Origin of the sequence: Amphiplicatus metriothermophilus (assembly GCF_900199215.1) — a bacterium.
In the GTDB taxonomy this organism is placed as follows: domain Bacteria; phylum Pseudomonadota; class Alphaproteobacteria; order Caulobacterales; family Parvularculaceae; genus Amphiplicatus; species Amphiplicatus metriothermophilus.
This window is the reverse complement of sequence record NZ_FZQA01000003.1, coordinates 1-413,998: the sequence shown is the minus strand read 5'-3', so window position 1 is coordinate 413,998 and position 413,998 is coordinate 1. Positions and strand designations below refer to the sequence as shown.

The following is a 413,998-nucleotide window of genomic DNA, read 5'->3' as shown; positions in this document are numbered from 1 at the left end:
TGGCGCGACGACTACAACCATCACCGCCCGCATACGAGCCTCGACGGGCTCACGCCGCGGGAATACTACAACCGGTCAGAGAAGGACCAAACCCGGAACAGACTCAACTTCTGAACGAGGACAATCCGGGGAGCAGGTCAGTTCATATTCAAACAGCGTCCGGCCGGTTGACGTGACCGTGTCACGCGCGACGATGCGGGCGCGTTCGCTCACCAGAGAGGCGAAACGCTCGAGCGTGTAGTCAGGAAAGATATCCTTACGGAGCGAAAGCAGTCTTTGAACCATAGGATCCGCCTTGGGGGTGAACTCTATAATCCCCCTTGGCGCAAGGCCGACGAGCCAATCCGTCAACTGGTCTAATGGGATATTACGGCCTATGGCGAGATGATGAATAAAGGCCAGCGCAATCAATCCATCCGCATTCTCGCATCTTTGCTGTAAATCGGCCCGCTCCGCGCCTCTCCATCCCGAGCCGGGGCTTGGATTGGCGGCGTCTTGGTGCAAGGGCAAAAATTCGAGGTCCCTGTCAACAGCACGGCGATAAGCGCCTTCGAGTGCGCCGTGGTCGAAGTCGAATCCGACCACGCTCTTAGCGCCATTCTTCAACGCGATTTCAGAGAACTCCCCTGTGTTGCAACCAAAATCGAGCATAAGCCTTGGCCGGACGCGAGATGCAAAACTGGCAATGCGGTCGGCTTTTGTTGCATATTCGTTTTCTTGATAGCTATTGTTATGGGCGTAATCCGCCCAAATCGTGTTTCTCGCACCCTTAGGTGTAAGGCCTTCAATCCACGCCCGCAGCTGCTTCAACATCCCCAAATAGGCATGGCGTGGAAACGGCCTCGCCAAGGATTCGCGCGCCGCGCCGGCATCGCGTTTCTGCAACGCCGCAGGCAGAATCACATGCGCAAGCACGCGCCAGGAAAAACGTCGACGCCAAGGCATCAACCGGGCCAGAGATTCGGTGGCTATTCCTTCCACCGCTCCTCGGAACCACTCGTTGTGCGCAACGCCGCAATAGGCGCACAACAATAACGGGTTTAGAAATTGCTGGCAGAATTGCCTATGCGCTGTCCAGTACTCTCCTTCAACATATTTCCGGAATGATAGAGAGTCTATAAATATAGGGTTTACACCAACGAACTGAACATTATAAGCTGTAGCGTCGCTAAGTGAAACGCCTGCCGGAAGCAAATCCATTTGCAAATCTAGATGGTGAAGGGCGGCGCGTTGAAGCAGCGAGAACGACCATTCATAAGGATATGATATGAAAGGAAGTTTCGGATGCTCAACGATTCTCGCCCAATTCGCTTCTATTCCGCCGAGAGATTTAGCCGGCGTTTCGAATGATTCGATTATGCCTCCTTCCGCGATTAATTTCTTTAGAATTGCATTACTGTGCGAAAATATAAAGTCATTTACAGCCTCATCGCTGATAGCGCGAAATACTCGCCCATGCTTATAAAAAATGCGGCCGGCGGGATCGCGAAATGATGCGGGTTCGACTTTCATTTTTCACGATCCGCATTCTCCACTTTCTCCGTCGAAGCGTGTTTCGATGATGAAGGCTTGCCGCCCGTAATCAATGCGACCGCCTTCATCCAATAGCTTCGAAAAAAGTATAATCCGCCAGCAACGGCGCCGATGATTCCTTGCAGGATTAGGCTGCCCGTTCCCGGATCGAGATAAGCATAAGCAGGGGATGTGCTGCTCGTTGCAAATATGACGGCCAGCGCCAATGATATGGAGCGCTTCTTCATATCAACCTGCTTTCTCACTCGCGACTACCGTTCCGGCATCGAATAGATTAGCAGGCTATAGATTTCGTTAATGACCCAGAGAGAGGCGCTGCCTGCTCATTGATGGATTTTAAATCAATACAGTTTTATCGGCCCGGTCGCTCAAAAGGGGATCGGTTTCTTTCATACTAACCGAGGCGTCAATGCAGGCGCTCCGCCCTTTCTGCATGGCCACGCTTATGGACTGGGCGAGGCAAAGGCCTTTAGCGTCCGCCGCGCCTACTGATCCAGAAACGCCAGCGGGTCGACGGATTTGAGGTTCTGGCGGATCTCGAAGTGAAGCTGCGGCTCGGAGACGGCGCCGGTCTGGCCGACCTTGGCGATCACCTGGCCCTTCTGGACCTTCTGGCCCTTGCGCACCAGCATCACGTCGTTGTGAGCGTAGGCGGTCACGAACCCGTCGTCGTGCCGGATCAGCAGAAGATTGCCGTAGCCGTCGAGCTCCGAGCCGCGATAGACGACCTCGCCGTCGGCGGCCGCGCGCACGGGCGTGCCTTTGGGCGCGGCGATGTTCACGCCCTCGTTGCGCCGGCCCGCGCCGGTCGCGCCGTATTTCGCGATGATCGCGCCGCGCACCGGCCAGTCGAACAGCCGGCCGGAATCCTGCGCCGCGGGCGGCGGCGTGTAGGAGACGGCGCGCGCGATGTCGGCCACGTCCAGCGACGCCTCGCGCTGGAGGCCGCCGCGTCCGGCCGACCCGTCCGCGCCCGGAATGATCAGCTCCTGCCCGACGGACAGCGTATAGGGCGGGCGCAGGCCGTTCGCCTGCGCGATCGCCTCGAGCGACGCGCCGCTCGCGCGCGCGATCGAATACAGCGTGTCGCCGCGGCGCACGATCCGGATATTCGCCCGGCGCGCGGAAACGGGCGTCGCCTGCGGCGCGGGCTGCGCGAGATCGTTGGCGATCTTGCGCCCCGGATCGGGCACGCGCAGCGTGTCGCCGATGCGCAGCGTATAGGGCGCGGGCAGACCGTTCTCCGCGATGATCGCCTGCGGGCTCGCGCCGGTGCGCCGCGCGATGGCGTAGACCGTATCGCCCGGGCGCACCGTGACCCAGCCGCCCCCGGCGGGCGGCGACTTCACGGTCTCGTACGCGCTCACATAGGTCGGCGCCGGCGCCGGCGCCGACGGCAGCGCCTCCCGCTCGACGGGCGCAGCCGGCGCAAGGCGCGCGGGCTCTCGATAGGAAGCGGTCTGCGCCGAAGGAAGCTCCGCAGGCGAATTATAGATCCGCCCCGCGGCCGCCGGCTGCGTGCCGTAGACGACGGGCGCGTTGTTGCGGCTCGACCCGCACGCCGCCAGCGCCGCCGTCGAAGCGGCGATCAAGAACAATGAGCGCGTCCGCATGGCCATGTCCGCCCCCTGCCGGCCTCAGCCCGAAAGGCTCCGCGTTAACATATCTTAACCGAACGTCGACAATTTCGGTTAAGAAGACGTTAACGGACTCGGACTCCGGCGGGGGCGACCTCAGCCGCGCTCCCGCCGCGCCGGCCCGTTCAGCGCCGCCGACAGCGCGCGATGGGAATCGGCGTGGGTGAGCGCCAGATGCAGCGGCGTGATCGAGATGCGCCCCTCATAGACGGCGCGCAGGTCGGTCCCTTCCGGCGGGTCGGAGAGGCGGTCGGAGAAGCCGAACCAGTAATAGGTCCCGCCGCGCAGGTCCTGGCGCTCCTCCGTATAGAGCGAAAAGGCGTCGCGCTGGCCCTGGCGCGTCACCTCCACGCCGGCGACGTCGTCCGGGTCGCGGTCGGGGAAATTGACGTTGACGACCACGTCCTGCGGCCAGCCGACGTCGAGAAGCCGGCGGATGATCCCGGGCCCGTAAGTCTCCGGCGTCGCCCAGCGCGCGGTCTCCCGCGAAAAGCGCGCCAGCGACAGCGCGATGGAAGGAACGCCGAGCGTCATGCCCTGAAGCGCGCCGGCGATGGTGCCGGAGAAGGTCACGTCCTCGGCGAGATTCTGGCCGTTGTTCACCCCCGACAGCACGAGATCGGGGCGCCTGTCGGCGAGCAGCTTCGAGACCGCCATCATCACCGCGTCGGTCGGCGTGCCGGAGACGGCGAACCGCCGGTCGTCATACTTCCGCACCCGGATGGGATGGGCGAGCGTGAGCGAGCGCGCCGCGCCGGACTGCTCCTCCTGCGGGGCGACGACCCACACGTCGTCGGAAAGCGCGCGCGCGATCTTCACCAGGCTTTCAAGGCCCCGCGCGTGAACGCCGTCGTCGTTGGTGCACAATATCCGCATGTCGCTCGCTCTACCGACGCCGCCATGTCATGTTTTTTCGATCCGCTCGACGCCGCCCATATACGGGACCAGCGCCTCCGGCACGACGACCGAACCGTCCGGCTGCTGATAGTTCTCCAGAATCGCCACGAGCGTGCGGCCCACCGCGAGGCCCGAGCCGTTGAGCGTGTGAACGCACCGGGTCTGCTTGTCGCCCTTCGCCCTGAACCGCGCCTTCATGCGGCGGGCCTGAAAGTCGCCGCAGTTCGAGCAGGACGAAATCTCGCGATAGCGCCCCTGCCCCGGCAGCCAGACCTCGATGTCATAGGTCTTGCGCGCCGAAAAGCCCATGTCGCCCGCGCACAGGACCATGGTGCGAAAGGGCAGGCCGAGCCGCTTCAGCGCTTCTTCGGCGCATTCGGTCATGCGCTCGTGCTCCTCGTCGGACGTCTCCGGCGTCGTGACGGAGACGAGCTCGACCTTCGAGAACTGGTGCAGGCGGATCATGCCGCGCGTGTCCTTGCCGGCCGCGCCGGCCTCGGAGCGGAAGCACGGCGTCCAGGCGGTGAAGCGCAGCGGGAGGTCGTCCGCATCGAGAATTTTCTCGCGGACGATATTGGTCAGCGGCACTTCGGCGGTCGGGATGAGCCAAAGATCGCTTTTCAGAACGGCTGTGACGCTTTCGCGTACCTGAACTTCCGTTTTTGATTCTGCTTCGCTCCTTTTTGACTCAGTCGACCTTGATGTCGAATCTGAGAATACTTGGGTCTTATTAGTGCCAAATAAGTCCAATGCAAATTTCGGCAGCTGTCCCGTGCCGAAGACCGCCCCGTCGCGCACCAGCAGCGGCGGGACGACCTCCTCATAACCGAACGCGCCCGTGTGCAGATCGAGCATGAAGTTCGCGAGCGCCCGCTCGAGGCGGGCAAGCTGGCCCTTCAGCAGCACGAAGCGCGCGCCCGACATCGCCGCGGCGGTCTCGAAATCCATCTGTCCGAGCGCCTCGCCGATCTCGAAATGCTCTTTGGCGCCGGCGATTTCTTTCGGCTCGCCCCAGCGTCGCAGCTCGACATTGGCGGCCTCGTCCGCGCCGTCGGGAACGTCCGGCGCCGGAAGGTTGGGCAGTTCGGCGAGCAGAGCGTTAAGTTGTTCAAGATAACGCTTCTGCTCGGCCTCGGCGGCCGGCAGCTGCCCCTTGATCGACTCGACCTCGGCCATGAGGCGCTTCGCCTCGGCCTCGTCGCTCTTCGCCTTGGCCTGCCCGATGGCCTTCGAGGCGGCGTTGCGCCGGGTCTGAAGCTCGTTGAGAACCTGGGTGTATTTCCGCGCCTCCCTGTCGAGGGCGAGGATCTCCCCGGCGCGCGGGGCGAGCCCCCGACGAGCCAGACCGGCGTCGAAGGCATCCGGATTGTCGCGAATGGCTTTCAGATCGTGCATGGCGCGAGAGCTATAGGCAGGAACGCCGGGTTTGGAAACACCGGAACGCCTTGACGTCAGGACGCCTCCGCCCTACACATAACCAGTCATATAACCGGTCATTTATGCGCACGATTCAGGCGACAGAGGCCAAGGCGAAACTCTCCGAACTCCTCGACGAAGTCGAACGCGGCGGACAAATCGAAATCACCCGGCGCGGCAGGCCCGTCGCCCGCATCGTTCCTGCGCGCGAAGCCGAAGACGCCGATAAGAAACGCGCCTTCGCAGAGCTGCGGGCGCTTCGTCGCCGACTGCCCAAAATTCCCCGCGGGGATCTGATGAGGTCGATACGCGAGGGCCGCGAATAATGGCGCTCGTTCTCGACGCCTCGACCTTGCTCGCCTGGCTGCTTGGCGAGGAGTCCGCGCCCGCCGCAGACGCCGCCATGGCGATGGCGGAAGAAGGTCGCGCCCATGCGCCGGTCATCTGGTGGTACGAGGTTCGAAACGCCATCGCCGTCAACGAACGGCGCGGCCGTCTCTCGCAGGAGCACGCTGCGTCGCTGCTCGATCTCATCGAAAGGCTGCAAGTCGAGATCGATCTTGAAACGCCGAGCGCGATCGTGAGCCTTGCCCGTCGCTATGGTCTCACGATTTACGACGCCGCCTATCTGGAGCTCGCCTTGCGCAGCGCCTTGCCGCTCGCAACCCTCGACGGCCGGCTCGCCCGAGCCGCCGCAGCCGAGGACATCGTCGTCATCGGCTCGCCGTAATTGTCACGCCGCGGCTTCTTCGGCGGCTTGCTTCGCCTTCTTCTCGGCCAGACGCACTGACAGCACCGAAAGCTCATAGAGCGCGAGAATGCAGGCGCCGAGCGCCACCTGGCTGAAGGGATCGGGCGGCGTCAGGAAGGCCGCTATGATGAAAACGATGACCACGGCGAAGCGCCGGTTGCGCGCGAGGAAATCTGCGGTGACGAGCCCCGCCCGCGCCATCAGCGTGAGCAGCACGGGAAGCTGGAAAGCGAAGCCGAAGGCCAGGATGAGCGTCGTCGTCAGGGTGAGATAATCGCCCACTCTCGTGAGCAGTTCATACGTCGCCGGCGCGCCTTCGCCAGACTGCGCCTCGAAGCCGACGGCGAAGCGCATGACGAACGGCATCATCACGAAATAGACGAGGCTCGCGCCCGCCGCGAACAGCACGGGCATGGCGAGCAGGAACGGCAGCGCAGCCTTGCGCTCGCGCCGGTAAAGGCCGGGCGCGATGAAGCGATAGATCTGATGGGCGAGCACCGGAAAGGCGACCACGACGGCGGCGAAAATCGACAGCCGCACCTTGGTGAAGAAAAATTCGAGCGGCGCGAAGTAAAGCGTCGGATCCTTTCCGGCCGCCTGCCCCACCGCATTGACGAAAGGAATGATCAGCACGTTGAAAATCTGCTCGGAGAAGACGTAGCAGATCACGAAAGCGATCCCGATCGCCGCGAGGGACGTAATGAGGCGCCGGCGCAATTCGGTGAGATGATCGAGCAGCGGCGCGGCGGAGGCCTGCAGTTCGGCTTCCTCGTCTTCGGGCGCAGGTTTTGCCGGTTTGATCGCCTTGCCGGTCACGAAGCGGCTCCGTTCCTGGCCGGCGCGGCGTCGGTTTCTTCGTCGGCGCCAGTCCCGTCGGCGGCGACAGCCGGCGCGGGCGAAATCGGCCGCCGCGTTGCGTCGCGCAGCTCGCCGGCTTCCTCGCGCACGGCTTCCTCAACGGGACGCGCCGCTTCGTCCACGGCGCGTTTCGCCTCCGCGAAGACATTGTCGCGTTTAAGGGACTCGATCTCCTTGCGCATCTCTTCCATTTCGGCCTCGCGGGCCATCTGGTCGAAGGCCGCCGCGAACTCGCCGGCCATGCGGCGGGCCTGCGCGGCCATGCGTCCGGCCGCGCGCATCAACCGCGGCAGGTCCTTCGGACCGACGACGACGAGCGCGATCACCGCGACCATGATCAGCTCGAAAAATCCGAATTGCGGCAGAAGATTCATGACGGTTCCGACCGATCTTCGCGGCCGCGCGCCGCCGGAGCGAAGCTATGGCGACTCCGCGGAAACCGCCCTCAGGATTTTGAATCGCCCGCCTTTTGCGGCTCCGCATCCTTCGGCGGCGTGACGTCGACGGGGTCGGTCGAGCGATCCTCGACCTTCTTGCCGTCTTTATCCTCATCCTGAAGACCCTTGCGGAACGCCTTGATGCCCTTGGCGAAATCCCCCATCAGCGAGGAGATCTTGCCGCCGCCGCCAAACAGCAGCAGCGCCAGCAGGAGGATGATCACGATCTGCCAGGGTCCGATCGAGCCCATAGCGCGCCTCTTTCATGTCAGCGACGGGCCGCACGCGGCCGCGCCGGATTCGGGCCCGTTCTAGCCCCGCGGCGAAGCCCGCGCAAACGCTGAAGAGGAATATATGGGCGCCGGTCGCGCGCCGCGCCACCGGCGGGCGACGTCGCGCTCGCGCCGCCGTCATGGGCGGACGAGCCGGCCGCGCCCGGCGCGAGGCGGCGCGCGGCCGGAATCCTCCTGGCCGACGGCCTTATTCCTGCGCCTCGCCCGCCGGTTCTTCCGGCAGCACGACGCCGATATGGCCGTGCCTGATCTTCCAGCGGCCGTCCTTTTTCACAAGAACGTCCGTATAGGTGTAATCCGTGTCGATCGACACGGTCCCGTCAGGCTCAGTACGCTTGTAATGGCCGGAGCCATGCGCGACCGCGACATCGCCGAGCAGAATAATGTCGCGGATTTGCGATTGCAGTTCGTGCTTTCCGCCCTTCGCGCAGAAATCGACGGCCATTTGGCGCGTTTCAGCCGTCTCTACGTGCGGTTCGGCCGAGTCCGGATAATAGGTGGTGCGACCCTCCGCATCGTTCTTGCCGATGTCGTCCGTTTTGCATGCGTTCATGGAGGCGATCGCCTCCTCGAACATCGCACGAATGGCGGCTTTCTCGGCCTCCGGATTCGCATGGGCGATCGCGAATGCAGCGGCCGCCCCCGCGCTCGCCGCGAGGAGCGCTTTCATACTGTTTCTCATGCGACTCTCCCTCCATACCCCTTATGGGAAGCGTCGAGCATACCGGATCGCCTCGGGGGAGCAAACGCAGCCGGGGGGCGGCCAAGCGTGAAAAGGCCAGTATTACCAATTGGTAATAAGGTTAACAGACGCCTTTGAGCCGCGCGCCCTATTGCTCGCCGTCGCCGGCCTGGAAGTCGGTGACGAACTCGGCCTCGTCTCCGCCCTCGTCGCTCATGTCCTCGTCGTCGCCGGCGTCGCTCGGCATGGGCACGGAAAAGCCCGGCGGCAGGCGCGCGTCGAGGAGGCCAGCCGCCTTGAGATCGGCCATGCCCGGCAGATCGGACACGCTGTCGAGCCCGAAATGCTCGAGAAAGGCTGGCGTCGTGCCGTAGAGCACCGGCCTGCCCGGCGCGTCGCGGCGCCGGCCGCGCATCCGCACCCAGCCGATTTCAAGGAGCTGGTCGAGGGAGCCCTTGGAGACCGCCACCCCCCGCACGTCTTCAATATCGGCGCGCGTGCAGGGCTGGTGATAGGCGATGATGGCGAGGGTCTCGAGCGCGGCGCGGGACAGTTTTCTCGGCTCGACGCGCTCGCGCTCCAGAACATGGGCGACGTCGGACGAGGTGACGAAACGCCATTTGCCGGCGACTTTCCTCAGATTGACGCCGCGGTTTTCATACTGGGACGAGAGAGACTCAAGAATGCCGCGCACATCCGCCCCGGCCGGCAGGCGTTCGGCGATGGCGTCTTCGTCGAGCGGCTCGCTGGCGGCGAAAAGAAGCGCCTCGGCCATGCGCGCGTGCGCGGCCTCTTCGGCGGCCGTCCACACAGGATCGGCGGGCGCGGGCGCGCCTGCAGACGGCGCATCCGCCGCCTCTTCCTCTTCAGCCGCGTCCTGCTCTTCCTCCACGTCCATCGTCGTCTTCAGCTCCTCGGCGAGCGCTTCCTGGGCCTCGCGCGCGCTCAATCCTTCGAAGTTCCTGCCGGCCGGATCGTCAAGAGCGGTCATTGGCCTGTCCTTTCCGCCTCGCGCGGGTCGCGATGGCGCACATAGATGGGCTCGAAATGGGCGAGCTGGCGAATATAGAGCCGACCGTTCTTGGCCAGCTCCAGCGCCGCGTTGAAGGCGCTCGCCGTCACGGACGCCGGCGGCGCGTCGATCTCGCGCGCGGGGGCGAGGCTGCGCAGATCGACCCAATCGGGGATCGAGCCCAGAATGCGCTCGAGGCGAGCGCGCGCCTCCTCGATCGGGAACACCTTCGGCGGCTCGATCCGATAGGTGCGGTCGACCGCCGCGATGCGCTGGCGGGCGTAGGCCTGAAGCAGCTCGTGGAGGCTCGCCTGCCAGTCGGCCTTGCGCCGCACCCGCACGCCCTCGGGCGCGCCGCGCGGAAACATGTCGATCCCGAGCCGCGGCAGCGCCATGAGCGCGTCGGCGGCGTTGCGCATCGCTTCGAGGCGCTGGAGCTGAAAGGCGAGACGCGCAGCCATCTCGTCCGCGGTCGGCTCGTCGCCCTCGACTTCCGGGACCGGCAGCAGCAGCTTGGATTTCAGATAAGCAAGCCACGAGGCCATCACGAGATAGTCGGCCGCCAGCTCCAGATCGCGCAGCCGGGCCGCCTCGACGAAGGCGAGATACTGCTCGACGAGCGCCAGCATCGAGATCTTTCTGAGGTCGACCTTTTGCGCGCGGGCGAGCTCCAGAAGGACGTCGAGCGGCCCTTCATAGCCGTCGAGGTTGACGATGAGGGCGTCGATGTCGGCCGCGCAGGGCGCGGCCCGCACGGGCGCGTCGAACGCCTCGCCGTCGGGAGACCTCACGTCGGTCTCAATCTTGATGTCGCCGCTCAAGTGGCTTGTTTCCATCCGTTCACTCTAGGGGCGATTCTGGCCAGCGCCTACGCCCTTCGCCGGAAGATTTCCAGCTTCGCCTCGCGCTATGCCTTCCCTCACGCCAACGCCGGTTTAAGGAGGGCGGCGAGCTTCTCGTAGTCTTTCGCCGCGTCGCCCGGCGCGGGCCGGCGGCGCCGACTGAGCGCAGCCTCGGCGCGGGCGAGACTTTCGCTGGCCAGCGGCCTGGCCGCCTCGGCCGCGGCGATTTTGTCCGCAAGCGAATAATTGCAGCACAGCGCGATGTCGCAGCCCGCTTCGAGCGCCGCGCCGGCGCGCGCGCCCAAGGGCCCGCCCAGCGCATTCATTTTGAGGTCGTCGCTGAAGAGCAGCCCCTTGAACCCGATCTCGCCGCGGATGACCTCATCGATCACGACGGGCGAGAGCGTGGCCGGCCGCTCGGGATCGTAAGCCTCGTAAACGATATGCGCGGTCATGCCCATCGGCGCGTCGGCGAGGGCCCTGAACGGCGCAAAATCCGTCGCACGCAGATCGGCCTTCGTCGCGCCGACGCGGGCGAGAGCGTGATGGGTGTCGGCGAGCGCGCGCCCGTGGCCGGGCAGATGCTTGACGACGGGCAGCGCGCCGCCTTCCAACAGGCCCTCCATCATGGCCCGGCCGAGCGCCGCGACGACGTCGGGATGCTTCGCAAGCGCCCGGTCGCCGAGCACCGTCGCATCGGAGTCCTTCTGCGGCACGTCGAGCATGGGCGCGCAGTCGATCGTAGCCCCGACATCCAGGATCATCCGCGCCAGGAGATAACCGTTCAGCCGCGCCGCTTCGCGCGCCTTCGCCGGATCGAGCTTCCATAGCGCGCCGAAGACCGCGGGCGCGGGATGAGCCGGAAAGGCCGGCGGCTTCAGGCGCGCGACCCGCCCGCCTTCCTGATCGATCAGGATCGGCGCTTCGCGGCCCACCGCCGCGCGGAGCTCCCCGCACAGCGCGCGCGCCGCTTCGGCGCTCTCGCAATGGCGCGCGAAGAGGATGAATCCCCACGGATCGGCGTCGCGGAAGAATGCGCGCTCGTCGGCCGACAATGTCGGCCCCTCGCAATCGAACACCGCCGCCAGAGGCATTGAGGCCTACTTCGCTCTCACAAGGCAGTCCTGGCCGCGCTGTTTCAGCCCTTCGCAATATGACGCCGCCGAATCGGCCGAGGCGAACGGCCCCACGCGCAGGCGATAGAACACGCCCCGCTCGCCAAGATCGGCGCGCTCGACATCCGGCGCCTTGCCGTCGAGATAATCGCCGAGCCTGCCCTGCAGACGCGACCACTGGACCATCGCCTCGTCCTCGGAGCCGAAAGCGCCGACCTGGACAAGATGCGTGCCGGCGAGCGCCCCGACGGCGCTTGCAGAAGTTTGCGTCTCGGCCCGCGCCGGCGTCGGCGGCGTCGCGGCGCGGGTCTCCGGCGCTGCGTTCGCCGGGGCCGGAACGGCCGGCTCTTCGCTCAGCGCGCCGTTGCGGGCGGCCAGCGCGGCGATCCCGTCCTCTTCGGATTCGCCAATCGGCTCGTCGGCCCCGAACGGATCGTTCCCCGCCGGGCTGAAAGCCGTTTCCCCTTCGCGCGCGATGGGCTCTTCGCGTTGCGAGGCGAGCACTTCCACAGTCTCGCCCTCAGCGCCCCCGATCTTGTCATAGATTTCGCGTCTGTTCTCGGCGAGCAGCGGCCGCTCGGGATTTTCGATCTTGAGCGGTTCGGGGTCGGCGGCCACATAAGGCGCGCCGCCGGCCTCGCGACTGCCCGCCTTCATGCCCTGGTGGTATGCGATCCAGACGATCGAGGCGAACGCGCCCAGCATGACGACGCCCATGAGCAGCACGACGAGGCCGGACAGGCCGCGCTCCTCATCCTCGTCGTCGAATTCGTCATATTCTTCGTATTCTTCTTCGTAGGAGTCTTTCTGGGCTGCTGTCATCGCTGTCTCCTTTGCCGCGCGCGCCGATCGAGCCCGCAAGGCGGCCGGGCCGCGCGCCGGCGAAGCAGGAAGCCCCGGCGCGACGCAGGGGCCTGTCGATGCGCGAATCGCACGGCCGACGCAAGCATAACATCGCCCGACGGGCGATGAGAATGCGGCCCGCGCCGACCGACAGGCGAACGCGCCGGCCGCAGGCTCAAAGCCGGGGCTGCGAGCCGAACAGGCGCTCGAACTCGCGAATGGCGTAACGGTCGGTCATTCCCGCGATGTAGTCGCAGACGACGCGCGCCTTGCGCCTGTCGTCGCCGTCGGCGAGACGCGTCATCCACTCCGGCGGGAGGGTCTCCGGCTCGGCGAAGAAAAGGTCGAACAGCGCGCGCACGATGCGTTTGGCCTGGCTGCGCGCGCGATTCACCTTGTAGTGGCGGTACATGTTCTCATGCAGGAACCGCCGCAGGCCGGCGAGCTTCTCGCGCATCGGCTCGGAGAAATCGACCATCCGCCGGCCGGCGCGGCGGATGTCGTCGGCGTGAGCGGGTTTGAGGGCATCGAGCCTGGCCCTGGTCTCCGCCGCGACGTCGCGCACCATCTCGCCGATCAGATCCGAGACCGCCTCGGCGATGAGGATCTCGCGCGGCGCGTCCGGAAAGTCCTTCCCGACGCGGGCGAGCGCCGCTCCGACGAGCGGCAGATCGCGCGCGTCCTCGAAGCTGAACAGTCCGGCGCGCAGGCCGTCGTCCACGTCGTGGTTGTTGTAGGCGATGTCGTCGGCGATGGCCGCCGCCTGCGCCTCGAGCCCGGCGTAGGAATCGAGCCAAAGATCGTGCGCGGCGGCGTATTCCTCGATGGCCGCCGGCAGCGGCGCCTGTCCCTCCCCGACGAGCGGGCCGTTGTGCTTCACCACGCCTTCGAGCGTCTCCCAGGTCAGGTTGAGCCCGTCGAAAGCGGCGTGCCGGCGTTCGAGCTTCGTCAAGAGACGCAATGTCTGGGCGTTGTGGTCGAAGCCGTCATAGGCGGCCATGCACTCTTTGAGCACGTCCTCGCCGGTATGGCCGAAAGGCGGATGGCCGAGATCGTGGGCGAGCGCCACGCATTCGGCGAGATCCTCGTCGAGCCTGAGAATGCGCGCCAGCGAACGGGAGATCTGCGCGACCTCCAGCGAGTGAGTGAGCCGGGTGCGGTAGTGATCGCCCTCGTGATAGATGAAGACCTGCGTCTTGTGTTTGAGCCGGCGGAAGGCGACCGAATGGATCACCCGGTCGCGGTCGCGCTGGAAGGGGGTGCGCATCGCGCTTTCCGGCTCGGCGTGGAGCCGCCCCCGCGTTTCGGCGGCCATAGCCGCGTAAGGCGCGAGCGGCGCAGGGAAGGCGAGCGGCCGACGCCCGCCGCCTTTGGGCGGGGCGCTTTCGACGTTCGGCGGCGGTTCGTAGCCCATGAAATCCTCGTCAGGCGGTCTCGCGGCCATTATCGGGCGCCGGCGCCGGGCGGGGATAACTTTCCCCACAAGCGGGGACAGAATCCGCGCAAGCCTTTGAAAAACCTGCGCCCTGCTCTTCTGCGCGCCAGGGCTTTGGTCCGGCCGCAAAAGCCCTTATCTAATAGGTTGCGCCTTGGTAAGTAACCGGATTCGCCCTTTCGCCATGACGACCGTCGACGCCCCCCCGCCCGTTACCGTATCGGACCGCGCCGCCAAGCGCATCGCCCGGATTCTCGCCAGAGAGCCGGAGGGGGCCATGCTGCGCGTGGCGGTGAACGGCGGCGGCTGCTCGGGCTTCCAGTACGCCTTCGACATCGTCCGCGAACGCGAACCGGACGATCTGGCGATCGAAAAGGACGGCGTCACCGTGCTGATCGATCCCGTGTCGCTGGACTTTATGCGGGGCGCCGAAATCGACTTCGCCGACGAGCTCATCGGCGCGGCCTTCCGCGTGAACAACCCCAACGCGACAGCCTCCTGCGGCTGCGGCACGAGCTTTTCAGTTTAACGCACGTCGACGCCTTCGTCGAAGCGCCGGCGGAACGGCGGTTCGCTAGGGGAGCTGCATGACTGCGCGTCGATCTTGCGGCGCGCCGATTCCGCTCTACCCTCCGACGTCATGAATGTCGCCGACGCCGTAAAGGCCCGCATCTCGACCCGCGCGTTTCTCGACAAGCCCGTCGCGGAGGAAACCGTTCGCGAGATCATCGACGTCGCGCGCTACGCGCCCTCTGGCGGCAATCTGCAGCCGTGGAAGGTTCACGTCGTCATGGGACGCGCGCGCGAGCGCCTTGTCGAGACAGTGAAGAAAGCCATAGCGGACAATCCGTTCGCCGACGAATCCGAGATCGCTGTCTATCCGCCGAAGCTGTGGGAGCCTTACCGGACGCGCCGCTTCGAGGTCGGCGAGGCGATGTACGCTTTGCTCGGCATTCCGCGCGACGACAAGCCCGCGCGCCTGCGATGGCTCGCGCGCAACTTCGAGTTCTTCGGCGCGCCCGTAGGCCTTTTCTTCTCGCTCGACCGGCGCTTCGACAAAGGCCAGTGGGCGCATCTGGGCATGTTCATGCAGACGATCGCGCTGCTCGCCGTCGCGTGCGGGCTCGCGACCTGCATGCAGGAGGCTTGGCAAACGCGGGCGAAGACCGTTTCGGCCTTTCTCGGCCTTTCCCCCGAAGACCAGCTGTACTGCGGCATGGCGCTCGGCCATCCCGACCCCGAGGCGCCCGTCAACAGCATGCGTTCCTCGCGCGCGCCGCTCGACGAGTTCGTCACGCTGCTGACGGAATGACGGTCCTGGGCTATCCTCTCCTGCGGCCATGACGGGGACGACATGAAAACAGATCCATACGGCCGCGACAGGAGACGCGGCTGATGGCGGACGCTTCGCTTCTATCCCGCGCCGGCGCGCGCCTCGCGCGCAAAGTCCGGCCCCTGCGGCGCCGCCTCGGATTGGGCGTGGCTTGCGCGCGCTGCTCTTTCGCCGCGCCTGCGCGCCGACCCGAATGTCGAATGGCTGTTCATCCTCACCCTGCCCAACGCCGGCTCCACGGCGCTTGCGAACCTGCTCGAAACGTCGAGGCGAGTCGTGAAGCTCGATCCGCGCGGCGAAGGGCAATGGCTCGTTCCGGCCATGTCGGCGCCAGCGAAAAGATGGGATTTGGACTATCATCCCAATTACGCCGTCGTCCGGGCCGTCTGGCTCGACGCAGTCGCGCGCCGGCGCCGCGAGGAGCCCGTCGTGGTCGTCGAGAAATCGCCGCCCAATCTGTGCCGCCACGAGGCGCTGACAAGCGCTTTCGCCGCCATGAAGACAAGCGTGTTCACCCTCTCGCGCGATCCTTACGCTGTCTGTGCTAGCTGGCGCGCGCGATACGGCCCCGGGGGCGTCGCCCGCGACTGGGGCTATGAAGCCGTCGGCGAGAACCCGCTCGAATTTCTCGAACTTCTCGGGCGCATCTGGATCGAGCGCGCGCGCCTGCTCGATGCGGCGCGGCGAAAATACGACGCGCATATCCGCTATGAAGACCTGTGCGCGGACCCGGCCGCGACGCTGGCGCGCATCGCGCGGAAGGTTCCCGCCATCGCCGACGCGGATCCCGCCGCAGCAGTCGCCGTGAAAGATCACGCCCGCCAGCCCTTGCAGAACATGAACGAGGCCCAGATCGCCGCGCTTGCGCCTGCCGAAATCGAGGCCGTCTCGGCCGGCCTGCGCAGCGCGCCGGAGATCGTCGAAGTCTTCGGCTACGCGATCAGACGGTGACGCAGGACCGGTCTCGCTGTCGATTGCCTTCGCGCGCCGGCGCGATATATCGTCTGGCGCGCCTGCGCGGAAAACCCGTCCCCAGCCTCCGGAGCTCCCTTGAAAATCGCAACCTTCAACGTGAACTCGATCAATGCGCGCCTTGAGCGCGTGCTCGATTGGTTCGATCGCGCCCGGCCGGACGTCGCCGTCCTGCAGGAGATCAAATGCGTCGACGAGAAGTTTCCCGCCGAAGCCTTCGAGGACCGCGGCTACAACATCGCCGTACACGGACAGAAGACATATAATGGCGTCGCGCTCCTGTCGAAGCATCCCATCGACGACATCGTGAAGGGCCTTCCCGGCGACAAAGCCGACGATCAGGCCCGCTATATCGAAGCGCTCGTCTGCCCTGACGACGTCCCGCCTGTGCGCGTTTGCGGGATCTACGCGCCAAACGGCAACCCGGCGCCGGGCCCGAAATTCGATTACAAACTCAAATGGCTGAAGCGCCTGAAAAAGCGCGCCGAAAAATTGCTGGAGCAGGAAGAAGCCTTCGTTCTCGCCGGCGACTTCAACGTCATTCCGCAGGCGGAGGACGTCCACGATCCGAAGGCGTGGACGGACGACGCCCTGTTCCTGCCGGAATCGCGCGCGGCGTTTCGCGAGATTCTCTATCTCGGCCTCACGGACGCGATCCGACAGATCCATCCCGACTCGGTTCTCTACACCTTCTGGGATTACAAGGGCGGCGCCTGGGAGAAGGATCACGGCATCCGCATCGATCATCTCCTGCTGTCCCCGCAGGCCGCGGACCGGCTCAAAGACGCCGGCGTCGATCGCGCCGAGCGCGGGCGCGAGAAACCGTCGGATCATGCGCCGGCGTGGGCGGAGATTGAGTAGGTAATGTGCGTTGACGGTAGAAGAGTATTTACTACTTCAATTGAACATTTTCTCTATCTTATTGAACCACTTGAGGCGCAGAAATGAACCAGAAAAATTGGTTGCAAGAAGAGCACCCAAAGCAGCTCGGCAAGCTTGTCGGCAATCTGCACGCTATAGAGAGTATGGCCCGAATATATCTTGCAAAGCAACAATCCGCTACCCGTCTCGACATAAAGAATATCAAAAAAGGTGATGAAGTGGAAATCACCCCTTTCAGCGACAAAAACTCCTTAAAAAAGGCGCTCGAAGACTATAACAATAAATGTGAAAAAGCCGGGATATGTTGCTGTAAAGTTAAAGTCAAAGAAATCGTCGCCTTGCGTGACGCGCTCGCTCACGGAAGGGTCTTTGGAATCGCCCCCCTCCAGAACACACCCTTACGCCTAATAAAGTTTGAAAAATATAAAAATGATAGTAAATAAAGTAAAAATAGAAGAATGTATCGACATGGATTCCTGTTGGTTCCGACAAAAAATAGGTTTTCTCGAAGGAGAAGTAAAAAAAAATCCGAAAAGCGCTGAAGTATGAAAGTACCTCTATTAAGTAATCGATGACCATCACCAGTGTAAATTGCCCATTCCCGGCAGCTTGAATGCTCTTCTCTCCCCAACAGGACGCCGCGCTACTTGCCGTAGACCGCTGGCTGAAGAACGCCGACCGTCAGGTCTTCCGCCTGTTCGGCTATGCCGGCGCCGGCAAGACGACGCTTGCGCGCCATATCGCCGAACATGTCGACGGGGACGTGGCCTTCGCCGCTTTCACCGGCAAGGCGGCTCATGTAATGCGCCAAAAGGGCTGCGCGGGCGCGACGACGATCCACGCCCTAATCTACCGCCCCGCCGACGAGGACGAGGAAGGCGCGCCCGTCTTCGCCCTGCGTCATGACGCGCCGGCGGCCGACGCCGACCTCATCATCATCGACGAATGCTCGATGGTGGACGAAGAGCTCGGCCGCGACCTTCTGTCTTTCGGCAAGCCCGTGCTGGTGCTCGGCGACCCGGCGCAGCTTCCCCCCGTCAAGGGTGGCGGCTACTTCACCGAGGCCGAACCCGACTTCATGCTGACCGAAATCCATCGTCAGGCGGCGGACAACCCCATCATTCGCCTGTCGATGGACATCCGCGAAGGGCGCGAGCCGGATCCGGATTTCGGCGGCGGCGCCGTGCGCTTTCTCTCCCGCCGCGAAATCTCGCAGGACGAAATCCTCGCCGCCGATCAGGTCCTCGTCGGCACGAACCGCACGCGCCGGCGCTACAACGCGCGCATCCGCGAGTTGAAGGGCCATGCGGACCCCATGCCGGAAGCCGGCGAGAAGCTCGTCTGTCTGCGGAACAATCGCCGCAAGGGGCTCCTCAACGGCGGCATCTGGACGGTGACGCTCAAGAAGGCCGCGCGCGGCGGCCGCGCGCGCATGACCGTGACGCCGGAAGAAGGCGGCAAGCCGGTCAACGTCGCCGTGCCGAAAGCGTTTTTCACCGAAGGCCCGGAGGCGGTTCCTTTCGCCCAGCGCCGGGGCGCGGACGAATTCGACTTCGGCTACGCCCTCACCGTGCACAAGGCGCAGGGCTCGCAATGGGATTCGGTCGTCCTGTTCGACGAAAGCTTCGCCTTTCGCGACCACCGCGCGCGCTGGCTTTACACGGGCGTGACCCGCGCGGCCGAACGGCTCGTTCTGGTGCGATAGTCTCTTGTTCAAGCAAAAAAAAAGCGCCCCCGGAGGGGCGCTTTCCAATTCGGCGATCGCCGGGCGCGGTTAAGCCGCGCGCAGATTGCCGGCGGAGGTGCGTCCGCGGTTCGAGACCAGCTCGTAGGAAAGCCGCTGGCCTTCCTGAAGGGTGTTCAGTCCGGCCTGCTCGACGGCGCTGGCGTGAACGAACACGTCGCTGCCGCCGTCATCCGGCTGGATGAAACCGTAACCTTTGGTGGAGTTGAACCATTTCACGACGCCTGTAGCCATTTTTCGTCTCCTTCAGACAATTGGCTGCGACGAGGCGCGCCGCAGCCGGCGGTTGATCGCGCGAAAATCATTCTCCGCGCTTTATGCGAGCCGATTGTCCGGGAGAGTTCAGAAGGCCCTGTAGAAGCCCGGCCGCTACGCTAAACGTTTGGCCGGGTTAGGCAACTGTCTTAAGTCTGCAGTCCAAATCGAGTCGTCACGAGCGCCTACATAGGGCGCGCCTAGCAGGATTACAAGCGGCGAACGCAAGAAGACCCTGATAAAAAGAAAAGGCATGAAATACGCCATCATCGGAACCGGCCGGGTCGCCCAGAGCATCGCGGCGTATCTGCGCGCCCTTAACCATGAGGCGGCGCTGATCGCGCGGGCCGAGTCGGAGGCGCGCGCGCCGTCCTGCCTGCGCGCGCTCGCCGCCGCCGACGTGATCGCCGCCGCCATCCCCGACCGCGCGCTCGGGCCATGGCGGCAGGCTTATAATGAGGCCGTCGCGGATAAACTCGCGATCCATTTTTCCGGCGCGCTCCTGATCGAGGGGATGTGGAGCTACCACCCGCTCTATTCTTTCCCGCCGGCCCCTCTGCCGCCGGAGACGACCGCGCGCGTCGCCTTCGCCAGGCAGGAAGGCGCCCCGCCCCTCGGATCGCTCGTTCCCGGAGCGAAGAACCCGGAATTCGTCGTCCCTGACGCCGACCGCGCCTTCTATCACGCGCTCGCCGTGCTGAGCGGCAATTTCGCCGCCTTCCTGTGGAACGAGACGGCGAAGGCGTTTTCAGGCCGGCTCTCCGGCGCGCCGGCGAATATTCTCGCCGGCTATCTCCACGGCGTGGTCGACCGCTTCGCGGAAAGCCCGTTCGACTCCCTCACCGGCCCGATCGCCCGGCGCGACCGCGCCACGGTCGAGGCCAATCTCGCCGCCCTCGCCCGCGAGCCGCGTCTCGCCGGTCTCTACCGCGCCTTTCTGGCTGCGGCGTGGCCGGATTTCGAGCCCGGAAACGCTGCGGGCGACGACGCCTGACGGCGCGGCGATGCACGCCCTTTCCGCGCTTGCCCCGGCGCGCCCTTTCCTCTATAGAGCGCCGCTCAATCCGGTATTTCCAGAACCGCGCCCCGGGCGAACGTCGCCGTTTCCGGCCCGCGGCTTTTCACGCAGGGACCCGTCATGGCCGAGATCGATGTTTTCCATTGCGAAGTCCGCGAGCGCGCCGGCACGGGCGCGGCCCGCGCCGCGCGGCGCGAAGGCTGGGTGCCGGGCGTTCTTTACGGCGGCGGCCAGGATCCGGTGGCGATCCGGCTGAGGTTCAACGAAGTGGTCAAGGCTCATTCGGCCGGCCGCATGCGCTCGCATCTGGCCAAGATCCAGGTTCCCGGCCAGGACTGGCTGCAGCCGGTGATAGCGCGCGAGGTGCAGCTCGATCCGGTGAAGGATCTGCCGATCCATGTGGATCTGATGCGCGTGGACGAGAAGACGCGCATCGACGTCGCCGTGCCGGTGCGCTTTCTCAACGAAGCCGCTTCGCCGGGTCTTAAGCGCGGCGGCGTGCTCAACGTCGTGCGCCACACGATCGAGGTCTACGCGCCGGCCACCGCCATTCCGGAATATCTCGAAGCCGACGTGACCGGACTGGACATCGGCGACGCCATCCATATCTCGGACATCAAGCTTCCCGAAGGCGTGACCCCCGTCATCACGGATCGCGACTTCACGGTCGCCACCGTCGCCGCGCCGTCGGCGCTGCGTTCGGCCGAGGAGGAAGCCGCCGAAGCCGAAACCGGCGCGCCGGAAACCGCCGAGGCGGAAGAAGAAGGCGAGAAGGAGGAGTAATCTTCCCCCCTCCCGCTTGGCGCCGCACAGGGCGGAGGTCTGCGCGATGTCGGCGAAACCTTTGCTTCTGGTCGGCCTCGGCAATCCGGGTGCGAAATACGCCCGCCATCGTCACAATGTCGGCTTCATGGCGGTCGACGCCGTCGCCGACGTGCACGGATTTTCCCCGCCGCGCGCGAAGTTTCAGGGCGAGCTGCGCGAAGGCTTTCTCGATTCGCCGCGCGGCCGGATCAAGGCGATCGTCTTGAAGCCTCTTACCTATATGAACGAGTCCGGCCGCTCCGTGGGCGAGGCGATGCGCTTTTTCAGGCTCCAACCGGCGGATGTCGTCGTGTTCCACGACGAGCTCGATCTTGCGCCGGGCAAGGTTAAAGCCAAGACAGGCGGCGGGACGGCCGGCCATAACGGGCTCAAGTCGATCGCCGCCCATATCGGGCCGGACTTCCGTCGCGTGCGCATCGGAATCGGCCATCCGGGCGATAAGGCGCGCGTGACCGGCCATGTGCTCGGCGACTTCGCGAGGGCCGATCAGGAGTGGCTCGCCCCGCTTCTGGCGGCCGTCGCCGCCGCCGCGCCGGCGCTGGCCGAAGGCGACGCGCGTTTTACGAGCGCCCTCGCCCAGCGCCTTCAGCCGCCGCGCGGAAAGGACGCGCCGGCGGCCGCGCGTCAGGCTGCGCCTCGCCCGACGGAAGCGGACAAGAAAAAGGACGCGACCAATCCTTTCGCCAAGGCGCTAGGCAGACTTTTAGGTCGGGATGGCGGCGCACGCGGCGCCTGACCGAGCGGCGGCCCGCCCGCCGAACATGCAATGACTGATTGAAAGAAGCAGGACCGAATGGGTTTCAAATGCGGCATCGTCGGGCTGCCCAATGTGGGCAAGTCCACGCTCTTCAACGCGCTGACGCGCACCGCCGCCGCGCAGGCGGCCAATTATCCTTTCTGCACCATCGAGCCGAATGTCGGCGACGTCGCCGTGCCTGAGCCGCGCCTGTTCAGGCTCGCCGAGATCGCCAGATCGAAAGAAATCGTCCCGGCGCGGATGCAGTTCGTGGACATCGCCGGCCTGGTCAAAGGCGCCTCGAAAGGCGAAGGGCTCGGAAACCAGTTCCTCGCCAACATCCGCGAGGTGGACGCCGTCGTTTATGTGTTGCGCTGCTTCGACGACGACGACGTCACGCATGTGGCCGGCCGGGTCGACCCGCTCGCCGATCTCGAAGTGGTCGAGACGGAGCTGATGCTGGCCGACCTCGAAAGTCTGGAGAAACGCCGGCCCAATCTGGAAAAGCGGGCCAAGGGTCAGGACAAGGAAGCCAAAGCGACGCTCGCCCTCGTCGACAGGGCCCTCGCCGCCCTGCAGGACGGAAAGCCGGCGCGCTCGGCGGACATATCGCCGGAGGAGGAAAAGATCTGGAAAGGCCTCCAGCTTCTGACGGCGAAACCGGTGCTTTTCGTCGCCAATGTCGACGAGGACTCCGCCGCCGCGGGCAACGATTACTCCCGCCGCGTCGAAGCGCGGGCGCGGGAGGAAGGCGCCGGCGCGGTCGTCATCTCGGCGCGGATCGAATCCGAGCTCGCCCAGCTCGACGACGCCGAGCAGGCGGAATATCTCGCCGCCTTAGGCCTTGAGGAGCCGGGCCTCAACCGGCTCATTCGCGCCGGCTACGCGCTTCTCGGTCTTCAGACCTTCTTCACCGCCGGCCCGAAAGAAGCGCGCGCGTGGACCATCCGCAGGGGCGCGACCGCGCCGCAGGCGGCGGGCGTGATCCACACCGATTTCGAACGCGGCTTCATCCGGGCGGAGACCATTTCCTACGACGATTATGTCGCGCTCGGCGGCGAGCAGGGCGCGAAGGAAGCCGGCAAGATGCGCCTCGAAGGCAAGGACTACGTCGTACAGGACGGCGACGTCATGTTGTTCAGGTTCAACGCCTGACGGCGCGCAGCCTTTTCGGCGTTAGCGCTTTCTTAAGCGTCTCTACTATAGGTTGTAATCCATGGTAGACGCGCTTCCTCTCTCCCGCCGGCGCGACGAGCGCATCGAAGCGAGCCTCGCCCTGCGCTTTCGCATCGGAAACGGCCCGGAAGAGCCGGGCGAGACCATCGACTGCACATGGGAAGGCGTGGCGGTGCGATGCGGCGCGCCGCCGCCGCCCGGCTGCGAGATCACGATGACGGTCGGAGGCCTTGCGCCATTGCGGGCGACGGTGGTGCGCGCGTGGCGGGACGGTTTCGCCGCCAGGCTCATGGAGCCCTCGCCAGCGCTGCTCGTGCTCGCCGAGGCCGAAGCCGCGGCGACCGCTGCGCGCGGTCGGGGCCGTTCCTGACGGATCAGCGGTCGACCTTCGACCAGATCTCCCGATAGGACCAGTAGAGGAGCCCCGTCAGGATCAGAAGATAGGCGAGGGTCATCACGCCGAGCTTCTTGCGCTCTTCCATCTTGGGCTCGGCGGCCCAAGCGAGAAACTCCACGACATCCTTCGCATACTGCTCGACCGTTTCCGGCGTGTTCGGATCGACATAGTCGACCATGCCGTCGGCGAGCGGCGGCGCCATGGCGAGCACGCCTCCGGGCGGGACCTCTACGCCCTCGCGCGGATGGCCTTCTTCGTCGAGATATTCCGGCTTCATCTGCTGCGACATGTCGCCGGGAAAATAAGGATTGTAATACTGCCCCGGCGCGACGGAGACGGTCGCCGGCGCGTCCTCATAGCCGGTAAGCAGGCTGTAGACATAGTCGGCGCCGTGCGGGCGCGCCTTGATAATGAGCGACAGGTCCGGCGGCAACGCGCCGTTATTGGCCGCGCGCGCCTGCTGCTCGTTGCGATAGGGGCCGGGGATGCGGTCGGACGGGATCGGCGCGCGCTCGAACATCTCGCCGGTTTCGTCCGGACCGTCCGTGACCTGATATTTGTAATTGGCGGCGATCGTCTTGACGATCGGGTTCTCGTTCGGGTTCGAGCAATCCAGCGTCTCGGGCGCGCCTTCGGGACAGGCGTCGAGATGAAACGGGCCGCCCTTCTGGCCTAGATTGCGGAAAGCGAGATGTTCGAGACCGTGACAATTCGAGCAGACGGCCTCGTAGACCTGATAGCCGCGCTGCAGCGCTTCCTTGTCGAAGGTTCCGAAGACGCCGTCGAAATGCCAGTGCTGATGCTTCAGCTCGGCGGCGCCGCCTGCGGCGAGAGCCGGCCCGGCGCCGAGCGCCATGGCGGCGGCGAAGCCCGCGCCGGCGAGGACTTTCAGCGTTCCGATGCTTGTCATCTCGTTCCTCATGCCCCTCGTCCGCCCCTATTCCGCCGGCGCGGCCTGCGGCGAGGCCGCGGCGCCTGGTTTGGCCGGTTTCAGCACCGCTTCCGAGATCGACTTCGGCAGCGGCTTGGGCGTCTCCAGCACGCCGAGCAGCGGCAGGATGATCAGGAAGTACGCGAAGTAATAGGCGGTCGCGATCTGCGCGAGCGTCACGTAAAGCCCTTCCGCCGGCTGGCCGCCGAGATAGCCCAGGAAAACGCAGTCGATCACCAGAAGGAAAAACCAGAGCTGCGCTGTCGGCCGATAGCGCATGGAGCGCACTTTCGAGGTGTCGAGCCAGGGCAGGAAGAACAGAACGCCGATCGAGCCGAACATGGCGATCACCCCGCCGAGCTTCGACGAGATCGGGCCGATGTCGAAGGTGATCGCCCTCAGGATCGCGTAGAACGGCAGGAAGTACCATTCAGGCACGATGTGCGCCGGCGTGACCAGCGGATCGGCCTTGATGTAGTTGTCCGGATGGCCGAGCGCGTTCGGATTGAAGAATACGAACGCTGCGAACAGAACCAGAAAGGCCGCGATCGCGAAGCTGTCTTTCACCGTATAATAGGGGTGAAACGGCACGGTGTCCTTCCTGGTTTTCACTTCGACGCCGGTCGGGTTGTTGTTGCCCGGAACATGCAGCGCCCAGACATGAAGAATGACCACGCCGAAGATCGCGAAGGGCAGCAGGTAATGCAGAGAGAAGAAGCGGTTGAGCGTCGGATTGTCCACCGAGAAGCCGCCCCACAACAGGGTGCGGATCGATTCGCCGACCACCGGGATCGCGCCGAGAATGTTGGTGATGACGGTCGCGCCCCAGAACGACATCTGCCCCCAGGGCAGCACGTAGCCCATGAACGCGGCGCCCATCATCAGCAGGAAGATGACGACGCCGAGAATCCAGATCATCTCCCGCGGCTCCTTGTATGAGCCGTAATAGAGCCCGCGGAACATGTGGATGTAGACGGCTAGGAAAAACATCGACGCGCCGTTGGAATGGATGTAGCGCATCAGCCAGCCGTAATTCACGTCGCGCATGATGTGTTCGACGCTGTCGAAGGCGTGATCGACATGCGGCGTGTAATGCATCGCCAGGATGACGCCGGTGATGATCTGGATCATCAGGCAGACGACGAGAATCCCGCCGAACGTCCACCAGTAATTCAGGTTCTTGGGCGTCGGAAAATCGACGAAGCTGTCATAGGCGAGACGCACGATCGGCAGGCGCTTGTCGAGCCAGCGCTCGATCGCGGTGCCGGGCTTGTAGGTGGATTCGTATGCCATGGCGGATGAGCGCTCCTAGCCGATCCGGATCAAGGTGTCGGTGACGAACTGATAGGGCGGCACGGGCAGGTTCTCCGGCGCCGGACCTTTGCGGATGCGTCCCGCCGTGTCGTAATGCGAGCCATGGCAGGGGCAGAACCAGCCGCCGTAATCGCCCTTCACCTCGCCCTGCGCCGTGCCCAGCGGAACGCAGCCCAAGTGGGTGCAGATGCCGACGATGACGAGAAAGGCCGGGTTGACGCGCCGGTTCTCATCAGTGGCGGGCGCTCTGGAATCGTCGATATTGTCGTTGCGCGCGACCGGGTCCTTGAGCGCGGAGAGCGGCGTGCGCTCGGCCGCGGCGATCTCCTCCTCGGTGCGGTGTCGGATGAAAACCGGCTTGCCCTGCCACATGACCTTGATCGCCTGGCCCGGCTCGAGGCTCGACAGGTCCACCTCGGTCGTCGACAGGGCGAGCACCGAAGCGTCCGGGTTCATCTGATGGACGAGCGGAACCACGCTCGCCGCGCCGCCGGCCGCCGCGACCGCGGCGGTGAGAATGTGGATGAAATCCCGGCGGGTCGGCTCCTCGCCGTTCGCCGTCGCCTGCTGGGCGGGGGAGTCGCTCGTTGCGCTCATCGCTCGTCGTGCCTCGTCAAGGATGACGCCCCAAGGGGCGAAGGGGGGATTTCGCCGGGCGTGTCTCGCATGCCTTATGGAGCAAGTCCAGCCTGAGGCCGAGTGCGGCCTAGCGTCGCGAACGGTCCCTCGGGCAAGACGAATCGCGCAGGAGAATCAGCGCCATGAGACTCGCCCTCTATCAGCCCGACATGGCCGGCAATGTCGGCGCGGCGATTCGCGTCGCGGCCTGCTTCGGCGCCGGGCTCGACATCATCGAGCCTTGCGGCTTTCCGCTGGACGCGCGCGACATCCGGCGCGCGGCGATGGACTACGCCGCCCTCGCCGCGCCGGTCCGCCATGCGAGCTGGCGGGCCTTTTGCGACAGTCCCGAGCGGCGCGGCGGCCGGCTCTTGCTGCTCACCACGCGCGCCGCGCGGCCGATCTGGGAGTTCGCCTTTCAACCGGACGACGTGATTCTGCTCGGTCGCGAGAGCGCCGGCGCGCCGGAGGCGGTTCACGCCGCGGCCGACGCGCGCCTGCTCATTCCCTTAGCTCCCGGCGCCCGCTCCCTTAACGTGGCCGTCGCCGGCGCCGTTGCGCTGGCCGAAGCGCGCCGGCAGATCGGTTACAACGAGGCCTCAATGATCTAGATCAGCGCGCGGGGCGAGAAAGCCGGCAGGAAGTCCGCCCGCCGACGGAACGAGGTGAAGATCCGATGATCGACATGACCGACCGCAAACGCCGTGCGAAGGACTGGTTCGAAGCGCTTCAGCTTCGCCTGTGCGCGGCTTTCGAGCAGCTCGAACGCCAGGCCGGCGAGCCCTACGCCGAGATGGCGCCGGGCCGGTTCGAGCGCACGCCATGGCGGCGCGGCGACGGCGTTTCCGACCAGGGCGGCGGCGTCATGGCGATCATGCGCGGGCGCGTCTTCGAGAAGGTCGGCGTCCACGTCTCGACAGTCTATGGCGAATTTTCGCCGGAATTCGCCAGACAGATTCCCGGCGCGGCGGAAGACCCCCGCTTCTGGGCGTCGGGCGTGTCGCTGATCGCCCACACGCGCAATCCGCACGCGCCCGCAGCGCATATGAACACGCGCATGATCGTCACGACGCAGTGCTGGTTCGGCGGCGGGGGCGATCTCAATCCCATGCTCGACCGTTATCGCCGGGCGGACCATCCCGACGCGCTCGCCTTTCACGAGGCGATGCGCGCGGCCTGCGACCGGCATGACCCCGGCTACTATCCCCGCTTCAAGGCATGGTGCGACGAGTATTTTTTCCTGCCCCACCGCAATGAGCCGCGCGGCGTCGGCGGCATCTTCTACGACCGCCACGACAGCGGCGACTGGGAGGCGGATTTCGCCTTCACCCGCGACGTGGGCGAAGCGTTTCTCGGGATCTATCCGAAGCTCGTCGCCGCGCGGATGAACGCGCCCTGGACGGCGGAAGAGCGCGAGGAGCAGCTCATCCGCCGCGGGCGTTATGCGGAATACAACCTTCTTTACGACCGCGGCACGCAGTTCGGGCTGAAGACCGGCGGCAATGTGGAGGCGATCCTCTCCTCCCTGCCGCCGGAAGCGAAATGGCCTTAAAGCGCGTCGCGCAGGCGTCGCGTCAGCGCTGGCCGCGCATCCCGGCGAGGCCGGAAATGAGCGTCAGGAGCCCGCCGCCGCCGGCGAGGTAAGAGCCCCATTTGACGCCTTCGAGCCCTTCGTCGCTGCCCATCTGGGTCAGCGCGTAAAAGCCGATCGCCGCGATCACGACGATCCCGGCGAGCATCGTAATGAAGCTCGTCAGTCTGCCGATGACCGGCAGGAGGCCGATGACGCCGAGTACGGCGGCCACGGCGGAAACGAAAATGGCGGCGAAGATCGCCTTGCCTTTCAGCCCCCCCTCAGGCTTGCAATCCCCGTCGAGAGAGAAATTCCTGTTGAGCCAGCAGTCGATCGTGTTTCCGACATAATCATGGCCGGTCAGCGTCACGACGCCGCTGCCGATGTCGGACCCGCTCACCTCGTCGCCGAAGATCGGCGCGAAAAGAAGCGCTGCGATCACCGCGATCGGTAGCAAAATTCGGATCATGCCCACACCCCGTTGACCCTGCGTCCCCAGCGTCGCAGCTTAACCCTTCGTCAGGATCGTGTGAAGCAGGCGCGCGCTGTGCGCTGTAGCGCGGCTTCAGGAAAGGACGGCGGTGGAATGAGCGAACCGGAGGCTTTCCGCCTTGCGGCGGTGCAGGCCGCGCCCGTGCTGTTCGACAAGGCCGCCTCGACGGAAAAGGCCTGCGCGCTGATCGCCCGCGCCGGCCGGGAAGGCGCCGATCTGGCTGTTTTCGGCGAGACCTGGCTGCCGGGCTATCCCTTCTGGGTGGAAGGCGCGGTGCAGGACCTTACCTGGGAGGCGAGCGCGACCTATCTCGAAAACGCCGTCGAGATCGGCGGACCGGAGACCGACGCGCTGTGCGCCGCGGCGCGTGCGGCCGGACTCGACGTCGTCATCGGCGTGGCCGAGCGCGATCCGCATTCTCAGGGCACGGCTTATTGCACGGCGCTGACGATCGGCCGCGAGGGCGAGATTCTCGGCCGGCACCGCAAGCTCAAACCCACCCACGCCGAGCGCGTCATCTGGGGCGACGGCGACGGGGCCGGCCTGAAGGTTCATCAACGCCCCTACGGACGGATCAGCGCGCTCAACTGCTGGGAGCATCAGATGATGCTGCCGGGATATGTTCTCGCCGCGCAGGGAACGCAAATCCACTGCGCCCTGTGGCCGGGGTGGGAGAAGGCGCCGCGGCCCGGGGAGTACTGCTGGGCGCGCCAGCATCTTTTGTCGCGCGCGTTCGCCAGCCAGGCCGCGGCTTATGTGGTCTGCGCGGCGGGCCTGCGCCTCGAGGAGCACATTCCCGACCGCTGGAAGCCGCTGGGCGTATGGGAGCACACTGGCCAATCGGTCATCATCGACCCGCGCGGGGAGATCATCGCCGGCCCCATCGACGGCGAGGATATTCTGTTCGCTGAAGGCTCGCTCGAAACCGTGCGCGCCGCCAAGGCGGCCTGCGACATCGCGGGCCATTATTCCCGCCCGGACGTTTTCCGTCTGCATGTGAACGACGCGCCTGCGGACCGGCGCGCCGCCCTCGACAGCGATGCGGACTTCGACGAGGACGATCGCTCCGCATTGCTCGGCGAGAATGACGATTAAACGGGTCCGGCCGCGTGCGCGTCCAGCCCGCGCAGCTTTTCCGGGTTGCGCACCACGTAAACGGCTGCGATGAGCCCGTCCGCGACGTCGATCGAGATGGTTTCCTCTATCGCTTCGCCGTCATAGACGAGCAGACCTGGCTCGCCGTTGACGTCGGCGAAGCGGAAGCGCAGCAGCCGGTTTTGCGCGCGCGCCTTTCGGACGACGCCGGCGAGGAAGCGGGCGATCCTGTCGGCCCCGCGAATGGGGTTGAGCGCGGCGATCTTTACGCCGCCGCCGTCGGAAACCGCTGTGGCGTCGGCCGCCAGCAGCGTCTTCAGCCGGCTCGGATCTCCGCTCGCGACCGCTTCGGCGAAACGCTCAAGGAGCGCCTGATGGGCTTCCGCGGGAACGCGCTTTCCAGGCCGTGCCGCCGCGACGGCGCGCCGCGCGCGCGCGGCGAGCTGACGGCACGCCGCCTCGCTTTTGCCGAGCGCGGCGGCGATCTCCGAGAACGGCGCGTCGAACACGTCGTGCAGAAGGAACGCCGCGCGTTCGGCCCGCGACAGCCGCTCAAGCGTCAGAAGCAGCGCAAAGGACAAATCCGCCGCTATCTCGGCCGCTTTCTCCGGCGACAGATCGTCCGCATCGAGAACGGGCTCCGGCAGCCACGGGCCCACATAGACCTCCCGCCGGACGCGCGCGGCCTTGAGCCGGTCGAGGCAGAGCCGCGTGACCATGGTCGTGAAATAGGCCTCCGGATTGCGCACGGCCTCCCGGTTCGCGCCCGCATAGCGCAGATACGCGTCCTGCAGCACGTCCTCGGCTTCGGACCGGCTTCCCAGCATCCGGTAGGCGAGGCCGAGAAGCCGGCCGCGATAAGGTCCGAGCGGATCGTCCGTCTGCGTCATGCCGCCTCTTTTGCGACGTCGACCATGCGGTCGCCGACCGATACGCGCTGGCAGATTCTCGCAAAGCCGAGCCCCATCTTAACCATCGGATAGAGGCGGCCCGCCTGCATGCCCAGCGTAAGATCTATCACGCCTGCATCTCCCCAGCGCGCGCGGACGGCCTCGCGCGCTTCGTCGAGCGACGGGTCGCGACGGGCGAGCGCATCCGCAAAACGGAAGGTCAGCGCGACGTCGGCGCTCATCGCCAGCGCGTCCCGTTTGAGCACCGCCTCGATCTGGTCCGGCGCCATCCCGGCTTCCTCCGCCATGCGCACGACGAGCTGCACGCAAGGACCGCAATCTTCGGTCATGGCGCCGATGAGCTTTGCGGCGAAGGCGGCGTCGACCGACGCGGCCTCCCTGTGCTTCGACAGGGCCGCGAGCCTGGCGAACTTGGCGAAAGCCGACGGCGATACGGCGAGCATGTGCTCCATGTAGCTCGCATCATAGTCGTAACGCGCGGCGAAAGCCTTAAGCGCGTGTTTGCCGATCAGGCCGAGCATGAACATCTCCTATGTCGGGGGTTGCGGACCACGCGGCGAGCGCCGCAGGAAAAATCACGAGAAGCGCGTCGGCGACCGGGGCGCGCGAATGGCCGCCCAGCATCTCCGCGATATGGATGAGCGCGTGAAAGCAGACGAACGCCGCGCCCGCCGCGGCCGCCGGCCACAGGCCCGGCCGCCAGGCGCGCGCGGCGAGGCCCAGCGCGGCGGCGAGAAAAGCCGCGCCGATATCGGCGACGAAATGCGGATTATAGGGACCCGTATGCTCGACGCCCGGAATGCGCGCATACCAGCCTGGCCCGTCGATCAGCATCGAGGCGCCGTTGACGCCGTAAAAGGCCGCGAGCGCGCCTGCCAGAAGCCGTTTCATCATGGCCGTCTCCTCGTCTTCTCCCTTCCAAGACGAGGCGGCGACGGGGAACGTGACAGGGACGACGGATTTTTTCGCGGCTCAGGCCCGCTCGAAGACGATCACCGGCTCGCCGCGATAGGTCGCGCGCCAGGCTTCGCGAAAGCCGCATTTCTCTGCGACGCGCATGGAGCGGGCGTTCGTCTCATTAATTATGCAGACCTTGCGGCGGCCAGGAACGTTCGCCTCGGCCCAGTTGAGCGCGGCGCGCGCGGCCTCCGTCGCGTAGCCTTTGCCCTGCGCAGCGCCGGCGAGCACCCAGCCGAATTCGAGCAAGCCGTCGAGCGGCGGTTCGATGTCGCGCTTGAAGTCGGAAAAGCCGACATCCCCGACGATAGCGCCGGTCGCCTTCTCCACGACCAGCCAGAAGCCAAAACCGAGAAGCGCCCAGTCGCCAGTCTCGCGCGAGAACTTCCCCCAGGCCTGTTCGCGGGTGAGCGGCTTGCCGCCGATGAGGCGAACCACCGCCTCCTCCGCCCACATGGCGGCGAAGGCGGGAAAGTCTTCCATGCGCCGCCCGCGCAGGACGAGCCGCTCGGTCTCGATGAGGGGGATTTCCAGACGGGCCATGTCATCCTCGTCGACGCGCCGCCACCCGCCTCGCCGCGCGAAGGCTGGTGAGCCCGGATGGGATCGAACCATCGACCTACTGATTAAAAGTCAGTTGCTCTACCGCTGAGCTACGGGCCCTGACGTCAGCTTCCGCCGCTTGACGCCCGAAGACATCGCGCGGCGAAAGAAAGGCTGCGGCCGCCGCGGCGGCGGCCGGAGCCTGAGAGAGCGCGGACCATAATTGCGCCCTACCGAGGGGTCAACAGGGGAATCCCGCCCTTGCCCGGCAAGCTCCCGCTGCCAGGCCCGCCTAGAGAATCGTCTCGCCGGTCTCCTCCCGAAAGCGCGCCACGAAGGCGCCGAACCGGCCGGCGGCGATCGCCGCGCGCATCCCGGCCATCAGCGCCTGATAATAGGCGAGATTGTGCCAGGTCAGCAGCATGGGTCCGAGATATTCGCCGGCCCGGAAAAGATGATGGAGATAGGCTTTCGAATAGTCCCTGCTCGCCGGACAGTCGAGCGAAGGGTCGAGCGGTTCGGGATCGTCGGCGAAGGCGGCGTTCTTGATGTTGATCGGCCCTCGTCGCGTCCACGCCTGTCCGTGGCGGCCCGAGCGCGTCGGGGCGACGCAGTCGAACATGTCCATCCCGCGCGCCACGGCGCCGACGATGTCGGCGGGTTTACCCACGCCCATAAGATAGCGCGGCCTGCCCGCGGGCATTTCCGGCGCGACGATTTCGAGCACGCGGAACATCTCGGCGCGCCCCTCGCCCACCGCAAGCCCGCCGACGGCGTAGCCGGGAAAGTCGAGCTCTAGAAGCCGCGCGAGGCTTTCCCGACGCAGGTCGTCGTAATTCGCGCCCTGAACGATGCCGAACAGCGCCTGGCCGGGCGCGGCCTTCTCCTCGAAGGCGCGGCGCGACCGCTCGGCCCAGCGGACCGACAGCAGCATCGACTCGCGCGCGGCGCCATGGGCGATGGGAATGGCCGGGCATTCGTCGAGCTGCATCTGGATGTCGGCGCCGAGCAGGCATTGGATCTCGATCGACCGCTCGGGCGTGAGCATGTGCGGCGCGCCGTCGATATGCGACTGGAAAGCGACGCCTTCCTCCGTCAGCTTGCGGAGCTTCGCCAGCGACATCACCTGAAAGCCGCCCGAGTCGGTCAGGATCGCGTGCGGCCAGTTCATGAATTTGTGCAGTCCCCCGAGCGCCGCGACGCGCTCCGCGCCGGGACGCAGCATCAGATGATAGGTGTTGCCCAAGACGATGTCCGCGCCTGTCGCGCGCACGTTGTCTGGCGGCATCGCCTTGACCGTTCCCGCCGTGCCGACGGGCATGAAGGCGGGCGTGCGTATCTTGCCGCGCGGCGTTTCGATCACGCCCAAGCGCGCCGGACCGTCGCTCGCCTCGAGCGTAAAGGAAAAGCCGTCGCTCAATGCATTCTTCCCCCGTTCGGCACGGGCCGGTCGGGCCCTATCAGCACGACCGCGCCGTTCTCGTCTGAGAAGCCGAGCACCAGGACCTCCGACATGAAATCGGCGATCTGGCGCGGCGGGAAGTTCACCACCGCCGCGACCTGCCGGCCGACCAGCGCCTTCTCGTCGTAATGCACAGTGATCTGGGCGGAGGATTTCTTCACGCCGATTTCGGGGCCGAAGTCGATCCACAGCTTGAAGGCGGGCTTTCGCGCCTTGGGAAAGGGCGCGGCCTCGACGACCGTTCCCACGCGGATGTCGACCTTCAGAAAATCGTCGATAGAGATTTCGCTCATCGTTCCGGCTTTCAGGCTTCGCGCTTCGCGCCGCAGAGGCGTTATTCGTTCTCGGGTCCGCGTTCAAGCAGGCAGGCGTCGCCATAGGAGTAAAACCGGTAGCCGGCCTTGATCGCATGAGCGTAGGCGGCCTTCATCCGCGCGGTTCCGGAAAACGCGCAGACCAGCATGAACAGAGTCGAACGCGGCAGGTGGAAGTTGGTCATCAGAAGGTCGACCGCCCGGAAGCGATAGCCGGGCGTGATGAAAATCGACGTCTCCTCGGCGCAGGGGCGCACGCGGCCTTCCCTGTCCGCCGTGCTTTCGAGCAGTCTCAACGCGGTGGTGCCCACGGCGAGGATGCGCCCGCCCTTGGCGCGCGCCGCGTTGATCGCCTCGGCTTGCGCCGGCGTGATCTCGCCCCATTCGGCGTGCATGACGTGATCGCGCGTATCCTCCGCCGTCACGGGCAGAAAGGTGCCCGCCCCTACATGCAGCGTGATCGTCAGCCGGCGGACGCCGCGTTTATCGAGCGCGTCGAGAAGCGCCTCGGTGAAGTGAAGGCCCGCGGTGGGCGCGGCGACCGAGCCCGGCTCAGCGGCGTAAACGGTCTGATAGTCCGCCGCGTCCTCGGGGCGAGCCGGCCGGCGGCGCGCAATATAGGGCGGCAGGGGCGGCGCGCCCGCGCGGGCGAGCCCGGCGTCGAAGTCGGCCCCGGCGCGATTGAATCGCAGCACCGCTTCGGCCTCGCTGCGCGCCTCGATCACTGCCGTAAGCCCTGCGCCGAAATCGAGCGCATCGCCTTCGCGCAGGCGTTTGGCGGGCCGCACGAAGGCCCGCCAGCGCGCACCGGCAGGCTCTTCAGGCGCCAGCCGCCGGTGCAGCGTCACGTCGATCTCGACCGGCTCGCCGCCGCCCGCCGTCCGTGCGGGACGGCGCCCGCGCAGCTGCGCCGGGATGACCTTGGTGTCGTTGAGAACCAGAAGATCGCCCGGGCGCAAGAGCGCAGGCAGGTCGCGCACGACCCTGTCCGCGAGCCCGTCCGCGCGCACGTGCAGAAGCCGCGCGGAATCGCGCGGGCGCGCCGGCTCCAGCGCGATGCGCTCTTCGGGAAGATCAAAGTCGAAATCGGAAACGCGCATCTGGGAATGCGGGCCGCCCTCGAACGGTTTCAGGCCTTATGTGCAACCTGCACCCTGCGCCCTGCAACCTCCTACGCAGCCGTTCTGAAGCTGACGATTTTCGTCGGCTTCGCCGGCGGCTCGCCGCGCTGAGCGGCGTCCACATGCTCCATGCCGTCGACGACCCGCCCCCACACCGTGTACTGGCCGTCGAGAAACGAAGCGTCGTCGAAGCAGATGAAGAACTGGCTGTCGGCGCTGTCGGGATCGGCCGCCCGCGCCATGGAGCAGATCCCGCGCTGATGGCTCACGTCGTTGAATTCAGCCTCAAGCTTTTTGCCGGACCCGCCTCTGCCGTCGCCGCGCGGACAGCCCATCTGCGCCATGAAGCCGTCGATGACGCGATGGAGCGCCAGCCCGTCGTAAAAGCCGGAATCGGCCAGCGCCGCGATGCGCGCGACATGGTTCGGCGCCTTATCCGGAAAGGTCTCGATCGTCACCGCGCCGGTGTCGAGCGTCAGCACAAGTCGATTGCTCACAGTCTGATCTCTCCGTTGACCCGCCGCGGCGGCTTGATGTTGCACATATTGCGTACGAACCCGTCGCGCACGAGGCCCGCAGCTTCGATATATTGTTTGAACGCCTCGCTGTCGGTGCGCATCACCTGAATGTTCGGCCGTTCATTCTCCGGCACATCCGCGGCGATGCGCATGCGGACGATCGGCGTCGGCCGCTCCGGCGGCTCGCCGCGCGCGATGCGCCGCGTGGCGTCGAAGCCGTGCACGATCCAGCCCCAGGTCGTGTAGCGCTTGTCGAGATTGAGCCGGGAATCGCCGATGACGATGAAGAACTGGCTGTTCGCGCTGTTCGGGTCAGTCGCGCGCGCCATCGACATCACGCCGGGGCAGTGAAGGCCCCACAACTGAACCGCCCGGTCGGCGCGGAAGGACCGCAGCGCCTCGGGCTGCGCGGCGGCGGGCATGCCGTCGACGAACCCGACCCGCGCGGCGATGCGGTCGCGGCCGATTTCGGTGAAATTCGGGAATTCCTCCGTGTGGTGGATGAACTCGCCCTTGATGTCGGGCAGGGACGACCCGCCGGTGCCGTCGCCTTTCGGGTCGCCGCCCTGGGCGACGAATCCCTCGATCACCCGATGGAACTTCAGCCCGTCATAGAACCCTTGCCGCACGAGCTGCCTGATCTGCGCCACATGCGCAGGCGCGAAGTCGGGACGCATCTCGATCACCACCTCGCCCGCCGGCAGGTCGAGCAGGATCGTGTTTTCGAGATCGAGCGGGCGCCACGCCTCCGCGGGCGCGTTCGCGACGATATCGGCCGGCCTCATGGGCGCGGCGTCATCTTTCTTCTGGGCGAAAGCCGTCCCGACGACGAGAAACGCCGCCGCCGCGCCGGCCAATGCTGCCGCTGTGCTTTTCATGATGTCGCCTGTCCGATCCTGTTGTGCGCTTGAATGACGCCGCGACCATATCAGAGCGATCCGCCGCGGCGAACTTAAGCCTGCGAAAATTTCCGGCGCAGCTGCTCGGCCACGCCCGCCGGCACGAAGGAGCCGATCTCGCCGCCCAGGCGGGCGATCTCCTTGACCAGCCGCGAGGCGATCGACTGATAGCGGGCGTCGGCCATCAGAAAGACCGTCTCTATCTCTTCATTGAGCGCCTGGTTCATGCCGACCATCTGAAACTCGTATTCGAAGTCCGACACTGCGCGCAGCCCGCGAATGATGATGTCGGCCTTCACTTCTTCGGCGAAGCGCATGAGCAGCGTTTCGAACGGGACCACGCGGATCGCGACGCCGCTCTTGCGGGCGAGCGGCTCCATCTCGGCGGACACCATCTCGACCCGTTCATCGAGCGAGAACAAGGGGCCCTTGTCGCGATTCACGGCGACGCCGACCACAAGCTCGTCGACCAGCTTGACTGCGCGCTCGATAATATCGAGATGCCCGAGCGTGATGGGATCGAACGTGCCCGGATAAAGGCCGATCCGGCGACGGTCCGTCTTCCTGCTCATGCTTCCTCCCGGCCGGCCCGCCGCGCAGGCGTCAGCCTTCTCCCTCCCCGCCGTCTTCGTCGCCGATGTCTTCGATGCGCTCGACGGAGACGACCTTTTCTCCCTCTCTGGTGCGGAAGATCCGCACACCTTGCGTATTGCGCCCGGCCACGCGGATGTCGTTCACCGGCGTGCGGATAAGCTGGCCGCCGTCGGTGACGAGCATGATCTGATCGGAATCCTCCACCGGGAAAGAGCCGACGACCCGGCCGTTGCGCTTGTTGGCGACGATGGCGATGATGCCCTTTCCGCCGCGCCCCGACGTTCTGTATTCGTATGAAGAAGAGCGCTTGCCGAAGCCGTTCTCGGTGACGGTGAGCACGAACTGCTCGGCAGCGCCCAGCTCGGCGAGCCTTTCAGGGCTGATCGCGACGGGCGCTTCGGCCGCATCCTCGGTTTCTTCCTCTCCGCCTTCGCCCATCGCGCGGCGCATGGCGGCGGCGTGCCTGAGATAAGCGCGCGCCTCCTCCGGGCTCGCCTCGACATGGCGCAGAATGGCCATCGAGATCACGTGATCGCCCGCGCCGAGGCGAATGCCGCGCACGCCGGTCGAGGTCCGCCCTGCGAAGACGCGCACGTCCTCGACGGGGAAACGTATGCACATGCCGGCGGCCGTCGTCAGCAGCACGTCCTCGTCCGGCCGGCAGATCTGCACGCCGACGATCGCATCGCCCTCCTCGAGCTTCATGGCGATCTTGCCGTTGCGGTTGACCCGCTGGAAGTCGGAGAGCTGATTTCGCCGCACGTCGCCGGAGCGCGTGGCGAACATCACATGCAGGTCGCGCCAGGAATCTTCGTCCTCCGGCAGCGGCAGAATGCTCGTCACGCGCTCGCCTTGCGACAAGGGCAGAAGATTGACGAACGCCTTGCCGCGCGCCTGCGGCGGTCCCTCCGGGATGCGCCACAGCTTCATCTTGTAGGCCATGCCCGTAGAGGTGAAGAAAAGAAGCGGCGTGTGCGTATCGCCGACGAACAGCTGCGCGACGAAGTCCTCGTCCTTGGGGCGCATGCCGGCGCGGCCCTTCCCGCCGCGGCGCTGGGCGCGATAGGCGGACAAAGGCGTGCGCTTCACATAGCCCGAATGGGTGACGGTGACGACCATCTCCTCGCGCGCGATCAGGTCCTCGTCCTCGACCTCGCCTTCGATTTCGACGATCTCGGTGCGCCGCGGCGTGGCGAACTCCTCGCGCACGGCCTTGAGTTCGTCCTTGATGATCGTCAGCACCCGGTCGCGCCGGCGAAGAATGTCGAGATAGTCGGCGATTTTCTCGGCGAGGCCTTTCAGCTCGTCGCCGATTTCATCGCGGCCGAGCGCGGTGAGTCTCTGCAGCCGCAAATCGAGGATCGCCTTGGCCTGCTCCTCGGACAGACGCAAGGTCCCGTCCTCCGACATGGCGTGGCGCGGATCGGCGACGAGCGCCACGAGCGGGGCGAGGTCCTTCGCCGGCCAGTCGCGCGCCATGAGCTGCTCGCGCGCCGCGGCCGGATCGGGCGCGCGCCGGATGAGCGCCACCACCTCGTCGATATTGGCGACCGCAATGGCGAGGCCGACCAGGAGATGAGCGCGCTCGCGCGCCTTGGCGAGATCGAACTTGGTGCGGCGGGTGACGACCTCCTCGCGGAAGTCGATGAAGGCGCGCAGGATTTCCCGCAGCGACAGCTGCTGCGGGCGCCCGCCGTTGAGCGCAAGCATGTTGACGCCGAAGCTCGTCTGAAGCTGCGAATGACGATAGAGCTGATTGAGCACCACGTCCGCGGCGGCGTCGCGGCGCAGCTCGATGACGACGCGAATGCCGTGGCGGTTCGACTCGTCGCGGATGTCGGCGACGCCTTCGATCTTTTTCTCGCGCACGAGAGCGGCGATACGCTCGATCATCTGGGCTTTGTTCACCTGATAGGGAATCTCTGTGATGATGACGGCGTAGCGGTCCTTACGCGTTTCCTCGATGACCGCGCGCCCGCGCATCATGACCGAGCCGCGCCCGAGCAGCAGCGCGGCCTTGGCGCCGCTGCGGCCCAGAATGAGGCCGCCGGTTGGGAAGTCCGGCCCCGGTACGATCTCGACGAGCTCGTTGTCGGTGATGTCGGGGTTGTCGATCATGGCGACGGTCGCATCGACGACCTCGCCGAGATTGTGCGGGGGAATGTTGGTCGCCATGCCGACGGCGATGCCGCCTGCGCCGTTCACCAGAAGATTCGGGAAGCGCGCCGGCAGAACCGTCGGCTCTTTCTTGCGCCCGTCATAGTTCGGCTCGAAGCGGACCGTATCTTTCTCGATATCGGCGAGAAGCGCTTCGGCGGCCTTCGCCATGCGGCATTCGGTGTAACGCATGGCCGCCGGCGGATCGCCGTCGATGGAGCCGAAATTGCCCTGCCCGTCGATGAGCGGCAGGCGCATGGAGAAGTCCTGCGCCATGCGCACCAGCGCGTCGTAGATCGCCTGGTCGCCATGCGGGTGATAGTTGCCCATCGTCTCGCCAACGACGCCGGCCGCCTTGCGATAGGACTTGTTCCAGACCAGCCCCATCTCGTGCATCGCCCACAGGATGCGCCGATGCACGGGCTTGAGCCCGTCGCGCGCGTCCGGAATCGCGCGGGAGACGATCACGCTCATCGCATAGTCGAGATACGACCGGCGCATCTCGTCTTCGATGGCGATCGCCGAGACGTTTTTCGGGGTTTCGTGCTTGCCGTCGTCCGCAGGGCCGCCCGGCAAATCCTCGTCGTTTTCGGCCACGGAATTCCTTCGTCAATGGCGGGAGAATCTTGCGCTGTGGGCTTACCACCCGCCCGCCCGCCGCCGCAAGCATCCGACGGTTCAACACGACCGGCCGATCGGCTAGGCTCGCGCCCGAAGCGAAAAGGGATACAGAATGATGCGTCCAGCGGATTGCCGCCTTCTCGCGCTCGCCGCAGCCGCGCCTGCGCTGGCCGCCTGCGGCGGCCTGCAGAACGAAGCTCGGCCGCTCCTCGAAGAGCTCGCCCCCTCCGGATGGGCCGACGCCGAGGCGGCCGTCGTGAACGCCGCGGGCGAAACCGTGGGCCGCGCTGTCTTCGCCGAAGCGCCCGGCGGCGTATTGATGCGTATCGACGTCAAGGGCCTGTCGAAAGGCTGGCACGGCGTCCATTTTCACCAAAGAGGCGACTGCTCGGACGGCCCGGACGGATTCAAGGCTTCGGGCGGCCATGTGGGGCTGGGCGGGAACGCCCACGGCCTTTTGAACCCGGAGGGCTCGGAAAGCGGCGATCTGCCTAATCTATATGCGGCCGCCGACGGGCGCGTGACCGTGGAAGTTTTCCGCTGGGGCGTGTCATTATACCCCAGCGAGGCGAATGCGGCCGCGAACGGCCCCGAGCCGCTGCTCGACGACGACGGCTTCGCCGTGGTGATCCACGCCCATCCGGACGATCATGAGACGCAGCCCATCGGCGGGGCGGGAGAAAGAGTCGCCTGCGCGGCCGTGACCGGTTAAAGTGCCGCCCGTGGGGCCGCGGGGGCGGCGAAAAAACGTGGGGCGATTATGGGTGTGGTGATTCGACTTCTGGTTTTCGTCGTGGGCGCGCTCGGGCTCATTCTGACCGGGCTCGTAGGGGCGCACGATTATTTCGGCGTCGATACGCAGGCGCTGCTGATGCGAATGGGCGAGACGCCCGGCGGCGTCGCGACCTCGGCGCAGGGCGCGTTCGCTTCCGGGCTCGACTGGCTGGGCGGCATGATCGCCAACGCCATGGGCGCGCCTGACCCGGAAAATCCCGGCGCGGTCGCAACCTACGGGCCGACCGGCATCGCCGCGATCGTTTCGGCGCTTCTGCTGCTGTTCTCGACGCGCCGCTAAGCGCGCAGACCGGGCGCCGATTCGCCTGCGGAAGTTGGAGAGGGGACGTCCGGCCGGACGTTCCCTTTCGTCCTGTGCGCAAGCGCGCCGGCGAAGTTGCGTAAGGGGGAATGCGCCGATGAGTCATCCTGACAGGCGCGACGTGATCCTGGGGGGAACAGCCGCCGCCGCGACGGCGCTGGGGATCGCCGGCGCGCGCGCGCATCCCCATCCCCCGTCGCCCGGCGCGTGGGCGGCGCGCGCCGACATGCCGTTTCCGGTTCAGGAAATCTATCCGGCGGCCTTCGAACGCATCGAAGTCGGAGCGCGCGCGGCCAAGCCCGCCAGCGTCCGGCTTCTGGTCAACGCCGGGGGCATGACGCCGGCGCCGGACAGTCCGTTCGCCGCGACCGCCGCGACGACGATCTACGACCCGGCGCGCGACGACTGGCGCCATGGCCCGGCCCTGCCGCAGGCGCGTCATCATCTGGCGCTGGTTGCGTTGCATGGGCGGCTCTACGCCGCCGGCGGCTTCGCCAGCGACGCCGAAGGCGGCTGGCGGATGCGCGCCGAGCTGTGGCGCCTCGACGATCTCGACGCCGGCGCGTGGGCGCCGGCCGCGCCTCTGCCGGCGCCGCAAGCTGAAGCGGTCGCCGTCGCGCTGAACGGTTTTCTTCACATCGTCGGCGGACGGTCGCCGGCCACCAGCCGCAATCTGCACTGGCGCGACCATATCGACGTCGACCGGCACCAGGCCTACGACCCGCGCCGCGACGAGTGGTTCGAGCGCCGCCCGATTCCGACGCCGCGCAACAGCGCCGCCGGCGCCGTGCTCGGCGGGCTCCTCTACGTCGTCGGGGGACGAACCGTGCGCGGCGGCGTCATGCCGACGGCGGAGGTTTATGATCCGCTGGCGGACCGCTGGGACCGCATCGCGCCGCTGCCCAAAGCCATGAACAAAAAAGCGCCGCACGGGCAGGCCGGCCTCGCCGCCGCCGCCTGGAACGGCAAGGTCTACGCGATGGGCGGAGAATGGTTCGACGACGCCGGCGGCGGCGTCTACGCCGACGCGTGGGAATACGATCCTCGCGCGGACAAATGGCGCGCCGTCGCGCCGATGCCGCGCCCGCGCCACGGGCTCGGCGCCGTCGCGCTCGATGACGGAATATACGTCTGCGGCGGTGCGACATCGCCGGGCGCGAAAGCAACTTCGGCTTTTCTGGACCGGTTCTCGGTCTGAACGCGATCAACCTATCGACGGGCGCGCGACCATCAGCCAGATAATGGCCAGCACGCCGAAAAGGCCGGAAAGCCGAAAGCGAACCACACTCAGCAGAGCCTGAAATACGCCGTCGGCAGAGGCGTCCCGTCATTTGCGGCCGCACGCGCAAGGTCGCGCATCCGGCGCTGCATGAAGACCACCGAAATCCAGAATGCGCCGACCAAGACGTAAAGCGCCGGCGACAGGAGTATCCAACCTTCCGTAAGCCGCCATCCGAGGGCATGCGCCAGCAGCGCGCCCGTGACCGGCTGCATCGCGACGGCGGAAGCAGTGAAGACCCAATCGGCGATGACGACGACTGAGGCCACATGCGCGATAAGTCCGGCGTCGCGAGTCCGATGCGTCATCGCCATGAAGAAGGCGATGCCGACGCCGGTTCCAAGCAGCACGGCCGCGCCGAGAATGTGCAACTAACGCAAAAGCTGAACGAGTTCCATCAGCACGACCATGTTAGCGCCAGCGCAAGCAGCGTCACGGTCACGGTCTCGATGTTCACGTATATCTCAAAGCGGCGACGCGCTCATCCGTCAAACAAGCCCTCACGCGCCGATCGGGCGATGAGTCCGCGCAGATCCGTTCGCCGTGCAATCGTCGCTGATAGCATCGTCACCGCCGATCGATCGGCAGGCATTCGCCGTAGACCGGGTTCCCGACCACCTGTTGCGACAGCCAGTCTTCAACGGCGGCTTCGCATTCCTTGCGTGTGACATAAAGGCCGATGATTTCCGGCTCGCCGGTCGGACCCGGCGTCAGCCATCCGTTCGCAGCCCATTGCGGATCCAGGCTCGGCGCGCGCTGCGGGCCGGTCGTCGCGCAGGCGGCGAGCGCCACGCCTGCGCCGAGCGCGGCCAGTTTTTTTGCATAAGCGAAACCCATCGACCGACCCTCCCCTGTGCATTCGCCATTGCGGCGAGCGAGACAAGCCTGACAGGCGTTCGGCCCGCGCGCAATCTCGCACGAGGACAGGGGCGAGCCTCGCCCGTTGCGCAAAGCCGAACGGGCTCGCGGCGCGCAGGAGGGGCGAAAAACGAAAACCCGGCGCGGGGCCCGCGCCGGGTTTTGGTTGGTTCGCTCCATGCGAGCGACGAATTGGGGAGAGCCCCCTTGCGCGATCATCGACAGTGTCGCCGATGATCGTCCCCTCAAGAATTGCAGCCTACACGCGCTGCGCTTGCTGCAACCCCGGCGCCGAGACGCAACCTGCGCGCCGAGAGCGGTCGGAACTAGGCCGCCTTCTTCGTGCGCCGCTTGGCCGTCTTGCGCTTGGCGGTCTTGCGCTTCGCCGCTTTCTTGGCCGTCTTCTTGGCCGCGGTCTTGCGCTTCGTCGCCTTGCGCTTGGCGGCCTTTTTGGCCGTCTTGCGCTTGGTGGCTTTCTTGGCCGTCTTGCGCTTCGTCGCTTTCTTCGTAGCGGCTTTGCGCTTGGTCGCCTTCTTGGCCGTCTTTCTCTTCGTCGCTTTGCGTTTTACCGCCATGGGTTACCTCCGAATCGACGTTCGAAAGCCGCACCATAAATCAATTTGCTAAAAAAGTATTCAATTGCGCGCGCACGGAGCGTCCGCACAGGCACTTTTTTGCACTTTTTGTGCGTTTTTCGCCGCGATGTGATTCGGATTCGCCCGATTTTGACTCTCGAACGCGCTTTCGAACGTTCGAAACCGCGTGTCGCAGTCAGGTGATTCGAATCACCTGCACGTGTTCGACTCGTCAAAAGGGGATGTCGTCGTCGAGTTCGAAGGACTGACCGCCTCCGGATCGTCCGCTGCTGGACGAGTTCTCGCCGCCGAAATCGCCGCCGCCGCCGTCGCGCCGACCGTCAAGCATCGTCAGCGCCGAGTTGAACCCCTGCAGCACGACTTCGGTGGTGTAGCGATCCTGTCCGTTCTGATCCGTCCACTTGCGCGTCTGAAGCTGGCCTTCGACGTAAATCTTCGAGCCCTTGCGCAGATACTGCTCGGCGATGCGCGCGAGACCCTCGTTGAAGATCACCACGCGATGCCACTCGGTCCGTTCGCGTCGTTCGCCGGTGTTCTTGTCGCGCCAGCTTTCCGACGTCGCCAGGCGCAGGTTCACCACCGGACGGCCGTCCTGCATCTGCCGGACCTCCGGATCGGCGCCGAGATTGCCGATCAGAATGACTTTATTGACGCTTCCGGCCATGACGAGCTCCTCTTGATTGCTTCCCAGCGGCTATGGCGCCGTTTCGCCGGCCGCTCAATCGGCGCCTGCGGCGAAAATTTCAGCGTCCGCCGAAAACGTTCACATCCTGTTCTTGCTGTCAACGCGTATTTGCGATTGTATGGCCGGCCATGAACGGCCGCCCCGCGCCGTTCCTTCGCCCGATCACAGGTCCCCGCCGCAGTTCGAAACGAGCCTGATAAGCATCATGAGTCAGAAGGTCATCCGCGTCGTCGGCGCGCGCGAGCACAATCTCAAGAACGTCACGCTTGAGATTCCCCGCGACAGGCTTGTCGTGCTCACCGGTTTGTCCGGCTCCGGCAAATCGTCGCTCGCCTTCGATACGATCTACGCCGAGGGCCAGCGCCGTTATGTAGAGTCGCTGTCGGCCTACGCCCGTCAGTTTCTCGAGCTGATGCAGAAGCCCGACGTCGACCAGATCGAAGGACTCTCGCCGGCCATCTCGATCGAGCAGAAGACGACCTCGCGCAATCCGCGCTCCACCGTCGGGACCGTCACCGAGATCTATGACTACATGCGCCTTCTGTGGGCGCGCATCGGCGTGCCCTACTCGCCGGCGACGGGTCTGCCGATCGCGTCGCAGACCGTGTCGGAGATGGTCGACCGCCTGATGGCGGAGCCGGAAGGGGCGCGTTTCTATCTGCTCGCGCCCATCGTGCGCGCGCGCAAGGGCGAGTACCGCAAGGAGTTCGCGGACCTTCTGAAGAAGGGCTTCCAGCGGGTGAAGGTCGACGGCGCGTTCTACGAGATCCCCGACGTTCCCGCGCTCAACAAGAAGATCAAGCACGACATCGACGTCGTCGTCGACCGCATCATCATCAAGAAGGGGATCGAAAGCCGGCTTGCGGAATCGCTCGAGACGGCGCTGGCGCTGGCCGACGGGATCGCCGTGGCGGAAAGCGCGGACCGCAAGGGCGAAGCGGGCGCTCCGCAGCGCATCATCTTCTCCGCCAAGTTCGCCTGCCCCGTTTCCGGCTTCACCATCGAGGAGATCGAGCCGCGGCTCTTTTCCTTCAACGCGCCGGCCGGCGCCTGTCCGGCCTGCGACGGCCTCGGCACCGAGATGGTGTTCGACGAAGACCTCGTCGTGCCCGATCGCGACGCGCCGCTCGCCAAAGGCGCCATCGCGCCCTGGTCGAAGACGCAATCGCCGTTCTATCTGCAGACGCTCGAAGCGCTCGCAAAGCATTACGGGTTCAGGACCAGCGCGCGCTGGCGCGATCTGCCGCAAAAGGTCCGCGACGTCATTCTCTGCGGCACGGGCGAGGAGGAAATCGCCTTCGTCTATAATGACGGCGCGCGCCGCTATGAGACCGTAAAGCCTTTCGAAGGCGTGATCCCCAATCTGGAGCGGCGCTGGCGCGAAACCGACTCTTCCTGGGTGCGCGAGGAGCTCGGCCGCTTCCAGGCCGTCACCCGCTGCGAGGCCTGCGACGGCCAGCGCCTCAAACCCGAAGCGCTGGCGGTGAAGATCGACGGCAAGACCATCTCCGAAGCCGCCGATCTTTCGATCAGGGCCGCCGGCGCCTGGTTCGACGCGCTCGAGAAAAAGCTCGCGAAGAAAGAGCGCGAGATCGCCGCGCGCGTGCTCAAGGAGATCCGCGAGCGGCTGATGTTCCTCAACAATGTCGGGCTCGACTATCTCACGCTCTCGCGCGCGTCGGGCACGCTGTCGGGCGGGGAGTCCCAGCGCATCCGCCTCGCCTCGCAGATCGGCTCGGGGCTGACGGGCGTGCTCTACGTGCTCGACGAGCCTTCCATCGGCCTGCATCAGCGCGACAACGCCCGCCTGCTCGAGACGCTGAAGCGGCTGCGCGATCTCGGCAACTCCGTGCTCGTCGTCGAGCATGACGAAGAGGCGATCCGCACGGCCGACCACATCATCGACATCGGCCCCGGGGCGGGCGTTCACGGCGGCGAGATCGTGGCGCAGGGAACGCTCAGGGACATCGTCGCGGCGAAAGGCTCGCTCACCGGCGATTATCTCGCTGGGCGCCGGGAAGTGCCCGTCCCCGCCGAACGCCGGCCCTATAATAAGAAGAAGACCATCCGCATCGTCGGCGCGCGCGAGAACAACCTCAAGAACGTGACCGCCGAGATTCCGCTGGGCCTGCTGACCTGCGTGACCGGCGTGTCGGGCGGGGGCAAGTCCACGCTCGTGATCGAGACATTGTACAAGGCCGCCGCGCGCCGGCTCTGGGGCGCCAAGGACGCGCCCGGCCGTCACGACCGCATCGAGGGCCTCGATCAGCTCGACAAGGTGATCGACATCGACCAGTCGCCGATCGGGCGCACGCCGCGCTCGAATCCGGCGACCTACACCGGCGCGTTCACGCCGATCCGCGACTGGTTCGCGGGCCTGCCCGAGTCGAAGGCGCGCGGCTACGCGCCGGGGCGCTTTTCGTTCAACGTCAAGGGCGGGCGCTGCGAGGCCTGCCAGGGCGACGGCGTCATCAAGATCGAGATGCACTTCCTGCCCGACGTCTACGTCACCTGCGACGTCTGCAAGGGCAAGCGCTACAACCGCGAAACGCTGGAGGTGACGTTCAAGGGCAAATCCATCGCCGACGTGCTCGACATGACGGTCGAGGAAGGCGCCGAATTCTTCAAGGCGGTCCCGGCGATCCGCGACAAGCTTGAGACGCTCAACCGCGTCGGCCTCGGCTATATCCATATCGGCCAGCAGGCGACGACGCTGTCGGGCGGCGAGGCCCAACGCGTCAAGCTCTCCAGGGAGCTGTCCAAGCGCGCCACGGGCCGCACGTTATATATCCTCGACGAGCCGACGACGGGCCTGCATTTCGAGGACGTCCGCAGGCTGATGGAAGTGATCCAGGCGCTTTGCCACAACGGCAACACCGTCGTCGTCATCGAGCACAACCTCGACGTCATCAAGCAGGCCGACTGGATCATCGACCTCGGCCCCGAAGGCGGCGACGGCGGCGGCCGCATCGTCGCGGCCGGAACGCCGGAGGAAATCGCCGCAAACCCGAAGAGCTATACGGGCCAGTTCCTCAAGCCGCTTCTGGGCAAAAGCAGGCGCGCCGCGGCGGCGGCGGCGAAAGCGCCGGCGAAAAAGCGCGCGACGAAGAAGAAGGCGGCGAAAGGACGGAAACGAAAGGCGGCTTAGCTGCGCCTACTAAGTTCGCAGAATGGAGACCATCCTTCAAGACGGTCCTTCGGGCTTCCCCGCCCATCCCGGCAAAAGCCGGGACCCAACCAAGGGACAATGACGGGCGAAGCCCGGTTCTTTTATTTTAACTGGACCCCGACTTTCGTCAGGGTGAGCGGGTTGATGGTTGCGGGATGATCCAGCGCGCTTCCGATCGGACATGCTCTGGGGCCCGCCTTCGGCGCAGGGCGGGTTGAGGCCGCAAGGCCGATATCCACGTGTTGCGAGCGCCGCCAACCCGCGCCCCCCCCGTTCGTCGCCGCCGACGCTGGCAGCAGCCGGCCCTGCGCGGCAATCGCGACGCGCCACATATTTTTCCTTGTTCTCATTCGCGCAAGATCTTCTCCATCGCTCTTCCCTTGGCGAGTTCGTCGATCAATTTATCAAGATAGCGAATTTCCCGCATGGTCGGCTCTTTTATCTCCTCCACTCGGACGCCGCAAATCACGCCCTTGATCGACGCGCGTGAAGGATTGGGTTGCGGCGCTTGCGCGAAGAACGTCTCAAAGTCCGTTTGCTTTTTCAGCTGGGCTTCCAGCTCCATCTGGTTGTATCCCGTCAGCCAGCGGATGATCTGATCGACTTCCGCCTTCGTGCGTCCCTTTTTCTCCGCCTTAGCGATATAATGCGGATAAACGCTTGCGAAGCTCGTCGTATAGATTCGGTGTTTCGTCATGAGAATTGCTTTCCTCCATATGCGATCGCACACGCCTCCGGCCTAGGGTCGGCTTCGGCCCCCATCTCGGGTTCGCCGCGGCGCTCGCCTTGGCGGCCTGAAGCCCGGCCTGAATTGCTACGATATCGCCCTCGCGAGCGAAGGGGAGCTTCATGAAGAAAACGCCGCCCGCCGCCGATCCGGACGCCTATGTGAGGGCCCTGCGGGGCTGGAGGAAGGAAACGGTCGCCGCCTTGCGCGCGGCGGCGAAAAGCGCCGCCGATCTCGAAGAGACGATCAAATGGGGCCACATCGTTTATTTGCGGAACGGTCCCGCCCTGCTCATCCGCGCGGAGGAAGAACGGGTGCTCTTCGGCTTCTGGCGCGGCAAGCGGCTGACGAAAATCGACCCCGCCCTCAAACCCGGCGGCAAATACGAGATGGCGACGCGGACCTTCGTCAAGGGCGACCCGGTCGACGCGGCGCTCGCCGCGCGGCTCGCCAGGGAAGCGGCGAGCCTCAATGTGCAGCTCGGCGATCCGACAAAGGCGGCGCGGAAATAGCGCGCGCCCTCACCCGTCGAGGCGCGGGCGATGGGTCGCGAGATACTGGCGGGCCAGCCGCTGGGCTTCGGCGATCTCTTCGGCGGTCATCTCGCGGGCGAGCTCGGCGCGATAGGCGCGCGCTTCGAGATTGCCCTGCATGGCCGCGAGATTGAACCACATATGCGCGGTCACGAGATCGAAGGCGCCGCTCTGCCCGCCCGTGGAGGCGGCGAGCCCCAGCCGGTACATCTCCTCGCCGCTCAGGATCGGTTCGGCGGCCGAAAGGTCCTCGGCCTGAATCGACACTGACATCGTTGAGCCCCTCATCCTGCGCCCCGCCGCCCCCTTGCGGCCGCCGGGCTTAACCATGAAAAGGATGAAAGGCCTTGCGCTAACATCCGGTAAACGAAACCTTGTTCATTCGTTTACGGACCGTAAGCGAAAGGTTAATCGCCGGGCGCCGCCTTCTCCCGCCGCGAGTCGATTCCGAATAGATGGCGCCGGGCTTCTTCGTCGTCGGCGATGGCGCGCGTCTTGTCGCGCTCCTCCGCGCCGACGGCGAGGCCGCGCTTGACCGCCTCGCGCGCGCCGACGCGCTCGAACCAGGCCTTCACCTTCGGGAACGCGTCGAAAGATACGTCATGCCATTCATGCGAGACGGCCCAGCCGAACGCCGCCATGTCGGCGATCGAATAATCGCCTGCGAGAAAATCGCGGTCGGCGAGGCGGCGCTCCATCACGCCGTATAGCCGCCTGCATTCGCGGACGTAGCGCTCGGCGGCGTACGGAATCTTCTCGGGCGCGTAGCGCAGGAAATGATGCGCCTGGCCGGCCATCGGTCCGAGCCCGCCGACCTGCCAGAAAAGCCACTGCTCGACCTCGACGCGCGGGCGCTCGTCCCGGGGGTAGAACCGGCCGAACTTGCGCCCGAGATATTGCAGGATCGCGCCCGACTCGAAGATCGAGATCGGCGCGCCGCCCGGCCCGTCGGGATCGACGATCGCCGGCATCCGGTTGTTGGGCGAGATCTTGAGAAAATCCTCCCCGAACTGATCGCCCTTGAGGATGTTTACATATTCGACGTCGTACGGAACGCCGAGCTCCTCCAGCATGATCGTGATCTTCCAGCCGTTCGGCGTCGGCCAGTAGTAAAGACGGATGGGAGCGCTCATGGATCGACGTTCTCCTCTGGATACGGAAGAATAGCCCCGTCGGGCGACGGCGCTTCGTCGATCACAGATAAGCGTAAGCGATAAAGGCGCAAAGGACCGTTCGCCGTCACGATCGCGTGACGGGGAACGGCGAAACCGCTCGGCGGCGCCAGGCGCTTAGGACGCCTCGTCCGCCTCGGCCGGGGCCTTGTCCTTCAGTCTCTCGAAATCGCCCAGAGAACAGGAGCCGTAGAACGTTCCCGTCTGGTTGTCGACCACGCGAATGACGTCGAGCCTGCAAAGCTGTGCGGCGGTGAGCGTGTACTCGAGATGATTGAAGTTGCTCGTGGCGCCGCTGCACCGGCCGCGCGCTTCGTTCACGTAGTAATCGTTGACGCCGACGCGCACGAGGAAGGTCTTTTCGTCGGCGGCGTCGATCGACGAAATGCTGCGGACGTTCAGGCAGCCCACCGTTTCGCCGGTGCGCTCGAAGCCGGCGAGCTTTTCGACCACCTTTTCGTCGACCCGTTCGGACGCCGTCGTGGCGCAACCCATCGCGATCAGCAGGGCCGCGCTCGCAAGAGGAAGATTCACCCGCATAGGACGTTCTCCTTCCTAATCTTCTGCCGCCCCCGGATCGCGCCCGCTCGCAGTCTAGCAAGCCTGGGACCCGGACATCAATCACGGACCCGTGAACGCGCCGTCACTCAAGCCCGAGCTTCCGCTTAAGAATGTCGTTCACCGCCTGCGGGTTGGCCTTGCCGGCGGTCGCCTTCATCACCTGGCCGACGAACCAGCCGAAGGTCTTGGGCTTGGCCTTGACCTGCTCGACCTGAGCGGGGTTGGCGGCGATGATCTCGTCGACCACCTTCTCGATGGCGCCCGCATCGGTGACCTGTTTGAGGCCGCGCTCCTCGACGATCTTCGCCGGATCCTCGCCGGTCTCGAACATCACGGCGAAGACGTCCTTGGCGATGCGCCCTGAAATGACGCCCTCGGCGATAAGGTCGATGAGCGCGCCGAGCCGCTCGGCCGCGACCGGCGTCGCCTCGATCTCGCGGCCGGCCCTGTTGAGCGCGCCGAACAATTCCGTGGTCACCCAGTTCGCCGCGAGCTTGCCGTCGCGCCCCTTCGCGACCGCTTCGAAATAATCAGCCCTCGCCCGGTCGGCGGCGAGCACCGCCGCGTCATAGGCCGACAGCCCGTAGTCGCGAATGAAACGATGCTTCTTGGCGTCCGGCAGTTCGGGAAGGCTGTTTCTGATCCGCTCGACCCATTCCGGATCGAGCTCCAGCGGCAGAAGATCCGGATCCGGAAAATACCGGTAGTCGTGCGCATCCTCTTTCGAGCGCATGGGCCGCGTCTCGCCGGTCGCGACGTTGAACAGGCGCGTTTCCTGCTCGATCTCGCCGCCGGATTCGAGGACCGCGATCTGTCGGCGCGCCTCATACTCCACCGCCTGCTTCACATAGCGGATGGAGTTGATGTTCTTGGTTTCCGTTCGCGTACCGAATGGTTCGCCGGGACGGCGCACCGACACGTTGACGTCGGCGCGCATGGAGCCTTCCTCCATATTGCCGTCGCAGGTTCCGAGATAGCGCAGGATCGTCCTGAGCTTCGAGAAATAGGCCGCCGCTTCGTCGGCCGAGCGCATGTCGGGCCTGGAGACGATCTCCATCAGCGCCACGCCCGCGCGGTTGAGATCGACATAGGACTCCTTCGGCGACAGGTCGTGGATCGATTTGCCCGCGTCCTGTTCGAGATGCAGCCGCTCGATGCCGACCACGATGGTCTCGCCGCCGTCGAGCTCGACCTCTATCTCGCCCTCGCCGACAATCGGATCCTTGTACTGAGAAATCTGATAGCCCTGCGGCAGGTCCGGATAGAAATAGTTCTTGCGGTCGAACCGCGACCAGAGATTGATCTTCGCGTTGAGCCCGAGACCCGTGCGCACCGCCTGCTCCACGCAAAAGCGGTTGATGACCGGCAGCATGCCCGGCATCGCCGCATCGACCATCGACACGTTCTCGTTCGGCCCCGCGCCATAGGCCGCAGACGCGCCGGAGAAGAGCTTCGCCTTCGAGATCACCTGCGCGTGGACTTCGAGCCCGACGACGACTTCCCAGTCGCCGGTCTCGCCTTTGAGGAGCTTGCGGGGCTGAACGCTCATTTCCGATTCCCTGACGGCGCGCGCCGATCCTTAAGCATGTTCTTCACGTTTTGAAAACGGCCGGCGGCGCGGCGAAGTGCCGGCGCCCGCATTTTTCCTGGCCGGCGCGGCAATTCCGCGCGAAACGCGCCGGGCGCGCTTAACCTTTCAGCCATCCTGTTCGACCGACTTATCCGCCCCTTTCGGCGCGCCGTTAGGCTCGAAGGGCAAGACGCTGGAAGGAGGAAGTCATGCGCATCTTCACCGCCGACGCGGCGAAGCGGAATTTTGGTGCGATGCTCAAGGCTGCGAAGGACGAAATCGTGCTGATCCGTCGGCACGGACGCCCGCTTTGCGTCGTCATGCCGTACCAGGCGTTTCAGGTCTACGCGAAGATCGTGCAAGCCCACAAGCGCCATCGGATCGCGGTGACGCTGGATTCGGCGCTGGCGAAATACGCCGCCGGCGACGACGAAGCGGGCTATGAAATTCTGCTTGAAGCGAATTCGCTGATGCACAGGCTTCTCAGCGACCGCGATCGCTGGCGCTGAGGGGCGCGGAGCGGGTCGCCGCGGCGCGCGCGCCGCGGCGCCCGTTCCGAGCGGAATCGCACGATTTGGAGAGAGCGGGAATCGCGCTGATTCAGCCGCGCAGCGGCTTTGCGGCGAGTTTCGAACGATTCGCCCTTGCGCGTTTCGCACGAAACGACACGCGACGCGGGAAAATCCCGACCCGTTCTCTCCGTATGCGATATTTATTTCTGCGCGCATGACAGTCTATATAATCATTGTACGGTCGAACTCAAGCCGTCGCGGCGGGCGCCGGTCTTCTGCGCGCGCGATGACGCTTCGCGCCGCCGCATAGAGCCGCCGGGGATACTGCATTTCAAGGAAATGGGTTCCGCCGCGCACGCGCGCGAGCTCCACATCGGCGTCCGGCGCGAAGAAGCCGCGCAGCGTTTCGGCGTCCGAAAAGGCGACGAGATGATCGAGATCGCCGTGCAATATCGTCACCGGCGCCGCGAGCTCCTTCAGCCGGGCGAAAAGCGGGCCGATCTGGGCGCGCCGTCCGGCGACCTCGGCGCGGGCGTGGTGGAGCGTCCTCGGCAGGAGGCCACGCACCGCCGGCGCGCCCCCGAGATCGACGAAGGGCTGCACCCAGGGCCGGGGCTCGGCGACGAGGGCGGCGACCGAGACGACGCCGCGCACGATCTCGGGAAAGTCGAGCGCGACCTTGAAGGCGAGCGCCCCGCCATAGGAGACGCCGAGCGTCACCACCTTCTTGCCGCCGTCGAGAAAAGGCCGCGCCGCGGCGACCTGATCGTCGAAGTCGAGATAGGCGCGCGCATGACCGCGCGCATAGCCCGGCCGGGCCAGCACCACGACTTCGAGGTCGGGCGGCGCAAGGCGCAGGAAACGCTCGAAGAGATATTTGCGCGAGGGCGTTCCGGGAAATACGACGAGCCGCCAGTCGCCCTCGGCCTGCGCGATCCAGGCCTGCCCTTCGACCGGCTCCGACAACGGCGCGCTGTAGACGATTTCGCGATAGCGGCGGGTCATGGCGCAGGCTCACCCCCACCACGGCTCCGGGCGCGCCTTGAACCCGGCGGCCTTCTCAAGCGCGGCCATGCCCGTGAACATGGTCTCCTCGTCGAAGGGCCGCGCGAGAAGCTGAAGCCCGAGCGGCAGGCCGTCGCGATCGAGGCCGGCCGGCACGGAGGCGCCCGGCAGCCCTGCAAGGTTCGCCGTCACGGTGAAGACGTCGTTGAGATACATCTGCACCGGATCGGCGGTCTTCTCGCCGAGCGCGAAGGCGGCCGACGGCGTCGACGGCGTCAGGATCAGGTCGACCCTGCCGAACGCCTCGACGAACTCGTCGAAAATCCGTTTACGGACCTTCTGCGCGCGCAGGTAATAGGCGTCGTAATAGCCCGCCGACAACACATACGTGCCGATCAGAATCCGGCGCTTGACTTCGTCGCCGAAGCCCTGGGCGCGGGTCTCCTCGTACATGGAGAGCAGATCCTTGTATTCCTTCGCGCGGAAGCCGTAGCGCACGCCGTCATAGCGCGCGAGGTTGGAGGAGGCCTCCGCCGGCGCGACGATGTAGTAGACCGGCAGCGCGTATTTCGTGAGCGGCAGGGAGATTTCGACGATCTCGCAGCCGGCGTCCTTCAGCCAGTCCACGCCCTGCGCCCAGATCCTTTCGATCTCCTCGGGCATTCCCTCGACGCGATATTCCTTCGGCACGCCGATCCTGAGTCCCTTCGGCGACCGCGCGAGCGCCGCTTCGTAGTCCGGCACGGGGCGATCGACGGCGGTCGAGTCCTTCGGATCGCAGCCGGCCATCGACCGGAGCATGATCGCCGCGTCGCGCACGTCGCGCGCGATGGGCCCGGCCTGATCGAGCGAAGAGGCGAAGGCGACGATCCCCCAGCGGGAGCAGCGCCCGTAGGTCGGCTTCACGCCCACCGTTCCCGTCAGCGAGGCGGGCTGGCGAATCGATCCGCCGGTGTCGGTGGCCGTCGCCGCCGCGCACAAGCGCGCCGCGACGGCGGCCGACGAACCGCCCGACGAGCCGCCCGGCGTCAGGTCGGAATTGCCTCCTTTTTTGCGCCACGGATTGACGACCGGGCCGTAATAAGAGGTCTCGTTGGACGAGCCCATGGCGAACTCGTCCATGTTCAGCTTGCCGAGCATCACCGCCCCGTCGCGCCACAGATTGGCGGTGACGCTTGATTCGTACGGCGGCCGGAAGCCGTCGAGAATGCGGGAGCCGGCGGTCGTCGGCGCGCCTTCGGTGCAGAAGAGGTCCTTGATCCCGAGCGGAACGCCTTCGAGCGGCCCGCCCTCGCCTTTGGCCAGGCGCGCATCCGACGCCTTCGCCATTTCGCGCGCCTTGTCGGGGGTCACGGTGATGAAGGCGTTCAGCGCCTTCGCCTTTTCGATATTCGCGAGATAGGCCTGCGTCGCTTCGAGCGAGGAGACCTTTTTCGCCTTCAGCGCGTCGCGAAGCGCGGCGAGGGTGAGATCGGCGATGTCGTTCATAAAACTAACCCGTCATCCCGGACGCAGCGCAGCATGCAATGCGGCGCTGCTGATCCGGAACCGCTATCGAATTGGCTAACAACATGCACGGCGCGGGCCGAGCAAGCGGACAAAGATCCCGTGTCTGCGCAGCAACGCTTCGCGTTGCGGCGCGCACGGAATGACGAACCGAGGTTCGTCACTCCACCACCTTGGGCACGACGAAGAAATGATCCTCCGTCTTCGGCGCGTTGGCGACGATCTTCTCCGGCTGGCCGCCGCCCGTCGGCCCGTCCTGCACGACGTCCTCGCGCATCTTGAGCTTCATATCGACGGCCGAGGTCATCGGCTCGACGCCTTCGATGTCGACCTCGTTCAATTGCTCGATCCAGCCGAGAATGCCGGAGAGCTCGCGCGCCAGCGGCTCGAGCCGCTGCTCGGGCTCGGCGATGCGCGCAAGGCGCGCGACCTTGCGCACGGTTTCCTTGTCGATGGCCATGATCGTCCTCTGACAGGCGCGGAGCGGGAAACGCCGCGCGCGAAGCCCTATCAACGCCCGCGCGCCGGTTCAAGGCTGGCGCGCCCGGCGCCCGCGAGCGCCGCAAGGCGGGCGAGTTCGCGCTCCGGCGCGGCATGCCGCGCGCCGGGGAAGAGGGCGAAGGCGCGCGCGGCGTCCGGACCGGCGCGCCGCTCGACCATCGCCAGGAAAAGCGACAGGTCGTAGCCGCCTTTCTCCGCGGCTTCGGCGGCGAAGTCGCGCCAGAAGGCCGCGACGGCGCCCGCTTCGTTATGGGCCGCGGCGGCGGCTGCGACGAGCGCATGGCCGCAGGCGTAGACGGCGGGCCAGCGCCCCGCCGCCGCCGCGGCGCGCAGGCTGCCCCCGTCGAGTCCGGCCGCGCAGGCGTAGCGGGCCCGCACGCGCGCTTCATCGGCCTGGGCCAGCGTCCAGAAACCGGCGCCGGCGAGCGCTTCGACGCCGAGCGCCTCCGCCGCGCCTTCATGGAGCCAGTCGGGCGCGCCCGCCGGCGAGGGCCTCGCCGCCGCCTGCCAGAGATGCGCGGCTTCATGGGCGAGCGCCCGGCGCAGGATCTCGCGCGCGCCTTCCCCCGGCGCGCGCCATCCCGCGCCGGAAAGGGCGACGAGAATCTGCCCGGGCAGGGCGTCGCCTCGCAGGTCGAGCCGGCCCGGAGCCGCGCCGCCCATGACGAGAAAGACGTCGACTCCTTTTTCAAGTCCGTTCCCCGGATCGCCGGCGCCCCCTGAGCCGAACGCGCGCGCATAAAAGCCGAGCAGCCGCGGCAGCGCCGTCTCGATCTCCGCCGCGATCCATCCGGGTGCAGACGGATCGACATAAAGCCGCCCGCCGGCGAAAGCCCGCGGCGCGTCAGGACCGACATAGACGAAAGCGGGATGGTCGTGCGGGCTCGCCCAGTCCGCGAACGCCGCCGCGGTTTCGCCGAAGGCCGAAACGCGCCCGCCAGGAGCGGGCCGGATCGCGAAGCGAACCGGCGCGCGCCGGCCCGCCGCCGCGAAGGGCTGGAAATGCCCCGTATACAGAACGGCGCCGCGCGCGCCCATCGGCGTGATCGGCTCATATTGTTTCGCGAAGCCGTTGACCCGCGCGACGGCCCTGACCGCGATCGCCGCCGGAAGGCGCCGTCCGTCTTCGGCGACGATGACATCCCTGCCGTCCTCCTCGACAAGCGCGGCGCCAGGCGTCTCGACGGTCCAGTCGCGGCTTCGAAAGCCGTTATGGCGCGGCCCGAGGTCGATTCGCCGAACCGGCCGGTCCGGCCGATAGGTCGCGCGCCAGGCGCCGTCGGGCGCCGGGGCGAGGTCGACCGAAAAGGCGGCCGGCGCATCGCCGCCCCCCGGCTCGCCCGCGAGCCGGGCGAGAATCGCCGCGCCCGCGAGCGCCGCGGCGAGCGCGAAAAGGGTCAGACGGCGGCGACGCAACATATTGAAAACAAATCGCTTTTCTAATCTGTCCCCGGCCTTCCAGGGCGTGGTAGCATGAACGCATGAAATCGAGCTTCGAACAACAGGCCGCCGCGTTCGGCCCGCGGGGAGCGCTTCTCGGCCTCGATCTCGGCGAGAAGACCATCGGCGTCGCCGCGTGCGATCCCGACCGGCGGGTGGCGACGCCGGTGGAGACCATCCGGCGCAGAAAGTTCGCCGCCGACGCCGAGCGCCTCGCCGCGCTCGCCGCCGAACGGGGCGTCGTGGGCCTGGTGCTCGGCCTGCCGCGCAACATGGACGGCACGGAGGGCCCGCGCGCGCAATCGACCCGCAGCTTCGCCCGCAATCTCGCCCGCATCCTGCCCTTGCCGGTGGCGTTCTGGGACGAGCGGCTTTCGACCGCCGCGATGGAGCGCGCGCTCATCGCGCTCGACGCGAGCCGGGCCAAGCGCGCGCGCAAGATCGACGAATCCGCCGCCGCCTTCATCTTGCAGGGCGCCATCGATCGGCTAAGGAGCGCGACCTCATGATGACCAGAAAGAAGCCGCCCCCGCTCGATCCCAACGTCTTTCGCCACGCCATGTCGGGACTGCTGGTGCTGACGGGCCTGCTCCATCTCGGCGTGGGCCTGCTCGGCGACGCCGGCGAGATGAAGACCGCGCTCATCGTCATGGGCGTCGTCTATTCGGCCCTGGGGGCCTATGTGCGCGCCGGCGGGCGCACGGCGGTGCTCATCGCCATGGTCGTGACCGCGGCCGGCCTCGGCGTCGGCGCAGTGCAATACGCATCCCGCGGGGGGCCGGTCTCGCTGCCGCTCATGTTCTTCATCGACGTCGTCATCTTGGCGGCCGGCGGCGTGTGGCTCGCCCGGACGGCGAAGAAGACGCGCGCGTGAATTGCGGAGGCCGCGACTCGCGCCTATAGAACCGGTCTCAATGGAAAATGCGCCTCGCCCCGCGCCGCCGCCCGGCGGCTGGTCCGCTCGCCACTTGCTGAGCGTGGACGATCTGTCGCGCGACGAGGTCCGGCATCTTCTCGATCTCGCCGAGCATTATGCGGGCTATCTGCGCGCCGGCGCGCAGGCGCCGCGCCGGCTCGCCGGCAAGACGCAGATCAATCTGTTCTTCGAATCGTCGACGCGCACCAATCTTTCCTTCGAGCTCGCGGGGAAAAAACTCGGGGCCGACGTCATCAACGTGCCCGTCGCCGCGTCCTCGGTGAACAAGGGCGAGGGACTCGTCGACACCGCCCAGACCCTCGCCGCGATGGGCGCGCATATTCTCATCGTGCGCCACAGCGAGCCCGGCGTGCAGGAGGCGCTGGCGCGCCGGCTCGACTGCGCGGTCGTCAACGCCGGCGACGGCGCCCATGAGCATCCGACCCAGGCGCTGCTCGACGCGGCGACGATCCGCTCGGTCTTCGGCTCGCTTGAAGGACGAGTCATCGCGATTTGCGGCGACGTGAAGCATTCGCGCGTGGCCGGATCGGACGCACGCCTGTTCGTCAGGCTCGGCGCCGAGGTGCGCTTCGTCGGGCCGGCGCATCTCATGCCGCCCGCGAACGATTTTCCATCCGTCGCGCGATACGATTCGCTCGAGACGGGCCTCGCCGGCGCCGACATCGTCATGGCGCTGAGGATGCAGTTCGAGCGCATGAGCTGCGACGCCGAGCGCGAAGCGGCCTCGGCCCGCTATTTCGAGGAATACGGCCTGACGCATGCGAGTCTGCGTTTCGCCAAGGCGAACGCCAGGGTCATGCACCCCGGTCCGATGAACCGGGGCGTGGAGATCGACGACGCGCTCGCCGACGATCCGGAGCGTTCGCTCATCCTGCGCCAGGTCTTCTACGGGGTGGCCGCGCGCATGGCCTGTCTCGACGCGCTGCTGACGGGAGGAATTCGCGCCGAGCGCGACAGCGACAGGAATCGCCCATGAGCTACGTTCTCCCGCTCGTGCTGGGCTATCTTCTCGGCTCCGTTCCGTTCGGCCTGGTGCTGACGAAAGCCGCCGGGCTGGGCGACATCCGTCAGGTCGGCTCGGGCAATATCGGCGCGACGAACGTCCTGCGCACGGGGCGCAAAGACCTCGCCCTCGCGACGCTCCTGCTCGACGGCGGCAAGGGCGCGATCGCGGTCGTCGCCGCCTACGCTCTCGGCTGGCGACCCGAGATCGCCGGCGCGGCGGCCTTTCTCGGCCACTGCTTTCCGGTCTGGCTCGGGTTCAGGGGCGGCAAGGGCGTGGCGACCTATCTGGGAACCCTTCTCGCCTTGTGGTTTCCGGCCGGCGTTTTCGCCTGCGCGACGTGGCTCGGCGTCGCGTTCGTGTCGCGCTATTCTTCGCTCTCCGCGCTCGTCGCCGCGGCGGCGAGCCCTGTCGCGCTCTTCGCCATGGGCAAGCCCGCATTCGCGGCCGCCGCGGCGTTCATGACCGTCCTCATATTCCTGCGCCATCGCGCCAATATCGCGCGCCTTCTCGAGGGGGCCGAGCCGAAGATCGGCGCCGCGAAAGGGGGATCGACGACGTGACGGCCGCTATTTCGCGCGAAGAGCGGCTCGACTGGCTGCAGCTCATCCGTACTGAGAGCATCGGCCCGATCAGCTTTTTTCGCCTGCTGAAAAAATTCGGCTCCGCCGCCGCCGCGCTCGACGCGCTGCCGCGGCTCGCCCGCGCGGCGGGGCGCGCCCAGCCGCCCGCCCTCGCCGACCGGGAGACGTGCGCGCGCGAGCTCGATCTCGCCGACGAGCTCGGCGTGCGGATCATTCTCGCCTGCGAGCCGGATTACCCGCGCCTGCTGCGTCCCCTGCCCGACCGGCCGCCGGTTCTTTACGCGAAGGGCCATCCGAGCCTTTTCGAGCGGCCCGCCGTCGCGATCATCGGCGCGCGCAACGCCTCCGGCGCGGGGCGCAAGATCGCCCGCGATCTGGCGCAGGGGCTGGGCGCGGAAGGCGTCGTCGTCGTCTCCGGGCTCGCGCGCGGCATCGACGGAACCGCCCACGCCGCCGCGATCGAGACCGGGACGATCGCCGTCGTCGCCGGCGGCGTCGACGTCATCTATCCGCCTGAACACGAGGATCTGACCCTGGAGATCGCCGCGCGCGGGCTTCTGGTCTGCGAACGCGCCCTCGGCCATCAGCCGACGGCGCGCGACTTTCCCCGCCGCAACCGGCTCATTTCGGGTCTCGCGCGCGGAGTCGTCGTGGTCGAGGCGGCGGCGAAATCCGGCACGCTCATCACCGCGCGGTTCGCGCTCGATCAGGGACGCGAGGTCTTCGCCGTGCCCGGCTCGCCGCTCGACCCGCGTTGCCAGGGGGCCAACCGCCTCATCCGCGACGGCGCGACGCTCGTCGAGACGGCCGAGGACATTCTGGAGGTTCTCGCCGCGCAGGCCCGCGGCGCGCGCGAGACCGGGCCGGACGACCTTTTCGACTGGGCCGAAGGCGCCGGGGAGACCGACGAGGCGCCGGACGCCGCGCCGCCTGAGCTGCGCGCGGCGGTCTTCGAGCTCTTGAGCTTCACGCCGCTCCATCGCGACGAAATCCTGCGCGCGGCCGGCGCCCCGCCCGGCCTCGTCGCCGACGCCCTGCTGGAGCTCGTGCTTGCGGGAGAAGCCGAAGAACTGCCCGGCGGCGCCTTCGTTCGCGCCGCGCGATGAGCCGCGCGATTTTCGCGGCGGCGCGAAACCTTCCGGCGCCCGCTCGCGGATCGGCAACGTTTCGCCGCAGAGGGCGTTGCCCGGCCGGCGCGCGCGATTACGCTGCTTAATGACGGTCATGCAGGAAGGGAGCATCAGTCATGCACGCACGAATCATCGCCGCTATGGGCGCCGGCCTCGTCTTGGCGGCCGGCTCGGCCCTCGCCGAGACACGAGACTACGATCTTTCCGGTTTCGACGCCGTTTCCGTCTCCTCCGGCCAGAACGCCGTAATAACCGTCGGCGGGAATTATTCCGTGCGCGCCGAGGGAACGGAAAAAGCCCTTGAACGACTCGACATCCTCGTGAAAGGCGACGAGCTCGTCATCCGGCGCAAGCCGCGCGTCGGCATCGTCTGGGGCCGCTCGGAGACCGCGACCGTTTACGTGACGACGCCGACGCTTGCGCGGCTCGACGTCTCCTCCGGCGCCGACGCCACGGCGACAGGCGTCGATTCCGACAACTTCGTCGTCGACGCCTCAAGCGGGGCGGACGTCGAAGTGTCGGGACGCTGCGGCGCGCTGGTCGCCGACGTCTCAAGCGGGGCGTCCATCCGGGCCGACGGCCTTGAATGCCGGCGAGTCACGGCGGACGCCTCCTCGGGAGGATCCATGCGCGTTTTCGCCTCGGAGTCGGTGACGGCCGACGCCTCGAGCGGCGGCGACATTGACGTCTATGGCGGTCCGGACAACGTCAATATCGACGAATCGTCCGGCGGCGACGTTTCGATCCGTAATTAATTCGCAAAGAGACGATTCGCCGGCGCCCGGCGGGCGCCGGCGAAGTCACGCCGCGATGGCGCCCTCGATCGCCTTGAGGGCGTCTCTCGCCTTCGCGCCGTCGGGACCGCCGGCCTGGGCCATGTCGGGCCGTCCGCCGCCGCCGGCGCCGCCGACGGCCTGCGCCCCGGCGCGAACGAGATCGATCGCGCTCAGCCGCTCCTTGAGATCGTCGGTGACGCCGACGGCGAGCGCGGCCTTGCCGTCGTTCACGGCGACGAAGGCCGCCACGCCCGAGCCCAGCGTTTTCTTCGCCTGGTCGACGAGGCCGCGCAGGTCCTTCGCGGCCACGCCGTCGAGCACCTTGCCCAGAAACTTCACCCCCGCGACTTCGACGATGTCGTCGGCCGGCGACGCCCCGCCGCCGCCGAGGGCGAGCTGTTTTTTCGCCTCGGCGAGCGCGCGTTCGAGCTTCCTGCGCTCGGCGACGAGCGCCTCGATGCGCGCGGGCAACTCGGCCGGCGCGGCCTTGAGCGCGTCGGCGGCCGCGCGCGCGATGGCCGCCTGCTCTTCGAGATAAAGCCGCGCCGCCTCGCCGGTGAGCGCCTCGATTCGGCGCACGCCGGCCGCGACCGCGCCCTCGCCGACGATCTTGAAGAGCGCGATATCGCCCGTGCGCCGCACATGCGTGCCCCCGCACAGCTCCACCGAATAGGGCGCGCGCGGATCGTCGAACGCGACGCCCATGCTCAGCACCCGGACGTCATCGTCGTATTTCTCGCCGAAGAGCGCGACCGCGCCCGAGGCCACGGCGTCGTCATAAGGCATGATGCGCGTCTCGACCGCGACGTTCTGGCGGATGACCGCGTTCACGCGCCGCTCGATCTCGGCGATCTCTTCGTCCGTCAGCGCCTTGGGGTGCGCGAAGTCGAAACGCAGCCGGTCCGGCGCGACCAGCGAGCCTTTCTGCACGACATGATCGCCCAGCGTCTCGCGCAGCGCCTTGTGGAGAAGATGCGTCGCGGAATGGTTGGCCCGCGTGCGGTCGCGGCGTTCGACGTCGATCGATAGCCGCACCGCGTCGCCGACCTTGACCGCGCCGCGGACGACCCGGCCGGTATGGCTGAACAGGGCGCCGGCGCGCTTCTTGACGTCGACGATCTCGATCTCGAGCCCGTCTTCGCCGGCGATCCGGCCGGCGTCGCCGACCTGGCCGCCCGATTCGGCGTAAAAGGGCGTCTGGTTGACGACGAGCTCGATTTCCTCGCCCGCGCGCGCGCGCTCGACCGCGGCGCCGTCCTTCACGATCGCCTGCACGACGCCTTCAGCGCAGTCGTGCACATAGCCGACGAACTCGCTCGCGCCGGCCTTCTCGCGCAGGTCGAACCAGACCGCCTCGGCCGCTTCGTCGCCGGAGCCGGCCCACGCCGCGCGCGCGGCGGCCTTCTGAGCCGCCATCGCCGCGTCGAAGCCGGCGACGTCGACCGCGCGGCCCTGCCGGCGCAGCGCGTCCTGCGTGAGATCGAGCGGAAAGCCGTAAGTGTCGTAGAGCCGGAACGCGGCCTCGCCCGGCAACGCCTCGCCGGGCTTGAGCCTTGCGACCTCCTCGTCGAGCAGCTTGAGGCCGCGCTCGAGCAGGCTGCGGAACTTCTCCTCCTCGACGCGCAGGGTCTCGACGATGAGCGGCTGGGCGCGCGCGAGCTCCGGATAGGCGCCGCCCATTTCGTCGGCGAGCGTCGGCGCGAGGCGGGCGAGCAGCGGCTCGCGCGCGCCGAGGCCGTGGGCGTAGCGCATGGCGCGGCGCATGATCCGGCGCAGCACGTAGCCCCGTCCCTCGTTCGAGGGCGTCACGCCGTCGGCGATCAGGAAAGAGGCCGCCCGCAGATGGTCCGCGATCACCCGGTGCGCCGGCGCGTCCTCGCCCGTCGCCGGCCGGCCGGTCAGCGCCACGGACGCATCGATCAGCGTCCGGAAAAGATCGATGTCGTAATTGTCGTGCACGCCCTGCAGCACCGCCGCGATGCGCTCGAGCCCCATGCCGGTGTCGATAGAGGGCTTGGGCAGATCGGTCTGCGTCCCGTCGGCGTGACGCTCGAACTGCATGAAGACGAGATTCCAGATCTCGATGAACCGGTCGCCGTCGGCGTCGGCAGAGCCCGGCGGGCCGCCCGGAATCGCCGATCCGTGATCGTAGAAAATCTCCGAGCACGGACCGCAAGGGCCGGTGTCGCCCATGGCCCAGAAATTGTCGCTGGTCTGTATGCGGACGATCCGCTCCTCGGGCAGGCCCGAAATCTTCCGCCACAGGCCGAAAGCCTCGTCGTCGGCATGATAGACCGTGACCCAGAGCTTGTCTTTCGGCAGGGCGAAGTCGCCGGTGACGAGCGTCCAGGCGAACTCGATCGCTTCGGCCTTGAAGTAGTCTCCGAAGGAGAAATTGCCGAGCATCTCGAAAAAGGTGTGGTGCCGGGCTGTGTAGCCGACATTGTCGAGGTCGTTGTGCTTGCCGCCGGCGCGCACGCATTTCTGCGACGACGCCGCGCGCGCATAGGGGCGCTTCTCGGCGCCTGTGAAGACGTTCTTGAACGGAACCATGCCGGCGTTGACGAACAGAAGCGTCGGGTCGTTCTGCGGCACGAGCGGGGCCGACGGCGCGATGGCATGGCCGCGCGCGGCGAAGAAGTCGAGAAAGGCGGACCGGATGTCTTTCAGCGAGGTCATAGAATCCCGTGCGGTTGCGGCCTGGCCGTTCGGGCGCCCGCGCGCCCTGCCCGGACCGTCGCCCGGGCGCCGCCGATGGACAGCCTTTCCACGCCGGCCGCTCCATGCGACGGCCGCGCCCTGCGCCGTCGTGCGGGACGGCGAGCGGCGCGGCCCGCTTACATAGGTTCAACCGCCGCGCGCGTCCAGCGGCGCGGCGCCGAAGGGGCCGTCGCGCGGCCTATTCCTTCGGAACCATGCAGAACACGTTGATCTTGTTGCCGTCGAGGTCGCGGAAATAGGCGGCGTAGAAGCCGCCGTCGCCGCGCGGACCCGGCGCGCCCTCGTCCTTGCCGCCGAGGGCGAGCGCCTTGGCGTGGACGGCTTTCACCTTTTCGGGGCCGTCCACGGCGAGCGCGACCATGGTTCCGTTGCCCACGCTCGCCGGCGCGCCGTCATAGGGCTTGATGACGGAAATCGCCGGCGCGTTCATATCCGTCGACCAGGCGACGAAGGTGTCGGCCTCCATCACCCGTCTGGCGCCGAGCTCCTTGACCAGCTCGTCATAAAAACCGGCGGCCTTCTTCAGATCATTCGTTCCGAGGGTCACATAGCCGATCATGCATCTCTCCCTGATCTCTCTTAATAAATAAGGCGCGCGGCGCCTTCGTTCGCCTCTCTGCGCCGGCATCATCGCCGGCCGCCCCGCCCGGCCGCAACCGGCGCCGGCTCACGATTCGGCCCAGGTCGCGCCTGCTTCGTCGATCCGCCAGCCGGGGTTCCATGCGATCTCCCACAAATGGCCGTCCGGGTCGGCGAAATAGCCGGCATAGCCGCCCCAGAAGGTTTCTGCGGCGGGCTTGAGAATGCGGGCGCCGGCCCGTGACGAATACGGAAAAAATACGGAACGCTGCGAACGGGACGGCGCCCGAATGCTCCGGCTCGTAGAGGCCTGCGCGAGATCGCGGCGATCCTTCGTCGTCTTTTGGCCTCAAGCGGCCGGCGCAGCCCTTCCGGACGGCGCCGCCCCGCCTCAGGCCTCCGCCGCCTCGTCGAGGTCGTCGCCTTCTTCGCCGGTAAGCATCTCCTCCGCGACGAGGCCGGCGTTGGCGCGAATCGCCTGCTCGATCTCCGCCGCCATCGCCGGATTGTCGCGCAGGAACTGCTTGGCGTTCTCGCGGCCCTGGCCGACGCGCTCGCCGTTATAGGAAAACCACGCGCCGGACTTCTCGATCACCCCCGCCTTGACGCCAAGATCGATGAGCTCGCCGGTTTTCGAAATGCCCTCGCCATACATGATGTCGAACTCCACCTGGCGGAACGGCGGAGCGACCTTGTTCTTCACCACCTTCACGCGGGTCTGGTTGCCCACCACCTCGTCGCGGTTCTTGATCGCCCCGATGCGGCGGATGTCGAGGCGCACGGAGGCATAGAACTTGAGCGCGTTGCCGCCGGTGGTGGTTTCCGGCGAGCCGAACATCACCCCGATCTTCATGCGGATCTGGTTGATGAAGATGACGAGGCAATTGGATTTCGAAATCGAGCCGGTGAGCTTCCTCAAGGCCTGGCTCATCAGGCGCGCCTGAAGGCCGGGAAGCTGGTCGCCCATCTCGCCTTCGAGTTCGGCGCGGGGCGTGAGCGCCGCCACCGAATCGACGACGAGAATGTCGACCGCGCCCGAGCGCACCAGCGTGTCGGCGATTTCGAGCGCCTGCTCGCCGGCGTCGGGCTGCGAGATCAGCAGTTCGTCGACATTGACCCCGAGCTTGCCGGCGTAGACCGGATCAAGCGCGTGCTCGGCGTCGATGAAGGCGGCCACGCCGCCGGCCTTTTGCGCCTCGGCCACGCATTGCAGGGCGAGCGTGGTCTTGCCGGAGCTTTCGGGGCCGAAAATCTCCACGATGCGCCCGCGCGGCAGACCGCCGATGCCGAGCGCGATGTCGAGCCCGAGCGAGCCCGTCGAGATCGACGCGATCTCCACCACCTCGCGATCGCCGAGCCGCATCACCGAGCCCTTGCCGAACGCCTTGTCGATCTGCGAGATCGCCGCCTCGAGGGCTTTTTTCCTGTCCACTCCGTCCGCCTCCACCAAGCGCAGATTCTGCCGCTGCATCGCCGCCTCCATCGCCTGCCGGGCCCGCGCCCGTCAATGGAGATTTTGTACGCTTTTTGTTCTCTCTTGGCAAGAAGATTTAAGGGACTGATTTCGCCGTGGAAATCGGCGCATGTTTTCAATATGTTCCAGAATCCGCCGACGGGAGCAGGCGCATTTCGAAATTCCGCCCCAGGACCGCACTGCAAAACGATTCGCGCGTTTTCGCGTCGCCGCCCCCCGCATGCGTTCTCGTCGCTGTCGTCGTTCTTGGATAAGCTGGCCGCCGCAGGCGCGCTTCGCCGCGCGCCGGCGCAAGCCTGCGCTTGAAATCGCTCATACGTTCTAACGGACAGCCCCATGAAAAAGTTCCTTCTCGCGCTCGTCGTTCTCGTTCTGCTGGTCGCCGTCATCATCGTCGTCGCGCCCGGCCTCGTGCCGGCGGCGGCTTATAAGGGCCGCCTTGAAGCGGCGGCCAGCGAGGCGATCGGCCGTTCCGTGACGGTCGACGACGACCTTTCCTTCAAGATCATTCCGCGTCCGGCCTTTCGCGTGAGCGGGCTCGAGATCGCGAACGCGGAAGGCTTCGCGGCGCCCTATCTCGCGCGCGTGGCGTCCGCCGATATCGGCGTGAAGCTGTGGCCGCTCTTCTCGGGCGCGGTCGAGATCGAGCGCTTCGTGCTGATCGAACCCGAGATCCATCTCGCCCGCGCCGCAGACGGGCGGGCGAACTGGATTCTCGCGCGCGCCGCAGAGGAAGCCGCCGCGCCGGCCGAGCCCGGCGCGACGCCCGAGATCGGCGATCTGCGCCTTGGCGACGTGCGGATCGTGGACGGGCGCGCCTCCTACGCGGACGCCGCGGCGGGACAGACCTATGCCGCCGAGGCGATCAACGCGGCGGCGCGCCTCGACAGCCTCGACCAGCCGCTCGAGTTCGAAGGAACGATGCTCTTCCAGGGCGCGCCCTCGAAGATCGATCTGGTGCTGACGAGCCCGGCGAAGCTGATGAAGAAGGAGCCGGCCAACCTGAAGCTTGACGCCGCGATCGGCGAGACCGTCGCGGGCGCCGATCTCGCCCTGCGACCGGGCGCGGATTCTTTCTCCTATGCCGGACCCGTGCGTTTCGACGCGCCCGATCTGCGCGCGCTCGCGGCGCTGCTCGGCGCGCCGCTCGCTGATTCCCCGGGCTTCGATTCCCTGTCCGTCGAGGGCGAGGCCGCCGGCGATGCGAACGGCGTGCGGCTCGCCGACGCGAAGATCGTCTTCGACAAGATCGACGCCGAAGGCGATCTCGCGCTTGACTGGTCGGGCGCGCGGCCAAAAGCGACCGGACGGCTCGCCGTCGGCGCGCTTGACCTGAGGCCCTATCTGCCGCCGCCGGCGGAAAACGCGGCGGGCTTTCCAGCGTGGTCGGAGGAAAAGCTCGATTTTTCGGGTTTGCGCAACATCGACGCCGACATCGACGCCACGGCGGAGCAAATCTTTCTCAACAATCTCACCTTCGGGCGCAGCCGTCTGAAGCTGCTTATCGACGACGGCCGTCTGACCGCGGAGATTCCCGAGCTCGGCGTGTATGGCGGCGCCGGCTCGGGCCGGCTGGTCGTGAACGCGCGCGGCGCGACGCCCTCTCTCTCGGGAGTTTTCGATGTCGGCGCCGTGCAGGCCCAGCCCTTCGCGGAAGATCTCATGCGGATCGACCGGCTGCTCGGCCTCGGCGGCTTCAAGCTGGAGTTCACGGCCGCCGGATCGACGCAGGCGGCGATCATGCGCTCGCTCGACGGCGCAGGCGGCTTCGACCTGGCCGACGGGGCGATCAAGGGCGTCAATCTGGCCAAGCTCGCCCAGGCGGTCTCGAACCTTCGGCAACAGGGATTCAATCCCGCTGCGGTCGCCGCGGCGGTCGCCGCCGCCCAGGCGCCGCATGAAGAAACCGAATATTCCGAGTTCCTGTCGCGCTTCTCCATCGCCGACGGCGTCGTCGACGCGCCGACGATCTCGCTCGTCGGGCCGTTCGTCCAGATGGCCGGAACCGGCAAGATCGATCTGCCGGCCCAAACGCTCGACCTCAGGCTGATCCCCAAGGCGTCGACCGCGGCGGACGGCGAGGGCGGACGCAGTCTCGCGATCCCGCTGCGCGTGAGCGGAACCTTCGCCCAGCCGAGAATCGCCGTCGACGTGGAGGCGCTCGCGCGCGGGCGGGCCGAGTCTGCGCTCCAGCAGCTTCTCGGCGGCGCCGGCCGGGATGCGGGGAGAAACGGAACCGCCGGGCGCCTTCTTGAGGGCGTCTTCGGAACCCGTCCCGCGGCCGACGAACCGGCGCAGGAGGGAACCGGCGCGGAGTCGTCCGCGGAGGCCGCGCCGCAGCGCTCGGTGGAGGAAACCCTGGCCGACGAAGCGCTCAAGCAGCTTTTCGGCCGAAAAAAGAAAAAGCCCGCGAGCGGCGAGGAAGAGCCGCCATCGGAGTCGCCCAAAGACCCGCAATAAGATTGTCCGTCCGACAGGCGGTCGATCGGCTCGGCGCCGCTTCCCGGCGGCGTTTTCTCCATGATTTCCACACGGGCCTGTTGAAAAGCACCGGCCGGCGCGACTGAATTTTCATGGGCCGAGGTCTAGGCGCGCCCCGCGAAGCGGGTACATATTGTGAGCTTGGAGCGGCGGACAGCCTAGATATGGCGTTCGGCGGGCGTTCGAGACGGCTGCGGCGACGCGCCGTCCGCCCGTCCGGCGAAGCGGAAAGTCGATGGGGCGCGCAGAAAAAGACAGAGGCGGGACGGGGCGCTTGAGACGCCGGGCGCTTTTCGGCGCAGGCGCGGCGGGCGTTCTCGGCGCGAGCCCCGCCGCGGCGCAGGGGCTCGCCGATATCGCCGCCGCGGCCGGCCGGTTCGATCCGCTGGCGGTCACGGCGGCCGGCGCGGTCGGCGTGGCCATCGCGGCGATCGCCTGGGCGGCGCGCGTCTCGGCCGCCTCGCGCACCCAATCCGTCACCTGGTCCGAGAAGCTCGCCGAGATGGAGGCGCAGCTTGAGAAGGCCGACGCGGTGCTGTCGGCCCATCCGGGCCTCGTGCTGGTCTGGGAGGACGATTACGACGCCATTGAAAGCGGCTGGGGCCTGCCCAAGATTCTCGGCGGTCCGGCAGCGCTCGCCTCTCTCCTTTCCTTCGCCAGGGAAAATGACGACCCCCTCGCCTCCCCGGTGGACCGGCTCCTCGAAACCCTCGGCGAGCTTCCCGTCGAAGACGACAGCGCGCCGGGAGAGACCAAGAAGCTCAAGGACAAGGTCCGCGAGCTGCGAGCTCACGGAATCGCGTTTTCCGGCTCCGTCGTGACCTCGGAAGGCCGCGCGATCGAAGCCGACGGCCGGGTCGCCGGCGGTCAGGTCGCGCTCTGGCTCACCGACCCTGCCGCGCGCATGGCCGAGGACACCGGGATCATGGGCAAGGTGCGCGAGCGCACGACAGACCTGCACGGCGCGCTCACCCTGCTCGAACGCGCGCCCCTGCCCGCCTGGCGGCGCGGCGCCGATCTTTCCCTCGTCTGGGTCAACCGCGCCTATGCGGAGGCGGTCGAGGGCCTCGCCCCGGCCGCGGTCCTCAAGGATCAGGTCGAGCTCGATCCCGCCGCGCGCAAGATCGCCGAAAAGGCGGCCGCCGAGCGCCGGCCGGCGGAAGGCCGGATCATCGTCAACATCCGCGGCGAACGCCGCGTGCTGAAGATCGTCGAGACGCCGATGCACGCCGCCGACGACGCGGCGCTCGGCGGGATCGCCGTCGACATCACCGAGCTAGACCGGGCGCGTACGGAGCTGCGCCACCACATCGAGGCGAACCGGCGCGCGCTCGACCAGATTCCGACCGCCGTCGCGCTGTTCGGCGCGGCCCAGAACCTCATCTATCACAATCAGGCTTTTCTCCGGCTATGGGGCCTCGACGAAGCCGATCTCGCCGTCCAGCCGAGCCACGGCGAGCTCCTCGACCTTCTGCGCCATGCCGGCAAGCTGCCCGAGCGCGCCGATTACGCCGAATGGAAAGCCGAACAGCTCGCCCTTTACACGGGCGAACTCGCCGCGCCCGGGGGCGAGCGCGACGGCGAGGCGCCGGACGACATCTGGCACCTGCCGGACGGGCGCACCCTGCGCGTGGCGCGCGCGCGCCATCCGCTCGGCGGCGTCCTGTGCGTCTTCGACGACATCACGGAGCGGCTGGATCTCGAAGCGCGCTACAATACGCAGATCAAGGTCCAACGCGCGACCTTGAACAATCTCGCCGAAGGCGTCGCCGTTTTTTCTGCAGACGGATCGTTGCGCCTATACAACGCCTCTTTCCTGCGGCTGTGGCGCCTCGATGAAGAGCTTCTGAACGCGCGGCCGCATATCGATCGCGTCCTCGCCGCGCTCAAAGACCAGATCCGCGCCGGCGACGAGGCGATCGCCGACATCAAGCGTCGCGCGACGTCGCTGTCGCCGGAGGATCGCGTCTCCGTCAAGGACCTTTCCGTCGCCCTGGCGGACGGGCGGACCCTGTCTTTCGGAATCGAGCCGCTGCCCGACGGCGCGACGCTCGCGCACTTCCTGGACGTGACCGACAGCCGCGAGCGCGAGAAAGAGCTCAAGGAGCGCAACGCCTTCCTCGAAGACATCGACCGGCAGAAGTCGAAATTCGTCGACCATGTCTCGTACCAGCTCAGAACGCCGCTCGCGACGATCATCGGCTTCGCCGAGATGCTCGACGGACAGATGTTCGGCGTGCTGAACGATCGGCAGAAGGATTACATCGCCAGCATTCTTTCGGCCTCGCATCACCTGCGCGATCTGATCAACGACATCATCGACCTCGCCGTGATCGACGCCGGCAAGATGACGCTCGAGCCGGGCGAGGTCGACGTGCGCGACCTGCTCGAAAGCGCGGCCACCTACGCCGCGCTGAAGGCGGAAGACACGCAGGTCTCGCTCAAGGTCGACTGCCCCAAGGACATCGGCTGCATCAGGGCGGACGTGAAGCGTCTGAAACAGGTGCTGTTCAATCTGCTGTCGAACGCCTTCGCCTATACGGGCGCCGGCGGCGAGGTCGTGCTCGGCGCAGATCGCGCGCCCGGCCTCGTGCGCGTCTGGGTCGCCGACACCGGCCGCGGCGTCTCGCCAGAGGATCAGGCCAAGGCCTTCGATCCGTTCGAGAGCCGCGGCCCGAGCGCCGGCGCCGGGCTGGGCCTGTCGCTGGTGCAGCGCTTCATCACGTTGCATGGCGGCTGGGTGCGCATGGAGTCCGAGCCCGGCAAAGGCACGCGCGTGACCTGCTATCTGCCGTCTCCGCCCGAGACTGCGGCTGGCGCGCCCGATGCGGCCGCCCCCGCCTCGGCGACGCGCCGCGAGGGGAAGCCGCCCAAAGACGGCGCCTCGCCCAAGAAGGAGCCCGCCGCCAGCCCGCGCCGCCGCGCGCCAAGGCGCGCCCGGCCCAAAGCCCGCGCAGCGGAATGACGCCGCCGCTTTTTCGCCCTCTCCCGGCGGTATAGGCTCGACGCATGATCGGTCTCCACATCGCGGCGCTCGCCGCGGCGCTCGCCGTGTCCGAACCGCTCCCGCTGGCCCACGAAGTTCTCGACACGCGCTATGAGGAATGCGTCGCCCGTCTCGGCGAAAGCATCGCCGAGGCGCGAAAGGCCGCCGAGCGCTGGCATGCGGACGGCGGCGGCGCGCCGGCGCTTCATTGTCTTGCGGTCGCCGACCTTGCAGCCGGCTATCCGAAACTCGCCGCCGTTCGGCTTCTCGAACTCGCCGACAGGCCCGACGCGGGCGACGACCTCGTGCGCGCGCGCATTCTCGCGCAGGCCGCCCGCGCCTGGCTCGAAGCGGGCGAAATCGGTCTCGCCGCCGAGGCGCTGGACGCGGCCTTCGCCAGGGCGCCCGAAGCCGGTGAGCTTTACCTGACCGCCGCGAAGATCCGCCTCGCGCGGGAGGAATATCAGGCCGCCGCCGATGCGGTCACGAAGGCCGAACAGGCCGGCTTCGTCTCGACGGACGCCTATGTCGACCGCGCCCGCGCGCATATGGCCCTTCTCAAGCATCGCGCCGCGGCGGAGGATGTCGTCGCCGCGCTCAAGCTCGATCCCATGAATGTCGACGCGCTCGTCCTGCGCGGCGAGCTTCAGCAGCTCGGCGTCGCGATCGACGCGCATTACAGACGGCTGGAAGAAACAGACGACGGCGGCGCGCGCTGACGCCGCGCCCGGCGACGGCTTCTGCTTTCCAAAAAGCCTCGACCGCGCCGGCAAATCGCTTCACCAGATTGGCCAAGGCCGCCTGAACGTTAACGCGAATTTAACGCCAGGACGGCGGAGTCGGAAACGACGGCAAATCAGGTCGGGAGGGCTACATGCAAAGATCTCCAGGCGCGCGGCCCGCCGTCCACGAACTGCAGGCCCGTCTGGAAGCGGAGGCGCGCCGGGCCCGCCCGAGAAGGCGTCCGCGCTCGCGCGCGGCGCAGCTTCACTTGATCGACCTGCTCTCCCGCTGGGGCGGCGCGGGGCTCGCGCTCATCGCCGGCGTCGGAATTTTCATCGCCGTGACCGCCGGCGGCGCCTATCCTTTTCGCGCCTTCGTCTGGGCGGCGATCCTGCTCGGCGCGCTTTACGCATGCCGCCGTCTGCTCGCCGATTTCCGCGCCGGTTCAGCCAGCGCCGCGCGCCCCTTTCTCTGGCGGGCGAACTACACCGCGGCGCTGAGCGCGCTCGGCGCCGGATTCGGCGCGGGCGCGGTCATCGTCCTGCCGGCGGGCGCGCCCGACGCCCTTGCGATGCAGACCCTTGCGCTGATCCTCGTCGGCGCTCTCGGGGCGGCCATGCTGCACGCTCCTCACGACAAGAGCGCCGCCGCGCTTTGGGCTCCGGCCGCGCTGTTCTGCTTCGTCGGCGCCTGGCGCGTCGGCGGACCGGCGCTCGCGTTTTTCGGCGCCGCCGCGGCGTTCCTCGCCGGCGCGGTCGCGCTTTTCCTGCTGAACCGCCATCTGGGCGGGCAGGCGCAGCGGCGGTTCCCGCGGACCTCTTTGGCCAGACGCAATCTTGATGCGGAGGAGGCGCCTGAACAGGATGCGCCGCACGGCGCGGGCGCGGCGGCCGTCTGACGCGCAAGACCGGCGCGGATGACCGATGGGTCTTCGAGACGGCGCCGCGACATTCAATTCGTTAGACTTCCTGAACGTCTTCACGTTAAGACCGCGCCATCAAGAAGCCGCATCGCATGACCGCTGCGAATGCGGGCGAGGACCCGCTTTCGCGGCCGGAAGCCGCCCTTGAGGGGCGGCCGTTCGCGTCATGCGCCGGCGCCTGGAGGAAAAGCAGAATGCCCGAAGGGTTCCAGTCCGACGCCGACGAAGCCATTCTCGGCAAGCTTCTCGCCTTCGCAAAGGAAACGAAACGCGGCGAGTTCGACGCGAACGGCGAAATCTCCCCTGCTTTTGCGAGCTATGCGACGCAGATCGTCCGCTTCGCGACCGGGGAAGACAGGTTCTGGGAGGAGCCGCAGCTTCTTCTTGATCGCGCCGTCGCGGCCTGGAAGGCGAGCGAGAAACGCGCGCCGGGCGCGCATCTCATCAAGCTGCGTCTCAACAAGGCGAAGGACTGGCGCCAGACCCGGCTCTTTCTCGACATCGTCGCCGACGACAAACCGTTCCTCGTCGACTCCGTCACCGGCGCGCTCGCCGATGCAGGCAAGGCCGTCTCGTTCTTCGTCAACGCGGTCGTAGACGTCGCCCGCGACGACAAGGGCCGGCGCGTGCTCGAAGGCGGAACGCCGGTCCGGGAGTCCATGATCCATGCGGAGATGGATCCGCCCATCGACGACGAGGAGATCCCGCAGCTCGAAGCCGAGCTCAAGCGCGTCCTTGACGACGTCGCGCTCGCGGTCGCCGATTGGGAGCCGATGCGCGCGCGCCTGGCGAGCTGCATCGCGCAGCTCGAACGCTCGCGGCCCGAGGGCGTCGCGCGCGAGGAGCAGCGCGAAGCAGTCGAGTTCCTGAAATGGCTGTGGGACAACCGTTTCGCCTTTCTCGGCGTGCGCCATTACCGCTACGCGAAGGACGGCGGCCAGGTCGTTTTCGAGCACGATCCCGAAAGCGACCTCGGCATTCTGCGCGACAAGGCGCGGCGCGTGCTGAAATCCACCTATTCCGAGGAAGGGCACCTGTCGCCCGCCGTCGAGGAGTTCATGCGCTCGGGCGAGTCGATTCTCGTCGCCAAGGCCAACGCCAAATCGCTCGTTCACCGCCGCGTCTACATGGATTATATCGGCGTGAAGACCTATTCCGTAGACGGAAAGGTGAACGGCGAGGACCGCTTCGTCGGCCTCTTCACTTCGGACGCCTATAATCGCCCCGCCTCCGACATTCCGTTGCTTCGTGCGAAAGTGCGCAACGTCGTCGAAAGCGCCGGCTTCATTCCGGGCGGCCATAACGAAAAGGCCGTCATCAACATTCTCGAGACGTTCCCGCGCGACGAGATGTTCCAGATCGACATCGACACGCTGCGCGAAACGGCGCTCGGAATCCTGCGTTTGTACAAACGCCCGCGCGTGAAGCTTTTCATGCGGCGCGACCGTTTTGACCGGTTCATTTCGGCGCTCGTCTACGTGCCGCGCGAGAAGTTCTCCTCCGAAGTGCGCGAAGCGATCGGCGCGCTTCTCGCTTCGACCTTCGAAGGGCGCGTGTCGGCGTTCTATCCCTATTTCGGCGACGCGGCGCTCGTGCGCGTGCATTTCATCATCGGGCTCAATCCCGGCGCCCCGCAGGGACCCGGAATCGCCGAGCTCACGCGCCGCATCCGCGCCATCTGCCGGGAGTGGACCGACGATCTGCTCGACGCCATGCGCGCCGCCCATGAAGGCGCGACGCCGCGCGGGCTTTACGCCAAATACGAAAAGGCCTTCGACGCCGGTTATCGCGAAAAAACCTCCGCCGAGGAAGCGCTCGTCGACATCGCGGAAATCGAGGCCATGACTTCGGCCGAGCGGGAGCTGCGCGTCTTCCGCAGGCCGGGCGACGCCGACAGCGAAATCAGGCTCAAGATATACCGCCGCGGCGGCCCGATGCGGCTTTCTTCCCTCATCCCGACGCTCGAAAATCTCGGCCTCAGCGTCATTCAGGAGGCGGGCTTCGTCGTTCGACCGGCCGGCGCGGAACCCGTCTGGATACATGATTTCCATACGGAAGAAAAATTCGGCCGCAGCGTCGACATCGCCGCGATCAAGGCGCTTCTCGAAGACGCCCTGGCGGCCGTTCTCGAAGGATGGTGCGAGGACGACGGGTTCAACGCGCTCGTGGTCAACGCCGGGCTCAACTGGCGCGAGGCGTGGATGCTGCGCGCCTGCGCAAAGTTTCACATGCAGGCCGGCTTCTCCTTCTCGCAAAAATATATCGAAGAAGCCCTCGTCAAGCATCATGACATCGCGCGACAGCTCATCGCAGTCTTCCATGCGCGTTTCAATCCGACCGGCCCCAAGGACGCCGACAGGCGCGAAGACGAAGTCGCCGCCGCCGAGGAGAGGGTTCTGAAGTCTCTGGAAGCGGTCGAAAGCCTCGACGAAGACCGCATCATGCGGCGCTATCTCAATCTCTTCTCGGCGATGACGCGCACGAACTTTTATCAACGCGAAGCGGACGGCGCATCCAAACCGTACATTTCCTTCAAGATCGACAGCCAGAAGGTGGAAGGCCTGCCCGATCCGAAGCCCTATCGCGAGATCTTCGTCTCCGGCCCGCGCGTCGACGGCGTGCATCTGCGCTTCGGTCCCGTCTCGCGCGGCGGCATACGCTGGTCGGACAGACGGGAAGATTTCCGCACGGAAGTTCTGGGGCTCGTCAAGGCCCAGCGCGTGAAGAACGCCGTCATCGTGCCGACCGGTTCGAAAGGCGGATTTTATCCGAAGCAGCTTCCCGTCGGCGGCGATCGCGCGGCGATCTTCGAGGAAGGGCGCGAAGCCTACAAGCTGTTCATCCGCGGCCTGCTCGACCTGACCGACAATATCGTGGGCGGCGCGGTCAAGCCGCCGGCGAACATGGTTCTGTGGGACCATAACGATCCCTATCTCGTCGTCGCCGCCGACAAGGGCACTGCGACATTTTCCGACACTGCGAACGCGATTTCCGCCGAGTACGGATTCTGGCTGGGCGACGCATTCGCCTCTGGCGGCTCGGCCGGCTACGACCACAAGGCGATGGGCATCACCGCCCGCGGCGCCTGGGAGGCGGTCAAGCGCCATTTCCGCGAACTCGGCAAGGACATCCAGACCGAGCCCTTCACGGTCGCCGGCGTCGGCGACATGTCGGGCGACGTGTTCGGCAACGGCATGCTGCTCTCGAAGCAGATCAGACTGGTCGCCGCTTTCGACCACCGCGACATCTTCATCGACCCGAATCCCGATCCCGCGACGTCCTATGAAGAGCGCAAGCGCCTGTTCGAGCTGCCCCGCTCGTCCTGGCAGGATTACGACAAAGCGCTCATCTCGAAAGGCGGCGGCGTATTTTCGCGCTCGGCGAAATCCATTCCGGTCTCGCCAGAAATGAAGGCGCTCCTTGACATCAAGGCCGACAAGCTCACGCCCAACGAGCTTATCCGCGCAGTTCTCGCCTCGCCGGTCGAGCTATTCTGGCTCGGCGGCATCGGCACCTATTTCAAGGCGTCGGACGAGGAGAACGCCGAGGTCGGCGACCGCGCCAACGACGCCGTGCGCATCAACGCCGGCGAGGCTCGGGCCAAGGTCGTCGGCGAAGGCGCCAATCTCGGCTTCACGCAGCGCGGGCGCATCGAATTCGCGCGCAAGGGCGGGCGCATCAACACCGACGCCATCGACAATTCGGCCGGCGTCGACTGCTCCGACCACGAAGTGAACATCAAGATCCTTCTTTCGTCCGCCATCGAGCACGGCGACCTCAAATCCGAGGACCGCAACGAGCTGTTGCGGGCCATGACCGAGGACGTGGCGGCGCACGTTTTGCGTCACAATTACGACCAGACCCGCGCGCTTTCGATGATGGAGGCGCTCGCGCCCGGCGAGATCGACGGCCACGCCCGACTCATCGCCGCCTTTGAGCGGGAAGGCCGCCTCGACCGGGCGATCGAGTTCCTGCCCGACCCGGAAGCGATCTCGACGCTGAAAGCCCGCGGCCTCGGCCTCGCGCGGCCGGAGCTCGCGGTGCTGCTCGCCTATGCAAAGATGTGGCTCTTCGAATCGCTCGTGGAATCCGACGCGCCGGACGATCCCATGCTCGAGCGGGAGCTGTTCGCCTATTTCCCGGACGAATTACACCGGTTCAAGGACTGCATCGTCCGCCACCGCCTGCGCCGGGAAATCATCGCGACGCGACTTTCCAACGAGATCGTCGACACTTGCGGGGCGAGCTTTCCCTATCGCGCCGTCGAAGCGACGGGCGCGCGGGCGGCCGAGGTCGCGCTGGCTTACGAGGCGGCGCGCCGCATTCTCAACCTCGCGAGCTTCGCCGCCGCCGTCGACGCGCTCGACAACAAGGCGCCTGCTTCGTTGCAGATCGCGCTTTACAACACCGCATCGGAGCTCTTGCGCGAGCAGCTTTACCGGATCGTCAGCGATCCGCATGCGGTCGGCCTGATCGAGCAGCGAGGCCTGAAAGGGCTGATCGACCAGTACGGCGCGCCGATCGCGGCGTTCAAGGCCGCGCTGCCGTCGATACTGCCGTCGGGCGCAGCTAAAGCGCTGGAGGCGCGCGCCGCGCAATGGCTGCGCGAGGGCGCGCCGGAGGAGCTCGCTCGGGAAGCCGCGCTAATGCCGGCGCTCGAGCGCGCTTTCGACGTGGTGAACCTCGCGCGCGAGAGCGGCTGGTCGAGCGAGGCCGCCGGCGCGATCTACTTCGCGGTCGGTCATCGTTTCAGCCTCGATTTCGCGCGCGATCAGGTGAGAAACTATCCGCCTGCAGATCACTTCGACCGGCTGGCGGCGCGCCGTCTCGTCGAGGACATCTCCGCGCGCCAAGGGGCGCTGGCGGCGAACATCATCGCCTACGCCAGGACGGATCCCAAGAAGCCGACGCCCGAATGGCTGGAGGACGTGCTGGCGCGCTGGCGCAAGACCAGCGAGGGGGCGATCGAGAATTACGAGCGCTTCGTGACCGAGCTCGAACTCGGCGGCGGCGTCACCAGCGTCGGCAAGCTGTCGCTGCTTGCCAAAAAGCTCGGCGACCTGACGGAGCGGATGCGCCCCGCCGTATAAGACGCCGCACCCCGCCGGCCGTCAGTGCCGGAAATGCCGCATGCCGGTGAAGGCCATCGCGAGGCCGGCCTCGTCGGCTGCGGCGATAACCTCTTCGTCGCGGATCGAGCCGCCGGGCTGTATGACCGCCGTCGCGCCCGCTTCAGCCGCAGCGAGCAGACCGTCCGCAAACGGAAAGAACGCATCCGAGGCCACGACCGAACCTTTTGTAAGCGGTTCGCGCTCGCCCGCCGCTTCGGCGGCGTCCGCGGCCTTGCGGGCGGCGATGCGGCTTGAATCGACTCGGCTCATCTGGCCGGCCCCGATCCCGACCGTCGCGCCCTTTTTAGCATAGACGATGGCGTTCGACTTCACATGCTTGGCGACCGTGAAGGCGAACAGCATGTCGGCCGTCTCCTGCGGGGTCGGCCGGCGCCTGGTTACGATCTTGAGATCCGCCTCGCGGATCCGGCCATTGTCGCGCGACTGAACCAGAAACCCGCCGGCGAGCGGACGCCATGTCAGCCCCGGCGCGGCCGGATCAGGCAGAATGCCGGTCAGCAGCACGCGGACGTTCTTCTTTCTGGAAAGGACGGAAAGCGCGTCTTCATCCGCATCCGGCGCGATCACCACCTCAGCGAATATTTCGGCGATCTTCTCCGCCGCCGCCCGATCAAGGGCCTGGTTCGCGGCGATGACTCCGCCGAAGGCCGAAACCGGGTCGCATTTGAGCGCCTTGGCGTAGGCTTCCGCGAGGCTGGCGCCGAGCGCGACGCCGCACGGATTGGCGTGCTTGACGATGGCGACCGCCGGACCCGCGCCGGCGAATTCGGCGACGAGCTCGAAAGCCGCGTCGGCGTCGTTGAGGTTGTTATAGGAAAGCTCCTTGCCCTGCGCTTGTCGCGCCGTCGCCGCGCCCGGCCGCGCCTCGCCGCCGAGATATAGCGCCGCGCGCTGATGCGGGTTCTCGCCATAGCGCAGCGTCTGTTTGAGCGCGCCAGAGAAGGCGATCGCTCTCGGATGCGCCTCGCCGAGCTCGCGCGCGAACCAGGCCGCGATCGCCGCGTCGTAGGCGGCCGTGCGCGCATAGGCCGCCGCCGCCAGACGCCGCTTCAGCTCATGCGACAGGCCGCCGAGCTTTTCGATCTCCGTCGCCGCCGCGTCATAGTCCGCCGGATCGGTGACCACGCCGACATGAGCATGGTTTTTCGCTGCGGCCCGGATCATCGCCGGCCCGCCGATGTCGATGTTCTCGACGCACTCGTCATAGTCCGCGCCGCGCGCGACCGTCGCCTCGAAGGGATAAAGATTGACCACAAGAAGATCGACGGGCTCGATCCCGTGATCCCGCATCGCCGCCTGATGCGCCGCATCCCCGCGCAGGGCGAGAAGGCCGCCATGCACTTTCGGGTGCAGCGTTTTCACGCGTCCGTCCATGATCTCGGGAAAGCCCGTGAGCTCGGAAACGTCGCGCGGGGCGAGGCCCGCCTCGCGCAGGGCCCGCGCCGTCCCGCCGGTGGAGACCAGCTCGACGCCGGCGGCGGCGAGTCTTTTCGCGAAGGCCGTCAGGCCAGACTTGTCGGAAACGGAAATGATCGCGCGCCGCACCGGGCTCGGCTGGGACATAGGGCGCTCCTGCCAGACTGTCTCGGGAATGCGCCGGGATGCTTAATCGCCGGCGGCGCGCCGCGCAAGGCCGGCGCGGCTCAGCGCTGGAGGGGGCGTTGCTTGGCCGCCTCGCCGCCGGCTTCGGTCGGGCTGAACTCCGGCACCAGGTGATGCACGGCCTCGTCCAGACCCGACTGATCGCCCGCGAGCGCGTGTTCGATCACGTCCGACAGCCGAGGATTGAGCAGCGGCAGGTCGATCATCGCCGGGGAGGCGAGCAGAACCCCGTCCGCGCCGGTCTTCACCAGCTTGTCCGTATCGAGAAAAATCTCCTCGAAGAGCTTTTCTCCGGAGCGAAGCCCTGTGAAGCGGATTTCGATATCGACGCCCGGCGTCAGACCGTGCGCCTCGATCATGCGTTTGGCGAGCTCGAGTATGCGCACGGGTTCGCCCATATCGAGCACGAAAACCCGGCCGTCGTGGGTGACGACGCTTTTCTCGGCGCTGTCGAGGCTCGCGGCCTGCAGGACGAGCTGCACGGCCTCGCGCGTCGTCATGAAATAGCGGGAAATCTCCGGATGCGTCACGGTCACGGGACCGCCGCGGGCGATCTGCCGCGCGAAAAGCGGCGTCACCGATCCCGTCGAACCCAGAACGTTGCCGAAGCGCACGGTGACGAACCGGGTGTCGTTCTGCGCGACATCGAGCGCCTGGGCGTAAAGCTCGGCGATGCGCTTCGTCGCGCCCATGAAGCTCGTCGGATTCACCGCCTTGTCGGTGGAGATGAAAACGACGGACTCCGCGCCGGTTTCCGTAGCAGCGTCGAACACGTTCTTCGCGCCCAGCACGTTGACGAGCGCGCCGGCGCAGCGGTTCTGCTCGACGATCGGCACATGCTTGAAGGCGGCCGCGTGCAGCACGATCTCCGGCCGCGCCTCCGTGAACGCGCGATCAAGATGCTCTCGCCGACAAATGTCGACGAGTTGGGAGGTAATGAGCGAAGCATAGCCGGCTTCGCGCATCTCAAGGTCGATCTGATAAAGATTGAACTCGGAATTATCCAGCAGCGTCAGATGCGCCGGCTCGAACGCCGCGACCTGACGGGCGAGCTCCGAGCCGATCGTGCCCCCGGCGCCGGTGATGAGAACGCGCTTGCCGATCAGCAGACGGCGCGCCGCGCGCTGATCGATCCGCCGCGGCGGCCGCTGCAAAAGCAGCGCCGGATCGATCTCGATCGCCTTGCCGCGCGTGATCCTGTCAGGTTTTGAAAACCGGGAGATGAGTTTTTCAAGCATGCGCACAGGCAGATCCCCCGTCAGTCACGTTCGAGTTTCCCGTCGTCCCCCTCGGCAGTCCACGCCCCATCGAGCCGTCGAAAGGCCCATCTGACGACGATAGCCTCCCTGTCGCCGACTTCCAACCCGCCCGGGGCAAGAACGATCTGCTCCGCGGCCGCGGGCAATCCGCCGGCGCCGCAATAGACGCTCTTTTCCAGGCGCAATTCCGGCGCGTCGGTGCGAAACCGCCAGCCTTCGCGGGTAGGCGGCGCCAGGATTACGGATCGTCCATCCCGCGCGAGCGAGGCTTTCATGCCCGGATGAAGATGGAACCGGATGCGCCAGGTCCGCCGGAGCGCCTCGGGCGGATGGAAAATCACATCCTCGCCGCGCAGATCGTCCCCGCCCGCGCTCAGGTAAAACCGGCGCAGGTGGCGCGGCCCGTCGGGCGCGTCCGCGTGGGCCCGGCGCTCGATTTCGAGAAACTGGCCGCGGATGTCCTCAGCCCGATGATGCGCGATCGCCCCGCCCCCGAAAAGCGCGAGCGGGGGCTCCGAAGACAGCGTCGAATGGGCCGCAGCCTGTCGCAGGGCCCGGCTCCACTCGCCGGGAAGATGCCCGCCATTGCCGCAATTGACGACGATGCGGCCCCGTCCCGAGGAGAAATGAAAAGACGTCGCGCCGTCGAAGCGTTCCGGTCCGCGGCCGTGGCTTACGTCGGCGATCACAACCGCGCGCGCCGCTTCGAGACGCTGGAAACCGGAATGGCGCGCGAAACCCTGCGGGACCGAGTCGTCGTCGAGCGCCTGACGCACAGCCAGCACGGATTTCGGATCGTCCTCATACCCGCCGTTGAAAACCGCGAGCGACCCGTCGCCGCAGCGAAAGAACAGCGCGTTCGCCGCCATTCGCCCGACAGTGTGGCGCAGGAAGCCCGGAACGGGCATGCGCCGCGCCTCCAACGCTTTCAGGATCATCTGAAGGCGGATGACGATGGCGAGCTGCTGCGAGGGATTGCGGCTAATATGGCCGCCGTCGGGACGGACCTGCAGGCGCAGCTCGCGGCGCAACAGCTCGAGTCCGCGCTCCGCCTGCTCTTCGCAGCCCGGCAGGCACAGCCCCGCCAGCGCAAGGCCGGCCGCCGTCATCAGACGTTCGTAACCGGTCTCGGCGCGGTGACAAACGCGCGCCAGATGTCGGGTCTGTCGCGCCATCGACGAAAGCAGCCTGCTGCGCCACAGCGCATCCTCGCCGCGCAGGGCCAGCGCAGCGTGGCAACAGAGCTGCGTCAGGCGCTCGCCGGTCAGATAGGGCGCCCAGGCGTCCGGCGACCAACGCTCGCACCGATCGAGCCAGGCGCGGATAAGCCGACGCGCCGGCCGCGCGCCGGCCTCGCCCATGGCTTCGGCGTGCCGCAGCCAGGAGAAATCGTGGAGAAAGGAATGCAACGGCCCCGTCGCCACGACGAGATCCCAGATGCGTTCGACCTCCCCCTCGCAATCGACGCTCTCCGCGCCGATGGCGAGCCGGCCCCGGAACAGGGATTCGGCGAGCGCGCGATCCGGCGTGCGCGGATCGCTGGGCTGATGATACAGCCGGTCCGGCGCAGGACCGCGCAGGCGCGCCTGATAGAAAGGACTCTCGCCCCATACGCGCTGCACGCGCGCGACGAGGTCGTGTCTGCCGGCCCGCGCCTGATTTCCCCGTCGCGTCGCCGGCATTGCTCAAGCGCCTCCCCGCAAGGCCGCGATATTGGCCGCATAGGACTGCGGCCCCCCCGAGAAGACGGCCGAACCGGCGACCAGCACGTCGGCGCCCGCCGCGACGCACGCGCGCGCGGTCTGGGCGTTCACGCCGCCGTCGACCTCGAGCATGATGTCGCGCCCCGAGTCGTCGATCGCCCTGCGCAAGGTCTCGATCTTCCTGAGCTGGGAGGCGATGAACTTCTGGCCGCCGAAACCGGGATTGACGCTCATGACGAGAACGAGATCGACCTCGTCCAGCACTTCGACGGCGAATTGCGCGGGCGTGGCCGGATTGAGCGAAACGCCCGCCTTCGCGCCGGCTTTTTTGATCCGTTGCAGCGTGCGGTGAAGATGCGGTCCGGCTTCCGGGTGAACGGTGAGGATATCCGCGCCGGCGGCGATGAAATCGTCGATGAAGGGATCGACCGGGGCGATCATCAGATGGACGTCGAACGGCAGCTTTGTCGCGCCGCGGATCGCCTTCACCGCCATCGGGCCGATGGTGAGGTTCGGCACGAAATGACCGTCCATGACGTCGACATGGATGAAGTCCGCGCCGGCTGCGGCGACCGCCGCCACCTCTTCTCCGAGGCGGGCGAAATCAGCGGACAGAATGGACGGGGCGACGCGCACGCGGCTCATTGTCGAGACCTATCGTGATGCGCCGACATTGCGCAACTGGAGAGCGCACATCCCCGGCCGGTTCGCGCAAAAAAGCGCCCCGCCGGAGCGGGGCTGGCGGCGCTTTCGCGCGTAAGTGGGACAGGAACGAAGTCCGCTTCCTTCGAAGCAAACCCCGGGCCAGCCGCGAAATCACGAGCCTTTAAGGGACCTGAAGCCGACATCGCGCCGCAAGCGGTCCCGAAAGGAGCTCGGGCCCGCCAAACTCATTGATTTTCATTAACCTTCATTCGCCGCGGCGCGAAGGCCTTGCGCGTCCGGACCGCCGCAAGCCACACGGCAAGGCCTATCGCCAGACCAAGGGCGAGCCCCGCCGCCCACTCGATGTCGAGCGCGGCGATCCCTGCAAGGGCGAAAACGCCCAGGCCGATGACGATCAGCGCGTAGCGGACCGGCGCGCCGATGGCCCGCGCCGCCCCTTTCGCGAGCCGAACCGGCGCTTTCGCCGCGGCGGCGGCCGTTCTGGCGGTCGCCGCGCCCGCCCGTCTGAGCGCCTGCGCAAGACGGCGTGCGCCGAGAAACCGGACGATCGCAGCGAGCGCCGCAGTCAGACCGGCGGCGAGGCCGACATCTGTCGCGCTGACGGGACTAGCGGTTTCTCGCTCGTCGTGAACGGCCGGCGCGTTCGGCGCGACGGCCTCTGTCGGAGCCGGCGCCGCGACCGCGGCGTGCGCCGACGCGCCGCCGACGGCGGCGAGCGCCGTCGCTGCGAGCATGACGGCGCGAAGCGACCGGCGCGTTCTCATGCGCCCTCCTGAGCTGGCTTCAAACCATCTGGTGATATGGCGATCGCGCGCGCGCCTTCAAGAACGGGCCGTCTCGAGCGCCTCGTCCGTTTCCACAAAAGCAGGCGCAGGCCCCGGAATCTGCAGATACTGAAGGCGCTTCATTTCCGAGAAATATCGCGCCTGCGCGTCGAGAATCACCCCGACGATGAACAGCATCACCGCCGTCAGCATCACGCCGGTCGCGACCATGAGCGTCGGAAAGCGCGGCACCAGGCCGGTCTGCAGATATTCTATCAGGACGGGAACGGCGAGCACGAACGATGCGATCGCTGCGCCGAGGGATGCGCCGCCGAAGATGAGAAGCGGGCGATGCAGTCGCAGAAACGTTAGCATACGGCGCAGAATCCGCGCCCCGTCGAGCCAGGTGTTGAGCTTGCTCTTGCTCCCGTCCGGGCGGGCGCCGTAGCGCGTGGAAACTTCTTTCACCGGGATGCGCAGCAAGGCGGCGTGCGCGGACATTTCGAGCTCGATCTCAAAACCTTTTGATACGGACGGAAAAGACTTCACGAACCGGCGCGACAGCACGCGATAACCGCTCAGGAGATCGGAAAGCTCCAACCGGAAAAGCCGCCTGAAGACGAAGCTGAAAACCCGGTTGCCCAGCACGTGGCCGGGCCGGTAGGCGCCCTGGACCTCGTCGTCGGGGACGCGCACGCCCACGACCATGTCGAGGCTCTCCCGGCGCATGGCCGCGATCATGGCCGGCGCTGCGGCCGCCTCATAAGTGCCGTCGCCGTCCGCCATGACGTAAATGTCGGCGTCGACATCGGCGAAGGCGCGACGCACGGCGTTGCCCTTGCCTTTCATCGGCTCCGCGCGCACGATCGCGCCGGCGTCCCGCGCCGCCGCCGCCGTGGCGTCGGTGGAGGCGTTGTCGAAGACGTAAACCGCAGCCTCGGGCAGGGCCGCGCGAAAATCTGCGACGACGCCCGCGATCGCCGCTTCCTCGTTATAGCAGGGCAGGATCACCGCAACGCGCGGCGAGCCGGCCGGAAAGGGTTGTCCGCGCGCGCCCATCAGATCGCCGGCCCCCGAACGCCGCGTCGGCGCGCTGCGGCGATGAGCGTGTTGCGCAGAAGGCAGGCGATGGTCATCGGCCCGACGCCGCCGGGTACGGGCGTGATCGCCTCCGCTCTTTCCTTGGCCGCTTCAAAATCGACGTCGCCGACCAGCCGCGCGGCGCCGTCTTCCTCGACGCGATTGATGCCGATATCGAGGACGACCGCGCCCTTCTTCACCCAATCGCCCTCAATCAGGCGCGGCCGGCCGACCGCCGCGCACAGAATGTCCGCAGAACGGCAAATCTCGGGCAGATCGCGCGTTTTCGAATGCGCCATGACGACCGTGCAGTTCTCAGCCAGCAATAAAAGAGACAACGGCTTGCCGACGAGAATGGAGCGCCCGACGACGACGGCGCGCAATCCCTCCAATCGATCGCGCACGCTTTTGGCCAGGATCACGCAGCCTTCCGGCGTGCACGGACGCAGGCCCTGCACGCCCAGGAGAAGGCGGCCGGCGTTCGTCTCAGTGAGGCCGTCGACGTCTTTCGCCGGATCGATCTCGTTGATGACGCTGTGCGCGTCGATATGGACCGGCAGCGGCATCTGGACGAGGATTCCGTCTATGGACGGATCTTCATTGAGCGCGCGCACGACGGCGGCCACCTCCGCCTCGCTTGCGCTCGCCGGCAGGCGTTTCTCGATGGAGATCATGCCGGACTCGCGCGTCGCCCGACCCTTGTTGCGCACATAGACCTGGCTCGCCGGATCGTCGCCGACGAGGACGACGGCGAGGCATGGCGGCGCGCCGTGCGCCTTCGCGAAGGCGCGCGCTTCTTCTCCGATCCGTTCGCGAAGCGCTGAGGCGATCGCCTTGCCGTCGATGATTCGGGCGCTCATTCCTTTTCATCCGTCGATGCGACGCCAGCCAGAGAGGCGAGCTGTTCGGCGACCGCCGCCGAGTCGTCCGCGATCGCGATCGTCTTCAGCCTGTCTTTTTCGCCTGCCCTAATCGACACCGCGGACTTGGGCAAGCCAAGCGCGCGGGCGAGCGTTTCGACGACGGCCCTGTTTGCGCGTCCCTTGTCTGGCGGCGACGCCACGCGGACGACGAGTCGCGCCGTCCCGTCGGGACCGCGCCGGAGCCCTGCCGTTTCGTTCTTCGCCGCTCCCGGAATGACGCGCGCCTGCAAGAGAAATCCGCCTTCCACGGCCTGATAAAACCGCGAACCGGCCTCCCGGCTCACAGCCCGCGCGCCAAGAGGGGGGCGAAAACATAGCGGTTCACGCCGATCTGGAGGGCGTTCACCGCGATCAGCAGAATGATCGGCGAAAGATCGATGCCGCCGAGGCTCGGCAGAAAGTTCCGGATCGGCCGCAACGCCGGCTCGGTCAGCGCCAGACAGGTCCGCCATACCGCGTCCACGAAGCGGTTGTGCCGGTTGACGACGTTGAAGGCGAGAAGCCAGCTTAAGATCACCGTGACGATGATGACGATGATGTAGAGCTGAATCAGCGCGTTGAAGAGATAAGCGATGACGGCCATGGGCAGGTCCTTCCTCTCCCCCGCACTTAGGGCGCGTCGCGTCGCGACGCAACGCGCCTGGCGCGCCTGGAGCCTTTTCGGGAGGGGGCTGGCCTGCCGGCTCTGCTTGCGTCACAATCCCGGCCGGGATCGGCGCGCGCCCGTCCGCGCGCCGAAAAGAGGGGGTTTCGTCGGGAAAACAACGGCGTGAGCATTGGAGCGGCCGTCAGGCGCGACGCTTGCAACCCGTTGAGTAAAGAGGGGCGTGGGGCATGGAAGAGCTCGCCGGCCAGTTGCCGTTCCTGCTGCTGATTCTGCTGTTGTTCGTGCTGCCGGCGCTCATGCGCCAGCGCCGCAACGCCGAGATCGAACGCTGCTTCGCCCGGCTCCAGAAAAAGCGGAAGTCGCGGATCATCACCATCGTCCACCGCATGGAGCCGATGGGTTTTCTGGGCATTCCCAACCTTCGCTATATCGACCTCAACGACGCGGAGGAGGTGCTGGAGGCGATCCGGCGCACGCCCTCCGGCCAGCCTCTGGAGATCGTGCTGCACACGCCGGGCGGACTGGTTTTGCCGGCCTTGCAGATCGCCCGCGCGATCAAGGCCCATAAGGGGCGCAAAACCGTCTTCGTACCCCATTACGCCATGTCCGGCGGCACGCTCATCGCGCTCGCGGCCGATGAGATCGTGCTCAACCCCCACGCCGTGCTCGGCCCCATCGACCCGCAGATCGCCGGCCTGCCGGCCGCTTCGATCCTGCGCGTGGCGCGGACCAAGTCGCCGGACTCGACGGAGGATTACACGCTCGTCCTCGCCGATCTCGGCGAGAAGGCGATCGATCAGCTCGAACGCGCCGCGCAGGAGCTGCTGGAAGGAACCGTCTCGCCCAACGCCGCGGCCAATATCGCCAAGCTCCTGTCGAGCGGGCGCTGGACGCATGACTATCCGATCGAAGCGGGCGAGGCGCGCGAGATCGGTCTCAACGTCTCCGTCAACATGCCCGACGACATCATGGAGCTGATGGCGCTGTTCCCCGACCAGCTCCGCCGCACCCCCGGCGTGCGCTGGTACGATCCGGCGAAAACGCTGCTCGGCCGGCCGAAACGGCCTTCGCCCGAAAGCGTGCCGTTCACCGGCTATCAGCCGGGCCCCGGCGCCCGCAGCTTCAGCTACGGGCCGTGGAACCCAGGCGATCTTCTTCCGCGCGGCCATGCCCCCGGCCCCGATCCGGCGGACCTGCGCGAGGAGCGCAGCACGCGCCGCCGCGGGCGATAGCGGCTTACATCAGCCCGCGCGCGATGATCTCGATCCGCGCCGCCGCGCCGTAGATGGTCGAAGACCGGGCTTCGACCGGCTCCTGCGGCATGACCGTCGACGCGACCGCGAGCGCAAGGGCGGCCTGCTCGCGCGCCTGCGCGATCGCCTCATCGACCGCGCCGCCGCCGCCGTCGAGGGCGGCAAGTCTTTCCACCGCCGCCGTCATGAAGCCGTAGGCGTCCTGATATTCGTGCAGATTGACGATGGCCCCGTCCTTCACGCCGATGTCGAACTCCTCGCCCGCCGTGCGCAGAAGCGCAGCCGCGGCGAGCAGGGTTTCCGCCGGGCTCGCCTGCGCAGCCTCCGCCGCGGCGTCGATGGCGCGCTTGACGGCGGCGAGATCGGCCTCGACCTCGCCGGCGGGCGCGCCATTCGCGACGCTCGCCGCCAAAGCCTGAAGCTCGCCGGCGAAGCCGTCGACGCCGCGCGCTTCGAAGGCTGGGGCGAGACCGGCGTAAAGCTCGTCCTCCGGATGCTTCATATGAGTCGCGGCCATCGCCTGCTCGCCGGCGGCGTAAAGCGCCGCGCCGGCCTGAAGATGTCCGCGGATCAGGAAAAGCTGGTGAAGATAGGCGACCGGGTCGGTCGCGGGGTCGGCCGCCGCCGCGCCTTCGCCCTCTCCTTCTCCTTCGCCGCCTTCGCCCTCGCCTGCGAGATGGGCGCCGTGATCGCTCGGGCCTGATTCCGCCGCGCTTGGGGCGCCGGCTTCCCCCTCGCCTTCGCCGCCGCCGCAGCCGCCGAGAGCGGCCGCGCCCAGCGCGATCGTCGACAGGCCGGTTAGCAGTTTCAGACGGCGAGCCATGGGCGCATCCTTTCGCTGGCGTTCCTGGAAGGGCGGCCATCATAATGAGGCCGCTTGCTTTTGCAATCGCCTCGCAATTACAGATGTGTCCCGGACAGATCTATGACGCGCCCATGATCCTCCAGATCGCCGACATTCTCGACGCCCCGACCCTGTCGGCCATACGCGAAACGCTGGCCGACGAGACCCTATGGACGGACGGCGCGGCGACCGCCAAAGGACGCGCGCGCGCGGCCAAGCGCAATCTTCAGCTTCGCGCCGAAGCGCCGGCGGCGAAGGGCGCGCTGTCGCTTCTTGAGCGGGCGATTCTGAACAGTCGAATCGTGCGCGCCGCGGCGCAGCCCGACCGGCTCGCGCGCCTCATCGTCAGCCGCTATGACGAAGGCATGGGCTACGGTCCGCATGTGGACGCGGCCTATATCGACGGGGCGCGCACGGACGTTTCCTTCACGCTCTTTCTGAGCGCGCCGGAGGAATACGAGGGCGGCGCGCTCGTCATCGACAGCGCCGGCGCGGAGGATACGATCAAGCCGCCGGCCGGCGCGATCGCGCTCTATCCTTCGACCTTCGTGCACCGGGTCGAGCCCGTGACGGGCGGGCGCCGGCTCGCCGCGATCGGCTGGATCAAGAGCCGCGTGCGCGCGGCGGAGCATCGCGCCCTGCTGTTCGAGCTCGAGACTGCGCTCGCCGAACTCGGCGCCTGTCCGGTTCCTGACAGCTTGCGCGACCGGCTCGTCAATCTGCGCAACAACCTTCTGCGCGCCTTCGGCGAGTGAGCCGAACGCTCAGTACAGAAACTCCGCCTCCTCCGGCACGCGAGAGAAAGCGATCTTCGCGCCGAGATAGTCGAGATCGAGCCCCTGCTGGCGCGCGAGCGTGACATAACGCCGGCGTTTTTCGCCGGTTTTCGATCCGCCGCCAAGCCGCTCGAACTTATGTTCGAGATCGGCGTTGATCCGGTCGATCGTCGCCCACAACCGCGCGCGCCGATCAGCGGCCGGATCGGACGGCGCGAATAAATCGAGCTGGGCGAGTTCGGCTGCGCCTTCCGCGGCGAGATCATGCAGATAGACGGTCACCCCGCCGCAACGCGGCGCGGGCGCGCCCCGGCCGCATCGGGCTTCGTCGAGAAACGCCGCCCACAACGCGTCAAAAACTCTCAGAAAGCTGAAGGAATCCTGCGTGGGCGGAAAACGCCGCGCGCCCTCCCAGCGGCCGACGGGGCGCAGCCGCACGGCCAGCGTGAGCGCGCGCGCGTGAAGCCCGTAATGACGCAGCCGACTCGCCGCCTTGAGCAGCAGCGCGCGGCCGACGACGCGCGCTTCGCACGGGCGTTCGTGCTCGCGCGAGAGCACGCGGCTGTGGCCGATCATCGACTTCTTCGTTTCAGGCTCGTCGACTTCGTAGCCGTGCAGCGCGTACCAGAAACGCTCTCCCTGCACCGAACCCCAGATCGCGCGCGCCTGTTTGGGCTGCAGGCGCCACAGGGCGGGAAAGTCATGCACCCCGGCGCGCGCCAGCCGCGCCGCGACGCCGGGGCCGACGCCCGGAATCTCTTCGAGCGGCATGCCGGCGAGGCGGCGCGGCAGGTCCGCTATTTCAAGAACGGTGAGCCCGTCGGGCTTATTCCGCTCGGCGGCGAGCTTGGCGAGAAGCCGGCTCGGCGCGAGCCCGATGGACGCGCGAAGGGCGGGCCCGACATTTTCCGCGATCCCGCGCTTGATCGCCCGCGCGACGACAAGCGCCGCCCGGGGATGCTCCTCCGAGCGGGAAAGCCGGAACGCGGCCTCATCGATCGAATAGACTTTGACCAGCGGCAGATGGCGCCCGATCTCGTCCATCAATTGCTTATGCACAGCCACATAGCGGTCGTGGCGCGCGGGCATGACCGCCAATCCCGGGCACAGCCGGCGCGCTTCGCGGATCGGGGTTCCTCGCCTGATCCCGAAGGCGCGCGCTTCATAGCTCACCGCAATCGCGCCGCTGCTCTCCGAGGCGAGCGGCGCGACGACCACCGGCCTGCCGAACAGCCCGGGATGGTCGTGCTGCTCCACCGCCGCGAAATAGGCGTTGAAGTCGATGAACAGGTATCGAAGCCCGACATTCGGACGATAGCCGGGCGGACCGTGAACGAGCGACATTTCCGCCGCGGAAGACATGGAACAAAAATAGAACATCCAACGGGGGCGCGCAAGCGTCCGCTGCCCGTCGCCCTGTCGAACGCGCAAGGCCCGTGCTACATCGCGCCCATGTTCACCCGCTTCTTCCAAGAGCTGAAATCGGCCGGCGTGCCGGTGAGCCTGCGCGAATATCTGACGCTGATCGAAGCCGTGGAGGCGGATCTCGCGAACCGGCGCGTGGAGGATTTCTACTATCTCTCCCGCGCCGCGCTGGTGAAGGACGAGCGCCATCTCGACAAGTTCGACCGCGTGTTCGGCCATGTCTTCAAGGGGATCGAGACCGTCGCCGAGGGCGTGACGGCGGAAATTCCCGAAGAATGGCTTCGTCTGCTGACGGAGCGCTACTTCACGGAAGAAGAAAAGCGCCAGATCGAGGCCCTTGGCGGCTGGGACAAGCTGATGGAGACGCTGAAGAAGCGTCTCGAAGAACAGAAGGAGCGCCATCAGGGCGGCTCGAAATGGATCGGCACGGGAGGAACCTCGCCCTTCGGCTCCGGCGGCTACAATCCGGAAGGCGTGCGCATCGGAAACCAAGGCCGAAGGCAGGGCCGCGCGGTCAAGGTCTGGGAGAAACGCGAATACAAAAATCTCGACGATCAGGTCGAGCTCGGCGTGCGCAACATCAAGCTGGCGCTGCGCCGCCTGCGCCGTTTCGCGCGGCGCGGCGCCGCGGACGAGTTCGATCTCGACGGTACCATCGACGCCACCGCGCGCGCCGGCTATCTGGACATCAAAATGCGGCCCGAGCGGCGCAACCTGGTCAAAGTGCTCCTGTTCTTCGACGTCGGCGGCTCGATGGATCCGTTCATCCGAGTCTGCGAGGAGCTGTTCTCGGCGGCGCGCTCGGAATTCAAGCACATGGAGTATTTCTACTTCCACAACTGTCTTTACGACTTCGTGTGGAAGGACAACCGGCGGCGCTGGACCGAGAAAATTCCGACCTGGGATATCCTTCACAAATACCCGCACGACTATAAGGTCATTTTCGTCGGCGACGCCTCCATGAGCCCTTATGAGATCACCGTTCCCGGCGGCTCGGTCGAATATTTCAACGAGGAAGCGGGGGCGGTCTGGATGCGGCGGCTGCTCAGCGTCTATGAACGCGTCGTCTGGCTCAATCCGACGCCGCGACAGCACTGGGATTACACGCCGTCGATCGGCCTGATGCGCGAACTTCTGGGCGACCGGATGTTTCCCCTCACGCTTGAGGGAATCGACAGGGCGATGTCCGAGCTGAAAAGATAGGCGCGAAGCAGGGGACCTCGATGATGAAAACGCTGGGGATGATTGCGGCGAGCGCAATGCTCGTCTGGGCGGGCGCGGCGGCGAGCGAGATCGAGCATGTCTCGCCTGAACCGAAACCGCTGAAGGTCGGCCTCGCCGGCGAACAGCCGCCGGATATCGCGCGCTTTCTTCTCTCGCGCGGCGCGTTGTCGGCGAAGATTTCGCCGGACGGCGAGCGCATCGCGCTCCTGCTCGATACGACCGGCCTGCGCCAGATCTGGATCATGCCGGCCGCAGGCGGAACGCCGGAGCAGATCACTTTCGGCAACGGCGTCACCTTTTTCGAGTGGACGCCCGACGGCCGGGCGCTCCTTTACGGCGCGGACAATGACGGCGACGAGCAGGAAGCCTACTATCTCATATCCGTAGACGGAAAATCAGAGCGCCTGGTCTTGCCCGCGGCGGAAGGCGGCTTTCGCCAGTTCGGCGCCTTTTCTCCGGACGGCGCGCGCTTCGCCTACGCCTCGACGGAGCGCAACGGCGACGACTACGACATCTATGTCGCCGATCTGGCGAGCGGCGAAAGCCAAATGATCTTCGAGGGACGATATCACTTCGCTGCGGAAGCCTGGATTCCCGGCGGCGCGAAGCTGATGGTCTCGGAGGCGGTGGGCGAAGATGGAAACAACCTTTATACGTTGGACGCGCAAACCGGCGCTCTGACGCCCCTGTTCCGGCCGGAAAGCCCCGCGAATTTCACGAGCGGCTTCGGCGGCGGCGAGGCTTTCGCGCCCGCCCCTGACGGCGCGCGGGTTTATTTCTCGACCAATTACGGGCGGGAGTTTCTGGCCCTCGGCTATTACGATTTCGCCGAGGAAGCCTTCACGCTGATCGCGGAGGAAGACGACGCCGACATCGAAAGCCCGGTTCTGTGCGGCGACCGCTATCTCGTATGGCGCGTCAACCGCGAAGGGTTCGACGCGCTGAAAGCGCGCGATCTGCGGCGGGGGCGCGACATCCCGGTCCCGCCGCTGCCCGAAGGCGTGCTCGGCCTTTCCTGCGCGCGCGAGACGCCGCGGCTGCTCGTCAAGGTCTCCGCCCATGACACGCCAGGCGACGTTTACATATGGAACATCGGAGCGCGCGAAGCCGCGCGCGTGTTCAGTTCGACCCTCGCCGGCCTGAAGGCGGAGGATTTCGTCAAACCCGTCAGCGTGCGGGCGCCCGCCCGCGACGGCGTGATGCTTCAGGGCCTGCTCTATTTGCCCAAAAATCACGGCGCGGATGAGAAACCGCCAGTGCTGTTCGACGTTCATGGCGGACCGACCGGCCAGTCGAAAGCCGGCTTCGATCCCGTGACGCAATATCATGTCGCGCGCGGCGTCGCCGTCTTTGAGCCGAACGTGCGCGGCTCGACCGGGTTCGGACGGACATATCTCAACCTCGACAACCGCGAGAAGCGTCTCGACAGCGTGCGCGACCTCGTCGACTTGCTGGCCTGGCTCGACGAGGACGGGCGCGTCGACGCGCGCCGCGCAGCCGTAAAGGGCGGCTCCTACGGCGGCTACATGGTCAACGCCGTGCTCGGCGCCTATCCGGACGCTTTCGACGCCGGCGTCTGCCTTTTCGGCGTCGGCGACTGGGTGACGGCGCTCGAGGTCGCCTCGCCGGCCCTCAAGGCGTCGGACCGCGTAGAGTATGGCGACATCGCCGATCCCAGGTGGCGCGCCTTTTATGAGGAGATCTCGCCGGTGCGCAATGCGGACAGGATTCGCGTTCCCGTTCTTTACTCCCATGGCGCGCGCGATCCGCGCATCGACAAGGCCGAAACCGAGGTGATGGTGCGCGCGCTCCGCCGCAACGGGATCAAGGCGCCCTATATTCTGATCCCGGACGAAGGCCATGGCTGGCGCAAGCTCGCCAACAAGCTCTTCTATTACCGCCGGGAGGCGGCGTTTCTGGGGGAAGTCTTCGCTGAGTAACGAGAACTGAACGTCAGCCGACGGCAGTCACGCTGCGCGCTTCTGCGAGCGCAGCTTCGACTTCCGCAGCCAGAGATTTGAGAAGCGCGCGGCGCGCGGCCGTGGTCGCGCCGCCACATCCCGTCAGCGCCTCTCCCCGTTCGCAAAGCGCGCCGACCCGCCAGGCGCCGACCCCGCGCGCCGAACCTTTCAGGCGATGGAGCGCGTCGGACCAGGCTTCATCGCCCATGCCCGCATCGAGACGACTCATCGCCAGCCTCGCCTGCTCGACGAAAAGCGCGAGGATTTCGTCCCGCAGCGCCGCGTCGCCGCAGGCGTAACGGTCGAGATGGGCGAAGTCGATGGCTGCGGCGTTCATCGTTCGGCGTCCCGGCTTCGCCTCCAGCTAGAAGCCAGGTCGCTACGTTTTTGTTAAAATTCTCGCGACCTTCCTTACCAAAACATGAATCCGGACCGCCGGCCGAGTCGAACGTCATGGCGTCCGCTCGGCAAGCGGATACGAGATGATGAGGGCGAGCGGCTCTTCCCCGATCTGGCGAATGCCCACATTGGCGCCTTCATAAAGATAGGCCGCCATGCCTGGCTCCAACATGGCGGTCTCGCCGTCGGAGACGACCTCGCCCGAGCCGGAAAGTACGTAATAGACTTCGTCATGAGAGATCACGTGCTCTCCGATCGCCGCGCCCGGATGCAACACGCGCTTGCGGAACTCCATGGCGCGCGCCGGCGCGGCGTCGCTGATGCGATAAGCCGTGCTCATGCCGATGCGTCCGTGGGGCGGCGGCTCGTCGACCTTCACGTCGTTCTCGTCGACGACGATCATGGGCCGCGCCTGGGCGGGCGCCGGTTCCGTCGGCGCTCCGCAGGCGATCAGTCCGGCAGATGCAAGCAGCACGCAAATCGTTCTGGTCATTTGAACAGCTCCGGAAGCCGCATGGAAAGGGCGGGAACATAGGTGACGAGAACGAGCGCGAAGATCATCGCCCCGTAAAACGGCCAGATGGTCTTCACCGCCTGTTCGACCGGCGTCTTGCCGACCGCCGCGCCTACGAACAATACAGACCCCACTGGCGGCGTGATGAGGCCGATCCCCAGATTGAGCATCATCACCACCCCGAACTGCACGGGATCCATGCCGAGCTTCTGCACGATGGGCAGCAGGATGGGCGTCGTGATGACGATGAGCGGCGACATGTCCATGAACGTGCCGAGCGCGAGCAGCATCAGATTGATGATGAGCAGAATAACGATCGGATTGTCGCTGACCGCCGTAATGAGACCCGCCAGCTGCGAGGGCGTCTCAAGGATCGCCAGCGCATAGCCGAACGCCGTCGCCGCGCCGATGATCAGCAGCACCATCGCCGTGATTTTCGCCGACTGGACCGCAGACTCGACGAACCGTCGCCAGCCCAGGCTGCGATAGACGAAAGCGCCGACGAGAATGGTGTAGATCACTGCGACGGCGGAGGATTCGGTCGCCGTGAACGCTCCGCTCAGAATGCCGCCCATGATGATGACCGCCGCCATGAGGCCGGGCAGAGCCGCCGCGCAGGCCAGCAGAAACGCCCGCCAGCCTGGAAAGGCCCCGCGCGGATAGCCGCGGCGCGCCGCCACCGCCCAGGCTGCGATCATCAAAAGCCCCGCCGTGAGCGCGCCCGGAACGATCCCGGCGAGGAACAGATCGCCGATCGACACCCCCGTCCCGCTGGCGGCCGCATAAATGATCATATTGTGCGAGGGCGGAATAAGCAGGCCGACGATCGCCGAGGACACGGTCACATTGACCGCGTAATCGCCGTCATAGCCCTTTTCCTTCATCAGCGGCATGAGCGCCGAGCCCATCGCCGAGGCGCTGGCGATGGCCGAACCGGAAACCGCGCCGAACATGGTCGAAGCGCCGACGGTGACGAGACCGAGCCCGCCGCGCGCGCGGCCCAGAGCGGCTTCCGCCGCGCGCACCAGCCGCTCCGCCACGCCGGAGCGGTACATGAGGTCGCCCGCGAAAATGAAGAAAGGAATCGCCATCAGCGTGAACACGCTCATGCCCGCCGCGACGCGCTGGAAGACTACGATGAGCGGGATGTCGAGCGCGACGAAGGTCGCGATCGAGGCGCCCAGGAGCGCGAAGGCGACGGGAACGCCAAGCGCCAGAAGGATCGCCAGCGTGAGGATGAGGACGGTCAGCTCCACCGCGGGTCCTCCTCGTCCTCGGACTTCAGTCCGCGCGCTTCCTCCAGCGCGCGCTCGACGGCGAACAGGACGATCAGCGCCCCGGCGATGGGCAAGCCCAGATAGGCGAGCCCGCGCGGCAGGCCGAGCGAGGGGATCACATGGCTCCAGGTGCGCGCGACGAGATCGCCGCCCCAGACGAGCATCGCCGCGCCGCAACCGGCGACCACGAGATTGGATGCGATGCGCATATAGCGACGCGCGCGCGCGGGCGCGGCGTTCTCCACGGCGACGATGCGAATGTGGAAGCCCTCGCGCACGCCGGCCGCAGCGGCGAAGGAGACGTACCAGATCATCAATGTGAGCGAGGCCTGTTCCGACCAGGACGGGCTGGAGTTCAGCACATAGCGGCCGAAAACCTGCCAGCCGACGATGACGGTCATCAACACAAGGCCCGCGGCGGCGAACTTCATCATGATCTCGCTCGCGGCGCGAGTGATCTTGGCAAGCTTCTCAAGCATCGTCCGCCATCTCCTCGATCATCCGCACAAGACGTTTTTGCGCGTCGGTGACGACGAAACGCGACCAGACAGGCCGCATCCGTTCCACGAAGGGCGCAAGATCGTCGACTTCGTTGGCCTTCACGCCCTCCGCCAAGAGCCGCGCGCGCGATTCCTCGACGCGCCTGTCCCACAGCGCGCGCATGAAGGGCACGGATTCCCTAGCCGCGCCGCGCACCGCCTCCCGGTCCGGCGCCGAGAGCTTTTCCCAACGCGCCTTCGACATGACGAGAATCTCCGGCGCCATGACGTGTCGGGTGAGGCTGTAATACGGCGCCGCCTCGTAATGGCGGCCGGATTCGTAGGAAGGCCAGTTGTTCTCCGCCCCGTCGATCACGCCCTGCACCAGCGACTGATAGACCTCCCCCAGCGACATGGGCGTGGCGTCGGCGCCCAGCGCCCTGACCATCGCGACATAAAGGTCTGAATTCTGCACCCGGATCTTCATGCCGCGCATGTCCTGCGGCGTATGGATCGGCCGTTTCGTGTTGTAGAAAGAGCGTTCGCCGGAATCGTAAAAGCACAGTCCGATGAGCCCGTGCGGCTCAAGCGCGGCGAGGATCGCCTCGCCAGGCGCGCCGTCGAGGGCGCGGCGCATATGCGCCGTCGAGCGGAACAGGAAAGGGAGCGACGGAATCGTGGTCAGCGGCTCGATGGAATTCAAAGGCGCGAGGTTGACGCGGTTCATGTCGAGCCCGCCGAAGGTGGCGATCTCCAGCGTGTCGCGCTCCGAGCCGAGCTGTCCGCCGGCGAAAATCTTCACGTCGAGCCGCCCGCCGGTGCGCGCCCGCAGCAGCCGCGCCATCTCTTTCACCGCCTCGACGGTCGGATAGCCGTCTGGATGGGTGTCGGATGAGAAGAGGGGTCGCGGCTGGTCGCGCCCGCAACCGGCCGCCAAAGCCGCCGCGCCGGCGAGGAAGGCGCGCCTATCCACCGCACCGACCAGGACAGCCGGCTTCGGCCGCTTATCGCCTTGCGTCGGCGCAGGTCCGTTGACGGCCCCCGCGCATGCGATGGGGATGGCGCTTCGATCGCGGCGCGCTTCGGCCATGTCGCTTGGGTTTCCTCCCGGCCTGCCGATCCAGGCTGTCCTTGTCGCTGGCATGGTAACCGGTGTCATTACATTTGAAAAGCGGAGCCATGGAAAATCGCCTGCGCGGAGGCGCCCATGCATGAGCAAGTCAGGAGGCGCCGCCCGTCTTGCTTGTCACGTCCCCCATTGGGTGAAAGGAACCTTGGCGAAAAGCGCGCGCTCGCCCTTGCGCGGGTCGTTCATAAGGCGCGTCGTCTCGTCGAACACCATGGTCTGGCGTTCAGGCAGGGTATGGCGGTCCCAGCGCGGCAGGCCGGAATGGTTGGGATCGCCATGACGCGCGAGCGCGATGAAGGCGCGACTCAGCTCGTCGGCGACGCGGCGCGCGGCGGCGCCCGTTCCCGTGAGCGAGCCGGGCTTGTCCGTATTGTCAAAGGCGTGGGCGATGTCGATGGTATGCGGCGCGCCCCATTTGCCGCCGTCGAGGGGCGAGGCGAGATCCATCTGATAGACCCAGGTCGGCGCGCCCTGCCGCGCGCGAGCGTCCGACTCCTCGACCTGCCCGCGCCAGGAGCGCGCCGCGGTCGTCGCCGCGAAGAACACGTCCGAAGGCGAATGGTCCGGATAAAGACGGCGATAGGTCTCGACCACATGGCCGGGATGGATGTCGACGCGCATATGGGCGGCGAGCCGCGCCGGCAAATCCTCCCATCGCAGATCGAAGGCGTCGGGCTCGCGCGCGCCAATGAGATTGCGCGTTTCGTCCTTCGTATTGCCGAGGATCATCGGAATTTCGGCCGACTGCGCCGGCGCGTCGGGCCAGAAGGGATGGCGGGAAAGAAAGCGCTCGTCCAGCACCGGCCCGAAATAGACCCCGCCGCGATCCGGCCCGATCGGGTCCGGCGTCGCCAGCGCTTCGACAAGACGCTCCGCCGGCAGGGATTTCAGCGCCGCGACGTCGCCAGGCGAGACTGACAGCGCGTCGAGAAACGCGCGCGCCCGCTCGCTGGCGTTGAGAGGTCCTGAGGCGGTCACCTGCTGGCCGCTCATGGTCGCAGCGGCGTGAAAGAACCCCATCGCCGCCGGGGCGGCCATCAGAGTCGCGATCTTCGCGCCGCCGCCGGACTGGCCGAAGACCATGACGCGGCCCGGATCGCCCCCGAACGTCGCCGCATTGTCGCGAACCCATTCGAGCGCGAGCACGAGATCCCACATGCCCGCATTGCCGGAATCCGGCAGGGCGCCGCCCGCGACGAGCGGCAGGTAGAGATAGCCGAAGGCGTTCAGACGATGATTGACCGTTATGACGACGACGTCGCCTTTTTCAGCAAGCCGACGCCCGTCATACAGCGGGCTTGATCCGGACCCGGAATTATAGGCTCCGCCATGGAAATAGACCATAACAGGGCGTTTTCCGCCGTCGGCGAGGCCTGGCGTCCAGACATTGAGGAAGAGACAATCCTCGCTGATCGCTTCGCGCGCGCCGCGCTGCGGGCAGGCCGGGCCGTAATCGACCGCCTCGACCGGCTCCTGCCAGCCTTGCGGCCGCGCCGGACGCTCGAACCGGCGCGGGCGGGTGTCCGCGCCATAGCGCACCCCCTTGAAGACGTTGATCGCCCCGTCGCGATAACCCCGCACCGGACCGTGAACAGTCATGGCGAGCGGCGCCGCCGCCGGCTTTGCGCGCCCCGCGGCGGCCGCGATCAGCGGCGCGACGGCGCCGGCGGCGAGCACCTTGCGGCGCGGCAGGCGCGAAGGAGCGTGTCGTCGAGCCTTATCGGTCATGGAGGGTCCTTTTGACTCGCCGCCTCACCGGCGCACGTCGAGGTCGTCTTCGGCGAGCGCCCGCTCTACGTCAGCGACCGTGGCGATGTTAAAGTCGCCAGGCATGGAGTGCTTCAGCGCCGCTGCGGCGGCGGCGAACTCGACCGTATGCCGATGATCGTGCCCGGCGATCAGGCCGCGCAGCGTCCCGGCTGCGAACGCGTCGCCCGCGCCGATGCGGTCGACGACGCCGGAAAGGTCCCATTCGCGCGAGCGCCGCTCGCCCCCGTCCCGCGTCGCGAGAACCGCCGTCAATGCGTGATGGTCGACGCTGTGCTGGCGCCGGCGCGTCGCCGCGATAAGCTCAAGTCCCGGAAAAGCCTCGAACGCGGCGGCGAAAGCGGCGCGCCGGCCCGCCTCGTCGCGAGGAAAATCGCGCCCGAGAACCAGGCCCACGTCGCGTTCGTTGATGAAGGCGAGATCGGCGCAAGCGAGAATCCGCCGCAGGATCGCCGGCCCGTCCCCGCCCCAGGCCGCCCAGAGCTGGGCGCGATAATTGCCGTCGAAGGAAACCTTCACCCCGCATTCCTTCGCAGTGCGAACGGCCTTGAGCGCGGCGGCGGCCGGCTTCGGGCCGACCGCAGGCGTCACGCCGGAAACATGCAGCCAGCCCGCACCGTCGAGGATCGCCGGCCAGTCGAGCGTCTCTTCTCCGGCTTCGGCGAAAACCGAGCCCGCCCGGTCGTAAATAATTTCCGAAGGCCGCCGCGTCGCGCCTGAGGCCATGAAATAAAGTCCCATCCGACCGGATGCGCGCGCGACCGGCGAAACGTCGACGCCGTAGCGCCGGAGCTCCCCAAGAGCCGCCTCGCCAAGGGCGTTGTCGGCGACGACGCTCGCAAAGCGAGCCTCATGCCCGAACTGCGCGAGGGAAACCGCGACATTTGCTTCGGCTCCTCCGACATGAACGTCAAGCCGCTGGGATTGGAGCAGTCGCTCGCGCCCCGGCGCGTTGAGCCGCAGCAAAAGCTCGCCGAAACAAACGATCGCGCGATTTCGGGCCATCCGTCTTCCCTGCTTTCGGACGTCCCGATCCTAGCGCGCCAGCCAGCCGCCGTCGACGGCGAGGATCGTTCCGTGCACGTAATCGGAAGCCGGCGAAGCAAGGAACACCGCCGCCCCGGCGAGATCCCCCGGCTCGCCCCAGCGTCCCGCCGGGATGCGGCCGAGGATTTCCGCGTTGCGCTTTTCGTCCGCGCGCAGCGCCGCCGTGTTGTTGGTCGCGATGTAGCCCGGAGCGATGGCGTTGACGTTGATTCCCCGGCTCGCCCATTCATTGGCGAGCAGCTTCGTCAGGCCCGCCACGCCGCTTTTGCTCGCCGTGTAGGAGGCGACGCGAATCCCGCCCTGAAAGGACAGCATGGAAGCGATATTGATGATCTTGCCCGGCCGCCCGGCGGCGACCATGCGTTTCGCGGCCGCCTGGGAGAGAAAAAACACCGTCTTGAGATTGACGTCGAGAACCTCGTCCCAGTCTTCCTGCGTGAAGTCGAGCGCGTCATTGCGGCGGATCACGCCGGCGTTGTTGACCAGAATATCGACGGGGCCGAGCGCCTTCTTCGCCGCCGCTACGATCTCTTCCGCCCGGGCGCTGTCGCGCAGGTCGGCCTCGACGAAGGCGAAACGGCAGCCCGCCTTCTCCACTATCTTACGGGTCTCTGCCGGGTCGCTGCGCCCCACCGCGGCGATGTCGGCGCCGGCTTCGGCGAGACCGACAGCGAGACCCTGACCGATGCCGGTATTGGCGCCAGTGACCAGCGCGATCTTTCCCGAAAGGTCGAATGCGGACGGCATGGTTATCTGAGCTGGCAGATGTCGAGGACGTTCATGTCGGTGTAGTCGAGATTCTCCCCGCCCATCGCCCAGATGAACGCGTAGTTCTTGACGCCGCATCCCATATGGATCGACCAGGGCGGCGAGATCACCGCCTCGTCATTGCGCATGACGATATGACGCATCTCTTCCGGCTCGCCCATGAAGTGGAACACGCGATCGTCCTCGCCGAGATCGAAGTAGAAATACACCTCCGAACGCCGGTCGTGCAGGTGCGGCGGCATGGTGTTCCACACGCTGCCCGGATTGAGAATCGTTAGTCCCAAAAGGAGCTGGCAAGACTTGCAGGTATCGGGAACGATGAACTGATAGATCGTGCGCTCGTTCGACTCTTCCAGCGAGCCGCGCTCCAGAGGCACGGCCTTGTCGATGGAGATTTTTACGGTTTCATAACGGCGGTGCGCGGGAGTCGAGACGAGATAGAACTTCGCCGGACTCGCCGGGTCCGTCGATTCGAACACAACCTTTTCCGAGCCCATCGGAATATACAGGCCGTCCTTCGGCTGCATTTCGTAGGCCTCGCCGTCGACGGTTATACGCCCCGCGCCGGCGCCGACATTGACCGCTCCCATCTCGCGACGCTGCAGAAACGGCGCGTCCTTAGCCGAAGGCGGTTCGGTCTGGTCCGGCAGCTTCAGCGCCTGCGCGACCGGCGCCGCGCCGCCGATGACGAAACGTTCATTATGCGAATAATTGAGCGAAATGCGATCCTTGCCGAAAAGCCCCGTGACCGCGTAGCGCTCGCGGAGCTTTTCGTTGGAGACCCCTTCCATCATGTCGGGATGCGTAGCCTGATAAATCCTGTCGAACATCGCTTCCTCCCGCCCGCCGCCTGATGCGCCTTATGAGACGCCCGACGGCAGGACGCCGCATCAGGTTAGGTAACCGGTGTCATACCATCACGGAACGCCTCCTGCAAGCATCGCCCCGGTCATTCCCGCAGCGCGCGGCAGGACACGTCTTTCAGCTCGTAAGCCTCGCCGGTCTCGCGCCTGACCGCGAAGCACCGTCCGTCTTTCAAAACAATGTCGAACACCGTCGGCCGCGCCAGGCTTCTGTCCTCATGCGCGGTCGGGCGCGGCGGCAGAACGGCAAGGGTCGACATTTTCGTCGGATCTCCGGGACCCAACTCGACCTTCGCGACCCCCATCGCCTCAGCGAGCGCGGCCTTCGCCCGTGCCATCGTCTCGGCGTCCGCTGCAGCGAGCGCGGCGGGCTCCCCCTCGCCTTCGCCGTTCGATTGGCAGGCGCTCGCCATCAGCGCGATAAGCGCGATCGGAATGAACATGCCGCGATATGAAACCATTCCTGGCTCCGTTTCGCACCTCAATTCGGCATCCGCATGTCGCGGTTCGTCTCAAATACGCTCCTGCCCGGCAGCATGGGCGACGCCCCGCTCTCCTTGACGCTCGAACTACTGGCGGAAAACGCCATGGCCGAGGTCGGGCAGGCGCCGGTTTCGCGATAGGCGAGCGCCGCGGCGAACATCGGCTCGTTTTCATCGCCGAGCGCGCTGCCAAGATCATCGGAAATCTCGCAGCCGGGAACCTTCACCGCAAAAGCGGCGCTGGAGTTTTCCGGCGAAAACCCGTCGGCGTAATCGCCGAATCCTTTGTCGTTCACGCCCTGGAACTGGATCGTGAAGTAGGTGACGCCGCAATTGTCCTGCGGGAAGAACCCGAACGGCTTCCCGCAGGTCGCGCCGCCGATCAGCACCACTTCAAGGTCGATCCCGCGCAGCGCGTTAAGCACCGCCTCGCTGGCGCTGCACGTAATCTCGGTCGACAGAATGAAAACGCGCGGCAGATCGAGACTTTGCAGCGGCTGGCCGGCAGGCAGGGAGAATCCGAGCCCCTCGTCAAAGAAAGGCACAGGTTCATTGAACTGGCCGGTCACCGGATTGAGGTCGCCGGCGTCGTCGTTGAAGCGCAGCCTTTCAAAAACTCTGCCGCTCGTGCGCGCCTCCCCGGCGATCATATAACCGAGCTGCGAGGCGACGGCGAGCAATCCCCCGCTATTGTATCTGAGGTCGAGAACGAGATCCTGAACGCCGTCCGCCCTCATGGCGGCGATCGCATCGGCGATGTCCTTCTCTGACGCGAAAGGGCTGAACGTCGTCAGCAGCATATAGCCTACCTTTCCGCCCGGCGTGTCGACGACGCTCGTCAGATTGACCGGCTTGGGCGCGATGTTCTCCGAGATCAAGGTCACGGTTCGCGTCGATGCGGCGCCGGCGTCCCGAACGACGAAGGTATGCTGTTCGCCCGCCGTCGCCGGAAAAAGACCGTTGTTCAGGATATCGATTTCAGCCTGCGTGTTGGCGTTGACGAGATCGACGCCGTCCACCTCAAGAATGCGCGTTCCTCGCGGAAGATTTATCTGGCCGCCGACGACTTCCGCAGCCGGCGAGCCAGGCTCCGTATACAGAACGCGCACATCTCTTGGCGGCGTTGCCGAAAATATGGCTAATTCCGCGCCATATTCTGCGCGCGGCGTGGAATTTCGTTGCCTCAAGAATTCATCGGTAGGGATGGTGAAATGAAACTCGTCCTTGTCCCTTCCGGAGAGAGTCGTCGCGAAAGTTCGCAGCAGGGCGAAGTATTCCAGGCGATCGCCGAAGTCCGCCGGATTGCGATCGATCACTTCGTCGTTCCACAGATAGGTCTCATGCGTCCAGGAGCGCAGCCAGAACATCTCCTCGAGCATCGAGCCCGGCATGTCCGGAAAGGGATTGCCTTCGATGTCGACGCCCGTGCGCACGACCTCGCAGCGGTCCTTGAATCTGCTGGCCGGTTCGAAAACCCCTTCCGTCCAGGTCGGGCCGGTCCCGCCCGGCGGCGGAGGAGGCGGCGGAGGCGGAGGCAGCGTCGAGCCCCCGGAGCTTCCGCCGTCGCTGCAAGCCGCGAGCAACAGTATTGAGAAGGAGAGTAAAAGCGAAGAAATGCCGCTGCTGATGCGAGATTTCTCTGTCACCGCCCCGCCCTTTGACTCCCCCTGAACCCGATATGGCCGTGATTTGGCCTTCAATCCCGCACCACAGTCAAGAGGGGTTCTCCGGCTACGGGGCGCTGGCCCTCGCTCGGGCGGCGCGCGGCTGCGCTGTGTTGCGCGACCGAAGTTCAGCCGTTTTTCGGAGGCGCCGCGGACTCGCGTATGATCAGCTCAGGCTTGAACGCGATCAGCTCTTCTGGCTCGACGCCGGCCGCCTGCCGCAGGAGCAGTCTGGCCGCCGCCCGACCCATATCGCGAATTGGCAGACGCACCGTGGTCATCGGCGGCCAGACCCGCGAAGCCATGGGCGTGTCGTCGAAACCCACGATGGATACGTCTTCGGGCGCCTTGAGGCCGAAATCCCGCGCAGCCTTGTACACGCCGACGGCCATTTCGTCGTTGCCGGCGAAAATCGCCGTCGGCCGCTGCTTGCGCCGGAACAGACGCGCCGCGCATTCAACGCCGGATTCGAACGTGTATCCCCCTTCCACTGTCAACGCTTTGTCCAGCTCGATCGCGCTTTCTGCGAGTCCTTGCCGAAATCCCGCGAGCCTTTCATGCGCCGAACGGAAGGTCTTCGGCCCGTGAATATGCGCGATCCGAGAATGGCCGAGCGCCGCGATATGCCGGGCGGCGGCGGCCGCGCCCTCGAAGTCATGCGTGCGAACCATCCGCGCCGGCTCGTCAAGAACCACCGATGCGATGCGGACGTAATCGCAATTAAGCGCGCGCAGCATTTCGGCGAGTTTTTCGTCCTCGGACACCGACGGCGGCAGGATCACGCCGAACGGCTTCTGCTGAACGACGAACGCTTCGATCTTTTCATGAAACCGCGGATCGGCGCGGTCGCAGGGACGCAGGACGAGCTGAAAACTGGTGTCTTCAAGCTCATCCAGAATCCCGCGCTGCATGTTCACGACATATTGGGGGCTTGGATTGTCGTAGATCATGCCGATCAGGAACGAGCGCCTGAGGGCGAGCGCGCGCGCCTGCGGATCAGGCGTGTAGCCATGCTGCTTGATGATCGTCAGGACGCGCTCGCGCGTTTCAGACCGCACCAGCGGCGACTCATTGATGACCCGCGATACGGTCTTCTTCGAAACGTTGGCCAGCCGCGCGATGTCGTTGATCGTCACTTTCGACCGGTCGCGGGGCGGCGGCTCCTGTTCCGGCGCGCCGCCGCCGCGGCCGCCGGCGGGCCTGCTTCCGCGCTTGGCCACGTTTCTCCTCCGTCTTGTCCGTCGGTTCTGTATCGCTCGATGCGGCCGGCCGAACAATCGGCAAAATCACGTGCCCCTTGCCCGCGCGGCGGAGTCAAACGCCTCAGGGGTGAGGGGCTCCATCGTATCAAGATTCCATTGCGCCGGGTCGAATGGCTTGCGGGTCTCGACCGGCGCCGGATAACCGCCGACCTCCTCCTGGCTGTCGATGATTCGACCCCGCCCTTCCGCAACGTCGGCGAGCAGGCGGACGTCATGGGCGTCGCGGTCCCAGGGGCGCGCCCCTGCGTTCGCCAGAACGTGGCGCTCGACCGCATGGGCCGGCATCGGCTCAAGCCCGTCCGGAAGATCAAGCGGCGCGTCGCGGCGAAGAATTTGCGCAGGCCCGGCCGTGTAACGGCCCACAAGCGGCATGGACGCGCCGAACGCGTCCATCGCGATGGTGTCGCGTTCGTATAGCTCGAGATCGCCGTCTCCGCCGATCATGAAAACCGCAAGCCCGTTCGGCGTAGACGGTCCCGCCCGAACGACGTTTCCTATCGCCGTGATGCGTCCGTTCTCAAACGGGACGTCGCCCCATTCCAGCGCCTGCAGATTGTAATGAATGGCGCGGGGGCCGGGATTGTAGATAAGATTGTTCACGATAGCTCCGCGCACGCCGCCTTTAAACAACGGATTGCGTTCATAATTGTGCGCGTACAGATTGCCGTAAATCAGGATCTCGCTCGTATTGTCGTGTATCAGCGAGCCTTTCGAATGCTCGCCCTTCGCATGAGTGGCGTGCGCGAGCCCTTCGGCGATGATGTTATTGCTGAAGGTGATGCGGTGCGACGCGCCGCGGCGCCACTCTTCAGGCGATTCGCCGGTGAAGCGCGGGCCCGAGGCGGAAAGATTCTCGTCCGTCGCCCAGGTCAGCGTGCAATGATCGACGATCACGTTATAGGCGCCGACCGTTGTGATTCCGTCCGTATCCCAGCCGCTGCGCGGGGGTTCGCCGCCGTCGCCCGGCCTGATGCGGATATGGCGCACGATGACGTCATGCGTGCGGATGGAAAGGCCGCCGCGAATGAGCGTGATGCCCGGCGACGGCGCCGTCTGGCCGGCGATGGTCGCGAAAGGCTCGGAAACGACCAGCGTCTGCTTGCCGAGGTCGATTACGCCGCCGACTTCGAAGACGATGATGCGCGGCCCTTTCCGCTCGAGCGCTTCCCGCAAGGAGCCGGGCCCGTCCGCCGCGAGGGTCGTCACCCGAATGATCTCGCCCCCTCGTCCGCCAGGAGTCGCCGCCGCCCATCCCGCTGCCCCAGGAAAGGCCAGCCGCGCTTCCTCTTTGGTCGGCGCCGAGCCCTGCCGCTGGCCGTCGCAGCCCCATAACGCGGCCGCGCAGGCCAATACGAGCCCTGCAAGCGTCAGAATCCGAGAAGGGATGCGCGCGCCCATTTCGTCGATTCCTCCCGTTCCTGCTTATGCGGCGTCCCGGTTCATTCGCCGGGCTGATTCCATTTGAAAATGACACCGGTTTCCTATACTGTCCACCCGAAAAGCTAGCGGCCGGCCGGGCGAACAAAAAATGCAGGAAAAACAAAAAGAAGCAACCGACACGAAGGCGCAGCGGATCGCCGGAGCCTTCGTCGGGGCGCGCCTTGAGGCCGCGCCTCTATCCGCCTATCCGGGCGATCAGCCCGGGACGCTCGACGAGGCTTACGCCATACAGGATAGGGCGATTCGTCTTTGGCCTGATGAAATCGCCGGATGGAAGGTCGGGCGCGTGCCCGAGCCATTCGCCTCGGCGCTGGGCTGCGATCGGCTGGCCGGGCCGATCTTCAAACAGCGTCTGTGGCCCGCGACGGCGCAACCGACGGCCGCGCAGGCCTTCGAAGGCGGATTCGCCGCCGTCGAAGGAGAGTTCGTTCTCATTCTCGCCGCCGATGCGCCGGCCGGGAAAACGTCATGGACGATCGACGAAGCGCGCGCGCTGGTCGACTCGGTGCGCGCGGGCGCGGAAATCGCCAGCAGCCCTTTCGCCGGCATTAACGACCTCGGCCCTCTCGTGACGATCTCCGACTTCGGCAACAATAACGGGCTGCTTCTGGGGCCGGAGATTCCTGACTGGCGCGCGTTCAATCTCGCCGACTGGCGATGCGAAGTCTTCATCGACAGAGAGAGCGTCGGCGAAAACGCCGCGGCCGCCATACCAGGCGGCCCGCTCGAATCCCTGCGCTTCATGCTGGAGAACGCCGCGCGTCGCGGCCTTCCGCTCAAAAAGGGCGCTGCGGTGTCGACAGGCGCAGTGACCGGCGTTCATCGGATCGCCGTCGGCCAAACCGCCGTCCTGCGCTTCGCCGGACTTGATGATCTTACGCTTCGCATAGAAGCCGCCGCGCCGGATGAGCGCCAAAGGCGGGCGTCGCCGAAAAACGTCACGATTTGAAAATCGGACAGACTCCGGCCGAGGAAACCGGCTCGCAGACGGATCACGCCAGCGGCGTCAGCCTAACGCGCGATACTTCACGCCCCTGAAGCGCACGCTCCCCCGCCCCGCCGCATAAAGCCCTGGCCGCAGGCTCAGAAAATCATAAGCGACGTTGTGGTGATAGCCTGACGTATCCATCTGGACGTCGAACTTCTCCCATCGCGCGCCATCGACGCTGGTATAAATCGTGACGATATGCCTGTCGTTCTCGATACGGATGAAAAGGCGGCGCGGGAACGGCCGGGAACCCTCGGAACGGCGCCGTTCCATGCCGTAACGATGCATGACGAGGCCGGCCTCATCGAATCCGAGCCCGCAGTAGAGTCGGCGATTGTAGAACAACAGAAGGCCGCCGCGAGCCTCCGCGTCGCGCTCGACCTCGACCTCCGCCGAATAGGCGCGGTCGCCGCACACGAAGCACAAGGGCGAACTGTCGGAAGGGTCAGTCCCCTTCGCGCGCAGATGCAGCGTGTTGTCGGCGATGCGGACGCGATCATACTCATCCGCTGACGGATCATAGAACGCCCATTGCGGGCCGAGCCGGTCGCCGCTGAAATCATCCGACAGCGGCAGGCCATGCCGGACTGCGCGCCCGCCAGCGGGCTTCGCCAGAGGCGCGGAAAGATCTCCCCCGAGCGCTTCGAACCAGCCGTCCTCGCGCCAGCGCACGGGTTCCAGAAGACATTGCCGGCCGAGCGTCCAGTAGTCTTTTTCATAGCCGTGATAGATCAACCACCAGTCGCCCGCAGGGCCTTCGATCAAGGTCGCATGCCCGCGCGACCACCACATTTCTTCGCGCGAACGGGTGCGCACCTGCGGATTGTTCGGCGCGTGCTCCCACGGGCCGTGTACGGACTTCGAGCGCGCGGCGATCACCATGTGCCCCGTCGGCGGGCCGGCCGTGCCGCCCACGGCGGTGAGCATGTAGAACCACTCGCCACGGCGCAGCATTTTCGGCCCTTCCGGGCAGAAACATTCCACATCCCACTCTTCCGGATACCGCCAGGGATCGTAGACATGTTTGACCGGCCCGGCCGTTGCGAGGCCGTCGTCCGTCAGCGGAACCATGTCGCCGTTCGACAGGAAGAGATAACGTTTCCCGTCCTCGCCCACGATATGGCCGGGATCGATGTGATCAGGCAGATTCAGATCGACGGGCTCGCTCCACGGCCCCTCGATGCGGTCGGACCAGATGACATAGATCGATTTATAATCGCGCGTGCGCGCCGGAATATAGATGTAATAGCGCCCGTCATGCTTTACGAGATCGGGGGCCCAGACCGAGCCGACGGGCCTCGTCAGCGCCGGCCCGACCGGCGCCCAGTTCACCAGATCGAACGAGCGCCAGATCATCAACCCAGGATAGGCGTCAAAGCTCGAAAAGGTCAGATAATAAACGTCGCCGTCCTTGATGATGGACGGGTCCGGATGATCGCCGGCGAAGATCGGGTTTAAAAATGTTCCGTCGCCCCTGTCGGCGATGCGCTGTCCATCATATCCCCGGCCCCAGCGGCGCGATGAGCCCGCTCGCGGTCCGGAGGAGGCGCCTTGACCTAAAGGCGACGAGGCGCAGGCAGCGCCGGCAACGCCTGCCGCCGTAATGACGCTCAGCGCGCGTCGGCGTGAAAATCGCCGCTGCGTATCCCTCATGCTCCCGCCGCAAATAATAACCCGAGGCGGGGGAGGAGGTCCGCCTCGGGTTCCGGTCCAGTCCGGAGAGAGTCAACGTATCCGGAAACTCTCAGGGACTAAAAGTTGTAACGCGCTCCGAGAATGAAGTTACGTCCCGTATGGTGATAGACGTCCGGAAGCTTCAGACGGTCGAACGTCTGATTTTCGAATTCATCGGTGATGTTGATCACGTCGAACGTCAGCTCGATATTGTCCGTCACCTGATATTGTGCCGCGAAATCGAGATTGAACGTGGATGCAACGCCGCGCTCTTCACGGCCCGTTTTTTCGCCGCTTGTAATCGGCAGCCTCGTCTGGAAATCGCTGCGATAGGCGCCCGTGAGGCGCGCGCCGAAGCGCTCGTCTTCATAATAGAAGGTGGCGTTAAAGGCATTGTCGGAAAAACCGATGATGTCTTCGGAATCGACATAGGTGTAATTGCCGGTGAAACCGGTATTACCCAAAAACCCCGGCAGGAACGTGAAGGGCTGCTGGTAAATGAATTCCAGACCTTTCACCTTGCCCGAGCCGCCATTTGTGACCTGATTGATATCGACCGCCGGATCCTCGCCCATGCCCAACAGGATAGCCAGGGGGCTGGTCGGAGACGCAACGGAGGGGGGCAGTCCCGACTGGCTGAATGTCGTTTCCACCGTCTGCGACTAGGTGAAAAAGGAATCGATGTCCTTGAAGAACACGCCCAGCGCGAGCAGCGACTCCTCGGCAAAATACCATTCCATCGCGAAATCGATATTGGTGGCGCGGAAGGGGTCGAGGTCCGGATTGCCCATATTGATCGTGAATGGCGGGCCGTTGAAAGTGTCAATCGTGCCGCCCGGCGTCAGGTTGCCGAGCGCCGGGCGCGCGATGACGCGCGCGAAGCCCGCGCGGACGAGGAAGTCCTCAGCCGGCTCGAGAACGACGTTAAACGCCGGCAGCCAGTCGTCATATTTGCGCGTGATCGTGACTTCGTCTTCGCCGATGAAGCCGGTCGACGCGGTTTTCGTCCGCACATAGCGCACGCCGAAATCTCCCCGCACCGGCAGGCCGCCGGCGTCGAAATTGAAATCGAACTGCACATACCCGCCGAGGTCCTTTTCGGTCACGCCGCGCGTGTCCTGAATGCGCTGAACGGCCGGGATGTTAAGCAGGTCGATCAACGCGACGGCCGCGTCCCAGTCCGGCGACGCCCAGGAGGTATCGATGCCTGAAGGCGCGCCAAGTCCGTCGCCGAATCCGGTGACCGGATCGACGAGATCGGCAGTCACCGGGATGGGCGCGGAAAAGCCCGACAAGTCCGCGACATCGCCCTCGGCGCGCGCCTCGCGCGTTTCGAATGCGAACTCTTTCCAGCTTACGCCGGCGCTGGCTGTGATCGCGTCATTGAGATCATAGGACAGGTTGGATTGAATCGTATTGAAATCATTATCGACGCCCTGCGGCCGGTTGCGGAACTGCGTGAACAGGAAGTCGCCCGGATTGTTGACGTCGAGCGAACCAAAATCGATAAACGGCGCATTGATGTTGTCCGATCCGTCGAACGTATAACCGGTCACCGGATCGGCCGCATCGTAGAAGATCGTCGCCTGCACCGGCACGTCGAAATCGGATCGCGAAACCCCGCCGAAAATATTGCCTCGGAACCGATCATTGAATTCGTGCTCGAGATTGCCGGTAAACTGGTAGAACTCCGTTGACAGAAAATCCCGCCGGTGCTCGATGCGCGCCGGCACGAGGCCGTTGGAGGCGGGCTGCAGGTCGGCGGTGAATTGCTCCAGCACGCCGTCGCTGTTCACGGAGAAGTCCGTAATGTCGATGGCGCCGTTGTTGCTGCGGATGAAGACTTCGAGGAAATGCTCGTCGCGCACGCCGTCGAAGTCGGAAAAAAGTCCGTCAAGAGACAGCGTGGTTCTTTCCGTCGGCCTGAACTGCATGGAGCCGGTTATCCCAAGCCGCTCCTGATCGTAATCGAGACGGCCGTAACGCGGAATGCGCGGATACCAGGCATTGCGCACTGTCGCGCAATCGCCCGGCAATGGTTCGATCGGGTCGCCGGCGCCGTCAAGGCAGGACGTTCCTCCCACGGACCGGAACACGTCGAATGCGTCGAAACGGACGGTCGAAAAGCCCTCCTCTCGGATGTCGCGGCTCGTATAGGCGACCGACACCAGCGCGCCGAAGGTTTCCGACGGATTCGTGTAGGAAAGAAGGCCGGCGACGCGCGGGCCGACATCATCCGAAAGATCATTATAGAGCGCGGAACCGGCTACCGTTCCCGTCCAGCCCGGCCCGTAATCGAAAGGCTGCGCCGTTTTCAGCTCCACATTGGCGCCGAGCGAGCCCTCCTCCACCGAGGCCGACTGCGACTTGCGCACGACAAGCTCGTTGAACAGCTCGGACGCGAACGTGTTAAAATCGAAAGTCCGTGACCGATTAGACCCGCCGCCCGCATCCGACGCGCCCGTAGTCGTCAGCGATTCCATGCCGTTGATGCGCACGCGTGTGAAAATGCCGGAAAGGCCACGTACCGTGATCTGGCGGCCCTCGCCGGCTTGGCGGCTGATTGATACGCCCGGGATGCGCTGTAGCGATTCAGCTAGGTTGAGGTCCGGAAAATCCGCGATGTCTTCAGCGACAATTGCGTCGACAATGCCCGTCTCATTGCGCTTCGTATTTAATGCGGCGCCAAGACTGCTCCTGAATCCCGTAACGACGATTTCGTCGCTGGACTGAGCGTTATCGCCTTCCTGCTGCGCTTGGGCTGCGCCTGCGCCGGCCGCGAGGGCCAACGCGGAAACGCCCGCCAGAATTCTCATCTTGCCGGAGAAAGTCGCCATTTTTCCCTCCCATCTTTCCGCACGGCGTTCGCGTCCGCGCTGTTGGTGATGACACCGGTGTCATATATTGATACCGGTGTCATGATTGAAAGATACCTGATGGCGGCGGTCATGACAAGCACTTTGGGGCGATTTCGGCGCGGCCTGCCCCATTTAGCCCCCGGAGAAATGTGCGTCGCCATGCGAACGCTGCGACGCGAATGAAGCGAAAACGCCCGGAGCATACGACCCGATGAGCGGCCCGAGGTTATCACCCATGTCTTAGGTGCAAACCGTTACCTATGTCTCCGGGCCGAACCCTAACTCGGCTAGCTGGCCATGCACGCCAAAGATGAGCACTATGCCTACGCTGTAGCACTACGATTGCTCGAGGGTGAGCGGTCCGCTCCCATAAAACGTCATATTTCGGCCCTCTCGACCTTCGATGACGGCGACCAGATTATCGATATGCCAGGTCGTGCCGTGCTCGCGGCCCTTCACCGCCTCGTCTCCGCCCGTCAGATAGCAGCCCTGTTCGGTGTGGATCAGCCGGGTCCGGTCACCTTCAGCCCTGAATTCGAGCGTCACCAGGGAGACCGACAGCTTATCGCCGTTGAGGAACATGTCGTAGACGAGGATGATGCGCTCGTTCTCCACGATGTCGTGGTAGACGGCTTGGAAGTCGGTGATCATGCCGCTGGGCCAGCGGGCGTGGAACCGTTCCTTGCCGCCGACGCGGAAGTCGAAGTCGCGGTTCAGGGTTTCGATGTCCGACGGCGCCTTGAACCAGGCGCTCTTGGCCTCCAGAGTGGCGTAGGCCGCAAAGACCCGCGCCGGCGAGGCGTTCAGCATCCGCTCGATCGTGAATGTGGCGTTGGTGACGGTCATCGGCCTTTCTCCTCGGACGCGGTTTGGGCTAGGTAGGCCTCGAGTTGGTCGTATCGCCGTTCCCAGAAGCGCTTGCGCTCGGCGATCCAGCGTTCGACCTGGATCATGGTCCCGATCTCCAGCGTGCAGGTGCGCACGCGACCGACTTTCTCGCTCCTCACCAGCCGCGCCTCCTCCAGAACCTTGAGGTGCTGGATCACCGCCGACAGAGTCATCGGCAGGGGCTTGGCCAGTTCGCTGACCGAGGCGGGACCTACGCTCAGACGCTCGACCATGGCGCGCCGTCCTGGATCGGACAGGGCCTGGAACGCGCGATCGAGCGGCTCGGCTTGATGCTGTAGCATTCACTTAAGTATTGATCGAAAGAGCGCTCGAGTCAACCGCTGCGTTGAGCGGCGTCGCTCTCCACGGTTGCGAAGGGTGGAGCGACCGTCGGCTCCTCCAACGATCGGCCGCCTTTAAGACGACCGCGAAGGCTTGAGCGGCCGGGTCCGGCGCGACCCGGAAGTAGCGGCGGTGGGCGGCAACGTCACAAGACCTCGCGCAATCGGTGTTTGGCGGGCCACGCCCGATGAAGATGAGCACTATGTCCACGCAGTAGCACTACGATAGCGAATAGCAAATGAGGACCAGGTTACGACATTTGCGTCTGCCGGTGCGAACGTCCAAGTCTAACAGAAGCAGTCGTCAGCGCATGATGAAGCAATTCGCCGGCAGCCGTCCAATCCAGCACATTCCGCAGTTCGCCATGCCCTCTTTATAAGAAGGCGGCCCCCGGGAGGTTCAGGAAGACGGGTGTTGGCCCGCCATGCCGTGCAAGCTTCCCAAACTGGAAAAACCTAGTCGGCCTAGCTGCTGACGCTGTCGCAGCGATCATCGAAGGACTGGACAAGTGCCGCCAGGCTGATCGATCCCAAACGCGTTACCAGCAGCCGCTCTGCTTCCTGTAGCGCGTCGCCCAAGGCTTCGTTGACGACGATGGCGACTTGGCAGCCGGGCTCCGGATGCTCGATTCCAATCGCGAAAAGGCGGGGACCGCCAACGGCACGATGCACGTCCAGCAGCGTCACCGCATTCAGGTCGGCCGTGATGGCCCAGCCGCCACCATGCCCCTTTTCCGAACTGACGTAGCCCGCATCCCGAAGGCCCGCCATCGTGCGGCGGATCAGGACGGGGTTGGTTCCCAGCATCCGAGCGATTGCCTCCGAGGTCATCGGGCCGTCGTGCCGCGCCATGTGAATCAGCACGTGCAGCATCCGGGAGAGGCGACGGTCATTCCGCATGGCGCCACCTTCGTCGCCGTCATCGACTTGGCAAGCCTGCATTTTCACGATACCTATTAAGTTGCGTGAATCGTGGAACATAGCGAATGGGTGAGTTCAACAACACCGACCACTGGGACGGCGCTGCCGAGCGGTACGAAAAGACGGCTCACCCCTACACGTCACGCTATGTCGATGCCGCGCTGGCCCACGTACCGCTGACGCATGCTTCCCGGGTGCTTGACGTTGCAGCCGGAACAGGCGCGCTCGCTTTTGCTGCGGCGCGGGCGGGGGCGCAGGTTCTCGCGACCGACTTCTCGCCCGGTATGGTCGCGCGCATCGCGGCCAAGGCGGTGTCAAACATCGAGGCGCGAGTGATGGACGGCCAGGCGCTCGACTTGCCCGACGAAGCCTTCGACGCGGTTTTTTCGTTTTTCGGCGTGTTCATGTTCCCGGACTGGCGCAAGGGGCTGGCGGAAATGGCACGGGTCACGCGGCCCGCCGGATACGGCGTCGTCGCCGTCTGGCAGGATCGTGGTGCCGGTGCCTTCATGCTGCTCGGCCAGTTGATTCGACGACTGTTTCCAGATCGTGATCTCGCGCCCATGCCTGAGGCAATGGCGATCCTCAGCACGGCCGAGGGCCTTGCCAGCGAGCTGGTCAAAGCAGGGTATCGTGATCCGCAGATCGAACATGTGACCCGCGACTTTGACCTCGACATGGCAATGCTTGAGGATATCGATGCGCTGTTCGGCCCTTCCCCTGACTGGACGGGTTTGGATGCCGCCCAGAAGGGCCTGATCGTCTCCGAGTTGCGTCGGATGGCTGGCGATCAACCGCAGCTCCCAATCCCGTCCACCGCGTTGATCGGTATGGCACGCAGGTAAACTCGTGAAATTGCGCATCCGCCGCTCGGTCAGGCGAGCTGGGGCGTTTCCACAACTGCTTCCTTTTTGGACTGCCGCCGCCGACAGCTTAAGCTGGTCGGCACCATACCTTGCATGCTCATTCATCGCTTCGGCACGCTTTCCGAGAGCGTCTGTTTCTGCCGGGAGCCGCCATTTGAGCGGGTCAGCTTCAATGACGAATTTGTCCCACAAACCGCAGTTCGGGCGCCGAGCGTAGCGACGGCGGTTGAAAGCGGGTGACGTCGGCGGACGGCGGCATATGGCGGACAGGGAGGGATTCGAACCCTCGAGACGGTTACCCGCCTACACGCGTTCCAGGCGTGCGCCTTCAACCACTCGGCCACCTGTCCTTGACGAGGCGGACTATCAAAGGCGCGCCGGGCGCGCAAGCAGCCCCCTCCCGGCCCTCCCGTTCCGCGAACTGCGACGGGCGAGATGCGCTGCGTGCGTCCGGCGGGCGGGGGATTTGCAGCCTGTTTCGCATCGGGATAGTCTGCCGGTCGGGGATGCGGTTCGCGAGGGGTGACGAACATGGCGGCGTTCAGGTTTCTGGCATGGTTGCTGGTGGCGATCGCGGTGGCGCTGTTGGGGGCGGACGCGGTCTCTTCCCTCGAGAACGGCTCGCCGGTGGTTCGCACTACGGCGGAAATCATCTCGCTTTTCGGAATCGACGGGCTCGCCTTGGCCGAAGCCGCACCGAAAGGAGCATCCCAAGCCATCGCCACGATCATGGACCTCCCGCTATGGGCGGTGGTCGGCCTGATCGGCGTCGTGCTCACCCTGGTTTTCCGCCCGCTGGAATAACCGCATGAGCCGCCGCGGATTTTGGCTCGCCGGCGGCGTCGTTCTCGCGACAGCGGCGGGCGCATTCCTTCATTATTATCTGAACGGCGTGGCCCAGGTTCCGGCCGGCTACGTGGCGAAAACCCTGTGTTCGGAGATCTTTCTCGCCGGCCGGCCGGAAGCGGTCGTGCGAGCTGGCGAGTTCTCCGGAATTAATCCCGTTTTAGACCACGTGCGCGCCCGCGCGGACAAGGAGGCGAAAGCCGTCAGCGCCGCGCTCTACGGCCTGGGCCGCTCTCGGGCGATTTACCGCGATGGATATGGTTGCGCGATCGCGCGCGGCCCCCTTGCCCCGCTTCCCCCGCTCGAACCGATGCGCCCCGGCGCGCCTTGGCCTGAAGCGCGGGCGGATTCCGTCAGCGCCCTGCCCCGTGTGGATTATGCGGCGATCGAAAACGCTCTCGACGCGGCGATGGCCGACGCCCGCGCCGCGCATCGCGCCTTGCTCGTTGTCGTCGACGGCGCGTTGGTCGCAGAGCGTTACGCGGACGGATTCGACGCGGCGACGCCCTTCCTGAGCTGGTCGATGGCCAAGAGCGTCACGGCGACGATCGTCGGCGCCGCCGTTTTGCGCCGCCATATCGACATTACGGACCCCGCGCCGGTCGAGGAATGGCGCGACGACCCGGCTCGGGCGGCGATCACCTGGAACGACCTTCTGCGGATGCAAAGCGGGCTCGCCTTCGATGAGAACTACGCCGATCCTCGCTCGGACGTGAACCGGATGCTGTTCCGCGAGGCTGACGCCGGCGCAGCGGCGGCGCGCCGACCGCTCGTTCATCCGCCTGGAGATCATTGGTCCTATTCGAGCGGAACGACCAATCTCATCGCGCGCACATTGCGCCGCGTTCTGGCGGAAAAGGGCGTCGATTATCAGGCCTTCGCGCGCGAGGCCGTTTTCCGGCCGATCGGCGCGGCGAGCGTCGTCATGGAAACTGACAGCGCCGGCGCGCCGATCGGTTCGTCTTACGTTTATGCGACGGCGCGCGACTGGGGGCGGCTCGGCCAGCTTTATCTCAATGACGGAGTCTGGGAAGGGCGCCGGCTGCTGCCGGAAGGCTGGCCGGATTACGTCAGCGCGCCGACGCCGGCGTCAGACGGCGCTTACGGCGCGCATTTCTGGCTCAACAGGGACGGCGAAATGCGCCGGCGTTATATTTCCGGGGCGCCGGAAAGCCTCTACTTCTTCTCCGGCCATGAAGGACAGTATGTCTTCATCATCCCGGACAAACGGACTGTCATCGTCCGGACGGGCATGACGCGGGGGATGCCTCCCCTGAGCGTCGTCGCGCCCACCGTCGCGGCCATCGTCGCAGCGATCGGATCCAGCGACGAAGCCGGGGCGTCGTCAGGCGCTGAGGCGTCGCCATGAGCGCCGCCGACTGGCGCGCCCGGCGCGCGCCTTCGCTCGAGGAGTTCGACGCCCTCGCACGCGCCGCTTTCGATGCGCTGCCGGAAGCCTTTCGCCGTTTGTGCGGCAATGTCGTGCTGCATGTCGCGGACTTCGCTGAAGAGGAAGTCCTAAACGAGATGGGCATCGACGATCCATTCGAACTCACCGGACTTTATGAAGGCGTCGATCTTCTCGAAAAGTCCGTATCCGATCCCGCAGCGACGCCTGATCACGTGCATCTTTATCGCCGCCCGCTGCTTGAGGAATGGATCGAGAACGGACAGATCACGCTCGGCGAACTGATAACCCATGTGCTCGTGCATGAGATCGGCCATCATTTCGGCCTGAGCGACGCGGAAATGCACGCGATCGAGGACTCCGCCCAGCCGGGCTGAGTGTTCGCGCGTCCCTCATTTTCTGTCGATCGCCTCGAACCGCTGGTGCATGACGTCCTTGCCGGCTTCCGGACCGTAATCCATCTGCGCGAGCAGCCTTTCGCGATCGCGCTTGCGAAACTCCTGCACCACGTCGTCAATCAGGCGCTCATCGAAACCGAGGCGTTCAAGCACGTTACGGGCGAGCAGCAGACTCGATTCCAGCGTTTCGCGAACGATGAAGTCAGGGCCGAGCGGTCTGAGGGCGATCTCGTGCATCCGGTCATGGGCGACGGCGAAGATGGGCAAAGCCGGCGCCCTTTCGCGCAAAGCCGCGACCGCATGATTGACCGAGGCGGGATCGTCCATGCACAGAATGACCGCCTTCGCGTCGAGCGCGCCGGCGGTGATCAGCGTGTCGAGCCGCGCCCCGTCGCCATAGTAAACCTTGAAGCCGTAACGCTGGGCGTTGTGAATATGCGAAGGATTGCGGTCGATGGCGATCACGTCGAAGCCGGAATTGCCGAGCACCTGGGAGATGATCTGACCCATGCGCCCGAACCCGACGACAAGAATGTGTCCGGATCTTTGCTGCGCTTCATCAAGCGGCTCGCCGCGGCTTTCCTTCTTTTTAGAGAGTCCGCGAACGAGCAGAAGCAGGAACGGCGTCGCAACCATGGAGACGGTCACGATCGCCGACATGAGCGTCGCCTCGACATTGCTGAACAGGGCGGCTTCCGTCCCGAGAGCGAGCGTGACGAAGGCGAACTCTCCTCCCTGGGACAGCACCGCGCCGGTCATAAACGCGTCTTGTCGCCGTGCGCCGAACAGCCTCGCCAGCGCGTAGAGGATCGCCATCTTGATGAGCACGAGCCCGAGCGCCCCGCCGAGCACGACGCCCCATGCATCCAGAATCAGCGTCAGATCCAGCCGCATGCCGATCGAGATAAAGAACAGGCCGAGAAGCAGACCGCGGAACGGCTCAATGTCGACTTCGATCTGATGGCGATACGCTGAATCCGCGAGAAGCGCGCCTGCGAGAAACGCGCCGAGCGCCATCGAGAGGCCCGCCCAGCCGACGGCGAGCGCCGTCGCCGCGACGATGAACAGCGCCGTGGCGGCGAAAGCCTCGCGCGAGCCTGAGCTCGCCACCAGACGCAGGATCGGATTGAGCGCGTATTTCCCGATCAGCACCAGCGCGACGATCACGCCTGCCGCCTTCGCCGAATCGTTCCAGCCGGCGGCGGCCGGGGCGTCCGACCCGGCGCCCGCTAGAAAAGGAATCGCCGCGAGCAGTGGAATGACGGCGAGGTCCTGAAAAAGCAGCACCGGAAAGGCGCGGGCCCCGTAGCTCGAATTGAGCTCGCCGCGCTCCTTCATGAGTTGAAGCGCGAAAGCCGTCGACGAAAAGGCGAGCGACAGTCCCGCGATGATCGCCGCCGGCGCGGGCATCACTTGCGCCGCGACAAAAAGCCCGGCGATGACGGCGCCGGTGACGGTCATCTGCGCGGCGCCAAGGCCGAAGATATTGTCTCGCAAAGCCCACAGCCGCGACAGCGAAAGCTCAAGACCGATCACGAACAGGAACAGGACGACGCCGAGCTCCGCGACGTGAAAGACCCCTTCTTCCTGGTGCAGGAGATTTAGCCCGCCCGGCCCCACGACCATGCCGGCGGCCAGATAGCCGAGAATCGAACCGAGCTTGAAACGGTTGAACAGCGGCACGGCGATCGCCGCCGCGCCGAGATAGGTCGCCGCCTGAAAGAGAAAATCGCCGCCTTCGACCGCCATGTTCCGCGCCCAATTCGCTTCATTAGAACCGCTTGATCCGCTTGTGCGCAAGCGCCGCAAACCTGGCCCGCCTACGGACTAATCAGCGCATGCAGGACTGGGCGCGCTGTCTAAACCGGAAGGCCGACGAACTCATCGAGGCCAAGCGCCAGATTGAGATTCTGAATCGCCTGCACCGACGCGCCTTTGAGCAGATTGTCCTCCGCCGCCACGACGACGGCGTGATCGCCGTCTGCGCTCACGGCGAACCCGCCGATCACGACCCCGGCGCGTCCTGTCCCGTCCTTCAGTTCGGGCGGCCCGTCTATGATGCTGACAAGCGGTTCGTCCTTGTACGCCTTGATGAAAACCGCCCTCACTTCCTCCGCCTTCATGGGCGCGGCGAGCGGCAGATGGGCCGTGACGAGCAGCCCTCGAAAAGCCGGATGGACATGCGGCGTGAACCGTACGGTGCGCCCGAGATGACGCGATGCTTCACGCTCGTGCTTGTGGCCGGCGAGAGCGTAGGGCATGAGATTGTCTTTGAGCCGTTCGGCATCGTTGCGCGGGCTCGGCGTCGTTCCCGCGCCTGAATAGCCGGAAACGCCGAAAAGCGATGGCGGGCCGTCGAGATGATCGAGCAGGGGCGCGACCGCGAGCTGCATGGCCGTCGCATAGCATCCGGGATTGGCGATTCGCCGTTTGCCGGCGATGCGATGGCGGAAAAGCTCCGGCAGGCCATAAGCCCAGGCGTCGTCGAAGCGATAATCCGCTGACAGATCGATAATGATCTTTTCCGGCGCGCGTTTTTGAATGGCGGCAACGTAATCGGCCCCAGCCCCGTCAGGGAGCGCCAGAATGACGGCGTCGGCGCGGCGATCGCCGACCTCTTCCGGCGTCAACGCCTCGAAGAGGCAATCGTCCAGAATTTCGGGCGCGATCTCGTTGACCCGCCGCCCGGCCCATTCCCGGCTTACCGCGAAGGCGAGCATGAGCTCGGGATGGCCGCCGATAAGCCGCAAGAGCTCCGCGCCCGTATGCCCCCGGGCGCCGACTAGGCCGATGAGATAAGGCTCGCTCACGGCTCTAGTCCTCGAATGACGGCGGCAGGGCGGCGATGCGATCGACGACGTCGGCGACGCGATTGAGATCCGCCTCGCCGATCCAGAAGATGGTCCACTGGCCCCGCTTCACCGAACCTTGGGCGGATTCGGCGTAAAACGCGTTGAAGCCGTTCTCGGTGCGCGAGCGCCAGAAGAAACGGGGATTGGTCTTTGCGAACTGACGCCAGACGGTGCGCGCCAGCCCCTCTCCGCGCGCGTCCTCCAGCACCGCGAATTTGTCGAGATAGATGAAATCATCAACCTTGGTCAAAATCGCGCCGGCGCGATAGCTTTCGGCCATATGCGCTTCATGAAAGTCGAGACCTTTCCACCAGTCAGACTTCAGCTTTCGGCCAAAGGCGCCTTCGATCAGCGCGATCGTTCGCGCTCTGTCCAGATCCCCCTGATCGGTGATCGTATTGATACGCTCGCCCAGACGCACAAGCGTGCCGGAGCCGCCATGTGTGAACAGCTCGCGGATGAGGCCCGAAGGCGTCGTGATCGAAACGGACGACGACAGCGGGAGCGTCTCAAGAAGCCGCTTGATCTCTTGAAGTTTCAGGCGCATGCCCCCCTGCACCCACTCCGCCTGCATCAGCCGGTCATAGTCCGACGCCAAGTTGATCGAATGCATGGGCTTGCCGTGCTTGTCGAGCAAACCGCCGACTCCGGACAGAAACACGACCTTCATCGGCTGGAGCGCGCCCACCAGCGCGCGCGTCGCTGAATCGCCGTTGATGTTGAGGAGTTGACCGCCAGGCGCGATGCCGAGGCAGGCGAGGATCGGAATCGCGCCCGATCTGACGACCGAGCGGATCAGGCCGAGCCGTACATTCGTCGGCTCGCCGACGAAACCATACTTTTCCTTGTCGAGGCAATCGGCCTCTATGACGCCCGTCGTCAGCGAATGAGCGTCCACCCCTTGCGCGCGGATGGCTTCGACCAGTTTGATGTTCTCGCCAATGAAGACATCGCGGGCGACGTCAAGCGCTTCCGCGCTGGTCACGCGAAGGCCGTCGATCTTGGGCGTGTCCACGCCTCGGGCCTGCAGCGCCGCGTCGAGCTGCGGCCCGGCGCCGTGCAGGACGATCGGCGTGAGGCCGACCGTATGCAAAAAGGCGAGCGCGGAGGCGGTCTCCTCAATCTCTTGCTGCAGGATGGCGCCGCCGATCTTGATGACGGCGAAACGCGACTGATCGACCGCGGAGAACCGCTGCAGATAAGAGCGGATCTCCTTGCCGTCCTGCATGTTGGACAGGAGCTGGACGATGGTCTGGCGGGTGGAGCGGCTCATGGGTTGGGCTGTCTTCGGGACGCTCACGTCGCCAGCGCCTTCATGATCGCCTTTTGCACATGCAGCCGGTTTTCGGCCTCCTCATAGGCGATGCAATTCGGTCCGTCGAAAACGGCGTCCGTCATCTTCACGTTCCGGCGCATGGGCAGGCAATGCGACACCAACGCATTGTTCGTTCGCGCCATTTTCTCTTCATCGACGATGAAATGCCTGAAGCGGTCGCGGATGCGCTTTTCCGGGCCCCAATTTCCGAAATAGGGCAGCGCGCCCCAACTTTTCGCGTAGACGAAATCGGCGCCGTCATAGCCTTGGGTGATATCATGGGTGATGGTCACCGCCTGACGGTTCGCATTCGCGTCGCGCAGCGCCTGAGCCATGTATCGCTCGTCGAGAATATAATCCTCGGTCGGGCACAGCACCGTCACCGCCATGCCGAATTTCGCCGCGATCATGAGGGCGGAATTCGCGACCGCGGTGTTCAGGGGCTTGGGATGATAGGTCCAGGTGAGCAGGAACTTCTTGCCGTCAAGCGGGCCGCGCCCATCCTTCTCGCAACGCTCCTGCAACGCCATGACGAGCGCCATCTCCTGACAGGGATGGGTGATCGTCTCCATGTTTATGACAGGCACGTCGGCGTATTTCGCAAAGGCGGTTAGGATGCGGTCCTTTCGGTCCTCCTCCCAGTTCTGGAACTTCGGGAAGGCGCGGATGCCGATGAGGTCGCAATAGCGCGACAGTACCTTGGCGGCCTCCTTGACGTGCTCCTCGGCCTCGCCGTCCATGACGACGCCGTCCTCGAACTCGAGAGGCCACATGCCCCCCGATGGAGAGAGCACTACGGCATGGCCGCCGAGCTGGCGCGCGCCGACGTCGAAGGACGTACGCGTCCTCAGACTGTTGTTCAGGAACAGAAGGGCGACGGTTTTATTTTTCAGCGCATCGCCATAGGGTGATTTCTTCATCGCCCTGGCGTCGTCGAGCATCGCCTGAAGTTCGGCGCGGCTCCAGTCGGCGGTGTTCAGAAAATGCTTCATCGGCGCTATTTATAAGGCGGCCTTCCTGATTCCAAGCGGCTTTAGACGCCGCGGCCTGGTTTCCTCCGGCCCCGGCTTTGACAGAGGTCGTCGGAGCGGCCACTCTCCCCCGCCCGTTTCGGCTTTCAGGATCGAGACAATGCGCGACGACGCCCCGCCCGACGCTCCTGCGCCCCGACCGGTTCGCCTCGCCGATTATCGGCCGCCGGCCTATCTGATCAACCGGATCGAGCTTGATTTCTGCCTCGATCCGCAGCGAACGATCGTCGCCTCTCGACTCTCCGTTCAGAAGGCTCCTGGAACGCCCGCCGGGGCGCCGCTTGTCCTTGACGGCGAGAAGATCGAGCTTCTGTCCGTCGCCCTCGACGGCGCGCCGCTGCCAAAAGACCGGTACGCGCTCGACGAGAAGTCCCTGACTCTGTTCGACCCGCCGGAGAGCTTCGCGCTGGCGATCCGCACGGCCTGCGCCCCCGCGGCCAATACCGCCTTGTCGGGCCTCTACATATCCAACGACATGTTCTGCACCCAGTGCGAGGCGGAAGGCTTTCGGCGCATCACCTATTTCCTCGACCGGCCGGACGTGCTGGCGAAATACGCCGTGCGGATCGAAGCGGATCAGGCGCGTTACCCGGTTCTTCTTTCCAACGGCAATTCGGTCGAGTCAGGGATGCTGCCGGAAGGCCGTCATTTCGTCCGGTGGGAGGACCCCCATCCCAAGCCGTCCTATCTGTTCGCGCTGGTCGGCGGCGACCTCGCCGCGGTAGAGGATTCCTTCATCACCCGCTCGGGCCGCAAGGTTGCGCTCAAGATCTTCGTCCAGCCGCAAAACGCCGATAAGTGCGCTTACACCCTCGATTGTCTCAAACGCGCCATGCGCTGGGACGAGGAAACGTTCGGGCGGGAATACGATCTCGACATCTTCATGATCGTCGCCGTCGATCACTTCAACTTCGGCGCGATGGAGAACAAGGGGCTCAACATCTTCAATTCAGCCTATGTGCTGGCCAGCCCCGAAACCGCGACCGACACCGATTACGAGGCCATCGAGTCCATCGTCGCCCACGAATATTTTCATAACTGGTCCGGCAACCGCGTGACCTGTCGCGACTGGTTCCAGCTTTGCCTGAAGGAAGGCTTCACGGTCTTTCGCGACCAGGAATTCTCCGCGGACATGCGGTCCCGCGCCGTTCAGCGCATCAAGGACGTCCGCCGGCTGTGGAGCCAGCAGTTTCCGGAGGACGCCGGCCCCCTCGCCCATCCGCCGCGCCCGGAGACTTACATCACCATCGACAATTTCTATACGGCCACCGTCTATGAGAAAGGCGCCGAGATCGTCCGGATGGTGAAGACCCTTCTGAGACACGAGAAATTCCGCAGCGCTTGCGATCTTTACTTCGAGCGTCATGACGGCGAGGCCGCCACGGTCGAAGATTTCGTCAGGGCGATGGAGGACGGCGGCGGCATCGATCTCCGGCAATTCCGCCGCTGGTATTCCGACGCCGGAACGCCGCGAGTGAGCGTAAGGGAGCATATCGCCCCCAGCGGCGCTTACGCGCTGGAACTGGCCCAAAAGACCGACCCGACGCCCGGACAATCCGAAAAGCCGCCGCGACATATCCCCATCGCCTACGCGCTTTATGGCGCAGAGTCCGGCCGGCGGCTCGCCGAAGGCGTTCTGGAGTTCAAAGAAGAAACCGGGCATTTCGATCTCGGCAAGTTTGATGAACGGCCGATCGCCTCGCTTCTGACCGGTTTTTCCGCGCCGGTCAGGCTTGAGCGCAGCCTGTCTCTTGACGACCGACTTTTCCTCGCCGCCCGCGACGATGATCTATTCAACCGCTGGGCCGCGACGGAGGCGCTCTGGCGCGACCTTTGCCTCGCCTTCGCCGGCGCAAAGGAGATGGAGAGCAGGGAAGCCGCGCTCAGTCGCTTCGAAGAGGCGCTGTTCGCCGCCATGGGCGAAGCCGATCGCGATCCTGCGCTCGCGGCCGAGCTTCTACGCTGCCCAAGCGAGGCTGACCTCGCCCGAAATGTCGAGATCATCGAACCTACGGCGATCGTGCGAGGGCGAACCTATGTGCGCGAAGCTGTCGGCGCGGCGCTCAAAGACCGGCTCCTCGCCCTGTATGAGCGCTTGCGGCCGAATCGCCCATTCCAGCCTACGGCGGAACAGGCCGGCGAGCGCGCGCTGAAGAACGCCGCGTTGGCCTTGCTTGTCGCGGCCGGCGAAACATCTCTCGCGCTGGAGCAGGCGAAATCGGCCAACAACATGACGGACGAAGCCGCTGCGACCGCGACTCTCGCGACAAGCTCCGGGCCGGAGCGGCGTGAGGCGCTCGATCGCTTCTATGCGCGCTGGAAGGCCGATGCGCTCGTGGTCAATAAGTGGCTGGCGTGGAACGCCATGAGGCCCGAGCCGGACGGAGCGCAAGGCGACTCTTCTCTCGATCATGTCCGTCGGCTCACCGGGCATGAGGCGTTCGACCGGCGCAACCCGAACAAAGCGCGCAGTCTCCTCGGCGTTTTCGCGCGCGAAAATCTCGCAGGGTTCCACCGTCTTGACGGCGCCGGCTATCGCTTTTTCGTCGACGAGATTCTCTCGATCGACGCCCTTAACCCCCAGCTCGCGGCGCGTCTGATCGCCGCGCTCGACAACTGGCGGCGGCTCGAACCGCACCGCCGCGCGCAGGCCGAGCGCGAGCTGCGCCGTCTCGCCAATGCGAAAGGGATCTCCCCCAATCTTTACGAAATGGCCGCCCGGCTGCTCGCATGAGCTTTCCTGAGGCTTCAGCAGCTCGATTGTCCGTGACTTTCGCGCACGAATGGGAATAGTTTCCAAAAGGTAAACGGTTGGCCATCAAGGCGGCCTGGACTTGCGGTTTTCTATCTATTCCGATGCGAGGCGATACAGGGCAGCACGACGGCGACGAACTGCGGGCTCGCGTGGAGGCGTTATCGCCCCGCCGGCTCATGTTGCTCACCGCCGCCTTTATCGCCGCGCTCGCCGTTCTCATCGTTCTTCAGCTGCGGGAAGAAGTTGCATCACGCCGAATCGAGACCGCCTTGCGCGTCGAGAAAGCGGAGGCTGAATGCGCAAGCCTCCTCAATATCGCCATCATGACCGGCGCCTCAGCCCGACAGGCGTTGGCGCAATGCCACCCGGGCGGGCTGGCGACGGCTTTTCACCTGTCCGCGACGGGAGATGTGCTCGCCGTCTACGGCGCCAATCAGAAAGTGCGGCTCGATCCCGGGACCGCGCGCGCTCTTTCGCTCGACCGACGGGGAGAAGAAGTCCTCGATCTGCCGTCGGGCAAGGCTGTTGCGGCCTGGCGCCCGCTCGACAATGGCGAGGCCGTTCTCGTCGCCGCGCCGGCGAAGGACATCTATCAACGCACGCCCGTATGGATCGGTTATGGCCTCATTCTGGCGGCCATCACGCTAGTGACGGCGTCGCTGATGGCCGCTTTTTTGCGCCAGAGCCGGGCGGCGGCCGACGCGGCCGGCGCGGTCAGGACGCTGCGCGAGTTTTCCGCCGCCCTCGCCGGCGGCCGATGCAGTCCCTGGCGCTATGACGGCAAAAGCCGCACGGTCACCATGGCGCGGTCGCTTCTCGAGCCGCTCGGCCTTGGCGGACGGGACCGGGTTTTCACCTTGCGCGAGATTTCGGCGCTCGCGCACCCGGAGGACCTGCGCGCGGCGCTCGCGATCCTCACAGGCGAGCCAGCGGGTCTCAATGAAGGCCAGATTCGCCTGCGCGACCCCGGCGGCGGCTGGTCGCGCCTCTACCTGAGAACCGCCCCCGACGCGACACGGTTTAAAAGGTCAGGCGTCGCCTTCGACCTTTCCGGAGCCAGGACCGTCACGCCGGCCGTGGCGCTGGCGGAATCGCGGTTGCGGGACGCCATCGAAAGCATTCCCGAAGCCTTCGTGCTGTGGGATGCGCAGGGCCGCCTCGTGGTATGGAATCGCCGTTTTTCCACAATCTTCCGCTTTCCCGACCGCGCGCTTGAACCCGGCCTTCCCAGCCGCGAAGTCGCCGCGCGGGCGCGGGCGCGCGGCGACATCGTCCAGCAATATTTCGCGCCCGAGGCGGCGCTGGACCAGCAGAGCGTCGAAGTCGCCCTGCCCGGCGACCACTGGCTGCATGTTTCCCGTCGGCGCACGGCCGAAGGCGGCCTTGTCTGCATCGCCTCCAACATCACTGACGTCAAGCGCCGCGCCCGCGCGCAGAAAAAGCGGGAGCGGGATCTCAAGAATCTCGTCGCCGATCTTGAACGCTCCCGCCGCGAGCTCACGGAGACAATGCGCAAATACGAGCTCGAAAAGCATCGCGCCGAAGAAGCCAATCGCTCGAAAAGCGAGTTTCTGGCGCATATGAGCCATGAGCTGCGAACGCCGCTAAACGCCATCAACGGCTTTTCCGAGATCATGCACTCGGAGCTGTACGGACCTCTCGGCGACAAGAAATATAAGGAATATGTCGCCGACATACTCGCCAGCGGCCGCCATCTGCTCGAGCTGATCGACGACATTCTCGACATGTCGAAGATAGAGGCCGGCCGCGTCGAGCTCCAGCCGCGGCGCGTCGATCTGGAGCGCGTGCTGCAGGAAAGCGTCCGCCTTATCGCCAAGCGCGCAGCAGACGCAGGCGTGAGACTCACCGCCCATGTGCGCCATGCGCCCGCCGTGTGGGCGGATGCGCGTGCAGTCAAGCAGGTCACCCTTAATCTGTTGTCGAACGCCGTCAAATTCACGCCGGCCGGCGGCGAAATTGCGGTCACTGCCGAAGCCGATCTTGATGGCGTAACGGTGATCGTCGCAGATTCCGGCGCAGGCATCGACAGCCGCCGGCTCCGCCGACTCGGCGCGCCGTTCGAATTCGCGGACGATCATTTCTCCCGGAGCCGGAGCGGGGCCGGTCTCGGGCTCGCCCTGTCGAAGTCATTAATGGAGATGCAGGGCGGCATCCTCGCCATCGCCTCTCAGCCCGGCAAAGGCACGGTCGCCTGTGCGACATTCCCGCGGCGCAAAGACGCGCGAGTACGCCTGCCGCAATTCATCCGAAACGAAGCGCACATTCTCACGGCGCCCGCCGCTTCCGAAACGATGCATGTCGCCTCCGAGGCGGCAGAATAACGCTGAAACTACGCGCGCGTTGAGAGGTTCATGCGGCTGCGGAGGAATCTCGCCTACCGCCCGCGTGGACGGAAATGACTCGGTTGATCTCGCTGAGAAGTCGGTCTGACGTTACCGGTTTCGTCACGTAGCCGTCGAAGCCGATCGTACGGTAATGCTCGATCTGTTGGCGCATAGCGTGCGCAGAAACGGCGATGATCGGCGTCGGCCGCGCGGCGCCGCGTTCGGTTTCCGCCTCCCTGATACGCCGCATGGCTTCTTCGCCGTCCATGCCCGGCATCGAAATATCCATCAACACGAGGTCAAAAGACTCCCCTCTGATCGCCTCAATCGCCTCAAAACCATCCGTCGCAAACTCGATCCTGTGCCCTGCCGGCGCAAGTAGAGCCTGAAGCACGGCGCGGTTCACGGCGTTATCCTCTGCGGCCAGTATGCGCAGCGACCGTTCGCATGGCGCAGCCGCGTCGGAATAGTCGTTGGAGCGGCCATTTTCAGGCAGCGCATCTGCCGGCGCGCGCGGCAATGGCAGCTCGACGATGAAGGTCGATCCTGCACCCGGCGCCGTCTCCACGCTGATCGTCCCGCCCATCGACCGCACGAGCCCGTTCACGATCGAAAGACCTAGCCCGGTGCCGCCGAACTGACGCGAAGTCGCTGTGTCCGCCTGGGAGAACGGCTCGAAAATCCTTGCGGCCTGTTCGGGCGTCATGCCGATGCCGGAATCCGCCACCTCGATAACGCAGCGATCAGGCGTTCCCGGCGCGGCGGCGATCCGCACCGCCACGCCCCCAATCTGCGTGAATTTGATCGCATTGACGACGAGGTTGTGAAGGATCTGCACGATTCGATGCTGATCGCCGAGCCTCGGCGTCTCGCCGTCGATCTCGCAGATCACGCTGAAATCAAGCCCTTTTTCCCGCGCCTTGAGACTGTGAAGGTTCTCTACCTTGCGCGCGACATCGGTCAGTCGGAACGGCGCCGTCTCAATTTCAATCTTGTTCGCCTCGATCTTCGAGAAATCCAGAATGTCATTGAGAATCGTAAGAAGAAGATCGCCGGACTCGCGAATGATCCGAAGTTTTTCCGCCTGACCAGAAGTAAGCTCGGTCGCTTCCAGCGCCTCCGCCATTCCAAGCACGCCGTTCATTGGCGTACGGATTTCATGGCTCATAGTGGCCAGAAACGTCGACTTGGCGCGGCTTGCTTCTTCTGCGGCGATCTGTTTTTCGCGAGCGTTCTCCTGCGCCGCCAGCATTTGGCGGCTGCTCTCCCCATACTGGCGGAAGGCTGTGAACAGGTGCGCCAAATACAGCGCGGCCGCCATGAGCACCACGGCGCCGCCCACTCGTCCGGGTGGGGCGTCGACGATTAGCGCGTGCAAAGGCAGGCCAAGGAAATACGCCGTATGGGGCGCGATCGCCGCGAAAAAGACTCGCGGTTCGTGATGCATGTGCATCGCCACGTGCAACAAGGCGCCGCTTAGCCAAATTATGGCGAAGAGCTTCCCGGCTTCGCCCCACAGAAACCACATCAGAGCCGGGAACAGGGAATAAATGAGCGTCGCCTGAACGCATGAGGCGTAAAGCAGAAAAAGCTCCAGCCGGGTCGGCGGCGCCGTACGTTCCGGCCGCCTGAAAGCGGCCCACGCACGCGAATCCAGAAGCTGGCTGAGGACGATGCATGAAAACCATGCCCCCGCTAGGACGACGCCGGCCGCGAGCGAAAGCACCGCCGCGCCCACCGCCGCGATGACAAGCCGCAAAACCGCGCCGCGAGCGCGCGCCGTCGCCACGGCCTGCAATCTCGACAGTGTCGAGGCGACGGAAGGAATCTTCGAATCGGCAGCCTGCCCGACGGCTTCGGCTCCTTGCGCCTGCACGTGATCGGCTCCCCCTGTTGCAGGCGTAAGGATATGATCAATTCCTTAAGCCGAGCCTACCTGAATGCTGGCCCGGCGCCGCGATCCGCCCGTAGTCAGGACAACGAATGGTTAATCATATTGCGGCGGCCGGGGAGGCGCCCCGTCTTCTGCACGCTCCCTCATGAGGCGTTTCATGTGGCGCTTCTTCGCCATTTTATCGATCATCGCCTGACGGTCCTTGAGCGAAAGCTTCTCCATGGCGTCGAGAAGCATGCGCCCCATCGTCCGCGCGTAGTCGGCTTCCGCCTCCTGCAGCGCCGCCAGCGCGGCCTCGGCGCGGGCGCGGTCCCATGGGTCGGCGACGAGCGTTTCGGCATAGGCGCGCCGCAGCCGGCGCGCTTCCCGGTGGCTGGATTTGATTTCTTCGCGATGCGCGTTGAAGGCTTGGCGAAAGACCTCGCGCCCTTCTTCCGACAACGCGCCTGCGAGGCGGCGATGATCACCTCTGTCGGCCCAGCCGTGATGTTCGACGCGCGTGGCGGAAGGCGCCGCATCGCCGACGAGCCGGCCCGCCACGAAGCCGCCGAGAAAGACGTTGGCGGCGAGCGATGCGAATAAAATGATCGTCAGCGTTCTCATTGGTCGCCCGTCGCCCATAGAGCGTCCTCTTCCTGAAACGCCGCGTCGATGGCGGCTTCGGCGTAAACGAGGGCCTCTTCGTCCGCGGCTCCTGCGCGCTGCGCATCGAGAGCGCCGACGGCGAAGCCGATCGCGCAGGTCGCAGCCAGCGCGCTCGCAGGGATCAAGCGCCGGCGCAAGACCTTGATCAACCGCTCCGCAGAAGCCCGTTCGCGCAACGATGGAGTCGAGCCCGTCGGCGCCCGCGCCAGCAGACGCGCTTTCGCAGCCTCGCTGATTTCCGGCGCGGCGTAGCTGTCAAGCGCATCATCGAGTCTTGCGGCGCTCCTTAACGCCGCAGCGAAGGCCGGATCGTTCTCGAACCGCACGTAAAGGCTTTGATCCTCAGCCGGCCATCGCGCGGGATCGGCGCCGAAAGCAGCCACGCATGCCTTCGCGCGCGCCGCAAGGCGCTGCTCTGCGGTTTCAGAGATTCGCCGCGCCATGCCGCGCTCCTTCCAGCAGTTCGTCTCGTTGCGACAGAAGCTTTTCGCGCAATGACCGCCGCGCGCGAGACAGCAGCGATTCGACCGCCTCGACGCTTACATCAAGCGCCGCCGCCGCATCGATATTCGAAAGCTCCTGATAATGACAAAGCACAATGGCCGCACGCTGCCGTTCGGGCAGCGCCGCCAGCGCCGCCGCCACGGCTGCGCGGGTTTGATTCGCTTCGATGCGTTCAAGCGCGCTCGGCGTTTCGTCTGCGCGCTCGAACGCGACGGTTTCCGCGTTGGACATCATACGCTTGCGCCGTCGCAACATATCGAGACAGACATTCATCGCGATCCGATAGAGCCATGTTTCGAGTTTGGCGCCGCGAGGCCGCCACCGGCTCGCGTGCTTCCAAAGCCGCATGAAGGTTTCCTGCGCGGCGTCCTCGGCGGCTGCGCGCTCGCCAAGCATCCGATAACAGGTCGCGAATATGCGATCGGCGTGGCGCGCGACAAGCGCGCCGGCGGCCAGCCGATCGCCGCCGCCGACCCGGCTCGCAAGCTCTTCGTCGCTTTCCTCGCCGACAGACACGACCGCCGAAGCGTTCCTTTCCGGGCGCGCGGTATATTCCCGCAAGCCGTTCCGCTGATTCTATCAATGATGACGGCGCTTCCAGCCATGACGGCCGGCTTTCATTTCCTCTTCCGTCAGCACGCCGTCGCCATCGGCGTCCAGCCTATCGAAGCGCTCGTCCGCCGAAGCGCGGAATTCGGCCTTGCTGACAACGCCGTCTCCGTCGCGGTCGGGGAACCGACGCGCCTTCATCTCGGCGCGCTTCTTCTCGTGAAAGGCCTTCATTTCCTCTCTTGAGACCGCGCCGTCGCCGTTCGCGTCGGCGGCCTCGAACATGGCGCGGTGACGTTCCATCATTTCACTGAAGCTGACCGCGCCGTCGCCGTCTCTGTCCAGCTTCTCCCAGCGGCCGTCCGGACCGGCGGAAGCGGCGGCCGCCACGCCGGCCGCGACGCTCAACCCTGTGAAAAGAAGAAGCGCTGTCATTCGTTTCATGATCCTTTTCCTTTCGGTTCATGCTCCCAGCGCTTCTTGAACGCATCAGCCGGCCGATTCCGTCGCCTGACGCTGGGAGGCCCGGAAAGCCTGGGCAAGACGACTTTCCGGCGTCTCGAACAGGCGCGCCGCGACAGGCGCCCCCCCGCCCCGCCCGATAACGACAAGATCTTCGGTCCGGGCGAAAGCCTCCGCAGAAAGCTCCGCGAAAGCCGCTGCGCGCCTCAAACGCGGCGACCATGCCCAGGACGTGATTCGCCCGACCGGACCTTTCCGTCCATGAACGGGGGCGCCGGGCGAGGTTTCATCCGCATCAAGGATCACGACAGCCAGCATCCGGCGGCGCCGCGGCGCTTGAGCAAGCGCCCGCCGTCCATTGAACCAGGCCCGGTCCAGCGGGGCGAGATGAACAAGGCCGATCTCATCCGGCGAACGTTTGTCATCACCATGCGACACGGCGTCGGCGTTGATGAAATCCAGCCCCGGACGCGGCGTGCCGCCCTCGATCCGGATGATCTCCAGCGCGTCAAGGCCGATCGGCGTCGGCGCGCGGGCGCGCCGCAACCGCTCCCACAAGACAAGCGCTTCTTCATAAGGGAAGATGACTTCTACGCCCGGGAGCGCGCCGAAATGGACGGGGCGCGCGCAGGTTTCGACGCCGCGCACGCGCTTTTGCCGTGCAAGAGTCTCGCTTGCTGCGTCAAGGCCGGCTGCGGCGGCCGCGTCGCGCGCCTCCGGCCCCAGGATCGCAAGCGCCGCGACTCGTTGGGTGATCTCCTCGACCGTCGCTTCGAAGCCGCGGGCGGCGAGCTGCATCCTGCGGGCATGACGCAGAGATGTCGAAAGCAGAAAAAGCTCCTCTGCAAGTCGCGTCGCCTCGACGATATCAACCACGAATCCGCCCGCGTCGAGCATAAGCCCGCGCGCGCTTTCTCCCGGGATCAGACCTGACGCAGGCGCGCTCGTCACGCGCGAAAGCAGCGCGGCCGCATCCGATCCGCGCACCGTGTACCGAATGATCGGCCCGAAGTCCGCCATGACAGCGCTGGCGTGAGCCGCCTCATATTCCTCCGCGACATTCGAATAGGCGCGCGGGGTCGCCAGGCCGTTGACCGATGTCCAGCTGTTGGCCCGCGCGGCGGAAGCGACAGCGGAGAAGAGGGCCGTCGGGCTCGGGTCTTCCGTGCAGGGATTGTCCGCCGGAAAGATCATTATCCCCTGCCCCTGTGATACCGGATCGCCGCCTGCGCGGCGCGTCGTGCGGCGGCGCCCTGAATTCCGGGCCCCACTTGGGCTTCAGGACCGCAAAAGAACAGCCCGCGCACGCCCGAAGCGGCGGCGACATGGCGGGCGCGCGCCCATGCCGCCAGAACGGGCGGCGCGGCAGGCTCAGGCGGAAGGCGAATATCAACCGCGCGAATGCGCGCGGAAACCCCTGGGGCGATTTTTTCGAATGTCGCGCGCGCGGCGCGTTCGACCGCCCGGGCGAAGGATTCGTCAGCTTCCAGACGATAGGGCGCAGGATGGAGCAAGGCGGAGGCGACATGCCCCTGCTCCGGCCCGTTCGCGGGCGCGAGACCAGCTTCGAGCGCGCTTGGGAAAACGACCTCCATGATGAGCGGCGCCGCCGGCTCGCCCTCGCGCCAGCCTTCCCGTGCGGCGTTATAGGCGCGGCGCAGCTCCAGCCGGCTCGGCGCATAAAAGAGACGGCGCGCCAGATGGGGCTTGGCGCGCCCTTCCGGAAGGCCGCCGGCGAGCGCGAAATTCACGCGCACGGAGGCGATCTGCGGCGCAGGGGCGATCAATCCGGCCTGAAACTCGATGTCGAGGGCATTGGCGCCGATGAGCCCGGAAAAGGCGCGGCGGGCGTCGAGCGCGCAGACGACGATCGGCGCGCGAATCTGCCCGCCGTCTTCCGTTTCGACGCCGGCGACGCCGTCCCATTCGACGAGCACGCTCTTGACGGCGGCCGCCAGCCGAAAGTCCACCCGGCCCGCCTCAGCGGCGCGCCGCGCCGCTTTGTGAACGCCGAGAGCGCCCCCTTCCGGATAAGCGAACGCGCCCTGCAATCCTGCCGCTTCCCCCGCCCAACGGCGAACAAGCGACACGAATGTAAACGGATCGCCGGGCCGGGCGGCGCTTCTGAACGAGCCTTCGGCGGCGAGCATCGCCTTGAGCCGTTCGTCCGTAAAGGTATCGTCTAGAACCTCCTCGAGGCTGTCATGCAGCGCCCTGCGCATTCCGTCGGCGAGCGCGGCCGGAAGATCGCTCATATCGCCCCCCTCGAAAACGCCGCGCAGGATTTGCGCCGCATCGAGGGCGCGCTCGGCGAAAGCGGCGAAGGCCGCCGCGTCCGCTTCGCTCATGGCGGCGACCGACTCTCGCAGACGATAGATGTCGCCATCTGTGAGAAGCGCCGCTCCGTCCGAAAAAAAATAGACCGTATCGAGCCGACGGGCGGCATATGCAAGCCCATGCCGGTAAAGATCGAGCGCCGAGACAAGCTCAGGATCTAGCGCGCCTACAAGATGCTCGCCGTCGACGCAACGATAGCCAGGCGCGAACTCCCGTATTGAAGGCTCCGCCTCCTCGCCGCCAAGAAGAATCGTCTTGAGTCCGGCCTTGCCCAGCAGAGCGGCCGCAGCAAGGCCGTCGAAAGTCGCGCCGAGGACCAGCGCGTCGACGCCGCCTTCGATTCGTCCGCGCGGCGAAGGGCGCGGTTGATCTACCGGCTCTGACGAAGCGGACGGCGCCAGCGCTTCTTTTGGCTCCGTCAATAAATCCGTCGCTTCATGCGCCATGCACAAGATCCATCGCAAGACGCGCCGCCGCGCCGATCTCATCGTGACATGCCGGGGGAACGATCAGAACTCCCGGCCCGCGCGCGCTTTTCGCGGGCGAACGGACAAACACCTTCACGTCGACGCGGCGCACATCATGGGCGGCGCCGTTAAGAAGCTTGCTGAGCCGACGCGCGAGCTGGCGGCCGAGCGCCTGGCGATCCTGTTCGCTCCAATCGCGCGGCTGGTCGTCCGTATAGAACACAGCCGGGCAGTATGGGGCGCGCACATGGATCTCATCCCGCACGAACTCAAAATAGATGGGCGGATCGTCGGGCAATCGCCCGACGAGGGCCGCGTCGCGCGCCGCCTGCAACGCATCGATTGATCCCGCGGCATAGAAGATCGCGGCGGTGCTGCCGCCCGGCGGATCGGCGGGACGAGCAAGTTTCACGCGCGCTTCTGCGCAGGCGCCTTCCCGTCTCCCCATAGGCGTCGACGCGGCGGAAGCGGCGCCGAGGCGCGCCGCGATCTCCGACATGGCGCGAGAGGCCATGACGATCGGCGTGCGTAGCGCCTCGCCGTCGCTCAAGATGACATGGCGGGTCTTGTCGTCGGGCGCTTCGATGTCGCGCACGGCGCCGTCTATGATCGCCACGCTCGCGGCTTTGCAAACGTCCTCAAGCACTTTCACAAGCGAAGGCTCGCGATCGCCAGCGCGGAGCCGCCATGCCGCGGGCGCATTGGCGGCGGCCAGGGCGAGCGCAGAGCCGGGCTCGTCGCCGCCTAGACCGAAAGGCATAAGAGCGACGCTCGTCAGATGAGTCTTGAACGCTTCGTCAGAGAAGTAATCGTCGAGCAGCGCTTCGCAGTCCTGAGTCATCGACAAGGCGAGCGCTGTAGAGTCCTCGCTCGCCAGAGCGGCGAGCAATGCGCCGCCGAACGGCCTGGCCGCTTCGCCATGCATGATTTCATCCGCACGATTCCATAACCGCCGCATCTCCGCAGAAAAATCAGTGTACAAATTATGTATGCCGCCACAGGCCTCGTCCAGGATCTGCTTCATCCGCTGCCCGTTTCGGCTCGTGGCAAGCATGCGCCCGTCCTCGAAAACCGACACCAGCGCCTCGACAGGGCGGGCTTGCAGGGCGGTCCGGTGAAGGTCCAGCTGCCGCCAGACGAAATCCGGCACGCCCGGCGCAGAAGCGCCGTGCGAAGGTTCGTCGCCGGTCCGCACGACCGCCACGCGCAGCTCAATGTCCGCTCGCCGCCGCGCCGCGCAGGCCGCCGCCGCCAGCCCCGGCGCGTCGGCGCCGACGATCACCAGATCGAACTGACGGCGCTGTTTCATGACCTTTAACTTTTCCAGCCAGTCGGCAGGTCCGGCGCGCCGGCCGCCGCAAGGATCGTCCTTTCATAAAGGCTTCTGACGGCGGTCTGAAGCGCGGCGAGGCTCTTCTCGGCCTGCTCAATAGTGGAAACGCCGCAGGCCGCCGCCATTCGCGTTTTCATGGCCTCGCCCGCGTTCTCCGGCGCGAAACCGCTCCCCGTCGCCGCCCGGCCCACCTGCATTACAGCCTCAAATCGTTCGGACGCGGTTAATATGACATCCGCCGTCGCGGTGTCGATCACGCCGCGATCACGCAAAAAGCCGGCCATCGCGCGTATGCCGGGAGGGGGCGCTCCGACCTCGGCCCCCGCCGTGAGAGCGTGAAACGCCAGGATGAAATCGAGCTCGGCGAGACCGCCCAACGCCTGTTTCAGGTCCCAGGGGCCGGTCGCCGGCTTCGCCGAAAGCAGCCGCTCGCGCATGTCGTCGATGTCGCGGGCCACCTTCGCCGAATCGCGCGGGCGGGCGATCACGGCGTCGATCGCGCCCCTCACGCGCGCGCAGACCGCCGCATCGCCCGCGACGATCCGCGCCTTCAGAAGCGCGGACTCCTCCCATGTCCAAGCGTCGGCCTCATAATAGCGTTCGAACGACGCCAAGGTGACCGCCCAGGGCCCCTTCCCGCCTGACGGTCGAAGCTGCATGTCAACGTCATAGAGCGCCCCTTCTTCGGTGTTCGCCGACAGGGCGGTCAAAAAGCGACGCACCAGCCTGATGAAATAATCCGCCGCTTCGAGCTGTTTGGGACCGGTCGAGACGGCGCCCTCCGTCGCCTCGTAGATGAAGACGAGATCAATGTCGGAGCTCGCCGTCATCGCGCCGGCGCCGAGCCGGCCGAGCCCCAACACGGCGAGACCGCCTTCGATGCGGCCGTGGCTGCGCTCGATTTCCTCGCGCGCGACAGGTAGGAGGCCCTGAATCGCCGCGTCGGCCGCCGCGGTGAACAGGCGCGCGGCTTCTTCAGGAGAGATTAGATCAAGGATGAGCTGCGCGGCGATTTCGAAGTTCTGCTCAGAGGCCCAGCGCCGCGCCTCGTTGAGACGCGCCTCGTATGTCTCGGCCTTTACAAGCCGGTTCTGTAGCTCCGGCAGGAAGCTTTCCGGATCCGGCAGCTGTCCGGGCCAGCCGCTTTCCAACACCGCCTCAATCAGATGCAGCCGTTTCGACAGCTCGCGTCCCAGATACGGAGAAATCGTCATAATGCGCACAAGTATGTCGAAGACATGCGGATTGTTCGCGAACAGCGCGAACACCTGCACTCCCGCAGGCAAGCGCGAGAGGAACTGATCGAATGCCACGAAGGCGGCGTCCGGATCGCCGGCCTTTCCCAGCGATTCCAGCAAACCCGGCACGAGCTTTGTCAACAGCTCGCGCGCGCGCGCGGACCGGGTCGCGCGATAAGCCCCCGTATGCCAGCGGCGGATCGTGTCGCTGACGTCGACCGCGCGCTCGAAGCCGAGCTTCTCCAGCGTCTCCAACGTCGCCGGATGATTTTCAACGCCGGTGAAAATCAGGCTGCCGCCTTCGCCGGACAGTCTTTCCTCGCGTTCGAATAATTCCGCAAAAAGGTCATGAGCGTTTCTCAAGGTTTCTGTAAGACGCGTTTCAAATTCAGCCGCGCTTTCTTCGCCTAGAAAAGCTGCAAGCCTTTCAACGCCGCCCGGGTCGCGCGGGATCCGATGCGTCTGCTCATCGTTAATCATCTGAAGGCGATGTTCGACTTTTCTAAGATAGCGATAGGCGGCCGTCAGCTTTTCCAACGCTTCATCCGAGACCTGACCGGCTCGGTTAAGCGCAGCAAGGGCGTCGATGGTCGCCGACGCGCGCAAATCTGGATTCTTGCCGCCGAGAATGAGTTGCTGCGTCTGGGCGAGAAATTCGATCTCGCGGATGCCCCCACGCCCTGTCTTGATGTCATGCCCGTAAAATTCAAGCGCCTCGCCGCCCTTCGCCGCGTGAATCTGGCGTTTGATGGAATGGATGTCTTCTATCGCCGCGAAATCAAGATACTTGCGCCACACGAATGGGCGCAACGCCTTTAGAAACGTTTCGCCCACGGCGCGGTCGCCAGCGGCTGCGCGAGCCTTGATAAAAGCCGCGCGCTCCCAGTTTTGTCCGTGCGCTTCATAATAAGCTTCGGCGGCGCGCGTCGACACCGCCGCCGCAGATACGCCCGGATCGGGCCGCAGCCGCAAATCGGTGCGGAAAACATATCCATCAGCCGTCTGTTCGTTGAGGAGACGAACGAGCGTGCGCGCCGCAGCGATTGCGATCTCGCGAGCGCTCAACGGATCGCCCAAAGCCGGGGCTTCCGGATCGAACAGAACGATGAGGTCGATGTCGCTGGAGTAGTTGAGCTCGCGCGCGCCATGCTTGCCCATCGCGATGACGGAGATGCCGGATTCTTCCTCGCAGCGCGGACGGTCCGCGTTGCGAAGCCCTTTGCTCCCAAGCCCCCGCAACGCCGCCCGCAACGCGGCTCCCGCGGCGGCGTCCGCAAAGTCGGCCAGCGCCGCGCCGGCCTCAAGGCTCGTCCAGACGCCGGCGATCTCGGCAAGGCCAATCGCGAGCGCAGCCTCGTCTTTGGCCTTGCGCAGCGCGCGCATGACGTAGGCAAGATCGTCCGCATCGCCGGCGCGGTCGGCCGCCTCGAGTACACTGTCTAGCGTCGCCTCAAGGGAGCGCTCGAACAGAGCGAGGACGCCTCCGGCGTCGCGCGCCATGAGCCGGCTGAGATACGGTGAAGCGCCGCCCACGGCGCGTGCGAGCGCCTGGGCCGACGGCGGCAAGCGCCCCCAGATCCCCCCCAGCGCCTCTTGCAGCCGTCCCGCCGCCGCCTCGTCGTAGACGCGCGGAATATCCTGAATCCGGCTCGCCAGAGAGTCAGAAGAAAAGGCGCTCATAGGGCCATATCACCATGACCACGACGGCGAGGCAAAGTCTCCTTCACGCCCGATCGAAAGCCGGAAAAGCGAGCGTGACGCTAAGGCCGGGCCGATCCTCCTGCCCGCCTGCATCGCTGATATTAAGCCTCGCTCCGTGCGCGCGGGCGACGGCGGCCACAAGGCTCAATCCCAGACCGCTTCCCGGCGTGGAGCGGCTCGTCTCAAGCCGCACGAAGCGTTTGAGAATATGCGGCCGTTCTCCTTCCGGCACGCCAGGACCGTCGTCTGAGACGGACAGGAGAACCCCGCCCGCCTTGCTCTTGCCGACGCGAAGCGCGATTTTCGTTCCGTCTACAGCGTATTTAAGAGCGTTGTCGAGGAGATTGGCGATAGCCTGAGAGATGAGCGCGCGCGAGCCCCGCACGGGAGGACACGGACTCGTATGCACGCTGAGCGAAAAGCCGGCTTCCTGCGCGGCCGGTTCATATAGCTCGGCCACCTCCTGCGCGATCGCGGCGAGATCGACCGGATCCATATGCCCCGCGCCTTCGCCGGACTCGATGCGCGCGATCGACAGCAACGCATTGAAGGTCGCGATCATACGCTCGGCGTCTTCGAGAGTCGCGCGCAGCGCGGCGTTCTTCGCGGCGTCGCCGGCTTTCAGCGCTTCCGTCAGCCGATTGCGGATGCGGGTGAGCGGGGAGCGCAGATCGTGAGCGATATTATCGGAGACTTCGCGCATTCCCGTCATCAGCCGTTCGATCTGGTCGAGCATGGCGTTCAGATTGATGGCGAGATTCTCGAGCTCGTCGCCCGATCCCGTGAGCGCGATGCGTTTCGACAGATCGCCGCCGCGGATCGCCTTGGCCGTGCGATTGACCGCGTCGACCCGGCGCAACAACGAGCGCGAAAAAACCAGACCCATGACCATGCCAATAGCGAGAATCGCCAAGGCCGCGCGCACGATCACGCCCTGCAGACGCTGGCGAAGGTCTTCGCGCCCGGCGATGTCGCGCGCCACGAAAACAAGAAAGAAATTCTCCGCATCAGGAGAGGAGCGGAACCGCCGTATTTTTCCGCGCGCCTCCCGCCGGTCGACTCCGATCTCCCGCCCTGCGGCGTCGACGAGAGGACGCTCGTAAACGAAGTTGAAGAAATCTTCCTCCGCCGTCAGAGCTTCCGGCGGCAGAGCGGTCAGGTTGCCGGACAGAATCGCGCCGGAGGGAGCCGCGATCAGCATATATAGCCCGTCGTCGCGCCAGGCCGCCCGTTCCCGGATGACCCGGCGCAAAGCGCCGGCGCCTTCCGCGGCGAAAAGCTCCGCCAGCACTTCGATTTCCTGATCGATGACAGAGTCCGTCTGCTTGGCCGCGACCCCGAATGTTTCGTTGTAGAGATACGCCCCGAGCGCCGCGACCGCAGCGGTGAACACGATCACATAGACGATCGTGAAGCGAAAGGTCGTGGTCCGCAAAAGCCGCAGCATGAGGCGAGGCTTTCAGCCCTTTTGTCGCGCCAGCGTTTACGCACCCTTAACGGCAACCGCTCGCCCTGTCATGCGGGTGCGCGGCCTTGCCCGCCCGGCCGCGCCAAAAAGAAAGAAGCGAGGTCCGCCGCCATCCCCGACTGTCTTAGTGAGTGACCACCGCCTCGCCGTCCGAATCGCCCGCAGGAACAGACGCGGCAGGCTCCTGCCATTCAATCGGCGTGAGCGGGCGCACCAGCGCATGCGCCAGGACCTCGTCCACGGTCTTCACCGGGATGATCTTGAGGCCTGCTTTCACGTTGTCAGGAATCTCGGCCAGATCTTTTTCATTTTCCTCAGGGATCAGCACCGTCTTGATCCCGGCGCGCAGCGCGGCGAGCAGTTTCTCCTTTAGGCCGCCGATGGCGAGCACCCGGCCCCGCAGGGAGATTTCGCCGGTCATCGCCACATCCTTGTGCACCTCGACGCCCGTCAGCACCGAGACGATAGCGGTCGCCATGGCCACGCCGGCCGACGGCCCGTCCTTGGGCGTGGCGCCTTCAGGCACGTGAATGTGGATGTCGGTCTTCTCGAAAACGGGCGGCTCGATTCCGAACAGAGTCGCGCGGCTGCGAACATAAGAAGACGCCGCCGACACCGATTCTTTCATAACTTCCTTAAGGTTGCCGGTCGGAGTCATGCGGCCCTTGCCGGGCATCTTGACCGCTTCGATCGTCATGATGTCGCCGCCGACCGACGTCCAGGCGAGGCCGGTGACGACGCCGATACGATCTTCGCCCTCTATCTCGCCGTAACGGTATTTCGGCACCCCGAGATAATCGGCGATGTTCTCAGGTGTGATGGCTACGCTCTTCGCGTCGCCGGTTTCGATCGTCCGCACGGCCTTACGCGCCAGCCGGGCGAGCTCGCGTTCAAGATTGCGCACGCCCGCCTCTCGCGTGTAGCGCCGGATCAACGTGTTGAGGCCGTCGTCGGCGATCGACCATTCCTCCTCCGACAGCGCGTGGTCTGCGCGCAGCTTCGGAATGAGGTGTCGTTTGGCGATTTCGCGCTTCTCATCCTCCGTGTAGCCCGGAATCCGGATGATCTCCATCCGGTCGAGCAGGGGCTGCGGCATGTTGAGGCTGTTCGCCGTCGTGATGAACATCACGTCGGACAGATCATACTCGACTTCAAGATAATGGTCGATGAAGGTCGAGTTCTGTTCCGGATCGAGCACTTCCAGAAGCGCCGAAGACGGATCGCCGCGGAAATCTTGCCCCATCTTGTCGATCTCGTCGAGCAGGAAGAGCGGGTTGGACTTCTTCGCCTTTTTCATCGACTGGATGATCTTGCCCGGCATCGAACCGATGTAGGTTCGCCGGTGTCCGCGGATCTCGGCCTCGTCGCGCACGCCGCCAAGCGAGACGCGCACGAACTCGCGCCCCGTCGCATTGGCGATGGACCTGCCGAGCGAGGTTTTGCCTACCCCAGGCGGGCCGACGAGGCACAGAATCGGGCCCCTCAGCTTGTTCGCCCGCTTCTGCACCGCGAGATATTCGACGATGCGCTCCTTGACCTTCTCGAGGCCATAATGGTCCGCATCGAGAACTTCTTCAGCCTTCTTGAGATCGGTCTTGATCTTTGATTTGTTGTTCCACGGAATGGAAAGCAGCCAGTCTAGATAGTTGCGCACGACTGTCGATTCCGCCGACATCGGCGACATCATACGCAGCTTCTTGAGCTCCGCCTCGGCCTTGGTCCTGGCTTCCTTCGACAGTTTGGTCTTCTTGATGCGATCCTCAAGCTCGGCAAGCTCGTCGCGACCGTCGTCGCTTTCGCCGAGTTCTTTCTGAATCGCCTTCATCTGCTCGTTGAGATAATACTCGCGCTGCGTCTTCTCCATCTGGCGCTTGACGCGGTTGCGGATCTTTTTCTCGACCTGCAGCACGCTCATTTCGCCTTCCATGAAGGCGTAGACCTTCTCCAGGCGCTCCGCGACGTCAAGCGTAGCCAGAAGCTCCTGTTTCTCTGCGAGCTTAATGTTGAGATGCGCCGCCACCGTATCGGCGAGCTGCGAGGCGTCGTCTATCTGGTTGACCGAGACGATCACTTCCGGCGGCACGCGCTTGTTGAGCTTCACATAGGCTTCGAACTGCGAAATCACCGAGCGCGCCAGCGCCTCGCCTTCGCGAGAAGCGGGCGTCGGCTCGTCCGGCAGCTCCGCCTCGGCTTCGAAAAAATCCTCCGTACGCGTATAGCGCAGAATACGGGCGCGCTGCTCGCCCTCGACCAGCACTTTCACCGTGCCGTCCGGCAGCTTCAGAAGCTGATGGACCGAGGCCGCCACCCCGATATCGTAAATATCTTCCGGTCCGGGATCGTTCTCTCCGGCGTCTTTCTGCGCGACGAGCAGGATTTTCTTGTGGTGCTCCATCACGTCTTCGAGTGCGCGCACGGACTTTTCCCGCCCCACGAAAAGCGGCACCACCATGCTCGGAAACACAACGATGTCCCGGAGCGGCAGGACGGGATACGTCACGATCTCGGTCATTCGGTTCTCCTAGACGCTGTCGGATCGGTCCTCTACGCCATTCGGCGGCGATTCCGCCCCAGAATACATCCAAAGCGCTTATCGCCCGTAAAGGAGCGGGGACCAAACCGCCGCCTCGAGAGGCGGCGACCGATAGTAATGTGGCGCCCGGATTTCAGGATTCAAGCCGGCGCGCCGGGCGAGCCGGCCGCTCGGCGTAAGCTGCGCGGTCAGGCGCTGGCGTCGGCTTCCATCGCCTCTTTGCCCCGGCGCTCTTCATAGATGTAGAGCGGCTTGGCGTTGCCCTCGACGACCTCGCGATTGACCACCACCTCGACGACGCCCTCAAGCGTGGGCAGCTCGAACATCGAATCGAGCAGGATGCCCTCCATGATCGAGCGAAGGCCGCGCGCGCCCGTCTTTCGGGCGATGGCCTTGCGCGCGATGGCCACACGCGCGTCGTCGGCGAAGGTGAGCTTCACGTCCTCCATCTCGAACAGCCGCTGATACTGCTTGATCAGCGCGTTCTTGGGGGTGGTCAGGATCTGGACCAGCGCGTCCTCGTCGAGATCCTCCAGCGTGGCGATCACCGGCAAGCGCCCCACGAATTCTGGAATGAGCCCGAATTTCAACAAATCCTCCGGCTCCACCTCCCGGAGGACCTCGCCGACGCGGCGGTCGTCCGGCGCGTTGACGTTGGCGCCGAAGCCGATCGAGGTCCCGGCGCGCCGGGCCGAGATGACCTTCTCAAGGCCGGCGAACGCGCCGCCGACGATGAACAGGATGTTCGTCGTATCGACCTGCAGGAATTCCTGCTGCGGATGCTTGCGACCGCCCTGGGGCGGCACCGAAGCGACGGTTCCTTCCATGATCTTGAGGAGCGCCTGCTGCACGCCCTCGCCGGAGACGTCCCGGGTGATCGACGGATTGTCGGATTTGCGGCTGATCTTGTCGACCTCGTCGATATAGACGATGCCGCGCTGGGCGCGCTCGACATTGTAATCGGCCGCCTGGAGGAGCTTGAGAATGATGTTCTCGACATCCTCGCCGACATAGCCGGCTTCGGTCAGCGTCGTCGCGTCCGCCATGGTGAACGGCACGTCGAGAATGCGGGCGAGCGTCTGGGCGAGCAGCGTCTTGCCCGAGCCCGTCGGGCCGATCAGCAGGATGTTCGACTTCGCCAGCTCGACATCGTTGTTTTTCGACGCGTGATTGAGGCGTTTATAATGGTTGTGCACCGCCACCGAGAGCACGCGCTTGGCGTAGCTCTGGCCGATCACATAGTCGTCAAGAACCTTGTGTATCTGCTGGGGCGTCGGAACGCCGTCGCCCGCCTTCACGAGCGAGGATTTCGACTCCTCGCGGATGATATCCATGCACAGCTCGACGCACTCATCGCAGATGAAGACCGTCGGGCCCGCGATAAGCTTGCGCACTTCGTGCTGGCTTTTTCCGCAGAACGAACAGTAAAGGGTGTTTTTCCCGTCACCGCCGCTTTTGCCGCCGACTTTGCTCACGCTGACTAAACTCCCTTTCGGCGCCGCGCCTGGGCGGCCTTGCAATCGTTCGCCCCGTGTCCGCGGCGCTTGGGCCGTCTCGCCGCGCCGGAGCGGCGCCGGCCCCGGCCGGAAACCTGCACGAAGGGCGCCACCCCCGCGACGGAGCCCCTGCAGACGCATTCGACCATAATCCCGGCGAGGCGATCAAGCCGCCATTTCCGCCGGATTGCGCCCATCGCCCTAGCGCTCGTCCTCGGAGGGGACGGGCCGGCGCGTGAGCACCTGGTCGATCAGGCCGAACTCCACGGCCTCCTCGGGGGCCATGAAATGGTCCCGATCGAGGGTCCTTTCAATGACTTCATAGGGTTGGCCAGTGTGCTCCACATAGATCTCGTTAAGCCTGCGTTTGAGCTTGATGATGTCCTGGGCGTGGCGTTCGATGTCGGAAGCCTGGCCCTGGAACCCGCCCGAGGGCTGGTGGACCATGATCCGCGAGTTCGGCAGCGAGAAGCGCAGGCCCTTCTCCCCGGCCGCCAGCAGCAGCGAGCCCATGGAGGCGGCCATGCCGACGCACATGGTCGAGACTGCCGGGCGGATGTAGCGCATGGTGTCGTACATGGCGAGGCCGGCCGACACCGAACCGCCCGGACTGTTGATATAAAAGGCGATTTCCTTCTTGGGGTTTTCCGCTTCCAGGAACAGGAGCTGGGCGACGACAAGCGTCGAAACCGCGTCATGCACCGGACCGGACAGGAAGATGATGCGCTCTTTCAGCAGCCGGGAGTAGATGTCGAAGGCCCGTTCGCCGCGGCTCGTCTGCTCGACGACCATCGGCACCAGGGTGTTCATGTAGATGTCGTAGGGGTCTTTCATTCAGTTTTTCCTGCCCGTTTCGCCTCAGAAACCGACGCCGACAGTCGGCTCAGCCATGATATGGGCGCCGTCGCCCGCGAAGGCCAGCTTCTCGCGCCGCCCCCGATTCGCCGTCAAGGCTACGCGGCGGCGCTTAAGCGACGGTTATTCCGGTTTCCCGTTCGGGCTCAAGACCTTGCCGGAAGCGGATCGCCTTTTCGCCCTGGTCGCTTCTTTCCGCGGCGATCAGCCGCGCGCCTCGTCGAAGCTGTAACCGAAGCGCCGGAACGATCCTTCCAGAAAAAGCCGACCGGCCGCGGCCGCGGCGCGCCCGAGGGGGCCCGCGCTCGCCTCCCGCCAGCGAGCGAAATATTTCTCGTTCACATCCCTGCGAAGGTCGTGATCCGCAGGCGCAAGCGGGGCCAGGCCGATGAAGTCCGTCACCGCGCGCAGGATGCGGGCCGGCTCCGCGACGAGATCCTCGTATTTTATCACCATGGCGTTTTTCAGACGCGCCTGGTCCCGCAGGAAGCGGACGTGGCAAACCGCCCAGTTCGCCATGATGCCGATTAGCGGATTGCGCCCGCACCATTTTTTCGTGGCGACGGCGTTCGCCACGGGATGGCGGGTGATGACGACGAAATAGCTCTCGGGAAAGCAGGCCTGAAGATAGCGGGTGCGGATGATGTTGGGCGGAGATTTCTCAAGAAGAACCGGCTTCGAAAGATCCCAGTAACGCGCCCATTGGGCGAACAAGGCGTCGGCCTTTTCGGGCCTCGCCAGCGGCGATTTCTCGGTGAGATGGGCGAACGGGTCGAAACCGAAGCGGCCCACCGCGTCGCCGCCCCAGACGTGACCGACCGGATAGACGGACTGGAGATGCTGGCCCTCGTCCATATAGGCGCCGGTGTTCCTGAAAGCGCTGATGTCCGGATGCGCGCCCAGAAGATCGGCGAGCAATGTGGTTCCGCTGCGATGCAGCCCGGCGATGAAGACGAACTTTCGATTGAACCTGGTCGCCTGCATCGGGGCTGGGTCCTGAAGGCTCAGTCGAGGTCCCCCTCGGGATCCTTCATGAGCTCTTCCTTCGAGACCTTTTTGTCCTCGACGGCGGCGCGCTCGAAAATATAGTCGACCACGCGCTCTTCGAAGAGGGGCGCGCGGATCTGCGCGATCGCCTGCGGATTCTGCTGATAGAATTGCAAAATCTGCTGGGGCGTGACGTCCCGGCCCGCCATCTGCATGAAGCGCGCCTCGCGCAGGGCCTGCTCCTGCACCGCGCGCTGGAGCTGATCGGACGGCACCTGCACGCCGGCGCGCTTGCCGATTTCCGCAAGCACGAGCCCGAGGCGCACGCGCCGTTCGGCGATCTTGCGATATTCCGCCTTCAGCTCTTCCTCGCTCTTGTCCTTGTCTTCCTCGTCGCGCTCGGCGTTTTCGACCTGGCGCCAGATCTGCTCGAACTCGGCGTTGACCATGCCGGCCGGCAGATCGAAGTCGTGCGCGGCGTCGAGCTTGTCGAGCAGCGCGCGCTTCATATGCGCGCGGGAAAGATCCTTGTACTCCGCTTCGATGCGCTCGCGCAGGCGGGCTTTCAGCTCGTCGAGATTGTCGAGCCCGAAGTTCTTGGCCAAATCGTCGTCGATCTTGACCTCTTCCGGCGCCTTCACCTCGCGGACCTTGACGTTGAACTCGGCTTCCTTGCCCGCCAGCGTCTCGGAGCCGTAATCTTCCGGGAACGTTACTTTGACCGTCTTTTCCTCGCCTGCCCTGGCGCCCGCGAGCTGCTCCTCGAAGCCCGGGATGAACCGGCCGGAGCCGAGCACGATTTCCTGCTCCTCGCCTTGGCCGCCGTCGAACGGCTCGCCGCCGACGCGCCCGGCGTAGTCGATGACGAGAAGATCGCCCTCCTGCGCCGCTTCGCCCTCGCCCCGCGGCGCATAGTTGCGCTGACGTTCGGCGAGATCCTTGAGCGCCTCCTCGACGTCGCCTTCGGCGACCTCGGCGACCGGACGCTTGAGTTTGAGCGTGGAGACGTCCATCGGCTCGAACGTCGGCAGGATTTCGGCGTGAACCTCGTATTCGAGATCAGCCTTGCCTTCGATCACGGCGTCGAGGTCGCCGTGAAAATGCGGATGGGGCTCGCTGGCCGGCTGAAGGTCGCGATCGGCGAAGGCTTTTTGGGCGGTTTCGTTGACGATTTCCTGGACGATCTCGCCCATTACGCCCTTTCCGTAGAGCTTCTTCAAGAAGGAGATCGGGGCCTTGCCCTTGCGGAAGCCCTTGAGGTGAACCCGGCCCTTGAGCGACTCGAGGCGCTTGACCAGCCGTTCGTCAAGCTCGGCCGCCGACACCTTAACCGTGAAGCGGCGGTCTAGCCCTTCGGCGCTCTTCTCAATGACTTCCATGTTCAATCCAGTCCTGGCTATTCGGCCTCAACGTTCATGCCTTTCCGACCGCGCGCCCGTCGGGCCCATGCGACAAGGCTGGTGCGGATGGAGGGACTCGAACCCCCACGGGTCGCCCCACTGGAACCTAAATCCAGCGCGTCTACCAGTTCCGCCACATCCGCAGGGATCCTGGCGCCCTCCCCTTTGCGGCGGGACGGCGGTTTCGGAGCGGGCTTCTATAACAGAGAAAACCGGCCCGTCCAGCGCCTCAGAACCGCTTTTCGAACCACATGACGTCCCAGTACCGGCCGAACTTGCGCCCGACCTCGCTCAAGGTGGCGACATGGACGAAGCCGAACCGCTCATGGAGCGCCACGGAGGCAGGGTTGGGCGGGACGATGAGCGCATAGGCGCGGTGGACGTCCGTCGCGGCGAGCGCCTCGAACAGCGCTTCGTAAAGAGCGCGCCCCGCGCCGCGCCCCTGGCGCCCGAAGCCGACGAAGACCGAGACCTTCACCGAGGTCGCATAGGCCCCGCGCGGATCGAAAGGCCCGGCGTTGGCGAAACCGCATAGGCCGCTCTCGTCCTCGGCCACGAAGACGGGATGGCGGGGGTCGGCGCAGCGCTCCTCGATCCAGCGCCGCCGCTGCGCTTCGTCATGTTCGACGAGTTCGAAGGTGGCCGCCGTGTCGCGGATATAGGGATTGTAGACCGCATTGATCCCGGCCGCATCGGCTGGAATCGCGCGCCGCGCCACAGGCCCGCTCACGATCCGCCCTCGTCTTTCGCCGCTTCCGGAGGCGTCAGCAACGCGCGCAGCACCTGCGGCAGCGCCTCCGGCAGGTCCTCGGCGATGAGGCCCGGCCCCGCCGCCTGTCCGCAGGCGCCGTGCAGCCATACGGCCGCGGCCGCCGTCTCGAACCCCGGCGTTCCCTGCGCCCGCAGGCCGAGCGCCATGCCGGCCAGCACGTCGCCCGACCCCGCCGTGGCGAGATCGGGCGGGGCGTTCACATTGATCGCGGCCCGCCCGTCCGGCGCGGCGACGACCGTGTCGGCGCCTTTCAGGATCACCGTCGCGCCGGCTCGGGCCGCCGCGCGCCGCGCGGCTTCGAGCTTTCCGAGCGCCGCGATGTCGATGTCGGGAAACAAGCGCGCGAACTCGCCGGCATGGGGCGTGAGGATGTCGCCCTCTCGCAGCGCCTCGAACAGCGCTTCCGGCCTGTCCGCAAAACAGGTCAGCGCATCCGCGTCGAGCACGGCGGCGGCCCCGGCGCGCAATATCGCGAGGGTCTTGCGCGCCGTTTCAGGCTCGACCCCGGCGCCCGGCCCGATGAGCGCCGCCGTAAAGCGCCGGTCTTCCAGAACGGCCGCCACGCCCGCCGCGTCGGCGGCTTCGCGCAGCATGACCGCGGTCAGATGGGCCGCGTTCTCCGCCGCCGCCTCCGGCGGCGTCAGCACCGTGACGAGGCCGGCGCCCGCGCGCAGAGCCGCGCGCGCGGCGAGCCGCGCCGCGCCCGTCTTCAGCCGGCCGCCCGAGACGACCGCCGCATGACCGCGCGAATATTTGTGTGCTGAAAATCCCGGCCGCAGGAATTCGCGCGCCCATATGGCGGGCTGGTTCTCGAAAGTCCGGGGGCGGATTTCCTCAAGCGTCGAAAAGGGAATCCCGATATCGACGACCTCGACCGCCCCGCATAGCGCGCGCCCGGGAAACAGCACGTGGCCAGGTTTTTTCACAAAGAAGGTGACGGTGCGCGCCGCCCGGATCGCGGCGCCGGCATCGCCCCCCGCCACGTCGCCCGTGTCGGCGTCGATGCCGGAAGGAAGATCCACGGCCAGGACCTGCGCCGGATGGGCGTTGACGGCCTCGACCATCGCTCGCGCCGCGCCGTCGAGCGGACGCGACAGGCCGGTCCCGAAGAGCGCGTCGACGATAAGGCCCGCGCCCTCGAGCAGGGCCGGCGTCAGCGGCGCGATCTCGCCGCCGTAAAGCCCGGCCATGAGTCCGGCGTCGCCTTTGAGATTTTCCCGCTCGCCGAGCAGACCGACGCGAACGGGCCAGCCAGCCTCCGCCAGCTTTCGCGCCGCCACGAAGCCGTCGCCGCCATTGTTGCCGGGTCCACACAGTACGACCGTGGGACGCTTGCTCCAGCCGCGCATGACGGCGGCCGCGACGCCTTCCCCGGCGCGCTCCATCAGCGAGGCGGAGGCGACGCCCGACTTGACGGCGAGCGCGTCGGCGCGGCCCATTTCCGCCGCTGTGAGAAGAACCGGTCCCGTCACGGTTGACACCTTTCGCCCGACGCGATGATGCTGTCGCGCCCTCATCCGAGAGACCGCGCCATGAAGAAGATCGAAGCCATCATCAAACCCTTCAAGCTCGACGACGTAAAGGAGGCGCTTCACGAGATCGGCCTGCAGGGCATGACCGTGCTCGACGCGCGCGGGTTCGGCCGCCAGAAGGGACACACCGAGCTCTATCGGGGCGCGGAATACGTGGTCGATTTCCTGCCCAAGGTGAAGATCGAGCTCGTGGTTGACGACGCCCAGGCCGAGGCGGCCGTCGAAGCCATCGCGAAGGCGGCCCATTCGGGGCGAATCGGCGACGGCAAGATCTTCGTGAGCGCCATCGAGGACGCCGTCCGCATTCGCACTGGCGAGACAGGACGCGACGCAATCTAGCAATTTTCTTCTACTCGTGAGCGATTTCCGCTAAATCTGTAGCTTGGACGCAACGAAATTGTCGCAGACGATGCTGCGGCGCAAAAAATTTCTTGATTTCTCTTAACGGAAGGGCGCATCCTCTGCGCCCGTGCTGCGAGCTTCGCAGCATGGGCCGCGGGCGTTTGCATCCAGCGGCCGAAACGAACCGGCAGGAAGAACGAAAAGGAGCCTCGCCCATGTCCGTCGACGCCGTCCTTAAACGCATCAAGGACAAAGAAATCAAATATGTGGACCTGCGCTTCACCGACCCGCGCGGGAAATGGCAGCACGTCACCTTCGACAGCGCGCTCGTCGACGAAGACTTCCTGACGGAAGGCACGATGTTCGACGGCTCTTCCATCGCTGGCTGGAAGGCCATCAACGAGTCCGACATGATTTTGATGCCGGACGCGTCGACGCTTATCGAGGATCCTTTTTTCGCGCAGCCGACGCTGACGCTGATATGCGACGTGCTCGAACCCTCGACCGGCCAAGCCTACAGCCGCGACCCGCGCAGCACCGCGAAAGCGGCCGAAGCCTATTTGGCTTCGACGGGAATCGGGGACACCGCCTATTTCGGCCCGGAAGCGGAATTTTTCGTTTTCGACGACGTACGCTGGTCCACCGAGCAGAACAACACCGGCTATCTGATCGACTCCGTCGAAGGTCCGTACAACTCCGCGACCGGTTATCCCACCGGCAACCTCGCCCACCGGCCGGCGCCGAAAGGCGGCTACTTCCCGGTGCCTCCAGTCGATTCCGCACAGGACATGCGCTCGGAAATGCTCGCCATGCTGGCGGAGATGGGCGTGACGCCGGAGAAGCATCACCACGAGGTCGCGCCCTCCCAGCACGAGCTCGGCATGAAGTTCGCCACGCTCACGCGCATGGCCGACTCCATGCAGATCTACAAATACGTCGTTCAACAGGTCGCCGCGAGCTACGGCAAGACCGCGACCTTCATGCCCAAGCCCGTCTTCGGCGACAACGGTTCCGGCATGCACGTCCACCAGTCGATCTGGAAGGACGGCAAGCCGACCTTCGCCGGCGATCGCTATGCGGATCTTTCCGAGACCTGCCTTTACTACATCGGCGGGATCATCCGCCACGCCCGTGCGATCAACGCCTTCGCGAACTCGACGACCAACAGCTACAAGCGCCTCGTGCCGGGCTATGAGGCGCCGGTGCTGCTTGCTTATTCGGCGCGCAACCGCTCGGCCTCGGTGCGCATTCCGTGGGTGGCCTCGCCGAAAGGCAAGCGCATCGAAACGCGCTTCCCCGACGCGGCCGGGAACCCTTATCTCACCTTCACCGCGCTTCTGATGGCCGGCCTTGACGGGATCGAAAACAAGATCCATCCGGGCGATCCGATGGACAAGGATCTCTACGATCTGCCGCCGGCGGAGCTCAAGGACGTTCCGACAGTCTGCCACAGCTTGCGCGACGCGCTCGACGCGCTCGACCGCGACCGGGCGTTCCTCAAGAAAGGCAACGTCTTTAACGACGACCAGATCGACGCCTATATCGAGCTCAAGAACGCCGAGGTGAAGCGCTTCGAAACCGCGCCGCACCCGGTCGAGTTCGCGATGTATTATTCGAGCTGATCCGCGCGAGATACGATTGAGCCGGAAGGCCGGGGGCGATACCCCGGCCTTTTCCTTGTGCGCCGTTCCCTGCTCTTCTCTTCCGGACGGGCCTGCTTGACTTGCGCGCACAAAAGTAACCATGATGTTACTTATGAATTCGCGCCCGCCTTCGGAAGACGCCTCCTGGGATCTCGTTTTTCAGGCGCTCGCCCATGAGAGCCGCCGGCGCATGCTCGACATCCTCAAGGACCGGCCGGGGCTGACTGTCGGCGCGCTGGCGGGCGCTTTCGACGTCTCGCGCATCGCCGTGATGAAGCATCTCGCCGTACTCGAGGAGGCCGGCCTCGTCGTTTCGCAGAAAGACGGGCGCGCGCGCCGCCTCTATTTCAATCCCATGCCGATCCAGCTCGTCTATGACCGCTGGACGGACCAATACAGCGCCTACTGGAGCGGACAGGTCGCCGACATCAAACGCCGGGCCGAAGCCCGCGCGCGCGAGCAGAAAAAAGCGGAAAAGGACAAAAGACAATGACAGAGAAGAAATACGCCGAGCGCGCCGTCTACAGAACGCTCATCAAGGCGCCGATCGAGAAAGTCTGGTCCGAACTGGTCGACACGACCTCTCCCCGCCCCTTCTTCTTCAACGCAAAATGCGAAACGCCAAGCGGCATGAGAGCCGGGACGCCCTATCGGATGATCACCCGGGACGGAAAGTTCGTGTCCGTCGTCGGCGAGATCCTCGAATTCGAGCCGCCCTACCGCTTCGTGCAGTCCTTCCGCTTCACGAACATGGACGAAGGGCCGTGCAAGGTGACCTATACGCTGAAGGAAACGCCGGAGGGCGTCGAATTCTCTCTCATCACGGAGAATGTTCCGGCCAGCGGAAAGATGGAGAAGTCCATGGCGCAGGGCGGCTCTTTCATCGCCGAGAATCTCAAGTCCTGGTGCGAGCGCGGCAAGCCGACCTTCCCCGGCCGGCTGATGCTCGCGATGTTCGGCCTCATGACTCCGCTGACCCCCAAGTCATGCGCGCCGAAAACTGGCCGCTTGAAAGGCGCGCATGACGCGCGAACCCGTTCGAAATATAAACGAGCGGACCGAAAGACGCTATCCTTCGCCAAACCGAGCCTAGGAGAGAAGCATGTCCGACATGTCGATAAAACCGCCCGTCTGGTTCTGGGTCGTCGCTGCTGCGGCGATCGTCTGGACCCTGATCGGCGTCGCCTCATACTTCATGGATGTCACGATGAGCGAGGAGACGCTCGCCAAAATGCCTGAGACGCAGCGGGAGATCTATGAAACGCGCCCTTCCTGGATCGTCGGCCTCTACGCCGTCGCGGTTTTCTCCGCCTTCGCCGGCGCCGTCTTTCTGGCGCTCAAGAAACGCTGGGCGACTCCGCTGTTCGGCGTCTCGCTCGTCGCCGTCGTCGCGCAGATGGGCTACGTTCTGTTCGGCATGAAAGTCATCGCAACGCTCGGGGCGAGCGCGGCGATCTTTCCCGCCGTGATCGTCATTATTGGCGCCTTCCTGTTCTGGTTTTCAATGCGGGCCAAGGCCAGAGGCTGGCTGCGGTAATCGCGCCGGCCGCAACGGCTCTTCGTCCGTAGACGCAAGGTCTCGCCAGCCGCCTCGATGCGCCGGACGCGGTTTACGCCGCGGCGGCTTCCGCTTCGGCCGCTTCGAGTCCGAGTGCCAGATCGGCGAGAATATCGCGCGCCGCCTCGACCCCGAGCGAAAGCCGTATGAGCCCTTCGGTAATGCCGGCTTCGCGGCGCTCCTCCTCCGGAATGCCGGCATGCGTGACCGACCACGGGTGACAGGCGAGGCTTTCCACCCCGCCGACCGAGGCCGCGATCGAAAAGATCGAAAGCGACTCGAGAAAGCGCTTTGAGGCCGCGAACCCGCCTTTCAGCTCAAAGGACAGGATCGCGCCGAAGCCGTCCTGCTGGCGCGCGGCTATCGCATGGCCGGGATGGGAGGCTAGCCCCGGATAATAGACCTTCGCCACGGCGGGGTGATCGTCGAGCGCCTCGGCGGCGCGGCGGGCGTTCTCCTCCTGGGCGGCGAGGCGCAGGGGCAGCGTCCTCAGTCCTCGAAGGGACAGCCATGAGTCGAACGGACTCGCCGTCGAGCCGATACAGTTCGCCCACCAAGCGAGTTCCTCCACCTTCGCCGCATCTTTCGCCACCACCGCGCCGCCGACGACGTCCGAATGTCCGTTTAGATACTTCGTAGTTGAATGAATAACGAAATCGGCGCCGCGCTCGATCGGGCGTTGCAGAACCGGCGAGAGGAAAGTGTTGTCCACCGCCGTCAGCGCGCCCGCCGCATGGGCCTTGCGGATGGCGGCCGCAAGATCCGTGATGCGCAGAAGCGGGTTCGATGGCGTTTCTATCAGCACCAGCTTCGGCCCCTTCTCCAGCGCAGCGTCGAAGGCGGCCTCGTCAGTGAAGTCTACATATTCGACGTAAATGTCGCCGCGTCTTGCGCGCGCGTTCAAAAGCCGGCGCGTGCCGCCGTAACAGTCATGCGGCGCCACCACCAGATCGTCGGCGATCAGAAGATGCAGCACGAGATCGACCGCCGCCATGCCCGACGACACCACGACGGCGCCCGCGCCGCCTTCGAGCTCGGCGACCGCCTTGGCGAAGATCGCCCGCGTCGGATTGTTGGTGCGCGAATAGTCGCAAGGCGGCTTTACGCCGACTTCGTCATAAGCATAGGTCGCCGACAGATAGAGCGGCGGCATGACGGCGCGAAAGGCCGCATCGGCGCGCACGCCCGCCCCGGCGGCGATGGTGCGCGGGTCGGACCTGTCGGCCGTGCGCGCGGCGGCGCGCACGGCGCGGTCGGTTGACGCTATGGGTTGGGACATGACCGGTCTTCCTTTCCTCTCAAGGTCCACAACCCATCGAGTTTTCGCGGAACACCGGACTTCGGCGGCGCGCGCCCCGCAGGGCTTGTCGCCTCCTCATCTCTCGGCTGGCGGGCCGGCCGAAGCCTTTCCGCCACCGCAGGAGTTGGCACCTTTCCCGCGGGGAGCGGCGTTCCCCTTGGGTGGTTGCCCCGGCGTCACAGGGCCTGTCCCTCAGCCGGTCTCGATGAGCAACCGCAGCATTACGGACAAGACTGGAGCGCGTCAAGGCGAATTTTCCGCCGTTTTTGGCGGAATCTGCTCCCGCGATCGTCAGGCGCCGGGCGCCCTTGATGGCTCCGGCGCGCCGGCGCATGAAATATTCATGAGCGTAAACATCGCCCGCGAGGGCCTCGTCTTCATCGTCGCAATCGATCGCGCGGACCGGCGCAACGCCGTCGACCGCGCGACGGCGGAGGCGTTGGCGGCGGCCTTCCGAACCTTCGAGACGGACAAGACCCTCGCCGTCGCCGTGCTGACCGGCGCGGGCGGGACCTTTTGCGCGGGCGCCGACCTGAAGGCCGTCGCCGAAGGCAGGGGCAACCGCGCCGCGCCGGACGGCGACGGGCCGATGGGTCCTACACGGATGAAGCTGTCGAAGCCCGTGATCGCCGCAGTCGAAGGCTTCGCGGTCGCCGGCGGGCTCGAACTCGCGCTCTGGTGCGACCTGCGCGTCGCGGCGCGCAACGCGACCTTCGGCGTTTACTGCCGGCGCTTCGGCGTGCCCCTCATCGACGGCGGCACGGTGCGCCTGCCGCGGCTGATCGGCGCCTCGCGGGCGATGGACATGATCCTCACGGGCCGCGGCGTCGGCGCGGAGGAGGCTTTCGGCTGGGGCCTCGTCAACCGCCTCTGCGAGCCGGGCGAGGCGCTTTCCGCCGCGACAGCGCTCGCCCGTGACCTCGCCGCCCTGCCCCAGACATGCCTCAGAAACGATCGCGCCTCGGCGCTGGAGCAGTGGGGGCTTGGGGAAAGCGAGGCCCTTGCGAACGAATTCCGGCATGGGCTACGGACCCTCGAATCGGGCGAGACGGTTCAGGGCGCGGCGCGCTTTTCCGCCGGCGAAGGCCGCGGCGGCGGGCGGCTCGACTGAGCTTCTCGCCGCCATCGGCGATGATCGACATCTGCGAAGAAACGGCTGGGTGATGGCGCGTACGGCGAAAGCGAAAGCGACGGCTGATCTGTTCGGCGGCGAGTACACCGCGAAGGACATCGAGGTCCTCGAGGGCCTCGAGCCCGTGCGCAAACGCCCCGGCATGTATATCGGCGGGACAGACGAAAAGGCGCTGCACCACCTTTTCGCCGAAGTCCTCGACAACGCCATGGACGAAGCGGTCGCCGGCCACGCCACGCGCATCGAGGTGGAGCTGCATGAGAACGGCTATGTGTCGGTGACCGACAACGGCCGCGGCATTCCCGTCGACCCTCATCCGAAGTTCAAGAACAAATCCGCCCTCGAAGTCATCATGACGACGCTTCACGCGGGCGGGAAGTTCGAGGGCAAGGCCTATCAGACGTCGGGCGGCCTGCACGGGGTCGGCGTGTCCGTGGTGAACGCGCTCTCCGACGACCTCATCGTCGAAGTTTGCCGCAACCGGACCATGTGGCGCCAGGCCTACAGCCGCGGCAAGCCGCGCACGAGGCTGGAGAAGGGCGGCGACGCCCCCAACCGCCGCGGCACCATGGTGATGTTCCATCCGGATCCGGAGATTTTCGGCGACAAGGCGCGCTTCAGGCCGGCCCGGCTTCACCGCATGGCGCGCTCGAAAGCCTATCTCTTCGGCGGCGTCGAGATCCGCTGGAAATGCGCGCCTTCTCTCATCAAGGACGACACGCCCGCCGAGGCGGTATTTCGTTTCGAGCAGGGGCTCACCGATTATCTTGCGAGCCTCGCCGCGGGCCGTCCGCTCGTCGTCGACGAGATGTTCGCCGGCAAGGTCGACCGAAAGGAAGACGGCGGCCACGGCTCCGTCGAGTGGGCGGTCGTATGGGGCGCGGCCGGTTTCGGCGACGCGGACGGGTTCGTCAACTCCTACTGCAACACCATTCCGACTGCGGAAGGCGGCACGCACGAGAACGGCCTGCGCGCCGCGCTCTCGAAGGGCCTCAAGGCCTACGCCGACATGACGAACAACAAGAAGGCCGCCGCGATCACGCCCGAAGACGCGATGGGCACGGCGGGCGCGCTGCTTTCCGTGTTCATCCGAAACCCGGAGTTCCAGGGCCAGACCAAGGACAAGCTCGCTACGGCCGAGGCCGCGCGCCTCGTCGAGAACGCCGTGCGGCCGGCCTTCGACCACTGGCTCGCCAGCCACCCGAAGCAGGCCGACCAGCTTCTGCAATGGGTGATAGACCGGGCCGATGAACGCCAGCGCCGCCGGCGCGAGAAGGAGGTCTCCCGCGCCGCCGCCACGCGCAAGCTGCGCCTGCCCGGCAAGCTCGCCGACTGCACGCAGAAGGAAAGGAAGGGCACGGAGATTTTCCTCGTCGAAGGCGATTCCGCCGGCGGCTCGGCCAAGCAGGCGCGCAACCGCGCGACCCAGGCGATCCTGCCCCTGCGCGGCAAGATTCTCAACGTCGCTTCGGCCGGCCGCGACAAGATCGCCCAGAACCAGGAGATTCAGGACATCGTCCAGGCGCTCGGCGTCGGCTTGGGGCCGAAATTCGACCTCCAGGACCTGCGCTACGAAAAGGTCATCATCATGACCGACGCAGACGTGGACGGGGCGCATATCGCGGCGCTGCTCATCACCTTCTTTCATCAGGAGATGCCCGAGCTCATCAACGCCGGCCGGCTGTATCTCGCCCAGCCGCCGCTCTATCGCCTGACGGCGGGCGGAAAGTCCGTCTACGCCATGAACGAGGAGGAGCGCGACCGGCTCGTCAAGACCGCGTTCAAGCCGAACCAGAAGGTCGAGGTCTCGCGCTTCAAGGGGCTCGGCGAGATGATGCCGGCCCAGCTCAAGGAGACGACGATGAATCCGGAAACGCGCGCGCTCGCGCGCGTCGTCATCCCCGAAGACCGCGCCGAAACGGCCGCCGATCTCGTCGAGCGCCTGATGGGCCGCAGACCCGAAGCGCGCTTCCAGTTCATTCAGGAAAACGCCGCCTTCGTGCGCGAGGAGCTGGATATCTGACGCACTACTGCGCGGTGATTCCGCCGTCGACCTTGAACTCCGAGCCGGTGACGAAGCGGCTTTCGTCCGAGGCGAGATAGACGACGACATGGCCGACATCCTCCGGCTCGCCGAGCCGGCGCAGCGGAATCTGGCGCGCGAGCCGCCTTTCGCCCTCCTCGCCGCCGCCGCCGAGCGCGATCAACGGATCGACGATCGGCGTGCGCGTGAAAACAGGGTGCACGGAATTGCACCGGATGTCGTAGCCCGCCGACGCGCAATGCAGCGCTATCGACTTCGACATCATCCACACCGCCGCCTTGGCGGCGTTGTAGGCGAGCATGTTCCCGTGCGCTATCATTCCGGCTACGGATGAAATATTGATGATGGAGGCCGGCTGGGACTTCTTCAGGTAAGGCATGGCGAGCTGCGTGCCGATGAAGATCGAATCGACGTCGATCTCGAAAGTGCGCCGCCATCCCTCCCAGGTCTCGTCCTCGATATTGCCCCAGCCGCCGACGCCGGCGTTGTTGACGAGCACGTTTATCCCGCCCATCGCCCTGTCGGCTTCGGCGAGCGCCGCTTCCCAGTGCGCCTTCTTCGTCACGTCATGGACGGCCGAGAAGGCCGCGCCCGGATGCGCCTTGTCGATCTCGACGGCGACGCGCGCCGCCCCTTCGCCGTTGACGTCGGTGACGAAGACCCTGGCCCCATGCGCCACGAACATGCGCGCGAAGCACGCGCCGAGCCCCTGCGCCCCGCCCGTGATGAACGCCTTCTTGCCCGCAAGCCGTCCCGCGCCGCCCTCAGCCATGTCGCCTCCTCGATGTCGCGTGCGGGGCGATGCTAGGCCGCCGCGCGCCGCGACGACAGCGCGAGGCGCAGTCGTTTTCCCCAAACAAAGGAGCCCATGCCCGGGCTTGCGTCTCAGGCGACATTCGGCTGACGGACTGTCTGGTCTGCGCGCCCGGCCAAAAGGCCGGCGATGGAAATATCCTCGTCAAGCGCATCCCAGCGCAAACCGAGGGCCGTGATCTCGATTGCCTCGCGTTCGCGGGGTTTTGCATGCAGCAGGCGAGGAAACCAGGCCAAAGGCGCGCCGATGGCGCGCCCGTCATTGAGCTCCACCCACATCGTACTGTCGTCAAAGCGCGCCTTAGCGGCCGAAATGGTCATGCCATGCCTGCTCGATCCGCGTGCGGTTAGCTTCAACCAAAGAGATCATATCTTTCAGCTCTTTCGAATTGAACCCAAAGCTTTCGGCTGCGCAAACAGCCGGATGGAGCCAAATCTTCGCTTCATTTCCGCCGCTTCGCACATGCGCATGAACAGGCTCGCGGGGGCTTCCCTCGTTTGAATAGAAGAAGAGGCGGCAAGGCCCTTGCTTCAGTACGGGCGGCATTGCTCTCCCGCATATTTCAATCGGTTCAGCGCGAAGCGTTCATGCCTAAGGCCTCACCCCTCCTCATGGACCTGCTTCATCGCCTCGCGCATGAATTCCTCCATGTGCCGGCGAATCTGGTGGTCGGACTGTTCGACGCCGGCGGCGTCGAAATCGGCGCGGAGCTTGCGGAAGACGTCCTCGTCGCCGGCCTCCTGCAGGTCGGCCTTGATGACGGAGGCCACATATTCGGCGGCCTTGTCGCCTTCGAGTCCGAGAAGCTTCGCCGCCCATTGCCCGAGAAGCTTGTTGCGCCGCGCCTCGGCCTTGAACCGCAGCGTAGCGTCATGAGCGAATTTCTTCTCGAAACTCTCTTTCCGGTCGTCAAAACTCGTCATCTGCGCCTCTCGAAAATGAACGGAACGGATGGGCGTATCGGGCGGGCGGCGGCCCCCCGCCAAGGTCTTTAGCCGGGATTTCCGGGGCCGTCACGGGCTTGCAGGCGCAAGGCGCCGCAACCGGCGCGGGCGGGGCCCGCGGGGGTTCCCTTGGCCGGCCTTCCGGCCTATAGACGCCGCCTTCTCCCCCGCCGGGGCGTATGCTAGCGATGGAGGCGACGGGCGAGGCCCGCCGCGCCCCGAAGCGCGCCGCGGCCGCCCGGACCGGCGGCGTATTGACGAATTCTGAGCGAGGACGACCCCCATGGCCCGCCGCAAGCAAATCTACGAAGGCAAGGCGAAGATCCTGTTCGAGGGGCCGGAGCCCGGCACCCTCATCCAGTATTTCAAGGACGACGCCACCGCCTTCAACAACCAGAAGCGCGCCGTGCTGGAAGGCAAGGGCGTGCTCAACAACCGCATCTCCGAGTTCATCATGCTCGGCCTGGAGCGCATCGGCGTGCCGACCCACTTCATCAGGCGGCTGAACATGCGCGAGCAGCTCATCCGCCATGTGGAGATCATTCCGCTCGAAGTGGTGGTGCGCAACGTCGCGGCGGGCTCCATCGCCAAGCGTCTGGGGCTGGAGGAAGGCTCCGCCCTGCCGCGCTCGGTGATCGAGTTCTATTACAAGAACGACGCGCTCGGCGATCCCATGGTCGCGGAAGAGCACATCACCGCCTTCAACTGGGCGAGCCCGCAGGAGATCGACGACATGATGGCGCTCGCCCTGCGCATCAACGACTTCCTCGCCGGGCTGTTCGCCGGCGTCGGCATCCGCCTCGTCGACTTCAAGGTCGAGTTCGGCCGGCAATATGAGGGCGACATGGTGCGCCTCGTCGTCGCGGACGAGATCAGCCCCGATTCCTGCCGGCTGTGGGACATGGAGTCCGGCGACATCATGGACAAGGACCGCTTCCGCAAGGATCTCGGCGGCGTCACCGAGGCCTATCGCGAGGTGGCGCGCCGGCTCGGCGTGCTGCGCGACGTCGAAGGCCAGGGCGCGCGCGGGCCTGTGCTGGTCACCGACAACGAGAAGTAAGGCCTGCCTTTCGCGCCTGCGCGGCGAGGCGCCGCGCCGCGGCGCCAGGCGCGAATGCTTGCAATCGGATCCCGCCCCCGTTATGAGGCGCAAAAAATGCGCCTTGCGGGGTCGGCCTTGTCGGTCAGAACGTCCCTTATCGGAATCGCGCTCGCCGTCGCGGCGGCCGGCGTCGCCGCCCCTTCGGCGCGCGCCCAAAACACGTCGGGCGTGTCGAACGCCGACGTGAAGGCCGGCGACCGGGCGGTCGAGTACCGCGCCGCCTTCGCGCCGGCCCATGACGGGCGCGAGGCCGCCTTCGCCCATCGGCTGCATTATCAGCATTCGTTCAACGACAGCTGGCGGGCGCGCGTCATCGTCAGCCAAAGAAAGCGCGGCGACGGCGACCTCGACTTCCGCTCGGCGACGCTCGACGCGCGCTGGCAGTTTCTGGAGGACGAGGAAGCGGGCTGGGACAGCGCCTTCAATTTCGACGTGGTCATTCCCGACGACGGCGACGGGCCGGGACGCGTGCGCGTCGGCTGGCTGGCGAAGGTCGAGCCCGGCGAGGGCCCGTGGGAGCTGCGCGGCAATCTCTACGCCGGCCGGGAATATGGCGATCGCGCCCGCGACGGGCTGACGCTCGAGACCCGTTTCGAGGCGACGCGCGGCTTCGGCGACGGGTTCCGCTTCGGCGCGCAGATGTTCAACGATTACAACGCCACCGCCGATCTCGGCGGTTTCGACGACCAGCGCCATCAGCTCGGCTTCGTGGCGAAGGGAAAGATCGCGCGGGGGCTGAAATACGAGGCCGGCGCCCTGTTCGGCCTGTCCGCGCGCGCGCCCGACGCCGACATGCGCTTTTTCCTGTCCTACGGCTTCTGACGGCGCGCGCCGGCCGCGGCCAGCCGTTCGAACGCCCGGCCGAAGACGGCGTGGCTGTGCAGAGGCTCGTCGCTCGCGCCCAGGGCGGCGTAAAACCGGCGCGCCTGATAATTCCGCGGCATCGAGGCCCACCACAGATGCGTCGCGCCGCGTCGGCGCGCGCGCGCCGCGACCGCGGCCATCAGCCGGCGGCCGACCCCGGCCCGCCGCCAGGCCGGCTCCACATAGATGTCGATGAGATACATGCCCCGCTCGCCGTGGTCGGTCGTAAAGCTGTCGTGCGAAAGCGCATAGCCCGCCGGCGAGGGACGCGGGTCGCCCGCCTCCATCGCCTCGGCGATATCCGCGAAGACGAAAGCCCTGCGCCCGAACAGCGCGCCCCGGAAGCGGCGCGGATCGAGCCGTCCGGTCGGCAGGCCAGAATGGGCGTTCAGCGCGTCGCACATGGCCACGATGGCCTTGAGATCGCCGGGCGCGGCGGCGCGAACGGAAATGATCGGACTCATCGGCGCGGAAGGCTCCTGCGAATCGGCGGCGGGGATATAGGGCGCGCGCGGCGAAACCGGAACCCGAATTTGCAGGAGCAGGCTGCGCGGCGCGACGCCTCGCGCGCCCTTCTCTCTCCCCCGCCCGTTTCGGCTGTTGCGGGAATCGCGGGGTCGCTTTATGGGATCGGCGCAGCCGCGCGAGGCCTTCATGAAAGCGAAAATCCACATCACCCTCAAACCCGGCGTGCTCGACCCGCAAGGCAAGGCGATCGAAGGCGCGCTCAGGGGCCTCGGCTTCGACACCGTCAGCGACGTGCGTCAGGGCAAGGAGATCGTGCTCACCCTCGACGAGACCGACGAGGCCGCCGCGCGCGCCAAGGCCGAAGAGATGTGCAAAAAGCTCCTCGCCAATCCGGTGATGGAGAACTACGCCATCGAGATCACGGCCTGAGCCATGAAGCCTTCGGTCATCGTCTTTCCCGCCTCCAATTGCGACCGGGACGCGGCCGCGGCGCTCGAAATGGCGACCGGCAAGAAGCCCCGCATGGTCTGGCACGGCGACAGCGAGCTTCCCGACACGGACTTCATCGTGCTGCCGGGCGGATTCTCCTATGGCGACTATCTGCGCGCCGGGGCGATGGCGGCGCGCTCGCCGATCATGCGCGCGGTCGTGGAGAAGGCGCGCGACGGAACGCCCGTGCTCGGCATCTGCAACGGATTCCAGATCCTGTGCGAGGCGGGCCTTCTGCCCGGCGCGCTGCTGCGCAACGCCGGCCTCGATTTCGTGTGCCGGACCGTCGCGCTGCGCGTCGAGAACAGCCAGTCCCTGTTCACCAGCGGCTTCGCCCAGGGCCAGTATGTGAACTTCCCCGTCGCCCATCACGACGGCAATTACTTCGCCGACGCGGAGACGCTGAACCGCCTCGAAGGCGAGGGCCGCGTCGCCTTCCGCTATGTGGACAATCCCAACGGCTCGGCGCGCGACATCGCCGGCGTTCTCAACGAGGCCGGCAACGTTCTCGGCATGATGCCGCACCCGGAGCGCGCAATCTCGCCGCTGCTCGGCGGCGTCGACGGCGCGGCCTTTTTCCGCGGCCTGCTCGAAGCGGCCTGATCGCCGGCGGCGCGGCGCCGCGTTCCGGGTCGAAAAAGCCTGCATGTCCTTTATCGCGTCCTGCTTCAGTCTCGTCCCATGCGCGGGACGACAGGCAGTTTAAGGCCGGCGCGAAAGGCGGGGATAACTATCCGCGCCAGTGCGGAGTCGCTCTCGCAGCGGGCGAAAAGTCTTCATGAAATCAATAGGTTGGTTCCGTTCTCCCGCGCCAGAATTTCGTATACGATGGCGCCCGGACGGCGCGGATCGAAAAAAAATCGGCGCGCACCGGCGATTTTTTTTCAGGCGCGCGGGACGGGTTCTTCCGCAGCGCCAGGCTGTCCCGATCGCCGCCCGCCGGCGATCGGCCCTTGCGAACGGCTTTTCCTGAAAGGCCCGGCGTTGCGCGGGGCTTGCGGATTTTTTCCCCGAGCCGGCCGGCCAGCCTTGCCATGCCGGCGAAATGCCGACATTTTCCGCCGCGGAGAGGTGGCCGAGTGGTCGAAGGCGCTCCCCTGCTAAGGGAGTAAGCGGTCAAAAGCCGCTTCGAGGGTTCGAATCCCTTCCTCTCCGCCATCGGCGGCCAGTCCCGCAAGCAGTCATGGCCGTCCCGAGCGCGACCCGCAAAAGCCTGAAGATCATCGCGTTCGACCCCACGCGCCGCAGCGATCGCCTCAAGGCGGCGGGCAGGTCTTCCGCGATGACCAGGAAAGACCGATCTCATTTGATCCGGTCAATCAGCACGCCGGAAGGAATCCGGCGCAAGACATGGCGATCCGCCCGGCGGTGAAAGGGTTCCGGCCTTCGCCTTTAACGCCGACGAACGCGCCTGGCTGATTCGGCTGAAACGTTATCGGCTCACGCCGAAACCAGTTCGCATTTCCGCTCGGTGCTCGGGTCGATGACGCCGGAGACTTCGGTGATCCGGGCGACGGGAAAGCCCGACAGCAGAGAGTGTTCGCGGATCGCCTCCTCGCTCTCCGCAAGATAGATGCAGAATGTCTTGTCCCGCGTCACGTAAGAGTGCTGCCATTGAATTCCCCTGAGCTTGCCCAGCGCCGCATTCGACTTGCTGGCAGCCTCGCCCAGCTGCGTCGGACCCAAATCGCCCACGCCCGGGATATCTCGTTCGATCACGTATTTCCTCAACATGTCCGTCTCCCTTCCGATCTGTTGGACGGCGCCAACATGGCGGACGGGCCGCTTGTCGGGCAGATGGCGAATATGACATAGTAGATAGTGAAAAACGCCAAAGGGGCGCCGTCATGATGAATGTGGCCGTCCTTTTTCTGAACGGCGGCTGCGCCTCGACGGCGACGTTGCCCACAGAGATATTCTGCAACGCCGGCGTGTTCTGGAATCTCGTCAGCGGCGAGCCGCCGCGACCGCGGTTCCGCGTGACGACGGCGTCGCTCGACGGCGAGCCCGTGAGGACCGATCGCCTGATCAGCCTGCGGCCGGAGCGCTCTTTCAGGGACATCGCATCGCCGCATCTCGTTTTCGTGCCGGCCGGCGGCCTTGAGCTCGAGGCGCTCGCGCAGAACGGCTACGACATTGATGCGGTCATCGACCGAAACGTCGAAACGGTCGGCTGGCTCAAACGCTGGGCTGAAGACGGCGCGCAGATCGCCGCCGTATGCTCCGGCGTCGCGCTGGTCGCCGAAGCGGGCCTTCTCGACGGAAAGCCTGCGACGGCTCATTGGGGCCTGGTGGAGCAATATGCCCGACGCTTTCCCCGCGTCGATTGGCGGCCGGAATATCTGGTGACCGACGCCGGCCGCTTCTATTGCGGCGGGGGAATCAACTCCGCGGCCGACCTCGCCCTTTATCTCGTCGAGAAATTTTGCGGGCGTGAAACCGCGACGCGATGCGCGAAAGCGTTGCTGATCGAAATGCCGCGCACATGGCAGAACGCATTCACCCATTTCTCCATGCGGCCGCCGCATGACGACGAGCGCATTCACCGGGCGCAGGGGTGGCTGCAGAAAAACTATTCGCAAGTCGTACGGATAGAGACGCTCGCGGCGGAGCTTGGCATGAGCGCGCGCAACTTCATCCGACGCTTCAAGCAGGCCACCGGCGAAACGCCAATGGGCTATCTTCAGTCGCTCCGGATCGCGATGGCCAAGCGCCTTCTCGAAAACGGCCGTCTGACGATTCAGGAGGTGGCCCAGGAAGTCGGTTACGCCGATCTCATTTTCTTTCGCGCTCTGTTCAAGCGCCATACGGGAACGTGCCCGAACGATTACAGAAAGCGGTTCGGCGGCCAAGGACCGCAACCCGTCGTCTGACGGCGCTGGCGGCGGCTTCCCCTGCCCTGCCCGATCAGATCGCCACGCACGCGACCGGCGCGCCGGCGGACGCGGGCGGCGCCCCGGCCGGCCGGCGGATGAGAACGTCGGCGCGCGCGAAGACTGACAACAGCGAGCTGTCCTGATTCCCGAAGGCTGCGACGCGGCGCGCGCCGTCCTCGCCTTCGATCAGGCGCGCGCGCAGATACGTCTCGCGCGGTCCGGTCGCCGGCAGCGGCGTTTCCGTCCGGGCGCGGATGAGGCGCGCCTCTCCCGCCTGGCCGAGAAGGCGCGCGACGGCCGGCTTGAGCAGCAAAATCGCCATGACCAGCGCCGAGGCCGGATTGCCCGGCAGCCCCAGCGCGGCCGCGCTTTTCCCCGGCGCGAACCAGGTCGGCTTGCCCGGCTTGACCGCGACCTTCTCGAAAAGCGGCCGGAAACCGAGATCGGCGAAGACCGCGCGCATGAAGTCGCGCTCGCCCACGGACGCGCCGCCGATGGGAACGATGAGGTCGCAGTCCGTCGCCTGCGCGACCAGCCGCCGAATGGCGCTCCTTTCGTCGGGCGCGATCCCGAGGAACGTCGCGTCTGCGCCCCAGCCTTCGATCATGGGGCCGAGCCCGTATGGGATCGAGCAGACGATCTGATCCGGCTCCAGATCTTTTCCCGGGAGGACCAGCTCGTCGCCATTGGCGATGAGCGCGACGCGCGGGCGGCGAACGACGGGAAGGCGCGCCGCGCCGGCGGCCGCCGCCAGCGCGAGCGCGGGGCCCGTCAGCCGCGTCCCCCTTTCGAGCAGGCGCTCGCCTTCGCGGAAGTCGATTCCGGCCGCGCGAATGTTGCCCGGCTTCGCCTGCGCCTTGGCGACGACGATCTCGCCGCCTTCGGCGCGCGCCTCTTCCTGAACGAGCACGTGGTCGGCGCCTTCGGGAACGGGCGCGCCGGTGAATATGCGCACCGCGCCGCCCGCCGGCAGCGGCCCGGCGAACCGTTCGCCTGCGGAGGAGACGCCGGCGAGCGAAAGCCGCGCGCCTTCCGCCTGCGCCTCGGCGAAACGGACCGCATAGCCGTCCATGGCCGAGGCGGCGAAGGGCGGCTGGCTGAGCGCGGCGACGACAGGCGCGGCGAGCGTGCGGCCCGCGGCCTCTTCGACGGCGACCTCCTCAGCGCCGAGCGGAGAAAGCGCGCGGCGGATCGTCTCGACGGCTTCGGCGACGGAGATCATGAATCCCCGTCCCGCCGGTAATCGCCCGACGCGCCGCCGGTCTTCTCGACGAGCGCCACCGTTTCGATGGACATCGACCGGTCCGCCGCTTTCAGCATGTCATAGAGCGTCAGACACGCGACCGACACGGCGGCGAGCGCTTCCATCTCGACGCCGGTGCGCGCCGTCGTCTTCACCCGCGCCGTCACGCGCACGCCGCCGGCGGCCTCGTCGGGCGCGGCCTCCACGGCGACGCTGGAGAGCGGCAGCGGATGGCACAGCGGGATGAGATCGGCCGCGCGTTTTGCGCCCATCACCCCCGCGAGTTCGGCCGTCGCGGCCGCGTCGCCTTTCTTTCCGCGGCGCGTGCGGACGATCTCCAGCGCTTCGGCGCTCATGCGCACGAAACCGGACGCGACGGCTTCGCGCGCCGTCTCGGCCTTTTGCGTCACGTCGACCATGCGCGGGCGGCCGGCGGCGTCGAAATGGGTGAGCGGCGAATCTTCCTTGCCCATCCTATTTCTCCATGAGCCGCGGCATCAGCTCGACAAGGTTGCAGGGCCGGTAGCGCGCGTCGAGCTCATAACGGATGATCTCATCCCAGGCGTCCTTCACCGCGCCGGTCGAGCCCGGCAGCAGGAAAATGAACGTGCCGCGCGCTAGCCCCGCGCAGGCCCGCGACTGCAAGGTCGACAGCCCCACCGTGCGATAGCTTGCCTGATGGAAGATGACGGAGAAGCCTTCGATCTCTTTCTCGAAGAGCGGCCTGACCGCCTCCACCGTGACGTCGCGGCCGGTGAGCCCGGTGCCTCCCGTCGTGATGACGACGTCTACGGACGGATCGTCGATCCATGCGCGGACCTGCGCGCGGATTGCGTCCGCGTCGTCGCGCAGCAGCTTGCGGTCGGCGAGCACGTGTCCCGCGGCTTCGAGCCGGTTCTTCAGCGTCTCGCCCGACGTGTCGGTCTCAAGCGTGCGCGTGTCCGATACGGTGAGAATCGCGATCCTGACCGGCACGAAGGCGAGGGATTCATTTACGCCATGCACGTTGCGCTCCTTGCGATGACGCGTCAGGCGCCCAGCGCGCCTTGTCGCGGCTGTCTTCGGCGCGCGGCTCGATCCAGCGCGCGCTTCCGTCCGCGCCGGTCTCCTTTTTCCAGAAGGGCGCTTCGGATTTGAGATAATCCATCAGGAAGTCGACCGCTTCGAAGGCCGGCCGGCGATGGGCGGCGGCCGCGGCGACGAAGACGATCGGCTCGCCCGGCGCCATGACGCCGACGCGATGCGCGATCGCGACCGCCTCCAGCGGCCAGCGCGCGCACGCCTGTTCGGCGATGCGCCCTATTTCGGCCTCCGTCAGGCCTGGATAATGTTCGAGCGCGAGGCTCGCCACCGCGCCGTTCTCGCCGCGGACCTGCCCGAGGAACGTCGCGATCGCGCCCGCGCGCGCGCAGCGACGGCGGAAATGCGCGGCTTCCGCCTCAGGGTCGAAGGGCGTCCATGAAATTCGTATGCTGACTTTTTCGGCGTCCACCGCTCAGCCTCCGCTGAAAGGCGGCATGAAAGCGACCTCGCGCGCGCCGGCGAGCGGGCTGTCGCGTTCGACGATCGCCTGATCGACGGCGACGCGCACCGAGGGCGCCGAGAGCGCCGCGCCGATGCGCGCGTCGCCGGCGGCCAGCCAGTCGATCAGCGCGGCGGGCGTGTCCACCCAGTCGGGCGGCTCGATCTCGCGTTCGCGCGCGCCGACGACTTCATGCAGGCGGCCGAAGAACAGAACCCGGATCGCCACCGTCAGCCTCCGGTCATCGACATGGCGCGCGCCACCGCCGGCGCCGCGCCAGGCCGGTCGATGCGGAAGTCGTGTCCCCAGGGCTTTCGCGCGATCGCGGCGTCGAGCGCGGCGTCAAGCGTCGCATCGTCGGCGCCGGCGCGCAGAAGCGCGCGAAAGTCGGCGTCGTCGTCGCGCCCCAGACACATGTAAAGTCTGCCTGTGCAGGTCAGGCGCACGCGGTTGCACCCCTCGCAGAAGTTCTTCGTCAATGGCGTGATGAAGCCGACGCGCCCGCCCGTCTGCTCCACGCGCGCATAGCGCGACGGTCCGCCGGTGCGATATGCGACGTCCGTCAGGGTCCAGCGCTTTTCGAGCGCGGCGCGCACTTCGCAGAGCGGCAGATATTGATCGAAGCGGTCCTCGTCCACCTCGCCGAGGGGCATGACCTCGATAAGCGAGACGTCCATCCCCCGCCCGTGCGCCCAGACGATGATGTCGGGAATTTCGTCGGCGTTGTCGTCTTTGAGCGCGACCGTGTTGATCTTGACCGCAAGGCCCGCCGCGCGCGCAGCCTCGATCCCGTCGAGCACGTCGGCGAGCGCGTCGCGCCGGGCGATCCGCGCGAAGCGCGCGCGGTCGAGCGTGTCGAGCGAAACGTTGATCCGGCGCACGCCGGCCGCCGCGAGACCCGCCGCATGGCGCGCGAGCAGCGCGCCGTTGGTGGTCAATGTCAGCTCATCGAGCGCGCCGCGCCGGACTTCCTCGCCGAGATCGGCGATCAGCGCCTCGACGCCCCGGCGCGCCAGCGGCTCGCCGCCGGTCAGGCGCACCTTGCGCACGCCGCGGCGGATGAAGGCGCGCACGATGCGCGCCATCTCTTCGAGCGTCAGAAGATCAGTCTTCGGAAGAAACCGCATCCGCTCCGGCATGCAGTAGGCGCAGCGCAGATTGCAGCGGTCCGTCACCGAGACCCGCAGATACGCGATCGTCCGACCGAACGGGTCGACCAGCGGCCGCGCCGGCGCGCCGGCTTCGCGCGCGGCGTCGATAGATGAAAGAGTCGTCACGCGCAGCCCTCAGCCGAACGCCAATCGGCCCCAGCGTAGCAGCAAACGCGCGGCCGCATAAAGGATGAGCGCCGCCGTCAAACGTCGCAGCAGTCCTTCGCTGAGCCCGCGCGCGCCGAGAAACGAGCCGATCTGACCGCCCGCCAGCACGGCCGGGAAAAGCGGCCAATAGGCGGCGAACTCGCCCAGAAGCGCCAGATCGCCGAGCTTTGCAAGCTGGCCGGCGAGCCCGGCGAGCGAATTGACGAGGATGAATGCCGAGGCGGCTGCGGCGATGAGGCGCGGCGGGCCCCAGCGGACGAAATACAGGATCGGCGCGAGGAAAATCCCGCCGCCGACGCCGACGAGGCCCGACAGAAGCCCGATGCCCCCGCCGCCGGCGAAGGCGATCCATGGCGGCGTCGGGCGGCCCGGCGCGGGCGCATCGCGAGGCGCCCCGCCTAGAAGGAGCCTTGCGCCGGCGAAGGCGAGCGCCCCGCCCAGAAGGCCGACGAACACGGTCTCCGAGACCGGAACGCGCCCGCCGATCCAGGCCGCCGGAACCGACGCCGCCAGCCACGGCGCAAGCCGGCGCCAGGGTGAGAGGCCTTCGCGATGAAACCGCCAGACCCCGCCTGCGACCACGATGATGTTGCAGCAGAGCGCCGCGGCCGGAAGGATGCGATAGTCCGCCCCCGCCATGACGAGCAGCGCGTTATAGGTGGACCCGCCGCCGAATCCCACGGAGGCGTAAAGAAGGGCCGTGACGAAGAAGGCGGCGGCGAGCGACGGCATGAGCGAAGATCCGGCGGGAACGGGATGGCGAACGAAGCGATGAACGACCCTTCCGCGAACCGGCCCGCGCGACAAGCCCCCGCGCGCGTCGTCGCGCTCCTCGCCGGCGGCGCGTCGTCGCGCATGGGAGGGCGCGACAAGGCGCTGGCGCGCCTCGCCGGCGCGCGGCTGGTCGACCATGCGCTGGCGCGGCTCGGTCCGCAGGCGGACCGGCTCGTCATTTCCGGCCCGCATGACTATGGAACCGGCCTGCCCTGCGTCCCCGACAGCGCAGAGGGGCCTCGCGGGCCGGTCGCCGGGATCTTCTCCTTATGGCGCTGGGTTGAGGCCAATGCGGCCGAGGCTCGGGGTTTTTTCACGGCGCCGGTGGACGGACCGTTCGCGCCGCCCGATCTCGTCGCCCGGCTGGCCGAAGCCGGCGGCCCGGCGATCGCCGCAGACCCGCAAGGCTCGCATCCTGTCTTCGCATACTGGACCTGCGCCGCGCTCGCACAAGCATGGCCGGCGGCGAAGGATGCGCCGTCGCTCTCGCTTAAAGCGCTCGCCGCGACCTGCGGCGCGCGCGCGGTCGTCTGGCCGGAGGAAGGCTTTTTCCTCAACGTCAACACGCCGGACGATCTCGAAAGGGCGGCGAAGCATCTGTTATAGGAGTCGCAGGCGCGCGGCCGCGTCGATCCGCAAGACAGGAGGATCCCATGGCGCTCAAGCAAACGCCGATCTGCGATTTCGGCTGGAAAGCGCGCGACTTCGCGCTCGAAGGCGTGGAAGGACGGACATGGACCTTCGAGGACGCGCGCGGGCCCAAAGGAACGCTGGTCATGTTCATCTGCAACCATTGTCCCTATGTGCGCGCCATTATCGACCGCCTCGTCGAGCAGGTGGCTGATCTGCAGAAGATCGGGATCGGCGCGATCGCGATCATGCCCAACGATACGGAGAACTATCCGGAAGACTCTTTCGAGAACATGAAACGCTTCGCCGAAGAGCACCGCTTTACGTTCCCCTATGTGATCGACCGCACGCAGGAGGTCGCGCGGGCCTATGACGCGATCTGCACGCCCGATTTCTTCGGCTTCAACGCGAAGGACGAGCTGCAGTATCGCGGCCGCCTCGACGAATCGAAAACGACGCTCGTTCCCGACGCCCGGCCCGAACTCGTCGAGGCGATGACCATGATCGCCGAGACGGGCCAGGGCCCGCGCGCGCAGACGCCCAGCATGGGCTGCTCGATCAAATGGCGGGCGGCGTAAGGAAGCGCCGCCGCCGCGCGGCGCGTCTCAAAGGGCCTCGATAAGGGCGCGCAGGCTGGCGGCTTCTTCCGAGTCCGGCGGCATTTGCGCGAGCAGCTTCTCCCAATGGGCGCGCGCCGTATCGACGTCGCCCGCCGCGCGCGCGGCGAGGCCGAGAAAGTAAAGCGCGAAGGGCTGATCGGGATCGATCCGCAGCGCCGCCTCGAAAGCCTCGCGGGCGGCCGGATCGAACTCACGCCCTTCCTCTGCGCCCAGCGCGAGCAGCGCGCGCCCCTGCGCGACCCTCAGCATCGCGTCGTCCGGATCGAGGGCCGCTGCGCGCTCGTAGGCCTCGGCGCTTTTCGCCGCATCGCCCAGCACCGCATAGGACCGGCCGAGCATGATCCAGCCTTCGAGATCGTCCGGCTGCTCGGCGAGGCGCGCGGCGAGCCCGGCGACCATGCTCTCGATCATCGCGGCGCGCTCTTCGGCGCTCATCGCGTCAAGCCGCGCCTGCGCGGCGGACGACGGCGCGGGGGGCTTGAATGCGGCCGGCCCGCGCGCCGGCTCGCCGAGCGCCAGATAAAACGCCGCCCCCGCCAGCGGGATCGCCGCGGCGAGAGCCAGCATCGGACGAACCGGCGCTTCTCTTCGCGCGCGCTCCGACGCCGCCTTCTGCGCCCTGTCTTGCGCGCGGGAGACCGCCAGCAGCCGGCGGCGCGCTTCGAGCGCGGCGGCTTCGGCTTCGGCTGCGCCGAGGGCGCCCGCCGCGCGATCGCGCTCGATCTCGCGAAGCTGCGCGACGAGATAGTCGCGCTCGTCGGGCGCGCCTTCGTCCCCCGGCGCGCGCCGCAGGAGCGGCCAGGCGAGAAAGGCGCACGCCGCCGCGGTTGTCAGGGCGATGACGATCCAGAGCATCACTCGCGCCCCTCAAGAAGCGCGCGCACGGCCTCTTCCTCTTCCGGCTTGAGCGGCGCGGGCGGCGCGGGCTTGCGACGGCGCACGTATAAAAACGCCGCCGCCGCGCCGGCGAGAAGCGCCAGAAAAGGCGCGGCCCACAGCGCGAGCGTGGCCGGCTTCACCCGCGGTTTGAGCAGCACGTATTCGCCGTAACGGTCGACCAGATAGGCGACGACCTCTTCATCCGTATCGCCCGCGACGAGGCGCTCGCGCAGAATGAGGCGCATGTCCTTGGCGAGCGGCGCGTTCGATTCCGCAAGGCTCTGGCTCTGGCAGACCACGCAGCGCAAAGTTTCTTCCAGGGCGCGCGCGCGCGATTCGAGCGCCGGGTCATCGAGGATCTCGTCCGGCTCGACGCCGGCGGCGGGCGCGGCCAGGACAAGCGCGGCCGCCGCAAGAATGGGGCGTATCCGGATCATGTCCGCTTCAGCTCCTCGATCAGCGGGGCAAGCGTGCGCCGCCAGACTTCCGGCGTGATCGGCCCGACATGCTTGTAGCGCACCCGCCCTTCCTTATCGATCACGAAGGTCTCCGGCGCGCCGGTCACGCCCAGCGCGACAACGACATGCCCGCGCGGATCATCACCGATCCTGGCGTAAGGATCGCCGTGACGCGCGAGCCACGCCGCGCCGTCGCCTGGCCTGTCTTTCCAGTTCAATCCGTATACGGCAACATCGCCCGATCGCGCGATCTCCATGAGGGTCGGATGCTCGATGAGGCAGCTCGCGCACCAGGAGCCGAAGACATTAAGCAGCGAGACTTCGCCTTTCAAATCTTCCGATGACAAACCTTCCGTACGCCCTTCTATCGGCGGCAGCGCGAAATCCGGCAGCGGCCTGTCGATGAGCGCGGAGGGAATGCGCGCCGGATCGCGGGTGAGGCCGATGGCGAAGACCGCCCCGATCAGCGCGAAGGCGAGGAGCGGCGCAAAAAGCGCGAACCGCCTCATGCCGGCGCCTCCGCGGCGGCGGCGCGAGGCGACGCCGCCGCTCCCCGGGCCGCCCGGGCGGGCGCGCGCCCGCGGTCGCTCAGCGCCAGCGCGCCGCCGAGCGCGGCGAGCCCTGCGCCCCACCACAGGCAGCCGACGAAGGGGTTGAAATAAAGCCGCACCGCCCAGCCCTCGCCCGTCGCATTCTCGCCGAGCGAGACGTAAAGATCGCCCCCGCCCTGCGAACGGATGCCGGCTTCGGTCGTCTGCATGCCGCGCACCGGATAATACCGCCGCTCCGATATCAGCGTCGTCTCGCGCGCGCCCTTGCGGGCTTCGAACCGGGCGCGCTCGGCGAGATAATTCGGACCTGTCGTATTCTCCACCGAAGCAAGCATGACTGCATAGCCGGCGACGTGTGCGGCGTCGCCCTCTTTCATCAGCCGGACTTCCTCCGTTCGCCACAGGCCGACGCCCGCCGCGCCGAGCGCGAAGACCGCCAGGCCGAAATGGGCGAGCGCGGCGCCGACGGCAGCGCGCGGCAGGCCGGCCAGCCGGCGCGCGGCCGCACCTGGCGCGGCGCCGAAGAGCTTCACGCGCCCGGCGAGATCGGCGAGCGCCCCGCCAGCCAGCCAGACGCATAGCGCGACCCAGCCGGCGCCGGCGGCCTTCTCGCGCTCGGCGACGACCGCGACGATGAGCGCGGCGACAAGCGCGGCCGCGCCCGCCGGAGCGAGCCGGCGCGCCAAGGCGCGAAGATCGGCCCGCTTCCACGCCATCAGTGCGCCGGCGGCGGCGAGCGCCATGGCGAGGGCGGCGATCGGCGTGAAAACCATGTTGAAATAGGGCGGACCGACGGAAATCCGCTCGCCCGTCGCCACGTCGACGAACAGCGGATAGAACGTCCCGATAAAGACGGTCGCGCAGGCCGCCGCGAGGAGCACGTTGTTGGCGATGAGCGCGGTCTCCCGGCTCGCCGGAGCGAATGCGCCCGTCGGCGCCAGCGAGCCCGCGCGCAGGGCGTAAACCGTGAGCGATCCGCCAACGGCCGCGAACAGAATCGCCAGAATGAATACGCCGCGCTCCGGATCCACCGCGAAAGCGTGAATCGAGGTCAGCACGCCCGAACGCACCAGAAACGTGCCGATGAGGCTGAGCGAGAAGGCGGCGATGGCCAGGAGCGTGGCCCAGCCCTTGAGCGCGTCGCGCCGCTCAACCACCCGGATCGAGTGGATGAGCGCCGTCCCGGCGAGCCAGGGCATGAAGGAGGCGTTCTCCACCGGGTCCCACGCCCACCAGCCGCCCCAGCCGAGCTCGTAATAGGCCCACCAGGAGCCCAGTGCGATGCCGACGGTCAGGAAGCTCCAGGCCGCAAGCGCCCAGGGCCGCACGAGCCGCGCCCACACGCTGTCGGCGCGCCCGCGAATGAGCGCCGCCACGGCGAAAGAGAACGGAACCGAAAAACCGACATAGCCGAGATAGAGAAAAGGCGGATGCAGCGCCAGGCCGATGTCCTGCAAGAGCGGGTTGAGATCGGCGCCGTCCGGCGGCGCGGGGAGCAGCCGCTCGAACGGATTGGACGTGAACAGCATGAAGGCGAGGAACGCCGCCGCGATCAGCCCCTGCGTTCCCAGCGCCAACCGGTGGAGATCCGCCGGAATCGCGCGCGCCTGCCGCGCAAGCGCGCCGCCATAGAGCGCCAGGATGAGCGCCCACAGCAGCATCGAGCCTTCATGATTTCCCCAGGTGCCGGTGAATTTGTAGATCAGCGGCTTTTGCGAATGGGAGTTCTCGTAGACATTGAGGACCGAAAAGTCCGAGGCGACGTAAGCCGCCGCAAGGCTCGCGAAAGCGAGCCCGACCGCGCCCAAGGCGAGATAGGCGCAGCGCCGCCCGAAAGCGGCGAGGCGTTCGTCATCGGCGCGCGCGGCCGCATAGAGCGCCGGGCCCTGCGCCAGGGCGGCGGCGAACGCCAGGGCGAGCGCGAAATGGCCGATTTCAGGGATCATGCTTTCATCAAGGCCGAGGGGCGTCTTTTTCCCGCGACAGGAGTATACCGGCCGGACCCGGCGGCGAAAGGCGGCCTTTGCGCGCGGGGGACGCGAATCGCAAAACCGCGCGAAACCCCAAACGCAGCGCGCGCAGGACGGGCGCGCAATGCCGGCGCGGCGCCGACGCAGAACGCTTCCGACGAAAAAAGAGCGGCCCGTCGGGCCGCCCTTCCCGGACCTGAAAGGCGCGCTGTTTCAGAAGCGCGCCTTGAGCGTAGCCCGCGCCGAGACCGGCGCCCCCGGCGTGATGTTGTTGTCGTTATGGGCTGTCGGGAAATAGAGCTTGTCGGTGATGTTCTCGACATTCACCTGCAGCGAAAGGCGATCATTCAGGCTGTAGAAGAGCGCCGCGTCAAGCCGCGTGAACCCGGGCAGCGTCACGGCGTTGCTGATCGAGGCGAACATGTCTGATTGATGAACCACGCCCAAACCGACTGCGAAACGCGGCGTGAACTGATATTTGTTCCACAGGGAGAAAGCGTGCTCCGGGACGAGAGGAGCCTCGCGGCCGGCGGGCGCGGCCGCCGTATCGCGCCGGATCTCCGCATCCTGCCACGCATAGCCGGCCATCACTTCCCAGCGTTCGGTGAGCGCGCCTGCAAGCCCGATCTCGACGCCCTTGCTGCGCTGCGCGCCGGTCAGCACTGTCTGATTGGTGTCCGGATCGATGGCGCGGGTGTTCTCTCGGTCGAGCCTGTAGACGGCCGCCGTGAAAGCAAGCTCAGGGGTGATGTCCCATTTGACCCCGATCTCGAGATTCTCGAACTCCTCCGGCTTCAGCGCCGCCGTCGTGGCGCTCAAGGAGCCGAACTGGTCGCCCGACTGCGGCAGGAATGATTTCGAATAGCTGAAATAAACAGAGGCGTTATCGAGCGGCTTGTAGATGATTCCCCCGCGCGGCGAGACGACGTCGTCGGTGCGGCTGAAGTCATCCCGGTCCGGTCGGTTGTCGTCGAACTCCAGATCGAAGTGGTCGAAACGCACCCCGCCGATGAGCAGGATACGATCAGTCAACGCGATCTGGTCCTGCAGATAGACGGACGCGACCGTGAGATCGACATTATTGTCGTTCCTGGCCGGCTCGAAAGTCGCCGGGTCGAATGTCGTCGGATCCGCGATGTTGACGACGCCGGCGTTGTTGTTGTTCTCGGTACGAAAGTTATCCGTATCCTGAACGCCGAACTCGGCTCCGAGAAGCAGCGTATGGCCGATTCCGGCCGTTTCGGTCTTCCAGACGAGATCCGTCTGATTGAAGAAGTTTTTCCGTTCCGTGGAGCTGAAATAGGCCTGGAGCTGCACGTCGCCGTTCGCGTCGACGGGGCTGCGCGCGTGCACATTCTGATAGAATTTGTCGTAATAGGCGAAAACCGCATTGTTGCGCAGCGTCACGTTCGGCGCGAATTCGTGTTCGATCGCCGCCGTCGCGCGGTGAACGTCAGCTTCGGCGAAGCTGAGATCGGGATTGCCGAAAAAGGCCTTGCGGTCGCCAGCGAACGGCCGGCCGTTTTGCGAAGGAACCCCGCGGTCGACCGTGCGCTCGTCGCTGAAATACTCGTAAGACAGGCGCAGGGCCGAGTTCTCGCCGAGGGCGACGGTTCCGGTCGGATTGATTCCGAAACGTTCGAGTCCCACAAAATCGCGATAGCTGTCAGAGTTCTCATAAAAGGCGTTGAGCCGCAGGGCGAGCGTATCGCTCACGCCGGCGCCGATATCGCCGGCGACGCGTCCGGAGCCGAACTGGCCGCCTGACAGGGTAACCGAACGGACCGGCTCGAACTCGGCTTTCTTCGTGACGCGATTGATGACGCCGCCGCCGCCCCCGCGCCCGAAGATCAAGGCGTTCGGGCCTTTGATGACTTCGACGCGCTCAAGATTATAGAGCTCGCGGAAATACTGAACGTCGTCGCGCACGCCGTCGACGTAAAAGTCCGCGGTCGTCGAATTGCCGCGCAGGGTCGGCGCGTCGCGATGGCCTTCGCCCTGGCCCATCGTCACGCCCGGCGTGTACCGCACGACATCGGCGAGCGAGCGCATATCCTGATCGTCGATCAGATCGCGGCTGATGACCGTCAGGGACTGGGGAATGTCGACGAGCGGCGTATCCGTCTTGGTCGCGCTCGCGACCGCGTCGAGCCCGTAATTCGAGCGTTTGCCGATGACGGTGATCGTATCCTCGAAATAGGCGAAAGGCGTCGCCCCGTCCGAATCTTCCTGAGCGGAAGCGCCGGCGGGCGCGCCGGCCGCGATCAGCGCCGCGGCCGAAACGGCCGCGCTGAGATATGCGTGCTTCATGGCGTCCTGTCCTGTTGTCAGACGCCCGGCGCGGCGATCGCGCCGGGCTATTTGCGAGCGATTTTCACTATCACGCCGCGACCTATCAGGCGGGCCCGCCCTCTGCAAGTCATTCTCAATATCAGGACGCCGGCGACCGATAAAAAACCGTCGACCTGCGGCAGAACGGCAACACCTTGTCTCAAAAGCCGTCTCGCCCGGCGAAGCCTGCGCCGCGCATTGACTCCGCGGGCGATAATCCCTACCTCCGCCATGGATGCTGCAGCGCAGCGCGCGCTACCGGCGGGCCGTTCGCCCACCCTACGATAAGTCGACGCAGCCTGGACGCGCCGCAGCGGAAACCGAACGACGCATCGCTCGTCTCTGGCGGAACGGCGGGGCGTTGAGAAACCCAGACCGCCGAACGTCTCCGACCGCGCATCGCGGCCGTCGCACAGAAACGAAAGAAAGCATGTCGTTTGAAGACCTTGGCCTAGAGCCCACCCTGCTCAAAGCGATCGCCGAAGCAGGCTACGAAACCCCCACCCCCATCCAGAAAGCGGCGATCCCCGAAGCCCTCGCCGGGCGCGACGTGCTCGGCATCGCCCAGACCGGCACGGGAAAAACCGCCTCCTTCACATTGCCGATGATCCAGCGCCTGTCGAAGGGGCGCGCGCGGGCGCGCATGCCGCGCTCGCTGGTGCTCGCCCCGACCCGCGAGCTCGCCGCGCAGGTCGCCGACAATTTCGAAAAATACGGCAAGCATCACAAACTCTCCATGGCGCTGCTGATCGGGGGCGTATCGTTCGCCGATCAGGACGCCAAGCTCACCCGCGGCGTCGACGTTCTCATCGCCACGCCCGGCCGGCTGCTCGATCACTTCGAACGCGGACGGTTGCTGCTCACCGGCATCGAGGTGATGGTGGTCGACGAGGCGGACCGGATGCTCGACATGGGCTTCATTCCGGACATCGAGCGCATCTTCAAGCTCACGCCCATCACCCGGCAGACGCTTTTCTTCTCGGCCACCATGCCGCCCGAGATCCAGCGCATCACCGACATGTTCCTGCACAGGCCGGCCCGCATTGAAGTCGCGAAGCCGGCGACCGCCGCATCGACCATCGCCCAGCGGATCGTCCGTCTGGAGACCAAAGCGGACAACGTCAAACGCGCCGCCCTGCGCAAGCTTCTCGACCGCGAGGATGTGAAGAACGGCATCATCTTCTGCAACCGCAAGGCGACCGTCGACGTCGTCGCCAAGTCGCTGCAGAAGCATGGATACAACGCCCGCCCCATCCACGGCGACCTTGCTCAGGCCTTCCGCACCGAGACGCTCGACAAGTTCCGGTCGGGCGAGCTGAAGTTTCTGGTGGCCTCGGACGTCGCCGCGCGCGGCCTCGACATTCCAGACGTGAGCCACGTGTTCAATTTCGACGTGCCGATCCACGCCGAGGACTATGTCCACCGCATCGGCCGCACAGGCCGCGCCGGCCGTCAGGGCGCGACGTTCATGATCGTAACCCCGGCGGACGCGAAGTATTACGACGCCATCCTAAAGACCATTCGGGTCGACGCGATAGAAGCGTTGGATATCGAGGTCGACGTCGAGCCGCGCGAGCGCGAAGGCCGCCTCGCCCGCGGCGTAGGGCGTCGTCGTCGCGACCGCCCGGATCGCGGCGAAAAAAGCGGCCGGGCCCAGAACCGCCGGAGCGAGCGCGCGCGTCCTGAGCCCATCCGCCAGGAGTCGGAGCAAGAGGCGCGCGCCGCAGAGCCGCGCCGTCGCGACGAAGCCCGCCGAAACGGCGCCGCGCGCAGGAGCGGCCAGGCGAAAGAGGCCGTCGTCGGCCTCGGCGATCACGTGCCGGCGTTTCTCTTGCGCTGACGCAGGCGCCGAGGGGCGCCTTTCTCCTCCCCTTCGAGACGAGCCAGAACGCGCGCCGCCTCGCGCAACTTCCCGAGTTCGCCCGGCCGCAATCGGATCAACTCTTCGGCGATGCGCTCTATGCGCCGGCGACGCGCCGCCTCCACGAGGCTTTTCCCCTTATTCGTAATGGCGACGCGAACCTGCCGCGCGTCTTGCGTCGAACGTTCGCGTTTGACCAGTCCTTCTTTTTCAAGCCCGCTGACGATGCGCGAAATCGCAGGCGCCGATACGCCCTCGAGTTCGGCGAGCGCGCTGACCGTACGCGGCCCGGCGAATGTCAAAACGGAAAGTACGGACAAACGTTCGGGACTTAAGCCCGACTCGCGATCAGCGGCGCGCGCGCGCCGCAGAAGATGGATCGCCAGCGAATGGAGAGCGTTGGCCGTCTCATAAACGGCGATCTTCTCCAACGCCCCGGGAAGCGGCGGAATTGACAATATATTTAACCTTGTTAAATATTAATCCCGCTCCGCATCTAACCGGAAAGGCGCGCCCATGCAACCAGCCATCACCGGCATCGGCCAAATCCACGTCAGCGTGTCGGATATCGATCGCGCCATTTCTTTTTATCGCGACATTCTGGGCCTGAGGTTTCTCTTCCGCCCGCCGAGCCAGCCTATGGCCTTCTTCGATTGCGGCGGCGTGCGCCTTTACCTCGGCGTTCCATCCGACCCGAAATATCGCGCCAATTCGTTTTTATATTACCGCGTCGACGATATCGAAGCGGCCTACGAAACGCTGCAAGCTCGCGGCCTCAACTTTTTCTCGCCGCCCCGCCTCATCCACAAGACCGAAGCGGGCGCGCTGTGGATGGCAGGCTTTCAGGATCCGGACGGCAATTACGCGCAGATCATGGCCGAAAAGCCCGCCTGACGCGCCGTCCCCGAGAGTCGACCGAAGTCTCGCAGAGAGGCGATCCTATTCGTCGCGGTGCACCTTCTCCTGACGCTCATGGCGCTCCTGAGCTTCGAGCGAAAGCGTCGCAATCGGGCGCGCTTCGAGACGGCGGATGCCGATGGGCTCGCCGGTCTCCTCGCAATATCCGTATTCGCCGGTTTCGATCCGGCGCAGCGCCTCGTCGATCTTGGCGATCAGCTTGCGTTGGCGGTCCCTCGTTCTGAGCTCCAGCGCCTTGTCGGTCTCGCTGGAGGCGCGATCCGTCAGATCGGGAAGGTGCTGATTGTCTTCCTGAAGATGCTCCAGCGTCCCTTTGCTCTCACGTAAAATTTCCTGTTTCCACTCGAGCAGCTTGCGTCTGAAGTACTCTTTCTGGCGGTCGTTCATGAAGGGTTCGTCTTCACTCGGACGATATTCTTCAAGATCGGTCGCGGACATGCTCTGTCACTCCCATCAACCTCGCGCCGTCAGACGACGCCGCTCCGCTTCGCCTGGGGCGGAAGCGCGGCCTGTATAGCCATGCGGCTGCGTCCGCTCAAGCGAACTTTGACGGCCCCCCTCCCAGCGCCTGTCATCAAATTTCAATACGTTTCAACTAGTTGATGAAGGGTTTGCGCGTCCCGCGGGCGCGCGAAATTGCGCGCGCCCCTCTCTTGGCGGCGGATGCGCTGCGGCCGCGGCGATGTTGCAATTGCGAGATCGCTTGCGCGGCAGGCCGCCGGGGAACGGACGGCCCGCGCGCAGGTCATCGGGCGAACGGGTCTTCGAGCGAAAAATCCGCCGCGCCCGTGTTGCGGATCGCCAGGGAGACCTCGGCAGCGTAAGCATCGTCCCGCGCGAAGCCTGGCTGCGCCGGCGCTGCGCCGGCGGAGTCGATCTTCGCTCCTGCAGCCGCCCGCTCCGGTCTGAAAGCCACGCTGGCTACGCCTGCGCGGGCCGAGACGTATTTCACAATGTCGTTCAGAAACAGATACACCGTACCCTGAAAGAGTCTGCGCGAGTGGCCGCCCGCCACGATGATGTTGCGCGACAGCACGACGATGTTCCGGCCCGTGACGCCCACCGCCGTCGTCACCGTCGCCTTGCCGTTGAAATCATTCAGATCCTCATAGGTCGCGCCCGCCGCCGCGAGCCCTGTGGAGACGACGACGCTCTTGCAGCCGACGGCTTCGGCCGGATTCTCGCAACCGTTGAAATTGAAGGCGAACACCCCGCCGCCCGGAGTCTGCGCCACCAGCACCGGCCCTTCCAGCCCCTCGATGCGGATGAGTTCGGAGGCCACGCCCATCTCCTGCATCATGGCGGCCACATCGCTCGCGCTCACGGAATTGAGAATGGGCGCGGCGAGCGGCTCATTGGCGGTCTGGGCGCGCGCGAGACCGGCCGCGGCCGCAAGGCTGGCGAAAATTATCAATTTTTTCAGTATGTTGTTCATTTTCCCCTCATACCCCAAGAGCTGTCGCTGGCGCCAGCCTAGCACGGAACCCTGTTCGGAAAAGCCGCCCGGCGCCGACCCGACCCTACCCCCGCTCCGCTTTTAACGATACAGTCCGACTTCAAGCGGGGATGGTCGGGTTATGAAAACGTCGCCGAACGGGGTCGCGCTGATCAAGCGCTTCGAGGGGCTGGAACTCGAGGCCTATCAGGACATCGCCGGGATCTGGACGATCGGCTATGGGCATACCGGTCCGGATGTGAAACCGGGCATGAAAATCACCGAGGCCGAAGCCGAGGCGCTGCTCAAGAGGGATCTGAAGCCGCGCGAGGAGGCCGTGGAGCGGCTGGTCAAGGTCCCCCTCAATCAGAACGAATTCGATGCGCTCGTTTCCTTCGTCTATAATGTCGGGATCGAAGCTTTCCGCAAGTCGACGGCGCTGAGGCGCCTCAACAAGGGCGACCGCATCGGCGCGGCTGAAGCGCTTACCTGGTGGAACAAGGCGACCGTGGGCGGCGTGCTGCGCGAGGTGGCGGGACTGACGCGCCGGCGCGCGGCCGAGCGCGCGCTGTTTCTCGAACCGGTCAATCCGCCCATCGTCAAGGGCGAGGAGGAAGTCGCCGAAAACTCCCGGGTGACGCCGATCGAGGACGCCCCGCGTCGGCCCAATCTCGCCGAGAGCCGGTCGGTTCAGGGCGCGACGGTGGCCGGCGGGGCCGGGGTCGCCGCCTCCACGCTGGGGCGCAACACGGCCCAGGAGCTCGAGAGCAAGGAAGCCGGCGTCGAGGCGCCCGCGCCGGCTCAACCCGGCGAAACGGCCGAAGCCGGCGAAGGCGCCCCGACAGAGACGACGGAGGTTCCCGCCGAACCGCCGACGCCGCGCAAGCCGCCGATCGAGGAAGCGCAAATTCAGCTCGCGCTGATGATACTCATCGTCCTGGCCGTGCTGTACGTCGTCTTTGCGCGGATCGACGACTGGCTGCGCTATCGGCGCTGAACATTACAAGGCCGCGCCGCTTTACTGCGCCTCAGGAGCCTGCGCGCCGCGAACGGGCCGGGCGGGCGGGCGCAGCCGCCTGAACGCCCGCGCTTCTTCGCGCCATTGCGCGCGATCGGGCTTCGCCAGACAAGCCACATAGAGAAAGCCGGCTGCGGTCAGCAGAACGAGCGCGGCCAGATGCATTTCTTGCGCGCCGACCCAGCGCGCGACGGCGCAGGCGCAGATGATGGTGAGATAAGGAGAGATCGGCGGATCGCTGCGCCCGTAGCGCGCCAGAAACAGGCCGATCGACATCGTCAGCAGCCCAACGGCGTAAATGTCATAAAAGATCGTCACGCCATGCTCTCCCCCGCGCCTCGCCGCCGCGAATGCGCGGCGAAGCGCAGGCCGAGCTTCCCCCGGAAGGGCTGCCGAAGGCGTAACGCAACGGATCGCTTTTGAGGAAACGCCCTAACCGCGGGGGCGGCGCTCACGCGAATTCGTCAAGAAGCTCAGCGGCGAACAGCGTTAACGTATCGTCGCGAGCGCCCATGATCACGATTCGGTCGTCCTCGCGCGCATCGCGCAAAATCAGCGCCTTGCAGGCGTCCCGATCGGGCAGCGCCAACGCGCGGCGGCCCGCCGCCGCCACGCCCAGGGCGATGTCGCGGCTCGTCACCGAGCGATCGACCGTACCGCCGAAATAGGCCGGCTCCGGCATGACCAGCACATCTTCCGGGCGAAGATTGTCCGCCCAGCATCGGATGAACTCTTCTTTCATCTTCTTCAACGGGCCGTAGCCATGCGGCTGGAACATCACGACAAGCCGGCCCGGAAACTCATGCAGCGCGGCGAGGCTCGCAGCGATCTTGTCCGGATTGTGCGCGAAATCGTCGATTACGGTGACGCCGTTTTTCTCGCCGACGACTTCCAGCCTGCGCTTCACGCCGGCGAAGGAATCAAGGGCGCGCGCCGCCTCTTCGAACGAAACGCCGCAAGCGAGGCTCGCGCCGACGGCGGCGAGCGCGTTCGAGACATTGTGCCGGCCCGGCATTTTGAGCGTCACGCGGGCTTCGCCGCCGCTTTCGTGATCATGGGCCGTGAAAACCGCGCCATAAGGCGCAAGCCGGATGTCCGAGGCGAAAAGCTGCGCGCGCTCCCCGTTCAGGCTATAGGTTATCGTCGCTCCCTCGCGCGCGGCGGCGAGACGCGCCGTTTCCGCATTGTCGAGATTAAGCACTGCCGTTTCGGCCTTGGCGACGAAATCCCCGAAAAGCCGGCGCAGCTCGTCCATCGTCTTATGATCGAGCGCGATGTTGTTGAGAACCGCCACGCGCGGGCGGAACAGGGCGATCGAGCCGTCGCTTTCATCGACCTCGCTGACGAAGATTCCGCTGAGCCCTATGCGCGCGCTGGCGAAGGGCGCGTCGGGCGCGGCGAAGTTCTTCATCACCGCGCCGTTCATCACTGTGGGATCGCGTCCTGTCTCATGCAGGATCCAGGCGATCATCGCGGTCGTGGTGGACTTGCCGCTGGTGCCCGCGACGCCGACAGGGCGCGGCGCGTCGTTGAACAGCTCGGCCAGAAGCGCGGCGCGGGTCATGCGCCTTGCGCCGAGCCGGCGCGCGGCGACCACGTCGGGCACGGTCTCCTCCACCGCCGCCGACGTCACCAGGATTTGGCCGGAGTTGACGAGGCCGCCGCCGTCCTGCGGATGGAGCCGCACGCCCTGCGCGCGCAGATAGTCGAATTTCGGCGCAGTCCGGCCCTGATCGAGCGCCCGGTCGGAGCCCTCGACATGATGGCCGGCGGCCTTGAGGATGAGCGCCAGCGGCAGCATCCCGCTGCCGCCGATCCCGCACAGGAAGTAATTTTGAGCTTTGTTCATTCAGGCGCTGCTATATCGCGAATCCGGAAATATCCGGTAATCGCGGCGAGGAGACGGCGAAAGTGGCCGCCCGTATGAAAATCGCAGTCGTGGCGCCCGCTTCCCGGGTCGCGCCGGAGACGGCGGAGAAAACGCGCGCGCTCGCTGCGCGGCTCTATGGCGCGGCGGCGCCGGAGATCCATTTCCACCCGCAATGCTTTCTCTCGGATGGGCATTTCGCCGGTTCGGATGCGGCGCGCAGCGCGGCGTTTCTGGAAGCCGCCAACGATCCCGCCTTCGACGCAGTCTGGTTCGGACGCGGCGGCTACGGCTCCTGTCGGCTGGACGCGGCGCTGTATGGCGCGCTCAACGGCTCCGCGCGCAAGAAGGTTTATCTCGGCTACAGCGATCTCGGCGTCGTGCTCGCCCGGCTTTACCGGGAGGGAATCGGCCGACCGGTCCACGGACCGATGCCGTCCGACGTCAATCGCCCGGGCGGGGAAGCCGCGCTCGCACGCGCGCTCAAGTTCCTCGTCGAGAACGATGCCGAAACGCTCGAGCCTGCCGCGCGCGACGGGAAGAAGGTTCTCGCCTTCAACATCGCCGTATTGTCGAGCATTCTGGGAACCGCCCATGAGCCGGACTTCTGCGGCCATGTCCTCATGCTCGAGGAAGTCTCGGAATACATGTACCGCATCGACCGGGCGCTGTTTCACGTTACGTCGAGCGCGCATGTGCGCCGCGCCGCCGGGATCATGCTCGGCCGCTGCAGCGACATTCCGGAAAACGACGTCGATTTCGGCAGGACGGAAGAAGAAATCTGCCGTCATTGGTGCGCGCGCGCCGGGATCGCCTATCTGGGCCGCGCCGACATCGGGCACGACGCCGACAACAAGGTCGTCCCCTTCGGCGGCGCGGGAGCCCACGTCGCCTGACAGCGTTGACCGGCGTTCAGTTGATTATGCGCCTTGTTCGACGCGCATCACGAAGGCTGGGCGCGCCTCCGATCTCGCCCCCTAGGATACCCGCTTTGCGTGCGCTCCGAGATCGGTCTCGCGGCTGGGAGAGTGTGAAGGGCATGACGTGATGTGAAGCAGAAATACCCCCATTGACGCATTATTTAAGTATATGCTTATATAAGTCTCCACTAAAATGGAGGGCGGCATGAAATTTGACGTCGAACGTCATCTTGGGGCGGTGGAGCGCTCGGTGGTCGCGCTGGAGCGGGACGGCAAGCCCGCGCGCGCGGTCACGCTGGCTCGCAGCTACGATACGACCGTCGAGGATCTCTGGGACGCCACGACCAATCCCGAGCGGCTGCCGCGCTGGTTCGCGCCGGTCCGTGGCGATTTCCGGCTCGGCGGCCGCTACCAGATCGAAGGCAACGCCGGCGGCGAAATCACCGCCTGCGCCCCGCCAAAGCTTCTGGCGCTGACCTGGGAATATGGCGGCGATGTGAGCTGGGTCGATCTTCGTCTGTCAGCGGAAGGCCCCGAACGCGCGCGGCTCAGGCTGACCCATACGGCGCACTTATCGCCCCATTGGCAAGAGTACGGTCCTGGCGCGGCAGGCGTCGGTTGGGAGCTGGCGTTGCTCGGTCTCGCCCTCCATCTCGCCGATCCGACGGCGCCGAAACCGGACGAAGAATCTTTCGCCGCATCGCCTGACGGAAAGGCGTTCATCGCCGACGGCTGCAAGAGATGGGGCGAAGCGGCCATCGTCAGCGGAGAGGACGCGGAGAGGGCGCTTGCCGCAGCGCGGCGCACGGCGGCATTCTACACAGGAGAAACCGGCGGAACTTCCTGATGCACGCATTCGATGTTCTCGGCGATCCCGTCAGACGGCGGATCCTCGAACTTTTGGCGGACGACGAACGCGCCGCCGGCGCGATCGCCGAGATCATCCAGCGCGAATTCGCGATCAGCCAAGCGGCTGTCTCGCAGCATCTGAAAGTGTTGCGAGACTATGGTTTCGCGCGCGTCCGACGGGAGGGCGCGCGCCGCCTCTACGGCGTCGAAACAGCGCCGCTGCGCGATATCGACGCCTGGCTCGACCGCTTCCGTCATTTCTGGGAGCCGAAACTCGACGCGCTCGCCACTGAAATCGCGCGCGGGAAGAAGAAGCGAAAAAAGCCGGCTTGAGACCCACGGCGCCCCACAAGGTCATCTCGCGCCGAGATAGGTCCAGCCGCGCAGGACGATCTCCAGCGGTCCGCGCGCGAAGCGCGTCCGCCACAGGCTCGAAAAGGCGAGCGAGAACAGCGCGACCGCGACCGCGATCACGGTGCAGGCGGCCGCCCCAGGCCTCGCATACAGCCCAAGGCCGTAGGCGCTGAAAATGAGGGAGAACAACAGGCCCTGCAGAAGATAGGCCGTCAGCGTCGCCGTGCCGCCGCGGGCGAAGAAGGTTCTCGCCGGCCCCTCGCGCCCGGCCGCCCATTTCGCGATGAGGCCGAGATAGCCGGCGCTCGCGAAGGGGCTCGCAAGAGTGGTCACTGTCATGCCGGCCATCGCCATCGGGTCCATGAAGGTCTCGGCGCGGACGATGAGGCCGGCGCCGACCAGACCGAGCGCCACGCCGACGGGCAAATAGACACGCCGGGCGCGGGACCAGAAGGCCGCTTCCGGCCGGGCGATAAGGCCGCTGCGCACCGCCGCCAGGCCGAACAGAAAGAAAGAAAAAGCGCCGAACCCCTGCATCATGAACATGAAGGCGATGTTCTCTAACCAGACTTCGACCCGAAAGGCCGCCGCATCCATGAAGCCGCCGGCGCTGAACACGGCCGCAGCGCGGGCGTCGGTTTCGGCGAGGGTCGCCATTTCCTTCGCCATCTCTTCTGGCGCGTAAATGCCCCAGAGCCAGAAGGAGCCCGTGAAAAATATTGAAAAGATGATCTGAACCACATACAGCGCGACCGCCCAGCGGACGAGGGCTTTCACGCCCGCCTTGCGGAAGAAAAACAGGATCGTTCCGAGCACGGCGTATATGACCAGAATGTCGCCAAAGAAAAGCAGCGAGATATTGAGCGCGCCGAAAAACAGCAGCCCCAGTATGCGCCGCGCGTAGCGCCCTGGAAAACCGACGCCGCGCCGTTCGGCGGCGTCGATCTGGTAGGCGAAGCCGACGCCGAACATGAACGAAAAGATGCTGTAGGACTTGAACAGAAAGAGGGCGCAAACGAGGAACCATGCGGCGTGGTCGAAGCCTGTACGCAAACCGCCGGCGTGATAACCGCTCATCATCGGATAGGCGAAAACGCCGACATTGACGAGAGCGATGCCGAACAGCGCGAAGGCGCGTGCGAGATCAGGAAAAATATGCCGGCCCGCGGCCGCGCTTTCGCTTTGGTATGTCATGCGCTTCCCCCCCCCCCGAAACTGCGATGAGGCTGCGGCGATCATATCCTCCCGCCATAACGCGACAAGAAAAAACCGGATCCACGCAGGCTGACGATATCGCGCGCGTCGAATAGCGCCGTCTTCCCCTATCTGCTCGCCGCCTTCATCTCCCCCGCAGCCGCCTTCGTCGAGACGCCCATGCGCCTTTCCAGGCGCGCGGCGAACCAGTCGATAATCCGCCGCCACAGCTCGTCTTTCAGCACGGCGCCCTCGTAATCGCTGTCGAGATTGGGGTTGTCGTTGATCTCGATGACGAAGACGCCGCGCTCGTTCTCCTTGAGATCGATGCCGTAAAGCCCGTCGCCGATAAGACGCGCGGCCTTGACGGCGGTTTCGATCACCAAGGGCGGGGCTGCTTCGACCGCCACGGTTTTCGTGCCGCCGGAGCTGATCGCTCCGTCCGGTCCGTGCTTCATGATTTGCCAGTGGCCGCGCGCCATACGGTACTGGCAGGCGTAGAGCGGCTCGCCGCCGAGCACGCCGACGCGCCAGTCGAAGTCGGTCGGCATGAATTCCTGCGCGAGGATAAGCGCCGTGTCCTTGAAGAGCAGCTTCGCTTTTTCCTCGAACTCGGCGAGGCTCGCGACCTTGTGCACGGAACGGCTGAACGAGCCGTCCGGCGCCTTTAGAACCAGAGGCGCGCCGAGGCGTTCGAGCGTTTCCTTCAGCACGGCCTTCTCGTCGAGAATCTCCGTACGCGGCGCGGGAATGCGATCGTTCTCCAGGAGCTCCTTCAGATAGACCTTGTTGGTGCAACGGATCATCGAGCCGGTGTCGTCGATGACCGGCATGCCTTCCTGCTCGGCGCGTCTGGCGAAGCGGTAGGTGAAATTGTCGATCGCCGTCGTCGCGCGGATGAACAGGGCGTCGAACTCGGCGAGCGAGGCGAGGTCGTTGGGATAGAGCGGTTCGACCTCCACGCCCATCCGTTCGGCTACAGCGGCGAATTTCTTGAGCGAGGCGGCCTCTGAGGGAGGCATGGCCTCCTTCGGATCGATAAGCACGGCGAGCGACCACTTGGCCGCCGCCCGCGTCCTGGGCGCGGTCCAGCGTCGGCTCGTGTGGCTTTCGAGGGCGTCGAGGAAAAACCGTCGCTCCTCGCCCTTGAGCTTGTGCGGGGGCGCGATGCGCAGGGCCTGAATGGTCGCGCGCGCGCCGTTCGAAATCGCGACCTCGACGACAGGCGTGCGGAACCAGTCGAAAAGGAGCTTGGCGAAGCGGTCGTAACCCGACGCGTTCGACCGGGTGAAGCAGACAAGCAGGCGCTCCACGGACCGCGCGCCCGCTTCGATGTCTTTCTGAAGCGCCGCATCGAGTTCAGGCAGCGCGTGGGCGTACAGCGACTTGCGGCTGAGCTCGACCATGGACTGAACCGTCGGCGCCACCCTGTGCCGGCGCGCCTCGGCCAGCAGCGAAGCGTAATAGCCCTCGCTCTGATAGGCGTAGCTGCGCGCCAGATTGATGATATTGGGGCGCCGCCCTGCGAACAGGCTCGGATTGTTAAGATAATCGCGCGCCCGCATCACCTTGTGGGGCGTTTCATACTGCGCGAGGTCGGCCTGGTTCTCGACCAGAATAAGCCAGTCGCTCATCGCGTCGCTCGCATGCGCTCATCGAGGCGCAGTTCCATAAAAAAAGCAGTTTCTCCGTCTACGTAATAGTTAGGCTTTCGCCCGCGCGCGCGAAACCCTGCGCTCTCATACATCGCGCGCGCGGCGCGGTTCGACTCGCGAACCTCAAGGCGCAAGACGCCGCAACCTCTTTTTAGCGCCAGGGCGGCGGCCGCGTCCACGAGCCGGCGGGCCGCGCCCCGTCCGCGCGCGGCCGGCGCGACGGCCAGCGAGTAGAGCCGCGCCGCTTTGGCGCCCTTTCGGAACAGAAGCAAGGCGTATCCGACCGGCGCGCCGTTTTTTTCCTCGGCCAACAGAAAGGCCGCCGTCGGCCGGCGCAGGAGCCGCGCGAGATTGCGGCGCGCAAAGCGGTCGGCCGCGAAGCTGGCCGCCTCGATCGCGTCGATGGCGTCGAGATCCTCGGGCGCCGCCGCGCGCACGCGCAAGCGGGCCGGCGTCGGTTTCTCCTGCGAGGCTGTCATCCGATCACATGCTGGGCGCGCTCCTGATCCGCCCTGCGCGCACTCAAGGACGATTCCGCCTCGCCTGGCGAGCGCGGCGGCGCGGCCTCAGCCCCGTCCCTAGCCCGGCAGCGCATAGTCCACCGGCGCGGCCGGACCCAGCGGCGCGCCCAAGGCCACCCAGACGATGGTCATGACGAGGCCGGTCAGCAGGAGCCAGATCGAATAGGGAATCATCATCGCCATCAGGCTGCCGAGCCCGAAATCCTTCCGCCAGCGCTGACAGAAGGTGAGGATCAGCGGGAAATACACCATGAGGGGCGTGATGATGTTGGTGGCGCTGTCGCCGACGCGATAGGCCGCGGTGGTCGCCTCCGGACTGACGCCGAGGATCATCATCATGGGCACCATCACCGGCGCGAGCAGCGCCCATTTCGCCGAGGCCGAGCCGACGAACAGATTGACCAGCCCCGTCATCAGCACGATGAAGCCGAGCAAAAGCGGCAACGGCAGGTTCGAGGCCTCGATCGCCGCCGCGCCGTGAATGGCGAAGATCAGTCCGAGATTGGACCAGTTGAACATCGCCACGAAGTGCGCCGCGGCGAAAGCGAGCACCAGGTAATAGGCGAGATCGGCCATCGACTCCGTCATCATGCGGACGATGTCGCGATGGGTCTTCACCGTGCCGGCCGCCGCGCCGTAGGCCCAGCCCGCCGCGAGAAACAGGACGAAAAAGCCGGCGACCAGCGAGCGGAAGAAGGGCGACATGCGCGCCGGGCCTTCGGCCGTCTCGTCGATCAGCGGCGTGCCGGGGCCGATTGCGAAGAACGCCCAGGCGAGCATTACCGCCGCGCCGGCGAGCCCGGCCCAGACGAGACCCTTCTTCTGCCCGGCCGTCAGCGGCTTGTCGCCGTCCGTCGCGGTTTTCGCCGCTTCGGTCTCCGGCTTGAACACGCCGAGCCGCGGCTCGATGATCCTGTCGGTGACGAACCAGATCACCGGCAGATAGATGAGCGTCATGCCGGCGATGAAATACCAGTTGCCGACGAGATTGGCGTCCCATTCCGGCGCCAGCGCCTCCGCCGCCGCCTCGGTGATGCCGAACAGAAGCGCATCCAGCTGACCGGGAAAAAGGTTCGCCGAGAAGCCGCCCGAAACGCCGGCGAAAGACGCGCCGATGCCGGCGATGGGATGACGCCCTGCAGCGGCGTAAAGCACCGCGGCCAGCGGAATCAACACCACGTAAGCCGCGTCGGCCGCGAGATTGCCGATCATCGCCACGAGCGCGACCATCGGCGTTAGGAGGAATTTCGGCGCGTTGCGCACCGCGCCGCGCATCGCCGCGGCGAACAGGCCGGTGCGCTCGGCCACGCCCGCCCCCAGCATCACCACCAGCACGTAGCCGAGCGGATGGAAATGGGTGAAGGTCTGGGGCATCTCGACCCACAGCCGCCGGATATTCTCCGCCGAAAGCAGGCTCGTCGCCTGAAGCAGCACGGGCGCCCCCTCCGCCATTTTCTCAGTCGGATGCAGCGCCGAATAGCCGCTCGCCGCCGCGACGAGGCTGACGACGATCAGCGCGCCGATGAGGTAGAAAAATATAAAGACCGGATCCGGCAGTTTGTTCCCGGTCCGTTCGATCCACCCGAGCACGCCCTTGTTCGCATTTGCCTGCGCGACGGCTTCCGCCATGCCGTTTCTCCTTCTTCCGCCCGCGGGCAGATTGCGAATATCGGTCGAAGATTGCAAATCGGTCCGCCCGGTGGGTTGCAGGGCTCACCGCATGGTCAGGACGGCCGCGCCCTCGAAACGGCCGCGCCTCAAATCGTCGAGCGCATCATTGGCCCGTTCGAGCGGGTAAGGATGGACGGCGGTTTTCACAGGAACCTGCGGAGCGATCTTGAGGAACTCGATCCCGTCTTCGCGCGTGAGATTGGCGACCGACGTGATGGTCCGCTCCCGCCATAACAGCGCGTAGGGAAATGACGGGACGTCGCTCATATGGATGCCGGCGCACACGACCGTCCCCCCAGGCTCGACGGCGGCGAGCGCGGCCGGAACCAGCGCGCCGACGGGCGCGAAGATGATCGCCGCATCCAGCGGATCGGGCGGCGGCTCGTCGGAGCCGCCCGCCCAAACGGCGCCGAGCGAGCGCGCGAAGGACTGGCCCTTCTCGTCGCCGGGTTTGGCGAAGGCGTAGACCTCGCAGCCTTCATGGATCGCGACCTGCGCGATCAGATGCGCCGCCGCGCCGAATCCGTAAAGACCGAGCCGGCGCGCGCCGCGCGCCTTGCGGTAAGCGCGAAAGCCGATAAGGCCGGCGCACATCAGCGGCGCCGCTTCTTCATCCGCATACGCCTCAGGGACCGGAAAGCAGAAGCGCGCGTCGGCGACGGCGAAGTCCGCATAGCCGCCATCGACCGTATAGCCGGTGAAGCGGGCGCTCTCGCACAGATTCTCCCGCCCCGACCGGCAATAGCGGCACGCCCCGCAGGTCCCGGCGAGCCAGGGAATCCCGACGCGGTCGCCCGGCGCGAATCCTTCGACCCCCGCGCCGGCCGCGACGACGCGGCCGACGATTTCATGGCCCGGGACGAGCGGCAGCCGCCGCGTCGGCAGATCGCCGTCCACGATATGAAGATCGGTGCGGCACACGGCGCAGGCGGCGACCTTGACGAGAATTTCGCCCGCGCCCGGCGAGGGACGCGCCGCCATACGCAACGCAAGCGGCTTGCCGACTTGCTCCAGCATCATCGCCCGCATGCAAGCGCCTCCAAACTCCTCCCGCTATGGCGGCCGCGCAGCATGACCGCTGCATCGCGGCGTTGCGCCCCGGCCGTCGCGCCCATAGCCTCCCGGGCGCGACGAAGGAGCCCCCCGCCCCATGACTACCCCCTCGCAAGTCATCGCAAAAATCAAGAAGCGGCTGCGCATTCCCGTGATCGCCGCGCCGATGTTCATCGTGTCGAATCCGCAACTGGTGATCGCGCAGTGCGTTTCGGGGATCGTCGGCTCCTTTCCGGCGCTCAATGCGCGCCCGCAGGAAAAGCTCGCCGACTGGATCATCGAAATCAAGGAGGCGCTCGCCCGCCATGACGACGCCAATCCGGATCGGCCGGCGGCGCCCTTCGCCGTGAACCAGATCGTCCATCGCTCCAACGACCGCCTGATTCAAGACCTCGAGGTCTGCGTGAAGCATGAGGTTCCGATCGTCATCTGCTCGCTCGGCGCGCGCGAGGAGGTCTATGAGGCGGTCCATTCCTACGGCGGGATCGTGCTGCACGACGTCATCAACAACGCCTTTGCGAAGAAGGCGATCGCCAAGGGGGCCGACGGTCTCATTCCGGTCGCGGCGGGCGCCGGCGGTCATGCCGGCGTGATATCGCCCTTCGCGCTCGTTCAGGAGATTCGCGCGTGGTTCGACGGCCCCATCGCCCTTTCCGGCGCCATCGCGACGGGCGGCGGCGTGCTGGCGGCCGAAGCGATGGGGGCGGATTTCGCCTATATCGGTTCGGCCTTCATCGCCACCCACGAAGCGAACGCCGTCGACGCCTACAAGCAAGCCATCGTCGAGGGCGCGGCGGAGGACATCGTCTACACGAACCTCTTCACCGGCGTGCACGGGAACTATCTGAGATCCTCCATCGTCGCGGCCGGCCTCGATCCCGACAATCTGCCGGAGAGCGATCCCTCGAAAATGAATTTCGGATCCGGCGGAAACGCAGCGAAAAAAGCCTGGAAGGACATCTGGGGCTCCGGCCAGGGGATCGGCGCGGTGAAGGCGGTGACCGGCGCGGGCGCGCTCGTCGACCGACTCGCCGCGGAGTATCAGGCCGCCCGCGCGCGCCTGTGCGCCGGAGCGTGACCCGCCTTGCCCTGCCCGCTGTTTCACTCTTTCGCAGAAGCGCGGTAAAGCTGCCGGATCGACAGCGATCCGAAGGAAGCCCATGCGCAACCGCTATTGCAAGATCGTCGCGACCGTCGGCCCGGCCAGCTCGTCGCCCTCCATGCTGCGGCTGCTGCATCAGGCCGGCGTCGACGTCTTCCGCCTCAACTTCAGCCACGGCGATCACGCCAAAACCGCCGGCGTCATGCGCGCGATCCGCGAGGCGGAAGCGGAATCCGGCGCGCCCATCGCCGTCTTCGCAGATCTTCAGGGACCGAAGATCCGCACGGGCGTCCTCAAGGGCGGCGGCGTCGACCTGAAATTCGGCGCGAAGTATCGCCTGATGCTGCTCAAGGAGACGGACGAGGAAGACGTCATCCCTATTCCCCATCCGGAGGTGCTCGACGTGCTGGGGCCGGGCGATATCTTGAAGCTCGACGACGGCAAGCTGCAGCTCACCGTGAAGTCCCGCGAGGGCGAGGCCGTGATCGCCCAGGCCGACGCCCCGGGCCGGCTCACCAACCGCAAGGGGGTCAACCTGCCGGGCCGGGCCCTGCCGATCTCGGCGCTGACCGACAAGGACCGCGCCGACCTCGCCCACGCCCTCGACATGGCCGTCGATTACGTGGCGCTGTCCTTTGTTCAGCGCCCGGATGATATAGCCGAGGCGCGCGACCTGATCGGCGATCGCGCCGGGATCATCGCGAAAATTGAAAAGCCCACGGCGGTTGAGCATCTCGACGAGATCCTCGCCCTGTCCGACGCGATCATGGTCGCGCGCGGCGATCTGGGGGTGGAGCTGCCGCCCGAACAGGTGCCGGGAATTCAGCGGCGGATCGTCCGCGCCTGCCGGGCCGCCGGCAAGCCGGTGATCGTCGCCACGCACATGCTGGAATCGATGGTGGAGTCGATCTCGCCGACCCGCGCGGAGGCCTCGGACGTTTCGACCGCCGTTTATCAGGGCGCGGACGCGGTCATGCTCTCGGCCGAGACGGCCGTCGGCCGCCATCCCCCGACGGCCGTGGCCATTATGGACCGCATCATCGTCGCCACAGAAGCCGACGAGGAATCCGCCGGCTTCAAGATCGCTCTCGATCCGGACGCGGAATATACGACCGCCGACGCGATCACCCTATCGGCCCGGCGAATCGCGGAAGTGCTCGAATGCCGCTTCGCGGTCGCCTACACCAAGACCGGCTCGACGGCGAAGCGCCTGTCGCGGGACCGGCCGCGCTGCACGGTCATCGCCGCAACGCCGAACGCAGATGTAGGCCGCCGGCTTGCGCTCCACTGGGGGCTTGCGCCGGTCATCACCGAGGACATCTCCGACTTCAACGAGATGCTTGAGAAGGCCGACCGATTGGCGCGCGAGAACGGCGCGCGCGACGGCGAACGCATCGTCATCCTCGCCGGCTATCCGTTCGGGCGGCCGGGCAAGACCAACACGCTTAAAATCAGCCGGGTCGGCGCGCATGGCGAGTGAACCCTCCGCGCCTTGCCCGCCCGCCGGCGAGCCAATAAGACTCAGGCCGGCAACGGATTAAGGAGGCGAAGCATGACGGTCACCACGCGCGCGATCGAATACGAACATCTGGGCAAGACCTTCGAAGGCGTGCTCGCCTGGGACGACGTGCAGACCGGCGCGCTGCCGGCGGTGCTGATCGCGCACGCCTGGGCGGGACGCACCGAGAACGAAGTCGAGTTTGCAAAAAGGATCGCCGGACTCGGTTACGCCGGCTTCGCGCTCGATCTGTACGGCAAGGGGATCGTGGGCGCGAGCAAGGAAGAAAATCAGAAGCTCATGTCGCCCTTCCTCGAAGACCGCGGCATGTTGCAGTCGCGCCTTCAGCGCATCGTCGACGTGGTGAAGGATCAACCCGAAGTCGACTCGAAGAAGATCGCGATCATGGGCTTCTGTTTCGGCGGATTGTGCGCCCTTGATCTTGCGCGCACGGGAGCGGAGATTCGCGGCGCGGCGAGCTTTCACGGCCTCTTCAATCCGCCGGGCGACACGCAAGGCAAGAAGATCAAAGCCAAGGTGATCGCTTTCCACGGCTGGGACGACCCGATGGTTCCTCCCGAGGACGTCGTGGCGCTCGGCAAGGAGCTCACCGAAGCCGGCGCCGACTGGCAGATTCACGCCTATGGCGGGACCATGCACGCCTTCACCAATCCGGAGGCGAACGATCCCGATTTCGGCACGGTCTACAACAAGACCGCCGCCGACCGGGCGTGGACTTCGTTCCAGACATTCCTGAAGGAATGCTTCGGGTGAGACTTCTCAGCCGAGCATCTTCTCCATGACGATCATCGTCTGCGGGCCGGACCAGAGCGGAACGGTCTCTTCGCGGACGATTTTAAAACCGAGGCTCCTGTAGATCGCCATCGAGGCGTCGAGGCCGGTCGTGGTCTCAAGGAAAACGCGCTTCTTGCCGTCGGCGCGCGCCTGCTCGAGCGCCGCTTCGACAAGCCGCCGGCCGAGGGCGGCGCCGCGCGCAGGCGGCGCGACCAGCACCCAGCGAAGCTGGCCCGCTTCGCCGCGATCGACCAAGGCCGCACAGCCGACGGGCTCATCGCCCCGCTCGGCGAGAAAGACGGTTCCCTTTGCGCCGTTCTCCAGCACGAACTCGGCGAGGGTCTTGGCCACATAGGCCTCGAACGGCAGGCCGAAATGACCGCTTTCTTCCTCATACCACTGTCCGTGCAGGAGCAGAATTCGGCCGAGATCGCCTGGCCTGAGCTCCTTCCGGATGCTGACGTCGTCCTTCATCGCGCCTTTTATTCCGTCTTCGCCCGCTCTCGGCCGAGCAGGATTGTCATAGAAACTGCGCATAGTCGACCGGCTTGGCGCGGTCGACCCGGCGGCCCGCCTGCGGCATTGGATATTTGAGCCCCGTGGCGCAGTTGAACAGCACGACGCGGTCCTCGCGCGAGACTCGTCCGTCTGCGAGAGACTGTCTGTAAGCGGCGTATGTAGCCGCGCCCTCCGGGCACAGAAGCAGCCCCTCCTCGCGAGCCATTTCCTTCTGGGCGTCGAGAATGTCGAAGTCGTCGACGGCGATGGCGAAGCCGCCGGACTCGCGCACGGCGCGGATAATGAGAAAGTCGCCGACCGCGACCGGCACGCGGATGCCTGACGCGATCGTGTGCGCATTCTCCCATAAGGGCGCGTGCTCCTCCCCCTTCTCCCAGGCGCGCACGATCGGGGCGCAGCCCGAGGCCTGCACGGCGACCATGCGGGGGCGCCTGGCGCCGATCCAGCCGATCGCCTCGAGCTCGGCGAAGGATTTCCACATGCCGATGAGCCCGGTGCCCCCGCCGGTCGGATAGAAGACGACGTCGGGCAGCTCCCAGCCGAGCTGCTCAGCCAGCTCCAGCCCCATCGTCTTCTTGCCTTCGATGCGATAAGGCTCCTTCAGGGTCGAGACGTCGAACCAGCCCGTCTTGTCTTTTCCTTCGGCGACGATCCTGCCGCAATCGTTGATAAGGCCGTTGACGAGATAAACATCGCCGCCCTGCAGCGCGATTTCCTCGACATTGGCGCGCGGCGTGTCGTCCGGACAGAATACGGTGGATTTGAGGCCCGCGCGCGAGGCGTAGGCGGCGAGCGCAGCGCCGGCGTTGCCGTTGGTCGGCATGGCGAGATGGGAAAGCCCCAGCTCTTTCGCCATGCTGACGGCGAGCGCGAGCCCCCTCGCCTTGAAGGAGCCCGTCGGCAGGCGGCCTTCGTCCTTCACCAGAATCTCGCCGCCGCCGAGCTTCGCCTTTATACGCGGCGTACGGATGAGCGGAGTCGTCACCTCGCCGAGCGTGATGCGGTTCTCCGGCTTCCCGACCGGCAGGAATTCCGCATAACGCCAGAATCCCTCCGGACGGCGCGCCAGCGCCTCCTTCGAGACGGCGCGGGCGAGCGCCGACAGATCGTAGCGGACGAGCAGGGGCCGCCCGGTCTCGGACAGCCCGTGGACGCGGCCCGCCTCGTAGCGCTTGCCGGTCAACGAACATTCGAGGTGGGAGACGAAGGTTTCGCTCATGCGGGCGACGGCCTGACTGCGCGCGGAAGGTTGCGCAGAACGTGCTTACCCGCGCAAGGCGCGCCGGGGCAAGACCGCGCCGACGGCGTTCTCAGTCTTCGAGCGTCGCGAGCTTCGCCTGCGCCATCGAGAAGTCCGGGTTAAGCGACAACGCCTTTTCATACGCTTCGCGGGCTTTCGCCTTGTCCTTTTTCGCCTCATAAGCAAGACCGATATTGTACCAGGCCGCCCAGGGCCGGTTCACCTCGAGCGCGAGCGCCTTTTCGTAATCGGCGATAGCGCTGTCGTTGTCCCCGGCCAGGTAAAAGGCGTTCCCGCGATTGAGATAGGCCTCGGCCAGGCTGTCGTCGATCTTGAGCGCGGCGTTGAAATCGTCGAGCGCCGCCTGCAACGCGCCGTTGCGATTGTGAATGATGCCGCGATTGACCAGCGTCTTCTTGCGGTCCTCGCGAGTGAGATCGCCGCGCAGCGCCGCGTCGCAAGGACCGGCGTCGCGAGACAAGTCGTTGTTGGCGTTCTGATAGCAGGCGGCGGCGTCTGTTTGCCCGAAAGTGGTGACGGCCATCTGCGCCGTCGCCCCGCAAGGCGCAAGAACGAACCCCGCGCCCGCCGCGATAATCGCGAAAAGTCGCATGGCGGCGTCCTCCTTGGAGAGACCGAATGGTACTCCCAAGCGCGGCGGCTCGCCACAGCCCTGCGGGCGTTTGCACGCCGGGCTGCGGAGGCCTATGCTGCGCCCGCGAAGAAGCAGCAGTCGAGAAAGGTCGCCCCATGTCCAAACGCTTCAACGCCGTCATCACGGGATCGACGAGCGGAATCGGTCTCGGCGTCGCGACGGCCTTCGCCGCGGAAGGCATGAACGTCTGTCTCAACGGTTTCGGCGACAGGGACCGGATCGAAGAGACCCGCGCCGGCCTCGCCGACAAATACGGCGTCAAGGTCATGTATAACGGCGCCGACATGACCAAACCGGCGGAGATCCGCGCCCTGATCGAAGAGGCCGAGGACGTGCTCGGCCCCGTCGACGTGCTCGTCAACAACGCCGGGATTCAGCATGTCTCGCCGATCGAGGATTTTCCCGAAGAGAAATGGGACGCGATCATCGCGATCAATCTGACCGCCGCGTTCCACACGACGAAGGCCGTTTTCAAGGGCATGAAAGAGCGCGGCTTCGGCCGCATCGTCAATGTCGCCTCGGCGCACGGCCTCGTCGCCTCGCCCTTCAAGTCCGCCTATGTGGCGGCCAAGCATGGAATCGTGGGCCTCACCAAGACGGTCGCGCTCGAAGGCGCCGAGTTCGGCGTCACCTGCAACGCCATTTGCCCCGGCTATGTGAAGACTCCCCTCGTCGAGGCGCAAATTCCGGACACGGCGAAAGCCCGCGGCATGAGCGAGGAGGAAGTCGTCCAGAAGGTCATCCTCGAAGCGCAGCCGACCAAAAAATTCGTGACGGTAGAGGAAGTGGGCGCGCTCGCCGTCTTTCTCGCCTCCCGTCAGGCGGGCTCGATCACCGGCGCGGCCTATCAGATCGACGGCGGCTGGGTCGCAAAATAGCCGATGGCGGAAGACCCGGCCAAGCCTGTCAACCTTGCGCTTCAGGGCGGCGGCGCGCACGGAGCCATCGCGTGGGGCGTCCTCGACCGGCTCCTTGAGGACGGGCGACTTGAAATCGACTCGATCTCCGGCTCCAGCGCCGGCGCGGTGAACGCCGTCGCGCTCGCTTACGGTTATCACCGCGGCGGCCGCGACGGCGCGCGCGAGACGCTGGGCGCCCTGTGGCGCGCGATCAGCGACAAGGGCCGCGTCTTCAGTCCCGTGCGCCGGACGCCGTGGGAAACGGCGACGGGCGCCTACAATCTCGACAATTCCCTCTCTTACCGGCTGTTCGACATCTTCACCCGGATATTTTCGCCCTATCAGTTCAATCCGTTCGGGTTCAATCCGCTCAAGGACGTTCTGGCGGAAACGATCGACTTCGAATCCTTGCGCGAATGCCGGCGCGCAAAGCTTTTTCTCGCCGCGACCAACGTGCGAACAGGCAAAATCCGCATTTTTCGCACGGAAGAGATCTCGCTTGATGTCGTGCTCGCTTCGGCCTGCCTGCCGTTCCTATTCAAGGCGGTTGAAATCGACGGCGAGCATTACTGGGACGGCGGCTATATGGGCAATCCGGCGCTGTTCCCGTTTTTTTATGAGGCCGGGACCAGCGACATCATCATCGTGCACGTCAATCCGCTGGAGCGGGAGGGCCCGCCCATGACCGCGCCGGAAATTCTCAACCGGATCAACGAAATCAGCTTCAACTCCTCGCTACTGCGCGAGCTTCGGGCGATCAACTTCGTGCACAGGCTGCTCGACGACGGCTGGATCAAGGATGAGTATCGCGATCGCCTGCGCGATATCCGCATTCATTCGGTGCGCTGCGACAGATCCGTGAGCGATCTTTCGGTCGCCAGCAAGTTCAATGTCGAATGGGCTTTCCTTACGGAGTTGAAAGAGCGCGGACGCCGCATCGCCGAGGCATGGCTTGAAGAAAATTTCGACCTTGTCGGCGCGCGCTCCTCTGTCGACATCCGCGCCATGTTCGACGGCGGCCCGTCTGCCCGCTGAATTGGCGGAATCGCTTCTTACGCATTTGTCATGTGGCGCGCGACAAGCCTTACGCGCGCGTCATGACGAATGGTTAACTACAATCCGCACGCCGATCTTTATAGAAGAGTCGCGCAAGCTGGCGCCGCGCGGATGCGGCGCCAAGGGGTGAAAAAGGAGATGTTTCCCATGAACCGTGCTATTCTCTTCGGCGCTTCGGCGCTGGCGATGTTCGCCGCCGCGGCGGCGCAGGCCGGCGAAAAGCAGAAAGTCGACAAGCAGGCGGCCGCCGAGACCGCCATCAAGGCAGAAATGGTGACGACCCCGGATGATGCGAAGGCCTACGCCAAGGCCGAGTTCGCCAAAGCCGATGCCAATGGCGACAAGAAAGTCGAAAAGGCGGAATTCCTCGCCTTCGCCGAAGCCGCTCATGCCGCCGCGCAAGCGCTGAACGACACCGCGGAAGCCGCCCCTGCCGCCGAAGCGACCGTCATCGCCGAAGGCGACACGGTGGAGACCGCCGAGCAGCAATTCGTCGGCCTTAGCAAGGGCGACGGCGTGCTCGCCATCGAAGAGCTTATCGAGGCGCGCCTTGCAGATTTCGCGCAGGCGGACGCCGACCAGAACGGCGCGCTCGACGGGGAAGAGAAAGAAGCCTTCGCCGCGCTTGTGAAGCCCGGCCCTGTACTTTGATCGCCATTTCGAGATGCGCAAGAGCCCGCCGTCAAGGCGGGCTCTTCCTATTTTGCGCCGCGAAATCGCTCAGGCGCGCGATTTCGCGGCCGGGGCGCATCTGCCGCAGGCGCCATACGCCTCCACGATCACTGTATCGAGCCTGTCGGCGGCTTCGCCGAAAAGCGCGTTCAGCATCGCATCGCCCAGCGGCCGCTCCAACGCCTCGCCGCATCGCCGACAGATGAAATAAGCCGCCGGGCCTTTCCGTTCGCCTGCGACCCGCGCCACGAAAGCGTTGATCCCCGCGATCTTGGCGGCATGGCCCGCCTCGATCAGCGCGGCGAGCGCGCGATAGATCGTCATCGGCGCGGTCACCCCTTCCGTGTACGCTTGTTCCAGAATTTCATAAGCCTTCATCGGCCTTCCGACGGCCTGCAGGATATCCAGCACGATGCGTTCATTGCGCTTGAACGCCGCCTGCGCGACCGCCTGACGGCGCGCGCCGTTCCTAGGCATGAAGCACCCTCCTTCTCACGCGTTTTCGCGCGATTACGCTGAATCCGGGATCAGCGGAGTAGCGGAGGGCTGCGGCTGACGGGACGCGCCGGAGCATCCGTTATGCGCGGATCAAGGCGCGGCGCCGGCATAAGCGGCGCAGGGAGCGCCGGCGGCGCGACATCCGGCGTGATCGCAGGAAGAACGGATTGATGCTTGCCGCGTACGATAAGACACTCGACGCAGGACGCTTCTTCATGCTCTGCGTCGGCGAAGGCGATGGCGCGATGCCCCGCGACGGCGTAAAGCGCCGCAGCGAAGACCACCGCCAGCGCCAGCACAGCGGCTAATCGGGCCTCGCCTCCCAATCGGACTTCGCCTTTATGTGCGTCGACTTTCACGAGCGCTCCGTTCCGAGCGTGAATGATATCACATTCATGCTCGCGCCAGAAGCTCAAGACTCTTCGTCGTCGTCGTCCGGAGAGGCGCTTTCATCCTCATTAGCGGGAATCGCATAAGCGCCGGCGAACCATCGGTGGAGATCGATATCGGCGCAGCGTTTGGAGCAGAACGGCGCATAGTCGACCGTCGCCGCCTTCGCGCAGATCGGGCAGCGCAAGCCGGGCGGCGGGCGATCTTCATTCGACGAGTTCAAACGATCTCTCCTCAAGGCGGTCGTCGGCGCGAATCTCGAAGCGCGCGCCATGCCGCGCCGCCAGCCTCTCCCGCCATTGCGGGCGCGCTTCGCAGAGGTAGTCTTCAAGGGCCGCGCCGACAAGCAGACGCGGGCGCGCCTGCGGCCGAACTGCGAGCGCGCGCTCAAGGGCGCGAATCGCCGTCTTGCCCGCCCAATCGAGCGTAAAGCGCCGGCCGGTGCGCGCGAGGCCGGCGCCGACAGGCTCCGTCGCCAGTTCGAGCAGCGACAGCGCCGCGCGCGGCGCGGTCATGTCGAACAGGCCGTCTGCGGACAGTCGCCCGAATCGCGCCGAAAAGAGACCTTCTCGCGCCCGTTCGAGCGCGCCGAGCAGCGCCTTGCGCGCGGCTGGCCCGGAGGGAGGAAGAAAATCAACGACGATCCGCCCGCCGATCCCGCGCCGGGAAAGCTCCCCAAATAGCGCTTTCGCCGCCGCCATGTTCACCTTGTCATTGAGGTGACCGGTCGCGGAGTCGGCCGCCGCCCCGGCGTCGACATCGACGACGGTCAGCCCTTCCGTCTCGTCAATGACGAGATGCGCGCCCCCCGGCAACGCCGCGGTCCGTTCAAGCGCCGCATCGATCGTCTCATCGACGCCGCAACGCTCGAAAAGCCGGTCGTCGTCCGCCAGGATTTCGACGCCCTGCGCGTGCAGAATCTGCGCCGCCGCGACATCGTTGACGAAGACCTGCCCCTCGAAGCCGGGGGGCCGGATCTGCATGAACGCCTGCATGGAAGCGTCGCGCAAGGCGCCCAGCCGGGCGGGCGCGCTCGCGTCTGCGGACTTTTCCTCAAGAGCTTTCGCCGCCCCGCGGCCGAGATCGCGCGCCCAGTCGGCGGAGAGCGCCGCGCCTTTGGCGCCGACGGCCGGGCGCTTCACGCGCACGATGACAGGCGCGCCCTCGACCGCCTCCTCGGCGGCGCCAAGAGGCAAGAACCCCTCCTGCGCTTCGCCGATGTCGACGAACGCCGCCCGAAGCGGCTTCGAGATCGTCCGCACCCGTCCGAGAATGATGTCTCCGGTCTGCGCCGGGCGCGGCAAGGCCTCGTCGCCGCGCGCCGGCCCGAACCAGAAACGAACCGGCTCATCGTCGAAAACCAGCGCGGCGCGAGTCTCCCCCGCGCCGCATTCGATCAGGATGCGCCTTTTCACAGCCGCCATCCGGCGCCTTTCAGCAGGTTCGCCGTTTCGTAAAGCGGCAAGCCGACGACGTTCGTATAAGAACCGATTAAAGCGATCACATGCGCGGCGAAGAGCCCCTGGATGGCGTAGCCGCCGGCCTTTCCCCGCCATTCGCCGCTCGCGAGACAGGCGGCGATCTCCTCCGCTGACAGACGTTTCACGCGGACGCGCGTTTCGACGATCCGCACGCGCATCCGCTCGTCCGGTCCTGCGAGCGCGACTCCCGTATAGACGCGGTGCGCTCGCCCTGAGATCAGCTCAAGGCAGCGCCGGGCGGTCTCCGGGTCCTCGGCCTTGGGCAGGATGCGCCGTCCGCAGGCTACAACCGTATCGGCGGCGAGAACATATGCGTCCGGATTTTCGCCGGCTACGGCGACGGCCTTCTCGCGCGCAAGTCTGCCGGCGTGGTCGCGCGGGAGCTCGCCGGCCGGCACGGTTTCGTCGATTTCCGGCGCGATGATGCGCGCCGGCCTGACGCCGATCTGTTCGAGCAGGGCCCGCCGGCGCGGGCTGGCGCTGGCGAGGATGAGCGGTGCGCGCACGATCGCCGCGCCGGGGCTATTTGAAACGATAGGTGACGCGCCCTTTGCTGAGGTCATAGGGCGACATTTCGACCAGAACCCGGTCGCCGGCGAGCACGCGGATGCGATTCTTGCGCATCTTGCCGGCGGTGTGGGCGATGATTTCGTGGCCGTTTTCGAGCCGCACGCGGAAATTCGCGTTGGGGAGCAGCTCCTCGACGGTGCCTTCGAATTCGAGCAGTTCTTCCTTCGCCATTCGCTCCTCAGTTCCGACGCCGCCCCAGGCCCCCGGCCGGGCGCGGGCGGACCAGCGGGCGGAAAATGAGCGCGCGGCGCGCCAAAATCAAGGTTTTTGATGGAACTGCGGGAAGCGCTCGGCGAGCCGGCGGCGCAGCTCGTCGCGAACCTCGCGATAGGCGGCGAGGATCTCTTCTCGCCCGCCGCGGGCCTCCGACGGATTATCGATGGGCCAGTATTCGATCTTCTCGCGCGGCAGGGCCCGGCGCGCCTCCGCGGCGGCTTCCGGCGTCAAGGCGATGGCGAGATCGAAAGCCTCGACATCGAGGCCGCGCATCGATTTCGGCTCATGGCCGGCGAGCGAAACTCCAATCTCGGCGAGAACGATCTCCACGAAGGGATCGAGGCCGCCCTCATACACCCCGGCGGAATCGACCCTGAGATCGGGTCCCGCCTGCGCGCGCAAGAGAGCCGCCGCCATGGGCGAGCGCACGGCGTTCATGTTGCAGGCGAAGAGGACGGTCTTGACCATGGATTTCATCGCAAATGGAAGCTGCAGATCAGGGTGAACAGCCGGCGCGCGGTGTTGCGGTCGATGGCGATCTTGTCTTTCAGGCGCTCGATGAGAATTTGCGAGCCTTCGTCGTGCATGGCCCGGCGCGCCATGTCGACGGTCTCGATCTGGGCCGGCGCGGCGTTGCGGATCGCGTCGTAATAGCTCTCGCAGAGCATGAAGTAGTCCTTGATGATCTTGCGAAAGGGCGTGAGCGACAGATGCACCTGGCCGACGGCCTCGCCGCCGTCGCGGCGCACGTCGAAGACGAGCCGGCGCTCGACGATCGACAGATGCAGCTCGAACGGCCCGCGCTCGGCGCCGGCGGGCGCGAAGCGGTTCTCTTCGATGAGGTCGTAGATCGCCACCTTGCGCTCATGCTCGATGTCGGCGGGCGCGCGCGCGAGACTGCGCTCGTCGAGGGAAATCCTGACGATTCGCATGTCGTCCGCGCTGTCGCCTTCGCCGCTCACCGTCTGTTCCTGTGACCGTCCGCCGCCGAAGCGCCTTTCTAGCCGCCCTCGCCGCGCGCGTCATCTTGGCGCCGCCAGACGACGCGAGATAAGCTGTATTTCATCATTTCCGCCCATTATTCCCTTCTTCGCCACAGCCATCCCGGAGCCCGGTCCGTGATTCGACAGGCTTTCGCCGCCGCCCTGCTTTTCGTTCTCGCCGTCGCGCCGGCCGCGGCGGCCATGCCCGACGTCGCCCGCGCCATGCTCGACGCGGCCGCTGCGACCGGCGAGGCCGATCAGGTCGCCGTGGTCGCCGCCGCCGCCGCGCAGGTCTTCCCGGAGGACGCCGAAGCCATCCACGCCTATGCGGACGCGCTCGCAACCGCCATCGCCGAAGGCAGGCTCGGCGCGGCCGAGGACGTCGTCGTAGTGGTCGCCCCGCCGGAGGAGGAGAAAAAGGCCCCCGACGCCGTCGACAGCAGAGCGAAATCCGTTGAGCTCAAGCCCGGCAAGGCGCCGGAATGGCTGAAGCTCGGTCCCTGGGAAGGCAAGGCGACGGCTTCCGGCGTCATCTCCTCCGGCAATTCGGAAAACGCCGCAGGCGGAATCCACTTCGAAGCAGTCCGCGAGTTCAGCTATTTCACGCACAATATCCGGACATACTTCGATTACGGAAGGTCGAATGGAAAGAAGAACCAGCAGCGCTGGGGCCTGTCCTACAAGCTTGACTATCTCCTCGGCGACCGCACATACGGCTTTGCGCGCTTCTCCTACGATGAGGACGAGTTTTCAGGATTCGATTACAAGCTGTTCGGCGGTCTCGGCGTCGGCCATTTTCTCTTCAAGGATGAAGGCTTCTCCTGGAAGCTCGAAGGCGGCCCCGGCTATCAATACGCCCCGATTGACGACGACAGGACGATCGACCAGCACGCGGCCGTCTATGCGGCGAGCGAAACGGACTGGCTGATCCGCGACGGATTTCTGTTCGAACAGGATCTCAACGCCACCTGGACCGAGCAGACCAGCACCCTCGTCTCGAAAACGGCGCTGACGAGTTCGCTTACCGACACGCTCTCGACAGGCTTGTCATTCCTCTATCGCTATGAAACGAACCCGCCGGCCGGCCGCGTGAACGCTGATACGACCTTTCGGGTCAACCTGACTTACGGATTCTGACGGCGCGCCGGTCGACTATTTGAGACGCAGGCGGATCGACTGGGCGTGACTCGGCAAGCCTTCGGCGTCTGCGAGCCGCGCCGCCGCCGGGCCTATGGCGGCGAGCCCTTCGGGATCGCAGCCGATGATCGACGAGCGCTTCATGAAGTCGAGAACAGAGAGCCCTGAGGCGTAGCGCGCCGCACGGGCTGTCGGCAGCACGTGATCGGGGCCGGCGACATAATCGCCCACTGCTTCCGGCGCATGCCGGCCGAGAAAGATCGCGCCGGCGTGACGGATCTTCTCAAGCAGCGCCTCGGGATCGGCTACGGCCAACTCGAGATGCTCCGGCGCGAGCCGGTCGACCAGCGCCGGCGCCTCGTCGAAAGACCGCACGAGAATGATCGCGCCGTTATCGCGCCAGGCGGCCGCGGCGATCTCCCGACGCGGCGAGGCGGCTAGCTGGACTTCGACGGCCGCCGCGACCTGATCGGCGAAGCCTGCGTCGTCCGTCATCAGAATGCTTTGCGAGGAAGGATCGTGCTCGGACTGGCTCAGGAGATCGGCCGCGATCCAGTCAGGAACGTTCGCGCCGTCGGCGACGACGAGAATCTCCGAAGGCCCCGCGATCGAATCGATGCCGACGCGCCCGAAGACCTGTCGCTTCGCTTCGGCCACATAGGCGTTGCCGGGTCCGACGATGACGTCCACGGGCCCGATCGGCCCCGCTCCCCATGCCATGGCGGCGATCGCCTGGGCCCCGCCGATCCGATATATCTCGTCGACCCCGGCCCGCCGCGCCGCGGCGAGGACGAGCGGATTCATCGACCCGTCCGGCGCCGGAACGCACAGACAGAGCCGGCCGACGCCGGCGACTTTGGCCGGGATCGCGTTCATCAGCACGCTCGACGGATAGGCCGCGCGCCCGCCCGGGGCGTAAAGCCCCGCGGCATCCACCGGCGTCCAGCGCCAGCCCAGCGTCACGCCCGCTTCGTCCGTATAGCGAAGGCCTTCCGGCTTCTGCTTTTCGTGATAGGCGCGGATGCGCGCCGCGGCGAAATCGAGCGCGGCGAGCGTCTCGGAGTCGCAGCGGCTTTCCGCCTGCGCGATCTCCTCCTCGCCGACGCAGATATTCTCCGCTGTCAGATCGAACCGGTCGAAACGCTTCGTGTAATCGACGAGCGCCGTCATGCCGCCGGTCCGCACCGCCGCGACGATCTCCGAGACGGCCGCCGCGATATTCTCGGCTGCCGCGCGCGGGGCTTCAACGAGCGCAGCGAAGGTCGCCTCGAAACCGTCATCGGCCGTGCTCAGTCTACGGACCATGAGCGATGCTCGCCTTGCAGCCGCGCCTCGGCGCGATCAATCAAACGTCGTGGGCGGGTTTCGTGCGCGTGCGCCAGGGCTCGGACATGTCCATCAGATGGCCGTTGACGGATTCGACCTCCAGCCGGATCGCGCCGCCGCCCGCGAAATCGAGGATGATCGTCCCCATCCCGTCCTCGCCCGGCTCGTAACGGATGGCGAGAAGCTCCACCACCGCATCCTTGAGGTCGGCGCGCAAATTATGCCGTTTCACCGACATCACGTCGTCGAAATGCGCGCCCGCGCGCACGCGCGCGTATTGGCCGGTCTCCCGGTCGACGCAGCATTCCCAGACGAAACGGTTCATCACGAAGGCGAAGCGCCGCTCCTTCGGCAGCCAGGCGAAATCGCCGATCTTGCCCACCGCGTCCTGCAGACAGGCGGAGAAGACCTTCAGATCCTCTTCGTCCGCCGCCAGCAGCCGAAGCGGCTTGTATTCGCGCATGTCGCTCATGCCGGCCTCTGCTCCTTGATGCGCTCGATGAGCGCGCCGCAGGCCTGAAGCTTTTCTTCCAAGCGCTCGAAGCCGCGGTCAAGGTGGTAGACGCGATTGACGATGGTCTGGCCTTCCGCGCCGAGCGCGGCCAGCACCAGGCTCATCGAGGCGCGCAGGTCCGTGGCCATCACCGGCGCGCCCTTGAGGCGCTTCACGCCGCGCACCGTCGCGGTCTGCCCGTCGATAGAGATATGCGCGCCCATGCGCATCAGCTCCGGGGCGTGCATGAAGCGGTTCTCGAAGATCGTCTCCTTGATGGCGGACACGCCGTCGGCGGTCGCCATCAGGGCCATGAACTGCGCCTGAAGGTCGGTCGGAAAGCCGGGAAAGGGCTGCGTGACCACGTCAACCGCGCGGCAGCGATCGCCCGTGCGGCGGACCCTGACGCCGCCTTCCTCCGCCGTCAGGGACAGGCCGGCTTCCTCCAGCGTTCCCACCGCCGCGCCGAGAAGCTCAAGGCGCGCATTGCGCAAAAACAGCTCGCCGCCGGCGACGCCCGCCGCCATGGCGTAGGCGCCCGTTTCAATACGGTCCGGCAGCACTTCGTGGCGCGCGCCGCTGAGACGCTCCACGCCCTCGATGCGGATGGTGGAGGTCCCCGCCCCTTCGATCTTCGCGCCCATTGCCACAAGACATTGCGCGAGATCGGCGATCTCCGGCTCGCGGGCGGCGTTGCCGAGCACGGTCTCGCCTTTAGCGAGCGTCGCAGCAAGCATGGCGTGCTCGGTCGCCCCGACGGAAACGAAGGGAAAGTCGATGCGCGCGCCATGAAGCCCGTCCGGCGCCGCGGCGATGACATAGCCCTCGTCGAGGTCGATGGCGGCGCCCATCGCGGCGAGCGCTTTGAGATGCAGATCGACCGGGCGCGCGCCGATAGCGCAGCCGCCCGGCAGCGACACTTTCGCCTCGCCCTCGCGCGCGACAAGCGGGCCCAGCACGTTGAACGAGGCGCGCATCTTGCGCACAAGGTCGTACGGCGCGAGCGTCGAGCGGATCGCGCGGGCACGCAGTCTCAACGTCGAATTCTCGAACGCATGCTCGACGCCGTGCTGTTCGAGCAGGCGCAGCATCATGTCCACGTCGGCGAGCCGCGGCGCGTTGGCCATGACCAGCGGCTCATCGCTCAAAAGCGCGGCCGCCATAACCTTGAGCGCCGAATTCTTGGCGCCGCTGATCGCGATCTCACCGAAAAGCGGCCGGCCGCCGATGATCGCCAGACTGTCCATCGAGCGCGTTCCTTCAGTCTTTCTCTTTGCGCGCGGCCTCTTTGCGCCGGCGCAGATTGGCGCGCAGCGCGGCCGCAAGGCGCGCCTCGCGCGCTTCGCGCGCGGGCTTCTTCGGCGTCGCCGACGGCGGATTTGCGGCGCTTTTCCGGCGCGCGTCCGCCCCTTCGGGGCCGTTCTTCGCGCCCTCATCCTGCGACATGGGCGCGGACCATACGCGGGCCGGCCGCCCCGTCAAGCAAGGCGCGCGGCCATACGGCGCTTTTCATCCCCGCCGCCGCGCGCTATAGGGCGGCGCGCGCCGCAGTAGCTCAGTGGTAGAGCGCACCCTTGGTAAGGGTGAGGTCGGGAGTTCAATCCTCCCCTGCGGCACCAGCGTCCGATCACATGATCACATGATGAGGGGCTGCGGCGGCGCGCGCAGCACCTTGCGGAAGACGCAGGCGATGGCGAGGCCGGTGAGCAGCGACACGCCGAGCCAGCAGGCGAGCTCCAGCGCCGCCAGCGGCCACGGCTCCAGCATCACGTTCCAGGGCAGATAGAACTCGAACCACAGCGCGCCGATGAGCCAGGCGGCGAGCCCGTAGACGAGGCCGGCGGCGAACCAGTTGCGCGGCAGGCCGCGATAGACGAGCTGGAACGCGGTCGCATGGGCGAGCCCCGCCACGAGCACGCCGAGCGGCAGCACGAAGGGCGAGGCGTTCATGCGCGGCGGCGGATCGCCGGCGAAGGCGGCGATGAACTTCGCGCTCTGCAGCTCGGGATCGGCGAGAATCTGCTGGGCCGGACCGAAGGTCGCCATCAGACCGACGGCGAAAGCGAGCGCGCCGAAAAAGCCGGCGGCGACGATCCTGCGGAGGACGGTCATGAGCGCCTCCCGTGCGATTGCGGGCCGCCACGCTAGGCCGCTTCGCCGCGGCGGCCAAACCCGTTCCTGCGGCCTAAACCATGACCCGCAAAGGATGCGTTAACCGGCCGGCGCCTTTTCAAGCCATCATCTTTTCGATGGGCAGGACGAGGATGGCGCTCGCGCCGAGGCGCTTGAGCTTCTCAAGCGTCGTCCAGAAGACGCTTTCGCGGCACACCGCGTGAATGGCGACGCGATCGCCCCCGCCGGCGAGTTCGAGCACGGTCGGCGCCTCCGCGCCCGGCAGCACCTCGGTGATGGCGGGAACGGCGCTGCGCGGCGCGTTCATCATGACGTATTTCGCCTCGCGCGAGGCCATGACTCCCTCGACCCGCTTCATGAAGGCCTCGAAGATCGTCTGCTTGGCCGGACCGAACGACGCGGGATTTCGGATGAGCACCGCTTCCGACTCGAACACCGTGGCGACGGGCCGCAGCCCGTTGGCGTCGAGCGTCGCGCCGGTCGAAACGATGTCGCAGACCGCGTCGGCGATCTTGAGGCGCGGCGCCACCTCGACCGAGCCCTTCATCATCACCGGCGTCGCCTTCACCTTCGCCGCAGCGAGGAACCGCCGCGTGAGGCCCGGATAGGAAGTGGCGATGCGCTTGCCCTCGAGCGAGGCAGGCCCGTTCCAGGCCCACTCCTTCGGCGCGGCGAGCATCAGCCGGCAGCGCGAGAAGCCGAGCCGCGCGACCAGCTCCGCCGGCGTCTCGCGCGCGCCGGCGAGGCGGTCCTCCTCGGCGACGTTCTCCCCGACGACTCCGATGTCGCAGGCGCCGTCGGCGACGAAAGCGGGAATGTCGTCGTCGCGCACCAGAAGCACGTCGATCGGCATTTCCTGCACGCGGCCATAAAGCGTGTCGCGCCCGCGCGAGATGGTGAGCCCGCAGTTTTTCAAAAGCTCGACGCTTTCCTCCGCGAGCCTGCCGGATTTCTGGATGGCGATGCGCAGTCTTTCCTCGCTCATGTCCGGGACGCCTTTCTCCGCTCCGATTTCCGCATACGGTCGATCATCAGCCGGTAGCCCCGGTGGGGCTCCTCTTTGAGGAACCGCGCGACGCGCGCGACGGTCGTCGTCGACGCGCCGGTCGCGGCGGCGATCTCGCGATAGGACAGCGCCCCTTCGTCGAGCAGCCGCGCGATGCGCCAGCGCTCGGCGAACGCCGCGATCTCGCCGGGCGTGGCGATGTCGCGCAGAAAGCGCCCGGCCTCGTCCGCATCGCGCAGCGCGGCGAAGGTCTCGAAAAGATCGTCCTCTTCGCGCGCGTCGCGGGCCGCCGCCCCGCCTGCGGGCGCCTGTTTTCTTCGTTCGCTCATCGGCTCGGTCGTTCTATCGTGTTAGCATGCTAATACAGGCGCCGCGCCCGCGCCGCAAGCCCCCGGCGGCGCCGCGTCGGGTTTCGCCGCCGCGGCGATCGGGCGCGGCGGCGATTTTCTGGTGGAAACGTGCTCGCAATTCCGCTTTAGTCGCTGAAATGACCATGGCGACGCAACTAAATCGCGAGAAATCGCTCATCCCCGGCCTCGACGACGGGGCTTTCGACGCGATTCTGCGCCGCGCCCATCCCGCCTGGGAGGGGGTGCTGAAGACCCCTTTTCTGCGCTCGGACAAGCTCTCGGCGCTGGCGGGCTGCGAGCTGTGGATCAAATATGAGAACCTTCAGCATACGGGATCCTTCAAGGAGCGCGGGGCGCTCGCCAAGCTTCTGAGCCTGGATGCGGCGGCGCGCGCGCGCGGCGTCGTCGCAGCCTCGGCCGGCAATCACGCGCAGGGCCTCGCGCGGCACGCCGCGCTTCTCGGCGTCGACGCCAGGATCGTCATGCCGGAGACGACGCCCTACGTGAAGGTCGAGCAGACCGAGCGGCTCGGCGCCCATGTCGTTCTGCATGGGGACGGTTTCGACGAAGCCAACGCCTATGCGCAGGAGATCTGCGCGCGCGAGGGACGCGTCTACGTCCATCCCTTCGACGATCCGTACGTGATCGCCGGCCAGGGCGCCGTCGCGGCGGAGATGCTGGCCGACCTTCCCGACATCGACGTCATCGTCGCGCCCATCGGCGGCGGCGGGCTGCTCGCCGGCATGGCCGCCGCGGCGCGCAGGCTCGGCGCGAGGTGCCAGATCGTCGGCGCGCAGGCCGAGCTTTATCCGTCCATGTACAACGCCGTCAAAGGCGAGCAGCGTCCCGTGGGCGGCGTCACGCTCGCCGAAGGCATCGCCGTGCGCGAACCGGGCGCGATCACCCGCGCGCTCATCAAGGCGCTCGTCGACGACATCGTGCTCGTCAACGAACGCGCTCTCGAGCGCGCGCTCAGCCTTTATCTCAACGTGCAGAAAGTGCTCGCCGAAGGCGCCGGCGCGGCGGGGCTTGCGGCCGTGCTCGAGCATCCCGACCGCTTCCGCGGCAGGAAGGTCGCGACCGTGATCTGCGGCGGCAATATCGACACGCGGCTGCTTTCCTCCATCCTGATGCGCGACCTCGTGCGCCAGGGGCGCATCGCACGGCTCAGAATCGAGCTGCTCGACGTGCCCGGACAATTGACGCGCGTGTCCGAGATCATCGCCCATGAGCAGGCCAACGTCATCGACGTCGCCTATCACAAGATTTTCTCCGACCTGCCGGCGAAACAGACCTATATCGACATTTCGGTCGAGACTTTCGACCGGCCGCATCTCGAGCGCGTGATCGCTGCCTTGCGCGCGCGCGGCTTCAATGTCGAAATGGCGGCGTACTGACCGAACCGCCTTGCGCAGAACGCGACGGCGCGCGATCATGGGCGCAGGGGAGACGCCAGCATGATGCGCTTCGCCATCGCCGCGACGGCCCTCGCCCTGTGGGCGGGCGCCGCGCACGCTGAAAAAATCGGTCCGGACTGCACGCTGAAGGGCTTGCCCCTCCGCGGCGACGTGCAGGTCGTCGACAGCTTCCCCGACCTCAAGGTGCAGATCGTCGAGAGCTTTCCCGATCTCAAAGTGAAAGCGGTCGAGAGCTTTCCCGACGACTGCGGCGAATGGCGTTTCGTCGACAGCTTTCCGGATTTCAAAATCCAGTACGTCGACAGCTTCCCCGACCTGACAATCAGGTTCGTGGAAAGCTTTCCCGGTCTTCCGTAACAAAGCCGCGCAGGCGCGCGCCCCTACGCCGTCTGATCCTCCACCGACGCGCCCGGCGCATTGGTCATGACGGACTTGATTCCGTTCTCGCAGGCGGCGTCGGACTCGTACATCTCGGACGCGCCGATCACTTCGCGATTGCCGGCCTTCACCACGAAATAGGGTTTGCCGCTCGACGAGGTTTTCTTCTCGAAGCACGCCGGATCGGCGGCGTTCTTCTTCACCGATTCGATGCCGTTCTCCGCGCCCGATTTCGCCTTGTAGCCTTCGCTCGCCAGGATGGTCTGGCCGTTCGCGGCTTTCAACCGGAAACGGAACTCCCCGGCTTTGTCGTTGTAGATTTCGAATTTCCCGGCCATGTCTTTCTCCCTCCAGGGCTGAAACGGACCCGCCGAGAGGTTCGGCGAAGCGCGCGCGAAGATCAACCCTTCGGCGCGCGAACCGACCGGCCCGGCCGATCGCGGTTGCGCAGGCGCGGCGCGCGTCCCACATGTCGTCCGCGCATTCGACGTCAATTCGATGCAAATCCTTCAGCCTTCGGAGACAATGATGATCCTGACCACGACTCACGACATCCAGGGCAGAACCATTCGCGACTACAAGGGCGTCGTCGTCGGCGAGGCGATCCTCGGCGCGCATGTGTTCCGCGACCTGTTCGCCGGCATTCGCGACATCGTCGGCGGACGCTCGGGCTCTTACGAGAAATCCCTGCGCGAGGCGCGGCGGATCGCGCTCGACGAGCTCGCCGAGGAGGCGCGCCGGCTCGGCGCCGACGCGGTGGTCGGCGTCGACATCGACTACGAGGTGATCGGCGAGAAGGGGTCGATGATGATGGTCTCGGCCTCCGGCACGGCGGTGAGCCTCGGCTGAGCGCGCGGGCGCGGGCGCGCGCGATGCGTCGCGGCGGCGCATGTTCCAGAATCGTTCCGCCTCGGCTAGGGTGGGCCCATGAGTCCGCGCCCCGCCCCCAAACCGTCCCTTTCCGAACTGGCGCAGGCCGGCCTGCGCCCGCCCGGCCTTTCCGAAGCGCCGGCGGCGTTCGCCGACGCGCCCTATCTCCAATGCCTCAACGACGAACAGCGCGCCGCCGTGCTCGCGACCGAAGGCCCGGTGCTCGTCCTGGCCGGCGCCGGCACCGGCAAGACGCGCGCGCTGACGACGCGGCTCGCCCACCTTCTCTTCGCCGGCAAGGCGCGGCCCTGGCAGATCCTCGCGGTCACCTTCACCAACAAGGCCGCGCGCGAGATGAAGGAGCGCGTCGGCGCGCTCATCGGCCAGGGGCGCGGCGGCGTCGAAGGAATGCAGTGGCTCGGCACGTTCCATTCCATTGGCGCGCAGATCCTGCGCCGGCACGCCGAGCTCGTCGGCCTCAGGCCGAGCTTCGCCATCATCGACGCCGACGACCAGGCGCGTCTCGCCAAGCAGGCGATCGAGGCGGCCGGCCTCGACGAGAAGCGCTGGACCGGGCGGGGCCTGGCGGCCATGATCGACGGCTGGAAGAACCGCGGCCTCACCCCCGACAAGGTTCCCGCCAGCGAGGCGCATCATTTCGCCGACGGGCGCGCGATCGCCCTTTATGCGGCCTATCAGGCGCGGCTGAAGACGCTCAACGCGGCCGACTTCGGCGATCTTCTGGTTCATAACCTGACGATCTTCCAGAACCGCCCGGACGTTCTCGCCGACTATCAGAACCGCTTCCGCTACATGCTGGTCGACGAATATCAGGACACGAACGTCGCGCAGTATCTGTGGCTGCGCCTTCTCGCGCAGAAGCATCGCAACATCTGCTGCGTCGGCGACGACGATCAGTCGATCTACGGCTGGCGCGGAGCGGAGGTCGAGAACATCCTCCGTTTCGAGAAAGATTTTCCCGGCGCGACGGTGATCCGGCTCGAACGCAATTACCGCTCGACGCCGGCGATCCTCGCCGCGGCGTCGGGACTCATTTCCGCCAACAGGGCGCGCCTTGGCAAGACGCTGTGGACCGAGCGCGAGGACGGCGAGCCGGTGCGCCTGCGCGGGGTGTGGGACGGCGAGGAGGAAGCGCGCGTCGTCGCCGACGACATCGAGGCCGAGCAGATGAAGGGCCGCCCGCTTTCCGACATGGCGGTGCTGGTGCGCGCCTCCTTCCAGATGCGCGCCTTCGAAGAGCGCTTCAACGCGATCGGCGTTCCCTACAAGGTCGTCGGCGGCCCGCGCTTTTACGAACGCGAGGAGACGCGCGACGCCCTCGCCTATCTGCGGCTCATCCGCAGCGCCGACGACGATCTTTCCTTCGAGCGTGTCGTCAACAAGCCGCGCCGCGGCCTCGGCGAGAAGGCTTTGCAGACCCTGCACAGAATCGCGCGCGACGCGGGCGTTTCCCTCGCCGCGGCCGGCCGGCTCGCGCTGGAGACGGACGACCTGACCGCCGCGGCGCGCAAGGCGCTCGCGCGCTTTCTCGACGACCTCGACCGCTGGGCGCGCGACGCGCGCGACATGCCGCCGGCCGACATCGCCGAGCTCGTCCTCGAGGAGTCCGGCTATATCGACATGTGGAAGACGTCGAAATCGGCGCAGGCGGACTCCAAGCTCGACAACCTCAAGGAGCTGGTGCAGGCGGCCTCGGAGTTCGACGCGCTCGAAGGCTATCTCGACCATGTGGCGCTGGTCTCGGAGCTCAATGAATCCTCCGTTGACGGACAGGTCTGGCTGATGACCCTGCACGCGGCCAAGGGTCTTGAGTTTCCCGTGGTGTTTCTCCCCGGCTGGGAGGAAGGGATCTTTCCCTCCCAGCGCGCGCTCGACGAAAAGGGCGAGGCCGCCCTCGAGGAGGAGCGCCGCCTCGCCTATGTGGGCGTGACCCGGGCGAAGGAAAGCTGCCGCATCTCCTTCGCCGCCAACCGCCAGATCTTCGGCCGCTGGCAGAACGCCATCCCCTCGCGCTTCATCGACGAGCTGCCCGAGGACGCGGTCGACGTCGTCTCCGAGCCGGGACTTTACGGCGCCGCGGCGCGCAATTTCGCGAGGCGGTCCGCCTTCGACGGGGCGAGGATCGACGAGGACGCCTATTACGACAATCCCGGCTGGCGGCGGGCCCGCGCCGCCAAGGCGCGCGCCGCCCGCCCGCCCCTCATCGAAGGGCGCGCCGCGACGGTCTCCGTCAGCGCGCCGGGAAAGTCCAGATTCTCCGTGGGCCAGCGGGTGTTCCATCAGAAGTTCGGCTACGGAAAGGTGACCGCCGCGGACGGACAGAAGCTCGTCGTCGATTTCGACCATACCGGCCCGAAAAAGGTCATCGACGCCTTCCTGGAGGGCGCGTGACGGCTCGCGCGGCCCAGACGACGTCTGTCATCCCGGCCGAAGCGCAGCGAACAGCCGGGAGCCGGACGGAGCGATTATTCCGGATTTCGAATCGGCGCTTCAGCGCCTTCCGGGAGGACATGACATTCTTCGATCTTCGATCCTCATTCCCTCGACGCCGAAAGCATCCATGACCGCCTGCAAGCTCATCTGGACCGGCCCGCGCGCGCGGCTTGAGGCGATTGAAACGGCGCTGACGGAGGTTCTCTGGCCGCCGGCGCGCGCCGTGAGCCTGACCAAGGCGGAGCCCGCGGCCGAAGACGACGAGACCGACTGGCGGCTCGACGCCTATTTCGAGGAGCCGCCGGACGGCGACGCGCTCGGCGCCCTTCTCGCCGGGATCGACGGCGCGGGCGCGCCGCAGATCGAAAGCGTGCCCGACATCGACTGGGTCGCTCATTCGCTTTCGGGCCTCGGGATCGTGCGCTGCGGGCGCTTCGTCGTTTACGGCGTTCACGATGCGGACAAATTGCCGAACGAGCCGGGTCTCATCCCCATCCGCATCGACGCCAATCAGGCGTTCGGCACTGGCCATCATCCGACCACGTCCGGATGCCTGACCCTGCTCGACCGGCTCGCCGGCCTGCCGCCCGAGCGCGTGCTCGATCTGGGAACGGGCTCGGCCGTGCTCGCCATCGCCGCGGCGAAACTCTGGGGCCGTCCGGCGATCGCGAGCGACATCGACGAGACCTCGGTCGCGATCGCCCGCGAGAACGCCGCGCTCAACAGCGTCGCGGAGCTGGTGACGGTCGTACGGGCCGACGGCTTCGACCACCCTGAGATCGCCCGAGCGGCGCCTTTCGACTTCGTCTTCGCCAACATCCTCGCCGGCCCGCTTGTCGAATTCGCCCCCGCGATGGCCGCTCACGTGAAACCGGCCGGGCGCGCGATGCTCGCCGGGCTGACGGCGGCGCAGGAAGAGGCCGTGACGCAGGCCTACGAGGCCGCCGGCTTCCGCCGGCTCAACCGGCTCGACCATCCGGTGTGGCCGGCGCTGCTGTTCGCGCGGGTTTGAGGTTGCAGGTTGCAGCGGACAGGCCGCAGGGGCATATGATGCGCTGATCTTCGCAATCTGCGACCTGCAACCTGCGCCAGGCGAATCATGTTCCAGTCCTTCGATCCCGTCTCCGACCGTTCCTACGCCGCGAAGCATCTGCCGCTTCTGCGCGCCGAGATGAAGAAGCGCGGGCTCGACGGCTTCATCGTTCCGCATGACGACGAATACCAGAACGAATACATCCCCGCCTACGCCGAGCGGCTGATGTGGGTTTCGGGCTTTTCGGGCTCTGCCGGGGCGGCCATCGTGCTGATGGATCGCGCCGCGATCTTCGTCGACGGCCGCTATACGCTTCAGGCGCGCGGCGAGGTCGACGACGCTTTTTTCGAGTATGAAAGCATTCCCGACGCCTCCCCGGAGGAATGGCTCGCGAAGAACGCGCGCAAGGGCTGGCGCATCGGCTACGACCCGATGCTGCATACGACGGCCGGCCTCGCCCGCCTTGAAGCGGCGGCGAAGCGCGCGGGCTTCGAGATCGTTCCGGTCGAGGACAATCCCGTCGACGCGGCCTGGGCGGACCAGCCGCCGCGCCCGTCCGCGAAAATCCGGCCTCACCCCTTGGAATTCGCCGGCAAATCGTCGACCGAAAAGCGCCGCGAGATCGCCGCCGCCGTGAAGGCGGCCGGCGCCGACGCGCTGCTCGTCACGGCGCCGCCCTCGATTGCGTGGCTGTTCAACATCCGCGGCGGCGACGTTTCGCGCACCCCCCTGCCGCTGGGGCGCGCGATACTTTCCGCAGACGGCGCGGCGAGCCTCTTCGTCGCGCCGGAAAAGGTCGACAACGCGCTTGCGGGCCATCTCGGCGACGGCGTCGACATCCGCCCCGAAGAAGCCGCGGCCGAGGCGATTCGCGCCCTCGGCGGCAAGGGCGCGAAGGTCGCGGTCGACCCCGCGCTCGCGCCGGCGCAATTCGTCCGTCTGCTGAAAGAGTCCGGCGCGCGCGTAATCGAAATTCCCGACCCCTGCGCGCTGCCGCGCGCGTGCAAGAACGACGCCGAGCTCGCCGGCGCGCGCGCCGCCCATGAGCGCGACGGAGCGGCCGTGACGCGCTTCCTCTATTGGCTCGCAAGCGAGGCCCAGGACGGAAGCGTCGATGAAATAACCGCCGCGAAGAAGCTCGAAGCGCTGCGCCGCGAGACCGGCGAGCTCGTCGACATCAGCTTCGACACGATCTCGGGCGCCGGGCCCAACGGCGCGATCGTGCATTACCGCGTCAACACCCGCACCAACCGCAGGCTCCAGCCGGGCGAGCTGTTCCTCATCGACTCCGGCGCTCAGTACCGGGACGGAACGACCGACATCACCCGCACCGTCGCCGTCGGAAAGCCGACCGCGGAGATGCGCGACCGCTTCACCCGCGTGCTCAAGGGCCATATCGCGCTCGCGACCGCCCGCTTTCCGGAAGGAACGACGGGCCATCAGCTCGACGCGTTCGCCCGCCGGCCGCTGTGGGAGGCGGGGCTCGACTACGACCACGGCACCGGCCACGGGGTGGGGAGCTTTCTCGGCGTGCATGAGGGCCCGCAGCGCATCGCCAAGACCGCGAACAGCCAGCCCTTGAAGCCCGGCATGATCGTCTCCAACGAGCCCGGCTACTACAAGGCCGGCGCCTTCGGCATACGGATCGAAAATCTCGTCGTCGTCACGCCGCCCGAGCCGGTCGAAGGCGGCGAGCGGGCGATGATGGGCTTCGAAACGCTCACCCTCGCGCCGATCGAGCTCGATCTCGTCGTCCCCTCGCTTCTGTCCGAATACGAACGGCACTGGCTCAACAGATATCATGCGCGGGTGCGCCAGACGCTGGCCCCGCGCCTGCCGAAGGACGTCGCCGACTGGCTGACGCGAAAGACGCGGGCGATCTAGTACGTAGCGCATGGCGCGTAGTGCGTAGCGCGTAGAGCGGCGGCCAATGCGATATCCCCACTAAGTCGGCGTTACAGATTCTGCTTTCACTTCACTTCCTGCTCTCTACGCACCACGCGCTCTACCCTCCGATCAGCGCGAGCCAGTCGTCTTCGCTGAGGATCTTCACGCCCAGCTCTTCGGCTTTTTTCAGCTTCGAGCCCGCGCCCGGTCCCGCGACCACGTAATCGGTCTTCGCCGACACCGAGCCTGCGACCTTCGCGCCGAGGGCGAGCGCGCGCGCCTTAGCCTCCTCGCGGGTGAAACGTTCGAGCGCGCCGGTGAAGACGACGGTCTTGCCGGCGACCGGGCTCGCGCCCTCGGCGGGCCGCGCCATTTCCTCCGGCTCGACCTCCTTCAGCAGGCGGTCCACGGCCTCGCGATTGTGCGGCTCGGCGAAGAAATCGATGACGCTCTGCGCCACCAGCGCGCCGACCCCCTCGATCGACAGCATCTCGGCGTAGGCGGGCGAGTCGGGATCGGCGGCTTCCAGCGCGGCTTTGCGCAGATTTTCGAACGATCCGTACGCCATCGCGAAAAGCCGCGCGTTCGATTCCCCGATATGGCGAATCCCCAGAGCGTAAATAAACCGCGGCAGGGAAATTTTCCGCCGCGCGTCGATTGCGGCGAAGAGATTGTCAACCGACTTTTTGTTGGTCGGCGGCTTTTCGCGGCCTTCCCTGTCGCGTTTGCGCGCGCCGTCCTCGTCCTGCTCGTAGCGGTAAAGCTCGATCTCGCCGGCTTTCTGGCGCGCCTTGAGCGTGAAGATGTCGGCGGGCTCCCTGATGATTCCCTGCTCGAAAAAGCTCCGTATCTGCTTCTCGCCGAGGCCTTCGATGTCGAACGCCGCCCGCGAAACGAAATGCTTGAGCCGCTCGACCGCCTGGGCCGGACAGACGAGCCCGCCCGTGCAGCGCCGCGCCGCCTCGCCTTCCTCGCGCACCGCATGGCTGCCGCAGGCCGGGCACCTGTCGGGGAAGACGAACTTTTTCGCCCCCTTGGGCCGCTTTTCCTTCACGACCGCGAGGATTTGCGGAATGACGTCGCCGGCGCGCTGGATCACCACCGTATCGCCGACGCGCACGTCCTTGCGCGCGATTTCGTCTTCATTGTGCAAGGTCGCGTTGGCGACCACGACGCCGCCGACGGTGACGGGCTTCAGCCGCGCCACGGGCGTGAGCGTTCCGGTGCGCCCGACCTGGATGTCGATCGCTTCGAGCACGGTCGCGGCGCGCTCGGCCGGGAATTTGTGCGCGATCGCCCAGCGCGGCGCGCGCGAGACGAATCCCAGCCGCTCCTGATAGTCGAGCCGGTCGACCTTGTAGACGACGCCGTCGATATCATAGCCGAGCTCGGCCCGGCGCGCTTCGACCTTTCGATAATGCGCGAGCATCGCGTCGAGGCTCTCGCAGCGCGCCAGCAGCGGATTGACCGGAAAGCCCATCGCTTCGAGCCGCTTGAGAGCCTTCCACTGGGTGTCGGCCAGCGGCGCCGACAGCTCGCCCCAGCCATAGGCGAAAAAGCGCAAGGGCCGCGAGGCCGTTATCGCCGGGTCGAGCTGACGGAGCGAACCCGCTGCGGCGTTGCGGGGGTTGGCGAACGTCTCCTCGCCCGCCGCTTCGAGGCGCGCGTTGAGCGCGGCGAAATCCGCATGGGACATGTAAATCTCGCCGCGCGCTTCGAGAATGTCGGGGGCGTCGGCGATTGTCTTCGGAATGTCGGCGATGGAGAGAACGTTCGCCGTCACGTTCTCGCCTTCGCGCCCGTCGCCGCGGGTGCCGGCGAGAACGAGCGCGCCTTTTTCGTAGCGCAGGCTCATCGAGGCGCCGTCGATCTTCGGCTCGGCGGTGAAGGCGAGCGGCGCCGCCTCGCCGAGGCCGAGAAAGCGGCGCACCCGTCCGACGAAATCGGCGACGTCCGCCTCGTCGAAAGCATTGTCGAGCGAAAGCATGGCGCGCGCATGGCGCACCTTCTCAAAGCGCGTCGCGGGCGGCGCCCCGACCCGGTCCGAAGGGCTGTCAGGGCGTTTGAGCTTCGGAAAGCGGCGCTCGATCAGCGCGTTGCGCCGGCGCAGCGCGTCATACGCGGCGTCCGACATGATCGGCGCGTCTTGCTGGTAGTAGGCCGCGTCCGCCTCTGCGACCAGCCGCGCGAGCCGTTCGAGCTCGCCCGCGGCTTCCTCCGGCGTCAGATCCTTGACCGGGACTTCCTCGACGCGCCGGACGGTTTTCCGCTTCGCGCTCATCGCCCGACCCCTTGCCGCCCGGCGCGGCGCACATCGCCGCCCCCTGCAAGGGAGGAGCGAAGAGGATTCCCGAATGCGTTCTCCTGCAATCGCATATTGGCGTTCCTTCAAGGCGGCGTCCCGCGCGCGCATTTTAAGGGGGCGCGGAAAGACGGGGATAACTATCCCCGTTTTTCGCGTAAGCCATTGATTTTCCTCAGGAGGCTATCCTCTTTTTCGGGGATTTTTTCGTCGCCGCCGGCCCTTCCGCGCCCGCTTGCGCGCCGGCGAGAAGCTGTCGGGCGGCGGCGCGCGCCGCGTCCGTCACCCGCGCGCCGGACAGCATCCGCGCGATCTCCTCCACCCGCGCCGCGCCTTCGACCGGCTCGACCAGCGTGCGGGTTTCATCCTTGCCCTGAATTTTCTCGATGCGGAAGTGATGGCGCGCGCGCGCGGCGACCTGCGGACTGTGGGTGACGACGAGCACCTGCGCGCCGGCCGCGAGCCGGGCGAGGCGCTCGCCCACCGCGTCGGCGACCGCGCCGCCGACGCCGGCGTCGACCTCGTCGAAGATGATGACGGTGCGGTTTTCCTTCGCAGCGAGCGCGGCCTTCATCGCGAGCACGAAGCGCGACAGCTCCCCGCCCGAGGCGATGGTCTTCAGGGGGCCCGCCGGCGCGCCCGGATTGGCGGCGATCATGAACTCGACCTGATCGATTCCATCTGCACCAGGACGGTCCGCATCCGTTTCAATTCTGGTCGCAAAGGTCGCGCGACCGAGCTTCAGGGGGGCGAGCTCCTTCGCGACCGCCGCATCGAGGCGCTGCGCGGCCGCGCGGCGCGCGGCGGAGAGCGCCTTCGCGGCGTCGAAATAGGCGCGCTCGGCCGCGCGGGCGCGCTTTTCGAGCGCTTCGAAGCCCGCCTCGCCCGCATCGAGATCGGCGAGGGCGGCGGCGACCTTCTCGCGGAAGGCGGGCAGGCCGTCGGGCGCGACCCCGTGTTTTCGGGCCGCGGCGCGCAGGGCGAAAAGCCGCGTCTCGACGCGGTCGAGCTCTTCCGGATCATGGCCGAGCCGGTCGGCCGCATCCTCCGCCGCAGCGCGCGCATCCATGAGCGCCGACAGCGCCGTCTCGATGCGTTCGACGGCGACGCTGACGGGATTGTCGTCGCCTTCGAGCTTGCCGGCGGCCCGTGCGAGCCGGCGGGCGGCCGCGCCGAGCCGGCCCTCGAGCCCGTCCTCGGAGACGAGCTGTACGGTCTCGGCGAGATCGCCGGCGATCTTTTCAGCCGCCATCAGCTCGGCCCGGCGGGACGCCAACGCGGCCTCTTCGTCCGCCTGCGGATCGAGCTCCTCAAGCTCGCGCGCGACATGGCGCAGATAGTCGGCCTCGGCGAGCGCCCGCTCGCGCCCGCGCCGGCGCGCGTCGAGCTCGTCCGCCGCCGCGCGCCAGTCGCGCCACAACCGCGCCAGCGCCGCGCGGTCGGCCTCGAGCCCGCCATATTCGTCGAGCAGCGCGCGATGGGTCGCCGCGCTCAGGAATCCGCGCCCGTCATGCTGGCCGTGAATCTCGACGAGGCTTTCCCCGACCCGACGCAGCAGCGCGACCGAGACCGGCTGATCGTTGACGAAGGCGCGGCTGCGCCCGTCGCGAGCCTGCACCCGGCGCAGGATGATCTGATCCTCGCCCGCCGGCAGGGCGTTCTCCTCCAGGATCGTCCAGACCGGGTGATCGGCGCCGACCTCGAACGCCGCCGTCACGGCGCCCTGCTCGGCTCCGGCGCGGATGGCGGCGCGCTCGGCCCGCCCGCCGGCGGCCAGTCCGAGCGCATCGAGCAGAATGGACTTGCCCGCCCCCGTCTCGCCGGTCAGCGCCGTCAGGCCTTCGCCGACCGACAGCGAGAGCTGATCGATGAGGACGAAATTCTGGATGGCGAGGGCGGTGAGCATGAATGCCGATGGCGCGCGGAAGCGGAAAAGGGCCGACGCGCGCAGGCGCGCCGGCCGCAGATTGTCTCTAGCAGGATTCGCCCGGCCCCCGGAAGGAACCCTTTCGCGGCGCCGACTTGTCACGCGCCCTGCGCGCGCAGGCGCGCCAGGCCCGCCCGCTGGACGAGAGCGAAAGCCAGCACCGCGAGCGCCTGCGCGGCGACGAAGGCGTAGCCCAGCAGGGTCGGCGCAATCTGAGGCAGCGCGAAAAGCCCGAAGCTCGCGGCTGTCCAGACGAGATTGGCCAGCACGATCCCGCACACCGCCCCGGTCCTGACCGGCGAGGCGACGCCGACCAGCGCGACGATTACGGCGTAAGGAATGAGAAACAGGCCGGCGTAAAGCAGGAGCGGCTTCGGCAGCCCGAGCAGCGGCGCGAGAAGGCCGGCGCCGCCGGCCATGAACAGACCGGTCGCGCCGCTCGCGGCCGCATCGGCCAGCAGGGCGTATTTCAGCAGGGTGCGTTGCGTCATGATCGTCTCCGTTGCAGCGTCGCTGCGCCGAACGATCGCCGCTTATGGGAATGAAGTCGATTTCCTCGCAGGTAATTGAGCGTCCGCCGGTCGCCCTTATGCTGCGCCGGCTGCGCAGACGCCTCAGGGAGACATCCATGTCCGATCCGAACGCAACGCCGCGCGACCTGTTCGGCGCCAGGCTGAAAGCGTGGCGCGCGCGCCGGCGCAAGACCCAGCTCGATCTCGCCCTCGAGGCCGGGATCTCGCAGAAGCATTTGAGCTTCGTCGAGACGGGGCGCGCCCTGCCCAGCCGCGAGATGGTGGTCCTGCTCTGCGCGAGCCTCGACATCCCCTTGCGCGAGCGCAACGCCATGCTGGCCGCGGCCGGCTACGCGCCGTTATACCGCGCGCGCCCGCTCGACGATCCCTCGCTGCGCCCAGCCGTCGAGGCTGTTCGCCTGCTGCTCGACGGGCACATGCCCTATCCAGCGCTTGCAGTCGATCGCGGCTGGAACATGCTCGCAGCGAACGACGCGGCGCTCGCCCTCGCCCAGGGCGCGGCCGACCCGTCCCTGCTCGATCCGCCGGCCAACGTGCTCAGACTGTCGCTGCATCCCAACGGACTTGCTCCGCATATCCTCAACCTCTCGCAGTGGCGCGTCCATGTCCTGGCCCGACTGAGGCGGCAGATCGAGGCGACGGGCGACCGCGACCTAGAAACACTGTATGCAGAGCTTTCAGGCTTTCCTGCGCCCGAGCGCGCCGAAGCGGAGGAATTCAACGGCGTCTTCACGCCGCTGACGCTGCGCGCGGGCGAGAGCGTTCTGTCGCTCTTCTCCGCGACGACGGTGTTCGGCTCGCCGACGGACGTCACCTTGTCGGAGCTCGCCATCGAATCCTTTTTTCCCGCGGACGACGCCACCCGCGCATTGCTGAGCGGGGCCCGTTTCGAAGCGGCGCGCCCTTTATCCCGATCGCCTCGCGAAAGCAAGCGAAACGCGCCGTAACGGAAGCGGAACCGACGCTTGCGCGCCCTACACGCCGCCTTCCGGCCTTTCGAGCGGATCGACGGGAAGCGCCTCCGCCACCGGCGACGGCTCGGCGGCCGGACCGGCGTCAGTGAGGGCCGGCGCGTTTTCGTCCCTGCCCTTGCGCTTTTTCGAATCGTCGCGTGGCAGGCGGCGCATGGCGAGCCGGCCGCTTCCATCGATCAGTCCGTGACGGGCGAACAGCCGATAGGAATCTTCGTACCACTTCGTGCCCGGATAGTTATGGCCAAGCACGGCGGCGGCCGACATCGCCTCGTCGACGATCCCGAGCTCCAGATAGGCCTCGACCAGGCGATGCAGCGCTTCGGGCACGTGACTGGTCGTCTGATAGTTCTCGATGACGGTCCTGAAGCGATTGATGGCGGCGATGTGCTTGTTCTGCTTCAGATAGAAGCGGCCGACATACATCTCCTTGCCGGCAAGGTGATCATAGGTGAGATCAAGCTTGAGGCGCGCGTCGCGCGCATATTCCGTGTTCGGATAGCGTCGGATGACGTCATTGAGCGCGGCGACCGCGTTGTTGGTGTGTTCCTGATCGCGCCCGACATCGGTGATGCGCTCGTAATAGCACATGGCCTTCAGATAATAGGCGTAGGGCGCGTCCTTGTTGCCGGGATGGAGCGTGATGAACTGATCGAGCGCGCCGAGCGCTTCCTCGTAATCGTTGTTCTGATAATAGGCGAAAGCGCGCATCAGCATGGCGCGCCGCGCCCAGGAGGAATAGGGGTGCTGGCGTTCGACCTCCTCGAACAGCGCGACCGCCTCCTCATAGCGCTTGCGTTCGAGCCGATCAGTCGCCTGCTGGTAGAGCACCTCCACCGGGCGCTCCACATAGGCGAACTTCTTCTTGCCGCCCGAAGACGAGCAGGCCGCGAGCAACGCCGCGGCGAACACTGCGCCGACGAGAACCGCCGACCGATGGAAACGCGTCATGGGCAAAACGCCTCTCGCCTCTACCCCCGCCCCTGTCCTCGTCTTTTAGGGGGCGGCGCGGCGGCGGTCAAACGAAGCGTCGCCGTCCGGTCAGGCCGTCAGACGCGCCGGCGCGGCGCTCGGCCGGTCAGGCGCGAACTGCTCGAGAATGCGCCGGGCGAGGCGGGTGTTGAGGTCGTGGCCCGGCTTGTGCGCGACGATCCGGCCGCGCACCGGCGCGCCGGCGAGAGCGAGGTCGCCGACGAGGTCGAGCGCCTTGTGCAGCACGAACTCCGCCGGGTCGCGCAGCCCCTCGGCGTTCAGCACGCGCGCGCCGTCGACCACGACCGCGTTGTCGAGCGAGCCGCCGCGGGCCAGACCCGCCGCGCGCATCACGTCCACCTCGCGCAGCGCGCAGAAAGTCCGCGCCGGACCGAGGCGGCGGCGCGCCGTTTCCGCATCGTCGAGCGAGAGGCTCGCCGATTGACGCCCGATCGCCGGATCTGCGAAGTCGATGGAGACCTCGATGCGCCTGCCTCGGGCCGGCGAGATCTCGACGAAGCGCTCTGCGTCCGTCTCGCGCAGGGTTCGGGTCGCCTCGATGAAGCGGCGCGGCGCCGGCAGCGTCGTCAGGCCGCAGCGCCCGATAAGGTCGATGAACGGGGCGGCGCTGCCGTCGAGAATGGGAAGCTCCGGTCCTTCGAGATCGGCAAGGACGTTATCGACTTCGCAGAGCGCCAGCGCGGCCATCAGATGCTCGACCGTACGCGCCGAAACGCCGGCGGCGTTGCGCAACGTGACGCCGAGCCGCGCATCCGCCACGAGATCGGCGCGCGCCGGCACGCGCGCGGCGCTTTCAGGAATCTCGCCCTCCGCGACGAGATCGGCGCGCCGGAAGACGATCCCCGCCCCGGCCGGCGCGGGCCGCAGGAACATGCGGACGGGCGCGCCGGTATGAAGCGCCACGCCTTCAAGCGCGCCTTCGCGCGCGATCGTGGTCTGTCGGAGACCGTCCATCAGGTCGCTCTCTTACCCCCTGACGCTGAACCTTTTACGAAACTGGCGAACCTTTTATTCCCGGCCAAATAAAGCATTGTTTCGCGATGTTGCGCGAGGCCGGCCGCGCGCGCCTTACGACATGAAAATGCGCCGCCTTGCGGGCGGCGCATTAAACTTCGGAGAGCCGGCTGCGGAAGCCGTTCGCGCCGCCCTCAGCCCGTCTTCTTCTTGCGCAGAAAGGACGGAATTTCGAGCTCGGCGTCGGCGCCGTCGTCGAACAGATCTCCGCGTGAGGGCTGGGACGGGCGCGAGGCTTCGGGCGCGCGCGGCGTCGGCGCGCCTTCGGGGGCCCGCGTTTCGGGACGGCGCGCCTCGGAGCGCTGGGCCGGCGGGCGCTTTTCGGCCGGCGCGGCCGGGCGCATGCTCTTGAAGATGTCGAGCGCGGCCTCGATCGAGGTCTTTCCGATCGCCTGGGCTTCGCGGAAGGGATTGCGGGGCGCCCTCGCCTCCTCGGCGGCGCGCAGCGGGCGCTCGCGGGGCGCTTCGGGCGCGCGGGCGCCGGCCGGAGGAACGGAGGACGGGCGCGTCGCCGAAGGCGCGGGCGATCGCTCGCCGCCCAGTCCGTCCACGGAGCCTTCGGTCAGCATGCGACGGATGCGCTCATGCACGTCGCCGACCGGATTGGCCGAGGCGGGATTGACGAGCGGCGCGGTCTGCGGCGTCGGCAGCGGCGAAGCGGCCGGCGTCGGCGCGGCGAGAGGGGGCGCGGCGAGCGGCGCCTCGCGCCAGGGCTTCGAGACGGAGACGGTCGTCGTCTGTTGCGGCTTGCCGGCCTCCTTCGGCTCGACGTCGATGCCGGTGGCCACGACCGACACGCGCACCCGGCCCTGAAGATCCTGGTTGAAGGTCGAGCCGACGATGATGTTGGCGTCGGGATCGACCTCGGCGCGGATGCGGTTCGCCGCCTCGTCCACCTCGAACAGCGTCATGTCCATCGAACCGGTGATATTGATGAGCACGCCCCTCGCGCCCTTCATCGACACCTCGTCGAGCAGCGGGTTCGAGATCGCGGCCTCGGCGGCTAGGATGGCGCGCTTGTCGCCTTCGGCCTCGCCGGTGCCCATCATCGCCTTGCCCATCTCGCTCATCACCGTGCGCACGTCGTTGAAGTCGAGATTGATGAGGCCCGGCATGACCATGAGGTCGGTGATGCCCCGCACGCCCGAATGCAGCACCTGATCGGCCATGGCGAAGGCCTCCTGGAAGGTGGTGCGCTCGTTGGCGATGGAGAAAAGGTTCTGGTTCGGAATGATGAGGAGCGTGTCCACATGCTCCTGCAGCGCCTCGATGCCCGACATGGCGATGCGCATGCGCCGGGCGCCCTCGAAATGGAAAGGCTTGGTCACCACGCCGACGGTGAGAATGTCGCGCTCCTTCGCCGCGCGCGCGATCACTGGCGCCGCGCCCGTGCCCGTGCCGCCGCCCATGCCGGCGGTGATGAACAGCATGTGCGCCGCGCCGACATGCTCGAGGATTTCGTCGAGGGACTCCTCGGCCGCAGCGCGCCCGATGTCGGGCAGCGAGCCCGCGCCGAGCCCCTGCGTCGTCTTCACGCCGAGCTGGATGCGCTTTTGCGCCTTCGACAGGCCGAGCGCCTGCGCGTCGGTGTTCGCCACCACGAACTCCACGCCCTCCAGCGCGCTCTCGATCATGTTGTTGACGGCATTCCCGCCGGCGCCCCCGACGCCGATGACGGTGATGCGCGGCTTCAGTTCAGTGAGTTCAGGCACGCTGAGATTGAGTGGCATCGACGACTCCGAAATCCGCCCCATTATGGTGAACGCTGCGTTAAAGATTCGTTCAGAAGGCTTACCAAATGGTTAACGGGCGATTAACGGCGGCAGGAAACCGGGACGAACGGCAAATGACGGTTCGCTACTCGCCGTTCCCCCTCCCTCAAAAATTCCGCCGCAGCCAGTCGGCGACGCCGCCGAAGAGCCCGCCCGCGCCGACGGTCTCGAACTGGCCATCCCCGGCGAGGTCGTCGAGGCCGGCGCCCTTGCGCGCGGCCAGCCGGATCGCCCCGGCGCATACGGAGAATTGCGGCCCCGTCGCGGCTTCCGGCGCGCCGTCCAGGGCGAACGGCCGGCCGAGACGGGTCCTCAGCCCCAGCACGCGCTCGGCCGTCTCGCGCGCGCCGACCAGCAGCGCGCCCCCGCCGGTGAGCGCGGCCCGGCGCGGCCCCCGCCCGGCGCGGATCGCGGCCGGCAGGCGCGCCAACGCGAGCTCGAAAATCTCCTCAAGCCGCGGCTGGATCACCGCCGTCAGCTCGGCGCGCGCGACGCGCAGTTTCACGCCTTCCTCGCCGATCTGGGGAAAGTCGATCAGCCGGTGCTCGTCGCCGACGCCGGCGAGCGCCGAACCGTAGAGGGTCTTCATGCGCTCGGCCTCGCGCAGGGGCGCGCCGAAGATCTGCGCGATGTCGCGGGTGATGTGCCCGCCCCCGAGCGCGATCCCGCCGCAGTCGACGAGTGCGCCCCGCTCGAACACGGCGTAGTCGGTCGCCCCCGCGCCGATGTCGATCAGGATCACGCCGAGATCTTTCTCGTCGTCGGTCAGCACCGCCTCGGCGGCCGCATAGGGCGCGGCGACGAAGCCTTCCGTCTCCAGGCCGCAGCGGCCGAGCAGCGCTTCGAGATTGACGAGATCGGGTTCGCGCGCGCCGACGCCGACGACCTCCGTCGTCAGCACCGCGCCGGCGACGCCGCTGGGGTCCGGCCCCGCGTCTTCGCCGTCTACGGAATAACGCGCCGGCAGCGCGTGAATGGCGCGCGCGCCTTCTGCGGCGGCGGCTTTCGCGCCTTCGGCGAGACAGTCGCGCATGTCCTCGCGGGTGACGCGCCCGCCCTCGATGTCGAGATCGACGCCGATCCGCCGGCAGGACAGGCGCCGGCCCGGCGCGGCGGCGACCGCGGCGCGCAGCCGTTCGCCGGCCATGCGCTCGGCCGCGGCAAGCGCGCCGCGCAGCGCCGTCTCCGCCGCCGCGAGCCTGCCTGCGGCCCGCTCGCCGGCGCGCATCCCCTGCAGGCCGACGCCGATGATCTCCGGCGCCGGCGCGCCGTCGGCGGCCTCCACAAGCCGCGCGATCAGACACACGGCTTTCGACGCGCCGACGTCGACGGCGCCGATCAGCTCATGGGAAGACTGGCGACGCTTTCGTCTGGACACGGAACGCCTTCCAGGGCTTGGGTTCAGAGTTCAAGCTTCAGGCGCGAAAGCGCCGCGCGCAACGCTGAAGCCCAAACCCTGAAACCTGAGGTTCGGGCGCTTCATTCACTCCTCCCCCCGGCGGCGGACGACCAGCCGCTCCGGGTCGCGAAGGTCGACATATTCGAGCGGCTGGTCAAGCAGACCGTTGGCGGCGTGAAGCGCGGCGACCTCATCAAGCGCGCGCGCGAAGTTCTCCTCGGGCAGCATCACCACCGTCTCGTTCCTGAGCTTCACATCCCAGCGCCGCTCGCTCACCCGCACGAGCGCGAGGGTCTGCGCGCGCAGCGCCTCATGGCCGGCGAGCGCCTGAAGGACGCCCGCCGCGGCCTCGGGCGCGCCGGCGCCGACGATGAACGGCAGATGCGGATAGGCGCCGCCGCTGACAGGCCGGATGACCACGCCGCGATCGTCAATGAGATAGAGCCGGCCCGAAAGCTGCCAGACGGCGGCCGGCGCGCGCTCGCGGATCGAGACATGCACCGTGTCAGGAAGAAGCCGGCTGACCGCCGCGGCGCGCACCCAGCCGAGCTCCTCGATCCGCGCGCGCGCGGCCTCGATGTCGAAATGCAGGATCGATTTGCCGAGCGCGGGGCCGAGCGCGGCCTCAAGTTCGTCATTCGCCGTCTCCCGGCGGCCTTTCAGCGTGACGCGCCGGATCTCGAAGCCGGCCGCCGTCGCGCTCTCGCGCAGGGCGCGGTCGATGCGCTCGCCCAGAAGGCCCACATAGCCCCCCGACCACAGCATGATCCCCGCCCCGACAAGAATCACGCACGCCCCGGCCGCCCCGGCGAGCAGATAGTTGCGCGAGGCGCCCGCGAGCCGCGACCAGAGCGAGGGCGGCTTCGCCTTCGCCGTCCGCCGACGGGCGGGCTGCTTTTTGGTCTTCGCTTTGCGCTTCGGTTTGTTCATCGCTCAACAGATGCGTCTTCGATAATCCACGCGCACAAGGCCTCGAAAGAAATCCCGCAATGGGCCGCCTGCTCGGGCACGAGCGAAGTGCCGGTCATGCCCGGCTGGGTGTTGATCTCGAGGAAATAGAGCTGTTCGCCCGTCGCCGTCTCGTCGTAACGGAAATCGGAGCGGCTGACCCCGCGGCAGCCGAGCGCCTGATGAGCCTTCAGGGCGAGGTCGAGGCAGCGCTCGGCGACGGCGGGCGGCAGATCGGCCGGCAGGATGTGGCGCGAGCCGCCGGGCACGTATTTCGCCTCGTAATCGTAAAAGGCCAGGCTCGTCGTGATTTCGGTCACGCACAACGCGCGATCGCCCATGACGGCGACCGTGAGCTCCCGGCCCGGAATGAACTTCTCGACGAGCACGTCTTCGCCGAGCGACCACTCGTCGCTCGCGAGCGCCGTCGGCGGACGGTTGTCGCCCGCGCGGATGATGTAGACGCCGACCGAGGAGCCCTGCGCGTTCGGTTTGATGACGTAAGGCGGCGCCATGACGTGGCCGCCCGCAGCCTCCGCGCGGCTGACGATCCGCCCTTCCGGCGAGGGCACGCCCGCGTCGGCGAGCACGAATTTCGTGCGCTGCTTGTCCATGGCGAGCGCGGAAGCGAGCACGCCCGAATGGGTGTAGGGAATCCCCATCACCTCGAGGAGCCCCTGCACGCAACCGTCCTCGCCCCACTGGCCGTGCAGCGCATTGAAGACCGCATCGGGCGCGACGTCTTTCAGCCGCCGGGCGAGATCGCGCCGCTCTTCATATTTCGCGTCGATCTCGACGACGTCGTAGCCGGCGGCGCGCAACGCTTTGGCGCAGGCCGCGCCGGAATTGAGCGAGACCTCCCGCTCCGGCGACCAGCCGCCCTTGAGAACTGCGATGCGGCGGAATTTTTTCATGAGGTTTTAGGTTTTAGGTTTTCGGTTTTAGGGGAGGAGGAGAGCTTTTGGCGCAAACTGTTCAGCATCCTGCTTATCTCCTCAGCCCCTCCCAGGACTTGGCCGATCGATTCGGCGGAGGCGTATCTCATTCGGCCGGCAAGCATCAACAATGTATCGAGCTCAGCCGCCGATCCGCGCGCGATTCCGATAAAGTCGGCATAATCTTTCCGCGTGTTACGCATGAATCCTTCTGCGATATTCGCTGGCGCCGAGATGGCGGCCCGGATGGTCTGTGATGTCAGTCTGTATTCCTCCTTCTTTGGAAACGCATCAGTGAGCTTGTAGACCTCTTCAACAGGCTCCATCGCCCGTTTCCAAACAATCAAATCTCGATATGAAGTTATTTTCTGAGAACCCATACGGTCCCTCGCCTTCACCCCCTAGCACCTAAAACCTGACATCTAAGCCCTCTCGCCGATCCGCCTGATCTCCCAGCGCAGGTTGACGCCCGTTTGCCTGAGCACGTCTTCGCGCAGACTCTCGATCAGCGTCTCGAGGTCCGCCGCCGTCGCCTTGCCGCGGTTGATCATGAAATTGCAATGCCGCTCGGAGACCTGCGCGTCGCCCACGGCGCGTCCGCGCCCGCCGACCTTGTCGATGAGCCGCCAGGCGCTGAGTCCGCCCGACTCGGCCGAATCCGGATTGGCGAAGGTCGACCCGCCCGTCCGTTCACGGATCGGTTGCGAGGCCTCGCGTTGCTTCATGATCTCGTTCATGCGCGCCTCGATGGCGGCGGGCTCGCCGGCGCGCCCTTCGAAGAGCGCTCCGACGAAGATGAAGCCCTCGCCGAGCCCGTTGGCGCGGTAGGAAAAGCCCATCTGCGCATTCGAGAAGACGCGCCGGCGCCCCGCCCGGTCGTAGGCGACGGCCTCGACGAGCACGTCCTTCGTCTCCGACCCGTAGCAGCCGGCGTTCATGGCGAGCGCGCCGCCGATCGTTCCGGGCACGCCGCGATAGAATTCGAGCCCGGCGACGCCCGCCTTCGCGGCGGCGCGCGCGACCTGCGCGTCGAGCGCGGCCGCGCCCGCGCGCAGGCGGACGCCCTCGACCGCGATCCTGGCGAACGGCGCGCCGAGACGGACGACGACGCCGCGCACGCCGCCGTCGCGCACCAGAAGATTGGAGCCGACGCCGACGGGATAAACCGGAATTTCGGGGGGCGTGTTCTTCAGGAACGTCGCAAGATCTTCTTCGTCCGCTGGCGTATAAAGCACGTCGGCGGGCCCGCCGACGCGGAACCAGGTGATCGCCGACATGTCGGCGTTCGCGACGTAACGCCCGCGCACTTCCGGCAGATCGGCGGGGGCGATCTTTCTAGCCATGCGCGCCCCCTTCGGCTTCATGCGAAAAGCCTCTCATCCCCGCGCCCTCGTCAGAACCGCCGCCAGTTCATTCGCATGCTTCGTGATGTCGCCGGCGCCGAGGAAGACGACATAGTCGCCCGGCGCGGCGGTTGCGGCGATCGCAGCGGGCAACGCGTCGAAGCTTTCGAGCGCGCGCGCGTCGCGATGGCCGTGCGCATTCGCGCCGGCCACCAGCGCGTCGCGGTCGATCCCCTCGATGGGCGCCTCGCCGGCCGGATAGATGTCGGCGACGAAAGCCGTATCGGCGTCGTTGAGGCAGGCGCAGAATTCGTCGAACAGATCGCGCACGCGCGTGTAGCGATGGGGCTGGACGACGGCGATGACCTTGCCACGCGCGACCTGGCGGGCGGCCTTGAGCGCGGCGGCGATCTCGACCGGATGATGGCCGTAATCGTCGATGATCGTCACGCCCTTCCATTCGCCCGCTTTCGTGAAGCGCCGCTTCACGCCGGCGAACTTCTCGAAGCCGGCGCGGATCGCGTCCTCGCCCGCGCCGAGCTTGCGCGCAACCGTCGCCGCGGCGAGCGCGTTGAGGACGTTATGCTCGCCCGGCATCGGCAGGCGCGCGCCGGCGATTCGCGTGATCTCCTTGCCGCGCTCGCGGAAGACGATGTCGAAGCGCGCCCCGCCGCCTTCGAACGCGACGTTGTCGGCGCGCACGTCCGCCTGCGGATTGACGCCGTAGGTGACGAGCCGCCGGTCGGTGACGCGACCGACGAGCGCCTGGACCTCCGGATGGTCGAGGCAGACGACGCCGAAGCCGTAAAACGGCGTGTTCTCGACGAACTGATCGAACGCCGCGCGCAGCGCCTCGAATCCGCCCCAATAGTCGAGATGTTCCGGATCGATATTCGTGACCACCGCTACGGTCGTCGGCAGGCGGAGGAACGCGCCATCGGATTCGTCGGCCTCGACCACCATCCAGTCGCCCTCGCCGAGCCGCGCGTTGGCCCCGTAGGCGTTGATGACGCCGCCGTTGACCACCGTGGGATCGAGCCCCGCCTCGTCGAGCAGCGCAGCGATCATGCTGGTCGTCGTCGTCTTGCCGTGCGCGCCGGCGACGCTCACCGTCCATTTGAGGCGCATGAGCTCGGCGAGCATGTCGGCGCGGCGCACTACGGGAATGTGGCGCGCGCGCGCGGCGCGCACTTCGGGGTTGTCGGCGCGGATCGCCGTCGAGACGACCACCGCGTCGGCGCCTTCGACGTTTTTCGGGTCATGGCCGATGACGACCGGCACGCCCTTCTCGCGCAGGCGGCGCACATAGGCGTTCTCGGCGATGTCGGAGCCGCGCACCTCATAACCGAGATTGCGCATGAGCTCGGCCACGCCCGACATGCCGACGCCGCCGACGCCGACGAAATGCACGACCCCGACCTCGAAAGGCAGACGGATCTTGATCTTGCGCGGATGGGTCATGCGGCGTCCTTCAGGCTTTTTCCCGCGAGAAGCGCCTCGACGAGATCGGCGAGCGCGGCGGCGGCGTCCGAGCGGACCCGGCCGCGCGCGGCCTGCGCCATCGCGGCGAGCCGCGCCGGATCGGCGAGAAGCGAAGCGAGCGCGTCTTTCAGGGAATACTCCGTAAACGTCTTTTCTGGGATGACGAGCGCCGCGCCGGCGTCGGCGAGCGCGCGGGCGTTGCCCGTCTGATGGTCGTCCATCGCGATGGCGAGCGGAACGAGAATCGACGGCCGGCCGATCGTCGACAGCTCCGTCACCGTCGAGGCGCCCGCGCGCGCGACGACGAGATGCGCCTTCGCCATGCGCGCCGGCAAATCGCCGAAAAAGGGAGCGACCTCGGCGGAGACGCCCGCGGCCTCGTAAGCGGCGCGCACGGCGCCCGTTTCGGCCTCGCGCGCCTGATGGACGACGGCGAGCCGCCGGCGCAAGCCGTCCGGCAGGGCTGCGACAGCGCGCGGCGGCGCCTCGGAGAACAGGCGCGCGCCCTGACTGCCGCCGAAGATCAGCAGACGGACCGGTCCGTCATGCGGGGGCTCGTAGGGCGCGTCCTTGAACGCGGCGACGGCGTCTCGCACCGGATTGCCGACCTCGATGCGCCGCGCTTTCGCTGGCGCGCGGTCGAGCTGCGCAAAAGCGTGCGCCGTGAAAGCCGCCCCGCCGGCCATCAGCCGGTTCGCGCGGCCGAGGACCGCGTTCTGTTCGTGCACGCAGTATGGAATCTTCAACAATGCGGCGGCCTGCATCGCCGGCAGCGACGGATAGCCGCCGAAGCCCGCCGCCGCCGCGACGCCGCGCCGGCGAAATTCCCTGAGAGCCGTGACGAGCCCGCCCGCGAGCGAGAAAGCGGCCATCGCCTTGGCCACGGGCCCGCCGACGCTGGGGCTCGCCGCCGAGATTTCGATGCGCTCGTCGGCGGGAAACTGCGCGGCGTAGCGCAGGCCTCGCGCGTCCGTGACGAGCAGCACGCGGCGCCCGCGCCGCTTCAGCTCCTGCGCGAGAGCCTCGGCCGGGAACATGTGCCCGCCTGTGCCGCCGGCGGCGAGCGCGATCAAGGACGCGTCTCTCACGGCATGATCTCCTTGCGGCGCGCGGCGGGACCGTGCCGGCGCGAGAGCGCGAAGATGAGCCCGAAAGCGAGCCCCGTCGCCAGCAGGGACGAGCCGCCATAGGAGATGAACGGCAGCGTCATGCCCTTCGCCGGCAGCGCCCGCAGATTGACTGCGATGTTGATGAAGCTCTGCAAGCCGATCATCGCCGCGAGTCCGCATACGGCGGATTGGGCGAACAGGCTGCTCAGGCTCGCCGCGCGCGCGTAGAAGCGCACGACCAGCGCGCCGAACAGCGCGAGAATGCCCGCGCACAGAATGAATCCGTATTCCTCTCCCGCCACGGCGTAGATGAAATCGGTATGAGCGTCGGGAAGCTGATACTTCACGCTCGCGCCCTGCGAACCGCGTCCGAACCAGCCGCCATGGGCGATCGCCTGGAGCGCCTTGTCGACCTGATAGGTCTCGCCCGCAGCCGGGTCGAGGAACGCCTCGATGCGCCGCGCGATATGCGGGGAGAAAAAATAACCCCCGGCGATCGAGCCCGCCCCGGCGAGGCCGACGGCGATCATCCACCAGCTCCAGCCGAAAACGACGAAGAGCATGACCAGCCATAGCGCCGTGACGAGCGCGGCCTGGCCGTAGTCGGGTTGCAGAATGAGAAGCGCCATCAACAGCGCGTAAAGCCCCGCCGTGATCGCCGCGCCAGGGAAGCGCGGATTGCGTGCGCCTTCGGCGAGCATCCAGGAGGCGGCGACGACGAAGCCGGGCTTGGCGAGCTCTGAAGGCTGAAGGCTGAAGCTCCCGAGCGCGATCCAACGCTTCGCGCCGTTGATCTCCGGCGCGAAGAGGAGCGCGGCGAGCATCAGCGCCGCCGCGGCGAGAAATAGAACGACGCCGAGCCGGCGCGCCTGAAGCGGCGTCAGCATCGACACGCCGATCATCAGGGCGAAGGCCGGAACGAGAAAGACGAGCTGGCGCAGCGGAAAGTGAAAGCTCGACGCAATGCCGAGCCGCGCGGCGGCGGCTGGTCCTGCGGCGAACAGAAGCGCCACGCCGATGCTGGCGATGAGGCCGACGAGGAGAAGCCCGACCTGATCGACCGAGCGCCACCACAGCGCGGCCGGCGAATGGTTTGAAGACGAGAGCGCCCTCATGCCGCCTCCCCGGCCGCGCGCGCGGCAGCCAGCACGAGCCGGCGGAACTCCTCGCCGCGCTTTTCGAAATTCGCATACTGATCGTAGGAGGCGCAGGCCGGCGCGAGCAGCACCACCGGCGCGTCGAGCCCGCTCTGCGCCGCGTCGCGGCTCGCGCGCGCGAGGGCGGCCGGAAGGTCGCCGCACTGCGCGCAGGGGACCGCGCCGGCGAGCTGCTCTTCGAACAGCGGCGCCGCCTCGCCGATGAGATAGGCGCCGCGCACCCGGTCCATCAGCGGGCGCAACGAAGCGACCCCGCCCTCTTTCGGTCGGCCGCCGGCGATCCAGAAGATGTCGCGATAGGTCTTGAGCGCGCGCGCGGCGGCGTCCGCGTTCGTCGCCTTGGAGTCGTTCACGTACAGAACCCGCCCGATGCGCCCGACGACTTCGAGCCGATGCGGGAGTCCCTCGAAGCGCTCCATCGCCCTGACCGCCACCGCTGGCGCGACGCCCAGCGCCGTCGCCGCGGCGAGCGCAGCCGCTGCGTTCTGCCAGTTATGCGCGCCCTTGAGCGCGGCGACGTGCGCGATATCGCCCGCCTCGCCGGTCTTGCCGTCGAGATTGCAGAACAGCTTGCCCTTCAGCGCGAAAACGCCGCGCCCGAGCGCGCCTTCGGCGGAGACGGGGATCACCCGCCGTCCGCCCTCGCGGCAAAGCGCCGCGCAAATCCCTTGAGCCCAGGCGTCGTCGACGCCGACGATCGCCGTGTCTTCCGCCTGCTGATTGAGAAAGATGCGCCGCTTCGCCGCCAGGTAGCCCGCAAGGTCGCCATGCCGGTCGATATGGTCCGGCGCGATGTTGAGCATCGCCGCGACGTCGGCGCGCAGGCTGCGCGTGAGATCGAGCTGGAAAGAAGAAAGCTCAAGCACATAGACGCGCCCCGGCGAAGGCGGCTCCAGCGCCAGCGCTGGCTTGCCGATATTGCCGCCGACGGAGACGTCGAAGCCCGCTTCGCGCAATATGTGGCCGATCAGCGCCGTCGTCGTCGACTTGCCGTTGGAGCCGGTGACGGCGACGACGCGCGGGCGCGGGCTCGTCTCGCTCGCCGCGAGGGCGCACGCGAACAACTCGACATCGCCGATGAGCTCGACCTTCTCCGCGCGCGCCTTGCGCGCGATGGGATGCGGCCTGGGATGGGTGAGCGGCACGCCGGGGCTGAGAACGAGCGCGTCGAGCTCGCCCCACGGCCATTCCTTCGGATGTTCGGCGCGATACTCCGTATTCGCTGTTTTTTCGCGCGCGGCGCGATTCTCGTCCCAGGCGAAGACCTGCGCGCCGGAGGCGGCCAGCGCCTCGCAGGCGGCAAGTCCGCTGACGCCGAGGCCGAACACGCCGATCTTCTTTTTCTTCACGCCCGGAATGGGGATCATAGCCGCGTTTCGCGCTCCTTTTTCCGTCCGGCTTCAGGTCCTACCGCAGTTTCAGCGACGCGAGCCCGATGAGGGCGAGAATAACCGCCACGATCCAGAACCGGATGACGATGGTCGATTCCTTCCAGCCCAATTGTTCGAAATGATGGTGGATCGGCGCCATCCGGAAGACGCGCTTGCCGGTGAGCTTGAACGACGCGATCTGAATCATCACCGAAAGCCCTTCGAGTACGAAAAGCCCGCCGACGATGGCGAGCACGATCTCGTGCTTGGCCGCCACGGCGATGGCGCCGAGCGCTCCCCCGAGGGCGAGCGAGCCGGTGTCGCCCATGAAGATCGCCGCCGGCGGGGCGTTGAACCACAGAAAGCCCAGACCCGCGCCGATGATCGCGCCGCAGACGATGGCGAGCTCGCCGACGCCCGGCACGTAAGGCACGCCCAGATAGTTCGCATAGATCGCATTGCCGACGAGATAGGCGATGAGCGCGTAGGCGCCGGCCGCGATCATCACCGGCACGGTCGCGAGACCGTCGAGCCCGTCGGTGAGATTGACCGTGTTCGACGCGCCGACGATGACGAAAGCCGCGAAAGGCACGATCAGCCAGCCGACCGGCACGCCCACCGCGCCGGGCCCGAAAAGCTGGCTCAGAAACTGCAGCGGCACGAAGGGCACGGCGATGGAGGTCTCGATGCCGGGCGGCGCGTCGGGCGCCGCGCCCAGCGTCTTCACGCAGAGATAGCCGGCGAGCAGCGCCACCGCGAACTGCACCACGAGCTTGAGGCTGCCGACGACGCCGCTGGCGGTCTGCTTGGCGACCTTGAGATAGTCGTCGATGAAGCCCAGAAGGCCGAATGAAAGCGTCACGCCCATGACGATCCACACATAGGCGTTGTCGAGCCGCGCCCATAAAAGCGTGGCGATGGTCATCGACAGAAGGATGAGCACCCCGCCCATGGTCGGCGTGCCGGCCTTAGACAGGAGGTGGCTTTCCGGGCCGTCCTGGCGGATCGGCTGACCCTTGCCCTGGCTGCGGCGCATCCAGTGAATGAGCGGCGGGCCGACCACGAAGGCGATGACAAGCGCCGTCATCACCGCGCCGCCCGTTCGGAACGTCAGATAACGGAAGACGTTGAAAAGCGCGAATTCATCCGCAAGCGGCGTGAGCAGGTGGTAAAGCATCGAGTATGCGCAGTCCTTCTTGTTATTCGTTCGCCGCTTTCGGCCGGGCTTCCTCGCTTTCGAGCGCGCGCGCGACGAGGCTTATCTTAGAGGCGTTCGAGCCTTTGACCATGACGACGTCGCCGTCGGCGAGATCGGCCCTGAGCGCGGCCAGAACGTCGTCGGCCTTTTCGCTCCAGCGCCCGCGCATGGCCGCCGGCGCGGCCTCCCACAGATGGCGCATGAGCGCGCCGGCGGCGTAAAGCCGGTCGACCTTCGCCGCGGCGAGCGCGTCGGCGAGCTGCGCGTGCAGCTTCGGCGCGTCCGGTCCCAGTTCCAGCATCTCGCCGAGAACCGCAATGCGCCGGCCGCGCCCGCGCGGTTTCGCCGCGCCGAGCAGCGCCAGCGCCGCGGCCATGGAGGCGGGATTGGCGTTGTAGCTCTCGTCGATGAGGGTGATCCGGCGCCCGCCGGAAAGCGCGATCTCGCGGCGCGCGCCCCTGCCCTCAGACGGCGCGAACCGGGCGAGGGCCTCCATCGCCGGGACGAGCGGCGCGCCGACCGCGCGCACGGCGGCGAGAACCGCCAGCGCGTTCATCGCCTGATGTCGGCCCGGCGCGCCGAGCCTGAACGCGACGTCCTCGCCGAAAACCTGCGCCTCGATTCGCGCGCCGTCGCTTTCTTCCGCGTAGTCGAGCAGGCGCAGATCGGCGCCGTCGCGCGCGCCGAAGCTTACGATGCGCGCCGCGCCGGCCTTCTCGGCCCGGCGGCGCAGCAGCGCGCAATGCTCATTGTCGGCGGGGATGATCGCGACGCCGCCGGGCGCGAGGCCCAGGAAAATCTCCGCCTTCGCCTCGGCGATCTTCTCGACGCTGCCGAAAAACTCCAGATGCGCGGGGCCCACCGTCGTCACGATCGCCGCGTGGGGGCGCACGAGTCTCGTGAGCGGCGTGATCTCGCCGGCGTGGTTCATGCCGATCTCGAACACCCCGTAATCGGCGTTCATGGGAAGCTGCGCGAGCGTGAGCGGCACGCCCCAGTGGTTGTTGAAGCTCTTTTCCGCCGCATGGGCGCGGCCCGCGGCGCCGAGCGCGACGCGCAGCATCTCTTTCGCGCTCGTCTTGCCGGCCGAGCCCGTGACCGCGACGCGCTTGCCGAAATTGCGAAGGCGCGCGGCGCGCGCAAGATCGCGCAGCCCTTCGAGCGTGTCGCGCACCACGAGCAGAGGCTTGCCGTCAGGCGCGTCCTCGGGCGCGCGCGCCACGAGCGCCGCCGCGGCGCCCTTCTCGAACGCCGCCGCGACGAAATCATGCCCGTCGCGCGCGTCCTTCAGCGCGACGAACATGTCGCCGGGCTTCAGGGTCCGGCTGTCGATCGAAAGCCCGCGCGCGGCCCATTCCTCGGCGATCCAGCGGTCGGGATCGCCGCCGCGCGCGCACAGCGCGCCGCCCGTCGCGGCGGCGGCTTCGTAGGCGGTCCACAAGGCGGCCGTCATGATCCCTCCCTTACCCGTTTCGCCGCTTCCGCCCGCGCGACCGCGCCGTCGTCGAACGGATGCACGACGTCTCCCACGATCTGCCCCGTTTCATGGCCCTTGCCGGCGATGAGCAGGACGTCCCCCGATTCCAGCATGGCCACGGCGCGCGCGATGGCCTCGCGACGATCGCCTATCTCGATCGCTTTCGGCGCGCCCGCGAGGATCTGGCGACGGATTTCCGCCGGATCTTCCGAACGCGGATTATCATCCGCGACAATCACTACGTCAGCGCCGAGCGCGGCGGCCCGGCCCATATGCGGACGCTTGGCTCGGTCGCGATCCCCCCCCGCGCCGATGATCGCGACGAGCCGGCCTTTGACATGCGGCCGGATCGCGGCGAGCGCAGTCGCGATGGCGTCGGGCGTGTGGGCGTAGTCGATATAGATCGCCGCGCCAGCGACTCCCCCGACGCGCTGCATCCGCCCCGGCACGCCGTCGAGCCTGGGCAGCAAAGGCAAAACCGCATCGGCCGCAAAGCCCGACGCGATGACGATTCCGGCCGCAAGCAGCGCGTTTTCCGCCTGAAAGGCGCCGATCAGCGGCAGGTCGAGGGCGAAGGTTTTCTCGCCGCAGACGACGTCGATCGACAGCCCAGCCGGATGCGGGCGCGCGCGGGTGATGCGCAGGTCCTTGCCGAGCGCGCCGGTCGTCATGACGCGCCGGCCGGCCGTGCGGGCGCGCTCGAGGATCAGCGGCGCGCCTTCGCCGTCGGCGTTGACGACGGCGACTCCGTCCTGCGGCAGAAGCTCCGTGAACAGACGGGCTTTCGCCGCGAGGTAGGATTCGAAATCGGGATGATAGTCGAGATGGTCCTGGGTTATGTTGGTGAAGGCGGCGATCGCGAATCTCACCCCGTCGGCGCGGCGCTGGACGAGCGCATGGCTCGACGCCTCCATCGTCAGGTGCGTGACGCCGAGGCCGGCCATCTCGTCGAGCGTCTCGTGCAAGGTCGCCGCATCGGGCGTCGTATGGGCGAGCTTCTTCTCGTAACCCGGCGCAAAGGCGCCCAGCGTGCCCAGACTCGCGCCCTTCCCGCCGAGCATCGTCCAAAGCTGGGCGGAAAAGCGCGCCGTCGAGGTCTTGCCGTTGGTGCCGGTCACGCCGGCGACGATCCCGGGCTGGCGCGGATAAAAACGCGCCGCCATCTGCGCCAGCAGCCGGCGCGGGTCGGGATCGACGACGAGCGCCGCCTTGGTCTCGATCCGGCGGCCGGCGAGCACTGCGACGGCGCCGTTTTCTTCCGCCTGCGGAACATAACGCGCGCCGTCGTCCTTCGCGCCCTCGAGCGCGGCGAAGAGATAGCCCGGCCTGACCGCGCGGCTGTCGAGGGCGAGCCCGGCGATCTCGGGATCGGGCGCGCAGGGCCGGCCGAGAAGCGCGGAGAGCTTCATGGCGCGTTCTCCAGCGCGGCGAGCCTGTCCGCCGGATCGAGGGCGACGGATCGCCCGCCCTCATAGAAGCCCGCCAGCGCCGTCGCCTCATTCACCGGCGCGATGCCGAGCGCCGGGGCGGCGCGGGCGACGAAACGCGCGAAAGCCGGCGCGGCGTTCCAACCGGCGGTCGCGAAGCCGTAGGTTTCGGGCGTCGGCTGCGGCTCGTCCAAGGAGACGAGCACGGCGTAGCGCGGCGCGTGGCCCGGAAAAGCGCCGACGAAGCTCGCGATCCGCGCCGAACGGTCATAGCCGCCCCGGCGCGGCTTCTCCGCCGTCGCCGTTTTGCCGATGGGATAATAGCCCGGCGCCTCGGCCTTGCGCGCGCTGCCCCCGGTGACGACGCGGCGCAGGGTCCGGCGCATGATCGCGCTCGTCTCTTCTGAGAAGACGCGCGCCCCGGGCCGCGCGCCCGCCTGTTTCAGAAAAGTCGGCGCGCGGTATTCTCCGCCGTTCACCACCGCGGCGAAGGCGGCCAGCAGATGCAGAGGCGTGACGCTGATGCCGTGGCCATAGGCGACCGTCGCGCTTTCCACCGGCCCCCAGCGGGCGGGCGGTTCGGGCGCGCGGTTCTCCGCCAGCTCGATGGGCAGCGGATCGAGCAGTCCGAGCGCCTTGAGCGCCGCGCGCTGGCGCGCGGGCCCGAGGTCCTCGGCCATGCGCGCCATGCCGATGTTCGAGGAGTGCTGGATCACTTCCGAAAAGGTCAAAATTCGATTCTCGCCGCGAAAGTCCCTGATCGTCCAGTCGGCGATGCGATAGGTTCCGCGCGCATCATAGGTCGAATCCTCGCTCGCCGCGCCGGCTTCGAGCGCGGCCGCGGCAGTCAGCGGCTTGAACGCCGAGCCGAGCTCGTAGCGATCGTAGGTGGCGCGATTGCGGCGCCAATCGGCCGGCGCGGCGCCCGGCGCGTTGGGGTCGAAGTCGGGAAGGCTGGCGAGCGCCAGCACCTCGCCGGTCGCCACGTCCATCACCGCCCCCCAGGCGGCTTTCGCCGAGAAAGCCTCCATGGCGCGGGCGAGCTCGTCCTCGAGCGCCTGCTGAACGCGAATGTCGATCGAGGCGACGAGCGGGCCCGCGTCGGCCCGGCGATCGAGCGCGCGCTCCAGCCCCATCGCCCCGCCCCGACCCGGCGTCAGATGGCCGACCACATGGGCGGCGAGGTCCTCCTGCGGATAGAACCGGCGCGCGCGCGCGCTGAAGCGCACGCCCGGCAGGCCGAGCGCGAAAACCTGCGCGCGCTGGGCGGGCGTCAGATCGTTCAGCACCTCGACATAGCGGCCCTCGCGCAGCTTCCCCGCCAGACTTGCCGCATCGATCTCGGGAAAGACGCCGGCGATAGCGGCGGCGGTCTCTTCGGGGTCCCAGACCTCGCGGCCGGCGATTTCGAGCGCGACGGTCGGCACGTTCGCGGCAAGCAGCACGCCGTTGCGGTCGAGAATTTCAGGCCTGCTCTCGGCCCCCGCCTGCGCCGTCGGCGCCGCGCCCGGCGACGGCGCGCCGCCCCCGGCGACCATGGCGAGCCGCGCGCCGAGCCCGACGAAGGCGGCGAGGAAAGCGACCGCGCACATGCCGATCCGGTTGCGCGCCCGGGCCGCGGCGCGCGCGCGCGCGCTGGTGGCGACGACGACCGCGGTCGCCGGCGCGCCAGCGCCCGGCGCCGGCGTCTCGTCGATCACATAGAGCCGCGCCTTCGTTTTCCGCCGCTTGCCGAACAACGCCATCGCGCGCCGCTCACTCCATCTGCCGGCCGCCGGCCAGGCCGAGATCGGCCATGGCGAGCGCGTGCAGGATCACGTCCCCCTCCGGCATTTGCGGCGCGGGGGCTTCTTCGCCGCCGCCGAAAGCGACCCGGAACTCCTCCGCCGTCATGACCTGGGCGGCGCTGAGCGGCTCAAGGTCGGTGACTTTCTCGGCGACCTCCTTCAGCCGCTCGGGATTTTCGAGAAAGGCGATCTCGGCGCGCAGGAGCTGAATCTCGCTCAGCTCGCGCGCCTTCGCCTTTTCGATCTCTTCGAGCATCCGCCGCGTTTCGCGTACGGACGTTTCCGCCTTGTAACGTCCGGCCGCGGCGGCGGCGAGAAGAAGGCACAGGAGGATCATCGTTACACGAACCATCGACTAGCTCCGTTTTTTCAACGCATCGGACAAGACATCGGAAAGGGACGGAATCCCCCGCGCGAAAGTCTCCGCCGGCGCGCCGCGCGCCGGCGCGTCGGCGCGCACGGCCGCGCGCAGCTTCGCCGAGCGCGCCCGGGGATTGTCCGCAACCTCGGCTTCGCTCGGGCGGCGCGCTTTCGCGAAGAGGAGCCGGAAGGCGGGCGCTTCGTCCGCCGCCGGCGGCGCATGCCGCGAGCCGCCGGGCGCGCGGGCGCGCGCGGCGAGGAAATGCTTGACCATGCGGTCTTCGAGCGAATGGAAGGTGACGACGACGAGCCGGCCGGCCGGACGCAGAAGGCGCTCGCAGGCCGCCAGGCCTTCGGCGAGCTGGCCCAGTTCGTCATTGACGAAGATCCGGAGCGCCTGAAAGACGCGCGTGGCCGGATGGATTCGCGCCGCGCCCCGCGCCGGAACGGCCGCGGCGACGATCTCGGCCAGGCGGCCGGTGGTTTCGATCGGCGCCTTATCGCGCTCGCGGACCACGGCCTTCGCGATGCGGCGGGCGTGGCGCTCCTCGCCATAGCCCTTGAAGATCGCGGCGAGGGCCTTTTCGCTCGCCTGGTTGACTACGTCGGCCGCGTCCGGCCTGCCCCCGTCCATGCGCATGGACAACGGTCCGTCATGGCGGAAGGAAAAGCCGCGCGCCGGCTCGTCGAGCTGCATGGAGGAAACGCCGAGATCGAACACCGCCCCGTCGAGCGCGTCGACGCCCGCTTCGGCGAGACCGGCTTCCATCTCCGCGAAGGGCCGGTTGATGAGGGCGAGCCGCCCCGCATAGGCGCCCGCCCATTCGCGGCCGCGCTCGATGGCGACCGGATCGCGGTCGAAGCCGTAGACCCGGCAGTCTGCCGCAGCGAGGATCGCGCGCGCATACCCGCCGCCGCCGAAGGTCGCGTCCACATAGACGCCGTGATCGACGGGCGCGAGGGCGGCGAGCATCTCCTCGACCATCACGGGCGCATGCGACGCGCGCGCGCCTGAAGTATCGACGTTCGTCATCGCGCGCCGCCTCCGATCTGCAGGGGCGGCGGATTGCGCAGCTTGCCGAGCGCCCTGCGCGCGCGCTCGGTCGCGGCGGCAAGACGCTCTTCGGCGCCTTGCGCGTCGCGGATCTGGAAGGTCTCGCCGCAGCCCATAAGAAGGGCGCGCTCGCCGATGCGGGCATGCTCGCGCAGGGGCTGGGGCAGAATGAACCGGCCGTCGCCGTCGAACGGGATCGGACGGGCCTGGCCGATCAGCGTTTCCTGGAGGGCGGCCCGGTCGGGGTCGTACGGGTCGAGCGCGGCGATCATCGCCTGGAGGTTCTCGATGAAATTCGCCCCGCCGCAGTCGAGATAGGGGCCGAGCAGCGAGGGCACGCAGTAGAAGCCGTTGAAGGCGTCGAGCTTCAGGGCGCGGCGGAAATCCGCCGGCGCGGCGATGCGCCCCTTCGCATCCACCTTGTTGATGTGGGAGCCCAGAAAAAGGGTCTCCGCCGACCGCAACATCCCGCCCTGTCTCCGCCCGAAGATCGCGCCGCCTGTCGGCGCGGCCGCCCTCTCGCCGGCGTTTCCGGGCCGGTCGCGCCCGCCGCAGACGCGCTCAGCCGTTCCGGCTTTGCCGACACTTTCCGGGATTATACGGGAAATTACGGGTCGTCAAATAGGATTCCTGTGGAAATCTGGACAGTTCCGGATGAGAAACGGCCTTGCGTGATCCGATTCCCTTTAGAGTCAAGGCGTAAGCGTGAAGAAAGGATTAACCGCCCGCCGCGCTTCGGCGACGCAGGCGGCGACGGTTTCGGCCGTCGTTTCAGCCGCGACGGCGGCGCAGATCTCCGAAACCGCCCCAGCGGGCCGTCTCGCGGCGACGGGCGAAGAGGCGGCGGTTCGCCTCGATGAGCCGTTCCAGCTTGGCGAGTTCGTCTTGCGCGTCGTCGAGTTCCTTCCGGGCGCGCGTGATCTCGGCGGCGAGCTGGTCGCGGGTGGCTTCCAGCGCGCGGCGCTTTTCCGCCGCCCCGCCGAGCAGCGGATCGAACAGCGCCGCCTCCGGGTCGGCGGCGGCGAGCCGCGCCAGGCCGGCTTCGGCCGCCGCCTTCGCCGCTTTGATGCTCTCAAGATGGGCGCCTCGCTCGGCGAGCCGCGCCCTGGCGACGCGGACGAGTCTGGCCAGCGTCCTTTCTTCGCGCCCCGGACCGTTCATCCCCAAAATCCTTTCCGACTCGGACGGCGATCGTCCGGCAGCGCTCCCCCGACCCACTCATATTTTCGCGGATTTCTTTAAGAAGCGTTCAACGCCCGGCGCGAATGCCGGCCGCCCGCGCGCCGCCGGGATGAACGATCCGCCGCCGAAACCGCCCCGAATTCTCAGGACAGGGACGATGCGTCCTGCGCCGTCCAGGTTAACGGCGCCGCGAAGGCGCTCGCGCCCTGCGATGAATCGCCTTAACCGGATCGGTCGTCCGTCATGATTAACGGCGCGCGCGCCCGGCCCCGTTTTCCGAGCGCCTGCGATGTAACGAAGATTGCGGCCCGCTTAATACGGGCGCGCCAGAGCGGGCGGGCGCGCGCCGGGCGTTAACCTTTATGAAAGCAAATCAACCTTAGCATCACGTTAGGCATAAGGGATAAGCGCGGCTCAGGGGACCCGCGCAGCGAACAGGAGACGGGCGAATGCGGGTGCTGCTCATCGAGGACGACGGCGCGACGGCGCAGAGCATCGAGCTGATGCTCAAGTCCGACGGCTTCAACGTCTACACGACCGATCTCGGCGAGGAAGGCGTCGATCTGGGCAAGGTATACGACTACGACATTATCCTTCTCGACCTCAACCTGCCCGACATGACCGGCTTCGACGTCCTGAAGTCGCTGCGCGTGGCCAAAGTCAACACGCCGATCCTCATTCTCACCGGCCAGGGCGACATCGAGACGAAAGTGCGCGGGCTCGGCTTCGGCGCCGACGACTACATGACCAAGCCCTTCCACAAGGACGAGCTCGTGGCGCGCATCCACGCCATCGTGCGCCGCTCGAAGGGCCACGCCCAGTCGATCATCACGACAGGCGACCTTACGGTGAATCTCGACGCCAAGACGGTCGAGGTGAACGGCCAGCGCGTGCATCTGACCGGCAAGGAATACCAGATGCTGGAGCTGCTCTCGCTGCGCAAGGGCACCACCCTCACCAAGGAGATGTTCCTCAACCATCTTTACGGGGGAATGGACGAGCCGGAGCTGAAGATCATCGACGTCTTCATCTGCAAGCTGAGGAAGAAGCTCGCCGCCGCCACCAAGGGCCAGCATTATATCGAAACCGTCTGGGGTCGCGGCTATGTGCTGCGCGATCCGGAAGAAAAGGCCGCTTGAGGCTTGTTTACGCGTCCTTGCTTCGCACCGAAAGCGCCCCTTCGCGGGGCGCTTTTCTTTTGACGGCGGCGCGACGCCGATCCGGACATCTGCGAAGCCTGCGCCTGGCCATTATCGTATGACTCTCCTTGCGTCCGCTGTCCGCAAACGCTTCGTCGCGTTTCGCCGCGCTTGGTCGAATCTGAACGGCGTCTTTGCGCACATGAAATTTTCGCGACACGCCTCGCCGCGTCTGCGCGCCGCCTCGCCGATCCGCGATTGAACGGCGCAGCGCGCGACATAGAAACATATATGCCTGCTCCGTGCACGGAGCCCTGTGCGCCATCCGGATGCGGAGCGGGCGCCGCGCAACATAAAACGGGAGTCATTCATGAGAAACGCAGCCATCGTCATCGCCGCCGCAACCGCCGTCGCCGCCGCGCCGGCTTGGGCGGCTTCCTCATATGAAGAGATCGCGGCCATGGTCAAAATCGACGCCTTCGCCGAAGCCGACGAAGACTGGCGCCGGCGCATCGCCATGCGCACGCCGGAATGCGGCCGCTTCGGCGATCGCGACTCGCGCCGCATCGACGTTCTCGTCGAGCGTTACAACGCGCTCGCCGACGCGGTCGCCGCCGGCGATGAAGCCGCCGCCATGGCCGCGGGCGAACGGTTCGCCGCAGCCGCCGGCGCCAATGCGCGCTTCGAGAAATGCTGGCGCGAGATCGCCCGCCGCGGCGGCGTGAAATCGCGGCTCGCCCGCGCTTTTTAGGCGGAGATTGCGATCATTCGGCAGCCGTCCCGCTTGACGCGCGCGTCCGGGCGCGCATGCGCCAGTAGCGCGAAGCGACGAAGAACGCGCCGACGAGCGGGACGCGCCGCTCCCATGCGCGCACGGGAAGCGCGAAGCCGGCGTGCCGGCTGATCTTCCAGGCGATGTAGTCGAGGCCGCCGCGAAAGGTGAGCATGCCCTTGAAGAGGCGCAGCACGGACAGCGCCCCTCCCTGCACGGATCGAATCCGCCACAGAAGCCGCGCGCGCCGGCGCGCCGTCTCGCTTATCGGAGCGTCGTCGAAAGGCGGCGTCACGCGCCGCGGCCAGTCGCCATAGACCGCCACGAGCTCTCCGGCGCGGCCAGGCTTCTCGGCGCGCAGCTCCGCCCGGTAGGAGCGCGCAAGACCCGCGCGCCAGACGTCTTTCGCGTCCGCGTCCGGCGGCGCGAGCGGGCGGGCGCGCGCAATAAAAACGTCGATCGCCGTCTCGATGCAGCCCACGAGGCGGGCGCGCATCGGTTCCGGCGCGCGCGCGATCCGGCAGGGCTGCGCGAAGCGCGCCCAGAAGTAGGAATGGAACGTCCGTTTGCTGACGAGGCGCTCGAAATGATCGATCGACAGCACCGCGTATTTGGCGCGCAGACGCCCCTGCGTCGTTTCCTCGTCGAGATAAAAGACGTTGGGAGGGATAAGCCGGTTGAGCAGGGACAACAGCGGCGATCCGTAAGCGGCTTCATAGGACGGCGCGATGACGTAGAAATCGAACAGCACGCTTTCCGCCGCCGCGCCGCTCAGCACGCTGTTTCCCGATCCGTAGAGCAGGACGCCCGCGCCGGGAAAGCGCGCAGCGAGAATATCCGCCAGCGCTTCCACGGCCGGCGCGCAGGGCTGGGAGAGAACGGCCTCGATATAGGCGCGCCGCGCGGCGTTTCCGGCCTGCTCCTGCGCTTCCCGGGGAAGCGCGCGCTGAAGGCGATCGCGCGCGCGCGCCGCGCCGACCTCGCCCGGCTGACGGTCTTTGCGAATGCCCGATCCCCTAATTGAGGAAGTCGGCCATGTGGGAGGTTCCGAACTCAACGTTCTCGCGCTCGCCGGCGTTGAAAAATTCTCCATCGAAGACGAAAGGCCCGCTGAAGCGCGTCACCATCTGGTCCGAACGCCAGCTGCGATAACCGTAGTCTTCGAACCATGGCCGGCTTTTGGCGCGCAGAACGGCGGGCGCGGCGCGGAAAAGCCGGCGCGCCGGCGCGTCGATGCTCGTGGCGGCCATGGCGCCCGGCCCCTTGCCCCAGAACGGGTAAATGCCCGAACCGAGCTTGGTCAGCGTCGTAGCCATGAACAGCGCGAGCGAGGTTTCCTCCGGCGCGCCGGGCGCGCCCCCTTCGATGAATTCGAGTTCTATATCCTCCGCAGACGCCGCTTTTTCCAGCGCGACCTTGGCGATATAGGCGAGCACGCTCAGCGTGAGCGCAAGCGAACGGCGCATGCCTTTAGACTGGATCTGGTTTCGGCTGTAATTGACCGCGCCATGAAAGGCGCCGGCGCCGAAAAAGAAGCCGTAGATCGGCGCGCGCTCGCCCATGGTCACGCTCAGAAGCGGGCGGCGCAGCGGCTTCACGCTGCCCTTCTGGCGCCGCCACAGAAAGTTCTCCAGCGACGGCGCCGGATCGCCGCGCAGTCCGCAATCATTGGCGATGACGTTGGTCATGCCGCAGGGCAGCGCCACGAAATGAGGCGTCTTCGAGAAGCGGCGGTTGTTGATGGCGTCGGTGAAGGTCGCCTGCATGGTGCCGTCGCCCCCGGCGAGCACCAGCGTATCCACATTCTTGCGATCCATGCCGACGAGCGCCCTGTCTAGCCCCTTGATGCCGTCGAGCACTTCGGTGCGCACCGATGAAAACCGCCGCGCTACATATAGAAGATCGTCGATGACGGACGCGCTGCGGTTGCTGCGCTCGTTGATGATGAGACCGACCGAAGACACCGAATTCTACTCCGCCAGCCAGGATTGCAGCGCGCCGCTGGACGCCTGCGTCTCCGCCGCGACGACGCGGACGAGATGGAAAAGAATGGAAAGCACCGTCCACACGGCGACGAGAACGAAGCCCGCACCCGGCGCGCCGGCGAGCGTCGCGACCGTGAGTATCAGGAGGTTCGGATTGCGCCGCGCGGTGATGTGGCGGAACCAGTAATCGACCGGCCGCCAGATGTGCATCTCGATCTTGAAGCGGCGCAGGAAATAGCCTTCGAGCAACCGGCCGAGGACATAGCCGGCGAGAATGACCCACAGGCTCAGCCAGACCGCGTCGGCCGAAAGCGCCGCCTCGGCGCCGCCCGTCCCGTGCGCGACGAGCCCCCACGCCCAGGCCGCATACCAGAAAGGCGGGTGGATGAGGTCGATGCCGTGATCGTAGACATTGCCCCATTTCGAGGAGCTGAGCGTGACGCGCGCGAGCTTGCCGTCGACCGTGTCGAGAAAGCACATCGCCCAGCCCGCCGCGAGGCCGGCCAGAAAGGCCCCTTGGGCGAACAGATACATGGTCGCGAAAACCAGAACGAGGCTGAGCGTCGTGACCAGATTCGGATGGAGCTTAAGCGCCGCCGCCAGACGCGTGACGTGAAAGGCCGGCTCCGGCCAGACGAATTTCGTCACGATGTCGGTGGCGCCTTTATAGGAACCCTTGAACAGGCGCCGCTCCAGCGCTTCCCTGCGCGCAGTCGAGGCTTTGAGCACGACCGGATTTTCGCGCTTGCGCAGCCGGCGATTGAAAGCCCCGCTCACTTCCGCGGCGGTGTAAAGGCGGCCTTGTCCTTCGAGAGAGTCGACGGGCGCGGCCTCTTCGATCCGCTCGATCCAACGGCCGGCCTCGGCGGCGGGACAGACGGCGGCGACCACGGTCTCGCGCCCGGCGTCGTCCTCGGCAATGAGCGCGGCGTCGCGGTTGCGCGCCAGATCGGCGAGCACCCGCTCGTCGAAGACATAGCCCGCATGCGCGACGAGAACAGCTTCGCAGCGCTCCGCCTCGCCCGGCGAAGCCAGCACGGAAAGCCCGATTCGGCGGAACGTCTTTTCAAGGCGCTCGCGGCCGGATAACGAAAAAAGCCGAGCCTCGGCGTCGCCGACGGCGCACGCCCCCATTCGGCTCAACGAATCCTCCGGCCGCATCAGTCGCCCAAGCCCAGAATGTTACGCAAAAACGTACTGAATTTGTCATATAAGCGTCATGTGGAAAAGCGCAATCCTTACGCCCGGACACGTTTGGTTGAGGTTTGTCGTAACCGCTTTCAGCGCCCGCGGCGCCCGCAGGACGCCGTGCTAAGGAGCCGCGCGTGCGACTAGGACACCTGACCGATATTCATCTGCCGATCGCCGAAAGGCCCGCCCTCGCCGATCTTCTGAGCAAGCGCGCCCTCGGTTATCTCTCCTGGATCAGGAAGCGCGCGCGCCGCCACAACCTGTGGGCGTCGGACGCGGTCGCGGCGGATTTGCGCGCGCAGGGCTGCGAGGCGGCGCTGATCTCGGGCGACATCGTCAATCTCGCCCTGCCGGACGAGTTCGCCCGCGCGCGCGCCTGGCTCGACCGGACCTTCGGCGGCCTGCCGACATATTTCGCGCCCGGTAATCACGACGCCTATGTGAAGGCGGCCTGGGAGGAGACGCTGGGCCGGCTTGGGCCGCATATGATCGGCCGGCGGACCGACGATCCGACCCTGCGCCCGCCGCAGGACGCAGGCGATTTTCCCTATATCGCGCCGCTCGGCGCCGGCGGCGAGATCGTGTTGATCGTCGCCAATTCCTCTCCGCCGACGGCGCCGGGGCTGGCGACCGGCGCGCTCGGGCGCGGCCAGATCGAGCGGATCGAAGCCGCGCTCGCCGCGGAAGGCCGCGCAGGGCGTCTGCGCATCCTGATGCTGCACCACCCGCTCACGCCTGGCGTCGTCTCCGCGCGCAAGGCGCTCGCCGACGCGGCGGCCCTGCGCGCGGCGATCGCGCGAGCGGGGGTAGATCTCGTCCTGCACGGCCACGCCCATATCGCTTATGTGGGGACGGTCGAAACGCCGCAGGGCCGCGCGCCCGTGCTGGGCGGGGGCGCGGCCTCCCACCCGGACGGGGATGGCAGGTTCCGGCCCGGCCGTTACAATCTCATCGACATCGAAAGATCGGCGGACGGCGGCTGGTCGATCCACGCAAGCGTGAGGGAAATTGATCCCGAGACCCGCTCGCTGCGCGCCGTCGAGCGTCATAGCTTCGCTCGTCCCGCTCCGGCCGCGCCGGGGCGGAACCGCCGCGTCAGCGCCGGGTGAGCCGAAAGGCCGCCGCCACGAAAGGTCGAAGCCGGATGCCCGCCGCCGCTCCCTTGCCCGCCGTAACGCCGACGATGGAGAAGTTCGGCCATCCGGACGGGCTCATAGCGGAATATCGCTGGTGGGCGGTGTTGCTGCGCCCGAAGCAGCCGACCCTCGGCGCGCTGGTGCTCGCCGCGAAGGCGCGGGTTTCCGCCTTTTCGGATCTGCCGCGCGAAGCCTTCGAAGAATTGTCCGAGGCCGTCGCAGGAATCGAGACGGCGCTGAAGGCGTTCTGCGCCTATGAAAAGATCAACTATCTCATGCTGATGATGGTCGATCCCGAGCCGCATTTCCATGTCCTGCCGCGCTACGTAGGCGAGCGCGCTTTCGCAGGGTTCAAAGTCGCGGACGCAGGCTGGCCCGGTCCGCCGGCGCTCGACAAGGCCGCCGCGCCGAATGAGGAGCAGCGCCGAGCCGTGATCGCGCAGCTGCGCGCCTTGTGGCCGCATCGCGCCCGAGTCCCCGGCGGCGGGGCGGATGTCTAGGACCGCGCGGCTCTATCTCCTGACGCTCTTCGCAGGGCGGTTCTTCGGCGCGCTCGCCGTCATCACCGGTCTTTTGCTGCTCGAGCGGCTGTTGAGGCTGATCGAGCTTTTCTCAAGCTATCGCAGCGATCCGCTCATTCTCGGTCAGATGCTTCTCGCCCTGACCCCGCATTATCTGACGCTGGCCGCGCCGGCGGCGTTTTTCATTGGGCTGCTGCTCACGCTTCTGGCGCTGAGAGAAAACAGCGAACTGGCCGCCCTGATGTCATGGGGCGTGTCGCCCAACGCGATCGCCGGACTCGCCGCGGCCGCAGCCGCGCCGGTCGCGATCGTCATGGTGCTGACGAGCGGGTTCCTGAATCCCCATGCCCGCTATCAGTTCCGCTCGCTCGTCGCGGAACTTGAAAACGCCTCCATCGTCGCCATCGCCGAGACCCGCCCGGCGCTGTGGCGCTATGGCGACGCGAGCTTCATCGTTCCGTCGTGGTCGAAGACCGGGCTTGTCATGGAGCGCCCGATCGCCGTCATCGAGCGCCGCGGCCGCCAGCTCATTCTCGAGGCGGAAAGCGGCGCCGTGCGCGAAGGCTCCCCCGGGCGCCCGCCGGTCGCCGCCTTCCGGAACGGGCGCATCATCGCCGACTGGCGCGCATCGGGCGGGCCGGACATCGTGAACTTCACCGACTTCGCCTATCCTGTGTTGCGCGACGAGGAAGCATTCCGCCCGCGCGGCGCAGACGTACGCGAACTGACGCTTACGGAGCTTTTGCGCAAGCCGCGCGCATTCGCCGGAATCGCGCCCCATGACGCCGAGACTGAAGCCTTCGGCCGTCTCGCCCGCGCGGTCGGTCTTTTCGCGCTGCCCTTCGTCGCGCTCGCCGCCGCGCTCGCCCCGCCGCGTCGCAGCCCTCAGGCGCGCGTCATCGTGGCCACGGCGATCCTCCTCGCCTTCCATTTCTCGTTGGAGGCGACCGAAAATCTGCTGGAGACGAAGCATTTCGGACCGCCCGCGATCTTGCTCGCCGCGCCGTTCGCGTTCCTCACCCTCGCCCTTGTCATTTACCGGGTTTGCTTCAATCAGAGCGTGCGGCCGCGCTTATCGACTGCAGACGTCAGAGCGGCATTCAAGCCGCTTCCCATGCGGAGCGCCTGACCCCATGCGGACCATCGAACGCCATCTGCTCGCGCATCTCGGCCGAAGCGTGTTTCTGACGCTCGCCGCGGGCGTCGCGCTGTTTTCGATTTTCGATCTGATGAAGAACGCCGAGGCGGCGGTCGCTGGCGGCGGCGGGCTCGACGCCATCCTGAGCTATGCTGCCCTGCGCGCCCCGACGGTCGCGGCCTTTCTGTTTCCCTTCGCCGTTTTCATCGGCGCGGGGGCGGCGTTCCTGGCGATCGCGCGGCGCAGCGAATTCGTTGTCCTGCGGGCCGCGGGCCTCAGCATCGCCGGGCTGGCGCGGCCCTTTGCGCTCTTCGCGCTCGCTCTCGCGGCGGTTCATCTCGCGCTCAACGGATTCGCCGCGCCGGCGGCCGAGCGCGCGCTCGCGATGCGCAACGACGCCGTAGAAGAAACCCGCGCCTTCGGCCCCTCTTTTGGAGACGACGCCTGGATCATGCGCGACGACGTGGTGATCCGCGCGCGCGCGGTCGACGCGGCAGAGAAGGCTCTTTCCGATCCGCTCATCCTGCGCCTGGACGAAACAGGGGCCATCCGCGAGGTCGTGTGGGCGCAAAAGGCGCGCGCCGCAGACGGGAACCGGCGCGGAACGGCATGGCGGCTCGAGACCGCCCGTCATTTCCTCGTGCCGCGCGACGCGCCGCTAGAGGAGCGCTCGACGGACGCGCTTCTTATCGATGATCTGCCCGCTTTCGAACGCTTCCTGCTCGCCAAGGCGCCCCCCGCCCAACTCGCCACGCCGAAACTGTGGGCGCAAGCGCTTGACGCCACGAACAGCGTCATAGACGAGTCGATCTATCGCACGCTCGCGCAGCATCGCCTGGCCGAAGGCGCTTTCTCGGCGATCATGTTGCTCCTCGCCGCGAATATTCTTTATACGCATAATAGACGCAACGATCTCATGCGCGAATCCGCGGCGCTCTTCGCCGCAGCCGCCGCGTTTCTGGTCCTCGACCGGTTGCTGTCGAGTTTCGCCGCCGCCGGCAGCCTGTCGGCCTGGCTGGGCGCATGGGGGGCGCTCGCCTTGGCGGGCCCGCTCGCGCTGATCGCGCTTCACAGAAGGGAGCGCGCTGCATGAAAGGGCGCGCCAGGCCCCTCAACGCGCTTGTCCTCGCCGGGCGGCGTCGCGGCGACGATCCGCTCGCTGAGGCCGCCGGGGGCGCGCATAAGGCGTTCATCGACATCGCCGGCAAGCCGATGATCGTGCGGGTGCTCGAAAGCCTCGCCGCTACGCCAGGCCTTGAGGAAATCCTTCTCGCCGCGCCCGACGACGTGCGCGCGCAGCTCGCCGCGCGACTCGACGCCGGCCTCGCCGCGCGCATCCGCCATCTGCCGGCGGAAGACTCCCCGGCCGCCAGCGCGCTGGCCGCGCTCGATGCGAGCGCGCCCGACGCGGAGCTGCTGCTGGCCGCGAGCGATCACCCGCTGCTGACGCCGGCGATGATCGAAGAATTCCTCGCCGGCGCCCGCCGGGATAGCGTCGACGCGGCGGCGGCCTGCGTGACGCGCGAGACGATGGAGGCTGCCTATCCCGGCGCGCCGCGTACATTCGTACGTCTAAGGAATTTCTCTTTTTCCGGCGCCAATCTTTTCTGGTTCAGAGGGGCGCGGGCCCGCCCGCTCGTCGCCTTCTGGCGGCGCATCGAGGCCGAGCGTAAGAACCCCGCCCGCATGGCGCGCATCATCGGACCTGGCGCCGGCCTTCTCTATCTCGCCGGACTGCTGACGAAAGAACGCGCGCTCGCCATGATCGAAGCACGCACGGGAGTGAGGGCCGCGCTCGTTCCCTTGAGCGTCGCCGAAGCCGCCATCGACGTCGACAAGCCTGCCGACCTGGACCTTGTACGGAGGATTTTCGCTCGCCGCGCGCGCGAATGAGCCTCACGCGACGACGCGCAGCCGCTCCCAGCCCGCCACGAGCCGGCGCGCGGCTTCGAGATCATCGGGAAAATCGATCTCGCACCAGCCGAGAGAGCCGATGTCCGTCGCGCCCACATGGCCGGCCCGCGCCAGCCGGTCAATCACCTGAAGATACCACGCGCCGAGGCCCGAGCCGTCGCGCATGCTTTCCTCCACGGCGCGGCGGAACAGCGTCCCGCCCTCGCCGCGGAAGGCCACGAGGCCGATCGATTCCGCGTCGGTTTCGCTCGGCAACAGCGACTTTCCCACCGCCGCGACACGCCCGTTTTTGAGCGAGACTTTCATGTCGTCGCTGTCATAGGCGGTCTTGCGGTTGATGGTCAGGCTGATCGGCGCTTCGTCATTCTCCATCACGCGGGCGAGCACCGCGAATTCGAACAGGGAATCGCCGTTGACGATCAAAAAGTCGCCGTCCATATGCGCGCGCGCCATCCAGCATGAGGCGAGATTGTCCGCGAGCTTGAAAAAAGGATTGAAAACGGTGCGCACCGGCGTCGACACGGACGTCATGCCGGCGATGGCCGCGTCGACCATGTCGGACTTGAAGCCGGTGACGACGACGATCTCGCTGACCGCCCCGACGTGATCAAGCGCCTCGATCTGCCATTGCAGGGCCGTCGCGCGCGCGCCGACCGGCAAGAGGCATTTCGGCCGGTCGTTGGTCAGCGGCAGCAGGCGCGAACCCTGCCCGGCGCTCAGAATGATCGCTTTCATCGTCTCAACCCTCGTCGCTCCGGCGCCGGACCTGCGGGAGTTCCCCGCCGGCGCCCCGGATTCGGCTCCCTCAAGATCGCGCCCGGCCGCGCCGCAGCCCAAAGGGCAGGGTTCGATTGACGCGCGAACGACGCCCCCTCCAAGACCCCCCTTGGAGAAAAGATGCGTCGCAATCCGTCATGCTTATAGAGGCCGCGCGCGATTGCGTCTATTCACGGACGCGAACGTATACGTGATCCGCTTTATCAACCCGTCTTCTCCGATGGACCAGACCGCCGCCGAAGACCCTGCTTCGACGCCCGCCCCGGCGAAGGGACCGAGCGCGCGCCAGTCCGCGCGCCGCATCTTCAAAAACGCCGGGGCGCTCGTCAGCGGCAAGGCCGCCGGCGGGGTTCTGAGCCTCGCCTATCTCGCCATCGCCGCGCGCACGCTGGGCCCGACCGACATGGGCTATCTGGTGCTCGCCCACGCCTACGCCATGATCATCGCCGGGGTGGCGCGCTTCCAGTCCTGGCAGGCGGTCATCCGTTTCGGCGCGCCGATGATCGCCGGCGACGAGCCGGACCGTTTCCGCACGCTGGTGCGCTTCGCCGTCAAGTTGGACCTTTTGAGCGCGGGGGCGGCGATCCTTCTCGCGCTGGCGCTCGCCCGTCCGGCTGCGGCGTTTTTCGACTGGCCGGACGCGGTGATGCCTTATGTGTACGTCTACTGTTTCGTCACGCCGTTTCTGATCTCGGCGACGCCGACGGGCGTGCTGCGGCTGTTCGACCGGTTCCGCCTGCTCGGCTGGCAGCAGATCTTGATGCCGGGCGTGCGCTTCGTCGGCGCGGTCGCGCTGTGGATCGCCGGCGGCGGGCTCGAAGGCTTCCTCGCCGTGTGGATCGCGGGCGTGTTGCTGGACGGGGCGAGCTTCTGGCTGTTCGGCTGGCGGGAGCTCGCCCGACGCGGGCTTCTTCCCGCTGCGCATCGGGCGCCCGGCGAGCGCGCCGACAGGGCATGGCTGCCCTTCATGGTGAAGACCAACATCGTCAGCACGATCGAGCTTGCGCGCAGCCATCTGCCGCTGGCGCTGACCGGCGGCATTCTCGGCAGCGCGGCCTCCGGCTTTCTTCAGATCGCGATCAATCTTTCGAACCTGATCGCGCATCCGACCAACATGCTCAATCACGCGACCTTTCCCGAGCTGTCGAAGATCGCCGCCGCGCAGGGCGCGCGCGCCATGCGCAAAGTGGCGCAGCGCTCGGTCCTCACCGCGGCGGCGATCGCCGCGCCCATCGCGCTCGCCTATTGCTTCTTCGGCGAGCCGCTGGCGCGGCTGGTGGGCGGACCGACCTTCGCGCCGGCAGGCCTTCTCGTCGGACTGATGGCGCTCGCCCAGCTGCTTCGGATTGCGTCGGTGGTGCTGGAATCGGGCGTGATGGCGCTGGGACGGGCCGGCTATGCGCTCGCCGCGCAAGCGGCGTCGGCGAGCCTGACCATCCTCCTTTTGCTTCTTGCGCTGCCCGCGGTCGGCCCGGCCGGCGCGCCGACGGCGATCATAGCGGGCTGGGTCGTCCTGATCGCGGCCTACGCCGCCGCGCTCAGACGCGCCGGATGATCCGTATGCGGCGGGCGCGCTAGCGCAGCGCGATCTGATGACGTATGCTGCGCGCGAAATGGGAAGGAGCGCGCCATGAGCGACATTCGCCGTTTTCGCCGTCGCCGTCTCGCCGGACTTCCGGCGGCCGCAGGCGCGTCGCTGCTCGCGGCGGCGGCAGGCGCGGCCGCGCAGACCGACAATCCCATCGAGCATTGCCGGACGGCCGCGGCGTCCGATCAGGCGCGCATCGCTTGCCTCGAAGCCGCGCTCGCCCAGGCGCTCGGCCTCGAGGCGGCGGCAGCACCCGATGACGCGCCGACCGTCCTCGGCGCGGAGCAGGTCCTCGCCCGCAACAGAGAACCCGGCGGCGGGCAGGACGCGGAGAAAGAGACCATCGAAGCGCGGCTCGAGGACTTCGCCGTCAACCGCAACGGCGACATCGTCTTCTTCCTCGACAACGGCCAGATCTGGCGGCAGAAGCAGGCGGATTCGAATGCGCTGCGGCTGTCGCGCAAAAAAGCCTATTCCGTGTCCGTCTCGAAAGGCGTTCTGAGCGGCTATCGGCTGGAGATCCGCGCGTTGAAGCGATCCGTGCTTGTGGAGCGCCTCAAATAGACGCCGGTCCTGCCGCGCTTTATGCGTTTTGCTTGAAAAAGCGGCGGCCCGAAGGCCGCCGCCGGCAACCGTCTCGTTCCCGGATATCAGAACGAGGCTTTGATGCTCAGGGAATAGACCCGGCCGTTCACGTCATAGAGGCTCGGGAAGGTGTTGCCCGAGTTGAACGATGTGGAGCCGGTGTCGTTGCCGATGATCGGCGGGTCCTGATTGGTCACGTTCTTGACCGCGCCGCCGAGCCGCAGCGACTCGGTGATGCTCCACCCGAAAGACAGGTCGAAGTAATTGAAAGCGTCGATATGCTCGAACGCGTCGAACACGTCGGCCTTTTGTTCTTCCGTGCCGACGAAGTCCATCGACCCGATGCGCCGCCACAGCACGGAGACGTCATACGGACCGTTGAACCAGGTGAGGCGCGTAACCGACCGGAATTTCGGCACGGGGTCGCACGAGGTCGAGTAGCCGCCGTTGCAATCGACAAGCGCGGAGAAGTCCGTCGACTGAAACTCGTTCGACAGATAACGGTTGGCGTTGAAGGTCAGATCGAGCTGCCCCCAGTCGCCGAAGTCGTAACCAGTATTAAGGCCGATCTCGACGCCTGAAGCCTGGAAGACATCCAGGTTCTGGAAGAAAGCCGGCAGACCCGTGCCCGCCGACGTGATCAGACCGGCGTTATCGCGCACGATGCCGTTGCAGGTCGCTTCATCCCCGAGCGTATAGCAGAGGGTGAACAGCTCATCCCCGCTCAGCGTATCGATGTAATCCTCGATGCGGATGCGATAATAATCGACCGAGAGGGTCGTCGCCGTCACGGCTCCGCCGATGATCGACATGTCCGGCCGCCAGACGATCCCGGCCGTGCGCGTGCGCGCCGTCTCAGCGCCCGGCAGATTGTTCGGGTCCGTGCCGGTGAAGAGGTTCACCTGACCGGCCACGATGTCGTTGATGAGCCCGGTTTGGCCAGCCGGAACGCCGGTCGCTTCGCAGCGTGCGATCAGCTCCGGCGTGATCGGATTCGGGTTGCCGGACGAACAGGGATCGAACGTCGCGTTGTCGAGGCCGGTAACGATCGGCGAGCCGATTTCCTCGATGTTCGGCGTGCGAACGGCCTGCTGCTCCATATAGCGCACGCGGAAGCTCGGCGTGACCTGCCAGTTGACGCCCGCTTTCCAGGAGGACGTATCCTCTGTCGGATCGAAATCGGAATAGCGATAACCGGCTTCGATCGTGAACGCCTCGAACATCGGACGATTCTGAATGACCGGCATGATCGCCTCGACGAACCCGTCGAATGCCCGATATTCAGACTTGATCGGCAGAACGTTGCCGCCCGCGCCGCCCTGGCAGCTTACCGGCGGCAGCTTGAGGCATTCGTCCGGCTCGACGAAACCGGTCTCCTTCCGATACTCCATGCCGAAGGCGAGATTGAGCGGCGTCTGCGCCCATGGAGAAACGAAATTGTCGACCGGGCCGCTGACGGAGCCGTGCACGACCGCCTGCGTGGCGCCCTGCGTCAGGAACGCCACCGCTTGGTTGAACTGCGCCGCTTCAGGCGTGATCGAGCCGAAGCCGCCGAAGATGTTGATCGGCACGCAGCCCTGCGTCACGACGCCGTCCGGGGTCCTGCACTCGTCCGCGCTGACGGTGTTGAGCGCGGTCGCGATATTGGCGACGTTGGTGTAGCCGGCGCGGAAGCGCGTGCGCTCGTTTTCGCCGTACTGGAAAGACAGGTCGTAGTCCCAGCCTTCGAGGAGGGCGGGAAGCTGGCCGCGCAGGCCGACGACGAACTGGAACGAACTGGTGTCGTAATCCTCCGAGCGCGTTCCCAGCTCAAGCGTGCGCCGGCGCACCGGAACGTTGATTGCGTCATCCAGATCGAAAACGCCGTTGTTGTTCAGATCGAGCACGCCCGTGGTTTCGAACGTCGCCGTGCTTCCGGCGTTCGTGCCGCCCAGCGCCGGCGGCAGCACGCTGTTCACGTTGTCGATGATCGCCTGACGGGCTTGGGCCGACAGGAACGGATTCTGCAGCGGAATGTCGAAGCGATTGCCGAACACGCCGGAGGGCGCGACCTGCTGGCGGACGTTGATCGTGTTGAAAGTGCCGCGGAAATAGGCCTCGATATTATCCGTCAGCTCATAATGGCCGATCGCCGTCAGGCCGAAGCGTTCCTGCGGCGTCTGATAGTAGTTGAACGGATTGAAGTTGAAGACGGAGCAGCGCGGCCCGAGCGTGCCGTCGTTGCGGAACTGCAGCGTGCCGCCGGGCAGGTCCAGCGCGCCCGGAATCGCCGTAGTCGAACCGCCCACGGCGACCGAACCAGGCGCGTCGCATTCCGCCGGCGCCGGAACGATCTGCCCGTCGCGGCCGGAGCCTGTGGCGGTGTCGACGCCGACGAGCCCGAAGTCGCGGTCGCCCAGCAACACGCCGCTGCGCATGGTGTAGTTGACGCTGGCCGTGACGTTGCCGCGCCCGTCTCCAAGGTTGGAGCCGAACAGCGCGCTGATGTCGTAGGTGTCGCCGTCGCCCTGCTCGGTCAGCGAATACATCGCGCCGAATTCCACGCCCTCGAAATTCTTGCGCGTGATGAAGTTGATCGCCCCCGACATGGCGTCGGAGCCGTAAACCGCCGAGGCGCCGCCGGTGATGATGTCGACGCGCTCGATCATGTTGAGCGGAATCTGGTTGATGTCGGCGGTGCCGCTCTCGCTGAAGGGTACCAGGCGCTTGCCGTCCATGAGAACGAGCGAACGCTCCGGCCCGAGACCGCGCAGATCGACGGTCGCCGCGCCTTCGGTTCCGTTGTTCACGTTTTCGCCGTCGCCGGGAATGGTGATCGGCAGATCGCGAAACACCCGCTCCAGATTCGGGGTGAACTGCCGCGAGATCTCCGCTTGCCCGACCGTGTTGATCGGACTCGCCGCGACGAGATTCGGATCCTGGATCCGCGTGCCGGTGACGATGACGACGTCGCCCTCGCCCGTCGCCGCGCCGTCCTGGGCGGCGGCGCCCGTCGCTACGGCGCCGGCCGCCAGCAAGGCGACGGCCGATGCGTTTGCGAACAATCCCCTGCGTGAAAGGCCGGGTCTTTTGACTGATGACATGTTTTCGCCCTTGTCCTTGGTCTGAGTGGTGCAACAGCGGCGCAGGAACGCGCGATGACGCCCTCCCAAGCTCACGTCCGCCGCTTGCCCCCAAAGACAACGAGCTTCCCTGCGCCCTCATCGAAGGCGCGGAACGAATGGCGGAGTGTGGCGCTGGGGCAACGATCGTCTAACCGGACGATCTTGCGGGGCCGTCGCGGGCCGGTCTAAACTCCGAGAGGGGCCGGAATGCGCTGGGGACGCATTCCGGCAGTTTAGCTCGGAGTGGGACATCACAGGATCAGCGTGACATCCCGCCCACTAAGACAATCGCGGACGCCGGCCCCTCAATAATTTCGCGCTTCGGCGCGGCTCGGGCGGCGGCGCCGGTCTCAGAGGGCGGAAGTCAGCCCCGCGCGCTTAGCGCGGCGAAGTGCGGTCCGTGATGACGAAAAATACAGGCGATCCTGCGCTCGCCCGCCGGTTGAAAAATCTGGAACGCGCCATTCGCGCGCATGATTCCCTTATCGTCGGCTGGCTTGCGGCGAAGCTGGGCGATGCGGAGGTCGCGCGCGACATCGCGCAGGAAGCCTATCTACGCGCCTGGCGCTATGCGCAGGAAGCGCCGATCGACAATCCGCGCGCGCTTCTGTTCAAGACCGCCGCCAATCTCGCCGCCAATGAATTCGTCGCCCGACGGCGGGCGCGCCTGCGCGGACCGCAGGCTGGCGAAACAGGCCCGGACGGAACCTTCGACGATCTGGCCAGCGACGCTCCGAGCCCGGAGCAGACCGCCCTGGCGCGCAGCGATGCGCGCCTTTCTCTGGCCGCCATCGACGCGCTCCCGCGGAAAGTTCGCCGCGCCTTCGTGATGAGCCGTTTCGAGGAGAGGACTTACGGCGAGATCGCCGACGAACTCTCGGTCTCGGTCAGCAGCGTCGAAAAGTACATCATAACGGCGCTCAAGGCGTTGCGCGCCGCCGTCGAGAAGGGATCCGAAAACGCGGGGAAGGCGACGGTCGTGGATTTTCCGGCCCGCCGCTTAAAGCGTCGGCGAAAATGACAAGAACCGGTCAGAGGGCATGAGAATGAGAGAAAACCAGAACCGCGACGAGGAGGCGGCCCGCTGGACGGCGCGGCGGCTGTCCGGGGAAATGTCGCCGGAGGAGACGGCCGGCTTCGAAGCGTGGCTCGCGGATCCTGAGAACCGCGCCGCCTTCGAGGCCTGCGCGGCTGCGGCCGCAAGCCTCGACGCGCATGCGGCCTCGCTGCTCGCCGCGTCCTTTGAAGAAGAATTGCACGCTGAACAGGCAGCGCGCGAGTCGCGCCGGCGCTCATGGACGGCCGGCGCGCTTGCAGCCTCGCTCGCCGCCGTCGCCGCGGCGGGCCTGATCGCCGCTTTCGTCATCGGCGGCCGCGACGCCGTCGCGCGATACGCCACGGCCCGCGGCGAGACGCTGCGCGTCTCCCTCGCCGACGAGAGCCTCGTCACGCTCAACACGGCGAGCAGAATCGAAGTCGCCTATTCGAAGCGCGCGCGCCGGATAAATCTTGTCGAAGGCGAAGCCCTGTTCGACGTTCGTCGCGACCCGGAAAAGCCGTTCCTCGTCGCGACGCGTCACGGCGAAGTCTCAGTGACCGGGACGGTTTTCGCCGTAAGATCAGACGATGCGCAGACGGACGTTTTCGTCGTTTCCGGCGCAGTATCCGTCGCGCCGCCGGCGAACGGCGCCGTCATGGTGCTCGCAGGTCAGCGCGTCGCCATGGACGGGAGCGGGCGCAGCAGCGCCGTCGAAGCCTTTGATCCCAATCTCGCGCTGGCCTGGCGCGAAGGAAAGGCGCGTTTTCGAAACGCGCCCTTGGGCGAGGCGATCGCCGAACTCAACCGCTATTTCGAGCGGCCTCTCACGCTCGGCGACCCGTCTCTCGCCGATCGTCCGGTGACGGGCGAATTCGACATTCGCGATCAACAGACCGCAATAAACGCCCTAGTCGTCGCATTCGACCTTGAACCGCACGCGGAAAACGGAAGCATTGTGCTCGAACCTGCTTCCCGATGAGGATCGCCCCGCATGAGGCCGTCGCTCACGCTCATCGTCTGTTTCGCCGCGGTCTTCGGCGCCGCCGGGGCGGAAGACGGCGAACAGGACCGGCAGGCGAACGCGGCGGAGGCGACGGCGCGCGCTCTGCCCGTCGAGCAGATACTCGACGATTTCGCCAGGCGGTTCGACGTCTCGTTCATTTTCGACAGCCGGCTGCTGAGCGGGCTGCGAATGTCGCCCGCCGATGCTTCCCTGCCGCCGGAAATGGCGCTTACGGAGAGTCTGCGCTCGGCCAATCTCTCCCTGCACAAGGTGGGCGCAAAAACCTACGCCATCACGGCGGCGTCCGCCGCTCCGGCGCCCGCCGCGATACCCGCGGCGAACCTTTTCACAACCACGCCGCCGGATACGATCGTGGTCACGGCGGCCGCAAGCGGAATTGCGGCGTCGTCCGGCGCGCGCCATCTCTATACGCTCGACAGGTCCTATCTCGAGCTTCTCAATCTCAGCCGGCCTTCGGAAGTCATCTATGATCTCCCGCAGTCGCTCGCCTCGGTGACTCGGGCGAATACGGCGCTTTACGGCGCGGCGGCGGGCCTCGAACTCGCCGACCTGCGAGGCATGGGACCTCAACGCACGCTCGTTCTGGTCAACGGGCGGCGCCGGGCGCCCGTTTTCGGCAACGCCTCGATGTTTGGCGTCGATCTGTCCTCTCTCGCCGAGCCGTTTCTTGAACGCATCGAGATCGTCGGCCGTTCGCACGGGGCGCGCCTCGGCCCGGAGGCCGTCGCAGGCGCGCTCAACTTCGTCACCCGCAAGCCCGTTTCCGGCGTCGAAGCGGGCGCCCGTTACGGCCTGTCGCAACGCGGCGACGCCGAAGAATTATCGCTGCACGCGCTGGGCGGCGCGCGGTTTTTCGACGACGCCGGCGAATTAACGCTGGGGCTTGCCTACGCGCGCGAAGACGGCCTCGTTGGCGCCGACAGGGCGGTGACCGCGCAGCCTTACGGCTTCGCCATAGACGGCGAAATGGGGTTCGGGGACGGCGCGGAATTTTTGCCGGGTTTCGGCGGCAGCGCGTTCACGCCCGAGGGCCGCCTCGCCGGCGCCATCGCGGCGGACGGGAGCTTCCTTCCCGCGGTTCTGGCCGTCGGTCCGCTTGCGCTGACCGGCGACGGGGGGATCGAGCCTTTCGAAGGCCGGCTCGACCAGCTTTTCAACTGGGCTGCGTTCCAGAATACGCTCCTCCCCAACGAACGCCTTCTCGGTCTGATCGACATCGGCTACGACCTTTCCGCCAATAGCCGCCTCTTTCTTGAAGCCCATATCGGCCATGCGCGTACGGACGTTCAGCTCGCGCCCGCGCCGACCACGGCCTTTCAGGGCGTCGATCCCATGCTCGCCGACGGCGCGCCAGTCGACATCGCGCATCCGGCCGTTCCGGACTCAGTCCGGAATTTCGCATTCGACGTCTTTGGCCCCGATATTCAAGGGCTCGTCGTCGAGCGGCGCTACACGGAGCTGGGGCCGAGGCGCGGCGACGTGAAACGGCGTTACAACGACATCGTCTTCGGCCTCGAGACCGCCGCCGGCGCCGAAGGGACCCTGCGCTTCTTCTACCGTTACGGCAGAACCTCGGGACGCGCCTCGGATCAAAACCGCATCGACCGCGACCGGCTTCTGACCGCGCTCGATCCGGCCGCCTGCGCCGCGGCGCGAGGTTGCGTCCCCGTCGATCTGTTCACGCTCGGCGGCCTTTCCCCCGAAGCTGCGGATTTCATCCGCGCGCCGGTCCTGAGGCGACAGGTGTTCCTGCAGGAACATGAAATCGCCGCTAAGTATGACGGCCCGGAAATTGATTTGTTCGGCTTTCCGCTCGATCTCGACGGCGGCGTCGGATGGCGCCGCTCGAAAATCGGCGAGCGCGACCTCGCCCCCAAAGGGGTGACCGCCATGGCTGCGTTCATCAATAATGAGTATGAAGGCGCCGTCGACATCGGCGAAGCCTATGCGACGCTCTTTGCGCCGATCCTTCCGGATGCGTCGGCTCTCGGCTCGGTCGATCTCAATCTGGCTTGGCGCGTCGCAGGATCTTCGACATTCGGCGTCGCGCAGAACTTCGAAAGCGCGCTCGACTGGCGCCCCGCGCCGGGGCTCGCGCTGTTCGCCGAGCATCATATCGGCGAACGTCCGCCGAGCGTCGTGGAGCAGTTCGTCAACGGACAGCGCACGCACGAATTCTTTCTGGACCCCTGCGCGTCGGCGGAGCCCTCTCAAGCCGCGGCCGAAAACTGCGCTGCGGGAGCATCGCTGTCCGCGCCGACTGATTTCCGGCAAACCGACTTTCTCGCCGAGCGCATGACTCTCGGCTCTCCTGATCTCGATCCGGAGAGAACGCGGACTTTGAGCGCCGGCGTCGATTATCGCGGCGCGGACGTTCTCGGTCTACCCGGGCGGATCGGACTGCGCGCCGTATGGCTGGACTACCGTATCGAGAACCGCATCGCCGCCCCGACTTACCCGCTCGAAGAGTGCTTCGAGAGCCCTGGCTTTTCGGCGCCGTCATGCGGGACTTCGGCGCTGACCGGGGAGCCCCTCATCCGCCGCGATTCCGCAACAGGTCAAATCGATTTCATCGCAACGGAGCTGCGCAATGAGGGAAGCTTCTCGTGGCGCGGGTTCGACTTCGAGGCGCGCTACGCCTATGAGCCGCGCGGCCTCGGCCCGGTCGACAGGCTCTGGGTGAGCGGCCTTCATACATATACGGAGAAAGTCGTCTCCCGAAATCCGGGCGCGCCGGAAGACGATCTGACCGGCTCCTTGCGCTATCCGCGCCACCGTTCGCTGATCGCCGCAGGCGTCGCCGTCTCCCGCGTCAACCTCATGCTCCTCGCCAATCGCCGCGGACGCGTCAGAACCCTGGAGGCGGACCACCCCGCAGCGTTCATTCCTGCGATCACGACCATCGACCTGGCGGCCGAAGCCGCGATCGGGGCCGCCGTGCTGGGATTCTCCGTCCATAACATGACCGACCGTGCGCCGCCGGTGGCCGCCCTGGAAGAAGGCGGCGGCGCGATCAGCGAGTATTACGACCCCGTCGGACGACGCTTCGCGCTTCGGGTTCGCGCGGCTTTCTGAGAGCGGCCAAGGGACTGACTTTAGTCGGGGGCGAGCGCGGCCATTAGACCGTTGCGCGGCGGGCGCTTCCGGGCGATGTATGCGACCCCATGAGGGCGCAGGATCATTTGCGGGAGATGATCGAGGTCATCAGCGGGGAGCTCGAGCTCCGCCCGCTCCTGACGATCATCGTCCAGAAAGCGTGCGAGCTTCTCGGCGCCCAGCGCGGCTCTATCGGTCTCGTCGACGAGGAGCGCGATCTCGTCCGCATCGAAGCCGCCTACAACATGCCGCCGGAGGAGCTCGGCTCCGTCGCGCGGCGCGGCCAGGGGCTGGCGGGCGCCGTCTATGCGACGGCCTCGCCGGTGATGCTGGGCCGCTATGGCGACGTCGCCGCGCCCATTCTGAAAGGTCTCGACGACGACGTCGTGGTCGGCATGCCGATCAAATGGCGCGGCAAGGTGATCGGAACCTTCGGCATAGGCTCCGGCCCGCCGCGCCGGTTCGGCCGCGAAGATCTCGAGACCCTCGAACTCTTCGCCCGCCACGCCGCCATCGCCATCAACAACGCGCGCTCCTACGAACGCGAAAAGCGCCGCGCGCTGCGGCTCAGAGCGGCCAACGTCATCGCGGAATCGGCGCTCGAGCGCAACCCCGCCCGCATCGTCGCCATCGCCGAGACGACCGTTTTGACCGCGCTCGATTTGCGCTGCCGCGTGCTGAAGAAAAGCGAGGCCGCGCCGGAGGGCGCGCTTTTGTTCCCGCTGCGCGCCGAGGTGGGCGAATACGACCGGCTCGCCGTGCTCGATCCGGAGACGACGACCGCCGAAGACCGTCAGGCGCTCGCCGCGCTCGCCTCCCAGATCGGGCTCGCGCTCGAACGGGCCAGCCTTTTCGCCGAGCTGCAGCGCCAGCTCGACGAGATCAGCCTGCTCTACGAGACCAGCCGACGCGTCAGCACGGCCATCGACCTAAAAAGCGTCGTCGGCGCCTACCTCGCGTATGTCGCCGCCTGCGACCGCTTCCGCTGCGACATCGGCCTGATCGAGACTGACGATAACGGCGAGGAATGCCTCTCCATCATCGGCCGCTGGAGCCCGAGTTACGGCGTCTCTTTCGAGCCTGCCCGGTACACGGCCGGCGAGATCGGCGTGAACGTCTCCCTCCGGGAATTCAGCCTCATCCGCACCGCCGACGCGCATTCGGACCCGGACGTCCCGGACGGCGTGCGACGCATTCTCGCGCAGGCGGGCGGCGCGGCGCTGGCGGCCTTCCCGCTGATCGTTCAGGGCGAACGAATCGGCGTGATCGTCCTCACCCATGTCGAGCCGCATGAGTGGACGGAGCAGGAGATCCGGCCCTATCGCACGACGGGCGCGCTGCTCGCATCCGTCATCAAGAACCGGCTCGACCACCGCCGTCTGGTCAAGAAGGACCAGCACCTCGCCGCGCTCGCTGAGCGGCGCCGGCTTGCGCGCGAACTGCACGATTCCGTCAGCCAACTGATCTTCAGCATGACGTTGATCGCCCAGTCCATCGGCGCCGGCTTTCGAAAGAGCCCCGAAGAGGGCGAGGCGCGCGTCGCCCGGCTTCTTGATATCGCCCAGCTCGCCCGCGCGGAGATGAAAGCCCTCCTCCTCGAGCTGAAAGACCCCGAGGGCGAGGAGGCCGCCTCCCTCGCCGCGGTCGCCCGGCGCGAAGGGCTCGCCGCCGCGCTCGCCCGCCATCGTCGCATCGCCGCCCCTGCCGGCGTCGACATCGCCCTCGCCCTCGACGGCGCCGATCGGCTGAAGCCGGCCCAGGCCGAGACCTGCCTGCGCGTCGCCCAGGAGGCGATCGCCAACGCCGCCCGCCATGGCGGAGCCGACCGCATCGAGATCGCGCTCATCGAGGAGAAGGGCGAATCGGTCTTCGCCGTGGACGACAACGGGCGGGGAATCGACCCGGGCGGCGCGCCCGACAGCTCCTCTTCGACCCGCATCGGCCTCGCCGGCATGCAGGCGCGGGCCGTTGAAGCCGGCGGGCGCTTCGCCGCGCGGGATAGTCGTCTCGGCGGCCTGCGCGTTGAGGTTCGCTTTCCCTTGCAGTAAGCAGACCCGCAAGGGAGAATCCGATGCCCGACCAGCCCCTCAGAATCATGATCGTCGACGACCATGCGATCGTCCGCGAAGGACTGCGCATGCTGCTCGGCGACGAGCCCGACATCGCCATCGTCGCCGAGGCCGGCGACGCCGAGACGGCGATCGACCTTGCTGCGGCGAAAAAACCCGACGTGATCCTGCTCGACGTCGCCCTGCCCGGCCGCGACGGCATTTGCGCGGCGAAGACCATCGCGGCCCAGCCCGACGCGCCGAAGATCGTGCTGCTCACGAGCTCGCTCGCCGACGACCTGCGCCTGCAGGAGGCGCTCGACGCGGGCGTCGTCGGCTACCTTCTGAAGGACGTGTCCAAGGCCGATCTCGTCCGGGCGCTGAAGAACGCCCACGCGGGCGCGCCTGCATTCCACCCCGAAGTGCAGCGCCAGCTCCTGCGCCGGGCCACCGGCGCGCGCCTCGCCCATGAAAGCCTCACCGCGCGCGAACGGGAGATTCTCATCGAGATCGCCCGCGGCAAGAGCAACAAGGTCATCGCCTATGATCTGGGTCTCACCGAAGGCACGGTGAAGGGCCATGTCTCGACGGTGCTCGCCAAGCTGGGCGTCGACGACCGCACCCAGGCGGCGCTTTACGCCGTCAAGCACGGGCTGGTGAAGGCCTGACGACGCATCGGCCGGTCATTCCGCTGGCAGATTTTCCAGAAAGAACCGAATCGCGTTCTCGCCCATTACGGCGCGCACGACCTCCGAATCGAGGCCTGCGTCGAGCAGCGCGCCCGTCAGCGCGGCGAGCTCAGCCGCGTCGAAAGGCGTCGTCGTCGCGCCGTCGAAGTCGGAGCCGAGCGCCACATGCGCCGGACCGAGAAGGTTCACCGCATAGACGATCGCTGCGACGATCGACTCCAGCGAGGCTTCGCAGACCGCTCCGTCCCAGAAGCCGACCCCGACGAGCCCGCCCCGTTCGGCGACCGCCTGCAGCAGGGCGTCGGAGACATTGCGCGGCGAATCGCAATGGCCCTTGAGGCCCGTATGCGAGACGATGACCGGCCGCTCGCTGATCGCCAGCGCATCCCAGGCGGCCCGTTCGGAAGAATGGGCGAGGTCGAGGATCATTCCCTTTTTCTCGGCGGCGCGCACGACCGCGCGGCCGAAATCGACGAGCCCCGCCCCGCTCAGCCCGTGCAGCGAGCCGCCAAGTTCGTTGTCGAAGAAATGGTGGAGGCCGAGCACCCGATAGCCGGCCGCATGAAGCCGGTCGAGATTGGCGAGGTCGCCTTCGAGGGGATGGGCGCCTTCAGTCGCCAGCAAGCCGGCGAGGGCGCCCTCGGCGAGCGCGGCTTCGAGATCGCCGCGCGTGCGGACCACCCGCACCGCGCCGCGCGAACGCCGCTCGAGACCGGCGAGACGGCGCGCCTGATGGAGCGCGCGCTCGGCGAGACTCGACCATGTCTTAACGGGCCAGCGCTGGGCGACGACGAGTCCGGTGATCGTATCGGAGTCGGCGTCGTTCGACTCGTAATTCTGCCCTGACGGAGACTTGGTGACGGCGGAGAAAACCTGCAGCCGCACGCCGCCTTCCTTCAGGCGAGGAATATCCGTATGCCCTCTTTTCTGGCGGCGTAGCGGATCGCGCATCCATAACAACGTGTCGGCGTGCAGGTCGGCGACGCGAAGGGTCCTGTGCAGCGCGCGCGCTTCGGCGCTTGTCTCATAGGGCGGGTGCGGAACGATCTGGTTGAGCGCGGCGTCGACCTCTCGGGGCGCGACGGCGAAAAACACGGCCGCCCCGAGGAGCGCGGCGGCGATTGCGAGAATCAAAAGCCATTTGACGACGGCGCGCGGCGGCATGGCCGATTCCCCTCCCCGTTTCGGCGCGGAAGGTGCGGCGGGCCTGCGGCCGCGTCAATCCCCCGCCCCGATCCTTGCTCAAGGGCGCGCCCTGGACAACGGCCCCATGACGGCGAGGTCGCGCGCCTCGTCGACATCCGCGAGTTCTTCGAGCAGCGCGACGGAAAAATCTTCCGGCAGGCTTTTCATGGTGTCCGCGAGCGCGTGCGGTCCCGACCAGCGCACATCCTCGAAAAGGCGCGGCGCGCGTCGACGCCGGGCGAGGCCGAGCAGCCAGTAGCCGCCGTCCCGCGCCGGACCGAACACTGCGTCATGACGGCCAAGCGCTCTGAACGCTGCGCGGATATGGCGCGCGCGCAAGCCCGGCGAATCCGTCCCGATGATCGCGACCGGCCCGCGCTGCACGCTCTCGATCGCCGCCTTCATGCGCGCGCCGAGATCGCCGCGTCCTTGGGCCGTGGTCTCGAAGCGGCGCGGCCAGAACCCCAGCCATTCGCGAATGGCGCGAGCCGGTTCTACGGCGAGAATCGTCCGCCAGCGGCCTTTCTCCGCGGCGGCGAAGGCGACGCGCGTCAAATGTCGGTAGATCATCGCGGCGCGGCCTGCGCCGATTCCCCGCGCTAGGCGCGTCTTGACCCGGCCCGCCTGCGGCGCCTTGACGAAGACGATGAGGGTTTCCGGCTTCATCGGGCGTAAATCTCCGCAATGCGCGCCGGGCTCGCGCCGAAGCGGTAAAGCGCGAGGCACCAGGCGTTCTTCAGCACCCGACGCATATAGCCGTCCCGCTCGTAGCGCGCGGCTGAGGTGACCGCCTTCGCCCGAAACACATGGAGCGCACGGCGGCCTTTTGTCTTTATGAGGCGTTCGATGATATCCAGGTCCTCGAACAGCGGCAGGGGGCGAAAGCCGCCGATCTCCTCGTAGAGCGCGCGCGCGATCAGCAGCCCCTGATCGCCGTAAGGCGCGGCGAGAAGGCGCGTGCGGGCCATCGCGCCGGCCGCGACGACGCGCGGCGCGAAGCCCTTCGCGTCGAAGGCGAGCGTGAAGACGCCCGCGCGCTCCGGCGCGCCCAGAAAGGCGCGCGCTTCCTCCGCCCACGTTGTTTCAAGGACGGTGTCGGCGTGCAGGAACAAAAGCCACGCGCCGCGCGCGGCCGCCGCGCCCTGAGCGAGCTGCGCGCCGCGCCCGCGCGGCCCCGCGACGACGCGCGCGCCGGCTTCTTGGGCGATCCGCATCGTTTCGTCCTGCGAGCCGCCATCGGCGATGATCACCTCCTTCACGAGTCCGTCGATGGCGGCCGGAACGAGCGCCGTCAGGGTCGCCGGCAGCTCCCGGGCGGCGTCAAGCGTCGGGATAATGACCGAGATTTTCGGGTAACTCGTCGCAGCGGTCACGGGCGGCGGCTTCGGTTTACTATGTCGCCGTTGGTAGCCTTCGACGCCGGCTTGTGGAAGCCTGCGCCTGCGCGGCCGCGACCACGATTGCGCGAAGAGGACAGCCTAAACGCTGAAGGCCGAAAGCCTTCAGCACCGCGCGCGGCCCGCCGCCAACGCCGCGGCGGCTGCGCCCGCGCCGAGGCCGATCGCGACCGCCGTATCGCCGAGGGCGGCCTGCATCGCGGCGAACATCGCCACGCCTAACAAGACCGCAAAGACAATCCGTTTCATGTTTCATCCTCCTGTCCCGGCGTGAAAATCGCTTCGATGGGCCGGCCGAACACCCGCGCGATGCGGAAGGCGAGCGGCAGGCTGGGATCGTATTTGCCGCGCTCGAGCGCGTTCACGGTCTGGCGCGAGACGTCGAGCCGTTCGGCGAGATCGGCCTGCGACCAGCCGCGTTCGGCGCGCAGCTCCTTGAGGCGGTTTTCCATGTCAGCAGCCGCGCCCGCCGAGCAAGAACCGCATCATACGCCACACGACGATTAGGAACGGGCCGAACCACATCATGTCGTCTTCGAAGTCCGCGACGCCGAACCGTTTCAGGAAACCGAGCGTAATCGCCGCGAGGACGCCGACCATCAGCGTCAGCGCCGCCGCATCGGCGCTCACGCGTCGCTGCATTTCGTCCATGCTCCGGTAGAAGCGAAAGAAGGCGAAGCAGGCGTAGGCCATGGGCAGCACCGGCGCGACGGCGAGAAGCGTCAAGACCGGTCCCGGCGCCATGCCGCGCGCCGCGATGAGGCACGCGCTCAGCACGCCCGCATAGGCGATCACGGCGATAAGCATTTCGGCTGCGTGCCGGCGGCTGGCTTTCCTGATGCGTGAGGACATAAAGATTTCCGTCGCGATTGCTGTCAAGGTTGCTTTACAGCTACGTCGCGACGCCGAGCATGTCAAGCTTGCTTGACATTTTGCGCTTGCGGAAAAAATGTTCTTGTTTTGTTCATGATCGCGACGTAAGCTTTCTTCATGGCTCGCGCCGCGCCCCACAGCCCCCGCCCTCCGCGCCTCCAAAGCCCCGCCCCGGAGGGATCGCCGCCCCAATGGGGGAGAAAGGGGCGCGGCGCGCAGTCCAACGTCTCGGGCCGTTACGAGCCGCTCGCCTATGAAGCGGCGGACGACGGCTGGTCGCGCGAGGAGGACCTGCCGCCCCTGCGCACCGAGGTGACGATCGAAACCCCGCGCCGAATAATCACCTACAACAAGTCGCCCTATGTGGGGTTCGACCGCTCGATTAATCCCTATCGCGGCTGCGAGCACGGCTGCATCTACTGCTTCGCGCGGCCGACCCACGCCTATATGGGCCTGTCGCCGGGGCTCGACTTCGAAAGCCGGCTGTTCGCCAAGCCTTCCGCGCCCAAGCTGCTGGAGAAGGAGCTCTGCGACCCGAAATACAAACCGCGGGTCGTCGCGATGGGCACGAACACCGACCCCTATCAGCCGATCGAGCGCAAATTCGTCATCATGCGGGGGATTTTGTCGGTGTTCAGCCGGTTCAACCATCCCGTCACGGTGCTGACGAAATCGGCGCTCATTGCGCGCGATCTCGACCTTCTCGCCTCGCTCGCCGAGCGCAACCTTACGCGCGCGATGGTGTCGATCACGACGCAGGACCGCGCCCTCGCCCGCTCGATGGAGCCGCGCGCGTCGAGCCCGCCCAAGCGCTTCGAGGCGATCCGCCGCCTCGCCGAGGCCGGCGTCGTAACCGGGATCATGACCGGGCCGATGATTCCAGGCCTCAACGACAGCGAGATGGAGGCGATCCTGGAGCAGGCCGCCGGGCTCGGCGCGACTTTCGCGGCCTACACCATCTTGCGCCTGCCGCTCGAGGTCTCGCCGCTGTTCCAGGAATGGCTCGCAGCCTATGCGCCGAACCGCGCCAAACGCATCATGGACCATATCCGCGCGATGAACGGCGGGCGCGACTACGATCCCTACTGGTCGCGCGGCGGCGAGATCAAAACGCCCTACGCCCAGCTTATCGGCCAGCGTTTCCGCGCCGCACGCGCCCGTTTCGGCCTTGATCGCGAGCGAACGCCGCTCGATCTCTCCCGCTTCCGCGTGCCGGACGAGGCGAGCGGGCAGTTGAGTTTGCTGTGAGGCCTCAAACGCGGCCGGCTGCAGGCGGCAGGGCGTAATGAACGGCCCGGCTTCGAATTTCGACGATCTGCAACCTGCCGCCTGCGACCTGTCCGCGCCTCTTGTCGCCGCCTGGCGAGTCGGCGTGTTCTGGCGGCGCAGTCAGTCGCCGGCGCCCATGCAGCCCGACTTCTCCATCGAAGACTCCATCGGCGGACTCGTCGCCGGAATCGACGAAGCAGGCCGCGGGCCGCTCGCCGGTCCTGTGGTCGCCGCGGCGGTCATGCTCGACCGCCAATGCACGCCGGCGGGGCTGCGCGATTCCAAGATGCTCACAGAAAAACGCCGCGAAGATCTTGCCGCCGCCCTGTGGAAAACCGCGCGCATCGGGGTGGGCGTCGCCAGCGTGGAGGAGATCGACGCGCTCAACATCGCCCAGGCGACGCTGCTCGCCATGACGCGGGCGGCGGCGAGCCTGCCCGTCGCGCCGGCGGCCTGCATCGTCGACGGCAATCTCAAGCCGAAGCTCGCCTGCCCCGCCTATACGGTCGTGAAAGGCGACGCGCGATCGCTGTCGATCGCCGCCGCCTCGATCATCGCCAAGACGACCCGCGACCGCATGATGCGCGAGCTTGCGCGCGTCTATCCCCAATACGCCTGGGAGCGGAACAAGGGCTACGGCGTGACGGCCCATCTCGAAGCCATCGCCCGCTTCGGCGTGACCCCATATCACCGGCGCTCCTTCGCCCCGATCCACAATATGTTGTGTGCGGACTCCTCTCTCGATCTCGCCTGAGACTCGTCCGTTAACGCCTTGACTCCGCTTGATAATCCTGAATTTTCGGGTTGACGTTGGAATCCCGAGGACTCAGACTGCGCCTCCCTTCGCGAGCGGGAGAGAGGCGGGCGATGACCACCAAAAAGAAGAAAAAGAAGAAGACGAAAAGCGCGGCGCTGAAGACGCGCGCGCCGCGCGCGGCGGCGAAAACGCCCCTCCCTCTCGACGAAATTCTCGAAGGGGACTGCATCGCCGCCATGCGCGCGCTGCCCGACGCCTGCGTCGATCTCGTCTTCGCCGACCCGCCCTACAATCTTCAGCTCGGCGGCGACCTCACCCGGCCGGACAATTCGCGCGTCGACGGCGTCGACGACGCATGGGACCGCTTCGATTCCTTCGCCGCCTATGACGCCTTCACGCGCGAATGGCTCGCCGAGGCGCGCCGCGTCCTGAAGCCTGACGGCGCGCTGTGGGTCATCGGCTCCTATCACAACATCTTCCGCGTCGGGACGGCCGTTCAGGATCTCGGCTTCTGGATCCTCAACGACATCATCTGGAACAAGACGAACCCGATGCCGAATTTCCGCGGCGCGCGCTTCACCAACGCCCACGAGACGCTGGTCTGGGCCGCGCGCTCGAAAGAAGCGCGCTATACGTTCAATTACGCCGCGCTCAAGACGGCGAACGACGATCTCCAGATGCGCTCGGACTGGTCGTTGCCGATCTGCACGGGCAATGAGCGGCTGAAAGGCGCGGCCGGGCGCAAGGCGCACCCCACCCAGAAGCCCGAGGCGCTGCTCTACCGGGTGCTGATCGCTACCACCAATCCGGGCGACGTGGCGCTTGATCCGTTCTTCGGATCGGGCACGACCGGCGCGGTCGCCAAGCTGCTCGGCCGGCGCTTCATCGGGATCGAGCGCGACCCGGATTACATCGCCGCAGCGCGCGCGCGCATCGCCCGCGTCGAGCCCGCCCCGGTCGAAGACCTCGCCGTCGCCCCGTCGAAGCGGGCCGCGCCGCGCGTGCCCTTCGGCGCGGTCGTCGAGCGCGGGCTGCTGCGCCCCGGCGCCAAGCTCTACGCGCCGCAGAAGAAGCACGAGGCGCGGGTGCGCGCCGACGGCTCCATCGCGGTCCGCGGCCCCGACGGCGAGGTGCAGGGCTCGATCCACAAGATGGGAGCCCTCGTCGAGAAGGCGCCGGCCTGCAATGGCTGGACCTACTGGCATTTCGAGGCGAAGACCGGCCTCAAGCCGATCGACTTCCTGCGCGAGAAAATGCGCAGGGAAATGGGCCGCCAGGCAAGCTAACCGCCCCGCCGCCGTCGCAGGCCGCTTTGTGGGCCTTATGTCATTTTCACTTCCCCCGGCCTCGCCCGCGGCGGCTATAATCCGCTTCGGACCGCCCGATTCGCGCCGGCTGGCGGGCGGCCCGAAACCGGCCGGTTGACGGCCGAAAGATTACCATGTTTCGTCGCGAGGCTCAGCGGGCTCCGCGCCATCGCGTCCGTCGCGAGCGTGGAGCGTCGGCGCGAAAAACGGGAGAGACGAATGCGGGGGCGTTTATGCGGTTGAGTTCAGCGGGGCTGGCGGCGGGCGCGCTTCTGGCCTCTTGCCTGTCGGCGCCGGCCCTCGCCCAGCAGCATATCGACGAGCCGCGGCTCGATCCTTTTTTCGGCAAGAAATACGAGCGCCCCAAGGAATACGAAAAAGACGACGAAGAGCCGACGGACGATGCCCGCTCTGACGAGGATCAGCGCTGGAGGCCGCTGCGCGGCTTCGTCGGCATCCTGACCTTTCTGACGCCGGAGACGACGAATCTCAGCATCGGCGTCGGTCCCGAGCTCAAGCCGGATTATTTCGGCTCAGACGACTATGAAGTCGTCCCCGACCCGGCCGCCTTTGTGAAATTCCGCAACTTCGTCTTTCTCGACGACGATGGGGCTGACATCGCGCTGTTCGGTTTTTCGAACTTCCGCGCCGGCCCTACCCTGCGCATCGTCGGCGACCGCGAGGAGGAGGACAACCCGGCTCTCGCCGGACTCGGCGATGTCGGCATGACCTTCGAATTCGGGGGCTTCGCCGCGGCGACTTTCCAGAACCGCTATTCATTCCGTTTCAAAGTCCGTCACGGCCTCAAGACCGGTCATCGCGGCACCATCGTCGACGCGACTCTCACGGCGCTTCTGTTCCGCTTCGGCGACGTGTCGACTTCCGTGACCGCGCAGACGGCGTGGATCGGCAATCGCTACGCCGACGCCTATTTCACGGTGACGCCGGAGCAGTCAGCGGCGTCAGGCCTGCCGGAATATGACGCCAAAGCCGGCTTTCGCGACATCGGCGGCAGCGTCAACGGCTATATCAATATCGGCAAGCACTGGTCGATCAACCCTTACGTCAGCTATCGCTACATTTTCGACGACGTCGCCGACACGCCGATCATCGCGCTCGAAGGCGACCGCCATCAGTGGACGACCGGCTTCCATGTGATGCGGGAGTTCTCTTTCGACATCAGATGAAAACCGCGCCGGCGGGCGACTTTCGCCTAGGCGTAATGCGTCTTCAGCGTGCTAGCGCTTCCGGCGCAACAGTCCGCCGAGCAGGGCTGAAGGAGTCGTCGCCGCTTGTTTCGCGGCTTCGAGCGCGCGCCCGCCGTCTGGTTCATCCTCGCCCGCAGCTCGAACGTGCTGGTCTTCTTCAGCGGCGAAGGGCCCGGCCGTCTCTTCATGCGGCCCGGCCTCGGAATCGCCGGACTCCGGGGAGGCCGCCGCGCGGGCCCGTTCGGCATGCTCGGCCGCTTCGGCCGCATAGCGCGCAGCCGTCGATTCCATCTGGGCGGTCAGGTGTCGCGCTTCTTCGGCGAGCTCTTGCACGGCGCGCAGATCGGCCTCGACCGCCGCGCGCGCGTGTTTCGCCTGCCTGACGGCGCCGGCCCCGGCGAACAGGCTTGCGGAAAACAGAAGCGCCGTACCGACCAGCAAAACGGCCTGCGCGAAAAGAATTTGTCCGGGCGTCCAGCTCGACAGCCCGATCAACGCCGCAAACTCTTCAGAACCCATGAACGACCCCTCGCAAACCCCGGCGGGACTTTAGCGGCGGAACACGATCCGGTCTACTCTCCCGCGCGTAGGAAGAGCATGAACGAGCGTCCTGTCATCGTCTGGCTGCGCCGCGACCTCCGGCTCGCCGACAACCCGGCGCTTCACGCCGCCGCGCGAACCGGCGCGCCGGTGATCCCGCTATACGTGTTCGACGAAGCCGAAGCCTTCGCGCCCGGCGCCGCGGCGAAATGGCGGCTGCATTATTCCCTGGACGCGCTGTCGGCGGCCTTGCGGCGCGCCGGCGCGCGCCTGACCCTGCGCCGCGGCCGCGGACCGGCGATCGTCAGGGCGCTCGCGGCCGAGACGGAGGCCGCGGCGGTGTTCTGGAACCGGCGCTACGCCCCGGCCCATGTCGAGGCGGACAAAACCCTCAAGACCGATCTCGTTCGCGCCGGCCTTGAGGTCCGCACGTTCAACGCCGGGCTTCTGCGCGAACCGTGGGAGATCAAGACGAAAAACGGCGGGCCGTTTCGGGTCTACACGCCCTTCTGGAAAGCGTTGCGCGCCGCGGGACCGGCGCGCGCCGAGCCCTTGCCGGCGCCGAAAGCGTTGAGGCCGCCGGCCGATCCGCCGCACTCGGACGATCTCGACGATTGGAGGCTGCTTCCCCGCGATCCCGACTGGGCGGCGAGATTCGCCGACATATGGCGGCCCGGCGAAGCCGGCGCCCAGGCCGCGCTCGCGCGGTTTCTCGACGGCCCGGCCGGCCGATATGCGGCGGAACGGGACCGGCCGGACCGGGACGCGACCTCGCGCCTGTCGCATCATCTCGCTTTCGGCGAGATCGGTCCGCTGCAAGTCTGGCGCGCGATCGAGGCGCGCGCTGCGGCGGGCGACGTCAAAGCGGCTTCGGCGGAGAAGTTCCTCTCCGAGCTCGCCTGGCGGGAATTCTCCTGCCATCTCCTGTTCCACAATCCTGCCCTGTCCGAGGCGCCGCTGCGGAAGGAATTCGTCGGCTTTCCGTGGCGGGACGATCCCGCCGGCTTCAAGGCGTGGCGACGAGGCCGCACGGGCTATCCCATCGTCGACGCCGGCATGCGCGAACTCTGGCGAACGGGCTGGATGCACAACCGCGTGCGGATGATCGCCGCGAGCTTTCTCGTCAAGGATCTTCTCATCGACTGGCGCAGGGGCGCGGCCTGGTTCTGGGACACGCTCATCGACGCCGATCCCGCCAACAATTCGGCGAGCTGGCAGTGGGTCGCCGGCTGCGGCGCCGATGCGGCGCCCTATTTCCGCATCTTCAATCCGGTCGCGCAGGGCGAGAAATTCGACCCGCAGGGCGATTATGTCCGCCGCTTCGTTCCTGAACTCGCGAAAATGCCGCCAGAGCACATTCACGCGCCATGGCGCGCGCCGCCGGACGTTCTCGACAAGGCCGGCGTCGTTCTCGGAAAATCCTATCCCGAACCGATCCTCGATCACGCCGCGGCGCGCAAGCGCGCGCTCGCGGCCTACGAAAGGACGCGGCGGGACGCGCTGGCCAAGCCTTCGGTTAACGCATAATATTCAACGCCATGACTAACGCTTCGAAGGTGATTCCCGACGCGGTGATGGTCACGCCCGAAAACCGCGAGGCGCTGCTTGCCGGCGCGCCGCTGTTCTTTCGTCTCGCCTGCAATCTCGTGTCGCGGATCAAATACGGCGCCGTCGTCTTCGTCCTGCCGGACGGGCGCGCGCTGCGCTTTTCGGGCGAGGCGGAGACGGATTCCGTCGGCGTGATCGTGGTGAAGGATTACGCCTTCGCGCGTCGCTCGCTGCTGGGCGGCGACATCGGCTTCTTCGAAAGCTTCGCCGACGACGAATGGGACACGCCCGATCTCGCCGACTGCCTTTACGTCTTCGCGCGCAACGCCGACCATGTGCGCGAGGCGTTTCTCGGCTCGCCGCTGGTCGCCTGGATCAACGGCGTTCGCCACGCCTTCAATCGCAACACGCGCGCCGGCGCGCGGCGCAACATCGCCGCTCATTACGATCTGGGCAACGCCTTCTATGAGAAGTGGCTGGATCGGACGATGACATATTCGTCCGCGCGCTATCCCTATCCGCAGGCGGAGCTCTCGCTCGCGCAGACGAACAAATACCGCACGCTCGCCAAAGCCATGCAGTTGCAGCCCGGCTGCAAGGTGCTGGAGATCGGCTCCGGCTGGGGCGGCTTCGCCGAGTTCGCGGCCACGGAAGTCGGCGCGCAAGTCACGGGACTCACCATCTCGAAAGAGCAATATGACTACGCCTGCGAGCGCGTCTTTCGGGCTGGCCTGGCGGAAAAGGTGAAATTTCGCCTGCAGGACTATCGCGACGAAGAGGGCGCCTATGACCGGATCGCCTCGATCGAGATGTTCGAGGCGGTCGGCAAGGAATACTGGCCGCAGTATTTCTCGAAGCTGTTCGGCGCGCTCAGTCCCGGCGGCGTCGCCGGCCTGCAGATCATCACGATCGCCGACCGGTTTTTCGACACCTATCAGCGCTCGACCGACTTCATTCAGCGTTACGTTTTTCCGGGCGGAATGCTGCCGAGCGTTTCGGCGCTGACGGAGCAGGCCGCGCGGGCGGGCCTCGTCTGGCGCGAGGCCGTCTCCTTCGGCGAGGATTACGCGCGCACCCTCGCCGAGTGGCGCCGGCGTTTCCTGTCCGCCTGGGACGACATTCGCCCGCTGGGCTTCGACAGGCGTTTCAAGAAGCTGTGGCGCTTTTATCTCAGCTATTGCGAAGCCGGGTTCCGGGCCGCGACCACCAACGTCCATCAGATCGTCCTGACGCGGCCATAGCCGCAGGCGCCGGGCGCGTCATTCCAGTTCGGCGTAGATCCGCCGGCGCGCGGCTTCCGACTCGACGAGCCGATAGGTCAGCTCCTCGCCGTCGACGACGAATTGCGAGCCGACCCAGCGCGGACCGTCGTACCACAGGTCGAGCGACACCGTTCCCACAAGCCTGAACCGCTGGGCCGGCGCGTCATGGGGCGCCGGCGCCGGCTCCAGCGCTTCGACCGCGATGTCGATGAGTTCGCCTGTCTGGGTGCTGAGCAAGATGTCCGCTTCGACCACCGACCGGCGCCAGTAGGTCGACGGCGCGGCCGTTTCCGGAACCGGTCCGCGATAGGCCGGGCCTTCGACCATCAGCGCCCCCCCTTCGCGCCACGCCCTCACCTCAAGGCGCTCGCCGTTATTGTTCGTTCGGCTTTCGAGCGCATGCAGCGCGCCGCCCTTCCAGATCTCGCGCGCCGCATGGCTGTAGCGGAACACCGGGATCGGTCCGAAGCGGACCTTCATCTCGATCCGCGTATTCGCGACATATCCGCCCTCGGTGCGCTCTACGTCGACCGCGTGATAGCCGATGGGCTCGCCCTTGCGCAGGATTTCAAACGCCGCGTCGAGCTCCCCCGCCGCCGCCTCGATTAGCCAGGCTGGCGAAAGCAATAGAAAAGCTGCGGCGGTCAGGACGATTTTCGCGCTCACGGGTCTCTCCCGGGATCATATACGGCGCCGCGCGCCTTGCGGATCGCCCGATCGCGCGCTTTATCTCAGAGCGGGCGGACCTGATGTAACCTTGCGCCGGAGAGGCTCATGCGATTTTACGAAACTGCGCTCGAAGCGATCGGAAATACGCCGCTCATCAAGCTCAGACGGGCGTCGGAGGAGACGGGCTGCGTCATTCTCGGCAAAGCCGAGTTTCTCAATCCCGGCCAGTCGGTGAAGGACCGCGCCGCGCTCGGCATCATTCGCGACGCCGAGCGCCGCGGCGCGCTCAGGCCCGGCGGCGTGATCGTCGAGGGCACCGCCGGCAACACCGGCATCGGGCTCGCGCTCGTCGGCGCCGTTCTGGGCTACAAGGTGAAGATCGTCGTGCCGCGCACCCAGAGCCAGGAGAAGAAGGACGCGATCCGCCTCCTCGGCGCCGAGCTTATCGAGGTCGACGCGGTCCCCTACGCCGATCCCAACAACTATGTTCATTACTCGCGCCGCCTCGCCGAAGAGCTCGCGAAGACCGAACCGAACGGCGCTCTGTGGGCGAACCAGTTCGACAATCCGGCGAACCGCGACTTTCATTATCGCACGACCGGCGTCGAGATCTGGGAACAGACGCTGGGCCGGATCGACGGCTTCACCTGCGCCGTAGGCACGGGCGGCACGCTCGCCGGGGTCACGCTGGCCCTCAAGGAGCGCAACAAGGACGTGCGCTGCGTGCTGACCGATCCGATGGGAGCCAAGCTATACAGCTGGGTGAAAAGCGGCGTGCTGGAGTCGGAAGGCTCGTCGATCACAGAAGGCATCGGCCAGGGCCGCGTGACCGCCAATATCGAGGGCGTGAATTTCGACGACGCCTATCGCGTGGAGGACCGCGAAGCGCTGCCGATCCTCTTCCGCCTCGTCGAGGAGGAAGGGCTGTGCTTGGGCGGCTCCTCCGGGATCAACATCGCCGGGGCGATCCGACTCGCCAAGGATATGGGACCCGGCCGCACGATCGTGACGGTGCTGTGCGATTACGGCAACCGCTACGCTTCGAAGCTCTATAATCCCGATTTCCTGCGCTCGAAGGATCTGCCCGTCCCGCCCTGGATGGACTAAAAAGGCCCAATGGACTTGCCGACGCCGATCGTGGAGACGAACTGGCTCGCCAGACATCTCGGCGAGCCGGACCTTGCAGTCGTGGACGGCTCCTGGCGGCTGCCCGGCCAGGGCCATGCGCGCGAGGACTATGAAAAGCGGCATATTCCGGGCGCGGCGTTTTTCGACATCGACGCGATCGCCGACCGCGCGACGCCTTTGCCGCACATGCTGCCCGCGCCGGCGGACTTCGCGCGCGCCATGGAGACGCTCGGGATCAGCTCCGACGATCGCGTGGTCGTTTATGACGATGCAGGCCTCTTCTCGGCCGCGCGCGTGTGGTGGACCTTTCGCGCGATGGGTCATGACGCGGTCGCGGTGCTGAACGGCGGCCTGCCGAAGTGGATCGCGGAAGGGCGCGTGCTGACCGACGCGCCGACGCGACCGCGCAGCGGCGCGTTCCGCGCGCGCCTGCGGCCCGAACTCGTGCGTGACGCCGCGGCGGTGCGCGCCGCGCTCGCCGACGGCGCGACGCTGGTGCTCGACGCCCGTCCCGCCGGCCGCTTCGAAGGTCGCGACCCCGAGCCGCGCGCGGGCCTCAGGTTTGGCCATATGCCCGGCGCGAAAAACCTGCCCGCCGGCGAGATCGTCAATTCCGACGGAACCATCAAGCCGCCCGAGGCGCTCGCCGCCCTGTTCGAGGCGCGCGGCGCGATCCCCGGCAGACCCGTCATTACAAGCTGCGGCTCGGGCGTGACCGCGGCGATCCTGAGCCTTGCGCTCGCCCGCCTTGGCCGCGAGGCGCATGGGCTATATGACGGGTCCTGGGCGGAATGGGGCGCGGCGGACAACGATCCCGCCCTGTTTCCGGTGGTCGGCGCAAGCGAGCCAAAGGAGCGGCGCGGGTGACGCGAACCGTCGAGGTGGTCATTACCTATCTCGAACAGAAGGAGCGGCCGGTCCTGCCGACCCCGCCGCGCCCGCTCTGCAAGGTCGCGCTCCTGCGGGCGGAAAAGCCGCCGACGCATTTCTACCGCTATCTCTATAACGCGATCGGCAAGCCTTATAACTGGGTGAGCCGCCGGCATCTCTCCGACGAGGCGCTCGCGAAGATCATTCACGATCCGGACGTCTACATCTACGTGCTTTACGTGAACGGCGCGCCGGCGGGCATGGCCGAGGTCGACCTGCGCGAGAGAAAGACGGCGGAGCTGAAATTTTTCGGGCTCGCGCCGGAATTTCACGGCCGGGGGCTGGGCCGCTATTTTCTCGCCAACGTCATCGACCTCGCCTGGGCGCTGGGGCCGGAGCGGCTGCGGCTCGAGACCTGCACCCTCGACCATCCGGCCGCGCTGCCCCTATACCAGAAGCTCGGCTTCGTTCCCGTCGACCAGCGCAAGGGTCTGGTCGAGCTCATCGAAGACTAAGGTCAACCAGGGCCCGCGGCATGAAGGAAGAAACCAAGCTGATCGTCGCCGGCAGGCCGCATCGCCGCCCCGCGCACCCGGTCAATCACCCCGTGGAGCGGGCGTCCACCTATCTTTTTCCGAGCTATGACGATTTTCTGGAAGGGGCGAAGAACATCACCTACGGCCGACTCGGCACGGCCAATCACCGCGCGCTCGAAGAGACGGTGAACCTGCTCGAAGGCGGCTACGAGACGCGCCTCGCCCCGTCCGGCCTTCAGGCGATCGTCGCTTCGGTTCTAGCCTTTTGCCAGGCCGGCGACCAGGTGCTCGTCTCGGACGCGGTCTACGATCCCACGCGGAAGTTCTGCGATCGTTTTCTGAAGCGCTTCGGCGTCGAGCCGATCTATTATCCGCCGCTCATCGGCGAGGACCTCGCCGATCTCGTCACGGAACGGACGAAAGTCATTCTGGCGGAGTCGCCGGGCTCTCTCACCTTCGAAGTGCAGGATTTGCCCGCGCTGGCGCTGGTCGCACGCAAGACCGGCGCGCGCCTGGTCGTCGACAACACCTGGTCGGCAGGCGTTTACTGCAAGCCGATCGCGCTCGGCGCGGCGGTGAGCGTGCAGGCCGGCACCAAATATCTCGTCGGCCACGCAGATTGCCTGATCGGCTCGATCGCCAGCGCCGACGAAGAGACCGCCAGGGCGGTGTTCCACGCGCTCCTGCAGCTCGGCGCGAACGTGTCGGCCGACGACGCCTGGCTCGCGCTGCGCGGGGCGCGCACGCTCGCCGCGCGCCTCGCCCGCCATCAGGAGACGGGCCTCAAGCTGGCGAAATGGCTCTCCCGGCGCCCCGAGGTCGAGCGCGTGCTGCACCCCGCGCTCAAGTCCTGTCCAGGGCACGCGATCTGGAAGCGCGACTTCACGGGCGCGTCGGGCCTGTTCGGCGTCGTGCTCAAGCCTGTCGGCCTTCCTGCGCTCAAGGCGTTTTTCAATGCGCTGAAGCTGTTCGGCATGGGCTTTTCCTGGGGCGGGTTCGAAAGCCTGTGCGTGCACGTCCATCCTGAACGTTATCGCACGGCCGAACCGTGGACGGAGGAATGCCCGGTCATCCGCATCCATGCGGGCCTCGAAGACGCCGACGACCTCATCGCCGACCTGGAACGCGGCTTTTCCGCCATGGCCGCGGCGAAGACATGAAGACGACCGGAGGGGCGCCATGACGTTGCGCGGATGGAGAAGAATCGTTCTTCCGGCGGCGGCTCTGTCGGCCGGCGCCTGCGCGACGACGCCGGGCGTCGTCGAGATCGTCAGCGAGCCCCCCGGCGCGCTCGTCGTCGTCGAAGGCTATGGCGAGTGCGAGACGCCCTGCACCATCGGCCTCGACGGCCTGCGCGAAGTGACCGTCGCCAAGGCCGGCTTCGTGCCGCAACGTTTCGCGATCGCGCCGGGCGCCGGCCGCGTGCAAGTCGCGCTGGAGCTCGCCGCGCCGATCGAGGAAGTCGACGAAGAAGTCCTGCCGGATCTCTAGAGTTCGACCGCGCGGCGATAGGCCGGGCGCGCGACAAGGCGCGCCCGCCACGCCGCAACGCGGGGCGTCATGGCCTCCTCGACTCCGAGCGAGAGCGCCAGATGCAATGCATAGCCGACGCAGATGTCGGCCATCGTGAACCGATCCGCGCAAAGATAATCCCGCCCCTCAAGCCCCGCCTCGACGCTGCGCCAGCGCCCCAGAAACCAGGCGCGATAGTCCTCGACCACCTGCGGCTGGCGGCGCTGTTCGGGCTCCAGCGCCGAGTAGCGCAGAACGAGAGTCAGCGGGAAAGTCAGCGTGGCGTCCGAACGGTGCAGCCAGTTGACGTAAAGGCCGTAATCCTTCTCTTCCGGCGCGACGGCGAGCGGCGTCGGCCCGTATTTCTCGCCCAGATACTGGCAGATCCCGGCGCTCTCGGTGAGCACGAGCTCGCCGTCGACGAGCGCCGGCACGGTGCCGAGCGGATTGACGGCCTTGTAATCCTTGTGGAAGATCCGCGGCGGAAACTGCATCGAAACGAGCTCGTAATCGAGCCTCATCTCTTCAAGCGCCCACACGACGCGCATCGAACGCGCCTGATTGCAGTGATAGAGCTTCATGACGCCTGCGGCGGGTCGATTACCTGAGCGGACAGCTCGACGGTGGCCTCGCCTGAATTATCCGTTTCGACGCATTCGGCGACGTCGTTGTCGACGTCGGCGACGGCGCGAAACCGGATCGCGCCCTTGACCTCGCCCGACGGCTGGAGAAGCGGCGCGAGCTCGCTCACGACGATGTTGACGATATTTTCCTGCGTCTCGCCGGGCGCGATCCAGTAAGTATCGGTCACGCCGTCCACGGTCTCGACGACCGCGCCGGCGAGCGAGCGCACCTGCGCCGTATAGGAAAGCCGCGAGCCCTCGGCCGCGACCCCCCCGTCGTTCTTCATGACGACGATGAAATCGACCATGAGCACGTCGTCCGCGACGGAGTTCTGATCGAGCCCGGTCATGGCGAACACATTCGACAGCGCCGGCGCCAACCCGGTGAGATTGGGCTTGTCCGCGCATGCCGCGCCGGCGTCGCCTTCCTGCGCCCCGGCCGCCAGAACCGCCGAAATCGATACGCAACAGGCCGCCGCCGCCGATTTGAAGCCAAATCGCATGCGCGCCTCCGTCCGTTCGGGGAGAGACTACGCCGCATCGCCGGCCATGTCACGCGCCGCGCGCCAGTGCGCGCGCGGCTTGCTGCGATGCGAGGAGCGCCGCATAGTCCTTTTATGGTCCGTCCTCTCGACTTCGACTCGACCCGCCTTCCTTCGCCGCATACGGGCGAAAGCCACGAAGCGTGGCGGCGGACCGTGCGCGCTTTCGTCGATCGCGAGATCGCGCCATATGTCAACGAATGGGACGAGCGCGGAGAATTTCCCCGCGCGCTGCACCGCAAGGCCGCGGAAATCGGCCTCATCGGCCTCGGCTATCCGGAGGACTATGGCGGGACCAGCGACGGCGTGGACGTCTTCCACAGCCTGATCGCGTCGGAAGAACTCGCCCGCGCCGGCGCGGGCGGCCTCATCGCCGGGCTGATGACGCACGGCATCGGCCTGCCGCCGATTCTCGCGCTCGGGCCGGAGGCGCTCAAGCGCCGCATCGCGCCGCCGGTCCTCGCAGGCGAGAAGCTTATCGCGCTGTGCGTGACCGAACCGTCCGGCGGTTCGGACGTCGCGCGGCTGAAGACGCGCGCGGTCCGCCGGGGCGACGTTTACATCGTAAACGGAGAAAAGACCTACATCACCACCGGCATGCGCGCCGACTATCTGACGGTCGCCGTCCGCACCGGCGGAGACGGCGCGGGCGGCCTGTCCTTTCTGCTGATCGAAGCGGATCGCAAGGGCGTCTCCCGCGCGCCCCTGCCGAAGATGGGCTGGTGGATGTCGGACACCGCCTCGATCCGCTTCGACGACGTCGAGGTTCCCGCCGAAAACCTGATCGGCGCGGAGAATCAGGGCTTCGCCGGCATCGTCGCCAATTTCAACATGGAGCGGCTGTCCATGGCCGCGCAGGCGATCGCCTTCGCGCGCGTCTGTCTCGCGGACGCCGCCGACTGGGCGCTCGCGCGCGAGACTTTTGGCAAGCCGCTCGCCAAGCATCAGGTCATTCGTCACAAGCTGGCCGAAATGCTGCGCAGCGTTCTCGCCGCGCAGGCCTTTCTTGATCACTGCGCCTGGCGGGTGAAGAACGGCGTGACGCCCGTCGCCGCGCTCGCGCTTCTCAAGACGCAGGCGAGCCGGACGATGGAGTTCTGCGCGCGCGAGGCGATGCAGATTCTCGGCGGCGCGGGGTTCATCCGGGGCTGCCGGGTCGAGCGCATCTATCGCGAGGTTCGGGTGATGGCGATCGGCGGCGGCTCGGAGGAGATCATGCTCGACCTCGCCGCCCGCCAGAGCGGCCTTTGAGGCGGACGCGATCGCCGCCAGGCGATCCCTCGCTTGACGCCCGCCCGTCCGCGCGGGCAGCATTCCTTCTTCGTCACTGGCGACATCCCATGAAGGTTCCGACATGAAGAAGCCGCAGGACTGCCGGTCCATGAACGAAGCGCGCGCCGAGATCGACCGCGTCGACAGCGCTCTCGTCGATCTGCTCGCCGAGCGCTGGACCTATGTGGACCGCATGTGGGCGCTCAAGCGCGGCCAGGGCGAGGAAGCGAACGTGCCCTGGCGCAACCGAGAGGTGATCGAGAAAGTGCGCGCGCGCGCCGAGACCCGCGGCCTGCCGCCGGAGATGGCCGAAGCCCTGTGGCGGCAGATCATCGGCTGGGGCATTCAGTATCAGGACGAAAAGTTGCGGAACGGCTGAGAGCGCGGCGCTCGTCATCCGTCGGCAAGGCCGAGCCGCGCGAGCGCCGCGTCGAAGCGGCTAAGCTGCGCAGGCCAGGCGTAGTCAGCCTTCATGCGCGCCCGCGCCGACGCGCCGATGGCGTCGCCGCGCTTGGGATCGTTCAGCAGCCTGAGCACGGCGTCGGCGAAAGCGTCGGCCCCCTCCGCGACGACGATCTCCTCCCCGGCGCGGACCGCGAGGCCGGCGGCGACCTCCGGCGTCGCGACGAGCGGGCGGGCCATCGCCATCGCTTCGAGCGCCTTGTTCTGCACGCCGCGCGCGAGGCGCAAGGGCGCGACGATGACGCGAGCGTGCTGCACGAAGGGGCGCACGTCGTCGACCGCGCCGGTCACGACGACGCCGCGCCGTCGTCCGGCGAGTCGCCGCGCCCGGCCAGCGGGGCGCGCGCCGACGACCGCGAAACGCGCTTGCGGCGCGCGCGCGCGCACGCGCGGCCAGACTTCGCGGACGAACCATTCGGCCGCTTCGACATTCGGCCGGTAATTCATCATCCCGACAAAGACGACGTCAGCGGCCTGCGCCGGCGCGGGCCTGTCGGCGCGGGGGGAGAAATAGTCCGTATCCACGCCGTTTCCGAACCAGTCGCAGGCGCGCGTGAGGCCGGCGCGCGCATTGATGATCGCGGCCTCCGCCGGGCTCGCCGCGAAGGCCGCGTCCGCCCGGTTGACGATCGCCGTTTCGGCGGCGGCCAGCCGTTCGGCTTCGCGCGCATAGACGGCGCGCATGAGGCCGTCCGTCCCGGCGGCGTACTGGCGCCATTTCTCGGAGTCGGCGTCGCACAGATCGACGAGCAGCGGCCGGCCCGGAACCGGTTCGCCGACATAGCCGGCCATCGCGGAGGAAAAGACGATCTCCGCCGCGAGCGGGCGCGCGCGCAGCGCGCCGACATGGCGGCGCATTCGTCCGTCCTCGAACCAGGCGAAGGTGAAGGCCCGCCCGCGCAGGACCGCCGCGCCCGCGCACAGCCGCGCGACCCGCGGATCGAGCGGGACGAGAACCGCGCTCGCGCACGCGCTTTCGAGAAAAGCCTGATGGCGCAGGTCGCGCCGATCGTCGGCGAAAGCCGCCAGATGCACGCGGAAGCGCTTCGTCAGATGTTCGAGCAGCCGCCAGGAGCGGATCTTGTCGCCCTTGTCCGGCGGATAGGGGACGCGATGGGCGAGGAACAGCACTTCCGGGCGGTCGGTCATGGGGCCAGTCGTCACGCGAGGCGGCGGGCGAGCGCCGGTCCGGCGGCGTTGGCGAACGCCAGCGGCAGGCGCCGCCACAGGGCAGACGCAACGGCGAATTTCGGGTTGGCGGGACTGACGTTCGGCGTCCGGCGCGCGGCGAGCAACGCGTACTGATAATCGAGCGGCTGCGGCGCGAAGCCCCAATGGGTCTTGTAGGCGAAGGAGCCGGAGCCGACGCGGCTGCGTCCGAAATCGAACACGCGCGCGCCGCGCGCCGCGGCCCGGCGCATCTGCGTCCAGTATGCGTAATCGAAAGCGCGCAAGGCCCGCGCCGCGCGCGTCGCGCCGACATAATAGGCGATGGCGCGCTCGCGGAAATAGAAGGTCAACAGGCTCAGCGTCGGCCGTCCGTCGGCCTCGACCGTCATGATTTCCGCCGCGTCGCTGAACTGCGCCAGCAGCGCGTCCAGAAAGCGGCGCGGAAAGACCGGGGTTCCGTGATCGCGCAGGCTGCGCGCGTAAAGCCGGTAAAAGGCCTCGGCGTCGCCGTCGAAACGCGCGCGCAGGCGGCCCGCCGCCGCCAGGGCGAGCGCCTTTCTGAGCTCGGCGCGCCGGCGGCGCGGAATCGCCTTCAGATGCGCTTCTTCGTCGGCCGGGATCGTCCCTTCGAAAGCAGCGTAGACGTCGCTTTTTACCTTCCAGCCGTCGAGCGCGACGGGCCGGCTTCTGAGCTCCACATAGCGCGCGCGGCGCGCGCGGCCTGCCGCGATCGCAGCCTCGGCGAGGGCCAGATGCGCCTCTTCGTCTTCGGCGACCGGCCCGCCCCCGGTCGCAAAAGCCGTCGAGACGAGCGCGCGGCCGAATAACAGACTTCTCACATCCGTAAGCGGAAGAACGCCGACGACGCGCCCGCCCCGCAGCGCCATCAGGTCGCACGTCTCATAACCGTAGGCGGCGCGGGCGGCGCGCCCCCAGCCATAGCGGTGAAAAAACGTCGCCTGCGGACAGCGCTCGACGAAAGCATCCCAGCGAACGGCGTCGGCTTCGCCGGCCGCGACGACAGCGAGCGGCGCGGGCGCGCTCATGCGGCGGCGCGCGACGGCGCGAGGCCGAGCGCGTCGTCGATCCGTACCCATTGGAAATCGGCGAGCAGCCGCCTGAGACGACCTTCCATGCGGTCAAGATTAAGATAATGCCGCAGGCGCGCTTTCAGGGATGCGCCGGCGATGCGCGGCTGGTCGGGATCGATCTCCCAGGGGTGGAAATAGAAGACGACCGGTCCGCCCGCGCTCGCCGCCGCGCGCCGCAGAAGCGCCCTTGAGGCCGCGTAGGGCATGGCGCGGAACCATCCGCCCCCGGCGCAGCTGACGCGCCGACCGAAAATCTCCGCCGTCGCGACCGGCGCCTCGACGAGGGCGCGCCCCGTCAGGGGACGGAACGGCTCGCGGGGCCCGCGCGGATCGCCGTAATGATCGTGCGCGACGGGATGCGCGCTCGACGAATAGAGATAGCCGGCGGCGGCCAGCGCCTCATAGGCCCAGGGCGCGCGCGCGTCGATGGAGAAGCCGGGCGCGCGATAGCCGGCGACCGCGACGCCGGCGAGGTCTTCAAGAAGACGCTTCGTCTTTGCAACGTCCTCGCGAAACTGCGCCGGCGACTGATCGAAGACTTTCCTGTGATCCCAGCCGTGACTTGCGATCTCATGCCCGCGCGCGGCGATTTCGCGCACGAGGCCGGGCGCGCGTTCGGCGATCCATCCGAGCACGAAGAAAGTGGCGCGCGCCCGGCTCTCTTCGATGAGATCGAGCGCGCGACGCGTCGAGGCTTCGACCCGCAGCGGAAAATCCTCCCAGCGGGCGCGATCGATGACGGAAGAGAACGCCCAGACCTGAAAGTAATCCTCCACGTCGACCGAAAGGGCGAAACGCGCCGGCGCGCCAGGATTGTGATCCGTGTAAAGACTATTTTGCATCGGAGTCCTTGCCCCGCAGGCAAGCAAGCAAGGCCGAAGCGCGTTCAAGCCTTTCGGCCAGTTCGGCCCGGCGCGCCGCGCGCCGGCGCGCCATCTCGCCCAGCTCGCGGCGCAGGCGCGCGGCCTCGCCATGGGCCGATTTCAGCTCCTCGCGCGCGGCGCCCAGCGCGGCGGCGAAGCCCTCGCGCCAGCCCTTCGCGCCGGGCGCGGGCGGCGGCTCGGACGCCGGCTCGTCGTCTTCGGCCGGCGCGGCCGTCCCGAGCCCCGCCGCTGCGATCGCCTCGGCCACATCCTCGAGCGTCGCCGGCCGCGGCGCGCCGCTCTCGCGCGCCTGGCGCGCCCGCAGGCGGTCGAGCACGCTCGTCATGCTCTCGGCGGATGCGACGTCGGAAGACGCCTCGTCCGCCCTTTTCGCCGGCGCGGCCCCGGCGCGCCGGGAGTCGTCCGCGCGCGGCGCGTCGAGCTTGCGCGCGGCCGGCAGCTGCACGACGACGCCGCGCCCGCCGGCGGCGCCCTGCGCCTGAGTCTGCGTCTGGGCCTGCGCTTCGACGGGGCGGCTCTCTTCTTTTCGCTCCGCCGCTTCTTCCGCGCGGGTCTCCTCGGCGGAGAACGCCTCCGCCGACATTTCGGCGCGCACGCGCTCGACGAGCGCCGCGTCGATCGCGTGAACGTCTTCGAGCGCGCAGTGCAGGAACAGGCGGTTGCAAAGCGTGTTGATCTTGCGCGGCACGCCGTCCGTCGCCGCATGGATCGCGGCGAAGGCGTCCTCGCCGATCGCCGGATCGTCCGCCCACCCCACGACCGAGAGCCGGTGCAGGATATAGGCTTTCGTCTCCGGCGCCGCGAGCGGTTCGAGATGATAGCTCGCGATCACGCGCTGGCGGAACTGCTCCATCTCCGGCCTGGCGAGCAGTCCGCGGAACTCCGGCTGGCCCACCAGAAACACCTGGAAAAGCGGCGTGCCTTCGTAATCCATGTTCGAGAGCATTCTGAGCTCTTCGATGGTCTTCGGCGGCAGGTTCTGCGCCTCGTCGACGATCAGCAGCACGCGGCGGCCGCGATTCATCTGGTCGAACAGGAAATCCTCAAAGGCTTCGATCTCGGCGCTGCGGCCGGACCCCGCCGGCTCGATCCGGTAGGCGGACAGAATATGCGCCATCAGCGCGTCGGGTTCGAGCGTCGAAATCAGCAGATGCGCGGCGACGACATTGGAGCGGTCGAGCTGGTCGAGCAGATGGCCGATCAGCATCGACTTGCCCGCGCCGATCTCGCCGGTGATGACGATGAAGCCTTCGCCCTGCCTGAGGCCGTAATGCAGATAGGCCATCGCCTTGTTGTGGCTGCGCGAGCCGAAGAAGAACTTCGGGTCGGGATTCAGCCGGAAAGGCGAGCCGGAAAGTCTGAAACGCTCCTCATACATATCGAACCGAACCTGACGCGGGTTAGAAATCTATCGTTAGCCCCGCGGTGACCGTGTTCTCGGCGTATTCGAGCAGCGCAGAGTCTGCGAAACGGTTCGTGCGCCCATATTCGGCGAAAGCCGACACGTTCTTGTAGACGCGCCAGGAAAGCCCGACGTCGCCGCCCGCCGTTTCAGTGCGCCCGTTGTTGAGGGCGAAAGCCTCGCAGGCCGCGACCGGATCGAACAGCGGATCGTCGACGTCGAAGCCGAACAGGAAGGGATTGGCCTGACAGACCGCCGGGTCGAAATCGGTGTCCGCATGCCGATAGAACGCCCGCGCATAGGCGGTCAGCCGGCGCGAGACCTGCCGGCGGACGTCGAAGGTCGCGCCGTATACGGTGTTCTGACGGAAGCCGAAATCGCTGTCCTGATAGTTCCCGCTGAGGCTCAGCTGCAGCCGGTCATAGGCGCCGGCGAGGCGCGCATAGGCGCTGTCCGTCGTGCTGAAACCGAAGGTCTGGGCGTTCACGCCGCCGCGCGCGAAGCGATTGGCGGCCTGGATGACCCCTTCGGGCGAGAGCGCCTGGCCTTCGCGCAGACGATCGGCGAATTCCAGCGTCTGGCGCTGCAGCGCGCGCTGCTCCCCGCTGACCGCCTGGGCGCGCGTCTGGAACGACCGGTTCGCGCCCGCCGTGAACTGAAAGCGGCGGGAAAGCTGATAGGCGACGGTCGCGTCGACGAAATCGTCGTCATAGCGCCGCCCGTACTCGATGCGCGCGGTCAGCTTGCGGCCCGGCTGGGCGTAGAATCCGGCGCGCCAGAACACGCCCGAAAGGTCGCCGTCGTCGAACAGGCCGGGAACGGTCTCGGTGTCGATCTCGTCATAGCCGACCGCGCCGCTGAGGGCGAAGCGGTCGCTCAGGAAGTACTGCGCCGCGAGCGAAGCCGAGCCCTGCTCATATTCGAAATCGGGCGCGAAGGCCGAGCCGTCCTCGACGGTGCGGTTGGCGTAGGCCGTCGCGGTGAAACGCAGCCGGTCGAACATCCGGCCGCTCTCGAAGGAAGCGACCGCCTCATGCGCGCTGGAATCGTTGAGAAGTCCGCCTGCGAACGGATTGGCGCCGGCGCTATCGTCGTCGATATAGACCTGGCTGAAGCGATAGCGCAGCTCCGCCGCAGACGCGTTCGGAAACTGACGATAGAGATAGGGGCTGGCGGCGAAGCTGTGCACGTTCGCGCGCTGGCGGCGCGCGGCGTTGACGTTGGACGAAAAGCGCGCGTTCTCGCCGAGAAGCTGGCGCGAGGTCTGCCCCGAGACGTCCACGTAAAGAAGGTTGTCGACGACGGTCGTCGTCGTCGTCGCGGCGATGTCCTGGTTGACGACGAAATCGCTCCCCTCGCCGATATAGGAGAAGTCGAGATCGCCGTTGACGATGCCGGTGAAGCGCGGCGAAGACCAGATCGCCGCGCCGCTGAACAGGGTCGAGCCGATGAAGGAGCCTTCCTCGAGTCCGTCGGGCGCGAGCTGAATGTTGTCGGTGTAGCTCACGCGCGGGCTGACGCTGGCGCCGTAGCCGAAGTAATCCGTACGCAGACGAAGCGGCGCGGACGGCCCCGAGACCTGCGCGATCGCGCTCGACGCGGCGAGCGCCGCGCAGCCGGCCAGAAGACCCGCGCGCCAGCCGGGCCGGGTCCGGGCCGGCCTTCGCGTCGCGCCGATCCCGCCCCGCGCCGCTCTCTCGACGGGGGGCGTATGCGCCTGCGCGGGCGGCCTGCTCCCTGCGCCCCTTTCAGAGGAGGCGCCGGCGGGGATCTTCGAGGCCGGTCCCGCCGAAACGCCCCGGAATTCACGCCGTCTGGTCATCGTTCGCTCCCCTCGCCTTCTTTCGCGCCCGCCGCCTGGCCGGCCTCGCCATAATCGCCATAGGCCTCGTAATAGGACGCCGCGCCGGCGATCAGACACCGATTCAGCAACAGGCTCACATTCGGATTGACGTCGAGCAGCTCGTCGAGGGCCGCCCCGGCGGCCGGCGCGCCGGTCGCGTCGGCCTCCACGACGAAGACGACCTCGTCGACGAGGCGCGCGAGCGCGAGCGTTTCGGCGGCGGCGAGAACCGGCGGCGCGTCGATGACGACGATCCCCGCCGCATAGGCGGCCGAGAGCCGGGCGAACGTCTGCTCGCCGGCGGGGGTTTCGAGCAGCGCGGCGATCTCCTGCGCGTCCTCGCCTTCCGGCATCAGGGCCAGCGGCGCCTGGCGGGCCTTGAGGCAGACGAGATCGGGCTCCAGCGTCGGGGCGCGCAACAGATCGGCGAGGCCGAGCGTCGGGGCGAGTCCGAACAGGCCGCGCAGCTTCGGCCGGGGCGCGTCGCCGTCGACGAGCAGCACCGGAACGGCTTCCTCGAAGGCGAGGCTGAGCGCGAGATTGGCCGCGCAGAAGGTCTTGCCTTCCCCGGCGCGGGTCGAAGCGACCAGCACGAGATTGCGCCGCCGCCCGCCGCCGCGCCGCGCAGGCCCCCGCGCGCGTCCCGCGCCGGCGCGCCCGAGCCGCCGTAGCAGCCGGCGCTTGACCGCGCGCAATTCCAGCGAAAGCCGGCTCGACCGGTCTTCCGGCGTATAAAAGCCCTGGCGCGCGAGCGCCTCGAAATCGAGATCGAAGGCTTCGGGCCGCGCGCCGCCGCCCGAGTCCGCGTCCTCTCGCGGAACCGACGCCGGCCGTCCGGCGGCCAATTCGGCGGCGAACAGGCCGCCGGCTTTTTCGACGACGCCCATCAGCGCAGCCCTCCCTTTTCGGCGAGCTGCGCGGGTCCCGCCGCGTCGGCCGGCAGGCGCAGAACGTCGAGATAGACATAAGCCGCCGCGGCGAGGACGAGCCCGGCGCCGGCGCCGGCGAGCCGCAGGAGATCGAGCCGGCGCGCGCGCGCGCCCGCCGCCGACGGCGCCTCGCTGATCGCGCCCAGCACCGGCAGGCCGAACGCCGCTTCGAGATCGGACCCTTGCGTGAAGGACCGGTCGAGCCGCACGGCCAGCATCGCGACGCCGAGGCCCGCCGCGATCGCCAGGACGAGCGCGCCGAGAATGAGCGCGAGCCGGGGCGGCGAGGCCGGGCGCAGCGCCGACGTCGGGCGCTCGAAGATGCGGTACTCGACCCCCTGCCCGCCTGCGCCGAGGCTCGTCGTCAGCATCAGCCGGTCGCGGCGCTCGACGAGGTCTTCATAGCTTTTGCGCGTCTGTTCGTAATCGCGGATGAGGCGCTGCAGCTCCGCCTCGACGCCCGGCGCCTGACCGAGGGTGAAGGCGAGCGCTTCGAGCTCGCCCTTGAGCGCGGCCTCGCGCGCGGCGAGCGCCTCGACCTGGCCTTCAGCGGTCGCAAGCTCGCCGGCGAGGCGGCGGTGTTCCGGATTGCTCGGCAAGGCGCCCGCCGCCGACTCGATCTCGGCGATGCGCGCCTTCACGTTCTGGATGTCGGGATATTCCTCCCGGTACTGACTGCGAAGCTCGGCGAGTCGCACCTTCAGCGCGTCGAGCTCCTGCTCGGAGGTGGTGCGCGGCGTGCGCGCGAGCACGTTCCGCAGGGACAGAACCCGCTGGCGCTCGCGGGCGAGATCGTCGGTCACGCGGGCGAGCGCGAGCTCAAGCTGCTCGCGCCGGCGCAGATCGCCTTCGGCCGCGACAAGCTCGTCGGCGTGCCGGCGGCGAAACTCCGCCGCCGCGCGCTCCTTTTCCGTCAGGCGCGCGTCGAAGCGCGCGATCTCCGCGTCGAGGAGCCGGCGCGCCTCCTCCTTTTCCTGAAGGCTGGCGCCGAGATCCTGCTCGATCAGCAGATTGACCACCGCGTCGACGACATTGCGAGCGACGTCCCTGTCCGGAAACCGATAGGAGATTTCGAAATACATCTCCTGCGGGCTTTCGATCCGGATGTCTTCGGCGACGGCGTCGATGAGCTTTTCCATCGCCGCGCGCCGTCCGAGTTCGGAGCGCGCCCTGATGGTCGCGTCGAGACCCGAGCGATAGATGATCTCCTCCACGTTCGGGCGCGACAGAAGCTGCTGGCGCATCACCCGGACCCGGCTTTCATAGTCGGGCCGCGCGGTGACGCCGCTCATCACCGGTTCGAGGATCGATTCGGTCTGCACATAGACCTGGGCGCGGGATTCGTACCGGTCCGGCAGCAGCCAGACCGCGAACCAGCCGGCGAGCGCCGCCGCCCAGACGGCGCCGGCCGCCAACCAGCGCCGCCGCCACAGGCCGACGGCGTAGCGGATGACCGGACGGGGCAGATCGGCGAAATCGAACACGCTTACACCTTCGCGTCGCCGGCCCTGCCGGGCCGGCGCCCCTTCAGAACACGCTTTCGGGGATCAGGATCACGTCCCCGGGCAGCACCGGCACGTTGGCCGAGATGTCGCCCTTGCGCAGAAGATCGTCGAGCTTGAGCCGGTAGGACTGGCGGTTTTCGCCGGTCCCGCGGATCAGCACCGCGCGGTTGCCGGCCGCGAATTCGGTGAGGCCGCCCACGGCGACCATCACGTCGAGCACCGTCATGCCGGCCTGGAACGGCAGGGCGAGCGGGCGCTGCGCCTCGCCGAGCACGCGCACCTGCTGGTCGAAGGTGCTCGAAAAATTCGACACGATCACCGTCACCTGCGGCTCGCGCACATATTCGCGCAGGACCCCTTCGAGGTCCTTGGCGAGCTGGGACGGCGTCTTGCCGGCGGCGACCATGTCGTTGACGAGAGGCGTCGAAATGCGCCCGTCGGGCCGGACGGTCACGTTGGCCGAAAGCTCGGGCGCGCGCCAGACGAAGACTTCGAGCTGGTCGAGCGGCCCGATGAGATAGTCGGGCGCGGCGGCGTGGGCTTCGGCGGCGGTCGCGGGCGCGGTCTGAAGCTTGCCGGCGCTCAACAGGCCGGAGGACGCGCATCCTGCAAGCGCCAGAACGGCGACGACGCCAGCGCACAGGGCGGCGAAACGGCGATAAAGCATGGGAATTCCCCCTTCAGCGTGAGCAGCGAGTTCCATGTCCGCGGCGCCTTGCCGGCGGCGCGGGGGTCGGCCGCGCCAGTCTACTGACTCAGCAAGTCTTTTGCCACGCGCGTTCGGATATCGGGATTCGGAAACCGGGAACCGGGGATCGCGCGCCGGCGGACGGCCAGCGGCCCGCGTTTTCTCCCCTCGCAGCGGGCGGGCATGGGGAATCGCGCCGCAGCCGGCGGGCGTCCTCATGATCCGTCTCCTTCCGCGTCGGCCCCGCCGCTCCGCGCGAAAGCCGCCCAGCGGCTCGCCTCCTCGGCGAGCGCGGGCCGCCCGGCGGCGAGCGCGCGGAGAAAAGCCGCCGCTTCGGCGCCGCGGCCGATCTCGCGCATGGCGCGCGCATAGGCCGCGATGGTCGTCGCATCGCCCGCGCCGGCGGCGAGCGCCCGGCGCGCGGCGCCGGCCGCCGCCTCATGACGCCCGGCGGCGGCGAGCGCGGCGATGGTCCCTGCGCCGGCGGGATCGCGCCGGCGCAGCGCGTCCGCAAACGCCTGAAGGCCGTCTTCGTCGCCGGTCTCGTCGAGAAGCGCCGCGTAAAGCCGCGCGCCGGCCGCGTCATGGGCGAGCCCGTCCGCCGCCGGCGCCAGCGCGTCGCGCGCCGCGCCGGCGCGCCCTTGCGCCTGCAACAGCCGCGCGCGCTCAAGGCGCGCCGGCGCGTGATCCGGATTCGCCGCGATGAAGGCGTCTAGACGCGGACCGGCCTCGCCCGGCGCAAGCGCGACGAGACGCGCAAGCGGCGCCCAGAAGCCGGGCGCGGCCGCGGCGGCTTCGAGCCGAACGCGGGCGCCCGCTTCATCGCCGGCGCGCAAAAGCAGCGCGCCCGCCAGCGCGTCCGTGAGCGGATCGTCCGCATAGGGCGCAAGCGCGGCGAGCGCGCCGGCGATCTCCTCGGCCTCCGATTCGCGGGCGAGCGCGTCGCCGGCGGCCAGCCAGGCGAGGCTGCGCGCGCGCCGCTCGCTCTGCGCGCGCGCCGGCGCGGCGTATGGCCCGAGCAGCATCGCCGCCGGCCCCGGCCCGGGCGCGCCAGCCTGCCCGCCTTCGAGCGCGCGCGCGAAAGCCGCGTCGAGCGCGCCGCGGCGCGCCGCGATCTCCACCAGAAGAAGGCGGGCCGTCGCGCGCGCTTCGGGGGGTCGCGCCGCGGCGAGGCGTCTGGCGGCGCGCTCGGCGGCGTCCGGCCGTCCGGCCTCGATGAAAAAGCGCGCTTCGGCCTCGCCGGCGAGGGGATCGCCGGGCGCGCGCGCCGCCGCCGACGCGAAAAGCGCTTCGGCCTGCGCGCGCCCGCCCGCCCAGGCGCGGATCAGCGCCAGAAAGACCCGCCCGCGCGGCTCGCCCGTCAGGAAGGGCTCGGCCGCGCCCGCCCGCCGGACGGCTTCGCGCGCATCGTCCTGCGCCGCGGCGAGCATGGCGTGCAGATAGTCCGTATACGGATCGCTGACGCCAGGGCGCTTCTCGCGCGCGCGCAAGGCGGCGCGGGCCGCGCCGAAATCGCCTTCGCGGATGAGCGCCTCGATCTCGACGGCCTCGACCGCGCGCGCGCCTGCTCCCGCCTCGCTCGCGCGCCGGGCGGCGGCCCGCGCCGCCGCGAGCGCGCCGTCTTCGAGGGCGAGACGCGCGCGGAAGAGCCAGGCTTCGCCGCGCGCCTCCCCGCCGAGACGCAGGGCGCGGGCGAGCGCCGCGCGGGCCTCTGCCCGCGCGCCTTCAAGATGCGCGACGCGCGCCGCGATCAGCGCCGCGCGGCCCGCGTAAGGGCCCGCCGCCGCGGCGCCGGCCGCCGCCCGCGCTTCGTCGTAACGGCCGAGATGGAACAGCGCCGCCGCGCGCAACATGTCGTCCGCGGACGACTCCGGCGCGTCCTCGGCGAGCGCGCGCAGCGCCGCGCCGGGATCGCCCGCGGCGATGAGCGCGCGCGCCAGCGCCAGGCGCAGCTCCTGCGAGGGCGCGGCGCGATAGGCCGCGCGCAGGCTTTCCGCCGCGCGGACGTAATCGCCGGCTTCGAGAAGAGCGAGCCCCCGCTCCGCCGGATCGGGCGCGCGCGCCTCGCCCGCTTCCTTCGCGCAGGCCGAAAGCGCCGCCAGCGCGATCGCAAGAGAGCATTTCGCCCGCGCCTTCATCCCTAGCGGCTCCCCAATCCGAACAGCGCCACGCGCACCGTCATCAGCAGGATGACGACGTCGAACCGGACGGCGAACCGCCGGATATAATCGAGATCGAAGCGCAGCTTGACGCGCGCGTCCTCGACGGATGCGCCGTATACGTACTTAACCTGCGCCCAGCCGGTCAGGCCCGGCCGCACCGCGTGGCGCAGGCGATAATCCGGAATCTCCCTTTCCAGAAGGCGCACGAATTCGGGCCGTTCGGGGCGCGGCCCGACCATGCTCATCTCGCCGCGAAGCACATTGATCGCCTGCGGAATTTCATCGAAGCGCGTCTTGCGCAGGATACGCCCGACGCGGGTGACGCGCCCGTCGTTCTGCGCCGCCCAGCAGGGGCCCTCCTTCTCCGCGTCCGCCGTCATGGTGCGCAGCTTCAGCATCTGAAAGACGCGCCCGTGAAGGCCCACGCGGCGCTGGCGGTAGAGCACGGGCCCCGGGCTGTCGAGCCTGATGAGAACGGCCGCGAGCGCGATGAGCGGGGCGAACAGAACCAGCAGCGCGAGCGCGGCGGCGACGTCGAGCGCGCGCTTGGCGCGGCTGGCCGTCGCCCGTTCGGCTTTCGCAAGAAGCGCGTCCGCCGCGTCGGACGCGGACCGGATCGAGGCCCGGCGCGCGGGGGACGCGCGGGGCGGCGGCGCTTCGGCGAGGCGTTCGAGGGCGAAGCCCGGCTTCGCCGCCGGCGCGCGCCGGAGAGCGCGGAAAAGCCCCGCGGCGAGAAAGACGAGGCCCGCCGCGATCGCCGTCGCCGCGCACGCGCCCGCCCATCCGAGAAAACCCCACTCCGCCACGTCCCAATCCGCCGCGTCCCAATCCGCCGCGCCCATCCCCCGGGCGCGCTCCCCCGCCGCGCCGCGCCCTGTCCCGAAGCGGGACGGGCCCCCCGAACGCGCAGCAGGGAACATGCCTAACGCTTTATTAATCGGCCGGCGCGGATTTAGGGTCAAAGCCCTTTCAGGCGGCGCGCCGCCGGCGCGGCGCTTTTTGCAGGGCGGCCGGGGCCTGCCGGGCGGAGCCTCATGCGGATTCTCACCCTGACGACGCTTTATCCCAACGCGGCCATGCCGGCCCACGGCGTGTTCGTGGAGAACCGGCTCGCGGCCTTTCTCGCCCGCTCGGGCGCGCAGGCGAAGGTCGTCGCGCCGGTTCCGTGGTTTCCGTTCAGGGGAGAATGGGCCGGCCGTTACGGCGCCTTCGCGCGCGCGCCGGCGCGCGAGACCCGCCGCGGCCTTGAGATCCGCCATCCGCGTTACGCCATCCCGCCCAGGCTCGCCATGGGCTTCGCCCCGGCGGCGCTGGAGCGCTGTTTCGCGAAAGCCGCGCGCGCGTTGATCGCCGAAGGCTGGGACTTCGACCTCATCGACGCGCATTATCTCTATCCGGACGGCGTCGCGGCGGTTCGCGTCGCGAGGCGGCTCGGCAAGCCGGTCGTCCTTACCGCGCGGGGCAGCGATGCGACGCTGCTGCCGCGCTTTCCCCGCCCGCGGCGCATGATCCTCGACGCGATCGGCGAGGCCGACGCCGTGATCGCGGTCGCGCAGGCGCTGAAGGACGAGCTCGTTCGGCTCGGCGCGCCGGCGGAGAAGATCAGCGTGCTGCGCAACGGCGTCGATCCCGACCGCTTCCGCCCGCAGAATCGCGCGGCGGTTCGCAGCCGCCTCGGTCTTAAGGGACCCGTCCTGCTCAGCGTCGGCCATCTGATCAAGCGCAAGGGGCACGATCGCGTCATCGCGGCGCTGGCGGCCCTGCCCGACGCGACGCTGCTGATCGCCGGCGAAGGGCCCGAGCGCGCGCGGCTCGAACGGCGCGCCCGGCGGCTCGGCGTCGACGGGCGCGCGCGCTTTCTCGGCGCCGTTCCGCATGAGGACCTGCCCGCGCTTTACAGCGCGGCGGACGCGCTCGTGCTCGCCTCGTCCCGCGAGGGCTGGCCGAACGTGCTGCTCGAGGCGATGGCCTGCGGCGCGCCCGCGGTCGCGACCGCCGCCGGGGGAACGCCGGAGGTCGTGCGCGCGCCCGAAGCCGGCCGCCTCGCCGCCGCGCGGACCGCCGAGGCCGTCGCGCAGGCCGTGCGCAGCCTTCTCGACGACCCGCCAAGCCGGGACGCCACCCGCGCTTACGCCGAGCGCCATTCCTGGGACGACACGGCGGCGGGGATCGAAGCCCTCTTTGAACGGATCATCGCGCAGCGCGCGCGGGCAGACCGCTGCGCTCATGCCGGCGAAAGCCGCGATCCGGCGCCTGCACGCAAGCGGGTTCCGGCCTTCGCCGGAACGGGCGGGAAGGACGCGCCGCGCCTGCTCGTCACGGTGGACGCGGAAGAAGCCTTCGACTGGTCGCGCTTCGACCGCGAAGGCTGGCGGCTTTGCCCAACCGCCGACATCGACCGGTTCCAGCGGATCGCCGAGGACTTCGGCGCGCGCCCGGTCTATCTGCTCGCCTGGCCGATGCTCGCCGACCCGGCGACGGCCGACTATTTCCGTATGCTGAAAGAGCGCGGCGCGGCCGATCTTGGCGCGCATCTGCATCAATGGACGACGCCGCCCTTTCAGGGATTCGACGCAGAGCGTCATTCCTGGCAATGCAACCTGCCGCCGGACGTCCAGCGCGCGAAGCTCGCCGCGCTCGGCGACGCGTTCGAGGCCGCGTTCGGGGCGCGCCCGCGCGCCCACCGCGCCGGGCGCTACGGCGTCGACGCGCGCGCTTACGAAACGCTCGCCGCATGCGGAATCGCCTTCGATTTCAGCCCCAGCCCCGGCTTCGATTTCAGCGCGCGCGGCGGGCCGGACTTCTCCGCCATGAGCAACGCGCCCTTCCGCATGGAGACGAAAGAAGGCGCCGTGCTCGTCGTCCCCGCGAGCGGGGGCTGGTTCGCGCGCGGAACGCGCCGCGTCGTCTCCCGCCGGCGCGCGCCGCCGGGCCTTGACGGAAAGCCGCCGATCTGGCCGCGCGCGCTCGCGGCGCCGGCGCGGCTCACCTGCGAGGGGCTTTCCTTCGCGGAGCTCGCCGCGCTCGCCCGCGCGCTCGTCCGCGAGAGCCCGCTTCTCGTCTTCAGCCTGCACTCGACCTCGCTCACGCCGGGCGCGAACGCCTATGGGCGCGACGGCGCGGCGGTCGCGGCGATGCTTGAGACCTGCCGGCGGTTCTTCGACTTCTTCCGGCGCGAGCTGGGCGGGGCCTTCGCCGCGCTCGACGATCTCGAAGCGCCCGAGGCGCTTGAGGCGCCGCCGCGCCGTCATGCTTAACCGGACGTTAAGGACGGGCTTCATATTTTATCCGTCCCAAAACCCGAGCCGCGAGCGCGCCCGCTTATGGACCTTCTCTCGCTCTCCCGCATTTTCTTCGCCCTGCTGCTCGTGATCGGGCTCATCGCGGTCTGCGCCCTCGCCGCCAGGCGCCTCGGTCTGGCGCAGGGCGCCGCCGCGCTCGGCCGGAAGCGGCGGCTCGCGCTGGTCGAGACGCTCGCGCTAGACGCCCGCCGGCGCCTCGCCATCATCCGCTGCGACGGGCGCGAGCATCTTGTCGTGCTGGGCCCGGCCGGCGAGACGGTGATCGCGCGCGGCCTGCCCGCGCTGGAACCGGAAGAAACGGACCAGAGCGAGGCCCCGAGCTTCGCCGCGGCGATGGCGCGGCTCAAAGCCTTCGGGCCGGCGCGCAACCCGTTCCGCGGCGGCGGCGCGGCGGACGCGGCGTAGGCGCGCCCGGCCCGATTCGCCTGCACGGCGAGCGGCCGGCGGCGAATCGCACGAAACGGCGCGGCGGCGAATCGCGCTGAGTCTGGTCCCGCATGGGCTTCGGCCCGGTTTCGAACGATCCGGCTTTCCGCGGATCGCACGGTTTCGCTCCAATAAGCCGAGCGCGCGGACGCGCCCGAAGAGCGCGCGAAGAGAAACGACAGGACAGAGGCGATCGCAGTCATGGGCCCAGTATCGGGCCAGGCCGGCAGGCGGGGATAACTATCCCCGCTTTTTAGCTAAGCCTTTGTTTTTTCTATGGGCGACTTCCACATAAAGGCGGAAGAATTCGGCAATGACGGCAGGCGATAGGCGGCAGGCGGCGGGAAACGGACGCTCGTCATCCCGCGCGCCCTTCTCCGTCGTCCCGGATGCGGCGCGGCATGAAATGCTGCGCCGCCGATCCGGGACCGCGTGCGGCGGGCGCCGGCGCTTGCGGGGAGCGGTCCCGGGTCTGCATCGCACCGCTGCGCGCTGCAATGCGCCCGGGACGACGATGGAGCAGGATCACGCGTCCATCTGCGCCGGCGTCAGCGTCACGCTTTCGCCGCAGCCGCAGGCGTCGGTCTGGTTGGGGTTGTTGAACACGAAGCGCTGCGAGAGCTTGTCGGTCACATAGTCGATCTCCGTGCCGAGCAGGAACAGGATCGCCTTGGGGTCGATGAGAATCCTGATTCCGTTGTCCTCGACCACCTCGTCGAGCGGGCCGGCCTCGCTTGCGTAATCCATGACATATTCCATGCCGGCGCAGCCGCCTTTCTTCACGCCGATCCGTACGCCGACATATTTCCCGTCGGCGCCGTCCATGATCTCGCGCATCCGCGCCGCGGCGGCGTCGGTGAGGGTGACGGCTTTCGGTCTCGCTCTCGCCATTGCGGTCCTCTAAAGATAGCCCAGTTCGAGTTTCGCTTCGTCCGACATGCGCTCCGGCGTCCAGAGCGGATCGAACACCATGTTGACCTTCACGTCCTCGACGCCGTCGATCCCGCGCACCGCGCCTTCGACCCAGCCCGGCATCTCGCCCGCCACCGGACAGCCCGGCGCGGTGAGCGTCATGTCGATGGTCAAGACGCGCTCGTCCGACAGATCGACGCGGTAGATCAGGCCGAGCTCGTAGATGTCGACCGGAATCTCCGGATCGTACACGGTCTTGAGCGCGCGCACGACGTCGGCGGTGATGCGCTCGAGCTCCGCGGCCGGAATCGACGGCGCGCCTTCCACCGGCGGCGCCGCGTCCGGCGCGGTCTTGAGGTCGATATATTCGCGAGCGTCGTCCATAAGCCTATCCCAGCATCATATGGGTCTTGCGCAGCGCCTCGATCAAGGCCCCGATCTCGTCATGGGTGTTATAGGCGGCGAAGGAGGCCCGCGCCGTGGCGGTCGCGCCGAGCCGCTTCATAAGCGGCTGCGCGCAGTGATGGCCGGCGCGGATCGCCACGCCGGAGCGGTCGAGAATGGTCGACACGTCGTGCGGATGCGCGCCGTTCACGTTGAAGCAGATGATCGGCGCCTTGTCGGGCGCCTGGCCGTACAGGGTGACGAAGTTCAGCGCGCGAAGCTCTTCGAGCGCATGGTCGCGCAGGGCGTTCTCATGCGCGACGATGGCGTCGAGGCCCGTCGCCTCGATCCAGTCGACGGCCGCGCCGAGCCCGATCGCTTCGAGAATTGGGGGCGTTCCCGCCTCGAAGCGGTGCGGCGGGTCGTTATAGGTCACGGCCTCGGTCGTCACGGCGTCGATCATCTCGCCGCCGCCGCGGAAGGGCGGCAGGGCCTCGAGAACGTCCTTGCGCCCGTAAAGCGCGCCGATTCCCGTCGGCCCGTAGAGCTTGTGGCCGGTGATCGCGTAGAAATCGCAGCCGATCGCGCGCACGTCGACCCGTCCGTGCACGGCCGCCTGACAGCCGTCAAAGAGAATCTTCGCCCCATGCGCATGCGCGATGTCGGTCAGGGCTTTCGCCGGCGTCGGCGCGCCGAGCACGTTCGACATATGGGTGATCGCGACAAGTTTGGTGCGCTCGGTGAACAGCGCCTCGTAGGCGGCGAGGTCGATCTCGCCGTCGTCGGACACGTCGAGCCATTTGAGAACCGCGCCCTTGCGCTCGCGCAACAGATGCCACGGCACGATGTTGGAGTGATGCTCCATCAGCGACAGGATGATCTCGTCGCCGGCGCCGATCTCGCCCGCCCCAAGCGCATAGGCGACGAGATTCATCGCGTCGGTGCCGCCGGAGGTGAAGACGATCTCGTCCGGCGAGGCGGCGTTGAGGAACCGCGCGACCTTCGCGCGCGCCTCCTCGAAGGCGCCCGTCGCCTCGTTCGAGAGCAGATGCAGCCCGCGATGGACGTTGGCGTAGGACGTCTCCATCGCGCGCGTCATCGTTTCGATCACCGCGCGCGGCTTCTGGGCCGAAGCCGCGTTGTCGAGATAGACGAGCGGCTTGCCGTAGGCCTCGCGCGCGAGGATCGCAAATTCCGCGCGCAGGGCTTCCACGTCGAGGCTCATGGCGCGCTCTCCAGCCAGCACCGCATCCGGCGACGGAGGATTTCGGCGATGTTGACCCGTTCGGGACGGTCGAAAATCTCGCCGAGGAACGCCTCGACCAGCAGCGCGCGCGCGGTCTTCTCGTCGAGCCCGCGCTGGCGCATGTAGAAAAGCGCGTCCGCGTCGAGCGCGCCGGCCGCCGCGCCGTGGGCGCACTGCACGTCGTCGGCGTAAATCTCAAGCTCCGGCTTGTGGTCGACCTCGGCGGCCTCCGACAGAAGAAGCGCGCGCGCCTGCATCTGCGCGTCCGTCTTTTGCGCGCCGCGCGCGACCAGGAACTTGCCCTGAAAAACGCCGCGGGCGCGCTCGCGCAGCACGGATTTGTGAAGCTGGCGCGTCGTCGAGCCCGGCGCATGATGCGCCACATGGGTGGTGAGATCGGCGTGGCGCGCGCCGGAGAGAATGGACGCGCCCCTGAAATCGACCTCGGCCTGCGCCCCTTCGAGCGCCAGGCGGGTCTCCATGCGCACGGTCTTGCCGCCGAGCAGAAGCGCCAGCTGATGGAACGCGGCGCCTTCGGCGAGCGCGCCGGCGCACAGCGCCGCCTCGACGCCGTCGTCGGAGCCGTCCTGCAATATGTCGCGGGTCAGGCGCGCGCCGCGACCGAGGTCGATCTCGGTCAGACTGTTCGCGAAATAGCGCCCCGCCCCGTCATAGCTTTCGATCAGCGTCGCGCCCGCCCCTTCCTCGACGATGACGGCGACGCGGCTGTGGCTCGCCCCGCCGCCGGCGATGCGGCGCAGATGAATCGGGCGGGCGACGGTCTTCCCGATACGGAGCTCCACGATCCTGTCGCACATGGCGACGGCGAGATTGCCCGTCGGATGATCGCGCGCGACCGCCGGCGCCGGCCCGCCGCCCTCGACGAGCCTGACCGAAAGCCCCTCCGGCGCGTCGTCCGGCCATTCGGCCGCGCCGTTCATGATCGTGATCTCGAAGGCGTCGACGCCAGAGAAGGACGAAGGCGCGATGACCGCCGCTTCGCCGTCCGCAGGCGGAAGCTCGGCCCGCAGCGCCTGTCTGAGGTCGGTCCACTTCCAGCCTTCCATGCGCCGGTGCGGCAGGCCCGTGCGCGCGAAGGCCTTGAGCGCGGCGGCCTGTCCGGGGCCCGCCGCGCGCGCTTTCGCGGCGGCCATGAGGCCCGCCTCCATCGCCGTCGGGTTGATGAGAAGGCTCGCGCTCATCGCCTAGGCCGCCTCTATGAACTGTTCGTACCCGGCGCGTTCGAGCTCATGGGCGAGGTCGGCGCCGCCGGATTTGACGATGCGGCCGGCCGCGAGCACATGCACCCGGTCGGGTCGGATATGCTCGAGCAGCCGCTGGTAATGGGTGATGACGAGAAAGCCGCGCCGGCCGTCGCGCAAGGCGTTCACGACGTCGCCCACCATCTTGAGCGCGTCGATGTCGAGGCCGGAGTCGGTCTCGTCCATGATCGCGAAGCGCGGCTCGAACAGCGCCATCTGCAGCATCTCCATGCGCTTCTTCTCGCCGCCGGAGAAGCCGACATTGAACGGGCGCTTGAGCTTGTCGTCCGAAAGGCCGACGAGGCGCGCCTTCTCGCGGATGCGTCGCAGGAAATCGGCCGCGGAGACCTCTTCCTCCCCGCGCGCCTTGCGCTGGGCGTTGAGCGCGGTGCGGATGAAGTTCATGGTCGCGACGCCGGGAATCTCCAGCGGATGCTGGAAGGACAGGAACAGTCCGCGCGCGGCGCGCTCGTTCGGATCGAGGGCGAGCAGATCCTCCCCGTCGAACAGCGCGGTCCCCTGCGTGACCTCGTAGCCCTCGCGGCCGGCGAGCGCGAAGGAGAGCGTCGACTTGCCGGACCCGTTCGGTCCCATCACCGCGTGCACCTCGCCGGCGGGGACTTCCAGAGTCGCCCCGCGGAGGATTTCCGCGCCGCCGACGGCGACATGAAGATTGTCGATTTTTAGCATGGATCAGTCTTTTTTCAGCTTCGCTTTCAGAAAGTGGTGCAAGGCGGCGCGCGCCTCGTTGAAGCGCTCATGGGCTTCCTGCTCGGCGACGTACCAGTTGGATGCGAGCGCCTTCGGGTCGTAGGCGCGCGCCAGCTCCGAGAACGCGCCCTGAAGATTCTTCTGCGCGGCGACATATTCCTCGCGCGCCGCCGCATAGTCGGCGTAGAGCTTCTTGAACTCTTCCCAGTCTTTCGCGTTCATGGCGTTACCCCACGCTCCCTTCGAGGCTCACCGATACGAGCTTCTGCGCCTCGACGGCGAACTCCATCGGCAGCTCCTGCAGCACCTCGCGGCAAAAGCCGTTGACGAGCAGCGCCACGGCCTCCTCCTCGGAGAGTCCGCGCTGCCGGCAATAGAAGAGCTGGTCTTCGGACAGGCGCGAGGTCGTCGCCTCGTGCTCCAGAATCGCGCCCGGGTTCTTCGACTCGATATAGGGAATCGTGTGCGCGCCGCACTGATCGCCGATGAGCAGCGAGTCGCACTGGGTGAAGTTGCGCGCGCCCGCCGCATTGCGGTGTATGCTGACGAGCCCGCGATAGGTCGAGTTCGACTTGCCGGCCGAGATGCCCTTGGCGATGATCCGCGAGCGGGTGTTCTTGCCCAGATGGATCATCTTGGTGCCGGTGTCCGCCTGCTGATGATTATTGGTGATGGCGATGGAGTAGAACTCGCCGACCGAATTGTCGCCTTTCAGGATGCAGGAGGGATATTTCCACGTGATCGCCGAGCCGGTCTCGACCTGCGTCCACGAAATCTTCGAGTTCCGCCCCCGGCAGTCGCCGCGCTTGGTGACGAAATTGTAGATGCCGCCCTTGCCGTCCTTGTCGCCGGGATACCAGTTCTGCACCGTCGAGTATTTGATCTCGGCGTCGTCCTCGGCGACGAGCTCGACGACCGCGGCATGAAGCTGGTTCTCGTCGCGCATCGGCGCGGTGCAGCCTTCGAGATAGCTTACATAGCTGCCCGGCGCGGCGATGATCAGCGTGCGCTCGAACTGGCCGGTGTTCGCCTCGTTGATGCGGAAATAGGTCGACAGCTCCATCGGGCATTTCACGCCCTCCGGCACGTAGACGAAGGTGCCGTCGGAGAACACAGCGGAGTTGAGCGTGGCGAAGAAATTGTCCGAGACCGGCACCACCGTGCCGAGATATTTGCGCACAAGCTCGGGGTGCTCGCGGATCGCCTCCGAGATCGACATGAAGACGACGCCGGCCCTGGCGAGCTCCTCGCGGAACGTCGTCGCCACCGAAACCGAGTCGAACACCGCGTCGACCGCCACCTTCGGCGCGCCCTCGACGCCGAGCAGCACCTCGGCCTCCTTGAGGGGGATGCCGAGCTTCTCGAAGTCCTCGAGAATCTCCTTCGGCACGTCGTCGATGGACTTGTAGCGCGCGCCGGTCTTGGGCGCGGCGTAATAGTAGTGGTCCTGATAGTCTATGGGCGGATATTTCACCATCGCCCAGCGCGGCTCTTCCATCTTCAGCCAGCGCCGGAAGGCTTCGAGCCGCCAGTCGAGCATCCACTCGGGCTCTTCCTTTTTGGCCGAGATGAAGCGGATCGTTTCTTCGGTCAGGCCCTTCGGCGCCTTCTCCGACTCGATGTTCGTCGTGAAGCCGTATTTGTAGGTCTCGAGGGCCTTCGCGGTCTCGACCGTCTCGCGGCTGATGGTTTCCTTGACCTGGCTCATGCCGCCCTCGCTTTCACTCTCTGGTACGCCGCCGGCCATTCGCGGATGAAGGCCTCGGCGTCTTCTTCCGTCGTCGCCCAGCCGATGGACACGCGGATGCTGGAGCGCGCTTCGGCCTCGCTCGCGCCCATCGCGGCGAGCACATGGCTCGGTTTCGCCTTGCCGGACGAGCAGGCCGAGCCGGAGGAGATCGCGACGCCGGCGAGATCCATCGTCATTAGCTGCGTCTCGGACGGAAATCCGGGCGCGGACAGACTGAGCGTGCCGGGAAGGCGCGGCGCGTCCCGCCCCCATGCGCGCGCGCCCGCGGCTTCGGCCGCTTCCTGCATGCGGTCGCGCAGGGCCGCGATCGCCGGCGCCTTCGCCAGCGAATCCGCGGCGAGATCGCAGGCGACGCCGAGCCCGACGATCGCCGGAACGTTATGGGTGCCGGCGCGCCGGTTGAGCTCGTGCCCGCCGCCGCGCATCACCGGTTCGAGCGGCAGATTGGGCTGGACGATCAGCGCGCCGACGCCGACCGGCCCGCCGAACTTGTGGCCGGTCATCGCCATCATGTCCGCGCCGGACATCACAAAGTTGACCGGAATCTTGCCGACCGCCTGCGCCGCGTCGACGAACACAAGCCCGCCGCGCTCATGGGCGATGCGCGCGGCTTCCTCGACGGGCTGGACGACGCCGGTCTCGTTGTTGGCGAGCATCACGCAGACGAGGAAGCCGCCCTCGCGCGCGGCGTCGTAGCCGGCGAGCCTGTCTTCCAGCCAGTCGAGATCGACCACGCCCGACGGCCGCGCCGGGATCGTTTCGACGGGAACGTCCGCGCTCGCCGCATTGGCGGAAACGGCCGCGTGCTCGATGGCGGAGACGAACACGCGCTTCACGCAGCCCGCGCGCGCCGCGCCGTGCAGCGCGTAATGGATCGCCTCGGTGCCGCCGCTGGTGAAGATCGCCCCGTTCTGCGGCGCGTTGACGAGCCGGCGCAGCTTCTCGCGCGCCTCCTCGACGAGGCCGAGCGCGCGCCGGCCTTCTTCGTGCACGGAGGAAGAGTTGCCGACGACGCGCATGGCGTCCGCGACCGCCTCGACGACCTCCGGCCGCACGGGCGTCGTCGCGTTGTAGTCGAGATAATGCCGGCGGATCCCCGTCATTGTACGCGCTCCAGCACCGGCGCCCGCGCCGGCGCGTTCACCGCCGCCATGCCGAGCACGCGGCGCTCGATCACGTCTTCGAGCGTGACCGCATTCAGAAAGATGTCGATCTGGCGGCCGAGCTCGTCCCACAGATCGTGCGTGAGGCAGCGCGCCGAGCCGCCCTGGCAGCCCTGGCTCGCGCCGGGCGCGCAGGCGGTGGTTTTGATCTCTTCGTCGGCGGCGTGAATGATTTCCGCGATGCGGATCTCGCCCGGCGCGCGCGCGAGGCGGTAGCCGCCGGCCTGGCCGCGCGCGCTCTCGACGAGGCCGGCGCGGCGCAGCTTGGCGAAAATCTGCTCGAGATAGGCGACCGAGATGCCCTGCCTGAGCGCGATCTCGGCGAGGGCCACCGGCGCGCCGGCCCCGTGAGCGGCGAGGTCCGCCAGGGCGGTCACCGCATAACGGCCTCTGGTAGTGAGCTTCATGCCGCGCTCCCATGCCGCGCCCGCGGCGGCCGGAAAGGCTGCCGCGGCGCGAAAAACGTGTTATAGGCCGCCCCTTCGCCGGGGCCTTGCACTAAGCGAGATAAGAAATCCGACCAAAATCGTCAACTATAAAGCGGCGTCATTCCATTCATTTTTGCGGGATTGAGGGCTTTGCAGCCGTTCCGGGCGCCTGAATGGATCGGATTTGACGCCCCCCATGAACGGAAACAGGAAGGACGGGAACGGGACAGTCATGCCGGAAGTCATTTTCGCAGGACCCGAAGGCCGGATCGAAGGACGCTATCAGAAGGGCAAGGGCGAGCACCCGCCGGTCGCCCTCATCCTCCACCCGCATCCGCTGTTCGGCGGCACGATGAACAACCGCGTCTGCTACGAGCTTTACAATCTGTTCGCGCGCAAGGGCTTCTCGGCGCTGCGCTTCAACTTCCGCGGCGTGGGGCGCAGCCAGGGCGAATACGACCAGGGCCAGGGCGAACTCGCCGACGCGGCGACCGCGCTCGACTATCTCCAGCAGCTCAATCCCAACGCGCCCTTCGCCTGGGTGGCCGGCTTTTCCTTCGGCGCGTGGATCGGCATGCAGCTTCTGATGCGCCGGCCGGAGATCGCGGGCTTCATCTCCGTCTCGGCGCCGGCGAATCTGTACGATTTTTCGTTCCTGGCGCCCTGCCCGTCGTCCGGCGTCGTCATTCACGGCGAGCTCGACAAGGTCTGCCCGCCGGAGGAGACCCGAGTCATGGTCGAGCGCACCCGCACGCAGAAGGGGCGCAAGATCGAATTCGAAGTCGTTCCGGGAGCGGATCACTTCTTCGAATCGAAGATGGACGAGCTGATCGCGGCGAGCGAGGCCTATCTCGACCGACGGCTCGCCCATGACGAGCCCGAAGGCCCGTATCACGAATGAGGGGCGAGGCGCCGCCTCCCGGCCGCATCACCGCGCCGGCGCGTTGAATGCGTCTTCTTCCTCGAGCAGCAGCCAGTCGCGCTCGTCGAGGCCGAACTCGATGTCGAGGAACGCCGGCAGGATGCGCCAGACGCGCCGCGCGCGGGTGTTGGCGAGAACGACGAGTCCCACGTCGCGGTCGGGCAGGAAGGCGATCTGCGCGCCGTAGCCTTCGACGCTGCCGCTATGGGCGACCACGGTCTCGCCCGCATACTGATAAATCCGCCAGCCGAAGCCGTAATGAGCCGCCTCCAGGCGGTCGGCGAGAAAGCCCCAGCGCCGCAGCTCCGCCTTCGTCTCGACGCGCGGGGCCTGCATGATGGCGAGCGCCTCGGCCGGCAGCACATGCGGCGCGCCGCCCATCTGCGCGATCAGCCACCGCGCCATGTCCGTGATGCTGGCGTTGACGCCGCCCGCCGCCGGCGTGCGGTAATAGGCGTCCGAAATCTCGACGGTCCGCCACGGGCCGAAGGCGCGCGCGGCCGCGCCGCCGCGCCCCTCGCCCTGCATGTCGTCCTCGATCGGGTCGCGCACATGCGGGCGCGCCCAGTCGCCGGCGGCTTCGAGCGCGGCGCGGCCCAGCGAGGCGCGCGTCATGCCGAGCGGCGCAAAAAGGCGCTCGCGGGCCAGCGCCTCGTAGGGCGCGCCATAGACCGCGGACAGAACGTCCGCAATCAGATTGAAGGCGATGTTCTGATAGGCGTAGCACGTCCCGACGCCGCACACCGGATCGACCCGGCGAAAGCGCGGCAGGATGTCCTGCGGCGCGAGGCCGGCTTCGAGCAGGTTGTCATAGGCGTTGGGCGGCAGGCCGACGCGGTGGCTCAGCACATGCGCGACGTTGACGGCGCGCTCGGCTCCGCCCTTCAGGCGAAAGGCCGGCGCGTAGTCGGCGAGCGCGGCGTCGGGCGCAAGGCGCCCCTCCGCCATCGCCTGGGCGGCGAGCGCGGCGGCGAAGCCTTTCGACAGCGAGCCCACGCGGAAGACCGTGTCGGGCGTGACCGGCGCGGCGCCGCCCGCCTCGCGCGCGCCCCAGGTCCGGATGAAATCGACCTCGCCGCCGCGCACGACCGCCACGGCCAGGCCGACGAAATCGTCCGTCGCCGCGGCCTCGTCGAGCAGGTCCTGGAACGCCGCCATGCGGGCGCGCGCAAGTCCCCGCGGCGAGAACGCCTCCGACAGCATGGTCGGCCCGGCGCCGTCGGGCGGCGTCTGCGCGCCCCCCTCGGGCTGCGGCTCGCCTGCGGCGGCGGCGGAAAACGCGAAAGCGGCGGCGAAGACGCCGAAGAGAATACGCATACGGATCTTTTTCATCTGGCGCGGTCGGGAGCGGTTCATTCGCCCGTCTTCAGCCGGCGATAGACGATCGCCGGGATCGAATACTGCACGCTGGCGACGAAGGCCTGAAAGATGATCGACGCGACGAAATAGGCGAGCATGACGATCGACCCGATAATCGCCAGCGCCCCGCCCTGGCCCATCGCGAACTTGGCCAGAAGCTCGATGATGTTGGCGACGAGGCCGAAAATCAGCGACAGAAGGATGATCGCGACGAAGAACAGCGCGTAGACGAAGAAGATCGACCAGGCCGCGCCGCCCGTCATGGCGAAGGAGCCGAACAGAACCAGCCGGTTTTCCGCCGCGGAAGCGGCCGGGAACGGCGCGAGCTTCACGTTGAGATAGATGGTCGGGACGATCCCGATGAGGAAGGCGTAGAAAAGCGGCCTCATGCTCGCGACGAGGGCGTTCGTCAGATCGGCCGGCGGCGTCGCGCCTTCGCCTTGAGTCATGCCGAAGGCGATCAGGTCGGCGGCGGCCTTGATCCAGCCGAACGGGGCCGCGCCGGTTATGGCCGCGCCGATCAGAAGCGCGACGATCGAGATCGCCAATCCGAGCGCGCCGAGGATGAAATAGGCCCAGAAGACGCGCCAGGCCGGACCGTCAAGGCGCAAATGGAACAACCCCTTGCGCTCTTCGCCGAGCGCGACGAGGCGGAACAGCGAGGCGATCGCGCCGGAGAACAGAAGAAAGCTCGCCGCGTAAACGGCCAGCCCGCCGGCGACGGCGAGCGGAACGGGGACCTTCAGCATTTCCCCGATGCTCTGCGGCGGCCCAGAAGCAGCCCGCATGGCTTCCAGGTCGATGACGGCGACGGCGTAAAAACCAAACAGCAGGACCGAAAGGGCGACAGGGGCCCAGGCGAACCGGATGAGCGCGCCCCAGCGATGCAGGCCGAACTGAAAGGCTTCGTTGATCGTCTCCCCGACGGGCAGCCGCTCGGCCATTGGCGTTCCCTCCGCTTTTCAGGCGCGCGGCCCGTCGCCGACCGCGGCGCGCGTCCAGACATAACGCGATCCGGCCGCATCGGCCGCATCGGCGCCGGTCATCCAAGCGCGTTCGCTCTCGCGGTACAAGCGTCCGAACAGGCCCGCCGAAACACCGTAGGAGAAGAACGTCCAGAAAACGTTGTAGAGGATCTTGAGCCCGTTCCAGACCCACGCGAAGACCGGACGCACCCATTCGCCCGTCTCGCCGCCGTCGACGAGCCGCGTATAGGTTTCCGTGGCCGCGAAAAGGTAATTGATCGTCGCGCGCAGCGCCGGAAAGGCGATCATGTTGATGAGCCACTGCACGGCGAAGATGACCGCCGAGACCATGATAAGCGCGGCGAACAGCCGGGCGATGTTCCACCCGCGGGTGACCTTGAACAGCCCGCCCGGCGCCAGCGAGCCCCGGCAGACCGCGACGCCCGGCCAGGCGAACAGCCGCAGGCTGACGTAATAGCCGAGCACGAGAACGATCGCCGCGGCGGCGAGAAGCGGGCTCGCCTGCGCGCCGACCGGCAACCCCAGATTCGCAAGCAGCGCCAGCCAGACGAGGCCGACCAGCGCGCCGCCCCAAAAGAGCGTCGCGAGCGCGCGCAAGACGAGATTCGGCCGCTCGGGCGGCCTCGCGCGGTTTTTCGGCGTGAAATGCCGCGTCAGGACGATCCACAGAACGAGGGCGAAGGGCGCGACGGCCGCCAGCGGCGCGCCGACGTCGTAAAGCCAGGCTCTTCCCTGCTCTTCGAGCAGGCTGCGGCGGGTGACGATTTCTATCGTATGCAGACTTTCAGGGTTCGGAAACGTGGCGTAGGTCTCGGCCAGCGCCTCGCCGACATAGCGCAGCACGAAATAGACCGTGATCCCCGCCGGCGCGAAGACGAAGACCGCCGCGACGAGAAGGCTCAGAAGGCTCGCGACGATATAGCGCAGCTGCGCCGGCCCGAACTCCAGCCGCACGAGCCCGGGGCGCGGCCGCTCGCCGAGCCCGGCGAGCCGGATGAGCGGCGCCATGAAGGCGGCGACGAGCACGAGCTCCGCCGCCGCGCTCGCTGCGATCAGCGTGGCCATCTCGCCGGGCTTGCCGAGCCAGCCGAGCGCCAGCGCCCTGCCGAACAGCGCCTCGGCCTGCGCGAAGGAGCGCACGTCCGCGAAGGTGACGAGCCGGCCCGCGGCGATCGACAGCGCGGCGAACACCGTCGTCATGTTGAGCACGAGCAGCAGGACCACCGGCAGCCAGGCGACCCGCATGATCGTCTCCATGCGGCGCGCGCCGAAATTGAGCGCCTCGCCGACGACGGAAAACACCGGCAGCTTCATGGAATACGCCCCTCCGACCCCGCGCCGGCCCTGGCGGTCCCGTCCGCCGCGCCGGCTGTCCCCGGGACGATCCTAACCGCAAGCCCGCGACGGCGGCAAAGTGAATTTGTAACGTCCCGCGCCGGCGGCAGAGGGCGCGCCCCTTAACGCCGGGGTCTGCAGGGCCTAAAGAAACGCCATGAGCAAACCGAAAGAACCCTTCGTGCATGTGATCGGCGCCGGCCTCGCCGGCTCGGAAGCCGCCTGGCAGGCGGCCGAGGCCGGCGCGCGCGTCGTCCTCCACGAGATGCGCCCCGCGCGCATGACCGAGGCGCACAAGACCGGCGGCTGCGCCGAGCTCGTCTGCTCCAACTCCTTCCGCTCCGACGACGCCGAGACCAACGCCGTCGGGCTCCTGCATGAGGAGATGCGCCGGTCGGGCTCGCTCGTCATGCGTTGCGCCGACGCCAACCAGGTGCCGGCGGGCGGCGCGCTCGCCGTCGACCGCGACGGATTCTCCGCCGCCGTCACCGCCGCGCTCGAGGCCCATCCGCGCATCGAAATCGTCCGCGAGGAGGTCGCGGGCCCGCCGCCCGAAGACTGGGAAAACGTCGTCGTCGCCACGGGCCCCCTGACCTCGCCGGCTCTGGCCGAGGCGATCGCGGCGCTGACCGGCGAGGAGTCGCTAGCCTTCTTCGACGCCATCGCGCCCATCGTCTATCGCGACAGCATCAATTTCGACGTCGCCTGGATGCAGTCGCGCTACGACAAGAAGGGCCCCCATGCGCAAGAATCGGGCGGCGACGGCGCCGATTACGTCAACTGCCCGCTCGACGAAGCGCAGTATGACGCCTTCGTCGACGCGCTTCTCGCCGGCGAGAAGACCGACTTCAGGGAGTGGGAGAAATCCACGCCCTATTTCGAAGGCTGCCTGCCGATCGAGGTGATGGCCGAGCGCGGACGCGACACGCTGCGCTTCGGGCCGATGAAGCCGGTGGGGCTGACCGATCCGCGAACCGGGCGGCGGCCTTACGCCGTCGTGCAGCTGCGCCAGGACAACGCGCTGGGCACGCTCTACAACATGGTCGGCTTCCAGACGAAGCTGAAATACGGCGCGCAGACCGAGATTTTCCGGCTCATTCCCGGCCTTGAAAAGGCGGAGTTCGCGCGGCTCGGCGGCATCCACCGCAACACTTTCCTCAATTCGCCGAAGCTGCTCGACCGGAGCCTGCGGCTGAAGGCGCGCCCGGCGCTGCGGTTCGCCGGACAGATCGCCGGCGTCGAGGGCTACCTTGAGAGCGCCGCGATCGGCCTGCTCGCCGGGCGATTCGCGGCCGGCGACGCGCTCGGCCGCACGGCGCTCCCGCCCCCGGCGACGACCGCGCTCGGCGCGCTTCTCGGCCACATCACCGGCGGGCATCTGTCGGACGGCGCCGGCGCGCGCGGCGCCTTTCAGCCGATGAACGTCAACTTCGGCCTGTTCCCCGACATCGACGCGCCGGATACGGACGAATCGGGCCGCCGACTCAAAGGCAAGGAGAAGGGCCGCGCGAAAAGGCGCGCGCTCACGCGCCGCGCCCTCGCCGACCTCGAAGCGTGGCTCGGACCCGCCCGTCAGGCCGCGGAATAGTTTTCATCTCGAAACGAATTAAAAAAGGATGGGCTGCGACGGCGAACCGTCGCAGCCCGCCCCGGCGGTGCAACCTGGGGGAGACTGGCCGCCCGCGGGGAACCTTCGCTCCCGTTTCGGCCTGAGGGAATCGTCCGCTTGATTTATGCGGCCGAAGCCGCTTAGGTCAGGCGTACGAGAGAGTCAGTTGCGTTTTAGACAGGTGTCCTAAATTAGGTCAAGCGGGTTTTTCATCAAATATCGGCAACATGGCGCCGCAGGGGGAGACGCCCATGAAAGATTTCGCCGAGCGACAAAAAGAGCGCGGCCTCAACACCATTCTCGCCTATCTCGAAGAGCTGCGCGCCAGCCGGCCGAGCGTCGCGCTGGCCGAGGGGCGCTCGTCCAAGGGCGCCCAGACCATCGCGACCATTCTCGCCGCGGCGCGGGAGGTGTTCACCCGCGACGGCCACGCCAAGCTCTCGCTGCGCAAGGTCGCGGAGGAAGCCGGCGTCGCGCTCGGCAACGTCACCTATTACTTCCCCGCCAAGCGCGATCTTCTCGAAGCGATGCTGCGCGAGGCGCTGGCCGAATATGTCGAGGAGCATATCCGTCAGTTCGAGGCCGACGCCGACTCGCCGCTGGAGATTCTCCTCAACGTCGTCACGTTCTATGTCGTCAACGCCCGTCAGTCGCACCGGTTCTTTTATCAGATGTGGGGCTATGCGGGCAGCGACGAGACGGCGCGCGAGACCGTGCGCAATCTGTACCGGCCTATCGGACGGTTCATCTATTACATGGCCAAGGCGGCCAATCCCTCGCTCACCGACCGGCGCATCCGCCAGATCGTGCTGCAGCTATTCAGCCTGGAAGAAGGCGTGAAGCTGTTCATCGGCCTTGGGCCCCACGACGATCCGGCGCTGAAGACCGCCGAGCGCGACATCCGCGCGCTCGCCCGGCGGCTGCTGACGGAGGCGTGACGCTTTCGCCGCGATCGCCGCTGCGCTAGGCTCCAGGCCCGGCCAGCCCGGAAGCCGCTGCGGGAGCGGGCCTTGTCCGTCGAAACGACCAGTACGCTGCAAACAGACAATCTCGCGGAAGGCGAGAGCTGTCCCGACGTCGAAATCGTCATCCGGCCGCGCACGCGCGATCTCGGCGGCTTCACGGTCGGGCGCGTGCTGCCCTTCGCGAAGCGCCGCATGGTCGGACCGTTCATCTTCTTCGATGAAATGGGGCCTGCGGATTTTCCGGCCGGCGCCGGGATCGACGTGCGCCCGCACCCGCATATCGGGCTCGCCACCGTCACCTATCTCTTCGAGGGGGAGATCCGACACCGCGACAGTCTCGGCTTCGACCAGATCATTCGGCCCGGCGACGTCAACTGGATGACCGCCGGGCGCGGCATCGTGCATTCGGAACGCACGGATGCGGGCCTTCGCGCGAAAGGCCGCCGCCTGCACGGGATCCAGAGCTGGGTCGCCCTGCCCGAAGCGCACGAAGAGGCCGAACCCGCGTTCCATCATCATCCGAAGGCGTCGCTTCCGGTCGTCGAGGGGAAGAACATCCGCCTGCGTCTCATCGCCGGGCGCGCCTATGGCGAGACCTCGCCGGTGAAGACCTTTTCCGAGATGTTTTATCTCGCCGGCCAAGCCGAATCCGGCGCGGCGCTCGCCCTGCCCGAGGATCACGCCGAACGCGCGCTCCATCTCGTCTCGGGCGCGCTCGACGTCAACGGAACCCGCATCGAGGCCGGCCGTATGCTCGTCTTCCGCGACGGCGCCGCGCCGGACATCCGCGTCGCCGACGGCGGCGGGCCCGCGCGCTTCATGCTGCTCGGCGGCGCGCCCCTGGGGCTCCGCCATATCTGGTGGAACCTCGTCTCTTCCTCGCAGGATCGCATCGAACAGGCCAAGCGCGACTGGGCGCGCTCGGCCGAGGCCGGATTCCGGAACGCGCCGTTCGCCCTGCCGCCGGACGAGCGCGAGTTCATTCCCCTTCCCGAGCGTTGACGGGCCGCGCCTTGCGCGCGCGCGCGCCGCGGCGTAGCAAGCCGGCATGGCTGCGGACGCGACCCCGCCGGACCTTTCCGGCAAAACCGCCCTCGTCACCGGCGCCTCGCGCGGGATCGGGCGGGCCATGGCGCTCGCGCTGGCCGGGGCCGGCGCGCATGTGCTGGCGCTGGCGCGCACCGTCGGCGGGCTCGAGGAGCTCGACGACGAGATCCGCGCCGCCGGCGGGCGCGCCTCGCTCATCCCCGCCGACGTCACGGACGCGGAGGCGATGGACGGCCTCGGCCCGGCCCTCGCCCGGCGTTTCGGCAAGCTCGACATCTTCATCGCCAACGCCGCGATCCTCGGCGAGCTCGCGCCCCTGACCGACATCGCGGAGAAAGTCTGGCTGAAGACGCTCGAGGTCAACGTCACCGCGAACTGGCGGCTCATCCGCAGTCTCGACCCGCTGCTGCGCGCGTCCGGCGCGGGCCGGGCGGTTTTCCTCTCCTCGCGGGTCGGCGGAGAAGACGCGCGCGCCTTCTGGGGCGCCTATGCGGTCTCGAAGGCCGCGCTCGAAATGCTGGCGAAGACATACGCGCTCGAAGCGAAGATCGCGGGCGTGCGCGTCGCCGTCATCGACCCGGGCGCTATGCGCACGAAGATGCGCGCCCAGGCGATGCCGGGCGAGAACCCCGACGCGCTGCCCGACCCGGCCGAACTCGCGCCCTTGCTCTATCGCGCCGTCTCGCCGGATTACGACGGCCTCGCCGAGCGGTTCGTGTTTCGGGAATGGCGGGCCGCGGGGAAAATAAGCGGGTAGACGCTAATCGCTATACGGATTCTCCGGCTTCTTCAGCATGAGCCGGATCGGAACGGCGGGAATGTCGAACGCTTCCCGGATGCCGTTGACGAGATAGCGCCGGTAGCTCGCCGGCAGCTCGTCGGCGCGGGTGCAGTGGGCGACGAAAGTCGGCGGCCGGGTCTTCACCTGCGCGATGTATTTGATGCGGATGCGCCGACCGGAAACGGCGGGCGGGGGATGCCGCTCGGTCGCCGCGCGCAGCCATTCGTTGAGATCGGGCGTCTTCACCCGCGCGTTCCAGTCCACATAGACCTTGACGACCGCCGGCATCAGCCGATCGATATTGCGCCCGGTGAGCGCGGAGAGAAAGACGATCGGAACGCCCGGCGCCTGCGGCAGGAGGCGTTCGGCCTCGGCGCGAATGTCGCGGGCGCGCGCGTCCTTGTCCTCGACGAGGTCCCACTTGTTGACCGCAATGACGAGCGCGCGCCCCTCGCGCAGGACGAGGTCGGCGATCTGGAGGTCCTGCTTCTCGAAAGGCTGGCCGGCGTCGAGGAGAAGCGCGACGACCTCGGCGAAGCGGATCGCGCGAAGCGCGTCGGCCACGGAGAGTTTTTCCAGCTTCGAGACGACCTTCGCCTTCCGGCGCAGGCCCGCCGTGTCGTAGAGCTTCACCGGCCAGTCGCGGTCCGGTCCGCGCCAGGTCCATTCGACCGAGACGGCGTCGCGGGTGATCCCGGCTTCCGGCCCGGCGAGCACGCGCTCCTCGCCGAGGACGCGGTTGACGAGGGTCGACTTGCCGGCGTTCGGCCGGCCGACGACGGCGATGCGCAGGGGCTTGAGCGGGTCGTCCCAGCCCTCTTCTTCGTCCGCAAGCGTCTCATCGTCCCCCTCCGCGGCGGCGAGCAGCGGTTCGAGCGCCGCGTAAAGCTCGTCCATCCCGCGCCCGTGTTCGGCGGAAAAGGCGATGGGTTCGCCCATGCCCAGCGACCAGGCCTCGACGGCGCCGGCCTCGCCCGCCGTCCCTTCGGCCTTGTTGGCGAGCACGATCGCGGGCTTGCCCTGCCGGCGGATGAGATCGGCGAAGGTTTCGTCGAGCGGCGTGAGCCCCGCGCGCGCGTCGATCACGAAAAGGCAGACGGCCGATTCCGCGATCGCCTTTTCGGTCTGCCGGCGCATGCGCCCTTCGAGCGCCTTTTCCGGCGCCTCCTCGAGGCCCGGCGTATCGACCGCGACGAATCTGAGATCGCCGAGGCGCGCCTCGCCCTCGCGCCGGTCGCGCGTCACGCCCGGCTCGTCGTCCACGAGCGCGAGACGGCGGCCGACCAGACGGTTGAAAAGCGTGGACTTGCCCACATTGGGCCGGCCCACGATCGCGACCTTCGAAAGCGCCATGGGCGTTGCGCGCCGGCCCCTTTCCGCGTCAGCGCAGGGCGACCAGCTTTCCCTTTTCGTTCAGCACAAAGATCTTTTCGTCGACGACGATCGGCGAGATCATGAAGCCGTCCCCGACCCGCTCCCGCTCGACGACGGCGCCGTCGAGGGGGGAAGCCTTCACGATGTCGCCGCGCGAGGAGACGAGCACGAGGTGATCGCCGACGAGCACCGGTCCGGCCCAGGCGATGCGTCCCTTGCGTTTCTTCTCCTTCTCATAGCGGCGAAGCTGCGAGATCCAGACGATGGCGCCGGTCTCGCGCTGCACGCAGATCAGTTCGGCGTCGACCGAGACGAGATAAAGATAGTCGCCGGCGACCCAGGGCATCTGGAGGCTCGCCACCGGCAGCTCCCAAACGGGCCGGCCGGTGCGGATGTCGATGGCGCTGAGCCGGCCGCCATGGCTCGCCGCGAAGACGAGCCCCCGGTCGATCACCGGACTGCCGGCGATGTCGTTGAGCCGAGACAGCGCCGTCAGCACGGTGTTGCGCGACAGGGTCTCGTTCCACACCGGCCGGCCGGAATCGGCCAGAAACGCCGCGACTTCGCCGGAAGAGAACGGCGCGACCACGAGATCGCCCGCCGCGGCCGGGCTCGCCGAGGACAGGAAGCGCGCAGCCTCCTCGAAGGACTGATAGCTCCAGCGTCGCTCGCCCGTCTCCTGATCGAAGGCGAGAAGCTCGTTGGTGTTGGTCACGACATAGACCGCGCCGCGATAGGCCGTCGGCGGCGTGCGCGCCGGCGCGGCGGTTTCGACCCGCCAGATTTCTTCGCCCGTCGCCGCGTCGAGCGCCGCGACGAAGCCGAAGCCGGAGGTGACGAACAGCCGCCCGCCGTCATAGGCGACGCCGCCGCCGAATCCGATTTCCTCCGGATCCGGACGAACGAAGATCTCGCGGATGCGGAACCGCTCCTTGATGCTGGGCGTGAGTTCGGCGCGCCATAGCCGTTCGCCGGTTTCAAGGTCGAGCGCCGAGACCCGCGCGGCGGCGTCGATCACGAACAGGCGGCCGTCGGCGGCGACCGGCGGCGCGGTCAGCCGCGCGCGTTCGCCGGCCGCGCCGATGTCGGCGCGCCAGACGACTTCGAGCGCGAGCGCGCCGCTCAGATGATGCAGCGTGTGGTCGGCCTCGCCGCCCGGTTGCGGCCAGGAGATGTTGCGGTAGGACGGCGGCGTCTCCACGATGACGCCGGCGAGGCGCGGATCGGGCTCCAGCGTCTGCTCAAGCGCCAGAATGGAGATGCGCTCGTCTTTCTCCGGCGCGTTCTCCTCCTCGTCGTCGCCGCCGCCGAAAACGCCGGAAACGGCGCGCGTGACGGGGTTGCCGCCGCAGGCGGCGAGAAGAAGCGCGACGCAAAGGCCGGCGACGAAACGCAAGGCGAAACGATCGAGGAACATGAGCTGCTCTTGCTGCGCTACGGATTGGGCTGCGGTTCGTCGGCAGACGGAGGATCGGCGGGGGTCGTTTGCGTTTCGGCGTCGTCGTCCGCGGCCGGTTCGTCGGAGGAGAGGTCTTCACCGGCCGGCGCCGCGTCGGCGCCGCCTTGCGCCTCATTCTCCGCCGCGCCCCCCGCCTCGCCCGCGTCCTCTCCCAGCGCGCGCAACAGGTCTTCGACCCGCGCCTGGCCCTTGATGTTGACGCCGGCCTTTCCGGCCGCGGCGAGCGCGGCGTATTCCCTCGCCCGATCGCGAATCGGCGCCGGCGCCTGCGGGTCATCCATCAGGCGACGGAACATCGTCTCGGCGCCGTCGTAGTCGCCGGCGTCGAGCGCGGCGACGGCGGCGAACTCCTGCGCGTGATAGCCGAAAGGCGACGCGTCGGCCGGCAGCGCGCCGAGCGCCTCCATCACCGCCGCGCGCCCGTCGGCGAAAGCGAGCGCGGCCGCGCGCAGACGCGCAAGCTGGCGCAGCCGCTCGGGCGCGGCCGAATCTTCATAGACCGCGCGATAGGCCTCGCGGGCCGCTTCGGCCTCGCCGGTCGCGGCGAGCAGGCTCGCCCGGCGCATCCGCGCCAGCACGGCGTAGCCCGCCGGCGCCTGCTCCGCGAAATCCGCAAGCGCTTCGGCGGCTTCGCGCGGCTCCGCGGCCAGCGCTTCGATCGCGGTGCGGAACTCCATCGCGGCCTGTTCGGCGACCGCGCGCTGGCGCGCCTGCCAGAACTGCCAGCCGCCGACCGCGAGGACGATCGCCGCCGCCCCGGCGATCAGCGCGGGCGCCTGGCGTTGCAGCGCGGCGTGCTGGCGCTCCTCGGCGAGCTCGCGGTCGACCTCGCGCAACAGGGTTTCGTCATTCGCCACTCGCGGCGCCCCTTATTCCGTTCGTTCGCGTCTTCGGGCGCCGGTTCTACCGGCCTTTGAAAGGCGGCGCAACGCGCGCGGCCGGCTGCGGGGGCAGGCGCCCGGCTATTTGCGCGGCTTGGCGGCTTCGGCGCCCGCCGGCGCGCCCGAGCCGAAGCGGTAGACCTGCGCAGGCTCGGGAAAGGTCCGCGCGCGCACCTCGCGGGCGTATTGGGCGACGGCCTCGTCGATCGCGGGCTTGAGGCTCCCATAGCGCTTGACGAATTTCGGCGTCCAGTCGAACAGGCCGAGCATGTCGGGCGTGACGAGAATCTGGCCGTCGCAGGCGGGCGAGGCGCCGATGCCGATGGTCGGCGCGGCCACGGTTTCGGTGATCTCGCGGGCGAGCTCTTCGGCGACGCCTTCGACCACGATGGCGAAAGCGCCGGCCGCATCGGCCGCACGCGCCTCGGCGAGGATCTCCGCGCGTTCGCCGGCGGTGCGGCCCTTGGCCTTGAAGCCGCCGGTCACGTTCACCGCCTGCGGCCTCAGGCCCACATGGCCCATCACCGGCACGCCGCGCTCGACGAGGAAGCGGATGGTCTCGCCGGCGCGCCGCCCGCTTTCGAGCTTCACGGCCTGCGCGCCGGTTTCGGCGAGCACGCGCGCGGCGTTGCGGAAGGCGGTTTCGGGGGATTCCTCATAAGTGCCGAAAGGCATGTCGACGACGACCATCGCCCGGCGCGCGCCGCGCATCACGGCGCGCCCGTGCAGGATCATCATGTCGAGCGTGACGCCGACCGTGGACGGCAGCCCGTGCACCACCATGCCCACGGAGTCGCCGACCAGCAGCAGATCGCAATGCCGGTCGAGGATGGCCGCCGTCGGCGCGTCATAGGCCGTCAGGCACACGACGGGCTCGCCGCCCTTGCGCGCGGCGATGTCGGCGGCCGTGACGCGCCGAACGTCGTGCGAGGCGGGCTTTCGGGGCGGCGTCTGAGCGGACATGCGGGCGGGCCTTTCGGATCGGAACGCCGGGAGAATAGCCTCCTTTTGCGCCGCACACAAAGCCGCCGATGCAGGCGGGGGCGCCCTGTCCCGCCTCAGGTCGCCCTAACTACGCCAGCGCAACGCCGGCGATGTAGCGGTGCAGCCAGAAATAGATCGCGGCCCACGCGCCGGCGCCGGCGAGAAGCGCGAGCGCGTCGTTGCGCCAGGGCCCGGCGGCGGGAACGGGCGCGCCGCGGCGCTTGACCGCGATGCGATCGAGAACGGCGTAGGCGAGGAACGCGCCGAACAGGATGAGCGAGCGCAGATCGCCGTTGACCAGAAGATGGGCGAAAGCCCAGATCTTCACCGCCGCCAGCATCGGGTGCTTCGCGGCCGCCGCGATGCGCCCCTTGGGCAGATAGGCCGCCGCGATCAGGACCAGCGCGATCAGCATCAGAAGATAGACGACATGCGCGAGCCAATAAGGCGCTACATAGAACGCCGTCGTATCGGCCGAGCGCCAGCCCCAGACGATCAGCCCCAGGCCGGCCGCGCTGACGAGCGAATAGAGCCCCTTGTAGGGCCCCTCGCCCAGCCGCTCGATCAGCCGCGCCCGCGCGCCGCGCGCGAGGGCCGTGAACAGATGCGGCGCGAAGAAGATGATCAGCCCGAGGATGAAGACGGTCACTCAAAAGCTCCACTTCTGGGAAGTGAGAAATCCTTCGAGATTCGTGCAAGGGATATTGAAGTGCTGGCACACATTTGGAATTTTGGCCGCGTTCGGTTTTAGCCGTTCCTGCGTAACGACTATTCCATTTTTGACCTTCGCGCAGGCGATGACGAATGGATCAGCGACGGGCGTTCCCCTTTGTTGCGCCTTTCGGTTGATGATCTGTTGAAAATGCGGAATTGCGAGAATCTCGGCGACAAACGCAGTCTCCTCACCATCAGGAGTGGTGAATATCTCCTTGTTGGTTCGAGACCATCTTAGGACAAAGTCATCAGCTCCGCGCTTAACTTCAGCGCGCACTTCGCGAGTTGATGTTATCAGCCCCGTCCGCGCCGCATCATCAAACTTCCTCCAAAATCCCGGAAACACACTCGGATAAATCGAATTCAATTCAAAGAAGCTTGAGGAATCGAAGACGTAGGTCACGCCGCCTGCGCTCCCTTGAGAATTTGATCTTCGAGCTTAGAGAGGTTTTTGGGCGCAACTCCGATAAGCTCGGCCGCCTCGTCCCGACTGAGCAGACGCTTAGCGTATCTCGAAAAGACCTCCCGAACGAAGGTCTCGCTGAGATACGCTCCTTGGGTGGCGTAATAGTTGCCACCTTCTCCTGCACTTTGACTTCGCTGCGAATCCCATTCTTCGGCCTTGCGTCGATAGAATTGGCGCGTGACCCGCCCTTCATCTAAAAAGCGCCGAAGGATCACAGCACGGCTGACGTGATAGCGCTTCGCCAGCTCTTCATATTGCTCATCGGAAGCCGCTTGTGGCGCCCATCGCGCGGTCGCAACCCGGAAATCCTGCAGCGGGACGAGGATTTCCGCGGCAATTGCATTACAGAACTTCTCGATTGCTCGATCCTGGGCCGGCAGTGATTCGATCCGGATATCATCAAAAACGCTGATTCCGCTTCTATGAAACAGAACGTGGGCGAGTTCGTGCAGTAGACTGAATATTTGCCGCGTCTTGGTCGTGCTATTGTTGACCATTATCAACGGGAACTCATCATCGACTAAGCAGAAGCCGGAAATATCTCGTTGCTTAAACGCATGCTTGAATACGAAAACGCCTCGCGCTTCAATCGCACGCCGCCATTCTTTGAGAGCATGATCTGGCGAGGGCCAATCCCTCTGCTCTTCCAGAGAGACGCCTAACGAAGAGCGAATTGCCTGTGCTTGCGACTCCAGAGGACTCGCTTCCGAGAGAACAATCTCCTTCCAGATCGGACGTTCAACAGGCGAATGTTTTGCGTAAAGCTCCTCCAATGCAAATCGGAAGGCGCGAGCTCGACGAATAAGGAAAATCGTGTCGCGGTCGAGCGACAAGAGATCATCTGTCGGAAGTGAGCGAAATTCAGTTTGTGCGCGTGGTTCATCTGGCGGGGCGGGCAAGAAGAAGAGCGCCAAGGGCCGCTTGTACAGATCATAGGCGAGGCGCTCTAATTGGGGATAAGTGGGCGACTTCTCGCCTGCCTCCCAAGCCTCGATGACAGCCTCTGGCTTTTTCAGCCGCTTAGCGACGTCTCCGATAGAGAGATTCGCAGTCTCACGCGCCCATCGCAAGATCGAGGCTTGGACACCAATAACTGTCTTTGCACGTGCCATCGTTTCTGCAAATGCCTGATGTTATTCGCCTTCAAACTGAACGAGGGCCACGACCTCCTTGCCCATCGCCCTGAGCTTCGCCGAGCCGCCGAGATCGGGCAGGTCGACGACGAAGGAGCAAAGGACGACCGTTCCGCCCGCCCGCTCGATCAGCCTGATCGCCGCGCCCGCCGTGCCGCCGGTGGCGATGAGATCGTCGACGAGCAGCACCTTGTCGCCCTCCTTTATCGCGTCGACGTGAATCTCGACCTCGTCGACGCCGTATTCGAGCGCGTAGGATTCGCTGATGGTCCTGTAGGGCAGCTTGCCCTTCTTGCGCACCGGCGCGAAGCCGACGCAGAGCTGATGGGCGATGGCGCCGCCGAGAATGAAGCCGCGCGCCTCGATGCCGGCGACCTTGTCGATCTTGGCGCCGGCGAGCGGCTGGACGAGCTCGTCCACGGCGCGGCGGAATCCGCGCGCGTCAGCGAGCAGCGTGGTGATGTCCCGGAACATGATCCCCGGCTTGGGATAGTCCGGAATGGTCCGGATGACGGATTTGAGATCCATGGCGCGTCCCTGTCGGCTGTTCGCGGCGCCGTCCGCTCCCCTCGGACCGGCGAACCATGGCCTATTCGCTGCGGCGCCACAAGCCGGCGGCGGGCTTTTCCGCGACTTTCGCTTCGTCGCGCGCAGCCGGCGCTTCGCCGCAGCGAAGTTTGCGCGCGCCGGCCGGGCCGGCTAGGGCGAGGCGGGGACAAACGCCCCCCGGAAGGGCGAAACCAAGGAGGGTTCACCGTGACAAGACTGTTGCTCTGCGGCGTCGCCGCCCTGGCGCTCGCCGCCTGCGGGCAGGACAAGACCGGCCCCGCCCCGGACGATCCGGCCAGGGCCGACGCCGAAACCGCCGCAGCCAAACCGGAGCTCGGCGCGTGGGGAATCGAGACGCAGTATATCGACGAGAGCGTCGAGCCGGGCGACGACTTCTATCGTCACGTCAATGCGGGCTGGCTCGATACGTTTCAGATCCCGGACGAATTTTCGAGCTACGGCTCGTTCACGGTGCTGTTCGAGCGCTCGGAAGAGCGTGTGAAGAAAATCATCGAAGACGCCGCCGCGGCGAACGCGCCGGCCGGCTCGCCCGAACAGAAGATCGGCGATCTTTACGCCGCCTTTCTCGACGTCGCGGCCATCGACGCCAAGGGCTTCGAGCCGGTCGCGGCGGACTTCGCCTATATCGACGGGCTCGCGACGCATGAAGACGTCGCGCGCGCCTTCTCGCGGCCTGATCTCGTGGCGCGCTCGCCCTTCGCGGCCTTCGTCGACGTCGATTCGAAACAGACTGACCGCTATATCGTCTATCTCACCCAATCCGGGCTGGGCATGCCCAACCGCGACTATTATCTCGACGAGAAATTCGCCGACAAGCGCGCTCAGTACAGGGATTATATAGAGCAGGCGCTGACCCTCGCCGGGATCGAGAACGCCGCTGAGAAGGCCGAGGCGATCTACGCGCTCGAGCATCGCATGGCCGAGGTTCACTGGGAGCCCGCCAAGCGGCGCAACCGCGACCTCACCTACAACCTCAAGACCCGCGCGGAGCTGAAAGCCTTCGCCCCGGACGCGCCATGGGACGCGATGTTCGAGGCCGCCGGACTCGGCGGCCAGGACGAAGTCGTGGTGCGCGAGGACGACGCGATCGCCAATCTTGCGAAGATCTTCGCCGAGACGCCGGTGGAGACCTGGCGCGCCTATCTGAAGTTTCATGTGCTGAACGCCAACGCGGCGGTGCTGCCTTCCGCTCTCGACGAGGCGAACTTCGCCTTCTACGGCACGGCGCTGCGCGGCACGCCCAAGCAGCGCGAGCGCTGGAAACGCGCCGTCGCCGCCGTCAACGACGCCATGGGCGAGGCCGTAGGCAGGATCTATGTCGAGAAATACTTCCCGCCGGACTCGAAAGCGCAGATGGAGGAGCTCGTCGCCAATCTGCGCCGGGCGCTCGACGAACGCCTCGACACGCTGCCCTGGATGAGCGATGCGACGAAGGCCGAAGCGCACAGGAAGCTCGAGAAGTTCACGCCCAAGATCGGCTATCCCGAGAAGTGGCGGGATTATTCCGATCTCGCGATCGCGCCGGGCGACGCCTACGGCAACAACAAGCGCGCGAGCGCGTTCGCCTGGAATTACGCCATCTCGCGGCTCGGCGGGCCGGTCGACCGGACCGAGTGGTTCATGACGCCGCAGACGGTGAACGCCTATTATTCGCCGAACCGCAACGAGATCGTCTTCCCGGCGGCGATCCTGCAGGCGCCGTTCTTCGATCCCCATGCCGACCCGGCGGTGAACTATGGCGGCATCGGCGCCGTCATCGGCCATGAAATCGGCCACGGCTTCGACGATCAGGGCCGCAAGTCGGACGGCGACGGCGTCTTGCGCGACTGGTGGACGCCCGAAGACGCGGCGAACTTCCAGAAGCTCGCCGACAGGCTCGGCGCGCAATACGCCGAGTACGAACCGATCCCCGGCTTCAAGGTCAATCCCGAGCTGACCATGGGCGAGAATATCGGCGATCTCGGCGGACTTTCCATGGCCTACCACGCCTACAAGCTGTCGCTCGGCGGAAAGGAGGCGCCGGTGATCGACGGCTTCACCGGCGATCAGCGCTTCTTCATGGCCTGGGCGCAGGTCTGGAAGCGCGTCGTGCGCGAGGAGCAGCTCAAGAACCAGATCGCGTCGGACCCGCATTCGCCGGCGCGCTATCGCGTCAACGGCGTGGTGCGGAACATGGACGCCTGGTACGAGGCGTTCGACGTCCAGCCCGGCGACTCGCTTTATCTGCCCCCGGAGGAACGGGTGCAGATCTGGTAGGCTGAAGCGGTCCGTCGTCCCGGCCGCCCCGCAGCGCATCCGGGACGACGCCTCACCCCGTCCAGACGAGGCCGATCACCGCGCCGGTCATCAGGGTCGAAAGCGTGCCGGCGACGAGCGCGCGCGGGGCGAGCGCGATCACGTCCTGCCGGCGGTCGGGCGCGAGCGCCGTGAGCCCGCCGATGACGATGCCGAGGCTCGCGAAATTGGCGAAGCCGCACAGCGAATAGACGACGACGAGGAAGCTGCGCTCGCTGAAGGTCCCGGCCGGCAGCCTGGCGAGCTCCACATAGGCGACGAGCTCGTTGACGGCGGTCTTGACGCCCATCAGCGAGCCCGCCTGAAACGCTTCCGACCACGGAACGCCGGCGAGCCACATGAAGGGCATGAAGATCCAGCCGAGTATGCGCTCGAGCGACAGCGGCGCGCCGGCGACGTCCGGCGCGGCGCCCAGCATGATGTTGATGAGCGCGGCGAAGGCGGTGAAAGCGATGAGCGAGGCGATGATGTTGAGATAGAGCCCGAGCCCGTCGGTCACCCCGCGCATGAAGGCGTCCATCGAGCTCGCATAGCCGAAATCGTCCGCCGCCGCGGCCGAGGTCGGCTGCACGCCCTTCTCCTCCGGCATCATCACCTGCGCCATCAGGATCGCGGCCGGCACGGAGATGATCGAGGCGACGATGATATGGCCGAGCACGGACGGATCGACCTCGGCGAGGATCGTCGCGTAGACCGCCATCACCGAGCCGGCGACGGTCGCGAATCCGCCGGTGATGATGATGAACAGCTCCGGGCGCGACACTTTCGACAGATAGGGCCGGATGAGAAGCGGCGACTCGGTCTGGCCGAGAAAGGTGTTCGCCGCCGAGGACAGCGCCACCGCGCCGCCCACCTGGAACACCCGCTGCAGAAGCAGCGCCAGGGCCCGCACGAAGAGTTTCAAGATCCCCCAGTGCCACAGCAGCGCCGACAGGCCGGAGAAGAAGATGACCAGCGGCAGGGCGCCGAACGCGAAGTTGAACATGGCCGACGGATCGGTCACTTCGAAAGGCGGCTCGGCCCCGCCGAGATGACCGAAGACGAAGGACGTGCCGGCTTCGGTCGCGGCCTGCAGCGCGCGCACGACGACCTGCAGCGAGGCCAGCGCCTCGCGCGCCGGCGGCAGGTAGAGCAGCAGCAGCGCGATGGCGATCTGCGCCGCGACCGTCGTCGCGGCCAGAAAGAAGGGAAAGCGCGCGCGCGCCGTCGAGAACAGCCACGCCGTGAAGATGAAGGCGACGAGCCCGATCGCGCTTTGCGCGCGCAGGCCGAGATCGCCGATCGCCGCCAGATGTTCCATCCCCGCCCCTTTCCTGCCCGCGTCCGGCGATTTCGCGTCGATTCTCCGCCGGACGGCCGATCAAAAAGGCGGACTATGGAAGGCTTCGGCGCGTTTTGTCACGCGAGCGCGCCGGCGGACGGCGCCGTCGCGGCCTTTCCCCTCTGGCCCTTGGGGCCCGCTCGGCTATAACAGCGGCGATCCCGCGCGGCGTCGCGCGTTTCCGCGAACACCGATCAGGAGAGAGGCCGACCATGCTCCCCCAACCCCGCGCCGATCTGAAGCCCAATACGCTTGCGTACGAGACCGTCCCGCTGGTCAAGCCCACCGGCTTTCGCGAGTACGACGCGCGCTGGCTGTTCGGGCCGGAGATCAACCTGCTCGGGGTGCAGGCCCTCGGCCTGGGGCTCGGGACCCTCATTCGCGAGATGGGCAAGGAGCCGAAGATCGTCGTCGGCCACGACTTCCGCAGCTATTCGATGTCGATCAAGCAGGCGCTGAGCGTCGGCCTGATGAGCGCCGGAATCGAGGTTCGCGACATCGGGCTCGCGCTCTCGCCGGTCGCCTATTTCGCCCAGTTCGCGCTCGACGTTCCCTGCGTGGCCATGGTGACCGCGAGCCATAACGAAAACGGCTGGACGGGCGTGAAGATGGGCGTCGAGCGCCCGCTCACCTTCGGACCCGACGAGATGGCGCGGCTCAAGGACATCGTGCTGTCCGGCGCGGGCGAGACGGCGGCCGGCGGCGGCTATCGCTACGTCGAGGGGATGCGCGAGAAATACATCGCCGACCTGACGGACGGCGTGAAGATCACGCGCAAGCTCAAGGTGATCGCGGCCTGCGGCAACGGCACCGCCGGCGCCTACGCGCCTGAGGCGCTTTCGCGCCTCGGCGTCGAGGTCGTTCCGATGGACGCCGAGCTCGACCACTCCTTTCCGAAATACAATCCGAATCCGGAAGACCTGAAGATGCTCCACGCCATGCAGGAAGCGGTGAAGGAGCACGGCGCCGACCTCGCCCTGGGCTTCGACGGCGACGGCGACCGCTGCGGCGTCGTGGACGACGAAGGCGAGGAGATTTTCGCCGACAAGATCGGCGTGCTTCTCGCGCGCGACCTGTCCGCGCAGCACCCGAACGCCCGCTTCGTCGTGGACGTGAAATCGACTGGCCTGTTCGTGACCGATCCGGTGCTCCGGGAAAACGGGGCCGAGACCGAATACTGGAAGACGGGCCACTCCTACATCAAGCGCAAGAGCCACGAGACGGGCGCGCTCGCCGGCTTCGAGAAGTCCGGGCACTTCTTCTTCAACAAGCCGATCGGACGCGGTTACGACGACGGACTCGTCGCGGCGATCGCGATCCTGCGGATGCTCGACCGCAATCCGGACAAGAAGCTGTCGGACCTGCGCAAATCCCTGCCCAAGACCTGGCAGTCGCCGACCATGTCCCCGCACTGTGACGACGAGAAGAAATACGCCGTGGTCGAAAGGATCGTTCAGACCTTCCTCGACCGCGCCAAGCAGGGCGGGGCCGTCATCGGCAAGAAAATCCGCGACGTGGTCACGGTGAACGGCGTGCGCGTGACCGCCGAGGACGGCACCTGGGGACTGATCCGCGCCTCGTCCAACAAGCCGGAGCTCGTCGTCGTCGTCGAAAGCCCGACCTCGGAGGCGAACATGAAGGCCATGTTCGCCGAACTCGACGAGGTCATCCGTCAGCACCCGGAAGTCGGGCCTTACAATCAGAAGATCTGAACGGATCTTTCTCCAGGCGGGCGCGCCCGCCGCCTAGCGCCCCGGTCAGGCCGCCTTCACCTCGACGAGCCTGAGATCGAAATGCAGATCCTCGCCGGCGAGCGGGTGGTTGCCGTCGGCGACCACGCTGTCTTCCTTCACGTCGATGATGGTGAGCGTGATCTGCCGGCCGTCCTGGCCGTTCGCCGAAAGCTGCATCCCCGTCTGCGGCGCGACGTCGTCGGGCAGGCGCGCACGGGGGATTTCGATGACGAGCTCCTCATGACGCGGGCCGAAGGCGTGATCGGCCGGAACCGTGACCGACTTCTCCTCGCCCGCGCTCATGCCGACGAGGCCTTCCTCGATCTCGGCGAAGATGCGCCCCTCGCCCAGGGTGAGGATCTGCGGGCCTTCCTGCTGCGTGCCCCCGACGACGCGGCCGTCGCCGGTTTTCACGGTGTAGTCGACGACGACGGCGTCGCCCTTCTTCGCTGCGTCCATGACAATGCTCCTTGTCCTGATGATTTTCCGCCGGACGCGTCGAATGCGGAGGTCCGGACTCTTCCCGCCGGCGCGCAAGGCCGCGCGCGCGGAAAGAGATTGCGTTACGGCGCGCATGGTCGCAAAGCGGGCGCGCGCGGTCAAGGCGCGCGGCCGAAGCGGGCGGGCGGCCGATGCGGCGCTTCGCCTCAGGCCGGCAGAACGTAGTCCTTGAATTGCTTGCGCAATTCCGTCTTCAGCACCTTGCCGGTGGCGCCGAGCGGCAGCGCGTCCACGAACTCGATCGCGTCGGGCCAGGCGATCTTGTCGAGTCTGCCTTTCAGGAACTCCATGATTTCCTCCGCGCTCGGATCGGCGCCCTCCTTCTTCGCCACGATCAGCAGCGGGCGCTCCTGCCATTTCGGATGATAGACGCCGATGACCGCAGCGTTGGCGACGCCGGGATGGAGAAGCGCCGCGTTCTCGATGTCGATGGAAGAGACCCACTCGCCGCCGGTCTTGATGACGTCCTTGGCGCGGTCGGTGATCTGAAGATAGCCGTCCGGGTCGATGGTCGCGACGTCGCCGGTGTCGAACCAGCCGTCCTCGGTGAGCGTCGGCCGGTCGGCCTTGAAGTAGGAATCGATGATCCAGGGCCCGCGCACCTGCAGCCGCCCGTCGGTCTCGCCGTCATGGGGCAGGATGCGCCCCTCGTCGGAGACGATGCGCATGTCGACGAAGGGCAGCGCACGGCCGGCCTTGAGCTGGTAGGGAATGCGTTCGTCCTGGGGCAGCGCGCGGATGTCCGGCGGCAGCGTGTTGACCGTGCCGATGGGGCTCATTTCCGTCATGCCCCAGCCCTGCTGCAGCTCGACGCCGAGCTTTTCGAAGCCGCGAATGAGCGCCTCCGGCAGGGCCGAGCCGCCGCTCAGGCCCTTCTTCAGATGCGGCAGGCGCTTGCCGGTTTTCTCCATATACTGAAGAAGTCCGAGCCAGACCGTCGGCACGCCGAGCGAGTAGTTGACCTTCTCGCTTTCGAGCATCTCGAACAGCCCCTCCCCGTCGAGGCGCGGACCCGGAAAGACCTGCTTGGCGCCGACCATCAGGGCCGAATAGGGCGTGTTCCAGGCGTTCACGTGGAACATCGGCACGACCGGCAGGATCGCATCGCCCTCATTGCAGCCAAGCGCGGTGGGCAGGCACGCGGCGAAGCTCTGCAGCACGATCGCGCGATGCGAATAGACGACGCCTTTGGGATCGCCTGTCGTGCCGGAGGTGTAGCACATGGCGACCGCGGTGTTCTCGTCGAACTCCGGCCACTCGCATTCCTCGGCCTGGCCGTCGATCAGCGACTCATAGGCGCGCGCGCCGTCGCCGACCTCGGCCGTGCGGGCCTCGTCGGAGAGGATGACGTATTCCTTCACGGTCTTCAGCTTCGGGCGCAGCGCGGCGACGAGCGGCGCGAAGGTGAGATCGTAAAAGAGCCAGGAATCCTCCGCATGGTTGATGACGAAGGCGGCGTTGTCCGGCCCCAGGCGCGGATTGACCGTGTGAAGGACCGCCCCGATCCCGCCCACGGCGTAATACATCTCGAACTGGCGGTAGGTGTTCCAGCCGATGACCCCGATCCGGTCGCCGGGCTTCACGCCCGCCTCCCTCAAGGCGTTCGCAAGCTGACAGATGCGCCGATGGGAATCCGCGATCGCGTAGCGGTGGATCGGCCCCTCGACGGTGCGGGTCACGATCTCCGTGCGATGGAAATTGCGCAGGGCGTGCTTCAGGATCTCCGTCGTCAACAGGGGACGGTCCATCATCAGACCGAGCATGAACTTCCTCCGCCGTAGCTTGTGTTCTGGTTGCGGCCGACTATCGGGATTCCGCGCGCGCCGGTCAAATGGATGCGGCGCCTGACGCGGCGATCCGCGCGCGCCCTTGCGCCGGGGGGCGGCGATGGTGTCTATCCTGCCGGATCATGAGCGAGTCCTCCTCCTCCGCGCCGCAGGCCGAAACGGCCCGCCCGCCCGCCGCGCTCGCCGGCGTGCGGGTGCTCGATCTTTCCCGCGTGCTCGCCGGCCCCTGGGCGAGCCAGATCTTCGCCGACCTCGGCGCCGAGGTCGTCAAGATCGAGCGTCCCGGCCGGGGCGACGACACTCGCGGCTGGGGCCCGCCCTTCCTGCATGACGCGGACGGCGAGGCGACGGACGCGGCCTATTTTCTCTCCGCCAACCGCAACAAGCGTTCCGTCGCGATCGACATCGCCGCCCCGGAAGGCGCCGCGCTCGTCCGCCGGCTCGCGGCGCAAGCGGACGTTCTCATCGAGAATTTCAAGGTCGGGGGCCTCAGGAAATACGGCCTCGACTATGAGAGCCTGCGAAACGTCAATCGCCGGCTCGTCTACTGCTCCGTCACCGGCTTCGGCCAGACCGGACCTTATGCGGCGCGCGCGGGCTACGACTACATGATCCAGGCGATGGGCGGGCTCATGTCGATCACCGGTCAGCCCGACGGCGCGCCGGGGGCCGAGCCGATGAAGGTCGGCGTCGCGGTCGCAGACCTCTTCGCCGGCATGTATGCGGCCGCAGGGGCGCTCGCCGCGCTGCGCCACGCCGAGCGGACGGGCGAAGGCCAGCATCTCGACGTCGCGCTTTACGACTGCCAGATCGCCATGCTCGCCAATCAGGCCGCGAACTATCTCGTCTCCGGCGTCGCGCCGGGCCGGCTCGGCAACGCCCATCCCAATATCGCCCCCTATCAGGTGTTCGAGACCGCGGACGGGCATATCGTGATCGCCGTCGGCAATGACGGCCAGTTCGCCGCCTTCGCGCGGCTGATCGGACGGCCCGAGCTCGCCGCCGATGCGCGCTTCGAGACGAACCGGCGCCGGGTCGAGAACCGCGCCGCGCTGATCGCGGAGATCGCGCCGGCGATCCGCGAGCGGACGAGCAAGGCGTGGTTCGAACTGCTGGAAGCCGCAGGCGTGCCGGCGGGGCCGATCAACGCCATCGACGCGGTTTTCGCCGACCCCCAGACGCGCGCGCGCGCCATGGCCGCGCCTGCGCCGCAAGAGGCGGCGCGCGCCGAAGCGCCTGACCTGCGCTATGTTCCGCACCCGGTGAAATATTCCGCCACGCCGGCGCGCTTCGACGGCGCGCCCCCCGCGCTCGGCGCGCATACCCGCGACGTCCTTGAAAGCGCGCTTGGCTTGAGCGCGGCGGAAATCGCCGCGCTCGCGAAAAAAGGCGTTATCGCGATTTAGCCGTTCATCAGGAAGCCTTGCCCGCGGCGACGGTTTGCGCCGCGCCTGCGGGAATAAGGCCCAGCTCGACGAATTTTTCCGCGATCAGCCGCGCGTCGAACGGCTTCATCAGATGCCCCGCCACGCCCGCCGCGTGCGCGAGCGCGAACTGCTGCGGATCGTGCTCCGTGGCGCACAGGACGATCGTCGGGCGCGCCTCGGCTTCGAGGCCGCCGACCCCGCGCAGGAAGTCGAGCGCGCCCAGTCCCGGCAGATCCCAGTCGAGCAGCACGACGTCCGGCTTCGACTGCGCGCACAATGCGACGGCGTCGTCCGCGCTCGACGCCTCGCGCGGCTCGAAACCCAGCTCGCGCACGATGCGCGCCGCGATCTCGCGGATCAGCGCGGAATCTTCCACGATCAGACAGGTCTTCATCGCCATGCACCCGTTGCCCGCGCCGAAGTCGCCCGCGCGGCCCTGCGTCCCCCGCCGCATTCTCGCCGCGGGGGCGTTAGCCGGCGGTTAACGAGCCCTCAGGCGCGCCGTATGCGCGCGTCTCGCGTCCGAAGCGCGCCTCGATCGTCGCCTTCTCGTCCGTCAATTCCGCGACGATCCCGCCCCCGCTTGCGCGCGCCATCAGCCCCGCGAGATAGGCGGGCGCGAATTTCGGCTTGAGCTCGCGCGCATCGCCCGCGAGCGCGGCGCAAAACTCGTCATGCAGAATGAGGCGCGGCCCGACGGCTTCGATGAGGAAGACGTCGCCGCCGCCCGAGACCGTCACCGTTCCCCCCCGCGGCGCGCAGTCGGTCGCGGCGTTCGTCAGTATAAGAAGCGTTTTCGCCTTCTCCTTGGCGACGAGCCCCGGCTTCAGGCGCCAGTCGAGGGTCGCCTTCGACCAGCGGAAAATGTCGCGCAGGAGCGCTTCGGCCTCTTCGAGCGCGATCTCGGCGCCGTAGCCGCCCGCGACGCCATAGGCGAGCCGGGCGAATTTCAGGATCGAGACCGCCTTCTGCCCGCCCGAGCGGACGAGATCGAGCGCCGCCTCGCGCATCGCCTGGTCCATGGCGTCGTCGTCGAGCACGTCGAGCCCCGAGCCGATGGCGCCTACGGGATTGATGAGGTCGTGGCAGACTCGCGACGCGATCAACGAGGAAAGCGCGACGGGATCGGGCGCTGAATGAGACTCTGACATGAAGGACGCCTTCGCATGATGCAAAGGCTCCTTATGGCCGATTCGCGACTGCGGCGAAGGATCGACGCCTTTTCAAGGCTTCTATTTGCGGATCCACGCCCCGCTGTCGTCGCGCACGCAATGGCCGGAAGGCGCGCGGTCGATGAGCTGCCGGGCGGCGAGCTTGGCGGTCACCTCGACCGTCACGCCGTTGCGCTCGGCGAGGCGTTCATAGGCGGCCCGGCGCTGCTGATTGATCGCGCGCACCTCGCGGCGCAGCTCGTCGCTCGCCGCGGCGCCGGCGACGACGCCGAGATAGCCGTCGGCCTGCTCGCCGATGACGCAGTCGGCTTTCGCCTGTTCGATAATCGGGCTGGCGGCCGCGACGGGCGCGATCGGGGCGAGTCCGGCGAACGCGGCGGCGGCGAGGCTCAGCAGGGTTCGAGCGATCGGTTTCATCTCCATCCCCTCTTTAGAAAATGTCCGGGTTTTCGGCGATCAGGTCTTCGATTTCGCGGTCGAGCTTGACCCGCACCTCCTGATCGATCTTGACGTTGAGATTGACCTCGATCGGCTTGTCGCCGCCTTCGAGTCTGACGGTCGTGCAGCCGGCCGCGGCGGCGGCCAGAAACGCCGCCAACGCCGCGCCCGTGATGCGCTGTCCTGTCTGCATGTTCTCCACCTTCCAGCGGTCGTTCGACGGTCTCGCGCACGCAACCAGGGCGAAGGATAATCGCGCCGCCGGGCGAAAGATAGGCGCGATTGCGGCGGGCGGGCGCGATTCGGACGCGCCGGCGCCTCATTCGCGCCTGTCGCGCGCCTCCTGCCCGCTCTGGCGGCCCAGCTCGATCTGGCGCCTGACGTCGCTGGACAGGACAGCCTGATTGAGAAGGTCGAGAAGCGCCGCGTCGAGATTGATGCGATAGATCACCGGCGCGCGGACGAACTGTTCGTTGACCGGCACGGCGCCGCTGCCTTCGAAGGTCATGCGGAAATTCAGCCTGCCGTCGAGGGGCCCGTCGACCAGCACCCTGAGCGACTCGTAGCGCAGATCGCGCAGGATCGAGAACGCGACGTTCGCCTGCTCTCCGGCGGCGGACGCGCTCTCGGCCGCCGGACCTGCGTAACGCACTGCGCCGGGGCCGGCGGAAACGAACTCGCCGCCCTCGATGCGCGCGCGCCCGCCCTCGAACCTTATGGGCAGCACGCCGTTGAGGCGCCCTTCGCCGGACAGTCCGTCGACGTCTGCGAATTCCAGGACCAGCTTCAGGTCGATTTCGTTCGCCTGCAGAGGAATGAAGGCCGCGCCCCCTGAAAGCGAGGCCGCGGCGTCATAGGCGCCGACGCGACCGCCGAACCAGGGAAACTCCGCTTCGATCACGCGAAGGGTCTCGTCGCCGGGCAGCGCGAAGCGAACGACGCCGTCTTCGAGCGGCAGCGCGCCGATGTCGATCCGCCTTATGCTGACGGTCTGCGGTTCGGCCGTGGCGAGCGGGATGAGCGAGGAAAGCGCGATCTTTCCCGTAAGGCCCGCCGTCTGCGAGACCGCAACGCCCGGCCCGCGGAAGGTGAGATCGAAAAGTTCGAACGCGGCGGCGGACCGCGCGTCTTCCGGCGCCGGCCCCCAGGCGAAGTCGATGTCGCCGGCAAGCGCGCCCGTCGTCGTCCCGACGATCCCTTTGAGGACCGGCGCGAGCGCCGCCGGCTGAAGACCCGCCGGCGTGAAGTCGAGCCGGCCTGTCGCGAAGCGCGCCGCGCCCCGTCCCGCCCGCAGATCATGGGCGCCCTCGCCCGCGCCGAGCCGGCGGCCAGCGGGCGTCGACGCGGCGAAATCGAAGGAAAGCCGCTCGTTTTCGAGCCGCGCCGAGCCGGCGGCGAGAACGGGGGCGATCATCGGCGCCGCGCCCGTCTGGGCGATTCGCGCGCGCTCGAGCGAAGCCGTCGCCCGCAGGCCTTCTTCGTTCGCCGCGGCCTCGAACCGTCCTAGAGCGTCGGCGGCGAGAATCGCGCCGTTAAGCGTCATCCGTCCGCCTGCGAACGATCCGGCTGCGGTCGCCGCGCGCGCCAAAGGATCGTAATGGGCGCGAAAGGCGACGGCGGGCGGGGCGCCTTCGATCCGCGTTTGCCCGAGTCGCCAGCTCGCCGCGCGCGCTTCCAACCGGCCCGCCAGCGTCGCTTCGACGCCCTTGCGCCAGATCGCCTCCAGAAGCAGTCCCTCGCCGGGACACAGCCTCGCCTCGCTCAGCCGCGCGCGGCCCTCTGCGAAGCCTATGCGCGCCCGGTCGAGCAGCACGCACTCGTCGTCCGCGCCGGAAAGAACGAAGGCCGCCGCTTGAGGATCGTAAGCCGCGCGCAGCGCCCCGCGCAGCGCCGCGTCCTCGACGCGCCAGTCGCCATAGGCGGCGGCCTTGACCGCGGCGGCGACATCGAGCGTCGCCGCGACGCCTTGCGCAGAGCCCTCGCCTGCCGCCGAGACGGTCAGCGAATCGAGCGCGGCGCCCGCCACGGTCTGCGCCGGCAACCGCGCGGATAGATCGAACCGCCACGGTCCGTCGCCGGCGCGGACGGCCGTCGCGTCGAGCGCGCCGTCGAACGGCGCGCGGGTCAGAGACAGTTTGAGCGCGGCGCGTCGGCTCGCGCCCCTGCGCTCGAACAGCGGTTCGCCGCCGCGCGCTTCCACGGCGAGCCGGCGCCCGCCCGCGCCTTCAAGCGCCGGCGGCGCGCCTGGAGCCGCCGCGAGCGAAAAACCGTCCGGACCGTAGACGATGTCCAGCGCGCCGGCGAGACTCAGCATTTCTTCCGGCCTTTCTTCATCCGCAAAAAGGCCGGCGAGCAGCGGACTTTCCGCAACAGGAACATCCGCTGACTGAACGACGATCCGGCCAGCGAAGACCAACCCGCCGGCGTCGCCCGCCAGAATGTCGCGCCAGGACCGTCCCTGTCCGTCGAGCGCGAGCGCGGCGTCGCGCAGCGCAAGCTGCGGCGCGGCGACGTCGCCCGCGAGGCGCGCCGCGAGGCAAACGGCGCCGTCCCGCGCCAGCGCGAGCTCGCCCTCCACGACGGCGCCCGTCAGCATCGCCTCGCCGAAACCGAGCGCCGCGGCGCGCCCGGAAAGCGCGAAAGCGCCGCCCTCTTCCGGCGAGAAAGCGCCCGAAAGCCGCGCCTCGCCCGCGCCCGCAGGCGTATCGAGAACGAGCCTCAGCGCGCCCAAAGACAGCGCCCCGAAGGGAAGCGCCGCGTCCGCCTCGCCCCCGCCGCGCTCCGCCGCCCGCGTCATGCCGGCGATGCTGAACGCGCCGTCGGGCGACAGACGCGCCGCGACGCGCCCCTCTGCGACGGCGATGCGGTCCGCGCGGCGCTCGGCGATCAGGCGGCGCGGCGCGTATTCGACCGAGACGCCGCGCAGATCGAGCGCCGGCGAGGCCTGGTCGCGGCCTGCGGCGAGGCGCGCGATCTCAAGGCGCCGGAACGAGACTTGCTCGACCCGGACGACGGGATTTTCGAAACCGGCGGCGGCGAGCCCCGTCTCGAGCGCCCGCCCGACGAGGGGCGCGCGAAAGACATAGACCCCTCCCGCCAGCAGCGGCAGGAAGACCAGGAGTCCCGCAATGACGCGCCAGAGGCCCCTCATTCCTTGCCCGCATCCGTCAAAACCGGACGGACCGCTTCGCCGTTCCTTAAGGCGCGACGGTTTGAATCACATCGGCCCGAGGCGGTTAACCATGACGCCATTTGAATGCAAAAGCGAGGCGTGCGAAAGAAGCCGGCGGGGCGGAAAGAAGGCGCGAAGGGCCCGAGCGGCATGACTGAAACCCGCGACTGCGGCGACCTTTACGAGGATTGGCGGGAGCCGGCGCCGCCGCCCCCGATCCGCGACGGCGCGCGCGCCTATCTGGCGGTGGGCGTCGCCATGCTGGTGATGCTCGCCGGGGCGGCGTTTATCGCCTTCATCGCTTTCGAGGCCCCGGAAGCCGCTCCGCAACCGGCGATCGCGGCGCCCGCCGCACAGTCCCCTAAGCCTGCGCCTGAGCCGGCGCCCCAGCCCACCGCGCAGCCGCTCGCGGTCGCGCTGGCGCCCGCCGCGCCCGAACCTGACGCCGTCGTCGAGACGCGCGGGCGCGCGCCGCGTCTCAATCCCGCGCGCGCGGGCGAAGCCACCGACGGCGAAGCCGATGCGCCTACGCCCGCCCTGAAGCCGGCAGCGGACGCCGCGGACGCCGCGCCCGCACAGCGGCCGATCACGCTGGGCGGAGCTTTCCTCGCCAGCGCCGAGGACGCGCCGCCGCCCTTCTTTTTCGCCGACGATCTGTCGCCGCGCCGCACGCCGCCGCCGCCGCTCGCGGCCGCCTATGCCGGGGACGCGACCGACGGCCCGCGCATGGTCGTCGTCGCGCTGAAGAAGGGCGAGGCGTTCGTGGACGCGCTGAAGCGCGCGGGCGTGCGCGCCGAGGACCGCAACGCCGCCGCTTACGCTTTCGGCAAGCACCAGAACCTTCGAATGCTGCGCCCCGGCCAGGAATTCGCCCTGCGCGTCGCCGAGCCCAACCGGACCATCTTCCAAATCGCGACGGAAGGTCCCGGCGAAACGCACCTTCTGGGGCTCGAATATCGGCCCGATCCCGAGAACAGGATCGTTCTCGCGCGCAACGCCGAAGGCGGCTTCGACGCCGAGAAGAACTTCGTAAACCTGACGACGCGGCTCGTCGCCGTGCATGGCCGCATCGAGGGGAGCCTCTATCTGTCTGCGAAAGCCGTCGGCGCGCCGGACGAGATCATCGCGGGGCTCGCCGACATGTTCGCCTATGACGTCGACTTCCAGCGCGAGATCTTCGGCGGCGACGAGTTCGAAGCGATCTTCGAGGCGCGCTACGACGAACGCGGAGAACTGGCCGGGATCGGAGACATTCTCTACGGGCGCCTCAACTGGCGCGGGCGGACGAAAGAAAAAGGCTATTACTACTTCGCCGACTACGACGGCGGAAAAGGCGGCTATTTCGACCGCGCCGGACAGAGCGCCAGGCGCCTTCTGATGAAGACGCCGGTAGACGGGGCGCGCCTTTCTTCAGGCTTCGGCACGCGCCGCCACCCGATCCTCGGCTACGCCAAGGCGCATAAGGGCGTGGATTTCGCCGCGCCCCGCGGCACCCCGATCAAGGCCGCCGGCGACGGCGTGGTCGAGCGGGCCGGCCCCTATGGCGGCTTCGGCAATTACATCCGCATACGGCACGCCAACGGCTACCAGACGGCTTATGCGCATCTTCACGCCATCAGGCGCGGCGTGCGCGCCGGCGCGCGGGTCAGACAGGGCGAAATCATCGGCTATGTCGGCTCCACAGGGCGCTCGACCGGTCCGCATCTGCACTATGAAGTGCATCAAAACGGCAAGGCGGTGAATCCCCAGACGCTCAAGATCGCGACGGGAGAGACGCTCAAGGGCGCCGCGCTCGAGGCTTTCAAAGCCGTCCGTGACCGGATCGACGCCATGCGCCTGCCGCCCGAGCCGCCTTCCGGCCTGCTCGCCCGCGACGACGCCGAGGGAAAATCGGCGCTCTGACGTCGATGCCCGCGCTGACTCGATCCGTCTTTTTCCGCTCATTCCGGCCAAAGCCGGAATGAGCGGAAAGGAAATTCGATTTGAACCGCAGTCGACCCGCCGACGCTTCTCAAACGGCGCGCTTCACGCGCCGCCCTTGCGCTTCTGTTCTTTCAGCACCGCGCGCACATAGGCTTCGACGTCGAAGTCGCCGGTCGCCTGGCCCTTGAGGCGCTCTTTCACGCGATGGGGCAGGACGGCGGGATCGTCCGCGCCAGCCGCTTCTATGGTCTGGCGGATCAGCGCCTTCAGCGCCTCCTCCCTGTCGGGCGACCAGCCTTTTTCCGCCATCGGGACGATCCTCCTGCGCCGTTCTAATTCAACAAGGCGCCGGGCGGCGGGGTCGACGCGCCCCCGCGGGCGCCGCGAAAGATCGCATCAGGACGTTTCGACGCCGGCCGGCCGTTGATCGTAAGCCCCTCGCCGTTCGCCGAAACATCGAGCCGGTCGCCTTCGCGAACCTCGCCGGCGAGGATCATTTCAGCGATCGGGTCCTGCAGCGCCTTCTGGATGACGCGCTTCAGGGGCCGCGCGCCGTAGACCGGATCGTAGCCCGCTTCGGCGAGCCAGCCGCGCGCGGCCTCGTCGAGCGAAAGCTCGATCTTCCGGTCGGCGAGGAGACGGCCGAGACGGCCGATCTGAATGTCGACGATCGCGCCCATGTCCGCGCGCGTGAGCCGGCGGAACAGGATGATCTCGTCGAGCCGGTTCAGAAACTCCGGCCGGAAGCGCGCGCGCACCGCGTCCATGACGAGATCGCGCACCGCCTCCACGTCTTCGCCGTCTTTCAGGGAAGCCAGATGCTCCGCGCCCAGATTGGAGGTGAGCACGATGATCGTGTTCTTGAAATCGACCACATGGCCCTGCCCGTCCGTCAGGCGCCCGTCGTCAAGCACCTGCAGGAGCACGTTGAACACGTCCGGGTGCGCCTTTTCGACCTCATCGAAGAGCACGACCTGATAGGGCCGGCGGCGCACGGTTTCGGTCAACACGCCGCCTTCTTCATACCCGACATAGCCGGGCGGGGCGCCGATGAGCCGCGCGACCGAATGCTTCTCCATGAACTCCGACATGTCGATGCGCGCCACCGCCGCCTCGTCGTCGAACAGGAACTCGGCGAGCGTCTTGGTGAGTTCCGTCTTGCCGACGCCGGTCGGCCCCAGGAACAGGAACGAGCCGATCGGACGGTTCGGGTCCTTGAGGCCCGCGCGCGCGCGGCGCACGGCGGCCGAGACCGCCTCCACCGCCTCGGTTTGTCCGACCACGCGCTCGGCGAGCTTCTCCTCCATACGGAGCAGCTTTTCGCGCTCGCCTTCGAGCATTTTGTCGACGGGAATGCCCGTCCAGCGCGAGACGACCGCGGCGACATGCTCCGCATCCACCACTTCATGAACGAGGGTGTCGCGGCCGGTCTGGTTCTCGATGGCCGCGAGGCGCTTTTCGAGCTCGGGAATGGTTCCGTATTTGAGCTCGGAGGCGCGGGCGAGATCGCCCCGGCGCTCGGCGTCGACGAGCGCCTGGCGGGCGTGATCGAGCTCTTCCTTGAGCTTCGTGGCCGAGGCGAGGCTTTCCTTTTCCGCCCGCCAGCGCGCGGTCAGCTCATTGGAGCGCTCTTCGAGCGCGGACAATTCCTGCTCGAGCTTTTCGAGACGGTCGCGGGAGGCCGCGTCGCTCTCCTTCTTCAGCGCCTCGCGCTCGATCTTGAGCTGGATGATGCGTCGATCGAGCTCGTCGAGCTCCTCAGGCTTGGAATCGACCTCCATCCTGAGGCGCGAGGCCGCCTCGTCCACAAGATCGATCGCCTTGTCGGGCAGAAACCGGTCGGCGATGTAGCGATGAGACAGGGTCGCGGCGGCGACGATCGCGCTGTCGGAGATGCGCACGCCGTGATGGAGCTCATATTTCTCCTTCAGCCCGCGGAGGATCGAGATCGTGTCTTCCACCGTCGGCTCGTCGACGAACACCGCCTGGAAGCGGCGAGCGAGAGCGGCGTCCTTCTCGACATGCTTGCGGTATTCGTCGAGGGTCGTCGCGCCGATGCAGTGCAGCTCGCCGCGCGCGAGCGCCGGCTTCAGAAGGTTCGAGGCGTCCATCGCCCCTTCCGCCTTGCCGGCGCCGACGAGGGTGTGCATCTCGTCGATGAAGAGAATGATTTCGCCGTTCGAGCCGGTGACCTCCGACAGCACCGCCTTCAGGCGCTCCTCGAATTCGCCGCGATATTTCGCCCCGGCGATGAGCGCGCCCATGTCGAGGGCGAGCAGCCGCTTGTTGCGGATGCTTTCCGGCACGTCGCCGTTGACGATCCGCAGCGCCAGGCCCTCGACGATGGCGGTCTTGCCGACGCCGGGCTCGCCGATCAGCACGGGATTGTTCTTGGTGCGGCGCGAGAGCACCTGCATGGCGCGGCGGATCTCCTCGTCGCGCCCGATGACGGGATCGAGCTTGCCTTCGCGCGCCGCTTCGGTGAGGTCGCGGGCGTAGCGCTTCAGCGCGTCATAGCCCTCCTCGGCCGAGGCGGTGTCGGCCGTGCGGCCTTTTCTCAGATCGTTGATCGCCTGATTGAGCTTGACCGGCGTCGCGCCGGCGTCCTTGAGGATTTTGCTCGCGCCGGCATCCGGCTCCATGGCGAGCGCGGCGAGCAGGCGCTCGGCCGTGACGTAGGAATCGCCCGCCTTCTTCGCGAGCTCCTCGGCCGCGGCGAAGACGCGCGCCGTCGCCGGCGCCAGATAGAGCTGGCCGCTTCCGCCTTCCACTTTCGGCAGCTTCGCGAGCGCGGCCTCGGTCGCGGCGAGCGCCTGATCGGGCCGGCCGCCGGCGTTGCGGATGAGATTGGCCGCCAGCCCCTCGGCGTCGTCGAGCAACGCCTTCAGGACGTGTTCGGGGGTGAATTGCTGGTGCTTTTCGCGCAACGCGATCGATTGCGCAGACTGGATGAAACCGCGGGCGCGGTCCGTATAGTTCTCGAATTGCATCCCTTCGACCTCTTCGGAGCGTCAAAACATGGCGCGCCCCGAGGTTCGGCGACGCGCCCTCGCTCTAACAGATAGGTACGAAGCCGCGTTCGACAACCCGTCCGCCGGCGGGCCGAAGCGGCGGGCGATCAGTTTCGCCGCGGCGGCGGCTGCGCGGCGCGGGCCTTGCGCGCGAGCCGGCCGCCCATCGCGAGCAGTCGGCGCCACAGAGGCCTTGCTCCCGGCGAAGGCGTCGGCTCCGCATGACGGAGCTGGCTGCGGATCGGCGCGTCGATATAGACGTTCTCGACGCGCGCGCCGGTCGCCGCGTCCTCGATCTCGCGCAGCCAGAGGCGGCCGATGGCGGGATTGGAATAGGCCGGCGTGTAATAGGCGCAGCCGTGGAAATAATAATGCGTCACTTGGGACCAGCGGGTGAGCGCAAGATCGTTTCGACGGTCGCCGCCATGCAGCAGATTGGCCGCCCAGATCAGCGCCTGGCCCTTGCGCGCGCAAAAGCGCTCGGGCGCGAGGCCGGCTTCCTCCGTCATGGCGCGCCAGACGGGCTCGTAGGGCTTCTGCGCAGACTGGCTCGGCTCGGGCAGCCGGCGCAGGTTCAGCGCGTCATTGGTCAGGATCGGCCATTTATGCGAGCCCGGATAATAGACGAGCGGGCCGGCGTCGGGGCTCACATCCTCCATGGCGAGCCATACGCCGCACATGAAGCGTTCCGGGATGCTCGAGAAGTGCACGGAGTCGCTGTGCATGTGCTGCTGCGTGCCGACGGGGAAGTTCAGCGTCTGGAAAGGAAACGCCCGCCGGCCATAGAGCTTGCTCAAAAGCGCGATGACGCGGCTGTTGCAGGCGATCGCCCGCACGTCCTCGTTCTGCTTCCACGCGTCCTGGATGCGCAGGCCGCCCTTGATCTCGCGGACGGCTCGCGGGTCCGCGAAGTCGATCTGAAAATGCGCGGACAGGGCCGCCTTGATGCGCTCGATGCGCGCATCGAGCTCGTCATCAGGGAAGTCGAATACGGCGTAGCCGCGCGCATTCAGCTGCACGGCGATGTCGCGTTCGCTTTCGGTCAGGTTCATCTCGTCGAGGGCCGACGAGAACAAGGGCGACTCGACGAGCGGAACGCCAGGCAGAAGCCGCGACGACGCCGACATAGGCGACCTTTCATTCGAGAGCTCTTCGCTCCGGGACGACGAAAAGCCCCCCGCGTTTATTCCGACCCGTGGGATGGAGTCCATCGGCCGGGGTCGCCCTCAGCCCGCCCTCGCCGCCGGCGTCAGGAAGCCGCGGCCGGGGCGGCCTCTTCCTCGCGCTCGCCGGCCTCTGATTCCTCCGCGCCGGCGGCGCCCTGACGGCGCGGCCGGCGGCGGCGGCGGCGCGTTTCGCTTTCGCCGTTCTGGCGGGCGGCGGCCTCCCCGTCTTCGGCCGCAGTCTCGCGCGAGCCCTCCGAGGGCGCCTCGCCATTCCCCGATCCCGATCCGGCGCTCTTCTCGGCATTTGCGGCGGCCGGCTCGTTCTGACGATGCGGGGCGGGGCGCTGGCGCTCCTGCGGCTCGCCGATCGTCGGCTGCTCGCCGTCGTCCTCGGGCTGGTCGGCCGGCGTCGGCGCGGAGGGCTGCATGGCGCGCAGCACCCGGAAATAATGCTCGGCGTGCTGAAGATAGTTTTCCGCCTTGACGCGATCGCCGGCCGACGAGGCGTCGCGCGCCAGCGCGAGATATTTGTCGTAGATCTGATTCGCCGTGCCGCGGATTCGAACGTCGGGTCCGTTCGAATCGAAGGCCCGGTTAATATTCATGCCCTGCCGGCGGCGTTGGTTGCGGCCACGCTTCATGGAACTTTCCTATCTGTCGTCATTCAAAGTGCGCGTTATCCCCTGCGGGCGGAGCGCCGCTCCGCGCCTGCGCCGCGCGTTCTCCGCGACGCGGCGCAACCCTGTCTTCCGCAGACTTCCCGTCCTCGGCGACATTCCGTTCGGTCCGCCTGCGGCGCTTGGGCTTCACGCCCCGCAGCTTTCGCTGCGCCCGGCGAGTCAGACCTACGTGGAGTAAGACATCGAAGCGAAACGGCGTCGGAACTGCAAGACGCCATCGGCGCGTTCGCTCGTCTTGAGGGCATCATAACGGGGCCGGATGGCATTTCAAACACTTTTTTGTCCGCGGAAAATCACGCCAGATCGATGACAAGCGCGCGCGGGCGGCCGGCGAGGTCGGCCTCGATCGCGATCCGCCCCTGCGGGAGCGCCCCCCGCGCCAGAGCGGCCACGGGACCATCCTGCCTTTCGCCCAGTTCAAGAATCATTAACCCGCCGTCCGCGAGCAGGTCGGGCGCGGCGCCCAGAATCCGGCGGTAGGCGTCGAGCCCGTCGGGGCCGGCGAACAGCGCGGCGGGGTCTTCATGATCGCGCACGCCCGCCGCCAGCTTTTCCCTGTCGCCTTCGGGAATGTAGGGCGGATTCGAGACGACGAGGTCGAAGCGGCCCGCGATCGGCGCGCCCCAGTCGCCGCAGACCGCCGTCAGCCGGGCGGCGAGCCCGAGCCTCCGGGCGTTCGCGCGCGCGAGCCGCGCGGCGGTTTCGCTGCGATCGAGGGCGATCCCGGTCGCGTTGGGGAAAGCGCGAAGCAGCGCGCAGACGAGACACCCCGTCCCCGTCCCAAGATCGAGAATGCGCAAGGCCGCCTCCGGCGGACGGCGCCGCGCGGCGGCCTCGATCAGCGTCTCTGAATCCGGGCGCGGAACGAGAACGCCGGACGCGACGCGGAAGCTCAGCCCCCAGAACTCCTTCTCGCCGACGATATAGGCGACCGGCTCGCCGGCGGCGCGGCGGGCGACGAGCGCGTCGAGTCTTGCGACTTCCTCCGCCGTCAATTCGCGTCCCGCTTCGAGAATGAGGCCCGCGTCGTCAAGCCCGAACGCATGCTTGACGATGACGCGCGCGTCGAGCTGCGGCGTGTCTGAACCGCCGAGACGCGCCGCGGCGGCGCGGGTATATTGGTCGAGCGTCGGCGTCATCAGGTTTCAGGCGTCAGGGGGCAGGGCTTAGGTTTTAGGCGTTAGGTTTAAGGGCTAGGGTTTTCTTGATCGTTGTGACGCGCAATTCATCCGCATCAGGATTTGACGCCCTTACGCTAATTCCTAAAGCCTAAGCCCTGAATCCTCCTTATCCCTCCGCCTGCATCGCGGCGAGCCGGTCGGCGCGGTCCTGGGCGATCAGCTCGTCGATGATCTGGCCGAGACCGTCGCCGCGCAGGATCTCGTCGAGATTGTGCACGGTCAGGTTGATCCGGTGGTCGGTCACCCGGCTTTGCGGAAAGTTGTAGGTGCGGATGCGCTCCGATCGGTCGCCGGAGCCGACCATGCCCTTGCGCGCGGCGGCGCGCTCGGCCTCGGCGCGCGCGCGTTCCATCTCATAGAGCCGGGCGCGGAGGATTTTCATCGCCTTCGCGCGGTTCTTGTGCTGGGACTTCTCGTCCTGCTGGCTGACGACGATCCCGGTCGGCAAATGGGTGACGCGCACTGCGGAGTCCGTGGTGTTCACCGACTGACCGCCGGGGCCGGAGGCGCGGAAGACGTCGATGCGCAGGTCGGACTCCTTGATCTCGACATCTACTTCCTCCGGCTCGGGTAGAACCGCGACGGTCGCGGCGGAGGTGTGGATGCGCCCCTGCGTCTCCGTCTCCGGCACGCGCTGCACGCGATGCACGCCCGATTCGAACTTCATCTTGGCGTAGACGCCGTCGCCGGAAATGCTCGCCTGGATCTCCTTGTACCCGCCCATCTCCGCTTCGGAGGCGGAAAGAACCTCGACGCGCCAGCCCTGAAGCTGCGCATAGCGCTGATACATGCGGAAAAGGTCGCCGGCGAACAGCGCCGCCTCGTCTCCGCCCGTGCCGGCGCGCACTTCGAGGATGACGCTCGAATCGTCGGCCTTGTCCTTCGGCAGCAGCATGAGCTGCAAATCATATTCGAGCTTCGGCGCGCGCTCCTTGACCTCGACCAGCTCGTCATAGGCGAGCCTGGCCATCTCCGCATCGTCGCTTTCGGCGAGCTCCTTGAGCTCCTCGATCTGCCGGCGCGCGTCGGTGAGCGCGCGGGCTTTCTCCACGACGGGCTTCAGCTCGCCGTGCTCCTTCGAGAGACGCACGATTTCTTCCGGCTTTGTCGCCGTCGACATTTTCGCTTCGATGCTCTCGAATTTGCGGACGAGCGCGTCGAGCTTTTCCTGGGGTATCATCTAGGCTGATCTTTCAGTAGGCGGTCGTTCGCCTCGCGGTCGCCGCGCTTTCTCCGGCCCTGATACGCGCACGCGCGCCAGGGCGGCGACTCCGGCGCGCGCCTGCGGCCTCAAGCTCGCTACTCCGCCGCGACCGCCGCCCTCTCCTCTTCCGCCTTGATCTCGGCGGCGCGCTTCTCGACGAGCTCGACGAGATGATCGACGAGCCTGTCGTTGTCGAGCCGGTGATCCGGGCTGCCGTTTATGTAGACCATGCCGTGCTCCTTGCCGGCGCCGCCGCCGGTGAAGCCGATATCGGTCTCGCGCGCCTCGCCCGGCCCGTTCACCACGCAGCCGATCACCGACAGAGTCATGGGCGTCGTCACATGCGCAAGGCGCTTTTCAAGTTTTTCGACCGTCTCGATGACGTTGAACCCTTGCCGCGCGCAGGACGGGCAGGAAATGACGTTGACCCCGCGATGCCTGAGCCCCAGCGACTTCAGGATGTCGTAGCCGACCTTCACCTCCTCGACCGGATCGGCCGACAGCGACACGCGGATGGTGTCGCCGATGCCGGCCCACAGGAGGCTGCCGAGCCCGATGGCGGATTTCACCGCGCCGGTCCTCAGGCCCCCCGCCTCGGTCACGCCCAGATGCAGCGGGCAGTCGATCGCCTCGGCGAGGGCGTGATAGGCCGCGACGGTGAGGAACACGTCGGACGCCTTCACCGAAATCTTGAATTCGTGAAAGTCATTGTCCTGAAGAATGCGCGCGTGATCGAGCGCGCTCTCGACCATCGCTTCGGGGCAGGGCTCGCCGTATTTTTCGAGCAGGTCCTTCTCCAGCGAGCCGCCGTTGACGCCGATGCGCATGGAGCAGCCGTGATCCTTCGCGGCCTTGATGACCTCGCGCACGCGCGCTTCCGAGCCGATATTGCCGGGATTGATCCGCAGGCACGCCGCGCCGGCCTCGGCCGCTTCGATCCCGCGCTTGTAGTGGAAGTGGATGTCGGCGACGATCGGAACCGGCGAATGCTTCACGATTTCCTTCAGCGCCGCAGTCGACTCCGGGTCGGGGCAGGACACGCGCACGATGTCGGCGCCCGCCTCGGCGAGTTCGTTGACCTGCCGGATGGTGGCCTGCACGTCGGAGGTGACGGTGTTCGTCATCGATTGCACGGCGATGGGCGCGTCCCCGCCGACGGGCACGGTCCCGACCATGATCTGGCGGCATTTGCGGCGCTCGATATCGCGCCAGGGGCGTACGGACATGGAATTCGGCCTTTTACCGGCTGCGCGCCAAGATTACGGCGCCCGCCGAGATGTCAAGCCCCGCTGCGGAAAGCGGCTGCGCGACGCGCCCGCGCTAGAGAGGCCGCTCGAAGCGGAAGACGTAGCGCAGATCGTAGGCCGGACGCGGCGCGCCGTCCACGTTGCGCGGCTCGAAGCGCCAACGGCGGGCGGCGTTCAGGGCCGCCGCGTTGAAGCAGCTGTTGCTCGATCTGGCCACGCGCGCGCCCGTGACCGCGCCGCGGGCGGTCACGTTGAAGGCGACCTCCACCGATTCCACGTCCGCCGCGGCCGCCTCGCAGCGTCGGGGATAGACCGGCTCGACTCGCTCGACCAGCCGCGCCTCGAAGGCGGCCGGGGCGGCCGGAACGATCGGATCGTCGGCGGCGTCCGCCGGCCGGACGGCTTCGCTCGCAGCCCCCTGCATGTTGAACGGCGTCGTCGCCGGGCGGGGGCGCGTGATCTGCCAGGCGCACCACAGGATGAAGAGAATCACCAGAAAGACCGCGATCAGCGACATCTGCGGCCGCTCGGGCGCGACCTCGGCGCGGCGGGGCCGCTCTATCGCCTCCGCCGCGGGATCGATGGGCCCGGCGTAGCCCGCCTCTTCCTTGAAGCGGGCGACGACGGGGCCGGGATCGAGCTCCAGCGTTTCGGCGTAAACCTTCACGAAGCCGATGGCGAAAGGCCGCGAGGGCAGCCGGCGCACGGCCATCTCCTCGATCGCGTCGAGGAAGGCGGTCTTGATATGCGTGCGCGCCGAGAGCTCTTCGAGCGAAAGGCCGCAGGCCTCGCGCGCGGCCCTGAGATAGGCGCCGATCGATTCGAAGTCCTCGGCGCGAAGCTCGCTGGCGCGGCGGCGCGCGCGCGCGGCCTCCATATTAACGATTTCAGCGGAACCGTTGTTCGACACCACGTCAACGCCCTTACGCCCGCCCGGTCGGAAAAGGCTATCGCAACCGGGCGCGAATTGACACCGGCCAGCCGCGTTTTCGCAAGGAACCGCGAGGCCCGCGATTCACTTTAGCATCAAGGGCGCCAATTCTTGGTTAGCGCGCGCGCTGAATCTGCACGCCCTGATCGGCCAGAAGCGCGGCGAGCCCGTCCCGCAGCGAGACGCCGTCCGGCGCGCCGCCTTCCAGACGGTCCTTCAGCCAGCCCGCCACGGCGCCCGCCTCGATCGCGCGCACCAGCCGCCGGAAAGGGCCGACGGACGTGGCCGGGATCGAAAAACGCCTGACGCCGAGGCCGATCAGCGCCGCCGCCATCAGCGGGTCGGCCGCCTGCTCGCCGCAATAGGACAGCGGCTTGCCGGCGCGATACGCCTTGTCGATCACCATCCGCAGAAAGGTGAGAAAACCCGGCTCGAGCGGATCGAAGCGCTCTTGCACCATGTCGGAATCGCGGTCGGCGGCGAAATAGAACTGCGCCAGATCGTTGCCGCCGACGGAGAGAAAATCGACCTTTTCGGCGATCTCCTCCAGCCGCCAGGCCGCGGCCGGCGTCTCGATCATGGCGCCGATCCGGATCGAGGCGGGCAAGGGCTTGCCGCGCCTTTCCCGGCGCGCGATCTCGCGATCGAGCAGCGCGCGCGCGGCGTCGATCTCGGCAGGCAGGGTGACCATCGGGAACATCACGAAAAGCTCCCGCCCGGCCGCCGCCGCCAGCAGCGCGCGCAGCTGCGGGCGCAGGATACCCGGCCGGTCGACCGCCATCCTGAGGCCGCGCCAGCCCATCGCCGGATTGCCCTCGACGCGGCGCTTCATATAGGCGGCCGCCTTGTCGCCGCCGAGATCGGCGGTGCGGAAAACGACAGGCTTGCCGCCGGCGCGTTCGAGAACGTCCCGGTACAGACGTTCCTGCGCCTCGACCTTGGGAAGCTGCGAGCCGATGAGAAACTGAAGCTCGGTGCGGAAGAGCCCGACTCCGGCCGCGCCGGTCGCGTCGAGATGCGGCATGTCGAGCGCGAGGCCGGCGTTCATGAAAATCTCGATCCGCACGCCGTCGCGGGTCTCGCCGGGCAGCGCGCGCTCCTGGGCGAACGCCGCCTGACGCTCGGACTGGAGCTCCTGCTTCTCGCGCAGGCTCTGCACGACGTCCGGGCCCGGACGGATATGCACCTCGCCCGTCTCGCCGTCGATGACGACGTCGTCGCCCTCGAAGGCGCGCTCGAGCGCGTCGTCGACGCCGGCCACCAGCGGAATTTCGAGCGCCCGCGCGACGATCGCCACATGCGAGGTCTCCGACGCCTCGGCGAGCACGAGGCCCTTGAGCTTCGCGCGGTCGTATTCGAGCAGATCGGCCGGGCCCATGGCGCGGGCGATGACGATCGCCTGGTCGGGAATGGGCCGGCGGCCGTTCGCGCCGCCGCCCGAAAGATGCCGCAGCAGCCGGTGGGCGAGATCATCGAGATCGTGCAGGCGCTCGCGCAGATAGGGATCACGCGCCTGGCTGAGCCGCGCGCGGTTCTCCGCCTTGACCTGCTCGACCGCGGCCTCGGCGGTCAGGCCGGAGAAGACGGCGGCGCGCAGGCGCTCCTTCCAGCCGCGGTCGTAGGCGAACAGTCGGTAGGTTTCCAACACCTCGCGCGAGACGCCGGCGAGCGATTCGTCGGCCAGCATTCCGTCCACCGAGGCCCTGAGCGCGGCGAGCCCGTCTTCGAGACGCTGGGCCTCGCGCGCCACGTCGGTCGCGAAGACCTTGTGCTGGGCCGGCGGCGGCTCGTGGAACGCCGCCTTGCCCATGGCCACGCCCGGCGCCACGCCGACGCCCTGCAGCCGGTCGGGCTGGTGGAGCATCTCGCCGACGGCGGCGGTCTCCTCCTTGCCGAGGAGCTCGCCCGAGGCGGCCACTTCCGCGAGCAGGATCGCCAGCGCCTGGGCGGCCTCCACCTCGTCGTCGGTGTAGCGCCGGCTCGCCTTGTTCTGCAGAACGAGCACGCCGAGCACCTTGCCCGAACGGATGAGCGGCACGCCCAGGAAGGAGTGAAGCGGGTCCTCGCCGGTCTCCGGCCGGTAGGCGAAGGCCGGATGCAGCGGGGCTTCGGCCGTCACCAGCGGGCGCTGGGTCGCGGCGACCAGGCCGACGAGGCCCTCGCCCCAGCCGAGCACGGTCTGGTGAACGGCCGCGCGGTTGAGTCCTTCCGTCGAATAGAGTTCGAGCCTGTCGTCGGGCCGGCGCAGATAGATCGAGCACACGTCGGCGACGATGTGGCTGGCGATGATGCGCGTGAGCTTGTCGAGGCGCTCCTGCGCGGTCGCTTCTTCCGCCACGGCGTCGTGCATGCGGCGCAGCAGCACGGTGATGCCGCGCTCGCCATGCCCGCCATAGGGCGGCCGTGTGTATTCGAGGCTCATGGCTCTCTCATATAAACGACGCAGCGCGCGGGGAAAGCGTCTCGTTTTCCCCGCCGCCGCGTCATTGCGGCGGCGCGTTCGCGCCTGGCGCGAGACGGCCGCGCGCCGCGCCCTTCGGACCGCCTTCGAAACGGCGCGCAGGGCGCGCCCTTTCATCGCGCGTCAGGGCGCGCCGGGCGTGCGGTCGAGGCCGTAAGCCTGGTGCAGCGCGCGCACGGCGAGCTCGGCGTATTGCGAATCGATCAGCACGCTGATCTTGATCTCGGAGGTCGAGATGTTCTGGATGTTGATGCCGCGGTCAGCGAGGGTCTTGAACATCACCGAGGCGACGCCGGCGTGGCTTTTCATCCCGACGCCGATCACCGAGATCTTGACCACGCTGCGGTCGCTCTGCAGCGCAGAATAGCCGAGAGCCTCCTTCGCGTCCCTGAGGAGCGCGACGGCGCGGTCGAGATCGGCCTCTGGAATCGTGAAGGAGATGTTGGCGTGGCCCGGCGCGCGCGACGGGCTCTGCACGATCATGTCGACATTGATGTTGGCGTCCGCAAGCAGGGTGAAGATCGCCGCGGCCCGGCCCGGTTCGTCGGGCACGGCGAGCAGGCTGATCTTCGCCTCGTCATGGGAGGGCGTGATGCCGCTGACGATTTTCTTTTCCACGATGTCTTCCTCGTCGCAGATGATGGTGCCGGGCCCGGGCGCCTCCGGCGGGTCGAAGCTCGACAGCACGCGCACGCGCACATGATAGGCCATCGCGAGTTCGACCGAACGGGTCTGAAGGACCTTCGCGCCGACCGAGGCCATCTCCAGCATCTCCTCGTAGGAGATGCGGTCGATGCGCCGGGCGAGCTTATGGATGCGCGGGTCGGTGGTGTAGACCCCGTCGACGTCGGTGTAGATGTCGCAGCGCGCCGCGCCGACCGCCGCTGCGAGCGCCACGGCCGTGGTGTCCGACCCGCCGCGCCCGAGCGTCGCGATGCGCCCGTCCGGGGCGACGCCCTGAAAGCCCGCGACCACCGCGATTTCGCCGCCGTCGATCGCCGCGCCGATCGCCTCGGGATCGATGTCGGCGATGCGCGCCTTGCCGTGCGCGAGATCGGTTTCGAGCGGGATCTGCCAGCCCTGCCAGGAACGGGCGCGCAGGCCCTGATTCTGCAGGACCAGCGCGAGCAGGCCGGAGGTCACCTGCTCGCCGGAGGAGACCACCGCGTCATATTCGACCCCGTGCGCGCCGAGCCCCGGCGCGGGCTCGCCCGCCTCCTTGCACAGCGCGACGAGCCTGTTGGTCTCGCCCGCCATGGCCGAGACCACCACGATGACGGCGTTGCCCGCCTCCGCCTCGCGGCGCACGAAGCGCGCCACGTTGCGGATCCGCTCGAGATCCGCGACCGAGGTGCCGCCGAATTTCATCACGATGCGGGCCATGGCTTGCGTCGGAATTCCGGGCGAAGAACCTGCTTTCGGGCCGGACGCGCGCCTTCGCCGCGGATCGCGCGCCGCCGTTCGGACGTATAATGCGGCGATCTCTGTAGAGAATTCCGCAGAAAAGGGGAGCCCCGCGCGTTAAATGCATCGACCGCGCGCCTGCGCAAGAGAATTTTCCTGAGCGAGGCGTGAAGAAAACTATCGACCCGCGCCCCGGACCGCGCCGAGAGGAGCAGATCATGCCAGCCGACGCCGAAACCACCCCGCAGCGATCAAGCGTCGATCCGGCCGAGATCGAGAAATTCTCGAAAATGGCCGCCGAATGGTGGGACCCGTTCGGCAAGTTCAGGCCGCTGCACAAGTTCAACCCCATTCGGCTCGGCTATATCCGCGACGCGGCCTGCGCCCATTTCCGGCGGGACCGGCGCGCGCGGCGTCCGCTTGAAGGGCTGCGGCTGCTCGACGTGGGCTGCGGCGGCGGGCTCGTCTGCGAGCCCATGAGCCGGCTCGGCGCGACAGTCGTCGGAATCGACGCCGCGCCGGCCAATATCGAGGTCGCGAAGCTGCACGCGGCCGAGGCCGGGCTCGACATCGACTATCGCGCGGCGACGCTTGAGGCCCTCCTCGAAGCCGGCGAGCCGCCTTTCGACATCGTGCTCAATCTCGAGGTCGTCGAGCATGTCGCCGATCCGGCGGCGTTCCTGAAGGACTCGGCCGCGCTCGTGAAGCCGGGCGGCCTCATGATCGTCGCCACGATCAACCGCACCCTGAAGGCTTTCGCGCTGGCCAAGATCGGCGCGGAATACATCCTGCGCTGGCTGCCGCGCGGCACGCACGATCCGCGGAAGTTTCTGAAGCCGGAGGAGGTCAAGGCGCCGCTCGCCGAAGCCGGCATGACCGTCACGGCGACCGCGGGCGTTTCCTATCAGCCGCTGCTCGACCTGTGGCGCGTCACCGAAGATACGGACGTGAACTACATGGTGACGGCCGTGAAGAGAAGCGAACGCATTTGAGCCAAGCAAGCGTTGCGCCGATCGAGGCCAAGTCAGCTTCGAAGCGCATCGCGCCGGCTGGCTGAGCAGAATCGACCTCGCAGTCGTCAAGCCTCCTTCGCCGCATCGACGATGGGGGCGAGATGGGCCCAGCAGGCTTCCAGCTTCTGCGCGGCGGCGCGATAGCCGTCGGCGACGGCGACGTCGTATTTCTTCCAGTCCCTGAGCTCGACGCCGGGCACGTCGGGCGCGACGGTGATGTCGGCGGGCTGGAGAGCGCGGGCGCGCTCCTGGCGGGCGCTCGCCGCGCGCATCAGCAGACTGACGATCGGCGGCGGATTCGAAAAGCCGTTGCGCCACACCCAGGCGAGAAAGCCCGGCGGGTCGCGAAAGTCCTCCACGCGGATCGTCGCTTCCTGCGCGACGTCGATCCCGATGGTGATCCCGCGATGGGCCGCGGCCATCATGTCGGCGGGAAAATTGTTGACCACCGCCCCGTCGACCAGCAGCGCGCCGTCCGTCACCACCGGCGGCAGGATGCCCGGCAGCGCCACCGAGGCGCGCAGCGCCGCGCGCAAAAGACCCCGCCGATGCACATGCGCTTCGCCTTTCGTCAAATCGGACGAGATGCAGAAGAACGGGATTTCGAGATCCTCGATCATCGCGTCGCCGAAATGCTTCTCAAGGCGCTCATCGACCCGCGCGCCGCGGGTGAGCGCCACTACGGGAAGCACGTGATCGCCCAGCGGATTCGACCTGACGAAAGCGTCGCGGATGCGCGCGTCCGTCTCCTCCTCGCCCCAGCCCATCGCGACGCAGGCCGCGATGATCGCGCCCATGGACGCGCCGCTGACGAAGTCGATGGGCACCCCGCGCTCGCGCAGCGCCTTGACCGCGCCGATATGCGCGTAGGCGCGCGCGCCGCCGCCGGACAGAACGAGGCCTACGGACTTTCCCCCGATGATGCGCGCGAGCCGGTGAACGGTGTCCGGCCCCCTCCAGTGGAAGATGCGATTGGCCTCGATCGCCTCGGCCCATTCGCTGGGGCTCGACGCGACGAGGCCTTCATGGATCATCACGAGATCGACGAGGCGGAACTTGCGCGCGGGCGAGGATTCGTCCGGGCTTAGCGGAAACGGGCGCGCGGGCCGGGCGTCGCGGCGGGCGAGCACCAGAAACCGATCCGCATGCCGAAGAACGAACTTGTACCAGGACGTGTCGGCGATGCGCGCGGCGAGGATGACGACGTCGTGTCCCGACTCCATCGCCTCGAAGCCGCGATAGGCCTCGTCCGCCCGCTCCTCGCCGAGCCAGCAAGCCTTGAGGGCGTAGCGTTCGAGCGCGCGCGCGACGGCGCGGGCGCGCGCCTCGACGTCGATCGACGGCGAGGAGGCGACGAAGGCGAACACCCGCGGCGCGGCCCGCCGGAAGCTCGATTGCGGACGGCGCGCGCGGAGGAGAACCGAGCGCGCGAGGGCGCGCGCGAAGTCGGCGCGCGCGTCGAGCAGCGCGTCGAAATCGGCGCGCGCCAGCGCCAGGATCTCCGTATCCCGCAGGGCGTAGACCGAGGCCGAATGCGGCTCGTCGGCGAGCAGCGACATCTCGCCCACGGGCTCTCCGGCGCGCACATAGCCGACGACCTCCTCGCCCGCCTCCCCGGCGCGCACCACGATCAGGCGCCCTGAAAGCACGATGAAAAGCGTCCGCGAGCGCGCCTCCTGGCGGAACAGCTCCCAGCCGCCGGCGAGCGAAAACCACAGGCCGCGGCGGGCGATTTCGGCCGTCGTGTCGTCGTCGAGATCGCGAAAGAACGCCAGTTCCTTCAGGCGCGCGAGCGGCGGAGAGGTCATCGCCTAGAGGTAGCGCTGCGTCGCGGGCGCGCGCAACCCGGCTGCGCCGGGCGACCGTCAGCGGTCCAATGGAAAAGCGGACGCCGTCAGTTGAGCGGCTTCTTGCCGGCCTTGCGCTGCGGGACGGGCGCGCCGGCCCGATCCATGCGCGCGGCCGCAGTCGGCGCGATCCCGGCGGGCAGCGGCGCGACGGGCACGCCCTCCTCGATCAGCGCGCGGACTTCCTTTCCGCTGGCCTCGCCGTAGATGCGGCGCTCCTCCGCCTCGCCATAGTGGATCTTGCGGGCTTCTTCGGGGAACTTCTCGCCGACGTAATCGAAATTCCTTTCGACATAGTCGCGCGCGCGCCTGACCGCGTCGGCGACGCGGCGGCGGGCCTCGGCCGCGCCTTTCTCGCCGCCCGAAACGACGGCGGGCGCCATGATCGCCTTGCTGACGGCGCTCGAACCGCAAGCGGGGCATTCCAGCAGGCTGCGCTCGGCCTGCGCGTCGTAATCGGCGCTCGACCGGAACCAGCCTTCGAACTCATGCTCTGCGTCGCACCGCAGCTGATATTTGATCATGGCCGCTATGTTGATGGTTTGCCGCGATATTTCAAGCCGCTAGGATCGCTCCTTGCGCTGCAGCGGAGCCGGCGCGGCCTTGCGCGGTTATGCCGGCTTGCATAAGCGCGCCGTTCATGCCTCAAAAACCGCCTCGTTGGAGCGCGCAAAAGCCATGTTTCTCGAAATCCCAGACGTTCTTTCTCCGGAAGAGATCGCCCGCGTCAAGAAAATCGCGGCGGGAGCGACTTTCCTCGACGGGAGGATCAGCAACCCGCACAACCAGACGAAGAACAATCTTCAGGTCGACCATAACGACCCCGCCTTTCGCGATTCCTCCCAGATTCTTGTCCAGGCGCTCTGGCGCAGCGAGACCTTCAGAAACTTCACGTTTCCGCGACGGATAGGCCCCCCGCTGTTGTGCCGTTATCAGCCCGGCATGCGCTACGGCCGCCACCCTGACGCAGCCTTCCTGCCGATGCGGCCCGAACCTCTGCGCTCGGACGTGTCCGCCACCATCTTCCTGAACGATCCGGGCGAGTATGAGGGCGGCGCGCTCGTCATCCATCTCGGCAGCAAGCCCATCAGCATCAAGGGGCCGTCCGGCTCGGCGATCGTCTATCCGTCCACGACCATTCACGAGGTGGAGCCGGTGACGAGCGGGGAGCGTTTCGTCGCGATCACTTTCATCGAAAGCCAGATCGTCGACGAGCGCCGGCGCGAACTTCTATACACGCTCAATGAAGTCGCCGCGCTCGAAGGGCTGAACATGGATTGGGAAAATCGCGTGCGCCTCGAGCACGTACGCCATAGTCTCCATCGCATGTGGTCGACCTAACCGGCGGCGAAACGCCGCATCGCCGCTTCGCCTTCTGGGAACGCCTTCGCCTCTCGATCCAGCCACCGCAGGCCCGCGTCGATTTCCTTCCTGAAGCGCGTCCGCGCGTCATTCAGCAGTCGGGCGCGCAGGGTCGCGTCATAGGGATGTTCTTGCGCCTTGGCGTAGCGGCTCATCGCCGGACCTGTTGCGGCCGCCTGCGCGGCCGCATCGTCCACGGACAGATCCAGCGCTCTGCAGATCTCCGCCAGGGACCGCGCAGGCTCCTTGAGAAATTCGTCGAAATCGACGACGCGGCTCATCCTCCTGGCGGAAACGGCCGCGGCCGTCTCGGCGAGCCAGCACATCGCCGCCAGCTCCCCCGGCCGCAGCGTCGAAAGGGGCGCCAGACCCGCATGGCGGCGCTTCAGCCGGCGGTGACGCATTTGCGCGAACCCGCGAAGATCCGTCTGCGAATTGGCGCCGCTCAACAGGGCGGCGAGATAGACGGAGGGCGCAATGTAAATGAAGACAGCGGGCGCATCGTCGCGGCGACGGTCGAGCAGGTCGTTGCAGATGCTGGTCGCCTTCACAATCGCGCCGCCGCGCGACCAGACCTTCTCAAAGTCGGCCAGCCTGCCGTCAAGCTCGTTCTCTGACAACAGCGCGGCGCCGTCCGCCGAGTCGGCCGCCTCGAACGCGAAAACCCGCAACGGCAAGGGTTCGCGCAGGGCGCGCCGGCCTGAAGCCGCTTCGACCAGCCGTGAAATAAGGGTCGAACCGCAATGGCCGAGATGGAAGATGTATCCGAGCGGACCGTCGGAGATCGACGCCGCGGCGGACGCGAACGCCCGCCACGGGAACCATGCGCCTTCCGTATCCGGCGCAAGCGCGCGCTGGTCGAGGAAGCCCGCGGCCGACTGCGCGCTCGCCGGAATCCGCGTAAGCAGAACGCGATCCGTGATCAGATCGAACTGATGCGGATAAATTTCGATATCGCCGGCCAGGCCGGCCAGTAGATGGTCAAATCGGCTCGCCATGCCTGATCGTGCGCAGTTTCATGGCCCGTTCAAGGCCGAGATTCGGAATTCTTTCTCGCGCCTCGCGCGATTTCTGCGGGTCGATCTCGCCCAGAATCACGCCGGGCGCGTCGCCTTCGGCCTCTGCGAGAATCTTCCCCCAGGGGTCGACGATGAGCGAATGGCCGAAGGTCGCCCGTCCGTCTTCGTGCTTTCCGCCCTGGGCGGGCGCGACGACGAACGCCCCGTTCTCGATGGCGCGCGCGCGCAAAAGCGCATGCCAGTGCGCCTCGCCTGTCTGCCGGGTGAAAGCCGCCGGAACGCACAGAACCTGCGCGCCGGCCTGGGCGAGCGTGCGGTAAAGGCGCGCGAAGCGCACGTCATAGCAGATCGTCAGGCCGAAAACGGCGAGCGGCGTTTCGACGACCACCGCCTCCTCGCCCGGCGCATAGACGTTCGACTCGCGCCAGGTCTCGCCGTCCGACAGCTGAACGTCGAACATGTGGATCTTGTCGTAGCGCGCGGCGATCGACCCGTCCGGCGCATAGAGAAAGCCGCGATTGGCCGCGCGCCGCGCGCCGATCCGCACGGCCATCGAGCCGATCAGGAGCCACGCGCCATGCCGGCGGGCGGCCTCGGCGAAGGTTTCGATTTCTTCGAGGTCCTTCTCTTCCGGCAGATCGGCGAACATCCGGTCCGGGTCGCGGTCGAGAACGTTGGTCATCTCCGGGGTGGCGATGAGGCGCGCGCCGCGACCCGCGGCCTCGGCGATGAGCGCGCAGGCGTCCTCGACATTGCGCCGGCGCGACAGGCCGGCGCGCATCTGGACGCAGGCCGCCAGAAAGGGTTCGCGCGCCGCCATCGCCGTCACGCCGCCTCGAGCAGCGCGTCGAGCTCGCCCGCGCGATCGAGCGCGAACAGCTCGTCGCAGCCGCCGATATGCGTATCGCCGATGAAAATCTGCGGGTAGGTCGCGCGCCCTTTCGCGCGCTGAAGCATTTCCGCCCGCTTTTCCCGGTCGAAAGCCGCCGAAATCTCGGTCACGGGCGCCCCCTTCTTCTTCAGAAGCGCCAGCGCGCGCACGCAATAGGGGCACAGCGGCTTGGTGTAGACGGTGACCGGCTTCATGAAAGGCCTTTCCAGCGAACAGCGTGGCTATATGGCGTCTTTTCCCGCCCTGACAACCCTGGCCAGCACGAGCGCGTCGACGCGCGCCGCGCCCGCCCGCTTCAGGGCGCGGGCGCAGGCCGACAGGGTCGCTCCGGTGGTCAGCACGTCGTCGATCACGACGACGTGCGCGCCGGCGAGCGCCGCCCGATGCGCCTCCGGCGCGACGAAGGCGCCCTGCACGTTGCGCCGGCGCCCCTCCGCGGACAGGGTCTTCTGCGGCGGCGTGGCGCGTATGCGGCGCAGCATTTCCGGCGCATAGGCCGCCCCCGTCGCCCGGGCGAGGCCCGCCGCGAGCAGTCCCGCCTGATTGTAGCGCCGCGCCAGCAGCCGGCGCGGGTGCAGCGGCGTCGGGACGAGGATCGTTCCCGTACGGATCAGGGGCGCGCCGGCGCGGGCGAGCCAGCGCGCGAACAGGGGCGCAAGCTCGGTCCGGTCCGAATGCTTGAAACCGACGACGAGCCTGTGGCTGGCGTCGTCATAGACCACCGCCGCGCGAGCCGAATCGAAGGCCGGCGGGGCGGCGATGCAGGCCGCGCACAGCGCGCCCGGCCCGTAGTCATGGGCGAACGGAATCCCGCAGCGCGCGCAGACCGGATCGTCGATGAATTTGAGCCGCGCCCATCCCTTCGCGCTCAAAAGGCCCGGCGCGGCCACCCGCTCGCCGGTGATCGGACATTGCGGCGGCAGGAGAAGGTCGAGCAGGCGGCTCGCCAGCATCCGTCCCCGGCGCAACGACTGGCGGAGCAGGCCCGATTCCATCCCGTCAGCTTACAACGCCCGCGCGCGCCGGCAATCGCCCGCCGGGTCGCATGCGCCGACGAACCCCTGTAAGAACGAGCGCATGAAAACCTTCCTGGCCTATCTCTTCGCCGCGCTGTTCGAGATCGCCGGCTGTTTCGCTTTCTGGGCCTGGCTTCGGCTCGACCGCTCGCCGCTATGGGTCCTGCCGGGGCTTTTGAGCCTTGCAGCCTTCGCCGCCGTCCTCGCCCGCGCCGAGCCCGCCTTCGCGGGGCGCGCCTATGCGGCCTATGACGGGGTCTACATCGCCGCGTCGCTGTTCTGGCTCTGGGCCGTGGAGAGGCAGGCGCCTGACCGCTGGGATCTCGCGGGCGCCGGCGTGTGTCTTCTCGGCGCGGCGATCATCGCGCTCGCCCCGCGCGCCGCCTGAGCCCGTCACAGGAACGTGTACGGATCGATATCGACGACGCGCCGCACGGCGCCGGGAAGGCGCGCGCGCTTCAGCCATGTACGGACGTAAGCCTGGATGTCGATGTCGCGGCGGGTCTTCACGAGAAAGCGCATCCGCGTCTCGCCCCGCAGCCGGTAGATCGGCGCCGGCGCCGGGCCCCAGACCTCGGCCCCGTCCGCGCGCGGGACGGCGGCGCGATGGCGCTCGGCGGCCTCCTTCAGCAGCGCCTCATTCCGTGAACGGAGCAAAATCGCGGCGAACCGGCCGTAAGGCGGCGAGCCCGTCAGGCGACGGCTTTCGGCCTCGGCGGCGAGAAACAGGTCGCGATCCCCGCTCGCCAGCGCCTGCAGCACCGGCGCGTCCGGCGAGAAGCTCTGCAACAGCGCCCGGCCGGGCCTTTCGGCGCGCCCGGCCCGGCCCGCCACCTGGGAGAGAAGCTGATAGGTCCGCTCCGCCGCGCGCAGATCCCCGCCCGCAAGGCCCATGTCCGCGTCGACGACCCCGACGAAAACGAGATTCGGGAAATGATGGCCTTTGGCGACGAGCTGCGTGGCGATCAGAATGTCGATCTCGCCGTCGCGCATGGCGTCGAGGATCGCGCGGATCTGCGCCGGGCCCGCCGCGTCCGAGGAAAGCACGGCGCGGCGCGCCTGGGGCCAGCGCTCGGCGGCCTCCTCCGCCACGCGCTCCACGCCGGGCCCGCAGGCGACGAGCGCGCCGACGGCGTTGCAGACCGGGCAGGCTTCCGGCTTCGGCATCGAAAAGCCCGTGTGATGGCAGACCAGCCTGTTCTCGAAGCGATGCTCGACGAGCCAGGTGTCGGAATCCGGCGCCTTCATCCGGGACCCGCAGCGCCGGCAGATGGTGAGCGGCGCATAGCCGCGCCGGTTGAGGAAGAGCAGCGCCTGTCCGCCGGCCGCAAGCGCCTCGTCGACGCCCTGCGCGAGCGGGGGGGAGAGCCAGCGCCCCGGCTCCGGCGGCTCGCGGCGCATGTCGACAAGGGCGATGTCAGGCAGGCGCGCCCCGCCGTAGCGCGCTTCGAGCCGCGCCATTTCGTAACGGCCCTGATCGACATTGACGACCGTTTCGAGCGAAGGCGTCGCCGAAGCGAGAACGACCGGAAACCGTCCCAGCGCGCCGCGCGCCACCGCCATGTCGCGCGCCTGATAGATGACGCCGTCCTCCTGCTTGTAGGCGGCCTCGTGCTCCTCGTCCACGACGATCAGGCGAAGGTTCCTGTACGGAAGAAAAAGCGCCGAGCGCGCGCCGACCACGAGCCGCGCGCTCCCGTCGAGAACGCGTCGCCACACGCGCCGGCGCTGGGCGGCGCCGAGGTCGGAATGCCAGGCCGCCGGCTCGGCGCCGAAGCGTTCCGCGATCCGTTTGAGAAAAGGCAGGGTGAGCGCGATCTCGGGCAGCATGACGAGGGCCTGCGCGTCCGGGGCGGCGCGCAGGGCCGCCGCGACCGCTTCGAGATAGACCTCGGTCTTGCCCGCGCCGGTCACCCCGTCGAGAAGCACGGGGCGCGGCTTCTCGCGCGCGATGAGGTCGATGAGCCGGCGCGCGGCCGCCTGCTGCTCCGGCGAGAGAGCCTTGCCCGGCCGGTCCGGATCGGGGGCGGGAAAGGGCGGGTCCGGATCGATCGGCTCCGGCGCGAGCGCGCCGGCCGCGGCCAAAGCGCGCACGACGCTCTCGCTCGCCCCGGCCTTCGCGGCGAGCGCGCGCGCGGACAGAACGCCTCCTTCCGCCGCGGCCAGAACCGCTTCGCGCTGCGGCGTCATTCGCGCGGGGCGCGCGCCCGCGGGGCGATAGCCGACCAGCCCCTCGGGCGGCGCGAGCGCGTCGCCGGACCGCATGACCAGACGCAGCACGGACCCGCGCGGAAACATGGTGTAGGCCGCGACCCAGTCGACGAAATCCATGACCGCCGGCGCGAGCGGCGGGGCGTCGAGTGCAGCCTCGATCGGCTTCAGCTTCGCCGGCTCGACCGCAGGCTCCTCGTCCTCGCGGGCGGGCCAGACGACGCCGACGAGGCGGTTGGGCCCGAAGCGCGCGCGCACCCAGACGCCCGGCGCGAGCCCCGCCGAGGTTTCGGCGAGATAGTCGTAGGCTTTGTAGAGCGGCAGCGGAAACAGCACCTTGACGCGCCCGCCGTCGCGCGGCGCCGGCGCGTCGGCGGCGGTCCTCGTGTCACGCATCGTTTCCGCGTTCGCCCTCACGCTTGATCCGGCCGCCGGATTCGGCTGAATTAGCGCGCGCTTTCGGCGGCTGCGCGCCGGCGCTCCTTTTCGCGTAATGGCGGACCCATCGCAATGCGTTTTCTTCTCGCCGCTTTCGCCGCCTCGCTCGCCATGGCCGCCGCGCCGGCGCAGGCCAAGTACAGTCTGTGCAACAAGACGAGCTACGCGCTGTCGGCGGCGATCGGCTATGTGGACGGCGATCGGCTCGCCACCCGCGGCTGGTGGCGTCTGCGGCCGGGCCAGTGCAAGGTGGTGCTGACCGAGCCCGCCAATCCGGGCCGGTATTTCGTCTACGCCGAGGCGATTCCGGGCCATCGCGGCCCCCTGCGGTCGTGGTCGGGCGAAACGCCGCTTTGCGTGGAGAACGCCGGCTTCTTCAACCTGCGCAATCAGGAAGTCTGCCGCGACGACCCGACGCGCCAGCGCAGCTTCTTCGACGTCGAGGTGACGCCGGAGGCGGGCGGAACCTGGCAGACAGACTTCGCCGAAGCGTCGAATTACACCGTCTACAGCGCCGAGGTCGCGGGCGTTCAGCGCCTTCTCAGGGACCTCGGCAAGGAAGTGGGGGCGATCGACGGCGCGCTCGGGCGCGACACCCAGCGCGCGCTCGCGGCCTATCGCGCCGAAAAGGGACTCAGCGAAGGCGCGGTCATCGACGACGCGGTGATCGACGCGCTCATCGAGGACGCCAACGCGCGCGAGGCGAAGCTCGGCTTCTTTTATTGCAACAAGGCCAGCGCGCCGGTCTGGTCCGCCATCGCCGAGCCGGAAAAGGACGGCGTCTACGTCTCCAAAGGCTGGTGGAAGATCGAGCCCGGCGACTGCGCGAAGGTCATCAAGGGCGCGCTCGCGCACGATCATTTCTACGTCTACGGCGTGATCGAGGAAGGCCGCGCAGAGCGTCGCCTCGCCGGCGGCGACAGGACGTTCTGCGTCAACGCCGTCAAATTCGCCATATCGAGCGAAGCGGCATGCGCCGATCAGGAATATGACGAAGCCGTCTTCCGCCGCTTCGAGATCGGCGCCGCCCCTTCGGCCACTTTCGATTTCGTCGAGGACATGTTCGTCGCCCCGCCGGCGCAGTGAGAAGGAAAGAACCCCGAATCCGGCGACCAGATGTCCGGATTCGACGTTTCCGGCCTCTGGTTTTCAGTTTCTCATGTCCGACCTCGCCCATATCGACCGCTGGGTGTTCGACCTCGACAACACTCTATACCCGGCCGACTGTCATCTGTTCCGGCAGATCGACGCGCGCATGGCGGAATTCATCCGCGCGCGGCTGGGACTGCCGGCCGAGGAGGCGCGCCGGCTGCAGAAACGCTATTACGTCCGCTACGGCGCGACCATGGCTGGGCTGATGCGCGAACACGCCGTCGAGCCGGACGATTTTCTCGATTTCGTGCATGACATCGACCTCGCGCCGGTCGCGCCGCATCCCGAACTCGCCGCCGGAATCGCCGCCCTGCCGGGGCGCAAATACATCTTCACCAACGGATCGGCGCGGCACGCCGAGCGCGTGACGGAGAAACTCGGCCTCGCCGGCGCCTTCGACGGGATTTTCGACATCAAGGCCGCCGGCTACGCGCCCAAGCCCCGTCGCGAGACCTATGAGCGGTTCATCGCCGCCTTCGCCGTCGAGCCGTCCCGCGCGGCGATGTTCGAGGACCTGGCGCATAATCTCGAAACGCCGTCGGCGCTCGGCATAACGACCGTGCTCGTGTGCTCCTCGGCCGACTGGGTCGCCGACGAGCCGGCGGACAAGCGCCCCGCCCGGCCGGGCGACTCGCATCCCCATGTCCATCATGTTACGGACGACCTTGCGGGATTCCTCGCCCGAATCGCCGCGAATTCCAGCAGAAAAGAAGCCCTTCGATGACCGACACGACCGACCTTGCCCGCATCATCGACTCCGCCTGGGAAAAACGCGCCGATATAGGCTTCGACGCCAAGGGCGAAGTCCGCGACGCCGTCGAAGCCGCGCTCGGCCTGCTCGACAGCGGCGCGGCGCGCGTGGCCGAACCGGTCGAGACCGGCGGCGCGAACCGGCGCGACTGGCGCGTCAATCAGTGGCTGAAGAAGGCCGTCCTTCTGTCGTTCCGGCTCAACGACAACCGTCTCGTCGACGGCGCGCCGGGCCCGTGGTGGGACAAGGTTCCGACGAAATTCGCTTCGTGGACGGAGGAAAACTTTCGCAAGGCCGGATTCCGCGCCGTGCCGCCGGCGACCGTGCGGCGCGGGGCCTATATCGCGCCGAGCGCGGTGCTGATGCCGTGCTACGTCAATATCGGCGCCCATGTCGGCGAGGGGGCGATGATCGACACCTGGGCGACGGTCGGCTCCTGCGCGCAGGTGGGCGCGAACTGCCACATATCCGGCGGCGTCGGCATCGGCGGCGTCCTGGAGCCCCTGCAGGCGAATCCGGTGATCATCGAGGATCACGTCTTCATCGGCGCGCGCTCGGAAGTGGCCGAAGGCGTGATCGTGCGCGAGGGCGCGGTGCTGTCGATGGGCGTCTATCTCGGCGCCTCGACGAAGATCGTCGACCGGGCGACGGGCGACGTTCTTTACGGGGAAATTCCGCCCTATTCGGTCGTCGTGCCTGGAACGCTCCCCTCCGACAAGGGCGGGCCCAGCCTTTACTGCGCCGTCATCGTCAAGCGGGTCGACGAAAAAACCCGCGCGAAAACCAGCGTCAACGAGCTCTTGCGGGGATAATCCCCTTCCGCGCGGCTCGCGGCCGCGCGCGTAAGTCGTTTACGGACGGATAACGCCTCGCGGAGAGGGCTGCGTCTACGGCGCTATTTTCATCTCGGGGACGAACTTCTCACGCATCAGGACCAGCTCCTCTGCTGAGGTCGGATGCAGCGCGCAGGTCTCGTCGAACTGACGCTTGGTCACGCCGGCCTTCACCGCGATCGCCAGGCACTGGATCATCTCCGGCGCGCCTTCGCCGACGATGTGAACGCCGACGACGCGGTCGCTCTCGCCGTCGACGACCAACTTCATCAGCGTGCGATGCTCGGCGCCCGACAGCGTGTTCTTCATCGGCCGGAAATCGGTTTTGTATATATCGACGGAAGCGAAACGCTTGCGCGCTTCATGCTCGGGATAGCCGACGGAGCCGACCGGCGGAGTCGAGAACACCGCCTTCGGAATGAAGTCGTAATCCATCTTCGTCGGGCGGCCCATGAACTCGGTCTCGGCGAAGGCCGCGCCCTCGCGGATCGCGACGGGAGTGAGGTTCACCCGGTCGGTGACGTCGCCGATGGCGAAGATGCTCGGAACGGAAGAGCGCGACCATTCGTCGACCTTCACCGCGCCGTTCCGGCCGAGCGCGACGCCCGCTTCTTCGAGCCCGAGGCCGGCGGTGTTCGGCCGGCGGCCCACCGCCCAGAAAATAAGATCGGCGTCGATGTGATGGCCGTTCGACAGATACGCGCGCTTTTCGTCGCCTGAGAGCTTCTCGATCTTCTCGAACACCGCCTGAGTGACGACGCGCACGCCGAGGCGCTTCAGCTCTTCATGGACCTGGACGGAGATGTCGCGGTCGAAATAGCGCAGGATGTCCTCGCCGCGATAGACGAGGCAGACTTCCGCCCCGAGCCCGCGGAAGATGCAGGCGAACTCCACCGCGATATAGCCGCCGCCGGCGATGATCACATGCTTCGGCAGGCGCTCCAGATGAAACGCCTCATTGGAGGTGATTGCGAGCTCATGGCCGGGGACGGACTCGTCCACCCAGGGCGCGCCGCCCGCGGCGATGAGAATTCTCTCCGCCGTGACATCGCGGCCCTCCTTGACCAGATGAACCGTATGCGGGCCTTTCACGACCGCGCGGGTCTCGAAAATATCGACGCCGGCGTTTTTCAGGTTACGGATGTAAATTCCGTTGAGGCGGTCGATTTCTTCATCCTTGTTCTCGATCAGCTTCGTCCAGTCGAAGGACACGTTCTGCGCCGTCCAGCCATAGCCCTTCGCCTCGTGGAAGGCGTGGCCGAACTCGGCCGCATAGACGAGGAGCTTCTTGGGCACGCAGCCGCGAATGACGCAGGTCCCGCCGACCCGATATTCCTCCGCGATCCCGACCCGCGCGCCGGCCATCGCCGCCATGCGCGAGGCGCGCACGCCGCCCGAGCCCGCGCCGATGGTGAAGAGGTCGTAGTCGTATGCGCTCATGCTCGTCCTTTCGGATGCGTCCCGCCTCATGCTAGCATCCGCCCGACGCTTGAGGGGGGACAGATGGAACAACAGGTGGAATCGATCGCCGCGATCGCGGGCCTCATCATAACGCTCATCGTGTTCACCGTGCGACAGCACGCCGTGCACGTTGCGGCGGTCCGCGACACTTATATGAAACTTGAGCTGAGCTCCAACGAGATTTTCCGTTTCGAAGCCGACAAGGCGGCGATTCTGGCGCCCTATCACGCCGCATCCTGCCCCGCCCTCGCCCGCTCGCCGGAATGCGATCTGATAGCAGAGAATTTTTACCTTCAGCAGCTGAACCTGTTCGAGGTCTCCGTCCGCTTTCGCAAGAATGGCGTCATGGAAAAGTCCGTCTTCGGAAGCTGGGTCGCGTGGTATTACGAAGTGCTGACGAGCTGGCATTTCAGGGAGTTGTGGCCGGATCTGCGTCTGCATTACACGCCGGAGCTGCGCGCGATTTTCGACGACCCGGTCGCAACCTTCGATGAGAAAGCCGATGACGGGCCCAGACGGCGCGCATTTTTCGCCCATGTGGCGAAAGTCCTGAAATGTCGAATCATCCGCGACTGGCTTGACGAAAAACGTCCGGGGCGCGGGAGCCGCCATGCCTGACCGCCACGACATTACGGTCCTGTCCGCGCGCGCCGAAGCCGAGGCGGCGGCGCGTTTCGCCGCCGCGCTTTTGAAGAAGCAGCCGGATTACATTTCCCACGGCGAGGTTCAAGGCGGACGCAGTCCGGACGGCGCGCGCTGGGCCGACGATCTCGAAGCGCGGCTCGCCGCCGAGTTCGCCGCCGCCATAGACGATCCTGACACGGATGTTCTCCTCGCGCGAGACGCGAACGGGGCTCTTGCAGGCTTCGCGCTGCTCGCCCTGCGCGACGAGGGCGCGGGGCCTTTCGGCGTGATCGAGGACATCGCCGTCGCGCCCGAGGCGCGCGGTTCCGGCCTCGGGCGCAGCCTCGTCGCCGAAGCCGAAGCCCGCGCCCGGCGGCGCGGCGCGCGGTGGATGTGGCTCGAAAGCGGCCTGCGAAACGCGGCGGCGCATCGGTTTTTCGAGAACCTGGACTACCGGCCCGCATCGAAGGTCTTCGGCAAGCCGCTCGCCGACTGATCGCCTTCACATCGGCAGGAAACCGATGCCGTCGCGGAACCGCGCGTCGTTGAACTCCATCACCTCGATCCGGAAGGTGTCGAGAAACTCGCGGTGGATCGCCTCGAAGATCGGATCGAGCGCGCCGTCGAAGGCGAGCGGCGTCCGGATGCGCGGCTGGCTCGCCACGAAGACGTCGAAACTGTCGCCGACGACCTCGGCGACGACGGCCGCGCGCAGCCACAAAGCGCCCGAATCCTCCGCATTGCCGACAATCAGCGACACGCCGAAACGCACGGGCTCGAGAATGACGACGGGACGTTTCGAAAAGCTGAAGGCCTCGTCGCCGTAATCCCGGCGCGGATCGAAAGGGCCTTCGGGCGGCACGCCCGCCACGCAGCGCCGCTCGCAGCCGAGCCAGGCGTGGAAGCCGTCGATCACCGCCTCGCCCAGCGCCTTGCAGCGCAGAAGGTTCTGGAACGCCGCCTCGCCATAGGCGCTGATGGCGCGCTTGAGCTCCTCATATTTCGTCTCAGCCATGGCGCTCTCCATTTAGGGACGCGAAGCCGCGCCGGACGACTCAGCGCGCAGGCGGCCTCAGGACTTCGACGCCGTCCGCCGTTCCGAAAATGACCCGCTCGGCCATGCGCAGGAAGAGCCCGGTCTCGACCACGCCCGGAATGCTTTTCAGCGCGCCGTCGAGCAGCGCCGGTTCGTGAATGCGCCGCGCGCGGCAATCGACGACGAGATTGCCGCCGTCCGTGACGAAGGCCGCGCCGTCCGGGCGATGGCGCAGCGCGATATCGCCGGGCAGGCCCTGCGCGACGAGCGCTTCGCGGATACGCCGCGCCGTGAGCCCGTAGGCGAAGCGGTCGATCTCCACCGGCAGGGGAAAGGCGCCGAGCTCCGCGACCTTTTTCGAAGCGTCCGCGATGACGACGAATCGCTTCGCGACCGCGGCGACGATCTTCTCGCGCAGGAGCGCCCCGCCGCCGCCCTTGATGAGATCGCCGCGCGCGTCGACCTCGTCGGCGCCGTCCACCGCAAGGTCGATCACGGTCGTCTCATCCGGTTCGATCAGTTCGACCCCCGCGGCTTCGGCGCGCCGGCTGGTATCCTCCGAGGTCGGAACGCCTTTGACCGAGAGTCCGTTGCGGACCGCCTCGCCCAGCAGATCGATGAAATGCGCCGCCGTCGAGCCGGTGCCGAGACCGAGGGTCATGCCGTCCGCGACGAGCGTCATCGCCTCGGCGGCGGCGCGGCGCTTCATGGCGTCTGCGCTCATGCGGCGACCCGCTTTTCTGAGGTCGTTCGCGCGCTCACTCCTTCTCCTCCCGGCTGTTGGCGCGGCGGAAGCGCGCGGCCCAGCCTTTGATCTCCGCCTGCCGGCCGCGGGCGACGGCGAGCGCATCCTCCTCGACGTTCCGTGTAATGACAGATCCGGAGCCGACATAGGCGCCGCGCCCGATCGAGACCGGCGCGACCAGCGCCGAATTCGAGCCGATGAAGGCGCCCTCGCCGATCTCGGTGCGGTGCTTGCGGAACCCGTCGTAATTGCAGGTGATGGCTCCCGCGCCGATATTGGCGCGCGCCCCGACTTCGGCGTCGCCCACATAGGCCAGATGATTGACCTTGGCGCCCTCGCCGATCTGCGCCTTCTTGACCTCGACGAAATTGCCGACGCGCGCGCCGGCGCCGATCTCGGCGCCCGGACGCAGGCGCGCGAAGGGCCCGACGACGGCGCCCGGCGCGATGCGCGCGCCCTCGATGTGAGAAAAGGCCCGCACCGTCGCGCCGTCGGCGATCTCCACGCCGGGGCCGAAAAAGACGCCCGGCTCGATCACGACGTCGCGTCCGACCTTCGTGTCCCAGGAGAAATACACCGTCTGCGGATCGATGAGCGTCGCGCCCGCCGCCATCGCCGCTTCGCGCAGGCGCGCCTGGAAGATCGCCTCGACGGCGGCGAGCTCGGCGCGGGCGTTGACGCCGAGCGCTTCGCTCTGCTCGCCCTCGACGACGGCGAAGCGCCGCCCCGAAGCGCGCGCCGTCGCCACGACGTCGGTGAGATAATACTCCCCCTTGGCGTTGTCGTTCGTGAGCCGCGGCAGCGCTTCGCGCAGAAACGCCGCGTCGACGGCCATCAGGCCGGCGTTGCACAGGGTGATCGCGCGCTCTTCCGCCGAGGCGTCCTTCGCTTCGATGATCGCGGCGAGCGCGCCGTCGCCGTCGCGCACGAGCCGGCCATAGGCGCCGGGACTGTCCGTGCGGAAGCCGAGGACCGCGCCGGCCTCTCCTTGAGCGCGCGCGACGAGGCGGGACAGCGTCTCGGGGCGCGCGAGCGGCGTGTCGGCGTAGAGAATGAGCACGACGCCGTCGAAGCCTTCGAGCGCGGGAAGCGCCCTGGCGACCGCGTCGCCGGTGCCGCGCGGCGGCGCCTGGACCGCGATCGCCGCGTCGGGCCGCAAGGCCCGCGCAGCCTCCCCCACCTCGGGCGCCTGGTCTCCGATCACGACGACGAGACGCTGCGGGCAGAGCGCGCCGGCGGACGCCATCGCATGGGCGAGCATCGACCGGCCTGCGACTTCATGCAGCACCTTGGGTTTGGCCGAGCGCATCCGCTCGCCTCGCCCCGCCGCCAGAATCACCGCGGCGATCGCCTGTTCGCTCATCGTTCCTCGCCTGTCGCCCTGCGACGACTCTTTGTTGCTTCGCGCGGCTCGCCAGAATCGACGGATGCCTTTAATCGGGAGCCTTTGCGCGATTCGCTGGCCGCGCGCGGCGGCCGCGCCGGCTTTTGTGGCTTTCCCGGGCGGAGATGTAAATGCGCAGCGATCTCGACGGCGTGACGGCGATTTTCGACCTCGACGGCACGCTCATAGACACCGCAGACGATCTCGCCGCCGCCATGAATCACGCGCTGGCGCGCGCCGGGCTGAAGCCGGTTCCGGCCGGGGACGTGCGCCATCTCGTCGGCCATGGGGCGCGGGCCATGCTGGCGGGCGGCTTTGAGCGGGCGGGCGCGCCGGCGCCCGACCCGGCGGCGATGGAGGCGCATCTCGCCGCCTTTCTCGACTACTATCTCGCCCATATCGCCGACCGCTCGCGCCCCTTCCCTCATGCGGCGGAGACGGTCGAGGCGCTGCGGGCGGCGGGCGCGAAGACCGCCATCTGCACCAACAAGCGCGAGGCGCCGGCCCGCCGGCTGATCGACGCGCTCGGCCTGACCGGCCTGTTCGACGCGATCGTCGGCGGCGACACGGCGGGCGCGCCCAAACCGGACGCGGCGCCGGTACGCCTGTGCCTTGAAGCGACGGGCGCGCGCCGGGGCGTCTTCGTCGGGGACAGCGACACGGACATCGCCGCGGCGGCCGCCGCCGGCCTGCCCTGTCTGGCGGCGTCGTTCGGCTACGGCCCGCTCGCGCGCGCCGGCGAGGCCCGGGCGCTCTTCGACGATTACCGGGCGCTGCCGGCGCTGGTGCGGACCGTTCTCGCCTGAACCCCTCAGCTCGCTTGCGGAAGCGGCCGTCTGGGCATGCCGTTGACCATGTCGCTGCGCACATCCGTGCGCGCCGAGCGCATGGCCGCCACGAAGCCCTCGTCGCGCGTCTCGATATCCACCTCGAACCCGCGCTTGCGCCAGAACTCCTTGATCTGGGCCGCGAGCCGCGCGGCGCCGTCCCGAGTGCAGTAATCAGACATCGATTACCTCTGATGCATACAGCCGTTTACCCGGGCAGAATATAAGCTATGCTGATTTTATCAAGAGGGTATCAGCGAGAAATGCACCGGCTAGTTTACTCCAAACGTTGGCATATCAATAGCTTCTATGCTGCATCGCAAAAAATTTGACAGAATCGTCTCCAGTAATATAAGTTTTACTTATGAGAGTGGAGCTGCGCCATGCGTGATTTCCTGACGTTCGACTCCCCCGCCACCATCGGCGAGCGCATCCGGCTCGCGCGCAAGGCCTCGGGCCTCAACCAGGCCGCCCTCGCCGAGCGCATCGGCGTGACGCAGCCGGCGGTCGCCAACTGGGAGAGCGGCGTGCACGACCCGCGGCGGCTGATGCTGGCGCGCCTGGCCGAAGCGCTCGCCGTGCCGCTCGACTGGCTCGCCGGCGGCGCGCGCTCAACCCATGAACGCGACACGCACCCGGCTGCGGCCTATTTGCGCCGGCCGATCCATCACACGCCGGTCATCAGCTTCCGCGACGCAGCGCGCTTCATCGACGACACGAGCCCCGACCCGCATTCGATGGCCGAAGACTACATCCCCGTCACCACCGCCATTCACAAGGCTTTCGCGCTGTTCATCTCCGACGAGGCGGTCGATCTCGCCTTCCCCAAGGACACGCTCGTCGTCATCGACTACATGGATCGTCGGCCTACGGACGGCGCTTTTTGCCTGGCCGCGCCGTTCAATTTTCCGATCCTGCGCCGCTGGCGGGAGAGCCCGCCGCGCCTGGAGCCGCAATCGAGCGACCCCGCGCACAAAACCATCATGCTCGACCATGATCCAAAGATCATCGGCTGCGCGCGGGTTTCCATCCGCATCCATTAGGCGATAATCCTGATAAAGATCGTTTTCCTGATCACGCCGCGTGTTTCGAATAGCGCGCCTTGACCCGCGGCGCGGCGCGGCGCGCCTCCGAGAAAGCCTTGCGCGCCGCGGCGAGAAGGGCGGCGAAAGTCTCCCCGTCGCCGCCCTCATGAGCGGCGGCCTCGATCTCGCGGCAGAGCGTCGCGAGCTTCTGCGCGCCGACATTGAGACACATGGACTTGAGCGCATGCGCGGCCTTCTTGATCTCCGCGCGGTCGGCACTCCTGACTGCGCGGGCGAGCCGCGCGAAGGCCGGCGGCGCGTGGGTTTCGAACAAGGCGACGGCGCGCGCGACGAGATCGCCGGAGGCGGCCTGCATCCGCGCGAGCTCTTCGAGCGCGACGGGGTCGAACGCCTCGGCCTCGTCCGCGCCGCCCGCCGGCGGCGCGCCTTCGAGCTCTTCATCCGTTTGCAGAACGACGCCGTCCGTGTCGGCCGGCCGCAAAAAGGCGCCCAGCGCGGCGGCCAGCCGCTCGATGTTGAACGGTTTGGCGATATAGTCGTTCATGCCGGCCGGCCGCCATTCGCGCTCCGCGCCGGCCACATGCGCGGTGAGCGCGATGATCGGGACCGGCGCGGCGCCCGCTTCGGCTTCGCGCCGGCGGATGGCGCGGGTCGCCTCGAAGCCGTCCATGCCGGGCATCGAGCAGTCCATCAGGATAAGGTCGAAATCCGCCGCCGCCGCGGCCTCGACCGCCGCGCGGCCGTCTTCGACGAGCGTCGCCTCGACGCCGAGCCGCGCCAGCGCCTCGCGCACCACTTCGCGGTTGACCGCGCTGTCGTCGGCCACGAGAACCTGCGCGCCGTCGAAAGAGGGCAGATCGACCCGCGCCGGCGCGGCGCGGCGCGCGGCCTCGCGTCCGCGCAGACGACCGTCGAGGACGCGCTCGATCTGATCCGTCACCTCATGGCGCGACAGCGGCTTGATGAGCAGATCCTCCGCCACCCCCGACTCGAGCAGCCTGTCGGCGTCCGCTTCGCCCAGCTCGCTGACGCATACCCGCGCGGGCACCCACTGCTCCGGGCCGCCTGGCGCGCTCTCATGAAGAGCGTCGAGAAAACGGGGCGAGGCGAAGATGACATCCGCATACGCCATATGCGCGGCGATGGACGTCTCTTCGTCGAGGATCTGCGCGGCGATTCCCGCTTCCTCGAGATAGCGCGCGAGGGTGCGCGCAGTCGCCGGCCCCGAAACGGCGATCACGGCGCGCATGTCGCGCGGCGCTTCGCGCATCGGTCGCGGCGCGTCGACCGCTTCGGTCGGGATGACGAAATGAAAACGCGAGCCTTTGCCTTCCACGCTGGACACGCCGATCTCTCCGTCCATCGCCTCGACGAGCCGGCGGCAGATGGCGAGCCCCAGACCCGTGCCGCCGAACTTGCGCGTCGTCGTCTGGTCGGCCTGCGAGAACGCCTCGAAAATATCGGCGAGCTTATCATTCGAGATGCCGACGCCGGTGTCGGATACGGAGAATTCGATCCGGCATGCGCCGTCCGGCGCGGGCACGCGCCTGGCCGAGACGACGACGGCGCCCTTTTCGGTGAACTTCAGCGCGTTGTTGATGAGATTCGACAGGATCTGGTTGAGGCGCACCGGATCGCCGCGCACGGTTTCCGGCACGTCGGGGCCGACATAGGCGGCCAGATCGACGCCCTTGGCCGAGGCGCGCTCCCAGAACAGGCCGACCACGTCGTTGATGACGTCGACCGGCCTGACCGAAATGCGTTCGAGCTCGAGCCGGCCGGCTTCGATCTTCGACAGGTCGAGAATGTCGTTGATGATCGCAAGCAGGCTGCGGCCGGACTTGACGATCACGTCGGCGTAGCGCTTCTGGCGCGGCGCGAGATCCGCCCGGCTCAACAGCTCCGCCATGACCAGCATGCCGTTCATCGGGGTGCGGATTTCATGGCTCATGGCGGCCAGGAACTCCGACTTCGCCATATTGGCCGCTTCGGCCGCCTCCTTCGCGCGTTCGAGCTGGCGGGTGCGTCTTCGCACCATCTTCTTCAGATTGCGCTGATGGGCGAGGAGCTGCGCGTCGCGGGCCTCGATCTCGTCCAGCATGGCGTTGAAGGAATCGACGAGCGCCCCGATTTCGTCATCGGTCCGCCGGACCGCGCGCCGGCTGAAATCGCCGGTCTCGCGGATCGCGCCCATGACGCGCGCGAGCGACACGATCGGACGCATCGCCGCCCGTTGCAGGCGCAACGCGATCAGCAGGCCGATGCTCGCCGCATAGACGGCGGCCGCGAGGGCGTCCCACAGCAGCGCGCCGATGCGCCGGGCGAGCGCCGACGCATCGGCGTAAACCCACACCCGCCCGATCGTCTCGCCGTCGCGGCGCACCGGCGCGGCGACCACGGTCGACCCTTCGCGCAGCATCGCCAGCGCCCTGGCGAAAGCCGGCCGCAGATCGGGCCCGCGAACGAGCGCGCCGTCCGGCGGCGCGAGGCCGAATTCGGCGAAGACCTCGCCTTGCGCCGTCTCCACGCGGACGAAATCGATCGTCGGATTGTCCAGCGCGCCCTTTATCGCGGCGCTCGCCGTCTGTCGGTCGCCGGCCGCGAGCGGCTCGGCCGCGAGCGCGGCCAGCATGCTCGCCGTCGTCGCCAGCTCCGCCGTCCTGTCCGCGCCGTAGCGCGCGATTTCGCGCCATACCGTGAACGCCGTGAATATGGCGACGGCGCCGAAGACGGCGGCGACGACAAGCGTCGCCAGCCGGCCGCGCAGGGTCGGATTGTGCCGTTTTACGCGCAAACCGATGGCGCCCCTTGTAAAAATTCCTTTCGACCATGCCGTTAATTAATTGCGAATTGCTTGCCTCGGCCGCATGGAAAGCAGTCCTTAAGAATATTTTGAAACGGTCGGCGCAGGCCCTTGGGAGACTCTGGCCGCCGTGACCGGGAGCAGTCAGACCGCTATCGCGCCGGCGCGCATCCTGTTCGCCGACGACGATCCGATCATGCTGGAGCTCGCTGCGGCGCGGCTCGTCGAGGCCGGCCACGACGTCATGACGGCCGAGGACGGCGAGACCGCGCTCGCGCTTGTTGAAGGGAACGGCGCGGAGCTCGTCATCTCCGATCTCGACATGCCGGCGATGGACGGGTTCGAGCTTACCCGCCGCATCCGGGCCGCGCCGCATCTGGCCGAGATCCCGGTCATCGTGGTCACCGGCAGCGACCATGCGAGCGCCGTCGAGGCGGCCTTCGCGGCGGGAGCCACCTCCTTTCTCGCCAAGCCCATCAACTGGACGCTGTTCAACCAGTCGGTCATGTTCGTGCTGAAGGCGAGCCGCGACCAGCGCGCGCTGCGCGAGGCGCGCGATCAGGCCGAGGCCGGCGCGCGCTTCAAGGACAGCCTGCTCTCGGTGATGAGCCACGAGCTCAGAACGCCGCTCAACGCCATCATCGGCTTCGGCCAGATCCTGCGCGAGCAGTTCGACGCCGAGCGCGATCATCTGCATCGTGAATATGCGGAGTACATCATCGACAGCGGCAAGCGCCTGCTCGACGCCGTGTCCGACATTCTTCTGGTTTCGGACGCGCGCTCGGGCCCGATCGCGATCGCGGAAGCGGACTGCACGGCGCGCGAGATCGTCGAGACGGCCTGCGCCGAAGTCGCCGGCCAGGCCTCGCTCGCCCAGGCGCGCCTGTCGGTCGCGCTCGAAGCGCCGGACCTGACGCTCTTCGCCGATCGCGCGCTGCTGGCGCGGGCCCTCGCCAAGCTTGTCGACAATGCGATCAAGTTCTCCCCCCGCGGCGCGCGCGTGGTGGTCGGCGCCGCTTCGCCCCGCCAGGGCGGCCTCGTCTTCGTGGTGAAGGACGAAGGGCCCGGCGTCGCGCCCGAGCGGCTCGCCGCGCTCGCCAAGCCGCTCGCGCCGGCCGACCTCAGCCCGCGCCGCGCCGAGGAAGGACTCGGCCTCGGCCTGCCGCTCGCCCGGGCGGTCGCCGCCGCCCATGGCGGACGCTTGCGCATCGAGTCCCCGCCGAAGGGCGGGACGACCGCGCTCATCGCGCTGCCGGCCGCGCGCGTGCGCCGCGCCGGCGGCGCCGGCCAGGCTCGATTGGCGAAAGCGCGTTTGTCCGGCGGCCCGGCTTGACGCCGGCCGCCGCGCCTTTATGACTGCCTGCTTCCGGCGCGGCGCCGCGCCCGCCGGAGACCTTGAACGATCAAGGGCGCGTAGCTCAGCGGGAGAGCACTACGTTCACACCGTAGGGGTCGCTGGTTCGAACCCAGCCGCGCCCACCATTTTTCGCCTAATGGCGCATAATGGCGCGCGGCCTCCTTGGCGAGACGCTTTGATGCGCGCGCCGGGCGCCGGCTTTAAGATTGGTTCATTCAAATTAGCGCTTAATTAAACGGCCCGCCCCTAGGCTCGCCGCAATCGCGGAAGCGGAGCGGTCGATGTCTGGAAACCCTCGCCGGGTTTATTGTTTCGAGGATGATCCGTGCACGCTCGAAAAGCTGCATCGAGTCATCGATGAAAACGAAGCCGTCGCCGCCCGCTATTTCGACGCGCCCGGCGCCCTCGCCGCCGCGCAGCGGACCGCGCCGGCGGACGTCGCGATTCTCGGCGGAGAGACCGCCGAGGCGCTCGCCCTCGTCGCCGAGATTCACGCCGCTTCGCCGCAGACGCTGTGTCTTGTTTTGTCCGGTCCGGTCGAGCTCGACGCCTTGCTTGCGGCGGTCGGCGGCGCCGTCTTCCGTCTGACGCCGCAGCCGGCGGACGCGGACGATCTGCGCGGCGCGCTCGCGGAAGCCCTCGCCGCCCTCGCCTTGCGCGATCTGCAGCGCGCGGCGGGCGGCGATCTTGCTGCGAGCGGACACACCCGCACGCCGGTGATGCTGCTCGATTCGGCCCTGCGCGTGATCTACGCCAACGACGAAGCGGCCGATCTCATGCAGGACGGCGCGACTTTCGCGCTGGATACGGACGAGACGCTGATCGCGGCCGACCCGGCCCAGGCGCCGGCCTTTCGCGCCTTTCTGCGCCTGGCCGTCGTCAGCAGGGGACGCGGCGCGCCGCGCGCCTTCAGGCTCTCGCGCGGGCCCGGACGCGCGCCCGTTTCGCTTTGCGCGGCGGGCGCCGGCGAGGGACTGAAGCTCCTGATCGCCGATCCCGAGCGCAAGGGCGGGCCGTCGCCGGCGAGCATCGGCGCGGCGCTCAATATCGGCGAGCCGGAAGCGCGCGTCGTGCATGGCCTCGCGCTCGGCATGGATATCGGCCAGGCCGCCGGCGCGGCGGGCCTGTCGGTCGCGGCGGCGCGCGCGCATATGAGAACCGCCTTCGACAAGACCGGCGCGGCGCGGCCGGCGGACCTCGTCCGCCTCGCCCTGCTCGCCGGAGCATGACGTATACGGAGCAATTATTTCGCCGTCCAAGGGACCGGCCAGCGCGGAGTCTGACATGAAACACGGAAAGGAACGGCGCAAGCACGAACGGACGGTTATCGACTGCGCCGTGCGCTTCACGATCGCCGACGGGCCTGAAGCGACGGGCCGGCTCGTCAACATTTCCGAGGGCGGCCTTGCGATCGCGACCGACAAAACGGCCGCGGTCGGCGAGGAAGCCCTCGCCTATCCCGATGGGCTCGGGCGGCTCGCCGGCAAGGTGGTGCGGGTCTTCGAAGGCGGCTTCGCGATGGCGCTGACCTTGAGCGACATCCAGCGCGCCCATCTGGCCAAGCGCATTCTGGCGGCCAAGACCGGCGCGCCCTATCTGCGCCTGCTCGAGCGGCGCGCCGGCGACCGGGTGAAGCTCAATCTGCCGGCGACCGCCTTTCTGACGGCGACGAGCGAGACCTTCGCCTGCGAGGTCCTCGACCTTTCGGCGGAGGGCGCGGGGATCAAATCGGACATCCGCCCCGCGCTCGGCGAAGAGGTGAAGATCGGGGCCCTGCAGGGGCGGGTCTGTCGCCACACCGCCGCCGGCTTCGCCATCCGCTTCGCGAAAGGCGAGGACGCGCCGGAGCGTTTGACGGCCTGAGCCGCGGCGTCATTTCCAGATCGACCGGCCGGAGCCGGGCAGGCCGAGCGCGGGCCACAGCGCGTCGACGCGGCGGATCACCTCCTCGCTCATCCGGATTTTCTCGCCCCATTCCCGCTTCGTCTCGGGCGGCCATTTGTTGGTGGCGTCGAGGCCGATCTTCGAGCCGAGCCCGGACTCCGGCGAGGCGAAATCGAGATAGTCGATCGGCGTGTTCTCGATCACCGTGATGTCGCGCGCCGGATCCATCCGCGTCGCGATCGCCCACATCACGTCCCTCCAGTCGCGCGCGTCGATGTCGTCGTCCACGACGATGATCCACTTGGCGTACATGAACTGGCGCAAATAGGACCACGCGCCCATCATCACCCGCTTTGCGTGGCCCGGATAAGCCTTCTTCATCGAGATGACGGCGATGCGGTAGCTGCACCCCTCGGGCGGCAGCCAGAAATCGACGATCTCGGGAAACTGCTGGCGCAGGAGCGGAATGAACACCTCGTTCAGCGCTTCGCCGAGCACGCTCGGCTCGTCCGGCGGGCGGCCCGTGAAGGTGGAGAGATAGATCGGATTCTTCCGCATGGTGATCGCCGAGACGGTGAACACCGGAAACTTCTCGACGGCGTTGTAGTAGCCCGTATGGTCGCCATAGGGACCTTCGTCGGCGTACTCGTCGAGCGAAACATGGCCTTCGAGCACGATCTCGGCCTCGGCCGGAACCTTCAGCGGCACGGTTCTGCAATCGACGAGCTCCGCCTTGCGCCCGCGCAGGAGCCCCGCGAAATGATATTCCGACAACGTGTCCGGCACGGGCGTGACGGCTGCGAGAATGATCCCGGGATCGGCGCCGATCACCGCCGCGGCGGGCAGCGGCTCGCGTCTTTCCTGCTTCCATCGGGCGTGCTGCTGCGCGCCGCCGCGATGGGCGAGCCAGCGCATGATCGTCCGGTTTCGGCCGATCTTCTGCATACGGTAGATGCCGAGATTGAAGTCGTCTTCGCGCCCCGCGCCCGGCCCCTTCGTGACCACGAGCGGCCAGGTGATGAGCGGCGCCGGCTCGCCCGGCCAACAGGTCTGGATCGGCAGCAGATCGAGATCGACCGCGGCGCCTTCGAGCACGACCTCCTGACAGGGCGCGCCCCAGTCCCGCGCCGACGGCTTCATGGCGAGCACCGTCTTGGCGAGGGGCAAAAGCCCCATCGCCTCCTTCAGCCCGCCCGGCGGCTCGGGCTGGCGCAGAAAGGCGAGCGTCTCGCCCGCCGCCCGCAGCGCAGCCGCGTCGGCGCGATCCTCCCCGCCCAGGGTCACGCCCATGGCGACGCGCCGGACCGTTCCGAAGAGATTGACCAGCACCGGGATCGACGAGATCGAACCGTCGGCCTTCACCGGCTTCTCGAACAGCACGGCCGGGCCGCCCTCGGCCAGAAGCCGGGTCTGAATTTCGGTCATCTCAAGGACGGTCGAGACCGGCTCGGTCACGCGCGCAAGCTCGCCGGCGGCCTCCAGCTTCTCCAGAAACTCGCGCAAGGATTTGTAAGCCATGGAATTTTCCCTCATCGGGCGGCGCGGCGCGAGATTATCCCCCCGCGTTCGCTTGCGTCCCGCCGCCATGCGGCTTAATCATTTGTGAAGGGAATTTTAAGCGCGGATTACCGACTCCGCCTTTACGATGGCGCATGCAAGCCCTATTTCTGACGCGATCGGGGGCTTGGCTGCGCGGATTGCGTTTAGCGCCTTAAAGCGCGCATGTTCTTGGGAGCGGCGTTCGGCATGCTGCCGATAGTGCATCAGTTGGTTGGAAGCGTCTTCGTAGTCACCGGCGCCATTCTGACGCCCACGCCCGTTCCCATCGGCCTCATCCTTCTCACTATCGGTCTGGCGCTGCTCGCGCCCTACATGCCGCCGGTGCAACGGCTGGTGCGCGCCATTCGGCGCAGATGGCCGAATATCGACCGCTCCCTGCGCCGCAACCGCGACCGGTTTCCGCCGGTCATCCGCGCCACCATCGACAAGACCTGCCCGCAAACGCCCCCCGCCGAATAGGAGAGCCCGCCAGGCGTCGCGCCTGGCCTGGCCTCGCCTTGACGCATGTCGCGCGGCTGCGGCAAAACGCCCGCCTTCGTCCGCGCTCGCCCGAAAGCCGCCGTCATGCGCATCGCCATCGTCGAGACCGGCGCGCCGCCGCCCGCGCTCAAACGCCGCCACGGCGGCTATCCGCAAATGCTGGAGCGGCTTCTCGCGCCGTTCCTGCCCGGCGCTTCGTTTCCGGTTTTTTCCGTATTCGAGGGCGCGCCGCCGCCGCCCCTCGCCGCCTTCGACGGCCTTCTTCTCACCGGCTCGCCCGCCGGCGTCTATGAACCACACGCCTGGATCGCGCCGCTCGAAGCGCTCGTCCGCGACGCGGCGCGCGCGGGCAAGCCGCAGGTCGGCGTCTGCTTCGGTCATCAGCTGATGGCGCAGGCGTTCGGCGGACGCGTTGAGAAGTCCGACAAGGGCTGGGGCGTCGGCGCGCATAGCTACGACGTCTTCGCGCCGCGGGACTGGATGCGGCCTTTCGCGCGGCGCATCGCCTGCGCCGTCTCCCATCAGGACCAGGTGACGCAGCTCCCGCCGGGCGCGGTTCGCCTGGCGGGCTCGGACTTCTGCCCCAACGGCGCGCTGGAATATCCGGGCGCGCCGGCCGTTTCGTTCCAGATGCATCCGGAGTTCGACCACGCGTTCGCCGCGGATCTCATCCGCGCCCGGCGCGAGCGGATTCCCGCCGCCCTCGCCGACGAGGCGCTGGCGAGCCTTCAGCGCGAGACCGACCGCATGCGGATCGCCCAGTGGATCGCCGCTTTCTTTCAATCGGCCTGAGGAGAAGACGGCCATGACGGAGATGACGCTCTATATCGGCGACAGGAACCTGTCGTCCTGGTCGCTGCGGGCCTGGCTCGTGCTGAAACAGGCCGGCGCGGCGTTCCGCGAACAGGTGATGCGCCTCGACCGGCCGGACACGCGCGACGCCCTGCGCCGGGTCTCCCCGTCGGGGCTCGCGCCCTGTCTCGCGCACGGCGACGTTCGCATCTGGGACTCCCTCGCCATCGCGGAATACGCGAACGAGCTGTTTCCGGAAAAGGCGCTTTGGCCGGCGGACCGCGCCGCGCGGGCGCTGGCCCGCGCGGTTTCGGCGGAGATGCATTCGGGCTTCGCCGAGCTCAGGCGGTTCTGGCCGATGAACTTCGCCCGCCGCGACATGCGCCATCTCTGCCCGCCGCCGGTTCGCCGGGACATCGACCGCATCGCCGCGATCTGGACCGAATGCCGCGAAAAGCACGCAGACGCCGGGCCGTTCCTGTTCGGGGCCTTCTCCATCGCCGACGCCATGTACGCGCCGGTGGTCTCGCGCTTCATGACTTACGGACCCGTCGAGCTGCCGCCGCTTGCGGCCGATTACGCCCGCGCGATCTTCGACCTGCCGGCCATGCGCGAATGGGGCGAGGCGGCGAAGGCGGAAGTCGCCGGCTCGCCATGAACCGTCCCGCCGGTTGCGCCCCGGGCGGGGAGCCTCTATTCCCGCGCCCATGAACGACGCAGAAGCGCAAGCCATCCTCGAAAGCCTCATCGACGACGCGCGGCGCGCGGGCGCCGACGCGGCCGACGCGCTCATCCATTCCGTCGTCTCTTCGGGCGTTTCCTGGCGGCTCGGCAAGCTGGAGGACGTCGAGCGCTCGGAAGGACGCGATCTCGGCCTGCGCATCCTCATCGGCCGGCGCCAGGCGAGCGTTTCGACGACGGACTTCTCCCGCGCCGGCCTTAAAGAGCTCGTCGCGCGCTGCGCGGCGATGGCGAAGGCGGCGCCGGAAGACCCGTATTGCGGACTCGCGCCGAAGGAGCGGCTCGCCCGGCCCCCCTTTCCCGACCTCGATCTCGGCGACTTCGCCGAGCCCGATACGGAAACCCTCAAGGCGCGCGCCGCGGCCTGCGAGGAAGCCGCGCTGGCGGTGAAAGGCGTCGTCAATTCCAGCGGCGCCGGCGCCGGCTATGGCGAAGGGCGCAAATGGTTCGCCACCAGCGAGGGCTTCTTCGGCGCCTCGGGCGGGGCGCATCATTCCGTGTCGGTCAGCGTCATCGCCCAGGACGCCGCCGGCATGGAGCGCGATTACGACTACGATTCGAAAACGCATCTGATCGACATGCGCGCGCCGGAAGACGTCGGCCGTCGGGCCGGCGAGCGCGCCGTCGCGCGCCTGTCCCCGCGCAAGCTGAAAAGCCGGACGGCGCCGGTGATCTTCGACAAGCGCCTGTCGGGCTCGCTGCTGGCGCACCTCGCCGGCGCGATCAACGGCGGCGCGATCGCGCGGGGGGTCAGCTTCCTCAAGGACAAGAAGGGCGCGCGCATCTTTCCCGCCGGCGTCAACGTGATCGACGACCCGCTCATCCGGCGCGGCCACGCCTCGCGCCCCTTCGACGGGGAAGGCGTCGCCGGCGAGCGGCTCAAGATCATCGACGACGGCGTGCTGACCGACTGGCTGATGAACAGCGCGCAGGCGCGCCAGCTTGGCCTTGAGACCAACGGGCGCGCCGTTCGCGGACCCAACGGCCCGCCGGGCGCGGGCGCGACCAATCTCTATCTCGAGCCCGGCGCGCGCAGCCTGCGCGATCTGATGACGGACGCCGGCGCGGGCTTCATCGTCACGGACAAGTTCAGTCCGCAGATCAACGCCAATACCGGCGACTATTCCGTCGGCTGCTCAGGCTTCTGGTTCGAAAACGGCGAGATCGCCTATCCGGCGAGCGAGATAACCATCGCAGGCGATCTTCCGTCCATGTTCGCCGCGATCGTCGCCGCCGACGATCTGGAGTTCATCGGCGCGATCAACGCCCCGAGCGTCCTCGTCGGCGAAATGACCATCGCCGGAAACTAGCGAGTCATCTCTAGCGGAGCGTTCCGATGGAAAAGCAGCTGTTGCATCTCGTCTTCGGCGGCGAGCTTGAAAATCTCGAAGAGGTCCGTTTCCGCGACCTCGACACGCTCGACATCGTCGGCATTTTCCCGAACTATGCGGAGGCGGAGAAAGCCTGGCGCGCCAAGGCGCAGGCCACCGTCGACAACGCGCATATGCGCTATTTTATCGTGCATCTGCACCGCCTGCTCGATCCCGACGGGGACGGCAGGTTCTGATCCGCGCGGATGGCCGATCCCGTCACCCGCGAAGAGTTCGCCACGCCCGCCGGCCGCCGGCGGGCGTGGCGCGAGCTGATGTTCGCCGATCACGGCGCGCTTCGGCTGTTCTACCGCAACGTCCACGAGATCGCGCCGGGCCGAATGTGGCGCAGCTATCAGCCTTCGCCGGGGCAGCTTCGCCGCTGGCGCGAGCGGGGCGTGAAGACCGTCGTCAATCTGCGCGGCGACAAGCCGAGCGGGTTTTATTTTCTCGAAGAAGACGCCTGCCGGCGGCTCGGTCTCAGGCTCGTCACCTTTCGCGTGTTTTCCCGCGAAGCGCCGTCGAGGGAAATTCTTCACGGCGCGCGCCGCCTGTTCGACGAGATCGAGTACCCCGCCCTCATGCACTGCAAATCGGGCGCGGACAGGGTCGGGCTGATGGCGACGCTTTTCCTGTTCCTGCATGAAGGCGTCCCGCTCGACGCCGCCATGAGGCAGCTTTCCTGGCGTTACGGCCATATCCGCCACGGCAAGACCGGCGTCATCGACCGCGCCTTCGAGGACTATATCGACTACGCCCGGCGCGCGGGCAAAAGCCTTTCGTCCGTAGACGATTTTTTCGAATGGGTGGACGGCGTCTACGACCCCGCGCGGGTCAAGGCGGCCTTCATGGGCTCCTGGTGGGGGAACCTGCTCACCGAGCGCGTGCTGCGGCGGGAATAGGCCTTACGCCTCCGCCGGCGCGGCGAGCTGCAGCGCCGCCAGCCGCGCATAGACGCCGCCGCGGGCCATCAGCGCGTCGTGGGTCCCGCGCTCGACGACCCTGCCCTTCTCCATCACCGCGATCAGGTCCGCCGCGCGGATGGTCGCGAGCCGGTGCGCGATGACCAATGTCGTACGTCCCTTCGTCAGGCGGGCGAGCGCGGCCTGAATCTTCGCCTCGGATTCGGCGTCGAGCGCCGATGTCGGCTCGTCGAGCAGAAGGATCGGCGCGTTCTTGAGAAACGCCCGGGCGAGCGCGACGCGCTGGCGCTGGCCGCCGGAAAGCTTCGCGCCGTGCTCGCCGACGCGCGCGTCGTAACCGTCCGGCAGGGCGCGGATGAATTCGTCGGCCGCGGCGGCCTGCGCGGCGGCGACGATCTCCTCCTCGCGCGCGCCGGGCCGGCCGATCGCGATATTGGCGCGGATCGTGTCGTCGAACAGATGCGCGTCCTGGCTGACGACGGCGATCGCCGCGCGCAGCGAGGCGAGCGTCGTTTCAGCGATGTTCTGTCCGTCGATCAGGATCTCGCCGGCCTCGACGTCGTAAAGCCGCGGCAGCAGATTGAAGACCGTCGACTTGCCCGCGCCCGACTCGCCGACGAGCGCCACGGTCGCGCCGGGCGGAACCTCCAGCGAAAAGCCGTCGAGCGCCGGCGCCCCGGCCCGGTAAGAAAAGCGCACGTCGCGGAAGGAGATCGCGCCCGCGGCGACGGCGAGCGGGCGCGCGCCGGGACGATCGACCACGGACGGTTCGGCGTCGATCAGATGGAGCATCCGCTCGAAAGCGGCGACGCCTTCCTGCACGACCGCGCTGAGCGTGCCGAGCCCGCGCGCCGGCTGGGACACAAGCAGCAGCGCGATGATGAAGGAGACGAATTGCGGCCCGTCGAGCGCGCCCTCGGAAATCCGCCAGGCGACGGCGGCGACGACGACCGCCAGCGCGACGGAGCCCACGAGAAAGATGAACGGCTCGTTGGCGGCGCGCGCGAAGGCGAGCCCCTTGAGCAGACGCAGCCTCGTTTCGAACGCCGCATCGGCGCGCGCGCGCTCATAGTCTTCGAGCTGATAGGTCTTCACCGTGCGCGCGCCGGCAACCGCCTCGCCGACGAGCGCGGCGATCTCGCCGGCCTGGGTCTGGGCTTCGCCCGACTGACGGCGAAGATATTTCCCGATGCGCGCCACCGGCCAGCCGAGCGCGGGATAGGCGACGGCCACGATCAGAAAAAGCAGCCAGTCGTAATAGATCATCATCGCGCACAGGCCGACCAAGGTGAGCGCGTCGCGCACGGCCGTCGCGGCGCGCGTCAAGGTCTCGCGCAGGACGAGGGCGTCGTTGGAGAAGCGCGAAATGATCTGGCCCGAGGCTTCGGCGCGCATCTGCGCGAAGTCGAGCCCGACGAAGCGGGCGAACATGGCGCGCTGCAGATCGCGCAGCGCCGACAGCGCCGCCGACAGGCTGAACCGCGCCTGCAGATATTGCGCGCCGGCGTTGATCGCCCCGAGCGCCAGAATGAGCATCGGCCCGAGCAGGATGACGTCCTCGGCGCGCGCCGAGAACCGCCCGGAGCCGCCCATGAAGGCGGAATTGATCCATTCCACGCCCAGCGGAATGACGCTCGCCGAAGCGGCGTAGACCGCCATCGCGAGAAGCGAGAACGCCAGCATCGGCCAGTACCGGCCGAGATAATCGCGCCACAGGCGGGCGGCGAGCTTTACGGTCGGAACCGGTTCGGCTAGGGGATGCGGGCGCGGCAAGTTTGAAAAACCCTCTCACGCTGGGGCGCGCGGGCGACGCCCTTGGTCCCGCCGATCTATCATTGGCCGCCGTTGACGCCAAACGTTACGGATTGCTGCAACCGCCTGATTTCGCCCGAAGAACCGCCGATTGAAAGCCCGATGCCGCTGCGCCGACTGTCCAGGGCGATTCTCCGCTCGCGCTTCGCGGCGCGCCTCGGCGCGGCGCTCGCGGCCGGCTATATCCGGCTCGTTCATCGCGCGTCGCGTTGGGAGTTCCTGGGCCGCGAGCATGTCGAGGCGCTCAACGCCCGCCGCGAGGGCTTCATCCTGGCCTTCTGGCACAACCGGCTGCTGATGACGCCCGTCGTCCGGCGCCAGACGCCCAAGCGGGTGTTCATGCTGATCTCCCGCCACCGCGACGCGCAGATCATGGCCGAGGCGGCGCGGCCCTTCGGGGTCGAGTTCATCTGCGGCTCGACCGCCAACCCCAAAAAGCCCGACAAGAACAAGGGCGGCGCAGCCGCCCTCGCGCAGATGATCGCCGCGCTGAAGGACGGCGCCGTCGTCGGGGTCACGCCGGACGGGCCGCGCGGGCCGGCCGAACAGGTCCAGGCCGGCGTCATTCGCCTCGCCCATTACGCCGGCGCGCCGATCCTGCCGGGCGCATGGTCGACGAGCCGCGGGCGGTTTCTCAATACGTGGGACCGTTTTTTCCTGCCCGCGCCGTTCTCGCGCGGCTATTTCGTCGCCGGCGCGCCGATCGACCCGCCGACGGACGGCTCGCCCGAGGCGATCGAGACGCGCCGGCGCGCGCTGGAGGAGGCGCTCAAGGAGGCGACGCGGCTCGCCGACGCCGCGGCGGGCCGGGCTCGCGGCGCGGATCGGATCGGTTAGGATGGCAGGCATGGCCCTGATGCAAGACGCCCCGCCCAAGCCCTTCGGCCTCCGCCTCTATCAGGCGGCGAGCCGGCTCGCCGGCCCGCTCGCCGCCTTCGCGCTCAGCCGGCGCCTCGCGGCCGGCAAGGAGGACGCCGCGCGCCTGAGCGAGCGGCGCGGCCTTGCCGGACGCCCTCGGCCGGACGGCGCGCTCGTCTGGATTCACGGCGCGAGCGTCGGCGAATCGCTTTCCGTGCTTCCTCTCGTGAGCCGTCTTCAATCGCTTCGCCCGGACCTCGGCTTTCTGGTCACGACGGGCACCGTGACCTCGGCGCGGCTGATGGCCGAGCGGCTGCCGCCGGGCGCCTTTCATCAGTACGCCCCGCTCGACCATCCGCGCTATGTCGAGGCGTTTCTCGACCACTGGCGGCCGCAGGCCGCGCTCTTCGTCGAATCCGAGTTCTGGCCGAACCTCATCCTCGCCGCGCGCGAGCGGGTCGGCTTCATGGCGCTCGTCAACGGGCGGGTGTCGCCGAAGTCTTTCGAGCAGTGGCGACGCAAGCCGCAGACCATCCGATACCTGCTCGCCGCCTTCGACCTGATGATCGCGCAGGATCGTCAGAACGCGGAGCGGCTCAGCCTGCTGTCGGGCCGCGATACGCCGACGCTCGGCAATCTCAAGCACGCCGCGCCTCCCTTGCCGGGCGCGGAGGCGGATCTCGCGGCGCTGCGCGCCATGATCGGCGCGCGCGCGGTCTGGCTCGCCGCCAGCACCCATCCGGGCGAGGAATCGGCGATTTACAACGCGCACGGATTGTTGAGGGAGTCCTTCCCTGACCTGTTGACCCTGCTCGCGCCGCGCCATCCCGAGCGCGGCGCGGAAATCGCCGCGCTGGGCGCCGAAAACGGCCTGCGGGCGAGCCGGCGGTCGAAAAACCAGCCCATCGAGCGGGATACGGACGTTTACGTCGCCGACACGCTCGGCGAGCTCGGCCTGTTCTACCGGCTCAGCGAGATCGCCTTCGTCGGCGGCAGCCTGACCCCGAAAGGCGGGCACAACCCGCTCGAACCGGCGCGGCTCGGCGGCGCCGTCCTGCACGGGCCGCACATTTTCAACTTCGTCGAGACCTATGGCGACATGCGCGCGGCGGGCGCGGCCGCGCTCGTGCGCAACGACCGGGAGCTGGCGACGGCGGTGCGCCGTCTGCTCTGCGACGAGAAAACGCGCCATGCGATGGCCGACGCCGCGCGGCGCGCGTCCGAAGCGAGCGCGGAGAGGATTCTGGCCGAAATCAGCGGCCTCATCCTCGACCGGTTCGAGCGCGCGGCGAAGCTCGCGGCATGATGCGGGAGCCGTGGTTCTGGCGCGAGCGCACCCTCGCGGCGCGCGCTGCGGCCGGCCTTCTTGCGCCAGCGGCCGCGCTGTACGACGCCGGCCAGCGTCTGCGCGCGGCGCGCGCGCGGCCCGCAAAGCCTCCGCTTCCCGTCTTCTGCGTCGGCGCGGCGACCCTCGGCGGCGTCGGCAAGACGCCTTTCGCGCTGCTGCTTGCGGAAACCCTGAAGCGGCTCGGCGAGCGGCCGCATTTCCTGACGCGCGGCTATGGCGGCGGGCGGGCCGGGCCGCTGCAGGTGGATCCCTCCGTACACGATGCGCGCGCCGTCGGCGACGAGGCGCTGCTGCTGGCGCGCGCCGCGCCTGTCTGGATCGCTCGCGCGCGCCCCAGGGGAGCCGCCGCAGCGTTCCTCGCCGGCGCGAGCGCGCTCGTCATGGACGACGGCTTTCAAAATCCGTCCCTCGAAAAGACGCTCTCCTTCCTTATCGTCGATGCGGCCGACCCCGCGGGAAACGGCCGGATTTTCCCGGCCGGTCCCTTGCGCGAGCCGCTCGCCCGGGCGGCGGCGCGCGCCGACGCGATCGTCATCGCCGGCGTCGAGCCGGACGGGGCCGGCCCGTCGATTTCGGACGGCGAAGGCAAGCCGCGCTTCCGCGTCCGGCTGGAGCCGCGCGAGCGCCCCGCGCCGCGACGCGCGCTGGCGTTCTGCGGCGTCGGCCGGCCGGAGCGGTTCTTCGCCCTCCTCGAAACGCAGGGCTTCGAGCTCGCCGCGCGCCGGCCGTTTCCGGACCATCATCCTTTCACCGAAGCCGAGATCGGCGCGCTGCGGCGCGAAGCGAAGCGGCTCGGCGCCGCGCTCGTCACGACGGAAAAGGATTTCGTCCGTCTGCCCCCGGCCTGGCGGGAGGACGTCGCCGTCCTGCCGGTCGCGATGCGGATCGACGATCCGGCGGGCCTTGAGCGCCTGGCGAAAAAAGCTCTTGCGGCCTTTCATGCGCCGGATACGGAGAAAGCATGACCCGGTCTTCGCTCGATGTCGCCGAAGAAACGCCCCTGCCGGCGCCGCGGTCGAACCGGCCGGCGACGATCGGCCATCGCATCGAATACGCCGCGACCCGATTCCTGTTCTTCCTGTTCGGGCTGATCGGGGTCGATCGCGCCTCCGCCCTCGCCGGCGGCTTCACGCGCTTCGTCGGGCCGAAGCTGCGCCGCATCTCGGCGCGCGGCGAAGAGAACCTGCGCCGGGCGTTTCCCGACTGGAGCGAGAACGCCGTGCGCCGCGCCGTCGCGGGCGTGTGGGAGAATCTCGGCCGCACCGCGGCGGAGTTCGCCCATCTCGACAGGTTCGATCCCTTCGCGCCCGACAGCCGGGTGGAGATCGTCGGCGCGGAGCGGCTGCGCGCAGTCGCCGCGGGGGCCGGCCCCGCGATTTTCGTCTCGGGACATTTCGCCAACTGGGAGGTCATGTCAGTGGCGCTGAAAGCGGCCGGCGTCGATTACGCGGTCGTCTATCGCGCCGCCAACAATCCGCTGGTCGACGCGCTCATCATCGAGACCCGCGCGCGCGTCATGTCGCGCCATCAGATTCCGAAAGGCAAGCGCGGCGCGCGCGCCCTGGTCGAAGCGCTGCGCGCGGGACGATCATTGGCGATGCTGGTCGATCAGAAGCTCAACGACGGAATCGCCGTTCCCTTCATGGGCCGGCCGGCGATGACGACGCCCGCGCCGGCGCGGCTGGCGCTGAAATTCGGCGCGCCCGTCATTCCCATGGGCATCGAACGGCTCGCCGGGGCGCGTTTCAGGCTGACGGTTTACGACCCGATCGCCCATGCGCCGACCGGCGATCTCGCCGAAGACGTCCGTTCGCTGACCATCCTTATCAACGAGGCGCTGGAGGCGCGCATCCGCGCCCGGCCCGAGCAATGGCTGTGGCTGCACCGGCGCTGGCCGAAAGATGACGGCGCGCCCGCTTAAGGCGCCGAGCGATTTATCCGGCGCATTCGCCTTCATGCGCGACGCTGACGCCTTTCGACGCCGCCGAGCAGGCGCTCGGATAGGTCCGCCCGTCGCAGCCGCAGACCGGCCGATATTCCATCGTGCAGATTTGAGGACGCTTCCGGCAGATTCCGGCGGCGTCCGCGACATCGACGCATTCGCCGGCCGGCGTCGCGCAGTAATCGGCCGGATCGACGCAGGCGAGGCCCGCGACTCCGCCGCAAAGGCCCCCGCTTTCGCCCGGCGCGGGGCCGGCGTCGCCCCCGCCCTTCGCGCCTTCGCTCGCGCAGGCCGCGGCCAGCATCGCCGCGGCGAACATCCCCGCCGCCCGCGCCATGCTCGCCTCCCGGCTCAATCGTCGTCCGACATCTGCGCCTGCATGTAGAGCTGCTCGCCCAGCTTGCCGATCAGCTCTAGCTGCGTCTCCAGGAAGTCGATGTGTTCTTCCTCCGACTCCAGAATGCGCGCCATGAGCTCCCGGCTGACATAGTCCTGGATCTTCTCGAAATAGGCGATCGCCTCCACATAGAGCGGATGCGCGCGCTGCTCGGCGCGCAAGTCGCATTCGAGACACTCCTTCACCGACTCGCCGATATAGACCTTGTCGAGATCCTGGACATTGGGAAGACCTTCGAGAAAGAGGATGCGTTCGATCAGCTCGTCCGCATGCTTCATTTCGTCGATCGATTCGTCGTACTCTTTCTTGGCGAGACGCTTGAAGCCCCAGTTCCGAAACATCCGCGCATGCAGGAAGTACTGGTTGACAGTCGTCAGCTCCAGCTTCAGCGCTTTGTTGAGATATTCAATGACCTTCGGGTCGCCTTTCACGTCTTGCTCCGCATTGCTGTCGCTCGACGCAAGACTACATCATCCGCGCGCGGCCTAAAGCCTTATCTTTGCGAGCGAAAATCACTTGCGCGCTTTTTCGAAGCGAATGCGAAGCATGAACCGCGCGGCTCGAACGTCGCTGGCAATCGCGCTCGGATGCGCATCGGGACGGAAAGCGATGCCCGCGGCCGGCGCGTCTATTCGGCGGCGATGACGGAACCGGATTCGAGCCGGCGCGCTTCTTCGATCATCTCGGCGATGTCGGGCAGGCACTTGCCGCATTGGGGACGCCGGCCGCAGCGCCGGAAGACGTCGGCGACGGAGCGCGCCTCGGCGCGGGCGGCGTCGGCGAGCTCCCTGTCGTTCAGCGCGTTGCAGATGCACACATACATGCAGGCGGTCCCGTCGGGCGGCGGCTTCCCGCTACATGCTTTACATAAGAATGATTGTCAATTGCTGAATGCGCGGCAAGGCCGTCAGCCGCGCTTCGGCGTCATTCGGCCGCGGCGGCGGCCTTGTCCGCCGGCGGCGGCAGCACGAGCTGAGGATCGACCAGCCGGTCGGTCCATTTCAGGCTCCAGTGCAGATGCGGGCCCGTCGCCCGGCCGGTCGCGCCGACGGCCCCGATCACGTCGCCCTTCTCGACCCGCTGGCCGGGCGCGACGTCGATCCGGGACAGGTGCATGAAGGCGCTTTCGAGCCAGTGGCCATGGTCGAGAAAGACGAGGCCGCCTTCGAAATACATGCCGGACTCGGCGAGACGGACGATCCCGGCGGCCGGCGCGCGCACCGGCGTTCCTTCGGGCGCGGCGATGTCGAGCCCGGAATGGGGCCGTTTGGGCTCGCCGTTGAGAATCCGCTGGGAGCCGAAAACGCCGCTGATCGGCCCCTCGACCGGCCAGGCGAAGCCGTCCGCCCAGTCGGCGCGCGCGTGCGTCTCCAGGCGCGCCGCATCCTTCTTCGCCTTGTCGGCGGCGATCTTTTCAAGCTGCGCTTCGGTGAAGCCCGACACTTTCGACTGGTCGAGGCCGTCGATGCGCTGGACGGGGAAATCGCGGTCCTCGACCTCGATCGCGATCCGCTCGACCGCGCCGTCCGGCAGCGTCACGACGAGGAGCGCGGTCGGCGCGCTGTCGCGGCCGAAACCGAGCAGGAACCGGCCGTCCTCGTCCACCATCACGGTCTCGCCGTCGAGGCGCGCCGTCGCGCCCGGAACGGTCCGCCCGAAGACGAGCCCGCCCTGGGCGGCGCGGCCCGACAGGACCGCCGCGTCGGAGGATTTGGGAAACACCCGCTGGCGCTCGGCGACGCGCTGCATCGCCTCGGCGTAGCGGGCCTGCAGGGCGAGGGCGTCTTGCGCGCCGGCGTGACGGGGCGGGGCGAGGATCGGGGCAGCGGCCGGCGCGCGCGGGGCGGGCGGCGCGATGGGAAGACCGGGCGCCGCCGGCGGCGCCGCTCCGGCGGCCGCAAGTCCGGCGGCGATCCATCCGAGAAAGGTCATTCGCTTTTCTCCAGACCGAAGCCCTTGAGCGCGGCGGCGGCGTCGACATAGGCCTCCTGCCTGTCGACGTTCCAGTATTTGAGCGCGTTCAGCGGAATCTTCGCCCCCGTCACGGCGCAGCGCACGAAGGCGCCGGGCTTGAGGACCGCGAACTCCGCGTCGCGGTATTCGAGGATCGCCTCGCCGTCGCGGTTTGACGATTCGAGCAAATTCATTACAGCCTCGCCGCCGCCTGCGTTTCCGGGGTCGGACTCCGGCGCATTATCCCTGTTGCGGGACGCGCGTCAAAGCCTGCGGCCTTTGCGTTTGACTTTCGTCCGCTTAGGAGAAGCCATGAGCGAACATCCCGCCGTTCTGGTCGGCGTCGGCGCGGTCGTCTTCCGCGGCGAAAAGGTGCTGCTGATCCGCCGCGCGAAGCCGCCCTTAGCGGGCGCCTGGTCGATCCCCGGCGGCGCTCTCGACTATGGAGAAACGCTGCACGAGGCCGTGCGCCGCGAGGTCCGCGAGGAGACCGGCGTCGAGATCCGCATTCTCGATCTGATCGACGTCTTCGAGGCCCTGCCGCGCGAAGGCGGCGAGGAGGCCGCGCGCCGGCACATGCTGCTCGTCGATTTCGTCGCCGAGTGGCGGGCCGGCGAGCCGGTTCCCGGCGACGACGCGGCCGAGGCGCAGTTCGTCCCCGTCGCGGAGGCCCTGAAGCGGCTTTCCTGGGACAAGACGCGCGAGGCCGTGGCGCGGGCCATCGCCATTCGCCGGAAGGCCTCAAAAACGCTATAATTTTTCGCGATGCGCCCCGTCATGCGGATAGCCCTCGCCAGTCTCGCCGGCCTCGTCTGCCTCGCCGCCGCGGCGCAGGCGCAGACCATCGACTATCGCGAGCGGGCCCGCGATCTCGTCTTCCTGTCGCAGGCCTTCGGCGAGCTGCATCACATCCGCCGTCTGTGCGAGCCGCGCGCCGAAGCCGAGATCTGGCGCGAGCGGATGCGCCGGATGCTGGAGCTCGAAGAGCCCGCGCCGGCGCTGCGCGAGGACATGATCCGCGCGTTCAACAGCGGCTTCCGGCAGGCCGAGCGGGCCTTTCCCTATTGCGACCGCGACGCGCGCGATCATGCGGCCGGCCTGGCCGCGCAGGCCGACGCGACCGCGGCGCGGCTCGCCGCCCCGCTTTACGAAGCGCTGGCGCGCGCCGAGACCGCGCCGACGGTCTGGCGGGGCGACGAGGACGGACGATAAGCCATCAGCCGGCCCGCGCCTGCGCAGCCTTGTCGGCGAGAATGCGCTCCAGACGCTCCCTGGGCGGAAAATCTTCCGCGATCCACGCCTCTTCGGTTTCGCGCAGGACTTTCGCGACATCAGGGCCGGGCGGAACGCCGCGCCTGACGACGTCCTTTCCGGTGAAGGGAAAGGCCGGCGGCGGCCTGAGCGCGAGAAACGCGTCGAGCCTCCGGCGGGCTTCCTCCCCGCCGCCGGCGCGCGCCGCGACGAGCAGCGCGCCGGCGCGAAACGCCGCTTCGCCGAACCGGTGAAGACAGGCGCGCGCGTTCCGTTCGCTCATGTCGAGCGTGATCGCGCGCGCCGCCGCGAGCGCGGTCTTGCGCCGGCGCGCGTCCGCGTTGGACAGCCGCAGGGCCGCGTCGATCCCGTCCCCGCCCTCGCCCCACAACGCGGCGAGCGCAAGCGGCGCCGGCGCGTCCGGCGCAAGGCGCTTGAGCGCCGCGAGCGCGACGAGGTCGGCCGGCGCCGGCCAGACCGCCGCCAGCACGCCCGCCTTCGCCATCGCCTCGACCGCGAAGGCGGCCCGCGGCAGGGCGAGAATCTTCGACATCTCGTCGCCCGCCCGCTCCCGCGACAGGATCGCAAGCCCCGCCCGCTCGGCCTCGCAGGCCGCAAGCCCTTCCGCGTCGAACGCCTCGGCGAAGCGCGCCGTGAACCTGAAAAACCGCAGGATGCGCAGATAGTCCTCGCGGATGCGCGCATGGGGATCGCCGATGAAGCGCACCTTGCCCGCCTTCGCGTCCGCCAAGCCTCCGACCGGATCGAAAAGCCGTCCGTCCGTGGTCAGATAAATCGCGTTGAGGCGGAAGTCGCGCCGGCGCGCGTCGACCCCCCAGTCTTCGGTGAAGGCCACGGTCGCGCGCCGCCCGTCGGTCGAGACGTCCGCGCGCAGCGTCGTGATCTCGACCGGCTTGCGCTCGCAGATCGCCGTCACCGTGCCGTGCGCGAGCCCTGTCGGGGCGTAGCGCAGGCGCGCCTTTTCGAGCGCCGCGATGACCTCGTCCGGCTTCAGGGTCGTGGCGACGTCGACGTCCTTCGGCGCAAGCCCCATGATGCTGTCGCGCACGCAGCCGCCCACGAACCGCGCCGAGCCGGGCCGCGCGGCCTCAAGCGCAGCGACGACCTTGCGCACCCGCGGCGACGACGCCCAGCCGAAATGCGGCGCCTCCTGCGCGCTCAGGGCACGGAGCGTTTCCTCTGCGCTCATGGCGCGGCCGGATCCTCGTCCCGCAGGGTTTCGGCGAGCGTGCGCAGGATGCCCGCCGTCAGTCCCCAGATGTGATAGCGCTCGTAAGGCGCGGCGAACATCCGATAGCTGACGCCCTGATGGCGCCGCTCCTCCAGCGCGTGATTGGACAGGTCGGCGAAGAAATCGAGCGGGACCTCGAAGACTTCCGCCACCTCGCGCGGACACGGTTTTATGTCCGCAGACGGATCGACGATTCCGACAACCGGCGTGACGGCGAAGCCGAGTCCGCCGTAATGCACGCCGAGCGCGCCGATCACCTCGACCTCGTGCGGCTTGATGTTGACCTCCTCCTCGGCCTCGCGCAGGGCCGCGGCGACGGGCCCCGAATCTTCGGGATGGACGCGCCCGCCTGGAAAGCTGATCTGACCGGCGTGCGAAGGCATGTCGGGCGAGCGCACGGTCAGCAGCACGCGCGCCCCTTCGGGCCGGTCGAGAATCGGGACGAGCACCGCCGCGTCCCGGCGCTCGCGGGTCCAGCGCTCTTCGAACGCCTTGTCGCCGACGAGGTGGGGATTGATCTCTTCGAACAGCGCGCGCACGCGCTGCGCCGAAGCGCGCCGGAGATTGGCCGCGATGCGCGCGCGCCAATCGGCGGGCGCGCCGGCCGCCGCCGGGGTCTGTCTTCGCGAAATGTCGTCGCTGCTCATCACGCGCGCTCGTTGCTTGCGTCGACATCGGCCCCGGCGGGCTCGAAGGGAAAGAACGCGCCGCCGCTCGCGACGCCCATGACGGGCCCGTCCGGCGTATCGCGCGTCTCGCTCAGCGCGACGAGGTCATAATAGACCGCCCGCGCGACAAGCGCCCAAAGATCGTCCCGCACGCGAAGATAGGGCGCGATCTCGCCGGTCGCCGGGCTGGGACGGAAAACGATCTCGTGACCGGGGCCCGCGGCGATCTCCTCCCCGACATTGGTGGTGAAGACGAGACGGCGCGCGTTCCCCTCTCCTTCAGCGCGCATGAGCACGGCCAGAAAGGGCGCGTCCTCCACCGCGATTGCGAGCTTTTCGACCGGCGTGACCAGAAAATAGCGCCCGCCTTCGCGCTTCAGGATCGTCGAGAACAGCCGCACCAGCCGGGCCCGCCCGATCGGCGTTCCTTCGTGAACCCAGGTCCCGTCTCGCCTGATGACGAGATCGAGTTCGCCGCAATAGGGCGGATCCCAGCGCTCCACCGGCGGCAGGTCGCCCGCGCAAGCGCGGCCTTCGAGGGCGGCGGCGTAGCTCATGAAATCGCTCATCGGCGGTCCTCGGGGCGGTCCTCGGGGCGGTCCCTCGGTTGCGGACGGTCCTGCCCGAAAACGTAAGGGCCGCGATCGGATTTCGCCAGATCGCGGCCCCAAGATGAAAGACCGACCCCGCGCCGCGCGCGGCGGCGCGTCAGCGCAGCTCGCAGCTCAGACAGCGGGCGTAAAGCCCGGACGGATCGTTGAAGCTGTCGAGCAGCTCGATCTCGCCCTTGATCTGCGCGAACAGCTTTCTGAGCGCGGACTGATGGGCGCGGGCCTCGGCGAAGTCGAGGCCGGCGAGCTTCATCGCCCGGGCCGCGGCGCCGCCGAAGATACGCTGGAAGGGCGTGAGCTTTTCGACCATTTCGACCACGTCGTATTCTTCAAGGCCGGCGCGCTCGGCGGCGGCGGCGACCGCGGCGTCGAGATCGCCGAGCTTGTCCACCAGCTTCAGGCCCTGGGCGGTCTCGCCGATCCACACCCGGCCCTGGCCGATGGAATCGATATAGTCGCGCTCGAGGCCGCGGCCCTCGCTGACGACGCGCAGGAAGCGCTCATAGCCTTCCTCGACGGACTGCTGGATGAGCTCGGCGGCGACCTCCGGCAGCGGGCCGACGCCGGTGGCGATGAGCGGAGACAGCCGCGACGTGCCGACGCCGTCCACATAGACGCCGATTTCGGCGGCGGTGTTCTCGAAGGTCGTCAGGAGGCCGAAGATCCCGATCGAGCCGGTGATGGTCGTCGGCGCGGCCCAGATCTCGTCGGCGGGCGAGGAGATCCAGTACCCGCCCGAAGCGGCCAGCGAGCCCATGGAGACCACGACGGGCTTGCCCGCCTCCTTGAGCTCGAGCAGCCGCTCGCGGATGATCTCCGAGGCGAAGGCCGAGCCGCCGGGGCTGTCCACGCGGAACACCACCGCCTTCACGTTTTCGTCGTCATGCGCCTTTTTCAGAAGCTTGGCGATGGTGTCGCCGCCGGCCGCCACCCCCGCCGGCGCCTCGCCGTCGACGATGACGCCGGCCGCCGTGACGAGCGCGATGTTAGGCGCCTCGCCGTCCGGCTCGGCCTCGCCCACCGCCTTGAGATACCGCGACAAGGCGACGTGCTTGAAGGACTTGCCGTCCTTGTCGGCGCCGAATTTTTCCTTGAGATAGGCGAGCTGCTGCGGCCGCGACTTGAGATCGTCGACGAGGCCGTATCGTTGGGCGAGCTTCGCGAAGTCGCCGTTCGCCTGCTCGAGCAGCGGCGGCATTTCGTCCGCATAGCGTTGCACCGAGCCCTGCGGCAGGGCGCGCGCCTTTTCGACGGAGGCCGCATATTCGCGCCACAGCACGCTCAGATAGGCGAGATTGGCCTCCTTGGCTTCCGGCGACATGTCGTCGCGCATGAAGGGCTCCACCGCCGACTTGAACGTCCCGACACGGAAGATGTGGCTTGTGACTTTCAGCTTTTCGAGCAGCGACTTGATGTAGGCTTCGTAAGAGCCGTAGCCGTAAAGCACGACGTTGCCGAAGCCGTGCATGAGGATCTCGTCGGCCCGCGAGGCGATGAGATACTGCTCCTGGCTGTAATAGTCGCCGACCGCGATGACGGGCTTTTCAGAAGTCTTGAAGTCTTCGATCGCCGCGGCGATGTCGTGCAGCTTGGAGGCGCTTGAAGCGGGCGCGTAAAGGCCGCCGAGATCGAGCACGAGCCCGGCGACGCGCTCGTCGGTCTTGGCCTTGCGGATCGCGCGGATGATGTCGCGCGCCTCGACCTGGTCCGGCTCGTCGACGCCGTAGGCTTCCTCGAGCGCCTTCTCGAACGGATCGACTTCCTCGGCCTGCTCGACCAGCACGCCCTGCGGATTGAGCAGCAGCGCGGCGCCTTTCGGGACGTCGACGCGCGCGGCCTTGCCGCCGGCCAGGTTGTCGCTGACGCTGACGATGACGCCGACGATCAGCAGCATCACCACGAGGCCGATGATCCCCTGCAGCAACAGCAGGAAACCGATCAGCAGCTTGCCGAAGCCCTTGATGAAGCCCCAGACGGAAAAACCCTGATTTTCGCTAGGCACGAACAACCCCTTTTCTGCCTGCGGCCCAAGGCCGCGACCGGATCGGCGAAAGCCCCGATGATTCGTTAACGCCCCCGCATTAACGCCGCAATAATGCTGCAGCCCGCCGTCGGAGGCATCGTAAGGACAATGGCGCGCGGGGGGCAAGGGGCCAAGAGATGTCGCGGCGCGCTGCGACGGGCCGCCTTTTTCGCTCGCCCGGCGGATGTGAATTCCGCCCCGGGGCGTGCTATGGCGGGCGGGAGCGGGGCGGACGCAGGCGTCGCGGCGCCCCTTTTCGCGCGAGGGCCCGCAACAGAGAAGGGACCGAAGGAAGACATGAGCGATCTCGATCCCGTCGGCGCGTTCGAGGAGATTTCGAGCCGGTTCGCCGACGCCCGCAGCGGCCTTCAGAAGGTCATTTTCGGCCAGGAGGAAGTGATCGAGCTGACCCTCGCCGTTCTCGCGGCCGGCGGGCACGGCCTTCTCGTCGGCGCGCCGGGCCTCGCCAAGACCCTGCTCGTGACCTCCGTCGCCGAGCTGATGGGCCTGTCGGCCAAACGCGTGCAGTTCACGCCGGATCTGATGCCGGGCGACGTGCTCGGCTCGGAGGTGCTCGAGGAAAGCGCCGACGGCAAGCGCGCATTCCGCTTCATTCCCGGCCCGATCTTCTGCCAGCTTCTGATGGCCGACGAGATCAACCGGGCGAGCCCGCGCACCCAGTCGGCGCTTCTCCAGGCGATGCAGGAGCTGCACGTCACCGTCGCCGGCGCCCGGCACGACCTGCCCTCGCCCTTTCACGTGCTGGCGACGCAGAACCCCATCGAGCAGGAAGGGACCTACCCGTTGCCCGAAGCCCAGCTCGACCGCTTCCTTCTGCAGATCAATGTCGGCTACCCGGACGAGGACGCCGAGCGCCGGATGCTCGCGGCCACCACCGGCGCGAGGACGGCGGCGGTCGAGCCCGCGCTCACGCCGGGCGACTTGAAGCGCGCGCAGCGGCTCGTGCGCGAGATGCCCATCGGCGAGCAGATCGTCGACGCGATTCTCTCGCTCGTGCGCCGCGCGCGGCCGACCGGGGACGCCGAAGAACGGATCAGGACGCTCGTCGCCTGGGGGCCTGGCCCGCGCGCAAGCCAGGCGCTGTCGCTGTCAGCCCGCGCGCTCGCGCTCATCGACGGGCGCTTCGCGCCGTCGCTCGACGACGTGCGCCGCCTCGCCAAACCGGTGCTGCGCCACCGCATGGCGCTCAATTTCTCCGCGCGCTCGGAAGGGTTGAGTACGGATGATTTCATCGACGAGCTGCTTGCGAAGGCGTTCTGACCTGCGCCGCCGCGCCGCCGTTCATTGCGTGCGAGCCTTGCGAACCGGATGACCCATCGCTCCGCCTCAGCCAGCGCCGGACAGATCCGCCGCGCGGCGGAAGACGCCGCTGCGGCCTTCCCGGCGCTGATGATCGAGGCCGAGCGCGTCGCGCAGGCGGTCGCGTCGGGCCTGCACGGGCGCCGGCGCGCCGGGCCCGGCGAGACCTTCTGGCAGCACCGCGCCTACGCGTTCGGCGATCCCGTAAGCGCCATCGACTGGCGCCAGTCGGCGCGCGCGGCCGACCGGCTTTACGTCCGCCAGAACGAATGGGAGGCCGCCGCGGCCGCCTGGCTCTGGCGCGATCCGACCCGCTCGCTCGATTACGCCTCCGATCCGAACCTGCCGACCAAGCGCCGGCGCGCCGACGTGCTGGCGACCGCGCTTGCGATCCTGCTCGCGCAGGCGGGCGAGCGCGTCGGCCTGATGGGCGCGCGCGAGCGCCCGTTTCACGGCCGCGCCGCGCCGGCGCTGTTTCTCGAAGCGCTGGCCGCCGAGAGCTTCGCCGATGCCGGCGCGCGTCCGCCGCCGGTTAAAATCGCCGCCGGCGCGCGCATCGTTCTGTTCAGCGATTTCTTCGCCGAGCCCGACGAAACGGCGCGCGCCGTCGCCGGCTATGCGGCGCAGGGCGCCGGCGGCGCGCTCGCGCAGATCGTCGATCCGGCCGAGGAGGATTTTCCGTTCGTCGGGCGCACCGAGTTCGAGGATCTTGAAAGCCGGGACCGGCTGCTTTTCGGCGAGACCGGCGCGCTCGCCGGCGACTACCGGGCCCATTTCGCCGCTCATCGCCGCGCGCTGGAGGACGTCTGTCGGCGCTACGGATGGGCCTTCGTCGCGCACCGCACCGACCGGCCGGCGCAAACCGCCCTGCTTGCGCTTTTCATGGCGCTGGGCGATCCGGGAACGCTCAAATGACGAGGCGTTGAGTCATGCTGTCGCTGGGCGCCCTGTCCTTTTCCGCTCCGTGGATCCTGCTCGCGCTCGCCGGCCTGCCGGCGCTGTGGCTCGTCCTGCGCGCGACGCCGCCCGCGCCGAAGCGCGTGCGCTTTCCGGCCTTCATCATCCTCCGCAGGCTGACGACGAAGGAGGAGACGCCCGACCGCACGCCCTGGTGGGTGCTGCTGCTGCGCCTCGTCATCGCGGGGCTCGTCATCGTCGGACTGGCCGGGCCCGTGCTCAACGCGCCGACGCCGGCGCAGACGACGGGACCGCTCGTTTTCGCAGTCGACGACACCTGGGCGGCCGCGGGCGGCTGGCGGCTGCGGCTCGACGCGCTGGCCGCCGGCGCGGAGGAAGCCGCGCAGGCCGGCAGGCCCGTCTTTCTTCTCACGACGGCCGATCCGGCGGGCGATCCGCCGCAGGGCCCGATGACCGGCGAGGCTGCGCGCGAGCTTTTCGCCGCCCTCGCCCCGAAGCCCTTCGCCGCTGACCGCGCGGGGGCGGCCGCGCGCCTGAGCCGGCTCGACCCGGCGCTCGCCCGGGCCGGCGGCGCGGCGGAAATCCGCTGGCTGAGCGACGGGCTCGCGGGCGAGGGTGATGACGCGCTCGCCGAGGCGCTGGCCGCGCGCGGCGCGCTGACGGTCTATGCGGACCGCGAAACGCCGCTTGTCGTCCTGCGCCCCGATAGACAGGCCGGCGCGCCGGCGCGCTGGCGCGTGGAGCGTCTGCGCGGCGGGCCGGAATGGCGGGGCGCGCTCGTCGCCGCCGCCCGCGACGGCCGCGAGCTCGCCCGCGCGCCGGCGGTTCTTCCCGCCGGAGAACGCACGGCGCGCGTCGCCGTCGACCTGCCGCTGGCGCTGCGCAACGAGGTCGCCGCGGTCGCCATAGAGGGAGCGCGCTCGGCCGGCGCGATTCAGCTCGCCGACGCGCGCGACCGGCGCGCGCTCGTCGGGTTCGTCGCGGGCGAGGACGCGCAGCAAGACCCGCTGCTGTCGGGGACGCGCTATGTGCGCAAGGCGCTCGAGCCGTATGCGGGATTTCTGACCGACGCGCTGGACGGCCTCATCCGCGCGGACGTCTCCGTCATCGTCCTGCACGACGTCGGCCGGCTGCGGGCAAGCGACGCGGAGGCGCTCGCCGCCTGGGTCGAGCGCGGCGGGGTGCTGATCCGCTTCGCCGGGCCGAGCCTCGCCGACGCGGCGCAGGATGAAGACCTGCCCCTGCTGCCCGCGCCTCTGCGCGGCGGCGGGCGCGCCTTCGGCGGCGCGCTCACCTGGGAGACGCCGCAGGCGCTCGCCGGATTCTCCAAGAATGGTCCGTTTGCGGACATGCCGCCGCCGGACGACGTGTTCGTGCGCCGCCAGGTGCTCGCCGAGCCGGGCGGGGAGACGAGCGCGCGCACCTGGGCGTTCCTCGCCGACGGCACGCCGCTCGTCACCGGCGCGCGCCGCGGCGACGGCGCGATCGCGCTCTTCCACGTCCCGGCGACGCCGGGCTGGTCGGACCTGCCGCTCTCGGCGACCTTCGTCGATATGCTTCGCAAGCTGACATTTCTGTCGCTGCTCGGACCGTCGCGGGAGGAGGCCGACGCCGGCGCGCGCCTGTCGCCCCTGCGGGTGCTCGACGGCTTCGGCCGGTTCCGCGATCCCGACCCGGACCTCGCCGGCGTCACCGCCGCCGAGGCGGCCGCGGGAGCCGCGCCCGACCGGCCGCCCGGCTTTTACGGCGCGCCCGAGGCGCCGATCGCGGTCAACGCGCTCGGCCCGGACGGCGCGCTTGAGCCGCTCGCGCTGTCCGGCGTGGCGGAGACGGCCTACGCGCAGGAGCCGCCGGCCCGCCTCGCCCCGCCGCTTTTCGCCGCGGCGCTCGCGCTTTTGTTGCTCGACGCGCTTGTCGCGCTCGCGCTCGCCGGGCGGCTGCGCCTCGCCGCGCTCGCGCTTCTCGCCGCGGCGAGCGCGCCGGCGAGCGATCTGCGCGCCCAGCCGCTCGACGCCGCGCTCGACCCCAAGGCCGTCGAGGCGGCGCTCCAGACCCGGCTCGCCTATGTGCGCACGGGCGATCCGGAAATCGACCGGCTCTCAGAGCTCGGCCTCGCCGCCCTCAGCCGCGAGCTCTACCGGCGCACGGCGCTCGAACCCGCCCCGCCCGTCGCCGTCGATCCGGAGACGGACGATCTGTCCGTCTATCCGCTGCTGTACTGGCCGATCGCCGCCGGCGCCCGGCCGCCTTCCGAGCAGGGCCTCGCCAATATCGAGAACTTCATGCGCTTCGGCGGGCTCATCATCTTCGACACGCGCGACGACGAGCGGGCGGTGGCCGGGCTGGAGACGCCCGAGCGCGCGGCGCTGCGCGCGATCCTCGCCCAGCTCGACCTGCCGCCGCTCGCCGCGCTGCCGGACGATCACGTGCTGACGCGCTCGTTCTACCTGCTCGACCGGCTGTACGGCCGGATGTGGAACAATCCCGTCTGGGTGCAGGCGCCGGCGAGCGCGGCGGGCGAAGCCAATGACGGCGTGACCCCGGTCATCATCGGCGGGCGCGACTGGGCGGGCGCCTGGGCGACCGACCGTTTCGGCCGGCCCCTGAGGCCGATGGCGCGCGGCGGCGAGCGCGCGCGCGAGCTCGCCTATCGCGCCGGGATCAACATGGCGATGGTGGCCTATACCGGCAATTACAAGTCTGATCAGGTGCACGCGCCCATCCTGCTCGAACGGCTCGGAAGGGGGCGGCCATGACGGCGAGCGCCCTCGCCTTCGAGCCGCTCGTTCCGACATGGGCGCTCGGCGCCCTCGTTTCGCTCGCGCTCGTCGTTTCCGTACTGAGCATCTGGCGCGGCGCGCGCGGCGGGCCCTTGCGCCTGCTCGCCGCCGGCGCCCTCGCGCTCCTGCTCGCCAATCCGCAGCTGCGCACGAGCGAGCGCACGCCGCTCGACGACGTCGCCGTCATTCTCGTCGATCAGAGCGCCAGCCAGCGGCTCGACGGGCGCGACGGGATCGCGCGTGCGGCCGCCGACGCGCTCGCCGCGCGCCTCGCCGCCCTCGGCGGGATCGAGGTCGTCCGCCGCGAGGTCGGCGGCGAGAACGAGACCCGCCTCGTCGAGGCTCTGGCCGGCGCAGCGGCGGATACGCCGCGCGGGCGCCTCGCGGCCGTCTTCGCGATCACGGACGGGCAGGCGAGCGATGCGGCGCGCGCCGGCGATCTCGCCCTCGACGCGCCGGCTCATGTGCTGCTCACCGGCCGCGACGACGAATTCGACCGCAAGATCACGCTCCTCAGCGCGCCCCGCTACGGGCTGGTGCGCGAGAGCGCGCGCATCGCCTTCCGGGTCGACGACGTCGGCCCCGAGGGGGCGGCGGCGGGGACGGGGAGCGCCGTCGTCGCGTTGCGCGTCAACGGGCGCGAGGTCGCGCGCCAGGCGGTTCCGCTCGGCGCGGAGGTCTCCTTCGAAGCCCCGCTCGAGCATCCCGGCGCGCTCATTCTCGAGCTCGAAGCCGAAGAGCGTCCCGGCGAGCTGACGACGCGCAACAACATCGCGGTGCTGAACGTGACGGCGATCCGCGACCGGCTGCGCGTGCTTCTGATCTCCGGCGAGCCGCACGCCGGCGAGCGCGTGTGGCGCAATCTCCTGAAGTCGGACCCCGCCGTGGATCTCGTTCATTTCACCATTCTGCGCCCGATCGAAAAGGGAAATCCCGGCGAGCTCGCAAGCGAGCTCGCGCTCATCCCCTTCCCGCAGGACGAGCTGTTCATCGACCGGCTGTCGGCCTTCGATCTTCTGATCTTCGACCGCTACACCTATCGCGGCGTGCTCAACGCCTTCCACTTCGACAACATCGCGCGCTATGTGGAGAACGGCGGGGCGGTGCTTGTGGCGTCAGGGCCGGAATACGCCGGCGCGCTGAGCCTCGCTGCGCGGCGCAATTTCTCCTTCATCCTGCCGGCGCTTCCCGAGGGCGCGGCGCGCGAAGGCCCGTTCCGGCCGCGGATCAGCGAGGACGGCGCGCGCCATCCGGTCACCGCGGGCCTTCCCGAGCAGGAGTTCTGGGGCCGGTGGCTGCGCATCATGCCGGCCGCGCAGCGATCGGGCCGCACCCTGATGACGGGACCGGACGGCGCGCCGCTGCTCATTCTCGACCGCGTGGGCGAAGGCCGGGTCGGCCTGCTTCTCTCCGATCACGTCTGGCTGTGGGCGCGCGGCTTCGACGGCGGCGGTCCGCATGCGGAGCTTCTTCGCCGCATCGCGCACTGGCTGATGAAAGAGCCGGAACTGGAGGAAGAGCGGCTTACGCTGACCGGCGCCGGCGACGACCTCGTCATCCGGCGCCGGACGATGTCGGACGAGCCGGGTCCCGTGAGCCTCGTCCTCCCCTCCGGCGAGACGCGCGAGATCGCCCTCGACGAGACCGCGCCGGGCCGTTTCGAGGCCCGGCTCGCGAACGCCGAACACGGACTTTACCGGGCGCGCGCCGGCGAGCTTTTCGCCGTCGGCGCCGTCGGGCTCGCCGCGCCGCCGGAATTCGACGACGTCGTCGCCGATTCGCGCCCGCTCGCCCCGGCGGCGGAGGCCTCGCGCGGCGGCGTCTTCCGGATCCGGCGCGGCGACGGGATCGCGCTGCCCGCCCTGCGCAAGGCGAACGCCGGGGCCGCGGCCTACGCCGGCGCCGGCTGGGCCGGACTGGTCGAGCGCGGCGCCTACCGGATCGACGCGACCCGCGACGCGCCCCTCGCCCCGCCCTGGTTCTGGCTCGCGCTCATCGCGGCGGCGCTGCTGGGCGCGTGGCTTCTCGAAGGCCGCACGGGCCGGCGCCGGCCGCGGGCGGGATTCAGCGCGTAAAATTTACCGAATGATTTAACGACGCTTCAAACAGCCGGGGCGTACCGTCTATCCGGACAGGAAGACAGGAGCAGCGGCTGTGGCGTTTTCATTCACCCGCTCGAACGGCCATCGCAAGCCCAAGGAAAAATCCGAGCGCAGAGGGCCGTTTTCCGGGCTTCTCGGCCGCAAAAACGATCAGGAGCCGGACGATATTCCCCAGATGGACGTCGTCGGCGGCCTCAACCGCGCGCTGCGCAAGACCGCGCCGAAAGACGACGCGCCGCAGCATGAAGACGACGCGCCCATCCGCGAAGCGCTCGCCTCGATCGAATGCGCGCTTTACTCGATCGACGCCATCCGCGAGGTCATCGAACAGGCCTATGAGGTCGCTCTCTCGGCGCAGAACGTCGAGGACGCGGGCGGGCGCGCTCTGCTCGCCGAGCGCTATGACGAGCTGAGGCTGTCGATCAACCGGATCATCGAACAGCTCGACGAGCGCGCCGCGCGCCTCATCGGCAGGAACGCCCACAATCTCGATGTGAAGCTCGGCGGCAAGGCGAATTACTCCGTGTCCGCCGTCCGCCTGGACATTTCTCCCAAGGGGCTCGAACTCGACCCGCCCCGCGAGGCGTTCGCCACATTCGACGAGATCACGCGCGTGCTCGAAGAGCTCGACTCGGCCGTGAAGAAGGCCGACCGCGCCGCGGCCGGCTATTGCCGCGACGCGCAGTTCCTGATCTCCCGCCTCTCACAGGAGCAGGCCGCCGCCTAGGCGCGCAGCGCTTCGCCTCATCGCCGCGCCGATCCGCGCCCGTCGTCCCGGGCGCGGCGCGGCATGCAATGACGCGCCGCAGACCCGGGACCGCTCCCGGCCCGCTCCGTCGTCGTCCCGGATGCGGCGCAGCGCGCAGCGGTGCAATGCAGACCCGGGACCGCCTCCCCCGC

Annotated in this window: 398 protein-coding genes, 6 tRNA genes, 4 pseudogenes and 1 riboswitch; of the genes and pseudogenes, 151 read left to right on the top strand and 257 right to left on the bottom strand. The window is 67.3% G+C overall.

The window, feature by feature from the left end:
- The coding region (locus tag CHB64_RS09735) for an integrase core domain-containing protein (protein ID WP_143265939.1) at positions 1 to 114 on the top strand (114 nt) is incomplete at its 5' end.
- Here the strand turns inward: CHB64_RS09735 and CHB64_RS09730 are convergent.
- The 5 genes from CHB64_RS09730 to serS all read right to left on the bottom strand — a co-directional run bounded on the left by CHB64_RS09730 (position 76) and on the right by serS (position 5,462).
- A complete protein-coding gene (locus tag CHB64_RS09730) occupies positions 76 to 1,512 on the bottom strand; it encodes a class I SAM-dependent methyltransferase (RefSeq protein WP_183234052.1) in 1,437 nt (478 codons plus the stop codon). The genes CHB64_RS09735 and CHB64_RS09730 overlap by 39 nt on opposite strands.
- Positions 1,509 to 1,760 (bottom strand): hypothetical protein, encoded by a 252-nt coding sequence (locus CHB64_RS15085; protein WP_143265985.1) that lies wholly within the window; start codon positions 1,758 to 1,760, stop codon positions 1,509 to 1,511. Before CHB64_RS15085 ends, CHB64_RS09730 begins: the two co-directional genes overlap by 4 nt.
- A gap of 258 nt (positions 1,761 to 2,018) precedes the next feature.
- Entirely contained in the window at positions 2,019 to 3,146 is a 1,128-nt protein-coding gene (locus CHB64_RS09720; RefSeq protein ID WP_159462468.1) for a peptidoglycan DD-metalloendopeptidase family protein, read from the bottom strand.
- A gap of 120 nt (positions 3,147 to 3,266) precedes the next feature.
- Positions 3,267 to 4,046, bottom strand: a complete 780-nt coding sequence (gene surE / locus CHB64_RS09715; protein WP_089412403.1) for a 5'/3'-nucleotidase SurE — start codon at positions 4,044 to 4,046, stop codon at positions 3,267 to 3,269.
- Positions 4,047 to 4,073: 27 nt separating this feature from the next.
- Positions 4,074 to 5,462: a serine--tRNA ligase gene (serS, locus tag CHB64_RS09710; RefSeq protein ID WP_089412402.1), complete on the bottom strand. Its 1,389-nt coding sequence runs from the start codon at positions 5,460 to 5,462 to the stop codon at positions 4,074 to 4,076.
- A 104-nt stretch (positions 5,463 to 5,566) separates the two neighbouring features.
- Here serS and CHB64_RS15775 point away from each other — a divergent pair, with 104 nt between their 5' ends.
- Together CHB64_RS15775 and CHB64_RS09700 are read left to right on the top strand one after the other, a co-directional pair.
- Entirely contained in the window at positions 5,567 to 5,809 is a 243-nt protein-coding gene (locus CHB64_RS15775) for a type II toxin-antitoxin system Phd/YefM family antitoxin (protein ID WP_089412401.1), read from the top strand.
- The gene (locus CHB64_RS09700; protein WP_089412400.1) at positions 5,809 to 6,213 is read left to right on the top strand and encodes a type II toxin-antitoxin system VapC family toxin; all 405 of its coding nucleotides are present in this window, start codon (positions 5,809 to 5,811) and stop codon (positions 6,211 to 6,213) included. The genes CHB64_RS15775 and CHB64_RS09700 overlap by 1 nt, the downstream gene beginning before the upstream one ends.
- 3 nt (positions 6,214 to 6,216) lie before the next feature.
- On the opposite strand, the gene tatC is transcribed toward CHB64_RS09700, so the two are convergent.
- The 9 genes from tatC to CHB64_RS09655 form a co-directional block, all read right to left on the bottom strand.
- Positions 6,217 to 7,050 carry a twin-arginine translocase subunit TatC gene (gene tatC / locus CHB64_RS09695; protein WP_200815310.1) on the bottom strand — a complete coding sequence of 278 codons (834 nt, stop codon included), beginning with the start codon at positions 7,048 to 7,050 and terminating at the stop codon, positions 6,217 to 6,219.
- The gene (gene tatB / locus CHB64_RS09690) at positions 7,047 to 7,466 is read right to left on the bottom strand and encodes a Sec-independent protein translocase protein TatB (protein ID WP_089412399.1); all 420 of its coding nucleotides are present in this window, start codon (positions 7,464 to 7,466) and stop codon (positions 7,047 to 7,049) included. The genes tatC and tatB overlap by 4 nt, the downstream gene beginning before the upstream one ends.
- A gap of 71 nt (positions 7,467 to 7,537) precedes the next feature.
- Positions 7,538 to 7,780, bottom strand: a complete 243-nt coding sequence (tatA, locus tag CHB64_RS09685) for a twin-arginine translocase TatA/TatE family subunit (protein ID WP_089412398.1) — start codon at positions 7,778 to 7,780, stop codon at positions 7,538 to 7,540.
- Positions 7,781 to 8,009: 229 nt separating this feature from the next.
- On the bottom strand, positions 8,010 to 8,504 hold the full coding sequence (locus CHB64_RS09680; protein ID WP_089412397.1) for a YybH family protein: 495 nt from the start codon (positions 8,502 to 8,504) through the stop codon (positions 8,010 to 8,012).
- Between the two features lie 148 nt (positions 8,505 to 8,652).
- The gene (gene scpB / locus CHB64_RS09675; protein WP_089412441.1) at positions 8,653 to 9,402 is read right to left on the bottom strand and encodes an SMC-Scp complex subunit ScpB; all 750 of its coding nucleotides are present in this window, start codon (positions 9,400 to 9,402) and stop codon (positions 8,653 to 8,655) included.
- An 89-nt stretch (positions 9,403 to 9,491) separates the two neighbouring features.
- A complete protein-coding gene (locus CHB64_RS09670; protein WP_234993344.1) occupies positions 9,492 to 10,337 on the bottom strand; it encodes a segregation and condensation protein A in 846 nt (281 codons plus the stop codon).
- 98 nt (positions 10,338 to 10,435) lie between these two features.
- Positions 10,436 to 11,452 (bottom strand): beta-N-acetylhexosaminidase, encoded by a 1,017-nt coding sequence (nagZ, locus tag CHB64_RS09665; RefSeq protein WP_089412395.1) that lies wholly within the window; start codon positions 11,450 to 11,452, stop codon positions 10,436 to 10,438.
- 6 nt (positions 11,453 to 11,458) lie between these two features.
- Positions 11,459 to 12,295: an SPOR domain-containing protein gene (locus CHB64_RS09660; protein ID WP_089412394.1), complete on the bottom strand. Its 837-nt coding sequence runs from the start codon at positions 12,293 to 12,295 to the stop codon at positions 11,459 to 11,461.
- 196 nt (positions 12,296 to 12,491) lie between these two features.
- Positions 12,492 to 13,760 carry a deoxyguanosinetriphosphate triphosphohydrolase gene (locus tag CHB64_RS09655; protein ID WP_234993343.1) on the bottom strand — a complete coding sequence of 423 codons (1,269 nt, stop codon included), beginning with the start codon at positions 13,758 to 13,760 and terminating at the stop codon, positions 12,492 to 12,494.
- A 175-nt stretch (positions 13,761 to 13,935) separates the two neighbouring features.
- Here CHB64_RS09655 and erpA point away from each other — a divergent pair, with 175 nt between their 5' ends.
- The 6 genes from erpA to CHB64_RS09630 all read left to right on the top strand — a co-directional run bounded on the left by erpA (position 13,936) and on the right by CHB64_RS09630 (position 18,643).
- Positions 13,936 to 14,280 carry an iron-sulfur cluster insertion protein ErpA gene (gene erpA, locus CHB64_RS09650; RefSeq protein ID WP_089412393.1) on the top strand — a complete coding sequence of 115 codons (345 nt, stop codon included), beginning with the start codon at positions 13,936 to 13,938 and terminating at the stop codon, positions 14,278 to 14,280.
- A 111-nt stretch (positions 14,281 to 14,391) separates the two neighbouring features.
- Entirely contained in the window at positions 14,392 to 15,063 is a 672-nt protein-coding gene (locus tag CHB64_RS09645; protein ID WP_089412392.1) for a nitroreductase, read from the top strand.
- A gap of 198 nt (positions 15,064 to 15,261) precedes the next feature.
- Positions 15,262 to 16,035 carry a sulfotransferase gene (locus CHB64_RS09640; protein ID WP_089412391.1) on the top strand — a complete coding sequence of 258 codons (774 nt, stop codon included), beginning with the start codon at positions 15,262 to 15,264 and terminating at the stop codon, positions 16,033 to 16,035.
- A 99-nt stretch (positions 16,036 to 16,134) separates the two neighbouring features.
- A complete protein-coding gene (xth, locus tag CHB64_RS09635) occupies positions 16,135 to 16,917 on the top strand; it encodes an exodeoxyribonuclease III (RefSeq protein ID WP_089412390.1) in 783 nt (260 codons plus the stop codon).
- 83 nt (positions 16,918 to 17,000) lie between these two features.
- Complete coding sequence (locus tag CHB64_RS15080) at positions 17,001 to 17,381, top strand: hypothetical protein (RefSeq protein ID WP_143265984.1); 381 nt, start codon at positions 17,001 to 17,003, stop codon at positions 17,379 to 17,381.
- Positions 17,382 to 17,551: 170 nt separating this feature from the next.
- A complete protein-coding gene (locus CHB64_RS09630) occupies positions 17,552 to 18,643 on the top strand; it encodes an ATP-dependent DNA helicase (RefSeq protein ID WP_089412389.1) in 1,092 nt (363 codons plus the stop codon).
- Between the two features lie 69 nt (positions 18,644 to 18,712).
- Here the strand turns inward: CHB64_RS09630 and CHB64_RS09625 are convergent, their stop codons facing one another.
- Complete coding sequence (locus CHB64_RS09625; RefSeq protein ID WP_089412388.1) at positions 18,713 to 18,916, bottom strand: cold-shock protein; 204 nt, start codon at positions 18,914 to 18,916, stop codon at positions 18,713 to 18,715.
- Positions 18,917 to 19,190: 274 nt separating this feature from the next.
- Between CHB64_RS09625 and CHB64_RS09620 the strand changes: the two genes are divergently transcribed.
- The 5 genes from CHB64_RS09620 (at position 19,191) to CHB64_RS09600 (ending at position 23,062) form a co-directional block, all read left to right on the top strand.
- Positions 19,191 to 19,931 carry a DUF2520 domain-containing protein gene (locus CHB64_RS09620; RefSeq protein WP_089412387.1) on the top strand — a complete coding sequence of 247 codons (741 nt, stop codon included), beginning with the start codon at positions 19,191 to 19,193 and terminating at the stop codon, positions 19,929 to 19,931.
- A gap of 144 nt (positions 19,932 to 20,075) precedes the next feature.
- The gene (locus CHB64_RS09615) at positions 20,076 to 20,738 is read left to right on the top strand and encodes a 50S ribosomal protein L25/general stress protein Ctc (protein WP_089412386.1); all 663 of its coding nucleotides are present in this window, start codon (positions 20,076 to 20,078) and stop codon (positions 20,736 to 20,738) included.
- Between the two features lie 46 nt (positions 20,739 to 20,784).
- The gene (pth, locus tag CHB64_RS09610; RefSeq protein WP_089412439.1) at positions 20,785 to 21,516 is read left to right on the top strand and encodes an aminoacyl-tRNA hydrolase; all 732 of its coding nucleotides are present in this window, start codon (positions 20,785 to 20,787) and stop codon (positions 21,514 to 21,516) included.
- A 57-nt stretch (positions 21,517 to 21,573) separates the two neighbouring features.
- Positions 21,574 to 22,671 carry a redox-regulated ATPase YchF gene (gene ychF / locus CHB64_RS09605; protein ID WP_089412385.1) on the top strand — a complete coding sequence of 366 codons (1,098 nt, stop codon included), beginning with the start codon at positions 21,574 to 21,576 and terminating at the stop codon, positions 22,669 to 22,671.
- A 61-nt stretch (positions 22,672 to 22,732) separates the two neighbouring features.
- Entirely contained in the window at positions 22,733 to 23,062 is a 330-nt protein-coding gene (locus tag CHB64_RS09600) for a hypothetical protein (protein WP_089412384.1), read from the top strand.
- A 4-nt stretch (positions 23,063 to 23,066) separates the two neighbouring features.
- On the opposite strand, the gene CHB64_RS09595 is transcribed toward CHB64_RS09600, so the two are convergent.
- The 3 genes from CHB64_RS09595 to petA are packed head-to-tail and all read right to left on the bottom strand — an operon-like array spanning position 23,067 to position 25,931.
- Positions 23,067 to 23,999: a cytochrome c1 gene (locus CHB64_RS09595; protein ID WP_089412438.1), complete on the bottom strand. Its 933-nt coding sequence runs from the start codon at positions 23,997 to 23,999 to the stop codon at positions 23,067 to 23,069.
- Positions 24,000 to 24,026: 27 nt separating this feature from the next.
- Entirely contained in the window at positions 24,027 to 25,313 is a 1,287-nt protein-coding gene (locus tag CHB64_RS09590; RefSeq protein WP_089412383.1) for a cytochrome b, read from the bottom strand.
- 15 nt (positions 25,314 to 25,328) lie between these two features.
- A complete protein-coding gene (gene petA, locus CHB64_RS09585; RefSeq protein WP_089412382.1) occupies positions 25,329 to 25,931 on the bottom strand; it encodes a ubiquinol-cytochrome c reductase iron-sulfur subunit in 603 nt (200 codons plus the stop codon).
- A gap of 164 nt (positions 25,932 to 26,095) precedes the next feature.
- On the opposite strand from petA, the gene CHB64_RS09580 reads away from it, so the two are divergent.
- Together CHB64_RS09580 and hemF are read left to right on the top strand one after the other, a co-directional pair.
- Positions 26,096 to 26,563 (top strand): tRNA (cytidine(34)-2'-O)-methyltransferase, encoded by a 468-nt coding sequence (locus CHB64_RS09580; protein WP_089412381.1) that lies wholly within the window; start codon positions 26,096 to 26,098, stop codon positions 26,561 to 26,563.
- A 65-nt stretch (positions 26,564 to 26,628) separates the two neighbouring features.
- Entirely contained in the window at positions 26,629 to 27,504 is an 876-nt protein-coding gene (hemF, locus tag CHB64_RS09575) for an oxygen-dependent coproporphyrinogen oxidase (RefSeq protein WP_089412380.1), read from the top strand.
- 22 nt (positions 27,505 to 27,526) lie between these two features.
- On the opposite strand, the gene CHB64_RS09570 is transcribed toward hemF, so the two are convergent.
- Entirely contained in the window at positions 27,527 to 27,994 is a 468-nt protein-coding gene (locus tag CHB64_RS09570) for a hypothetical protein (RefSeq protein ID WP_089412379.1), read from the bottom strand.
- A 117-nt stretch (positions 27,995 to 28,111) separates the two neighbouring features.
- On the opposite strand from CHB64_RS09570, the gene CHB64_RS09565 reads away from it, so the two are divergent.
- Positions 28,112 to 29,113, top strand: coding sequence for a carbon-nitrogen hydrolase family protein (locus tag CHB64_RS09565; protein ID WP_089412378.1), 1,002 nt, complete (start codon positions 28,112 to 28,114; stop codon positions 29,111 to 29,113).
- Here the strand turns inward: CHB64_RS09565 and sigJ are convergent.
- The 12 genes from sigJ to gyrA all read right to left on the bottom strand — a co-directional run bounded on the left by sigJ (position 29,110) and on the right by gyrA (position 39,186).
- Entirely contained in the window at positions 29,110 to 30,003 is an 894-nt protein-coding gene (gene sigJ, locus CHB64_RS09560) for an RNA polymerase sigma factor SigJ (protein WP_089412377.1), read from the bottom strand. The two genes, CHB64_RS09565 and sigJ, sit on opposite strands and share 4 nt — an antisense overlap.
- Positions 30,000 to 30,545 (bottom strand): carboxymuconolactone decarboxylase family protein, encoded by a 546-nt coding sequence (locus tag CHB64_RS09555; protein WP_143265983.1) that lies wholly within the window; start codon positions 30,543 to 30,545, stop codon positions 30,000 to 30,002. Before CHB64_RS09555 ends, sigJ begins: the two co-directional genes overlap by 4 nt.
- Positions 30,514 to 30,918: a hypothetical protein gene (locus CHB64_RS09550; protein ID WP_089412375.1), complete on the bottom strand. Its 405-nt coding sequence runs from the start codon at positions 30,916 to 30,918 to the stop codon at positions 30,514 to 30,516. The genes CHB64_RS09555 and CHB64_RS09550 overlap by 32 nt, the downstream gene beginning before the upstream one ends.
- Before the next feature lie 78 nt (positions 30,919 to 30,996).
- Positions 30,997 to 31,524: a GNAT family N-acetyltransferase gene (locus CHB64_RS09545; RefSeq protein ID WP_089412374.1), complete on the bottom strand. Its 528-nt coding sequence runs from the start codon at positions 31,522 to 31,524 to the stop codon at positions 30,997 to 30,999.
- 45 nt (positions 31,525 to 31,569) lie between these two features.
- A tRNA-Lys gene (locus CHB64_RS09540) sits at positions 31,570 to 31,644 on the bottom strand.
- 172 nt (positions 31,645 to 31,816) lie between these two features.
- The gene (gene tgt, locus CHB64_RS09535) at positions 31,817 to 32,944 is read right to left on the bottom strand and encodes a tRNA guanosine(34) transglycosylase Tgt (protein WP_089412373.1); all 1,128 of its coding nucleotides are present in this window, start codon (positions 32,942 to 32,944) and stop codon (positions 31,817 to 31,819) included.
- A complete protein-coding gene (locus CHB64_RS09530; RefSeq protein WP_089412372.1) occupies positions 32,941 to 33,279 on the bottom strand; it encodes a tRNA-binding protein in 339 nt (112 codons plus the stop codon). The genes tgt and CHB64_RS09530 overlap by 4 nt, the downstream gene beginning before the upstream one ends.
- Positions 33,280 to 33,320: 41 nt before the next feature.
- The gene (queA, locus tag CHB64_RS09525) at positions 33,321 to 34,400 is read right to left on the bottom strand and encodes a tRNA preQ1(34) S-adenosylmethionine ribosyltransferase-isomerase QueA (protein WP_089412371.1); all 1,080 of its coding nucleotides are present in this window, start codon (positions 34,398 to 34,400) and stop codon (positions 33,321 to 33,323) included.
- A gap of 71 nt (positions 34,401 to 34,471) precedes the next feature.
- On the bottom strand, positions 34,472 to 34,918 hold the full coding sequence (locus CHB64_RS09520) for a peptidylprolyl isomerase (RefSeq protein WP_089412370.1): 447 nt from the start codon (positions 34,916 to 34,918) through the stop codon (positions 34,472 to 34,474).
- Complete coding sequence (locus CHB64_RS09515; protein WP_089412369.1) at positions 34,915 to 35,817, bottom strand: peptidylprolyl isomerase; 903 nt, start codon at positions 35,815 to 35,817, stop codon at positions 34,915 to 34,917. Before CHB64_RS09515 ends, CHB64_RS09520 begins: the two co-directional genes overlap by 4 nt.
- A gap of 74 nt (positions 35,818 to 35,891) precedes the next feature.
- Positions 35,892 to 36,410 (bottom strand): pantetheine-phosphate adenylyltransferase, encoded by a 519-nt coding sequence (gene coaD / locus CHB64_RS09510; RefSeq protein WP_089412368.1) that lies wholly within the window; start codon positions 36,408 to 36,410, stop codon positions 35,892 to 35,894.
- Between the two features lie 31 nt (positions 36,411 to 36,441).
- The gene (gene gyrA / locus CHB64_RS09505; protein WP_089412367.1) at positions 36,442 to 39,186 is read right to left on the bottom strand and encodes a DNA gyrase subunit A; all 2,745 of its coding nucleotides are present in this window, start codon (positions 39,184 to 39,186) and stop codon (positions 36,442 to 36,444) included.
- Between the two features lie 136 nt (positions 39,187 to 39,322).
- Here gyrA and CHB64_RS09500 point away from each other — a divergent pair, with 136 nt between their 5' ends.
- The 3 genes from CHB64_RS09500 (at position 39,323) to CHB64_RS09490 (ending at position 41,504) form a co-directional block, all read left to right on the top strand.
- Positions 39,323 to 39,922, top strand: coding sequence for a superoxide dismutase family protein (locus CHB64_RS09500; protein ID WP_089412366.1), 600 nt, complete (start codon positions 39,323 to 39,325; stop codon positions 39,920 to 39,922).
- Positions 39,923 to 39,976: 54 nt separating this feature from the next.
- Positions 39,977 to 40,285 (top strand): hypothetical protein, encoded by a 309-nt coding sequence (locus CHB64_RS09495; protein WP_143265982.1) that lies wholly within the window; start codon positions 39,977 to 39,979, stop codon positions 40,283 to 40,285.
- Positions 40,286 to 40,403: 118 nt separating this feature from the next.
- Complete coding sequence (locus CHB64_RS09490; RefSeq protein ID WP_089412364.1) at positions 40,404 to 41,504, top strand: Kelch repeat-containing protein; 1,101 nt, start codon at positions 40,404 to 40,406, stop codon at positions 41,502 to 41,504.
- Positions 41,505 to 41,510: 6 nt separating this feature from the next.
- On the opposite strand, the pseudogene CHB64_RS09485 reads toward CHB64_RS09490, so the two are convergent.
- From CHB64_RS09485 to CHB64_RS09470, 4 genes and pseudogenes are all read right to left on the bottom strand, one after another.
- A pseudogene (locus CHB64_RS09485) lies at positions 41,511 to 41,956 on the bottom strand (DUF2269 family protein).
- Positions 41,957 to 42,152: 196 nt separating this feature from the next.
- Positions 42,153 to 42,422, bottom strand: a complete 270-nt coding sequence (locus tag CHB64_RS09480; RefSeq protein ID WP_089412363.1) for a hypothetical protein — start codon at positions 42,420 to 42,422, stop codon at positions 42,153 to 42,155.
- Positions 42,423 to 42,769: 347 nt separating this feature from the next.
- The gene (locus tag CHB64_RS09475) at positions 42,770 to 43,018 is read right to left on the bottom strand and encodes a hypothetical protein (protein WP_089412362.1); all 249 of its coding nucleotides are present in this window, start codon (positions 43,016 to 43,018) and stop codon (positions 42,770 to 42,772) included.
- A 232-nt stretch (positions 43,019 to 43,250) separates the two neighbouring features.
- A complete protein-coding gene (locus CHB64_RS09470; RefSeq protein ID WP_089412361.1) occupies positions 43,251 to 43,703 on the bottom strand; it encodes a single-stranded DNA-binding protein in 453 nt (150 codons plus the stop codon).
- Positions 43,704 to 43,929: 226 nt separating this feature from the next.
- Between CHB64_RS09470 and uvrA the strand changes: the two genes are divergently transcribed.
- Positions 43,930 to 46,872, top strand: coding sequence for an excinuclease ABC subunit UvrA (gene uvrA / locus CHB64_RS09465; protein WP_089412437.1), 2,943 nt, complete (start codon positions 43,930 to 43,932; stop codon positions 46,870 to 46,872).
- Positions 46,873 to 47,239: 367 nt separating this feature from the next.
- Here uvrA and CHB64_RS09460 read toward each other — a convergent pair whose 3' ends face one another.
- Positions 47,240 to 47,590 carry a DUF2200 domain-containing protein gene (locus CHB64_RS09460; protein ID WP_089412360.1) on the bottom strand — a complete coding sequence of 117 codons (351 nt, stop codon included), beginning with the start codon at positions 47,588 to 47,590 and terminating at the stop codon, positions 47,240 to 47,242.
- Between the two features lie 152 nt (positions 47,591 to 47,742).
- On the opposite strand from CHB64_RS09460, the gene CHB64_RS09455 reads away from it, so the two are divergent.
- On the top strand, positions 47,743 to 48,132 hold the full coding sequence (locus tag CHB64_RS09455) for a DUF1801 domain-containing protein (RefSeq protein ID WP_089412359.1): 390 nt from the start codon (positions 47,743 to 47,745) through the stop codon (positions 48,130 to 48,132).
- A gap of 9 nt (positions 48,133 to 48,141) precedes the next feature.
- Here the strand turns inward: CHB64_RS09455 and CHB64_RS09450 are convergent, their stop codons facing one another.
- The 4 genes from CHB64_RS09450 to gatB all read right to left on the bottom strand — a co-directional run bounded on the left by CHB64_RS09450 (position 48,142) and on the right by gatB (position 51,435).
- Positions 48,142 to 48,426 (bottom strand): hypothetical protein, encoded by a 285-nt coding sequence (locus CHB64_RS09450; protein ID WP_089412358.1) that lies wholly within the window; start codon positions 48,424 to 48,426, stop codon positions 48,142 to 48,144.
- Between the two features lie 134 nt (positions 48,427 to 48,560).
- A complete protein-coding gene (locus CHB64_RS09445) occupies positions 48,561 to 49,286 on the bottom strand; it encodes a glutathione S-transferase family protein (protein ID WP_089412357.1) in 726 nt (241 codons plus the stop codon).
- Between the two features lie 156 nt (positions 49,287 to 49,442).
- Entirely contained in the window at positions 49,443 to 49,865 is a 423-nt protein-coding gene (locus CHB64_RS09440; protein WP_089412356.1) for a hypothetical protein, read from the bottom strand.
- Positions 49,866 to 49,968: 103 nt separating this feature from the next.
- Positions 49,969 to 51,435, bottom strand: coding sequence for an Asp-tRNA(Asn)/Glu-tRNA(Gln) amidotransferase subunit GatB (gatB, locus tag CHB64_RS09435; RefSeq protein ID WP_089412355.1), 1,467 nt, complete (start codon positions 51,433 to 51,435; stop codon positions 49,969 to 49,971).
- A 230-nt stretch (positions 51,436 to 51,665) separates the two neighbouring features.
- Here gatB and CHB64_RS09430 point away from each other — a divergent pair, with 230 nt between their 5' ends.
- Positions 51,666 to 51,965, top strand: coding sequence for a type II toxin-antitoxin system Phd/YefM family antitoxin (locus CHB64_RS09430; protein ID WP_089412354.1), 300 nt, complete (start codon positions 51,666 to 51,668; stop codon positions 51,963 to 51,965).
- A gap of 225 nt (positions 51,966 to 52,190) precedes the next feature.
- Here the strand turns inward: CHB64_RS09430 and CHB64_RS09425 are convergent, their stop codons facing one another.
- The 4 genes from CHB64_RS09425 to CHB64_RS09410 form a co-directional block, all read right to left on the bottom strand.
- Complete coding sequence (locus CHB64_RS09425; protein ID WP_089412353.1) at positions 52,191 to 52,973, bottom strand: alpha/beta fold hydrolase; 783 nt, start codon at positions 52,971 to 52,973, stop codon at positions 52,191 to 52,193.
- 9 nt (positions 52,974 to 52,982) lie between these two features.
- On the bottom strand, positions 52,983 to 54,461 hold the full coding sequence (gene gatA, locus CHB64_RS09420; protein ID WP_089412352.1) for an Asp-tRNA(Asn)/Glu-tRNA(Gln) amidotransferase subunit GatA: 1,479 nt from the start codon (positions 54,459 to 54,461) through the stop codon (positions 52,983 to 52,985).
- Between the two features lie 178 nt (positions 54,462 to 54,639).
- Complete coding sequence (gene gatC / locus CHB64_RS09415) at positions 54,640 to 54,939, bottom strand: Asp-tRNA(Asn)/Glu-tRNA(Gln) amidotransferase subunit GatC (RefSeq protein WP_089412351.1); 300 nt, start codon at positions 54,937 to 54,939, stop codon at positions 54,640 to 54,642.
- 50 nt (positions 54,940 to 54,989) lie between these two features.
- Positions 54,990 to 56,399 (bottom strand): hypothetical protein, encoded by a 1,410-nt coding sequence (locus tag CHB64_RS09410; RefSeq protein WP_089412350.1) that lies wholly within the window; start codon positions 56,397 to 56,399, stop codon positions 54,990 to 54,992.
- Positions 56,400 to 56,461: 62 nt separating this feature from the next.
- Here CHB64_RS09410 and ruvX point away from each other — a divergent pair, with 62 nt between their 5' ends.
- The 6 genes from ruvX to CHB64_RS09380 all read left to right on the top strand — a co-directional run bounded on the left by ruvX (position 56,462) and on the right by CHB64_RS09380 (position 60,829).
- Positions 56,462 to 56,929, top strand: coding sequence for a Holliday junction resolvase RuvX (ruvX, locus tag CHB64_RS09405; RefSeq protein WP_089412349.1), 468 nt, complete (start codon positions 56,462 to 56,464; stop codon positions 56,927 to 56,929).
- On the top strand, positions 56,926 to 57,294 hold the full coding sequence (locus tag CHB64_RS09400; protein ID WP_089412348.1) for a hypothetical protein: 369 nt from the start codon (positions 56,926 to 56,928) through the stop codon (positions 57,292 to 57,294). The genes ruvX and CHB64_RS09400 overlap by 4 nt, the downstream gene beginning before the upstream one ends.
- A gap of 40 nt (positions 57,295 to 57,334) precedes the next feature.
- A complete protein-coding gene (locus tag CHB64_RS09395) occupies positions 57,335 to 58,333 on the top strand; it encodes an aspartate carbamoyltransferase catalytic subunit (protein WP_089412347.1) in 999 nt (332 codons plus the stop codon).
- On the top strand, positions 58,330 to 58,923 hold the full coding sequence (gene plsY / locus CHB64_RS09390) for a glycerol-3-phosphate 1-O-acyltransferase PlsY (protein WP_089412346.1): 594 nt from the start codon (positions 58,330 to 58,332) through the stop codon (positions 58,921 to 58,923). Before CHB64_RS09395 ends, plsY begins: the two co-directional genes overlap by 4 nt.
- A complete protein-coding gene (dprA, locus tag CHB64_RS09385) occupies positions 58,920 to 60,050 on the top strand; it encodes a DNA-processing protein DprA (protein WP_200815307.1) in 1,131 nt (376 codons plus the stop codon). The genes plsY and dprA overlap by 4 nt, the downstream gene beginning before the upstream one ends.
- A gap of 140 nt (positions 60,051 to 60,190) precedes the next feature.
- Positions 60,191 to 60,829 carry a head GIN domain-containing protein gene (locus tag CHB64_RS09380; protein WP_089412345.1) on the top strand — a complete coding sequence of 213 codons (639 nt, stop codon included), beginning with the start codon at positions 60,191 to 60,193 and terminating at the stop codon, positions 60,827 to 60,829.
- 45 nt (positions 60,830 to 60,874) lie between these two features.
- Here CHB64_RS09380 and alaS read toward each other — a convergent pair whose 3' ends face one another.
- From alaS to recA, 4 genes and pseudogenes are all read right to left on the bottom strand, one after another.
- Complete coding sequence (gene alaS / locus CHB64_RS09375) at positions 60,875 to 63,529, bottom strand: alanine--tRNA ligase (protein ID WP_089412344.1); 2,655 nt, start codon at positions 63,527 to 63,529, stop codon at positions 60,875 to 60,877.
- A gap of 220 nt (positions 63,530 to 63,749) precedes the next feature.
- On the bottom strand, positions 63,750 to 64,130 hold the full coding sequence (locus tag CHB64_RS09370; protein ID WP_089412343.1) for a VOC family protein: 381 nt from the start codon (positions 64,128 to 64,130) through the stop codon (positions 63,750 to 63,752).
- A gap of 108 nt (positions 64,131 to 64,238) precedes the next feature.
- Positions 64,239 to 64,388 (bottom strand): annotated as a pseudogene (locus CHB64_RS15770) (VOC family protein); the annotation flags it as partial.
- 153 nt (positions 64,389 to 64,541) lie between these two features.
- Positions 64,542 to 65,621, bottom strand: coding sequence for a recombinase RecA (gene recA, locus CHB64_RS09360; protein WP_089412435.1), 1,080 nt, complete (start codon positions 65,619 to 65,621; stop codon positions 64,542 to 64,544).
- A gap of 339 nt (positions 65,622 to 65,960) precedes the next feature.
- Between recA and CHB64_RS09350 the strand changes: the two genes are divergently transcribed.
- From CHB64_RS09350 to CHB64_RS09330, 5 genes are all read left to right on the top strand, one after another.
- A complete protein-coding gene (locus CHB64_RS09350; protein ID WP_089412341.1) occupies positions 65,961 to 68,084 on the top strand; it encodes an AsmA family protein in 2,124 nt (707 codons plus the stop codon).
- A gap of 295 nt (positions 68,085 to 68,379) precedes the next feature.
- Positions 68,380 to 71,070, top strand: a complete 2,691-nt coding sequence (locus CHB64_RS09345) for a sensor histidine kinase (protein ID WP_089412340.1) — start codon at positions 68,380 to 68,382, stop codon at positions 71,068 to 71,070.
- 44 nt (positions 71,071 to 71,114) lie between these two features.
- Positions 71,115 to 71,810 carry a tetratricopeptide repeat protein gene (locus CHB64_RS09340; RefSeq protein WP_089412339.1) on the top strand — a complete coding sequence of 232 codons (696 nt, stop codon included), beginning with the start codon at positions 71,115 to 71,117 and terminating at the stop codon, positions 71,808 to 71,810.
- A gap of 155 nt (positions 71,811 to 71,965) precedes the next feature.
- Positions 71,966 to 72,712, top strand: a complete 747-nt coding sequence (locus CHB64_RS09335) for a hypothetical protein (protein WP_089412338.1) — start codon at positions 71,966 to 71,968, stop codon at positions 72,710 to 72,712.
- Positions 72,713 to 72,930: 218 nt separating this feature from the next.
- Positions 72,931 to 77,826 (top strand): NAD-glutamate dehydrogenase, encoded by a 4,896-nt coding sequence (locus CHB64_RS09330; RefSeq protein WP_159462467.1) that lies wholly within the window; start codon positions 72,931 to 72,933, stop codon positions 77,824 to 77,826.
- 21 nt (positions 77,827 to 77,847) lie between these two features.
- Here the strand turns inward: CHB64_RS09330 and purH are convergent, their stop codons facing one another.
- From purH to CHB64_RS09285, 9 genes are all read right to left on the bottom strand, one after another.
- Positions 77,848 to 79,431 (bottom strand): bifunctional phosphoribosylaminoimidazolecarboxamide formyltransferase/IMP cyclohydrolase, encoded by a 1,584-nt coding sequence (gene purH / locus CHB64_RS09325; RefSeq protein ID WP_089412336.1) that lies wholly within the window; start codon positions 79,429 to 79,431, stop codon positions 77,848 to 77,850.
- Positions 79,432 to 79,511: 80 nt separating this feature from the next.
- Positions 79,512 to 80,708: a UDP-N-acetylglucosamine 4,6-dehydratase family protein gene (locus CHB64_RS09320; RefSeq protein ID WP_089412335.1), complete on the bottom strand. Its 1,197-nt coding sequence runs from the start codon at positions 80,706 to 80,708 to the stop codon at positions 79,512 to 79,514.
- 20 nt (positions 80,709 to 80,728) lie between these two features.
- Complete coding sequence (locus CHB64_RS09315) at positions 80,729 to 82,411, bottom strand: heparinase II/III family protein (RefSeq protein ID WP_089412334.1); 1,683 nt, start codon at positions 82,409 to 82,411, stop codon at positions 80,729 to 80,731.
- A 3-nt stretch (positions 82,412 to 82,414) separates the two neighbouring features.
- Positions 82,415 to 83,077 carry a ribulose-phosphate 3-epimerase gene (rpe, locus tag CHB64_RS09310; RefSeq protein ID WP_089412333.1) on the bottom strand — a complete coding sequence of 221 codons (663 nt, stop codon included), beginning with the start codon at positions 83,075 to 83,077 and terminating at the stop codon, positions 82,415 to 82,417.
- Between the two features lie 245 nt (positions 83,078 to 83,322).
- On the bottom strand, positions 83,323 to 83,862 hold the full coding sequence (locus CHB64_RS09305) for a hypothetical protein (protein ID WP_089412332.1): 540 nt from the start codon (positions 83,860 to 83,862) through the stop codon (positions 83,323 to 83,325).
- Between the two features lie 57 nt (positions 83,863 to 83,919).
- The gene (locus tag CHB64_RS09300; RefSeq protein WP_089412331.1) at positions 83,920 to 84,921 is read right to left on the bottom strand and encodes a glycosyltransferase; all 1,002 of its coding nucleotides are present in this window, start codon (positions 84,919 to 84,921) and stop codon (positions 83,920 to 83,922) included.
- The gene (gene folD, locus CHB64_RS09295) at positions 84,921 to 85,802 is read right to left on the bottom strand and encodes a bifunctional methylenetetrahydrofolate dehydrogenase/methenyltetrahydrofolate cyclohydrolase FolD (RefSeq protein WP_089412330.1); all 882 of its coding nucleotides are present in this window, start codon (positions 85,800 to 85,802) and stop codon (positions 84,921 to 84,923) included. Before folD ends, CHB64_RS09300 begins: the two co-directional genes overlap by 1 nt.
- Positions 85,799 to 86,149, bottom strand: a complete 351-nt coding sequence (locus CHB64_RS09290; RefSeq protein ID WP_089412329.1) for a DUF167 domain-containing protein — start codon at positions 86,147 to 86,149, stop codon at positions 85,799 to 85,801. The genes folD and CHB64_RS09290 overlap by 4 nt, the downstream gene beginning before the upstream one ends.
- Positions 86,146 to 86,448 (bottom strand): YggT family protein, encoded by a 303-nt coding sequence (locus CHB64_RS09285; RefSeq protein ID WP_089412328.1) that lies wholly within the window; start codon positions 86,446 to 86,448, stop codon positions 86,146 to 86,148. The genes CHB64_RS09290 and CHB64_RS09285 overlap by 4 nt, the downstream gene beginning before the upstream one ends.
- A 251-nt stretch (positions 86,449 to 86,699) precedes the next feature.
- Here CHB64_RS09285 and CHB64_RS09280 point away from each other — a divergent pair, with 251 nt between their 5' ends.
- The gene (locus tag CHB64_RS09280) at positions 86,700 to 87,704 is read left to right on the top strand and encodes an SDH family Clp fold serine proteinase (RefSeq protein ID WP_089412327.1); all 1,005 of its coding nucleotides are present in this window, start codon (positions 86,700 to 86,702) and stop codon (positions 87,702 to 87,704) included.
- A 4-nt stretch (positions 87,705 to 87,708) separates the two neighbouring features.
- On the opposite strand, the gene CHB64_RS09275 is transcribed toward CHB64_RS09280, so the two are convergent.
- Complete coding sequence (locus CHB64_RS09275) at positions 87,709 to 88,548, bottom strand: hypothetical protein (protein WP_089412326.1); 840 nt, start codon at positions 88,546 to 88,548, stop codon at positions 87,709 to 87,711.
- A 113-nt stretch (positions 88,549 to 88,661) separates the two neighbouring features.
- Here CHB64_RS09275 and CHB64_RS09270 point away from each other — a divergent pair, with 113 nt between their 5' ends.
- Positions 88,662 to 89,324 (top strand): Fe2+-dependent dioxygenase, encoded by a 663-nt coding sequence (locus CHB64_RS09270; protein ID WP_159462466.1) that lies wholly within the window; start codon positions 88,662 to 88,664, stop codon positions 89,322 to 89,324.
- 9 nt (positions 89,325 to 89,333) lie between these two features.
- Here the strand turns inward: CHB64_RS09270 and CHB64_RS09265 are convergent, their stop codons facing one another.
- The gene (locus CHB64_RS09265) at positions 89,334 to 90,689 is read right to left on the bottom strand and encodes a Y-family DNA polymerase (RefSeq protein ID WP_159462465.1); all 1,356 of its coding nucleotides are present in this window, start codon (positions 90,687 to 90,689) and stop codon (positions 89,334 to 89,336) included.
- Positions 90,690 to 90,797: 108 nt separating this feature from the next.
- Between CHB64_RS09265 and CHB64_RS09260 the strand changes: the two genes are divergently transcribed.
- Together CHB64_RS09260 and CHB64_RS09255 are read left to right on the top strand one after the other, a co-directional pair.
- On the top strand, positions 90,798 to 91,973 hold the full coding sequence (locus CHB64_RS09260) for a vWA domain-containing protein (RefSeq protein ID WP_089412323.1): 1,176 nt from the start codon (positions 90,798 to 90,800) through the stop codon (positions 91,971 to 91,973).
- Positions 91,974 to 91,993: 20 nt separating this feature from the next.
- Positions 91,994 to 93,934, top strand: a complete 1,941-nt coding sequence (locus tag CHB64_RS09255; protein WP_089412322.1) for a S9 family peptidase — start codon at positions 91,994 to 91,996, stop codon at positions 93,932 to 93,934.
- 13 nt (positions 93,935 to 93,947) lie between these two features.
- On the opposite strand, the gene CHB64_RS09250 is transcribed toward CHB64_RS09255, so the two are convergent.
- From CHB64_RS09250 to CHB64_RS09190, 13 genes are all read right to left on the bottom strand, one after another.
- Positions 93,948 to 94,292 (bottom strand): Hpt domain-containing protein, encoded by a 345-nt coding sequence (locus CHB64_RS09250; protein ID WP_089412321.1) that lies wholly within the window; start codon positions 94,290 to 94,292, stop codon positions 93,948 to 93,950.
- 114 nt (positions 94,293 to 94,406) lie between these two features.
- Positions 94,407 to 94,757 carry a cupin domain-containing protein gene (locus tag CHB64_RS09245; protein ID WP_089412434.1) on the bottom strand — a complete coding sequence of 117 codons (351 nt, stop codon included), beginning with the start codon at positions 94,755 to 94,757 and terminating at the stop codon, positions 94,407 to 94,409.
- 86 nt (positions 94,758 to 94,843) lie between these two features.
- Positions 94,844 to 96,124 (bottom strand): TRAP transporter large permease, encoded by a 1,281-nt coding sequence (locus tag CHB64_RS09240; protein ID WP_089412320.1) that lies wholly within the window; start codon positions 96,122 to 96,124, stop codon positions 94,844 to 94,846.
- Entirely contained in the window at positions 96,115 to 96,624 is a 510-nt protein-coding gene (locus CHB64_RS09235) for a TRAP transporter small permease (RefSeq protein ID WP_089412319.1), read from the bottom strand. The genes CHB64_RS09240 and CHB64_RS09235 overlap by 10 nt, the downstream gene beginning before the upstream one ends.
- Entirely contained in the window at positions 96,617 to 97,714 is a 1,098-nt protein-coding gene (locus tag CHB64_RS09230) for a TRAP transporter substrate-binding protein (protein ID WP_089412318.1), read from the bottom strand. The genes CHB64_RS09235 and CHB64_RS09230 overlap by 8 nt, the downstream gene beginning before the upstream one ends.
- A gap of 156 nt (positions 97,715 to 97,870) precedes the next feature.
- Positions 97,871 to 99,481 carry a carboxylesterase/lipase family protein gene (locus CHB64_RS09225; RefSeq protein WP_089412317.1) on the bottom strand — a complete coding sequence of 537 codons (1,611 nt, stop codon included), beginning with the start codon at positions 99,479 to 99,481 and terminating at the stop codon, positions 97,871 to 97,873.
- Between the two features lie 24 nt (positions 99,482 to 99,505).
- Positions 99,506 to 100,525, bottom strand: coding sequence for a sugar kinase (locus CHB64_RS09220; protein WP_089412316.1), 1,020 nt, complete (start codon positions 100,523 to 100,525; stop codon positions 99,506 to 99,508).
- A gap of 30 nt (positions 100,526 to 100,555) precedes the next feature.
- A complete protein-coding gene (kduD, locus tag CHB64_RS09215; RefSeq protein WP_089412315.1) occupies positions 100,556 to 101,314 on the bottom strand; it encodes a 2-dehydro-3-deoxy-D-gluconate 5-dehydrogenase KduD in 759 nt (252 codons plus the stop codon).
- Between the two features lie 2 nt (positions 101,315 to 101,316).
- A complete protein-coding gene (kduI, locus tag CHB64_RS09210) occupies positions 101,317 to 102,165 on the bottom strand; it encodes a 5-dehydro-4-deoxy-D-glucuronate isomerase (protein WP_089412314.1) in 849 nt (282 codons plus the stop codon).
- A 119-nt stretch (positions 102,166 to 102,284) separates the two neighbouring features.
- Entirely contained in the window at positions 102,285 to 102,659 is a 375-nt protein-coding gene (locus tag CHB64_RS09205) for a hypothetical protein (RefSeq protein WP_089412313.1), read from the bottom strand.
- Between the two features lie 20 nt (positions 102,660 to 102,679).
- Complete coding sequence (locus CHB64_RS09200; protein ID WP_200815305.1) at positions 102,680 to 104,113, bottom strand: S41 family peptidase; 1,434 nt, start codon at positions 104,111 to 104,113, stop codon at positions 102,680 to 102,682.
- A 359-nt stretch (positions 104,114 to 104,472) separates the two neighbouring features.
- Positions 104,473 to 105,564, bottom strand: a complete 1,092-nt coding sequence (locus CHB64_RS09195) for a LacI family DNA-binding transcriptional regulator (protein WP_089412312.1) — start codon at positions 105,562 to 105,564, stop codon at positions 104,473 to 104,475.
- Positions 105,565 to 105,630: 66 nt separating this feature from the next.
- Positions 105,631 to 107,004 carry a pectate lyase family protein gene (locus CHB64_RS09190; protein ID WP_089412311.1) on the bottom strand — a complete coding sequence of 458 codons (1,374 nt, stop codon included), beginning with the start codon at positions 107,002 to 107,004 and terminating at the stop codon, positions 105,631 to 105,633.
- Positions 107,005 to 107,134: 130 nt separating this feature from the next.
- Here CHB64_RS09190 and CHB64_RS09185 point away from each other — a divergent pair, with 130 nt between their 5' ends.
- Positions 107,135 to 107,995 (top strand): 2-keto-4-pentenoate hydratase, encoded by an 861-nt coding sequence (locus tag CHB64_RS09185; protein ID WP_089412310.1) that lies wholly within the window; start codon positions 107,135 to 107,137, stop codon positions 107,993 to 107,995.
- A 57-nt stretch (positions 107,996 to 108,052) separates the two neighbouring features.
- On the opposite strand, the gene CHB64_RS09180 is transcribed toward CHB64_RS09185, so the two are convergent.
- The 5 genes and pseudogenes from CHB64_RS09180 to CHB64_RS09160 form a co-directional block, all read right to left on the bottom strand.
- Positions 108,053 to 109,687, bottom strand: a complete 1,635-nt coding sequence (locus CHB64_RS09180) for a family 43 glycosylhydrolase (protein ID WP_089412309.1) — start codon at positions 109,685 to 109,687, stop codon at positions 108,053 to 108,055.
- A gap of 98 nt (positions 109,688 to 109,785) precedes the next feature.
- Positions 109,786 to 112,524 (bottom strand): annotated as a pseudogene (locus tag CHB64_RS09175) (TonB-dependent receptor).
- Positions 112,525 to 112,902: 378 nt separating this feature from the next.
- The gene (locus CHB64_RS09170; RefSeq protein WP_089412308.1) at positions 112,903 to 113,412 is read right to left on the bottom strand and encodes an SRPBCC family protein; all 510 of its coding nucleotides are present in this window, start codon (positions 113,410 to 113,412) and stop codon (positions 112,903 to 112,905) included.
- On the bottom strand, positions 113,409 to 113,756 hold the full coding sequence (locus CHB64_RS09165) for an ArsR/SmtB family transcription factor (protein ID WP_089412307.1): 348 nt from the start codon (positions 113,754 to 113,756) through the stop codon (positions 113,409 to 113,411). The genes CHB64_RS09170 and CHB64_RS09165 overlap by 4 nt, the downstream gene beginning before the upstream one ends.
- A 504-nt stretch (positions 113,757 to 114,260) precedes the next feature.
- A complete protein-coding gene (locus CHB64_RS09160) occupies positions 114,261 to 114,695 on the bottom strand; it encodes an Rrf2 family transcriptional regulator (protein ID WP_089412306.1) in 435 nt (144 codons plus the stop codon).
- A gap of 86 nt (positions 114,696 to 114,781) precedes the next feature.
- Between CHB64_RS09160 and CHB64_RS09155 the strand changes: the two genes are divergently transcribed.
- The gene (locus tag CHB64_RS09155) at positions 114,782 to 115,561 is read left to right on the top strand and encodes a class I SAM-dependent methyltransferase (protein WP_089412305.1); all 780 of its coding nucleotides are present in this window, start codon (positions 114,782 to 114,784) and stop codon (positions 115,559 to 115,561) included.
- 281 nt (positions 115,562 to 115,842) lie between these two features.
- Here CHB64_RS09155 and CHB64_RS09150 read toward each other — a convergent pair.
- A tRNA-Ser gene (locus CHB64_RS09150) sits at positions 115,843 to 115,932 on the bottom strand.
- A gap of 181 nt (positions 115,933 to 116,113) precedes the next feature.
- Between CHB64_RS09150 and CHB64_RS09145 the strand changes: the two genes are divergently transcribed.
- Genes CHB64_RS09145 through CHB64_RS09135 form a run of 3 tightly spaced genes read left to right on the top strand, consistent with a single transcriptional unit; the run spans position 116,114 to position 118,213 of the window.
- Positions 116,114 to 116,386 (top strand): hypothetical protein, encoded by a 273-nt coding sequence (locus tag CHB64_RS09145; RefSeq protein WP_089412304.1) that lies wholly within the window; start codon positions 116,114 to 116,116, stop codon positions 116,384 to 116,386.
- 4 nt (positions 116,387 to 116,390) lie between these two features.
- Positions 116,391 to 117,797, top strand: coding sequence for a serine hydrolase domain-containing protein (locus tag CHB64_RS09140; protein ID WP_089412303.1), 1,407 nt, complete (start codon positions 116,391 to 116,393; stop codon positions 117,795 to 117,797).
- On the top strand, positions 117,794 to 118,213 hold the full coding sequence (locus CHB64_RS09135; protein WP_089412302.1) for a metallopeptidase family protein: 420 nt from the start codon (positions 117,794 to 117,796) through the stop codon (positions 118,211 to 118,213). The genes CHB64_RS09140 and CHB64_RS09135 overlap by 4 nt, the downstream gene beginning before the upstream one ends.
- 15 nt (positions 118,214 to 118,228) lie before the next feature.
- Here CHB64_RS09135 and CHB64_RS09130 read toward each other — a convergent pair whose 3' ends face one another.
- From CHB64_RS09130 to CHB64_RS09115, 4 genes are all read right to left on the bottom strand, one after another.
- Entirely contained in the window at positions 118,229 to 119,983 is a 1,755-nt protein-coding gene (locus CHB64_RS09130; RefSeq protein ID WP_089412301.1) for a monovalent cation:proton antiporter-2 (CPA2) family protein, read from the bottom strand.
- A 110-nt stretch (positions 119,984 to 120,093) separates the two neighbouring features.
- A complete protein-coding gene (gene argC, locus CHB64_RS09125; RefSeq protein WP_089412300.1) occupies positions 120,094 to 121,044 on the bottom strand; it encodes an N-acetyl-gamma-glutamyl-phosphate reductase in 951 nt (316 codons plus the stop codon).
- 4 nt (positions 121,045 to 121,048) lie between these two features.
- Positions 121,049 to 122,359: an acetylglutamate kinase gene (locus tag CHB64_RS09120; protein ID WP_089412299.1), complete on the bottom strand. Its 1,311-nt coding sequence runs from the start codon at positions 122,357 to 122,359 to the stop codon at positions 121,049 to 121,051.
- Positions 122,360 to 122,382: 23 nt separating this feature from the next.
- Positions 122,383 to 123,393 carry an N-acetylornithine carbamoyltransferase gene (locus CHB64_RS09115; RefSeq protein ID WP_089412298.1) on the bottom strand — a complete coding sequence of 337 codons (1,011 nt, stop codon included), beginning with the start codon at positions 123,391 to 123,393 and terminating at the stop codon, positions 122,383 to 122,385.
- Between the two features lie 139 nt (positions 123,394 to 123,532).
- Between CHB64_RS09115 and pepN the strand changes: the two genes are divergently transcribed.
- Positions 123,533 to 126,166, top strand: coding sequence for an aminopeptidase N (gene pepN, locus CHB64_RS09110; RefSeq protein ID WP_089412297.1), 2,634 nt, complete (start codon positions 123,533 to 123,535; stop codon positions 126,164 to 126,166).
- Positions 126,167 to 126,336: 170 nt separating this feature from the next.
- Positions 126,337 to 128,529, top strand: a complete 2,193-nt coding sequence (locus CHB64_RS09105; RefSeq protein ID WP_159462464.1) for a sensor histidine kinase — start codon at positions 126,337 to 126,339, stop codon at positions 128,527 to 128,529.
- A gap of 28 nt (positions 128,530 to 128,557) precedes the next feature.
- On the opposite strand, the gene CHB64_RS09100 is transcribed toward CHB64_RS09105, so the two are convergent.
- The 18 genes from CHB64_RS09100 to CHB64_RS09010 form a co-directional block, all read right to left on the bottom strand.
- Complete coding sequence (locus CHB64_RS09100; RefSeq protein WP_143265981.1) at positions 128,558 to 130,258, bottom strand: ATP-binding protein; 1,701 nt, start codon at positions 130,256 to 130,258, stop codon at positions 128,558 to 128,560.
- Between the two features lie 261 nt (positions 130,259 to 130,519).
- Positions 130,520 to 131,029, bottom strand: a complete 510-nt coding sequence (locus CHB64_RS09095; protein ID WP_159462463.1) for a periplasmic heavy metal sensor — start codon at positions 131,027 to 131,029, stop codon at positions 130,520 to 130,522.
- Positions 131,026 to 131,514, bottom strand: a complete 489-nt coding sequence (locus tag CHB64_RS09090; protein WP_089412293.1) for a hypothetical protein — start codon at positions 131,512 to 131,514, stop codon at positions 131,026 to 131,028. The genes CHB64_RS09095 and CHB64_RS09090 overlap by 4 nt, the downstream gene beginning before the upstream one ends.
- Positions 131,495 to 132,136 (bottom strand): RNA polymerase sigma factor, encoded by a 642-nt coding sequence (locus CHB64_RS09085; RefSeq protein WP_089412292.1) that lies wholly within the window; start codon positions 132,134 to 132,136, stop codon positions 131,495 to 131,497. Before CHB64_RS09085 ends, CHB64_RS09090 begins: the two co-directional genes overlap by 20 nt.
- Before the next feature lie 18 nt (positions 132,137 to 132,154).
- Positions 132,155 to 132,568 (bottom strand): EF-hand domain-containing protein, encoded by a 414-nt coding sequence (locus tag CHB64_RS09080; protein WP_200815301.1) that lies wholly within the window; start codon positions 132,566 to 132,568, stop codon positions 132,155 to 132,157.
- A 45-nt stretch (positions 132,569 to 132,613) separates the two neighbouring features.
- The gene (locus CHB64_RS09075; RefSeq protein ID WP_089412290.1) at positions 132,614 to 133,780 is read right to left on the bottom strand and encodes an aminomethyltransferase family protein; all 1,167 of its coding nucleotides are present in this window, start codon (positions 133,778 to 133,780) and stop codon (positions 132,614 to 132,616) included.
- Positions 133,780 to 135,369, bottom strand: coding sequence for a phytoene desaturase family protein (locus CHB64_RS09070; protein ID WP_089412289.1), 1,590 nt, complete (start codon positions 135,367 to 135,369; stop codon positions 133,780 to 133,782). The genes CHB64_RS09075 and CHB64_RS09070 overlap by 1 nt, the downstream gene beginning before the upstream one ends.
- The gene (locus CHB64_RS09065) at positions 135,359 to 136,699 is read right to left on the bottom strand and encodes a hypothetical protein (RefSeq protein WP_089412288.1); all 1,341 of its coding nucleotides are present in this window, start codon (positions 136,697 to 136,699) and stop codon (positions 135,359 to 135,361) included. Before CHB64_RS09065 ends, CHB64_RS09070 begins: the two co-directional genes overlap by 11 nt.
- A gap of 5 nt (positions 136,700 to 136,704) precedes the next feature.
- On the bottom strand, positions 136,705 to 139,641 hold the full coding sequence (locus CHB64_RS09060; RefSeq protein ID WP_089412287.1) for a bifunctional [glutamine synthetase] adenylyltransferase/[glutamine synthetase]-adenylyl-L-tyrosine phosphorylase: 2,937 nt from the start codon (positions 139,639 to 139,641) through the stop codon (positions 136,705 to 136,707).
- Between the two features lie 43 nt (positions 139,642 to 139,684).
- Entirely contained in the window at positions 139,685 to 141,109 is a 1,425-nt protein-coding gene (locus CHB64_RS09055) for a sensor histidine kinase (protein ID WP_089412286.1), read from the bottom strand.
- Positions 141,110 to 141,254: 145 nt separating this feature from the next.
- Entirely contained in the window at positions 141,255 to 143,642 is a 2,388-nt protein-coding gene (lon, locus tag CHB64_RS09050; protein ID WP_089412285.1) for an endopeptidase La, read from the bottom strand.
- Between the two features lie 209 nt (positions 143,643 to 143,851).
- The gene (gene clpX / locus CHB64_RS09045; RefSeq protein WP_089412284.1) at positions 143,852 to 145,138 is read right to left on the bottom strand and encodes an ATP-dependent Clp protease ATP-binding subunit ClpX; all 1,287 of its coding nucleotides are present in this window, start codon (positions 145,136 to 145,138) and stop codon (positions 143,852 to 143,854) included.
- Between the two features lie 222 nt (positions 145,139 to 145,360).
- Positions 145,361 to 145,993, bottom strand: coding sequence for an ATP-dependent Clp endopeptidase proteolytic subunit ClpP (gene clpP, locus CHB64_RS09040; RefSeq protein ID WP_089412283.1), 633 nt, complete (start codon positions 145,991 to 145,993; stop codon positions 145,361 to 145,363).
- 225 nt (positions 145,994 to 146,218) lie between these two features.
- Positions 146,219 to 146,998: a sulfotransferase family protein gene (locus CHB64_RS09030; RefSeq protein WP_089412281.1), complete on the bottom strand. Its 780-nt coding sequence runs from the start codon at positions 146,996 to 146,998 to the stop codon at positions 146,219 to 146,221.
- 20 nt (positions 146,999 to 147,018) lie between these two features.
- On the bottom strand, positions 147,019 to 148,380 hold the full coding sequence (tig, locus tag CHB64_RS09025) for a trigger factor (protein WP_089412432.1): 1,362 nt from the start codon (positions 148,378 to 148,380) through the stop codon (positions 147,019 to 147,021).
- 79 nt (positions 148,381 to 148,459) lie between these two features.
- Positions 148,460 to 148,544: transfer RNA gene (locus CHB64_RS09020), tRNA-Leu, on the bottom strand.
- An 86-nt stretch (positions 148,545 to 148,630) separates the two neighbouring features.
- Positions 148,631 to 149,131 carry a GNAT family N-acetyltransferase gene (locus CHB64_RS09015; protein WP_183234054.1) on the bottom strand — a complete coding sequence of 167 codons (501 nt, stop codon included), beginning with the start codon at positions 149,129 to 149,131 and terminating at the stop codon, positions 148,631 to 148,633.
- On the bottom strand, positions 149,128 to 150,690 hold the full coding sequence (locus tag CHB64_RS09010; protein ID WP_089412279.1) for an NAD(P)H-hydrate dehydratase: 1,563 nt from the start codon (positions 150,688 to 150,690) through the stop codon (positions 149,128 to 149,130). The genes CHB64_RS09015 and CHB64_RS09010 overlap by 4 nt, the downstream gene beginning before the upstream one ends.
- 15 nt (positions 150,691 to 150,705) lie before the next feature.
- Here CHB64_RS09010 and CHB64_RS09005 point away from each other — a divergent pair, with 15 nt between their 5' ends.
- The 5 genes from CHB64_RS09005 (at position 150,706) to CHB64_RS15260 (ending at position 154,227) form a co-directional block, all read left to right on the top strand.
- Positions 150,706 to 151,044: a P-II family nitrogen regulator gene (locus CHB64_RS09005; RefSeq protein WP_089412278.1), complete on the top strand. Its 339-nt coding sequence runs from the start codon at positions 150,706 to 150,708 to the stop codon at positions 151,042 to 151,044.
- A gap of 218 nt (positions 151,045 to 151,262) precedes the next feature.
- The gene (glnA, locus tag CHB64_RS09000; RefSeq protein WP_089412277.1) at positions 151,263 to 152,669 is read left to right on the top strand and encodes a type I glutamate--ammonia ligase; all 1,407 of its coding nucleotides are present in this window, start codon (positions 151,263 to 151,265) and stop codon (positions 152,667 to 152,669) included.
- Positions 152,670 to 152,790: 121 nt separating this feature from the next.
- Positions 152,791 to 153,183 carry an ArsR/SmtB family transcription factor gene (locus CHB64_RS08995; protein WP_200815299.1) on the top strand — a complete coding sequence of 131 codons (393 nt, stop codon included), beginning with the start codon at positions 152,791 to 152,793 and terminating at the stop codon, positions 153,181 to 153,183.
- Entirely contained in the window at positions 153,180 to 153,929 is a 750-nt protein-coding gene (locus CHB64_RS08990; RefSeq protein WP_089412275.1) for an SRPBCC domain-containing protein, read from the top strand. The genes CHB64_RS08995 and CHB64_RS08990 overlap by 4 nt, the downstream gene beginning before the upstream one ends.
- A complete protein-coding gene (locus CHB64_RS15260; RefSeq protein WP_159462462.1) occupies positions 153,898 to 154,227 on the top strand; it encodes a hypothetical protein in 330 nt (109 codons plus the stop codon). Before CHB64_RS08990 ends, CHB64_RS15260 begins: the two co-directional genes overlap by 32 nt.
- Before the next feature lie 73 nt (positions 154,228 to 154,300).
- On the opposite strand, the gene metB is transcribed toward CHB64_RS15260, so the two are convergent.
- Positions 154,301 to 155,527 carry a cystathionine gamma-synthase gene (gene metB, locus CHB64_RS08980; protein WP_089412273.1) on the bottom strand — a complete coding sequence of 409 codons (1,227 nt, stop codon included), beginning with the start codon at positions 155,525 to 155,527 and terminating at the stop codon, positions 154,301 to 154,303.
- A 93-nt stretch (positions 155,528 to 155,620) separates the two neighbouring features.
- Positions 155,621 to 155,760: riboswitch (SAM riboswitch) on the bottom strand.
- A gap of 131 nt (positions 155,761 to 155,891) precedes the next feature.
- Here metB and CHB64_RS08975 point away from each other — a divergent pair.
- Together CHB64_RS08975 and parE are read left to right on the top strand one after the other, a co-directional pair.
- Positions 155,892 to 156,659, top strand: a complete 768-nt coding sequence (locus tag CHB64_RS08975; protein WP_089412430.1) for a crotonase/enoyl-CoA hydratase family protein — start codon at positions 155,892 to 155,894, stop codon at positions 156,657 to 156,659.
- A gap of 52 nt (positions 156,660 to 156,711) precedes the next feature.
- Positions 156,712 to 158,703, top strand: a complete 1,992-nt coding sequence (gene parE, locus CHB64_RS08970) for a DNA topoisomerase IV subunit B (protein WP_089412431.1) — start codon at positions 156,712 to 156,714, stop codon at positions 158,701 to 158,703.
- A gap of 4 nt (positions 158,704 to 158,707) precedes the next feature.
- On the opposite strand, the gene CHB64_RS08965 is transcribed toward parE, so the two are convergent.
- The 4 genes from CHB64_RS08965 to CHB64_RS08950 form a co-directional block, all read right to left on the bottom strand.
- Positions 158,708 to 159,496 (bottom strand): SDR family oxidoreductase, encoded by a 789-nt coding sequence (locus tag CHB64_RS08965; protein ID WP_089412272.1) that lies wholly within the window; start codon positions 159,494 to 159,496, stop codon positions 158,708 to 158,710.
- Positions 159,497 to 159,609: 113 nt separating this feature from the next.
- Positions 159,610 to 159,858 (bottom strand): DUF2442 domain-containing protein, encoded by a 249-nt coding sequence (locus CHB64_RS08960; RefSeq protein WP_089412271.1) that lies wholly within the window; start codon positions 159,856 to 159,858, stop codon positions 159,610 to 159,612.
- Positions 159,839 to 160,084 (bottom strand): DUF4160 domain-containing protein, encoded by a 246-nt coding sequence (locus tag CHB64_RS08955; RefSeq protein ID WP_089412270.1) that lies wholly within the window; start codon positions 160,082 to 160,084, stop codon positions 159,839 to 159,841. Before CHB64_RS08955 ends, CHB64_RS08960 begins: the two co-directional genes overlap by 20 nt.
- A gap of 53 nt (positions 160,085 to 160,137) precedes the next feature.
- The gene (locus CHB64_RS08950; protein WP_089412269.1) at positions 160,138 to 160,461 is read right to left on the bottom strand and encodes a DUF1476 domain-containing protein; all 324 of its coding nucleotides are present in this window, start codon (positions 160,459 to 160,461) and stop codon (positions 160,138 to 160,140) included.
- Between the two features lie 304 nt (positions 160,462 to 160,765).
- On the opposite strand from CHB64_RS08950, the gene purC reads away from it, so the two are divergent.
- Complete coding sequence (purC, locus tag CHB64_RS08945; protein WP_089412268.1) at positions 160,766 to 161,542, top strand: phosphoribosylaminoimidazolesuccinocarboxamide synthase; 777 nt, start codon at positions 160,766 to 160,768, stop codon at positions 161,540 to 161,542.
- A 117-nt stretch (positions 161,543 to 161,659) separates the two neighbouring features.
- On the top strand, positions 161,660 to 162,406 hold the full coding sequence (locus CHB64_RS08940; RefSeq protein WP_143265980.1) for a hypothetical protein: 747 nt from the start codon (positions 161,660 to 161,662) through the stop codon (positions 162,404 to 162,406).
- On the opposite strand, the gene CHB64_RS08935 is transcribed toward CHB64_RS08940, so the two are convergent.
- Complete coding sequence (locus CHB64_RS08935) at positions 162,394 to 162,912, bottom strand: GNAT family N-acetyltransferase (RefSeq protein WP_159462461.1); 519 nt, start codon at positions 162,910 to 162,912, stop codon at positions 162,394 to 162,396. The genes CHB64_RS08940 and CHB64_RS08935 overlap by 13 nt on opposite strands.
- Positions 162,913 to 163,102: 190 nt before the next feature.
- Here CHB64_RS08935 and purS point away from each other — a divergent pair, with 190 nt between their 5' ends.
- From purS to CHB64_RS08915, 3 genes are all read left to right on the top strand, one after another.
- A complete protein-coding gene (gene purS, locus CHB64_RS08930; RefSeq protein WP_089412265.1) occupies positions 163,103 to 163,345 on the top strand; it encodes a phosphoribosylformylglycinamidine synthase subunit PurS in 243 nt (80 codons plus the stop codon).
- 3 nt (positions 163,346 to 163,348) lie between these two features.
- Positions 163,349 to 164,008 (top strand): phosphoribosylformylglycinamidine synthase subunit PurQ, encoded by a 660-nt coding sequence (gene purQ / locus CHB64_RS08925; RefSeq protein ID WP_089412264.1) that lies wholly within the window; start codon positions 163,349 to 163,351, stop codon positions 164,006 to 164,008.
- Between the two features lie 462 nt (positions 164,009 to 164,470).
- Positions 164,471 to 164,563 (top strand) — tRNA-Ser (locus CHB64_RS08915).
- A 282-nt stretch (positions 164,564 to 164,845) separates the two neighbouring features.
- On the opposite strand, the gene CHB64_RS08905 is transcribed toward CHB64_RS08915, so the two are convergent.
- Entirely contained in the window at positions 164,846 to 165,139 is a 294-nt protein-coding gene (locus CHB64_RS08905) for a DUF4242 domain-containing protein (protein ID WP_200815298.1), read from the bottom strand.
- A gap of 113 nt (positions 165,140 to 165,252) precedes the next feature.
- Here CHB64_RS08905 and CHB64_RS08900 point away from each other — a divergent pair, with 113 nt between their 5' ends.
- The gene (locus tag CHB64_RS08900; protein WP_089412261.1) at positions 165,253 to 166,278 is read left to right on the top strand and encodes a GlxA family transcriptional regulator; all 1,026 of its coding nucleotides are present in this window, start codon (positions 165,253 to 165,255) and stop codon (positions 166,276 to 166,278) included.
- A 34-nt stretch (positions 166,279 to 166,312) separates the two neighbouring features.
- On the opposite strand, the gene CHB64_RS08895 is transcribed toward CHB64_RS08900, so the two are convergent.
- From CHB64_RS08895 to CHB64_RS08865, 7 genes are read right to left on the bottom strand one after another with little or no spacing between them, the layout of a single operon-like run.
- Positions 166,313 to 167,503 (bottom strand): molybdopterin molybdotransferase MoeA, encoded by a 1,191-nt coding sequence (locus CHB64_RS08895; RefSeq protein WP_089412260.1) that lies wholly within the window; start codon positions 167,501 to 167,503, stop codon positions 166,313 to 166,315.
- The gene (gene moaC / locus CHB64_RS08890; protein ID WP_089412259.1) at positions 167,500 to 167,997 is read right to left on the bottom strand and encodes a cyclic pyranopterin monophosphate synthase MoaC; all 498 of its coding nucleotides are present in this window, start codon (positions 167,995 to 167,997) and stop codon (positions 167,500 to 167,502) included. Before moaC ends, CHB64_RS08895 begins: the two co-directional genes overlap by 4 nt.
- A gap of 1 nt (position 167,998) precedes the next feature.
- Positions 167,999 to 168,529 (bottom strand): molybdenum cofactor biosynthesis protein B, encoded by a 531-nt coding sequence (gene moaB, locus CHB64_RS08885; RefSeq protein WP_089412258.1) that lies wholly within the window; start codon positions 168,527 to 168,529, stop codon positions 167,999 to 168,001.
- Positions 168,513 to 169,016 (bottom strand): molybdenum cofactor biosynthesis protein MoaE, encoded by a 504-nt coding sequence (locus CHB64_RS08880; protein ID WP_234993340.1) that lies wholly within the window; start codon positions 169,014 to 169,016, stop codon positions 168,513 to 168,515. Before CHB64_RS08880 ends, moaB begins: the two co-directional genes overlap by 17 nt.
- Positions 169,017 to 169,019: 3 nt before the next feature.
- Complete coding sequence (locus CHB64_RS08875) at positions 169,020 to 169,274, bottom strand: MoaD/ThiS family protein (RefSeq protein ID WP_200815297.1); 255 nt, start codon at positions 169,272 to 169,274, stop codon at positions 169,020 to 169,022.
- Positions 169,275 to 169,276: 2 nt separating this feature from the next.
- Entirely contained in the window at positions 169,277 to 170,323 is a 1,047-nt protein-coding gene (gene moaA, locus CHB64_RS08870) for a GTP 3',8-cyclase MoaA (protein ID WP_089412257.1), read from the bottom strand.
- 9 nt (positions 170,324 to 170,332) lie between these two features.
- The gene (locus CHB64_RS08865) at positions 170,333 to 171,097 is read right to left on the bottom strand and encodes a sulfite exporter TauE/SafE family protein (protein WP_089412256.1); all 765 of its coding nucleotides are present in this window, start codon (positions 171,095 to 171,097) and stop codon (positions 170,333 to 170,335) included.
- 24 nt (positions 171,098 to 171,121) lie between these two features.
- On the opposite strand from CHB64_RS08865, the gene mobA reads away from it, so the two are divergent.
- Together mobA and CHB64_RS08855 are read left to right on the top strand one after the other, a co-directional pair.
- Entirely contained in the window at positions 171,122 to 171,745 is a 624-nt protein-coding gene (gene mobA / locus CHB64_RS08860) for a molybdenum cofactor guanylyltransferase (RefSeq protein WP_089412255.1), read from the top strand.
- Between the two features lie 47 nt (positions 171,746 to 171,792).
- Positions 171,793 to 172,347 (top strand): thioredoxin family protein, encoded by a 555-nt coding sequence (locus CHB64_RS08855; protein WP_089412254.1) that lies wholly within the window; start codon positions 171,793 to 171,795, stop codon positions 172,345 to 172,347.
- A gap of 27 nt (positions 172,348 to 172,374) precedes the next feature.
- Here CHB64_RS08855 and ccmI read toward each other — a convergent pair whose 3' ends face one another.
- The 5 genes from ccmI to CHB64_RS08830 form a co-directional block, all read right to left on the bottom strand.
- Complete coding sequence (gene ccmI / locus CHB64_RS08850) at positions 172,375 to 173,244, bottom strand: c-type cytochrome biogenesis protein CcmI (RefSeq protein ID WP_089412253.1); 870 nt, start codon at positions 173,242 to 173,244, stop codon at positions 172,375 to 172,377.
- Positions 173,244 to 173,705 (bottom strand): cytochrome c-type biogenesis protein, encoded by a 462-nt coding sequence (locus CHB64_RS08845; protein WP_089412252.1) that lies wholly within the window; start codon positions 173,703 to 173,705, stop codon positions 173,244 to 173,246. The genes ccmI and CHB64_RS08845 overlap by 1 nt, the downstream gene beginning before the upstream one ends.
- Positions 173,702 to 174,235, bottom strand: a complete 534-nt coding sequence (locus tag CHB64_RS08840) for a DsbE family thiol:disulfide interchange protein (RefSeq protein ID WP_089412251.1) — start codon at positions 174,233 to 174,235, stop codon at positions 173,702 to 173,704. Before CHB64_RS08840 ends, CHB64_RS08845 begins: the two co-directional genes overlap by 4 nt.
- Entirely contained in the window at positions 174,232 to 176,223 is a 1,992-nt protein-coding gene (locus CHB64_RS08835) for a heme lyase CcmF/NrfE family subunit (protein ID WP_089412250.1), read from the bottom strand. The genes CHB64_RS08840 and CHB64_RS08835 overlap by 4 nt, the downstream gene beginning before the upstream one ends.
- Positions 176,224 to 176,460: 237 nt before the next feature.
- On the bottom strand, positions 176,461 to 178,557 hold the full coding sequence (locus CHB64_RS08830) for a TonB-dependent receptor (RefSeq protein ID WP_089412249.1): 2,097 nt from the start codon (positions 178,555 to 178,557) through the stop codon (positions 176,461 to 176,463).
- Positions 178,558 to 179,008: 451 nt separating this feature from the next.
- On the opposite strand from CHB64_RS08830, the gene CHB64_RS08825 reads away from it, so the two are divergent.
- Positions 179,009 to 180,418, top strand: a complete 1,410-nt coding sequence (locus CHB64_RS08825) for a DEAD/DEAH box helicase (RefSeq protein ID WP_089412248.1) — start codon at positions 179,009 to 179,011, stop codon at positions 180,416 to 180,418.
- On the opposite strand, the gene CHB64_RS08820 is transcribed toward CHB64_RS08825, so the two are convergent.
- On the bottom strand, positions 180,391 to 180,897 hold the full coding sequence (locus tag CHB64_RS08820; protein ID WP_159462460.1) for a MarR family winged helix-turn-helix transcriptional regulator: 507 nt from the start codon (positions 180,895 to 180,897) through the stop codon (positions 180,391 to 180,393). The two genes, CHB64_RS08825 and CHB64_RS08820, sit on opposite strands and share 28 nt — an antisense overlap.
- 58 nt (positions 180,898 to 180,955) lie before the next feature.
- Here CHB64_RS08820 and CHB64_RS08815 point away from each other — a divergent pair, with 58 nt between their 5' ends.
- Positions 180,956 to 181,333, top strand: coding sequence for a VOC family protein (locus tag CHB64_RS08815; protein ID WP_089412246.1), 378 nt, complete (start codon positions 180,956 to 180,958; stop codon positions 181,331 to 181,333).
- Between the two features lie 45 nt (positions 181,334 to 181,378).
- Here CHB64_RS08815 and dksA read toward each other — a convergent pair whose 3' ends face one another.
- Together dksA and CHB64_RS08805 are read right to left on the bottom strand one after the other, a co-directional pair.
- Positions 181,379 to 181,795 (bottom strand): RNA polymerase-binding protein DksA, encoded by a 417-nt coding sequence (gene dksA / locus CHB64_RS08810; RefSeq protein ID WP_089412245.1) that lies wholly within the window; start codon positions 181,793 to 181,795, stop codon positions 181,379 to 181,381.
- A gap of 307 nt (positions 181,796 to 182,102) precedes the next feature.
- Complete coding sequence (locus CHB64_RS08805; protein ID WP_089412244.1) at positions 182,103 to 182,792, bottom strand: hypothetical protein; 690 nt, start codon at positions 182,790 to 182,792, stop codon at positions 182,103 to 182,105.
- A gap of 142 nt (positions 182,793 to 182,934) precedes the next feature.
- Between CHB64_RS08805 and CHB64_RS15765 the strand changes: the two are divergent.
- A pseudogene (locus tag CHB64_RS15765) lies at positions 182,935 to 183,369 on the top strand (lysozyme); the annotation flags it as partial.
- 441 nt (positions 183,370 to 183,810) lie between these two features.
- Here CHB64_RS15765 and CHB64_RS08795 read toward each other — a convergent pair.
- Positions 183,811 to 184,128 (bottom strand): XrtV sorting system accessory protein, encoded by a 318-nt coding sequence (locus CHB64_RS08795; RefSeq protein ID WP_089412242.1) that lies wholly within the window; start codon positions 184,126 to 184,128, stop codon positions 183,811 to 183,813.
- A gap of 133 nt (positions 184,129 to 184,261) precedes the next feature.
- Positions 184,262 to 185,659, bottom strand: coding sequence for a UDP-N-acetylmuramate--L-alanine ligase (locus tag CHB64_RS08790; RefSeq protein ID WP_089412241.1), 1,398 nt, complete (start codon positions 185,657 to 185,659; stop codon positions 184,262 to 184,264).
- 74 nt (positions 185,660 to 185,733) lie between these two features.
- On the opposite strand from CHB64_RS08790, the gene CHB64_RS08785 reads away from it, so the two are divergent.
- The 3 genes from CHB64_RS08785 (at position 185,734) to CHB64_RS08775 (ending at position 187,779) form a co-directional block, all read left to right on the top strand.
- Positions 185,734 to 186,573, top strand: a complete 840-nt coding sequence (locus CHB64_RS08785; protein WP_089412240.1) for an LD-carboxypeptidase — start codon at positions 185,734 to 185,736, stop codon at positions 186,571 to 186,573.
- A 229-nt stretch (positions 186,574 to 186,802) separates the two neighbouring features.
- Positions 186,803 to 187,444 (top strand): SRPBCC family protein, encoded by a 642-nt coding sequence (locus tag CHB64_RS08780; RefSeq protein WP_089412426.1) that lies wholly within the window; start codon positions 186,803 to 186,805, stop codon positions 187,442 to 187,444.
- Positions 187,444 to 187,779 carry an ArsR/SmtB family transcription factor gene (locus tag CHB64_RS08775; protein ID WP_089412239.1) on the top strand — a complete coding sequence of 112 codons (336 nt, stop codon included), beginning with the start codon at positions 187,444 to 187,446 and terminating at the stop codon, positions 187,777 to 187,779. The genes CHB64_RS08780 and CHB64_RS08775 overlap by 1 nt, the downstream gene beginning before the upstream one ends.
- A gap of 21 nt (positions 187,780 to 187,800) precedes the next feature.
- Here CHB64_RS08775 and CHB64_RS08770 read toward each other — a convergent pair whose 3' ends face one another.
- The 5 genes from CHB64_RS08770 to CHB64_RS08750 form a co-directional block, all read right to left on the bottom strand.
- A complete protein-coding gene (locus CHB64_RS08770; protein WP_159462459.1) occupies positions 187,801 to 188,994 on the bottom strand; it encodes a DUF418 domain-containing protein in 1,194 nt (397 codons plus the stop codon).
- Positions 188,995 to 189,122: 128 nt separating this feature from the next.
- Positions 189,123 to 190,628 carry a RimK family protein gene (locus tag CHB64_RS08765; protein ID WP_089412237.1) on the bottom strand — a complete coding sequence of 502 codons (1,506 nt, stop codon included), beginning with the start codon at positions 190,626 to 190,628 and terminating at the stop codon, positions 189,123 to 189,125.
- Complete coding sequence (locus CHB64_RS08760; RefSeq protein WP_089412236.1) at positions 190,625 to 191,128, bottom strand: GNAT family N-acetyltransferase; 504 nt, start codon at positions 191,126 to 191,128, stop codon at positions 190,625 to 190,627. Before CHB64_RS08760 ends, CHB64_RS08765 begins: the two co-directional genes overlap by 4 nt.
- 99 nt (positions 191,129 to 191,227) lie before the next feature.
- Complete coding sequence (locus CHB64_RS08755) at positions 191,228 to 192,799, bottom strand: AbgT family transporter (protein ID WP_089412235.1); 1,572 nt, start codon at positions 192,797 to 192,799, stop codon at positions 191,228 to 191,230.
- Positions 192,800 to 192,883: 84 nt separating this feature from the next.
- Positions 192,884 to 193,870 carry a zinc-dependent alcohol dehydrogenase family protein gene (locus CHB64_RS08750; RefSeq protein WP_089412234.1) on the bottom strand — a complete coding sequence of 329 codons (987 nt, stop codon included), beginning with the start codon at positions 193,868 to 193,870 and terminating at the stop codon, positions 192,884 to 192,886.
- Between the two features lie 121 nt (positions 193,871 to 193,991).
- Here CHB64_RS08750 and CHB64_RS08745 point away from each other — a divergent pair, with 121 nt between their 5' ends.
- The 3 genes from CHB64_RS08745 (at position 193,992) to CHB64_RS08735 (ending at position 197,268) form a co-directional block, all read left to right on the top strand.
- Positions 193,992 to 194,972 (top strand): NAD(P)H-dependent flavin oxidoreductase, encoded by a 981-nt coding sequence (locus CHB64_RS08745; protein WP_089412233.1) that lies wholly within the window; start codon positions 193,992 to 193,994, stop codon positions 194,970 to 194,972.
- An 82-nt stretch (positions 194,973 to 195,054) separates the two neighbouring features.
- Positions 195,055 to 196,476 carry a pyruvate kinase gene (gene pyk, locus CHB64_RS08740; protein WP_089412232.1) on the top strand — a complete coding sequence of 474 codons (1,422 nt, stop codon included), beginning with the start codon at positions 195,055 to 195,057 and terminating at the stop codon, positions 196,474 to 196,476.
- 72 nt (positions 196,477 to 196,548) lie between these two features.
- The gene (locus CHB64_RS08735; protein WP_089412231.1) at positions 196,549 to 197,268 is read left to right on the top strand and encodes a dienelactone hydrolase family protein; all 720 of its coding nucleotides are present in this window, start codon (positions 196,549 to 196,551) and stop codon (positions 197,266 to 197,268) included.
- A 6-nt stretch (positions 197,269 to 197,274) separates the two neighbouring features.
- On the opposite strand, the gene CHB64_RS08730 is transcribed toward CHB64_RS08735, so the two are convergent.
- The 3 genes from CHB64_RS08730 to CHB64_RS08720 form a co-directional block, all read right to left on the bottom strand.
- Entirely contained in the window at positions 197,275 to 197,763 is a 489-nt protein-coding gene (locus tag CHB64_RS08730; RefSeq protein WP_159462458.1) for a GNAT family N-acetyltransferase, read from the bottom strand.
- 46 nt (positions 197,764 to 197,809) lie between these two features.
- Positions 197,810 to 199,027 (bottom strand): threonine synthase, encoded by a 1,218-nt coding sequence (locus CHB64_RS08725; RefSeq protein ID WP_089412229.1) that lies wholly within the window; start codon positions 199,025 to 199,027, stop codon positions 197,810 to 197,812.
- Positions 199,028 to 199,118: 91 nt separating this feature from the next.
- Entirely contained in the window at positions 199,119 to 199,661 is a 543-nt protein-coding gene (locus CHB64_RS08720; RefSeq protein ID WP_089412228.1) for a tetratricopeptide repeat protein, read from the bottom strand.
- A gap of 137 nt (positions 199,662 to 199,798) precedes the next feature.
- Between CHB64_RS08720 and CHB64_RS08715 the strand changes: the two genes are divergently transcribed.
- From CHB64_RS08715 to CHB64_RS08705, 3 genes are all read left to right on the top strand, one after another.
- On the top strand, positions 199,799 to 200,581 hold the full coding sequence (locus tag CHB64_RS08715) for a 3-hydroxybutyrate dehydrogenase (protein ID WP_089412227.1): 783 nt from the start codon (positions 199,799 to 199,801) through the stop codon (positions 200,579 to 200,581).
- Positions 200,582 to 200,584: 3 nt separating this feature from the next.
- On the top strand, positions 200,585 to 201,637 hold the full coding sequence (locus CHB64_RS08710; protein WP_089412226.1) for a patatin-like phospholipase family protein: 1,053 nt from the start codon (positions 200,585 to 200,587) through the stop codon (positions 201,635 to 201,637).
- A gap of 168 nt (positions 201,638 to 201,805) precedes the next feature.
- Positions 201,806 to 202,309, top strand: a complete 504-nt coding sequence (locus CHB64_RS08705) for a hypothetical protein (protein WP_143265978.1) — start codon at positions 201,806 to 201,808, stop codon at positions 202,307 to 202,309.
- A gap of 69 nt (positions 202,310 to 202,378) precedes the next feature.
- On the opposite strand, the gene CHB64_RS08700 is transcribed toward CHB64_RS08705, so the two are convergent.
- Positions 202,379 to 202,807 carry a Fur family transcriptional regulator gene (locus CHB64_RS08700; protein WP_089412224.1) on the bottom strand — a complete coding sequence of 143 codons (429 nt, stop codon included), beginning with the start codon at positions 202,805 to 202,807 and terminating at the stop codon, positions 202,379 to 202,381.
- Between the two features lie 191 nt (positions 202,808 to 202,998).
- Between CHB64_RS08700 and CHB64_RS15255 the strand changes: the two genes are divergently transcribed.
- Positions 202,999 to 203,136 carry a hypothetical protein gene (locus CHB64_RS15255; RefSeq protein WP_159462457.1) on the top strand — a complete coding sequence of 46 codons (138 nt, stop codon included), beginning with the start codon at positions 202,999 to 203,001 and terminating at the stop codon, positions 203,134 to 203,136.
- Between the two features lie 104 nt (positions 203,137 to 203,240).
- On the opposite strand, the gene CHB64_RS08690 is transcribed toward CHB64_RS15255, so the two are convergent.
- The 6 genes from CHB64_RS08690 to CHB64_RS08665 form a co-directional block, all read right to left on the bottom strand.
- The gene (locus tag CHB64_RS08690) at positions 203,241 to 203,441 is read right to left on the bottom strand and encodes a DNA gyrase inhibitor YacG (protein ID WP_200815296.1); all 201 of its coding nucleotides are present in this window, start codon (positions 203,439 to 203,441) and stop codon (positions 203,241 to 203,243) included.
- Positions 203,425 to 204,642 (bottom strand): ribonuclease E/G, encoded by a 1,218-nt coding sequence (locus tag CHB64_RS08685; protein WP_089412221.1) that lies wholly within the window; start codon positions 204,640 to 204,642, stop codon positions 203,425 to 203,427. The genes CHB64_RS08690 and CHB64_RS08685 overlap by 17 nt, the downstream gene beginning before the upstream one ends.
- Positions 204,630 to 205,262: a Maf family protein gene (locus CHB64_RS08680; RefSeq protein ID WP_089412220.1), complete on the bottom strand. Its 633-nt coding sequence runs from the start codon at positions 205,260 to 205,262 to the stop codon at positions 204,630 to 204,632. Before CHB64_RS08680 ends, CHB64_RS08685 begins: the two co-directional genes overlap by 13 nt.
- Positions 205,222 to 205,440: a translation initiation factor IF-1 gene (gene infA, locus CHB64_RS08675; RefSeq protein ID WP_089412219.1), complete on the bottom strand. Its 219-nt coding sequence runs from the start codon at positions 205,438 to 205,440 to the stop codon at positions 205,222 to 205,224. The genes CHB64_RS08680 and infA overlap by 41 nt, the downstream gene beginning before the upstream one ends.
- A gap of 87 nt (positions 205,441 to 205,527) precedes the next feature.
- A complete protein-coding gene (locus CHB64_RS08670) occupies positions 205,528 to 205,953 on the bottom strand; it encodes an arsenate-mycothiol transferase ArsC (RefSeq protein WP_200815295.1) in 426 nt (141 codons plus the stop codon).
- Positions 205,954 to 205,958: 5 nt separating this feature from the next.
- On the bottom strand, positions 205,959 to 206,447 hold the full coding sequence (locus tag CHB64_RS08665; protein ID WP_234993338.1) for a UPF0262 family protein: 489 nt from the start codon (positions 206,445 to 206,447) through the stop codon (positions 205,959 to 205,961).
- Positions 206,448 to 206,603: 156 nt separating this feature from the next.
- Here CHB64_RS08665 and CHB64_RS08660 point away from each other — a divergent pair, with 156 nt between their 5' ends.
- On the top strand, positions 206,604 to 207,605 hold the full coding sequence (locus CHB64_RS08660; protein WP_089412217.1) for a DUF481 domain-containing protein: 1,002 nt from the start codon (positions 206,604 to 206,606) through the stop codon (positions 207,603 to 207,605).
- 15 nt (positions 207,606 to 207,620) lie between these two features.
- Here CHB64_RS08660 and hisD read toward each other — a convergent pair whose 3' ends face one another.
- The 4 genes from hisD to CHB64_RS08640 are packed head-to-tail and all read right to left on the bottom strand — an operon-like array spanning position 207,621 to position 210,870.
- Positions 207,621 to 208,910 carry a histidinol dehydrogenase gene (gene hisD / locus CHB64_RS08655; protein ID WP_089412216.1) on the bottom strand — a complete coding sequence of 430 codons (1,290 nt, stop codon included), beginning with the start codon at positions 208,908 to 208,910 and terminating at the stop codon, positions 207,621 to 207,623.
- Between the two features lie 40 nt (positions 208,911 to 208,950).
- Positions 208,951 to 209,403, bottom strand: a complete 453-nt coding sequence (locus CHB64_RS08650) for a DUF2948 family protein (protein WP_200815294.1) — start codon at positions 209,401 to 209,403, stop codon at positions 208,951 to 208,953.
- Positions 209,400 to 210,671 carry a UDP-N-acetylglucosamine 1-carboxyvinyltransferase gene (gene murA, locus CHB64_RS08645; protein WP_089412215.1) on the bottom strand — a complete coding sequence of 424 codons (1,272 nt, stop codon included), beginning with the start codon at positions 210,669 to 210,671 and terminating at the stop codon, positions 209,400 to 209,402. The genes CHB64_RS08650 and murA overlap by 4 nt, the downstream gene beginning before the upstream one ends.
- Positions 210,672 to 210,684: 13 nt before the next feature.
- Positions 210,685 to 210,870: a hypothetical protein gene (locus CHB64_RS08640; RefSeq protein WP_143265977.1), complete on the bottom strand. Its 186-nt coding sequence runs from the start codon at positions 210,868 to 210,870 to the stop codon at positions 210,685 to 210,687.
- 98 nt (positions 210,871 to 210,968) lie between these two features.
- Between CHB64_RS08640 and CHB64_RS08635 the strand changes: the two genes are divergently transcribed.
- A tRNA-Thr gene (locus tag CHB64_RS08635) sits at positions 210,969 to 211,043 on the top strand.
- 16 nt (positions 211,044 to 211,059) lie between these two features.
- On the opposite strand, the gene CHB64_RS08630 is transcribed toward CHB64_RS08635, so the two are convergent.
- The 3 genes from CHB64_RS08630 to CHB64_RS08620 all read right to left on the bottom strand — a co-directional run bounded on the left by CHB64_RS08630 (position 211,060) and on the right by CHB64_RS08620 (position 212,892).
- Entirely contained in the window at positions 211,060 to 211,536 is a 477-nt protein-coding gene (locus CHB64_RS08630) for a hypothetical protein (protein WP_089412213.1), read from the bottom strand.
- A gap of 118 nt (positions 211,537 to 211,654) precedes the next feature.
- Positions 211,655 to 212,542, bottom strand: a complete 888-nt coding sequence (gene hisG / locus CHB64_RS08625; protein ID WP_089412212.1) for an ATP phosphoribosyltransferase — start codon at positions 212,540 to 212,542, stop codon at positions 211,655 to 211,657.
- The gene (locus CHB64_RS08620) at positions 212,539 to 212,892 is read right to left on the bottom strand and encodes a YerC/YecD family TrpR-related protein (RefSeq protein ID WP_089412211.1); all 354 of its coding nucleotides are present in this window, start codon (positions 212,890 to 212,892) and stop codon (positions 212,539 to 212,541) included. The genes hisG and CHB64_RS08620 overlap by 4 nt, the downstream gene beginning before the upstream one ends.
- Positions 212,893 to 213,056: 164 nt before the next feature.
- Between CHB64_RS08620 and CHB64_RS08615 the strand changes: the two genes are divergently transcribed.
- Together CHB64_RS08615 and CHB64_RS08610 are read left to right on the top strand one after the other, a co-directional pair.
- Entirely contained in the window at positions 213,057 to 214,310 is a 1,254-nt protein-coding gene (locus CHB64_RS08615) for a threonine ammonia-lyase (RefSeq protein WP_089412423.1), read from the top strand.
- A 63-nt stretch (positions 214,311 to 214,373) separates the two neighbouring features.
- The gene (locus CHB64_RS08610) at positions 214,374 to 214,688 is read left to right on the top strand and encodes a hypothetical protein (RefSeq protein WP_089412422.1); all 315 of its coding nucleotides are present in this window, start codon (positions 214,374 to 214,376) and stop codon (positions 214,686 to 214,688) included.
- 23 nt (positions 214,689 to 214,711) lie between these two features.
- Here the strand turns inward: CHB64_RS08610 and CHB64_RS08605 are convergent, their stop codons facing one another.
- Entirely contained in the window at positions 214,712 to 215,047 is a 336-nt protein-coding gene (locus CHB64_RS08605) for a YegP family protein (RefSeq protein WP_089412421.1), read from the bottom strand.
- Positions 215,048 to 215,237: 190 nt separating this feature from the next.
- Here CHB64_RS08605 and CHB64_RS08600 point away from each other — a divergent pair, with 190 nt between their 5' ends.
- The 4 genes from CHB64_RS08600 (at position 215,238) to CHB64_RS08585 (ending at position 220,950) form a co-directional block, all read left to right on the top strand.
- Positions 215,238 to 215,558, top strand: coding sequence for a heavy metal-binding domain-containing protein (locus CHB64_RS08600; RefSeq protein WP_089412420.1), 321 nt, complete (start codon positions 215,238 to 215,240; stop codon positions 215,556 to 215,558).
- 78 nt (positions 215,559 to 215,636) lie between these two features.
- Complete coding sequence (locus tag CHB64_RS08595; RefSeq protein ID WP_089412210.1) at positions 215,637 to 217,991, top strand: ATP-dependent helicase; 2,355 nt, start codon at positions 215,637 to 215,639, stop codon at positions 217,989 to 217,991.
- A 169-nt stretch (positions 217,992 to 218,160) separates the two neighbouring features.
- Complete coding sequence (locus CHB64_RS08590; protein ID WP_089412209.1) at positions 218,161 to 219,045, top strand: 50S ribosomal protein L11 methyltransferase; 885 nt, start codon at positions 218,161 to 218,163, stop codon at positions 219,043 to 219,045.
- Between the two features lie 87 nt (positions 219,046 to 219,132).
- A complete protein-coding gene (locus CHB64_RS08585; protein ID WP_089412208.1) occupies positions 219,133 to 220,950 on the top strand; it encodes an aminopeptidase P family protein in 1,818 nt (605 codons plus the stop codon).
- A gap of 121 nt (positions 220,951 to 221,071) precedes the next feature.
- Here the strand turns inward: CHB64_RS08585 and ligA are convergent, their stop codons facing one another.
- The 3 genes from ligA to CHB64_RS08570 all read right to left on the bottom strand — a co-directional run bounded on the left by ligA (position 221,072) and on the right by CHB64_RS08570 (position 225,673).
- On the bottom strand, positions 221,072 to 223,234 hold the full coding sequence (gene ligA, locus CHB64_RS08580) for an NAD-dependent DNA ligase LigA (protein WP_089412207.1): 2,163 nt from the start codon (positions 223,232 to 223,234) through the stop codon (positions 221,072 to 221,074).
- Between the two features lie 196 nt (positions 223,235 to 223,430).
- Positions 223,431 to 225,161 carry a DNA repair protein RecN gene (recN, locus tag CHB64_RS08575; RefSeq protein WP_089412419.1) on the bottom strand — a complete coding sequence of 577 codons (1,731 nt, stop codon included), beginning with the start codon at positions 225,159 to 225,161 and terminating at the stop codon, positions 223,431 to 223,433.
- A gap of 119 nt (positions 225,162 to 225,280) precedes the next feature.
- Complete coding sequence (locus tag CHB64_RS08570; protein ID WP_183234049.1) at positions 225,281 to 225,673, bottom strand: hypothetical protein; 393 nt, start codon at positions 225,671 to 225,673, stop codon at positions 225,281 to 225,283.
- 137 nt (positions 225,674 to 225,810) lie between these two features.
- Between CHB64_RS08570 and CHB64_RS08565 the strand changes: the two genes are divergently transcribed.
- Entirely contained in the window at positions 225,811 to 226,662 is an 852-nt protein-coding gene (locus CHB64_RS08565; RefSeq protein ID WP_089412418.1) for a helix-turn-helix transcriptional regulator, read from the top strand.
- A gap of 27 nt (positions 226,663 to 226,689) precedes the next feature.
- Here CHB64_RS08565 and CHB64_RS08560 read toward each other — a convergent pair whose 3' ends face one another.
- The 20 genes from CHB64_RS08560 to CHB64_RS08465 all read right to left on the bottom strand — a co-directional run bounded on the left by CHB64_RS08560 (position 226,690) and on the right by CHB64_RS08465 (position 248,672).
- Entirely contained in the window at positions 226,690 to 227,637 is a 948-nt protein-coding gene (locus CHB64_RS08560; RefSeq protein ID WP_143265976.1) for an outer membrane protein assembly factor BamD, read from the bottom strand.
- A 90-nt stretch (positions 227,638 to 227,727) separates the two neighbouring features.
- Positions 227,728 to 228,633, bottom strand: a complete 906-nt coding sequence (gene lpxC, locus CHB64_RS08555) for a UDP-3-O-acyl-N-acetylglucosamine deacetylase (RefSeq protein ID WP_089412205.1) — start codon at positions 228,631 to 228,633, stop codon at positions 227,728 to 227,730.
- Between the two features lie 194 nt (positions 228,634 to 228,827).
- Positions 228,828 to 230,423 carry a cell division protein FtsZ gene (gene ftsZ / locus CHB64_RS08550; RefSeq protein WP_089412417.1) on the bottom strand — a complete coding sequence of 532 codons (1,596 nt, stop codon included), beginning with the start codon at positions 230,421 to 230,423 and terminating at the stop codon, positions 228,828 to 228,830.
- 148 nt (positions 230,424 to 230,571) lie between these two features.
- Positions 230,572 to 231,843, bottom strand: a complete 1,272-nt coding sequence (ftsA, locus tag CHB64_RS08545) for a cell division protein FtsA (RefSeq protein ID WP_159462456.1) — start codon at positions 231,841 to 231,843, stop codon at positions 230,572 to 230,574.
- Positions 231,844 to 231,948: 105 nt separating this feature from the next.
- Positions 231,949 to 232,794: a cell division protein FtsQ/DivIB gene (locus tag CHB64_RS08540; RefSeq protein ID WP_089412203.1), complete on the bottom strand. Its 846-nt coding sequence runs from the start codon at positions 232,792 to 232,794 to the stop codon at positions 231,949 to 231,951.
- Positions 232,791 to 233,726 carry a D-alanine--D-alanine ligase gene (locus tag CHB64_RS08535; RefSeq protein ID WP_089412202.1) on the bottom strand — a complete coding sequence of 312 codons (936 nt, stop codon included), beginning with the start codon at positions 233,724 to 233,726 and terminating at the stop codon, positions 232,791 to 232,793. The genes CHB64_RS08540 and CHB64_RS08535 overlap by 4 nt, the downstream gene beginning before the upstream one ends.
- Positions 233,723 to 234,127 (bottom strand): four helix bundle protein, encoded by a 405-nt coding sequence (locus CHB64_RS08530; RefSeq protein ID WP_089412201.1) that lies wholly within the window; start codon positions 234,125 to 234,127, stop codon positions 233,723 to 233,725. Before CHB64_RS08530 ends, CHB64_RS08535 begins: the two co-directional genes overlap by 4 nt.
- A gap of 42 nt (positions 234,128 to 234,169) precedes the next feature.
- Complete coding sequence (gene murB, locus CHB64_RS08525) at positions 234,170 to 235,090, bottom strand: UDP-N-acetylmuramate dehydrogenase (protein ID WP_089412416.1); 921 nt, start codon at positions 235,088 to 235,090, stop codon at positions 234,170 to 234,172.
- Positions 235,091 to 235,123: 33 nt separating this feature from the next.
- Complete coding sequence (gene murC / locus CHB64_RS08520) at positions 235,124 to 236,527, bottom strand: UDP-N-acetylmuramate--L-alanine ligase (RefSeq protein WP_089412415.1); 1,404 nt, start codon at positions 236,525 to 236,527, stop codon at positions 235,124 to 235,126.
- A gap of 20 nt (positions 236,528 to 236,547) precedes the next feature.
- On the bottom strand, positions 236,548 to 237,660 hold the full coding sequence (locus CHB64_RS08515) for a UDP-N-acetylglucosamine--N-acetylmuramyl-(pentapeptide) pyrophosphoryl-undecaprenol N-acetylglucosamine transferase (RefSeq protein ID WP_089412200.1): 1,113 nt from the start codon (positions 237,658 to 237,660) through the stop codon (positions 236,548 to 236,550).
- A complete protein-coding gene (locus tag CHB64_RS08510; protein WP_089412199.1) occupies positions 237,657 to 238,796 on the bottom strand; it encodes an FtsW/RodA/SpoVE family cell cycle protein in 1,140 nt (379 codons plus the stop codon). Before CHB64_RS08510 ends, CHB64_RS08515 begins: the two co-directional genes overlap by 4 nt.
- Entirely contained in the window at positions 238,793 to 240,205 is a 1,413-nt protein-coding gene (gene murD / locus CHB64_RS08505; RefSeq protein WP_089412198.1) for a UDP-N-acetylmuramoyl-L-alanine--D-glutamate ligase, read from the bottom strand. Before murD ends, CHB64_RS08510 begins: the two co-directional genes overlap by 4 nt.
- Positions 240,206 to 240,245: 40 nt before the next feature.
- Complete coding sequence (gene mraY / locus CHB64_RS08500; protein ID WP_089412197.1) at positions 240,246 to 241,385, bottom strand: phospho-N-acetylmuramoyl-pentapeptide-transferase; 1,140 nt, start codon at positions 241,383 to 241,385, stop codon at positions 240,246 to 240,248.
- Positions 241,386 to 241,407: 22 nt separating this feature from the next.
- A complete protein-coding gene (locus CHB64_RS08495) occupies positions 241,408 to 242,859 on the bottom strand; it encodes a UDP-N-acetylmuramoylalanyl-D-glutamyl-2,6-diaminopimelate--D-alanyl-D-alanine ligase (protein ID WP_089412196.1) in 1,452 nt (483 codons plus the stop codon).
- On the bottom strand, positions 242,856 to 244,292 hold the full coding sequence (locus CHB64_RS08490; protein ID WP_089412195.1) for a UDP-N-acetylmuramoyl-L-alanyl-D-glutamate--2,6-diaminopimelate ligase: 1,437 nt from the start codon (positions 244,290 to 244,292) through the stop codon (positions 242,856 to 242,858). The genes CHB64_RS08495 and CHB64_RS08490 overlap by 4 nt, the downstream gene beginning before the upstream one ends.
- Positions 244,289 to 246,055 carry a peptidoglycan D,D-transpeptidase FtsI family protein gene (locus CHB64_RS08485; protein ID WP_089412194.1) on the bottom strand — a complete coding sequence of 589 codons (1,767 nt, stop codon included), beginning with the start codon at positions 246,053 to 246,055 and terminating at the stop codon, positions 244,289 to 244,291. Before CHB64_RS08485 ends, CHB64_RS08490 begins: the two co-directional genes overlap by 4 nt.
- Positions 246,056 to 246,065: 10 nt before the next feature.
- Positions 246,066 to 246,449: a cell division protein FtsL gene (gene ftsL, locus CHB64_RS08480; RefSeq protein ID WP_143265975.1), complete on the bottom strand. Its 384-nt coding sequence runs from the start codon at positions 246,447 to 246,449 to the stop codon at positions 246,066 to 246,068.
- Between the two features lie 3 nt (positions 246,450 to 246,452).
- Complete coding sequence (gene rsmH, locus CHB64_RS08475) at positions 246,453 to 247,490, bottom strand: 16S rRNA (cytosine(1402)-N(4))-methyltransferase RsmH (RefSeq protein WP_089412192.1); 1,038 nt, start codon at positions 247,488 to 247,490, stop codon at positions 246,453 to 246,455.
- A complete protein-coding gene (locus CHB64_RS08470) occupies positions 247,487 to 247,978 on the bottom strand; it encodes a division/cell wall cluster transcriptional repressor MraZ (protein ID WP_089412191.1) in 492 nt (163 codons plus the stop codon). The genes rsmH and CHB64_RS08470 overlap by 4 nt, the downstream gene beginning before the upstream one ends.
- Positions 247,979 to 248,282: 304 nt before the next feature.
- Entirely contained in the window at positions 248,283 to 248,672 is a 390-nt protein-coding gene (locus tag CHB64_RS08465; protein ID WP_089412190.1) for a hypothetical protein, read from the bottom strand.
- 470 nt (positions 248,673 to 249,142) lie between these two features.
- Here CHB64_RS08465 and ctrA point away from each other — a divergent pair, with 470 nt between their 5' ends.
- Positions 249,143 to 249,832 (top strand): response regulator transcription factor CtrA, encoded by a 690-nt coding sequence (gene ctrA, locus CHB64_RS08460; RefSeq protein ID WP_089412189.1) that lies wholly within the window; start codon positions 249,143 to 249,145, stop codon positions 249,830 to 249,832.
- 370 nt (positions 249,833 to 250,202) lie between these two features.
- Positions 250,203 to 250,583, top strand: a complete 381-nt coding sequence (locus CHB64_RS08450) for a hypothetical protein (RefSeq protein WP_143265974.1) — start codon at positions 250,203 to 250,205, stop codon at positions 250,581 to 250,583.
- A 13-nt stretch (positions 250,584 to 250,596) separates the two neighbouring features.
- Here CHB64_RS08450 and CHB64_RS08445 read toward each other — a convergent pair whose 3' ends face one another.
- The 3 genes from CHB64_RS08445 to CHB64_RS08435 are packed head-to-tail and all read right to left on the bottom strand — an operon-like array spanning position 250,597 to position 253,723.
- The gene (locus CHB64_RS08445) at positions 250,597 to 251,661 is read right to left on the bottom strand and encodes a hypothetical protein (RefSeq protein WP_089412186.1); all 1,065 of its coding nucleotides are present in this window, start codon (positions 251,659 to 251,661) and stop codon (positions 250,597 to 250,599) included.
- A complete protein-coding gene (locus CHB64_RS08440; RefSeq protein WP_089412185.1) occupies positions 251,621 to 252,568 on the bottom strand; it encodes a diacylglycerol kinase family protein in 948 nt (315 codons plus the stop codon). Before CHB64_RS08440 ends, CHB64_RS08445 begins: the two co-directional genes overlap by 41 nt.
- Before the next feature lie 6 nt (positions 252,569 to 252,574).
- Positions 252,575 to 253,723: a CDP-alcohol phosphatidyltransferase family protein gene (locus CHB64_RS08435; protein WP_200815290.1), complete on the bottom strand. Its 1,149-nt coding sequence runs from the start codon at positions 253,721 to 253,723 to the stop codon at positions 252,575 to 252,577.
- A gap of 191 nt (positions 253,724 to 253,914) precedes the next feature.
- Between CHB64_RS08435 and CHB64_RS08430 the strand changes: the two genes are divergently transcribed.
- From CHB64_RS08430 to CHB64_RS08410, 5 genes are read left to right on the top strand one after another with little or no spacing between them, the layout of a single operon-like run.
- Positions 253,915 to 254,889: a metallophosphoesterase family protein gene (locus tag CHB64_RS08430; RefSeq protein ID WP_089412183.1), complete on the top strand. Its 975-nt coding sequence runs from the start codon at positions 253,915 to 253,917 to the stop codon at positions 254,887 to 254,889.
- A 35-nt stretch (positions 254,890 to 254,924) separates the two neighbouring features.
- Positions 254,925 to 255,416, top strand: coding sequence for a hypothetical protein (locus CHB64_RS08425; RefSeq protein WP_089412182.1), 492 nt, complete (start codon positions 254,925 to 254,927; stop codon positions 255,414 to 255,416).
- Positions 255,409 to 256,566 carry an LptF/LptG family permease gene (locus tag CHB64_RS08420; RefSeq protein WP_089412181.1) on the top strand — a complete coding sequence of 386 codons (1,158 nt, stop codon included), beginning with the start codon at positions 255,409 to 255,411 and terminating at the stop codon, positions 256,564 to 256,566. The genes CHB64_RS08425 and CHB64_RS08420 overlap by 8 nt, the downstream gene beginning before the upstream one ends.
- 4 nt (positions 256,567 to 256,570) lie before the next feature.
- Positions 256,571 to 257,668 carry an LptF/LptG family permease gene (locus CHB64_RS08415; protein ID WP_089412180.1) on the top strand — a complete coding sequence of 366 codons (1,098 nt, stop codon included), beginning with the start codon at positions 256,571 to 256,573 and terminating at the stop codon, positions 257,666 to 257,668.
- Positions 257,665 to 258,468 carry an NTP transferase domain-containing protein gene (locus tag CHB64_RS08410; protein WP_159462455.1) on the top strand — a complete coding sequence of 268 codons (804 nt, stop codon included), beginning with the start codon at positions 257,665 to 257,667 and terminating at the stop codon, positions 258,466 to 258,468. Before CHB64_RS08415 ends, CHB64_RS08410 begins: the two co-directional genes overlap by 4 nt.
- Before the next feature lie 3 nt (positions 258,469 to 258,471).
- Here the strand turns inward: CHB64_RS08410 and CHB64_RS08405 are convergent, their stop codons facing one another.
- Positions 258,472 to 259,224, bottom strand: a complete 753-nt coding sequence (locus tag CHB64_RS08405; RefSeq protein ID WP_089412178.1) for a phosphocholine cytidylyltransferase family protein — start codon at positions 259,222 to 259,224, stop codon at positions 258,472 to 258,474.
- Between the two features lie 232 nt (positions 259,225 to 259,456).
- On the opposite strand from CHB64_RS08405, the gene CHB64_RS08400 reads away from it, so the two are divergent.
- Together CHB64_RS08400 and CHB64_RS08395 are read left to right on the top strand one after the other, a co-directional pair.
- Positions 259,457 to 260,821 (top strand): lipopolysaccharide biosynthesis protein, encoded by a 1,365-nt coding sequence (locus CHB64_RS08400; RefSeq protein WP_159462454.1) that lies wholly within the window; start codon positions 259,457 to 259,459, stop codon positions 260,819 to 260,821.
- A gap of 75 nt (positions 260,822 to 260,896) precedes the next feature.
- Complete coding sequence (locus CHB64_RS08395; protein WP_089412176.1) at positions 260,897 to 261,418, top strand: hypothetical protein; 522 nt, start codon at positions 260,897 to 260,899, stop codon at positions 261,416 to 261,418.
- Positions 261,419 to 261,504: 86 nt separating this feature from the next.
- On the opposite strand, the gene CHB64_RS08390 is transcribed toward CHB64_RS08395, so the two are convergent.
- Positions 261,505 to 264,522, bottom strand: a complete 3,018-nt coding sequence (locus CHB64_RS08390; protein ID WP_089412175.1) for a TonB-dependent receptor plug domain-containing protein — start codon at positions 264,520 to 264,522, stop codon at positions 261,505 to 261,507.
- 424 nt (positions 264,523 to 264,946) lie between these two features.
- Here CHB64_RS08390 and CHB64_RS08385 point away from each other — a divergent pair, with 424 nt between their 5' ends.
- The 5 genes from CHB64_RS08385 to CHB64_RS08365 all read left to right on the top strand — a co-directional run bounded on the left by CHB64_RS08385 (position 264,947) and on the right by CHB64_RS08365 (position 272,418).
- A complete protein-coding gene (locus CHB64_RS08385) occupies positions 264,947 to 265,564 on the top strand; it encodes an RNA polymerase sigma factor (RefSeq protein WP_089412174.1) in 618 nt (205 codons plus the stop codon).
- Between the two features lie 19 nt (positions 265,565 to 265,583).
- Complete coding sequence (locus CHB64_RS08380) at positions 265,584 to 266,561, top strand: FecR family protein (RefSeq protein WP_089412173.1); 978 nt, start codon at positions 265,584 to 265,586, stop codon at positions 266,559 to 266,561.
- Positions 266,562 to 266,573: 12 nt separating this feature from the next.
- Positions 266,574 to 269,681: a TonB-dependent receptor domain-containing protein gene (locus CHB64_RS08375; RefSeq protein WP_089412172.1), complete on the top strand. Its 3,108-nt coding sequence runs from the start codon at positions 266,574 to 266,576 to the stop codon at positions 269,679 to 269,681.
- 116 nt (positions 269,682 to 269,797) lie between these two features.
- Positions 269,798 to 271,750 carry a GAF domain-containing sensor histidine kinase gene (locus CHB64_RS08370; RefSeq protein WP_159462453.1) on the top strand — a complete coding sequence of 651 codons (1,953 nt, stop codon included), beginning with the start codon at positions 269,798 to 269,800 and terminating at the stop codon, positions 271,748 to 271,750.
- 23 nt (positions 271,751 to 271,773) lie between these two features.
- Positions 271,774 to 272,418, top strand: coding sequence for a response regulator (locus tag CHB64_RS08365; RefSeq protein WP_089412170.1), 645 nt, complete (start codon positions 271,774 to 271,776; stop codon positions 272,416 to 272,418).
- A gap of 15 nt (positions 272,419 to 272,433) precedes the next feature.
- Here the strand turns inward: CHB64_RS08365 and CHB64_RS08360 are convergent, their stop codons facing one another.
- From CHB64_RS08360 to CHB64_RS08340, 6 genes are all read right to left on the bottom strand, one after another.
- Positions 272,434 to 273,603 carry a dipeptidase gene (locus CHB64_RS08360; protein ID WP_089412169.1) on the bottom strand — a complete coding sequence of 390 codons (1,170 nt, stop codon included), beginning with the start codon at positions 273,601 to 273,603 and terminating at the stop codon, positions 272,434 to 272,436.
- 78 nt (positions 273,604 to 273,681) lie between these two features.
- A complete protein-coding gene (locus CHB64_RS08355) occupies positions 273,682 to 274,290 on the bottom strand; it encodes a TIGR04282 family arsenosugar biosynthesis glycosyltransferase (protein WP_089412168.1) in 609 nt (202 codons plus the stop codon).
- Positions 274,287 to 274,997, bottom strand: a complete 711-nt coding sequence (locus CHB64_RS08350) for a TIGR04283 family arsenosugar biosynthesis glycosyltransferase (RefSeq protein ID WP_089412167.1) — start codon at positions 274,995 to 274,997, stop codon at positions 274,287 to 274,289. The genes CHB64_RS08355 and CHB64_RS08350 overlap by 4 nt, the downstream gene beginning before the upstream one ends.
- 129 nt (positions 274,998 to 275,126) lie before the next feature.
- Positions 275,127 to 275,270, bottom strand: coding sequence for a hypothetical protein (locus CHB64_RS15250; RefSeq protein WP_159462452.1), 144 nt, complete (start codon positions 275,268 to 275,270; stop codon positions 275,127 to 275,129).
- A complete protein-coding gene (locus tag CHB64_RS08345) occupies positions 275,267 to 275,473 on the bottom strand; it encodes a helix-turn-helix transcriptional regulator (protein WP_089412166.1) in 207 nt (68 codons plus the stop codon). Before CHB64_RS08345 ends, CHB64_RS15250 begins: the two co-directional genes overlap by 4 nt.
- A 1-nt stretch (position 275,474) precedes the next feature.
- On the bottom strand, positions 275,475 to 275,873 hold the full coding sequence (locus CHB64_RS08340; protein WP_143265972.1) for a hypothetical protein: 399 nt from the start codon (positions 275,871 to 275,873) through the stop codon (positions 275,475 to 275,477).
- Between the two features lie 138 nt (positions 275,874 to 276,011).
- Here CHB64_RS08340 and CHB64_RS08335 point away from each other — a divergent pair, with 138 nt between their 5' ends.
- From CHB64_RS08335 to CHB64_RS08320, 4 genes are all read left to right on the top strand, one after another.
- Positions 276,012 to 277,142, top strand: a complete 1,131-nt coding sequence (locus tag CHB64_RS08335; protein WP_089412164.1) for a PA0069 family radical SAM protein — start codon at positions 276,012 to 276,014, stop codon at positions 277,140 to 277,142.
- Positions 277,143 to 277,179: 37 nt separating this feature from the next.
- Positions 277,180 to 277,917 carry a ribonuclease HII gene (locus tag CHB64_RS08330; protein WP_234993337.1) on the top strand — a complete coding sequence of 246 codons (738 nt, stop codon included), beginning with the start codon at positions 277,180 to 277,182 and terminating at the stop codon, positions 277,915 to 277,917.
- A 239-nt stretch (positions 277,918 to 278,156) separates the two neighbouring features.
- Positions 278,157 to 279,206 (top strand): site-specific DNA-methyltransferase, encoded by a 1,050-nt coding sequence (locus tag CHB64_RS08325; RefSeq protein WP_200815312.1) that lies wholly within the window; start codon positions 278,157 to 278,159, stop codon positions 279,204 to 279,206.
- 254 nt (positions 279,207 to 279,460) lie between these two features.
- Positions 279,461 to 280,414, top strand: a complete 954-nt coding sequence (locus CHB64_RS08320; protein WP_159462451.1) for a MipA/OmpV family protein — start codon at positions 279,461 to 279,463, stop codon at positions 280,412 to 280,414.
- Between the two features lie 51 nt (positions 280,415 to 280,465).
- Here CHB64_RS08320 and CHB64_RS08315 read toward each other — a convergent pair whose 3' ends face one another.
- Positions 280,466 to 280,954 (bottom strand): hypothetical protein, encoded by a 489-nt coding sequence (locus CHB64_RS08315; RefSeq protein WP_089412161.1) that lies wholly within the window; start codon positions 280,952 to 280,954, stop codon positions 280,466 to 280,468.
- A 78-nt stretch (positions 280,955 to 281,032) separates the two neighbouring features.
- Between CHB64_RS08315 and CHB64_RS08310 the strand changes: the two genes are divergently transcribed.
- A complete protein-coding gene (locus CHB64_RS08310) occupies positions 281,033 to 282,502 on the top strand; it encodes a cryptochrome/photolyase family protein (RefSeq protein WP_089412160.1) in 1,470 nt (489 codons plus the stop codon).
- A gap of 11 nt (positions 282,503 to 282,513) precedes the next feature.
- Positions 282,514 to 283,764, top strand: a complete 1,251-nt coding sequence (locus CHB64_RS08305) for an SAM-dependent methyltransferase (RefSeq protein ID WP_089412159.1) — start codon at positions 282,514 to 282,516, stop codon at positions 283,762 to 283,764.
- Between the two features lie 18 nt (positions 283,765 to 283,782).
- On the opposite strand, the gene CHB64_RS08300 is transcribed toward CHB64_RS08305, so the two are convergent.
- Positions 283,783 to 284,451: a DUF6134 family protein gene (locus CHB64_RS08300; RefSeq protein WP_089412158.1), complete on the bottom strand. Its 669-nt coding sequence runs from the start codon at positions 284,449 to 284,451 to the stop codon at positions 283,783 to 283,785.
- 108 nt (positions 284,452 to 284,559) lie between these two features.
- Here CHB64_RS08300 and CHB64_RS08295 point away from each other — a divergent pair, with 108 nt between their 5' ends.
- Genes CHB64_RS08295 through CHB64_RS08275 form a run of 5 tightly spaced genes read left to right on the top strand, consistent with a single transcriptional unit; the run spans position 284,560 to position 288,479 of the window.
- Positions 284,560 to 285,561, top strand: a complete 1,002-nt coding sequence (locus tag CHB64_RS08295; RefSeq protein ID WP_089412157.1) for a cysteine synthase A — start codon at positions 284,560 to 284,562, stop codon at positions 285,559 to 285,561.
- 9 nt (positions 285,562 to 285,570) lie between these two features.
- Entirely contained in the window at positions 285,571 to 286,449 is an 879-nt protein-coding gene (gene sseA, locus CHB64_RS08290; RefSeq protein ID WP_089412156.1) for a 3-mercaptopyruvate sulfurtransferase, read from the top strand.
- Positions 286,446 to 286,967 carry a GNAT family N-acetyltransferase gene (locus tag CHB64_RS08285; RefSeq protein WP_159462450.1) on the top strand — a complete coding sequence of 174 codons (522 nt, stop codon included), beginning with the start codon at positions 286,446 to 286,448 and terminating at the stop codon, positions 286,965 to 286,967. The genes sseA and CHB64_RS08285 overlap by 4 nt, the downstream gene beginning before the upstream one ends.
- Positions 286,968 to 286,987: 20 nt before the next feature.
- Entirely contained in the window at positions 286,988 to 288,148 is a 1,161-nt protein-coding gene (metC, locus tag CHB64_RS08280) for a cystathionine beta-lyase (protein WP_089412154.1), read from the top strand.
- Positions 288,149 to 288,167: 19 nt separating this feature from the next.
- Positions 288,168 to 288,479: a PEGA domain-containing protein gene (locus CHB64_RS08275; RefSeq protein WP_159462449.1), complete on the top strand. Its 312-nt coding sequence runs from the start codon at positions 288,168 to 288,170 to the stop codon at positions 288,477 to 288,479.
- Here CHB64_RS08275 and CHB64_RS08270 read toward each other — a convergent pair.
- Together CHB64_RS08270 and CHB64_RS08265 are read right to left on the bottom strand one after the other, a co-directional pair.
- Entirely contained in the window at positions 288,476 to 289,081 is a 606-nt protein-coding gene (locus tag CHB64_RS08270; protein WP_089412152.1) for a glutathione S-transferase family protein, read from the bottom strand. The genes CHB64_RS08275 and CHB64_RS08270 overlap by 4 nt on opposite strands.
- Positions 289,078 to 289,626 carry a hypothetical protein gene (locus tag CHB64_RS08265; protein WP_089412151.1) on the bottom strand — a complete coding sequence of 183 codons (549 nt, stop codon included), beginning with the start codon at positions 289,624 to 289,626 and terminating at the stop codon, positions 289,078 to 289,080. The genes CHB64_RS08270 and CHB64_RS08265 overlap by 4 nt, the downstream gene beginning before the upstream one ends.
- A gap of 114 nt (positions 289,627 to 289,740) precedes the next feature.
- On the opposite strand from CHB64_RS08265, the gene CHB64_RS08260 reads away from it, so the two are divergent.
- Together CHB64_RS08260 and CHB64_RS08255 are read left to right on the top strand one after the other, a co-directional pair.
- A complete protein-coding gene (locus tag CHB64_RS08260) occupies positions 289,741 to 290,916 on the top strand; it encodes an acyl-CoA dehydrogenase family protein (RefSeq protein WP_089412150.1) in 1,176 nt (391 codons plus the stop codon).
- Between the two features lie 103 nt (positions 290,917 to 291,019).
- A complete protein-coding gene (locus tag CHB64_RS08255) occupies positions 291,020 to 291,316 on the top strand; it encodes a chorismate mutase (RefSeq protein WP_089412149.1) in 297 nt (98 codons plus the stop codon).
- 14 nt (positions 291,317 to 291,330) lie between these two features.
- Here the strand turns inward: CHB64_RS08255 and CHB64_RS08250 are convergent, their stop codons facing one another.
- From CHB64_RS08250 to CHB64_RS08205, 10 genes are all read right to left on the bottom strand, one after another.
- Positions 291,331 to 292,548: a TIGR03087 family PEP-CTERM/XrtA system glycosyltransferase gene (locus tag CHB64_RS08250; RefSeq protein WP_089412148.1), complete on the bottom strand. Its 1,218-nt coding sequence runs from the start codon at positions 292,546 to 292,548 to the stop codon at positions 291,331 to 291,333.
- An 11-nt stretch (positions 292,549 to 292,559) separates the two neighbouring features.
- Positions 292,560 to 293,615: a FemAB family XrtA/PEP-CTERM system-associated protein gene (locus CHB64_RS08245; RefSeq protein ID WP_159462448.1), complete on the bottom strand. Its 1,056-nt coding sequence runs from the start codon at positions 293,613 to 293,615 to the stop codon at positions 292,560 to 292,562.
- On the bottom strand, positions 293,612 to 294,502 hold the full coding sequence (locus CHB64_RS08240; RefSeq protein WP_089412146.1) for an XrtA system polysaccharide deacetylase: 891 nt from the start codon (positions 294,500 to 294,502) through the stop codon (positions 293,612 to 293,614). The genes CHB64_RS08245 and CHB64_RS08240 overlap by 4 nt, the downstream gene beginning before the upstream one ends.
- Entirely contained in the window at positions 294,492 to 295,922 is a 1,431-nt protein-coding gene (locus CHB64_RS08235; protein WP_089412145.1) for an XrtA/PEP-CTERM system-associated ATPase, read from the bottom strand. The genes CHB64_RS08240 and CHB64_RS08235 overlap by 11 nt, the downstream gene beginning before the upstream one ends.
- A 22-nt stretch (positions 295,923 to 295,944) precedes the next feature.
- Positions 295,945 to 297,768 carry a porin family protein gene (locus CHB64_RS08230; RefSeq protein WP_089412144.1) on the bottom strand — a complete coding sequence of 608 codons (1,824 nt, stop codon included), beginning with the start codon at positions 297,766 to 297,768 and terminating at the stop codon, positions 295,945 to 295,947.
- Positions 297,765 to 298,676: a P-loop NTPase family protein gene (locus CHB64_RS08225; protein ID WP_089412143.1), complete on the bottom strand. Its 912-nt coding sequence runs from the start codon at positions 298,674 to 298,676 to the stop codon at positions 297,765 to 297,767. Before CHB64_RS08225 ends, CHB64_RS08230 begins: the two co-directional genes overlap by 4 nt.
- Complete coding sequence (locus tag CHB64_RS08220; RefSeq protein ID WP_089412142.1) at positions 298,676 to 300,202, bottom strand: XrtA system polysaccharide chain length determinant; 1,527 nt, start codon at positions 300,200 to 300,202, stop codon at positions 298,676 to 298,678. The genes CHB64_RS08225 and CHB64_RS08220 overlap by 1 nt, the downstream gene beginning before the upstream one ends.
- A 43-nt stretch (positions 300,203 to 300,245) precedes the next feature.
- On the bottom strand, positions 300,246 to 300,890 hold the full coding sequence (locus CHB64_RS08215) for an XrtA/PEP-CTERM system exopolysaccharide export protein (RefSeq protein WP_089412141.1): 645 nt from the start codon (positions 300,888 to 300,890) through the stop codon (positions 300,246 to 300,248).
- A gap of 236 nt (positions 300,891 to 301,126) precedes the next feature.
- Positions 301,127 to 303,049, bottom strand: coding sequence for a hypothetical protein (locus CHB64_RS08210; RefSeq protein ID WP_089412140.1), 1,923 nt, complete (start codon positions 303,047 to 303,049; stop codon positions 301,127 to 301,129).
- A gap of 2 nt (positions 303,050 to 303,051) precedes the next feature.
- The gene (locus CHB64_RS08205; RefSeq protein ID WP_089412139.1) at positions 303,052 to 303,915 is read right to left on the bottom strand and encodes a sugar transferase; all 864 of its coding nucleotides are present in this window, start codon (positions 303,913 to 303,915) and stop codon (positions 303,052 to 303,054) included.
- 192 nt (positions 303,916 to 304,107) lie between these two features.
- On the opposite strand from CHB64_RS08205, the gene CHB64_RS15385 reads away from it, so the two are divergent.
- The gene (locus CHB64_RS15385; protein WP_200815288.1) at positions 304,108 to 306,330 is read left to right on the top strand and encodes a glycosyltransferase; all 2,223 of its coding nucleotides are present in this window, start codon (positions 304,108 to 304,110) and stop codon (positions 306,328 to 306,330) included.
- A gap of 66 nt (positions 306,331 to 306,396) precedes the next feature.
- Positions 306,397 to 306,780, top strand: coding sequence for a FliO/MopB family protein (locus CHB64_RS08195; protein WP_089412138.1), 384 nt, complete (start codon positions 306,397 to 306,399; stop codon positions 306,778 to 306,780).
- 546 nt (positions 306,781 to 307,326) lie between these two features.
- Here the strand turns inward: CHB64_RS08195 and sufA are convergent.
- From sufA to CHB64_RS08150, 9 genes are read right to left on the bottom strand one after another with little or no spacing between them, the layout of a single operon-like run.
- Positions 307,327 to 307,692 (bottom strand): Fe-S cluster assembly scaffold SufA, encoded by a 366-nt coding sequence (gene sufA, locus CHB64_RS08190; protein WP_089412137.1) that lies wholly within the window; start codon positions 307,690 to 307,692, stop codon positions 307,327 to 307,329.
- A gap of 9 nt (positions 307,693 to 307,701) precedes the next feature.
- Positions 307,702 to 308,097, bottom strand: coding sequence for an SUF system Fe-S cluster assembly protein (locus tag CHB64_RS08185; RefSeq protein ID WP_089412136.1), 396 nt, complete (start codon positions 308,095 to 308,097; stop codon positions 307,702 to 307,704).
- Between the two features lie 4 nt (positions 308,098 to 308,101).
- On the bottom strand, positions 308,102 to 309,322 hold the full coding sequence (locus CHB64_RS08180) for a cysteine desulfurase (RefSeq protein WP_089412135.1): 1,221 nt from the start codon (positions 309,320 to 309,322) through the stop codon (positions 308,102 to 308,104).
- Positions 309,319 to 310,545, bottom strand: coding sequence for a Fe-S cluster assembly protein SufD (sufD, locus tag CHB64_RS08175; RefSeq protein ID WP_089412134.1), 1,227 nt, complete (start codon positions 310,543 to 310,545; stop codon positions 309,319 to 309,321). Before sufD ends, CHB64_RS08180 begins: the two co-directional genes overlap by 4 nt.
- Positions 310,546 to 310,548: 3 nt before the next feature.
- The gene (sufC, locus tag CHB64_RS08170; protein ID WP_089412133.1) at positions 310,549 to 311,295 is read right to left on the bottom strand and encodes a Fe-S cluster assembly ATPase SufC; all 747 of its coding nucleotides are present in this window, start codon (positions 311,293 to 311,295) and stop codon (positions 310,549 to 310,551) included.
- A 3-nt stretch (positions 311,296 to 311,298) separates the two neighbouring features.
- On the bottom strand, positions 311,299 to 311,538 hold the full coding sequence (locus tag CHB64_RS08165; protein WP_089412132.1) for a hypothetical protein: 240 nt from the start codon (positions 311,536 to 311,538) through the stop codon (positions 311,299 to 311,301).
- Positions 311,539 to 311,542: 4 nt separating this feature from the next.
- Positions 311,543 to 313,024, bottom strand: a complete 1,482-nt coding sequence (sufB, locus tag CHB64_RS08160) for a Fe-S cluster assembly protein SufB (protein ID WP_089412131.1) — start codon at positions 313,022 to 313,024, stop codon at positions 311,543 to 311,545.
- On the bottom strand, positions 313,021 to 314,169 hold the full coding sequence (locus CHB64_RS08155) for a cysteine desulfurase family protein (protein ID WP_089412130.1): 1,149 nt from the start codon (positions 314,167 to 314,169) through the stop codon (positions 313,021 to 313,023). The genes sufB and CHB64_RS08155 overlap by 4 nt, the downstream gene beginning before the upstream one ends.
- A complete protein-coding gene (locus tag CHB64_RS08150; protein WP_089412129.1) occupies positions 314,166 to 314,636 on the bottom strand; it encodes an Rrf2 family transcriptional regulator in 471 nt (156 codons plus the stop codon). The genes CHB64_RS08155 and CHB64_RS08150 overlap by 4 nt, the downstream gene beginning before the upstream one ends.
- A gap of 253 nt (positions 314,637 to 314,889) precedes the next feature.
- Here CHB64_RS08150 and CHB64_RS08145 point away from each other — a divergent pair, with 253 nt between their 5' ends.
- Positions 314,890 to 315,558, top strand: coding sequence for an alpha/beta hydrolase (locus CHB64_RS08145; RefSeq protein ID WP_089412128.1), 669 nt, complete (start codon positions 314,890 to 314,892; stop codon positions 315,556 to 315,558).
- Positions 315,559 to 315,585: 27 nt separating this feature from the next.
- Here the strand turns inward: CHB64_RS08145 and CHB64_RS08140 are convergent, their stop codons facing one another.
- Genes CHB64_RS08140 through CHB64_RS08130 form a run of 3 tightly spaced genes read right to left on the bottom strand, consistent with a single transcriptional unit; the run spans position 315,586 to position 319,238 of the window.
- Positions 315,586 to 316,935, bottom strand: coding sequence for a serine hydrolase domain-containing protein (locus CHB64_RS08140; RefSeq protein ID WP_089412127.1), 1,350 nt, complete (start codon positions 316,933 to 316,935; stop codon positions 315,586 to 315,588).
- Complete coding sequence (locus CHB64_RS08135) at positions 316,932 to 317,882, bottom strand: hypothetical protein (protein ID WP_089412126.1); 951 nt, start codon at positions 317,880 to 317,882, stop codon at positions 316,932 to 316,934. The genes CHB64_RS08140 and CHB64_RS08135 overlap by 4 nt, the downstream gene beginning before the upstream one ends.
- An 18-nt stretch (positions 317,883 to 317,900) precedes the next feature.
- Positions 317,901 to 319,238, bottom strand: coding sequence for a hypothetical protein (locus tag CHB64_RS08130; protein WP_089412125.1), 1,338 nt, complete (start codon positions 319,236 to 319,238; stop codon positions 317,901 to 317,903).
- A gap of 178 nt (positions 319,239 to 319,416) precedes the next feature.
- Here CHB64_RS08130 and trmFO point away from each other — a divergent pair, with 178 nt between their 5' ends.
- The 4 genes from trmFO to CHB64_RS08110 all read left to right on the top strand — a co-directional run bounded on the left by trmFO (position 319,417) and on the right by CHB64_RS08110 (position 323,637).
- A complete protein-coding gene (trmFO, locus tag CHB64_RS08125) occupies positions 319,417 to 320,847 on the top strand; it encodes a methylenetetrahydrofolate--tRNA-(uracil(54)-C(5))-methyltransferase (FADH(2)-oxidizing) TrmFO (protein WP_089412124.1) in 1,431 nt (476 codons plus the stop codon).
- 272 nt (positions 320,848 to 321,119) lie between these two features.
- The gene (locus CHB64_RS08120) at positions 321,120 to 321,806 is read left to right on the top strand and encodes a TetR/AcrR family transcriptional regulator (RefSeq protein WP_159462447.1); all 687 of its coding nucleotides are present in this window, start codon (positions 321,120 to 321,122) and stop codon (positions 321,804 to 321,806) included.
- Positions 321,807 to 321,878: 72 nt separating this feature from the next.
- The gene (locus tag CHB64_RS08115; RefSeq protein WP_234993336.1) at positions 321,879 to 322,835 is read left to right on the top strand and encodes a pirin family protein; all 957 of its coding nucleotides are present in this window, start codon (positions 321,879 to 321,881) and stop codon (positions 322,833 to 322,835) included.
- Positions 322,836 to 322,881: 46 nt separating this feature from the next.
- Positions 322,882 to 323,637, top strand: a complete 756-nt coding sequence (locus tag CHB64_RS08110; protein WP_089412122.1) for an SDR family NAD(P)-dependent oxidoreductase — start codon at positions 322,882 to 322,884, stop codon at positions 323,635 to 323,637.
- A gap of 3 nt (positions 323,638 to 323,640) precedes the next feature.
- On the opposite strand, the gene der is transcribed toward CHB64_RS08110, so the two are convergent.
- The 8 genes from der to CHB64_RS08070 all read right to left on the bottom strand — a co-directional run bounded on the left by der (position 323,641) and on the right by CHB64_RS08070 (position 331,200).
- Positions 323,641 to 325,014: a ribosome biogenesis GTPase Der gene (gene der, locus CHB64_RS08105; RefSeq protein WP_089412121.1), complete on the bottom strand. Its 1,374-nt coding sequence runs from the start codon at positions 325,012 to 325,014 to the stop codon at positions 323,641 to 323,643.
- A gap of 28 nt (positions 325,015 to 325,042) precedes the next feature.
- Positions 325,043 to 326,452 carry an outer membrane protein assembly factor BamB family protein gene (locus tag CHB64_RS08100; RefSeq protein ID WP_089412120.1) on the bottom strand — a complete coding sequence of 470 codons (1,410 nt, stop codon included), beginning with the start codon at positions 326,450 to 326,452 and terminating at the stop codon, positions 325,043 to 325,045.
- 17 nt (positions 326,453 to 326,469) lie between these two features.
- Complete coding sequence (locus tag CHB64_RS08095; RefSeq protein ID WP_089412119.1) at positions 326,470 to 327,351, bottom strand: tetratricopeptide repeat protein; 882 nt, start codon at positions 327,349 to 327,351, stop codon at positions 326,470 to 326,472.
- Positions 327,352 to 327,456: 105 nt separating this feature from the next.
- Positions 327,457 to 328,338 (bottom strand): 3-methyl-2-oxobutanoate hydroxymethyltransferase, encoded by an 882-nt coding sequence (gene panB, locus CHB64_RS08090; protein ID WP_089412118.1) that lies wholly within the window; start codon positions 328,336 to 328,338, stop codon positions 327,457 to 327,459.
- A gap of 109 nt (positions 328,339 to 328,447) precedes the next feature.
- Entirely contained in the window at positions 328,448 to 329,008 is a 561-nt protein-coding gene (locus CHB64_RS08085) for an NnrU family protein (RefSeq protein WP_089412117.1), read from the bottom strand.
- Complete coding sequence (locus CHB64_RS08080) at positions 329,009 to 329,476, bottom strand: PIN domain-containing protein (RefSeq protein WP_089412116.1); 468 nt, start codon at positions 329,474 to 329,476, stop codon at positions 329,009 to 329,011.
- Positions 329,473 to 330,651: an ImmA/IrrE family metallo-endopeptidase gene (locus CHB64_RS08075; RefSeq protein WP_089412115.1), complete on the bottom strand. Its 1,179-nt coding sequence runs from the start codon at positions 330,649 to 330,651 to the stop codon at positions 329,473 to 329,475. The genes CHB64_RS08080 and CHB64_RS08075 overlap by 4 nt, the downstream gene beginning before the upstream one ends.
- Before the next feature lie 21 nt (positions 330,652 to 330,672).
- On the bottom strand, positions 330,673 to 331,200 hold the full coding sequence (locus tag CHB64_RS08070; protein ID WP_089412114.1) for an adenine phosphoribosyltransferase: 528 nt from the start codon (positions 331,198 to 331,200) through the stop codon (positions 330,673 to 330,675).
- Positions 331,201 to 331,428: 228 nt separating this feature from the next.
- Here CHB64_RS08070 and CHB64_RS08065 point away from each other — a divergent pair, with 228 nt between their 5' ends.
- Complete coding sequence (locus CHB64_RS08065) at positions 331,429 to 333,498, top strand: M13 family metallopeptidase (RefSeq protein ID WP_089412113.1); 2,070 nt, start codon at positions 331,429 to 331,431, stop codon at positions 333,496 to 333,498.
- A 52-nt stretch (positions 333,499 to 333,550) separates the two neighbouring features.
- Here the strand turns inward: CHB64_RS08065 and CHB64_RS08060 are convergent, their stop codons facing one another.
- Complete coding sequence (locus CHB64_RS08060; protein WP_089412112.1) at positions 333,551 to 334,837, bottom strand: NupC/NupG family nucleoside CNT transporter; 1,287 nt, start codon at positions 334,835 to 334,837, stop codon at positions 333,551 to 333,553.
- Between the two features lie 233 nt (positions 334,838 to 335,070).
- Between CHB64_RS08060 and CHB64_RS08055 the strand changes: the two genes are divergently transcribed.
- Entirely contained in the window at positions 335,071 to 336,570 is a 1,500-nt protein-coding gene (locus CHB64_RS08055; RefSeq protein WP_089412111.1) for a phosphomannomutase/phosphoglucomutase, read from the top strand.
- Between the two features lie 45 nt (positions 336,571 to 336,615).
- Here the strand turns inward: CHB64_RS08055 and CHB64_RS08050 are convergent, their stop codons facing one another.
- Both CHB64_RS08050 and CHB64_RS08045 read right to left on the bottom strand, forming a co-directional pair.
- A complete protein-coding gene (locus CHB64_RS08050) occupies positions 336,616 to 337,050 on the bottom strand; it encodes an FKBP-type peptidyl-prolyl cis-trans isomerase (protein ID WP_089412110.1) in 435 nt (144 codons plus the stop codon).
- Positions 337,051 to 337,238: 188 nt separating this feature from the next.
- Positions 337,239 to 338,855 (bottom strand): long-chain fatty acid--CoA ligase, encoded by a 1,617-nt coding sequence (locus tag CHB64_RS08045; protein ID WP_089412109.1) that lies wholly within the window; start codon positions 338,853 to 338,855, stop codon positions 337,239 to 337,241.
- A 146-nt stretch (positions 338,856 to 339,001) separates the two neighbouring features.
- Between CHB64_RS08045 and CHB64_RS08040 the strand changes: the two genes are divergently transcribed.
- On the top strand, positions 339,002 to 340,285 hold the full coding sequence (locus tag CHB64_RS08040) for a CaiB/BaiF CoA transferase family protein (RefSeq protein WP_089412108.1): 1,284 nt from the start codon (positions 339,002 to 339,004) through the stop codon (positions 340,283 to 340,285).
- 7 nt (positions 340,286 to 340,292) lie between these two features.
- Here CHB64_RS08040 and CHB64_RS08035 read toward each other — a convergent pair whose 3' ends face one another.
- The 5 genes from CHB64_RS08035 to CHB64_RS08015 form a co-directional block, all read right to left on the bottom strand.
- Positions 340,293 to 340,706: a response regulator gene (locus CHB64_RS08035; RefSeq protein ID WP_159462446.1), complete on the bottom strand. Its 414-nt coding sequence runs from the start codon at positions 340,704 to 340,706 to the stop codon at positions 340,293 to 340,295.
- Positions 340,707 to 340,776: 70 nt separating this feature from the next.
- Positions 340,777 to 341,457 (bottom strand): histidine phosphotransferase family protein, encoded by a 681-nt coding sequence (locus CHB64_RS08030; RefSeq protein ID WP_143265971.1) that lies wholly within the window; start codon positions 341,455 to 341,457, stop codon positions 340,777 to 340,779.
- A gap of 81 nt (positions 341,458 to 341,538) precedes the next feature.
- Positions 341,539 to 341,895 carry a YdbL family protein gene (locus tag CHB64_RS08025; protein WP_089412412.1) on the bottom strand — a complete coding sequence of 119 codons (357 nt, stop codon included), beginning with the start codon at positions 341,893 to 341,895 and terminating at the stop codon, positions 341,539 to 341,541.
- Between the two features lie 13 nt (positions 341,896 to 341,908).
- Complete coding sequence (locus CHB64_RS08020) at positions 341,909 to 342,109, bottom strand: YnbE family lipoprotein (protein WP_089412411.1); 201 nt, start codon at positions 342,107 to 342,109, stop codon at positions 341,909 to 341,911.
- Positions 342,110 to 342,235: 126 nt separating this feature from the next.
- Complete coding sequence (locus tag CHB64_RS08015) at positions 342,236 to 345,067, bottom strand: intermembrane phospholipid transport protein YdbH family protein (RefSeq protein ID WP_089412105.1); 2,832 nt, start codon at positions 345,065 to 345,067, stop codon at positions 342,236 to 342,238.
- 171 nt (positions 345,068 to 345,238) lie between these two features.
- On the opposite strand from CHB64_RS08015, the gene CHB64_RS08010 reads away from it, so the two are divergent.
- Complete coding sequence (locus CHB64_RS08010) at positions 345,239 to 346,990, top strand: M23 family metallopeptidase (protein ID WP_143265970.1); 1,752 nt, start codon at positions 345,239 to 345,241, stop codon at positions 346,988 to 346,990.
- Between the two features lie 123 nt (positions 346,991 to 347,113).
- Here the strand turns inward: CHB64_RS08010 and CHB64_RS08005 are convergent, their stop codons facing one another.
- The 10 genes from CHB64_RS08005 to CHB64_RS07955 form a co-directional block, all read right to left on the bottom strand.
- Positions 347,114 to 347,320, bottom strand: a complete 207-nt coding sequence (locus tag CHB64_RS08005; protein ID WP_089412103.1) for a hypothetical protein — start codon at positions 347,318 to 347,320, stop codon at positions 347,114 to 347,116.
- Between the two features lie 23 nt (positions 347,321 to 347,343).
- The gene (clpB, locus tag CHB64_RS08000; RefSeq protein ID WP_089412102.1) at positions 347,344 to 350,001 is read right to left on the bottom strand and encodes an ATP-dependent chaperone ClpB; all 2,658 of its coding nucleotides are present in this window, start codon (positions 349,999 to 350,001) and stop codon (positions 347,344 to 347,346) included.
- 128 nt (positions 350,002 to 350,129) lie between these two features.
- Complete coding sequence (locus CHB64_RS07995) at positions 350,130 to 351,149, bottom strand: phytanoyl-CoA dioxygenase family protein (protein ID WP_089412101.1); 1,020 nt, start codon at positions 351,147 to 351,149, stop codon at positions 350,130 to 350,132.
- A 122-nt stretch (positions 351,150 to 351,271) separates the two neighbouring features.
- A complete protein-coding gene (locus CHB64_RS07990; RefSeq protein ID WP_089412100.1) occupies positions 351,272 to 351,829 on the bottom strand; it encodes a DUF4167 domain-containing protein in 558 nt (185 codons plus the stop codon).
- A 332-nt stretch (positions 351,830 to 352,161) separates the two neighbouring features.
- Positions 352,162 to 353,007 (bottom strand): peptide chain release factor N(5)-glutamine methyltransferase, encoded by an 846-nt coding sequence (gene prmC, locus CHB64_RS07980; protein WP_089412098.1) that lies wholly within the window; start codon positions 353,005 to 353,007, stop codon positions 352,162 to 352,164.
- A gap of 148 nt (positions 353,008 to 353,155) precedes the next feature.
- Positions 353,156 to 354,229 carry a peptide chain release factor 1 gene (gene prfA / locus CHB64_RS07975; protein ID WP_089412097.1) on the bottom strand — a complete coding sequence of 358 codons (1,074 nt, stop codon included), beginning with the start codon at positions 354,227 to 354,229 and terminating at the stop codon, positions 353,156 to 353,158.
- A 119-nt stretch (positions 354,230 to 354,348) separates the two neighbouring features.
- Positions 354,349 to 355,479 carry a flavodoxin-dependent (E)-4-hydroxy-3-methylbut-2-enyl-diphosphate synthase gene (gene ispG, locus CHB64_RS07970; RefSeq protein ID WP_089412096.1) on the bottom strand — a complete coding sequence of 377 codons (1,131 nt, stop codon included), beginning with the start codon at positions 355,477 to 355,479 and terminating at the stop codon, positions 354,349 to 354,351.
- Between the two features lie 94 nt (positions 355,480 to 355,573).
- Positions 355,574 to 356,410 (bottom strand): TonB family protein, encoded by an 837-nt coding sequence (locus CHB64_RS07965; RefSeq protein WP_143265969.1) that lies wholly within the window; start codon positions 356,408 to 356,410, stop codon positions 355,574 to 355,576.
- A gap of 136 nt (positions 356,411 to 356,546) precedes the next feature.
- A complete protein-coding gene (ptsP, locus tag CHB64_RS07960; protein WP_089412094.1) occupies positions 356,547 to 358,853 on the bottom strand; it encodes a phosphoenolpyruvate--protein phosphotransferase in 2,307 nt (768 codons plus the stop codon).
- Between the two features lie 162 nt (positions 358,854 to 359,015).
- Positions 359,016 to 360,275 (bottom strand): aspartate kinase, encoded by a 1,260-nt coding sequence (locus CHB64_RS07955; RefSeq protein ID WP_089412093.1) that lies wholly within the window; start codon positions 360,273 to 360,275, stop codon positions 359,016 to 359,018.
- Between the two features lie 239 nt (positions 360,276 to 360,514).
- Here CHB64_RS07955 and ubiG point away from each other — a divergent pair, with 239 nt between their 5' ends.
- Complete coding sequence (gene ubiG / locus CHB64_RS07950) at positions 360,515 to 361,288, top strand: bifunctional 2-polyprenyl-6-hydroxyphenol methylase/3-demethylubiquinol 3-O-methyltransferase UbiG (RefSeq protein ID WP_089412092.1); 774 nt, start codon at positions 360,515 to 360,517, stop codon at positions 361,286 to 361,288.
- A gap of 86 nt (positions 361,289 to 361,374) precedes the next feature.
- Here the strand turns inward: ubiG and CHB64_RS07945 are convergent, their stop codons facing one another.
- Both CHB64_RS07945 and CHB64_RS07940 read right to left on the bottom strand, forming a co-directional pair.
- Positions 361,375 to 363,117: a patatin-like phospholipase family protein gene (locus CHB64_RS07945; protein ID WP_089412091.1), complete on the bottom strand. Its 1,743-nt coding sequence runs from the start codon at positions 363,115 to 363,117 to the stop codon at positions 361,375 to 361,377.
- Positions 363,118 to 363,203: 86 nt separating this feature from the next.
- A complete protein-coding gene (locus CHB64_RS07940; RefSeq protein ID WP_089412090.1) occupies positions 363,204 to 363,680 on the bottom strand; it encodes a DUF1178 family protein in 477 nt (158 codons plus the stop codon).
- A gap of 154 nt (positions 363,681 to 363,834) precedes the next feature.
- On the opposite strand from CHB64_RS07940, the gene CHB64_RS07935 reads away from it, so the two are divergent.
- Entirely contained in the window at positions 363,835 to 364,497 is a 663-nt protein-coding gene (locus CHB64_RS07935) for a Fe2+-dependent dioxygenase (RefSeq protein ID WP_089412089.1), read from the top strand.
- On the opposite strand, the gene CHB64_RS07930 is transcribed toward CHB64_RS07935, so the two are convergent.
- Genes CHB64_RS07930 through CHB64_RS07915 form a run of 4 tightly spaced genes read right to left on the bottom strand, consistent with a single transcriptional unit; the run spans position 364,494 to position 367,424 of the window.
- Positions 364,494 to 365,516: a hypothetical protein gene (locus tag CHB64_RS07930; protein WP_089412088.1), complete on the bottom strand. Its 1,023-nt coding sequence runs from the start codon at positions 365,514 to 365,516 to the stop codon at positions 364,494 to 364,496. The two genes, CHB64_RS07935 and CHB64_RS07930, sit on opposite strands and share 4 nt — an antisense overlap.
- Positions 365,500 to 366,357, bottom strand: a complete 858-nt coding sequence (locus CHB64_RS07925) for a carbon-nitrogen hydrolase family protein (protein WP_200815287.1) — start codon at positions 366,355 to 366,357, stop codon at positions 365,500 to 365,502. The genes CHB64_RS07930 and CHB64_RS07925 overlap by 17 nt, the downstream gene beginning before the upstream one ends.
- Before the next feature lie 5 nt (positions 366,358 to 366,362).
- The gene (grxC, locus tag CHB64_RS07920; RefSeq protein WP_089412086.1) at positions 366,363 to 366,623 is read right to left on the bottom strand and encodes a glutaredoxin 3; all 261 of its coding nucleotides are present in this window, start codon (positions 366,621 to 366,623) and stop codon (positions 366,363 to 366,365) included.
- Between the two features lie 27 nt (positions 366,624 to 366,650).
- Complete coding sequence (locus CHB64_RS07915; RefSeq protein WP_089412085.1) at positions 366,651 to 367,424, bottom strand: ComF family protein; 774 nt, start codon at positions 367,422 to 367,424, stop codon at positions 366,651 to 366,653.
- Positions 367,425 to 367,506: 82 nt separating this feature from the next.
- Between CHB64_RS07915 and CHB64_RS07910 the strand changes: the two genes are divergently transcribed.
- Positions 367,507 to 367,833 carry a YnfA family protein gene (locus CHB64_RS07910; RefSeq protein WP_089412084.1) on the top strand — a complete coding sequence of 109 codons (327 nt, stop codon included), beginning with the start codon at positions 367,507 to 367,509 and terminating at the stop codon, positions 367,831 to 367,833.
- Between the two features lie 5 nt (positions 367,834 to 367,838).
- Here the strand turns inward: CHB64_RS07910 and CHB64_RS07905 are convergent, their stop codons facing one another.
- Positions 367,839 to 370,052, bottom strand: coding sequence for a primosomal protein N' (locus tag CHB64_RS07905; protein ID WP_089412083.1), 2,214 nt, complete (start codon positions 370,050 to 370,052; stop codon positions 367,839 to 367,841).
- Between the two features lie 114 nt (positions 370,053 to 370,166).
- Between CHB64_RS07905 and CHB64_RS07900 the strand changes: the two genes are divergently transcribed.
- From CHB64_RS07900 to dapD, 3 genes are all read left to right on the top strand, one after another.
- A complete protein-coding gene (locus CHB64_RS07900) occupies positions 370,167 to 371,180 on the top strand; it encodes a DUF1036 domain-containing protein (RefSeq protein ID WP_089412082.1) in 1,014 nt (337 codons plus the stop codon).
- Positions 371,181 to 371,253: 73 nt separating this feature from the next.
- Positions 371,254 to 371,970, top strand: coding sequence for a pyrimidine 5'-nucleotidase (locus tag CHB64_RS07895; RefSeq protein ID WP_089412081.1), 717 nt, complete (start codon positions 371,254 to 371,256; stop codon positions 371,968 to 371,970).
- Complete coding sequence (gene dapD, locus CHB64_RS07890) at positions 371,967 to 372,809, top strand: 2,3,4,5-tetrahydropyridine-2,6-dicarboxylate N-succinyltransferase (RefSeq protein WP_089412080.1); 843 nt, start codon at positions 371,967 to 371,969, stop codon at positions 372,807 to 372,809. The genes CHB64_RS07895 and dapD overlap by 4 nt, the downstream gene beginning before the upstream one ends.
- Positions 372,810 to 372,884: 75 nt before the next feature.
- Here dapD and gor read toward each other — a convergent pair whose 3' ends face one another.
- Positions 372,885 to 374,270, bottom strand: a complete 1,386-nt coding sequence (gene gor / locus CHB64_RS07885; RefSeq protein WP_089412079.1) for a glutathione-disulfide reductase — start codon at positions 374,268 to 374,270, stop codon at positions 372,885 to 372,887.
- 63 nt (positions 374,271 to 374,333) lie between these two features.
- Here gor and CHB64_RS07880 point away from each other — a divergent pair, with 63 nt between their 5' ends.
- Together CHB64_RS07880 and CHB64_RS07875 are read left to right on the top strand one after the other, a co-directional pair.
- Complete coding sequence (locus CHB64_RS07880) at positions 374,334 to 374,909, top strand: hypothetical protein (protein WP_089412078.1); 576 nt, start codon at positions 374,334 to 374,336, stop codon at positions 374,907 to 374,909.
- The gene (locus tag CHB64_RS07875) at positions 374,902 to 375,411 is read left to right on the top strand and encodes a GNAT family N-acetyltransferase (RefSeq protein ID WP_089412077.1); all 510 of its coding nucleotides are present in this window, start codon (positions 374,902 to 374,904) and stop codon (positions 375,409 to 375,411) included. Before CHB64_RS07880 ends, CHB64_RS07875 begins: the two co-directional genes overlap by 8 nt.
- Before the next feature lie 6 nt (positions 375,412 to 375,417).
- On the opposite strand, the gene CHB64_RS07870 is transcribed toward CHB64_RS07875, so the two are convergent.
- Genes CHB64_RS07870 through glmU form a run of 3 tightly spaced genes read right to left on the bottom strand, consistent with a single transcriptional unit; the run spans position 375,418 to position 378,059 of the window.
- Positions 375,418 to 375,930 (bottom strand): hypothetical protein, encoded by a 513-nt coding sequence (locus CHB64_RS07870; protein WP_089412076.1) that lies wholly within the window; start codon positions 375,928 to 375,930, stop codon positions 375,418 to 375,420.
- A gap of 40 nt (positions 375,931 to 375,970) precedes the next feature.
- A complete protein-coding gene (rpiA, locus tag CHB64_RS07865; RefSeq protein WP_089412075.1) occupies positions 375,971 to 376,675 on the bottom strand; it encodes a ribose-5-phosphate isomerase RpiA in 705 nt (234 codons plus the stop codon).
- 34 nt (positions 376,676 to 376,709) lie between these two features.
- The gene (glmU, locus tag CHB64_RS07860) at positions 376,710 to 378,059 is read right to left on the bottom strand and encodes a bifunctional UDP-N-acetylglucosamine diphosphorylase/glucosamine-1-phosphate N-acetyltransferase GlmU (RefSeq protein WP_089412074.1); all 1,350 of its coding nucleotides are present in this window, start codon (positions 378,057 to 378,059) and stop codon (positions 376,710 to 376,712) included.
- A gap of 152 nt (positions 378,060 to 378,211) precedes the next feature.
- On the opposite strand from glmU, the gene CHB64_RS07855 reads away from it, so the two are divergent.
- Complete coding sequence (locus CHB64_RS07855) at positions 378,212 to 378,886, top strand: HAD-IA family hydrolase (protein WP_089412073.1); 675 nt, start codon at positions 378,212 to 378,214, stop codon at positions 378,884 to 378,886.
- Positions 378,887 to 378,891: 5 nt separating this feature from the next.
- Here CHB64_RS07855 and CHB64_RS07850 read toward each other — a convergent pair whose 3' ends face one another.
- Positions 378,892 to 379,089 (bottom strand): phosphoglycolate phosphatase, encoded by a 198-nt coding sequence (locus CHB64_RS07850; RefSeq protein WP_089412072.1) that lies wholly within the window; start codon positions 379,087 to 379,089, stop codon positions 378,892 to 378,894.
- Between the two features lie 201 nt (positions 379,090 to 379,290).
- Between CHB64_RS07850 and CHB64_RS07845 the strand changes: the two genes are divergently transcribed.
- Entirely contained in the window at positions 379,291 to 379,950 is a 660-nt protein-coding gene (locus CHB64_RS07845) for a helix-turn-helix domain-containing protein (protein ID WP_089412071.1), read from the top strand.
- A 31-nt stretch (positions 379,951 to 379,981) separates the two neighbouring features.
- Here CHB64_RS07845 and CHB64_RS07840 read toward each other — a convergent pair whose 3' ends face one another.
- Positions 379,982 to 382,747, bottom strand: coding sequence for a hybrid sensor histidine kinase/response regulator (locus tag CHB64_RS07840; RefSeq protein WP_089412070.1), 2,766 nt, complete (start codon positions 382,745 to 382,747; stop codon positions 379,982 to 379,984).
- 139 nt (positions 382,748 to 382,886) lie between these two features.
- On the opposite strand from CHB64_RS07840, the gene CHB64_RS07835 reads away from it, so the two are divergent.
- From CHB64_RS07835 to CHB64_RS07820, 4 genes are all read left to right on the top strand, one after another.
- Positions 382,887 to 384,089, top strand: a complete 1,203-nt coding sequence (locus CHB64_RS07835) for a hybrid sensor histidine kinase/response regulator (protein ID WP_089412069.1) — start codon at positions 382,887 to 382,889, stop codon at positions 384,087 to 384,089.
- A gap of 74 nt (positions 384,090 to 384,163) precedes the next feature.
- Positions 384,164 to 384,238, top strand: a tRNA-Val gene (locus tag CHB64_RS07830).
- Between the two features lie 156 nt (positions 384,239 to 384,394).
- A complete protein-coding gene (locus CHB64_RS07825) occupies positions 384,395 to 385,342 on the top strand; it encodes a helix-turn-helix transcriptional regulator (protein WP_089412068.1) in 948 nt (315 codons plus the stop codon).
- 55 nt (positions 385,343 to 385,397) lie between these two features.
- Complete coding sequence (locus CHB64_RS07820) at positions 385,398 to 385,976, top strand: PilZ domain-containing protein (protein ID WP_089412067.1); 579 nt, start codon at positions 385,398 to 385,400, stop codon at positions 385,974 to 385,976.
- Between the two features lie 9 nt (positions 385,977 to 385,985).
- Here CHB64_RS07820 and CHB64_RS07815 read toward each other — a convergent pair whose 3' ends face one another.
- Positions 385,986 to 387,515 (bottom strand): UbiD family decarboxylase, encoded by a 1,530-nt coding sequence (locus CHB64_RS07815; protein WP_089412410.1) that lies wholly within the window; start codon positions 387,513 to 387,515, stop codon positions 385,986 to 385,988.
- 228 nt (positions 387,516 to 387,743) lie between these two features.
- Here CHB64_RS07815 and CHB64_RS07810 point away from each other — a divergent pair, with 228 nt between their 5' ends.
- The 6 genes from CHB64_RS07810 to CHB64_RS07785 all read left to right on the top strand — a co-directional run bounded on the left by CHB64_RS07810 (position 387,744) and on the right by CHB64_RS07785 (position 391,842).
- Positions 387,744 to 388,016, top strand: coding sequence for a PGPGW domain-containing protein (locus CHB64_RS07810; RefSeq protein ID WP_159462445.1), 273 nt, complete (start codon positions 387,744 to 387,746; stop codon positions 388,014 to 388,016).
- A 105-nt stretch (positions 388,017 to 388,121) separates the two neighbouring features.
- Positions 388,122 to 388,829, top strand: coding sequence for a type 1 glutamine amidotransferase (locus CHB64_RS07805; protein ID WP_089412409.1), 708 nt, complete (start codon positions 388,122 to 388,124; stop codon positions 388,827 to 388,829).
- 13 nt (positions 388,830 to 388,842) lie between these two features.
- On the top strand, positions 388,843 to 389,487 hold the full coding sequence (locus tag CHB64_RS07800; RefSeq protein WP_089412065.1) for a glutathione S-transferase family protein: 645 nt from the start codon (positions 388,843 to 388,845) through the stop codon (positions 389,485 to 389,487).
- 49 nt (positions 389,488 to 389,536) lie between these two features.
- On the top strand, positions 389,537 to 390,880 hold the full coding sequence (locus tag CHB64_RS07795; protein ID WP_089412064.1) for a TldD/PmbA family protein: 1,344 nt from the start codon (positions 389,537 to 389,539) through the stop codon (positions 390,878 to 390,880).
- A gap of 26 nt (positions 390,881 to 390,906) precedes the next feature.
- Positions 390,907 to 391,137, top strand: a complete 231-nt coding sequence (locus CHB64_RS07790) for a DUF4170 domain-containing protein (protein ID WP_089412063.1) — start codon at positions 390,907 to 390,909, stop codon at positions 391,135 to 391,137.
- A gap of 9 nt (positions 391,138 to 391,146) precedes the next feature.
- Positions 391,147 to 391,842 carry a fused DSP-PTPase phosphatase/NAD kinase-like protein gene (locus CHB64_RS07785; protein WP_089412062.1) on the top strand — a complete coding sequence of 232 codons (696 nt, stop codon included), beginning with the start codon at positions 391,147 to 391,149 and terminating at the stop codon, positions 391,840 to 391,842.
- A gap of 3 nt (positions 391,843 to 391,845) precedes the next feature.
- Here the strand turns inward: CHB64_RS07785 and CHB64_RS07780 are convergent, their stop codons facing one another.
- Positions 391,846 to 393,636 carry an ABC transporter ATP-binding protein gene (locus CHB64_RS07780; RefSeq protein ID WP_200815286.1) on the bottom strand — a complete coding sequence of 597 codons (1,791 nt, stop codon included), beginning with the start codon at positions 393,634 to 393,636 and terminating at the stop codon, positions 391,846 to 391,848.
- A gap of 141 nt (positions 393,637 to 393,777) precedes the next feature.
- Here CHB64_RS07780 and CHB64_RS07775 point away from each other — a divergent pair, with 141 nt between their 5' ends.
- The 4 genes from CHB64_RS07775 to CHB64_RS07760 are packed head-to-tail and all read left to right on the top strand — an operon-like array spanning position 393,778 to position 397,802.
- On the top strand, positions 393,778 to 394,512 hold the full coding sequence (locus CHB64_RS07775) for a lysophospholipid acyltransferase family protein (RefSeq protein ID WP_143265968.1): 735 nt from the start codon (positions 393,778 to 393,780) through the stop codon (positions 394,510 to 394,512).
- Between the two features lie 10 nt (positions 394,513 to 394,522).
- A complete protein-coding gene (locus CHB64_RS07770; RefSeq protein ID WP_089412407.1) occupies positions 394,523 to 395,839 on the top strand; it encodes a 3-deoxy-D-manno-octulosonic acid transferase in 1,317 nt (438 codons plus the stop codon).
- Positions 395,836 to 396,846 (top strand): tetraacyldisaccharide 4'-kinase, encoded by a 1,011-nt coding sequence (gene lpxK / locus CHB64_RS07765; RefSeq protein WP_200815285.1) that lies wholly within the window; start codon positions 395,836 to 395,838, stop codon positions 396,844 to 396,846. Before CHB64_RS07770 ends, lpxK begins: the two co-directional genes overlap by 4 nt.
- On the top strand, positions 396,843 to 397,802 hold the full coding sequence (locus CHB64_RS07760) for a lysophospholipid acyltransferase family protein (protein ID WP_089412060.1): 960 nt from the start codon (positions 396,843 to 396,845) through the stop codon (positions 397,800 to 397,802). Before lpxK ends, CHB64_RS07760 begins: the two co-directional genes overlap by 4 nt.
- A gap of 13 nt (positions 397,803 to 397,815) precedes the next feature.
- On the opposite strand, the gene CHB64_RS07755 is transcribed toward CHB64_RS07760, so the two are convergent.
- From CHB64_RS07755 to CHB64_RS07735, 5 genes are all read right to left on the bottom strand, one after another.
- Positions 397,816 to 398,160 (bottom strand): Kazal-type serine protease inhibitor family protein, encoded by a 345-nt coding sequence (locus tag CHB64_RS07755; RefSeq protein ID WP_089412059.1) that lies wholly within the window; start codon positions 398,158 to 398,160, stop codon positions 397,816 to 397,818.
- A gap of 14 nt (positions 398,161 to 398,174) precedes the next feature.
- Entirely contained in the window at positions 398,175 to 398,651 is a 477-nt protein-coding gene (gene bfr, locus CHB64_RS07750) for a bacterioferritin (protein ID WP_089412058.1), read from the bottom strand.
- A 197-nt stretch (positions 398,652 to 398,848) separates the two neighbouring features.
- Positions 398,849 to 399,043 (bottom strand): (2Fe-2S)-binding protein, encoded by a 195-nt coding sequence (locus CHB64_RS07745; RefSeq protein ID WP_089412057.1) that lies wholly within the window; start codon positions 399,041 to 399,043, stop codon positions 398,849 to 398,851.
- Positions 399,044 to 399,144: 101 nt separating this feature from the next.
- On the bottom strand, positions 399,145 to 400,152 hold the full coding sequence (locus CHB64_RS07740; protein ID WP_200815284.1) for a M23 family metallopeptidase: 1,008 nt from the start codon (positions 400,150 to 400,152) through the stop codon (positions 399,145 to 399,147).
- Positions 400,149 to 400,367 (bottom strand): DUF2093 domain-containing protein, encoded by a 219-nt coding sequence (locus tag CHB64_RS07735; RefSeq protein WP_089412056.1) that lies wholly within the window; start codon positions 400,365 to 400,367, stop codon positions 400,149 to 400,151. Before CHB64_RS07735 ends, CHB64_RS07740 begins: the two co-directional genes overlap by 4 nt.
- A 118-nt stretch (positions 400,368 to 400,485) precedes the next feature.
- Between CHB64_RS07735 and CHB64_RS07730 the strand changes: the two genes are divergently transcribed.
- A complete protein-coding gene (locus CHB64_RS07730) occupies positions 400,486 to 400,929 on the top strand; it encodes an NUDIX hydrolase (protein ID WP_089412055.1) in 444 nt (147 codons plus the stop codon).
- Between the two features lie 21 nt (positions 400,930 to 400,950).
- Positions 400,951 to 401,385, top strand: coding sequence for a TIGR02301 family protein (locus CHB64_RS07725; RefSeq protein WP_159462444.1), 435 nt, complete (start codon positions 400,951 to 400,953; stop codon positions 401,383 to 401,385).
- 4 nt (positions 401,386 to 401,389) lie between these two features.
- On the opposite strand, the gene CHB64_RS07720 is transcribed toward CHB64_RS07725, so the two are convergent.
- The 4 genes from CHB64_RS07720 to sppA all read right to left on the bottom strand — a co-directional run bounded on the left by CHB64_RS07720 (position 401,390) and on the right by sppA (position 405,957).
- Positions 401,390 to 402,634 carry a CCA tRNA nucleotidyltransferase gene (locus CHB64_RS07720; RefSeq protein ID WP_089412053.1) on the bottom strand — a complete coding sequence of 415 codons (1,245 nt, stop codon included), beginning with the start codon at positions 402,632 to 402,634 and terminating at the stop codon, positions 401,390 to 401,392.
- Positions 402,631 to 403,323: a CoA pyrophosphatase gene (locus CHB64_RS07715; RefSeq protein ID WP_089412052.1), complete on the bottom strand. Its 693-nt coding sequence runs from the start codon at positions 403,321 to 403,323 to the stop codon at positions 402,631 to 402,633. The genes CHB64_RS07720 and CHB64_RS07715 overlap by 4 nt, the downstream gene beginning before the upstream one ends.
- Positions 403,323 to 403,913 (bottom strand): DUF1285 domain-containing protein, encoded by a 591-nt coding sequence (locus tag CHB64_RS07710; RefSeq protein ID WP_089412051.1) that lies wholly within the window; start codon positions 403,911 to 403,913, stop codon positions 403,323 to 403,325. Before CHB64_RS07710 ends, CHB64_RS07715 begins: the two co-directional genes overlap by 1 nt.
- A 139-nt stretch (positions 403,914 to 404,052) precedes the next feature.
- Positions 404,053 to 405,957: a signal peptide peptidase SppA gene (sppA, locus tag CHB64_RS07705; protein ID WP_143265967.1), complete on the bottom strand. Its 1,905-nt coding sequence runs from the start codon at positions 405,955 to 405,957 to the stop codon at positions 404,053 to 404,055.
- A gap of 318 nt (positions 405,958 to 406,275) precedes the next feature.
- Here sppA and CHB64_RS07700 point away from each other — a divergent pair, with 318 nt between their 5' ends.
- The 5 genes from CHB64_RS07700 to CHB64_RS07680 all read left to right on the top strand — a co-directional run bounded on the left by CHB64_RS07700 (position 406,276) and on the right by CHB64_RS07680 (position 413,825).
- Positions 406,276 to 407,259, top strand: coding sequence for an AAA family ATPase (locus CHB64_RS07700; protein WP_089412049.1), 984 nt, complete (start codon positions 406,276 to 406,278; stop codon positions 407,257 to 407,259).
- Positions 407,260 to 407,307: 48 nt separating this feature from the next.
- A complete protein-coding gene (locus tag CHB64_RS07695) occupies positions 407,308 to 408,213 on the top strand; it encodes a DUF58 domain-containing protein (protein WP_089412048.1) in 906 nt (301 codons plus the stop codon).
- A 14-nt stretch (positions 408,214 to 408,227) separates the two neighbouring features.
- A complete protein-coding gene (locus CHB64_RS07690; RefSeq protein ID WP_089412047.1) occupies positions 408,228 to 410,972 on the top strand; it encodes a DUF4159 domain-containing protein in 2,745 nt (914 codons plus the stop codon).
- Positions 410,969 to 413,071, top strand: a complete 2,103-nt coding sequence (locus tag CHB64_RS07685; protein ID WP_089412046.1) for a hypothetical protein — start codon at positions 410,969 to 410,971, stop codon at positions 413,069 to 413,071. Before CHB64_RS07690 ends, CHB64_RS07685 begins: the two co-directional genes overlap by 4 nt.
- Positions 413,072 to 413,150: 79 nt before the next feature.
- Positions 413,151 to 413,825 (top strand): hypothetical protein, encoded by a 675-nt coding sequence (locus CHB64_RS07680; protein WP_089412045.1) that lies wholly within the window; start codon positions 413,151 to 413,153, stop codon positions 413,823 to 413,825.
- The last annotated feature ends 173 nt before the right edge of the window (positions 413,826 to 413,998 follow it).

Coding starts and splice junctions, on each gene's coding strand:
- CHB64_RS09730 (WP_183234052.1), bottom strand. CDS start 1,512: ATGAAAGTCGAACCCGCATCATTTCGCGATCCCGCCGGCCGCATTTTT.
- CHB64_RS15085 (WP_143265985.1), bottom strand. CDS start 1,760: ATGAAGAAGCGCTCCATATCATTGGCGCTGGCCGTCATATTTGCAACG.
- CHB64_RS09720 (WP_159462468.1), bottom strand. CDS start 3,146: ATGCGGACGCGCTCATTGTTCTTGATCGCCGCTTCGACGGCGGCGCTG.
- surE (WP_089412403.1), bottom strand. CDS start 4,046: ATGCGGATATTGTGCACCAACGACGACGGCGTTCACGCGCGGGGCCTT.
- serS (WP_089412402.1), bottom strand. CDS start 5,462: ATGCACGATCTGAAAGCCATTCGCGACAATCCGGATGCCTTCGACGCC.
- CHB64_RS15775 (WP_089412401.1), top strand. CDS start 5,567: ATGCGCACGATTCAGGCGACAGAGGCCAAGGCGAAACTCTCCGAACTC.
- CHB64_RS09700 (WP_089412400.1), top strand. CDS start 5,809: ATGGCGCTCGTTCTCGACGCCTCGACCTTGCTCGCCTGGCTGCTTGGC.
- tatB (WP_089412399.1), bottom strand. CDS start 7,466: ATGAATCTTCTGCCGCAATTCGGATTTTTCGAGCTGATCATGGTCGCG.
- tatA (WP_089412398.1), bottom strand. CDS start 7,780: ATGGGCTCGATCGGACCCTGGCAGATCGTGATCATCCTCCTGCTGGCG.
- CHB64_RS09680 (WP_089412397.1), bottom strand. CDS start 8,504: ATGAGAAACAGTATGAAAGCGCTCCTCGCGGCGAGCGCGGGGGCGGCC.
- scpB (WP_089412441.1), bottom strand. CDS start 9,402: ATGGACGTGGAGGAAGAGCAGGACGCGGCTGAAGAGGAAGAGGCGGCG.
- nagZ (WP_089412395.1), bottom strand. CDS start 11,452: ATGCCTCTGGCGGCGGTGTTCGATTGCGAGGGGCCGACATTGTCGGCC.
- CHB64_RS09660 (WP_089412394.1), bottom strand. CDS start 12,295: ATGACAGCAGCCCAGAAAGACTCCTACGAAGAAGAATACGAAGAATAT.
- CHB64_RS09655 (WP_234993343.1), bottom strand. CDS start 13,760: ATGGCCGCGAGACCGCCTGACGAGGATTTCATGGGCTACGAACCGCCG.
- erpA (WP_089412393.1), top strand. CDS start 13,936: ATGACGACCGTCGACGCCCCCCCGCCCGTTACCGTATCGGACCGCGCC.
- CHB64_RS09645 (WP_089412392.1), top strand. CDS start 14,392: ATGAATGTCGCCGACGCCGTAAAGGCCCGCATCTCGACCCGCGCGTTT.
- CHB64_RS15080 (WP_143265984.1), top strand. CDS start 17,001: ATGAACCAGAAAAATTGGTTGCAAGAAGAGCACCCAAAGCAGCTCGGC.
- CHB64_RS09630 (WP_089412389.1), top strand. CDS start 17,552: ATGCTCTTCTCTCCCCAACAGGACGCCGCGCTACTTGCCGTAGACCGC.
- CHB64_RS09625 (WP_089412388.1), bottom strand. CDS start 18,916: ATGGCTACAGGCGTCGTGAAATGGTTCAACTCCACCAAAGGTTACGGT.
- CHB64_RS09620 (WP_089412387.1), top strand. CDS start 19,191: ATGAAATACGCCATCATCGGAACCGGCCGGGTCGCCCAGAGCATCGCG.
- CHB64_RS09615 (WP_089412386.1), top strand. CDS start 20,076: ATGGCCGAGATCGATGTTTTCCATTGCGAAGTCCGCGAGCGCGCCGGC.
- pth (WP_089412439.1), top strand. CDS start 20,785: ATGTCGGCGAAACCTTTGCTTCTGGTCGGCCTCGGCAATCCGGGTGCG.
- ychF (WP_089412385.1), top strand. CDS start 21,574: ATGGGTTTCAAATGCGGCATCGTCGGGCTGCCCAATGTGGGCAAGTCC.
- CHB64_RS09600 (WP_089412384.1), top strand. CDS start 22,733: ATGGTAGACGCGCTTCCTCTCTCCCGCCGGCGCGACGAGCGCATCGAA.
- CHB64_RS09595 (WP_089412438.1), bottom strand. CDS start 23,999: ATGACAAGCATCGGAACGCTGAAAGTCCTCGCCGGCGCGGGCTTCGCC.
- CHB64_RS09590 (WP_089412383.1), bottom strand. CDS start 25,313: ATGGCATACGAATCCACCTACAAGCCCGGCACCGCGATCGAGCGCTGG.
- petA (WP_089412382.1), bottom strand. CDS start 25,931: ATGAGCGCAACGAGCGACTCCCCCGCCCAGCAGGCGACGGCGAACGGC.
- CHB64_RS09580 (WP_089412381.1), top strand. CDS start 26,096: ATGAGACTCGCCCTCTATCAGCCCGACATGGCCGGCAATGTCGGCGCG.
- hemF (WP_089412380.1), top strand. CDS start 26,629: ATGATCGACATGACCGACCGCAAACGCCGTGCGAAGGACTGGTTCGAA.
- CHB64_RS09570 (WP_089412379.1), bottom strand. CDS start 27,994: ATGATCCGAATTTTGCTACCGATCGCGGTGATCGCAGCGCTTCTTTTC.
- CHB64_RS09565 (WP_089412378.1), top strand. CDS start 28,112: ATGAGCGAACCGGAGGCTTTCCGCCTTGCGGCGGTGCAGGCCGCGCCC.
- sigJ (WP_089412377.1), bottom strand. CDS start 30,003: ATGACGCAGACGGACGATCCGCTCGGACCTTATCGCGGCCGGCTTCTC.
- CHB64_RS09555 (WP_143265983.1), bottom strand. CDS start 30,545: ATGCTCGGCCTGATCGGCAAACACGCGCTTAAGGCTTTCGCCGCGCGT.
- CHB64_RS09550 (WP_089412375.1), bottom strand. CDS start 30,918: ATGATGAAACGGCTTCTGGCAGGCGCGCTCGCGGCCTTTTACGGCGTC.
- CHB64_RS09545 (WP_089412374.1), bottom strand. CDS start 31,524: ATGGCCCGTCTGGAAATCCCCCTCATCGAGACCGAGCGGCTCGTCCTG.
- CHB64_RS09530 (WP_089412372.1), bottom strand. CDS start 33,279: ATGAGCGAAATCTCTATCGACGATTTTCTGAAGGTCGACATCCGCGTG.
- queA (WP_089412371.1), bottom strand. CDS start 34,400: ATGCGCGTTTCCGATTTCGACTTTGATCTTCCCGAAGAGCGCATCGCG.
- CHB64_RS09515 (WP_089412369.1), bottom strand. CDS start 35,817: ATGAAAAGCACAGCGGCAGCATTGGCCGGCGCGGCGGCGGCGTTTCTC.
- coaD (WP_089412368.1), bottom strand. CDS start 36,410: ATGAGCAGGAAGACGGACCGTCGCCGGATCGGCCTTTATCCGGGCACG.
- CHB64_RS09500 (WP_089412366.1), top strand. CDS start 39,323: ATGATGCGTCCAGCGGATTGCCGCCTTCTCGCGCTCGCCGCAGCCGCG.
- CHB64_RS09490 (WP_089412364.1), top strand. CDS start 40,404: ATGAGTCATCCTGACAGGCGCGACGTGATCCTGGGGGGAACAGCCGCC.
- CHB64_RS09480 (WP_089412363.1), bottom strand. CDS start 42,422: ATGGGTTTCGCTTATGCAAAAAAACTGGCCGCGCTCGGCGCAGGCGTG.
- CHB64_RS09475 (WP_089412362.1), bottom strand. CDS start 43,018: ATGGCGGTAAAACGCAAAGCGACGAAGAGAAAGACGGCCAAGAAGGCG.
- CHB64_RS09470 (WP_089412361.1), bottom strand. CDS start 43,703: ATGGCCGGAAGCGTCAATAAAGTCATTCTGATCGGCAATCTCGGCGCC.
- uvrA (WP_089412437.1), top strand. CDS start 43,930: ATGAGTCAGAAGGTCATCCGCGTCGTCGGCGCGCGCGAGCACAATCTC.
- CHB64_RS09460 (WP_089412360.1), bottom strand. CDS start 47,590: ATGACGAAACACCGAATCTATACGACGAGCTTCGCAAGCGTTTATCCG.
- CHB64_RS09455 (WP_089412359.1), top strand. CDS start 47,743: ATGAAGAAAACGCCGCCCGCCGCCGATCCGGACGCCTATGTGAGGGCC.
- CHB64_RS09450 (WP_089412358.1), bottom strand. CDS start 48,426: ATGTCAGTGTCGATTCAGGCCGAGGACCTTTCGGCCGCCGAACCGATC.
- CHB64_RS09445 (WP_089412357.1), bottom strand. CDS start 49,286: ATGAGCGCTCCCATCCGTCTTTACTACTGGCCGACGCCGAACGGCTGG.
- CHB64_RS09440 (WP_089412356.1), bottom strand. CDS start 49,865: ATGCGGGTGAATCTTCCTCTTGCGAGCGCGGCCCTGCTGATCGCGATG.
- gatB (WP_089412355.1), bottom strand. CDS start 51,435: ATGAGCGTTCAGCCCCGCAAGCTCCTCAAAGGCGAGACCGGCGACTGG.
- CHB64_RS09430 (WP_089412354.1), top strand. CDS start 51,666: ATGCGCATCTTCACCGCCGACGCGGCGAAGCGGAATTTTGGTGCGATG.
- CHB64_RS09425 (WP_089412353.1), bottom strand. CDS start 52,973: ATGACCCGCCGCTATCGCGAAATCGTCTACAGCGCGCCGTTGTCGGAG.
- gatA (WP_089412352.1), bottom strand. CDS start 54,461: ATGAACGACATCGCCGATCTCACCCTCGCCGCGCTTCGCGACGCGCTG.
- gatC (WP_089412351.1), bottom strand. CDS start 54,939: ATGGCCATCGACAAGGAAACCGTGCGCAAGGTCGCGCGCCTTGCGCGC.
- CHB64_RS09410 (WP_089412350.1), bottom strand. CDS start 56,399: ATGTTGCGTCGCCGCCGTCTGACCCTTTTCGCGCTCGCCGCGGCGCTC.
- ruvX (WP_089412349.1), top strand. CDS start 56,462: ATGAAATCGAGCTTCGAACAACAGGCCGCCGCGTTCGGCCCGCGGGGA.
- CHB64_RS09400 (WP_089412348.1), top strand. CDS start 56,926: ATGATGACCAGAAAGAAGCCGCCCCCGCTCGATCCCAACGTCTTTCGC.
- CHB64_RS09395 (WP_089412347.1), top strand. CDS start 57,335: ATGGAAAATGCGCCTCGCCCCGCGCCGCCGCCCGGCGGCTGGTCCGCT.
- plsY (WP_089412346.1), top strand. CDS start 58,330: ATGAGCTACGTTCTCCCGCTCGTGCTGGGCTATCTTCTCGGCTCCGTT.
- CHB64_RS09380 (WP_089412345.1), top strand. CDS start 60,191: ATGCACGCACGAATCATCGCCGCTATGGGCGCCGGCCTCGTCTTGGCG.
- alaS (WP_089412344.1), bottom strand. CDS start 63,529: ATGACCTCGCTGAAAGACATCCGGTCCGCCTTTCTCGACTTCTTCGCC.
- CHB64_RS09370 (WP_089412343.1), bottom strand. CDS start 64,130: ATGATCGGCTATGTGACCCTCGGAACGAATGATCTGAAGAAGGCCGCC.
- recA (WP_089412435.1), bottom strand. CDS start 65,621: ATGCAGCGGCAGAATCTGCGCTTGGTGGAGGCGGACGGAGTGGACAGG.
- CHB64_RS09350 (WP_089412341.1), top strand. CDS start 65,961: ATGAAAAAGTTCCTTCTCGCGCTCGTCGTTCTCGTTCTGCTGGTCGCC.
- CHB64_RS09340 (WP_089412339.1), top strand. CDS start 71,115: ATGATCGGTCTCCACATCGCGGCGCTCGCCGCGGCGCTCGCCGTGTCC.
- CHB64_RS09335 (WP_089412338.1), top strand. CDS start 71,966: ATGCAAAGATCTCCAGGCGCGCGGCCCGCCGTCCACGAACTGCAGGCC.
- CHB64_RS09330 (WP_159462467.1), top strand. CDS start 72,931: ATGCCCGAAGGGTTCCAGTCCGACGCCGACGAAGCCATTCTCGGCAAG.
- purH (WP_089412336.1), bottom strand. CDS start 79,431: ATGTCCCAGCCGAGCCCGGTGCGGCGCGCGATCATTTCCGTTTCCGAC.
- CHB64_RS09320 (WP_089412335.1), bottom strand. CDS start 80,708: ATGCTTGAAAAACTCATCTCCCGGTTTTCAAAACCTGACAGGATCACG.
- CHB64_RS09315 (WP_089412334.1), bottom strand. CDS start 82,411: ATGCCGGCGACGCGACGGGGAAATCAGGCGCGGGCCGGCAGACACGAC.
- rpe (WP_089412333.1), bottom strand. CDS start 83,077: ATGAGCCGCGTGCGCGTCGCCCCGTCCATTCTGTCCGCTGATTTCGCC.
- CHB64_RS09305 (WP_089412332.1), bottom strand. CDS start 83,862: ATGAGAACGCGCCGGTCGCTTCGCGCCGTCATGCTCGCAGCGACGGCG.
- CHB64_RS09300 (WP_089412331.1), bottom strand. CDS start 84,921: ATGGGCGCGCGCGGACAACCCTTTCCGGCCGGCTCGCCGCGCGTTGCG.
- folD (WP_089412330.1), bottom strand. CDS start 85,802: ATGAGCGCCCGAATCATCGACGGCAAGGCGATCGCCTCAGCGCTTCGC.
- CHB64_RS09285 (WP_089412328.1), bottom strand. CDS start 86,448: ATGGCCGTCATCGCTTATCTCTTCAACGCGCTGATTCAGCTCTACATC.
- CHB64_RS09280 (WP_089412327.1), top strand. CDS start 86,700: ATGGAAGAGCTCGCCGGCCAGTTGCCGTTCCTGCTGCTGATTCTGCTG.
- CHB64_RS09275 (WP_089412326.1), bottom strand. CDS start 88,548: ATGGCTCGCCGTCTGAAACTGCTAACCGGCCTGTCGACGATCGCGCTG.
- CHB64_RS09270 (WP_159462466.1), top strand. CDS start 88,662: ATGATCCTCCAGATCGCCGACATTCTCGACGCCCCGACCCTGTCGGCC.
- CHB64_RS09265 (WP_159462465.1), bottom strand. CDS start 90,689: ATGTCGCTCGTTCACGGTCCGCCCGGCTATCGTCCGAATGTCGGGCTT.
- CHB64_RS09260 (WP_089412323.1), top strand. CDS start 90,798: ATGTTCACCCGCTTCTTCCAAGAGCTGAAATCGGCCGGCGTGCCGGTG.
- CHB64_RS09255 (WP_089412322.1), top strand. CDS start 91,994: ATGATGAAAACGCTGGGGATGATTGCGGCGAGCGCAATGCTCGTCTGG.
- CHB64_RS09250 (WP_089412321.1), bottom strand. CDS start 94,292: ATGAACGCCGCAGCCATCGACTTCGCCCATCTCGACCGTTACGCCTGC.
- CHB64_RS09245 (WP_089412434.1), bottom strand. CDS start 94,757: ATGATCGTCGTCGACGAGAACGACGTGAAGGTCGACGAGCCGCCGCCC.
- CHB64_RS09235 (WP_089412319.1), bottom strand. CDS start 96,624: ATGCTTGAGAAGCTTGCCAAGATCACTCGCGCCGCGAGCGAGATCATG.
- CHB64_RS09230 (WP_089412318.1), bottom strand. CDS start 97,714: ATGGCCGAAGCGCGCCGCGATCGAAGCGCCATCCCCATCGCATGCGCG.
- CHB64_RS09225 (WP_089412317.1), bottom strand. CDS start 99,481: ATGACCGATAAGGCTCGACGACACGCTCCTTCGCGCCTGCCGCGCCGC.
- CHB64_RS09220 (WP_089412316.1), bottom strand. CDS start 100,525: ATGGCCCGAAATCGCGCGATCGTTTGTTTCGGCGAGCTTTTGCTGCGG.
- kduD (WP_089412315.1), bottom strand. CDS start 101,314: ATGCCGTCCGCATTCGACCTTTCGGGAAAGATCGCGCTGGTCACTGGC.
- kduI (WP_089412314.1), bottom strand. CDS start 102,165: ATGTTCGACAGGATTTATCAGGCTACGCATCCCGACATGATGGAAGGG.
- CHB64_RS09205 (WP_089412313.1), bottom strand. CDS start 102,659: ATGGTTTCATATCGCGGCATGTTCATTCCGATCGCGCTTATCGCGCTG.
- CHB64_RS09190 (WP_089412311.1), bottom strand. CDS start 107,004: ATGGGCGCGCGCATCCCTTCTCGGATTCTGACGCTTGCAGGGCTCGTA.
- CHB64_RS09185 (WP_089412310.1), top strand. CDS start 107,135: ATGCAGGAAAAACAAAAAGAAGCAACCGACACGAAGGCGCAGCGGATC.
- CHB64_RS09180 (WP_089412309.1), bottom strand. CDS start 109,687: ATGAGGGATACGCAGCGGCGATTTTCACGCCGACGCGCGCTGAGCGTC.
- CHB64_RS09170 (WP_089412308.1), bottom strand. CDS start 113,412: ATGACCGTCACCAACGCCACATTCACGATCGAGCGGATGCTGAACGCC.
- CHB64_RS09165 (WP_089412307.1), bottom strand. CDS start 113,756: ATGCTACAGCATCAAGCCGAGCCGCTCGATCGCGCGTTCCAGGCCCTG.
- CHB64_RS09160 (WP_089412306.1), bottom strand. CDS start 114,695: ATGCGGAATGACCGTCGCCTCTCCCGGATGCTGCACGTGCTGATTCAC.
- CHB64_RS09155 (WP_089412305.1), top strand. CDS start 114,782: ATGGGTGAGTTCAACAACACCGACCACTGGGACGGCGCTGCCGAGCGG.
- CHB64_RS09145 (WP_089412304.1), top strand. CDS start 116,114: ATGGCGGCGTTCAGGTTTCTGGCATGGTTGCTGGTGGCGATCGCGGTG.
- CHB64_RS09140 (WP_089412303.1), top strand. CDS start 116,391: ATGAGCCGCCGCGGATTTTGGCTCGCCGGCGGCGTCGTTCTCGCGACA.
- CHB64_RS09135 (WP_089412302.1), top strand. CDS start 117,794: ATGAGCGCCGCCGACTGGCGCGCCCGGCGCGCGCCTTCGCTCGAGGAG.
- CHB64_RS09130 (WP_089412301.1), bottom strand. CDS start 119,983: ATGGCGGTCGAAGGCGGCGATTTTCTCTTTCAGGCGGCGACCTATCTC.
- CHB64_RS09120 (WP_089412299.1), bottom strand. CDS start 122,359: ATGAGCCGCTCCACCCGCCAGACCATCGTCCAGCTCCTGTCCAACATG.
- CHB64_RS09115 (WP_089412298.1), bottom strand. CDS start 123,393: ATGAAGCATTTTCTGAACACCGCCGACTGGAGCCGCGCCGAACTTCAG.
- pepN (WP_089412297.1), top strand. CDS start 123,533: ATGCGCGACGACGCCCCGCCCGACGCTCCTGCGCCCCGACCGGTTCGC.
- CHB64_RS09095 (WP_159462463.1), bottom strand. CDS start 131,029: ATGAGAACGCTGACGATCATTTTATTCGCATCGCTCGCCGCCAACGTC.
- CHB64_RS09090 (WP_089412293.1), bottom strand. CDS start 131,514: ATGGCGCGGCGAATCTCTGAAACCGCAGAGCAGCGCCTTGCGGCGCGC.
- CHB64_RS09080 (WP_200815301.1), bottom strand. CDS start 132,568: ATGAAACGAATGACAGCGCTTCTTCTTTTCACAGGGTTGAGCGTCGCG.
- CHB64_RS09075 (WP_089412290.1), bottom strand. CDS start 133,780: ATGATCTTTCCGGCGGACAATCCCTGCACGGAAGACCCGAGCCCGACG.
- CHB64_RS09070 (WP_089412289.1), bottom strand. CDS start 135,369: ATGGCGCATGAAGCGACGGATTTATTGACGGAGCCAAAAGAAGCGCTG.
- CHB64_RS09065 (WP_089412288.1), bottom strand. CDS start 136,699: ATGAAACAGCGCCGTCAGTTCGATCTGGTGATCGTCGGCGCCGACGCG.
- CHB64_RS09060 (WP_089412287.1), bottom strand. CDS start 139,641: ATGAGCGCCTTTTCTTCTGACTCTCTGGCGAGCCGGATTCAGGATATT.
- CHB64_RS09055 (WP_089412286.1), bottom strand. CDS start 141,109: ATGCTGCGGCTTTTGCGGACCACGACCTTTCGCTTCACGATCGTCTAT.
- lon (WP_089412285.1), bottom strand. CDS start 143,642: ATGACCGAGATCGTGACGTATCCCGTCCTGCCGCTCCGGGACATCGTT.
- clpP (WP_089412283.1), bottom strand. CDS start 145,993: ATGAAAGACCCCTACGACATCTACATGAACACCCTGGTGCCGATGGTC.
- CHB64_RS09030 (WP_089412281.1), bottom strand. CDS start 146,998: ATGCAGGCGACCAGGTTCAATCGAAAGTTCGTCTTCATCGCCGGGCTG.
- tig (WP_089412432.1), bottom strand. CDS start 148,380: ATGGAAGTCATTGAGAAGAGCGCCGAAGGGCTAGACCGCCGCTTCACG.
- CHB64_RS09010 (WP_089412279.1), bottom strand. CDS start 150,690: ATGAGGGCGCGACAGCATCATCGCGTCGGGCGAAAGGTGTCAACCGTG.
- CHB64_RS09005 (WP_089412278.1), top strand. CDS start 150,706: ATGAAGAAGATCGAAGCCATCATCAAACCCTTCAAGCTCGACGACGTA.
- glnA (WP_089412277.1), top strand. CDS start 151,263: ATGTCCGTCGACGCCGTCCTTAAACGCATCAAGGACAAAGAAATCAAA.
- CHB64_RS08995 (WP_200815299.1), top strand. CDS start 152,791: ATGATGTTACTTATGAATTCGCGCCCGCCTTCGGAAGACGCCTCCTGG.
- CHB64_RS08990 (WP_089412275.1), top strand. CDS start 153,180: ATGACAGAGAAGAAATACGCCGAGCGCGCCGTCTACAGAACGCTCATC.
- CHB64_RS15260 (WP_159462462.1), top strand. CDS start 153,898: ATGAGCGAGGAGACGCTCGCCAAAATGCCTGAGACGCAGCGGGAGATC.
- metB (WP_089412273.1), bottom strand. CDS start 155,527: ATGTCCCAACCCATAGCGTCAACCGACCGCGCCGTGCGCGCCGCCGCG.
- CHB64_RS08975 (WP_089412430.1), top strand. CDS start 155,892: ATGAGCGTAAACATCGCCCGCGAGGGCCTCGTCTTCATCGTCGCAATC.
- parE (WP_089412431.1), top strand. CDS start 156,712: ATGGCGCGTACGGCGAAAGCGAAAGCGACGGCTGATCTGTTCGGCGGC.
- CHB64_RS08965 (WP_089412272.1), bottom strand. CDS start 159,496: ATGGCTGAGGGCGGCGCGGGACGGCTTGCGGGCAAGAAGGCGTTCATC.
- CHB64_RS08960 (WP_089412271.1), bottom strand. CDS start 159,858: ATGACCATTTCGGCCGCTAAGGCGCGCTTTGACGACAGTACGATGTGG.
- CHB64_RS08955 (WP_089412270.1), bottom strand. CDS start 160,084: ATGCCGCCCGTACTGAAGCAAGGGCCTTGCCGCCTCTTCTTCTATTCA.
- CHB64_RS08950 (WP_089412269.1), bottom strand. CDS start 160,461: ATGACGAGTTTTGACGACCGGAAAGAGAGTTTCGAGAAGAAATTCGCT.
- purC (WP_089412268.1), top strand. CDS start 160,766: ATGGCCCGCCGCAAGCAAATCTACGAAGGCAAGGCGAAGATCCTGTTC.
- CHB64_RS08935 (WP_159462461.1), bottom strand. CDS start 162,912: ATGAGTCCGATCATTTCCGTTCGCGCCGCCGCGCCCGGCGATCTCAAG.
- purS (WP_089412265.1), top strand. CDS start 163,103: ATGAAAGCGAAAATCCACATCACCCTCAAACCCGGCGTGCTCGACCCG.
- purQ (WP_089412264.1), top strand. CDS start 163,349: ATGAAGCCTTCGGTCATCGTCTTTCCCGCCTCCAATTGCGACCGGGAC.
- CHB64_RS08905 (WP_200815298.1), bottom strand. CDS start 165,139: ATGTTGAGGAAATACGTGATCGAACGAGATATCCCGGGCGTGGGCGAT.
- CHB64_RS08900 (WP_089412261.1), top strand. CDS start 165,253: ATGATGAATGTGGCCGTCCTTTTTCTGAACGGCGGCTGCGCCTCGACG.
- CHB64_RS08895 (WP_089412260.1), bottom strand. CDS start 167,503: ATGATCTCCGTCGCCGAAGCCGTCGAGACGATCCGCCGCGCGCTTTCT.
- moaC (WP_089412259.1), bottom strand. CDS start 167,997: ATGGGCAAGGAAGATTCGCCGCTCACCCATTTCGACGCCGCCGGCCGC.
- CHB64_RS08865 (WP_089412256.1), bottom strand. CDS start 171,097: ATGCCGTCGCTCGCCGCCGCCTTCTTCGTCACGGCCCTTCTTTACGCC.
- mobA (WP_089412255.1), top strand. CDS start 171,122: ATGGCGAACGAAGCGATGAACGACCCTTCCGCGAACCGGCCCGCGCGA.
- CHB64_RS08855 (WP_089412254.1), top strand. CDS start 171,793: ATGGCGCTCAAGCAAACGCCGATCTGCGATTTCGGCTGGAAAGCGCGC.
- ccmI (WP_089412253.1), bottom strand. CDS start 173,244: ATGCTCTGGATCGTCATCGCCCTGACAACCGCGGCGGCGTGCGCCTTT.
- CHB64_RS08845 (WP_089412252.1), bottom strand. CDS start 173,705: ATGATCCGGATACGCCCCATTCTTGCGGCGGCCGCGCTTGTCCTGGCC.
- CHB64_RS08840 (WP_089412251.1), bottom strand. CDS start 174,235: ATGAGGCGGTTCGCGCTTTTTGCGCCGCTCCTCGCCTTCGCGCTGATC.
- CHB64_RS08835 (WP_089412250.1), bottom strand. CDS start 176,223: ATGATCCCTGAAATCGGCCATTTCGCGCTCGCCCTGGCGTTCGCCGCC.
- CHB64_RS08830 (WP_089412249.1), bottom strand. CDS start 178,557: ATGAAGCACGCATATCTCAGCGCGGCCGTTTCGGCCGCGGCGCTGATC.
- CHB64_RS08825 (WP_089412248.1), top strand. CDS start 179,009: ATGTCGTTTGAAGACCTTGGCCTAGAGCCCACCCTGCTCAAAGCGATC.
- CHB64_RS08815 (WP_089412246.1), top strand. CDS start 180,956: ATGCAACCAGCCATCACCGGCATCGGCCAAATCCACGTCAGCGTGTCG.
- dksA (WP_089412245.1), bottom strand. CDS start 181,795: ATGTCCGCGACCGATCTTGAAGAATATCGTCCGAGTGAAGACGAACCC.
- CHB64_RS08805 (WP_089412244.1), bottom strand. CDS start 182,792: ATGAACAACATACTGAAAAAATTGATAATTTTCGCCAGCCTTGCGGCC.
- CHB64_RS08790 (WP_089412241.1), bottom strand. CDS start 185,659: ATGAACAAAGCTCAAAATTACTTCCTGTGCGGGATCGGCGGCAGCGGG.
- CHB64_RS08785 (WP_089412240.1), top strand. CDS start 185,734: ATGAAAATCGCAGTCGTGGCGCCCGCTTCCCGGGTCGCGCCGGAGACG.
- CHB64_RS08780 (WP_089412426.1), top strand. CDS start 186,803: ATGAAATTTGACGTCGAACGTCATCTTGGGGCGGTGGAGCGCTCGGTG.
- CHB64_RS08775 (WP_089412239.1), top strand. CDS start 187,444: ATGCACGCATTCGATGTTCTCGGCGATCCCGTCAGACGGCGGATCCTC.
- CHB64_RS08770 (WP_159462459.1), bottom strand. CDS start 188,994: ATGACATACCAAAGCGAAAGCGCGGCCGCGGGCCGGCATATTTTTCCT.
- CHB64_RS08765 (WP_089412237.1), bottom strand. CDS start 190,628: ATGAGCGACTGGCTTATTCTGGTCGAGAACCAGGCCGACCTCGCGCAG.
- CHB64_RS08760 (WP_089412236.1), bottom strand. CDS start 191,128: ATGACAGCCTCGCAGGAGAAACCGACGCCGGCCCGCTTGCGCGTGCGC.
- CHB64_RS08755 (WP_089412235.1), bottom strand. CDS start 192,799: ATGGCGGAAGCCGTCGCGCAGGCAAATGCGAACAAGGGCGTGCTCGGG.
- CHB64_RS08750 (WP_089412234.1), bottom strand. CDS start 193,870: ATGCGGGCGATGATGCTGGAGCAAGTCGGCAAGCCGCTTGCGTTGCGT.
- CHB64_RS08745 (WP_089412233.1), top strand. CDS start 193,992: ATGACTACCCCCTCGCAAGTCATCGCAAAAATCAAGAAGCGGCTGCGC.
- pyk (WP_089412232.1), top strand. CDS start 195,055: ATGCGCAACCGCTATTGCAAGATCGTCGCGACCGTCGGCCCGGCCAGC.
- CHB64_RS08735 (WP_089412231.1), top strand. CDS start 196,549: ATGACGGTCACCACGCGCGCGATCGAATACGAACATCTGGGCAAGACC.
- CHB64_RS08730 (WP_159462458.1), bottom strand. CDS start 197,763: ATGAAGGACGACGTCAGCATCCGGAAGGAGCTCAGGCCAGGCGATCTC.
- CHB64_RS08725 (WP_089412229.1), bottom strand. CDS start 199,027: ATGAGCGAAACCTTCGTCTCCCACCTCGAATGTTCGTTGACCGGCAAG.
- CHB64_RS08720 (WP_089412228.1), bottom strand. CDS start 199,661: ATGCGACTTTTCGCGATTATCGCGGCGGGCGCGGGGTTCGTTCTTGCG.
- CHB64_RS08715 (WP_089412227.1), top strand. CDS start 199,799: ATGTCCAAACGCTTCAACGCCGTCATCACGGGATCGACGAGCGGAATC.
- CHB64_RS08710 (WP_089412226.1), top strand. CDS start 200,585: ATGGCGGAAGACCCGGCCAAGCCTGTCAACCTTGCGCTTCAGGGCGGC.
- CHB64_RS08705 (WP_143265978.1), top strand. CDS start 201,806: ATGAACCGTGCTATTCTCTTCGGCGCTTCGGCGCTGGCGATGTTCGCC.
- CHB64_RS08700 (WP_089412224.1), bottom strand. CDS start 202,807: ATGCCTAGGAACGGCGCGCGCCGTCAGGCGGTCGCGCAGGCGGCGTTC.
- CHB64_RS15255 (WP_159462457.1), top strand. CDS start 202,999: ATGCTTGCCGCGTACGATAAGACACTCGACGCAGGACGCTTCTTCATG.
- CHB64_RS08685 (WP_089412221.1), bottom strand. CDS start 204,642: ATGGCGGCTGTGAAAAGGCGCATCCTGATCGAATGCGGCGCGGGGGAG.
- CHB64_RS08680 (WP_089412220.1), bottom strand. CDS start 205,262: ATGACCTCAGCAAAGGGCGCGTCACCTATCGTTTCAAATAGCCCCGGC.
- infA (WP_089412219.1), bottom strand. CDS start 205,440: ATGGCGAAGGAAGAACTGCTCGAATTCGAAGGCACCGTCGAGGAGCTG.
- CHB64_RS08670 (WP_200815295.1), bottom strand. CDS start 205,953: ATGGTCAAGACCGTCCTCTTCGCCTGCAACATGAACGCCGTGCGCTCG.
- hisD (WP_089412216.1), bottom strand. CDS start 208,910: ATGGTCCGTAGACTGAGCACGGCCGATGACGGTTTCGAGGCGACCTTC.
- CHB64_RS08650 (WP_200815294.1), bottom strand. CDS start 209,403: ATGAGCGACATGCGCGAATACAAGCCGCTTCGGCTGCTGGCGGCGGAC.
- murA (WP_089412215.1), bottom strand. CDS start 210,671: ATGGACAGTCTGGCGATCATCGGCGGCCGGCCGCTTTTCGGTGAGATC.
- CHB64_RS08640 (WP_143265977.1), bottom strand. CDS start 210,870: ATGTCGCAGGATGAGGGCGCGAAGAACGGCCCCGAAGGGGCGGACGCG.
- CHB64_RS08630 (WP_089412213.1), bottom strand. CDS start 211,536: ATGACCGTCCTCCGCAGGATCGTCGCCGCCGGCTTTTTCGGCGCGCTC.
- hisG (WP_089412212.1), bottom strand. CDS start 212,542: ATGAGCGAGGAAAGACTGCGCATCGCCATCCAGAAATCCGGCAGGCTC.
- CHB64_RS08620 (WP_089412211.1), bottom strand. CDS start 212,892: ATGAGCGAACGAAGAAAACAGGCGCCCGCAGGCGGGGCGGCGGCCCGC.
- CHB64_RS08615 (WP_089412423.1), top strand. CDS start 213,057: ATGGCGACGCAACTAAATCGCGAGAAATCGCTCATCCCCGGCCTCGAC.
- CHB64_RS08610 (WP_089412422.1), top strand. CDS start 214,374: ATGCGCTTCGCCATCGCCGCGACGGCCCTCGCCCTGTGGGCGGGCGCC.
- CHB64_RS08605 (WP_089412421.1), bottom strand. CDS start 215,047: ATGGCCGGGAAATTCGAAATCTACAACGACAAAGCCGGGGAGTTCCGT.
- CHB64_RS08600 (WP_089412420.1), top strand. CDS start 215,238: ATGATCCTGACCACGACTCACGACATCCAGGGCAGAACCATTCGCGAC.
- CHB64_RS08595 (WP_089412210.1), top strand. CDS start 215,637: ATGAGTCCGCGCCCCGCCCCCAAACCGTCCCTTTCCGAACTGGCGCAG.
- CHB64_RS08590 (WP_089412209.1), top strand. CDS start 218,161: ATGACCGCCTGCAAGCTCATCTGGACCGGCCCGCGCGCGCGGCTTGAG.
- CHB64_RS08585 (WP_089412208.1), top strand. CDS start 219,133: ATGTTCCAGTCCTTCGATCCCGTCTCCGACCGTTCCTACGCCGCGAAG.
- ligA (WP_089412207.1), bottom strand. CDS start 223,234: ATGAGCGCGAAGCGGAAAACCGTCCGGCGCGTCGAGGAAGTCCCGGTC.
- recN (WP_089412419.1), bottom strand. CDS start 225,161: ATGCTCACCGCCCTCGCCATCCAGAATTTCGTCCTCATCGATCAGCTC.
- CHB64_RS08570 (WP_183234049.1), bottom strand. CDS start 225,673: ATGACGCAACGCACCCTGCTGAAATACGCCCTGCTGGCCGATGCGGCC.
- CHB64_RS08565 (WP_089412418.1), top strand. CDS start 225,811: ATGTCCGATCCGAACGCAACGCCGCGCGACCTGTTCGGCGCCAGGCTG.
- CHB64_RS08560 (WP_143265976.1), bottom strand. CDS start 227,637: ATGACGCGTTTCCATCGGTCGGCGGTTCTCGTCGGCGCAGTGTTCGCC.
- lpxC (WP_089412205.1), bottom strand. CDS start 228,633: ATGGACGGTCTCCGACAGACCACGATCGCGCGCGAAGGCGCGCTTGAA.
- ftsZ (WP_089412417.1), bottom strand. CDS start 230,423: ATGCCACTCAATCTCAGCGTGCCTGAACTCACTGAACTGAAGCCGCGC.
- CHB64_RS08540 (WP_089412203.1), bottom strand. CDS start 232,794: ATGAACAAACCGAAGCGCAAAGCGAAGACCAAAAAGCAGCCCGCCCGT.
- CHB64_RS08535 (WP_089412202.1), bottom strand. CDS start 233,726: ATGAAAAAATTCCGCCGCATCGCAGTTCTCAAGGGCGGCTGGTCGCCG.
- CHB64_RS08530 (WP_089412201.1), bottom strand. CDS start 234,127: ATGGGTTCTCAGAAAATAACTTCATATCGAGATTTGATTGTTTGGAAA.
- murB (WP_089412416.1), bottom strand. CDS start 235,090: ATGGCTAGAAAGATCGCCCCCGCCGATCTGCCGGAAGTGCGCGGGCGT.
- CHB64_RS08510 (WP_089412199.1), bottom strand. CDS start 238,796: ATGAGGGCGCTCTCGTCTTCAAACCATTCGCCGGCCGCGCTGTGGTGG.
- murD (WP_089412198.1), bottom strand. CDS start 240,205: ATGATCCCCATTCCGGGCGTGAAGAAAAAGAAGATCGGCGTGTTCGGC.
- mraY (WP_089412197.1), bottom strand. CDS start 241,385: ATGCTTTACCACCTGCTCACGCCGCTTGCGGATGAATTCGCGCTTTTC.
- CHB64_RS08495 (WP_089412196.1), bottom strand. CDS start 242,859: ATGACGGCCGCCTTGTGGACCGCCTACGAAGCCGCCGCCGCGACGGGC.
- CHB64_RS08490 (WP_089412195.1), bottom strand. CDS start 244,292: ATGAAGCTCTCCGCGCTTCTCGGCCGGCCCTGCGCGCCCGATCCCGAG.
- CHB64_RS08485 (WP_089412194.1), bottom strand. CDS start 246,055: ATGGCGTTGTTCGGCAAGCGGCGGAAAACGAAGGCGCGGCTCTATGTG.
- ftsL (WP_143265975.1), bottom strand. CDS start 246,449: ATGGTTCGTGTAACGATGATCCTCCTGTGCCTTCTTCTCGCCGCCGCC.
- rsmH (WP_089412192.1), bottom strand. CDS start 247,490: ATGACGAACGTCGATACTTCAGGCGCGCGCGCGTCGCATGCGCCCGTG.
- CHB64_RS08470 (WP_089412191.1), bottom strand. CDS start 247,978: ATGTTGCGGTCGGCGGAGACCCTTTTTCTGGGCTCCCACATCAACAAG.
- CHB64_RS08465 (WP_089412190.1), bottom strand. CDS start 248,672: ATGAACGGTCCGGGGCGCGAAGAAAGGACGCTGGCCAGACTCGTCCGC.
- ctrA (WP_089412189.1), top strand. CDS start 249,143: ATGCGGGTGCTGCTCATCGAGGACGACGGCGCGACGGCGCAGAGCATC.
- CHB64_RS08450 (WP_143265974.1), top strand. CDS start 250,203: ATGAGAAACGCAGCCATCGTCATCGCCGCCGCAACCGCCGTCGCCGCC.
- CHB64_RS08435 (WP_200815290.1), bottom strand. CDS start 253,723: ATGGGGGCGTGCGCCGTCGGCGACGCCGAGGCTCGGCTTTTTTCGTTA.
- CHB64_RS08425 (WP_089412182.1), top strand. CDS start 254,925: ATGCCCGCCGCCGCTCCCTTGCCCGCCGTAACGCCGACGATGGAGAAG.
- CHB64_RS08420 (WP_089412181.1), top strand. CDS start 255,409: ATGTCTAGGACCGCGCGGCTCTATCTCCTGACGCTCTTCGCAGGGCGG.
- CHB64_RS08415 (WP_089412180.1), top strand. CDS start 256,571: ATGCGGACCATCGAACGCCATCTGCTCGCGCATCTCGGCCGAAGCGTG.
- CHB64_RS08410 (WP_159462455.1), top strand. CDS start 257,665: ATGAAAGGGCGCGCCAGGCCCCTCAACGCGCTTGTCCTCGCCGGGCGG.
- CHB64_RS08405 (WP_089412178.1), bottom strand. CDS start 259,224: ATGAAAGCGATCATTCTGAGCGCCGGGCAGGGTTCGCGCCTGCTGCCG.
- CHB64_RS08395 (WP_089412176.1), top strand. CDS start 260,897: ATGAGCGACATTCGCCGTTTTCGCCGTCGCCGTCTCGCCGGACTTCCG.
- CHB64_RS08390 (WP_089412175.1), bottom strand. CDS start 264,522: ATGTCATCAGTCAAAAGACCCGGCCTTTCACGCAGGGGATTGTTCGCA.
- CHB64_RS08385 (WP_089412174.1), top strand. CDS start 264,947: ATGACGAAAAATACAGGCGATCCTGCGCTCGCCCGCCGGTTGAAAAAT.
- CHB64_RS08380 (WP_089412173.1), top strand. CDS start 265,584: ATGAGAATGAGAGAAAACCAGAACCGCGACGAGGAGGCGGCCCGCTGG.
- CHB64_RS08375 (WP_089412172.1), top strand. CDS start 266,574: ATGAGGCCGTCGCTCACGCTCATCGTCTGTTTCGCCGCGGTCTTCGGC.
- CHB64_RS08370 (WP_159462453.1), top strand. CDS start 269,798: ATGATCGAGGTCATCAGCGGGGAGCTCGAGCTCCGCCCGCTCCTGACG.
- CHB64_RS08365 (WP_089412170.1), top strand. CDS start 271,774: ATGCCCGACCAGCCCCTCAGAATCATGATCGTCGACGACCATGCGATC.
- CHB64_RS08360 (WP_089412169.1), bottom strand. CDS start 273,603: ATGCCGCCGCGCGCCGTCGTCAAATGGCTTTTGATTCTCGCAATCGCC.
- CHB64_RS08355 (WP_089412168.1), bottom strand. CDS start 274,290: ATGAAGCCGGAAACCCTCATCGTCTTCGTCAAGGCGCCGCAGGCGGGC.
- CHB64_RS15250 (WP_159462452.1), bottom strand. CDS start 275,270: ATGAAACGGATTGTCTTTGCGGTCTTGTTAGGCGTGGCGATGTTCGCC.
- CHB64_RS08345 (WP_089412166.1), bottom strand. CDS start 275,473: ATGGAAAACCGCCTCAAGGAGCTGCGCGCCGAACGCGGCTGGTCGCAG.
- CHB64_RS08340 (WP_143265972.1), bottom strand. CDS start 275,873: ATGTCCTCACGCATCAGGAAAGCCAGCCGCCGGCACGCAGCCGAAATG.
- CHB64_RS08335 (WP_089412164.1), top strand. CDS start 276,012: ATGGCTCGCGCCGCGCCCCACAGCCCCCGCCCTCCGCGCCTCCAAAGC.
- CHB64_RS08330 (WP_234993337.1), top strand. CDS start 277,180: ATGAACGGCCCGGCTTCGAATTTCGACGATCTGCAACCTGCCGCCTGC.
- CHB64_RS08325 (WP_200815312.1), top strand. CDS start 278,157: ATGCGCGCGCTGCCCGACGCCTGCGTCGATCTCGTCTTCGCCGACCCG.
- CHB64_RS08320 (WP_159462451.1), top strand. CDS start 279,461: ATGCGGTTGAGTTCAGCGGGGCTGGCGGCGGGCGCGCTTCTGGCCTCT.
- CHB64_RS08315 (WP_089412161.1), bottom strand. CDS start 280,954: ATGGGTTCTGAAGAGTTTGCGGCGTTGATCGGGCTGTCGAGCTGGACG.
- CHB64_RS08310 (WP_089412160.1), top strand. CDS start 281,033: ATGAACGAGCGTCCTGTCATCGTCTGGCTGCGCCGCGACCTCCGGCTC.
- CHB64_RS08305 (WP_089412159.1), top strand. CDS start 282,514: ATGACTAACGCTTCGAAGGTGATTCCCGACGCGGTGATGGTCACGCCC.
- CHB64_RS08295 (WP_089412157.1), top strand. CDS start 284,560: ATGCGATTTTACGAAACTGCGCTCGAAGCGATCGGAAATACGCCGCTC.
- sseA (WP_089412156.1), top strand. CDS start 285,571: ATGGACTTGCCGACGCCGATCGTGGAGACGAACTGGCTCGCCAGACAT.
- metC (WP_089412154.1), top strand. CDS start 286,988: ATGAAGGAAGAAACCAAGCTGATCGTCGCCGGCAGGCCGCATCGCCGC.
- CHB64_RS08275 (WP_159462449.1), top strand. CDS start 288,168: ATGACGTTGCGCGGATGGAGAAGAATCGTTCTTCCGGCGGCGGCTCTG.
- CHB64_RS08270 (WP_089412152.1), bottom strand. CDS start 289,081: ATGAAGCTCTATCACTGCAATCAGGCGCGTTCGATGCGCGTCGTGTGG.
- CHB64_RS08265 (WP_089412151.1), bottom strand. CDS start 289,626: ATGCGATTTGGCTTCAAATCGGCGGCGGCGGCCTGTTGCGTATCGATT.
- CHB64_RS08260 (WP_089412150.1), top strand. CDS start 289,741: ATGGTCCGTCCTCTCGACTTCGACTCGACCCGCCTTCCTTCGCCGCAT.
- CHB64_RS08255 (WP_089412149.1), top strand. CDS start 291,020: ATGAAGAAGCCGCAGGACTGCCGGTCCATGAACGAAGCGCGCGCCGAG.
- CHB64_RS08250 (WP_089412148.1), bottom strand. CDS start 292,548: ATGACCGACCGCCCGGAAGTGCTGTTCCTCGCCCATCGCGTCCCCTAT.
- CHB64_RS08245 (WP_159462448.1), bottom strand. CDS start 293,615: ATGAGCGCGCCCGCGCCGCTCGCTGTCGTCGCGGCCGGCGAAGCCGAC.
- CHB64_RS08240 (WP_089412146.1), bottom strand. CDS start 294,502: ATGCAAAATAGTCTTTACACGGATCACAATCCTGGCGCGCCGGCGCGT.
- CHB64_RS08235 (WP_089412145.1), bottom strand. CDS start 295,922: ATGTATGAGGAGCGTTTCAGACTTTCCGGCTCGCCTTTCCGGCTGAAT.
- CHB64_RS08230 (WP_089412144.1), bottom strand. CDS start 297,768: ATGACCAGACGGCGTGAATTCCGGGGCGTTTCGGCGGGACCGGCCTCG.
- CHB64_RS08225 (WP_089412143.1), bottom strand. CDS start 298,676: ATGGGCGTCGTCGAAAAAGCCGGCGGCCTGTTCGCCGCCGAATTGGCC.
- CHB64_RS08215 (WP_089412141.1), bottom strand. CDS start 300,890: ATGCTTTATCGCCGTTTCGCCGCCCTGTGCGCTGGCGTCGTCGCCGTT.
- CHB64_RS08210 (WP_089412140.1), bottom strand. CDS start 303,049: ATGAAGGCGCGGGCGAAATGCTCTCTTGCGATCGCGCTGGCGGCGCTT.
- CHB64_RS08205 (WP_089412139.1), bottom strand. CDS start 303,915: ATGGGCGCGGCGGATTGGGACGCGGCGGATTGGGACGTGGCGGAGTGG.
- CHB64_RS15385 (WP_200815288.1), top strand. CDS start 304,108: ATGCGGATTCTCACCCTGACGACGCTTTATCCCAACGCGGCCATGCCG.
- CHB64_RS08195 (WP_089412138.1), top strand. CDS start 306,397: ATGGACCTTCTCTCGCTCTCCCGCATTTTCTTCGCCCTGCTGCTCGTG.
- sufA (WP_089412137.1), bottom strand. CDS start 307,692: ATGGCGAGAGCGAGACCGAAAGCCGTCACCCTCACCGACGCCGCCGCG.
- CHB64_RS08185 (WP_089412136.1), bottom strand. CDS start 308,097: ATGGACGACGCTCGCGAATATATCGACCTCAAGACCGCGCCGGACGCG.
- CHB64_RS08180 (WP_089412135.1), bottom strand. CDS start 309,322: ATGAGCCTCGACGTGGAAGCCCTGCGCGCGGAATTTGCGATCCTCGCG.
- sufD (WP_089412134.1), bottom strand. CDS start 310,545: ATGAGCGCGAGCCTTCTCATCAACCCGACGGCGATGGAGGCGGGCCTC.
- sufC (WP_089412133.1), bottom strand. CDS start 311,295: ATGCTAAAAATCGACAATCTTCATGTCGCCGTCGGCGGCGCGGAAATC.
- CHB64_RS08165 (WP_089412132.1), bottom strand. CDS start 311,538: ATGAACGCGAAAGACTGGGAAGAGTTCAAGAAGCTCTACGCCGACTAT.
- sufB (WP_089412131.1), bottom strand. CDS start 313,024: ATGAGCCAGGTCAAGGAAACCATCAGCCGCGAGACGGTCGAGACCGCG.
- CHB64_RS08155 (WP_089412130.1), bottom strand. CDS start 314,169: ATGACGGGGATCCGCCGGCATTATCTCGACTACAACGCGACGACGCCC.
- CHB64_RS08150 (WP_089412129.1), bottom strand. CDS start 314,636: ATGAAGCTCACTACCAGAGGCCGTTATGCGGTGACCGCCCTGGCGGAC.
- CHB64_RS08145 (WP_089412128.1), top strand. CDS start 314,890: ATGCCGGAAGTCATTTTCGCAGGACCCGAAGGCCGGATCGAAGGACGC.
- CHB64_RS08140 (WP_089412127.1), bottom strand. CDS start 316,935: ATGAACCGCTCCCGACCGCGCCAGATGAAAAAGATCCGTATGCGTATT.
- CHB64_RS08135 (WP_089412126.1), bottom strand. CDS start 317,882: ATGGCCGAGCGGCTGCCCGTCGGGGAGACGATCAACGAAGCCTTTCAG.
- CHB64_RS08130 (WP_089412125.1), bottom strand. CDS start 319,238: ATGAAGCTGCCGGTGTTTTCCGTCGTCGGCGAGGCGCTCAATTTCGGC.
- trmFO (WP_089412124.1), top strand. CDS start 319,417: ATGAGCAAACCGAAAGAACCCTTCGTGCATGTGATCGGCGCCGGCCTC.
- CHB64_RS08120 (WP_159462447.1), top strand. CDS start 321,120: ATGAAAGATTTCGCCGAGCGACAAAAAGAGCGCGGCCTCAACACCATT.
- CHB64_RS08110 (WP_089412122.1), top strand. CDS start 322,882: ATGGCTGCGGACGCGACCCCGCCGGACCTTTCCGGCAAAACCGCCCTC.
- der (WP_089412121.1), bottom strand. CDS start 325,014: ATGGCGCTTTCGAAGGTCGCGATCGTGGGCCGGCCCAATGTGGGCAAG.
- CHB64_RS08100 (WP_089412120.1), bottom strand. CDS start 326,452: ATGTTCCTCGATCGTTTCGCCTTGCGTTTCGTCGCCGGCCTTTGCGTC.
- panB (WP_089412118.1), bottom strand. CDS start 328,338: ATGTCCGCTCAGACGCCGCCCCGAAAGCCCGCCTCGCACGACGTTCGG.
- CHB64_RS08075 (WP_089412115.1), bottom strand. CDS start 330,651: ATGGCACGTGCAAAGACAGTTATTGGTGTCCAAGCCTCGATCTTGCGA.
- CHB64_RS08070 (WP_089412114.1), bottom strand. CDS start 331,200: ATGGATCTCAAATCCGTCATCCGGACCATTCCGGACTATCCCAAGCCG.
- CHB64_RS08060 (WP_089412112.1), bottom strand. CDS start 334,837: ATGGAACATCTGGCGGCGATCGGCGATCTCGGCCTGCGCGCGCAAAGC.
- CHB64_RS08055 (WP_089412111.1), top strand. CDS start 335,071: ATGCTCCCCCAACCCCGCGCCGATCTGAAGCCCAATACGCTTGCGTAC.
- CHB64_RS08050 (WP_089412110.1), bottom strand. CDS start 337,050: ATGGACGCAGCGAAGAAGGGCGACGCCGTCGTCGTCGACTACACCGTG.
- CHB64_RS08045 (WP_089412109.1), bottom strand. CDS start 338,855: ATGCTCGGTCTGATGATGGACCGTCCCCTGTTGACGACGGAGATCCTG.
- CHB64_RS08040 (WP_089412108.1), top strand. CDS start 339,002: ATGAGCGAGTCCTCCTCCTCCGCGCCGCAGGCCGAAACGGCCCGCCCG.
- CHB64_RS08035 (WP_159462446.1), bottom strand. CDS start 340,706: ATGGCGATGAAGACCTGTCTGATCGTGGAAGATTCCGCGCTGATCCGC.
- CHB64_RS08030 (WP_143265971.1), bottom strand. CDS start 341,457: ATGTCAGAGTCTCATTCAGCGCCCGATCCCGTCGCGCTTTCCTCGTTG.
- CHB64_RS08025 (WP_089412412.1), bottom strand. CDS start 341,895: ATGAAACCGATCGCTCGAACCCTGCTGAGCCTCGCCGCCGCCGCGTTC.
- CHB64_RS08020 (WP_089412411.1), bottom strand. CDS start 342,109: ATGCAGACAGGACAGCGCATCACGGGCGCGGCGTTGGCGGCGTTTCTG.
- CHB64_RS08015 (WP_089412105.1), bottom strand. CDS start 345,067: ATGAGGGGCCTCTGGCGCGTCATTGCGGGACTCCTGGTCTTCCTGCCG.
- CHB64_RS08010 (WP_143265970.1), top strand. CDS start 345,239: ATGACTGAAACCCGCGACTGCGGCGACCTTTACGAGGATTGGCGGGAG.
- CHB64_RS08005 (WP_089412103.1), bottom strand. CDS start 347,320: ATGGCGGAAAAAGGCTGGTCGCCCGACAGGGAGGAGGCGCTGAAGGCG.
- clpB (WP_089412102.1), bottom strand. CDS start 350,001: ATGCAATTCGAGAACTATACGGACCGCGCCCGCGGTTTCATCCAGTCT.
- CHB64_RS07995 (WP_089412101.1), bottom strand. CDS start 351,149: ATGTCGGCGTCGTCGCGGCTTCTGCCTGGCGTTCCGCTCGTCGAGTCG.
- CHB64_RS07990 (WP_089412100.1), bottom strand. CDS start 351,829: ATGAAGCGTGGCCGCAACCAACGCCGCCGGCAGGGCATGAATATTAAC.
- prmC (WP_089412098.1), bottom strand. CDS start 353,007: ATGACGCCGACGCTCGACCAATATACCCGCGCCGCCGCGGCGCGTCTC.
- prfA (WP_089412097.1), bottom strand. CDS start 354,229: ATGATACCCCAGGAAAAGCTCGACGCGCTCGTCCGCAAATTCGAGAGC.
- ispG (WP_089412096.1), bottom strand. CDS start 355,479: ATGTCCGTACGCCCCTGGCGCGATATCGAGCGCCGCAAATGCCGCCAG.
- ptsP (WP_089412094.1), bottom strand. CDS start 358,853: ATGAGCCTCGAATACACACGGCCGCCCTATGGCGGGCATGGCGAGCGC.
- CHB64_RS07955 (WP_089412093.1), bottom strand. CDS start 360,275: ATGGCCCGCATCGTGATGAAATTCGGCGGCACCTCGGTCGCGGATCTC.
- ubiG (WP_089412092.1), top strand. CDS start 360,515: ATGCCAGCCGACGCCGAAACCACCCCGCAGCGATCAAGCGTCGATCCG.
- CHB64_RS07945 (WP_089412091.1), bottom strand. CDS start 363,117: ATGACCTCTCCGCCGCTCGCGCGCCTGAAGGAACTGGCGTTCTTTCGC.
- CHB64_RS07940 (WP_089412090.1), bottom strand. CDS start 363,680: ATGATCAAATATCAGCTGCGGTGCGACGCAGAGCATGAGTTCGAAGGC.
- CHB64_RS07935 (WP_089412089.1), top strand. CDS start 363,835: ATGTTTCTCGAAATCCCAGACGTTCTTTCTCCGGAAGAGATCGCCCGC.
- CHB64_RS07930 (WP_089412088.1), bottom strand. CDS start 365,516: ATGGCGAGCCGATTTGACCATCTACTGGCCGGCCTGGCCGGCGATATC.
- CHB64_RS07925 (WP_200815287.1), bottom strand. CDS start 366,357: ATGGCGGCGCGCGAACCCTTTCTGGCGGCCTGCGTCCAGATGCGCGCC.
- grxC (WP_089412086.1), bottom strand. CDS start 366,623: ATGAAGCCGGTCACCGTCTACACCAAGCCGCTGTGCCCCTATTGCGTG.
- CHB64_RS07915 (WP_089412085.1), bottom strand. CDS start 367,424: ATGGAATCGGGCCTGCTCCGCCAGTCGTTGCGCCGGGGACGGATGCTG.
- CHB64_RS07910 (WP_089412084.1), top strand. CDS start 367,507: ATGAAAACCTTCCTGGCCTATCTCTTCGCCGCGCTGTTCGAGATCGCC.
- CHB64_RS07905 (WP_089412083.1), bottom strand. CDS start 370,052: ATGCGTGACACGAGGACCGCCGCCGACGCGCCGGCGCCGCGCGACGGC.
- CHB64_RS07900 (WP_089412082.1), top strand. CDS start 370,167: ATGCGTTTTCTTCTCGCCGCTTTCGCCGCCTCGCTCGCCATGGCCGCC.
- CHB64_RS07895 (WP_089412081.1), top strand. CDS start 371,254: ATGTCCGACCTCGCCCATATCGACCGCTGGGTGTTCGACCTCGACAAC.
- dapD (WP_089412080.1), top strand. CDS start 371,967: ATGACCGACACGACCGACCTTGCCCGCATCATCGACTCCGCCTGGGAA.
- gor (WP_089412079.1), bottom strand. CDS start 374,270: ATGAGCGCATACGACTACGACCTCTTCACCATCGGCGCGGGCTCGGGC.
- CHB64_RS07880 (WP_089412078.1), top strand. CDS start 374,334: ATGGAACAACAGGTGGAATCGATCGCCGCGATCGCGGGCCTCATCATA.
- CHB64_RS07875 (WP_089412077.1), top strand. CDS start 374,902: ATGCCTGACCGCCACGACATTACGGTCCTGTCCGCGCGCGCCGAAGCC.
- CHB64_RS07870 (WP_089412076.1), bottom strand. CDS start 375,930: ATGGCTGAGACGAAATATGAGGAGCTCAAGCGCGCCATCAGCGCCTAT.
- rpiA (WP_089412075.1), bottom strand. CDS start 376,675: ATGAGCGCAGACGCCATGAAGCGCCGCGCCGCCGCCGAGGCGATGACG.
- glmU (WP_089412074.1), bottom strand. CDS start 378,059: ATGAGCGAACAGGCGATCGCCGCGGTGATTCTGGCGGCGGGGCGAGGC.
- CHB64_RS07855 (WP_089412073.1), top strand. CDS start 378,212: ATGCGCAGCGATCTCGACGGCGTGACGGCGATTTTCGACCTCGACGGC.
- CHB64_RS07850 (WP_089412072.1), bottom strand. CDS start 379,089: ATGTCTGATTACTGCACTCGGGACGGCGCCGCGCGGCTCGCGGCCCAG.
- CHB64_RS07845 (WP_089412071.1), top strand. CDS start 379,291: ATGCGTGATTTCCTGACGTTCGACTCCCCCGCCACCATCGGCGAGCGC.
- CHB64_RS07825 (WP_089412068.1), top strand. CDS start 384,395: ATGTCTGGAAACCCTCGCCGGGTTTATTGTTTCGAGGATGATCCGTGC.
- CHB64_RS07820 (WP_089412067.1), top strand. CDS start 385,398: ATGAAACACGGAAAGGAACGGCGCAAGCACGAACGGACGGTTATCGAC.
- CHB64_RS07815 (WP_089412410.1), bottom strand. CDS start 387,515: ATGGCTTACAAATCCTTGCGCGAGTTTCTGGAGAAGCTGGAGGCCGCC.
- CHB64_RS07810 (WP_159462445.1), top strand. CDS start 387,744: ATGCTGCCGATAGTGCATCAGTTGGTTGGAAGCGTCTTCGTAGTCACC.
- CHB64_RS07805 (WP_089412409.1), top strand. CDS start 388,122: ATGCGCATCGCCATCGTCGAGACCGGCGCGCCGCCGCCCGCGCTCAAA.
- CHB64_RS07800 (WP_089412065.1), top strand. CDS start 388,843: ATGACGGAGATGACGCTCTATATCGGCGACAGGAACCTGTCGTCCTGG.
- CHB64_RS07795 (WP_089412064.1), top strand. CDS start 389,537: ATGAACGACGCAGAAGCGCAAGCCATCCTCGAAAGCCTCATCGACGAC.
- CHB64_RS07790 (WP_089412063.1), top strand. CDS start 390,907: ATGGAAAAGCAGCTGTTGCATCTCGTCTTCGGCGGCGAGCTTGAAAAT.
- CHB64_RS07785 (WP_089412062.1), top strand. CDS start 391,147: ATGGCCGATCCCGTCACCCGCGAAGAGTTCGCCACGCCCGCCGGCCGC.
- CHB64_RS07775 (WP_143265968.1), top strand. CDS start 393,778: ATGCCGCTGCGCCGACTGTCCAGGGCGATTCTCCGCTCGCGCTTCGCG.
- CHB64_RS07770 (WP_089412407.1), top strand. CDS start 394,523: ATGGCCCTGATGCAAGACGCCCCGCCCAAGCCCTTCGGCCTCCGCCTC.
- lpxK (WP_200815285.1), top strand. CDS start 395,836: ATGATGCGGGAGCCGTGGTTCTGGCGCGAGCGCACCCTCGCGGCGCGC.
- CHB64_RS07760 (WP_089412060.1), top strand. CDS start 396,843: ATGACCCGGTCTTCGCTCGATGTCGCCGAAGAAACGCCCCTGCCGGCG.
- CHB64_RS07755 (WP_089412059.1), bottom strand. CDS start 398,160: ATGGCGCGGGCGGCGGGGATGTTCGCCGCGGCGATGCTGGCCGCGGCC.
- CHB64_RS07745 (WP_089412057.1), bottom strand. CDS start 399,043: ATGTATGTGTGCATCTGCAACGCGCTGAACGACAGGGAGCTCGCCGAC.
- CHB64_RS07740 (WP_200815284.1), bottom strand. CDS start 400,152: ATGACCTTTCTCGGATGGATCGCCGCCGGACTTGCGGCCGCCGGAGCG.
- CHB64_RS07735 (WP_089412056.1), bottom strand. CDS start 400,367: ATGAATTTGCTCGAATCGTCAAACCGCGACGGCGAGGCGATCCTCGAA.
- CHB64_RS07730 (WP_089412055.1), top strand. CDS start 400,486: ATGAGCGAACATCCCGCCGTTCTGGTCGGCGTCGGCGCGGTCGTCTTC.
- CHB64_RS07725 (WP_159462444.1), top strand. CDS start 400,951: ATGCGGATAGCCCTCGCCAGTCTCGCCGGCCTCGTCTGCCTCGCCGCC.
- CHB64_RS07720 (WP_089412053.1), bottom strand. CDS start 402,634: ATGAGCGCAGAGGAAACGCTCCGTGCCCTGAGCGCGCAGGAGGCGCCG.
- CHB64_RS07715 (WP_089412052.1), bottom strand. CDS start 403,323: ATGAGCAGCGACGACATTTCGCGAAGACAGACCCCGGCGGCGGCCGGC.
- CHB64_RS07710 (WP_089412051.1), bottom strand. CDS start 403,913: ATGAGCGATTTCATGAGCTACGCCGCCGCCCTCGAAGGCCGCGCTTGC.
- CHB64_RS07700 (WP_089412049.1), top strand. CDS start 406,276: ATGAGCGATCTCGATCCCGTCGGCGCGTTCGAGGAGATTTCGAGCCGG.
- CHB64_RS07695 (WP_089412048.1), top strand. CDS start 407,308: ATGACCCATCGCTCCGCCTCAGCCAGCGCCGGACAGATCCGCCGCGCG.
- CHB64_RS07690 (WP_089412047.1), top strand. CDS start 408,228: ATGCTGTCGCTGGGCGCCCTGTCCTTTTCCGCTCCGTGGATCCTGCTC.
- CHB64_RS07685 (WP_089412046.1), top strand. CDS start 410,969: ATGACGGCGAGCGCCCTCGCCTTCGAGCCGCTCGTTCCGACATGGGCG.